Source organism: Streptococcus devriesei DSM 19639 (assembly GCF_000423725.1).
In the GTDB taxonomy this organism is placed as follows: domain Bacteria; phylum Bacillota; class Bacilli; order Lactobacillales; family Streptococcaceae; genus Streptococcus; species Streptococcus devriesei.
Genome location: NZ_KE384084.1, coordinates 1 through 392,230 on the forward strand (window position 1 = coordinate 1; position 392,230 = coordinate 392,230).

Sequence of the window (392,230 nt, forward strand, 5' to 3'; positions counted from 1 at the left end):
ATTAGATAAATGTCGCTCGATTCTTAATGAATCGTCACTCCATTTCCTAAATTCCTTTGGAGTGCTTAACGGCTTTGTATCTTGTTAATTGAACACGCCTACGACTCTGTGAAATTAGACTCACCTTCCTAGAACCTTTGGGGACTTCGTCAGCTTCCCTAAATTCCTTTGAGTTGTTTAACGGCTTTCCTTTTCTTGAAAGTCAGCTTGTTTTTGTGGTACACTAAGTTAGGAAAGTGTCAAGCGACACTGAATTATTCTTGATTGGAGATGGGCTTATGAAAACACTTGATTTACATGACTTTACTTGGACGCGTCAGCCGGCAGCTGTTCGTTACACCGCTGATGCCATTGAGGTGACCACAGCACCGCATACAGATCTCTGGCAGAAGACCTATTATCACTTTATTAATGATAATGCACCCGTTTTTCTGGCGCCGGTAGATGAACAGTATTTTTCATTTACGGTTAGGACAAGCTTTGCGGACAGTCACCATCGCTTTGACCAATGCGGGGTTGTGCTTTACCAAGACAGTGAAAACTGGATCAAGGGTTCTATTGAATATGAAAATGATGATTTCCAGCATTTAGGCAGTGTTGTGACTAACCATGGTTATTCAGACTGGGCAACGACTGAGATTCCGGCCAGCACCAAAAGCATGTGGTACCGGCTCAGCCGCAGGGAAAGCGACTTTCTGATTGAGTGCTCTGAGGATGGCAAGACTTTTCGTCAGATGCGGATTTGTCATTTCTACGAGGGAACAGAGACCGTTCACATAGGAATTTACGCCTGCTCTCCGGAAGATTCTTCCTTTACTGCTGTTTTCTCAGATTTTAGTCTGACAGACTGCCAGTGGGCCGCACACGATGGTCAGGCGCCGAATATGTAGCTATTTCTAGTCGGCAGAAAAGGTAATGATGAAAGCTCAAAAACCAATCACGTGGCAGCTTTTTCGATGACAATTTAGTACAGGAACTGGTCAAATCTGTTGAGGTGCTTTCGGCTTGAGCTGAAAGATGGCTTGCAGCAACAACGCAGTAAAACACGAACGTTATTTGCTTAAAATATTATTTCTTTAGACAAAATAGGTATATTTTTATAATATATCTATGGAAGGGTAAGGAATTACCTAGCGATGCTCTGAAAGCTGTATCGGCTGTCGGAGTTATAGGAAGGTCATCATATTATGCTGCAGGCTGAAGATGACTTTTTGACATACTCAAAAATCCTCTATCAGTTTTAGCAGCTGAAAGAGGATTTTTATGTATAATGATTTGCCTGTTTTTGATTATGAAGACATTCAGCTGATCCCTAATAAATGTATCATTGACAGTCGATCTGAGGCTGATACAACAGTGACACTGGGCAAGCATCAATTCAAGCTGCCTGTAGTTCCTGCCAATATGCAGACCATTATTGATGAAGATGTGGCGGAGATGCTGGCAAAAGATGGCTATTTCTATATCATGCACCGTTTTAATGAAGAAGCTCGTAAGTCCTTTGTGACGCGCATGCATGCTCAAGGGTTGATAGCTTCCATCTCAGTTGGGGTCAAGGATTATGAATATGGCTTTGTCAGCAGTTTAAAAGATGATGCACCGGAGTATATCACGATTGACATTGCTCACGGACATGCGGACAGTGTCATCAAGATGATCAAACATATCAAGTCTGAGCTGCCAGAAACGTTTGTCATTGCTGGTAATGTGGGAACACCTGAAGCGGTTCGTGAACTGGAAAATGCAGGTGCGGATGCCACCAAGGTTGGAATCGGTCCGGGAAAGGTCTGCATTACCAAGGTCAAAACGGGCTTTGGAACCGGCGGTTGGCAGTTAGCAGCCCTTCGCTGGTGTGCCAAAGCTGCACGCAAACCGATTATTGCGGACGGCGGTATCCGCACCCATGGTGATATTGCTAAATCTATTCGCTTTGGAGCAACGATGGTTATGATTGGTTCACTGTTTGCCGGTCATATCGAAAGCCCGGGTAAGCTGGTAGAAGTAGATGGTGACACTTTCAAAGAGTATTATGGTTCTGCTTCGGAGTATCAAAAGGGTGAACACAAGAATGTCGAAGGCAAAAAAATTCTTCTGCCAACTAAGGGGTATCTCAAGGATACTCTGCTTGAAATGGAGCAGGACCTTCAAAGTGCTATCTCTTATGCCGGCGGACGTGATCTGGAGAGTTTGCTGCATGTTGATTATGTCATTGTTAAAAACTCAATCTGGAACGGCGACGCTATCTAGGATATAAGAGGCTCACTTATTTTTTGAAATAGGTGAGTTTTTTAACTAATTTTAGAGATTTTCTTTGAGAAACTTTAAAAAGCTTTGGACAACGCGTGACTGCTGGCCATTTCGCTTCCAGATAAGGTGGAGATTAATATCTGGCAAATCATCAGTCAATGGGATAAAGGTGAGGGGACTAGTTGGACTATCAGTATTGATGAGATTGGGCCAAGTAATCGCAACTCCCATGCCGGACTCAACCATGAGACTAGCGTTATAGACTAGGTTAAATGTAGCAGCCAGCTTTGCTTTTTTTCCAACCCTTTCAAGAAATAAGTTTCTGCCTTCCTTCTGATTGGTGATAATAAGGGGGTAGGGCTCAAGATCCTTCAGTTGAAGACTCTTTTTACTTGCCAGCGGGTGCTCTTTTGGTAAGAGAGCACCCCAAGTTTCCTGGGATGGCAGGGCTATACTCTTGAAGTGTTCATGATTAACCTCACGAGCAACAATCCCTAAATCCAGGATACCGGCATTAATTTTTTCGATGATATCATCGGCGTTGCCGCTGGTCACATCAAATCTGCTATTTGGAAATTCCTCTTGGAAAGCTTTAGCTTGGTCAATGACCGTTTTAACGGACCGTCCTTCAGCAGCACCGATAGCGATTGGTCCTGAGATGGGACCCTTATCGACTAGATTGTTGGTGGTTCTATCAACTAGAGATAGGATTTCCAAGGCCCGATTATAGAGGTAGTGACCATCCTCAGTCAGGCTTATTTCACGGCTCCCGCGATGGAGGAGCTGGGTACCAAGTTCTTCCTCTAAATCCTTAATCTGACGTGAGAGAGTTGGCTGTGTGATGTGACGCTTTTGAGCTGCTTTGGAAATCGATTTTTCTTCAGCAATGGTGACAAAGTATTGTAAAACGCGTATATCCATAGTTAATCATAGTCCTTTCTAAACTAGTATACCATGAAAATTCAATATATGCTTAACAGGCATTCTATAAATACAATATAAGTATTTGTAATATCTAAAATGAAGGGTTATACTTTATTTACAAACAAAGAAAACAAGGAGAAAGATAAATGACTGAACAACGTTTTAATTTAACACAGGAATGGGATAAGGTTTTTCCAAAGAGCAATCAAGTGAATCACCAAAAGGTGACCTTCCAAAACCATTTCGGCATCACCTTGGCTGCGGATTTATATGTTCCTAAAAATGCTGATGGTAAATTACCGGGACTTGCAGTAGCTGGACCTTTCGGGGCTGTCAAAGAGCAGTCTTCAGGCCTCTATGCTCAAGAAATGGCAGAGCGCGGCTTTGTAACGATGGCTTTCGACCCCTCCTATACTGGCGAATCCGGAGGTTTTCCACGCTTCATGCAATCACCGGACATCAACACAGAAGATTTTCAAGCAGCAGTTGACTATTTGAGTACCAGTGATTTGGTTGACGCTGAAAAGATTGGAATTATTGGAATCTGTGGCTTTGGCGGGATTGCCCTCAATGCGGCGGCTATCGATCCTCGTATCAAGGTGACTGTGGTCTCTACCATGTATGACATGTCACGTGTTGCCGGAAATGGTTATTTTGACCAAGGTGACAATGAAGAAGCCCGTTACCAACAACGTTTGAGCCTAGCTAAGCAACGGACAGCTGATTATAAGAATGGCAGCTATGCCCTTGCCGGCGGGGTTGTGGATCCCTTGCCAGATGATGCACCGCAGTTTGTCAAAGACTACTATGCCTACTACAAACAACCCCGCGGTTACCATGCTCGCAGTGTCAATTCAAATGACGGCTGGGCTGTGCAGTCCAATACCAGCTTTGCTAACACCCGTTTTCTCTACTACAGCGATGAAATCCGAAATAGCGTCCTTCTTATTCACGGGGATGCTGCCCATTCTTATTATATGGGTAAAGATGCCTTTGCCAAACTCAAAGGTGATAACAAGAAGATGATTACCGTCAAAGGGGCAAGCCATGTTGACCTCTATGACCAAAAGGACAAGATTCCGTTTGATGACATCGAAAATTTTGTCAAAGAAAACTTATGATCAAACGGCTTTTCATTTTAGGTCTCACCGGCTGGATGGCCATTGTCTTATGCGCCTGCCAGCAGCCAAGAAAAGCAGGGCCTGAATCAAGAAGATATCAATCTCGTACGGCAAAAGAAGAGAAAAGGGATAAGATGACAGATTATATTACTCTGAAACTAAAAAATCAGACAATTTCTCTGGAATTAGAGGATAATCAAGCTACCCGCACCTTAGTAGATAAATTATCGCAGGGTGATATCGAAATCTCTCTGTCAGATTACGGCGGTTTTGAAAAAGTGGGGAACTTGCCGTTTTCTCTGCCGACGGATGACACCCATCAAACAGCTGAGGCTGGGGATGTCATGCTCTATCAGGGGGACAAGCTGGTGATTTTCTATAGTTCTAATAGCTGGTCTTATACGAAACTTGGTCATATTTCCGGCTACTCAGGTAAGGAGTTACAGCAGATATTGGGGCAAGGGAAAGTGACTCTCAGTATGTCTTTAAAGAACTAGCTACTGTAAAACTTACCTGACTAATAAATAGTAAAATAGGATTGGAAACATATTGGTTCCAGTCCTTATTTTTATGATATCGTACGGTGACTTTCAGTGTTTAGTTACAGTCAACACTGTATCAAGTTTCCTGAACTTCCTAAATAACTTGTGAAATGTTAAACTTGATTTATAAGAATAAGGAGGCGCTTTCATCATGAAAAAATTAACAGATACGGTGACTTTTCGCCATGGCGCAAGTATCAAAACGCGGACAGCTCAGTCGCCCATGCTGACCAACAGCGGCTTGGACGAAAAGGTAACTCAGGACACCATTGATTATTATGCAGCACGCTCGCAGTCTGCAGGCATGGTTATTGTAGAATATACCAGTGTCAGTCCAAATGGCGGTCCCTCACGCTCATGGGCAAAAGACCGTGAACAATTAGCCATTTACAACGATGATTTTAAGCCGGGCTTTGCTAAAATCGCTGAGGAACTGAAAAAAGATGGCAACAAGGCCATTTTGCAGCTGGTGCATTCCGGCCGGGAAGCTCAGTACCGCCATGTCCTCGGCGGCCGTGTTGAAGTGCCGTCCGCTATTGATTTTCCTTGGATTGACTATCCTTTGCATGAATTGACTGAAGATGAGGTCTGGCAAATTGTCAAAGATTTTGGTGCTGCGACTAAACGTGCGATTGACTGCGGTTTTGACGGTGTTGAAATTCACGGTGCCAACCATTATCTCCATCAGGAATTTTTCTCAGCTTTTTCTAATCTTCGTACAGATTTCTGGGGTGGATCACTGGAAAAACGTATGAATTTTGCTATTGAAGTGGCGCGTGAAGTGTTCAAGGCTGCCGAAGAATTAGCCCCTAAAGACTTTATTATTGGCTACCGCATCAGCCCGGAAGAAATCCATGGGGATAATGTCGGCTATACTTGGCATGAGTCCCAGCAGCTGGTTAAAAAGCTGACGGAAACCTTTGAGTTCGACTATATTCATCTCTCAACCAATGACTACACGTCAACCCCTGCTGATTCGGATAAAAATTTTGCTCAGTTGCTGGGTGAAGGGATTCAAGCACCAACTTTAGAGCTGATTGCCGGCGGTATTCACACCGTTGAAAAAATGGAAGATGCTCTGAACTATGTGGATATTGCAGCGCTTGGCCGCGCAACGCTGATTGATCCGCAAATTGCTTATAAATTGCAAACGGGTCAGGCAGATAAGATCTTCTTGGCATTCAATGAAGAATCTGTTAGCGATTCTCACCTGACACCGGGCCTGATTGATCTGCTGGCAAATGCTGAATACTTTGCTATGCCGGGTATGGATTATCTGAAAACTCTGTCTACAACCAGTCTCGATGATGTGGTCACCCACGATGGCACACAGTAATACTGCCTTTTATAACCAGATTTTGGCTTGCCGGGTCTAGTTTGTCTGTTTTTGGTAAAAGAAAAAGGAATACAGCTAAAAGCAATTTTTATGTTTTGCTGTATTCCTTTTTTATTACTTGTTCAATAAGCTTAGACTGTTGACGTATCAAGTCACTGTCTTAAGTGTTTAAAACTTGTATCTCAGCGGTAATGTCTGCCATTAAATCTTGAGCCTTGCTTGATAACATGTGGTTGGGATTAGTCAGCCAGCCGAGTTTGAAGTTGTCATCAATCAGATGTCCGATATCAATACTGACGAAATCCGAAAAATCGGTACTGCTGGAGAGGCTGCTTTGCAAGGTTCTGCCAAAGCAGACGGTATTGAGTTTGCTGATGGCCTCTTTCATAGCCCAGGCGTCGTCAACGCGCAGGACAAGCTGAAGAGGTCCGCCCTGAAATTGCAGACGCTCAAACAAGCTATCGTGAAAGCGATCATTAAAGAGACTAAAACGCTGAGTCTTCAAATCTTCCAGCCGAATAGGCCGCTTTAACCGGCTCAAAGGATTGTCAGGAGAACAGATGAGTTTTAGCTTAGTGTCGCAGACAGGTGTGAAAATCAGATGCTGCAGCAAGTCATCGTCACTTTGCTTGATGGCAATAAAACCGGCATCAATTTCCTGACTGTGGAGCCGCCGGATAATAGAGTCCAGCTCATGGCAGCTGATGTCCAATTGAACATGACTGTACTTGGAGTGAAAATCCTTGATAAAAGGAGTCATAAAGGGTTTTAACAAGGTATTCATATAGTGGATGGCCACTTTTTGATAATCATGAGCAGCGATTTGCCTTGCAGTACTTTCAAGATTATTTTTATGGCGCAGAATATCTGAAATAGAAGCCAGGAGCTGCCTGCCTTCTTTCGTCAGATAAGTTCCTCTGGCTGAACGTTCAAAAAGTTTGACGCCCAGCTCGTTTTCGAGCTGAGTGATGGCTAGGCTCAGACCGGATTTACTGATATGGAGTGCATCCGCAGCTTTTTGCATGGAATGGTGCTGCGCTAAGATTTCAGCATAGAGCAGTTGTTCAAAAGTCATGGCAAATTCCTCAAAATAATCAGTACTGTCAACAAGAAATTGGTGTCGCAGCACAAGTGATATGATACAGCAGCAGAATAATCTAAGACTATCTTTGCACTTAAGCAGAGGTAGTTTTTATGTTGACTGGATACTGGCTGAAAAAGTATCCAGTAAAACCCTGCCTAAAATATAGAGCGGCAGGCGGGAATGCACCTCGAAATCCGGAAAATAGGAGAGTTCTGTCTTGAAGCCGTATAATGTTAATTCGGCTAATTTGGCCATGCTTCCGGATTTATTGGCAGTAATTAATAAATTAGGAATATTATTTTGCTGACAGTTTTTAGCTGCTGTGACAAGAGCCTGTGTTTCGCCGTTTAAGGAAATAAAGAGGACAAAATCATGCGGTGACAGCTGTTTGCTGACCGGCACAATGATATTTGGATCGGTATGCATTTCACAGTACTTATGCAATAACTGAAATTTAACCAGCATCTCATTGCCCAGCATTTCGGAGAAACCTCTGGCAAAAATAATAATTCTTTTAGCTGCAGTCAGCTGAGGGATAGCTTGTTCTAAGGCATCAACATCAAGCATGTTCAGGGTTCTGACGACTTCCTGATAATTTTTAACGATAGAATGCTTAGTATCCATAGCCATCTTTTTACTGTCGAGGATATTGAGCTGATCTTTCTTTTGGATGACAATAGAGTGTTTAAAATCAGAAAAACCGGTGTAGCCTTTTTTCTGAAGCGTTCTTGTAATGGTGGCATTTGAAACATTGGCTGCCTCACTGAGCTCAGAGATACTGTAACCTGCAATGGAGCCGGTATTTTTAGTGATATAAGACCAGAGATATTCCTCGGTGTCTGTCAGCTTTGTTGGTTTATTCATGATAACTCCTGAAAATCGTTTCAGACTTCCTCTTATTTTTGGAAACACTTTCAACAATAAAATAGTAAGATAAGGACTGTAAAGAGATTATATCAAAAAAACGAGAGGAGGGAAATAATGTCAAGGGTTTATACGTGTACGATGAACCTGGCTATTGATTTGTTTATTGAGACCGAACACATGCTGGCCTCAAAAGTGAATCGTACCTTATCCGATGATGTTCAGGCTAACGGCAAGGGGGTCAATGTTTCCTTTATCATGAAGCAGCTGGGCATCTCGACAACAGCTATCGGCTTTGCCGGCGGCTTTACCGGTAAGTTTATCACGGATACTTTGGTGTCTAAGGACATCGGAGCACAATTCGTGGAGGTTGACGGTCTCACCCGTATCAATGTTTTTACAAAAGTAAATGCCGATCATAAAGAATTCAAGCTGGTTAATCGAGGTCCGCTGGTCGGTACAGAGGCTCAGAGAAAACTTTTAGAACAAATCAAAAGTTTCGATGAGGGAGATTATCTGGTCGTCTCAGGAAGCCTGCCCAGAGGAGTGGAGCCTGAGATACTGACAGAAATCTCTAAAATCGCTCAGAAGAAGGGGCTGTATCTGATTTTCGATGTCAGCCATCCGACGGTTTTAGAGAGTTTGGCCTACAGGCCCTACCTGCTGAAACCCAATGAAGAAGAACTGGCCGACTGGTTTGGCAAAGAAACGCTCAGTCATGATGGCATTATTGATTGTGCTAAAGAATTGGTAAAGCGAGGCGCTCAAAATATTTTGGTTTCACTGGGGGAAGCAGGTGCTGTGGCTGTGAATTCAGCTTTGGAAGTGTTTGAATGCAACGCGCCGCAAGGTGAGGTCGTCAATACGGCCTGTGCAGGCGATACCTTGCTTGCAACCTTTTTAACAGGCTTAATCAAGCAGGAGGCGATTACTGCTGTACTGCCGAGAAGTGTTGCGGCCGGTTCATCGACAGCCTTTCGAAGCGGTCTAACTGATTTTAGTGATGTAGATTTATTGCAAAAACAAATTAACTGTCATCAGATATAGGAGTTAAAAAATGGCAAAATATAAAATCATTGCAGCCACTGGCTGCCCGACAGGAATTGCTCATACATTTATGGCACAGGAAGCTTTGGAAAAAGCAGCAGCTGACAGAGGCATCAGCATCAAGGTTGAAACCCATGGACAAGTTGGTGTGGAAAATGCTCTGTCACCGGAAGAGATTGCTGCAGCAGACGCGGTTATCATTGCAGCGGATAAAGACGTTCAAGCAGAACGTTTTGCCGGTAAACGCCTGATTGAAGTGTCTGTAGCTGAAGGCATTAAAAAAGCAGATCAATTAATTGATGATGCACTTGCAGGCAAAGGCCATATTAAAGAAGGCGAGCAGCAAGATGAACATTCAGAAAGCAGGGAGAATCCCGGACAGGAAAGTATTGGCCGCCAGATATACAAGCACTTGATGAACGGTGTTTCACACATGCTGCCCTTTGTTGTTGCAGGCGGTGTGCTGGTAGCAGTTTCCTTTCTTTTTGGTATTTATTCTGCTGACAAAAGCAGCAATCAGTATAATTGGTTTGCGGCTCTTTTAAAAAATGACATCGGCGGTGTGGCCATGGGCATGATGACGCCGGTTCTGGCGGCCTTTATCGCCGAATCCATTGCCAAACGGCCCGGATTTGTTGCGGGTCTTCTAGCCGGATTGATGGCTGCTAATGGCGGTTCCGGATTTTTAGGCGGGATCCTTGGCGGCTTTGCGGCCGGCTACATCGTTTTAGCCTTGATGAAGCTATTCAGCGGTCTGCCAAAATCATTGGATGGCTTGAAAGCAATTTTCCTTTATCCGGTATTCGGTGTCCTGCTGACAGGACTTGTCATGGCTCTTATTAACTCTCCGATGGTATGGATGAATACCAGCTTGATGAAGTGGCTGGCAGACTTTGAAAATGCCAATCCGCTGGTTTTGGGAATCATTATTGGCTGCATGAGTGCCTTTGATATGGGCGGACCTGTAAACAAAGCAGCCTACGTGACAGGTACAGCTCTTTTGGCACAGGGAAATACCTCCTTTATGGCTGGAGTGTCGGCGGCTTGTATTGTACCGCCGTTAACAACCTTTGTTGCAACAGCTCTTTTTAAAGATTCCTACAGTGCTGAGGATCGCAATGCCGGTCTGGCAAATCTTATCCTCGGGTCGACCCATATTACTGAAGGCGCCATTCCTTTTGCCGCCAAAGATCCGCTGCGCAACATTCCCACCCTTATGTTAGGTTCCTCCATTGGAGCTGTTCTGACTTATATGTGGAAGGTTAAAGTACCTGCTCCGCATGGCGGCTTTTTGGTTCTGCCGGTTGTTACGCACGCCTTTCTCTGGGTATTAGCTATCGCTATCGGTGCCGTGGTTTCAGGCATTCTTATGGGCTTGATTCAAAAATCAAAAGCTAAAAAAGCTTAGAAGAGGAGAATCATATGATTGATGAATCGTTGATTAAAATGGATTTGACTTTGGAGAATCGGGAAGCGGTTTTTCGTTACTTATCAGAGCTGGTTGTTAAAGAAGGTTATGCCAAAGACGCTTCTGACGTTTCAAAGGCCTTAAAAGACAGAGAAGCAGAAGGATCAACAGGCATGATGGACGGCTTTGCCATTCCTCATGCCAAATCAAATACCATCACGAAGCCCTGTGTAGCTATTTTAAAATTGGCAGCAGGGATTGATTGGGACTCAATGGACGGGAAGCCTGCTAAATCTATTGTTGCCTTATTTATCCCAGAAACGGAAGCCGGCACGACGCACTTAAAATTGCTGTCTCAGCTGGCGCGGCTGTTGATGAAAGATGACTTCAAAAAAGCTTTTGAGACTGCACAGACATCCGGTGAATTAAAAGAATTGCTCAAAGATCAATTGGGGGTCTGATTTAAAGATGTTTTTAATAGAAAGTAGGATGAAAAAAGTACTATGTTAACATTAACGCCTAACAAAAGAGCTTGTCTGGAAAAGGTAAGCCGAAAGGGGATTATTTCCGCCTTGGCATTTGACCAGCGCGGCGCTCTTCACAAAATGATGGCCCGCTATCAAGACAGTACCCCGACGAGCGAACAGATGGTGCGTCTGAAAGCTTTGGTGTCTGAGGAACTGACAAAATATGCCTCATCTATCTTACTGGATCCAGAATACGGTCTTCCTGCTGCCAAAGTCAAGGATGAGCAGTCAGGACTCTTGCTGGCTTACGAAAAAACAGGCTATGACACGACAACCACCAGCCGTCTGCCTGATTGCTTGCCGGAATGGTCAGTCAAACGTTTGAAAGAGCAGGGTGCTGATGCGGTTAAATTTCTGCTTTATTATGATGTTGATGGGAATTCCGACGTCAATCAGCAAAAGCAGGCCTATATCGAACGTATAGGGGCTGAGTGCCAGGCAGAAGATCTTCCTTTCTTCCTTGAAATTCTGACTTATGATGAAGGTATTGAAGACAAGAGCAGTGCTGATTTTGCCAAAGTAAAACCTCACAAGGTAAACGGTGCTATGGCAGTCTTTTCTGACCCTCGGTTTAAAGTAGATGTTTTGAAAGTAGAAGTGCCGGTGGATATGCATTTTGTGGAAGGCTATGCTGATGGTGAAGTTCTTTTCACAAAAGCTGAAGCTGCTCAAGCCTTTCAGGAACAAGAGGCTGCCACTGATCTACCTTATATTTACCTAAGTGCAGGGGTCAGCGCTCGCTTATTTCAAGATACCCTAATATTTGCCCATGAATCCGGTGCTCAATTCAACGGTGTCCTCTGCGGCCGGGCAACTTGGTCGGGCTGTGTGCCGGTTTATATTGAAGAAGGGGAAGAAGCGGCTAGAGATTGGCTGCGGGCAGAAGGATTCAGAAATATTGACGAACTCAACAGAATACTTGAAGAGACGGCCTCTCCCTGGGAAGCTAAAGTTCGTTGAGTTCCGCTCAATTAATGATTGCTAATAGTAACAAAGAGAGACTCAGACTTGGGTCTCTCTTTTTTGACGGCTGGTTATCTTTTTGTGGAAAAACTGATTTCATTGTGCAAAAAATTCGAAAGCAAAGAATTGAGACAGATGTCGTGAACAGTCCCCAAAATGTCGTGAATGGCTATTTTTGAAAGATCAGTGACCATTCACGACCTATTTGATACCACTTACGACAATCGCCACACAAATGGATCAAAATAAGTTATACTATGAGTGTTTCTTGGCCAAGGAACAAAATCAAAAATGAAAAAGGAGTTTTGTTATGAATACACAAGCATTTGAGCAATTTGAGACACTGGATGTGGATATGCTTTCCAGAATTGATGGTGGAGGTACGGGAGCTTGTTTGGCATCTGCGGCAACCGCATTAGGACTCGGGGCTGCAGCGATTGGCTCATCTGTTGTACCGGCTGCAGCGATGTATTTGGGAGCACAAGCCTTTGCTACTGCTGCAAACTACCATTATTGTACACACTAATATTACTGAAAAATGACTTTGATTAAATAAAATGAGAAATAATAATAAACTGGTTTCACTTGGTTTGTTGCCACTGCCATTCGTTCTTGCCTGGCTGCTGTGGCCTATTTCGAAAATTTTGGCCATTATAGGATTCATACTTGTTACGGTAGCAAATATTTTGCTTTATTTTTCAGATAATAAATGATACAAACAGACATATCTAAAGAACTTTACGATTCCATAGATATTTTGGAAGAATGAATCGAGTTTAAAAATGAAAAAAGGAAATCACAGACGACAAGCACTGGTACTTATGCCGGCTGCCTTTATGCTTGCCTGGGTGCTGTGGCCTATTTCAAAAATTCTAGCAGTTATAGGTTTTACAGTATTTGCAGCTGCCAATATTTTATCCTATTTTTTAGAAAACTAATATAGAAATTAAGTGCCTTCTCTAAGAATCACTGTTACAGTTCCTTAGTTATACAGCGCCTTGTTTTCATATTTGTGAATTTTTAAAAACGTTAATCAAAATGGCAAGATAATATTGAAGAAATTCCTAAAGGTTTCCCTAGTCTTAGTTTTATTTGGCGTGAGAGCTTTGTCGTCTTCCGACAATATTTTCAGATTAGTATTAATTTTTACCTTTCTTCTCATGATTATCATTCCAATTTTGAAAGAAAAATAATTATATTTGATAAACGGAGGTCATATTGTCCCCCCTGAAAGCTAGTTTTTGTATCTAACTTTTAGGGGGTACAGGAAGGCTTCCGCTTTTTGCAAGTATGTGATTTTAGATCAAAGGCAGGATAATAAGCACCGATTTTTAAAATCACAAGCAAATGAAAGGAAAAGTTATTTATGAATCACTATAAATCATTATTACTATTCTCAGTGACAGCTTTGTTATTAGTAGGAGGTAGGATTTACGCTGACGAAGTGAGTCAAAGTGTTGACCAAGGGCAAGTACCTGCAGCCGCTGCGCAAACCGATAGTCAAGAAAATCGACAAACTACGGAGCAACAGATTCTTCCAGCTGAGACGAATCACCAACAGAAACAAAACTTGCCAGCTCCTGAGGAAATTTCACAAGCTCAGGATGCTACAGAGAATCAGGATCAAACACCTGCCTCCTTTGATCAAGAAGCCTCAAATCAGGCGGTTAAAGAACAACAGAGCCAACAAGCTCCTGTTACGGAATCTCAGGCGGCTACAGCAGTGACAGAGAGTGAGAGTACAGAAGGTCAAGAGTCCCTATCTATAGAAGAATACGAGGCAAATGTTGCCGACCTCAAACAAGTCACCATGGCTGATGTCTATGACATGTTTGATGACCAGGATGGTAATTACACCCTCTATATTGGTCGGCCAACTTGCCATTATTGTCGCGATTTCTCGCCAGTTGTTAAAGAGTTTTATGGAATGACTGGTGGACAGGTCTATTATCTCAATACCGATAATCCGGACTTTACACCAGCTTCTAAAGATTTTTTGAGAGGAAAGCTTGGGGAATATGCAACACCGACTATCCTGCATCTGGAGAAGGGACAAATTGTCTCTGGTCAGTTAGGCAGCGGTGGAACCGCTCAGGAACTGTACAATAAAGTCTTTCCTGCAGTTAGTACTGAACAAGCTGATGAAGCACAAACTCCGTCTGCACAAGATACCGCCCCTCCTAAAATAGCTCCTGAACCAGCCAATGCAGAACCAGTTCCAACGACTGTTCCAGAACAATCTTTAACAGAGAATAAGGAGAAGCAGGTAAGTAGTGAGATGACGTTTGACAATAGTCATTTTCTTAAACAGGTGCTTGAACAAGCAAAATCATGGCTAACAAGCATTTTAGAAAAATGGAAGTAGAAAAAACTTGTCACAAAGCTTGGTAACAAGTTTCCATGGTCTGCCTGTGAATAGTAAACAGCAGTTCCTTAGCCTCTGTATCGCTGATGTCAGGATGCTTAAGCCATTCAAAGATAAAGCCGGTAATGGAAGAAGCCAGATAAGCATTGTTGAGACGGACAGCAGGACTGTCTCCTTTTTTCGATAGCTTTTGTGTTCCAAGCATGCACTTATCAAAAATGGTCTCCGTAAATTGCTTAAGAAAAAGCCCCTTGTCCCGTGCAGCCAGAATGCCGATAGCTTTCTTATTTCTAGAAATACTATCAATAATGCTATTAGTATAGGTTCGGCTGACGTTATCATCAATTTGGCTGATGTGACTGACACGCGTTTCAAAAGCGTCGGCCAGATTGTCTAAAATATCTGCCATAATGGTTTGATAAAGATCTTCTTTGACTTCATAGTGCAGATAGAAAGTATTGCGGCTGCACTGTGCTTGTTTGCAGATGTCTTTGACCGTGATGTCATGGCAAGGTTTCTCCTCAATCAGTGTCAAAAAGGCACTTTTGAGGTTTTTTTCTGTTTTGAGATATCTCAAGTCATTTTTATTCATAGGCCACCTCTTACTTATAGGACATTATACCATATAAAAGCAACTTATAGGACATTTATACATCATTTGACTATTGATTGGGCAAAATAAAACCCTTACAATTAAGCTGTAAAATAGATCACAAAGGGGGAATGACAAATGAATCGTGTATCAGAAATTTTAGGGATTGAAAAACCAATCATTCAAGGGCCGCTCTTTTGGCTGACTGATGGGAAATACGCAGGCGCTGTCAGTAAAGCCGGAGGTTTAGGGGTGCTGGGCTTTAATGCAGGCCAGAAAGAATCTGTTTATACTGTTGAAGAAACGGTTGAAAATATGCGCCGGGAAATTCGTATCGCCCGCGAATTAACTGATAAACCATTAGGGCTGAATGTATCACCAACAGTTGAAGGTGAAGAGGATATGTTCGGAAGAGCTATGCTTGATTTGATGGTAGAAGAAGGTGTGCAAGCAGCCATAATGGTTGGAGATTTTTCACCTTATTGGACAAAACAATACCATGATAATAATATTAAAGTCGTTTTTAGAGCGCATACACCAACCGTTGAAAACACGGAAGAAGCTGTTGAAGGCGGTGCTGATATTATCGTGGCAACTGGCTTTGACGAAGGCGGAACAGTTCCTAATAATGTGATTGGTACTTTTTCAATTGTTCCCTTGATTGTTGATGCAGCCAAAGGCCGTGTTCCAGTCATGGCAGCTGGAGGGATTGCTGACGAGAGAACAGCAGAAGCTGCATTTGTGCTGGGAGCAGAAGGGCTCTTTGTTGGGACAGCCTTTATGATGGCAGAGGAATCCGTTTTAGCAGGAAATATTAAAGAAATGGCTCTTGAATCAGATGCTACAGATTTGCTGATGTATCGTACGGTTCCATCTTTCTATCGTTCATTACGGGGAGAACTTCCTGAGAAGTTACTCGAAATGAGCAAAGCCGGCGCCACAGAAGAAGAAATTTATGAAGCTCAGCATGCTTATGACGGTATGCGTGACGGCATGCTCTTTGGAGATCTCAGCAAAGGCTATGCCTCATTCGGACTTGGAATTTCCTTTATTGAAAAAGTCGAACCTGTTCAAGTTATCATGGATCGCTTAGTCAAGAATATTGGTAAATTCTTATAAAAAGAATAGAAGATTCCAATTTAAGAAAGCAGGGAAAATATGAAAAAAATTTTTTCAACAAAAATGATTAATACAGGTGGTCGTACAGGTGAAGTACATGCTCCAGATAACTCCATTCAATTTCAAATTATTCAACCAGGACAAAAAGCAGCAGGTGCAACCAATCCTGAACAATTGTTTGCGGCAGGATTTAGCAGTTGTTTTAACAGCGCCCTCAGCTATGTCTTATCTAGTCAACAATTGACAAATAAGAGCACAGTTTCTGCGACTGTTTCTATGTATAACGTCAGTACTGGACCAGTACCGGACGTGGTTCTTGGTGTCGATATTGAAGGTCATATTGACGGTTTACCACTTGATAAAGCGCAAGCTTTATTAGAAGAAGCGCATAAGGTTTGTCCATATTCTCGGGCAGTTTCGGGAAATATTGAAGTGACAGTCAAAGCAGTCTAAGAAATTATCGCTAACGTTCAAAAACGTAAAAGTATAAAACGGATATCTTAACATTTTTACTAGAAAGATATGTTGTGTACGAAAACAGCTGCGTCTATTGGCGCAGCTGTTTTGGCTGTCTTGGATTACTTGAACGAACAAATCCAAACAAAGTATTACCTTTTTAGCTCCCCGGTGTTAGGATCAATAATCCAAGCTTCTCCTTTAATTTGTCGGCCATCATTGTCGAAAATGTAGGTTTTTCCGTCAATTGTTTGAAGGCCGGTCAAGGCGTGGCCGCTGTCCTTATCCAGATAGTACCATGTCCGACCGCCGTCAGGAGAAGCAAAGTCTCCCTTCACTTGAGAGCCATCAGCGTTGAAGTAGTGGATATAGCCGTCAATCATTTGAAGACCGGTCAGGGCATGGCCGCTGTCCTTATCCAGATAGTACCAGGTCCGACCGCCGTCAGGAGAAGCGAAATCTCCCTTGACTTGAGAGCCGTCAGCGTTGAAGTAGTGGATATAGCCGTCAATCATTTGAAGACCGGTCAAAGCGTGGCCGCTGTCCTTGTCCAGATAGTACCAGGTCCGACCGCCATCAGGAGAAGCGAAATCTCCCTTGACTTGAGAGCCGTTAGCGTTGAAGTAGTGGGTATAGCCGTCAATCATTTGAAGACCGGTAACCCGCAAGCCATTATCCTTGTCGAGATAATACCAGGTTTTACCGCTATCAGGAGAGACAAAGCGTCCCTTGATTTGTTTGCCGCTCTCATCAAAGGTATAACGCTTGCCGTTGATAATTTGTTCACCGGTCAAGGCATGACCGCTGTCCTTATCCAGATAGTACCAAGTCCGGCCGCCGTCAGGAGAAGCGAAGTCCCCCTTCACTTGAGAACCGTCAGCGTTAAAGTAGTGGGTATAGCCGTCAATTTGTGTTAAACCGGTTGCTAAATTGCCATCGGCTTTTCTGTAAAACCAATGATTATCAGTTTCAAACCAACCTATTGGTGATTCTTCCTGAGTAAGAGGGTTGAGATAAAGATTTTGGAAGGCTACGGCACCATCCCAAAGTCCAACCCCTACATGAGCTTTATTGAAGTAAGCTTTAGCATCATCAAATTGGTGAGTCATGACGACTTGCCCATCAATGCTCAGTGAGACAGTATTTTGGGTTTTAGAGATGAGAAGGTGGTGATACTGGTTATCATTCAAGGCTTTTGCCAGAGGTGCCTCAGCTATTGTATCCCCTTGGAAGTAATAGAGTCTGACACTGGCACCATCACCGAGCTGGAAGGCATAGGCATTAGCGGGATCTGCTGCCGGAGAAGCAAAGAAGATATTAACCAGTCCTTTTTGATATTTGACATCGGTTTCTAAGGTGTATTCGGAATAAGGTACCTGTGCTGCTGTCATATAGGCATCGTTAGCGCTGGTGTTACTGTCCAGCAATTCCTTATCATCAACAACCCACTGACCTGAAATAGCTTTAAGATTACTGAGGTTGGTCTTGAAATTGTCTTCAAAAACAGTGATGGTAAATGATTTAGTCAGGCTGGGGTTGTCTTTTGCAACGGCTGTGACAGTTGCTGTTCCGGCTTTAACGGCTGTAGCTGTTAATTTTGAACCATTTTGGCTGATTCTGACGACATCCGAATTATCCACTGTCCAAGTGACTTCTTGTTTAGCAGTTCCTGGCGCCAGCAAAGCGTTGAAGGTTGTCGTCTGGCCAACATTCAAACGATTTTCTGCCTGGCCGATACCAGATAGTTTAAAAGGTCTATCTGTTTGAACCTTATCATTCCAAGTTGATTTGAGCGGGTAAAAGGCAATGTCGGCCTTAGCATCGCCGCCTTCTGCAAAGACACTAGCTCCTAAACTGTTTGGTGATGGGAAAATCTGATTGGCACCAGTGACCGTATCTCCCTTGGCGAACACCTCAATGCTTGCTCGATCAACAAAAATACGTAGGGAAATGCTGCCATCTGCATTAGCTGTGACCGTTTGCTTGTTAATATCGGCAAACTTATCATTGATAATAACGCCGGATTTTGTTCGGTCAATAGAGAGCTCGTGATTGGTTAAATCATAAGCGACGACAGTTTCTTCGTCCTGCGACTGACGAAGTTTGAAACCAACCTTTGTCGTTGCAGCGCTTGGTCTAAAGGTTGCTACAATTTCATAAGTATCAGACTGCACCTTGCTGAGCAAATCGTTTTGAGCCGTTACCGAGACATCGTTATAGATGATAGCCTTGTCTGTATCGCGTAAGCTCTCATAAGCTTCAACTGGTGTCTGAGTCAGGTAGTAGGTACCGTTTTCCTTTGTCAGTCCGAGTTGGAGATTCAGATTATAGGTACCATTGAAATCCTGATCCACAGTTTTAGCGATCAGATTGCAGTAATCCCATGTATTCATCCAATTTAGCTCAGTCAATTTAGGGATTGTCGGCTGAGCATCAGTTCCGAAATCCTGAACATAATAAGTCATAGCTGCATAGGAATCTTTCCCAAAATTCATGATGCCGTCGGAATCCTTGTAAGCCTCATCAGCGATAAAGGTCCATTTACCGTCAACTGGCTTGAAATCGCCAACCTTATAATAACGACCGCCGCGAGACAGTACCCATTTTACCGTACCGTCAGCTGTTTGGATAGGATAGAGGTCAGGGCATTCAGTATGGAGATTAGGATAGGTAGATTCGACTGACCAATCTCTTAAATTATCCGAAGAATAGATACGAAGCGGTCCGCCAGCTAGCACCATGAACCATTTGCTGTTCCAGCGGAAGACTTTTGGATCACGGAAGTCCTTGGTTTGCAACGGATCGTTGGACCAGTCGGCAGCAATCTGATCAACCTTGGTCCAAGTCTGTCCTTCATCAGAACTGTAGGCTAATTTAATACGCTGACCATTACCGTCGGCTGTCACCAGAGCGACTAACCCGCCTTGCCCCTCTTTAAAGAATCCGGAAGTGTTGTGGTCATCAACAACGATACAGCCCGAGAACATGGTACCATTGGCGTCAGGATAGAGAGCTATCGGCTGTTCTTCCCAATGAAGCAGGTCTGTACTTGTTGCATGCGCCCAATGCATTGGTCCCCAAACTTGGTCATCGTAAAACTGGTAGAAGAGGTGGTATTTTCCTTTATAGTAAACCAAACCATTCGGGTCATTGCCCCAGCCGTCCTTGACAGAGTAGTGATACTGATCACGAAAGAGTTCATTGTAATAAACTTCCTTAGGCTGGCGACGATGAACATTGATACGATAAGTCAATGTCGCTTGGCTGCCGGCTTCATCAGTAACAGTGCTTGTCACGGTCAGATAATTGGCACCTACAGCAAGAGGGATAGCGTCACTGACTTGATACTCTTTACCTGAGCTGTCAGTAATCACAATTTGAGATTTATCACTCTTAGGACTAATGGCTAATGTGACAGTTGCAGCAGCGTTATCAACATACTGGATGCTGATAGGAGAATTGGGTGAAAATTGGCCTTTGGCTTCTGCCTGACCTTTATCAGGAGTCACACTAATATCAGTGATTTCAGGAGTGAAGCTGTCAGTGATAGGACTGTAGTAGGTGTTCTGGAAAATCATCTCGCCATTCCAGTTGAGCAAGCCCAGATACCCCTCTTTGATAACAGTATTTTGACCTTTATCATCTTTTTGGATGGTGTAATCACCGGTAGAAGCAATCAGCTGACCATTAATATAGCAGGAAATCCAATTATTAATGGAGACAACTTTCAGATGGTAAGCAGCGTCATCAGTAGGAACAATAGAGCGCTCATCGACTAATTGCTGATCCTGTCCCTTGTCCCAACGCCAGAATTTACTCTTTTTATTGCTGCCGTCAATATTTAAAGCATAGCTGTTTTGAACATTATTGACATCAATACTCCTAAAAATCAGGGTTGCAGCGCCTTGATCTTTTAGAAATGTAACATCTGTCGAATAAACAAAATCGCTGACTTTGACATCAGATATATACCAGCTGTCTCCCTTATCAAGAGAATTGCTGTAGAGACCGTTGTCACGGCTTTCCCAGGTGCCGTTAGTCGCTGTGAAGTTGGTCAAATTTGTATGATAGCCAACATTTTGAATAGCAGGAGCAGATGCTGATTCTGCTTGGGTCACATCTGCCGGTATAGCAGCAGAGGTTGAAGCTTCGTTTGTTGCTGCCTCTTTACTTACCGCATCGTTACTTGTTGCTTCTTTATTTGTGCTCACTTCTTCGTCTGTTGCTGCCTCCTCGCTTGTTACTGCCTCTTCAGTTGTTGACGGTTCTTCATATCCGGTAGTTTCAGCCGGCACACTGTTAGCTTGCTGAGTACTGTTAGCAGATGCTTCCGAAACAGAGGAAGAAGAAGGTGTTTGCGGGGTTTCAGCGACAGCTGGTGAGTCAGCAGGGGTTACCGCCTCTTCGGCCGGCAGCTCCGCAGTGACGGTATCTTTTGTGGATTCGCTGACAGCAGTGAGATTCGCAGAACTGTTTTCTGGTACGGTTTCATCGGCCAAGGCCGGAGCACAGAAGGCCAGACTGCCTATAACGGTTACCAATGCACAGCCATAAACCCACTGTTTGCCGCGTTTATGCATATACCAGTGCTGTGGTTTCGACTCTTTAGAGAAAGCTTTCTTCATAATCTGTCACCTCTTTTTGAATTTTACAACCAAATTATATTTTTAATGTAAACGCTTTACAACTTACACGCGTCACCGATTGCGGTGACAAATGTCATGTAAGAATAAAACAGAAACTTTCCATAATATTTCTTTCATTTTTTCAGAAAATATGTGGTAAGTTTATTTGATGAGTGAATTGATTATATAAGTCTGAGAAGCAGCTGTTTTTGATAAATAAATCGTAAAATATACTGTTTATCTTTGAATTTTAGCCATTTTTGCTGGATAATTATCTTATTTTTTGTTAAAATCTTTTAAAAAATACCTTTTTTTAAAAGATAGGAGGGAAAAATGAGTTATAAACCTCTAAAAATTGTCAAATTCATGAAGTCGGGGAATAATAATGAGGAATACGCTAAAAGATTTAATGGTTTTGGAGTTATTAAGACCAATCTTTTCCCGCATCTATCAAAAAGGGGAGAATTCAAAACGAGTAAATACGAGCTCTTTTGTGTTCCCATCCAAGAAATCCAAATGCTGACACAGGAGATCAATGATAACTCTAATCGTATCAAGGAACTAGATGATCTCTTACCGGGAGTTGCTAAGAAGCAATTCTACAATGAACAGCTTTATAAATCTGTTATCAGTACAGATGAGATTGAAGGAATCAAAACTACCAGAAAGGAAGTATCAATAGCTCACAGGTCTTTAGACAGGAAAAAGAAAAGGAAAGTCAGGCTCCAATCTACTGTACGCATGTACAATGATATTCGAAAGAATGACTTTCTCAAAATTGATAACCTTCAGTCCATCAGAACTATCTATGATCAGTTAACTGATGGTGAAATAGATAGCGAAGACATGCTGGATGGTGAGCTTTTCAGGGATAATCTGGTATCAATCATTGATGCTGCAAATAATAAGACCGAGCATGTTCCGCCCATATCTGAAAAACAAATCTTTGCCATGCTGCAATCATGGATTGGCTTTATCAATGATAAGACGGTGCCAGTGCTGATTAAGTCTTTTCTGGCTCACTATTTCTTTGAAAATGTCCATCCTTTCTACGATGGCAATGGCAGAACAGGCAGGTATATCCTAGCAAGATATTTAGCGCGCAAACTTGATATCTACTCAGGTCTAGTTATCTCTCAAAGAATCAATCAGGAAAAGAAGAAATATTACGAAGCCTTTAGCATCACTGGAGAAGCGGATAACAAGGCAGAAGGAACTTTCTTTGTCCAATCCCTAATGGAAATCCTCAAAAATGGTCAGCAGGACATTATCAATACGCTAGAAGAAAAGAAAGCTATCTTAGACGGCTATTCTAACGATCTGGATCATTCTGACTACACCGAACTCCAAAAGCGAATCCTCTATCTCTTGCTTCAATCCAAGGTCTTTGTGGATGATCCAAATGAAGGCCTTTCAGACAATGACATCATAGAGCTCCTCTCACATGACTTTGCCAAACTTGCTATCAAAAGAGAAATCGACCACTTGGAAAAAATCAATGTCATAAAACTAATCGCACAAAGGCCTAAAAAACACCTGCTCTTGTAAAACTCTCTAATTCAATATTTTCACAAGAATAAGAAATATGAAAAGTCGGAAGCAGCAGAACTACCAGCATTTCAATGAAGGTAGTTTTGTTGTATAAAACAGGAAATGAGCAAGAGAGACCAATCATAAACTAACCAAAGCAGTCCAAAATTAGGGGCTGCTTTTCAGATATTTTCAATCTAATCTTTTTTTGGAAAACTAACAAGGTTTAAAGATAATAAAAATTGCTTGAAAAATTAAGCAAACCATCCTTTGAGAGGGACATAAGTGGTGGTATAATAGAACTTGCCTTAGTTAAAATATATTGAGATTTGGGAGTTGAGTGTTATCAATAATAAACTATGTAGTAAAGAAAAATTTGAAAAATTGGTAGAGGATATCAGTGAAGCAATCAAAAAACAAAACCTAGTCATTTTTATAGGGGCTGGTGTACCTATTTCACAGGGATATCCAAACTGGAACGGCTATGTTGATCATTTAATTAAATATTGGCAGGGACAACTATTATCTTTATCTAATAATGGACAGCTGGCCAGGGAACAAATTCTAGCTTTCGATGCTATTTCCAAATCTAACTTAAGCAATAAAAGAAAAATTGATTTAGTTAATTATTCGATAAAAAATATTCTTGGAAATGACAGTTATCATGAAAGGCAATTAGAGTTTGAAAAAATTTATTTTCAAAAATTAAGACCTTTCCAACCGATTAATGATATTTTAGAAGAGTTGTTTAGCATAGATGCCTATTTTATAACTTCTAATTATGATTTTGAAATTGAAAATCATGCAAAAAGATTGAGAAATAGTGTAAGAACGATCCATGATATTCAAGACTTTGTAGATAAGGGTTCAAAATTGGATTGGGGAGATGTTTTACACATCCACGGAACACCAGAAGGCAATCCACGTTTTTTTGTGCGATCATCAGCTGATTACTCAAAAATATATTTACGAAACCCTAAAAATTTTCAACAGTTACAAAGATGGTTCCAAGAGAAAAAGCCAACTGTTCTATTTATTGGTGCAAGTTTAGAAGAGGATGAAATATTATCTTTGTTATATGATTCAAGTAAGAACTACGCATTATTAAAAGCAGATGAATTTTTTGATGAAAAAATAGATAGTGAATACCGAAAGATATTCGAAATGTTTTTTGAAAATGAAAATTACACAAATATCATCTGGTATGGAAATGAATTTGCAAATCTTCCGAAGTTCGTAAAATGCTTAACTTCTGAGGTAAACGATAGATTAGGAACTTCTCCAGCAAATAGAGAGTGGAATTTACTTTTAAACCCAAAAACAACTGACAAAAAATATATTGAAGCACTTAACAACAATACTACCAATTTTTCTTTTCTAAGTGATCTATATAAAAAAGTAACCGAACTTAATGATAATTCTTTAACTGAAAAATTATGTAATAATACGTTTAAGAGTAGTGTAATCGAGAATGATGTTATTAAAAGCCTACGTTCTTTTTGGTATTTTATAAATAAAAATATTAACTCGCTAGATGATAAACAGTGGAGAAGTATAAAGAAATTATTAACAAATGAAAAGTTATCTTTTGATTTAGAACCGCTTTATGAAATATATTCTTTCGCAACTAAAAGTGATAAATTTAACAAAGATGAATTATCTAAAGTTAGAGATAATATTAGTAGGTGCTGGTACCTTGAGGATACTAGATTTACCGATGATAAATTTTTGATGGGATATTGGTTTATTAATAAGTTCAATAAACTAAATAAAAACGAAGCTTCAAATCTTAGCCTTTACCATTCAGATGTGTATATCAATTTTGACAAAATAGATTTTGATATTTGCATTACTGAACAACAACTTAAAGATTTATCAGAAACTGCTGAACTAAAACAAGAAAGGATTTATGAATCAATAAATATATTATTTTCTGATAGTAGTCACGTCAAACTTTTTTATCTTTTATTGAAAAACAGAAAAATTTTTGTTAATGAAGAATCGCTTATTGAAAATATCCCAACGTATTTCATGAAAAGTTTATTAGTCCAGAAACTATTAGTTTTTATTGATAATGAGGAAGGACTGTCAGATAAAGTTGTTTCAAAATTGATTAATAATATTGACTTTAGTAATGAATTATTTGGTGAAGAATTAAATTTATTTACTAAAAATCACAAACAAGAAATAAATTCTAAAGATAAAACAATCTTACCAAAGGGATATCATGATGCGATTAGTGATACTCAGGGACTTACTCAAATATGGGATTCATCTTTTGTTACGGCAAAGCAAATTATGGCTTTGGAAGAGGATAAACTCATAGAACTGTTACTCCAAGACGATGAGAATGCACTTAACTTCGATTCTCAAATGAGAGTAAAGTCAGCTGAGGGGACGGAGAAATACTTTATAGAAATTCTAACAAGTAATAACTCTCAGCTAATAGAGAAACTTCAAGACGTATTAAGAAGGCGCTTTATTGAGTTAAAAGATCGTTATTTTTCGCTTTTTTCCAAAATATGTATCAATAGAGAGATTTCCAAAAAGTTTAAAAATGATATCAGGAAATTATACTTTGAAAATATGGACAAAAACTCCTTTAGTTACAACAAAAAAGATGTCATTGATTACTTTATCGATAACGAAATAATGACTGATGAAGTAATTTCTCTTTTTAAGAGTATTGACGTAAAAAATCTTGAGTATGTTACGACTGATGAAGTTAGTTTTGAAAATTGGATTAATTGTGATTTAGGCATGTATTTTGATAGTTTTATAAAATTAATCAATAAGCATAAAGATACTTTGCAACTTCTCATGCCAAAAGTAGAACTTACCCCCAATAATGAATATAAGAAATTTTTACAAGGGATTTTGTTACCTGAGCTTCCTTACGAAGTAGGAGAAATATCCTATTCTACTTTTATAGGATATATTTACTATCACAGAGGTGTTTCGGAAAATGCACGGATGAAATTTAAAACTCTGGTAGAAAGTTTGCTTCAAACTGAGATTAAAAATAATAGAGTATTAAATTATGCTTCATATATAGCTCTGAATGATATATCCCCAGAAGACATTCCCCTTACTTTGAACAATTATTCTTATTTAATTCAAATAATCTTTTATAATGAAGATAACTTTAATTTTGAAAAAAAGTGGGTGGAGCTGCTGTTAGAGTTTAAATCTAAAACAGATATACTATTTCAGTTTGCCTATTTAATTACAAAGGATTCTGTTCACATAAATAAACTAAAAAACTATATAAATAACTACTTTGAAACGTGGTTAAATAATTCGGAACTTGAGGTAGAGTTACATCTGATAACAACATTTTTGGATAAAGGGTTAGATCAAGATAGAAGAGAGTTGCTAGTTCAATATATAATGATTCTCTTTTCAAAAAATAAATTCAAAAAGAGTTGGCAGGACTTTCGTGACATTGAAGCAATTTTGCCCATGCTAAGTTCTCAACAAAGACAAGAATTGTTAATTAATGAATGCGTGCAGGAGCTTCTATCACCATTGGAGCGTGAAGAGTTAAAAAAGAAAGTCAACTCATTAAACTCGGTGAGGAGTGATGATATATGATAAAACTAAATATCCCCAAACTAAGATTCAAAGTTTTTGATGATGAATGGAATAAGAAATAACTTGGAGATATTGCTCAACTTTTAAATGGTAGAGCATATAAGCAAGAGGAGCTTTTGGATAATGGAAAATATCGAGTTTTCGCGTTGGTAATTTCAGTACTAATGAACAATGGTATTATTCTGATTTAGAACTAGAAGAAAACAAGTGCGCTGATAATGATGACCTGCTATATCAAGGAAGAAATTTGTCATTCTCCTCCCTCTCCGAACAATCCGCTATTGGTTCACTTTTCCAGAAGCTCGATGAGCTCCTATCTGTCTATAAGGATAATTTGGCTAATTATCACGATTTTAAGTTTAAGACTACCATGTTATCTCAGATGTTTCCAAAGGCAGGACAGACCATCACTGAAATTCGCTTGGATGGATTTGATGGAGAGTGGGAAAAGAAGAAGCTTAATGATATGGTAAAATTTACAATGGGACAATCACCGAATGAAGAAGCTTTTGCAGGAGATGTTTATATGACAAAGAATGTTATGCTTGAAGATTTTGCTAGACAGTTAATTATTTTAGGTAATGGCTTTGACCTGCAATGTGGGCTAAAAAGTAGCTATAAGGATTTTTTCGAGTATATTTTAGAAAATAAATACAAAAGACGCTTAGAAAGTACTTGGAAGCCTGCTCTGAACATAATAGAAAATTTTGAAAATTATCTTGAAGAAATCTTTAATACTTTTTCAACTAGAAACTTATTTGGAGATTACGATATTTCAGAACCATTTATTCCAGAAATGAATACTTGGTATTTAATATTTTTATTTGAAAAGATTAATGCAAATGCTAATTGGTCAGATATAGAAGAAATGATTAAGAAGTATGTATTTCAAGAAGATAGGGAATGCACATTTGCTGACATATTAGTTAATGCAGTATTTACAAAACTTTTTTATAGAAAGATTGATTTGAAATATGTCTTAGAATATAAAAATCTAGAAAAGTTTTCTTATTTAATTATTTATCAACTTTTCTATTCCAAAAGAGAAAGCAGGTTTTTGGAGGAGTTTTACTCACTTTCTACAGCTATTAGTAAAAAGGCTGAAGCACAAGCTTCATTTTATGAAGAAAGTAAACTTAACAATTTGTTTCAAAACTATATTGAGAAGTATTATGATAAATTTAAGAGAATAATGATTAATTTTTTATTTTCAGAGTTAAGAGACTTAGAATTTGATTTTCAACAATATATTTTAAGTCAAGAATTAAATAAAAAGTCTGAGTATGGAACCAATGCTAGAAAGTTATTTCGTACCATGGCAAAGGATATTGAATCATCTAAATTCAATATTTATAGTTTTAATTATACCCAACCATGGTTTGATATAGATACTCCTTTACAAGGCTTGAGTAAACATTTCAATGTTCATGGTAATTTCTCTGGAGAACGTAATGGAAAATGTTATTGTATTTTTGGAGTTGATCATGTAGGGATTGACCCAAATAGCTTAGAGTATAGATTTACTAAAGCATATCGAACTTTTGAACTATACATGTCTACGGATTATGCTACTGATAACGATGAAATCTTTCCTCATCCAGAAGTAATAGAAACCATAAAATGTTATGGTCACTCTCTAGCAGAAGCTGATTATAGTTATTTTCAACATCTCTTTGATTACTATGACCTCTATAATAACAATAAGTTAAAATTAATTTTTTATTACAGTGATTATGATGGTGGTAATCCTGAAATAATTAAACAAACACACATGACTAATATCTTACGTTTGCTAGATAGATATGGAGAAACTTTAGATAATAAGTTTCATGGTAAAAACTTATCAACTCATTTAATTCAAACTAGTCGATTGAAACTTATTAAAATTTAAAGAGTGGTATATACTATTCACCCAAAGTAAATTAATGAGCTAAAACTAATATTATGAAATAATAGCAGTAGGCTATCATTCTTAGAAAGGAAAAATCATGGTATCAGTTACTCAGCGTATTAAACAAATCAAACAGCCTTATGGTGGCTATTTACCGCCTAAGTTATTTTCAGTTGATGATCTAACAGATAGTAAGGAACTTAGTGGTGAGGAGAATATTCACGCTTCGCTGGTGGGGCTTTGTGTGGACTATCTGACACGGTTCATGAATGGTACGCCGCTAGAAGAAGCTTTCAAGATTTCCTTGTACGGAGCTCTTATGATAAAAAAATCGGAACTAGCTTCCACTTTACTTTCTCAAATTACTGGTCTTGACGATACCTCTATTATCAGTGCCTGTCAGTTAGCTGGTTTTGATGTGGTCTATAGAGCAGGTCAGCTAGGATATAAACCCGTTGAAGAGATTGTGCCAGATGCGGCAACGATTTTAAATATTCGTATAATGGTAGAGAGAAGTCTGGCCTTCTTTGAAGAGTACGGTCCGATTGTAAAGGACGGTTTTACATTAGAAGGTGGTTACACAGATACCATTACTGCTGGGGATGGTGATTTTTTAACATCAGATACTCTGTGGGATTTTAAGGTTTCAAAAAGTAAACCCAACAAAGACCAGACGCTTCAGCTATTAATCTATTATCTTATGGGGCAACAGTCTATTCATCCCGAATTTCAATCGATAGAAAAACTAGGACTCTATAATCCAAGACAGAATAAAGTTTTTCTCTTGAATATAGCTGATATTTCTGCTGATATTTTAGAAACAGTAAAAAAAGAGGTCATTAGATACTAAAATTCCAAGCGCTCAAAGGCATGCTCGAACATTTACATCTCCCTTTAAAAAGAGTATAGTAATTAAGGTAAAGGAGTGAGAATATATGAATGCTGATGAGAAAATTATAGCTTTGGTCAAGCCTGAGTATATGGAGCGGATTCCGCGGTTGGTGCGCGGGCATGCGACTAAGGCGACCTGCAAGCTGATTGCGCGTGAGTTTCCGGAAGCTTATGCGGAAGCACAAAAAGAGGGCGATTTGAGCCCAGAGGCTAAAGAAAGCCTGAGCTTAATCGTCAATGATATCTTCAAAGAGCGCATGGCTAAGCACAATCTTTGATTGTCCAAAATGGCAAATACTGCTGCCTTTGAGCAGCTTTGCCGGCAGTGGTGAATCCCATAAAAAAGCGAGCTTACTTTGAGCTCGTTTTTTTAATCTTAAGAAAAATCTCTGAGATTTTGGGTTGGATCGGGATGCGGGACATTGTGGCGCTCGCGTGAGCGATGGCGGTTGGCCATATTGATGCGCATCATCAGCCGGTTTTGCAGGAATAGAATAATTGCCAGGGCAATCAGATGCTGTCTTAGAAAGATCATGGCGATAGTGCCGATAAGAATTGTCAGTGCATATTCTATCCAAGCCTTCAGGTCAAAGCGGTAGAGGTCTTTATTGTAGCGAGAAGTGGCCAGAACTCCTGCGTAAAAGCTGAGAATACCGGCTAAAAAGAGAATAAAGCCGATAGTAACATGGTGTGAATCTGCTAAAAATTCAATGCCTACGGTAAAAATATTGATACCGATAAAGATAGGCAGATGGGCGTAAAAAAGGGTCGCAGCAGTGGTTTCCTGATGATGGTTGATATTTAGGAAAGTCTGTCCCATATAAAAGACAAAGAGTGTTGCCATCCCTAAAAATAAGGTAGCTCCGGTAAAGGGTCTTGCCATAATCGGATAGGTTTTTATAATACCGATCACAGCCTCACCAAAGCTGAGAATAGTCACCAAGTGCAGCCGTTCAATAACATGAGGGAAGTTGACCAGCTGGCGATTGTAAAATTTAAGTCTGTAGACAGGCAGAATATTTGGCAGCAAGTAAACGAGAATGGTCCATCCGTTAATGGGCAGAAGTCCCAGGGCAAAGCCGATTAAAGACAGGCTGTACAGGAGCTGGGTAGCGATGTCCAGCTTGATATTGTGGGTGAATCCTAATTTCCGTCCTTTTAAAAAATACTGCAGGGCAATAATCGCATAAGCCATCATCAGTAGCAGGTTAAAAAGCATAGCTTTAGGGCTTCCGGCATGGTATTGGCTGAGATCAAGGTTAAAATTGAGGGCGATATTGCCGACCACAAACATCAGTGCGATAACAGTGTAGATGTCAATCAGCCGAGAGTCGCCGTACTTATTGAAATAAAAGACTTCATTGTGCCAAATGTTAAAAATAATGATATTGGTCGTGATGAAGGCAATAATTTCCCAAAGACCGATATGATTGAGATGAATGGCTGATGTGAGCTGGCCCAGAGCCAGGACAACGGCTAAATCAAAAAACAATTCATAATTGGAGACGCGTTTGGCTAAAAACTGAGACATATAATTTCCTTTCTGTCAAAAAGTCAAAGGATATTCTACCAAAAAGCTGGCGGAAAGAAAAGCAAAATCAACTGTAACAAAATCCAGAAAACCCGTCTTGTTTTTGTTATAATAACATTATGAATCAATTGATACAGCATAAATTAGAGCTTTTGCCGGACAGTCCCGGCTGCTATCTTCACAAGGATAAAAAAGGAACGATTATTTATGTGGGGAAGGCTAAAAATTTAAAAAATCGCGTGCGCAGCTATTTTCACGGCAGCCATGACACCAAGACAGAGATGCTGGTGTCAGAAATCGCCGATTTTGAATACATTGTGACGGGTTCCAATATTGAGGCCCTGCTTTTAGAAATTAATCTCATTCAGGAAAATCATCCTAAATACAATATCAGGCTGAGAGACGACAAGTCTTATCCATTCATTAAGATTACCAATGAACGATATCCCCGTTTGTTGATTACCCGTCAGGTTAAAAAGGACAAGGGGCATTACTTTGGTCCTTATCCTGATGTCGGCGCTGCCAATGAAATTAAAAAGCTGCTGGACAGGATTTTCCCTTTTAAAAAATGTACCAATCCTCCGGAAAAAGTCTGCTTTTACTACCATATCGGCCAGTGTTCTGCCCACACAGTCTGCCATACGGACAAGGCTTATTACGATAAGATGATAGAAGACGTCAGCAATTTTTTAAATGGCTATGACGACAAGATTGTCAACGGTCTCAAGGAAAAAATGCAGACCATGGCTGAAAACATGGAGTTTGAGCGGGCTGCAGAGTACCGCGATTTAATCAGTGCTATCGGTGTTCTCAGAACCAAGCAGCGGGTCATGGCTCAGGATCTGATCGACCGGGATATTTTTGGCTATTATGTCGAAAAGGGCTGGATGTGTGTGCAGGTCTTTTTTGTCCGTCAGGGCAAGCTCATTCAGCGTGATGTCAACATGTTTCCTTATTATAATGAGCCTGAAGAAGACTTCCTGACCTATGTAGGACAGTTTTATCAGGATAAGCGGCATTTCGTGCCCCGAGAAATTTTTATTCCCAAAGCTATTGATGCGGATTTGGTCAAAGCAGTGGTAGATACCAAGATTATTAAGCCTCAGCGCGGTGAGAAAAAGCAGCTGGTCAATCTGGCTGTGAAAAATGCGCGGGTCAGCCTGCAGCAAAAATTTGATTTGCTGGAAAAGGATCTGAAAAAAACGCAGGGAGCCGTTGAGCATTTAGGAAAGCTGCTGGATATTGACACTCCTGTCAGAATCGAAGCCTTTGATAATTCCAATATCCAAGGAACCAGTCCGGTTGCGGCCATGGTGGTCTTTGAAAACGGCAAGCCTAATAAAAAAGAATACCGCAAATATAAAATCAAAACAGTTACCGGTCCGGATGACTATGCGTCTATGCGCGAAGTCATTCGCCGCAGGTACGGCCGTGTCAAGCGTGATGGCCTCAGAGCTCCTGATCTGATTATCATTGATGGCGGTCAAGGGCAGGTCAACATTGCCAAAGATGTTGTCAGAAAAGAGCTGGGGCTTGCGATTCCTATTGCCGGGCTCCAAAAAAACGATAAGCACCAAACGCAGGAACTGCTGTTTGGCGATCCTTTAGAAGTGGTTGATTTGCCAAGAAACTCGGAAGAATTTTTCCTTTTGCATCGCATTCAGGATGAAGTGCACCGCTTTGCCATTACCTTTCACAGACAAGTCCGCAGCAAGAACAGTTTCAGCTCCAAGCTGGACGGTATTGCAGGCCTCGGGCCCAAACGCAAACAGCTGCTCTTGAAGCACTTCAAGAGTTTGACTAAGATTAAAGCAGCCGGTTTAGATGAGCTGACAGCCTTAGGTGTTCCGCAGAAGGTGGCAGAAAATGTAAAAGAACAGCTGCAGGAAAAAACATAAGTAACCGTGAAAATGAAAACCGCTAAATGACAGTAAATAAGGAGACCGTTATGCCAACAAATATCTTTAATCAGCCAATTGGAGAGCCAGTTTATCATTTTACAGCTGGTCAGCAGCCGGCTATCGGGCAGCTGACAGGAAACTATACCATTGTTGAACCACTGAATGCTGACAGGCATTTTGAGGATGCCTATGCCTTTTACGGTCCTGAAAGTCCCAAAGAGCAGTGGACTTATCTGCCGATTGACCATTTTGAAAACAAAGAAGATTTTAGAGCCTATTTTGAAGGGATGGCTGATTCCAAGGACCCTTATTACTTGGCTATTTTAGATAAGGAAAGCCGCAAGTTAATAGGTACGTTTTCTCTCATGCGAATAGATCCTAAAAACCGTGTGATTGAAATGGGCTGGGTTCTTTACGGTCCGGAACTGAAACAGTCGCGAATGGCGACTGAGGCGCAGTATCTGGTTATGCGTTACGTTTTTGAAGAACTGCATTACCGCCGCTATGAATGGAAGTGTGACAGCCTTAATGCGCCTTCTAACCATGCGGCTAAGCGCTTGGGGTTTACTTTCGAAGGAACGTTTCGGCGAGCAGCAGTCTATAAAAACCGCAGCCGCGACACCAATTGGTATTCCATGCTGGAAGAAGAGTATCAAGCCATGAAAGTTAAGTTCGATAAATGGCTGAATCCGGCAAATTTTGATGATCAAGGCTGTCAGATTACCTCTTTGAATGCAGACTAGTGATGAGGTATGGTATCAAATCTTGCGACGACCTGCTGGAGTGCTTCAAGCCAAATAAAGGAGAAAAACATGATGCAGCTTAAACCGATGACTGAAACGTTTTCTATCTGCCAAGTGCCAGATTATTCGCAAGTTAATTTTGAGAGTGAGTTTTTCTTTCTCGCTCAGACCGATGAAGAGAAATCTTTGGTATGTCTGAGTGGTGATGTACCTGCCAATGCGATACAGGCAGATGCGAACTGGTCAGCCTTTCGCATTGAAGGGATTCTGGATTTTTCTCTGGTAGGGATTCTTTCCAAGTTATCCGGTCTTTTAGCGGATCAAGGTATTGGTCTCTTTGCGGTATCAACTTACAATACCGATTATATTTTGACTAAGACAAAAAATTTTAAACAGGCTCTGGCGGTTTTGAAGCAGGCAGGTTATAAAGTGGAAGAGAGATGACCAAGCTGACGATGTCATCTTTTTGACTTGAGGAAAGTTGTTATTATACTTTTCTCTGTTTTTATGATAAACTGGGGGCAGTTTTTGAAAATACGATTTTCAAAACCAATCATGCTGATGATTATCTTTCCGTGAAAGGGGTTCATGAATGACGAAAAAAAGCGATGACGAAAAGCAAAAGCAAGTCATGACAGACTACTACAATCTTTTGCTCAATCCGGATATTTATCCGGAAGAACGTGAGCTGCTGTTGGATTATAAGCAGGAAGTGGAGGCTAGAGGTGATTTTTCAAGACAGTCTTACCGCCTCTGCAGAGATTTAGAGCGCTTGTCATTGAAGTATTTGCAGAGAAAAAAAGGCTTATCAGAACCTGTTAAAGCTTTTTATGGTTCGCTTAACGGTTTAGAGGCATCAGAATTGAGAAACAATGAAATTGCCAAAGGCATTATTGCAGCCTCTGCCACTTGGCTATAAATCAAACAGCAGATTGAAGAAGAAGTCTATTTTCTCAAAAAGTAATATTTTGTTATGATACTTTCCTTAGGTAGCGCGGACGGCAAAACCAAACGCCAAGGCTATAGCTCTTGACTAGGTTTTGCATTAGATTACCATTAGAAATAGTTTCGATTTCTAATGGCAATCGTCATAGCGACTTCCTTCGGAATTCCATACCTAGATTTTGAGCCTAGGTCTCAAAATCTCCGAGAGGCAGAAACTCAATGTTTCTGCCTCTTTTGCTACATTGGAAAGTATCGTGTTAAGTTTCGCCCGTTTCTATATCATCTTATAAAAATGAAAAATGATACTATTTTATGATGAAATTTGAGAGAGAATTTAGTTTTGGGAGTTTGTCTACAATCTGACAGCAGATCTTCAATCTGCTGTTTTAATGTCTTAGGGTCTCTTAATTATTTTTAAGAAGATGCTGAAAAAGCTGAAAACAGTTTCAAAAAATGGTAAAATAAAAAAGTAATGATTAACATAATTAGAAGGATTGTTCATTTATGAAATTTTTAGAACTCAATAAAAAGCGGCATGCCGTTAAAAAATTTAACGATCAACCGGTTGATTTAAAGGATGTCCGCACAGCAATCGAGATTGCTCAGCTGGCACCCAGCGCCAATAATATTCAGCCTTGGAAATTTGTGATTGTCAAAGAAAAGAAAGCTGATCTGGCTGACAGTCTGCCGGCTCTCAATAAAGCACAGGTAGAGCAGGCTCAGTATGTGATTGCTCTTTTTACAGATACAGACCTTGTGCAGCGCTCCCGCAAGATTGCGCGGATTGGCAGCAAGAATCTACCCGACGATATGATTGCCTACTATATGGAAACGCTGCCGGCTCGTTTTGCAGGATTTGATGAGAAAAAAACAGGTGAATATCTGGCTTTGAATGCAGGTTTGGTGGCTATGAACCTGGTGCTGGCTTTGACCGACCAAGGCATTGCTTCCAACATGATTTTAGGCTTTGATAAAACAGTGGCAAATAGGATTTTGGAGATTGACGAGCGTTTCCGTCCTGAACTGCTGATTACTGTGGGCTACACAGATGAGAAGATTGAACCAAGCTACCGTCTGCCGGTTGATGACATTATTGAAGTACGATAGGAGAAGATATGTTTGTAGATTTTCAAAAGGAAGTAGATAAACGCCGGGGAGATATTCTGGCTGATCTTTTTCGGATTTTACAGATTAATTCGGAGCGTGACGACAGCAAGGCTGATGTCAAACATCCTTTTGGTCCGGGTCCTGCTCAAGCCCTGCAGCATTTTTTGAAAATGGCAGAGCGAGACGGCTACGAAACGAAGAATGTAGACAATTACGCCGGTCATTTTGAATACGGTCAGGGAGATGAAGTTTTAGGTATCTTTGCCCATTTGGATGTTGTGCCGGCCGGCAGCGGCTGGAAAACCGGACCTTACCTGCCTGAAATTATCAACGGCAAGCTCTATGCACGCGGTGCCAGTGATGATAAGGGACCGACCATTGCCTGCTACTATGGCTTAAAGATTATCAAGGATTTGGGCCTGCCGGTATCTAAAAAGGTTCGCTTTGTTGTCGGTACGGATGAAGAGTCCGGCTGGGCGGATATGGATTATTATTTTGAGCATGTCGGTCTGCCGGAACCTGATTTCGGTTTCTCACCGGATGCGTATTTTCCTATCATCAATGGTGAAAAGGGAAATATCACAGAATACCTGCACTTTGGCAATAGCAACGGCGGCTCTTTCACTCTTAAATCTTTCAAAGGCGGCCTGCGTGAAAATATGGTGCCGGAGTCAGCAGTGGCTGTCTTTACCGGCAATCTTAGCTTAGAATACTTGCAGCTGTCTTTAGATACCTTTGCTGAATCTCACAATCTTAAAGCCAGTCTGACTGAAAACGAAGGTCATTTTCACTTAACAGTTCATGGGAAATCCGCTCACGGCTCAACGCCGGAAGCTGGTATCAATGGCGCTACTTATCTGGCTCTCTTTTTATCTCGTTTTGATTTTGCTGGCGATGCCAAAGCCTACCTTGATTTAGCAGGTAAGATATTGCTGAACGACCATGCGGGGGAAAAACTGGGTGTTGCTTTTGTCGATAAACAGATGGGAGCCTTATCTATGAATGCCGGTGTCTTTGATTTTGATGCAGAAGTAGCAGACAATACCATCGCTCTTAATTTCCGCTATCCTCAAGGAATAGATTCACAAACCATAAAAACAAAACTGGAACAGTTAAGCGGCGTTAAAGAAGTCACTCTGTCTGAACACGAGCACACTCCTCATTATGTCCCCATGGATGATCCCTTGGTATCAACGCTTTTGGCTGTCTATGAAAAGCATACAGGTGATAAAGGCCATGAGTGGGTTATCGGCGGCGGGACCTTTGGACGTCTGCTGAAACGCGGCGTTGCTTTTGGAGCAATGTTCCCGCATTCAACAGACACCATGCATCAGGCTAATGAATTTGTTGATGTAGAAGACCTCTACAAGGCAGCAGCAATTTATGCCGAAGCTATTTATGAATTAATTAAGTAGTAAAGCCATGTCAGGGACATGGAACATCTTAATGAAAAAAGAACTGATGATTAGGGATTATCTCAGTTCTTTTTGACAAGGGAGAATGTTGATGACAACTATTGAAGAAATCACCAAGGCCATTATGGCGGACAGCCAAAATAAGCTGTTTACCGAGCAGGGAATCGAGCCGCTTTTTTCAGCACCGAAAACAGCGCGGATTAATATTGTCGGTCAGGCTCCGGGCATCAAGGCGCAGGAATCGCAGCTCTATTGGAATGATAAGAGCGGCGACCGTTTGCGCGAGTGGATGGGGGTTGATTATGATACCTTTTATCATTCGGGTTATTTCGCTGTCATTCCTATGGATTTCTATTATCCCGGGAAGGGAAAATCAGGCGATCTGCCGCCTCGAAAGGGTTTTGCCCAGAAATGGCATCAGCCGATTTTGGACTTGCTGCCGGATATTCAGCTGACCATCTTAATTGGCAATTATGCTCAAAAATATTACCTGCAGCAAAAATCCTCGGTCAAATTGACAGATACAGTTGAGCATTATAAAGACTATCTGCCCGATTTCTTTCCGGTTGTTCACCCGTCTCCCAGAAATCAAATCTGGATGGCTAAGCATCCGTGGTTTGAAGAACAGGTGCTGCCGGATTTGAAAAAAATCATTCAGCAGATTATTAAATCATCATAAAAACCAGATATGACGCTGTATCTACAAACCTAGACATATAGAAAATACCTCTGCTGAGTTCTAGTTCACTAGAACTCAGCAGAGGTATTTTTTATGGATAAAAGCTTTAGTCAGCTTGTTGACTATCAGTCAGGAATTATCATAGATAGCCTTTAATAAGTTAGGAAATTTGTTATCTAGTTCTTCATTTCGTAAGGAGATATAACGATTTCGGCCTTCAATACGTACAGATATAATTCCACATTCCCTTAAAGTCTTAAAATGGTGGGAGAGATTATTTTTTTGTCCTAAACTAGAAAATGAGCCGCAGTTTTTTTCATCTTGAGCAGAATATAGTTCTTTGAATATTGCTAATCTTGTTGGTTCGCTAAGTGCATAGAGAATCTGCTCTACATTAATATTTTTAATAGATGGATGTGATAATGATTTCATTTATATTCTTCCTTTTTATTGACATTTTAACATAAAGAGTATTATAATACAATTGTTCAATAATTATTGAACAATATAGAGGAGGTCACCTATGACAATACTTGAACACTATTTTTATCTATCCGATTTAGCTGTAAATGATAAAATAAGTCTCCAGAAATTGTGCTGTCTCTTCAAAGACGATGCGATTATAGAAGCTAATGATGGACATAGCTATTCTGGAAGAGAAGAAATTGATTCATTTTTTACAGAATTTTTTAGCAGGAATGTTGAGACAAGGCATTTATATGATATCCAAAAATTATCAGATACTGTTCAACAAGCCAACTGGGGAGTTGTCTGCAGAAGAAAAAATGGAGCTTATATTGCCTTGACTGGTACCGATATCGCTGAGATTGAAGACGGGAAAATCAGTCATTTATCCATTACCAGTAATAATTAGCAGATGAGGTAAGTTTATGATTATTGATAATATCCAGCATGTCATGTTTCCGATAGCAGCACAAGTTGAAAAACTGGAAAAAGCAAAAATTGATAAGGCTATTTTATTTTGTACAACGCCGCATCCTGAAAGAGCTCGTTCCTATAAAGAACTAAAAGAAGAAATGTCAATACTTTTTAAAGTTCTAAGCGGAAATGGACTGCAAGCTGCATCACTAGACAGAATGAAACAAAATAACCAAGAAGTTGTGCAAGCCGTTCAAAAGTATCCACAAAAGTTCTATGGCTTTGGTTCTGTTCCGCTTGGTTTATCTTTAAATGACACTAGTGATTGGATTGAAGAACAAATTGTAAGAAACGGTTTGAAAGGTTTAGGAGAGTTTACTCCCGGTTCAGATGAACAGGTTGAACAATTAGAAATTATTTTTTTAGCGTTATCTAACTTTCCTGCTTTGCCTGTTTGGGTACATACTTTTAATCCAGTCAGTTTAAAAGGTATCCAAATTTTGATGCAGTTAACTAAAAAATACCCCAATGTTTCTGTAATCTTTGGACATATGGGAGGCTATTATTGGATGAATGTTATTGATTTTGTCAAAGAAACACCAAATGCTTTTATTGACTTATCTGGAACCTTCTCTACGCTGGCTGTAAGGATGGCTATTACTGAAATCCCTCAAAAATGTTTATTTGGTTCTGATGCCCCTTATGGAGAACCTTTTATAAGTAAAGAATTGATCGAATTTTTGGCACCTACTGATACTGTCAGGGACATGGTATTGGGAGGAAATATTCAAAAATTGTTAGAGCTGTCTAATTAAGCGGAAACTATCGAGATTGAAAAATAGCACTTATCAAATGAACTGTTTAATGGGTTAATGGGGTTAAAGTTATAGTTGTAATGAATAAGATAAAAAAAGATGGGCAAAATTGCCGGTCCTTTTGCGGTCATCCTTTATAATAGTCACTAATTGAGATTTCACAGAGTTCTAAAAAGGTATGTTTAAAATCGTGGGGTGTAGCTGGTATTTCTTCAGTTATCCAAATTTCTATGATAGATAGGATATTATTGACGAAGAGTGTAGCGACTTGCATTTTACTAATTTTAACGTCTTTTAGATTGAGTTCAAGATTATCCAGGACCCAGTTTCGGTATTTTGTAGTCAGAAAATGTCGCCAAACAGGATCTGCTAAGGTAGAGTAAAGGTATTTAAGCCATGTCCTTTTCTCGTATAGAATAGGAATGATATATTCAGCAAAATAATGCAAAGAATGCTCAGTGTTTTTCGGAGAGTCGCTAAGCAGGTTTGAAATTTTTCTATCAACTGAGGTATGGATATAGTCAATAATTTCTTCTGGGCTATTGAAATGATTTTTATAAATAGCTTGACGAGAGAGCCCGGCTTCATCAGCGATTTCTGCTATGGAGAAGGACATTTTATCAGGAAACTTAGCTGCTAGACGAAAAAATGCAGTAATGATTCTTTCTCTGGTTCCGTTAGCCATATCTTTTTCTCCTTTTTATAGGGGTATTTTTTTACTAGTTGCCAACAATAGACAGTGCATTAGTGGATAGAAGCCTATTAGACAGCTTTTTTTGAGTTGACTAATTGTAAAAAAGTGAAGCTAGAATTTAGATATAGTCGATGCTATACTTAAAGAGTGATGAGGCCTATATCACATATATTATAAGAAGGAAGTACAAAACTATGTCTAAAAGTTTTCTAAACGGTTATACCAACTATACTACGCCATCAGAAGTTCAAAAGAGCGTCATCGAAGATAGTAAACTTGGAAACGTCGGAACTTCCGTAACTGTTACTGTATCTTGGTCTTGGTCAGTAACGGTTAGCTGGACAGTCGGCTAAATATTGTCAAATTAGTCACAAAAGATGCTAGCAACTACTTATGACTAATCCTTGCCCCGCTTTCGTACAAGTCGATAAATGACGAAAGTGGGGTTATTTTTATAGCGAGATAGTATGAATATGACTAAATCTGAGATTATAGCATTATTAAATGGTGCAAAAGTAATTGAACAAAAAGATGTAAAAGAACTCTTATCAAAAGACAAATATATCCAACATAGTGAGCAGTTAGTAAAGTTGCTTAATACCCTAAAGTCAGAGCATATTGCTATTCTAGACTCGCAACATGATAATACTATAAAACTAATATCGAATAAAGTCAAGGCTGATTTAAAGCTATTTTATGATGAGAATGGGCTCTTGGAGAAAGTTCTTCTGCAAGTTGACTCACCTATTATCAAAAATTTCAATGAATTACAGTTGGGGATATCTTTGTTTGCAGATAGCTTTGTTGTAGGGGCGCATCTGATGGGAAAAACTTATCAGTATGGATTGAGTTCAAAATCCTATGCTGTGGCTTCGTTGATAAAACTATTAGTAGCGGTTGTCATTTTAGAAGCTTTACAGAATCATCAATTGGATTATGATTTTTCATATAGAATTGAGCTAGAAGATATTAGCTATTTAAGTGCTGGTTTATCTATAAAAGATGTTGGGCGAACAAAAACAGTGAGAGAACTTCTTGGTTTATTATTGTTAGCTTCGGATAATTCTGCGATGGATATCTTGTTAAAAATGATAAGACAGTATAACCTTTATCCTGCGAAAAAAACTATGCTTGATGAGGCAATTCGTCGTGTTGTGCCAACTAAGGAGTGGTTAGAAGCGGCTTGGTGCAATCCAGAAGAGGATGAAGAAACATGGCGTAAAAAGGCTTTAACACAGGTTAAGTGGATAGAAGGGTTGGATTATTTTATGACATCTGACTTGATTATCAGCTGCATTAGACAGCTAGTAACTTATGAATGGCTTCCTTATGATGAACTAGGCACATTGGTATATAAAGGTGGAAATAGTGCTGGGGTATTATCTGGCGCTTGGGTAAGTCGTTATCTCAATACTTGTGGGAACTATGTCTTTTTTGCTGTCAATAATCATAAACCAATTGACATACTAGAACAGACCTATTACCAACAGTGCTTACAATCTTTTATTGAAAACAACAAAAGTGCGTTTATAGGAGACGATAAATATGCAAGAGAATGATTTGTTAGGTAGAAATATAAATAAAGAAATAACGGTAGATGGTGTTAAGGTTATTCAAAAACAATTAGTTGGTGAAGAAAAAGATAAAAAACGCAGGTTATCCCACTTATTAAATTGGGAAAGGCAGGAACATCAGGGGGTTAATTCACCTAGAATGGTGTCTGTTGATGAGATTAAACAGATAGCTAGTTATCAATTCATTGATAATAATAAGACTCTTCTTCGTCTCTTTGAAGATGGAATTAAACAGTCAACTGTTGACGATTTGATACCTATCTTTGAAGAAACAGCCAAGTCCCTAGCACTCATTCATAATAGTAAAATAAACGAGGAATTTCTATTAAATAATCCGCAGAAACTTTTAAGACCACTTATCGCTTTAAATCCTAAAGAATACACGGAGTCTAGTGGTGCTGAATTAGAATTATTTGCACTTTTACAACAAGATTCTCAACTGATTGAGGCGTTAGGGTCATATCAAACAGACCAGAAATATCAGAAAATGATACATGGTGATGTTCGCTTAGATCAGTTTTTATATGATGGAGATAAGGTTTGGGTAATTGATTTTGAAGAATATACTTGTGGCGATGCACTAGCAGATATCTCTGGAATTATTGGAGCTGTTTTATTTGAGGTTTATTTGGAAGTGTTTTATTCCAGCTGGGATGGATCAAGGCAAGGCGAGACTGATATAGATATTAATAATCAGTTGCATAATAAAGAAACGAAACTATTAGAACTAATCTCTCCCTTAGTTATCTCCTTTATCACCCGTTATCAAAAAATATCGCACGAAGAGATTGATGGGGCATTATTGTCAAGTAATATTGGCTGTTTCTTTATTGAACGCATAATTAGTCGTTCAAAATTTAGCTTTAAGTTGTCAGCTGTTGATAGAGCGCTTGCTGGTATTGGTAGGGAGTTCATTGTATCTCCTGAAAATTTTAGCGCTCTCTTATCTGCAATTGAATAGTCAGGAGAAGTAATATGACAGATGTAAAACAATTAGCTAACTTAATTACTGTTGATAGTGATTTAGATAGGGTGGTGATTGGAGAAAATTCTTTTCCAGAAGTCACAAAGAGAAAACTTTCAGAATTAACACAGTGGTTGTATAGCACTTTACATACGGGAAATTTAGACTTAGCATTACAAGCTAAAGAAGATTTGAGAACAGAAATCGAATCTTCCTTGCAAGAAAAGCTACTGCCTGTTGTTGGAAAAAGTGTAGATGTCCAAGGTGTTCATTCTGTCAGTCTTGGAGGTGTACGTATTTACAGTGAAGAATCGTCAGAAACGGTAAAAATTTCACCGTTTAGACCAAATTTAAGTCCTGGATTTTTTATGTATATGAACTCAGTTCGTGCTGGTAAATTTATAAAGAATACAGAACGTTACTATGTGTACTCTGATAATCCAGAAAATGCGATTGCACTATGGGGTCAAGCTATTCACGAACTTGAGGAAATAAACATTCCATTTACCACAAAAATATTATCATCAACATCACGATATCCACGAAATGATGCTATGGTCTTTTATTGTACTGCAGAGGAATCAGAAGTAATAGAGAAAATTTTGCTCTCTGTAACACGGCAGCTACAAATTAAGTATCAAAAAGATCACATTTCAGCTTTGTGCAAGTGTATTAGTCCGACAGTTGGTTATGCGAAGCAACCGATTTTTAATGGACGGGAGGTCAGCTTTGGAGAGGATCGCTGTGAGGCTATTGCTTATGCGATAAAAGATAGTATCAGAACTGGCCTTGATTTTCAAAGAATATTGAAACAACGTTTAAAAAATCGAAGCATTAATCCTGAGCAACTTTACTTAAACCTAGAAGGAGAAAACGTATGAAAAATGCAGCGCTGATTATTATTCCTATCGTCATTTTTTATCTAGCCTACTTACTTTTCTTTTTCTTTGATATTAGAAAGAACAGTGTGAAATATTTGCCAAAATGGACTTGGTTTCTGATTTGTGCTTTTGTATCAGCTCCTTTAGGTGGGGTGATTTATTACTTTGTAGGTAGAACGGAGAAGATAGATCATGACTGATTTAGTAGAGCTACATGACGTAGATATTACAATTAAGCGCAATCATATTTTAAAGCATTTTTCACTGACAATTGGTGACACACCTAAAGTTATAGGGTTGATTGGTCTCAATGGAGCAGGTAAAACGACCTTTATCAAATCTATTTTTGGAGATTATGATATTAGAGAAGGGGAAGTCAATCGTTTATCAAAAAGTATCGCGTTTTGTACAGATGTTCCTGATTTTCCTTCACATTTAACTGCTTTAGAAATATTGAAATACTCTCGTTGGCTATTTTCAGGCAGTCAAAAGAATGACGAGTATTATCTAGAAACATTGGACAAGGTTGGGCTCGGAAGGAGTGCTTACCGTACAGTCGAACATTTTTCAAGAGGGATGAAGCAACGCTTAGGTATCGCATCTTCTTTAGTGCTTGAGCCAAAGTTGATTTTCTTTGATGAGCCAACAAGCGCGCTAGACCCCAAGGGACGGGAAGATGTGATTAATATCATGAAAGAGCTGGGGAAAGAAATGGTTGTTGTTTTTTCCAGCCATATCTTAAGTGATGTTGAAAAGATTGCGGAAGAGCTTATTGTCATCCATAAAGGTGAAAAAATCTATGAGGGAAATCTTAGCCACTTGCTTGAAACAACTCCAAATCATCAGAAAGCTTTTTTGATGTTTTCATCTGAAGAGGCTCAGGAAAAGTTCTTGAAAGAGTATCGAGGCAGTGTAATTTTTAAAGTAGAATCTAAAAAAGAGTTAAGCTTTTCCGCAGAAGATTTTTATCAAGTCCTTGCAGCGCTGAATCAAGAAACTCCTGTTGGGCTTCAGTCTATTAGAAAAGAAGCTGTAACCTTGGAAGATGCTTTTGATTACCTCGTGGGTAGCAGAGAGGAGAAGACTTCATGATACTTGAACTAAAACGGTGGCACCGCAGTAAAAGGCTTTATTTGCTAGTGTTCGTATTTGTCTGTTTAGCTCTGACTTCTACACTTAGCACGTATTACGCCAATGATATTATTAAACAGCTCAGTAGTTCAGCAAATATGATTCGGTTACCTGAGCCAACTTGGCAAAGTGTAATGGAGTCATACTTTAAAAATGTTGTTCAGATGGGGATTTTCATCTCACTTTATAGCATACTGGGAATGAGCAACATTTCTAAGACAGAGTCTTTAAGGTTATTTTTTCAAACACGAACTAGTAATCTGTTTAAGATATTTTTCCCAAAACTACTAGCTTCGCTTATTTCTTTTATTGTAGCCAGTCTAGCAGGCTTTTTGAGCGCTCTATATTTGACATTTGCATTGTGTGATAAGATTAACCTAGGACATAGTATCTATGCTTATTTGCTTAATTTATTAGGCGTAGTTGGGATTGTAATAATCGGCTTTTTATTACATATTATTGTCAACGCCCCTTTTGCTATTGCGGGTGTATTTGAGATTATTTTGCTTATTTCATCAGCATGGACAAGTGTAAAAATTCTCAGTGAAGTTCTGTTTACAAACTGGTTGCTACCGACAGATATTTTAATAGCGGGTTTTAAAAAAGTCACTCTTTCACCAAGTATCTGGTATTTGCTGGGTTACATTGTGCTGTTGATATGTATTAATATGGTAGTCTTCTGGTATAGAAGGAGGAGACATTATGGTCATTGAGATTGAGGATATTTGTAAAAGAATTGGTAAAACTGATATTATCAAATCTGTGACATTTTCTGTTGAAAAGGGCTCCACCTTTGCGTTGCTAGGACCAAATGGAGCAGGCAAAACAACCATTATTCGCTTATTGTTAGGAGTCTTGGGTTTAGATTCAGGTAAAGTTAAGTTGTTTGACGAGGTCTTAACGACAGATAACAGGGCACGCTTATTGAAACGAATAGGAGTCCAGAATGATGGCAATCTTTATGAAAAGTTGACTGTTCGTGAAAATTTACATTTTTTTGGTAAATTATATACTCTTAGTGAGAATGACATCGCTAAAAGGATTGACGATCTAAAAGAAGTCTTCCATATTCAGAAATATCTAGATATGGAGTTAGGGACTTTGAGCAAAGGGAATCGGCAGAAAGTACTTCTTGCGCGTGCCATGCTACATTCTCCAGAATTATTGATTTTAGATGAGCCAACAACTGGACTCGATCCAGAAGCAATTGATGAATTTAATAGCTTGATTAAGAAGATTAAGCAGCAAGGAGTTACTGTTATTATGTGTACTCACTATTTATATGGCCTGGATGACCTTGTGGATAGTATCGGCATTCTTGATAATGGAAAATTACTTGTTTCAGGAAGTCTGGAAAGTCTTAGAAATCCGCAGTCTCAACTGCGTATCTCAGGAAAACTTATCTTATCAGAAGAGTTGATGAAAGATGTTCATAATGAACATGATAAAGCTACTCAAATTTCCTTGTCTATTACTGATAGAGATAAAATCCCTGAAATAGTAACAAGCTTAGTTCATAATGAAAGTCAAATTTATAGTGTTCAAGAGCAAAAAGAAAGTATAAAGGATATTTACTTTCGTATTATAGGAGGTAATCATGAGTTATAAAACGATTGGTGCTATCTTAAGAAAAGATATTCTTGAGGTGAAAAAAGATAAAAGTCTAATGCTAACAGTGTTGCTTCTTCCTATGATTTTTTCGGTCATTTTACCATTGTTGTTGTTGCTGCTGGGAGCAAATGAAGGATTAACCTCAAGTATTGCTGGGATGACAAATTTTTTAAAGAATCTAACTCAGATTTCGCACCCAAGCCATCTAACAGGAACGAGTGTCATTCTATATGCGATATTTACTTACTTTTTTCTCCCATTTTTCTTATTGATTCCAGTCATGATTGCTACGACTTTGTCCTCAACAAGTTTTGTTGGAGAAAAAGAACACAAAACTCTTGAAGGATTATTATACAGCCCTGTTTCTGTAAGAGAGTTAATACTAGGAAAGTCTTTAGCCTCGGCTTTGCCAGCTCTGGTTATTACGATTATGTCAGCGCTAGTTTATTTTTTGATGATTAATACATTGGGTTTTCATTATTTCAAAAGCCTTGTTTTGCCAAATTTATCATGGGTAATCATGCTATTTATCATGTCTCCTTTATTGGTACTGTCATCAATATTTTTGATTATTGCTGGGTCACAATACATTGATAGTGGTCGGTCTGCACAAAGTCTGTCTATGTTTTTAGTCCTTCCTATTTTTGGACTCGTTATTTCACAATCTACGGGTGTCCTTCTTTTAGGAATTAGAGAAACGCTTATTTTAGTTATTGTACTGATTATTGTGGTAATACTTATCTTTTTGTTTCTGATTAAGACATTTGACTTTGAACGGTTTATTTTACATTAAAGGAGAAATACTTTATGAAAGCTCTAGCAGTTATTAATACAAACATTTTATCCAGTGATATGGTAGAAAATATGCAAACAGTCGATATACGTGGCACAAATGTGACGTGTGGTGTTGTTGACATTCCACGCCCTGACTTTAATCCTGATGCCTCTGAAAATGATGATTTTGTTTTAGTTCGTGTCTTAGCGTTCTCTTGTAATTACAGAGATAAAGCAATCATTGTAAAATCTCAATTAGAAATAGGCAAAGATAAAGCTGAAGGACAGGCGTTGAGTTTCTTTGGTTCTGATTTTGTCGCTAGGGTAGAAGAAGTGGGGAAGAATGTCACAAATCTCTCTAAAGGTATGCGAGTCATTCCTAATTGTTATTACCCTTATCAAGAATATGAAGGTGTTGGGACTGGAGTAGTGACTAATGAGGCATCAAGAGGTTGGTTAAAGTTGCATAAATCAAAGCTATTGTCAATCCCAGATGTTATGAATGATGGTGTGGCAGCTTCCTTTTCTATTGGAGCGCAGACGTCTGAGAGTATGATTCGACGCTCAAAAGTATCACAAGAAGATAGAGTTTTGGTGTGTAGTTCACGTTCTAACACCTCCTTATTCATCATTAAACGCTTGCTCTCCATGGGAGTTTCAGTAACAGCTTTAACGACGAGTGAATGGACGGAAGCAGAATTAGAATTTGTTAAACCGGCAGCTATCATAACGATCAAGCGTGGTTTGAGAGATTGGGATGAACTAGATATTGGTAAATTTGATCTTGTTTTTGACCCATTTTATGACCTGAATTTGCTAAATAGTCTTACTAAGTTGAATTTTGATGGTCGTTATATCACATGTGGTTTTAAAAATCAACATGAGACATTTAAAGAAAGCACGGACAACCTAGACAGTGATAGGTTTAATCAGCTGATGCTTACGGTAATGATTTTTAATTTGCATATTATTGGAAACTGCATTGGTACGACAGAGGATTTGCAAGGGGCGATCAACTCATTTATCCCTGAGAATCCTCCTATTGTCATTGAGAAGAATCTAGAGATTACTAGAGGCTCAGAATTTCTAGATGCGACATATAATCATAGTAATCGCTTTGGTAAAATTGTAATGCATTATGCAGATTAAATAAACGCCTTTGGTTTTCCGAAGGCGTTTGTCATTTTATCAGTTTTAATGTAGGAGAATAATAATGATTTCTTCCTTTTCTAGCAATCTCCAAACCATAGCGATCCATGAGCTTAACCACATACTTTGGATTGGAAATCCGAATCGACTATTCTTTGTTTAATTAAGACCACGAGCAGCCTTCTTGTTTCTTAAAATAAATAGATAATTTGTCTTCGTAAGTTAATTTCATCAAAAAATACCCCGAAAGTTAGATTTTTTTCTGTCTAACTTTTGGGGTGCAGTTTAATGGTATCCAAGGGCTTTTTCTTAGTGTGGTTTTGCAGAAAGCAATTATTTCCCCAAACAAAACTGGCTGAAGAGCTGAGTAATGAGTTCATCAGGAGCTGCATCACCCGTAATTTCTCCGAGAATCTCCCAAGTGCGGGTCATATCAACCTGCAAGAGATCTACCGGCATACCCAGTTCCAGCCCTTCATTAACAGCATGCAGACTTTCAAGGGCTTGCTCAATCAAGGAAATATGGCGGGCATTAGAGAGGTAGGTGGCATCTTTTTCAACACTAGCGGCATTGTCAAAGAAAATATCATTGATCCGTTCTTCAATAGCATCAATATTTTGGTTGTTGAGGACAGAGATTTTGATACAATCGTTTGGAAGCTGGTCGGTTTCAATTTGCTCTGACAGATCTGTCTTATTAAGAAGAATGAGACGATTGCTGTTTTTACTAATATCTAGTAAGGCGCGGTCTTGATCTGTCAGTTTTTCAGCGCTGTTGAGGACAAGCAAAACAAGGTCAGCCTCTTCCAAGGCTTTTTTAGAACGCTCAACGCCGATTTTTTCAACCAAATCATCCGTTTCACGAATACCGGCGGTGTCAATAAGCTTGAGCGGCACTCCCTTGATATTGACATACTCTTCAATGACATCACGAGTCGTTCCTTCGATATCGGTGACAATAGCCTTTTCCTCTCGTAAAAGATTATTGAGCAGACTGGATTTACCGACATTAGGCCGGCCGATGATAGCTGTAGATAAGCCCTCACGCAGGATTTTCCCTCTGCGGGCTGTTTTAAGGAGATTGGTCAACAAAGTTTCAAACTCTTGCGTTTTTTCCCACATGAGTGCGGTTGTCATTTCTTCCACATCATCATACTCGGGATAGTCGATATTGACTTCGACCTGAGCCAGAGTATTGAGGATTTCTTGGCGTGTGTTATTGATAAGGTTGGAAAGAGAACCATCTAATTGCTGGACAGCGATAGCCATAGCCTTATCTGTTTTAGCGCGAATGAGATCCATAACAGCTTCAGCCTGCGCTAAATCAACACGCCCATTGAGAAAGGCACGTTTGGTAAATTCGCCGGGCTCTGCCATACGAGCACCAGAACGAATGACCAGCTGAAGGATTTCATTAGTGACAGCCACGCCGCCATGCGTATTGATTTCAATCACATCTTCGCGCGTGAATGTTTTGGGCGCCCGCATGACAGAAACCATGACTTCATCAATAATCTCCCCATTTTCAACGATATGTCCATAATTAATGGTATGAGAGGGAACATTATCCAAATTTTTTCCCTTAAAAATTTTTTTAGTAATGGCCAGCGCTTCAGAGCCTGAAATACGGACGATGCCGATTGCCCCCTCACCAAGAGGGGTTGCAATAGCCGCAATAGTGTCAAATTCTTTAGTAATCATAGCTTAATTGTAGCGCAAAAAAAGGGAAGCTGCAAGATTTTGAGATAGCCAGAAAAGATTAACAAGTATGCGATTTCATGTTATAATAAGGTGATTATGTGTGAAAGAGGAACCTTTATGGAAGAACTCAAAAAAATTGCTGGCGTCAAAGCAGCAGAATATGTCAAAGACGGCATGATTGTGGGACTCGGAACAGGGTCGACAGCCTATTATTTTGTGGAGGAGATCGGCCGCCGTGTTCAAGAAGAGGGACTGCAGGTTGTCGGGGTCACAACCTCAAGCCGGACAACTGCTCAGGCTGAAAGCTTGGGAATCCCGCTAAAATCTGTTGACGAAGTCGATGTCATCGATGTGACCGTTGACGGTGCCGACGAGGTAGATCCTCAGTTTAACGGCATCAAGGGCGGCGGCGGTGCTCTTCTCATGGAAAAAGTAGTCGCAACACCGACCAAAGATTATATCTGGGTTGTTGATGAGAGTAAGTTGGTGGAGACTCTGGGAGCCTTTAAACTGCCGGTTGAAGTTGTTCAGTACGGTGCTGAGCATTTGTTCAGAGAGTTTAAGAAAAAAGGCTATCGGCCTTCTTTTAGAGAATATGACGGTGTTCGTTTTATCACTGATATGGGCAATTTCATTATTGATTTAGATTTAGGAAGCATTCCCAATCCTCTTGAATTTGGCAGCAAGCTGGATCACCAAGTCGGTGTTGTTGAACACGGCCTTTTTTGCGGCATGGTTAATCGTGTAATTGTGGCCGGCAAAGAGGGCGTACGGATTTTAGAAGCCGATAATTTATAGTTGATAGCAGAGCTATCTTAGAGATGAGGAATATCATGTCAACATTTGATCGTATTCATTTAGTCGTTTTGGATTCTGTGGGAATCGGGGCAGCGCCCGATGCTAATAATTTCTCCAATGCCGGTGTGCCGGACGGTGCTTCGGACACACTGGGGCATATTTCGAAAACGGTTGGGCTTAATGTGCCAAACATGGCTAAAATCGGCTTGGGGAATATCCCTCGTCCGCAGGCCTTAAAAACCGTTCCCGCCGAAAGCAGCCCGACAGGCTATGCGACAAAGCTGGAAGAAGTGTCACTGGGCAAGGACACCATGACCGGCCACTGGGAAATCATGGGACTCAATATCACTGAGCCTTTTGATACCTTCTGGAATGGTTTCCCGGAAGAAATCATTACCAAAATTGAAGATTTTTCAGGACGTAAGGTCATTCGTGAAGCCAACAAACCCTATTCAGGAACGCAGGTGATTGCGGACTTTGGCCCCCGCCAAATGGAAACGGGTGAGCTGATTATCTATACGTCGGCCGATCCTGTTTTACAGATTGCGGCGCATGAAGATATTATTCCGCTGGATGAGCTCTACAAGATCTGTGAGTATGCGCGTTCGATTACCTTGGAACGTCCGGCTCTGCTTGGGCGCATTATCGCGCGTCCTTATGTGGGCGAGCCCGGTAACTTTACGCGGACGGCCAATCGCCGCGATCTAGCCGTTTCGCCATTTGCCCCAACTGTCCTCAATAAATTGGATGAAGCAGGGATTGCTACCTACGCTGTCGGTAAAATTAATGATATTTTCAATGGTTCCGGCATCAATCACGATATGGGCCACAACAAGTCTAACAGCCACGGAGTGGATACCTTGCTGAAAACGATGAACCTGCCTGAGTTCACCAAAGGTTTCTCATTTACTAACTTGGTGGATTTTGATGCTCTCTACGGTCATCGTCGCAATGTGTATGGCTATCGTGACTGTTTGCATGAATTTGATGAGCGTCTGCCTGAAATCATTGCAGCTATGGCTGACAATGACCTGTTGCTGATTACAGCCGACCACGGCAACGACCCGACCTATGCCGGTACTGACCATACCCGTGAATACGTACCGCTTCTGGCCTACAGCCCGGCCTTCAAGGGAAATGGCGTGATTCCAGTCGGCCACTATGCAGACATCTCAGCCACTGTTGCTGAAAACTTCGGTGTGGAAACAGCCATGATCGGTGAGAGCTTCTTGGATAAATTAGTATAAGATGGAAAATTATATAGTCCTCCTAAGAGGTATCAATGTCGGTGGGAACAATAAGGTGGTCATGAGTGAACTTCGTCAGCATGTGACAGATATAGGGGTTACAAATGTTAAAACCTATATCAACAGCGGCAATCTCTTTTTTCAGTCAGATTGTCCTCGGGAGGATCTCGTTTCCCAGTTTGAGAAGTTTTTTGCCAATCATTATCCTTTTGTTCGCTATTTTTCACTTTTTTCACAGGAAGAGTATGAAAAAGATTATAATGACTTGCCTGATTGGTGGTACCAAGACTTAGCCCGAAAGGATGTTCTCTTTTTTACGGAAAACATGGATAAGAAAAAGGTCATCGATCGTATTAAGTCCTTTTCATTGAGGAATGAAGTGATTCATTTTGGAGAATTGGGCATTTATTGGGGGAAATACACTGAAAGCGAGTATCTAAAAACAAGCTACCATAAGCAGCTGATGAAGGAAGATTTTTACCGACAAATAACTATTCGAAACGGCAGGACAGCTAAGAAGATTTTACAATTCCTTCAGCAATAAAAGAATAAAGGAAGAACTATGTCATTACTAGAAAAAATTAACGAAACACGCGACTTTCTGACAGCACAAGGTGTTCAAGAGCCAGAGTTTGGCTTGATTTTAGGATCAGGTCTCGGTGAGCTGGCAGAAGAGATTGAAAATGCTGTCGTATTAGACTACGCTGACATTCCCAACTGGGGACGCTCAACCGTTACCGGTCATGCGGGAAAGTTAGTCTATGGTGATTTGGCCGGCCGCAAAGTTTTGGCTCTGCAGGGACGTTTCCATTTCTACGAAGGCAACTCGTTGGACCTTGTGACCTTCCCTGTTCGCATCATGAAAGCTCTGGGCTGTCAGGGCGTTTTGGTGACCAATGCCGCTGGCGGTATCGGATTTGGCCCGGGTACACTCATGACTATCAGCGACCATATCAACTTTACTGGTCGAAACCCATTGATTGGTGAAAACCTTGAAACGTTCGGTCCGCGTTTTCCGGATATGTCCAATGCCTACAGCAAAGACTACCGCAAGACAGCCCACCAAGTGGCCGACAAGCTCGGTATCAAGCTGGATGAGGGCGTTTATATCGGCGTATCAGGACCTTCCTATGAAACACCGGCTGAAATCCGTGCCTTTAAGACGATGGGAGCAGATGCTGTTGGCATGTCAACTGTACCCGAAGTGATTGTGGCCGCTCATTCTGGCCTGAACGTTTTGGGAATTTCAGCAATCACCAACCATGCTGCTGGTTTTCAAGATGAGCTCAATCACGATGAAGTTGTCGCTGTGACCGAACGCATCAAGGAAGATTTCAAGAGTCTGGTAAAAGCTGTCCTAGCAGAGCTGTAGGAGGCTTGGTGGTGAGAATTCATTTTGTCATTCAAGGCTTTAATTATAGAGAAATGAATGAGGAACTCTTTTCATTTCTGGATAGTTTCAATGTTTAAGTCAGATAAAACTTATATTTACAAACTTTTAGCTGCTTTTATCCTAACCAGTTTGCTGACAGGCTGCGGCGGTATACTGCTGCATGAGCTGCAAAAGCTGGTGGAAAAGCTGGCTTTTGGACGAGGAGAAGCCTCCTCGCAGCTGCTGCTCTTTGGCCGTGTGTCTCCTGAACGGCGCTTTTTGGCCGTTTTTGGCGCGGGAGTGCTTTCAGCCTTGGTGTGGTATTTCATACAGAGAAAAAATCGGCAGATTATTTCGGTCAGATCTCAGGTTTCACTGGATAAAAAAGCCAGTTATCGCCCAATCCTGTGGATACACCTCTGCAATATTTTCCTGCAGATTGCTTCTGTTGCAGCAGGTTCTCCCATTGGTAAGGAAGGCGCACCTCGTGAGCTGGGAGCTTTGACAGCAGGGCGGATTTCAGATTATTTTCATCTGCGTCTGCCTGACCGTAAACTCTTGATTGCCTGCGGAGCGGCAGCAGGGCTGGCGGCGGTTTACCAAGTTCCTCTTGCCAGTGTTTTCTTTGTCTTTGAGACGCTGGCTGTCGGTCTTTCTTTCCGCAATGGTTTGCTGGCTCTTCTTTCTACGGTTTTAGCAGCAGCAGTTGCCCAGCTGTCAATTCCAGATGTTCCGCTCTATAGGACAGGACAGCTGGCAGCTAACTGGTCCACGATTTTGCTGGCTGTTGTGATTGGAGCGGCGATTGGCCCCTTGGCCAACCTTTTTCGTCAGCTTACTGCTTGGGCGCAGTCGCATAAAACTAAAAGCAGGGCTATCCTCTGGCAGCTGCCCTTGAGTTTTCTTATTGTGGCAGCACTATCTGTCATTTTCCCCGAGATTTTGGGAAATGGTGGAGCCTTGGTACAGAAAGTTTTCTCTGCCCTGTCACCGGTTCAGGCTCTGATGGTTTTGCCTGTCAAAGCCTTCCTTGTCCTCCTTGTCTTAAAATCAGGAGCTTACGGCGGTACCCTGACACCATCTTTTTCAATGGGAGCTGTCGCAGCCTTCATTTTAGTGTCAGTCCTGCACATCATTGTTCCGAGTTTATCAATGACAGCAGCTTCTTTGTTGGGCTCAGCTGTATTTTTAGCAGTAACCATGAAAGCGCCGCTGACTGCCGTTGGCTTGGTTATCTCTTTTACAGGGCAGTCTTTTCCGTCTTATTTACCGCTTTTATTGGCAGTCGCGACTGCTTATATTGTCAATACTTATTTATCAAAACTACAGAAAGGCAGGGTATAGCTTGTACTCAGAGTAACTGAATACGGGCTGAGGACTGTGACAAAAAGATAAATCGCCAGCGAAAATCAGGATTTTCAAGCGATTTCCTATTTTGTCTGTGTCCTTTTAACGCCCTTTATATCTTAATTATGTCTATTCATATCGAAGCAAAACAAGGTCAAATTGCTGATAAGATTCTTTTGCCGGGAGATCCGCTGCGGGCTAAATTTATTGCCGAAAACTTTTTAGAGGATGCCCAATGTTTCAACAATGTTCGCGGTATGCTGGGTTATACCGGTAGCTACAAAGGTCAGCGCGTCTCCGTCATGGGAACCGGAATGGGAATGCCGTCCATCTCTATCTATGCCAGTGAATTAATCACCTCTTACGGTGTTAAAAAGCTCATTCGCGTGGGAACGGCCGGCTCACTCAATCAAGACGTCCATGTCCGCGAGCTTGTTTTGGCACAGGCTGCCGGCACCACTTCCAGCATGATAAAAAACGAATGGCCGCAGTATGATTTCCCGCAGATTGCAGATTTCAGCTTGCTGGATAAGGCCTATCATATTGCTAAGGACATGAACTTAACCACCCATGTCGGCAGCGTCTTGTCAATCGATGCCTTTTATTCTGATTTTGCGGAAAATAATATTAAACTGGGACAATTGGGTGTTAAGGCTGTTGAAATGGAAGCGGCAGCGCTTTACTATCTTGCGGCTAAACATGGTGTGCAGGCACTGGGAATTATGACCATTTCAGACAGTCTGGTCGCAGATGAAGACACAACAGCCCAAGAACGTGAAACAACCTTCACCGATATGATGAAGGTAGGCTTAGAAACCTTGATTGCTTAACATGACAGAAAAAGAAACATTGGACATTCTGCTGAATGTTTACGCCTATCACCATGCTTATCAGATCGTCAAAGTCAGCCGGGAGTTTTCTGATGATATTCATTTTCTCTTGGAGCTCTTGAAAGAAAGACGTGAACTCAATGTTGATTTTCTCTTTCAGCATCGTGCCCGTCTGAAAGAGCTGGAAAGTGCCTATCAGATTTCTCTTTTGGACAATGCTTACGAAGAAGAACTGCTGGCAAACTATATCATGGATTTGGAAGCAAAGCTGCGCAATGATAACATTATCGACTTTGTCAGGAGTGTCAGTCCGATTTTATATCGGCTGTTCATGCGTTTGCTGAACAGTCAGATCCCGGATATTGAGGATTATATCTATGATGCCAAAAATGACCAGTATGATGTCTGGGAATTTGACAAGATGCATCAGTCTTCAAATCCCTTTGTTCAGGATTTTGTCGCTAAGAGAAGAGACAGCAAGGTAACTTCTAAAAGTTTGGTTGACTTTATCCAGCTGACCGATCTGCCTGAAAACATCAAAGCGGCCGTTTTGCTCTTACGGGACTTTGAAAAATCAGCCCGCAATCCGCTGGCTCACCTCATTAAACCTTTTGATGAAGAAGAGCTCCACCGGACAACAGGCTTCTCGTCCAAAACGTTTTTAGAGAAGATTATCGCTCTGGCGATTTTTTCAGGAGTCATCTATGACAGTAAGACCTTTTATTTTGACAAGGTCAATGACCTGATTAAGAATCTTTATTAGGCCAGCCTATTTAAAAAACAGTCTGACAAAAAAGAGCCGTCAGGCTTTTTTCAGACTGAAGAAAAAGTCTATTTTACAAAAATGAAAAGTAATACTATTCTAAGATGAAATTTTAGAGAGAATTTAGTTTTGGAAGTTTGTCTGCAAACCGAAAAGAGCCATCAGGCTCTTTTTTACTTATTAAATTTCACTTCTTCAAGAAGGTAGTCGATGAATTTTTCGCCCATTTTGGAGAGGTTGGCTTTTTCGTGTTTGAGATAGATGATGTCAATCTCATCTTCAACATCAAGGGGGATGGAAACGATATTGTCTCCGTTGAGATTGCTGTTTAAGATACCGGTCGCGATGGTATAGCCGTCTAAACCGATCATGAGATTAAAGAGTGTGGCCCGGTCAGACACGACGATGGATTTTTTGTGGGAAATCTGCGACATGATTTCTTCTGAGAAGTAAAAGGAGTTGTGAATCCCTTGATCATAGCTGAGATAGGGGAAATCTTCCAAATCGCTCATGGAAACCATTTTTCTATCGGCCAGAGGGTTGGATTTGCTGACAAAGATATGAGGATGGGCTTTGAAAAGGTTGGTGTAGGTCAAATGATTGTCATCAAACATCTTTGTTAAAACGTCATGATTATAGCTGTTTAAAAAGAGCACGCCGATTTCTGAGCGGAAATTTTTCACGTCATCAATAATTTCGTAGGTTCTGGTTTCACGCAGAAAAAGCTCATAGCGGGTCATATCCGTTTCTTTCAGCAGACTGACAAAAGCATTGACAACAAAAGCGTAGTGCTGGGCAGATACACTGAAAAGTTCGCGCGTGTGCCCTTGGCTTTTATAGCGCTCTTCCAGCAAAGCAGTCTGTTCGACCACCTGACGGGCATAGGATAAAAACTCAACACCGTCCTTGGTCAGCGTGATGCCTTTTGGATTGCGGATAAAGATTTCAATGCCCATTTCCCGTTCCAAATCACGAACGGCATTGGACAGTGACGGCTGAGTAATAAAGAGCTGTTTGGCAGCTTCGTTCATGCTGCCGGTTTCGACTATTTTGATAATGTAATGTAATTGTTGAATACGCATATGCTTATTGTAACACAAATCAGGCTGTTAATAAATATAGCCTGATGGCAAGCGGCTCTTTGCTTAAAGCTCATCATTGCAAAGGAGCATTTGAAATGGTATAATGAACAGGTTAATATTACCTATTAAAGAATGTATTGTTTTGGAGAGGAAAAGCATGGTTAGTCGCTCAAATAGAAGTCATCAGAGTCATCATACAGGAAATCACAAAAAGCTAAGTGTTATTAACAGTATTCTCTTAGTTCTTTTTACGGTCCTGTCTGCTGTGACTCTCTTTTTTGTTTTTGCCTATGATTTCTTAGCTTTTAGAAGTCTGAATGTGATTGCAGCAGTAGCCTTGATTGCAATTGTTTTGCTGGCGCTGGTCTTGATTTTAAAAAAACGTGCCGTCAAGTTTACTTTGGTTCTGCTTTTGCTGGGAAGCTTAGCAGCTTCAGGCGCTCTCTACTTTTTGAAATCAGCCATTGATGTGTCTGACAGGATGAATCAAACGGCTTCCTATTCAGAAGTTAAAATGAGCGTCGTTGTTCCTAAAGACAGCTCAGTGTCTAGGCTTGCTGATTTAAAGAGCGTTTTAGCGCCAACCGGCAATGACGGAACTAATATCGCCTCTCTCATCAGCAAAATTCAAACTGATAAAGGTGTTGATTTGACTACAGAAGCGACTGATTCTTATCAGAGTGCCTATCAAAGCCTGCAGGAAGACTCCAGCAAGGCTATGGTTTTAAACAGCGCCTACAGTGAATTGCTGTCACAGACTGATGAAAATTATAAAGATAAGCTAAAGACAATTTACACCTATACGATTAAACAAAAGGTGGCCTCGGCTCGAAAGAAAACCAATAAAGATGTCTTTAACCTATATATCAGTGGTATTGACAGCTATGGCTCCATCTCATCGGTTTCACGTTCGGATGTCAATATCATTATGACGGTCAATCGTAAGACCCATAAGATTCTTTTGACAACAACGCCGCGCGATGCCTATGTTCCTATTGCTGACGGCGGCAACAATCAAAAGGATAAGCTGACCCATGCAGGTATCTACGGTATTGACTCATCGATCCATACTTTAGAAAACCTCTATGACATTGATATTGATTACTATGCCAGAATCAACTTTACATCGTTTTTGACCTTGGTCGATTTGCTGGGCGGCATTGAAGTTTATAATGATCAAGCCTTTACAAGCCATATCGGTCACTATGATTTTCCGGTCGGAAAACTCAAGCTGAATTCTGAAAAAGCCTTGGCTTTTGTCCGCGAACGTTATTCATTGGAAGCAGGGGACAATGACCGCGGCAAAAATCAAGAGAAAGTCATCGCAGCTATTGTTGACAAACTGTCTTCTATGAAAGCTGTATCTAATTACAACAGCATTATCAAGGGACTTGGAAAATCTATTCAAACCAACATGTCCTTAAATACCATGATGTCTCTGGTTAACTCACAGCTCGAGTCCGGTTCAAAATATACGGTCAAATCACAGGCCCTTACCGGCAAAGGCTCAACCGGAGAACTGACATCTTATGCCATGCCGAATGCCAGTCTTTATATGCTGTCTATTGATGAATCCAGCCTGACAAAGGCCAAAGATACCATCAATGACACCATGGACGGAGAATAAGAAGCAGAGCCGTTCGAAAGAATCGGCTAAACCATGATTTATGAAAAAACAAAGATAGGAGGGGATTATTTGACTGAGAATGACCTTGAGGAGGTTCATCGGTTTTATCTATACGTCAAGCGGCTGTTAGACATTATTATCGGTCTTTTGGGCGCGGTTTTTCTCCTGCTTCCGGTTTCGATCATTATCTTTGTTTTCTATCTCTTTGGCAGAGACAAGGGGAGTATCTTTTTTACCCAGGAAAGAATGGGCAAAGGAAGAAAGACCTTTAAAATAATAAAATTCCGTTCCATGGTTGTCAATGCTGAAGACGTTTTAAAAACAAATCCTGAACTCTATCAGCAGTACCTTGATAACAGCTATAAATTGCTGCCTGAAGAGGATCCAAGACTGACCCGAATCGGCCATTTTATCCGAAAAACCAGTATTGATGAGCTGCCGCAGTTTATCAATCTGATCAAGGGAGATATGAGCTTTATCGGTCCCAGACCTATTCTGGCTTCTGAATTAGAAGAGTACACCCCCAGTGAACAAGCAGAGCTCCTGTCTATCAAACCGGGGGCAACGGGCTGGTGGCAGGTTTCCGGCAGAAGCGAGGTTCTGTACCCTGAACGCTGTCAACTGGAGCTCTATTATGTCAGAAATTTCTCTTTCAAGTTAGATGTGAAGATTTTCTTTTTAACGATCAAAAAAGTTTTCACAGGGGAAGGAGCCCATTAGGCAGCAGTCTTAACCTTTGATAGCATTAAACCAGATTATCCGTAAATGGAGTAGTATATACAGTGAACCGCTATAATTCCGTCAGATTTAATTTCGTGATGAACTTTATTCTGACCATCTCAAACTTTATTTTTCCTCTGATAACCTTTCCCTATGCGTCCAGAGTTTTACAGGCTCAAGGAGTCGGGACAGTATCATTTGCGACATCTATCATTACCTACTTTACGATGGTCGGCATGATGGGAATCCCTACTTATGGTATCAGAGCCTGTGCCAAGATTAGAAATGATCAGGCAAAATTAAGAAAAACGGTTCAGGAAATTTTTCTGCTCAATGCCATCGTCATGCTCTTGGCTTTAGCTGGCTTAGGCATTTCTGTTTTCATGGTTCCCAAACTGTCTCAGGAAAAGACGCTTTATCTGATCATGTCTTCAACCCTGATTTTCAATGTTCTGGGAGTTGACTGGCTCTATAAGGCTCTGGAAAAATATTCCTATATTACGGTTCGGTCTATCATTTTCAAATTCCTGTCGCTGATTTTACTGCTCCTTTTGGTGAAAAACAAAGAAGACTATGTTATTTACGGTGCCATAACCGTATTTGCAGGAGTAGGATCCAACTTGATGAACTTCTTGAATTTAAGAAGACTGATTGACCTTAAACCTCTCAAAAATTTAGATTTAAAACAGCACCTCAAACCCTGCCTGACCTTCTTCCTCTTAACGGTATCGACGACCATCTATCTCAATGTTGATACCACCTTGATCGGCTTTATTAAGGGAGATCATCAGGTCGGCTACTATACTGCTGCTGTAAAGATTAAGCAGATTCTAGTCAGTATTGTAACGTCACTGGGGACAGTTTTGCTGCCCCGTTTGTCCTTTTATCACGAGCAGGAGCGTCATGCCGAATTCAGAACGCTTGTTGAGAAAGCCCTCAGTTTCGTTTTTGTGCTGGCAGTGCCCTTGACCGTGTTCTTTGTGCTTGATGCTAAGGAAAGCATTCTCTTTTTATCGGGAGATAATTTCCTGCCGGCTGTTCTGCCCATGCAGCTGATTATGCCGACGGTTATTTTTATCGGTATTTCCAATTTAATGGGTATCCAGATTCTGGTTCCCATGCAAAAAGAAATGCTGGTGGTTGTATCGACAATCATCGGAGCAACGGCTGATGTTTTGATTAATGTCATCACCATTCCTTTATTCGGCGCTGCAGGTGCGGCCTTTGCCGGCAGCATTGCAGAGCTGACAGTTGTTTTGGTTCAGCTATACTTTTTACGCGATTTGATTGTGCCCATGCTGAGACAAATCGGTTTATGGAAGATCATCTTAAGCACACTGGCAGCAGTTGGTGCCACTTTGGTTTTAAAAGGCTTCTTATCGTTTGGAACCTTCTTAACCCTTGCTGTGACAGCACTTGTCTTTTTTGCTGTTTATGGCATCTTCTTGCTCATCACAAAAGAAAAGTTTACGATAGATACCCTTCAATCATTATTGCTGCGGTTTAAATAGGAGATTCACATGTCAAATTATGATTACTTAGTAGTAGGAGCAGGCTTATTCGGTGCCGTTTTTGCTCATGAGGCAGCTCTTAAAGGCCAAAAAATCAAGGTCATTGAAAAGCGCAGCCACATTGCCGGCAACATCTATACCAAAGAAGTGCAGGGCATTCAGGTTCATGAATACGGTGCCCATATTTTCCACACATCAGATAAAGAAATTTGGGATTATATCAATCAGTTTGCGGAGTTCAACCGCTATACCAACTCACCCATTGCCAACTATAAAGGGGAGATTTATAATCTTCCCTTCAATATGAATACCTTCAATAAGCTGTGGGGCGTTGTAACGCCTCAGGAGGCACAGGCCAAGATTGAAGAGCAGCGGGCAGTTTTAGGCGGCAAAAAGCCGGAAAATCTGGAAGAGCAGGCAATCTCGCTTGTCGGTACGGACATCTATGAAAAGCTCATCAAAGATTATACCGAAAAGCAGTGGGGTAAGGCCTGCCGAGACCTGCCGGCTTTCATTATCCGCCGGCTGCCGGTCCGTCTGACCTATGATAATAATTATTTCAACGATACCTATCAGGGCATTCCTATCGGCGGTTACACGCAGATTGTTGAGAAAATGCTGGCTCATGATAATATTGATGTTGAAGTCGGTGTGGATTTCTTTGCGGATAAGGAAGGCTATCTGGCAGATTTTCCTAAGATTGTCTTTACCGGTATGATTGATCAATTCTTTGATTATCAGCTGGGAGAGCTGGAATACCGCAGCCTTCGTTTTGAGATGGAGACGCTTGATATGGAAAATTATCAGGGCAATGCAGTGGTTAACTACACTGACAGTGAAACACCTTATACACGGATCATTGAGCACAAGCATTTTGAATTTGGCACTCAGGAAAAGACCATCATCACCAAAGAATATTCCAAGACCTGGCAAAAAGGGGATGAGCCTTATTATCCTGTCAATAATGACCGCAACAACCATCTTTATAATGCTTATAAAGCCATGGCTGATAAGGAAAGTAAGGTTATCTTCGGCGGCCGTTTAGGGCAGTATCGCTATTATGACATGCATCAGGTGATTGCCGCAGCCCTTCAATGTGTCAGAAAAGAAGTAAAGTAGAGGATTAGCGTGAAAGATATTAAATTAATTGTGGCAACACACAAGCAATTTAAGATGCCCAAGGATCAAAATCTCTATCTTCCCCTGCATGTTGGCCGGGAGGGTAAAGAAGATCTCGGTTATACAGGGGACAATACCGGCGACAATATTTCGCGCTTAAATCCCTATTATTGTGAACTGACAGGCCTTTACTGGGCATGGAAAAATCTGGACTGTGACTATCTGGGCTTGGTCCACTATCGGCGCTATTTCACCAAGAAGCAGCAGACCTATAAAGAAGACATCAAGATTGATGAGGTCATCCTTTCGCAGTCGGATACAGAAAAGCTCCTTGATGAGGCGGATATTGTGGTACCTAAGAAGCGCAAGTACTATATTGAAACCCTTTATTCCCACTATGCTCATACCCATGATGCTAAGCATCTGGATGTGACCAGAGAGATAATGGCAGAGCTGTATCCCGATTATCTCCCAGACTTTGATCACGTTATGAAGCAGCGCAGCGGTTATATGTTCAATATGTTCATCATGAAAAAGGAGCTGGCCGATGCTTATTGCAAGTGGCTGTTTGCCATTATTGACGAACTCTACAAACGTTTGGATCTGACAGGCTATTCGAGTTTTGATGCACGCCTGTTCGGCCGCGTCAGCGAGCGTCTCTTCAATGTCTGGCTGGCTCAGCAAAAAGAGCTTACCATCAAAGAAGTTCCTTTCATGTATATGGAAAAAATCGACCTTTTCCAAAAAGGGAAGGCCTTCTTAGCTGCTAAATTTTTAGGAAAGAAATACGGGAAAAGTTTTTAGGAGAGGAGAAGAAGGTGATGATGCTCTTTTTAATAATACTGATAGCATCAGTATCATTAGCAGTCAATTTCAAAATTTCAAATCAAGATTTCATGAATCCGGCTGTCATTTTCTCATTAATATTTTTAGCACAGGCTGTCATGTGTGCTCTGGCGCTCACTTATATGAGGCTGACCTTTCATATCGAAACTGTCCTCATTTTGACGGTTGCTTTTGCGATATTTACGCTGTTTAATTTTTATTATTCAAGGTCATCTTCGAAAAAACAAGCAGCAGCTAAAAGGCAAATAAAAAATAATGAGCTGAAGTACATTCATTTACCAATGCTGGTTTCACTTGCTTTTATTGGACTGCTGTTAGTTGTTATTTTCCTCAAATATCAGCATTTAACACAGCTTGCCAATGCTTTGGATCATTCGGACTATTCCCTGTCTCAAAAGATTTCTTTTTTTGACCATTTAATTAAATTCGACGCAGATCATTATCATGAATTGAACATTACTCCAAACCGTTATTATAATATTTTAAAGACTATAAGTCTTTCTTTTACATACATTACTTTATTTGTAGCCATAAATAATTTTGTTGTATCTAAAAAAATAAAGGTTGAACAAGTGATAACAGTTCTTTTAATGTGCTTTGCTATATACCTTACCGGTAGCCGTTCTCCTATATTACGAATGATAATTTTTGCGGCTTGTATTTATTATATTTTATATCTTAAAAGGGACTCAACCACCGCTGCCAGAAGACAATTAATGAAAAAACTCATGATTGTCGCCATCAGTACTATCGCTTTGTTTTTGCTGACAATAGGACTTTTTGGACGTTCAAATAGCTACAATCTATTTCATTATTTATTCATTTATGCAGGAGCCCCTCTTTATAATCTGGATGTCTTTATTCAGACCTATGCCCTACCAATACCACAGGAATTTTTTGGACAGCAGACATTTTTTAAGTTATATAATTATATCTTTTCAAAATTGGACAAAGAGAAACTTTATACACTGGATTTGCCCTTTGTTAGATACAATATAAAATATGGGTTAGGAAATGTTTATACTACTTTTTATCAATTTATTTATGATTTTGGGTTAATTTTTTGGATTCCTGTATTTTCTGTTATTCCATGGTTTTATTCAACGATTTATTACAAAATCCAGAACCAATTTCTTCAAAACATTGTTATAGATTTTAGATTGTTTCTTTACGCCTATTTGCTAAATGATTTGTGCATGCTGTTCTTTTCTAACCGTTTTTATGAAACTGTTTTGAACAGTGAAGACCTTAAATTTTTAATTATTGTTTATATACTGAGTTCAGTTATCCTGAAAAAATCTATTGGAATTGGAAAATATAAATATCATTTTTAAACAGACTGCCTAATTAATTTATTATGGAATGAAAAATTATCAAATGATATTTTACTAACAAAGAGCTATTAAAATGGAGAAAATATGGTTTCGAAATTACGGGAAGTTCAATTGATTGAACTGGAAATGCTAAAACAATTTCATAAAGTCTGTCAAAAATTAAATTTAGAATATTTTTCTTTAGGCGGGACTTTACTTGGAGCTGTGAGGCACAATGGTTTTATTCCTTGGGATGATGATATTGATCTAGGTATGCCAAGAAGTGATTATGAAAAGTTCATCAATAAAGCCCAAGATCACTTTCCCGAAAATATCAAATTGATTCCAAATCCTATGAATTTAAATATTTTGCAGCTGGTTAACACAGATACTAAAATTAAAGTGGGTAAAGTGACTTGTGGGGTGTTTATTGACATCTTCCCTTTGGATGGCTTTCCTGATGGAAGCTTTAAAGCATTTCTGCATGACAAGCGTATCCTTTTTTACCGTATGCTGTGTAAATTGTCAGTTATTGATATTTTAGAAGATCGTGATAGGGGAGCTATTGAGAACTGGATTGTCAGATTGACTAAAGTAACTAGGCTCAATAAAATTCTTGATTCAGAAAAATTATTGATAAAATTACATAGTATTATCCAAAACTATGATTATAGCAATTCGACAAGAGTTGGTAATGTTTTAGGACGATATAGATTGAAAGAAGTAGTGAATAAGGAAATTTTTGGCAAAGGGCAGTCACTACAATTTGAAAATATTTCCATTAAAGCTCCCAGTCAAACAGATGCTTATCTAACTCAAATTTATGGCGATTATAAAAAATTACCTCCTGTAGAAAATCAAGTCGCCCATGATATTAAAATTATCAGCTTAGGAAAAGATAATTACTAGAATTGTAAATATATTAATGATGGGAAGAAAAAATGAAAATATCAGTAGTCATGACGACTTACAACAGTGAGAAAAATATTGAGGAGCAGCTGCAATCGCTTTTGTCCCAGACACGCAAAATTGATGAAGTCTTAATTTTTGACGATCAGTCAAAAGATACAACTTCTGAGATTGTGAAAAGCTTCATTGACCGTAATAAACTGTCAGGCTGGGTTTACACAGTAAATGAAAAAAACCTTGGCTGGGAAACTAACTTTATGCAGGGTTTAGCAAAGGGCAGCGGTGATTTAGTATTTCCGTGCGACCACGATGATATTTGGGCACTGGATAAAGTGGAATTCATGGAAAATATGATGAAAGATCACCCAGAAGCCGAATTGCTGGTAGCTAATTATGAAGCTCTGTATGAAAATGGCAAGAAGGAAATACTTCCTGTAAAAACAGACAAGATTTATAGGAAGATTAATCTTGATGAGCAAATTTTACGTGTTGGCTATCCGGGTTGTACCTATTGCTGCCGAAAAGAGCTCATTGATGAAGCAGCAAATTATTGGAGGGACAGATTTCCTCACGATGCTACTCTTTGGCGAATAGGATTGCTGAGAGGAACAGTTTATGCAACCAACAGGGCTGTTTTGACCAGACGCATTTATTCACAAAGCGCGTCAGCAACCCTGTCCAATGGAATAAAATCATTCACCAAACGCAGGGAATGGCTCGATTATGCCGCTTCTGTTTTGACTATGCTGGAAGAGTATGCTGACAATGAAGACTGTGAAGATAGGTCTCGTGCTCAGCAAATTATCAGTCATAATCAAGCGTGGATCAAAGAGCGAAAAAAGTTCTTTGACTCTAGAAATCCTTGGACTGGTTTAAAACTTTTAAAATCTGCTAATTTATATCCTAATCAATTGAAAAGTTATTTAGTAGACTGGTATGCTGTTTATTTTAAACGCTGATATATCATGTATCTATAAAATTAAGGAGTTGTTCTTGTGAGTAAAATTTTGACCATTTCTATTGCTGCCTATAATGTGGCTTCCTACATTCGGACAACATTAGACAGTTTGGTATCTTCAAAACATATTGATGATTTGGAAATTTTTGTTGTGGATGATGGCGGCCAAGATGATACTTTAATGATTGCTAAAGAGTATCAAAAACGTTATCCAAACAGCATTTTTCCTGTTCATAAAGAAAATGGCGGTTACGGGACAACTGTTAATTACAGCATGGAGCATGCCACAGGGAAATACTTTAAATTACTGGACGGCGATGATTGGTTTGATACGGATGAATTAGATCGTTTAGTTGAGAAATTGAATGCTATAAATACGGATGTCGTAGTGACACAATTCCTAAAATGTCCAGATAAAGGTGAATCACGGGTCATTGGATGTAGAAATAATCTTCCTGTTGAGAAAGAAATAAAGATATCTGATATCAGTAATCAGCCGACTTTAGGCATGTGGGCGCTATGTTATAAGACATCTCTTCTTAAAAAGTCAAATATGAAGTTACCAGAAAAAATGTTCTATACAGATCAGATTTTCTGTACGCTTCCGATTCCCTTTGCAGAAACTATTCAGTATTTTGAATTGACTGTTTATTGTTATCGTTTGGGACGGGATGGACAAAGTGTCAGCCGAGACTCACGAATAAAGAATGCGCAGATGATTTTAGATATTTGTAAAATGCTGGTAGAATATATTACCAAATATAAATATCATCCTAATTACAGCTACCTTCTTCATAGAGTATCTTTTTATTATTTGACAGCACTAAAAACTATTTTGCTGTCACATCCGAATAAAAAGACTATAAGAAAATTGAAGAATTTTGATCAGGAGATTAAGCATATATCATCAGACGTTTATAATCACGTAACAATGTATGGCAAGTTTGGGAAACTATTGAAGTTGTTTCGAAATACAAATTACTATGGAGTTTATTTTTTGAAACTTATTTATCCTAAAGGTTTGCCAAATTGGTCTTAGCAGTGGAGGTGTAATGAAAAAGAAACTCTCGCTTAGAGAATTGCAAATTTACGAATTAAATATTCTAAAGTCTTTTGTAACTTTTTGCGAAAATCATCACTTAAGATATTATTTAGCTGGCGGAACACTGCTGGGAGCAATCAGGCATCAAGGCTTTATTCCCTGGGATGATGACATTGATGTGCTGATGCCAAGGAATGATTATGAAAAATTTGTCCGTCTGCATCATGATTTTGAACAGCAGTCTTCAGGCCGCTACACTGTCCATTCAAATCGACTTAAGAATCTTAATCATGTTTTTTGCAAAATTTTAGATCGAAAAACTTTTGTAAAAAATGAGTTTACTGATGATCCGATCGAAAAGTACCTATGGATAGATATTTTGCCTTTGGATGGCCTGCCTAGTGATGAGAAAGAAGTCAAAAAAATCTATAAACGGCTGAACACTGCCAGAATGATATTAAGAGTACAGCGTGCCAGAGTGGGGGCCGGTCAAACCTTTTTGAAAAAGCTGACTAAACCTGCTATGAAGTTTATTTTCAATTTATATGGCAAAGACAGAACGATAAAATTCATTGATTCTTATTCGCAGAGATACTCTCTTGAAGAAAGCGACTATGTAGGAGCAGTTGCCATGGGGCTGTACGGTCCCGGGGAACGGATGCCAAAGGCTGATTATTTGGAACCGGTTAAGGTACATTTTGAAGGTTTGGAATTAGCGGCTCCTAAATGCTGGGATTATTACTTGACTTCCCTTTATGGCAATTATATGGAACTGCCTCCTAAAGATAAACAAGGCGGTCATTATATTGAGGCCTGGGTAGAAGAATAATCAAAAGATTTTGAAAAACGAAAGCTTGAAAGGAAATGAAGAATGATTTACGCTGGTATTTTAGCAGGTGGTACAGGGACACGTATGGGAATTCAGGATATGCCCAAACAATTTTTAGAGTTGGGCAGCCGTCCTATTTTAGTGCATACGATTGAAAAATTTGTATTGGTTCCTGAGATTGATAAAATTGTCTTAGGAATTCATCCCGATTGGGTAGCTTATACAGAAGATTTGATTGAGAAATATCTAAGCAATGATAAAGAACGTATTATTGTTGCTGAAGGTGGAAGTGATCGCAATACGACGATTAAAAATATTATTGAAAAAATCGACTCGCTTCAGCCTATTTCAGCGGATGATATTATTGTTACGCACGATTCTGTCCGTCCTTTTGTCAGTATAAAAACTATTCAGGAAAATATTGCTCTGGCAAAGAATAATGACGCTGTTGATACAGTGGTTGAAGCGACTGATACAATTGTCCAAAGCCTTGACAATACTGTGATTACTGATATTCCTGAGCGGAAATATCTCTACCAAGGACAAACGCCGCAAACGTTTAAAATGCAGGATTTTTTGAATCTCTATGACTCATTATCAAATGAAGATAAGGCCATTTTAACGGATGCCTGCAAGATCTTTGTCATTAAAGGAAAACAAGTTGCTCTTGCGAAAGGTGATTATGCAAATATTAAAATTACCACAGTCACTGATTTAAAAATTGCCAGAAGTATGATTGGGGATAAGTAAGATGCTAAACCAAGTTTATCAATTAATCCGTCCCAAAAATATCTCTATAAAATATGAGGAAGTCAATATCAACCAGTCAGGCAGAATATTGGTGAAGCCAAATTATATGGCTATATGTCATGCAGATCAGCGCTATTATCAGGGCAAACGCGATCCTGAAGTTTTAGCTAAAAAACTGCCTATGGCGCCTATTCATGAATCCTCGGGTACTGTTGTGGCAGATCCTACTGGGACTTATAAGGTTGGACAAAAGGTTGTCATGGTTCCTAACCAACCGCCTCATCCAAGTGATGATATCTTCTATGAGAACTATCTTCCAGGTCTTCATTTTCTTTCAAGCGGGTTTGACGGATTTATGCAGGAAGTGGTATCTTTGCCGGCAGATCGTGTCGTTCCTTATGATGGTATACTGGATGAAGTGGCAGCTTTAGCGGAATTTACCAGTGTCAGTATGCATGCTATCAGCCGTTTTGATAAAATTGCTCACCCTATCCGCAATTCAGCTGTTATTGTTGGCGATGGAAGTTTAGCTTTTGTTGTAGCCACAGCTCTGCATTATCGCTTCCCTGAAATGTCTATTTCTGTTATTGGCCGCAACCTTGAAAAATTACAAATGTTTAATTTTGTGGATAAGACTTTTCTGACTAATGAAGTTCCTGCTGATATGCAATTTGACCATGCTTTCGAATGTGCCGGCGGTCAAGGAAGTGAACCAGCCATCAATGATATTATCAAGTATATCAAGCCTCAAGGAACTATTATGCTGATGGGTGTCAGTGAAAATCGTGTAGCTATTAATACACGGGACATCTTGGAGAAGGGACTGACAGTTGTCGGCTCTTCACGTTCGGGCCGTCCGGATTTTGAAAAAGCAATCGCCATGCTGTCCAACAAGCATATTCAAAGCCGGCTGAAGAACATTATTTACTTAGAAAAGCCTGTCCAGTCGGTTGACGATATTCACCGTGTTTTTGCAACCGACCTGACAACCTCCTTTAAAACAGTGTTTAAGTGGGATGTTTAAAAGAAGTAGTAGTATGGCCTCTAATTATTCCTGCGTAATGTAATAGATTCGAGATCTAATCTATTATATTTACTCCCCCTTTTGTACAAAAAATTAACAAATTAATCGCTGTCATGATTGCATAATTTTTAGAAAACTGGTACAATACAATTAAGATGACAATCCCCCCACTTCCTTTTTGGACAGATACGTTCTGACGTGGGGGTTTTTTTATAGACAATAAAAGAATAAGAAGATTTATAATATCACTTTGCTGTTCGTTACCATTCTTTATCCGCAACAGCTTCCAAATCACTTAATAGACTATATTGATTTCCCCATTTGACATCTATCTGATTTCAAGCTATAATGAGAAAAAATGAAATAACCTTTAATGGAGTCCAGAGAGGCTGTCAAGGAAATCGCGTTTAAAAGTGGCTGAGACAAAAGGTGTTGTTGATTCCATAGTTCATGGGAATGACTTTTTAGCGCAGTGGTTGGCTGGCTGTTCTTATCCCTTGCAGGGCAAGCGATAGCGACCAACCTAGCCAACTGTGCGGGGGTGGGACAACGAAGTCTATTCTTTAAATGACTGACTTTTGTCCCACTCCCCCGCTTTTTGTGCAACCTTGCCTTGCTGGTAAGTTTTTTTTTGTTAGAAAGGTACTTATGATTTTAAAAGAAGACATGACGGTGGTCAGTCAGAGGGAGATTGCGCCGCGTATTTTTGAAATGGTGCTGACAGGTGACTTAGTCAGCCAAATGCAGGTCGGTCAGTTTCTGCACCTGCGCGTGCCGGACAAAAGCAAACTGCTGCGGCGGCCGATTTCCATATCTGAAATTGACAAGCAAAAAAAAGAGGCCACCATTGTTTATCGGATTGAAGGTGAAGGAACGGCTGTCTTTTCGCAGCTCCAAGCCGGTGACACTCTTGACTGTCTGGGGCCTCAGGGCAATGGTTTTGATGTATCTGTTATGAGTTCCGGACAGACTGCTCTGCTTATCGGCGGCGGCATCGGTGTTCCTCCTTTGGTAGAGCTGGCAAAAGAGCTTAAAAATAACGGCGTGCATGTTTTTGCGGTGCTGGGTTTTGCGACGAAAGATGCTGTCATTCTTGAGGAGAAGATGCGCTTATATGCGGATGTTGTCATAACGACTGATGATGGCTCTTACGGTCAAAAAGGCTATGTATCAACTGTAGTTGATGAGCTGACGTTTAGACCTGATGCGGTTTATGCCTGCGGTGCTCCCGGCATGCTCAAATATGTAGATACTAAGTTTGAAAATCACCCTCATGCTTATCTGTCGACAGAATCCCGCATGGCCTGCGGTATGGGAGCTTGCTATGCCTGTGTTGTCCACCTCAAAGGGCAAACAGAGGATCGCAATTTGCGTGTTTGTGAAGATGGACCGGTTTTTAAAACCGGTCAGATTATTTTAGATTAGGAGGCGCTTGTGACAAATAGACTTGCTGTTAAGCTGCCGGGATTGGAGCTGAAAAATCCGATTATGCCGGCGTCCGGCTGCTTTGGCTTCGGGCAGGAGTATGCTAAGTATTATGATTTGAATCGGCTTGGTTCGATCATGATTAAGGCGACTACTCAGCACCCTCGCTTTGGCAATCCGACACCCCGTGTGGCGGAGACACCTTCGGGCATGCTCAATGCTATCGGTTTACAGAATCCCGGCGTGGATGCTGTTATCGCTGAAAAGCTGCCCTGGCTGGCTAAGCATTATCCTGAACTGCCTATCATTGCCAATGTTGCCGGATTTTCCGATGAAGAATACGCTCATGTTTCCGAGAAAATCTCGCGTGTGCCTAATGTGGCGGCTATTGAGCTCAATATTTCCTGTCCAAACGTGGATCACGGCAATGACGGTCTGCTGATTGGGCAGGTGCCCGAGCTGGCTTACAAGGCTGTTAAAGCCAGTGTGACCCATTCGGAAGTTCCTGTTTATGTCAAACTGACACCCAGTGTAGCTGATATTACAACGGTTGCTAAGGCAGCAGAAGATGCCGGCGCGGCCGGTTTTACAATGATTAATACCTTGGTGGGTATGCGTTTTGATTTAAAGACAAGAAAACCGATCATCGCTAATGGCACAGGCGGCATGAGCGGACCTGCTGTTTTTCCTGTGGCGCTTAAGCTAATTCATCAGGTCGCGCGTTTCTCAAAGCTCCCCATCATTGGCATGGGCGGTGTTGATTCAGCTGAGGCTGCGCTGGAAATGATGATAGCTGGAGCCTCTGCCGTTGCCGTTGGGACAGCTAATTTTACCGATCCTTATGCCTGTCCGACAATTATTGACAATCTGCCAAACGTCATGGATAAGTACGGGATTTCAGATCTGGAAACTCTCCGTCAGGAAGTAGAGAAAAGCCTGCGGTCAAATTAAGTTTTGGGATTTTTCAAAAACATAGATGGTTTTTTGACTTTGAAGCTGAAAAAAGCTATAATAAGACAAAATAGAATAACCTTTAATTGAGTCCAGAGAGGCGAGGAAGGTTGACAGCGAATGAAGGAGTTTTTCTCCGCATAAAAGGGGGCCAGCCCTCTGTTTTCGTGTAACCTTGCTCCTTTGGGCAGGGTTATTTTTCTATTATAGGGGTTAAATAGACTGATGCTTGAAAGCTCTCTATTTTAATCACTGTAATGATATGCTAGGTAAAAAGGAGAAAACATGCGCGAAGAACGCCCCATTATTGCTCTGGATTTTCCGTCATTTGAGCAGGTCAAATCATTTTTGGCTCTCTTTCCGGCTGAGGAAAAGCTTTATGTTAAGATCGGTATGGAACTTTACTATGCGGCAGGTCCCGAGATTGTCCGCTATGTGAAGAGCCTTGGGCATTCCGTCTTTTTGGATTTGAAACTGCACGATATTCCTCATACGGTTCAGTCAGCCATGGCTGTGCTGGCAGATTTAGGCGTTGACATGACCAATGTCCATGCTGCTGGCGGCCTTGAAATGATGAAAGCTGCGCGTGAAGGCTTGGGGGCAGGTCCCAAGCTGCTGGCGGTAACGCAGCTGACCTCAACTTCTGAAGAACAAATGAGGCAGGAACAAAACATTCAGACCAGCCTTGCAGATTCCGTCGTGCACTATGCTCAAAGAGCTGCGGCAGCCGGTCTTGACGGTGTTGTCTGCTCGGCTCATGAAGCCGCAAAAATCAAGACAGCAACCTCAGCCAGCTTTGTCTGCCTGACGCCGGGCATCCGCCCTAAAGGCTCTGCTGTCGGTGATCAAAAGCGTGTCATGACACCGAGCGATGCCAGAAAAATCGGCTCTGACTATATCGTTGTCGGCCGCCCGATTACGCAGGCTGAAAATCCTGTTGCGGCCTATCAGGCGATTAAAGCAGAGTGGATAGGCTTATAAAAGAAGCATTGAGTACTCATCATTTTTGAAAATCAGATTAATCAATATGTTTAAAACAGCAGAGTGTGCTGCATTTGGAAAAGAAAAGAGGAATGTTATGACATTAGCAAAGGACATTGCACGTGACTTATTGGATATCAAGGCAGTTTACCTGAAACCGGAGGATCCTTTTACCTGGGCCTCTGGCATCAAATCGCCGATTTATACGGATAACCGCATTACGCTGTCTTATCCTGAGACGCGTACCTTGATTGAGAATGGGTTTGTGGAGGCCATCAAAGACTCCTTTCCGGAAGCAGAGGTTATTGCCGGAACTGCGACGGCCGGGATTCCTCACGGTGCCATTATTGCGGACAAGATGAACCTGCCTTTTGCTTATATCCGCAGCAAACCTAAAGACCATGGTGCCGGCAATCAGATTGAAGGCCGTGTCGTTAAAGGACAAAAAATGGTTATTGTTGAGGATCTCATTTCAACAGGCGGATCAGTGCTTGATGCGGTTGCCGCAGCCAAAAGAGAAGGAGCAGATGTGCTCGGTGTTGTCGCTATTTTTACTTATGAACTGCCAAAAGCTACTGAAAATTTTGACAAAGCCGGGGTCAAATTGGTAACCCTGTCCAATTATTCTGAGCTGATCAAGGTGGCTAAAGTTCAAGGCTATATTGATGCAGATGGTCTGCAGCTCTTAAAGAAATTCAAAGAAAATCAAGAAACCTGGCAGGACTAAACCTTGGCAGGTTGCACAGCAATCGCAAGAAACGAACAAATACGGAGGTATCCTATGAAAATTACAGTTCCGTTTGACAATCAGATTATCCCAGATGCTTATGGGAAAAAAGCCAGCGATACCAACAAGGGTTATGCTGTCAAATCTTTTCCTTTTGAGCTTTCAGAAGTTCCTAAAGACGCCAAAACACTGGCCTGGTCTTTTGTCGATTACGATTCTATCCCCGTTTGCGGTTTTGCCTACATTCATTGGGCAGTCGCTAACGTTCCTGCTGATAAAACGTCTATTTCAGAAGACTTTGCCAGACGTGATCAGCATCACATCAAAGGCAAAAATTCACTGGTCAGCAAGTTTTTGCAGACGGATTATTCCGACATGGAAAATGGTTACTTGGGACCATATCCGCCAGACAAGGATCATCAGTATACGCTGACAGTCTATGCTCTGGATGAAGAGCTGCCTTTGTCAGAAGGTTTCTATCTGAACGACCTTCGGCATGCGGCTAAAGGTCACATCATTGATCAGGCTGAAATTGATCTGATAGGAAAATGTTAAGGTGTATTTGGAGCTCTTAGAAGGGGAAGAAAGCTTATGCAACACTCAGCTTGGCACGACTTGATAAAAAAAGAACTGCCGGAAGGTTACTTTGCTCAGATTAATCATTTTATGGATGATGTTTACAGCCAGGGTACGATCTATCCGCCGCGGGAGAAAGTCTTTAATGCTATTCAGACTACTCCTTTAGAAGAAGTGAAGGCGGTTATTATCGGTCAGGATCCTTATCACGGCCCCAATCAGGCTCAGGGACTGTCCTTTTCGGTGCCCGATCAGATTCCTGCACCGCCGTCTTTGCAAAATATTTTGCAGGAACTGGCTGCAGATATTGGGGAGAAAAAAAATCATGACCTGACCTCTTGGGCGCAGCAGGGTGTGCTTTTGCTCAATGCCAGTCTGACAGTGCCTGAACATCAGGCCAATGCTCATGCCAACGGCATCTGGGAACCCTTTACCGATGCGGTGATTAAGGTGGTCAATCAAAAGGATACACCGGTTGTCTTTATTCTTTGGGGCGGTTTTGCGCGCCGCAAAAAGGCACTGATTACCAATCCGATTCACCATATTATTGAGTCGCCTCACCCAAGTCCCTTATCTGCTCACAGAGGTTTCTTTGGCAGCAAGCCCTTTTCACGGACCAATGATTTCTTGCAGGCTCAAGGAATTGAGCCGATTGATTGGCTGCAATAATTAGATGTAAGGGAGAAAATAAATGATACTTATCAAAAACGGCCGTTTGGTTGACCCGAAATCTCAGACAGACAAGATCTGCGATCTGCTGCTTGATGGTCAAAAAGTGGTGAAAATAGCAGAGAAAATCGAAGCGCCTGAGGCTGAAATTATTGATGCAGCAGGGCTGGTAGTTGCTCCCGGTCTGGTTGATGTTCACGTGCATTTTCGTGAACCGGGGCAAACGCATAAAGAAGACATTCACACAGGTGCCCTGGCAGCAGCAGCGGGCGGTGTGACAACGGTTGTCATGATGGCCAATACCACACCGACCATCTCTGATGTGGCGACACTGACAGAAGTTTTGGACAGTGCAGCTAAGGAAAAGATTCACATTAAGTCTGTAGCGACCATTACCAAAAATTTTGACGGGCAGCAGCTGACAGATTTTGAGGCCTTGTTAAAAGCGGGGGCTGTCGGCTTTTCTGATGATGGTATTCCTCTGACGAGCTCTAAGGTTGTTAAGGAGGCTCTGGACTTAGCCAAAAAATACGGAACCTTTATCAGTCTGCATGAGGAGGATCCTGAATTAAACGGCATTTTAGGCTTTAACGAAACTATCGCTAAAGAGCACTTTAATTTCTGCGGTGCAACGGGCGTGGCTGAGTACAGCATGATTGCGCGTGATGTTATGATTGCCTATGACAGGCAGGCTCATATCCATATTCAGCACTTATCTAAGGCGGAGTCTGTCAAAGTGGTGGAATTTGCCCAAAAATTAGGGGCTCAGGTAACCGCAGAAGCAGCGCCGCAGCATTTTTCAAAAACAGAAAATTTACTGCTGGAAAAAGGAGCCAATGCCAAGATGAACCCGCCTCTGCGCTCAGAATCGGATCGTTTGGCGGTTATTGAAGGGCTTAAATCAGGTGTCATTTCAGTGATTGCCACCGACCATGCGCCCCATCATGCTGATGAAAAAAATGTAGCTGACATGACCAAGGCACCGTCCGGCATGACAGGTCTTGAAACATCGCTGTCGCTTGGTCTGACGTATTTAGTCCAAGCAGGCCATCTTAGTTTAATGGATTTCTTGGCCAAAATGACCGTTAATCCGGCACAGCTGTATGATTTTGACGCCGGCTATCTGGCTGAAGGCGGCCCTGCCGATGTTGTCATTTTTGCAGATAAGGAAGACCGTTTGATCGGAGAAAAGTTTGCGTCTAAAGCTGCCAACTCACCTTTCATCGGAGAAACGGTGAAAGGCCAAGTCAAATATACCATCTGCGGCGGCCAAATCGTCTATCAAGTCTAATTCGTGAAACCCTTTTGCCATTTTCAGCAAAAGGGTTGTTTTTATAGAGCTTAGCCCTTGTCCGCAGGTTTTAACAACCGGCACAGCATGGGGCTGCTCTCTTTTAAACAGTTAAAAAAATTAGTATAATATGTTATAGGTTAACAGGAGAGATTGTATGAAAAGAAAAGCTTTAATTCTACCAACCTTGTTCTTATCGACAGCTCTTTTATCCATGCATGCGTATGCCGATGAGGCGTCTCCGGCAGTCAATGCCAGCAGCGAACAGCTTCCAGCCGTCAGCGCCCAGACAGAACAAACGCAAGCTGTGAGCATTCCGTCAAACACGGTTACAACTGCTAGGATCCAGCCGTCAGCGCCGAACACAGTCAGCCAGCCGCAAGCATCAAGTGTTTCAGAAGAAGCTCAGCCGGCAGAAGCAGTGACTGCTTCTTCGGAACCAACAACCCTCGCAGCTCCAGCGGCTGCTGATCCTAAAAATGATGAGTCTGTCACTATTTTGCACACCAACGATATTCATGGCCGTTTTCTGGAAGACAGCCGTAATGGTGTTATCGGTATGCCCAAACTAGCAGGGCTTGCCAACGATTATCGGCAGCAGGGCACCACTTTACTGTTAGATTCGGGAGATGCCACCCAAGGCCTGCCGATTACCAATAACAGTCAGGGGTCAGATGCGGTTGCTCTCATGAATGCTGCCGGTTATGATGCCATGACGGTCGGCAATCATGAATTTGATTTTGGTCTGGATCAGCTGAAAACACTAAGCCAGAAGATGACCTTTCCCATTATCAGCTCTAATATTTATGTCAACGGTGCGCGGCTTTTCGAGGCTTCGACCGTTATTGACAAAAATAAAAAAATTGAAGGCGATGAGTATGTGGTTATCGGGGTCACAACGCCTGAAACATCCACAAAGACCCACCCTAGAAATGTTGTCGGTGTGACTTTTACCGATCCTATTACCGAAGTTACTAATGTTATCGCTCAAACGGAAGCCCAGGCCAGAGCAGCAGGCAAATCTTATCAGCATTACATCATTCTGGCTCATCTGGGAGTGGATACGACCACGAAAGCACAGTGGCGCGGAGACAGTCTGGCTCAAGCCCTGTCCCAAAACAGCCTTTTGGCCGGAAAAAATGTTATCGTTCTTGACGGGCATTCTCATACAGCAAAGACGGCTGTTTATGGCAATGTCATCTATAATCAGACGGGCAGTTATTTAAACAATGTCGGTCTCATCAAGTTAAGTTCCAAAGAAGTGCTGAGCAATGCCTTGCTGAGTGCCGAGGATACAAGCGCAGTGCACCCTGATCCAACTGTTCAGGCTATGGTAGACAAGATTGATGCTGCTTACAAGGCCGACAGTGCTACAGTTGTGATTCCTAACAGCCCTGTTGAACTCAATGGTGAGCGTACAAATGTACGTGTCCGGGAGACCAATCTTGGCAATGCTGTTGCAGATGCCCTGCTGGACTATGGTCAAACAGGCTTTTCACACAAATCGCATTTGGCAGTGACCAACGGCGGCGGTCTGCGTGAGACGATTGCTAAGGACAAGCCGGTGACAAAAGGTGATATTATTGCTGTATTGCCTTTCGGCAACACCGTTTCGCAGATAGCTGTGCAAGGACAAGCGATCAAAGAGATGTTTCTCAAGTCACTTGGATCCATTTTGCAAGTGGATGAAAATGGCAATAAGGTCCTTGATGAAAACGGCCAGCCTTTGATGGAGCCAAGCGGTGGCTTTTTACAGGTTGCAGGAGCTAAAGTATATTATGACACCTCTTTAGAGCCGCAAAAGAGGCTGCTTCACATTGACATCTTAGATCCGGAATCAAAGACTTATAAACCTTTGGATCTGGCTGCCACCTATTATCTGGTGACCAATGATTTCTTAGCAGCAGGCGGCGATGGTTATACCATGTTAGGCGGCAGCCGTGAAGAAGGACCGTCTATGGATACTGTATTTGCAGATTATCTGGCCAAGGCTGATTTGACACAATACGCTGTCATCAATCCTAATTCTCGTGTTATTTCACTGTCTTCGGTGAAAGACAGCGATGGTGATGGCTTCACCGATTTGGCTGAAGCACTTGCGGGAACATCTTTTAAAGATCCAAAGAATTACCCGGATCAAGGGGCTGTACAGCCTCAGCCTGATTTACCGGAACAGGAAAGGCATGTTGATCCTGCTGCTGTTTTAGCAGTGAATGAGCCGGTAAAACTTTCTGTCCGCTACAGCAAGAGCCAAAAAGCAGTTATCAATCTCCCTGCCTATTCTTATCAAAATGGGTCTTATCAGCTTAGCAGGCAACTGCCGCAGACAGGCAGTCAGGCTTCCGCCTTAGCCGTTTTAGCAGGTATTTCTTCAATGGGATACGGCTTGTACGGTATTCGCCGCAAAGTCCGCAGCAAATAAGCCGGGTCTTAATGTGAATTTGCCCAGCTTGCTCCTTTAAACATTAAAAGAAGGCTAGTCCGCCTTCTTTTTTTGATGTGTCAGGTTTAACCCCCAAGGAACGAGGTTTTCATTTTTTTCCTTGATGCGCAGCATATTATCCTTGTGACGAATAATGATGATTCCCGCAATCAGAATAATAATTCCTGTAAAGAACCAATCATAAAATGGTATGAGGAAATGAAAGGCCGGGAAAATCAATGCACTGATGATAGCCGCACTTGCTGCTGCAACACTGGCCAAAGATATCATGCTGGATAGATACAAAACGATCACGAAAATAATCAAGAGGTAAACAAGAAAGAGCGGCGCCAAGCCCAGCAGGATTCCTGCACTGGTTGCGACAGCTTTGCCGCCTTTAAATCCGGCAAAAATGGGAAAGGTATGTCCCAAAATGGCAAAAAAGCCAAAGAGGAGCGGCGTCATACCGCTGACCCCAAAAATCATGGGCAATACAGTAGCCAGCGTTCCTTTTAGCATATCAATCATAAAGGTCACTGAACCCGCCTTAGGGCCAAGAACACGAAATGTATTGGTTGTTCCCATGTTTCCGCTGCCGTAGTCTCTTAGATTTTTTCCGTAAAAGTACTTGCCGATCCACAGCCCAGTAGGAATAGAACCCAGTAAGTAGGCAATAATTAAAAAAATAATGACTTTCATAACCCCATTATATCAAATCATTTAGGGAAAATCTCTTGATTTTCAAAAATAACTTTGCAAAATTTCTAAAAAACTTGTAAGATAAAAAAGATGAAATAATCGGAGGTCAGTTTTGGCTAAGAAAGAAATTACAATCAATAATTACAATGATGATGCCATTCAGGTATTGGAAGGGCTGGATGCTGTCCGCAAGCGTCCGGGAATGTATATCGGATCAACTGACGGCACCGGCCTGCACCATTTGGTATGGGAAATTGTTGACAATGCAGTTGATGAAGCCCTGTCAGGATTTGGTGAGCGCATTGATGTGACGATTAATAAAGACGGATCCTTATCCGTTTCTGACAGCGGCCGCGGCATGCCGACAGGAATGCACGCCATGGGGATTCCTACCGTGGAAGTTATTTTTACAGTCCTCCATGCCGGCGGCAAATTCGGCCAGGGCGGCTACAAGACATCTGGCGGTCTGCACGGTGTCGGCTCTTCTGTCGTTAATGCCTTGTCCAGCTGGTTAGAAGTTGAAATTACGCGAGACGGCACGGTTTATAAGCAGCGCTTTGAAAACGGCGGCAAACCGGCAACAACCTTAAAAAAGGTCGGCACAGCGCCGAAATCGAAATCTGGCACCAAGGTTACTTTTATGCCGGATGCGGGTATTTTTTCAACAACTGATTTTGTTTACAATACGATTGCTGAGCGCCTGAACGAGTCTGCTTTCCTGCTCAAAAATGTGACGCTGACACTGACAGATAAGCGTCCGGAAGAAGTACAGCATGTGGAATTTCATTATGAAAATGGTGTGCAGGACTTTGTTGAGTACCTCAATGAAGACAAGGAAACACTAACGCCGGTGATTTACTTTGAGGGCGAAGAGTCCGATTTTCAGGTCGAAGTTGCTCTGCAGTACAATGACGGTTTTTCGGATAATATCCTGTCTTTTGTTAATAATGTTCGGACCAAGGATGGCGGAACCCATGAAACGGGGCTCAAGTCTGCCATTACTAAGGCCATGAATGATTATGCCAGAAAGACCGGCCTGCTGAAAGAAAAGGATAAAAACTTAGAAGGCTCTGATTACCGTGAAGGCTTGTCTGCGGTACTGTCTATTTTGGTTCCGGAAGAGCACCTGCAGTTTGAAGGGCAGACCAAGGATAAATTGGGCAGTCCTTTGGCTCGTCCCATTGTTGACAGCTTGGTTTCTGATAAGCTGACTTTCTTCCTCATGGAAAATGGGGAACTGGCTTCCAATCTTGTCCGTAAGGCCATTAAGGCCAGAGATGCCAGAGAAGCAGCTCGCAAGGCGCGTGATGAATCCCGCAACGGTAAGAAAAGTAAAAAAGATAAGGGGCTGCTATCCGGCAAACTGACCCCGGCTCAGTCCAAAAATCCTAAGAAAAATGAACTCTACTTGGTCGAAGGAGATTCTGCCGGCGGATCAGCCAAGCAAGGACGGGATCGGAAATTTCAGGCAATTCTGCCTCTGCGCGGCAAGGTTCTCAATACTGCTAAGGCTAAGATGGCAGACATCATCAAAAACGAAGAAATCAACACCATGATTTATACCATTGGAGCCGGTGTCGGAGCCGATTTCAAGGTGGAAGACTCCAACTACGATAAAATCATTATCATGACCGATGCTGATACGGACGGTGCCCATATCCAAACTTTGCTGCTCACTTTCTTTTACCGCTATATGCGGCCGCTGGTTGAAACAGGCCATGTCTACATTGCTCTGCCGCCGCTCTACAAAATGTCCAAAGGCAAGGGGGCTAAAGAAGTGGTGGAATACGCATGGACTGACGGGGAGCTGGAAGACCTGCGCAAGAAGTTCGGCAAAGGGGCTGTCCTTCAGCGCTACAAAGGGTTAGGCGAAATGAATGCCGACCAGCTCTGGGAAACCACTATGAACCCTGACAGCCGCACTCTCATCCGCGTTACCATTGAAGACTTGGCGCGTGCCGAACGCCGCGTCTCCGTCCTCATGGGCGACAAGGTCGAACCCCGCCGCAAATGGATCGAAGACAATGTCAAGTTTACCTTGGAAGAGAGTACGGTGTTTTGATTGGCTATTTGAAAATGATGCTAAAGCATCTATTTTCAAAACGCAACAGACTATAGCTTGTTGCTAAGCCCCTCACTAGGTCAATTCAAAAAAATAATCGATTTTTTAAATTGACCGTCGTCATTTTATCGAATCATTAATACCTATACTAGGTCGAAAACAAAATATAATTGGTTTCGCTTTCTCACCGTCGTAGAACGATTATCTTCGAGGGGATTTGAGAGACTTTGGCTCTTAAGTTAGGAAGGGAGCTGCAAAGCAGGTCGCTGTGACGATTGCCGTTAGAAATCGATACTATTTCTAACGGCAATCTAATGCAAAACCTAGTCAAGAGCTTATAGCCTTGGCGTTTGGTTTTGCCGTCTGTGCCATTTAAGAAAAGCATCAAACAAGAAAAAGGAATTATAAATAATAAGAAAGGATTGTTTAGTTAGTCAGTCTAACTAAACACGGGACTATTTTTCCTAGAAAAATCGGTAATTTCCTAGTGTCCAAGGACACGTCGTCAGTTCCGGCATTTTTTACGGAAAAATCTCGGCAAGCCGAAAGGTCCCTTTGTATCTTAATTATGTCCAATGTACAAAACATATCCTTAGAGGATATCATGGGAGAGCGCTTTGGCCGCTACTCCAAATATATCATTCAGGAGCGGGCGTTGCCTGATATTCGTGATGGGCTTAAGCCCGTTCAGCGCCGCATTCTTTATTCCATGAATAAAGATGGCAATACGCATGACAAAGGCTTCCGCAAGTCTGCCAAATCTGTCGGGAATGTCATGGGGAACTTCCACCCGCACGGTGACAGCTCCATCTATGATGCCATGGTGCGCATGAGCCAGGACTGGAAAAACCGCGAGACCCTGATTGAAATGCACGGCAACAACGGTTCTATGGACGGTGATCCCGCAGCTGCCATGCGTTATACAGAGGCGCGTCTGTCAGAAATTGCAGGCTACTTGCTGCAGGATATTGACAAAAACACCGTGCCCTGGGCCTGGAATTTTGATGATACGGAGAAAGAGCCGACTGTTTTGCCGGCTGCTTTCCCAAATCTCCTCGTCAATGGTGCAACTGGGATTTCAGCAGGTTACGCAACGGATATTCCGCCTCACAATTTAGCTGAGGTTATTGATGCGGTCGTTTACATGATTGACCATCCAAAGGCCAAGCTGGAAAAGCTTATGGAATTTCTGCCCGGTCCGGATTTTCCGACAGGAGCCATTATCCAAGGCAAAGAGGAAATCCGCAAAGCTTACGAAACTGGCAAGGGACGTGTGGCTGTTCGCTCGCGTACGGAGATTGAAAGCCTCAAAGGCGGTAAACAACAGATTGTCGTAACGGAAATCCCTTATGAAGTGAACAAAGCTGTGCTAGTCAAAAAGATTGACGATGTCCGTATTAATAACAAGGTTCCCGGCATTGCCGAAGTCCGCGACGAATCTGACCGTGACGGTCTGCGCATTGCTATTGAGCTCAAAAAGGATGCTGACCAAGAGACTATTTTGAATTATCTCTTCAAATATACGGATCTGCAGATCAATTATAACTTTAACATGGTGGCTATTGACAACTACACACCGCGTCAGGTCGGTATTATTCCCATGCTGTCCAGTTACATTGCCCACCGTAAAGATATTATTGTTGCCCGATCTAAATTTGATAAGGAAAAGGCAGAAAAGCGCCTGCACATCGTTGAAGGCCTCATCAGAGTCTTATCTATTTTGGATGAGGTTATCGCCCTTATCCGTGCGTCTGAGAACAAGGCTGATGCCAAAGAAAACCTTAAAATCAGCTATGACTTTACCGAGGAGCAGGCCGAAGCGATTGTCACCCTGCAGCTGTATCGCTTAACCAATACCGATATTGTGACCCTGCAAGAAGAAGACGCGGCTCTGCGTGAACAAATCACGACTCTGTCTGCTATCATTGGTGATGAGCGCACCATGTACAATGTCATGAAGCGCGAGCTGCGTGAGGTCAAAAAGAAATTTGCCAGCCCGCGTCTGACTGAATTACAGGCTGAGGCGCAGACAATAGAAATTGATACAGCCAGCCTTATTGTTGAGGAAGAAACCTTCGTCAGTGTTACCCGCGGCGGCTATATCAAACGCACCAGCCCGCGTTCTTTCAATGCGTCAACGGTTGATGAGTTGGGCAAGCGTGACGATGATGATGCTGTCTTTATTAGAAATGCCAAGACAACTCAAAGCCTGCTCTTATTTACCAGCTTGGGCAATGTCATTTACCGGCCTATTCATGAATTAGCAGATATTCGCTGGAAAGAAATCGGTGAACACCTCAGTCAGACGGTTACAAATTTTGCCACAGATGAAGAAATTCTCTACGTTGATTTGGTGGATCATTTTGAAGAAGGCACTTACTATGCGGCTACCCGTTTGGGGCAAATTAAGCGTTTCGAGCGCAAGGAGCTGACCCCGTGGCGCAGCTATAAAACAAAATCTGTCAAGTATGCTAAATTAAAAAATGATGACGATTGCATCGCCGCCATCTCACCAATTAAACTGGATGATGTCATGCTGGTTACCAACAAAGGTTACGCTCTGCGTTTCAATATTGAGGAAGTACCGATTGTAGGGCCTAAGGCTGCAGGTGTCAAAGCTGTTAATCTCAAAGATGGCGATTATGTTGCCAGTGCCTTTATCGCTAATACGGACAGCATGTATATTCTGACCCAGCGAGGCAGCCTCAAGCGGATGGCGCTCAGCCACATTCCAGTAACCAGCCGGGCTAAAAGAGGCCTGCAGGTGCTGCGTGAGCTTAAGAGTAAACCTCACCGTGTCTTTGCGGCCGGACCAGTTTTTTCTGAGACAAAAGCAGGGGAGCTTGATTTGTTTACGACAGCAGATCCTGGCAGTGGGCAAGCAGAAGTTCTTGAGGTCACCTCACAGACTTTGGCAGCTTACGACGTCAATCTGGCTGAATTGTCCCTGTCTGAGCGCACCAGCAACGGCAGCTTCATTTCAGATACCATTTCCGATGAAGGAGTGCTTTCTGCCAGAATAAAAGCATACTAAAAAACAGCCTGTATGGTTCTATAAACCGATAACAGATAAAACAAATCTCTCATAAAAAATAAGGCTTGAAATCTTTTAAAATAATGTTTAAAAAGCCAGGCAGCAGATGTCATTTGACTGTCTGGTTTTATTTTTTTAAGAAATTTTCAGAATTTTACAAAAAATACTTGAAAATTTTTGGGAAAAGCGTACAATAGAAAAAGAAAAAAGGAAGAAAGAGGAATTTAACATGACAGTAGATTTAGACTGGGAAAACCTTGGATTTGAATACCACAAGCTTCCATTTCGTTACATCTCTTATTATAAAGATGGCAAGTGGGACGACGGCAAACTGACAGAAGATGCAACCCTTCACATCTCAGAAAGCTCACCGGCTCTTCATTATGGTCAGCAGGCTTTTGAAGGACTCAAAGCCTACCGCACCAAAGATGGTTCTGTACAATTGTTCCGTCCTAATATGAATGCTGAGCGTCTGCAGCGGACATCTGATCGCCTTTTAATGCCTCAGGTACCAACTGATAAATTTATTGACGCTGTGAAGCAAGTGGTACGCGCCAATGATGACTATGTACCGCCATACGGTACCGGTGCGACACTTTATCTGCGTCCGTTGCTAATCGGAGTTGGTGATGTTATCGGTGTTCATCCGGCCAGTGAATATATTTTTACCGTTTTTGCTATGCCGGTTGGCAACTATTTCAAGGGCGGTCTGGCACCGACTAATTTCCTGATTCAGGATGATTACGACCGTGCAGCTCCTCACGGAACGGGTGCAGCTAAGGTCGGCGGCAACTACGCAGCCAGTCTTCTGCCGGGCAAAGTCGCTCAGGATCACAAGTTCTCAGATGTTATTTACCTTGATCCGGCTACCCATACTAAGATTGAAGAAGTGGGTTCAGCCAACTTCTTTGGTATTACAAAGGACAATGAGTTTATTACACCGCTCAGCCCGTCCATCCTGCCATCTATTACTAAATATTCCCTTCTTTATTTGGCTAAAGAACGTTTCGGTATGAAGGCCATCGAAGGTGATGTCAGAATTGATGATTTGGACAAATTCGTTGAAGCAGGTGCCTGCGGAACAGCAGCCGTTATCTCACCGATCGGCGGTGTTCAGCACGGCGATGATTTCCATGTTTTCTACAGTGAAACAGAAGTAGGACCTGTAACGCGCAAACTTTATGATGAATTGACGGGTATTCAGTTTGGTGATGTTGAAGCACCGGAAGGATGGATTTACAAGGTCAATGACTAAAAAGAAAAATTTGCTTGCTCTTGCAAGCTTTTCTTTTTTTGTGTAAAATATTTGAGAGGTAAATTATGCGTAAAAAAGATAAGAAAATTGAAATCCAGATTAGCGACGCTCAAGTCGAAGTCAATGGTGCGAAAATGACAGGCTATCAGCTGACAGTCGGTAAAAGAGTTATCGGCGAAATTGCTGAAATTGACGAAAAGTATGCGGCTGTTAAAAACGGTGAGGCCGTCGATTTTCATAAAAATTTAGAAGCTGCCGTGGAAGCAGTCATTGAGGCCTATAATTTGAATAACTAAACTAAGAAAAGGCTTGATTTTGACATAAGATTATGATAAACTAATCTTTAGTTGTCACTGGAAGGGTAGCGAAGAGGCTAAACGCGGCGGACTGTAAATCCGCTCCTTCGGGTTCGGGGGTTCGAATCCCTCCCCTTCCATACTCAGGATACAAAGACCGTTAAAAAATCCGTATGAAAATAGAAAACTGACGAAGCGTTGCTAAAAACGCTAGGAAGTTTGTCTTTTTCACTAGGATTTTAGGTCGTGTTCAACTTCGTTTTACGAGTTTTCTGAGTGCGAATGATTTAGTTTGGGGTATAGCCAAGCGGTAAGGCAAGGGACTTTGACTCCCTCATGCGCTGGTTCGAATCCAGCTACCCCAGTCAGAGGTATTAGACCAAGTCTAAGGCCGTCAGAGATATGCGCCTTGTTGTTTGTCCTTGCGGGTTACCTTGTGAAAATATATTGTTATCAAGAGATAAAATTGCTTATTTCTTGTCGGAGGTTTTTTTAGAATGAATGAATTTGAAGATTTGCTAAACAGTGTTAGTGAAGTAAATCCAGGTGATGTTGTTACTGCAGAAGTTTTAACTGTAGATGGTGAACAGGCAAACCTTGTTATTGATGGAACAGGTGTTGAAGCTGTATTGACACTTCGCGAACTGACTAATGATCGTAATGCTGATATTAACGATTTGGTTAAACCGGGCGATAAAGTAGAAGTGCTTGTTCTTCGTCAAGTTGTCGGAAAAGATACAGATACAGTGACTTTCCTTGTCTCTAAAAAACGTCTGGAAGCTCGCAAAGCTTGGGACAAACTTGTCGGCCGCGAAGGCGAAGTTGTGACTGTCAAGGGAACACGTGCTGTTAAAGGCGGACTTTCAGTTGAGTTTGAAGGATTGCGTGGCTTTATTCCAGCATCAATGATTGATACACGTTTTGTACGCAACACCGAAAAATTTGTCGGTCAAGAGTTTGAAGCTAAAATCAAAGAGGTTGATCCTGCAGAAAATCGCTTCATCCTTTCACGCCGTGATGTTGTTGAAGCAGCAGCAGAAGAAGCTCGCAAAGAAGTCTTCTCAAAACTTGCTGTTGGCGATATTGTTACTGGTACTGTTGCTCGTTTGACAAGTTTTGGTGCCTTCATCGATCTTGGCGGAGTTGACGGATTGGTACACGTTACCGAATTATCACATGACCGCAATGTATCACCAAAATCAGTTGTCACAGTCGGTGAAGAAATTCAAGTTAAAGTTCTTGCTATCGATGAAGAAGCAGGTCGTGTGTCACTTTCTCTTAAGGCGACAACTCCTGGACCATGGGATGGTGTTGAACAAAAACTTGCTGCAGGCGATGTTATCGAAGGCAAAGTTAAACGTTTGACAGACTTTGGTGCTTTTGTTGAAGTTCTTCCAGGTATTGACGGTTTGGTTCACATTTCACAGATTTCACACAAACGTGTTGAAAATCCAAAAGATGTTCTTTCAGTCGGTCAAGATGTTACTGTCAAAGTTCTTGATGTTAACACTGCTGATGAACGTGTATCACTTTCAATCAAGGCTCTTGAAGAGCGCCCAGCTCAGGATGAAAACAGCGGTGAAAAACGTCAATCACGTCCTCGCCGTCCAAAACGTCAGGATAGACAAGACTATGAACTTCCAGAAACACAAACTGGATTCTCAATGGCTGACTTGTTTGGTGATATTGAATTGTAATTCATATATAGAATTTTCTATAGGACCGGAAAACTAGTATTTCCAGTCCTTTTTTGCTCCAATGGTTAGCATGGTTTGACTTGCTTTTTGATCAATCAAAGAGCTGACAGCGTCTCATGTTAAAATGGCATAGTCTTTATAAGTTTGAGATGCTTACTAGGAGCTGCTAGTTAAAAAAGCCTGCCCTTTTCATTTTAGGATAAGGTAAACAAGATTTTTGATAAGGAGGAAGTGGATGATTAGACCTTTACTGGCTCAAATTAAAGAATATAAGAAACCGTCTTTGCTGGCCTCATTGTTCATGTTTTTTGAAGTCATTTTTGAGATTGCTCTGCCTTTTTTGATGTCTTACATCATTGATTACGGTGTCAATAAGCAGGATATGGGAAACATTACCAAGTATGGCCTGCTCATGGTTGTTTTGGCTCTGCTGTCTTTGGCCTGTGGCATGCAGTCTGCTCGCTATGGGGCACTTGGCTCTGCCGGTTTTGCTAAAAATTTAAGACGGGCTCTCTATAATAAGGTGCAGACTTTTTCGTTTGAAAATATCGATCATTTCTCAGCGGGCGGTTTGGTAACACGGATGATGACTGATGTCACCAATGTTCAAAATGCCTATCAGATGATTATTCGCGTCTGCGTGCGGGCACCGCTCAATCTGATTTTTGCCATCAGCGTCTCTTTTTTTATCAATGCTAAAATGGCCATGATCTTTGTTTATGTCGCTTTGTTTCTGGCTCTTATTTTGGCTGTCGTATTAAAATTTGCTTTCCCGCTTTTTCGAAAAGTTTTCAATGCTTACGATGAATTGAATTCCAGTGTTCAGGAAAATATTACCAATATGAGGGTCGTAAAATCTTATGTGAAAGAGGAAGAAGAAACCAAGAAATTTCAAGGAGCTTCCCGCAAGATTTATGGAATGTTTGTCAAGGCTATCCGCATTGTCATCATCAATAATCCTGCGATGATGCTGTCCATGTATTCGTCCTTCATTATGATTTCCTGGATAGGCGCTCATTTGATTGTTGCTAAGGAATTTACGACAGGTGAGCTGACTTCCATGTTTTCCTACACGATAACGATTTTGATATCACTGATGATGTTTACCATGATTTTTGTCATGCTGACCATATCTATGGCATCGGTTGAGCGGATTTCAGAGGTTCTGACGACACAGGCAACGATCGTCTCACCTCTAAACGGACTGACAGAGGTAAAAGACGGCTCTATCACATTTGAACATGTTGATTTTGGTTATGAAACGTCTGAAGAAAAATTGGTTTTAAACGATGTCAATCTTTCAATCAAATCTGGAGAAGTGATTGGAATTCTAGGCGGGACAGGCTCTGGTAAATCCAGTCTCGTTCAGCTTCTGGCACGGATGTATGACGTTGATGCCGGTTCTGTCAAGGTCGGTGGCCGAGATGTCCGCGACTATGATCTAGATGCTCTTCGGCGCAAGGTTGCCATGGTTTTACAAACCAATGTCCTGTTTTCCGGAACAATCAAAGAAAATATGCGCTGGGGCAATAAACAGGCGACAGATGAAGAGATTGTTGCCGCTTGTAAAATTGCGCAGGCAGATGAATTTATTTCCCAGTTTAAGGACGGCTATGATACGATGATTGAGCGCGGCGGAGCTAATGTGTCCGGCGGACAGCGGCAGCGCTTGTGTATTGCCCGCGCTTTGCTGACCAATCCTAAGATTTTGATTTTAGATGATTCGACGTCAGCTGTTGATACTAAGACTGACCAGTTAATCCGGCAGGGCTTAGCTGCCAGTCTTCAGGGGACAACTAAAATCATTATTTCTCAGAGAATTTCATCTGTTGAAGATGCTGATAGGATTATTGTCCTAGATGACGGAAAAATTAATGGTTTAGGCAGTCACGAGGAGTTACTGCAGACCAATAAAATCTATCAGGAAGTATATGAAACCCAAACGAAAGGAAGTGACCAAGATGACTAAACAGCGAAAACCCGATAATTCTTGGGCTTCTATCCGCCGCGTTTTCATCTACATCTGGCAGAGATATAAACTGCGCTTGCTGATTTCCTTTCTTTTAATTGTTGTTTCATCTTTGGCAACGGTCTATCTGACAGCTTCTATTCAAACCTTGATTGATCATTATATTATCCCCATTTCACAGAGCAAGGATAAAAACTTTGCCCCGCTGTTTTACTTTTTAGTTCGTTTGGGCATTTTCTGCTTAGCAGGTGTACTGGCTAACTATGCTTTTAGTTTGATTTTGGCTATTGTCAGCCAGGATACTCTGCGGACGCTGCGAGATCAGCTCTTTGCCCGCATGCAAAAGCTTCCTGTTAAATATTTTGATCAGCATCAGCATGGTGATATCATGTCCGTTTATACTAATGATATTGATACCCTGCGTCAGGCTATTGAGCAGTCTCTCCCGCAGCTTTTGGCGTCATCCATTACTATTATCGGTGTGACTGTATCGATGCTACTGGTAAGCCCGCTCTTGTTTTTGGTAGTTGCTGCAATGATTGTCATCATTGTAATTGCTATCCGCACAATTTCTGCCAAATCTAAATTTTATTTTGGCCAGCAGCAAAAAAATCTAGGGGCTGAAAATGGCTATATAGAAGAGATGATGGCCGGTCAGAAGGTCGTCAAGGCCTTTGTGTATGAGCAGGAATCTGCTAAAAAATTCGATGCCATCAATGAGGAACTCTTCGAAGCCTCTTATAAAGCTAATGCCTATGCCAATATCCTAATGCCTACCCTTGCAAATCTGGGGAATATGTCTTATGTATTGGTAGCTATTATCGGAGGAACTTTCACCATTTCCGGACTGGGCGGATTGACGATCGGCGGGTTAATCTCATTTTTACAGCTGACCAAGTCATTTACGCAGCCGATTGCTCAGGTATCGCAGCAGCTGAATTTTGTCTTGATGGCTCTGGCCGGTGCGGACCGTATTTTCCGCTTGCTCGATGAAAAAGAAGAAGTGGATGACGGGATTGTTACCTTGGTCAATTATGAACTGATTGACGGTCAGATGACAGTGACCGATAAGGAGACCAATCTTTGGGCTTGGAAGCATCCGCGTGAAAATGGCGGCTTTGCCTTAGTGCCTTTGGTCGGCAACGTTAATTTTAGGAATGTGAATTTTTCTTATGATGACAAAAATCAAATTCTCTACGATATCAATCTTGAAGCCAAGCAAGGCCAAAAGATCGCCTTTGTCGGAGCTACAGGAGCCGGGAAAACAACCATTACTAATTTGATTAACCGCTTTTATGATATTCAGTCGGGTTCTATCACCTATGACGGTATTGATATCAAGCTGATAAAGAAGGCTTCGCTGCGCAAATCCTTGGGCATTGTTCTTCAGGACACTCATTTATTTACAGGAACAATTGCTGAAAATATTGCCTATGGCCGTGAAAATGCTTCTCAGGAAGAAATTTTAGAAGCAGCCAGCATTTCTAATGTTAACAGTTTTGTACACCATCTGGATCATGGTTATGACACCCTGCTGAAATCAGACGGTGCCAGCCTGTCCAACGGTCAGCGGCAGCTGATTGCCATTGGCCGTGCAGCTTTAGCTAATGCTCCGGTACTTATTTTGGATGAAGCAACCTCGTCTATTGATTCCCGAACGGAAAAAATGGTGCAGGACGGTATGGACAAATTGATGGAAGGGCGGACTGTTTTTGTCATTGCCCACCGGCTGTCAACTATTGTTAATTCAGATCTGATCATGGTCATGGATCACGGACGCATTATCGAGCACGGCAACCACGAAGAACTGATGAAGCAAAGAGGAACTTACTATCGTCTCTACACAGGTGGTTTGGAACTGGATTAAAAAACATTGATTAATGGACAAAATAATTTTACTAATTTGCAGCCAAATCGGTAAAACTATGGTATAATTATCAGTGTTGTCCACCTTTAGTGTAATGGATATCACGTAAGATTCCGGTTCTTGAGATGGGGGTTCGATTCCCTCAAGGTGGATTTTTGATAAATAAACAGCAAACGAGTCTGGAAAATGTATTCCAGACTCATTTTGCATATAGGGGAGAATTTTATGAGCGTATTATTTAAAAAGATATTATTTAAAAAGATGTTCTAAGAACTTGCTGCCGTAAATCCAAAAATAACTGTAAGAAATAATGGATAAAGGCTTCGCGATAACAATAATCGTTGTAAATCGTTTGAGGGTCATATTGGTTAAACCCGTAATCATGACCATAATGTCGGCTGGCGAAACCGGAGACAGCATACAAAAAATGAAGAGCTTTTCGTAGGTATCACTTTCCAATTTGGCCTCATACTTATAGAAAGTCTCTTTTTTCATAAAGAGCAGAATAAATTTTCGGCCAAACCATTTAACCAGAAGAAAAAGCATGACGCTGCCGATGATAATACCAATGTAATTTAAAATGAAACCAAGCCAGGTATCGAAAATTAGGAATCCGGCAACCGTAGTAACGCCGCCTGGAATGACGGGAAAAACAATTTGGAAAATCTGAACGAGTATAAAAATTAAGGGTCCTATAACTCTGTGACGGTGGACCAGATCTTTTAAGGCATTGCTGTCATTTAAAATGCCCAATTTATAGAACCAGATGACGAGAATTGCAGAAGCAATTAAAGCTAGAATTCCCAGAATCTGGATAAACTTTTGAAGTATCAGGTAGCGCCTGCTTAATTTCATTTTCATAATATTATGATAACATATTAGGGTATTTTTTTGCTATTTTTTCTGTATTTTGCTATACTATTTTCACGGATAATGCTTCGGGGTCGTTACGGATTCGACAGGCATTATGCGGCTTATTTTGCGACCCATCGGCAGATGTAAAAATGCCAGTTAAATATAACTGCAAAAAATACAAATTCTTACGCAGTAGCTGCCTAAAAACCAGCCTGTGTGACTTTCTCGAAATTGCTTGTGTTTCGGCGGAAGTCTTATGATAAGCAAGCTACGTTTGACCATTGTCTAGCTGGTTAAAAAGAGATTGATAGACTCGCTGAGGAAAGATTTGAGCTGTGTATCGTTTCTTAGTTAAATCAAGACATAGCCTATGGTTGTAGACAAATAAGCTGGCAGGTGTTTGGACGTGGGTTCGACTCCCACCGGCTCCATAAACGAAAACGCATAGGCGTTTTTTTATTTCAAGGGAAAGTTGGGCTATTATGAAGGGGTTACGGAAAGTGCTGCAGGCAGGAGCAGCCGGTATATGCTGTTTTTTGCTGCTGGGCTGTCAGGCCAAAGAGTCTCATCCAAAGACAGCAAAGCCTTCTGAGCAGATGGCACTGATGAAGATGGAGAACGTAGATTTTCGTTTAAATTTTAATAAGATAAAAGTTTCTGAGGACAGAACTGCCTTTACAGGCGGGACCAGTCTGGAAGAGCTGAAAAAGCTTCTGGGTGAGCCCGTTAAACATGAGCAAAAGCCGGCAGGTGAAGTCACTTTAGACAGCTATACCTGGGAAAGAGATGGTGCGGCCATCGTCGTTCATCTGTATCAAAACAGCACAGTAGCACGCTCTATCACCAATTTTTCATTTAAGCGCAAGGCAAAAATTTCTCAGTCTGATTTTCAAAAACTGCAGACACGAACCAGTTACAAGCAAGTCATTGAACAGTTGGGCGAGCCTGATGTTCTTTCTCAGTCTGTGTCGTCGGATAAGTCAGAAATTCAGGCAGTTTGGACCAGCGGTTTACAAACAGAATCCGAATCGGCAGATATTACATTGTATTTTGAAAATGATCTTTTGAAAAATAAATTTCAAAATGGGTTAAACTAAAATAATAAAGGAGATTAGTCTTTCTAATCTCCTTTGCTTTTGTGGCAGCAAATTTTACTGTATGTTCAATTTATTTTTGATAATGTAATGTGTTCCGAAGTAGAAAATGAGACCGTAAATGACAGTAACGATAATATTTAGAGTCAGGTGATAATAGTCTTCAAAATTACTATTATTGCCCGAAATCACGGCATTAATCAAACCAGTTCCGGCACCAGTTGCAAGATAATCTAAAAAACTGCGGGTAAGATTGATAACAAAGTAAAAGGCGAAAGCAAGCAAACCGCGGTAATCCTGAAAAAGCTGGCCTAAAGAAATGGCAAAGTAAATTTCTAAAATACTGGTGAAAATTCCTACGATTAAAAGAAGAACGAACAATCCAAATTTAGGAGAGAGGAGAGCGTCTTTGGCGGCATTCATCACGTCGGCCAGATACGTAGGCTGTAATTGTTTGAGAGCCGGAAAGGCTAATAGGAAGACACTGATCATGAAAATCATGCCGCTGCAGACATTCCAAATAAAACCGGTCAGTAATTTAGCCAAAATCGTTTTGTGCGTTGATACCGGCAGGGTTAAGGTCAGATAGCCTTCTCTGCCGAAAATATTATTATAAAAGCGGCGAATGATAATCAATAGGGTGGCGATAAAAATAGCAATAAAAACGGCTACCAATGCACTTGACAAAGCAAAAAGTAAAATGTCCTGCGTATTTGAGTTAAAACTGGTCTCCTTTTGAAGCTTGATATTGCGGCTGAACCAAACGCCCAAGCCCAAGGAAATAAATACAGCTAATCCATACAAGCCGAAAAACCAAGCTCCGACTGATTTAAATTCATATTTTAATAATTTTCCAAACATGGCGTCCTCCTAAGCTTTAAATTGTTCCCTAAAGATCTGATCGATTGACTTTGCGTATTTTTCACGTAAATCATCGACAGCTTCCTGTAAAACAATCTTTCCTTGATTGATAAAAATGACTTCATCTAAAATTTGTTCAATATCAGCAATCAAGTGTGTCGAGATGAGAACGGAAGCGTCTTCTGAATAATTATTAATAATTGTCTTTAAGATGTAATCGCGGGCTGCCGGATCAACACCGCCGATAGGCTCATCCAGGATATAGAGCTGCGCTTTGCGGCTCATAACAAGAATCAGCTGAACCTTTTCCTTATTTCCTTTAGAGAGATTTTTTAATTTCTCATCTTGGCCGATAGCTAAATCTTCTAATAATTGTTCAGCTTTTTGCCTGTCAAAGTCACTGTAAAAATCCTCAAACAGACGCAAAATATCACTGACTCGCATTTTATCGCTGAGATAGCTCGTATCAGGGAGGTAGGAAATCATTGATTTTGTTTGAGGACAAGGTCTCAGTCCGTTAATGACGATCTCACCTGAGGTTGGCTGTAAAAGACCGTTGGCCAGTTTAATCAGTGTGGTCTTGCCGCTTCCGTTTGGGCCCAGCAAGCCGATAATTTTTCCTTTTGGCAGTTTGAAGGAAATATCATCAAGGGCAGCTTTTTTCCCGAATTTTTTGGTAATGTGATGCAGTTGCAGCAGGGGCAGTTGTTCTGTCATTGTGACTCTCCTTTAATATATTGATCTAATACTGTTACCAGATTATCTTTACTAAAACCAAGTTTGGTCATCTTGTCAATAAAACCTTTGAGCTCTGTCTGCGCCAGCTTGTGCCGTTCCTCCTCAATAAGCTGTAAGTCTTCTGTGACAAAGCGTCCGGATGTTCTGACCGAAAAAACCATATTCTCCTGTTCCAGCGATGTAAAAGCACGCTGCATGGTATTAGGATTAACACCGGCTTCTTCGGCCAGATCTCTGACGGTCGGCAGCTGCTGACCGGGCTCGATTTCATGACTGATAATCTGCATTTTAATATGATTAGCAATCTGAAGATAGATAGGCGATTTTTCATCAAATTTCCAAGCCATCTTTTCTCCCTTCTAATTATGTGTACTTGTGTTAAATATATAATACAATTATAAAAAAATAATGTCAAGGGATAATTCATGGATGTGGAGCAAAACTGAGGAATCAAGGATTTTTAATTGGCAAGCTCTTCTAAAGAATCGTGAATAAAGAATGGGAAGAGAATTATAATGATTTATAGTATAATAGAAAGTAAGAGGATTTTAAGGAGAAGGCTATGTTTGCACAGTTAGATACTAAAACCGTTTATAGTTTTATGGATAGTTTGATTGACTTAAAGTCTTACGTCAAAAAAGCCAAGGAGCTGGGATACTCGCATATCGGGATTATGGACAAGGATAATCTCTATGCCGCCTTTCATTTTATCAAACTGGCGCAGCGGGAAAATCTAGTGCCGATTTTAGGGCTTGAGATGGATTTGCTGCTGTCTGATGAACAGCCGGTGACCATGTGTTTTATTGCTCAAAATACAGCGGGCTATCAGAATCTGCTTAAAATTTCAACAGCAAAAATGACTGACCATCACCTGTTTTCTGACATAGAAGAATTTATGGAAGGTGTGGCTGTTATCGTTCCTTATTTTGAAGGAATCGAAAACATTGACTTGCCCCTTCCTTTCTATATTGGCGTCAGGCCGGATACGCCGCAGCTGAATTTCACGCGCAAAACCCTGCCTCTTTATACTGTGCGCTATTATGAAAATGCTGAAACAGAAACGCTGCAGATTCTGCATGCTATCAGAGATAATCTTCCTTTAAGAGAAGTGGCGCCGGTTGCTAAAAATCAATATCTGTTTTCCGAGAATGAGATGGAAGCTCTTTTTGCCCAACGTTTTCCTGAGAGTCTCACGAATTTAGAAAAACTGGTAAGGTCGGTTTCCTATCAATTTGATACTGATTTGAAACTGCCGCGTTTTAATCGTGATAAGCCGGCTGTTGAGGAGCTGAGAGAACTGGCTCAGCAAGGATTGAAATCTAAAAATCTTACAGGCAGTGACTATCAGGAGCGCTTGACGGCTGAATTGACTGTCATTCATAAGATGGGATTTGATGACTATTTTTTGATTGTCTGGGACTTGCTGCGCTTTGGCCGGTTTCAAAACTACTATATGGGAATGGGGAGAGGTTCTGCAGCAGGGAGTCTGGTGGCTTTTGCTTTGGATATTACCGGCATTGATCCTGTGAAAAATGATCTCCTTTTTGAGCGCTTCCTCAATGAAGAGCGCTACAGCATGCCGGATATTGATATTGATCTTCCTGATATTTACCGCAGTGAGTTTCTTCGCTATGTCCGTGACCGCTATGGCTCAACCCATTCTGCCCAAATTGTCACTTTTTCAACATTTGGAGCCAGACAAGCCATCCGAGATGTTTTTAAGCGTTTCGGGGCAACCGAGTATGAGCTCAGCAATATCACTAAAAAGATTAGTTTTCGTGATACTCTGACCAGTGTCTATGAAAAAAGTATAGCCTTTCGTCAGATTATTAATAGTAAGGTTGAATATCAGCGAGCTTTTGAAATTGCCCGAAAAATAGAAGGAAAACCTCGTCAGACTTCTATCCATGCCGCCGGCATTGTAATGAGTGATGATAATTTAACGGATCACATTCCTCTCAAGGCAGGCGAGGAGATGATGATTACCCAGTATGATGCTCCCGCTGTTGAGGCCAACGGACTCTTGAAAATGGACTTTCTAGGTCTTAGAAATCTGACCTTTGTTCAAAAGATGCAGGAAAAAGTAGTTAAGGAATACGGTCAGGTTATTGACATAAGAGCTATTGATTTAGAAGATAAAGAAACGCTGGCTCTTTTTGCTGCCGGCAATACCAAAGGCATCTTTCAATTTGAAGCTGCGGGGGCCATCAACCTGTTAAAGCGCATCAAGCCTTCCCGCTTTGAAGAGGTCGTGGCAACGACCAGTCTTAACCGCCCCGGTGCCAGCGATTATACGGAAAACTTTATTCGGCGTAAGTACGGTCAGGAAGAAGTCGATTTGATCGATCCTGTGGTTGCTCCTATTTTAAAATCCACCTATGGTATCATGCTTTATCAGGAGCAAGTGATGCAGATTGCTCAGGTGTTTGCGGGCTTCACACTGGGAAAGGCGGATTTGCTGCGCCGTGCTATGTCTAAGAAAAATGCGGCTGAGATGCAAAAGATGGAAAAAGATTTTTTGGCAGGAGCCGAACATCTCGGACGAAATCCTAAAGTAGCCAAAGATTTATTTGCCAGAATGGCTAAGTTCGCAGGCTATGGTTTTAACAGGAGCCATGCCTATGCCTACTCAGCTTTGGCCTTCCAAATGGCTTATTTTAAAGCGCATTACCCGGCTGTTTTCTTTGACATTATGCTAAATTACTCCAGCAGTGACTACCTTGATAATGCTCTGGAAGCGGATTTTAAAATTGGTCCTCTGTCCATCAATACGATTCCCTATTCTGATAAAATAAGCCAGGGTCAGATATACCTAGGCTTGAAAAATATCAAAGGAATAGCGCGTGATTTTGCCTATTGGATTATTGAAAACCGGCCTTTTTCAAGTGTAGAAGACTTTCTGACTAGAATGCCGGAGAAATGTCAGAAGACTGAAATCATCAGTCCTCTGGTTCAAATCGGCTTGTTCGATCAGTTTGAAAAGAACCGAAAAAAAATTGTGGTGAATTTGGAACATCTCTTTACTTTTGTCAATGAGCTGGGCAGTTTGTTTGCGGATTCTTCTTACAATTGGCTGGAAGAAGAGGATTATACCAATGCAGAAAAATACCAGATGGAGCAGGACATTATCGGAGCAGGCATCAGCCCCCATCCATTGGTTGAAATTGCGAAGCACTCCTCGAAAAACTTGGTGGGTATAAGCGATCTTGTTGAGGGAAGTGAGGTCACTGTGCTTGCGCAAATCGATACCATTAAGATCATCAGAACAAAGTCAAAAGGGGAGCAGATGGCTTTTCTCAGTGTGACTGATACCAAGAAAAAGCTTGATATTACTCTTTTTCCCGAAGTTTATCGGAAATACAGGCAGATTCTGACAGAGAAGACGATCTACTATTTCACCGGCAAAATTCAGGAGCGGGATCAGCGCCTGCAGATGATTTTGCACCAGCTGGAGCCTGCTTTGACGGAGAAGTTTTGGATAAAGCTGCAAAATCATGACTATGATAAGGAAGTTTCTGCCATTTTGGCGGATTATCCCGGAAATATTCCAGTTGTGCTGCATTATGCAGAAAGTAAAGAAACCTTGCAAAGCAGCCGTCATTTTGTTGCCAAAAGCTCAGAGCTGGAAGAAAAACTGGCCAATTATGCGCTGAAAACGCTTTTTCGCTAAAAAGTAGGAAAGAAAGTGAACATTTTACCAAGGTTTGTGCTATAATAATAACGTTAATTTAAATAAAGGAGTATCAAGCAAAATGAAACGTATTGCTGTTTTAACCAGTGGCGGTGACGCCCCTGGTATGAATGCTGCTGTTCGCGCAGTCGTTCGTAAAGCAATTTCTGAGGGAATGGAAGTTTGCGGAATCAATCGTGGCTATGCCGGCATGGTTGAGGGTGATATTTTCCCGCTTGACGCCAAAGGTGTGTCAAATATCCTTTCCCGCGGAGGAACTTTCCTCCAATCTGCACGTTATCCTGAATTTGCTAAGCTTGAAGGGCAATTAAAAGGTATTGAACAACTCAAAAAGCATGGGATTGAAGGTGTTGTTGTTATTGGCGGTGATGGTTCTTACCACGGCGCTATGCGCTTGACCGAGCATGGTTTCCCTGCTATCGGTTTGCCGGGAACAATTGATAACGATATTGTCGGAACTGATTATACAATCGGTTTTGATACTGCCGTTAATACTGCAATGGAAGCTCTTGACAAAATTCGTGACACGTCATTCAGTCACGGCCGGACCTTTGTTGTTGAAGTTATGGGACGCAATGCAGGAGATATCGCACTTTGGTCTGGGATTGCAGCCGGTGCCGACCAGATTATCATCCCTGAAGAAGATTACGATATCAAGGAAGTTGTATCGCAGGTTAAAGACGGCTATGCCACTAAGGGCAAAAACCACCACTTAATCGTTCTTGCCGAAGGTGTGATGCATGGTGATGCATTTGCTGCTAAAATGAAGGAAGCAGGAGATGACAGCGATCTTCGTGTGACAAATCTCGGCCACATTCTTCGCGGCGGAGCACCAACTCCTCGTGACCGTGTGATTGCTTCTTGGATGGGAGCACATGCAGTTGAATTGCTGAAAGCCGGCAAAGGCGGTCTGGCTGTTGGTATTCAGAACGAAAAGCTGGTTGAGCATCCAATTCTTGGAACTGCAGAAGAAGGTGCCCTCTTTAGCTTGACAGAAGCAGGCGATATTGTTGTGAATAATCCGCACAAAGCACGTCTTGACTTTGCGGCCTTAAATCGTGATTTAGCTCACTAAGACTGCGATATAGTTTTTAAATAATAATCAATGATTGACAGAAAATAAGGGAGTTTCATAAAAAATGAATAAACGCGTAAAAATTGTTGCAACATTAGGTCCAGCGGTCGAAATCCGCGGCGGTAAAAGATTTGGTGAAGACGGATATTGGGATGAAAAGCTTGATGTCGAAGCATCAGCTGCCAAAATCGCTGACTTAATCACTGAAGGAGCTAATGTCTTTCGTTTCAACTTCTCACATGGTGACCATGCTGAGCAAGGTGAGCGTATGGCAACTGTACGCCGTGCCGAAGAATTGGCACGCCAAAAGGTTGGATTCCTTCTTGATACTAAGGGACCTGAAATGCGTACAGAATTGTTTGAAGATGGGTCAAAAGAATTTTCTTACAAGACTGGCGATAAGCTTCGTGTAGCAACTAAGCAAGGTATCCAATCAACAAAAGACGTTATTGCTTTGAATGTTGCCGGCGGGCTTGACATTTATGATGATGTTGCTGTCGGTCAAACTATTTTGATTGATGACGGCAAACTCGGTCTTACGGTAACAGCTAAAGACATTGCTACCCGTGAATTTGAAGTAACTGTTGAAAACGACGGTACTATTGCTAAGCAAAAAGGTGTTAACATTCCTAACACTAAAATTCCTTTCCCTGCGCTCGCTGAACGCGATAATGCAGATATTCGTTTTGGTTTGGAACAAGGACTCAACTTTATTGCCATCTCTTTTGTTCGTACTGCAAAAGACGTTAATGAAGTGCGTGCTATCTGTAAAGAAACCGGCAATGATCATGTTAAATTGTTTGCTAAAATTGAAAACCAACAAGGTATTGATAACATTGATGAAATTATTGATGCTGCAGACGGTATCATGATTGCCCGCGGTGACATGGGTATTGAAGTTCCGTTTGAAATGGTTCCGGTTTACCAAAAAATGATTATCACTAAGGTCAATGCAGCCGGTAAGGCAGTTATCACAGCAACAAACATGCTTGAAACAATGACTGACAAACCACGTGCAACGCGTTCAGAAGTGTCTGACGTTTTCAATGCGGTTATTGACGGAACAGATGCAACCATGCTTTCCGGAGAATCTGCTAACGGTAAATATCCGGTTGAATCTGTACGTACAATGGCAACCATTGATAAAAATGCTCAAACACTGCTTAACGAATACGGCCGTTTGAATTCAGACAACCTGCCTCGTACAAACAAAACAGAAGTTGTTGCTTCAGCTGTTAAAGATGCAACTCGCTCAATGGACATTAAATTGGTTGTTACCATCACTGAAACTGGTAATACAGCCCGTTTGATTTCTAAATACCGTCCGGATACTGACATCTTAGCCTTAACATTTGATGAAAAGATCCAAAAATCATTGATGATTAACTGGGGTGTTATCCCAATTTTGACGAAGAAACCTGCATCTACTGATGACATGTTCGAAATTGCTGAAAAAGCAGCGCTTAAATCTGGCTTGGTAGAATCTGGTGACAATATCGTTATCGTTGCCGGTGTACCGGTTGGTTCAGGCGGAACAAACACCATGCGTGTCCGTACAGTACAATAAGAAGTGCATACAGAGGCTGGGTAAAAAATCATCCAATATCTTGTTTTGGAATAAGCTCTTGACGGAGTGGCTGGGAGTAAGATTTGTTGGTTAGGCCAAGAAGTCTTACCCCTGCACAGTTCATTAGATGCTTTAACACCAATGAACCGCTGCTGGCTGGCTTTCCTTTTGCCACAAGGCCAAAGCGGAAAACCTAGCCAACTGTGCGGGGTTGGGAGTGAAACGGTCTGGGGAGAGACCGTTTCAGGTCACCACCTTGAAACTAGGGAGTGGTGAGAACCAAAATTTTCAATTTTTAGGTTCTTTCCCACTCCCTTTTTCTTTGGAATGTTATTTGCAAAGTATTGACTGCCGGGTCTAAAAGCAATTTTCTTGGCATTTAAGGATTTTCCTGTTAAACTAGATATAATTCTTATACAGAAAGGCAGAAATTATGGGATTGATTTGGTCGTTGATTGTTGGAGCTATTATCGGAGCCATTGCAGGCGCTTTGACAAACAGAGGGAAAACGATGGGCTGTTTTGCCAATATTTTTGCCGGTCTGGTTGGTTCTTGGGCAGGCCAAGCTCTGTTTGGCAGCTGGGGTCCAAGTCTGGCCGGCATGGCTTTGGTTCCATCTATTTTAGGAGCAGTTATCGTTGTCGCTGTGGTGTCCTTCTTTTTAGGTGAAAATTAAGCGCATAGGTGCTGTTTAAATATAATCAGAGAGTGATGGTGAGCAGTTAACTGCAAATCATGATTTTTAAATCACTCTCTTTTTTTATTACCTGAAACATGCTATAATAAAGAGCAATAACTTAAGGAGAGATTAATGGTTAAACGTGATTTTATCAGAAACATTCTTCTGGCCGTACTGGCAGTTTTTATCCTGCTTTTATTGCGGATTTTTGTTTTTTCTACCTATCGGGTAACCCCAGATGATGCCAACAGCTATTTGAAAACGGGCGATCTCATTACGATTTCAAAAAAAGAAAAACCAGACTATAAAGAGTTTGTCGTTTATCAGGTCGGAGACAAATCCTATATTGGCCGAATCATTGGCGAGCCCACAGACAGTGTGACCTATATGGATGATATTTTTTATCTCAATAACAAAGCAGAGGAGCAATCCTATATTGAGAAGCTGAAAACCAGCTATCACGCGAAAAATGCAGATAATCCTTTTACAGCCGATTTTACGGTTGCCACTATTACCAAAGGAAAATATCAGGAAATTCCTAAGGGGAAATATCTGGTTTTAAATGATAACCGTACCAATACAAAGGACAGCCGGACGTTCGGGCTCATCAAAAAATCACAGATTAAAGGTGTTGTGACTTTTCGAATTTTGCCTTTAAAAACGTTTGGATTTGTCAGCAAGGAGTAGCACCAGCTGCTCTTTTTTCTTGCTTTGTGCCATCAAATGAGACTAGACCAATTTTGTTGTTGACTTTAGAGAAATAAAGTTATATACTGGTTTTGTTGATTTTTGGAGGTCGTATTAGACTATACCAATTATAAAAATTTAAGGAGGAAGCAGCAGGAAAAACGCTGCTGCAAGAAAACTATGTGTGGTATTGTAGGTGTTGTAGGAAATCGTAATGCAACAGATATTTTGATGCAAGGATTAGAAAAATTAGAGTATCGCGGATATGATTCTGCCGGAATTTATGTTATCAATAAGCCTGAAAGCGGACGCTTGATTAAGTCAGTCGGCCGTATTGCAGATCTGCGGGCTAAAATCGGTATTGACGTGGCCGGATCTACAGGTATCGGTCACACGCGCTGGGCGACTCACGGGCAAGCTACAGAGGCCAATGCTCACCCGCATACATCAGCAACGGGCCGTTTTGTTTTGGTGCATAACGGTGTTATTGAAAATTATTTGCAAATTAAAGAGGAGTACTTGGCTGGCCATACTTTAAAGGGTGAAACTGATACTGAAATTGCCGTCCATTTAATTGGTCAGTTCGTTGAAGACGGTTTGTCTGTACTTGAGGCTTTCAAAAGAGCTCTGCATATCATTGAAGGTTCTTACGCTTTTGCCTTGGTTGATTCACAAAATCCGGATACTATTTATGTTGCTAAAAACAAATCGCCGCTTTTGATCGGTCTTGGCGACGGCTACAATATGGTCTGTTCAGATGCCATGGCTATGATCCGCGAAACCAATCAGTTCATGGAAATCCATGACAAAGAATTGGTTGTCTTAATGAAGGATAATGTGGAAGTGACAGACTACGACGGTAATGCTGTTGAGCGTGAAGCCTACACAGCTGAGCTTGATTTATCGGATATTGGCAAGGGAACTTATCCTTACTATATGCTTAAGGAAATTGACGAGCAGCCTACTGTTATGCGCAAATTAATTTCAACCTATGCAGATGATAAGGGAAACATCACCGTTGATCCTGCTATTGTTAAGTCTGTTCAAGAAGCAGACCGTATCTATATCTTGGCTGCGGGAACATCTTACAATGCTGGTTTTGCTTCAAAATCAATGATTGAAACACTGACAGATACTCCGGTTGAATTGGGAATTGCTTCTGAGTGGGGCTATAATATGCCATTGCTGAGCAAAAAGCCGATGTTTATCCTGCTGAGCCAATCCGGCGAAACGGCTGACAGTCGTCAGGTACTGGTCAAGGCTAATGCCATGGGAATTCCTAGTCTGACGATCACAAACGTGCCTGGTTCAACCCTGTCTCGTGAAGCAACTTACACAATGCTGCTCCATGCCGGTCCTGAGATTGCAGTAGCTTCAACGAAGGCTTATACGGCACAAATTGCAGCGCTTGCTTTCTTGTCAAAAGCAGTTGGTGAAGCTAATGGCAAAAAAGAAGCTTTGGAATTTGATTTAGTGCATGAACTGTCCATCGTTGCTCAGTCTATTGAAGCCAGCCTTTCTGAGCGAGAAGTTATCGAAGAAAAAGTTTCCCATCTTTTGGCAACATCACGCAATGCTTTTTATATCGGCCGCGGCAATGATTACTACGTGGCTATGGAAGCTTCTTTGAAACTCAAAGAAATTTCCTATATTCAGTGTGAAGGTTTTGCTGCCGGAGAATTGAAACACGGAACCATTTCACTGATCGAAGACGGTACCCCTGTTCTGGCCTTGATTTCATCAAGCGAGACTGTTGCTGCCCATACCCGCGGCAATATTCAGGAAGTAGCAGCACGTGGTGCTAATGTTCTGACAGTTGTAGAAGAAGGTCTGGATAAGGAAGGCGACGATATTGTTGTCAATCAGGTGCATCCTTATCTGTCAAGTATTTCAATGGTTATTCCAACGCAGCTGATTGCCTACTATGCGTCACTTCAGCGCGGGCTTGATGTTGATAAACCTCGTAATTTGGCTAAGGCCGTTACCGTTGAATAGTCCTGAACCTGGAACGATGTTCCGGGTTTTTTCATGTGTTTAAGCTTTAGTTAGCTGTTAGTTGAAATGAAATAGTCCAGATATTCTAAACGATGACTGTAACGATATAGGTTTTATACTTTAATGGTTTATTGCTGTAAACACTTACTGTGTGTTTGGTGCAATCTGGCAGACAGCAGTCCAATTTTAAATTGTCACAGGAAGCCATAAATGGCAAAAAAATTTTGCCAAAGTTTGAGTTTTATTGGAATAAGGATGGTGGTATAGTAGTATCAGAATAAAAAGGAGGCGTTCTGATGGAACAAAAATCTTCACTAAAGGTTCGGATACAAAAACTCGGAACCTCATTATCAAACATGGTTATGCCTAATATTGGCGCCTTTATCGCTTGGGGGGTTGCAGCTTCGCTGTTCATCGCAACAGGCTATCTGCCCAATAAAGCTTTAGATGCCAATGTTGTAGGACCAATGCTCAAATATGTCCTGCCCCTCTTAATTGGTTATACCGGAGGGTATAATATCCACAAGCAGCGCGGCGGCGTTATTGGTGCGATTGCATCTTTCGGTGCAATTGCCGGATCTACAGTAACCATGTTCATCGGTGCTATGGTTATGGGGCCTTTATCAGCTTGGGTTCTGAAAAAATTCGATGAAAAAGTTCAGCCAAAAATTAAGACTGGTTTTGAAATGCTGGTCAACAACTTTTCACTTGGCTTAATCGGTTTTGCCTTGATGGTTCTTGCCTTCTTTGTCATCGGACCGGTTGTTGCCCAATTAACAGAATGGGTAGGCCTGGGCGTTGAAACGATTGTCAAAGTTCATCTTCTGCCTTTAGCAAACTTGATTATTGAACCGGCTAAAATTCTCTTCTTAAACAATGCTCTTAACCACGGTATCTTTACCCCGCTCGGTACTGAACAAGTGGCTAAGGTCGGCAAATCGGTTCTCTTCTTACTGGAAGCTAACCCAGGTCCAGGTCTTGGTGTTTTAGTTGCCTATGCGATGTTTGGCAAAGGTTCTGCTAAATCCACTTCTTGGGGTGCTATGATTATCCACTTCTTTGGTGGTATCCATGAAATCTACTTCCCATATGTTATGATGAAACCAGCGATGTTCTTAGCTGTCATTGCCGGCGGTCTTACCGGTACCTTTACTTTCCAAGCTCTTGGAGCTGGATTGACAGCGCCTGCTTCACCAGGATCAATTATCGCTATCATGGGTATGGCACCTAAAGGCTGGGGTCCGCATTTGGTCGTCCTTGCCGGTGTCTTTGCAGCAGCAGCTGTATCTTTCTTAGTCGGTTCAGTCATTCTCAAGGCTGACAAGTCTGATGATGATTCTTTGGAAGCAGCTCAGGAAGCTACTCAGGCGGCAAAAGCTGAAGCTAAAGGTAAAACTGCTAATACAGAACCGCTGAATGCAGACATTACAACAGATAATATTCATCAAATCATCTTTGCCTGTGACGCCGGAATGGGCAGCTCAGCTATGGGGGCTTCTATTCTCCGCGATAAGGTGAAAAAAGCAGGTCTTGATATTCCTGTAACCAATCAGGCTATTTCTAATCTGCAGGATACCGCTAATACACTGATTGTAACACAGGAAGAATTGGCTGACCGTGCGGGACAAAAAACACCGCGTGCAGTACATGTCGCTGTGGATAATTTCCTGGCAACTCCTAAATACGATGAAATTGTTGCAACCTTGACCAACAGCAATGTTGTTGCTGAAGCAAATGACAGTTCGGCAGCAGAGGCTGACAATACGGAAATTGATTTAAATCATATTGATGCTGTAGTCTTTGCTCATGGCAAAGCTAAAGGTTCAGCAACTATGGGACAGGAAACGCTCCGCTCAATCTTTAAAAATAACGAGGTTAAAATTCCAGTTTCAATAGCAGCTTATCAGGATTTAAAAGATTACAATGCTAAAAATATTTTAGTGGTAACAACGATTGCCCATCAAGCAGAAGCACAGCAACATGCTCCTCACGCTCAGCTTTTGGTCGTTGACAGTCTTGTAACAACATCTGAATATGATAAGCTCGTTGCCAGAATGCATAAATAAAATAGACTGGAATAGTGTATAATAAGTTTATGCTACTAACAAAAAGAGAAGAACAATTGTTGAAAGCTTTCCAAGATTATGGGAAGCTTTCAATAAAGCAGATAGCAGATTTGCTGAAAGTATCGCAGCGAACTGTTTATCGGGTTATTTCTGACTTAACAAAAAGTCTTAATGCTATTAATATCAGTATTATCAAAGAAGAGCACTATTATTTTCTGGTAGGAGAATTAGAAAATTTAGCTGACTTTCATTATTTGGATAATTATGAGCAGTATGAGCGTTTGAATTTGATTACCTATAAGCTCTTGCTGACGGCTGACAGTATTACCAACGAACAGCTGCAGGCAGACTTTAAGGTATCAAATGTGACCATCATTCAGGATATAGCGGAAATAGAAAAGCGCTTGGCTGATTTTGATGTGTATCTGGAGCGCAAAAAAGGCTATCGGCTGCTAGGCGATAGGAACGCCTTGCGGCGTTTGCTGGCTGTTCTCTTAACCAATAATATCTCTGTTTCTGATTTTTGGGCTGGGAAATACGGACGCTTTACAGATGTAGACAGTGCCAAGCTTGAGATTGCCAAGCAGATTTTTCAAGCCTCACAGACGGACCTGCCTGATTTAGATGCTAAGATGAATGAATTTTTTACCATTCTCTTAGCTCTTTCCGGCTGGCAAGATGGTGAGCCGGTAGGCCCGAACATCAGTAAGGTGGCTCTTGATTTCTCGCAGAAAATCTACACAGAATTTTCACAGCAAACCAATCAGTTTTACAATATTCAGGAGATTTTGTACTACGCCAGTGTACTGGATGAATTGGTCATCAAAAGGCAGGAAACGCCTCTCTTTCATGAAAAGTTTGACAGTGCCTTTTACTATAATATTTCCAACCTCATTGATAAGGTGTCGCTCTATACCAAGATCAATTTTGCTAAAGATAAGACACTGTTTCATTTCTTGTTTAACCATATTCGTCTGAATTTGGCGGTTCCGCAGATTTTTGAAGACAGATCGAAGGTCAGCATCGCTCATGATGCGGCGGCTGGCAATGACTATCTTCACCGGGTCGTTAGTCTCTTGGTTCAGGATATTTTTCCTAAATACCTGCAAAAAGAATCGGAATATGAGCTGATTACGCTGCATTTTGCTTCCAGTCTGAGGCGAAGTCCGGATATCTATCCGATTAAAATTTTACTTTTGACAGATGAGAGGCCTTTGGCGCGAGAGCTTTTGATTACTCGCATCAAGACGATAGCCCCCTTTGTTGATAAAGTTGATGTCAAGGCTTTAAATCAGTATGAAGCAGCAGACCAGGATTATTATAACTGTGTGCTGGCTACCAAACCCTTGCCGGGTGAAGATGTGAAGCATATTCCTATTTATCCCGATGCCAAGGAAATCTTGCAGCTGCAGGACTATCTGCAGGATACGCAGGCCCATCAAAAGATTATTATCCGTGATGAGCCTAAAACATCAGCCGGTTATGATTTGCAAACGTATTTTACAGCTGCTCAGCAGCTGCTGCAGGAATTTTCTTATCAAACGATTGACAATCCTGAACAATTTGAGACCAGTGTTCCCAAGATTATTGATACTCTGGATATTGTGTCAGACAAAAACTATCTGTCAGCCAAATTACTGAGGCGTTTTGCAGTCAGTCCTTTGGCGATTCCGGAAACAAATCTGGCTCTTTTGCACACGCAGTCCAGCAAAGTAGAGCGGTCTTGTTTTAAGATTTATGATTTAAAAAAACCTGTTAAAGCACTTTCGATGAATTATCAGGAAGAAACGGTCAACAGAATTTTGGTCATGCTGACTAAGATGGACGAATCGAGCGAAATCAGAGATTTGATGACAGCGATCAGTCAGTCAATTATTGAAAATCACCTCTACACAGAAATCTATAAGACAGGTAATAAAGATATTATTTATCAGTTGTTGAATCAAATATTTACAGAAAAAATAAAGAAATTGGAGACCTAAGATGGAATTTCAAAAAGAGTTAATCAAACTGAATCAGCATTTTGCAGATAAAGAAGAAGCCATTCGCTTTTGCGGACAGCTCCTGCTTGACGGCGGCTATGTAGAGCCTGCTTATGTTGATGCTATGATACAGCGTGATAAAGAATTGTCTGTTTACATGGGAAACTTTATTGCTATCCCGCACGGAACGGACGATGCTAAGAAAAATGTTCTTAAATCCGGTATCACCGTCGTTCAAGTACCTGAGGGCGTTAATTTTGGAACAGAAGACAATCCTCAGGTTGCTACAGTGCTGTTTGGTATTGCAGGAATCGGTGATGAGCACCTGCAAATTATTCAGAACATCTCTATCTTTTGTGCAGATGTTGACAATGTTGTTAAATTGGCTGATGCGCAGACAGAAGATGAGGTTATCAAACTGCTGAGCAATGTGAACTAAACACGAGCTAAAAGCATCGAGAAAAAGACAGCCTGTCTTATGCGCAAAGCGCATGGCGCGAGGCTCCTATTTTCTTCTCGCTTTCTTAACGCTCTTTGTATCTTAAATAAAGGAGAAACCATGAAAAAAGCAGTACATTTTGGTGCCGGAAATATTGGACGCGGCTTTATCGGGCAAATTTTATTTGAAAATGACTTTGCCATTGATTTTGTTGATGTCAATGACAAGATTATTGATGCCCTCAATGAGCGGCACGCTTATGAGATTGAAATTGCCGAAGACGGCAAACGCCATATTGCTGTATCAAATGTTTCGGGAATTAATAATAAGGACAATCCTCAAGCGGTCGTAGAAGCTGTAGCGCATGCTGATCTGATAACGACAGCTATCGGCCCTAATATTTTACCTTTTATTGCAGAATTGATTGCCAAAGGGATTGAAACACGCCGTGAAAATGGTAATAAACAGCCCCTTGATGTTATTGCCTGCGAAAATATGATTGGCGGCTCCGCCTTTCTTTGGGAAGAAGTGCAAAAATACCTCAGTCCTGATGGGCTCGCCTTTGCCAAAGACTATATCGGTTTTCCAAATGCAGCGGTGGATCGCATCGTTCCTGCTCAGACCCACGAAGATCCTCTCTTTGTTGTGGTTGAGCCTTTCTCTGAATGGGTTGTCGAAACAGCAGCCATGAAGAATCCCGAACTGAAACTCTCTGAGGTTCACTATGAGGAAAATCTGGAACCCTTTATCGAAAGAAAACTGTTCTCGGTTAATTCGGGTCATGCGACAACAGCCTATACCGGTGCTTATTTTGGCGCTAAAACGGTCTTAGAAGCTCTTCAAAATCAGCAGGTCAAAGAGCAGGTCAAGGCTGTTCTGGGAGAAATTCGGCAGCTCTTGATAGCTAAATGGAATTTCAAGGAAGAGGATTTAAAAGCTTATCACGATATCATCATCAGTCGTTTTGAAAATCCTTATATTGTTGATGATGTCACCCGTGTGGCTCGCACACCAATTCGAAAATTAGGTTATGATGAACGGTTTATCCGTCCTATCCGTGAACTAAAGGAACGTCAGCTGTCCTACGACAATCTTTTGAAAACTGTTGCCTATGTCTTCCAATATAAGGACGAAACAGATGAACAAAGTGTTCAGCTGCAAAAACTCTTGCAGGAAAAGCCTTTAGAGGACGTCATCAAAGAAGTGACCGGTTTAACAGATGAAACGCTGGTAAAAGAAGTTGCAGCCAGTGTTAAAGCTTTAGGATAAAACAAGAAAAACTGAGACCTTTCTCTAGCAATAGTTAGGGAGCCTGGTCCCAGTTTTTTAAATGGACTGAAAGGAAAGGAGTTTAAGTCTTTTCTATTTTTAAGCTGAAATAGCTTGCCAAGCGGTAAAAACTCAGGTAAACTGGATAGTATCAATTAAAAATAAAAGGAGATGTTATGTCTTTACCAAATTGTCCGAAATGCGGCTCAGAGTATGTCTATGAGGATGGGATTCTGTTAGTCTGTCCGGAATGTGCTTATGAATGGGATCCGGCAGAAGCAGATGCCGATGAAGGCCTTGTCGCTCTTGATGCCAACGGCAATAAGCTGGCAGACGGCGATACTGTGAGTCTGATTAAAGACCTCAAAGTCAAAGGGGCACCCAAGGATTTAAAGCAAGGAACGCGTGTCAAAAATATCCGTATCGTTGAAGGCGATCACAATATTGACTGTAAGATAGACGGTTTTGGTGCCATGAAATTAAAATCAGAGTTTGTCAAAAAGCTATAAAAAGCGGCTGGCTGTGCCTTGAATTAAGCTGGAAAGAGCAGGATATTTTTTCGATAATGGTGTCGAAAAGGTATTCTGCTCTTGTTTGATTACAAATACAGATAAAAAGATTTATCCTGCTGTTGATAAGGGCTTGGCTGATAAATTACAGCTAAAGATTTAAATCTGGCTATCAAATATTCTGAAAATTTGATATAATAAGAAATGATTATCTTTACAGGAGCGGTTATGTCTTATATATCGGAAGTTTTACCCAGTCTTTTAGATGGGGCGCTTATTACATTACAGGTCTTTTTTATTGTCATTGTCCTATCTATTCCTTTAGGCGCTGTTTTGGCTTTTCTCATGCAGATTAAGTTCAAGCCCTTGCGCTGGCTCTTGAATCTATATGTCTGGGTCATGCGCGGAACCCCGCTTCTGTTGCAGCTGATTTTTGTTTATTATGTATTGCCGAGTGCAGGTGTTACATTTGATCGGATGCCGGCAGCTATCTTAGCTTTCACTCTGAATTATGCGGCCTATTTTGCAGAAATCTTCCGCGGCGGTATCGAAGCCATTCCTAAGGGACAGTATGAGGCGGCCAAGGTCTTAAAGCTGAGTCAGCTGCAGACGATCCGCTATATTATCCTGCCTCAAGTGGTTAAGATTGTTCTGCCAAGTGTTTTTAATGAGATTATCAACCTTGTCAAGGATTCCTCACTGGTTTATGTGCTGGGAGTAGGAGATTTACTGTTGGCCAGCAAAACAGCGGCCAACCGTGATGCAACCTTAGCACCAATGTTTATTGCCGGCGGTATTTATTTGATTTTGATTGGTATCGTTACGATCTTGTCTAAGTATGTTGAGAAGAAATTTAGCTATTACAAGTAAGGGTGAATCATGTTAGAATTAAAAAATATATCCAAACGATTTGGTCAGAAAGTGATTTTTGATCAGTTTAATCTAAGTATTCCGGAAGGCAAGATTCTCTCCTTAGTGGGACCGTCCGGCGGCGGTAAGACCACTCTGCTTCGGATGCTGGCCGGGCTTGAAAAAATTGATTCCGGTCAGGTTATCTATAATGACGAAGAAGTTCCGATTAATCATTTAGAAAACCGCAATTTGCTGGGCTTTGTTTTTCAGGATTTTCAGCTGTTTCCGCATTTGACGGTCTTAGATAATTTAATTTTGTCGCCGACTAAAACGATGAACATGTCAAAAGACGAGGCCAAGCAAAAAGCCAGAGAACTTTTGAAACGCTTAGGACTGCAAGAGCACGAGAATGCTTATCCGTATTCCTTGTCGGGCGGACAAAAGCAGCGGGTGGCTTTAGCGCGTGCCATGATGGTTAATCCTAAAATTATCGGTTACGATGAGCCGACCAGTGCCCTTGATCCGGAGCTGCGTCAGGAAGTGGAAAAGCTGATTTTGCAAAATCAGGAAATGGGAATTACGCAGATTGTTGTCACGCATGATATGCAGTTTGCGCAAAATATCTCTGATGAGATTATTAAAATTAATCCAAAATAAAAAAGAAGGTTTAGGTAGAAAAATGAGATTTAAAAAGGTTCTGATGGGATTTTTGGCCTTGCTGGCAGCAGTTGCTCTGGCAGCCTGCGGCAAAAAAGATACCAATGCTAAGGACAACTGGAAGACGTTTGAATCGAAAAAAGCCATCACTATCGGTTTTGATAACACCTTTGTTCCTATGGGATTTAAGGATAAAAATGGGAAGAACGTTGGTTTTGACATTGACTTAGCCAATGCTGTCTTTGCTGAGTACGGCATCAAGGTTAAATGGCAGCCCATCAACTGGGATTTGAAAGAAACTGAGTTAAAAAACGGGAAAATTGATTTGATCTGGAATGGTTACTCGAAAACCAAAGAACGTGCCCGCAAGGTCAGCTTTACAGAACCCTACATGAAAAATGATCAGGTTCTGGTTGCTAAGAAATCCTCCGGGATTGCCAGCTTTGCTGACATGAAAGGAAAGGCTCTGGGAGCGCAGTCCGGATCATCCGGTTATGATGCTTTCACGGCTAATCCAAAGGTTTTAAAGGATATTGTCAAGGACAATGATGCTACTCAGTATGAAACCTTCACACAGGCCTTTATTGATTTGAAAAATGACCGCATTGACGGCCTCCTGATTGACCGTGTCTATGCGAATTATTATCTTAAGCAGGAACAAGAGCTGGATAATTACAATATTGTCAAAGGCAAATATGCCAGCGAAGATTTTTCGGTTGGCGTGCGTAAGTCAGACAAGACCTTGGTTAAAAAGATTAATCAAGCCTTTAAGAAACTCTATAAAGAGGGCAAATTCCAAGAAATTTCTAAGAAATGGTTTGGCGAAGATGTCGCAGCTAAGGCCATAAAAAAATAAGTCCGATTGGACCTATTTCAGGTTGTGGACAAACTCCAAAACTAAATTCTCTCTAAAATTTCATCATAGAATAATATCACTTTTCGTTTTTGTAAAATGATATAGAAACGAGCAAAGCCTAATCTGATACTTTCCTATGTAGCAAAAGAGGCAGAAACATTGAGTTTCTGCCTCTCGGAGATTTTGAGACTTAGGCTCAAAATCTAGGTATGGAATTCCGAAGGAAGTCGCTACCGTCCGTGCTACCTACGGAAAGTATCATAACAAAATATTACTTTTTAAGAAAATAGACTTCTTCTTCAGTCTAAAATAAGTCCTGCGGGACTTATTTTTTTATTTTAAGGATCGGCGTGATTTGGTGATAAATGAGCAGCCATTTTTCATGTCTGCGCCAGAGGCTGCTGTGGCGGCAACCGTCAAGTTCATAGGTAATGAGCTTAGTTTTCTGGCTGATGCTAATCATTTTAAAATAAGTGAAATTGCTGGCCTTGCTCTGCCCTGAATCAAGAAAATTCTTTTTGGTGGTAATATGGCCGTCTTCATCAATCACGGCAAAATTTTCTGCTAACAGCTCTTGATAATCAGGAATCTTAGCTAAGATGATTTTCTCGTATTTATGGAGTTTATGATAGACATTTTCAAAGACTTCATCTTCAGGAACAGCGGCAGGCTCGACGTGTATGTCAATATCATAGACATTGAAGCGTTCCTGCAGGAGGTTTTCGACCCTCTCTGTAATATCATGGCTCTCATAAACAGATAAATCCGGATTCATTTCCAAAACCAAGTCTAAGTAGACATTGCTGCCGTAGGTGCGTCCGCGCTGGGATTTAACCGCGGAAATTTTGGGGATTTCTAAAATAGCTTTTTCGTATTCTTGCAGCTGTTTGTCATCGAAACCATCAGAAAGGCTGAAAGCACTGGTCATAAAAATATCGTAAGCCGTCTTCAAAATTAAAAAAGTAATAATAACGGCGGCAATTTTATCAATAATAGGAAGGCTAAAACTGCTGGCTATAATAGCAATGCTTGTTCCCAGCGATGTCAGAGCATCGGAAAGATTATCCTTAGCAGCTGCCCTGAGAGCCCCAGATTTCAGCCGTTTGCTTAAACTGATATTGTAGCTGTAAACTAAAAGCATCAGGGCAGCCGATATGAGGCCGACGAAAGCTGCAATAGGATCAACCCTGACTTGATTATTGTGGAGTAATTTATTGACTGTTTCAAGAAGTACCTGAAAACCAACGGTAAACATGATAAAAGATGTTACGAGGCTGGCCAGATCTTCGATTTTCCAATGACCGAATTTATGGTCACGGTCTGCGGGTTTGCTGGCTAAGTGCAGACCAATGAGAATCGTTGCATTTCCGACAATGTCAGAAGCATTGTTGAAGCCGTCAGCAGTCAGAGAAGCAGAATGCAGAAAATGCCCTGCAAGAAGCTTAAATACAGTCAATAATAAATAAACAATAATGCTGACTACAGGACCGCGCTGTGCCAGTTTGAGATTATCTGCCGGTGTCGCCATGATGTTCTCCCGAAAGTTGTTAATAGTCCTTATTATAACACGTTTAAGCCAAAGAGTTTGGGACAAAAGTCTCAAACTCTTTCAATTTATGAAGTATCACATATTTAACGCAGTGGTTTATTGGAAGTCCTTATCCCTTGCTACGCAAGTGATAGCGGCCATCCTAATAAACTGTGCGGAGGTGGGACAACAAAATCGAAATCGCCATTTCATGACGATTTACCGATTTTTGTCTCACTCTCGCTTTATTTTTTAGTAGCAAAATAGGTTTTGGTTTCCTTAATAATAATCGGTGAGAGCATCAGCAGAGCAATTAGATTTGGCAGAGCCATCAGTCCGTTGACAATATCTGCGATAATCCAGATGAGTTCCAGTTTGAGGAAACCGCCGAGGCTGACCATGATAACGAAAATGGTGCGATAGACAGCAATGTACTTGGTTCCGAAAAGAAATTCGAAACAGCGCTCACCGTAGTAAGACCAGCCAAGAATAGTGGTAAAGGCAAAGAGGACCAGACAAAGTGTTAAGGCAAGAGATCCGGGTGTTCCAAAGACAGATGAAAATGCGGCCTGAGTCAGAGGAGCTCCTTCCAAACCTGCAACTGTCCATTTGCCGGTTACCAAGATAGAAATTCCTGTCAGTGTACAGATAATCAAGGTATCAATAAAGGTTCCTGTCATTGAGATAAGGCCCTGTTCGACGGGCTGCTCAGTCTTAGCGGCAGCAGCGGCAATCGGTGCAGACCCAAGTCCTGATTCATTAGAGAAAACACCGCGGGCAATCCCTTTTTGGATAGCCTCCTTGACAACGGCTCCTGTAAAGCCGCCGACAGCAGCAGTTCCGGTAAAGGCTCCGGCGAAAATGGCCTTAAAGGCCGGAATAATCTGATCAGCATTGATGAAAATAACGCTCAAGGTTGCGATGATATAGATAACGGCCATGAAAGGAACCAATTTTTCAGATACCTTGGAAATGGACTGGATGCCGCCAAAGATAATAATAGCAACGATAACAGCAATGATGACACTGACAATTTTTGGTGAAAAATGAAAACTGTTTTCAAGGGAAGAGGTGATTGAGTTTACTTGTGAAAAAGTTCCGATTCCTAAGAAGGCAACAAGAATTCCGGCAACAGCAAAGAAAACAGCCAAGGGTTTCCAGTGTTTGCCCATACCGTTGGTGATATAGTACATAGGGCCGCCAGAGATTTCACCGTTATCATCTTTCGAACGGTATTTAATGGCTAACAGGCCTTCTGAATATTTGGTTGCCATACCAAAGAAAGCCGCAACCCACATCCAAAAAAGAGCGCCGGGCCCGCCGGCCTTAATCGCTGTTGCAACCCCGACAATATTGCCGGTTCCGACAGTCGCTGCAAGAGCCGTTGCCAGTGCCGCAAAGCTTGAGATGTCGCCTTCTCCCTTGTCATCAGCAAAAATAAGCTTAAAGGCTTTGGGAAGTTTTAAAACCTGTAAAAGTCCCAGACGAATACTGAGATAGATACCGGTACCTACCAAGAGAATCAGCAGGGGAGCGCCCCAGACGATATTGTCAAGGGCTGTAAAAAAGTCTAACATGAAAACATATCTCCTTTAGCGATTGCGTTTTGTCACAGAAAAAAGAAGCTGCTTGCAAACAACTTCTGTGAGTACATGATAAGTAAGACTAAGAAAAACTCCTAAAAACCTACCTATCTTCTGTCCTTTTGCCTGAGAGATTGAGCAGTCTTGCCTTGCCCCTTCGGCGCCTAAAAAGGTCTCTCCAGAAGTCCGTCAGTTTATCAGTCCTGTCTTAAGACACCTGAAAGTATTACTCCTTCGGTGAAAGATGTCTGCCATCTTTTCTCTCCTGAAAAACGTCAATCGGCTTTAATATAGTAAAATTATGATATAACAAAAGTCGAATGATGTCAAGGCGGCTTTCCGACTTTTTTGGTTAAAATCCGAATGATTATTAAAATTTCTGACTTATTTTTGGCAGTCTGCCAAGTGTTAGCGTAGCAGATTTCTGACAAAAGCCCAGCGGCTTGGTAGAATGACATTATCAATTAAAAAGGAGAAGATATGAAAACATATGATTTGTTAGTTATTGGTTTTGGTAAGGCCGGAAAAACCTTGGCAGCTAAGATGAGCAGCCTTGGCAAGAAGGTCGCTCTGATAGAAAAGGATGCGCTGATGTACGGCGGAACCTGTATCAATGTTGCCTGTATTCCGACAAAGACCTTGATTCATGCAGCTGAGGAAAATCTGTCTTTCACTCAGGCAATGGCACTAAAAGATGTCGTTACAGCACGTCTTCGGCAAAAAAATCAGGCTGCGCTTACGGGTGCAGGTGTTGATCTCTATACAGCTAAGGCTAAATTTCTTTCAAATAAAGTGGTGGAGATCTCGGCCGGTGATGAACGTGAGCGGCTGAGCGCTGAAGTTATTGTCATCAATACAGGTGCCGTTTCCAACCAGCTTCCTATTGAAGGCTTGGCAGAAAGCCGCCATGTCTATGACAGTACAGGCATTCAGCAGCTGGAGAGTCAGCCAAAACGTCTGGGGATTATTGGCGGCGGAAATATCGGTTTAGAGTTTGCCAGTCTCTATGCTCATTTAGGCAGTCAGGTGACTGTATTTGAAAATTCACCGATGATCCTCGGCCGTGCCGATGAAGCAGTGGCACAGCTGGCCAAATCCTATTTGGAAGAAGACGGAGTGAATTTTGTCTTATCGGCTCAGGTGGAAAAAGTAAGAAATCAAGGTGAGGCGGTGCTTGTTGAGGCAAGCGGCAGCCATTATGAATTTGACGCGGTACTTTATGCTACGGGACGAAAACCTAATATAGAGGATTTAGGACTTGAAAATACCGATATCCAATTAACTGATCGCGGAGCGGTGCAGGTGGATGATTTTTGTGAGACGACCGTGGAAAATGTCTATGCTGTAGGGGATGTTCACGGCGGGCTTCAGTTTACCTATACCTCGCTTGATGATTTCCGGATTGTTTTTGGGAAGCTGACCGGCAACGGCAGCTACAGCTTGAAAGAGCGCCGCAATGTTCCTACTACCATCTTTATTCAGCCGCCGCTGTCTCAGATCGGGCTGACTGAAAAAGAAGCTCAGGCTGCAGGCCTGCCTTATCAGAGCAAAGAATTAGCTGTTGCCAATATGCCGCGTGCTCATGTCAATGATAATTTGCGCGGTCTCTATAAGGTCGTTGTCAATTCGGAAACCAAGGAAATCCTGGGAGCTACACTTTTTGCTGAAACTTCTCAGGAAAATATTAATCTGATCAAGATGGCCGTGGACAATCAGATTCCCTATACTTATCTTAAAAATCAAATTTTTACCCATCCGACAATGGCTGAAAATCTAAATGATGTTTTTAATTTTTAGAATGAGGAGATGGGAAGACGAACTCTTTTATTAGTTGCTGAGTTGATCCTGCTTCCTTTTCTTTTTAGCTTTAAAAATGGTACAATAGACAGGCATCATTATAGGAAAGGAATAAAACAGCAGAGTCAGATTTGTCTGCTTGTGCAGAATTCGCATAATCCTGAAGAAGACTGTATTTGCGAAAATTCAAAAGACTGGCTCTTGGTTAAGTGTAATGAATCCTTTATTAAATGGAATGAATGAAAAACAGGCAGAGGCTGTTAAAACGACAGAAGGACCGCTTTTGATTATGGCGGGAGCAGGTTCTGGTAAAACACGGGTTTTAACTCACCGCATTGCCTACTTGATTGATGAGAAAATGGTCAACCCTTGGAACATCTTGGCTATTACCTTTACCAATAAAGCAGCGCGTGAGATGAGAGAGCGGGCTATGCTGCTGAATTCGGCGACCAGTGATACTTTGATTGCGACTTTCCACTCCATGTGTGTGCGGATTTTGCGCCGCGATGCGGATCACATCGGCTATAACCGTAATTTTACCATTGTTGACCCAGGTGAGCAGCGCACCCTCATGAAACGCATCATCAAGAATCTTAATCTGGATTCTAAAAAATGGAATGAACGAGCCATTTTGGGAACCATTTCCAATGCTAAAAATGATCTGATTGATGAAGCAGCGTATGAAAATCTGGCCGGCGATAGGTACCGGCAAATCGTGGCTAAGTGCTATAAGGCCTATCAGGAAGAGCTGCGCCGCAGTGAAGCTATGGATTTCGATGATTTAATCATGCTGACGCTGCGACTCTTTGATAAAAATCCTGATGTACTAGCCTACTATCAGCAGCGCTACCAGTATATCCATGTGGATGAGTATCAGGATACCAACCATGCCCAGTATCAGCTGGTTAAGCTTTTGACTTCCCGCTTTAAAAATATCTGTGTGGTCGGTGATGCCGATCAGTCAATCTACGGCTGGCGTGGTGCCGATATGCAAAATATCCTTGATTTTGAAAAAGATTATCCACAAGCCAAGGTTGTTCTTTTAGAGGAAAATTACCGCTCGACTAAAAAAATTCTGCAGGCAGCCAATGAAGTGATTCAAAACAATCACAACCGCCGCCCTAAAAAACTCTGGACCCAGAATGCTGACGGCGAAAAGATTGTCTACTATCGGGCTGATGATGAACGCGATGAGGCTGTCTTTGTCGCTTCAACGATTGATGCTATTGTGCGGGAAACCGATCATAGTTTTAAAGATTTTGCTGTTCTCTACCGCACCAATGCCCAGTCACGGACCATTGAAGAAGCCCTGCTCAAGTCCAATATTCCCTATACTATGGTCGGAGGAACCAAATTCTACAGCCGCAAGGAAATTCGTGATGTCATTGCTTATCTTAATGTCATTGCCAACAGTGCAGACAATATCTCTTTTGAACGCATTGTCAATGAGCCTAAGCGCGGTGTCGGACCCGGAACCTTAGAAAAAATCCGATCCTTTGCTGCTGCTCAAAACATGAGTCTGCTGGAAGCTTCCGAGCAAATCATGCTCTCAGCCATCAAAGGGAAAGCTGCTCAGGCTGTCTGGAATCTGGCCAATACCTTGCTTAGTCTGCGGGCTGATTTGGATCAGTACAGCATAACTGAACTGGTCGAAGAAGTCTTGGAAAAGACAGGTTATATGGAGGCTCTGCAGCTGCAAAACACGCTGGAAAGTCAAGCACGGATTGAAAATATTGAAGAATTTTTATCGGTTACCAAAAATTTTGATGACAATACCCAAGATGCTCCTGAGGATGAAACAGGTCTTGATAAGCTCAGCCGTTTCCTCAACGATTTGGCCTTGATTGCCGATACGGATGAAGGCGATGCTGAAGCAGCTGAAGTGACCTTGATGACTCTGCATGCCGCCAAAGGCTTGGAATTTCCGGTTGTCTTTATCATCGGTCTTGAAGAAGGTGTCTTTCCTTTGTCGCGGTCTATTGAAGAAGCTGATGAATTGGAAGAAGAACGCCGTCTGGCCTATGTTGGAATTACCCGTGCCGAAGAGCTTTTATTTATCACTAATGCCAACGCCCGTACTCTTTATGGACGGACGGATTATAACCGTGAAAGCCGTTTTATCAAGGAAATTTCGGAAGATTTATTGACTTATCAGGGCTTGGCGCGTCCTGCAGCTACATCTTTTAAAGCCAGTTATGCTGATGACAGACCTGTCAAATTTGGTCAAGGTATGAGTTTGGCTCAGGCTCTGCAGGCTCGTAAAACTGCTGCTCAGCCAACAAACGCTAAGCTGCCTCTGGCAAATGCTGCTAAACATGCGGATGATAGAAAAGAGATAGATTGGCAGATTGGCGATATTGCCCATCATCGTAAGTGGGGAGACGGTACGGTGCTTGAAGTGACAGGCAGCGGTAAAAATCAGGAGCTTAAAATCAAGTTCCCGGAAATCGGCTTGAAAAAGATTTTAGCCAGTGTTGCACCGATTGAAAAGAAATAATATGCTCTTGAGCGACAAGCTTTTGTTTTTGAGCAGGTGTTTTATCGGTGCAGGGCATTTCTGTCCTGTACAATAAGTGCAGTGGGGTATAGTTTTCGGCTATACCCCATTTAGCCAGATAACTATTAGCCAGTAAAGGATTTTAGGTGTACAATAACTCTAGTTATGTTTTTTGGAGGAAAGATTATGACAAAAGACTATTCTTTTGAAACCCTGCAGCTGCACGCCGGTCAGACGGTTGATCCAACGACTAAATCACGTGCTCTGCCCATTTACCAAACGACCTCGTATGTTTTCAACGATTCACAGGATGCTGAGGATTCTTTTGCTCTGCGGACTGAAGGCAATATCTATACACGGATTACCAATCCAACGACTGCCGTTTTTGAAGAACGCATGGCAGCTTTAGAAGGCGGTGTCGGTGCTTTGGCGACGGCTTCTGGAATGGCAGCAATTACCTACACTGCCTTGGCCTTGGCCCATGCCGGAGACCACATTGTGTCAGCAACCACAGTTTACGGCGGTACTTTTAACTTGCTCAAAGAAACCCTGCCGCGCTATGGGATTACGACCTCTTTTGTGGATGTGGCTGATTTTGAAGCTATCGAAGCAGCTGTTAAGGACAATACCAAGTTTATTTTGGCCGAAACGCTGGGAAATCCTTTGGGCAATGTTGCCGACCTTGAAAAACTAGCGGAAATCGCCCATCGCCACAATATTCCTTTGGTTATTGACAATACCTTTGGTACGCCTTATCTGATCAATGTTTTTTCTTACGGTGCTGATATTGCTGTGCATTCGGCTACTAAATTCATTGGCGGTCACGGGACCTCTATTGGCGGTGTGATTGTGGACTCGGGTCAATTTGACTGGGAAAAATCCGGTAAATTCCCGCAGTTTGTTGATGAGGATCCGTCTTATCATAATCTCAGCTACACCCGTGATATCGGGGCAGCAGCCTTTATTACAGCAGTTCGCACACAGTTGCTGCGCGATACCGGTGCCTGCCTGTCACCTTTCAACGCCTTTTTGTTGACACAAGGTTTAGAAACTCTGTCTTTGCGGGTTGAACGCCATGTCGAAAATGCCAAGAAAATCGCAGAATACTTAGAAAAGCATCCAAAGGTAACTAAGGTCAACTACGCCAGCCTCCCGTCAAGTCCTTACTACGAGTTAGCGCAAAAATACCTTCCTAAGGGCGCCAGCTCCATCTTTACCTTCAATGTCGCTGGAGGAGCAGAAGCCGCTCGCAAGGTGATTGATCATTTGGAAATCTTTTCAGACCTCGCCAATGTCGCTGATGCCAAGTCTCTTGTGGTGCACCCGGCGACCACAACTCACGGTCAGATGAGTCCGGAAGATCTTCTTGCCTGCGGTATTGAACCCAATCAGATCCGTGTCTCTATCGGATTGGAGAATGTTGATGATCTGATTGAAGATTTACGCTCAGCCTTAGAAGTTATTTAAGTAATTAAGATACTAGATTGAGAATGATTTGTATTAGTCTGTGAATTGAGCACAAACCCAATGTTGCGAGGTCCAGTACAGTTCATTCTCAGTTTTTTTGATTAAAGAAAGTCGATGAGAAAAGACTTAGCGAATGCATAACGGGAGAAAAAATGCAGTTGGCTTTGCTATTGAGCATGATTTGTCATGACCATTTGCGAACAAGCAATCTATAAGGGCAGTTCTAAGAAGTGCCGCTTTTGAACTGTAATAATTCCTTAAAATGCTTTTAAAGTTGGAGAACCCTTTTTTGATATAATAAATAAAAAGATTTAAAATGCTGATAAAGGAACAAGATGAATCTTCAACATATTACTATTTTAACGCTCTTTATTGAAGGGCTCCTGTCGTTTTTCTCCCCTTGTGTTCTGCCTATTTTGCCCGTTTATATCGGTGTTTTAGCAGGTCAGGGAGAGAAGGGGAAGACAGGTGAATTGATTTGGGATAGGCGGAAAGTTTTTAGCAATACGCTCTTATTTACTTCCGGCATAGCAGCGACCTTTTTTATTCTAGCTTTTGCCAGCAGTCTCATCAGCCGTTTTCTCCAAAGTCATATTGACTTTTTCCAGAATTTGGGCGGCGTTTTAATTCTAATGATGGGATTCGTTCAAATAGGGGTCATCAGATCGCGTTTTTTGACGAGAGAATTTTCAACCAAAAATCAGGTCTACCAAGCAGGACAGAAGGTAACGCCGGTCATCGCTTTCTTAATGGGTTTTGCCTTTAGCTTTTCTTGGACCCCTTGTATTGGTCCGATTTTAGCCAGTGTTTTCCTGTATGCCAGCACGCATCAGGGGATTTACAGTGTTATACTAATCTTGATCTATTGTTTGGGATTTATTGTTCCTTTTGTTTTGATTGCTGTCTTTTCACAGAAAATAGTGACTATCTTTAAAAAACAGCAGCGCTTTCTAAAGTATACCAAGCTTGTTTCGGGGATTCTTCTCATTATTATTGGAATTGCTATTTTGACAGGTTCATTTGCTAAGATAGCACACTTATTTAATTAAAAGGGGGAAGTTATGAAAAAATTTATTTGGCCAATAGTTCTCGGTGTCACCTTACTAGGAATCGGACTAACAAATCCGACAAAATCTTCTGCGCAAAGCAAGTCATCCCCTAAGATAATTCAAACCTCTAAAAATTCGGCACCTGCATTTAAATTAAAAAATAAAAAAGGCAAAACAGTCAGTCTGTCTGATTATAAAGGGAAAAAAGTTTATATCAATGTTTGGGCCACTTGGTGCGGACCTTGTATGCAGGAAATTCCTGGTCTGAAAAAAGTTTATCAGACTTATAAAGACAAGAAAGACTTTGTTTTTATATCCGTAACATCGCCCAGCGATTTGAAGTATCAAAACAACAATCCTATTGATAAAGAGAAAAGTATTATTTTAGCAAAAGCAAAGAAAAAAAGGATTACCTATCCTATTCTTTATGACTATAAGGACAATTTTGTACAGGCTTATGGCATCCGCTCTATTCCAACCCATATTTTTATCAACAGTGATGGCAGTCTTTCGCAAAAGATTGCTGGGAGCCTTGATGACAGCTCCCTTAAAGACTATCTCAATCAATTGAAATAAGGAGGCTGGACAAAAATCATCCAATATTCTTGTTTTGGAATAAACTCTTGGCGCAGTAGTTGGGAGTAAGATTTGTTTGCTAGGCCAAGAAGTCTTACCCCTGCACAGTTCATTAGGTGCTTTAGCACCAATGAACCACTGCTGGCTGGCTTTCCTTTTGCCACAAGGCCAAAGCGGAAAACCTAGCCAACTGTGCGGGGGTGGGAGTGAAACGGTCTGGGGAGAGACCGTTTCAGCTCACCACCTTGAAACTAGGGAGTGGTGGGAACCAAAATTTTCAATTTTTGGGTTCTTTCCCACTCCCCTCTTCTTAAGGGTTTTGATAAAATCCTCTAATAATCAGGAACATATCCGCAATTTCTTGGGGGGATTCCTGTGCACCGCTTAGAACCCAATGCATATAAAGGCTTTCGAGACTGGCAGCATAAGTAATCACCATATAATCTTTAGGCAGACCTGAATTAGGGTTAATGCTATCATAGAAGAAACTAGGTATCTCATCTATCAATTCTTTAATAAATTGCCTTGCCTTTTGCGAAAAATTAACCGGGGCAATTGTAATCACAGACTGAATAAAAGTCTGCTGGCTTTGAAGGTAAATAAGTCCCTGAATAAGACTGTCTCTGATATTTAGAGAACTGGTATTCAGCTCTTTCTTTAGATTGTCGGTAATATCATGCATCAGTTTATCAATTAAGTCATATTTGTCTTGATAATGAAGATAAAAGGTGCTGCGATTGATATGAGCCTTTTCGGTAATTTTCCGGATGGTAATATCGTTAAAATCAGAATTTTCTACTAACAGCTCAGTAATAGCTGTTTTTATTTTGGTCTTGCTTTGCGTGTGGCGTCTTTTTATCATAATTTCTCCTTAAATAGACATCAGTCCATATAATGATGCTTGTCTTTCACTTAAAATCATTATATACTAAGAAAAAGATTAAATCAACACACGTCTAAATAAGGAGACTTGTATGAGTTACATTGAAATGAAGCATTCCTATAAACGCTATCAGATGGGAGAAACAGAAGTTATCGCCAATAATGATATCAGCTTTGAGATCAATAAAGGAGAGCTGGTCATTATATTGGGCGCTTCCGGTGCCGGAAAATCAACTGTTCTTAATATCCTTGGCGGCATGGATACTAATGATGAAGGAGAGGTTTGGATCGATGGCAGCAACATTGCAGACTACAATCAAAAACAGTTAACGGCTTATCGCCGCAATGATGTCGGTTTTGTTTTTCAATTCTATAATTTGGTTCCGAATCTGACGGCCAAAGAAAATGTAGAACTGGCTTCAGACATTGTCGCCAATGCCAAGGAAGCTGCAGCTGTTTTACAGGAGGTTGGTCTTGGTGACAGGCTGGATCATTTTCCTGCCCAACTGTCCGGAGGAGAGCAGCAGCGAGTATCTATCGCCCGTGCCTTAGCTAAAAATCCTAAGTTACTTTTATGTGATGAACCTACAGGAGCACTGGATTATCAAACAGGTAAGCAGATTTTGGAACTCCTGCAGGCTATGTCTCGGCAAAAAGGTGCTACTGTTGTCATTGTGACACATAATTCGTCCTTGGCTCCCATAGCTGACAAAGTTATCTATCTGCATGATGCCAAAGTCAGTGCGATTGAGATCAATAATCAGCCTCAAGATATTGACAATTTAGAATACTGAGGCTTTTTGAAAATCAAAACTATATGTCCTTCTTTGGGGATGAGGAGTGATTGTATGAGAAAAAAGATTTATTGGAAAACCGTTTGGAATGTTATTTTGAATTCAAAAGGTCGTTTTCTGTCTATTATGCTTTTGATGTTTCTAGGTTCTTTTACCTTTATCGGTTTAAAGGCAACCAGACCCAATATGCAAAGACTGGCTGCAGATTATCTGCGGACACACCAAACGGCCGATCTGTTTGTAACAGCCAGTCATGGTTTTAGTCAAACGGATCAAAAAGAATTAGAGAAGATTAAGGGGACTAAAGTAGAGTTTGGAAAAGTAACAGACATGACTATTGAAGGAACAGACGATGCCATGAGGGTCTTCTCCAACAGTCAAAAGCTCTCAACTTATCAGCTGGAGGCTGGGCATTTTCCTAAGGAAGAAGACGAAATTGCTTTGACGTCTTTGATGAAGAAGAAGTATAAAATTGGTGACGAGTTGACTTTTGCATCTTCTGATAAGTCCAATTTAAAAAGAAATCATTTTAAAATTGTTGGGTTTCTCAGGTCGTCTGAAATTTGGTCAACCTTAAATATGGGGTCATCAACAGCAGGAGATGGGAATTTATCAAGTTATGGCCTTGTGACTTCTCAGGCTTTTGCGAACAGCAGTAATACTTTAGCACGGATTCGCTATAATCATTTAAAAACAATCAGTCCTTTTTCTGATACTTACAGCTCAAAAATCAGTCGTTATCAAGATAAGCTGGATACATTAGTAGAAGACAATGGACAAAAACGTTTGGAGGCTCTGAAAAAAGCTCCGCAAGAAAAAGTTAATCAAAGCAAACAGGCACTTGCAGCTGCAAAAAAACAACTGCAAGAAAAGACAGATACGGCTCCGTCCTACCAGCAGCAGCTGGCTATCAGGCAGGCACGGCAATCCATTGTTCAAAAAGAACAGCAAATTAAAAAGGCTCAGGATAAAATTGATGCCATTCCTAAGCCGGTTTACAGCACTTATACACGCTCAACCATGCTGGGCGGAGAGGGCTATACGGTCTACTCTTCCAATGCAGACAGTATGGGAAATCTTGGCAATATCTTTCCTATTGTGCTTTATGCAGTTGCAGCCCTGGTTACCTTTACAACGATGACACGCTTTGTTGATGAAGAAAGGACTAATTCAGGCTTATTCCGAGCTTTGGGTTATACAAGACAGGACGTCATTCGCAAATTCTTGATTTATGGTTTTGCGGCCAGCATGCTTGGCACAGTTTTGGGGATTATCGGCGGTCACTATATCCTTTCAAAAATTGTATCTCAGATTTTTACCGGAAAAATGACCCTAGGCAATCCTCACTTATCTTTTTATTGGTCTTATACGCTTATCGCAGTTCTCCTAGGTTTAGTCAGTGCGGTTTTGCCTGCTTATCTTATCGCCAGCAGAGAACTGAGTGAGAAAGCAGCCCAATTATTGCTGCCTAAACCACCTATGAAAGGCTCCAAGATTTTCTTAGAGCGGTTTGGCTTTATCTGGAAACGTTTGAGTTTTACTCATAAAGTAACAATTCGCAATATTTTTCGCTATAAACAGCGGATGTTTATGACCATATTTGGTGTGGCTGGTTCAGTTGCCCTTCTTTTTGCAGGATTAGGCATTCAAGCTTCTTTAGGAAAGGTGATTAGAGAACAGTTTACACAGCTGACACCTTACCACTTAGTGGTTATGAAACAGGAGATGACCAAAGAAGACAAAAGTTTAACCGATTTTTTAGCATCAAAGGAAGTTGACAGCTATCAAAGCCTTTATTACACACACTTAACCGAAGAAGTCCCCCATTTGAAAGACAGACAGAGTATTTCTATTATGGTTACAGATCAGACAGATTTCGGTGGATTTGTGCACTTAAAAGATGCCTATTCGAATAGCAGGCTAAAGCTGTCCAAGAAAGGCGCTGTCATTTCTGAAAAATTAGCTCGTTTTTATAAGGTTGAGGCAGGTGACACTTTTACACTTAAAGACAGTGACGGTAAAAAACGCCGTGTCAAGGTTGCAGCAGTTGCCAAGATGAATGCCGGCCATTATCTGTTTATGACTCAGTCAGCCTATCGAGATATTTTCGGTGAAAAACCGGATAAAAATGCCTATTTTATCAATTTAAAAGACGACTCATCCTCTCATATTAAAGATATGTCAACAAAACTGCTTGCTATGAGCAGTGTCGCATCGGTTACGCAAAATACCTCACAGATGAAAATGATCAAAACTATCGTTACGTCCTTAAATGCTGCCATGACAGTCTTGGTTATTATTACGATTCTTTTAGCTATTGTCATTCTTTATAATCTGACCAATATTAATATTGCTGAGCGCATCAGAGAACTCTCAACAATTAAAGTTCTTGGCTTTTTCAATAGAGAGGTGACCTTGTATATTTACCGGGAAACCATTATCCTTTCTTTGATAGGAATTGTTTTGGGTATGGTGTGTGGCCGCTATCTTCATCAAATCATTATGGAAATGATAGGATCTGATAATGTATCGTTTGGTACAGTAGTTGATGACAGCACTTATGTGATACCGACTGCCTTTATCCTTCTTATTCTTGTCGGATTGGGTGTAATTGTCCATCAGCGGCTTAAAAGACTTAATATGCTGGAAGCTTTGCAAGCAGCAGATTAATGTTTTGTTGGCAAAATTATAAAGCTGATGCTAGTCCTAAATTCGACAATGTCATCCCTCTTAGGAGAAAAAATTCTAATTAATAATTAAAATTGATAACTATTTTTGTTTTATGATAACGCCCCGGCACAGCCTCTTATTTCTAGGCTGTTCTCATGCTGGGCGTTTTTTTATTTTTTGTTATAATAGAGCTATAAATACGATTGGAGTATAGTCATGAATAATATCAAATGTCCTCACTGCGGGACAGTTTTTACAATTAATGAAACAGAATACAGCCAGCTTTTGGCTCAGGTGCGCAGCAGTGAATTTGATAAAGAACTGCATGATCGCTTAGCGCGTGAGACGCAGCTTTTGGAAGAAAAGTCGAAAAATAATCTGCAGCAGGAGCTGGGTAAGAAAGACGCTGAGATAGCTGACTTAAAAGCAGAAATTGAGAACTTGTCCTCTGTCAATGCACTTGAAATGGCTAAGGCACTGTCTGAAAAGGAAAAAGAAGTCACGAATTTGCAAAACCGCTTGGATAAGCTGTCTTTGGAAAAGGACAACGAGCTGCAGACAGCTCTTTCAAAGGTTGAAAAAGAGCGTGATGAGGCTAAAAATCAGCTGACACTGCAGGAAAAAGAAAGTGAACTGGAGCTTTCTTCCGTGCGCAGCGACTATGAAAGTCAGCTTAAGGCGGCTAATGAACAGGTAGAATTTTATAAGGATTTCAAGGCGCAGCAATCAACCAAGGCTATTGGCGAGAGCTTAGAGATTTATGCTGAAACAGAATTCAACAAGGTGCGCAGCTATGCCTTTCCTAATGCCTATTTTGCTAAGGATAATGAGGTTTCCGGCCGTGGTTCTAAGGGTGATTTTATTTTTCGTGAGGCCGATGAAAACGGTGTTGAATTTTTGTCCATCATGTTTGAGATGAAAAATGAGGCGGATACGACCAAAACTAAGCATAAGAATGCTGATTTCTTTAAGGAGCTTGATAAGGACCGCCGCGAGAAAAACTGTGAATACGCTGTCTTAGTGACTATGCTGGAGGCTGAGAATGATTACTATAATACAGGCATTGTCGATGTCAGCCATGAATATGAGAAGATGTATGTGGTTCGGCCGCAGTTCTTTATCCAGCTGATCGGGCTTTTGCGAAATGCTGCGCTCAATAGTTTGCAGTACAAACAGGAGCTGGCTTTGGTGCGTGAACAGAACATTGATATCACGCACTTCGAAGATGACCTTGAAACCTTCAAAAACGCCTTTGCTAAGAACTATACTTCAGCAAGTAACAACTTCAAAAAAGCCATTGATGAAATTGATAAATCAATCCGCCGCATGGAAGAAGTCAAGCGCTTTTTGACAACTAGTGAAAATCAGCTCCGCCTTGCTAACAATAAATTAGACGATGTTTCCGTCAAAAAATTAACACGAAAAAATCCAACCATGAAGGCTAAGTTTGAAGCGTTAAAAGAAGAATAGGACCTTTCAATGTGGTGTTGTTTCTTTTCCTAAAATGTGTGAGGACTGAAAATGATTATTAGACCTGCTCAACTATTAGATATTGAAAAGTTATCCCCTCTTTATGCTGAACTTGGCTATCCTGTCAAGGAAGCTGAATTGGTTAGACGATTAAAAACAGTTCTTTCTCATCCTGATTACCATCTTTTAGTCGCAGTTGATGACAATGAAATTATTGGGATGATTGGTTATGCTAAAATGTTATTTTTTGAAAATGAAGGTGCCTACTATCGTATTCTTATTCTGGCAGTATTACAAAACTATCGCCGTAAGGGTGTTGCGACAGCCTTGGTAGATGCTGTCAAAAATCGTGCACTATCTGAAAATATTCACGCTTTAGCGCTAAATAGTGGGGATACTTTAGAACGACAAATAGCTCATCGTTTTTATGAAAATTATGGTTTCAAGCAAGCTAGTCGTGGTTATTCTCTCTATCTAAAATAATGTTAATTGTTAATAGTTTCAAAATCATTGTCACTTTTCTGATGTGTTATAATAAAGCTATCAAATATTGAGGTAATTATTATGAACAATATTATAGATTTATCAAAACCCGTTGCACAGACCCTCAAGGAACATCCTGAAGTTAAGGATATTCTGGTGGAACTGGGTTTTAAACCCTTGGCTAATCCTGCCATGCTCAATACAGTCGGTAAAATAACAACACTTAAGGCTGGTTCAAAAATGACGCGCATTCCCCTTGCTAAAATTAAGCAAACCTTAGAATTTAACGGCTATGAAGTGGTTGGTGATGAGCAATGACTGAGGAACGTATTCATATTTTAAGAGATATCCTGCTGGACTTGCACCATGGTGCCAGTGCTGAATCTGTTCAAGAACGTTTTAACCAGCACTTCAAAGGTGTTTCCGCCATTGAGATTTCCATGATGGAGTATGAGCTGATGAATTCGGATACTGGTATCACTTTTGAGGATGTTATGGATTTATGCAATGTTCATGCTAATCTTTTTAAGGGAGCCATTTCAGATGTTGATGTACCCGACAGTGAGCAGGAAGGCCATCCGGTCAAAGTTTTTAAGGATGAAAATCTGGCCTTGCGTGCAGCTGTTATGCGTATCCGCCGGATTATTGACAATTACGCTAAGCCTGAAAATGAGGAATTTCGCCAAGATATTCTAAAAGGTCTCAGGCATCAGTTTGACTTGTTGGGGCAGTTTGATAACCATTACACCCGCAAGGAAAAACTATTTTTCCCCATTATGGAGGGTTATGGGCATGATGCGCCGCCTAAAGTGATGTGGGGAGTAGATGACAACATCCGTGAACTCTTCAAAGAAGCCAAACTGGCTCTGGTGAAGCTGCCTGAGGGCTCTATTGAGGAGCTTTCTGATAAATTTGAGATGTTTGCGGCTGAGTTTGAAGAGATGATTTTTAAAGAAGAGGCAATTTTGCTGATGATTCTTCTAGAGTCTTTCACACAGGATGACTGGCTGCAGATTGCCGATGAAAGTGATGCTTACGGTTATGCCATTCTTAAGCCGACTGTAAAATGGCAGCCCCAGCGTGAATCGTTTGGCAATGAAACTGATGCAGGAAAAACCACAGGCAATAATACAGCCGATGCTCTAAAACAAGGGGCAGCAGCTGACCAGTCCAGCAGCCAAAGCATTATCCAAACACCAGAAGGCCAATTTACGATTACTTTTACGCCCAATGAAAGTAAAGCAGCTGTTGACCGTACGATTAAGCAGCCCTTTGGGAACGGCTATCTATCGCTTGAGCAGGCCAATCTGATTTTGAATCATCTGCCTTTGGAGATCACTTTTGTCAATAAAGATGATATTTTCCAATACTACAACGACAGTGTTCCGGCTGCCGAGATGATTTTCAAACGAACGCCCAGCCAAATAGGGCGCAATGTCGAACTCTGCCACCCGCCAAAAGTGCTGGACAAGGTCAAGAAAGTTTTTGAAGTGCTGCGTTCCGGCCAAAAAGATAAGGTAGAGATGTGGTTTCAGTCTGAGCGCTTGGGAAAATTTGTCTATGTCACTTACGCAGCTGTCCGCAATGAAAAAGGAGAGTTTCAAGGAGTTTTGGAATACGTCCAAGACATCAAACCTTTCTTTGAACTGGACAGCGACAGCAACCGTGATATCTAAGCAAAGAGGACTGATAGAGTCATAGCGTCAAAAAAACGAATAACTGTTCGGAATTCCACCGGGCAGTTATTCGTTTTTGTGTTAATGATTTTTATGTGTTAAGAAAAAGCAAAAACTGCTGACATGTTTCTGAGCTTTACCCAAGCCTTACAATGCTTTACGTCTTTTTGCCAAATAGGCCAGCAAAAATTTTTCTGCCAAACTGCCGTCTTTAATTTCTTTTTTAGCTTTGTTAAGATCAAACCAGGCCCAGTCATCAATTTCACTGTTGGGAACAATATCTCCAGAGACCGTAACGGCAAAATTGAGCATGAGCGTATTGGATTTTTCGAAATACTGGCTCTGATTAAAACGGAGCGATGTCACCTTCAGACCGGTTTCCTCTTGAATTTCACGCTTGACAGCTGCTTCGGCACTTTCACCTTGAGAGATGTAACCGGCAACCAAGATATAATCCGGTCTGTTGTATTGTTTAATGAGCAGTATTTTATTCTGCCTTTCGTTTTGGACAATCATACTGCAGGCTGTATTAAAAATAGGGAAACGAAAGGCCTGACAGTTCTTACAGTAAGGAATGAGGCCTTCATTTTCTAAAAATTTAGGCTGTAATTTTGTTCCGCATTCTGTACAAAATTTTTGAATGTGATAAGTCATAGGAGCTCCTTTGTCCTTATTTTAACAGAAAAAACAGCTCTCGTAAAACGTCTTAAGTTTTGATTTTACCGGTCTAAATCCATTATTAAAATGGAATTTTCCCATCCCCTGCCGCAAGTCTAGACAGATAACAGTTTTCAATTGACCAGCTCTCAGTATTCTATGCTATAATAGGAATTATGATTTCAGGAATTATCAATCTTAAGAAAGAAGCGGGAATGACCTCACACGATGCGGTTTTTAAGCTTCGAAAGATTTTGCAGGAAAAGAAAATCGGCCATGGCGGGACGCTTGATCCTGATGTCGTCGGGGTGCTGCCCATTGCTTTGGGCAAGGCGACCCGTGTTTTGGAATACATGACAGACTCCGGCAAGGTCTATGAAGGGCAGGTGACCCTTGGTTTTTCAACCACAACAGAAGATGCCGGCGGTGAGATTGTTGAGAAAACACCGGTGGACAAGCATCTGACAGAAGAAGATGTTGATGCAGTCATGTTGACCTTTGTCGGTCAGATCAAGCAAATTCCCCCTATGTATTCGGCAGTCAAAGTCAATGGCCGTAAACTTTATGACTATGCGCGTGCCGGTGAGACTGTTGAGCGGCCCGAGCGTCAGGTGACCATCTATGATTTTAAGCGTACCGGCGATTTGATTTTTAAAGACGATCTGTGTTCTTTTGCTTTTAGAGTTGTCTGCAGCAAAGGAACCTATGTCAGAACCTTAGCCGTTGATTTAGGGGCACGGCTTGGCTATGCCAGCCACATGTCCTTTCTCGAAAGAACTGCTTCAGCTGGTCTAACATTAGATAAGGCTTTAAGTTTAAGTGAGATTGCAGATAAGGCTGCAGCAGGCGATTTTTCTTTTATTTTACCGATTGAGTACGGTGTTCTGTCCCTGCCGCATGCAGTCCTTAGTGAGGAAGAGGCCACCGAAATTTCCTTTGGCAGACGCATCAGCCTGCCTCAAAAAGATGAGCTGCTGGCCGCTTTTTATGAAGATAAGCTTGTCGCTGTCTTGGAAAAACGAGAAGCTTTTTACAAACCTAAAAAAGTGTTTCTTTAAAAAAGTGTTTTAGAAAGATGATATAAGATGAATATTTTTAGAATTCGCAGCCATAAGGACATCAGCCGCCAAGAGGCGTCAGTTCTGGTTTTAGGCTATTTTGATGCTCTTCATAAGGGGCATAGGAAGCTGTTTGAGGAAGCGAAAATACTGGCTGAGAAAGAAAAATTGAAAATCGTTGTACTGACTTTTCCGGAATCTCCTCAGCTGGCTTTCTCGCGCTTCAGCCAAGAGCTGCTTAATCATATCAATTACCCGGAAAAACGTTATGCTAAGTTTGAAGAATATGGGGTCGATGATCTCTACCTGACTGACTTCACCTCGGATTTTGCCAAAACCAGTTCTGATGATTTTATCAACGACTATATTAAGGCCCTTAACGCAAAGGCTGTCGTTGTTGGTTTTGACTATAAATTTGGCCACAACAAAACAGATTCCGACTATCTGAAGCGTAATTTTTCCGGCCAAGTCATTACGGTGCCTGAAGTACAGTATCAGCAGGAAAAAATCAGCTCAACTCGAGTGCGCCGCTTGATCGGCCAAGGAGATGTTGCTCAGGTCAATCAGCTTTTAGGCTACGAATTTTCAACACGGGGAATTGTTGTGCACGGTGATGCCAGAGGGCGGACGATCGGTTTTCCAACGGCCAATCTGGCACCTATTGATCGCACCTATCTACCGGCAGACGGCGTTTATGTGGCTGATGTTTTAGTAGGCGAAAAACGCTACCGCTCCATGACCAGTATAGGCAAAAATGTTACCTTTGGCGGAACAGAGCTGCGCTTAGAAGCCAATATCTTTGATTTTGACGGAGATATCTACGGGGAAACAATTGAAATTTTATGGCTGGATAAAATTCGTGAAATGGTCAAGTTTAACGGCATTGATGATCTAGTTAAGCAGCTTGAAACAGATAAAGAATTTGCCCTAAATTGGGGAAAAGCATAGCCAAGTCACTCAAAATCTTGTATAATAAAAAGAAGTATGAATAAAGGGGTAGGTTATGATTACCTTATTTTTATCGCCTAGCTGTACAAGTTGCCGTAAGGCAAGGGCTTGGTTAAATAAACACGATGTTGCCTTTCGGGAACACAATATCATCACAAGCCCTCTGAGCCGCGATGATTTATTGAAGATTCTCTCCTATACCGAAAATGGAACCGAAGATATTATTTCAACACGTTCAAAAGTTTTTCAAAAATTAGATATTGATGTGGATGAATTGTCTGTCTCTGAGCTGATTAACCTTATTTCTAAAAATCCCAGTCTGCTCCGCCGTCCGATTATTATGGATGATAAGCGCATGCAGATTGGTTTTAACGAAGATGAGATTCGGGCTTTTTTACCACGAGATTACCGCAAACAAGAACTGCGTCAGGCAACGATTAAAGCAGAAACTGAGGAAGAAGATGACTAAAAGCTATTCTTATCCTTTAGATTTATCGTGGAGCACTGAAGAAATAACCTCAGTGCTTTCTTTTTTAAATTTGATCGAAAAGGCTTACGAAAGCAAAGTTGAAGCTGCCCGCCTTTTAGAAGGCTACAAAAAATATAAGAATGTTGTCAGCAGTAAGTCGCAGGAAAAGCAAATTGACCGTGAGTTTGAAAAGGTCAGCGGCTATTCTGTCTACCGTGCAGTTCAGGCGGCAAAGTCTAAAGAGAAAGGATTTATCTCCCTTGGAAACTAAATTTCAATTTGCAAAAGAGCTGATTTATGAAGCGGGACGCTACATTCGTGATAATATGACACACGATTTAGTAATTGAAGAAAAGTCGCGTTTTGATGATTTGGTTACGGATTTAGATAAGGCTGTTCAAGAATTGATGGTTGAACGAATTCACAGCGCTTATCCGGAAGACCATTTTTTTGCAGAAGAGGAAGGTCTTGTATCAGATATAGACGATGGCTGCGTCTGGGTTTTGGATCCGATTGACGGAACAGTTAATTTTATTGTTCAGGGCTGTGATTTTGCTGTTATGATCGCTTACTATGAAAATGGTATTGGTCAATTCGGACTCATTTATGATGTCATGAACGATGTTCTTTACAGCGGCGGCGGCCAATTTGAAGTAAGGGCTAACGACAAGCCGCTGCCTTCTTTTCAAGACAGACCTTTCAAGCGTTCTTTAATCGGCGCCAACAGTGCCATGTGCGCCCAAAATATTATGGGGGTAGCTGACTTAGGCCGCCAGACTCTGGGGATTCGCGGGATTGGCAGTGCAGGACTTAGTATTTGCCGTATCTTAGAAGGGCGTTTTATCGCTTATTTTTCTAATATTGCTCCCTGGGATTACGCTGCAGGCAGCATTATGGGAGAAAAACTGGGTTATACCATTCTTGATTTGTACGGCCATAAACCTGACTATAAAAGCCGGCAGATGGTTATGTTTATTCCCAAGGCTAAATTAAAAGAAATTCAAAAATATATTAAATAGTATCTTGTCTGACAGGGTACTTGTCTTGGATAGGACAGAAGTAGATTATTTATATGTCATTACCTGAAAAATTTGTCGAAAAATATCAAAATATTTTGGGAAGTGAAGCTGACGATTTTTTCGCAAGTTTCAAAGAAGAAGCAGTTGCTGCTTTTCGAACCAATCCTTTAAAAGGCCGTCAGCTTTCTTTTGAAAATCCCATTCCAAACACAGATTGGGGCTATTATGGCAAGGTTTCCGGCCGATCTGCTGAGCATGTCTCAGGCCTAGTCTATTCTCAGGAACCGGCTGCTCAGATGGTTGCTCAGGCAGCAGCACCTGCAAAAGGAATGAAAGTGCTCGATTTGGCAGCAGCGCCGGGAGGGAAAACCACTCATCTGCTTTCTTATCTGGATAATACAGGTATTTTGGTGAGCAACGAGATTTCTAAAAAGCGCAGTAAGGTTCTCGTGGAAAATGTAGAACGCTTTGGTGCCAGAAATATCCTTGTTACCAATGAAAGTCCAAAAAATCTGGCTCAAACCTTTGACCATTATTTTGATATGATTGTCTTGGATGCACCGTGTTCGGGTGAAGGAATGTTCCGAAAAGACCCGGTAGCCATGCAATATTGGCACGAAGATTATCCGGCAGAGTGTGCCGATCTTCAAAAAGAGATACTGCAAGAAGCTGTAAAAATGCTGGCTTTTGGCGGCAGTTTAGTCTATTCAACCTGCACATGGGCTCCGGAAGAAAATGAAGACATCATCCGCTGGCTCCTCTCACACTATGATTATTTGGAGCTGGAAGATGTTCCCAAGATTAATGGGATGACCGAAGGCATTGATATGCCCGAAGCTGCACGGATGTATCCCCATTGTTTTAAAGGGGAAGGACAGTTTGTAGCCAAACTCCGGGATAAGCGGCGGGCTCAGCCGTCTCTTCTATCCAAAAATGTTAAATCTTATTTGAAAAAAGATCAGGAAGAACTTTGGCAGACTTTTGCTGATAAATATCTTAAGGTTAAATTAGAAGGTCAGTACCAAACTTTTGGCAATCAGCTTTATTTAGTTCCGCAGGGACTGCCGGATCTCTCCACGCTGAAAATCGCCAGAAACGGCCTGCATTTAGGAACCTTCAAGAAGAACCGGTTTGAACCGTCTTTTGCCCTGGGACTGGCTTTACGAAAAGGTGAAGTAGTACAGTCTATTGAAATTGATGTAGAACAGTTCAAAACTTATGTTTCTGGAAATGTTCTGTCCCTCTCCAAAGATTATGAAAAAGGCTGGTATCATATTCTTATAAACGGGAACGGCCTAGGTTTTGCCAAGGTAACTGGCAATACGCTAAAGAATTATTTTCCTAAGGGTCTTCGTTTCTAAGTGTAAATGTTATAGAATACATTTTAAAAAAATTTTACAATTGCAAACCGTTTCATTTATTTTATTGTTATAATTGATTAGGAAAGGAAAGCAAGTAAATGAGAAAGAAAAAAATAGTTTTATCCTTAGCGCTGGCTGTAGCCGGTCTGAGCTTAGCGGCGTGTTCCAGCTGGATTGATAAGGGGCAGACAATAACCAGTGTCGGTTCAACAGCTCTGCAGCCTTTAGTAGAGGCTTCTTCAGATGAATTTTCTCAGTCTAATTTAGGTAAAACTATCAATGTCCAAGGCGGCGGTTCCGGTACAGGGCTTTCGCAAGTACAGTCAGGTGCTGTTCAGATTGGCAACAGTGACCTTTTTGCCGAAGAAAAAGACGGGATTAATGCCAAAGAACTGGTTGACCATCAGGTTGCAGTTGCGGGAATTGCTGTGATTGCAAATAAAAATGTGAAGGTTTCCAATTTGACGGTTGAACAGCTGCGAAAAATTTTTACGGGTGAGTATACCAACTGGAAACAGGTAGGCGGTCAGGATTTAGAAATTTCTATTATTAACCGAGCTGCCAGTTCTGGCTCTCGGGCAACCTTTGACAGTGTCATCATGGATGGAAAAGATGCCAAGCAAAGTCAGGAGCAAGATTCCAACGGTATGGTAAAATCAATCGTTTCACAGACTCCGGGTGCGATTTCCTATCTGGCTTTTGCCTATGTCGACAGCTCAGTAAAATCTTTGCAATTGAACGGCTTTAAACCAACTGTAAAAAATGTAACAACTAACGACTGGCCGCTCTGGTCTTATGAACACATGTATACCAAAGGAAAAGCCAAAGGCTTAACCAAAGAATTTTTGGAATTCATGATGAGTAAAGAGGTGCAAAAGAGTATCGTACCTCGAATGGGTTACATTTCTGTTAATGATATGAAAGTTGTTAAAAGTGCTGACGGCACTGTAACGGCTAAATGATTATGATATAAGCGAAAGGAATAAAAGTTACTTAGCCGATTTAGCTGCTTTTATTGCTTTTCGAAGTTCTTATCTTGATGTATGGAGGAATCATGAAAAATCAAGAACTGATTAAAAAGCTGACATCACCTTCTAAAAATTCTCGTTTAGAAAAATTCGGTAAAACAATTACCTTTTGCTGTTTGGCTTTGATTGTCCTTATCGTTGCGATGATTCTTATTTTTGTTGCTCAAAAAGGTCTGTCAACTTTCTTTGTGGATAAAATCAGCCCATTCAAATTTCTTTTTGGAAAAGACTGGCAGCCTAATGTGAAAGGACCGGACGGCAAACCCTTGCTGGGAGCTTTGCCAATGATCTTAGGGTCTTTCATTGTTACCATTTTATCAGCTTTGATTGCGACACCTTTTGCCATTGGAGCAGCAGTTTTCATGACTGAAATTTCACCTAAATACGGAGCCAAAATTCTGCAGCCTGTTGTGGAGCTGCTTGTCGGCATTCCATCGGTTGTTTACGGATTTATCGGTTTGCAGATTGTGGTACCTTTCGTCAGAACCTTGTTCGGCGGTACAGGATTCGGTATTTTATCCGGGGTTTTTGTCCTGTTTGTTATGATTTTGCCGACTGTTACCTTTATGACTGTTGACAGTTTAAAAGCTGTTCCAAGACACTATAAAGAAGCTAGTCTTGCTATGGGAGCTACCCGCTGGCAAACGATTTGGCGTGTTATTTTAAATGCGGCAAAACCTGGTATTTTTACAGCAGTGATTTTCGGGATGGCTCGCGCTTTCGGTGAAGCTTTGGCGATTCAGATGGTTGTCGGAAATTCAGCAGTTATTCCGACTTCTCTGACCACACCTGCAGCCACTCTGACTTCTGTCTTGACAATGGGAATCGGCAATACAGTCATGGGAACCGTCCAAAATAATGTTCTTTGGTCACTGGCCTTAGTCCTTCTGATTATGAGTTTGGCCTTTAATATGCTGATGAAATTTATTACAAGGGAAGGTAAGAAAAATTATGCACGCTAAACAACTGGATAAATTAGTTACTGGTATTTTATATACCATTGCCGGTATTATTATTACCATTTTGGTATCGCTCTTACTTTTTATTCTTGTACGGGGAATTCCCAGTATTGACTGGCACTTCCTGACAGGCCGCTCTTCATCCTATGAAACTGGCGGCGGTATCGGCATTCAGCTTTATAATTCCTTCTTTCTTTTAATCGTAACACTGATTATTTCCATTCCCTTGTCTATGGGAGCAGGCATTTATTTGTCTGAATACGCTAAAAAGGGCCGCTTGACAGATTTTATCCGTACCTGTATTGAAATCTTGTCTTCTCTGCCATCTGTGGTTGTCGGTCTGTTTGGGTATTTAATTTTTGTTGTGCAGTTTCAATATGGTTTTTCCATCATTTCAGGTGCTCTGGCGCTGACCGTTTTCAATTTACCGCAGATGACGCGTAACATCGAAGACAGTTTGAGAAACGTCCATCATACTCAGCGCGAGGCTGGTCTTGCCTTGGGTATCTCTCGTTGGGAAACCGTGCTCCATGTAGTTATTCCGGAAGCACTCCCGGGGATTGTGACCGGTATTGTGCTTGCTTCCGGCCGTATTTTCGGGGAAGCAGCGGCATTGATTTATACAGCAGGTCAATCTGCTCCGGCTCTGGATTGGGGAAACTGGAATCCGCTTAGTACGACAAGTCCGATTTCAATTTTCCGTCAGGCGGAAACCTTGGCTGTCCATATTTGGAAGGTTAACAGTGAAGGAACTATTCCGGATGCTACCAAAGTATCTGAAGGCAGTGCGGCAGTTTTACTTGTTTTTATCCTTATCTTTAACTTGTCAGCACGTTACATTGGTAAAAAACTGCATGCTAAGCTGACATCAGCAGCCTAAAGGAGGACAAATGGCAGATTATAATTGGAATGAAAGGCATATCATTACTTTTCCGGAAGGGAACCTCGCCTTGTCAACCAAGGACTTACATGTCTATTATGGTGAAAATGAGGCGATTAACGGGATTGATATGCAGTTTGAGAAGAACAAAATTACAGCTTTAATCGGTCCGTCAGGCTGCGGGAAGTCAACTTTCCTCCGCAGTCTCAATCGAATGAATGATACTATCGATATTGCCAAAGTAACCGGAGAAATCATGTATGAGGGAATTGATGTCAATGCCCCAAATATCAATGTTTATGAAATGCGCAAGCACATTGGCATGGTTTTCCAAAGACCAAATCCTTTTGCTAAATCGATCTACAAAAACATTACATTTGCTTATGAACGTGCCGGTATTAAAGATAAGAAAGTCTTGGATGAAATTGTTGAGACGTCTCTAAAACAGGCGGCGCTTTGGGAGCAAGTCAAGGACGATTTGCATAAGTCTGCCTTTACTCTTTCGGGAGGGCAGCAGCAGCGTCTGTGCATCGCTCGGGCTATTGCGGTGAAACCTGACATTTTGTTAATGGATGAACCGGCCTCAGCTCTTGATCCTGTGGCGACTATGCAGTTAGAAGAAACGATGTTTGACCTAAAGAAAAATTACACAATTATCATCGTTACTCACAATATGCAGCAGGCGGCCCGCGCCAGTGATTATACAGCCTTTTTCTATTTGGGAGATTTGATTGAGTATGACACAACAAATAATATTTTCCAAAATGCTAAATTAAAATCAACCAGTGATTATGTGTCTGGACACTTTGGATAGAAAGGAAAGCGATGACAGAACCTATTTTAAAAGTAACTGATTTGTCTGTTTATTACGGTAAAAAGAAAGCACTTAATAATGTATCCATTGATTTCTATCCTAAAGAAATCACTGCTTTAATTGGTCCGTCAGGGTCCGGTAAATCAACTTTGCTGCGTGCCATCAACCGCATGGGAGATATTAATCCCGAAGTAACGGTCACAGGTTCTATTATGTACAACGGACATAATATTTACAGTCCGCGGACAGACACAGTAGAGCTGCGCAAGGAAATCGGTATGGTTTTCCAGCAGCCCAATCCTTTTCCGATGACTATCTATGAAAATGTTGTTTACGGTTTGCGTTTAAAGGGTATTAAGGATAAGAAGATTCTTGATGAAGCTGTTGAAAAGTCTTTGAACGGTGCCTCAATTTGGAATGAAGTAAAAGACCGTCTGCATGATTCAGCAATTGGCCTGTCCGGCGGGCAGCAGCAGCGTGTCTGCATTGCCAGAGTTCTGGCGACCAGCCCGCAGATTATTCTGCTGGATGAACCGACCTCGGCCTTGGATCCTATCTCAGCTGGGAAAATCGAAGATACGCTCTATGATTTAAAAGAAAAATACACGATGATTGTCGTTACACGTTCCATGCAGCAGGCTTCGCGTATTTCTGACCGAACAGGCTTTTTCCTTGCCGGAGATTTGATCGAATACGGCAATACTAAAGAAATGTTCCTGAATCCGCAGAAAAAAGAAACTGAAGATTATATTACAGGTAAGTTTGGATAAAAATAATAATAGAAAAGAGATGAGAACATGTTAAGATCGCAATTTGAAGAAGAATTAGATAAATTACACAATCAATTTTACGCGATGGGTACAGAAGTGCTGGCACAGATCAACAAGACTGTGCGTGCTTTTGTCAGTCACGACCGCGACTTGGCCAAAGAAGTTATCGCTGATGATGATGTGGTAAACGAGTATGAAACGAAACTAGAAAAAAAATCTCTCGAAATTATCGCTCTGCAGCAGCCTGTCTCTAATGATTTGAGAACCGTTATTACAGTTCTCAAAGCGTCGAGTGACATCGAGCGGATGGGTGACCATGCTTCCTCAATTGCCAAGGCGACTATTCGCATGAAAGGTGAGGAGCGCCTGCTTGATGTAGAAGAAAAGATCAGCGAGATGGGCAAGGCTGTTAAGCATATGGTAGAGGATGCTTTGAATGCTTATATCAACGGTGATGATAAAAAAGCTTATGAGATCGCTGCAACCGATGAAGTGATTGATAACTATTTCAAAGATATCCAAAATCTGGCAGTCGAAGAAATCAAGCAGACACCAGATGCTGCTTTTGCAGGTAAGGAGTATTTCCAAGTGCTGATGTATCTTGAACGAATCGGTGATTATGCACGCAATATTTGTGAATGGATTGTCTATCTTAAAACTGGAAAAATCATTGAATTATGATACAATAATAATTTAGAAATTTTGAAATAATAAGGGAGATACATGGAATCTGTAGAACACTTTATTGAAAAGTTTGTGCCTGAAAATTATAATATTTTTCTAGACATTAACCGGCAGCAAAGAACTTTCTCCGGTAACGTAGCTATCAACGGAGAAGCGCTTGACAATGTGATTTCGCTGCATCAGAAAAATTTGACGATCAGCTCTGTTCTTTTGGATAATACTGAGTTGGTTTACGAACTGGACAATGATCATGAGGCTGTTCATATTGAACTCCCTGAAACCGGCAGCATGACTCTGGTTTTGGAATTTGCAGGTAAGATTACAGATAATATGACGGGCATCTATCCTTCTTATTATACTGTTAATGGGGTTAAAAAGGAGATTGTTTCAACGCAGTTTGAAAGTCACTTTGCCCGTGAAGCTTTTCCGAGTATTGACGAGCCGGAAGCAAAAGCGACCTTTGATTTGGCACTGAAATTTGATCAGGAAGAGGGCGATATCGCCCTCTCTAATATGCCCGAAATTAATATCAGCCGCCGTGAAGAAACAGGTGTTTGGACCTTTGATACAACTCCAAGAATGTCTTCTTATCTTTTAGCTTTTGCTGTCGGCAGTCTTCATGGGAAAAAGGCCCGCACAAAGAATGGTACGGAAGTAGGTGTTTTTGCGACTGAGGCTCAAAACAGTGACTCAGTTGATTTTGCCTTGGACATTGCTGTTCGTGTTATTGATTTTTATGAAGGCTATTTTGGCGTTCAGTATCCAATTCCGCAGTCCTATCATCTGGCTCTTCCGGATTTTTCCGCCGGTGCTATGGAAAACTGGGGACTGATTACCTACCGGGAAGTCTATCTCTTAGTTGATGATAATTCAACAGCAAGCAGCCGTCAGCAGGTAGCGCTTGTGATTGCCCATGAGTTGGCTCACCAATGGTTCGGTAACTTAGTTACCATGAGATGGTGGGATGATCTTTGGCTTAATGAAAGCTTCGCCAACATGATGGAATACGTTGCGGTTGATGCTATTGAACCCGACTGGAATATTTTTGAGGACTTCCAGACAAGCGGTGTTCCGCATGCTCTTAAGCGGGATGCGACAGATGGTGTTCAGTCTGTGCATGTCACTGTTAAACATCCGGATGAGATTAATACCATTTTTGATGCAGCTATCGTTTATGCCAAGGGGAGCCGTTTGATGCACATGCTTCGCCGCTGGCTTGGGGATAAAGATTTTGCCGCGGGCTTGAGGAGCTATTTTGAAAAATATCAATATGCCAACACTGTCGGCCGCGATCTTTGGAATGCACTGTCAGCTGCTTCCGGCAAGGATGTTGCCAGCTTTATGGATGCTTGGTTAGAGCAGCCGGGCTATCCTTTAGTAACATTGACCGTCCAAGATGACAAACTTCGTATTTCGCAAAAGCAATTTTTCATTGGCGATTATGAAGAAGCCGGACGTCTTTGGCCAATTCCGCTTAACAGCAATTGGTCCGGTCTGCCTGATACCTTAGAAGAAGAAGCTATTGAAATTCCTAACTTTACGCAGCTGCTTGCTGACAATAAGGATAAAGGGCCTTTGCGCTTGAATACAGGCAACACTGCTCACTATATCAGTAATTATGACGGTCAGCTGTTAGAGGCTGTTCTGGCGGATTTTGACCGACTTGATCACACTTCCAAACTTCAGATTATCCAAGAGCGCCGATTGCTGGCAGAGAGCGGTCAGATTTCTTACGCTGAACTGGTGGCGCTTTTGTCAAGCTTGTCAGCTGAAACTTCTTATATGGTCATGTCGGCAAGCCATCAGTTGGTGGCCGGTATCGAAAGATTCTTAGAAGAAGGCAGCCAAATCGAAGCAGATTTTAAATCCTTAGTTCGTGATGTTTATCAGGCCAATTATCAGCGTCTTGGTTTTGAGAAGTCAGATCAGGAGAGCGATGAGGATGAGATGGTTCGTCAGATTGTTTTGGCTAATATGATTTATGCCGATGATCCTGACGCCAATGAAAAAGCGCAGGCGCTTTTTGAAAGGCACAAAGGCAACATCGAATCTATCCCGGCTGCAGTCCGGCTCGCTGTCTTGACCAATCAAATCAAGCATGCTGAAACTGATGATCTGGTAACACTTTATTTGGATACTTATGTGCTGACCAACGACGGGAATTTCCGCAGACAGTTAGCCGGTGCTTTGGCACAAACAAAATCACAAGCAACGCTTGAGAGGATTTTGAACGAGCTGAAAAATAAAGATGTCATTAAACCTCAGGATCTGTCGCTTTGGTACAGGCTTTTCCTCAGTGAACCTTTTACTCAGGAAGCGTTCTGGACATGGGCGCGCAGCAACTGGGAGTGGATTAAAGATACGCTTGGCGGCGATATGAGTTTTGACAGCTTTGTCATTATTCCGGCCAATATTTTTAAAACCAATCAACGTTTAGAAGAATATAAAGCTTTCTTTGAACCGCAGTTGGATAATTTGGCGATCAGCCGGAACATTACGATGGGAATCAAGGAAATCTCAGCCAGAACAGCTTTGATTGAAAGAGAAAAAGCTGCTGTTTGGCAGGCTGTTACAGGTCATTTTTGAGGGGCTGAGAAACTTGAAAATAAGATCAGCTAAAACAGATTTTATTGGCTCATTGTCAACTGTAGTGGATGGTTTATTTTAATGTATTGAGAAGACCAAGTTGGTTTTCTCTTTTTTGATACTCAGAGTGATGAGAATCATAAAATTTTCTAAAGCTAAGGACTTTTTTATATCCTTGATGAAACTGCTGATTGCCTTTGATTTAGCCTTAGAACGAGTCTATTTTCAATTATTTTTAATTTGTTTTCGATATCTGAGAAAGACCTTAAGATGTCTTCAGTAAAATCAAAGAATTGGACTTTTGAAAAAGTACTGAGAATAAAGTTATATGCTTGAGGAAAAATAGAAAGTATGGTAGGATGAGACAAAAGCGGGAAGATAAAAATGATATTGAATATGAAACCAAGCGTTAAAACGCTAGAAGGCAAGCACGATTTTTAAAAATAAAATATTCATAATGATCTTTGCTGTGTCCCAGCTGTACTACTGCAGAGTTATTCTTCTAGGAGGTTGCTATGAGTAAAAGTAGGCTATTTACATCTATATTTATCCTATTAATTGATATATTTTTGTTAATTTGGGGATTGAAAAATAGCAATGCTATATTAGTAATTGCTGGAATAATAGGCTTAGGGATTTTTATTTCTTATTTTAGGAAGGAGTAGCAATATGAAAATGAAACGAAATATCTTTGGTTTTATGGTCGTCTTATTATACAGTATGATTTGTTTTATCATTGCAAATACCACATATGCAGATACATATAATATTGATGGTTATACAGTATCACAAAATAATAACATTATTTCTGTTACTGATAGTCAAACAGGATTATCAGCTTATTTAGACATTACTACAGGAACACTGACTGATATTGATGGTACTGTGTCTAATGTTGAAGTTAATAATAGTCATGATTATATTCCAGATGTTTCTAATGGAAATTCATATTCCAGAGCAACTGCCGGTTTTCGCCGAGGAGCATGGAATTATGTTGCATCCACGACGTATAATTTAGGATATGTTCAGTCTGTACAAGCTGCCATGCTTAAAATTATGGCTCTTGTTGCCGGCCCAGCAAAACCATTTATAAATGCTGCAGGTGCAGGTTTAGGATTAGCTGCGGCGGTTAATAAAAATGTAACTGTAAAACTTAGTCAGTATTACGATCCGGCTCAACCTACAAAAATAAAAGAAGTTGTTGTTACTTATGCTAATGGCAAGCAAATTGGTTCAACTTCTTACGTACGTAATATTTATTAGTTTTAAAATCCCTTTGCTTAATAATTATTTGAAAGCTCTTTGTAAATCTTTGTAAAACTGGGACACTTTTTTAGATATTATAGAACTCAAAAGATTTGGTCCTGTATCAGTCAGGACTGAGTCTTTTTTATTCTTTGAATGACACTACTCAGTGGTAATCTTTCTGCAAAGATATTTTTTACTTTCTCCGTAATGTAATGTATCTGCTGTCTCAATAGAACTATTCGTAAATCTTCATTGAGTTTTTCCAAACAGTCGTATTTTTTCAATACTATTCATCATTAAGCCTCTTTTAAGAATGGTAGGTTAAACTGAGATTATTCTGAAAGAAAGAAGAGGTTTATCGATGGAAAAAGTATTTACTAACCCCATTTTTCTCTCACTGGCGGCAAAATCTGCCTTAACTGTATTGATTGCAGCTCTTGCTAAAGGCTGATTTAAAGGAGCGTCCTCTTTCCGGAAATAACTAGTCGAAAACTTCTAAGTCATGCTATAATAGAAAGGAAGAAAAGGAGCCGGAACATGATAAAAATATTATTAGTAGAAGATGATTTAAGTCTGTCAAATTCTATCTTTGACTTTCTAGACGATTTTGCTGACGTTATGCAGGTTTTTGATGGGGAAGAAGGCCTTTATGAAGCCGAAAGCGGCGTTTACGATTTGATTTTATTGGATTTGATGCTGCCTGAAAAAAGCGGCTTTCAGGTTTTGAAGGAATTGCGTGAAAAAGGGATTACCACACCTGTCTTGATTATGACGGCTAAAGAAGGGCTGGATGATAAGGGGCATGGCTTTGAATTGGGAGCTGATGACTATCTGACAAAGCCTTTTTATCTGGAAGAGCTGAAAATGCGCATTCAGGCTCTTCTCAAGCGCTCAGGAAAATTCACCGATAAAAACCTTGTATACGGTGACTTAACGGTAGATACATCTACTAATACGACCAAAGTAAACGGTAAGGAAGTTGAACTGCTTGGCAAGGAGTTTGATTTGCTGGTTTATTTCCTGCAGAATCAAAATGTTATTTTGCCTAAATCACAGATTTTTGATCGAATCTGGGGCTTTGACAGTGACACGACTATTTCTGTCGTTGAAGTCTATGTGTCTAAAATCAGAAAAAAACTCAAAGATACTCAGTTTGGAAAAAATTTGCAGACATTGCGCAGTGTAGGATATATTTTGAAGGATGCTAATTAAATTAAGACAAAAAAACAGGCATGGCGAAAATGCCTCCTTTTTCAGCCATTTCTTCGGTGTATTTACGGGAATATTCTTGGTGATGACTGTCATTATTATACAGGTCATGCGCTTTGGTATTTATTCTTCCGTTGATGACAGTCTCAAAAAGGCGACGAAAAATATTGATGATTATGTCAATATGGCCATGGTCAGAAATACTATGGTTAGTGATGCCATGGACGAAGACAGCGAAGGATCCCCCTTTAAAATCAAGCCGGATGGCCAAATGGCTGCCAATACAGATACGATTCTTTATGATAAAAAACATAATGTTGTCAATAATATCAATGCTTTTTCACCCTTATACCGTATTCATCCCAAACTGCACAATTTAGGCGCTATTGCTGAGCAAAGAGCCAAGAATATCTATGGTCAAACAGAAAAATACAGAACCGTAACAGTTAAAGTGGATAATGCTTTTTACCCTCAGGTAAAATTTGCAACGATTGTGATTAACACAACTCAGCTGGAGGAAGCCAATCAGCGCTATGTGACGATTATTATCAGCGTTATGATTGTCTTTTGGCTGATTTCGGTTATTGCCAGTGTCTATTTGGCTAAGTGGAGCCGCAGACCTATTTTAGAGAATTACGAAAAGCAGAAATCTTTCGTGGAAAATGCCAGCCATGAACTGCGGACACCGCTGGCAGTCTTGCAAAATCGCTTGGAAAGCTTGTTTAGAAAGCCTGAAGCTACTATTTTAGAATCGTCAGAATCCATCGCTTCCAGTTTGGAAGAAGTCAGAAATATGAGGATGCTGACAACTAATCTCCTTAATCTGGCGCGCCGTGATGATGGCATTGAGCCTGAAATAACGGAGGTCAACCCCAGCTTTTTTGATGATACCTTTAAAAACTATGCGATGATTGCACAGGAAAGCGGAAAAACCCTGCATATTACAAATAAGGTCAGCCGTCAGATTAAAACTGATAAAACCCTGCTCAAACAATTGATGACCATTCTTTTTGACAATGCGGTCAAATACACGGATCAAGATGGAGAAATTTGGATCGATGTTAAAACAACAGATCGCAGCCTGATTTTATCGGTGGCTGACAACGGTCAAGGAATTTCGGATACGGATAAGAAGAGAATTTTCGATCGCTTTTACCGTGTTGATAAGGCCAGAACTCGGCAAAAGGGCGGTTTTGGTCTGGGCTTGTCTCTGGCTAAGCAGATTACCGATAGCTTAAAAGGCAGTATCATTGTCAAAGATAAGAAACCGCAGGGAGCTATTTTTGAAGTCCGTTTGGCAGCCAGTAAGTAAAAAGCAGATTCTGTACCCCCCATAACTATTAGGACAAAAAAATACCTCTGGAGTATTTCACTTTACCAAAAGGCTTCGGAGGTATTTTTTTGTACCGCAGATGCACTGCCAGTCGGATTTCCCAAAAAGAAAAAAGTCGGACTAGTCCGACTTTTTAGTTAGCTAACTGACGTGCAAGGCGTGCTTTATCGCGGCTTGCTTTGTTTTTATGAATCAAACCTTTTGATTTAGCTTTGTCGATGCTGGAAGAAGCAGCACGGAAAAGTTCTTCAGTTGGGTTTGCTTCAAAAGCTTTGACAGCAGAACGCATAGCTGATTTTTGAGCTGAATTGCGGCTGTTTTGCTTAACGTTGAGTTCAGCGCGTTTAATCGCTGATTTAATATTTGCCAATGTCTTTACCTCCAAATTATGATAACTACACTATTATATAGAAATTCTGAGCATTTGACAAGCCTTTATCACTTTTTCAGGTAAATTTCATCTATTTTATGGTCATTGGCCTTATGGAGAATCAACTCAGCGCGATTTCGCGTGGGCTCAATATACTTTTCCAGATTAACGAGGTTGATGTTTTTCCAAATTTCTCTGGCAAAATCAAGAGCTCCCTCTTTTCCCATCTTCAAGAAGCGGTGATAGTAGTTTTCTTCATCGTTCTCCGCCAAATCCAGCAAAGTTGAAAAGCGTTCAAGGTACCAATTTTCAATATGCCTGATGTCGGCATCTATATAGATTGAAAAATCAAAGTAATCGCTCATATAAAGACGGTTATTTAAAGGATTTTGAAAGACATTGATACCTTCCACAATCAGAAAATCAGGTGCAGTAAGGGTTTGGCTTTGGCCCGGCACAATATCATAGATTTCATGCGAGTAAACGGGAATCTCTGCAGTCTGCCCATTTTTCATGCTGTCCAGAAAGTTGAGCAGAAGCTCCATGTCATAACTCTCGGGAAAACCCTTGCGATTCAGCATATTTTTAGCAGAAAGAACGGCATTGGGGTATAAAAAACCATCAGTCGTAACCATCTCCACACTGGAGTTTTTAAATGTTCTTGCCAGTAAAAGCTGCAGGAGCCGGCTGGTAGTAGACTTGCCGACAGCAACAGAGCCAGAAACTCCGATAATAAAGGGACGGTTATTGAGATCTTTTTGCAGAAAAATACTTTTGGAAAAGCTGAGATTTTCTTGGGCTCTTTTATAGATTTTTATCAGACTGATTAAAGGCAGATAAATGTCGGTAACATCCTGAATACTGATTTGGTCATTGAGACTCTTAATGGAATTTAATTCTGTCACGTTCAAAGGCGGCTGTGATTTTTGGTGCAGACGCTGCCAGGTACGACGGGAAATTTTTTCAAAATTAATAAACTCGTTTGCCATGAAATCCTCCTTCGAAGAACATTATACCATATTGAATTGAAAACCGTTTCAAAGTATGCTAAAATTGATTAGCGTAAAACAGGAGTCAAAAATATTATGAATAATATGTACTATACAGAAAATCCTGACAGTAAGCATGAGTTAAAAGACATAAATGTCAATTTACTGGGACAAACCTTTCATTTTTTAACGGATTCAGGTGTTTTCAGCAAAAAAATGGTTGATTACGGCAGTCAGGTTCTTTTAAACAGTCTTGACTTTGAGAAAGAAAAGACCCTGCTTGATGTCGGCTGCGGCTACGGTCCCTTGGGTATTTCTCTGGCTAGGGTTTACAGTCTTGAAGTAACCATGGTTGATGTTAATAGGCGGGCACTGGATTTGGCTAAAATGAATGCTGAAAAAAATGGGGTCAAGGCCAGTATTTTTCAGTCAAATATCTATGAAAATGTTTCAGGGCTTTTCGATGCCATTATCAGCAATCCTCCCATCAGAGCCGGCAAAGAGGTTGTTCATGCCATCATTGAAGGCAGTATTGAGCATCTGAATACAGGCGGCAGCCTGACAATCGTCATTCAGAAAAAACAAGGAGCTCCCAGTGCTAAAGCAAAGATGGAGCAGGTTTTTGGCAATGCTGCTGTCTTAAAAAGAGACAAGGGCTATTATGTTCTTAGGAGTAAGAAAGAAAGGTAATAAAGACGAGAGAGGCAGGATGAATGTGACAGTCTTGTTCCGGGAAACAGAATTTCCCAAGAATGTCTGTATTCGGCTGTTTTCTAAGCGTTTTGGGTAGTTTAATGATAAGAGCAGTTGATTTAATTCAAAAAAAGCGAGACGGTCATGAATTGACAAGGCAGGAAATAAATTGGCTTATTGAGGCCTACACTGATGGGCGAGTGCCTGATTATCAGATGTCTGCCTTTGCCATGGCTGTTTATTTTAGAGGAATGACAACCAGAGAAACACATGATCTGACCATGGCCATGGTTCATTCGGGTGAGGAGATTGATTTGTCTGCCATTCCTGGTATAAAAGTAGATAAGCATTCAACCGGCGGTGTCGGTGACAAGGTGACTTTGATATTAGTACCGTTGGTAGCGAGCTTTGGGGTGCCTGTTGCTAAAATGAGCGGCCGCGGTCTCGGACATACCGGCGGAACACTTGATAAGCTGGAATCCATTAAGGGCTATCAGATTGAACTGGCTCAGGCAGATTTTATCCAACAGGTCCAAAAGGTTGGCTTGGCAGTTATCGGTCAGTCTGACAATCTGGTTAAAGCAGACAAGATGCTCTATGCCCTGCGCGATGTTACAGCGACGGTAGATATTATTCCTTTGATCGCCAGTTCCATCATGAGTAAAAAAATTGCTGCCGGAGCAGACCGTATTTTACTGGATGTGACTGTTGGCGACGGTGCTTTTATGAAGACCTTGGAAGATGCAGAAACCTTATCCAAAACCATGGTTGCTCTGGGGAAAGAAATGGGACGGCAAACAATTGCTGTCATCACTGACATGAGTCAGCCTCTAGGACAGGCTATCGGCAATCGTTTAGAAGTTCTGGAAGCTTTGCAGATCATGCAGGGACAGGGCCGCGAAGATCTGACAGATTTTATCTGCGAGCTGGCTCAGCTGATGTTGGAATTAGCTGGGAAACAAGCAAGTCTGACAGCTATTCGTGAACATTTAACAAACGGTCAGGCACTGAAGAAATTCGAAGAAATGGTTGTCAGCCAAGGAGGCGATTTAGCAGATTTGTACCGACCGTCATCAGCACCGGTTGTCACCGAAATTACTGCAGATGAGGAAGGCTATATCAAAGAGCTGCCGGCTTTAACATTTGGTCTTTTTGCCATGCGTCTGGGAGCCGGCCGAGCGGTTAAAACGGATCAACTGGATTATGAAACAGGAATTGTTTTTGAGAAAAAAGTTGGGGATCCTGTTCAAAAAGGAGATCGGATTGCAAGGGTTTACTCCAATGAAAAATTATCTGAAAACATGCTTACAGAATTCAAAAAAAATGTTAAAATAGATAAGGATGAATTGAGAGTAAATGAGATTTTAAGAATCATTACTTAATTATTAAGAAAGGGTAACATGGAAATCAATCAATATATTGACCACACTTTATTAAAACCAGAAAGTAGTCAGGCTCAGATTGACAAGCTCATTCAAGAAGCTAAGCACTATCATTTTGCCAGTGTCTGTGTAAATCCTACATGGGTTTCTCATGCGGCTGCGTCTCTCAAAGAAAGTGATGTTAAGGTTTGTACCGTCATCGGTTTTCCTTTGGGAGCAACGACCAGTGCTGTAAAAGCATTTGAAACAAAAGATGCCATTAGCAACGGTGCTGATGAAATTGACATGGTGATTAATATCGGGCAGGCAAAATCCGGAAACTTTGATTTTGTTGAAAAGGATATTCGAGCAGTTGTAGAAGCTAGCGCTGACAAGCTGGTTAAGGTTATTATCGAAGCCTGTCTTTTGACCGATGACGAAAAGGTTAAAGCCTGTCAGGCAGCTAAAGCAGCAGGAGCAGATTTTGTTAAGACTTCAACCGGCTTTTCTACAGGAGGAGCTACAGTAGAAGATGTTCGTCTCATGCGTCAGACAGTGGGACCTGAATTCGGTGTTAAGGCGGCTGGCGGAGCGCGGACTTTAAAAGACGCTCAAGCCTTCATCGAAGCAGGGGCAACACGAATTGGAACATCTGCGGGGATTGCGATTGTTGAAGGGAAAGAAGCAAAAGGTGGCTACTGATTTAGTATCTCTCGCTAAAAAAGCCAGCCAAAATGCCTATGTACCGTATTCACATTTTCCCATTGGTGCTGCGGTCAGAACCAAATCCGGCGATGTTTATCTGGGCTGCAATGTTGAAAATGCCAGTTTTGGGCTGACCAACTGCGGCGAACGGACGGCCATTTTCAAAGCTATTTCGGAAGGCCATCGCGATTTCGAAGAGATTGCTGTCTATGGTGAAACCGAGGAGCCGATATCTCCGTGCGGTGCCTGCCGTCAGGTCATGGCTGAATTTTTTGAGCCGACTGCTCGGGTTACTTTGATTGCTAAGGATGGTAAGACGGTCGTGATGACGGTCGATGAGTTATTGCCTTACTCGTTTACAGAGTTGAGGTAAAGCTGTTTTATTGGTCTGTTAAGCCTTTAGGTTTAATATTAATTTTTCGGCAACATTTGTTGTATATAAAACTTAGGAGGGTTCATCTTTATGAACAAGAAAATTGTTGGTTTAGGTTTAACTGCTGTAGCAGTATTAGGACTTGCAGCCTGCGGCAATCGCGCTGCTAAAAACAATGGCAAGGCCAAAACAGATTTAAAAGTTGCTATTGTAACTGATACTGGTGGTGTTGATGACAAGTCATTTAACCAATCAGCATGGGAAGGTTTACAGGCTTGGGGTAAAGACAAGGGCCTCAGCAAGGGAAATGGTTTTGATTATTTCCAATCAGCTAATGAATCTGATTACGCTACCAATCTTGATACAGCTTCATCAAGCGGCTATAAATTAATTTTTGGTATTGGATATGCTCTGCATGACGCTATTGAAAAAACAGCGGCTGATAATGAAGAAGTTAACTATGTTATCATCGATGACGTTATTGAAAACAAAGATAATGTTGCCAGCGTTACTTTTGCTGATAACGAAGCGGCTTACCTTGCAGGAATTGCTGCTGCTAAGACCACAAAAACGAAAAAAGTTGGTTTTGTAGGCGGTGTTAAATCAGAAGTTATCACCCGTTTTGAAAAAGGTTTTGAAGCCGGTGTTAAATCTGTAGATAAATCTATCCAAATTCAAGTCGATTATGCGGGATCATTTGGCGATGCGGCTAAAGGTAAAACAATTGCAGCTGCCCAATATGCCGGCGGTGCTGATGTTGTTTACCAAGCTGCGGGCGGTACAGGTGCAGGTGTCTTTAGTGAAGCTAAAGCTTTGAACGAGAAGAAAAATGAGTCTAAAAAAGTTTGGGTTATCGGAGTTGACCGTGACCAAGCTGCTGAAGGAAAATACACTTCTAAAGACGGTAAAAAATCTAACTTTGTCCTCGCATCTTCATTAAAAGAAGTTGGTAAGGCTGTTCAGCTGATTTCAAACAACACTGCGGATAAGAAATTCCCAGGCGGTAAAGTAACAACTTACGGACTTAAGGATAAAGGTGTTGACCTTGCGCCAACAAATCTATCTGACGATGCTAAAAAAGCTGTTGATGATGCCAAGAAACAAATCGTTTCAGGCGACATCAAAGTTCCAGAAAAATAAGGGTTTAAGGGCGACCTCAGCCGGTCGCCTTTTTAACACTGAGATCTTTGTATCTCAGTAGAGATTAGGACAGAATCGCTGTACGAGCGCGTCCTGCTCTCTACTGAAGTATAAAATTTCTGAAAGGAAAGTACTATGACGCAACATGTCATTGAAATGAGAGAAATTACCAAAAAATTTGGTGATTTTGTTGCTAATGATCATATCAATCTCAATCTTAGAAAAGGTGAGATTCATGCTCTGCTTGGTGAAAATGGTGCTGGGAAATCAACCTTGATGAACATGCTTGCCGGTTTGCTTGAACCGACCAGCGGTGAGATTGCAATCAACGGTAAGACTGTTAAGATTGATTCTCCATCTAAATCAGCCCAGTTAGGTATCGGGATGGTGCATCAGCATTTTATGCTGGTTGAGGCCTTTACAGTGACTGAAAATATTATTTTAGGAAATGAAATTCTTAAAAATGGTATTTTAGATTTAAAAAAAGCTGGTCAGGAAATCAAAGATTTGTCTGAAAAATACGGCTTGGCTGTTGATCCGGATGCTAAGATTGCTGATATTTCTGTTGGAGCTCAGCAGCGGGTTGAAATTTTAAAGACCCTTTACCGCGGTGCCGATATTCTTATCTTTGATGAGCCGACTGCTGTTTTGACGCCCTCTGAAATTCAGGAATTGATGAGCATCATGAAGGGTCTTGTCAAAGAAGGAAAATCAATTATCCTGATTACGCATAAATTGGATGAAATTCGTTCGGTTGCTGACCGTGTGACTGTTATCAGACGCGGTAAAAGTATCGAAACTGTTGACGTGGCAGGGGCAACATCCGAGGATTTGGCTGAAATGATGGTTGGCCGCTCAGTCTCTTTTACAACTGAAAAAACAGCTGCCAATCCTAAAGAAGTCACACTGGCTATTAAGGATTTGGAGGTCAATGAGAATCGCGGTATTCCTGCTGTTAAAGGACTTTCTTTAGATGTTAGAGCTGGTGAAATCGTCGGTATTGCCGGCATTGATGGCAATGGGCAAAGTGAATTAATTCAGGCGATTACAGGTCTGCGCAAAATTAAATCAGGAACCATCACCATTAAAGGTCAGGACGTGACCAAACTTTCGGCCCGCAAGATTACAGAATTAAGTGTGGGACATGTTCCTGAGGACAGGCACCGCGACGGCTTGATTCTTGAGCTGACGCTGGCAGAAAATATGGCTCTGCAGACTTACTATAAACAGCCTTTGAGCAAAAATGGTGTTTTAAATTATCATAAGATTAATGAACACGGACGTCAGCTGATGGAAGAATTTGATGTCCGCGGCGCCAGCGAACTTGTTCCGGCTAAGGGCCTGTCAGGCGGTAATCAGCAAAAAGCTATTATTGCCCGCGAAGTTGACCGCGATCCGGATTTGCTGATTGTCAGCCAGCCCACCCGCGGTTTGGACGTAGGAGCTATTGAATATATTCATAAACGCCTAATGGCAGAGCGTGATAAGGGGAAAGCTGTGCTGCTGGTTAGTTTTGAGTTGGATGAAATTCTTAATCTGTCTGATCGTATCGCTGTTATTCACGATGGTAAAATTCAAGGCATTGTAAGGCCGGAAACCACTAATAAACAAGAACTGGGAATTTTAATGGCCGGCGGAAGTATTGAAAAGGAGGAAGCAAATGTCTAAAAAAACACAACAAATTGTCGTTCCTCTGATTTCGGTTGTCTTGGGAATTATACTGGGAGCCATTATCATGCTGATTTTTGGCTATGATCCGGTATGGGCTTATGAAGGACTCTTTCAAAAGTCTTTCGGCAGCTTGAAGGATATCGGAGAAATATTCCGTGCAATGAGTCCGTTGATTTTAATTGCACTCGGTTTTGCGGTGGCCAGCCGCGCCGGTTTCTTCAATATCGGTCTGTCAGGTCAGGCTTATGCCGGCTGGATAGCTGCTGGTTGGTTTGCTTTGGCAAATCCTAGCTTACCTCGTCCTATCATGATTGTTATGACTGTTCTTATCGGAGCAGCAGCAGGGGGTGTTGTGGGTGCTATCCCGGGATTTTTACGAGCCTATCTTGGTACCAGTGAAGTTATCGTTACCATTATGATGAACTATATTGTGCTCTATATTGGCAATGCTATCATTCAGGATGGTTTTTCTAAGAGTGTCATGCGGAATTCTGACTCCAGTATCTATGTGGGTAAAAACGCCAGCTATCAGACTGATTGGCTGCGGGCGCTGACTGATAATTCTCGGATGAATATCGGCTTTTTCCTAGCACTCATTGCCATCTTGGTTGTTTGGTATTTGCTCAACAAGACAACACTCGGTTTTGAAATTCGCTCGGTCGGTCTTAACCCGCATGCCAGTGAATATGCAGGGATGTCAGCTAAAAGAACCATTGTTCTGTCTATGATTATCTCAGGAGCTCTGGCAGGGCTTGGAGGTGTTGTTGAAGGACTGGGAACTTTCGGCAATGTCTATGTACAGAATACGTCTCTTGCGATCGGTTTTGACGGAATGGCGGTCAGCCTGCTGGCTTCCAATTCTCCGATTGGTATTTTGCTTTCAGCCTTCTTGTTTGGAGCGCTCAGTGTCGGGGCACCAGGTATGAGTATCAGCGATGCAACCCATGTCGGAACGCCGCCTGAATTGATAAAAGTGGTGACCGCCCTGATTATCTTCTTTGTCGGTGCTCACTATGTTATCGAACGTTATATTAAACCTAAAAAACAAGTGAAAGGCGGTCAGTAAAATGAGTTTAGAAAGTATTTTAGCTCTTTTAGTATCATCGATGCTGGTTTATGCGACGCCTCTCATCTTTACCAGTATAGGCGGTGTCTTTTCTGAAAGATCCGGTGTTGTTAACGTAGGACTTGAAGGTATCATGGTTATGGGTGCTTTCGCCGGAATTGTCTTTAATTTAGAGTTTGCTGAGTCTTTCGGCAGGGCAACACCTTGGATTGCAGCTCTGGTCGGCGGAGCAGTCGGTCTGCTATTTTCCTTGATTCATGCTGCAGCTACGATCAATTTTCGGGCAGATCACATTGTTTCCGGTACTGTTCTTAATCTTTTAGCCCCATCTTTAGCAGTTTTCTTTGTTAAATCCATGTACAATAAGGGACAGACAGATAATATCCATCAATCCTTTGGGAAGTTCGATTTCCCGGTCTTGTCTGACATTCCTTTTATCGGGCCGATTTTCTTTGAAGGAACCAGCTTAGTTGCTTACATTGCGATTCTCTTTTCCGTTTTGGCTTGGTTTATCCTGACTAAAACAAGATTCGGCCTGCGTCTGCGTTCAGTCGGTGAACATCCTCAGGCTGCAGATACTTTGGGGATAAATGTTTACCTGATGCGCTATTGGGGCGTTATGATTTCAGGATTTTTAGGAGGAATAGGAGGAGCGATTTACGCTCAGTCTATTTCGGTTAACTTTGCCGGAACAACCATTTTAGGGCCAGGGTTTATTGCGCTGGCAGCCATGATTTTTGGCAAGTGGAATCCGATAGGAGCTATGCTGTCAAGCCTGTTTTTCGGTCTGTCTCAAAGTTTGGCCGTTATTGGCAATCAGCTGCCTTTCCTGTCAAACATTCCGACAGTTTACCTGCAGATTGCACCTTATGTATTAACTATCTTAGTATTGGCTGTTTTCTTTGGACAGGCAGTTGCCCCCAAAGCAGATGGTGTCAATTATATCAAGTCAAAATAAGACCTTTCAATCACCCATGCAAATGGGTGATTTTTTCGTGAAGAAATGAGCATATTCATTGTAAGCGTTTCAATATCATGTTATACTAGTGGAGTAATTAAATTAGATTATGATGAAAAGAGGATTTTCTTATGAGTAAAATCGTTGTTGTTGGTGCTAACCATGCCGGTACATCTAGTGTTAATACCATTTTAGATAATTACGGCAGTGAAAACGAAGTTGTTGTTTTCGACCAAAATTCTAATATTTCTTTCTTAGGATGCGGAATGGCTCTTTGGATTGGTAAGCAAATATCAGGGCCTCAAGGGCTTTTCTATGCAGACAAAGAGATGCTGGAATCAAAGGGTGCAAAAGTTTACATGGAGTCACCGGTAACAGCTATAGATTACGATGCTAAAACAGTTACTGCCTTGGTTAACGGCAAGGAGCATGTAGAAAACTACGATAAACTCATCTTAGCAACAGGTTCAATACCAATTTTACCGCCTATCGAAGGAGCAGCGATTAAAGAAGACAGCCGCGAATTTGTAGCGACACTTGAAAATCTGCAGTTTGTTAAACTTTATCAAAATGCTGAAGACGTCATTAATAAATTGCAAGACAAGAGTAAAAATCTCAACCGTGTTGCGGTTGTCGGTGCCGGCTATATTGGTGTCGAGCTGGCTGAAGCCTTTAAGCGTCTCGGTAAGGAAGTTACTTTAATTGATGTCGTTGATACTTGTCTGGCTGGTTATTATGACCGCGACCTTTCGGATATGATGCGTCAAAATCTGGAAGATCACGGAATTGAATTGGCCTTCGGTGAAACCGTCAAAGCTATCGAAGGTGAAGGCAAGGTAGAGCGTATTGTGACCGATAAAGCTAGCCGTGATGTTGATATGGTTATCTTAGCCGTAGGATTCCGTCCTAATACTGCATTGGGCAATGGCAAGCTGGAAACTTTCCGCAACGGTGCCTTCCTTGTTAATAAAAAACAAGAGACCAGCCTGCCTGATGTTTACGCTGTTGGTGATTGCGCTACGGTTTACGACAATGCAATCAATGATACTAACTATATTGCTTTGGCATCAAATGCCCTGCGTTCAGGCATTGTAGCGGGTCACAATGCGGCTGGCCACGAATTAGAATCCCTTGGAGTACAGGGTTCAAATGGTATTTCTATCTTTGGACTGAATATGGTATCAACCGGATTGACGGCTGAAAAAGCGAAACGCTTTGGTTACAACCCAGAAGTAACAGAATTTACTGATAGTCAAAAAGCAACTTTTATCGAACACGATAACTATCCGGTTACTCTTAAGATTGTCTATGATAAGGACAGCCGCCTTATTCTCGGTGCCCAAATGGCCTCTAAAGAAGATATGTCAATGGGAATTCATATGTTTTCACTGGCTATTCAGGAAAAGGTCACTATCGATCGCTTAGCCCTGTTAGATTTCTTCTTCCTGCCTCATTTCAACCAGCCTTATAACTACATTACAAAGGCAGCACTTAATGCTAAATAAGTTTAAGCTGAGATTATATCTCAGCTCAGACTGAAGAGAAAGTCTATTTTCTCAAAAAGTAATATTTTGTTATGATACTTTCCTTAGGTAGCACGGACGGTAGCGACTTCCTTTGGAATTCCATACCTAGATTTTGAGCCTAGGTCTCAAAATCTCCGAGAGGCAGAAACTCAATGTTTCTGCCTCTTTTGCTACATTGGAAAGTATCGGGGGAGGTTTTGATCGTTTCTATATTATTTTACAAAATAGAAAAGTAATACTATTCTATGATGAAATTTTAGAGAGAATTTAGTTTTGGGAGTTTGTCTACAACCTGAGCTGAGATTATATCTCAGCTTTTTTTGATTGAGTTTTATAAGGAAATGAGGAGTATTTCTTTCTTTCCTGCCAGAAAAGTTTTTCTGCTATTGGCATTGTCGCTTAGGGGTCAATAGTATATAATAAAAGGAGCAAAGGAGGTTCTCAGAATGGATGGACAGCGATTAAAAGAAGACAATAAACTGCAAACAAGAAAAGACGAAACGCAGGAAGAAGTTCTAAAAAATAAAATTTCTAGGCTCAGGGCTGCTTTAGAGCTGGAAAAGGATCCCAATCTGAAAAAAGAGATTCTTCTCTTGCTTGAGGAATATGAAGCATCTTACAAGGCCTTAATTCAGAAAAAGCGTTTTTTGAAATACCTGCTGTTTGCAGCTGCTGCCATAGCTATCATCATCGCTGTTTTATTCTTTATGTTTTTAAAGGATAGCTCAAGGTCCAGTACATCATCATCTCAAGTTCATCATTTTCGTGAATCCACTGCATCATCAGAAAAAGATAAAACCGAAAAAACGACTGCAGCAGAATCGTCTGACAAAAAGAAGAGTAAGTCAACGAATTTGAATGCTTTTCCGAGAACTTTGCTCGGTACTTGGTCAGGCTATCTTAGCTATGCACAAGAGGACATGAGTATGACCTTTACAGAGGACAATATCGTTAAAACTACTGTAGGTTCAAATACTTATACGAGCCGTATTGACAGTTTGGAAAAGGTCGGTACTAATACTTATCTCTATCATCTTTCCCCAAATTCAGAACCGACTGCCCTTGCTCCGGGAGCTCAGATTGGAGGAGCCAGAATCAAATATGCTTACGGCATCTATCTTGGGGAAGATTATATTGTTCCTATTGTCTGGCAAGCAAGTGAAAATGCTGACTTCGATTATTCTAAGCCTTTAGAAAACAATCAGCCGGATTATCGCTTAACAAAGGGGAATGCTTCGCAAAATTCATCTAAAGCGACAAGAAAAAAGGACAGCCAAGTAGATACCAAGAATCTAACAACTCAGCAAGTTGAGGACTGGGTTATCGCGCATTATCTTGACAGTAACAAAGATAATCGTTTTACAAAGGCAGACTTTATCATCGAAAGCTGGAAAGCACAGACAGACGGACTGGTTTATGCTATTGTCCGAGAAAATCATGATACCGATGCCATGAAAGAAGCGGGAGCAGATCCCAATGTTAATCCGGCCGTTGCTCATTATCGTATTAATGCAAATGGTGAGCTGGAAAAATTATCCGGTGCTGATAATTGGACAGTTGTCAGCAGGACCTATTACACTGACTAGAAATCAAACATTGCAAAAAAGACAGGCCCAAGGCCTGCCTTTTTTATCATAAGGTATGGAGGTTGATTGCTTAGTTGCGGGCTGCAGCTGCGAATTCTTCATTTGAGAAGGCTTCGTCAATGATTGCTTTCAGCTGTTTAGCAGAAGCTTGCATTTTTTGCAGTTCAGCATCGTTCAGAGGAATGTTTACCGGACGAACGATACCATGTGCACCGACGATCGCAGGCTGTCCGATGAAGACGTCTTCAACACCTTCATATTGACCTGATTGGAATACTGACAGCGGAAGCACTGCATTTTCATCATCAAGAATAGCTTTAGTGATACGAGCAAGGGCTACGGCGATACCGTAGAAAGTAGCGCCCTTTTTGTTGATGATAGAATAGGCAGCATCACGAACGGATACAAACAGTTTGACAAGACCTTCAGCATCAATATCACGGTTATCTTGCAGCCATTGTTCTAATTTAACACCAGCTACATTGGCATGAGACCAAACGGCGAATTCTGAGTCACCGTGTTCACCCATGATATAAGCATGGACTGAACGAGCATCAACGCCGATTCTTTCAGCAAGTGCTTGACGGAAACGAGCAGTATCAAGAGATGTACCAGAACCGATGACACGTTCTTTAGGGAAGCCGGAGAATTTCCATGTTGAGTAAGTCAAGATGTCAACTGGATTGGCAGCAACCAAGAAGATTCCCTTAAAGCCTGATTCAACTACTTGTGTAACGATAGATTTGTTGATAGCAAGGTTTTTGCCGACAAGGTCAAGACGAGTTTCACCCGGTTTTTGAGGCGCACCTGCAGTAATGACAACAAGATCAGCATCTGCACAGTCTTCGTATTTAGCAGCGTAAATTTTCTTTGGTGAAGTGAAGGCAAGTGCATGGCTAAGGTCAAGAGCGTCTCCGACAGCTTTTTCAAACAGCTGAGGAATTTCAATAATTCCGAGTTCTTGAGCGATTCCTTGGTTAACAAGAGCGAAGGCGTAAGATGAACCTACAGCACCGTCACCGACAAGGATGACTTTTTTATGTTGTTTAGTTGCAGTCATGTTCTAAACATCTCCTTAATAATTTATTAGGTGTATACTTTATACGAATTTATTCTAACACTTTTAGTTAAAAAAGTCACTAATATTTTCCCCAGCTCTGGGAAAACTATAGTAGAATAGCTGAAAATGAGCATTTTTTGTGATATAATATAAGGGAGTTTTAGACTAGAAATGGGGCATTTTTTAATGCAAGATAGAAATTTAGTAGATGTTAATTTAACGAGTGAAATGAAAACGAGTTTTATTGACTATGCTATGAGTGTTATTGTTTCTCGTGCTCTGCCTGATGTCCGCGACGGTTTGAAACCAGTTCACCGCCGCATTTTATACGGAATGAACGAACTGGGTGTCACACCGGACAAACCGCATAAAAAATCGGCACGTATTACTGGTGATGTCATGGGTAAATATCACCCGCACGGAGACTCATCCATTTATGAGGCTATGGTCCGTATGGCTCAGTGGTGGTCTTACCGCCACATGCTGGTTGACGGTCACGGAAACTTTGGTTCTATGGACGGAGACGGGGCTGCCGCACAGCGTTATACAGAAGCGCGCATGAGCAAGATTGCGCTTGAAATGCTGCGCGACATTAATAAAAATACCGTTGATTTTGCAGATAACTATGACGGCAGTGAGCGCGAACCCTTGGTTCTGCCAGCTCGTTTCCCTAATTTACTGGTAAATGGGGCAACCGGTATTGCGGTTGGTATGGCAACTAATATTCCGCCTCATAATTTGGGAGAAACCATTGATGCTGTCAAATTAGTCATGGACAAACCTGACGTGACGACACGCGACTTGATGGAAGTTTTGCCCGGACCGGATTTTCCGACAGGGGCACTTGTCATGGGCAAATCAGGCATTCACCGCGCTTATGATACCGGTAAAGGTACCATTGTCCTGCGGGCTCGCACTGAAATTGAGACGACCAAGTCCGGACGAGAACGCATTGTTGTGACGGAATTTCCTTATATGGTCAATAAGACCAAGGTGCATGAACATATCGTCCGTCTGGCACAGGAGAAACGTGTTGAAGGGATTACGGCTGTTCGTGACGAATCGAGCCGTGAAGGAGTGCGCTTTATCATTGAGGTTCGCCGGGATGCCAGCGCCAGCGTTATTTTGAACAATCTGTTTAAGCTGACAAGCCTGCAGACAAACTTTAGTTTTAACATGCTGGCCATTGAAAATGGTGTGCCAAAGATTCTGTCTTTGAGACAGATTTTAGATAATTATATCGCCCACCAAAAGGAAGTGATTGTCAGACGGACAGAGTTTGACAAGGCCAAAGCTGAGAGCCGCGCACATATTTTAGAAGGCTTACTCATTGCGCTTGATCATCTGGATGAGGTCATTCAGATTATTCGCAGCAGTGAAACCGATACTATTGCACAGGCAGAATTGATGAGCCGCTTTGACTTATCAGAACGGCAAAGTCAGGCTATTCTCGATATGCGTCTGCGCCGTCTGACCGGTTTGGAAAGAGATAAAATCCAGTCAGAATATAACGAATTATTAGCTTTAATTGCTGATTTGGCAGATATTTTGGCAAAACCAGAACGGATCGTTGCTATTATCAAAGAAGAGCTGGATGACATCAAGCGGAAATTTGCGGATGACCGCCGGACAGAACTCATGGTCGGTGAAGTCTTGACGCTGGAAGATGAGGATCTGATTGAAGAAGAAGATGTTTTGATTACCTTGTCTAATAAGGGTTACATCAAGCGTCTGGGACAAGACGAATTCCGCGCCCAAAAGCGTGGCGGCCGCGGGATTCAGGGAACCGGTGTCAATGATGATGATTTTGTCCGTGAACTGGTTTCAACCAGCACCCATGATTCTATGCTCTTCTTTACTAATCAAGGCAGGGTTTACCGCCTGAAAGGCTATGAAATCCCTGAATACGGCCGCACTGCTAAAGGACTGCCGGTCGTTAATCTGCTGAAATTGGATGAGGGAGAGACGATTCAGACGATTATCAATGTCAAAGCTGATGATTTCCATGATAAGTACCTCTTTTTCACAACCAAACAGGGACTTGTCAAACGGACCAGCGTTTCTGCCTTTGGCAATATCCGCCAAAACGGACTCAAGGCTCTAAACCTGCGCGACGGAGATGAACTCATCAATGTGCTTTTGACAGATGGCACAAACGATATTATTATCGGAACTCGTCAAGGCTATTCCGTTCGTTTCAATGAGACAGCTGTTCGCAACATGGGACGTTCAGCAACAGGTGTTAAAGGTGTTAATCTGCGTGAAGAGGACCTTGTTATCGGTGCTGCCCATATCACTGAAAATCAAGATGTTTTAACCATTACGGAAAAAGGGTACGGCAAGCAAACCCCTGCTGATCAGTATCCGACTAAAGGCCGCGGCGGCAAGGGAATTAAAACAGCCAATATCACCGCTAAAAACGGTCCTCTTGCAGGCTTAGTAACTGTTAATGGCGATGAGGATATTATGGTTATTACGGATACCGGTGTGATTATCCGTACAAGTGTTGCCAATATTTCTCAAACAGGCCGTTCAGCTATGGGTGTCAAGGTCATGCGCTTGGATAAGCAGGCAAAAATTGTTACCTTTGCATTGGTAAAACCAGAAGCAGCAGAAGAGCCGGCTTCAAATGGTGATGAAAATGAGTAGAAAGTCAATGAATAACATGCGTAAACCTAAGAAAAAGCGACATTTTCTTCGAAGCTTTTTCTTCATTCTCCTGTTAGTGATTGGTTTGGCTTTAATCTTTAATAAACCAATTAGAAACAGCCTGATTGCTTGGAATACCAATCGATATCAGGTCAGCAAGGTCAGCAAGGAAGATATCAAAAAAAATAAAAAGGCTGATTCTTCCTTTGATTTTAAAAAAGTTAAATCGATCAGTACTGAGTCAGTTTTGGCAGCTCAAATGGCAGCGCAAAAACTGCCTGTTATCGGCGGTATTGCAATTCCGGAGTTGAAAATCAATCTGCCGATTTTTAAAGGCTTAGACAATGTTGGCCTGACTTATGGTGCCGGCACAATGAAAGAAAATCAAGCCATGGGGCAAAATAATTATGCCCTAGCCAGTCATCATGTTTTTGGAATGACAGGGTCTTCACAGATGCTGTTTTCGCCCTTAGAACGTGCAGAAAACGGCATGAAAATTTATCTCACGGATAAAAATAAAATTTACACCTATATCATCGATGAGGTAAAAACGGTCAGTCCTGAGCATGTTGAGGTGGTAGATGATAAACCCGGTCAGACTGAAATTACACTGGTGACCTGTACGGATGCCGGAGCGACAGCCAGAACGATTGTTCACGGCAGCTATCAAGGAGAAACTGATTTCAAAAAAGCTCCTAAGAAAGTCAAAAAAGCCTTTCGCCGATCTTATAATCAAATCTCACTCTAATGGTCAATCAGCTTTGCAATCAATAAAAACAAATACTTTGAAAGGACTGAGCAAAACTGCTTTCAGTCCTTTTTTCTGTTATAATGTGCATAAGGCAATAATTAAAGGAAGGTCAACTAATGAAATTAACTGCTATTCACCATGTTGCTTTTATCGTCTCAGACTACGATAAATCTTATGATTTTTATGTCCATAAACTGGGATTTGAAGTCATTCGGGAAAATCACAGGCCTGAACGCCACGATTATAAATTAGATTTGAAGTGCGGCAATGTAGAGTTGGAAATTTTTGGTAATAAAGTGAGCGATCCCTATTACAGTGCGCCTCCCGCTCGTGTCAGCCGACCAAGAGAAGCTTGCGGCCTGCGCCATCTCGCCTTTCGTGTAGCCGATGTGGAAGCTGTCAGACAAGAGCTGCTTGATTTGGGAATAGAAGTTGAGGAACTGCGCTATGATGATTATACCGGTAAGAAGATGGCTTTTTTCTTTGACCCTGATGGCTTGCCTTTAGAATTGCATGAGTAAGGCACTGTTGACTTTTTCTTTTGCGAAAAGATCGGAAAATGCTATAATGAAGCTCTGAGATTTGAAATAAGAAACGATTAACGAGAGAGGTATTATATGACATTGCGAAAATTATTGACTTGCGGAGCACTTTTTGTGATTTCCTTGATGAGTTTGACTTTGGTTGCTGCCGACAGTTCGAGTTCTGTTCAAAAGGTGATTGACGAAACTTACGTTCAGCCGGACTATGTCATGGGGTATTCTTTGAGTGAAGAGCAGCGCAGCCAGACCTTGAATCTGCTGGGCTACAATGCTGATACAGACACTAATGTCAAAACACTTGATACCAGCAGCTATGCTAAGATTATGAATGTGGCGGATGATTCCAGCCTACAGTTGTACTCATCTGTTAAAATCCAAAAATTAGGAGATAAAGAAACGCTGGATGTGAAAATCGTAACTCCCCAAAACATTACCAAGGTCACTCAGGATATGTACCGCAATGCTGCAGTAACACTTGGCATTGAACATGCTAAGATTACAGTCGCTGCACCTATTGCAGTGACAGGAGAATCAGCTTTGGCCGGTATTTATTATTCACTTGAAGAAAACGGAGCAAGTGTTTCTGAAGAAAGCAAGAACTTAGCACAAGAAGAGCTGGGTGCCCTTTCTGACATCAATGAGCAAAATCAAGGCAAGAAAGGCTACGATGCAAACAAACTCAATGTTGCTCTGACCGATATTAAATCGGCAGTAGCAGATGCAGGGGACAGTCTGACTAAAGATCAGGTTCAAAAAATTGTCGAAGATACCTTGGATAATTATGGGCTGAAGTCTTCGATGACAGAAAATCAAATCACCTTGATTGTTAACTTTGCATTTAATCTGTCAAAAAGCAAGGTGATTCACAATGATGGCTTTAAATCGACACTTAATTCCTTAAAGGACAGTATTGTAGCTAAGGCCAAGTCTACGTTTAAAGGATTTGATCTGAATTTTGATGCTAATAAGGCGATCGAATCCGGCAAGGGATTCTTTGCCAGAATTTGGCAGTGGCTGGTTGACACCTTTAACGGACTGTTTTCATAAAGCGTAGCTGAGCTTTTTAAAGGCAGCTGGCATCTCTTTAATAGTTTGAACAAATGAGCTGAGCCGGATATGGGCTTGGCTTTTTTAGCGGCTTAATGAGGAAATGATGTTTATTGAAATTTTCTGAAAATCCTCTTGACAGCTTTAAATTCAGTGTTATAATAATTGTATAGCAGATTCTGAAAAATCTGACAATTTATAAAAAAATAAGGAGAAAAGTTTATGGTGGAAAACACTGAGGAACAATCAACAACCTGGAGAGAAAAATTTCAGGCTTTCGGTCCCGGAATCCTCATGGCTGCAGCGGCAGTCGGAGGGTCGCATATTGTCTCTTCGACACAGGCAGGAGCTATTTATGGCTGGCAGCTGGCCATTATTATTCTTTTGGTCAATTTATTTAAATACCCGTTTTTTAGATTTGGATCACAGTATACGCTGCAAAATAACAAAAGCCTGATTGAAGGCTATAAGGAAAAAGGATCTTTTTACCTCTGGGTATTTTTCATTATGAATATTTTTTCAGCTGTTGTTAATACGGCTGCGGTAGGTATTTTAGCGGCTGCTATCTTATATAATATTTTTCCGCATGGATTTGGTCTGAGCATTTCGCAGCTGACAACAATTTTGATTGTGGTTACCTGGGCCATGCTCTTGATTGGCGGCTATAAATTTCTTGACAGCCTGTCGAAGTTTGTCATGATTTCCCTGACTTTGGCGACGACCTTGGCGGTTATTATTGCTGTTTTCAAACACAGAGAGCTGGCTCCTGATTTTCATGCACCTTCACCGTGGCAATTAAGCGCCCTGCCTTTTATTGTTTCGCTAATGGGCTGGATGCCGGCACCTATTGAAATATCGGCGATTAACTCCATGTGGACGGTTGAAAAACGCCGGACAACTAAAGTGACCTATAAAGATGGTTTGCTGGACTTTAACGTGGGCTACATCGGAACGGCTATTCTTGCCTTCATCTTCTTGGCTTTGGGAGCTTTGATTCAGTTTGGCTCCGGAGAACCGGTCAAAAGTGCCAGTGCAGCCTACATCGCCCAATTTATCAGCATGTATGCCTATGCTATCGGAAACTGGTCGCGGCTCTTGATTGCCTTTATCGCCTTTTTGTGTATTTTTGGTACGACTATTACCGTTATTGACGGCTATTCCCGTGCTAATAATGAAAGTCTCCGTCTTCTTTTCAATAAAAAAGAGTCCAGCCAAAAACAATTAAACATTTGGATAACAGCGACTTCTATTGTCGGAATTCTCATTGTTCTCTTATTTGCAGGTGATGTTGCTACACTGATGCGTTTTGCCATGATTGCTTCTTTCCTGACAACGCCGATTTATGCTTATTTGAACTTTTCTCTGGTTAATGGTAAGGAACACAAGCTATCACCGTGGCTGTCAGGCTTGTCTGTTGCTGGGATTATTTACCTGTCCGGCTTCGCTCTCTTCTTCCTTGCCTATATTACAGGCCTTATCGGCTGATAGAAGACTGGTAAAATGATGTGCTGTAAAGACTGATTTGGAGCAATTCATAAGAAAACAGCAGACTGGAATGAAAATTTCCAGTCTTTTGTAATGGCTAAATATCACCATGACTTGGATTGAATTTTCCAAAATAGGTATCTAAAATTGGCTGTCCGTTTTATTCCAAAAGCAGGAGCGTTTTAAAGACAGCTTCTGGTATAGCTGTCTTTAAAGGATGGCTGACAAAAAACTTGAATTTTCACTGTCTTTAGGGATATAATAAAGGAAACTGCGAGCGAGGAAAGATGCAACGATGACAGAACTTTGGGATGCCTATGATGAAAATCGGCAATTGATTCCGGGAAAGACCATTGTACGTGAGACTTTTTCAACAGCAGATGACTTTCACTTGGTGGTTGAAGTCCTGCTTTTGCATGAAGATAATGCGGTGCTTTTTATGCATCGTTCTTCTGAAAAAGAAATTTTTCCGGGCTATTACGAGGCGACTGCCGGCGGCTCAGTCTTAAAAGGCGAGAACTCAGAGACAGCTGTTCGCCGGGAATTAAAGGAAGAGACGGGTCTAGAGGCCAGGCGTCTGCAGCTTCTTTTTCAATACAGCGATCCTCAGTACCATTCCCATTTTGATCATTATCTGGCTAGAACCGATGCGGATAAGAACAGCGTCAGTTATCAAAAAGGTGAGACAGACGGTCACATTTGGGTGGCTCCGGAAGACTTAGCAGATTTTCTGGAGAAGGAGGATGTCCTGCCTGCCAATGTGACAGAGCTGAAGATACTGTTTGGTTTGGAATAACAGCTTTCTGAGCCACTGTTTTATGAAATGGATTATTAAGGAGTTAAAATGACAGTAAAAGTAATCGCGACTGATATGGATGGTACTTTTTTGAATTCACAGGGTCAATATGACCATGAGCGCTTCCAAAAGCTGTTAAAACGGCTCCAAGAGAAAGATATTCATTTTGTTGTGGCAAGCGGCAATCAGTATCGGCAGCTGAAGGACCAGTTTCCCAATTGCCATGAGCAACTGACCTTTGTCGGTGAAAATGGTGCTAACATTGTGCATCAGGATAAGCCTTTGATTGAAGTTTTTCAAGAAAGAGAAGATCTTATCAACTTAATCCATTTTGTTGAGAAAGAATATCCTGAAGCTGTCATTTCTTTGTCAGGGGAGGAGAAAGCTTATCTGCGCAAAGATGTTCCTGATTATATCATAGAATGGCTGCTGCCTTTTCTGCCTAACTTAGAGCTTGTTGAGCAGCTGCTTCCGCTTCCTAGCGAACGGTTCTTCAAACTGACCCTCAAGGTTGAAGAAGGGGCTGTAAATCAGGTCATGCAGGCTATTAATACTTTTAAAACGAATGATCGTTTAGTAGGAACCAGCAGTGGTTTTGGCTGCATTGATGTTATCACAAAAGGGCTGCATAAAGGCTGGGCGCTTCAGCAATTACTGAAACGCTGGAATTGCACGAGAGATAATCTCATGGTATTTGGAGACAGCGGCAATGATGTTGAAATGCTGAAACTGGCTAAATATTCCTATGCGATGGCTGACGCTTCGCAGGAAGCTAAAATCGCAGCTCGTTATCAGGCAGGGTCAAATGATGATTTTGCTGTGCTGGAAACGATTGAAAACTATTTAGCAGATATATAGTAGAGCGTAAAATTGGGCAGCTGATCTCACTTTTTATCGTGTACACAGGCTAAGGAGGCATGAAATGTTAGATGGGCAAAAAACTTCCGCTCAGCGTTCCAAGGAAAGCGGCAGTGCTAAATTAGATACCTATCAGATGGAGCGGCTGCAGCTCTTTCATGAGACCAATCCGCAAGAACCGGCAGACGGGATTGTTTTTGCCGGTGATTCAATCACCGAATTTTTTCCTTTGAAAAAATATCTGGGGCGTGATAAACCGCTGATTAACAGAGGTATTGCCGGGACGGACTCTGTCTGGCTTTTGGAGCATCTGCAAGAGCAGGTGCTGGACTTACATCCGGCCAAAGTTTTTTTAATGATTGGCATCAATGATATCGGCAGAGGTTATGATTTATCGGCGATTGTCGGCAGAATCACAGATATGATAGCACAGATTCGAAGCCATAATATTTTTACCAAAATCTGCCTATTGTCTGTTTTACCAGTCAATGAAGGGGAACAGTATGCTGCCAAGGTGAAAATCAGAACTAACGCTGCTGTTCAAAAGCTGAATCAAGATTTGCAGGTTCTGGCAGGTGCTGAATATGTTGATTTGTATCCCTTGCTGCTGGATGACAGAGGAAATTTAGCAGAAACTAATACTATTGACGGCCTTCACCTAAGTCAGGCGGGTTATGCAAAAATAGCAGCTGCTTTAAAAGAAGAGCTGTAAATCTGACAGTTCAAAAAGTCAGCTTAATACTGCAGAAGTTCAAAAGTTCTGCGGTTTTTTTATTGTCTGTTTTCAGCCATAAAATTTTCGAAATAAGCCGAAAAATTCGAAAAAATACCCATATTTTTCACAAAAAGTAGTAATATAAAGGTATAAGTAAATGGTGCTGCATCTTGCGGCAAGCTCTATTATTAAGGAGGAATTCTCATGGATGAACTGAAAAAAATTTTGCTGGCCGGTATCGGTTTAACGTCGATGACCTATGAAAAGGCGAACGGCTTTGTTAAGGAATTGGTCGAAAAAGGCCGCATCACAGTGGATGAAGGCAAGGAATTGCAGTCTGAATTAAAGCGTAAGAGCCAGGCAGAGGCTCAGGAAGTTTTGGATAAGGTCAATGCTAAGACGCAGACTGTGCAGTATGCGACCAAAGAAGATGTTTCCCGTTTGGAAGCAAAGCTGGACGCTCTTTTGCAGCAGTCATCTGAAGAATAAGTTCCAGACAAGGGAAAGTTTATGTCAACTAAGCGTTTAAGAGAAATAGTCGCTGTTTTTAGCTCGGTCGGTCTGACAGCGCTTAAGGATAAAAAAAGACCGCTTGATGACCAAACAGGACCGCAAAAACTGCGTCAGGCCTTTGAAAAACTGGGGTCGAGTTTTGTCAAAATCGGCCAGATTTTATCCACCAGAAGTGATTTGCTGCCGGAAGCCTATATTAAAGAGCTGAGTAAACTGCAAAGCGATGTAGAGCCTTTGCCTAAAGATATTGTCATGTCTGCTATTCAGGCAGAGCTTAAGGAACCAATCAATAAAGTGTTTCAGTGGGTTTCTGATGAGCCGTTAGCCAGCGGTTCCGTTGCTCAAACGCATCTAGCCAAGCTTTATTCCGGTCAGGAAGTTGTGATTAAGATCCAAAGGCCTCATTTAGCGGACGTTATTGAAGAAGATATCAGTCTTTTGATTCGCCTGTCTCGCAGAATTCCGTCTGCTTTTATTCCCATGGTTAATGTGACTGATGTCTTATATCAGCTAAAGGGCAGTCTGATTCTTGAAATTGATTTTCGCAATGAGGCACAGGCCATGCTGGATTTTGCCGAACTCAACCAAGAAGTTAAATGTGTTGCTGTTCCTGCCGTCTTTACGGATTATACAACCCGGCATATGATCGTGGAAGAGTATATCTCCGGCATTCCCATCAATCATTATGAAGACTTACTTAAGGCCGGCTATGATTTGGAGGACATCGGCCGAAAGCTGATGCTCTCTTTTATCAAACAGGTCTTCAAAGACGGCTGTTTTCATGGTGATCCCCATCCGGGAAATCTCCTGATTCATGAAGGGCAGATTTATTTCATTGATTTTGGGATTACCGGAAGACTAGAAGATGCTATGCGGGCTTCTCTGAATGATATTCTCTACAGTTTCACGGCTCAGGATGTAGATGGAATGACCAAGGCCGTCCTTGATATTACCAACTTTGAGACCTCTGTCAATAAGATGGAGCTGAGTCAGGATGTTGAGCGTATGCTGGCTAAATATTCAAGCCTTGATTTGGGCGATTTATCCATCACGGATCTTCTGCAAGATTTGGTTGATATTTTCCTGAAAAATCACTTGAAAGCACCGTCGCAAATCGTTATTTTGGAAAAGGCTTCGCTGCAGATTGAAGGAATTTTCCGAGATTTGGCGCCCGATATTGATCTGATGACCCTGGCCAAGAATTATTTCCTTGAAAATATGGGGCCTGATCTGCTGAAGCAGGCGCTTAATAAGGAAGCTCTGCTGATAGAATTATTTTACCTGCTGAAAAACGGCAAAAATATTCCCAGGCGGATGAATCAGCTGCTGGAACAGGTCCTAAACGGGCGTATTCTCATCAATCATGACCTCTATGACTATGCGAATCGCATTAAAACAATCAACAGTATTGCCAATCGGCTGGTACTCAGCCTGATTTTTCTGGCTTTGATGCTCTCTGCCGGCTTGTTTAGCCTCAATGCAGCAATGCAGACCTTGTCTGAGTTCTTGCTGGTTTTGGCACTGCTTGTTTTAATCTGGGACATTGTTTTGATGGTTAAAAGCCGCCGTTAGGTAAATATTCAGGAGAGTTAGTATGAAGATAGAGCATGTAGCCATCTATGTCAAGGATTTAGAAGGCGCCTGTCATTTTTTTGAGACCTATTTTCAGGCGCGTTCAAATACGCTTTACCACAATCAAAAGAAAGCTTTTAAATCTTACTTTTTGTCTTTTGATGATGGTGCACGTTTAGAAATTATGAGCAAGGAAGGTATTGCTGAGCAGGAACTGCCTAAGGAACATCTGGGACTGATTCATTTTGCCATCAGCGTGGGCAGCAAAGAAAAAGTAGATGAGCTGACGAGCCGCCTTCAAGCCGATGGCTATCCTGTTTTGAGCGGTCCGCGGATAACAGGTGACGGTTACTACGAATCCTGTGTTTTGGGAATTGAAGATTGTCAGATAGAAATCACCGTTTAAGGTTCAAATCGTAGGATAGTATCAGTATATCTGAGGATTTTAGAGGAAAAAGCGCTTTCTAACTGTTATAATAACAATTATTATGATAACAGGAGGCAGTTACTATGACTAAACAATTTCCGGAAGGCTTTCTGTGGGGCGGTGCGACAGCTGCCAATCAGTTTGAAGGTGCCTGGGATGCTGACGGCCGCGGGCCTGCTACGTCTGATACCTCTCGCGCTGTAGCCCCTGAGGAACGTAAGACAATGGGGAGCGAGTTTACCACACCTATGAATCAAAAACGGTTAGACTTTGCTCTTAATGATAAGGAAGGTCTTTATCCTAAGCGCTGGGGATCTGACTTTTATCACCGCTATAAAGAAGATATCGCGCTTTATGCTGAAATGGGCTTTAAGACTTTCCGCCTATCCATTGCCTGGTCGCGGATTTTTCCTAAGGGTGATGAAAAAGAACCCAACGAAGCAGGGCTTGCATTTTATGACAAGGTTTTTGACGAGCTCAATAAATACGGCATTGAACCCTTGGTGACACTGTCGCATTATGAGTTTCCTATTCATCTGGTCAAAGAGTACGGCGGCTGGAAGAACCGCAAAGTTATTGATTTCTTCGTTCATTATGCAGAGACGGTCTTTAAACGCTACAAAGACAAGGTCAAGTACTGGCTGACTTTTAATGAAATTAATATCATTGGTATGACCGGATATCTTTCCGGAGGCCTGCTTTTTGAAGATGGTAAATTGCATCTGCAGGATATGTATCAGGCTGCCCATCATCAATTTATAGCATCGGCATTGGCTACCAAGGCGGCTCATGAAATCAATCCTGATGTCAAAGTTGGCTGTATGTTAGCGCGCATGCAGGCCTATCCGGCAACCTGCAATCCAGATGATGTCATGGAAGAAGTCCGAAAGGATCATGAAAATCTTTTCTTTTCGGATGTTCAAGTGCGCGGCAAATACCCATCTTACGCCAAACGATTCTTTAAGGAAAACCATATTCAGCTTGACATAGCTGAAGGGGATTTGGAAATTCTTGAAAAATTTCCTGTTGATTTCATGTCTTTCTCTTATTACATGAGTTCTCTTGCCCGTAAGGAAGTTGGCAAGGCAGCGACAGCCGGCAATCTCATGTTAAGTGAGCCCAATCCTTATCTAAAAGCTTCTGATTGGGGCTGGCAGATTGATCCTGTCGGACTGCGTATCACCTTAAACAATCTTTATGATCGCTATCAAATTCCGTTGATGGTCGTTGAAAATGGTCTGGGTGCTTTGGATAAGGTTGAAGAGGATGGCTCTATTCATGACCAGTATCGCATTGACTACCTCAAATCCCATGTTGAACAGATGTACGAAGCGATTGAAGACGGTGTTGACCTGATGGGTTATACCTGGTGGGGCTGTACCGATCTTGTTTCAGCATCGACATCAGAAATGTCCAAACGCTATGGCTTTGTCTATGTGGATGCTGATGATAAAGGGCAGGGAACCTTTAACCGCTCCCGCAAGGATTCTTTCTATTACTATAAGGAATTAATCGCAAGCAACGGGGCTAATGTACTGAACAAATAAGATTGAAAAGGAGTGTAAGGATGGCTCAAACGCTTTATCTCATGCGCCACGGCGAAACGTTATTTAACAAGCAAAAACGCGTTCAGGGCTGGTGCGATTCTCCCCTGACTGAAACAGGGATTGCTCAGGCAAAACAAGCAAGAGATTATTTTCTACGGCAGGGAATTCTCTTTGACAGAGCCTATTCTTCGACACAGGAACGAGCGACAGATACTTTGAGGCTGATTACCGACCTTCCCTATCAGCAGTTGAAAGGGCTGAAAGAAATGAATTTCGGTATCTTTGAAGCTCAGCCTGAGCTTTTGCTGCCCAAATTCAGACCGGGCAGCAGCTCTTTTGAGGATTTGCTGGTACCTTATGGCGGTGAGGACATTGATCAGGTTGGCCAGCGTGTTTATGACACCATTACTGAAACACTTGCCAAGGAACAGGCACAGACAAATCTGATGGTCAGCCACGGAGCAGCTCTTTACGGTCTTGTATTAAAGCTTAAGCTGGAACTCCCGCGGAATTTTCGCTTTGGCAACTGTGCGATCTGCCAATTTGATTGGTCCGGCAGCAGGCTGCATTTAATCAGTGTCATTGATCCGCTGACCGATCAGAAAATTGACTTATAAAGGAGATTTTTAGTGCGAACACTTTATTTAATGCGGCACGGGCAAACACGGTTTAATGTGCAGCAGCGTATTCAGGGCGCCAGCGATTCGCCGCTGACTGAGCTGGGTATTGAGCAGGCTAAAGCTGCAAAGCATTATTTTGAACAAAAAGGGATTAGCTTTGATAGCATTTATGCTTCGACACAAGAACGTGCTTGTGACACGGCTGAATTAGCCAGCGGACGACCGGATTATGTGCGGCTGAAGGGGCTGAAAGAACAGGATTTTGGTGCCTTTGAGGGTCAGCAGGAGTACCTCAACCCTCCCTTGCAGGGAGATATCGGTTATGGGGATTATTTTGTGACTTACGGCGGTGAATCGTATTTAGATGTTCGGCAGCGAATGGAAGAAACGATCCGGCAGATACTGGAGACTGAAAAAGATCCCTCGACGATTCTGATGGTCAGTCATGGAGCTGCTATTGCTCAGTTTTACCGTCAGGTCATTGCCAATTATCCGCGTATTCGCATGACAAACTGTGCTATTTTGAAATTTACCTATGAAAAGGGCCGCTTTGACCTTCTGTCGGCTGCGGATCCGGTTGCGGGTAAAAGGTTATATATCAAGGACGAAGAGCGCTGATTGATACATTAGGAACTTGAATTAAATAATGATAAAAGGAGATGCAAATGACAACTTTTAAACCATTCCCGGACGGGTTTTTATGGGGAGGAGCGACAGCTGCTAACCAATGCGAAGGAGCATATGATGTCGATGGCCGCGGCCTGGCCAATGTTGACGTGGTGCCGATTGGCGATGATCGTTTTCCTATTATTGCCGGAAAAAAGAAAATGTTCGATTTTGAGGACGGCTATTTCTATCCAGCCAAAGAATCCATTGACATGTATCATCACTTCAAGGAGGATATTGCACTTTTTGGCGAAATGGGTTTTAAAACCTACCGTCTGTCTATTGCCTGGACACGTATTTTTCCTAAAGGAGATGAATTGGAACCAAATGAAAAAGGGCTTCAATTCTATGAAGACTTGTTCAAGGAATGCCATAAATACGGTATCGAGCCGCTGGTGACCATTACGCACTTTGACTGTCCGATGCATCTAATCAAAGAATACGGCGGCTGGCGCAACCGCAAGATGCTGGAATTTTACGAACGTCTCTGCCGGACACTTTTTACGCGTTATAAAGGACTGGTCAAATATTGGCTGACCTTTAATGAAATCAATATGATTCTTCACGCGCCGTTTATGGGTGCAGGTCTCTATTTTGAAGAGGACGAAAATGAAGAAGAAGTGAAGTACCAATCCGCTCACCATGAATTGGTCGCATCAGCTATTGCTACTAAATTGGCTCATGAAATCGACCCTGATAACAAGGTCGGCTGTATGCTGGCTGCCGGTCAGTATTATCCAAACACCTGCAATCCTAAAGATTATTGGCAAGCCATGCAGGAAGACCGGTCTAACTATTTCTTTATTGATGTGCAGGCACGCGGGGAATACCCGAACTATGCTAAAAAGCAATTTGAAAGAGATGGACTTAACATTGTCATGACTGAGGAAGATCTGCAGCTTTTGAAAGAAAATACAGTTGATTTTGTTTCCTTTTCTTACTATTCCAGCCGTGTAGCTTCAGCTGATCCAAAAGCTAATGAAGAAACACAGGGAAATATCTTTGCCTCTATTAAAAATCCTTATTTGGCATCATCTGAATGGGGCTGGCAGATTGACCCGCTGGGACTTCGGATCACCTTAAATACGATATGGGATCGTTACCAAAAACCTATGTTTATTGTTGAAAACGGCCTTGGTGCAGTTGATGTGCCGGATGAAAACGGCTATGTTGAAGATGATTACCGGATTGATTATCTGCGTGAACACATAAAAGCCATGAATGCCGCGATCAATGAAGACGGCGTTGAGCTTTTGGGCTATACCACTTGGGGCTGTATTGATCTGGTATCAGCAGGAACAGGTGAAATGAAGAAGCGGTACGGCTTTATCTATGTCGATCGTGACAATGAAGGTAAGGGAAGCTTGAAGCGTTCCAAGAAGAAATCGTTTGACTGGTATAAGCAAGTCATAGCTTCAAATGGCACGGATATTGATTAAGGACAGAAGCGGCGCAAGCCGCTTCAGACTGTAGACAAACCTTCATTTGCTTATCTTGATAAACAAAAAGAATCTGCAGACTAGCCTATAAATTTAAATGTTCACGAGCGCAAGCGAGCTAACTAAAGGATACTTCCGCCGTGATGAAAGTGTCAGAATTGGGACATGTAAGCCGATTCTGACACGCGGAAACTTTGAGACTAATCGAACACGGGCTGTGGACTGTGCAAAATAGATGAGTATCTCCTAAAGCCTTCTGAGACTCGTCGTCGAACTCCCTAATTTTGCTGTGTCCACTAAAACGCCCTTTGTATCTTACATTAGGCTCAAAGTTTAGGCATGGAATTCCTTAGGAAGTCGCTGCCGTCCGACATCACCTAAGGAAGTATCAAAGAAAAGAGACTTTTTCTTCAAACTGAAGCGGCGCAAGCCGTTTTTTAAGGTTTGGCATTTTCACGAGAAAACATCGGGTGATTGTTTTGGTGTTATAAAACTTGAAGTTTAGAAAGTTTGGTGATAAGTTGGGCACAAAGAAAATAGGGATGAAGCAGCTGTTGCTTTATTTGCTGGGAATTGTGATTTTGGCAGCGGGGATCTGCCTTAATACGAAAACGCAGTTAGGCGTATCTCCCGTTATTTCGGTAGCATATAATGCCGGACAGATTTTGAAACTTCCGATTGGGGCAACAACCTTTGCTTATTACTGCTTTTTGATTTTCCTGCAGTATTGTCTTTTGCGAAAGAATTTTGAGGCTGTGCAGCTGCTGCAGGTCATCGCCGGTTTTTTGACCAGTTTTTTTATTCAGCTCTATGATAATATACTGCCTGTTCCGGAAAGCCTCTTGGCTAAGTGGCTGCTGCTTTTTATAGCTATTATATTAACTGGGGTCGGCGCTTCTTTAACGATTGCCATGCAGGTCATTCCCAATCCTGCGGATGGTTTGGCAAATACGCTGGGTTTTGTTTGCCGCAGAAATTTTGGATTTGGTAAAAATTTTTTGGATGCCCTCTGTATTCTTATCGCCTTATGGTTAGGCTGGTTTTTTAAGCGAAGCTTTTTGGGGATTGGGCTTGGAACAGTAGCCGCCATGCTGCTGACGGGTCGGGTCATTGCCTTTTGCCATCCCTACTCGGAAAAACTGTTTGAAAAGTTGCCTAATCGCACTGCAAAAGATAATTGACCGCAGCTTATCTATCTTTTGGGGCAATAAGAATTCCCTTCAAGAGATTTTAGTGTATAATAGAGCTTATGAAACTTAATAAAAATTACATTCTGTATCCTGTTTTAGTGTTTGTCATTTGTTATGCAGCCGTGGCAAATTGGTCTAAGGGAGCAGAATTACTCAATACTTTCTTTGCTGCCCTGTCTCCTTTTTTAGCAGGCGCTGCTATTGGTTATATTGTCAACATTGTCATGAGTGCTTATGAAAAATTATATGACAAGTTAATAAAATCGCCTCGCCTGCAAAAGGCCAAGCGTCCTGTAACTATGATTTTGGCTTATGCGACCTTCGTTCTTGTAGTAACTCTGATTTTCACCATTGTGCTGCCGGATTTGATTGCCAGTCTTCAGTCACTCTTAGCCATTGATCCAAAAGATATTCAGGCGCTTATTAATGACGTTCAGCACAACAAATGGGTTTCAAGGATTTTAGCCGCTTTTGGGACAGATAAACAGCTCAGCAGTTTAATCTCGGACTACAGCCGGCAGATTCTAAGCCAATTTCTATCTGTTTTAACCAATGTCTTAGCTTCTGTAACATCTATTGCCTCAGCCTTAATTTCCATCTTTGTCAGTATCATTTTTTCCATGTATGTTTTGGCTAATAAGGAAAAATTGGGTTATCAGTTTAATCTTCTGGTAGATACTTATCTTGGGCGTCATGCTAAGAAAGTCCACTATCTTCGTGATATCTTACATCAGCGTTTTCACGGCTTTTTTGTCGGTCAAACCTTAGAGGCTATGATTTTGGGCAGTCTGACTGCAGTAGGGATGATGCTGCTTGGTTTGCCTTATGCCGCGACTATCGGTATCTTGATTGCTTTTACAGCCCTAATACCGGTTGTAGGTGCCTATATCGGAGTGACCATCGGTCTTATTTTAATCATGACCCAGTCATTTTCACAGGCCATCATTTTCCTGATTTTTATCGTTCTTTTGCAGCAGTTTGAAGGCAACGTTATCTATCCGAGAGTGGTCGGCGGATCAATCGGTCTGCCGTCAATGTGGGTGCTCTTAGCCATTACGCTTGGCGGAGCACTGGCAGGGATTGTTGGTATGCTGGTAGCCGTCCCTATTTTAGCCAGTCTCTATCAAATCATCAAAGATCATGTTTATCAAAAACAAGCTCATAATCAACGTCAAGGCGGTTAAGGCCTTGGCGTTTTGCTATTTTTAAGACAGTAGGATAGTATCAGATATTAAGAGAATGCCACTATCTTTTAGCAAACAGTATGATTTATAATAAGACTAGAAAATCATTAGGAGTATGTGATGAGCAGAAAAATTATTTTTTTGGATGTAGACGGAACTCTGGTGGATTATAATAATCGCATTCCGCAGTCGGCAGTAACAGCTGTTCTCAAGGCGCGGCAAAATGGTCATCTGGTGTTTGTCTCAACAGGACGCAGCCGAGCAGAGATGCAGCCGGAACTTTGGGACATTGGTCTAGATGGCATGATCGGCGGCAACGGCTCTTATGTAGAATATAACGGGCAGGTCATTATGCACCAGCTGCTTTCTCCAGCGGAGTCTAAAGCCGCTGTTGATTGGCTGCACGAACGCGGTTTGGAATTTTATTTGGAAAGCAATAATGGCCTTTTTGCCAGCAGGAATTTCAAGGAGCGTGCACGCGAAACCCTAAAAATTTATGCCATGCGTAAAGGAAAGACATCAGCAGAAGTTGAACATCAAGAAGTCGAAGATGTCATACACGGTCTTATTTTCGGAGGCAGTCTTTACCGTGATGATCTCAATAAAATCAGTTTTGTTCTTGATTCCTATCAAGATTACTTGGATGCCCAAAAGGCTTTCCCGGATCTAAAGGTCGGCACCTGGGGCGGCCGTGGGGAGACAGCGCTTTTTGGCGATCTGGGTGTCAAAGACATTACTAAAGCGCACGCTATTGACGTCCTTTTACAGCATTTAAATGCCGATAAAAAAGAAACGATTGCCTTTGGTGATGCCAAAGTTGACATCCCCATGCTGCAATATTGTGAGATAGGGGTTTCTATGGGCAATGGCGGAGCGGAAATTTTAGCCATGGCAGATATGGTGACAGCTGATGTTGAAGAAGACGGACTTTACAAAGCTTTTGAAAGATTAGGGCTGCTTGCTGATTGAAAATATGCAGAGTTTCTTAAGAAAATTGAAAGAAAACAGTAATCAAAGAGTAAAGGCAGTCGTTTAAACTATTTGAAATGGTTTATATAGACATATACTGAAAGCGGGATAAGGAATTTAATAAGAAAGCCTTTTTAAATTCTGTCTTGCTTTTTTCTATATAGAAATAATTGATTTTTTGACCTTAAAATTGTATAATTAAAATAGTTCTATTTAGAAATAATTACAAAAGGAGATCGCATGACCGAACTAGCACGGGGTGGTTATCTAATCAGTCACATCAATCTTTTGAACGGGCGCCTGTTCAACAAGCTGCTGGCTGACGAAGAAGAAGCCGCCTATTCAGGAGAGCAGGGCAAAATTCTGAGCTGCCTTTGGGTCACAGAGCCCTTGACAGCAACGGATATAGCCATAAAGACCGGACTGGCTAATAATACGCTGACTAAGATGTTAAAGCGTTTAGAAACACAAGGCTTAATTGTTTCGCGGCCGCATCCTAAAGACAAACGCAAGCGCTGCTATTATTTAACAGATCTGGGAAAATCGCAGCAAACTGTCGGCGAGAAAGTCAGTCAAGCCTTAGGCCAAATTTTTTACAAGGGTTTCTCGCAAGAAGAAATTCAGCAGTTTGAAAAAGATCTGACTAAGGTGATGCAAAATTTAGAAGCCGCCAGTCCCAGGTGGAAGGAGAAGCTATGATTCGTTTTGAAAATGTCAGCAAGTCTTACGGACAGGAAAAGGTACTGGATGACCTCAATTTTGAAGTTGAAGAAGGGGAATTCTTTGTCCTGATCGGCCCCAGCGGCAGCGGTAAAACAACGACACTTAAGATGATCAATCGTTTAATTGAGCCCAGTCAGGGAAAAATCTTCTTGAATCAGCAGGCTATTACTGCTCTTTCTTTGCGTGATTTGCGCCTGTCAACAGGTTATGTTTTACAGCAGATTGCCCTTTTCCCGAATCTGACAGTCAGGGAAAACATTGAACTGATTCCTGAGATGAAGGGCTGGCCAAAAGAAGAGCGCTTGGAAAAAACCAAGGATTTACTCAATAAGGTCGGTCTGGGTGCGGATAAGTATTTGGAGCGCTATCCTAGAGATTTATCAGGCGGCGAGCAGCAGCGGGTCGGAATTTTACGAGCTATCATCGCTAACCCTTCTATCCTTTTGATGGATGAACCGTTTTCAGCTTTGGATCCGATTTCTCGAAAACAGCTGCAGGATCTGACGCTTTCTCTTCAAAAAGAGCTGGGGATAACAATCGTTTTTGTGACTCACGATATCGATGAAGCGAAGAAGTTAGCGGATCGGGTAGCTGTTTTTCAAGAAGGAAAAATTGTGCAGCTGGCCAGTCCTAGGGAAGTTGAGAAGTCTCCTGCTAATGCATTTGTGGCAGACTTATTTGGGGGTGACAGACAATGACGGATTTAATCACTACCTTCCAAGACCGTTTTGCTGATTGGCTGCAGTCTTTATTGGAGCACTTGCAAATTTCTCTGCTGTCGCTCTTACTCGCTATTATCATTGCGATTCCTTTGGCCATCGTCATCAGCCACCGCAAGCGTCTGACAGAGATTATTTTGCAGATTTCAGGGATCTTTCAGACCATTCCTTCTCTGGCATTATTGGGACTTTTTATTCCCTTTGTAGGGATTGGAACAGTGCCTGCTGTTGCTGCCTTGGTTATTTACGCGCTTTTTCCCATTTTGCAAAATACCATCACAGGTCTAACAACTATTGACCCCAGTCTAGTTGAAGCCGGTCAGGCTTTTGGGATGACTAAGTGGGAGCGGCTTAAAAAATTCGAACTTGCTCTGGCTATGCCGGTTATGATTTCCGGTGTCAGAACAGCAGCCGTCATGATTATTGGAACAGCGACCTTGGCGGCGCTGATTGGTGCCGGCGGCCTTGGTTCATTCATTTTGCTGGGTATTGACCGTAATAACAGTTCTTTGATTTTGATAGGTGCCATTTCTTCAGCGCTTTTAGCGATTTTGTTCAATCTGGCTATCAAGATTTTGGAAAAAGCATCTTTGAAAAAGATAGTCTTGGCCTTTTTGATTATGATAATCGGCTTGGGTGCCTCTTATCTGCCCAACATGATAAAGGCCAGCCAGAATAAAGAAGAGATTGTTATCGCCGGCAAGATGGGACCTGAACCTGAAATTCTGATTAATATGTACAAGGAATTAATCGAACAGGACAGCAATCTGTCGGTGACGGTCAAGCCTAATTTTGGTAAGACAAGTTTCCTGTATGAAGCTTTGAAAAAAGGGGATATTGATATCTACCCGGAATTTACAGGAACTGTTACTGCCAGTCTGTTAAAGAATCCTCCTCAGACATCTACCGATCCACAAAAGGTTTATCAGGAAGCACGCGACGGGATTTTAAAACAAGATAATCTTGTTTATTTAAAACCGATGAAATACCAGAATACCTATGCTGTAGCAGTTAAAAAAGCCTTTGCCAAGGAAAACGGCCTTCAAACAATTTCTGACTTAAAGAAAGTCGAAAATTCTGCTAAGGCCGGCTTTACTCTGGAATTTAATGACAGAGAAGACGGCAATAAAGGTCTGAAAACTGTTTACGGTCTTAATTTGCAGGTCTCTACCATGGAGCCGGCTCTGCGCTATCAAGCCATTCAAAATGGTGATGTTGCCATAACAGATGCCTACTCAACAGATTCAGAAATTAAAGCCTATAATCTGCTGGTTCTAAAAGATGATAAACAGCTCTTCCCGCCTTATCAGGGAGCACCTTTGCTCAAGGAAGAATTGCTGAAAAAGCATCCGGAACTCAAAAAGATTTTAAATCGTCTGGCTGGTAAAATCACCGAAGCCCAGATGAGTGAGATGAATTATCAAGTCAAGGAAAAAGGCAAATCTGCAAAGACAGTAGCCCACAACTATCTGAAAGAAGCAGGGCTGCTGGATTAAAGGATTCTTGCCTGATCTGCATTGATTTTAAAAAAGAGTGGATAGAAATATTTTATATTTTTAAAGCTAACTAAAAAGACGAAGATAAGCAGTACTTAAACCGTTTATCTCCGTCTTTTTTATTTTGTCTGAAAATCAATGGGCAGAAGCACCAGACGTTGCATCAGCAGCTCCTGTATCATTGCTGCTGGAAGCACCGGAGGTTGTGTCACTGCCGCTGTCAGAAGCGCCGGAAGTCGCGTCAGCCCCTGCAGCACCGCCGACTAATCTTTGACCTGTTGTCTGCAGATACCAGTCCAGCCAAGGTCTGAAATTAAAGACAATTTCGTTGATACCTGCAAAAGAACCATCCGGATAGTACATTGCCTGATAGTTATGCGTGTTGATTACGCTTGGATTAGGATTTGGCACCAGTGTGCGGACGTATTCTTGATTGCCGTTGCGCAGGCTGCCGATAACCCACTCGACATTTTTCATCCGTTCAGGCGGAAGGCTGTTGTGAACCGTTGACAAACGGCTGCCTGACTGCGATGGCACACGCTTAGCAAACATGGTGTCGGGATCTTGATGAGCATTATTGTAATACAGGAATTGGTTGTTGTCATCAGAATAGGTCAGCTCAAACGGCATGGCTTTTAAGAACATATTGATTTGGTCAACTGTCAAAATACCATGATCCAGTTTGACATAGGTGTCGCCTGAAACAGCACCTGTAACCTCGGCAACTTTTTCAACCCATTCGGGATCGTCCGGATCAACCTCTGTAACGGATGTTGCAATAGGATGATTGCAGTCTAAATCTTCTGGTTCAATTGGTTTTGGTTTTTGCAATTTTGATACCACTCCTACGTAACTAACAAAATTATCTAAGCAGGTTTCCAAAAATTCGACAGTACCTTTGTTAATAATATTGCCCTTATCATCAAAAGCTTCTTTAGCTTTGCCGAGCAGGAATTCATTTCCCGGAAGGGTGTAGGCATTAACTCCCGGCGCATCTAGAATTTTTCTCAGATGAACCTGTGCGCGTGATGTTCCTTGATCGTAATAGGAAGCACCGACAATCATAACCGGCTTGTTTTCGAAGGGATGTACCTCACAGGACAGCCATTCCAAAACGCTTTTTAAGGCAGCGGTAATGGTATGATTGTGTTCAGGGGTTGCAATGATAACACCGTCTGCGCGTGTGATTTTATTGTACAAAAGCCTCAGCTGAAAGCTTTCCTTCCAGTCTTGATCCTGATTGAACATCGGTACTTCATCAATTTCTAATACTTCCAATTCAAATTTCAGTTTAAATTGCTTTCTGATGAATTCCAATAATTTGCGATTGTACGATTGCTCTGCATTGGAACCTACAAGTCCTACAAATTTCATGTTATTTTCTCCTTTAATAAGATACAAAGGGCATTAAGAAAGCGAGAAGAAATAGGAGCCTCGCGCCATGCGCTTTGCGCATAAGGCAGACTATCTTTTTCTCGACGCTTTTAGCCCATGTTCAATTCACCTTATAAGCTTTCCCAATCAAAATTTTCTGCCTCTTTATGCAGAAGTTCCTGAGCACTTGATAGTTTTTCGGTGATTTTCACAAAAATACGAAAGTCGTCAAAAATGGCATCAAGTTTTTGGAAGGTATCTAAATCAGTAAGGTTGCCGTCTTTATCAAAAGCTTCTAAGGAATGGGAAAGCAGAAATTCATCCGGAAGGACACTGGCCTTGATTTCCGGAGCATTAAGCATTTGCCGCAGCTGCAGCTGGGCACGTGATGAGCCCAGTGTTCCATAAGAAGCTCCTGTAATCATAACCGGTTTATTCAAAAGCGGGTAAATGCCGTAAGACAGCCAAGCCAGAGCACTCATCAAAGCAGCAGGAACCGAATGGTCATATTCAGGTGTTCCAATAATAACGCCATCGGCAGCTTCAATTTTAGCAGCGATTTCAGTTACTTGTTCAGGAAGTTTTTTATCGGCCGGTTTATTGAACATGGGGAGATCCTTGATTTCGACCAGTTCAATATCAGCCTTGTCAGCAAAATGTTTTTGCATGTATTGCAGCAATTGGCGGTTGGTGGATTTTTTTGAATTTGTACCAACTAATCCAATAAGTTTCATCATGTCATACCTCTTTTCTTTTGGGTTTAGTAAAGGGGGATAAAAGTATTTTTTAAGCCATTTGAGATGGCCAAGCGGTTATCTCTGGTAATGATAATGCCTTCGATATGCTTGGTTTGATTAATCGTCTCCATAGCCAGCGGAATCGGCAGGCCAAACAAACGCGTTGTCCAAATCTCACCGTCAAGCGAGAGATCTGAAATAATACTGAGACTAGCCATCTGTGTTTCGATCGGATAGCCTGTATTTTTATCAAAAATATGGTGATAGTCTTTCCCGCCGACTTGCAGGTGGCGCTCGTAAATGCCGGAAGTGACAACAGATTGATTGTAGATTTTAACGATTCCGACATTTTGATTTCGCGGTTTGCGGGGATCTTGGATACCAATGTGCCAAAACCCTCCGGGTCGCTTTGAGTTAGGCCCGTAGACTAAAAGATTGCCGCCCAAATTAATCATAGCAGAAGCAGCGCCTTGATTTTTTAAATAGGCAATAATCTTATCGGCAATATAGCCCTTTGCCAGAGCGCCGAGATCTATCTTCATTCCTTTTTGGGCTAGGAAGACTGTCTTTTTTTGAGCATCCAAAATAATATTATGCGGGTCGATGAGCTTTAACTGTTCATCGATCTGAGACGGATCCGGAAGATGGGCATCATCAAAGCCGATGCGCCAAGTCTGTACCAAAGGTCCGATAGCGATATTAAGGTTGCCGGGCTTCTCTAAACTGTGCTCTTTTCCGATTTGAATCAATTCAAATAAATCCGGATGAACAGCAACAGCGTTCAGTCCGGCCTGATGATTGACAGCCATTAATTCTGAATCATCGCTGTTGGCGCTGAAGCGATGCTCATACATTTTTAAAAGTTGGCAGGCACTCTCGACAAGTTCTTTGGCATTGCCGGCTTCAGCCACGATATCAATCGTTGTTCCCATCAGGTGCAAAGTTTGCTGTGCCTGCAATTATTTCACCTCCCTTAAAATGTTTCTTATTAATATGATAGCGTTTTCTGAAAGTAAAATCAAGCTAAAATCAAAGAGTTAAGCACCGGCTTAACTTTTTTTCTTCATTTCTCCGTGCGGGTAATAGGTTCCCTCCGGCATATCGTTTATAAAGACATGAATCGCCTCCTTAGGCGCTTTGGCAACACGGGAAACAACCTCAGTGACCTCACGGGCAAGTTCGATTTTTTGTTCTTCTGTGCGACCTTCAAATAAATCAATTTTAACAAATGGCATAAGTTTTCTCCTTTATTTAAGATACTAAGGGCGTGTCAAATCCGTATAAAAATAGGAAACGGACGCTGTGTCGCTAAGACACAAGGACGTTTATCTTTTTTACTAGGATTTTAGCCCGTGTTCAATTAATAGTTGATACCTTTATTTTAGCATATTTTCAAAGAGATGGCGCCCCAAATTCCTTTTTAATTTATGAAAACTCAGTGCGCCTTTTTTGCTTTTATGGTAAAATAGATGAGATACTAGTATGAGATGAGGTTAACAGTCTTGGCGCAGTTGTATTATAAATACGGGACTATGAATTCAGGGAAGACGATTGAAATTTTAAAGGTTGCTCATAATTATGAAGAGCAGGGCAAACCCGTTGTTATAATGACCAGCAGCCTTGATACGCGCGATGAATTTGGTGTTGTCTCAAGCAGAATCGGTATGCGGCGCAAAGCAACTCCTATAACAGATGATATGGACATTTTTGCCTATATTGACAGCCTGAAAGACAAGCCTTATTGTGTCTTGATTGACGAGTGCCAGTTTCTGAGCAAAAAAAATGTTTATGATTTAGCTAGGATTGTTGATGAGCTAGGTGTTCCGGTAATGGCTTTCGGTCTGAAAAATGATTTCCAGAATCATTTGTTTGAAGGCTCGCGCGAATTGCTGCTGATGGCCGATAAGATCGAAGAAATTAAGACAATCTGCCAATTTTGCTCTAAAAAGGCGACCATGGTGCTGAGAACTCAGGACGGCAAGCCTGTTTATGAGGGGGAGCAGATCCAAATCGGCGGCAATGAAACCTATATCCCTGTTTGCAGGAAACATTATTTTCACCCGGTTACAGGTGATGGCTGCTAAAGCAGCTCAGCACCTGATGCCATTTCCTATGGGACAATGTCTAAACCGTGCATTTGGCTGATGGAAAGGCAAAATTATCGTTTGCTTTCTTCAGCCGTCCACCCGGTTACAGGTGATGGCTGCTAAAGCAGCTCAGCACCTGACGCCATTTTTAGTAGGATACTGATTTAGTTATTTATGTTATGAAAAAGGAGAATCGTTTAAGAATATGAATATTTACGACCAATTGCAGGCTGTTGAAGATCGTTACGAAGAGCTGGGTGAATTGCTCAGTGACCCGGATGTGGTCAGCGATACCAAGCGCTTTATGGAACTCTCGCGCGAAGAAGCCTCTACCCGAGAAACGGTAGCGACCTATCGCGAATACAAACAGATTATCCAAAACATTGCTGATGCAGAAGAAATGATTAAGGACGCCGGCGGCGATTCTGAACTTGAAGAAATGGCTAAGGACGAGCTGAAAGAGTCCAAGGCAGCTAAAGAAGACTATGAAGAAAAACTTAAGATTCTCCTTTTGCCTAAGGACCCCAATGATGATAAGAATATTATCCTAGAGATCCGCGGGGCTGCCGGCGGTGATGAAGCGGCGCTTTTTGCCGGAGATCTTTTGAATATGTATCAAAAATATGCAGAAAGTCAGGGCTGGAAGTTTGAGGTAATGGAGGCTTCAACTAACGGTGTCGGCGGTATCAAAGAAGTCGTTGCCATGGTGTCCGGACAGTCTGTCTATTCTAAATTAAAATACGAATCCGGTGCTCACCGGGTTCAACGGGTTCCCGTCACAGAAAGTCAGGGACGTGTGCATACTTCAACAGCGACTGTTCTGGTGATGCCTGAAGTTGAAGAAGTGGAATATGAAATTGATCCTAAAGACTTGCGTGTGGATATTTACCATGCTTCCGGTGCCGGCGGTCAAAATGTCAATAAGGTAGCGACGGCTGTTCGGATTATCCACCTGCCAACCAATATTAAGGTTGAAATGCAGGAAGAGCGGACGCAGCAGAAAAACCGTGATAAGGCTATGAAAATTATCCGTGCCCGTGTGGCAGACCATTTCGCTCAGATTGCTCAGGATGAGCAAGATGCCGAACGTAAATCTACAGTCGGTACAGGCGACCGCTCTGAGCGCATCAGGACCTATAATTTCCCGCAAAATCGTGTAACCGACCATCGAATCGGTCTAACCCTGCAAAAGTTAGATACCATTTTAGCTGGGAAATTAGATGAAGTGATTGATGCCTTGGTCCTTTATGACCAAACACAAAAACTGGAAGAGCTGGGCAACTAATGAACTACGCTCAGGCTTTTGCTCAGTATGAAGCGGACTTAATAGCTATCGGTGAGGAAAAAGAAGGCCTAGCTTACGTCTTTAACGAGTGGAAGAATTGGAGTAGGCTTGACTTTATCTTACATCAGCCTCGGGAAATACCGGAAGCTGATCTCAGACAGTTAGACAGGATTACCAAGCTCTTAAAGCAGCACCTACCTGCTCAGTACATTGCTAAAAAGGCCTATTTTGCGGATTTGACATTAACTGTTGATGAACGCGTCCTCATTCCGCGTCCTGAAACTGAGGAGCTGGTGAATCTGATTTTGGAGGAAAATTCAGATGAATCATTGACAGTTTTGGATATCGGAACCGGCAGCGGCGCTATTGCTCTTGCCTTGGCTAAGGCGAGAGCAGGCTGGCAGGTGAGCGCCAGCGATGTTTCTAGGGAAGCATTACTGTTGGCTCAGGATAATGCCAAGGCCAATCAGGTGACAGTAAATTTCCCGCATTCAGATGTTTTCAGCCAGATTTCAGACAAATACGATATCATTGTCTCCAATCCGCCTTATATAGCGTTTAAGGATAAGGACGAGGTCGGTCGAAATGTGCTGCTGCACGAGCCGCATTTAGCACTGTTTGCTGATGATGATGGCTTGGCTGTTTATCAAAGAATCGCTGAAGGTGCCGGAAAACATTTGACAGCAGGCGGTAAGATTTACTTGGAAATCGGCTATAAACAGGGATATCCAGTCTCCCAGCTCTTTCAGCAGCATTTCCCTGATAAGCGTGTCCGTTTGCTGCAAGATATGTTTGGCAAGGATAGAATGGTTGTGATTGATGATGGATAAGATTGAGAAGGCGCTTCTGGATGGACAGGCTGTTATTCTGCCGACAGAAACAGTCTACGGTCTTTTTGCCAGAGCTCTGGATGCTGAAGCCGTTGCAAATGTCTATGCTCTCAAAAAGCGGCCGCCGGAAAAGGCCATGAATTTGAATGTCTCATCTTTAGAAGAGATTCTGGCCTTTTCGAAAGAGCCTCCTGCCTATCTGGAAGCCCTCTATAAGGCTTTTTTGCCGGGCCCTCTGACCATTATTTTAAAAGCTAACGAAAGAGTGCCGGCTTGGGTAAATTCCGGTCTGCCAACAGTTGGTTTTAGGGTTCCCAGCCATCCTTTGACGCTGGCTTATATTAAAAAAACAGGTCCTTTGATCGGTCCGTCTGCCAATTTGTCCGGTCAAGCCAGCGGTCTGGATTATGCCAGTGTTCAAAATAGTTTTCAGCACCGGCTGCTGGGCATTCAGGATGATGAAGCGATTGGAAGAGTTGATTCGACGATTTTGGATATTTCAGGTCCCATCGCTAAAATTTTGCGGCAGGGAAAGATTACACAGGCTGATATTGAGGCACATGTGAATGCTATTAAATTTTAAGGAGAAAGTATGATTTTTGATAAAGAGAACTATGAAGTATATGATGCAGAAGTATGGGAAGCCATTCATGCCGAAGAAAAACGACAGCAAAATAATATTGAACTGATCGCTTCTGAAAATGTGGTTTCCAAGGCTGTCATGAAAGCACAGGGCTCCATTTTAACGAATAAATATGCCGAAGGCTACCCGGGACGCCGCTATTATGGCGGAACAGAATGTGTTGATGTGGTCGAAAGTTTGGCTATTGAACGTGCTAAAAAGCTTTTTGGTGCTCAATTTGCCAATGTTCAGCCGCATTCCGGCAGTCAGGCTAATGCTGCAGCATATATGGCATTGATTGAGCCCGGAGACACTGTTATGGGGCTTGATCTGGCTGCCGGCGGACACTTGACGCACGGATCACCTGTCAGCTTTTCAGGGCAAACTTATAACTTTGTTGCCTATAATGTCGATCCTGAAACAGAATTATTGGACTATGACCAAATTTTAGAGCAGGCCAAAGAAGTTCAGCCTAAACTGATTGTTGCGGGAGCGTCTGCTTATTCACGTGTGATTGATTTTGCTAAATTCCGCGAGATTGCAGATCAAGTCGGAGCTAAACTCATGGTTGATATGGCACATATTGCGGGTCTTGTCGCAGCAGGTCTGCATCCCAGCCCTGTACCTTATGCCCATGTGACAACGACGACAACTCACAAGACACTTCGTGGACCGCGCGGCGGCCTTGTTTTGACTAATGACGAGGATTTGGCTAAAAAGATTAATTCTGCCATTTTCCCTGGTTTGCAGGGCGGTCCCTTAGAGCATATCGTTGCTGCTAAGGCCATCACTTTCAAGGAAAATATGGATCCAGCCTTTAAAGTTTATGCGCAGAATATTCTGGATAACTGTCAGGCTATGGTTGAGGTATTCAATGAACATGACAAGTTCCGCGTTGTATCCGGAGCCAGTGAAAATCATCTGTTCCTTGTTGATGTGACGCAGGTCGTTGAAAACGGAAAAGTAGCACAGAACATCTTGGATGATGTCCACATTACCTCAAATAAAAACTCTATTCCATTTGAAAAACTGTCGCCTTTCAAAACGTCAGGCATCCGTATCGGAACAGCAGCAGTAACAGCTCGCGGCTTTGGTCCTAACGAATGCCGTAAGGTTGCTGAGCTCATTGTCAAAACCCTTGAAAATACTGATAATGAAGCTGTTTTAGAAGAAGTCCGTCAGGAAGTCAAGGTGCTGACAGATGCCTTCCCGCTCTATGAGAACCTCCTATGATGGATTTATATTTAAAGAAGATTCTCATTCATCAGTTCAGTCCGGATGATACAGAACTAAGATTTTCAGACACATTTTTGACAATAACGCCTAATCTTGACGAGTATTTTCGAAAGAAATTGAGCAGGGTCTTTTCTGATGAAGCTAAGCGAGGGAAATTTGAGGACGACAATGTTTTTCTCAGCAATCTCAGTGATGATTTTTTAGAAAGCTCAAAGAAAATCGCCCAGCTGTGGAAAGAAGAATTTGTCATCAGTGACAGTCAAAAAACCAATGATCTGATTTTTATACAGTTTGATAAGGAAGGAATTGAGCACTTTGCCTTTTTGCGCCTGGCTTTAAAAGAAAGTTTAGCGCATATTACAGATGGCAGTGGCAGTCCTATTCGCCTGACTCAGAATAATCTGCCCAGTGCCGCTCAAACGCCGGATGAAGCCCTTGTTATCAATCGGCAAAACAAGCAGTATTACCTCATTGAAAAGCGCATTAAGCATAACGGCTCTTTTGCAAATTATTTTTCTGAAAATCTGCTGCAGGTTGAGCCTGAGCAGTCGGTTAAAAAATCCATCAAAATGATGGAAAAAACAGCGCAAAAGGTAGCTGATAACTTTAATCAGGATGATTTTGCCTTTCAATCGAAAATGAAATCAGCCATTTATAAAAATTTGGAAGAGGATCAAGAATTATCTCCGGAAAAATTAGCCGACCAGCTGTTTGATTCTAATCTGACAGCCAGGCTCACCTTTGTTGATGAATTGAAAGAGACAATTCCTGAACCGATTAAAGTGGCCGATATTGACCATTCCCGCCAGATAAAGAAATTGGAAAGTCAAAAGCTGTCGCTCTCAAACGGGATTGAGCTTTTAGTTCCCAACAATGTTTATCAGGATGCCGAATCAGTTGAATTTATTCAAAATCAAAACGGGACCTATTCGATTTTGATCAAAAATATTGAAGATATACAAAGTAAGTAATATGAAAAAAAAACTACTGACAGTCATTCTTTTAGGTCTTGTGCTGTTTATCGGCTATCAGGCTTTTACGACCTATCAGGATGTCAAAAATGTTCTTGCCTATCGCCCTATGGTAAGGGAAATTTTGGATGAAAATGACACCAAAACCAATGAAAATTTGGTGCTGGCCATGATTTACACAGAAACCAAGGGACGTGAAGATGATCTGATGCAATCCAGTGAAAGTTCGACCGGCATCGCAAATACCATTACAGACAGCCGCGAAAGCGTTCGGCAGGGAGTGATGGTCTTATCAGAAAATCTGGAAGAAGCTCAGAAGAAAAACACAGATGCCTGGACAGCGGTTCAAGCCTATAATTTTGGTAAAAACTACATTGCTTATATTTCTAAAAACGGCGGCAAAAGCACCATCAAGCTGGCTAAACGCTACTCTAAAGATGTTGTGGCCCCCAGTCTGGGAAATAGAAGCGGAGAAACCTATCGTTATTATAATTTTGTCGCTCTCTTTTACGGCGGCGGTGAACTCTATAAAGATGGCGGCAACATTTATTATGCCAAGCAAGTCAAACTTAATCTTGCTTTGATTAAGTTTGTCAGTGCTTTTTAAAAGAAAGTGAGCTGAGGATGAAGCACTTGTTTATATACTTTAAAGGCTATCTCAAAGAAACCGTTCTAGGCCCTCTGTTTAAGCTCTTAGAAGCTTCTTTTGAACTTTTGGTCCCTTTAGTTATCGCCAGAATGGTGGACAGCTACATCCCTCATAATGACAAAAATCATCTCTATTTGATGATTTTCTTTCTTATTTTGCTGGCTTTTTCTAATATTATTGTAGCTATCATTGCTCAATTTTATTCTGCCAAGGCAGCGGTGGGCTATACAAAGCAGCTCAGCCGCAGCTTATTTGAAAAGATCATGCGCCTGCCCAAGGAAAGACGGGATCAGCTGACGACTTCAAGCTTAGTCACACGGCTGGTCAGTGATACTTTTCAGATTCAAACGGGGATCAATCAATTTTTACGCCTTTTTCTGAGAGCTCCGATTATTGTTTTTGGTTCTGTCTTAATGGCCTTTTTCATCAGCCCAAGAATTACCATTTGGTTTTTCCTCATGGTTTTTGTGCTTTTTGCTCTGGTTTATTTGATGTCTGTTGTGGTCAATCCGCTGTATGGCAAGATTCGGCGTTTAACGGATAAAATAGTTGGGCTGACACGCGAACAATTAGAAGGAAGCCGTGTTATCCGTGCTTTTGGCCAGGTAGAAGCAGAAGAACAGCATTTTCAAGAGACCAATCAGGCTTATACGGATTGGCAGATTAAAACAGGCTATATTGCAACTTTAATAACACCTTTGACCTACCTGGCAGTCAATGCAACCTTGATTGTCGTTATTTGGCAGGGACAGATAGCTATTTCAGGCAATCATTTAAGCCAAGGGATGCTGATTGCCTTGGTTAATTACCTGCTGCAAATTCTGGTTGAGCTCCTGAAGCTGACCATGCTGGTTTCTTCTTTAAATCAAAGTTTTATCAGTGCTCGAAGAATTGCTCAGGTTTTTGAACAAAAAGATGAGGATATAGCAGCACCCTTGCCTGCTCAGTCAGCGGCTGATGATACCCTTGTCACGGTCAAAGAAATGACTTTTTCTTATCCTCAGGCAGCTAAGGCAGCCTTGAAAGATATTTCGTTTACCGTTCATAAAGAGGAATTTTTCGGCATTATCGGCGGAACAGGTTCCGGCAAGTCCAGCCTGATTCAGCTCTTGCTGCGCCTTTATTTGCCCCAACAAGGCCAGGTAACTGTCTTTAATGACGGCAGAAGCGCCCGTACCATTAAAGAATGGCGGGATTGGGTCAGCCTTGTCCCGCAAAAAGCAGAGCTGTTTAAGGGAAGCATTCGCTCTAATTTAACGCTCGGTCTGGATAAGGAAGTAGAGGACAAGGAACTCTGGAAAGTGCTTGATATGGCACAGGCGAGTAGCTTTGTCCATCAAAAACCAGGTCAGCTGGATGCACAGGTAGAAGCCTTCGGCCGAAATTTTTCAGGTGGACAGAGACAGCGGCTGACGATTGCCAGAGCTTTGCTGCATGACAGCCCCCTGCTAATTTTAGATGATGCAACTTCAGCGCTTGATTTTTTGACAGAAGCAAAGCTTTTAGCTGCTATCAAAAAAAATCTGAAAAAAACAGCCTTAATCATGGTTTCTCAAAGAACCAACAGTCTTTCAAAAGCAGACCATATTTTAGTGCTGGATCAGGGTAAACAAGTTGCACTTGCCAGCCACCAAAAGCTGCTGGAGACCTGCCCGCTTTATCAGGAGATTCACTATTCGCAGCATCCAAGAGAGGAGGGTATCCAATGAAAGCAAGAAATAACAGAGATACCCTCAAACGTTTGACAGCCGGCATGCTGCAGCAAAAGCTGCTGGTGGCTGGTGCCCTGCTTGGAACATTTATCCAAGTAGGTTTAACTGTTTATCTGCCGGTGTTAATCGGCCAGGCTGTTGATGCTGTCGTTGCTAAAAATGTTCACGAAGTCCTGCCGATGATTTTAGGCAAGATGATTTTGGTGGTTGCTTTTAACACCTTAATTCAGTGGATTAATCCCCTTATTTACAATCGACTGGTCTTTGGCTACAGTCAAAAATTGCGGCAAGAACTGATTGAAAAGCTCTACCGCCTGCCTCTGTCTTATCTGGACAGCCACTCTGCCGGCGACTTAGTCAGCCGAATGACGACAGATGTCGAACAGCTCTCAAATGGTTTATTGATGGTCTTTAACCAGTTCTTTGTCGGACTTCTGACGATTTTGCTGACGATTTTGACCATGGCTGAGCTGGATCTTTTGATGATGGTTCTGGTATTAGCCCTGACGCCGCTTTCTTTGTTTGTGGCCCGTTTTATCGCTCAAAAGAGCTATCATCTTTATCAAAGCCAAACAAAAGCCAGGGGCGCTTTTACGCAGCATATTGAAGAAAGTTTGCGGCAAGAGAGTCTCATTCAGACCTTCAATGCTCAGGAGCAGTTCATCAGTACCTTTACCGACCTCAATGAAAAATATGCCAGCTATTCACAGGGCGCCATCTTTTATTCATCAACGGTCAATCCGGCTACACGCTTTATCAATGCCTTAATCTATGCCCTGTTAGCCGGTATCGGAGCTCTGCGGATTATCAGCGGGAATTTCACCGTCGGACAGTTAACCACTTTTTTGAATTATGTCACTCAGTATACCAAACCTTTCAATGATATTTCCTCTGTGCTGTCAGAATTGCAAAGCGCTCTGGCTTGCGCTGAACGCCTATACATGGTATTGGACGAAGAAGAAGCCAGAGATGAAGGACAGAAAGAATTGAAAAGTCAATCTGTCAAAGGAGCGATAGCTTTTGATAATATCAGCTTTGGCTACAATAGCAGGCAGACCTTAATTAAAAATTTGTCTGTCACTATTCCTCAAGGCTCTAAAGTCGCAATCGTCGGCCCGACAGGAGCCGGTAAATCAACCTTGATCAACTTGCTGATGCGGTTTTATGAGCTGCAAGACGGTCAGATTCTTTTAGATGGGATACCGATAACAGCCTACAGTAAAGCCTCTTATCGGCAGCAAATCGGCATGGTTTTGCAGGAAACGTGGCTGAAAACAGCTACTATCCTTGAAAATATCGCCTTTGGCTATCCTGAGGCCAGCCGTGAGCAGGTCATTGCTGCAGCCAAAGCGGCCAATGCTGATTTCTTTATCAAACAGCTCCCTCAAGGCTATGATACCTATCTGGCGGATGCCGGTGAATCTCTGTCCCAAGGACAGCGGCAGCTTTTGACCATTGCTCGGATTTTTGTCCATATTCCTAAAATCCTGATTTTGGATGAAGCAACATCCTCTATTGATACGCGTACAGAAATTCTGGTTCAGGAAGCCTTTGAAAAATTAATGAAACATCGAACCAGCTTTATCATTGCTCACCGCCTATCCACCATTCAGAGCGCAGATCTTATCTTAGTTATGGTAGAGGGCACTATTGTTGAACAAGGTACTCACAAGGACCTGATGAAGCAGCACGGCGTCTATTATCAGATGCAGACTGCCCAAGAGCATATTAGTAATTAGTAAAAGTACCCGAGAGTCAAACTCTCAGGTACTTTTTGTTTTCGTTATAATGACTGGCAATTAGCCGATAAAAGCGTTGATTTCGTTTTCAATAGCAGCAATTTTATCTTCAGCATCTGCCAATGAGCTGCCGACAGTTGCAATGTAGAATTTGATTTTTGGTTCTGTTCCTGATGGGCGCACAGCAATCCAAGAATCATCTGTTAATGTGTATTTCAGCACATTGCTTGGAGGTGTTGTCAGTTTCTCAACACCGGCAGCAGTGGTTGCTGTTTGTGCCTGGAAATCCTCTGTTTTGGCAATAGCAGTTGCATTAAATTGGCTAGGACCGTTGTCACGGAATTTGTCCATGATTTTCTTAATTTCAGCAGCCCCGTCAACACCTGACAAAGTAACTGAAATGGTCTTTTCGGCAAAGTAGCCGTATTCTTTGTAGATTTCTTCAATTCCATCAGCCAGAGTCAACCCGCGCGAGCGGTAGTAGGCAGCGATTTCCGCAACGATCAGGACAGCCTGAATCGCATCTTTATCCCGTACGAACGGCTTAATGAGGTAGCCAAAGCTTTCTTCAAAGCCAAACATATAGGTGTGATTGTGATGGTCTTCAAATTCCTGAATTTTTTCGGCGATGAATTTAAAGCCGGTCAGGACATTGAACATGGTCGCACCGTAGCTTTCAGCAATTTTAGTGACTAATTCGGTTGATACGATAGACTTGCAAAGTGCCGCATTGGCAGGCAAAGTTCCGGCTGTTTTATGTGCTTCAAGGATATATTTGGCAATAATGGCACCGATTTGGTTGCCGGATAGGTTCTTGTAAGAGCCATCGGCCTGACGGATTTCAACACCGAGACGGTCAGCATCCGGGTCAGTTGCAACGAGAACATCGGCATCAACCTGACGTCCAAGTTCTTCAGCCAAGGAGAAAGCTTCTTGATTTTCTGGATTTGGCGATTTGACAGTTGAAAAATCAGCATCCGGAACGGCTTGGGCTTCTACAACCTGAACGGATTCAAAACCAGCCTGAGCCAAAGCCCGGCGAGCCAGCATTTCACCTGTACCGTGAAGCGGCGTATAAACAATTTTCATGTCTTTGCCGTAGTCATCAATCAATTTTTGGTTGATGTTAACATCCTTAACTTCCTTAAGGTATTCACTGTCAACAGCTTCCCCGATGACTTCAATCAGTCCGGAAGCCTTGCTTTCTTCTAAGTCAGCTAATTCAATCGTGAATGGATCGTCAATAGCACGGATAAAATCTGTCAGAGCATCAGCATCAGCTGGCGGCATTTGACCGCCGTCTTCGCCATAGACCTTGTAGCCGTTAAACGGTGCAGGATTATGACTGGCTGTTACCATGATTCCTGCAAATGTCCCTAAATGGCGCACAGCGAAAGACAGTTCAGGTGTCGGGCGCAGCGATTCAAAGACATAGGCCTTGATACCGTGCTTGGCCAAAACTTGCGCTGATTCAAAAGCAAATTCCGGAGAGAAATGGCGAGAATCATAGGCGATAGCGACACCGCGTTTTTTAACAGCTTCACCTTTGGTTTCGATTAATTTTGCTAAGCCTTCTGTTGCCTGACGAACAACATAAACATTAATGCGGTTAGTACCGGCACCAATAAGCCCTCGCATGCCTGCAGTACCAAATTCAAGATTTGTGTAGAAAGCATCTTCTTTGGTTTTTTCATCCATTGCAGCCAGCTCTTCGCGAAGATAGGCAGGAAGGTCAGCGTAATCGAACCATTTTTGATAAGTTTCTTGATAAGCCATAATAATGCAAAGCTCCTTTTTGAAAATTTCCGTTAAATTGTTTAACCGCTTTCATTATACCACTTTCACTAAAAAAAATCACGCTTTCACGTGATTATTTTTTCAGTTTTAGCAATCGGGGAACAATGACTGCAGTCAAAGCCGCAGAAATGATTAACTCAATAATAGAGTTTGCAGAAACAATACTGGCCAGCATGGCTTGAATATTGCCGCCGTAAACAGAAGCAAAGAAAACGAAAATTCCGGTAAGGACGAAAACAGTATTTGTTGCCGAACCTACAGCACCGGCCAAGATAAGCCCAACATTATTTTTCAGCAGCTTGTAGACGAAATAGGGGAAAACGCCAATAAGAATTCTGGGAACCAAGGCCACAATCAAAGAATTCAAATTACCGTGCTCCACAAAGGGCGAAAAAAGATAGCTGGTCGGCAGCAGGATGATACTGTTATTGACAACACTGATAAGCCCCATTAAGCCGCCTAAAATGGCTCCGATGCGGGGACCGTAAACGATAGATGCAATGATAACCGGAATATGGACAATAGTGGGTTTAATGGGAACCGGCCACAAATTAAAAATAAAGCTGGAAAGTAAATGGATAATCAGCATCACCGCAAAAAAGATAGCAATAACAGCAACATTAGATGATGTTCTGTTTTTATTCATAGGTTCTCCTTAAAAACATAAAGTAGTTTTAGTATACAGGTTTACTGTAATTCTGACAAGCCTTTCAATGAAGTTTATAACGAACGTTCCGTTTTTTGGATGATGACCTCCAAATCTGCCAGCGCGCCGCGGCCAACATCACCGCAGGCCAGAAGACTGGAACGAGGCTCGATTTCCTCATAGCCAAACTGTTTAAGCATGTCTATATTACGCTGTGTAGCGGGATTGTCATACATTTTGGTATTCATTGCAGGAGCAAATAGTTTTGGCACTTCCGGCGGCAGCGCTAAAGCAACACTGGTCACCATATTATCAGCAAAGCCGTGGGCTAAATGAGCAATAGTATTGGCAGATGCCGGAGCCAGCAAAAATAAATCAGCTTTTTTGGCCAACTCGATATGGTTAATAATCTGCGGATCGTCCTCTTTCATCACATCAGTATGGACGGGGTTTTTTGACAAAACCTGCAGCGTTAAGGGTGTGATAAACTGAGTTGCAGCTTTGGTCATTAAAACATTGACATTATAGCCTAATTTTGTCAGCTGATTGCTTAAATCAGCAGCCTTATAAGCCGAGATGCTGCCGGAAACAGCCAGCAATATGGTCTTAGTCATTTTCAGTCACCTTCTCAAAAATTAAATCAGCAATTTCAGCCTTTGTCTGCGCTTTGTAGGCCTTAGTCTTATCTAAGAGATAAGCTGTGTGCTGCTCAGCTGAAATTTGGGTTAAATCATTAGCCAGAACATAATCCATTTGATTAGCATTCAGACTGGTGCGTGCAACCTGAAAGAGCTCTTTTTTATCAACATCGACCAAAAGTTTAAAGCCGATTAACTTTATAGAGGGATTCCACTTTTTGACTAAGCTGATAACTTTTGGAGTCTTTTTTAGAAAAAGCACCTGATAGTCTGCTTGGGATGAGATTTTGCTCTGTGTATTTTGTTTGGTCAAAAACTGAGTCAGATCGTCAGCATGCTCAACCTCTTCTAAATCTGTCATATAAACAGGCGTATAGTCAGACACCGCCATGCTGTGGATTAAGACATCGTGTGTTTTAACCAAAGGCTCCAAAGTTTCAATCAGACTGGCAACCGTTGAGACTTCCAGGATTGAAAGTCCTTCTTGCTTAGGAGGTTTTACAGCAGAAGCAGTAGTTACTAAGGTTACTTGGTGATGCGCTGCCAGAAATCGCTCTGCTATTTTTTTCCCTAGGCGGCCTGTGGAGTGGTTGGTAATTCCCCTTACTTGGTCAATTTTTTCAGTTGTTCCGCCGGATGTAATCAAAATTTTCATAGTGTTATTTTACTGTAAATTTAAGATTTAGTAAATCAAAAAAGATTGTGAGAAAAATTCTGTTCAAAACCGATTGACAGCTGGAGCAATTTTCAAAATCAGTGTAAAATCCGAACATTATTAATTATCTATCTAAATAAAGTGCGTTTTTTATTATTCTTTGTTATAATAAAGAAAAAATATAAATGGGAGCTATCATGAAAACGGATATTGAAATCGCACAGAGTGCTGAACTGAAGCCCATCGCTGAAGTGGTTAAGCCATTGGGAATTGACTTTGACGACCTCGAACTTTACGGCAAATATAAGGCTAAATTGACCTTTGATAAAATCAAGGCGGCTGAAAAAAACACTCCCGGAAAACTGATTCTGGTGACTGCTATCAACCCAACTCCGGCCGGTGAAGGGAAGTCAACTGTAACTATCGGACTTGCGGATGCTCTCAACAAAATAGGCAAAAAAGCGATGATTGCTATTCGTGAACCCTCTTTGGGTCCGGTCATGGGAATCAAGGGCGGTGCTGCCGGCGGCGGCTATGCTCAAGTCCTGCCCATGGAAGATATCAATCTGCATTTCACAGGCGATATGCACGCGATCACGACAGCTAATAACGCTCTCTCAGCGATGATTGACAACCATCTGCATCAGGGAAATGAATTGGGTATCGATCAGCGCCGCATTATTTGGAAACGTGTCCTTGATCTAAATGACCGTGCTCTGCGTCATGTAACTGTAGGATTGGGCAGTCCGATCAACGGCATTCCGCGCGAAGATGGTTTTGACATTACGGTTGCTTCTGAAATCATGGCTATTCTTTGTCTGGCAACAGATCTTGAAGACCTTAAGAAACGTCTGTCTGATATTGTCATCGGTTATCGCTATGACCGAACTCCGGTTTATGTCCGCGATCTGAAAGTGCAAGGGGCGCTGGCGCTGATTCTGAAAGAAGCGATTAAGCCTAATTTGGTACAAACTATTTACGGAACACCGGCCTTTGTTCACGGCGGGCCTTTTGCCAATATTGCTCATGGCTGCAACTCTGTTCTGGCAACTTCAACAGCCCTGCGTCTGGCTGACTATACTGTAACAGAAGCCGGGTTCGGTGCTGATTTAGGTGCTGAAAAATTCCTTGATATCAAAACACCTAATCTGCCTGCAAGTCCGGATGCCGTTGTTATTGTCGCCACAATTCGTGCACTTAAAATGAATGGGGGCGTTGCTAAGGACGCTTTAGGTGAAGAAAATACAGCTGCCGTAAAAGCAGGTTTTGCCAACTTGGCCCGTCACGTTGAGAATATGCGCAAATACGGCGTGCCAGTAGTAGTAGCCATCAATGAATTTGTGACTGATACCGCAGAAGAAATTGCTCTTTTACGAGACCTGTGTGCTGAAATTGATGTTCCTGTTGAGCTGGCAAGCGTCTGGGCCAAGGGAGCCGAAGGCGGCGTTGAGCTGGCAGAAACGATTGTCAAAACAATTGATGAGAAACCGGCTCACTATACACGTCTGTACGACAATGATTTAACCGTTGAAGAGAAAATCACTACAATCGCCCGTGAGATTTACCGAGCAGACAAGGTTGTCTTTGAAAAGAAAGCTAAAACTCAGATTACACAAATTGTTAAAAACGGCTGGGACAAGCTACCGATTTGCATGGCCAAAACTCAGTACAGTTTTTCCGATGATCCCAGCCTCCTAGGGGCACCGACCGGCTTTGATATCACCATTCGTGAATTAGTTCCTAAATTAGGAGCCGGATTTATCGTTGCTTTAACAGGTGATGTGATGACCATGCCCGGACTTCCTAAAAAGCCGGCAGCGCTTAACATGGATGTAGCCCCTGACGGAACAGCCCTTGGATTATTTTAAGGGCAATTAAACAACATTTCATTTAAAGAGAGCGGACTGAATCCCATTTCAGTTCGCTCTTTCTTAAACTTTTGAAAAATCAAGAAAAGGTGCTCAGAGTGTAGACAAACTCCCAAAACTAAATTCTTTCTAAAATTTCAACATAGAAATAGTATCACTTTCCATTTTTATAAAATGATATAGAAACGATCAAAGCCTAACCCGATACTTTCCAATGTAGCAAAAGAGGCAGAAACATTGAGTTTCTGCCTCTCGGAGATTTTGAGACCTAGGCTCAAAATCTAGGTATGGAATTCCGAAGGAAGTCGCTACCGTCCGTGCTACCTAAGGAAAGTATTATAATAAAATATTACTTTTTGAGAAAATAGACTTTCTCTTCACTCTCGGTGCTGTCACTTGTTTTCTTGATTTTAAAAAACTTGAAACATTATTTTTCCCTATTTTTCTGGAAAATATGATAGAATAACGGTTCAAACCAATAAAGAAAGTAATACAATGAAAAAGAAACAGTTACTTATCAGCTTGCTGACAGCTCTTGCAGTGGTTTTGGCTCTTTTTTGTTATCGAAGCTGGGCAAATCCCCTAAATAAAGCTGATTATATCCAGTCAAGAACACCGACAATTTTCTTTCATGGCTATGGCAGCAGTGACCATGCAGAAACCCATATGGTAGAAGCCGCCAAAAGTGCCGGTGTCACAAAAACGGTTATCCTTGCCAACGTTGATCGAAATGGAAAGGTTACTTTAGCCGGAGACATCCCTAAAAATGCTGTCAATCCGATTGTTAAGGTCAATTTTGAAGATAACCGCAACACTGATTATGCTGTTGACGGCCGCTATGCCAAAGCTGTTGTCCGTAAGCTGCAGGCCGTTTATCATTTCAAGAAAATGAACATGGTAGGGCATTCCATGGGCAATATGGCTATTCATTTTTACCTGCTGGCTAACGCTCAAAATAAAAAACTTCCTCAGCTGCAAAAACAAGTTGATATTGCCGGGCATTTTGATGGTATTAGAGGCTATGAGCTGCCAGAGGGGCTGACCGTAGACAGCAAAACAGGACGTCCCAATAAGATGACCGCGGCTTATCAGCGCTTGCTGAAACTGCGCGAGCGTTATCCCAAAAACCAAGTGCATGTTTTGAATCTGTACGGCGACATAGGTGATGGTTCTGATGGGTTAGTTACCAATGAGTCTTCTCGCACACTGAAATATCTCATTGCTGACCGAGCGAAATCGTATAAAGAGCATCGCTTTACCGGCGAGTTAGCAAGTCACGGTAAATTACATGAAAATCCTCAGGTAGATAAGATACTGATTGATTTCCTCTGGGGAAAATAGAGTTTTATTACTGGAAAAGAAACACACCAACTTGATGATTACTCTCGTTGGTGTTTTTTTATGGGACAAGCAGGGGCATTGGCTATAGTTTTTAACTATATATCTGTATGAGAAAAATATAATTTACAACTATATACTCCCTTGGTAAAATAGCCTTATCAAAACAAACGAGGTAAATAAAATGACGAAAAAATATTTTGAACATGTCGGTTCTTTTCTTCGCCCGGCTGAATTAAAAGAAGCCCGCCAAGCATTTGAAAGCGGAAAAATTTCTCGAGAAGAATTGACGGCCATAGAGGATCGCTTAATCACAGATTTAGTGGATAAAGAAGTCACTGCCGGACTTGAAAAAGTAACAGATGGAGAATTTCGGCGTGCGAACTGGCATGTGGACTTTTTCTGGGGATTTGACGGTATTGAACGTTCTCAGTATGGCCAAGGGCTCTTGTTTCAAGGGGTTGAAACCAACGATGATTCAGCAGTTGTCAGTGGAAAAATCCGTTTTGTAAAAGATCACCATCCATTTATCCAGCATTATCGATTTTTAAAGAAACTGGCAGACGAACGCGGTGTAGAGGCTAAAATAACCATACCCGCTCCCGCTCAGTGTTTAGTCGAACTGCAAAGGGGCAAAAATATCGAACAAGCCTTGGCTGTCTATCCTGACCAGCAAGAACTCATTGAGGATTTAGCAGCAGCTTATCATCAGGCTATCCTTGCTTTTTATGAAGAAGGTGCCCGAACTGTCCAATTGGATGACTGCACCTGGGGTATCATCATGGATGATGATTTTTATAAGACGGTTACCAAAGGAGAAGTAGACAAGGACGCTATTCGCGAAGGCCTTCTTTACATTAATAACAAGGCTTTGGAAAATCTTCCGGATGATTTAACCATCAACACTCATATTTGCCGCGGCAATTATCAATCAACTTATGCGACCAGCGGTCCTTACACAGCTGTTGCTGAAACACTGTTTGGACGTGAAAATGCCACATCCTATTTTCTGGAATATGATACTGATCGAGCTGGCGGATTTGAACCTTTAGCAGCTTTTAAAAATCCTGATAAGGTGGCTGTACTGGGACTTATTACTACCAAAGACGGCCAATTGGAAGATAAGGAGGCTATCATCAAACGCATTCGCGAAGCTCAAAAGGTTTTGCCGCTGGACCAACTTTGGCTGGCCACACAGTGCGGCTTCGCTTCGACCCAAGAAGGTAACCTTATCACCGAACAGGATCAGTGGAAGAAGCTGGCTCTGGTAAAGGAAATTCTCGACGAAGTTTGGGGATGATGGGGTATTACAAACCAAAGACCCTCTGAAAATTTTCAGAGGGCCTTTGGTTTGTTTTACATTTTACCGCGCTGCAGCAGTCTATTCCTATATGCTCACTGGGTAAACGTCCGTTTCTTGGATCATTTCTCTTCAGTTTTGTAGATAGTGTACAAAACCCAATTTTGATTCTCGCTTTTTTCAATTTTAGAAAAGCCAATGCTTTTTAACAATTTACTCAACTCATGAGTTGTGCGATAGGCTGTCATGTGATAATTTAGTTTATCTTTTTCGGAGGCAACGATTAAAGCGGAATGGTTAGACATGACTCGGTAGATTTCTTGAAAGCCCTTTTTCAAATCTTCCCAAAAAAGATGGGTCTGAATGGCAAACACAAGATCAAAATAATCATTTTGATAGGGTAGGGATTCCACATTTCCAATCCTAAGCCGGACACTGCCATTTTGTACCGAATCTGAATTCATCCGTTTTGCGGTTTGATAAGATTCCTTGGAAATATCTATTCCATCGATTTCAAGGTGTTTATTTAAAGCAAGAAGGTTTTTGATGGTGCTGCCTCCGCCATAGCCGACTTCTAAAATCCGGCTATGATCTGGGACAGTCGTCTGTCTGATTGCCCAAAGGCTGAGCTCCTTAAAATAGGAAGACCAGATTTTGGTAATCACTCGGCCAACAGCACCACTAGGCCTTTTAGCTTGGTTAATAAGATATTGAGTAAGCATGTAAAACACACCTCCTTTTTTGCAAAAAATTTGAAATATTAATAGATAAAATTCAAACTTTATTATATAGAAATCAAGGAATAATGTCAAGAAAAATGAAATATAAGTTAATATATTTCAAAGTTGTGCTATAATTGATAGTAATGAGGTATTCAAATGAATCAATATCAAAAAACAACCCAGAAAAAGAAGCGAGCTATTATTCAAGCAGCTCTGCATTTGTTTAAAGAAAAAGGTTTTAAAGAAACGAGTATAAAGTCTATTGCAAAAGCAGCAGAAGTATCTCCTGTTTCTATCTACAATTATTTCGAGAGCAAAGACAATCTGGTAGCTCTGTGTGTTAATGAATTGTTTGAAGAAATTACACAGGAAGCTGAGAGTATTTTAACCGCTGATGAAGATTTCAAAACAAAATTACATCAGGCTTTAGCGCTGTGTCAGGAAAAAATGAGTCAGCAGATTTCTGCCTATTTCAAAGAAAAAACGATGAAAGATCCCACTTTTTCAAAACTGCTGACGAAAGCGATTGCTGCTAAAAAACGTGAGATTTATCGTTCTTATATTAAGCTGGGAAAAGATGAAGGTGCTATTGCTAAGGAGTTGTCAACAGAGCTTATATTAAATATTATGGAAGCTCTCAATAATATCGGAAACCAGTTATCCGATAGTGAGAATTTAGAGAGAGAAGTTGAGCAAATTCATCGGATTTTTTTGTATGGAATCTTTGGAGAAATTTGAAAATTCAACCACCACTTTTCTGTTGAATTTGAACAGCCTAAAAACCCCATCAGAAATAATTTTCTGATGGGGTTTTAACGGGGAACCAAATCATTTTAGTTCTATTTTCACATTTTATAACACTTAGAAATGCTGTTAAACCAACCATTTCACTTCAAATTAGTTTAGTCATTTATTCCCACTCAACCGTTGCCGGCGGTTTGCTGGTGATATCGTAGACAATGCGGTTGACGTGGTCAACTTCATTAACAATGCGAACAGAAATTTTTTGAAGAACATCCCAAGGGATACGGGCGAAGTCTGCTGTCATACCATCGATAGATGTAATAGCCCGAATGGCGATAGTATAGTCATAAGTGCGGCCGTCTCCCATAACACCGACCGACCGAACACCTGTATTGACTGTGAAATACTGCCAGATGTCTCTGCTCAAACCTGCTGCAGCAATTTCTTCGCGGAGAATAGCATCGGATTCACGGACGGTTTCTAATTTTTCTGCGGTGATTTCTCCCATGACACGGATAGCAAGACCCGGTCCCGGGAAAGGCTGGCGCCAGACAATTTCATCAGGCATACCAAGGGCAGTGCCAAGTGCCCGGACTTCATCTTTGAAGAGTGTGCTCAAAGGCTCAATCAGCTCAAACTGCATATCTTCCGGCAGACCGCCGACATTATGGTGTGATTTGATGGTTTGAGCTGTTTCGGTACCTGATTCGATAACGTCTGTGTAGAGTGTTCCCTGAGCAAGGAAATCAACACCCTTGAGTTTGCTGGCTTCATCATCAAAGACATAGACAAATTCATTGCCGATGATTTTTCGTTTCTTTTCGGGATCTTCCACACCGGCTAAAAGGTCTAAAAAGCGGTTTGAAGCGTCAACTCGGATGATATTGAGACCGAATTTGCCGCCGAGCATTTCCATAACCTGGTCGCCTTCACCTTTGCGAAGCAAGCCGTGGTCAACAAAAATACAGGTCAGCTGATCACCGATAGCCCGCTGCAAAAGAACGCCGACAACCGATGAGTCAACTCCGCCCGAAAGTCCCAAAAGAACCTTGCGGCTGCCTACTTGCTCACGGATTTTTTGAATTTCCATATCGATGAAATTATCCATCGACCAATCTCCCTTGCCGCCACAGATGTTAAGGGCGAAATTGCACAGGATATCATTGCCGTAAACCGAATGCCGGACTTCAGGATGAAACTGGATGCCAAAAATTTTCTTGTCGGTATTTTCAATAGCAGCATAAGGGCAGTCTGTCGAATCACCGATAAGACGGAAGCCCTGAGGAATCTCAGTAACAGCATCACCATGGCTCATTAAAACAGTCTGTTCTTTAGGTGTTCCTTTAAAGAGCTCTGAATCAGCTGCTAAACGAAGAAGCGACTGACCGTATTCGCTGTTTCCGGTCTGACCGGCCGGAAGGACCTTGCCGCCGAGTTTATCTGTCAGCAGCTGCATGCCGTAGCAGATTCCAAGAATGGGAATGCCGAGTTCAAAAATACCCTCATCAATTCCAAAGGCATTATCAGCATAAACAGAATTCGGTCCCCCGGATAGGATAATACCGATGGGGTTGATAGCCCGAACTTCATCAGCTGTGATTCTGTGGTTTCTCAATTCTGAGAAGACACCAAATTCACGAATGCGACGGGCAATAAGTTGATTGTACTGACTGCCGTAGTCAAGCACAATGATTTTTTGAATGTCTTTAATGTCAGTCATTGTCTCCCTTTCTTTCACTGTTTCACTAGGCCAGCTAGCAAAGACATAATCACTTTATTTTAGCATAATTTGCAGGATTTGACAGCAGATTTTCAGAAAAACCTTGCCAGATCAGCTTGCCTTAGTGCTCAAGTGCTTTTGCAAAAGGTCTGCAATTTTGGTAACATTAGTACAAAACGGTTTTACGGATAAGGAGAGAGGATGTTACCAGCTTATATTCGGATTCATGATCAAATCAAAAAAGAAATTGATGAGGGGCTGTGGAAAATTGGCACCCGTCTTCCCAGTGAACGCGATCTGGCAGATCGCTTTGAAGTCAGTCGGATGACGCTTAGGCAGGCTGTCACTCTGCTCGTTGAGGAGGGGATTTTGGAGCGGCGTGTAGGAAGCGGGACTTATGTTGCCAGCAGCCGTGTCCAAGAAAAGATGCGGGGAACAACCAGCTTTACTGAAATTGTCAAATCACAAGGCAAAACACCTTCAACGAAAGTCGTTTCCTATAAGCGGGTACACCCGAGCGAGCAGGAAATTAAATTTTTGGACGTTAAGCCCAACGCCTACGTGATTCGGATGGAGCGTGTGCGGTATGCGGACGACATTCCCGTTGTCTTTGAAGTAGCAGCAATCCCTGAAAAAATTATAAAGAATTTCAAAAAAGAAGACATTACCAAACATTTCTTTCAGACCCTGACAGATAACGGCTTTGTCATCGGTAAGAGCCAGCAGACTATTTCGGCCAGCAATGCCAGCGAAACGACTGCGGATTATCTGGCGATTTCGCGCGGTCATGCGGTTTTAAGCCTGACACAGATTTCCTTTTTTGAAGATGGCAGGCCGTTTGAGTATGTCCGCAGCCAGTATGTCGGCGATCGTTTTGAATTTTATCTAGAGAATAAGTAGAGTAAGTATAATGGCAGCAAAAGAAAAAATGGTCAGCAATCCTCGCTATCAAAAAGTAGCTATCGGAATTGCTCAACGCATTGTTGATGGTAAATTTCCTCTGGGGCAAAAATTAAAATCCCGTTCAACCCTTTCCAGTTATTTCAATGTTTCTCCCGAGACCGCCCGAAAGGCGATCAATGTACTGGCTGATTTAGACATTGTTTCAGTCAGGCAGGGAAGCGGGGTTGTTGTCGTTTCCAGGGACAAGGCAATTGAATTTTTAGAGCAGTTTGAGGCCACTTCAGGTTTACGGGAAATCAAACAGAATATTCAAGCCAGTCTGACAAGACAAAAAGCAGAGCTGGAAGCGATGGAGGAGATGGTTGAGGTCTTTTTATCGCAGGCCAGTCTGATCCGCAAGAAATTTCCCTTTGAACCGTTTGAGTTAGTTCTTAACAGTGAGAGCCCTAATCTGGGCAGAAGCTTAGCCGATTTGAATTTATGGCATCAAACAGGAGCGACAGTCGTAGCTTTGAAAAGCCAAGAAGAGCTGCTTTTGTCACCGGGGCCCTATGCTACGGTCAGAAAAGGCGATACTCTCTACTTTGTCGGTGACGACCGCTCTTTCTCTCGGATGAAAAATCTTTTTGACATCTTATGAAACAATAATTTAATCAACATTGCAGGTATCTGCCTGCCTTTCTCTTTGACATACTGACCATATAACTATATAATAGTGTGGTCAGTTGATTTTTGGAAATAGATTAGAAATGAGGGATATACTTGAACAAACTTGAAGTCAAGCATCTCACCAAAATTTTTGGTAAAAGGCAAAAAGCAGCGCTTGAGATGATCAAAAAACAAAAAAGCAAGACAGAAATTTTAGAACAGACAGGCGCTACAGTGGGTGTCTATGATGTCAGTTTTGATGTCAAAGAAGGTGAAGTTTTTGTCATCATGGGACTTTCCGGCTCGGGTAAATCAACCTTGATTCGGCTTTTAAACCGTTTAATCGAACCGTCCTCAGGAGATATCTACATCAACGGCAGTGATATATCTAAGATGAATGCCGAAGAACTCCGTGAGGTCAGACGGCATACACTGAATATGGTTTTTCAAAGCTTTGGACTTTTCCCTCACAAGACCATTTTAGAAAATACAGAATTCGGCTTGGAGCTGAGAGGTGTTCCCAAAGAAGAACGGGTGGAGTTAGCTGAGCGCGCTCTGGATAACTCAAACTTGCTGGCTTTTAAAGACCAGTATCCTAATCAGCTTTCGGGCGGTATGCAGCAGCGTGTTGGTTTGGCGCGTGCTTTGGCCAACGATCCTGAAATTCTTTTGATGGACGAAGCTTTCTCCGCCTTGGATCCTTTGATCCGTAAGGAAATGCAGGATGAACTTTTAGACTTGCAGGAAAAGGTTCAAAAGACAATCATCTTCATCACTCACGATTTAAATGAAGCGCTGAGAATCGGAGATCGTATCGCCCTGATGAAGGACGGTCAAATCATGCAGATTGGCACTGGTGAAGAAATTCTGACCAAGCCGGCTAATGACTTTGTCCGTGAATTTGTTGAAGACGTTGACCGTTCTAAGGTGTTAACGGCTCAAAATATTATGATCAAGCCGCTGACAACTGTTATTGAAGTTGACGGTCCTCAGGTAGCCCTGACCAGAATGCACAATGAAGAAGTCAGTATGCTGATGGCTACTGACCGCCGCCGGCAGTTAGTCGGATCAGTCACTGCAGAAGCAGCCATTGAAGCAAGACGCAAAGGTCTTTCTTTGGCTGATGTCGTTGACCGCGATGTGCGGACAGTTTCTAAAGATACTGTTATTACAGATATTATGCCTCTGATTTATGATTCAGCTGCACCAATCGCAGTTACAGACGATAACAACCGGCTTTTAGGTGTTATTATCAAGGGCCGTGTTATCGAAGCTCTCGCTAACACGAAAGATGATGATGCAGAAGGAGGGGAAGAATAGTTTTGAATATACTTTTAACAGCAAAATTACCTGTTGCGGATTGGATTGAAGGATTCACCAACTGGCTGACACACACCTTTTCAGGTTTATTTAACTTTATTCAGTCGGTCGGAAACTTTATCATGGATGGGATTACCAATACCCTGTCATTTATTAATCCTTTGCTCTTAATTGTTTTAGTGACCGCCGCCGCCTTTTTCTTAGCCGGAAAAAAATGGACGCTGCCATCATTTACCCTGCTAGGCCTGCTCTTTATCTATAATCAAGGCTTATGGGATGACTTGATTAATACGTTCACTTTGGTTTTGGTATCTAGTTTTGTTTCCATTGTTATCGGGATTCCTTTAGGAATTTGGATGGCAAAAAACAACACTGTTAAACAAGTCATCAATCCGATTTTGGACTTCATGCAGACCATGCCGGCCTTTGTTTACCTGATACCGGCCGTTGCTTTCTTTGGTATCGGTATTGTTCCGGGGGTATTTGCTTCTGTTATCTTTGCTCTGCCGCCAACTGTTCGCTTTACCAATCTTGCTATTCGTGAAATTCCGACAGAGCTGGTTGAAGCAGCAGATGCTTTTGGCAGCACGCCGAGACAAAAATTGTTCAAGGTTGAGCTGCCTTTGGCTAAAAATACAATTATGGCCGGTGTTAACCAGACGATCATGCTGGCGCTTTCCATGGTTGTTACAGGCTCTATGATCGGTGCTCCCGGTCTTGGCCGCGGTGTTTTATCTGCCCTGCAGCATGCTGATATCGGTTCAGGCTTTGTCAATGGGCTGGCCTTGGTAATCTTAGCAATTATTATTGACCGTTTCAGTCAGACAGCTAACAAAAAAGTGACCGATGCTAAGCAAAAATCTTCAAAAGCAAATACTTACATCGCTGTTGCAGCTCTTGCTTTATTTGTATTTTCTGCTCTTGCTCGCATATTTGTACTGGGAAACTCAGCAGGTGCCGGACAGACAGTCAAATTGACCTATGTCGAATGGGATTCTGAAGTTGCTTCTACCAATGTCTTAGCTCAAGTTCTAAAACAACAAGGCTATAAAGTAGAGATGACGCCGCTTGACAATGCTGTTATGTGGCAATCAGTCGCTAAAGGTGAGACTGATGCTACAGTCAGCGCCTGGCTGCCAAATACACATGCAGACCAATACAAGAAGTACAAGCAGGATGTTGTTGATCTGGGACCAAATCTTAAGGGTGTCAAGCTTGGTCTGGCTGTGCCGACTTATATGAAAGATGTCAACAGCATTGAAGATTTAAGCGATCAGGCTGATAAGAAAATTACAGGTATTGAGCCAGGTGCCGGTATCATGAAATCTGCTCAAAAGGCGCAAAAAGACTATAATAATCTGTCTGGATGGGAATTAGTCTCTTCCTCAACAGGAGCCATGACAACCAGTCTGGATCAAGCTTACGAGAATAAAGAAGATATTGTTGTTACTGCCTGGTCTCCTCACTGGATATTTGCCAAGTACAAGCTGAAATATTTAAAAGATCCCCAAAAGTCCTTTGGCAATAGCGAAAGTATTCATTCACTTACTCGCAAGGGCCTGAAAAAGGATATGCCGAAAGTCAATAAGATTATCAACCGTTTCAATTGGACACAGGGCGATATGGAATCTGTCATGCTTGATATTAACAAAGGCATGTCACCTGAGAAAGCAGCCAAAAAATGGATCAAAAACCATCCTAAAAAAGTTGCTTCATGGACAGACAGTAAATAAGTTCAGCTCTTATTTATCATAAAAACAAGATGAGGTTAGAAGACGCATATTCTAATCTCATTTTATTTGCCTCACCAGATGATTTTAGGGTCTAAATATGATAAAATAAAGCTTATGGAAATTGAAAAAACCAATCGTATGAATGCCCTTTTTGAGTTTTATGCAGCGCTGCTGACAGATAAGCAGATGAACTACATTGAGCTTTATTACGCTGATGATTACAGTCTGGCTGAAATTGCCGAAGAATTCCGTGTCAGCCGTCAGGCAGTCTACGATAATATCAAGCGGACAGAAAAAATTTTAGAGGATTACGAGATGAAACTGCATATGTATTCTGATTATATTGTTCGCAGTGAAATTTTTGATGAACTTTTAGATAAGTACCCCGAAGATGCTTATCTGCAGGAAAAAATTTCTATTCTCATCAGTATTGACAATCGAGATTAATGTTTCTAATATTTCAACAATAAGGAGAAATTAAATGGCTTTTGAAAGTTTAACAGAACGCCTTCAAGGTGTCTTTAAAAATTTACGCGGAAAGAGAAAACTCTCAGAAAAAGATGTTCAGGAAGTGACCAAAGAAATCCGTCTGGCGCTTCTTGAAGCTGACGTTGCTCTTCCGGTTGTAAAAGATTTTATCAAGCGTGTGCGTGAGCGTGCTATCGGACATGAGGTTATTGATACTCTTGATCCGTCACAGCAAATTATTAAAATTGTTGATGAAGAACTGACGGCGATTCTGGGATCTGAAACAGCTGAACTTGAAAAGTCTCCTAAGATTCCGACAATCATTATGATGGCCGGGCTTCAAGGGGCAGGTAAGACCACCTTTGCCGGAAAGCTGGCTAATAAGCTGGCCAAAGAGGAAAATGCCCGGCCGCTGATGATTGCTGCCGATATTTACCGTCCGGCTGCCATTGACCAATTGAAGACTATCGGTCAGCAAATTAATGTACCTGTTTTTGAAATGGGAACAGAGCATACAGCAGTTGAGATTGTAAGAGCAGGTTTGGCTCAGGCTAAAGAAAATCGCAATGACTATGTCTTAATTGATACGGCAGGGCGGCTGCAAATTGACGAAAAACTCATGGCTGAGCTTAGAGATGTCAAAGCCTTGGCTCAGCCCAATGAAATTCTCTTAGTTGTAGATAGCATGATCGGGCAGGAAGCCGCCAATGTCGCTCGAGAATTTAACAATCAGCTGGAAATTACCGGCCTTGTTTTAACCAAGATTGATGGTGATACCCGCGGCGGTGCGGCGCTTTCTATCCGGCAAATTACCGGCAAACCGATTAAATTTACAGGTACCGGAGAAAAGATTACTGACATTGAAACCTTCCATCCAGATCGGATGTCTTCGCGTATTCTGGGTATGGGAGACCTTCTGACCCTGATCGAAAAGGCCAGTCAGGACTATGACGAGCAAAAATCAGCAGAACTTGCTGAAAAAATGCGCGAAAACACCTTTGATTTCAATGATTTCATTGATCAGTTAGACCAAGTGCAAAATATGGGGCCGATGGAAGATATTCTTAAAATGATTCCAGGAATGGCTAATAATCCTGCACTTGCTAATGTTAAGGTTGATGAGCGTGACATTGCCAGAAAACGAGCTATGGTATCATCAATGACCCCCGCTGAACGTGAAAACCCGGATCTTTTGACACCGAGCCGCCGCCGCCGCATCGCTGCGGGCTCTGGCAATACCTTTGTTGATGTCAACAAATTCATCAAAGATTTCAACCAGGCTAAAAAAATGATGCAGGGCGTCTTGTCTGGTGATATGAATAAAATGATGAAGCAAATGGGGCTCAATCCTAATAATATGCCTAAAAATATGGATACGTCAGCTCTTGAAGGGATGATGGGCCAAGGCGGAATGCCTGATATGTCAGCTCTGGGCGGCAACATGGACATGAGTCAGATGTTTGGCGGCGGCTTCAAAGGCAAAGTTGGTGAATTTGCTATGAAGCAATCTATGAAAAAAATGGCTAAGAAAATGAAGAAAGCCAAGAAAAGAAGAAGATAACAGACAAAACGATTCTTATGGCCTGAGAGTATCTTTGGCAAATTTTCTGCCATAATAGCTATTTTATATAATTTCCGTTATAATAGACATTTCATGGAATTTCCGTTATAATAGACATTGTAAGGAGAAATTATGATTTATATAGCGATTATTGGAGATATTATTTCTTCACGAGAAATAAAAGAGCGATCCGAGAGTCAAGAAAAGCTCCAGGCAATTTTAGATCAGGTTAATTCTCGGTACAAGGCTGTGCTGGAATCACCCTTTACCATAACGACGGGTGATGAATTTCAGGCTTTACTGCGTCCTAACACACGTATTTTTCAGATTATTGATGATATAGCGATGGGATTTCAGCCCTACCAAATCAGATTTGGAATTGGAGCAGGCAGCATGCTGACAGCAGTCAATCCTAAACAAAGTATCGGGTCAGACGGCCCGGCTTATTGGCATGCCAGAGCTGCTATTGATTATATCCATGATAAGAATGACTATGGCAGCAATCATTTGGCGATAGCCTTAGATGATCAATTTGCAGCCCGGCAAATTAATGCTGTTTTAGCTGCCTGTGAATTTATTAAGTCGAAATGGACCGCTACTCAGGCAGAGCTGCTTATCGGACTGCTGCACAAGGGAATTTATGAAGAAAAATTTTCTCATAAAGAGATGGCCGAGACACTTAATTTAAGCCCGAGCAGTTTTAACAAGCGTCTCAAATCAAGCGGTTTGAAAATCTACCTGAGAAACAAAAAGGCAGCTGTCGATTTATTGCTGAATGCTATTGAAGCTGAAGGGGAGGCGGCAGATGATTAATTTAAATCTTGTATCACATTTTCTGTCGCATAACCCTGTGCTGACATTACTTTTCATCGCTCATTTTCTAGCTGATTTTCAATGGCAAAGTCAAAAAATGGCGGATTTAAAGTCTCAGAATTGGCAGTATTTGTTCAAGCATCTTTGCATCGTTGCCCTGCCTTTGCTTTTTATCAGTCTGTCTATTCCTCATACCTTTGGTCTGGTATTGCTGGTTTTTGCCAGTCACGCAGTGATTGACAGCGCTAAATTCCTGCTTTATCCTTTTTACCATAAACGGCAGTTAGATAAGATTGTTTTTCTTCTTGATCAGGCTCTTCATCTTCTTATGATAACAATGCTCTATCTTTTGAGTGAACCAATCACTGTAAGATGGCTCAGTGATGCTCAGTACAGTCTTAAGTTAATTTTGTTTGTGGTTCTGATTACCAAACCAGTCAATATCATCTTTAAGCTGTTTTTCAGCAAATATCAGGTCAAAAACCTCAATGATGATGAAACTATCACAGGTGCAGGAGCAACCATCGGACTGCTGGAGCGCTTAATTATGGGAATATTTCTCCTGTTTGGCCAGTTTGCCTCTATTGGTTTGGTTTTTACAGCCAAATCCATTGCGCGTTATGATAAAATTTCTAAAAATCAGGCTTTTGCAGAATACTACCTCATAGGCTCTCTTTTCAGTATTATCAGCCTTTTGGCAGTATATACCCTTTGCTTAATATGATAAAAAGATTTCTATCCCTATCGGTAGAAATCTTTTTGATTGCTGTTTAGGAAATACCCGCTCGAATACGAATAGTAGTAGTGGAGGTAAACATTATGTATAGCATTGAATTTACAAAAGAAGCCCTGCTGCCGCGAGAACGCCTGCTGACTTACGGCCCTGAAAGCCTCAGTAACCAAGAACTACTGGCTATTATACTGAGGACCGGCACTCGCAAAGACCATGTTTTAAATTTATCCAATAACATTTTAGAGCGTTTAGACAGCATAGCTGATTTTCGTACCTTATCAATAGAAGAACTGCAGACGATTGCCGGAATCAGTCAATTAAAATCTATAGAAATCAAGGCTATTCTAGAATTTTCTAAGAGAATCAATCAGTCAGAGTATAGTTTTAAAGAACGAATTTTAAGCAGTGAACGCTTAGCAAAAGTCATGATGGCTGAACTAGGTGATAAGAGACAGGAGCATCTGGTTGCCATTTATCTTGATACGCAGAACCGTATTATCAAAAAGAAAATCATCTTTATCGGCAGTGTCCGGCGTTCTGTTGCTGAACCCAGAGAAATTCTGCACTATGCTTGTAAAAGTATGGCAACCTCGCTTATTGTCGTTCATAATCATCCTTCAGGTTCAACCTACCCCAGTGAAAATGACTTGGCGTTTACAGAAAAAATAAAACGATCCTGTGATGATTTAGGAATCGTTTTTTTGGATCATATTATAGTCGGGAAAAAAGAATATTACAGCTTTCGTGAGGAAACAGATCTTATCTAAAGTTAAAGTTCTTTGACAACATATTCAAACAGTTTTTGATCTTCTTCTCGTGACTCAAACAGTAATTCGGGATGCCATTGAACCCCCAAAAAAGTAATATCGGGATTAGTCGACATCACTGCTTCGATGGTATCATCAGCAGGATCATAGGCAATAATTTCTAAGTCATCGGCCAGCCGCTTGATACTCTGGTGGTGAAACGAATTAATCAAAGTAGAAGTACCATAAATTTTTTCCAAAGCGGTATCCGTCTTTACCAGCATATTTTGACTGAGATAATCACTAGGCTCATCCTGCCAGTGGTGTTCAATGTCTTGATTAAGTGTTCCGCCCAAAGCAATATTCATCAGCTGCGTGCCCCTGCAGACAGAAAAAATGGGTTTTTCCTGCTTAATGGCTTCTTCAACCAGGGCAAATTCAAACAAATCACGCGCCAGATAAAAATCGTCATCACTGGTATCCTTCTCTTCTCCGTAAAAAACAGGATCAACATTTTGACCGCCTGTTAAAATGAGTTTATCAACCATGGAAACATAGGATGCAGCAAATTCCGGCTCACTGACAGGAATAACAAGCGGAAGGCCGCCGGCCTCCTGTACTCCTTTGACATAGCCGGATGGTGTATAGGACCACAGTATATCAGGAAATTTTGCATGCGGCCTTTCATTGCCTGATATACCAATAATAGGTCTGGATTTGGTCATAGACCCTCCTTACTTTATCATTTCTTAGAGTTTTTTTCTTGATTCATAAAATATAATAGCGTCTGTAATTCGCTGGTTAAATCAACATATTGAGCGACGACTCCTTTTGGAAGTGACAGATGAACCGGTGAAAAACATAAAATTCCTTTAATACCAGCTTCAACCAAAGTGTCAGCAACCTCCTGAGCCTTGCTGCTGGGAACAGTCAAAATAGCTGTTTTAACATCTGTTCCAACCAGTTTCTCCTTAATGCTGGAAATACCATAAATAGGGACACCGTCATCTGTGAGCTGACCGACCTGCTCATTATCGTCAGTATCAAAAGCCATAGCAATTTTCATTTTATTGCGCTCGTGAAAGCGGTAGTGGAGAAGAGCACGGCCGATATTGCCGACGCCGACAAGCAGTACATTAGTTGTAGAAGTGTCATTGAGAATATCTGCAAAAAAATTCATTAGTTTTTTGACATCATAGCCAAAACCGCGACGTCCCAGCTCACCAAAATAAGAAAAATCACGGCGAACTGTCGCTGAATCAATGCCAATTGCTTCAGCGATCTGCTTAGAACTTGCCTTTTCGATATTTTCTGAATGAAATCGTTTAAAAATACGATAATAAAGGGATAGGCGTTTAGCTGTCGCTTTAGGAATAGATTTGTCAAAAGTAACCATACTTGTCTCCTTTGCTGTGTAATACTATTTTAAAAAAAGATTGTGAAAATTGCAACATCTTTTCTTTGAACTCAACATAAGTTTTTCTTATAAAGGGGCTTTAATTTTACTTATACACATAAAAAGAAGGGGGCCGAAACTCCGAAATGCTATCGAAGTTTCAGCCCGCCCTCTCCCTTGTGTTTTATTAAAAATATTTTCTCAACAGGCAGCAGAAGTGCTGCGCTGAAATCAGCTTAATTTTCTGTTTTCTCAAAGATGTCACGCTCAGCCAAGCTGTCCATTAAGAAATAAAACTTGTCCTGAATCATTTTGTTGTCTTCTGATTTAAAGATATTGACTGTGCGAAGTCCGGATTTGTCTGTGATGGTCAGTTTAAAGCCAGTCAGATCTTTATTAATTGTAATCTTCAGTGAAAAGCCGTCACCGCTGTTGGGGATTTTTTCCAAAAGACGGCTGAGCTCGTAATTCCCCAGTTTATTTTGCGTGAAAGTTGTGTCCCGCAGAGTAAATTTTTTTACTTTGGGACTGATGGTGTAACTGTATTTACAGTCGGGTAAATTTACTGTTTTTTCAAAAGCCATTTTATTTTCCTACAATCTCCTTTATTTTTGCAGCCAGCGCTTGGGCCTCATCCGGTTGGTTCAAATCTGAAAAACTGATGCGAACAGATTCCTGCAGACGATGAGAATCCGAGCCATATTTCGCTGCCAAGACGTGACTAGGGTCAACCGTGCCGGCCGTGCAGGCAGAACCGGTTGAAATCGCAAAGCCGGCTAAATCCAGCTGAGTGAGCAGAATCCCGTTATTATAATTAGGGAATCCGATATTAATCACATAAGGCAGGGCATCCTCATTAGAATTAAGATAGTAATCAAGACCTTCCAAGCTCTCTAGAAATCTCTTTCTGAGCTTAGTGACATGCTCCAAATGTTCTTTTTGATGAGCCTGAGCATCAGTCAAAGCCTGTGTCAGGCCGGCAATGCCGATAAGATTTTCTGTACTGGCTCGGCGTTTTTCTTCCTGTTCGCCCCCATGAAGAAGACTGTCAAAATGAATATCATTAGCATAGAGAAGCCCAACTCCTTTAGGGCCGTGAAATTTATGGGCGGAAGCTGACAAGAAATCAACGCTTAACTCTTTGGGATGAATAGGAACCTTACCTACAGCTTGAACAGCATCAACGTGAAAGGCCGCTTGATGATCCTTAAGAAGATACCCAATCTCTTTGATTGGCAGCGCATCTCCTGTTTCATTGTTGGCAAACATAACAGATACTAAAATAGTGTCTTCGCGCAGAGCCTTTCTGACTTGCTGAGCAGAAATACGGCCGTTGATAGGATTCAAATAAGTTACTTCAAAACCAAGACGCTTTTCTAAATAATGAAGACTGTTTAAAACAGAATGATGTTCAATAGCCGTTGAAATAATGTGCTTTCCCTGGGCTTGATGGGCAAGCGCATAGCCTTTAAGGGCAGTATTGTTGCTTTCCGTCCCGCCGGAAGTAAAAATAATATTTCTTGATGGAACGTCAAACACTTGAGCAACGCTCTGCCGGCATTCTCTTAACAGTTTGCTGGCAGCCCTGCCGTAAGAATGAATGCTGGAAGGATTGCCAAAAGTATCAGTCATCACTTCAGTCATTGCCTGAGCAGCAGAAGGGGTCAGGGGGGTTGTTGCGGCATTGTCAAAATAAATCACGTTTTAGGATTCATCTCCTTTACGATCATAAGCGAACAACGGACTGACAGGCCGTCTTTCGTGGATACGAATAATAGCATCTGCAATCAGTTCGCTGGCAGAAAGGTAATGTAAATTATCAGGTAGTTTCTGATTCGTGTAGACAGAGTCTGTAATCAAAATATCTTTAATCGGGGCAGCCTGCAGAATTTCTGTGGCTCCGCTGGCAAATAATCCATGGCTGGCAACGGCATAGATTTCAGTAGCGCCTCCGCGTTCAACAATTTTGGCAGACTCTGCAAATGTTTTTCCGGTATTAAGGATATCATCAATAAGAATGGCTTTCTTGCCGGCGACTTCACCGATAATATAGCCTTCCTCACGCGAAGAATCATCATCTTGGGCGTAATCAATGATAGCAATCGGAGCATCTAAATACTGAGCTAAACTGCGGGCACGCTTGATGCCTGAATTTTTAGGGCTTACAACCACAACATCCTCACCATACAAGCCCAATTTAATGTAGTGCTCAGCAAACAAAGGAGTAGTAAACAGATTATCAACCGGAATATCAAAGAAGCCCTGTACTTGGACAGCATGCAAATCTAAAGTCAGAACACGGTCAACTCCAGCCTTAACCAGCATATTGGCTACTAATTTAGCTGTTATTGGTTCGCGGGCAGCAGCAATGCGATCCTGACGTGAGTAGCCGAAATAAGGGATAACAACATTGACACTGTTGGCACTGGCACGTTTGCAGGCATCTACCATAATCAAGAGTTCCCAGAGGTGGTCATTCACAGGATAATTAGTCGATTGAATGACATAAATATCATCTCCCCGGACACTTTCTTCGATGTTAATCATAATTTCCCCGTCAGAAAATTTGCGAGAAGATAATTTCCCTAACGGTAGCCCGGCAGCCTTAGCTATTTTTTCGGCAATGTCGGTGTTTGACGTTAAAGAAAACAGTTTAATTTGTTTGTCGGCGTAACGTTCTGCCATGGTATTTTGGTGCTCCTTTACATTAGTATCTTTATTTTACCAAATATTATAAGAAATTTCAGGTGATTTTAATATTTTCTGCTTTTGACCTTTAATTTTTACGCAGTGTCTGACTAAAGCGAGCCACTTTGCTTTTGGCGTATTTAAATTCAATACGGTTCGTTTTAAGAAAAGCATGAAAATCTGCCTGCCCCTTTTGCGCTTCGGAAACCTCTAATTCAAGTTCATAGTCTTCAATGCCTGCATAACGATTGTAATCTAAAGCCATCAGACCGATTTTAGTAGCAATTTCACGGCGTACTGTCGTTAAACTTCCAAGAACTCTCAAATCATCTAAATTGATACCAGCCTGAGAGATTAGCTGTCTAATTTCGATATCCGGCAGTTGTACATTGTGGATTATTTTTTGGGCTTCATCCAGCAGCAGTGCATGATTGTATTCCAAATTACCAACTTTTTGAGGCACTTTGAGGGTTAGCTCGGACTTATCGGCAAAGGTTCTGATGCGCAGTGACATTTTATTAGCTTTTAAATCAAAATGATCCGTATCAAAATAATAGTTGGTCTGTGTAACTGCCTCAATCTGCGGCATTTGCTCTTTGATTCGGTTAAATTCTTCTTTGGTCAGCAGCGTTTTATATTCAATTTCAAGATGATTCATTCTTTTTTCCTTTGTTAAGCTGATTATGGTATAATAAGATATTAGTTTAATTCTATAAAAAAGTCTTATTTTTGACAAGAAAGGGGGTAAAGTTTGTGGACTGGGAAGAATTTCTGGACCCTTATATCCAAGCAGTAGGAGAATTAAAAATTAAATTCAGGGGAATTCGCAAACAGTTTCGTAAGCAAAACCGCCATTCGCCAATTGAATTTGTAACCGGTCGTGTAAAACCGATTGAGAGCATCAAGGCAAAAATGACTTTGCGGGGAATCAAGAGAGAAAATCTCGCTCAGGATATGCAGGATATTGCAGGCCTGCGAATCATGGTTCAGTTTGTTGATGACGTCGATGATGTCCTGGAGCTTCTGCGGCAGCGCAAGGATATGAAAATTGTGCAGGAGAGAGATTATATCAATAATTTAAAGTCCAGCGGCTATCGGTCCTACCATGTTGTGATTGAGTATCCAGTTGATACAATCAGCGGTCAAAAAATCATTCTCGCTGAAATTCAAATCAGAACACTGGCTATGAATTTTTGGGCGACTATAGAACATTCCCTTAATTATAAATACCGCGGAGAATTTCCGGACGATATCAAAAAGCGTTTGGAGCTGACTGCCAAAATAGCTTTTCAGCTGGATGAGGAGATGCGGCAGATTCGCGATGATATTAAAGAAGCTCAGCTATTATTTGATGCGGAAAAAAGAAAACTAAATGATGGTGTAGGAAATAGTGATGACACAGATGAACTTTACCGATAAGACAACGAAGGTTGCTATAATTGCAAATGGAAAATATCAAAGCAAGCGGGTCGCAAGCAAGCTTTTCTCTGCATTGAGAGATGACGATGACTTTTATCTGACTAAGAAAAATCCCGATATTGTCATTACTATCGGCGGAGATGGTATGCTTTTGTCCGCTTTTCACATGTATGAAAAATATCTGGACAATGTTCGTTTTGTCGGCATCCATACGGGGCATTTAGGCTTTTATACAGATTACCGCGATTTTGAAGTTGATAAATTACTGGATAACTTGCATTCAGATAAAGGGGAGAAGGTTTCTTACCCGATTTTAAAAGTCACGCTTACGTTAAGTGACGGGCGCCAGCTGACATCCAGAGCTCTCAATGAAGCGACGATCAAAAGATTCGAAAAAACAATGGTTGCTGATGTCATCATTAATCATGTTCAGTTTGAACGCTTTCGCGGAGATGGTATTTCAGTTTCGACACCAACCGGCAGCACTGCTTATAATAAATCTCTGGGCGGAGCTGTCTTGCATCCGACCATTGAAGCACTGCAGCTGACAGAAATATCAAGTCTCAACAACCGTGTTTTCAGAACTCTGGGCAGTTCCATTATTGTGCCTAAGAAGGACAAGATCGAAATTATTCCAAAGCGTTTGGGGTCTTACATCCTATCTATTGATAATAAAACCTATACGCACCGAAATGTCGCTAAGATCGAGTACGAAATTGATCATAAGACGATTAGCTTTGTTGCAACGCCAAGCCACACCAGCTTTTGGGAACGGGTTAAAGATGCATTTATCGGAGACTGCGATTCATGAGGTTTGAATTTGTTGCCGACCGTCAAACAAAGGTTAAGACATTTTTAAAGGGTCACGATATCTCTAAAGCTTTGCTGGCTAAAATCAAGTTCAAGGGCGGCTTAATATTGGTCAATGGTAAAGAAGAAAATGCTATTTATTTGCTCAGCAAGGGCGATCAAATCATCATTGATATTCCTGATGAAGAATCTCATGACAGTTTGAAACCAATCAAACACGACCTTAATATTGTTCATGAAGATGAGCATTTTTTGATTTTGGATAAGCCTGCAGGCTATGCCAGCATTCCCAGCATACTGCATTCAAATACCATGGCTAACTTTGTCAAAGGCTATTACTTAGAAAAAAACTATCCTAATAAACAGATTCACATTGTCACCAGGCTTGATAAAGACACAAGCGGACTCATGCTGTTTGCCAAACACGGTTACGCTCACGCGCGGATGGACAAGCAGCTCCAGCATAAAAGCATCGAAAAACGTTATTATGCCTTAGTATCCGGACAAGGAATGCTTCCTGAAAAGGGTGAGATTATTGCGCCTATTGCCAGAAATGATAAAAGTATCATCACACGCTGTGTTCATCCTTCCGGCAAATATGCACATACCAGTTATGAAATTGTAGCCAGTTACGGGGATGTCCACTTAGTTGATATTCGCCTGCACACCGGCCGCACCCATCAGATCCGTGTCCATTTTGCCCATATTGGTTTTCCTCTTTTAGGTGATGATCTTTACGGCGGCGATATGAGCTACGGCCTTGAAAGGCAGGCTCTTCACTGTCATTATTTGGCCTATGAAGACCCTTTTTCAAAAGAACACAAGGAGTACAATAGTTTCTTGACAGATGACTTTGATAGCGTTATCATAGATTTAAAAAATAGATAGAGGGTTTATATAATGAGTATTCGTTCTTTGTTTGGCGGTTTGCGGGAAAAAATTGTTGGTAAAAATATCAAAATCGTCTTCCCGGAAGGCAATGATGAGCGCGTTGTGCGTGCAGCTGCCCGCCTTAAGTTTGAAGGTTTGGTGGATCCGATTATTTTGGGAAATGCAGCCGATGTCCGCAGTCTGCTGACAAAACTAGGCTTTGCTGATCAGAATTATACGGTTATCAATCCTGAGGATTATCCCGATTTTGAAAAAATGAAACAAGAATTTGTGGAAATCCGCAAGGGTAAAGCAACGCTTGAAGATGCTGACAAACTTCTTAAAGACGTTAACTATTTTGGGGTTATGTTAGTGAAAATGGGGCTGGCTGACGGCATGGTTTCCGGAGCTATCCATTCGACAGCTGATACCGTTCGTCCGGCTCTGCAAATTGTCAAAACCAAACCGGGAATTTCACGGACGTCGGGTGTTTTCTTGATGAACCGTGAGAACACCAATCAACGTTTGATTTTTGCAGACTGCGCTATCAATATTGATCCTAATGAACAGGAATTAGCTGAGATTGCTGTCAATACAGCAGATACAGCAAAGATTTTTGATATTGATCCTAAAATCGCTATGCTCAGCTTTTCAACCAAGGGCAGCGCTAAAGCACCTCAGGTTGAAAAAGTTCAGGAGGCAACCCGTATTGCTAAGGAACTTCGGCCGGACATTGCACTTGACGGTGAGCTTCAGTTTGATGCAGCATTTGTACCTGACACAGCAGCCATCAAGGCGCCGGGCAGTGAAGTTGCAGGACAAGCCAATGTCTTCATCTTCCCGGATTTGCAATCAGGCAATATTGGCTACAAGATTGCTCAGCGTTTGGGAATGTTTGAAGCAATCGGCCCGATTTTGCAGGGACTTAACAGTCCGGTAAATGACCTTTCACGGGGTTCGAGTGCTGAGGATATTTATAAACTTGCCATCATCACCGCTGCACAAACGATTGAAAATGACTAAAGATTAAAAAAGAATGAAGCAATTAATTTTTGCTTCATTCTTTTTTAATTGATTTTTTTCCAAAAGCGCTGCTGAATATAGTAATGAACTATTCCAAGTGCTGCCAGTATAAGCAGCGTCAAGCCGATTCCAACGCCTAAAATAGATGTTTTTAAGGAAGCGATAACAACTAAAGCAACTAAGAGACCGCCAAAAATCAGACTGCCGAAAACCATTGCCAGATAGAGCCATTGCCCGGAGCCTCTTGAAAACAGCTGTGTGACATTTTGCCAATTGAGCGTTAAAATGCGATAGTCGCGCCAATACATCAATTCTCCAACGACAAAGCTGGACAGTGCCATTCCTGCAAGAAAGCTCAGCAGCAAGGCGATAGGGACTTTCAGCACGAAAATTCCTAAAATAAAGTAAACGAGAACTGGCAGACTGATCTGCATCAAGATAAGGCAGTAAAATTTTTGCCGTAAGAAGCCCTTAAAAGAAATGGGCAGGGTTTTTATAAAAGTATAATTGTTTTTTTCTAAGGAGATACCAACTCCTAAAAAACTGCTGGGGCTGGCAATGAAATTTCCAAGAATAGTACCTATAAGCAAGGCAACACCAAAGAAGCGCTGATCGAGACTTGCCAGAAAAGAACTCCCTGAGGAAAGACTGGGACCGATAAAGGCTACAATAAAGATCAAAGGCATCAGGTAACTTTGAACAAGCAGGGTCGCATCTTTAAGCGTATTTAAATGATGTTTGAGTAAGGTTTGCCGGAGACTGCCATCTGATGTCTTTTTTGTGATTTTTCTTGTTACCGGCTGATTTGCCTGCATGGATAAAAATTGTTCAAAATAATTGGAGATAATAGTACGCCAGATAAAGATTAAAAGGAGAACAGTTATACCAATACCCAGCCAGAAATTCAAAAGACTGGCTGTTGAAAAGGGATCCTTGATAACATCATAGAAACCTCTAAAATACGGTAAATCTGCCATTTCAGAGACGCTGCCGCTTTCGTTCACTGAATTGCCGGTAAACTGCAGGTAAAATATAGTACCGACAGCGGCTACCGTTGAAATGACCATGAGTACTGTCGAAATCATTTTTTTATGCGAACTCTTGACTAAAATCTGCCCGATAAAATAAATCAGAATAATACTTATGGCATTCGTTGCAAGCAGTAAAAGTAAAAAATTAATGACAGTTGCGGCAGCAGTAACCAGCACGGAGTGAGTGAGCTGCCAATAAGTAATGATAAAAAGAGAAACCACCGGCATTAGAAAGGGCAGACTTCCACCCTGAGAGGAAATAAGTTTAGCAAAATAAACTTCTTTTTCCTTAACAGGCAGCGGAAGATACAGTTTCGTGTCATCACTCTCATAAAAGACAGCAAACAGCATTGTAAATCCTGAGACAATGGCAACAATACTAAAAAGCGCTACCTGGAAGGAAAAATATCCGCTTGCTTGAGAATAATCAACAGCTAAAAAGAGACTGAGGTAGATAACTAAAAATAAGATAACCAAGAAAAGCTGCTGCCCCAGGACTGTTTTATAGGCTGAAAAATGTTTGTCAGGATACTTTTCGCGTTTTTTCTGAACATTGGTCAAGGCCTGAGGATTAGAATAAAGAATATTGACTTTTACCATCTCCCAGATATTTCTGTAGTTCATACCTCATCACCTGCCTTTGGGCCGTCTTTTCGTCCGGCTAATTGTAAGTAGATACTTTCTAAATCCTGATCCGGGTAGTTGGCCTTTAAATCATCCAAGGTCCCGACAAAAATAAGTTTTCCCTGCCGTAAAATACCAATACGATCACATAATTGCTCAGCTACAGAGAGAACGTGAGTTGAAAAGAGAACGGTGTGGCCTGTACGGGCATGCTCTTTCATCATCTCTTTCAAATCAAATGATGCCTGAGGATCAAGTCCGGTCAAGGGCTCATCCAAAATCCAGATATCAGGGTTAGGAATAAGAGCTCCGATGACAATAACCTTTTGGCGCATCCCATGTGAAAAGCTTTCAATCGTCTCAAAGCGCCGATCGAAAATATCAAACAGACCGGCCAGTTTAGCAATGCGGTCTTCAGCAGTTTTAAGGTCAACATTATAAATTTTTGCCAAAAACAGCCAGTATTCTTGCGCTGTAAGATTTAAGAAGATATCAGGAGAATCGGGGACATAGGCGATTCGTCTTTTAATGTCTTCGCGATGTTCTGCCAATTTTAACTCATCAACAAAAATGTCGCCATAGCTGGCATTAATAACCGATGTCAGCATATTAATCGTAGTCGTTTTACCGGCACCGTTATGACCGATTAGACCAAAAATTTCACCGTTTTCAATCGTTAGGTTCAAATCACTCAATGCTTGGGTTGTCCCGTATAATTTGGAAACATGTTCAAATCTAATCATAAAAAGTCCTCCTTAATTACAAACTATTATACTACTAAAGTCATACAAACGAAACCCTATTCCCAAAAAAATATGGTAAAGATTTTCAGCACTGATATTTTCCGGGAAAAAAGGTATAATATGCTATGATAAGACTAAAAAGCAAAGGAGATTAAAAATGGCAGAAGCAGTATTGATTACAGGCGCTTCGGCAGGCTTTGGCAAGGCAATGGCTGAAACCTTTATCAAAGAAGGATATCGTGTTATTGGGGCCGCCAGACGTCTGGAAAAGTTAAACGATCTTAAAACAGTCCTAGGAGAAAATTTTTATCCCTTACAAATGGATATGACAGATACATCATCTATCAATAAGGCTCTGGCAAGTCTCCCACAGGAATGGTCAGACATTGAACTCTTGGTTAACAATGCCGGTTTAGCTTTAGGACTTGATAAGGCTTACGAGGCTAATTTCAAAGACTGGGAAACAATGATTGCTACCAATATTATCGGTTTGACCTATCTGACACGCCAAGTATTGCCGGCTATGGTAGAGCGAAAATCAGGCTATATCATCAACATCGGATCAATTGCCGGAACCTATCCATATCCGGGCGGAAATGTTTACGGAGCAAGCAAAGCCTTTGTCAAACAATTCAGCCTTAATCTCCGGGCGGATTTAGCAGGAACCAGGGTGCGTGTCACAAATATTGAACCCGGTCTTTGCGGCGGAACAGAATTTTCCAATGTGCGCTTTAAAGGCGATGATGAGCGTGCCGATCAGCTCTATCAAGGCGCTCACAGCATTCAGCCTCAGGACATAGCCAATACTGTCCTCTGGGTTTATCAGCAGCCTAAACATGTCAATATTAACCGCATTGAAATGATGCCAACTTCACAAAGTTTTGGACCTCAGCCGGTTGACAGAGATCTGAATTAGAAAGAAGCGGCTTAGTCCTTATGAAGGAAACTGAAAATATCAATCTTTTGTTCGCGATTAATGACCGATTTGTAGATCAATTTAAAGTGACCCTTTATTCTTTATACGCAAACAGCTCTTGCAAAAATTTAACTGTTTATATCTTACAAAGAGAGCTTTTGGACAGACATAACGAAATTGCAGCCTTTTGCCATCATCTGGGCTTTACTTATGAACCGATTGTAATCAGCAAAGATGACTTTAAAGACGCTCCGGTCAGCGATCGCTATCCCGAAACGATTTATTACCGGCTTTTGGCTCAGGATTATCTCCCTCAGCATCTGTCAAGGATTCTTTATTTAGATGCTGATATTCTCTGCCTCAATGACATTGTTCCTCTTTATCAGATGGAAATGGGGGATAATTTATATGCTGCCGCCAGCCATGTATCGGACAAAGGCATAACAGACATTGTGAATAAGCTGCGCTTAAATAATTTTGAAGCTGAAAGTTATTTCAACACCGGTGTTTTACTGATGAATTTAGAGCAGTGCCGTCAGCAAATAGACCGTCAGGTTATTATGGACTATATCGCTAAAAAAGGAAGAACCTTGCTTTTGCCCGATCAAGATGTTCTCAATGCCCTATATGGCTCACAAACAAGCCAAATTCCCGATGAAATCTATAATTACGACGCCAGATACAATATCATTTATTTCACCCGCAGTCTGGGAGAATGGGATCTTGACTGGGTAATTAAAAATACTGTTTTCCTGCATTTTTGCGGCAAAGATAAGCCCTGGAAAAAAGATTACAAAGGCCGATACGCAGCCTTGTATAAACATTATCAGCATAAAGTCGCCATATTAGAAAAAGAAAACTGATTTTTCAAAACACACCCTATTCATTCATAATAGAAAAAAATCGGAGGTAGAGCAGATGAAAAAAATTATCAATGATCCCGGACAAGTCGTGACCGAAATGATCGATGGTTTTGCTTATATGCACAATGATTTAGTCAGTAGATTGGACGGCTTTGATGTCATTGTCCGCAAGGCAGAGAAATCAGGGCAAGTCGGTCTCGTTTCAGGCGGCGGAAGCGGTCATGAACCCTCACATGCCGGTTTTGTCGGTCAAGGCATGCTTTCAGCTGCTGTTTGCGGTGCGGTATTTACTTCACCGACTCCAGACCAAATTTTTGAAGCTATCAAAGAAGCTGATGAGGGTGCCGGAGTTTTTCTCATTATAAAGAATTATTCCGGAGACATTATGAATTTTGAAATGGCTCAGGATATGGCAGAAATGGAAGGCATCAAAGTTATGAGCGTTGTTGTAGATGATGATATCGCGGTGGAAGACAGCTTATATACCCAAGGCCGCCGCGGTGTTGCCGGTACCATTTTGGTTCATAAAATCCTGGGAGATGCTGCCAGAAACGGAAAATCACTTGAAGAAATCAAGGCATTGGCAGATGAATTGGTGAAAAATATCCATACAGTCGGTCTTGCTCTCAGCGGCGCAACGGTTCCGGAAGTCGGTAAGCCGGGGTTTACCTTGGCCGATGACGAGATTGAATTTGGTATCGGCATTCATGGTGAACCCGGTTATCGCCGAGAAAAAATGCAGCCTTCTAAAACATTAGCCAAAGAATTGGTTGAAAAATTAACAGAGTCTTTCGCTGCCCAGCCCGACGATAAATTCGGTGTTTTAATCAATGGCATGGGAGCAACTCCTCTCATGGAGCAGTACATATTTGCTAATGATGTTAAAGAGTCCTTCAGCCAAAAAGGCATTGAAGTAGTTTATAAAAAAATCGGCAATTACATGACCTCGATTGACATGGCAGGGATTTCACTCACCCTTATAAAACTCAAAGACAATGACTGGCTGAAAGCCCTGAACAGTCCGGTTGAAACACCTGCTTGGTAAGGAGAAATGAATCGATTATGGAAGTAAAAACAGCAAAACTGTGGATGACATTATTCAATGATAAAATCCAGGCAAATAAAGATTATCTCTCTCAGCTTGATACGCCGATTGGCGACGGAGATCACGGCGGCAATATGGCACGCGGCATGACAGCTGTCATGGAAAACCTCAATACTAAAGAGTTTGACTCAGCAGCTGATGTTTTCAAGGCTGTTTCCATGCAATTGATCAGCAAAGTCGGCGGTGCTTCGGGACCTTTATACGGATCAGCCTTCATGGGAATTACCAAAGCCCAAACAGCTCAAGGTTCCGTTTATGATCTGATAAAAGCCGGTTTAGATATGATTAAACAAAGAGGTAAAGCCGAAGTCAATGAAAAGACGATGGTCGATGTCTGGGCTCCTGTACTGGAAGATATTAAAGTCGGTCGGTTGACCAAAGAAAGTATACAATCCTATGTCGAAAAGACAAAGGATATACGAGCTACAAAAGGCCGCGCTTCCTATTTGGGAGAACGCTCCATCGGACACATCGATCCTGGATCATACTCTTCTGGTTTATTATTTGAATCTTTATTAGAAGCAGGTGCACTGTAATGTCGGAAATTGGAATCGTCATTGTTTCACATTCAAAAAAGATTGCACAAGGTGTAGCAGACTTGATTCAAGAAGTTGCCAAAGATGTCGCCTTTACCTATACTGGCGGTAAGGAAGACGGTGGAATCGGCACTGGTTTTGACCAGGTACAAAAAGTCATTGAAGACAACCCTAAAGAAACTCTTCTGGCTTTCTTTGATTTGGGTTCTGCCAAAATGAACTTAGAAATGGCCGCAGAGTTCTCAGCTAAAAATATTATTATAAATAATGTTCCGATCGTTGAAGGAACTTACGCAGCAGCTGCTCTTATACAAGCAGGAGCAGATTTGCCAGCAATTGAGGAACAATTAAAGAATCTAACTGTAGAGAAATAAAAGCTGGCAACAGCCGAAATAACTCCTCTGGCAGATCACTCATTAAATTAGTAATCCCCCGTAACAGTTTTGCTGCGGGGGATTTACTTGTATAAAGTAAAACTTTGATAAAGCTAAAAATTTATGTACATTATGTTTTTACTTTGTTAGTTAATGGTATAATAAATAGTACATAGTGACATGCAACGAGGTGACAAATGGATACTAGTTTTGAAAATGAAATACTCTCTTCGATTGAAATGCAATGAAAAGGAAGTTATTGGTATTACAAAGAATAATATCATTCTAATAATGTAAAACTTGTCCATAATATTATTTGTTTAGCAAATAATTGCACGATAGAAAGAGATACGAAAATAGAATTTTTACCAATTCAATAAAAAATGTCTACACTTAAAAAGTTTGATGGGATGGGCTTTCTATGATTATTTTATAAAGTAAGCATTTAGATAATCATAGAAACATGATATAATATTAAAAGTAAAAATGGAGATAAGAGAAGAAATATAGATATTACAGAATCTACACATTCACATATCATAAGTAGAGGAGTGAAACAATCGTATGCTTAAAGATAATATGAAAGAAAATGAGAATATTAAATCTAACAGTAGAGAAATAGAAATCTTAAAATCTAATTTCCCCCAATTTTTCGATAAAGATGGGGAATTTTTAATGGATAGATTTAAGGAAATGTTGGAAGAAAGCGACATTTCTCTTAATAAAGAAGGTTATGAACTAAAATTTTTAGGAAAGTCTTATGCAAGATATTTATCTTCTACAAAGACGGAAACCTTTATTGCACCTAATAAAAGTGAAAATGAAAAAGAAGAAAACAAGGATAGCAAAAATCTTTATATTATTGGTGATAACCTTGACGCTCTGAAACATCTTTTAGGTTCTTATGCAGGCAACATTAAATGCATCTACATTGACCCACCTTACAACACAGGCTCTGATGGTTTCGTCTATCCGGACAATTTTTCTTTTAATGTTAAAGAACTAGCAGAAACTATTGGAATAGAGGAAGAAGAGGCACAAAGGATACTTGACCTAGCAGGCAAAAGCTCCCACTCTGCCTGGCTGACCTTTATGTATCCAAGACTCCTCCTTGCAAGAGAATTGCTTTCTGATGATGGTGTAATCTTTATCTCTATTGATGATAATGAGCAGGCAAACTTAAAGCTAATGTGTGATGAGGTATTTGGAGAAGAGAATTTTATAAAAGATCTGGTTGTTAATACTGCAGAAGGCGGAGGTAACGCAAAATACGTTATAAATGGGCATGAAATTGTATATGTATATGCAAAGAATATATCGCATTTTGATAATTTAAAAAGACCTAAAGATATTAGAGGAAAGAAAGTCGTAATAAATGGTGAACTTTATTGGATTCAAGAAGACGCAATAAGAGAAGAGTTTGGTAAATATGGCAATTTGCATTATGAGGACATTATAGAAGTAAAAGGATTAGAATATAAAAATAAAATTGATGAAGGCATAAAGAACAATGAATATATATTAGTTCCAAAGTCATATGGCAAAAACATAATTGGGAAACTCAGAAAGGTTTCTGAAGATTTTTCCAAGTTTCATAGTATTCTCAATATAGATTCCGTTAGTAAACATTTGACTGCAGACGGAATTCGTGAATTGGAAGATATATACGAAACCAGTAAGGGTAAGGCCCCCTTTGATAACCCAAAACCATTGAATTTAATAAAGAAGTTAGTATTAGCTACAACCTTTAAAGGCAATAATAAAGAAATAGTATTAGACTTCTTCTCCGGCTCCGCCACAACTGCCCATGCTGTAATGCAATTAAATGCAGAAGATGGGGGCAACAGAAAATATATCTTGGTGCAAATTCCAGAAGAGATTAAGGAAGACAAACCTGCATATAAGGCAGGCTATCGAACGATTGATGAAATCGGTCGTGAGAGAATCAAAAGAGCTGCTAAGAAGATCAAGGAAGAAACTAGAGCTGAGATAGATTATGGCTTTAAGACTTATTCACTAGAACAGTTAGAAGAGGATATTCTTACTAATCTTGATTATTTTGATGATAATCCAAAGCTAATCCTTGACGATATGGTGTCTGTTTTTGATACAGAAAATGCAAAAGGAAAAGATGCGATTTTATCCACTTACCTTGCTTTAGATGGTTATGGGCTGAGTGTAAATACTGAGAAGTATAAATTAGATAAGTTTGTAGCAGATAAGATTGACAATAGCCTCTATATCATTGACCAAGGGCTAGAATCTTCTGATGTCATGGAGCTTATAAGGAGAATCGAAAGCCTTGAACTTGATATTTCGAGAGTTGTTATCTATGTAAATTCTATTAGTTTTAATGTCCATCATGAACTAAAGAAGAATCTGTCTAGCCTAAGAAATAACAAGCATGTAGAATTGATTGAGAGGTACTAATATGGGAATTAAATTAAGTATTTTACCTCACCAAACCGAGTGTTTAGATAGAGTAAGTAAAGTATTTGAAGATGTCAGCATCAAAACTACTGATGATATTTTCGCAAATCCTATCTTTGATGCCAACGACGCAAAACTGATAAACAATATAAAAGAGATTCAGACAAATTTTGATGGTACATCAATACCCAAAGAGTTACGTACAAGTGTAGATGAGCATTTTGGTATTGATGTACGTATGGAAACTGGCACTGGTAAGACTTATTGTTATACTAGACTTATGTATGAACTAAATAAGAGATATGGATTTCATAAGTTTATCATACTGGTTCCTACAACCCCAATTAAAGAGGGGACAAGAGCCTTCATTCAATCAGACTATGCGAAGACACACTTTGCTGATCTTTATCCTGATAAGAGAATATCTTTATCTATCTTAAACCCTCAAAAGAAAAATAAGGGCAGAAAGATGTTCCCACAGGCTATTTCTGACTTTGCTAGAGGAACAATTTTAGAAAAAAATAACATAAGTACTCTATTAATGTCTAGTGGGATGTTGTTATCAAAAGCTACAATGGATAATGAATATGATCAGACCTTATTTGGTACCTTTTCTAATCCTTATGATACGCTTAAAGCCACTAGACCTATTGTAATCATAGATGAACCGCATAAATTTAAGAGAGAAAATACTGCTTATAAAAGATTGATTGAAAGAATCAATCCGCTTTGTATCATTCGTTTTGGGGCAACTTTTCCTAATTTGCCTAAATCAAATCAAAAAGATTATAACAATCTTGTCTTTAATTTAGGTTCTCTTGAAGCTTTTAATAGCAATCTTGTAAAAGGTGTTGCAACACAGATGATTGCACAGGAAAGTTTGAATGAGACCAAAGTAAAGATTATGGATATTATCAATTCTCCTAAGTCCTGTGTCATTCGAAATGAAAAGACAGGAAAATCTTTTACACTTGGAATTGGCGACTCCCTTTCCCTCATCGACAATGATTTTAGTGGTATTACTATTAGTTCTATTGGCAAGACAGAAGATGACTATATTAAAAGAGGTGTCACTCTTTCTAATGGACAAATTCTGGTTAAAGGTGATCAGATTTACGCTGGTATATATGGAAATACCTATCAAGACCTGATGATGAAACAGGCAATTAAAAATCATATAGAACAAGAAAGAGAAAACTTCTTTAGAGAAAGAAAAATTAAGACTCTATCTCTATTTTTCATCGATTCTATTTATTCGTACAGAGGAGAAAAAGGCGATGGCCATTTAAGGGTAAGGTTTCAAGAATTATTAAAAGAAAATCTTGAAGAAGAAAAAGATAAATTTATACATTCTACATCTGATATTCACAAGGAATATGTGAGTTTTTTGAAAAGCTCTTTAAAAGATATTTCTTTAACTAATGGTGGATATTTTGCAGAAGATAATTCTAATGCTGATAAAGATATTCAAAAAGAAGTAGACCAAATTTTAAGAGATAAACAAAATCTCCTTTCCTTTAAAGACGAAAAAGGAAATTGGAATACAAGAAGATTTATTTTCTCAAAATGGACCCTTCGCGAAGGTTGGGATAATCCCAACGTCTTTCAGATATGTAAACTTCGCTCTAGCGGTTCTGAAATTAGCAAGCTCCAAGAGGTCGGACGTGGATTAAGACTTCCTGTTGATGAATATGGAAACAGGATTTCCGATAATCAATTTTATTTAACTTACTTATTTGATTATTCAGAAAAGGATTTCGCTGAAAATTTAGTAAGTGAAATCAATAAGGATAACAAATTCAAAGAAACGAATATAAAAGATAAACTCTCAAAACTTGCAAGAAATAGAGGAATCTCTGAGGAGAAACTATTTATTTTGCTTCTGTCAAATAATTACATTGACATAGATGGTAATATTAACTTTGACAACAGGGACAACTTGATTGCAGACTATCCTGAATTACACACTGGACTAGAACAAGATAAGGTAATTGATAGGAATAAAAAGAGCCAAGGTGTCGTTCATATTCGTAAAAACAAGTTTTCTGAAATAAAAGAATTGTGGTCTAAAATCAATAGAAAATATTATTTGACATTAAATAATATTTCAGACGAGGAACTATATGAAGCCACCCTTACTATTTTAAAGGAAGGGATTGAAGAAGATGTTCTTGCTCGAACTATCGAAAAGAAAATTACCATAGAAAAAGAACAACTAGCGTTTAAAGAAGACAGTTCTAATTACTTTGTGCTGAATGAATCGATTCCTTATGGAGAATTTTTGAAAAAAGTACAAAGTGCCACTGGAATCCCAGTTAAGATCATGCATCAGGCTTTATGTAAGTATCATAAGAACAAACCTATAGAAGATGGATTTTTTAATAGAAATTCACTCAAAAATTTCATAATAAAATTTCAAATATGGTTTGAAAATGCTTTTATAAAGAGGTTCTCCTACAAGTCGCTTAATGTCGATTCTTTAGAGACAGCTCTTACAGATATAAACGGAGAAGTAAAAGAAAAGATTGTACAGGGAATTGTTGGAGTTATAAAGGATGATAATTTATCTGTGCCTAAAAACTTCCTATATGACAAGGTCGTTTTTGATAGCCCAAAAGAAAAAGAGAATATCAAAGATAGCAATATTGACGAAGTTGTTGTATTTGGTAAGATTCCTAGAAAAAGTGTACAAGTTCCATTGTATTTTGGAGGCACAACAAGCCCTGATTTCATGTATGTCATAAGAAAAGATGGGAATACAGAAGTTAACTTTATTGTAGAAACAAAAGATGTAGATAGAGAAACTACCTTAAGAGGATTAGAAAAATTAAAAATCACCTCTGCTAAGAAGTTTTTTGAAGAATTAAAGAAAGATGGTATTAATGTTTCTTTTGAAAAACAGCTTAAAGATGATGATATTGTTTCAATGATAAAGAAAATCATACGCTAACTCATCATAATTGCTATAAATCCTATCTCTTTTATAATTTTTAAAAAGTAAATCTTTCTGATTTGCTTTTTAAATTGGACTTTTTTATTTATTAGACACTAAATATAGCCATTAATATCTTTCCGAAAAACTGTAATTTTCTTGAAAATTATCTATAGGTATGATATACTCCTATTAGCAAAACCTATGACTATTCTTTATACTTATTTAGGAGATTGAAATGAGACGTGAACTCTTGCTTGAAAAAATTGATGAACTAAAAGAGCTTATGCCCTGGTACGTTTTAGATTACTATCAGTCAAAATTAACTGTTCCATACAGTTTTACGACGCTATACGAATATCTGAAAGAATATCGGCGTTTCTTTGAATGGCTGATTGATGCCGGTGTTTCGGATGCTGAAAAGATTGCTGATATTCCTCTGGAAGTCCTTGAAAACCTCAGTAAAAAGGATATGGAGGCTTTTATTCTTTATTTACGGGAGCGGACACTGCTCAACTCCAACACCAAACGTCAGGGTGTCTCCCAGACAACGATAAATCGTACTTTATCAGCCTTATCCAGTCTTTACAAATATTTGACCGAAGAGGTTGAAAATGCTGACGGGGAACCTTATTTCTACCGAAATGTCATGAAAAAAGTTTCTACTAAAAAGAAAAAAGAAACCTTGGCGGCCCGGGCTGAAAATATTAAACAAAAGCTATTTTTAGGCGATGAAACCATGGAATTTTTAGACTATATTGATAATGATTATCAAAACAAACTTTCTAAAAGAGCTCTATCGTCTTTCCGAAAAAATAAGGAACGCGATTTGGCTATTATCGCCTTGCTGCTGGCTTCAGGTGTGCGCTTGTCAGAGGCGGTCAATCTTGATCTTAAAGATGTCAATCTCAAAATGATGGTTATCGAGGTTACCCGCAAGGGCGGAAAAAGAGATTCAGTCAATGTGGCTGCTTTTGCCAAGCCCTATTTGGAAAATTATATGAATATTCGTCAGGCGCGTTACAAGGCCGAAAAGACGGATACTGCTTTCTTTTTATCGGAATACCGCGGTCTGCCTAACCGCATGGATGCTTCTTCTATCGAAAAAATGGTCGCCAAATATTCAGAAGACTTCAAAATCCGTGTAACGCCCCATAAACTGCGGCATACACTGGCTACAAGGCTCTATGATGCAACTAAATCTCAAGTTTTGGTCAGCCACCAATTGGGGCACGCCAGCACCCAAGTAACCGACCTCTATACACATATTGTCAATGACGAGCAAAAGAATGCTTTGGATAAACTTTGAAAACATAATTTAAATTATGTAAAATAAACTCATATAGAATAAAACCTGAGACTTTTCTCAGGTTTTATTGCTGTTCATTATTAGTCGAAATCAATTTTGACATCTACTGTCTGCAGAGGCACGTCATAGAATGGATCTTCACGGCGTCCTAAGAAATCTTTGGCTTGCTGAGGGAAGGAAGCGTAACTGAGCACATCTTCTTCACTTTTAGCATATTGGGCGATTTCTTTGCGCAGAATCGGCAGCTGAGGCTCAATGAGGTCTGCCGGCCGTACAGTGATTACTTCTTCATCTCCGATGATTTTTTCTTTGATATCCTGAGCAATTGCTGCAGGCGGCCGGCCGTACAATCCACGGACATAGTCCTTGATTTCATTCGGTACCACCTTGTAGCGCTCACCAGAGATAACATTCATCAAAGACTGGGTTCCCACCATTTGTGACAGCGGGGTTACCAGAGGCGGATAACCTAAGTCGGCTCTGACACGCGGCACTTCCGCCAGAACTTCTTCATAGCGGTCAGCCAGACCTTGCTCAGTTAATTGACTGAGCAGATTAGACAGCATACCACCGGGAACTTGATAAATTAAAGTTTTAGGCTCAACATCCTTAACTTTAGGATTGAGGATTCCTTCTTTGCGGTAATGATCGCGCACTGTATTAAAATGAGCTGCTGCTTCTTCAACCTTCTTCAAATCAATACCTGTTTCAAAGCCCAGCTCTTCCAAAGCAATAACTAAGGATTCTGTGGCCGGCTGGCTGGTTCCTCCGGCAAAAGAAGAAACAGCTGTATCAATAATGTCGGCTCCTGCTTCAGCTACTTTCAGATAGGTCATCTCTGAAATGCCGCTGGTTGCGTGAGTGTGCACTTCGAGCGGAAGATCAACGGCTTCTTTAATGCGTTTAACCAAATCATAACCTGTCTGCGGCGTCAAAACACCAGCCATGTCTTTGATACAGATAGAATCCGCACCAATTTCAGCATATTGTTTTGATAAATCAACAAAATAATCTACTGTATGGACAGGACTTGTGGTATAAGAAATGGCTACTTGTGCATGACCGCCGGCCTCCTTAGTCGCAAGAACAGCTGTCTGCAGGTTGCGCGGATCATTCAGGGCGTCAAAAATGCGGACAATATCAATCCCATTTTCGATTGATTTTTGAATAAAGGCGGTTACTACATCGTCAGCATAGTTGCGGTAACCAAGCAAGTTTTGTCCGCGCAAAAGCATCTGCAGTTTGGTGTTTTTTACATGTTTGCGAATAGTGCGCAGCCGCTCCCAAGGGTCTTCATTTAAAAAACGAAGACAGGAGTCAAAGGTGGCACCGCCCCACATTTCTAAAGCGTGGTAACCAGCTTCATCTAAAGTTTTGAGAACAGGCAGCATTTCCTGAGTTGTCATGCGCGTTGCAATCTGACTCTGCTGCCCATCTCTTAAAACCGTCTCCGTAATACGGATTTTAGTCATTTCTACTCCTTTCATAAGATACAAATTTTGTAAGAGTTAAAACTCAAAGGATATTTTCTTTTCTGTATAGCTTGCCATCCCAATTCAAGCTTTGTTTAACTTTGTTTGAGCAGATTAACGATAGCTGACCGCATGTCCTCAATACTGTGCTTACGCGAGCGGCCGCAGACTTTAGCATCTTCGTGACAGATATAGCATTGCCTTGCAGGAAAACCCAGTTCTCGGCGGCTGATCGGCTGAACGAAACCATCTTTTAGGGTAAGCACATCCAAGTCCATCAGGCGCCCAACAGGCTTTGCGGTTTCTGTAGCAATCATTTTTCTTTTCAATACTTCTGGCGGCAGGCTGCTTACCAGATAGTACTCCCAGCCGGTATCAAGCATCAGCAAATGATCAAAGACAGTGTCGTTGTTCAGCTGATGCCTGACATCTGTGACAATCTCCTCAAAGGCCTGATTTAAGGCAGGAGAGGTCTTTACAGGACCGGGAATATTCATAGTCAGGCAAAGCAAACTTTGTCCTTGGTATTTTTCAAGAAGAGCCTTTTGTCTGAAACTGCGTTTTTCCCGCGCAGCCATCATATCCTCTAAAACGACTTGCGGCCCGTCAAAAACGGTTTGGCTGTTTAATATTTCAGACATTGTGGACAACATCAATCAAGCTGCCATCGCGGTATTCAATCAGAGCAACAACCTTATCACCATATTGAATAGGTTCCGGATTGCCAACGATTGAATAAGCTTTTTCTTTCAGCTCTTCGATAGTAAATTGCGGTACTTTCAAATCTTTGAAGTGTTCTACCAAATCAGGACGGTTAGGATTGATAGCAATACCTACTTCTGTGACAACCACATCGACACTTGTTCCCGGTGTAATGACTGTATTGACCTTATCAACGAAGGTAGGAATGCGTCCGCGAACGAGCGGTGAAATAACCAAACTCATCTTGGCAGCAAAGGCTGTGTCACAGTGACCGCCTGATGCTCCGCGGATAACACCGTCTGAGCCAGTCATAACATTGACATTGAAATCAGTATCTACTTCTAAAGCAGACAGGACACAGGTATCTAATTGGTTGATAACTGAACCCTTGCTGAGCGGAGATGCGTACATATTAGCATCAATTTCATAGTGCTTTTCAGCATTGCGATCCATAGACATGGCTGATGGATGGTCAAAGTCCTGCACGTCCATAATCTTATCAACCAGACCTTCTTCCAGCAATTCTACCATAGCATTGGTAATACCGCCGAGTGCAAAATTGGCCTTGATGCCGTCTTTAATCATCTGTTCACGCATGAAACGTGTAACAGCCAGTGACGCTCCGCCGGTACCTGTTTGGAAAGAGAATCCTTCTTTATAGTAAGGGGAGTTTGTAATAACTTTGGCAGCATATTCAGCAATCAAGAGTTCTTTAGGATTTTTAGTATAGCGCGTTGCCCCTTTAGCAATACCTTCAGGATCTCCGATCGCATCAACCACAACGACATAGTCTACGTCTGTCTGAGGAATGCTGATTGGCGTATTAGGGTAAGGCACCAAGGTATCTGTGATGATGACTACTTGGTCTGCATACTTAGCGTCAATCATGGCGTAGCCGAGTGAACCGCAGGTTGCTTTTCCTTTTGTACCGTTGGCATTACCGTAAGCATCAGAGCTTGGAGCTCCTAAGAAAGCGACGTCAATATGAATATCATCGGCTGCAATCGCACGGGCACGGCCGCCGTGTGAGCGGATAACAACAGGATTTTCCATAATGCCTTCTGAAATGGCTGCACCTACCTTATCACGCAAACCGCTGGACGTAATGTTAGTTACCACACCGTTTTTAATGTGATCAATCAAAGGGGCATGGACATTGGCGATAGAACTTGGAGCAATTGAGATATTTTTAATGCCCATTTTAGCGATTTCATCCAGCACCATATTCATGACATAATCGCCTTCACGAAAATGATGGTGGAAGGAAATGGTCATCCCGTCTTTCAGTCCTGTTTTTTCAATAGCTTCATGGATAGATGACAAGAGCTTGTCATCCGAAGGTTTGACCGGCTTAACATGTCGGCTGGATTCCTTATAGTCCTTAATATGTGCAAGTTCTCCTTCGAATACACCATAGCGCTCAGCGTATTCTTGAGGGATATCACGACCTAATTTATTTTCTACCATCTTAAATATCCTCCTCAGTAAGTAAGCCAGCAGCTTTTGCTAAAGCAATAACACGTTCTGCACGCTCAACGATTGGTTTGTCAACCATCTTACCTTTGAGCGAGATAACGCCCGAACCTTTGCTTTCGGCATCGCGAATTGCCCAAACGACTTCTTTAGCGTTTTGAATTTCTTTTTCAGTTGGTGAGTAAATTTCGTTGACCAACGGAATTTGACGAGGATTGATGACCGACTTGCCATCAAATCCCAGCTGCTTGATCAAGCGCACTTCGTTTTGGAAGCCTTCTGGGTTATTGACATCTGAATAAACGGTATCAACCGCCGCGATACCGGCCGCACGCGCGGCGTGGAGAATCATGCTGCGGGCAAAGAACAGTTCCTGTCCGTCAGGATAACGGCGGGTTTTCATATTGGTAACATAGTCCTCAGCACCCAGTGCAATACCAATTAAACGATCGGAAGCCTTTGCGATGGCTGGTGCGTTTAAAACACCCTGAGCTGATTCAATAGCAGCCATCATCTTTGTACGGCCGATTTCAATGCCATTATCGCGTTCAACCTTTTCAATAACGGCTTCAACATCGACAATGTCTTGAGCTGTTTCAGTTTTTGGTAAACGAATAACATCAACACCGGCAAGGATAACAGCTTCGATATCCAAAGCCCCACAGGAATCCAAACCATTAACACGGACAACAGTTTCTACCTTGCTGTAATCAAAAGTCTTAAGTGCAAAATGAACCAAAGCTCTGGAAGTATCTTTTTCTTTAAGAGAAACAGAATCCTCTAAATCAAACATGATAGAGTCAGCTCCATATAAAGGAGCATCTCTCAGCATAGCCGCATTAGCACCAGGGACAAACATCATTGTTCTTCTTAAACGTTCCATGAGTCAATCTCCTTCCAGTTGTAAGCTTCTACTTGAGCTGCGCGGTGGACGGCAGCGACTGTCCGAGCTTGGATAGTACAGTCCAAAGCTCCTTTATCAACTGCTTCAACTGCTGCTGCTTTCACATCTAAATGCTTGAGCGTTTCTTCAATAACTTTGCGAATTTGTTGGCCAAATTGCTTTTCAACACTGCTTTCCAATTGGATAGTAATGCCTTCAGCATCGCTAGGGTTTACTGTTACCATGATATCACTTGACTCCAGCGAACCGGCAACAGCTGTTTGTTTAATATCCATAATTTTCACCTCATATATTTGATATGCGGCGCTGGTGAGATAAATCTCACGGGTGTCGCAATAATATTAGATTGCTTGATACGTTTTTAGCCTTATTTGTCAACTGGGAATATCTTTATAAGAGCTTCTGCAGCAATGTACAAAATCCCCAAAACAATAAAGATACCAGCCATTCCCAAGCCCATTAACTCAAAGGCTTGAAGCAAATGTTCCATATTCATATATCATTACCTCTCTTCTCATTAGGGCTGTTAGCTAAAGAATGACAGCAGCAAACCGCCGGCAATTACAGAAGCAATCTGTCCTGAAACGTTGGCTCCTACTGCATACATCAGAACGAAGTTTTGAGGATCTTCGTCTGTTGCCATCTTTTGGATAACCCGGCTGGACATTGGAAAGGCTGAGATTCCGGCTGCACCAATCATTGGATTGATCTTTTTGTGACGGAAGATATTCAAGATTTTGGCAAAGATAACACCGCCAATAGAGTCCATGATGAAAGCAACCAGACCAAACAAGATGATGAGCAGGGTTTGCACATTCAGGAACAAATCAGCCTGCATCTTCACTGAAATGGTCAATCCCAGCAAAATGCTGACAATGTTGACCAACTCGTTTTGCGCAGTCTGTGACAGCCTGTCCAGCACGCCGCATTCACGCAAGAGATTTCCGAACATCAAGAACCCGACCAGAGGAAGGGAAATAGGTGCGATAAATCCGGCAACGATCGTGATAAGGATAGGGAACAGGATTTTCGTCAGTTTTGAAACGCTCTCTGCCTTGTAGGTCATGCGAATCTGACGTTCTTTTTTAGTTGTTACCAGCTTGATGGCAAATGGCTGAATGATAGGCACCAAAGCCATGTAGGAATAGGCTGCGACGGTTATCGGCCCTAACAATTTAGGAGCCAGCTGATTGGCAACGAAAATGGATGTCGGACCGTCTGCTGCACCGATGATACCGATTGAAGCCGCTTCTTTGATATCAAAACCAGCCATAACAGCTACAACGACAACGAAGAAAATCCCGAATTGGGCTGCCGCTCCAAAGAGCAGCATGAAAGGATTTTGCAGCAAAGGACCAAAGTCAATCATAGCACCGATACCGATGAATATCAGCAAGGGGAACAGCTCTGTATTAATCCCAAATTTAAAGAGAATATCAAAGACCCCTTCTTGTTTGACGCCGTTGACGACCTGAGTCAGAACCCCTGTACCGGGGAAATTTACCAAGAGCGTCCCAAGCCCCATAGGCACTAAAAGTGTCGGCTCGTATTCCTTTTTAATCCCCAAATACATCAGAATAGCTCCAATGAGCATCATAATAACCTGGGGAAGTGTAATGGATGTAATTCCTGAAATTAAAGTTTCCACAAACTCACTTCCTTCTAATATAAATTGTTTTAAGCGATTGTGATTAAGCCATCACCGGCATTGACAACTTGACCCGGTGTCACATGAATAGCTGAAACGGTACCGGCTGAACCGGCTACAATTTCGTTTTCCATCTTCATGGCTTCCAAAATCATCAATGGCTGATTTTCAGCAACTGCATCACCGACATTAACAAGAATCTTCAGAATGGTTCCGGGCATTGGAGCCGGCATAGCATCAGCACTGGCAGGTGCAGCCGCTGCTGGAGCTGGACTAGGCTGTGCCTGTACTTCTTCTTTTGGTGCTTCCTGAACAGGTGCAGGAGCCGCAGGCGCTGCTTGAACCGGAGCCGGTGTACCGCCGATTTCTTCCATTTCAACCAGGTACTCTTTGCCGTCTACTGAGATTTTAAATTTACGTAACATTAATAAATGCCTCCTTTTTTATTTCTTTTGATAAATATTTTTAACAGCTAACCGGCAGTCCGAAGACTCTCCAGCTGCGATACTGGCTGCAATCAATGAAACCTTTAAAGCTTCGGGATTGCGCTGTAAAATCTTTTTAACAGCAAATTGACTGTCAGGATAATCACCGGCTGCAATGGCTGTCGCGATAACACTGACCAGCTGATAATCAGATTTATCGGCTGGTATAAAAGCAGGAATAGGTTCCCATTCAGCCTGAAAAGAATTCAAATTATTTTCAGACTTATTATCATTAACTTTTTCAACAGGTTCCTGTGATTTATGAAACAACCGCGTAAAAAGACCCATCTGTTTCTCCTTTCTGTTTATCTGGGCAGCAGGCAAAAAATCTTTGCCGAATCAATGCTTCTAAGCCTATTATATACTGGATTTGAAAATTTTCATGGCTTTTTTGTGTTCTTTTTTAAAGCCCTTTCAAAATGTTTTTTTTGTGTTCTTCTTAAGAAAGCCTATTCCTTTTTTAAGCGCTTTCATTTATACTAGTCTTGTACAAAAAATCTTGCTTCCTATTTGAATTCTTTGTTTTTCATTGGATTTAAATAAGAAAGATTAAAAAGGAGAGATAACTTATGTTATTAACAATTTTAGCGTATGCTATGATTATCGTCTTCATGTATGTTGTCATGAAGAAGAAAATGTCGCCTTTCACGGCATTGGTAATAGTTCCTCTGGTAGCTACTATTATTGTTATCTTGACAGGAGTCGCAGACTTTAAAGCTGACCAAAGTTTTGTTGAATTCCTAGGAGACGATAAAATAGCAAACAACCTGACAGCTATTGGTCCTATGATTCTTTACGGAATCAGCAATACAGCTAACACTGGGATCATGCTGCTGTTTGCCATCTTGTATTTCTCACTGATGCTGGATGCAGGCCTCTTTGATCCTATCACGGAAAAAATGATCCGCTTTGCTAAAGGCGACCCAATGAGAGTGCTGATGGCTACTGCTGTTGTTGCAGCTGCTGTTTCTCTAAACGGTGACGGAACAACGACCACTCTTATTTGCTGTTCGGCCTTTCTTCCTATCTACAAAAAACTTAACATGAGGATCATGAATCTGGGTGTTTTGATTATCCTGCAAAACACTATCATGAACTTGCTTCCTTGGGGCGGCCCTACAGCCCGTGCCATGTCTGTTTTGAATGTCGGATCTGAAATCCTTGGTTATCTTGCACCGGGTATGATTTTGTCACTTCTTTATGTTATCTTCTTTGTTGCCAGAAGCATGGGTAAAAAAGAACGCAAACGCTTAGGAGTTACAGAACTGTCAGATGCTGAAATCTCAGCCTTAATTGAAACTAATGATCCTGACACAATGGCTATCCGCCGTCCTCAAAACTTTGCTTTCAATGGTATTTTGACGATTATCTTGATTGCTTGGCTGGTCGCTGGATCCTTTATCCCGGCTATTGAAATGCCATCGCTCTTCCTCTTTGCAGTCGGTACTTGTATCGCCTTGATGGTCAACTATCCTAAACTGAAAGATCAATCAAAACGTATCGGGGAAAACGGCGGCGATGCCGTACAAGTTGTTATCTTGGTATTTGCTGCTGGTATCTTCATGGGACTCTTCCAAGGTTCCGGTATGGCCGGCGCTCTTGCTCAAAGCTTTACAACAATTATTCCAAAACAATTGGCTGGTTTCTGGGGTGTGGTTATTGCCCTTATCTCTGCACCAGGTACCTTCTTCCTATCAAACGACGGCTTCTACTACGGTATCATGCCAGTCTTGGCAGAAGCTGGTGCCAAATACGGATTTGACAATATGGCCATGGCCTTAGCTTCCCTGATGGGACAAGCTTTCCACTTATTGAGCCCGCTGGTTGCCTTCATCTACCTGCTGCTTCGCTTGACAGGTTTGGATATGGGCGAATGGCAAAGAGAATCCGCTAAATATGCCTTGGTAGTGTTCGTCATCTTCATTGTAACGATCCTGCTTGTCGGACGTCTGCCATTCTACATTCCGCAATAAAATTCAATCTATCTTTTGAAAATAGAAAAATCGCAGCTTATTTGCAGCCGCCGATTCTCTTAATGAAGGACTTGGAGCAGCTTTGCCCAAGTCCTTTTTTATAAATAATTTGGAAAAAGCTGACTATTTTCGGTATAATAACAGTAAGAGTAAGATTAAAAACATGAGGAGAATTCATGAATTCAGTTGTAAATGCTGTGAAAAAGAATTTAGATTTATCACAGAACGTTCCTTTGAAAATCGCTTTTTATGAGGCCTTGCGAAAAACGATTATCTTAAGTGAAATTCCTGCCGGTTCCCGCATCAATGAAAAAGAACTGGCAACAGCACTCAATATCAGCCGGACACCGATTCGCTATGCACTGGGGGTTTTGCAGGAAGAAAAATTAGTCGAGCATATTCCCAAACGCGGGATTATTGTGCGCGGCATTAGTTTAAAAGATGCTATCGAGATTTTTGATATCCGCAAGGCTTTGGATACCCTAGCCGCAACCAAGGCCATGTATCTGATGAACGAAAAAGATTTTGCAGAGATGAAAAAGATCCTGACTGACTGTGAAGGGTTTATTGATGATGGTGATATCGAAACCATTCTGGACAACTTTAACCAGTTTAACGACCTTATCTACCGTAAAAGTCAGATGCTGCGCCTGAGAGAGATTGTGACGGAGCTGCAGACTTATCTCAGATACTTCAGGGAAATCTCCATTGGCTCTGTAGAGAGACGTAAACGTGCTTTAAAAGAGCACTGGATTATCTACCGCGGCATGCGTAACAGAGATATTGAACAAATCACCCTGATTACCCATGAACACCTAAATTCCTCTCTGGAATTTATTCTGCAGCAAATGGAGAGCCGGCAAGATGGACACCATTAACGAAAAGCTGGCGCATTTCAGCAGTTTGGCTGTAAAGGCTCTCTTGTATGAACTGGCTCTGACACCCAAACCCGGATTGGTAGATCGCCATGATACGGGCGCCCATGATGATATGGACTTCTATACCTTCACGGACAGTATAATAGCACTGTATCCTTTTTTCCGTCTCTACATTCAGACGGGCTGGACCTACCGGAACGAACAGCCCGAACAGCTCTTTCACCGTCTCAGGACTTTAGGGCTTAAGGCTGAGTCAGCTATGTTTGCTGCTACTTTAGGGATCAATACCCATAAAGGCGTTAATTTTTCTTTTGCTCTGCTGCTTGGCGCGACAGGCGCTTATTTGGCTGAACATCCGGACTTACTGCAGGAAAAGACTCATTTCAGCCCTGCTGACAGTCAGGCTGTCTGCTCTTTAGCCGCTGATATGACCAAACAGCTGCTTGTAGAGGATCTAAGCCATTTAGAAAAGAAAACTGAATTAACGCATGGCGAGCGCCTCTTTCTTGAACATGGCATCAAGGGTCCTCGCGGAGAAGCCGCCAGCGGTTATGCGTCGCTTACTCAAAAAGCCCTGCCGTTTTTAAGACAGAAACTATCAAAAGAAACAGACAAGAATACTGTACAGCTGCAGCTATTGCTCTATCTTATGTCATTCGTTGAGGACGGCAATCTCATTCACCGCGGCGGAATCAGAGCTTGGAAAGAGGTCAAAAAGGAATCTAAACTTCTCTTAGAAAGTACCTCTTCTAAAGATTTGGTCAGCCAGATGGCTGTTTACAACCAAAAGCTGATCGAGCGGCAGCTAAGCCCCGGAGGGGCAGCTGATCTGCTGTCTTTGACTTTCTACTTTGCCTTTTTAGAGAAGATTCTCTAAGCTGTTAAGACGAGCCCAGTCTTTAACAGTCTTCCTTATCAGCTGTAATTATAACAAACATGCTGGGGTGAAAACCTCAGCATGTTAACTATTATCTATTTTACTTTTGCTCTTTTTTCCACTACAGAAAATGGACGATAAACCTTACTAAGATAGGCATGACAATAACGGTATAAAGTGTTCGGCTGATTTGAATACCTGCAATTTTAGGCATGTCACCGCCTAATTCTCCGGCAAGAAGAGAAATGTCTGTTGCACCGGCTGGCGATGAGGCGAACAGGGCAGACTGCAAATCTAAAATACCTCTCTTGTACATAACAAAACCAAAGAAGGCATTGATCAGCAAATAGCTTGTCAGCAGTAAAATGATGGGTATGATTAAATGAACCAACTCCATCAGACTTTTCTGTGTGAAATTAATCCCGATCAGCGAACCGGCACAAACCTGCGCGACATAGCGGATAGCTTTTGTGAGCTGAACGGTGTTTTTGCTAATCTTTAAAATGCTGGAAAAAATAAGAGAAAAAATCAAAGCACCGACCGGAATATCCAGCCACAGTCCAATTAAACCGCCGACACTGGCAACCGCTAAAATCAAAGCGTTATTCAGCCACTCGTCTTTTAAAGACCGCTTATTTTCGGATGCTTCCTCGGACATATCATCTTTTACCATATCTGAGGAAGAAAGAAGAGTCTCATTTTTTTGATCATCAGGAGCAAAGCGTTTCGTGATAAAGGCAACCCACATAGGCAAAATAATGAGAATCCCCACCAGCCGAGCCGACTGCAAGGTCGCGACAATATCCGACTGCGCTCCCATATCTATACTCATAAGAGACACATCGACAATCCCGCCGGGCAGACAGGATAAAAAGGCTGTCACGGCATCCATTTTAAAAAACCAAATAAAGACAAAGCCTATCAGTATCATATTGATGGTAAACAGCAGCATCAAAGAGGCGATGGATACAGCCAGTTTAGGAAGATTAAGAAGATCTTTTTTGGAGACTTGCTGGCCGATATAGGCACCGCTGACAATCTGGGCAAAAATTTTTAAGGACGCTTCCATCTTCATTTCCCCGGTAATGATGGAAACAACTGCTACAGCAACCATGCTGCCAATCATAAAGGGGGCCGGGACCTGCAGTTTTTTGGCAGCTAAGCCGCCCAGAAGGCCTACTAAAAGCGTAAAAGTGATTTGTAAAATCATAATCTTTCCTTCTTATCCTAAAGCTTCCCTTTTATTATGACACATTTAAGATTGTTTATAAAGTCAATTTAGGGTTTAAAAGTGTTTTAGAATTGCCCTTTGTATTTAAAAAATGCTTGGTTAGTGCTAAAATAGAAGAAATGTCAGCGCTTTATTTTATGTTTTTTCTTTGCTTACAAGCAATCCCTATTTTATAAAGGAGTAAGTCATGTCAACCTATCCGATTTCAAAAATTTACCCTTCCGATAAAAACAGCCTGCAAAAAATTGATGCCCTGCTGGAACAAGAAGGCATTCACCGAGATACCAATCTGGATTATACCTGTGCTATGTTTGATAGCGATCTCAATGTTGTTGCGACAGGCAGCTGCTTTGGCAATACTCTTCGCTGTCTGAGTGTCAGCAGCCGTTATCAAGGTGAAGGCCTGCTCAATGAAATCGTCACCCATCTCATCAACATTCAATTTGATCGCGGCAACACCCACATCTTTCTCTACACCAAGCCTTGTACGGCCAAATTCTTTGGTGATTTAGGCTTTTATGAGATTGCCAGAGCGGACAATCAAATTGTTTTCATGGAAAATAAAAAAGATGGTTTTGACAGCTATCTCAAAAATCTTCAGCTGCCCGAACGTAAAGCTCCTACTGCTGCTGCCTTGGTGATTAATGCCAATCCTTTCACCTTGGGACATCAGTATCTAGTTGAAAAAGCAGCTGCCGATAATGATGTTCTGCACCTTTTCATGGTCAGCGAAGACAGCAGTCTGATTCCTTTTGATATTCGCAAAAAGCTGATTTTAGAAGGAACTGCTCATCTGCCTAATATTTGCTACCATGAAACCGGACCTTATATTATCAGCAAATCTACCTTCCCGAGCTATTTCCAAAAAGATCAGGCAGCGGTGATTGAAAGTCAGGCTCGTATTGACTTGGCTATTTTTACACGTATCGCTCATCATCTGGGCATCCAAAAGCGCTATGTCGGAGAAGAGCCGACAAGTCTGGTAACCGGTATTTATAATCAGATTATGCTTGAGGAACTGCCTAAGCAGGGGATTGACTGTCTGGTTATCCCCCGCAAAGCCTATAAGAGCGGTCCGATCAGCGCTTCGACTGTCCGGCAGGCTCTCAAAGAAGGAAATATGGACATTTTAAAAGAACTCCTGCCTCCAACCAGTCTAAATTATTTTTTGAGCTCTGAAGCTCAGCCGCTTATTCGCAAAATCCAAAAAGAAGCTAATGTCATCCACTACTAGTTAACATAAACAAAGAGACCAAAGAGCCACATTCTTAACAAAGACTGTTAGCCTTTTGGTCTCTTTTTATGATTACGAAAAGCTACCTAAAATTCTACTTGATTTTTTAAGGAGCCGCAAAAATGCTTGAACAGATTTCATTTTCTGGTGATGCAGACTTGCGTTCCTTGGTCAATCTGACTGTCAACAGCAATCTCCAGCTCTAAGCTGTTTAATATTTTTTTGGCCATATAAAGGCCTAAGCCTGTCGCTTTTTGATGTTCGTGCCCATTGTAGCCCGTAAAACCTTCCTCAAAAAGTCTGGGAATATCTTCCTTTAGAATCCCCATTCCTGTATCTTCAATAAGCACTTGATTTTCTTGAATCGAAATAGTGATACGGCCGCCCTTTTTATTATACTTGATGGCATTATCCAAAATTTGTGAAAAGACAAAGCTCAGCCATTTTTTATCCGATTTGAGCTCCCATTCACCTTCGATGCTTACCGAAATGTCTTTCTGCAAAAAGAAAACCTGATTTTTCTTAATTAAATCAACAAGTATCTCACGGACCTGACATTTTTCAAAACGAAAATCACTCTGGTTCTGGCTGAATTTGACATAGTTTAAAAGCCGGGCCAAATCATTTTCCAGCCTCAAGAGCTGACTTTGGACTTCGCTTTGGTTCAGCTGGTTCGTTTGCGCCATCAAGGAAATTGCCGAAATCGGCACCTTCATCTGATGAGACCACATTTTGATGAGCTGCTGCAGGTTTTCTTCCCTCGTTTTATAAGAAAGTCTGTCATCAAGCTGATCTTCCAATACTTTCTCAATCACCGCCTTATAGGCCAAGTCGCTGGGTGCCTGTAAATAATTCAAATTTTTCAGCTCCCTAACAGTTATAAAATGGTGCAGGCTCTTTAATTTTTGATAGAATTTCCAGTACCAATACAGACTGATAATAACCAGAATGGTCAAATTAAAAATGAGACTGCTGATAAAGTAAGCAAGAGGCAGATGATAAAGAGAGAAAGTCAGCAAAAAAGTTAAGCTAAGCACTAAGTACAGAGCGTACCAAGGGCTGTATTCTTTTAAATAAGATCTAATCATTTGATTAAGTACCCCACTCCTCTGACTGTATGGATTTTATCAAAATTCAGGGTCTGCACCTTTTTGCGCAGTCTGGTCATATTGACGCTGAGCGTGTTTTGATCGATAAATTCCTCGCCTTCCCACAGCTGATTGAGAAGGGATTCTTTCGTCACCACTTCTCCTTTGTGATCAATCAGCAAGGAGAGAATCTTGGTCTCTGTTGGCGTCAGCTGAATTTTTTGCTGCCTTTCAGTATTGGAAAATACACCGTCCAAAGTCAGCTCAAAGTCCGCAATTTTGTGGCTCTGCTTGGTAAATTCATTGGCCCGGCGCAGAAAAGCCGCGATTTTAGCATCGAGGATGGGGAGCGAAAACGGCTTGCTCAAAAAGTCATCACCTCCCATATTCATTGCCATGACGGCATTCATTTCTTCATCGGCGCTGGAAATGAAAATAATCGGCATGGTCAGCAGCTGTTTTCTGATTTCAGTGGTCCAATAAAAACCGTTAAAATAAGGCAGGGTAATATCCATAAGCACTAAATCCGGTTTAAACTCAGCGATTTCCTGCAAAATAGCCCTGAAATTATCGACGCTTTTGACATGGTACTGCTGTCCTAAATGATTTTTCAACAAGCTGACGATGGTAGTATCATCTTCAACTATATAAACTTTTCCTTGCTTTTTCATAATTTTATTCTACCAAAAAAGCGGCGAAAAATCGCCACTTGTCTTATCTTTCGATTAATTTGTAATAAGTTCTGCTGGTAATTTTGTAAATGATAAAGTATACGATCAAGATTCCAGAAATCGTCAAAGCACTGACTGTATAGATAAGCCGGTCACCCTGCACACCAAATATGAGAAGGAGCTGTTTCAAAATCGGCAATGCAAAGATAAAGTGCATGATAGCAATAGCCAAAGGCATAAAGAAGACCAGAATAATCTGTGAATTAATGGTCTGTTTAACCTGTTTTAGACTCATACCGACTTCTTGCAGAATGGTATAGGAACGTTTGTCCTGAGTCCCTTCAGACAGCTGCTTATAGTAAATAATCAAGGCAGCCCCGAGCAAGAAAGCAATCCCTAGCAAGAAACCTGTAAACAGAAAGCCGCCGGTCATTTGCAGAGCTTCTTTACGAAAATCCTCAGCAGTTGAGATATTGGCAAAAGCACCGTTTTTTTGATTGATGAGAGCACCGCCGTTTTTCCTTGAAATATCCATTAAGACCTGCTGCTCCTTTTTAGACAGGTTGGCATAAGCAGAGTAGGAATAATTGGATGGCGAAACAGCTGATTTATTGTAAATTTCAGTCATAGCTGCCATTACGCTGTCATCAGAAACGATGAGAATCCCCGCTGGAATACCGATATTTGCAATCTTCATGTTTTTGATGCTTTTAACGGAGGCAGCCTTTTTATAATGCTGGCCGAGCCAATTAACGGTATCAAACTGAAAGGATTTATTCTGGTTGTAATCATAAAAAGCGACCTCATCTGCAGCAAGCTGCTTGACCTTATTGCCCACTTTTTTGAAATCATCCTGAGTGACAACTTCTACAACACCGACCTTATCCATATGTTCATAGGGATTCTTAGAAATAAAAGAAGGTTTGACCTTTAAGGTTTTAAGCCGACCGTAAGGAACGGCAAAACTTACTGACTGGTACTGATCAAAGGACTTATGAAAATTTTTATCTGCTTTTTTAAGAGGTTCTACAGCCTTTGTTTTAACCAGATCCTGTACTTCCTTGCGGTTAGTAACTTTATAGAAGTCAATCATAGTGTTCTTAGGATAACTCATTTGAACAAGGTTTTCGTTGCTGGTATAAAGGGCAGCTGTTGAAAACACCGTCACAAAAGCCATGATCGCAAGCAAGGTAATGTTAGCCAGCCCGACAGCATTTTGTTTCATGCGGAAAATCATCTGTGAAGTGGTGACAAAATGCTCAGGTTTGTAAAAATAGCGTTTGCTTTTTCGACGAAATTTCAAATACCATGTGATGAAACTGATATAAAATAAATAGGTTCCCAAAATAACCGCTAAGATAGCTTTGAAAAAACGCACAATTCCTGTAAGAGCACTCAGATTTACTGAAGAAACTGATAAATAGTAACCATAGCCAAGGGCTAAGATACCAATAAAAGCTAAAATAATATTGCCCTTAGGCTCGCGCTCTCCTTGGCTTTGATTGCTGAACAGGTTGAGTGCCGATGAACGGTAGATTCTAATGGCACTGACAACTTCAAGCAAAACAAAGATAGCTGCAAATAAGAGAATATTTATCGTAAAAGCCTTTGGATTAACAGAAAAATTCAGCTGGTCATAATGCACTAAGTTAATAAAGATCAGGTTAAAAAAGTTAGCAAAGACCAAACTTAAAATAACTCCCAGAACCATAGTCACCAGATAAATGATAGTTAGTTCTATGGAAGACAGCCAGATAATCTGCTTTTTGTTCATGCCCAGAATGTTATAAAGCCCAAATTCCTGATTGCGCTGCTTTAACAGGAAATTGTAACTGTAGAGACACATGATGGCAGCAAAAATACTCAGAACAGTGTTAGCCAATCCTAAGGCAGTCGTACCAGTCCCCATGCTTTTAGCAGCCGGACTCAGCATGATTAACAGTGTGATACCGCTGAATAAAAAGGTTGTGACACTGACGAGAAAGAAAGGGGCAAAATGCTTGAAGGACTGTTTGATATTATTGAGAGCTAATTTAACATAAAACATCTTACTCACCTCCTAAAAGAGCTGACATAGTCAGTGAGATATCTTTGCTGAATTCCTGATTGTCCTTATTTCCCTTATAAATCTGATGAAAAATCCGCCCATCCTTGATAAAAAGAACTCGTTTTGCATGGCTGGCTGCATTGGCCGAGTGGGTCACCATCAAAACGGTCTGACCGTCAGCGTTAATAGTCTCAAACAAATTCAGCAGATCTTCTGAATTACGGTAGTCAAGAGCTGCTGTCGGCTCGTCTGCCAAAAGAATCTGAGGATTAGTAATTAAACTGCGGGCGATGGCAACGCGCTGCTTTTGCCCGCCGGAGAGCTCAAACGGCCGCTTTTCTAATAAGTCCTGAATTCTCAGCTTTGACGCAATGCGCTGCAGGCGCGTTTCCATTTCTTTATAGCTCTTGCGGTCCAGAACCAGCGGCAAAAAGATATTGTCTTTGACAGAGAGTGTATCCAGCAGATTAAATTCTTGAAAGACAAAGCCAAGGTTTTTCAGACGAAAACCAGCTAGTTCTCCTTCTTTAATCTTGGTGATGTCTTTGCCGTTTAAAATAACCGTTCCGTTTGTCGGCTTCTCCAGAGTGGCCAAGATATTCAGCAAGGTGGTCTTGCCTGACCCGGACTCTCCCATGATGGCAATAAATTCACCATTATCAACTTTAAAATCGACATCCTGCAGGGCGCGTGTTTCTTCTTTTGAAAAGCGCGTGCGGAAGACTTTTTCTAAATGATTAATTTCTAAAAACATAATGTCTCCTTTTTTCATTATACCCTATACTCAAAGAAAATCAAAAAGAGACAAGTACAGCAAATTGAAATCAGCGACCTATCATTTTAATTTTCAAAGCGTATTCATTCATTTGGAAGGTGACTTCCTTTTGGATACCTTTATTCTATACCAAAAAAGACATCCAAGCCTTACACTTGGATGTCTTAATCTTACATAATTGTAAGGTTAGCCTGAGCTGTTTGATAATAGTCCTATTTCTTAAAAGAAACGATAAAAGAAATGATAGAGGTTACCAAAGGAATTGAAGCCCCGGTTGATACGATATTGATAACGGTAAGAGTTATGACGCTGTGAATAGCCGCCGTGACGGTATTGATAACTGCCATCAAAATAGAGTCTGCGGCCGTTAATCGTATTCCAGCCCGTTACAGCATAGCCGTTATAATCGAAATAATACAGTCTGCCGTCAGAGGTCCTCACGTAACGGTTGCGGATTTGATCACCTGAATCAGCATCATAGTAACTCAAGCGGCCGTAGCGGTCAGTGATGAATTCACCCTTAGCCTGAACGCCGTTGGCTTTGAAGTAGAGATGCTGACCGTTAATCGTTCTGGCACCTGTTACAGCAACACCGTTAGCATCAAAGTAGAACCATTGGCCTTGAGCATTGCGGACAAAACGATTAGTAATTCGATCACCTGAATCAGCATCATAGTAACTCAAGCGGCCGTAGCGGTCAGTGATGAATTCACCTTTGGCCTGAACGCCGTTAGCTTTGAAGTAGAGATGCTGACCGTTAATTGTTCTGGCACCTGTTACGGCAGCACCGTTGGCATCAAAGTAGAACCATTGACCTTGTGCGTTTCTGACGAAGCGGTTGGTAATTTGATCACCAGAGTTTTGGTCAAAGTATCTGAGTTTGCCGTCTTTCGTTGTGACAAAAGCACCCTTAACTTGGAATCCGGAAGCATCGTAGTATTGCACAGAGCCATTAACGCTGGTCAATCCGACCGCCATGACACCGTCTTTGAAATAGCGCCATTGCTGACCAAAGAGATGGTAGCCATTTTCATAACGTTTTCCGTCGTTGCCGTAATAAGACAGGACATGGTTGCCATTGTCATAGATAGCATCTCTTAACTGCACACCGTTTGGCAGGAAGTAATAATTGTCACCGTCAATAACCTGAACACCAGTTACCATGTAGCCATCAGCATCGAAGTAATACCATTTATCGCCTTCGCTGATAAAGGTAGCTTTGGCTTGATTGCCGCTGGTTGAATAATAGATATAGCCCTTGCCATCGTAAACGAAACCGCTTTGGCTGTCTTGATTCAGCAATTGTTTTGGCAGGAAGACGTTATCTTTAGAAAGGTTAAAGTAAGTATTGGTTGCTTGATCTTTCAAGACATAACCGGCACCGCGGCCAAGAATATTGGTACCGTTGAAGTACTTAGCAGACCATTGTTTAATCTTCACAGACGGATCCATTGGCAGACCGGTTGAAATTTGTTTTCTGGTAAACAATTCAGGATACTTAGCCTGAAGTTCATCTAAAAATTCACCGCCGTATTTAGCCTGCTGGTCATTTCCTGAACTCTTGCTGTCAACTACATAAAGGCTTTCTTTGATTTGAGATCCTGAAACAGGATTGCCGTATTTGTCAACACGTGTTACTGAAACAACTTCTTTTCCAGGGAAAGCGTACATTTGATCCGGCACCCAGTCAGCCATGACCTTTATTCCCTTGCTGTGAAGAGCTTTGATAGCATTGACAAGGTCGTCAGCCGTACCGTATTTATTAGCTTTTGAAATACCTAAATCATAACGGTCAGTAAATGCGTAGCCGTTTTGGATAACAGAATCAAGGAAGCTTCCGTCAGTAGATGAAACATACTGCGGAGCCATCTCAAAATCAGTAATTCCCCATTCAGCAAATTTGTCTGCATTTTTAGCAATAACAACGTTGGTGTACTCTTCTTTTGTTGTAGCAAATGCTTGGAAGTTTGAGAAACCTTCAAACATGACACGTGAATCAAGAGCGGCATTTTGGTGAATAGACTTGCCGTCTGCTGCGGCTGTCTCGCTAGGAGCCACACGGATATCTTGGTTATCACTTGCACCTACCGGTACCCAAACAGCTAAATAGCCTGATACTTGAGGATTAGCATAGCCTTTGATGTCGTTAGCCGTAAAGATTAACTCACCATTTTCGTTGGTATAGCGAACCAGTGCTGCTGCTTCTTGGTCGGTATTATAGGTTGCAACACCGTTGTCCGTTGTCAAAATCAAAGGACGGTAAGCTTGGTTCTTATGAGCCGCACCCATGTTGATTACCAAACGTTCATCCTGATTGAGACGAAGACTTGGCTGGTTAGCTTCAATAACAGCGATACCTGACTGACGCGTTAATTGATCGCCTGTTTCAGATGCAGTCATGGCACCTTTACCGTAGCGAACAGATGTCAGAACAGTTTGATCCCATTTTGTACGGTCAGTATTAGCAAGGTAGTTCACTTTCATGCTTTGGCCGCCGGAAACGTATTTAATACGAGCCTTCAAGAGACTTTCGATAGCATCAAAGTTAATGGTTTTATTAGCCATGTACTGACCGTCATCAGTGAACATATCCCCATAATAAATACGCGGAACACTGGACTTATTGGTCAAAATCAGAGCATAAGAAAGAGCTGTATTGTAGTGAGTGTATTTCTTATTGGTTGCTTTCAGATCATCGTTATAAATCTTGAAAGCTTTTTCGATTTCTTCTTCTGTGAATGAATAACCAAATGAATTTGGATTGATTTCAGCCTTGATGATATCACGAATCAAATCCTGTACTTCACTGTCATGTGCACGTACAAAGGAATAAGACGGAATCTCAGCTGTTTCAGCACTGTCATTCGTGCGGTCAACTAAACTGTTGGTAACCAAGGGTTCAAGACCCGAACGAACATTTAAAGGCCGTGCCAATGACCAAATGAAAGACAAACGAAGCTTATTGTCCATGTTGATCATGTTATCGCCGTCATCATGCAGATAAGGAGTATCGTTATCACTCCAAGCTTCTAAAATAGATAAATGATCGTTAGCAGCTTTATCACTCTTATTGATCCCCTTGACATATTTTAAATAGTCACCGGCAATTTGAAGCAAGTCAGCATCAACATTGTCCACGGCATCAACACGGATAGAGTCAAAATTGGCATCGGGGTCATTTGCATAGATAGAACCAAAGTTCATCAGGAAATGCAGCCAGTTCAACTGCTCTGCCTGAACGACTGGGTTAGAATTATCAACATCGTTAGCCAGCAGGAATTCATAACCGCCGATAGTCGGATCGGCTGTATAGCGCGGATCCTTTTGTCCGGTTTGATTAGTCGGTGTGCGGTTCAAAGCACGGTAAGCAGAATCAGCATAAGGTGTCAATGGGCTTTCATTGTCATAAAGCAGAGCACCATTTTGCAAATGATCATCAAACGGTTTTTCACTGTCGCTGTTCCAAGCAGACTGTGTCTTCACAAAAGCAGAGATGGTCGCACGCAGCCAATTTGTATTTTGCGTGACAGAAATCTTTTCTTCGATCTTAGCTTGAACCATTTGTGCTGCTATATTCAGCTCTGCCTGATTGGCTGAAGAGCTGTAAGTCTTGTCAAGTCCAAGCTGGCTGTTCATATAATTAACATATTGACGCTGAACTTCTTTGTCCGGCCACCAAGCCATCAAAAGCGGACGGAAATCATCTTTTGTTGACTCAGTCCAAGTCTTGCCGTCTTTTAAGATGTATTTAGGACGATACCAGGATTCTGCAGTCAGATAATTATCGATTTGCTCAAAGTTTTCAGCTGCAGTGCTGTACACTTGATTGTATTTGGCAAAAGAATTTTCAGCGGTTGATGAAGACGATTCTGCAGCAACCTTGACACTTGATGTATCGGTATAAGCACCCGTTTCATCAAAATACAAGGTTTTTCCGTTAACAACTACTGTGTAGTTTTTTTGAACGGATCCGTCAGCATTATAATAGTAATAGTTACCATTAACTTTCTTGACATTAGCCATGCCTTCAAGAACTTTGATATCAGCAGAATTAGCTGCTGCTTGTGCCGCACGGCTGACAGCATTGCCTGTTGTTGCAGCAGGATTTGTCTGTACTGCGGTCCAGCTTTGTTCTTTTTGAGCACTTATTTGTGCTTGAGTTGTTGCGTTTACCGCTTTAGTTTGATTTTCAGCAGAAGTAACAGAGTTATTATCAGCCGTTGTTGCAGCCGGACTTGTGACTTCTTGGTTAGATGTAACGTCATTGACAGATGTTACAGCAGATTCTTCTTCAGTGGTAACAACACTGGCAGCTGAATCCTCAGAAGGGACATCAGCCTCAATCGAATCTGCCTTGATATGCCCGCCTGACAGCGCAGCTAAAGTCATCATAGCAGATGCAACAGAAACTGTTACCCATCTTTTTTTCACTTTGCGCAATTTATAATGCACTTTTTTGTCCATTAGGAACCTCCCAAATTAAGATGTTTTTTCACAAAACGTCACTATTGTAACATTTTTCTAATTAAAATACAATGATTATAATTTTATCTTAAAGATGTAAACGTTTTTCAATAATTTTGAGGCCGCAAAAGAGATAGTCAAAAATTAGAGAGCGAACCCGCTGTATCAGACAGGTACTATATCTGCATACAAAACAAGCCCGGAATCAACGCTCCAGACTTGTTTTAAAATCAACATAGAATTTAGATAGTCATAAAATCAGTTAAAACCTCAAGTGAGCGCTGAGCAATCTTCTCATAGCGCTCTTTCTTATCACGGATACGCGGTCCGTCCAGTTCTTTGATAATTCCAAAGTTGATATTCATGGGCTGAAAATGCTTGCTGTCAGTATGCGTAATGTAATGCGGCAAAGCACCGATAGCGGTTGTCTGAGGAAAGACTACTCCTTCTTCTTCCTGCAAACGGCGGACAGCATTGATACCGGCAACAAGTCCTGATGCGGCAGATTCCACATAACCCTCAACTCCTGTCATCTGACCGGCGAAGAAAAGATTTGGATTTTTGCGCGTAGCAAAAGTCGGTTCTAAAAGATTAGGAGAATCCATATAAGAATTGCGGTGCATGACACCATAGCGCACAAACTCTGCCTTTTCCAGTCCGGGAATCATTTGAAAGACACGTTTTTGTTCTCCCCATTTCAAATGCGTCTGGAAGCCAACGATATTGTAAAGACTTCCGGCTGCATTGTCCTGACGGAGCTGTACAACTGCATAAGGCGTTTTGTAGTCACCGTCACGAGGTCCTTTATAATCATCCGGATATTCCAGACCGACAGGCTTCATAGGACCGTAAAGCATGGTTTTAATGCCTCGCTTAGCCATGACCTCAATAGGCATGCAGCCTTCAAAATATTTTTCCTTTTCAAAAGAATTAAGCGGTGCCTCTTCTGCTCTTATCAAGGCATCATAAAAAGCCATAAACTCTTCTTTAGTCATGGGGCAGTTGAGATAAGCTGCTTGCCCCTTGTCATAGCGCGATTTGAGATAAACTTTTTCCATATCAATAGAATTCTTATCAACAATCGGTGCTGCCGCATCGTAAAAGTAAAAACCATCTCCGCCATTGAGTGCATGAATTTTCTCAGCCAGAGCATCGCTTGTCAAAGGGCCGGTCGCAATAACTGTAACCGCATCCTCAGGAATTTCTGTGATCTCATCACGTATAACCTCAACAAGAGGATGATTCATGACATCATCTGTCACCCTTTGGGAAAAACCATCACGATCCACCGCTAAGGCTCCGCCGGCAGGCACACGAGTGCTTTCCGCTGCTCGCATAATGACAGAATCTAAGCGCCGCATTTCTTCTTTCAAAAGTCCAACCGCATTGGTCAAACTGTCGCCGCGCAGAGAATTGGAACACACCAGCTCTGCAAATTTATCCGTCTTATGCTGCGGAGTGGATTTAACACCGCGCATTTCATAAAGCTTGACAGGGACGCCGCGTTTTGCAATCTGATAAGCAGCTTCGCTTCCTGCAAGTCCTGCGCCAATAACATTAATATAAGATTGAGACATAAGACCAATACCTCTTTGGAAATAAGAAGAACTGCTGCCATTATGGCCACAGATATTTTGACCTGCAAATGATACAGCGGATTCTTTTTATTCCCTCAAATCTTTCTAAAATAATATAGTTTATTATACCATATTAAAAAATATTGAGACTGCCTCTTATCGGTTGCTGTGTCAGAAAAATAAACAGCAAAAAAATTTGCATAATTTTTATTACGCAAACTTTTATCAGTTATTTAACAATTTCTTCTTTATAATCACAAGCATCGCTGCTGCAGATAACTTGCTTGCCGCCGCCGCGAACTTTTTTCTCAACCAGGAAATCTCCTGATTTGGGACAGCTGCGTCCAACCGGTTTGTCCCATGATGTAAAGTCACATTCAGGATAGCGATCACAGCCATAAAAAATACGGTTGCGTTTTGTTTTACGCTCAATCACCTGACCTTTTTGACAAAGCGGGCAGGTAACGCCGATTTCCTTGGTAATAGCCTTGGTATTATGGCATTCCGGAAAGTTGCTGCAGGCGTAAAATTTGCCATAGCGTCCTAATTTAATGACCATCGGATGTCCGCAGACATCACAGTCAAATCCGGCAGGCTCATCTTTGATTTGGATTTTTTCAATTTCTGTTTCAGCCTTAGTAAGCTCTTTTTCAAAAGGTTTATAAAAACTGTCAATAACTTGCTGCCATTGCTCTTGACCTTCTTCTACTTGGTCGAGCTTACCTTCCATCTCGGCCGTAAATTTGACATCCACAATATCTGGGAAAAATTCAAGAATCAAGCTATTAACAATCTCACCCAGCTCAGTTGGTTCAAAGCGCTTAGCGGCCAGTTTGACATAATAACGTTTTTGAATCGTCTCAAGAGTCGGTGCATAGGTAGACGGGCGGCCAACGCCATTTTCTTCCAGAGTTTTGATAAGTGTCGCTTCGGAATAGCGGGCAGGCGGCTGAGTAAAATGCTGTTCAGGATTAGTTGAAACTTTCTTAACAGTGTCGCCTTCGGCCATATCAGGAAGCATCTTATTCTTATCGGAATCATTGTAAACAGCTAAATAACCGTCAAATTTTACTTGACTGCCGTTAGCGGTAAAGCGAACCCCATTTTGCTCAAGATTGACCTTCATTGTATCGAAAACGGCAGCCGTCATTTGACTGGCAACAAATCGATTCCAAATAAGCGTATAGAGCTTCAGCTGATCCTTATCTAAATATTTAGCAATAGACTCAGGTGTTTGGCTGACATTGGAAGGTCTGATTGCTTCGTGAGCATCCTGAGCTCCGGACGCATTTCTGACGCGGTTGCCGTGCTTAGCATACCTGTCTCCAAAATGCTCTGAAATAAAGTTTGCAGCGTCATTTTGAGCAACCGGACTGATTCTGGTTGAATCTGTACGCATATAGGTGATAAGCCCTTGCTGGCCGCGTGATCCCAATCTGATACCCTCATAGAGCTGCTGAGCAACCATCATCGTTTTGCGGGTTCTAAAGTTAATCTTATTAGCTGCATCCTGCTGCAGTGATGACGTGGTATAAGGCAGCGGTGCATTGCGCTTGCGCTCCTTTTTTTCTACCTTGCTGACAAGAAATTCATCGCTCTTAATACGAGCCAGTACTTCTTTAACATCTGCATTATTTTTAAGTTTGACTTTTTTGCCATTAAGCCCATAAAAACTTGCCTGAAATTTTTTAGTGCCTTTCTTGAAGAAACCGTCAATACTCCAATATTCTTCCGGTTTAAAGGCTTTAATTTCATTTTCACGGTCAATGATCAGCTTAAGGGCAACAGATTGGACACGCCCGGCTGAAAGACCTTTTTTGACCTTTTTCCATAAAATAGGCGAAATGGAATAGCCGACAATTCTATCTAAAACACGGCGCGCCTGCTGAGCATCAACAAGATTCATATCAATCTGACGCGGCTCAACAAAAGCATTTTTAACAGCATCCTTAGTGATTTCGTTAAAAACAACACGGTTTTTCCCTTTAGGATCAAGGTCCAAAATATGGGCTAAATGCCAAGAAATGGCTTCACCTTCACGGTCCGGGTCACTGGCCAGAAAAACCTGTTTGGCATTTTTAGCTTCTTTTTTCAGAGAATTAATCAAAGGACCTTTTCCGCGGATGTTGATATACTGGGGCTCATAGTTATTATCAAAATCAATGGACATGCTTGATTTTTTCAAATCACGAATATGCCCTACCGAAGCAACAACCTTGTATGACCGTCCAAGGTACTTTTCAATCGTCTTTGCCTTGGCAGGAGATTCAACAATGACTAAATTTTTTTTAGGGGTCGCTCGTTTTTTGCCTGTCTTTTTTGTTTTTACCGTTGTTTTACTTGTCAATATTCTACACTTCCTATAAGTTATAAACTCCTAGAATAATATATCATTTTTAGAATACTGTCAAGAACAAACTTTTCCTATAGGAAAACTTATTTTCTCAGCCCATACTCACTTAATATGTCTATGCCTGATGTAACGCACTTTGCCCCTTCTTGAATCAGATGATGGCAGCCGTCTGACTGGCCATCCAAAATATTTCCGGGAACAGCAAAAACATCCCTGCCTTCTTCCAATGCCCGTTCGCAGGTGATCAGACTGCCTGAGCGTGTTTTTGCTTCCGCTACTACAACCCCTCGGGAAAGCCCGGCAATAATCCGATTACGTTCCGGGAAATGGTATTTGAGCGGCTGACTGCGGGGCTCATATTCTGACAAGAGCAGATGATTTTTGGCAATATAATTTTGCAGCTGGCGATTCTCCTTAGGGTAGCAGATATCAAGTCCTGTACCGATGACTGCGATAGTGGCTCCGCCGTTTTTTAGACTGGCCAGATGCGCAGCTGTATCAGCACCGCGTGCCAGACCGCTGACAATAACAAAACGATTGTCCAATTCCTGGATAATTTTTTTGACAGAATCAACGCCGATTTTGCTGACATTTCGAGAACCAACCACAGCAAGTTTAGGTCTGCTCATGAGTTCCAAGTCTCCCTGATAAAATAAGAGAACAGGCGGATTATAAATGTTTTTAAGTTCTAAAGGATATTCCTTATCTAAGATAGATAAAGACGGGAAATGATTAAACTCTTCACGCAGGTCCTTACCTTTTAGATTTTTATAGTGCTCCATAAAAATCAACGGCTCTTTGCACTTGGAAACAACCGCCATATCACGTAAAGACAAAGATTTTTCTTTCTTTTTCTGATAGTCAAGTATATTTAAGATATTAAGGTTCGTCAGCCCTGCTTTTTTTAGTTTAAATAGTTGAAAATTATCCATTTTACACCTCGCTATTTAAACTATTCGAAAAGGGAGTGGGAAAGAAACCAAAAATTGAAAATTTTGGTTCTCACCACTCCCCAGTTTCAAGGTGGTGACCTGAAACGGTCTCTCCCCCAGACCGTTTCACTCCCACCCCCGCACAGCTCAAAAGGTCTGGGGGACCTTTTGAGGTTGGAAATAAGATGAACGATGTTCATCACATTTGTTTAGGTTTTCCGCTTTGGCCTTGTGGCAAAAGGAAAGCCAGCCAGCAGTGGTTCATTGGTGCTAAAGCACCTAATGAACTGTGCAGGGGTAAGACTTCTTGGCTTAGCCAACAAATCTTACTCCCCACCACTGCGTCAAGAGCTTATTCCAAAACAAGAATATTGGATGATTTTTTACCCAGCCTCTTAAGTTTATAAATTTTTGATAATCCTTGCAGGATTGCCGGCAATCAAAACATTGTCTCCAAACGATTTAGTCACAACACTTCCTGCCCCAACGACGACATTATCACCTAAGCTAACGCCGGGTAAGATAGTCGCTCCACCGCCTGCCCATAAGTTATCGCCGATTGTGATGGGGGCACCATATTCCAGACCGGAAATGCGTTCTTTAGCATTCAGAGGATGCAGAGGGGTCAGAAACTGAACATTGGGACCGATCATCGCATTATCACCGATACGAATTTCACAGACGTCAAGAAAGGTACAGTTGAAATTGGCATAAAAATTTTCACCAACATGAATATTGCAGCCGTAATCACAGGCAAAACGAGGCTCTATCATAATCTTTTCGCCGGTCGTGCCAAACCAACTTTTGAGCAGTTCCTGGCGCTTGCTGCGATCAAGCTCATTATTAAAGACAGCCATCTTATCACGCGCTGCTAATCTCAGCTGCTTTAATTCAGCATCACCCGCATCATACAGCTGACCGGCTAACATTTTTTCTTTTTCTGTCGTCATCATCTTACCTTATCTCTTATGATTGTATTTCCAGGAAGTTTTGAAACTACTAGCTTATCATACTCTTAATCGGCTCAAAACTTTGCCGATGGATTGCAGTTGCTCCTCTTTCCTGCAGCCCTTTTAAATGTTCCTTGGTTCCATAGCCGACATTTTGAGCAAAGCCATAACCAGGGTATTCTTGATCATAAGCTGCCATCATACGGTCTCGCGTGATCTTAGCAACAATAGAAGCTGCAGCAATGGACAGCGATTTGGCATCTCCTTTGATGAGTGAGGTTTGAGGAATGTCGCTAGCAAGCGTCATCGCATCTATCAACAGATGCTGAGGCCGGACAGATAACTTCTCCAAAGCTTCTAACATGGCCAATTTAGTTGCTTCATAGATATTGATTTGATCAATGATATCGTTTGACTTACTGCCAATTCCTATAGCAACAGCGTTTTTTACAATATCATTATAGATAATCTCGTGCTTGGACTTTGGAATTTTTTTGCTGTCATTAAGCCCTCTTATCTTGCAATTAGGCGGTAGAATAACAGCGGCTGCAACAACAGGACCTGCTAAAGGGCCCCTTCCAACTTCATCAATTCCGGCTATAAGCTGACAGCCTTGCTCATGAAGCAGCTTTTCATGGATTAACATGCTCTCCAAGCGTTCATCCTCGGATTTTTCTGCTTGAATCTGTTTTTGCCGCTGCCTTACTACCCGCTGAACACCAGAACGCTGATCTAGCATCAAAGCTCTAAAAACGGCATCATCCAAGCTGTCAATACCAGCTAATTGCTCTTTGATTTCTTTAATCGTCGCCATCCAAATCACTGACCTTATCTAATGTGTATCTGCCAAATTTACCATCACGGACTTCCTTGACAAAAAGAGAATAAAACCGATCGTAATCATCGCGAAATCCCAGTTTTTGTGTTAAAGACATAATCATTTCAGGTGCTTCTTCGCTAAAATCAATTTCTTTGAAACGCTCTTTCAAACGTTCCGGATAGTTTTCTTTAAAGTAATTGAGTCCAAAAATTGTGACATCATCCATGGGCAGAAGATTATCTTTAATTGCCCCTGTCAGGGCCAGTTTAAGTCCTACCGTTTCGTCTTCAAACTTCGGCCAGAGAATGCCGGGCGTATCTAAAATTTCCAAATACTTGTTAGATTTAAGCCACTGCTGACCTTTTGTAACACCGGGTTTATTGCCGACCACAGCAACTTTTTTACCGGCCAGGCGATTCATCAGCGTTGATTTTCCGACATTGGGAATGCCGATAATCATTGTTCGCAAGGTTTCTTTTTGGATACCGCGCTCACGTAATTTAGCAAGCTTCGCTGCCATCAATTGCTTCGCCGCTTCGCCTACTTTTTTGACAGCACTTTGCTCTTTAGCATTAATAGCCAGAGATTTAATTCCCCGACTTTCAAAGTAATCTTGCCATTCCTTGGTACGGCTGCCGTCTGCCAAATCTGCCTTGTTCAAAATAATGAGTTTAGGCTTATCCCCCACAATTTTAGTCAGCATAGGGTTTTGGCTGGAAAAAGGCAAGCGCGCATCAACTAAAATCGTGATAAAATCAACATGTTTTAGATTTTCCTGCACCTGGCGGCGGGCTTTGGACATGTGTCCCGGAAACCATTGGATAGTAGCCATGTGTGTAGATTCCTTTCATACAGATAAATTATAATCCTTTCTATTATAACATTTATCCGCACAGAGATTGATTGAAAGGACAGAAAATTATGTTTTATTCGTGTGAAATGAAATCAGGCGCTGTTTTTTAAAGCTCTATCAACAATCATTGAACCTATTAAAAAGAAGACAGAACTTTCATCCTGTCCTCTGTCTTTTAGCTGTAAATAGAACATCAATAGCACCAATTTACTCAGAAAGTACTGTCATCTGCTTTCTTTGACTGCTGCTGTTCGGATAACTTTGACGCCATTTTGCAAGTTGTCACTCACCGGACAGTGCTGATCCATAAAGTCAGAAAAAGCATCAATCTTATCCTGAGGTTCATCTGTTACAAAATGTGTTGAGTAACGAATTTCCTGAAAACCGTTGCGAGCATCAGATATTCCCATGAAACCTTCCGGATCAAGATCGCCTTCAACTTCTATCCAAAATTCATCATAGTTAAAATCCTGTGATTCAGCAAATGATGCACAAACAATTGATTGGCAAGCACCAAACGCACACAATAATGCTTCAACAGGATTCATTCCTGTATTTGTTCCTCCAAGTGCTTCCGGTTCATCCAAAATAAATTTGAAACCACGTGCATCGGTTTCTACCTGTAAGCCTTTTGATGTTTTTTTAGCGGTAACTTTAAATGTTTCTAACATAGTTTTGCCCTCCAGACAATTTTAAAAGTGATGTGCTTACCCACCTAAGTTATAGCGCTTTCAATAATAATTAGCAAATTCAAGCTGCATTTTCGCATCTCAAAAAATCAGCCGCAAGCACAGACTTGCAGCTGATTAGGCAGGGTAATTGATCAATTTTCTTAGAAAAGTTTATCATAGCCGATTTTAATGTTAGGGAAATATTCCTGCACGGCAGCAAAGAAAGGTTGGAGTTCTTCATCAGTTTTCTTGCCGCGGTTATGAATAAGCATGTTCTCCTTTTTCTTCTTATCAGCCTTAACAGCAACCAAAAAAGACTGCTGATTAACTGTAATAAAGTAACGTTTGGTCTTAACAATACGATGATAGAGCTGAACAACCTGCTGCAAATCAACCACACGGAAGCCCCGGAAATAGGTAACTAAATGCTCTTTATAGATAACAATTTTAAGATTATCATCATGGTAAAGCGCACCCGACAACAGGAGATCCAGATTGCCGTTTAGTTCTGGGTAGGCGGCATACAGCTCATCATAGGCTTGATTGACCTTATGCCGTGTAAAGAAAGCGACAGCGATAAAAATAAGCCCGACAAGTCCTAAAATGCCGCAGATAATCGGCAGGGCTGTTCGATCGGATTTGACATCCTGCAAGGAAACATAGGTATAAAAGGAGAAATACTTGCTGATATCCGGCGTGGTTCTTAAAATGCCAGTCATGGCACCTGAGTAATTTCTGATGCGGCTCTTGCTGGAACCTGCACGTGTATTGTAGTATTTAACGGTAATTCGTTTAGGCTTATCTTTCAGTGAATCGCCTGCATTTAACAGCTTAGCGACATCCTTGTCATCTTCTTTGGACTCTAATCCGACATAGCCGTTATCATAGCTGACCAGCCAGATAACCGTCTTGTGACCTTTGATATCTGCGATAGGTTTGGAGTAAATATCATATACTTCAAGAGATACCTTATCCCCAGAAGAAGCATTGGTTGATGTTCCGTTATACACAACATCCGGAGCTCTTTTGTCTCCTTGCGAAGCCAGCACAAAAATACCTAAAGCACCGATAATAAAACAAAGCCCAAAAACCAGATATAAGACAAATCCCTTATTTCGTTTTTCCTTTAACATAAAGCAAGACCTCCTGAAGCTACCCTTACACTTTCTTTTATTATAGCATAGGCATTCTTCCGGCAATGTTTTGTAACTGAATCTTAAATGTAAATTAATTAATCCATTTGTAAAAAAGACTGAAACAAAAATCAGCATTCTTCAAGGAATTGATTCTTGTTTCAGTCTTTAATAATTAAGCTGTTTCACTCTGCAGCGCCGTCACTTAAGCTGTTCAAAGTGCAAATGCACAACGATATGATCGCCATAACCGTTTCGCTCCAAATCGCGCTGAAGGCGATAAGAAATATAATGTTCAGCAATATTGATATAACCGGCATCCAGCAAACGATGTTCCACCAAAGATTGAATCATGCTGATCGTTGGACGCTCTGTTTTAGCCTCTTCTAAATCAACAACAACCTTTTTTGCTACCTGTGCTAAGTCTTGGCGCAGAGCATCATCTAATACGTAAACGGTTTGAGCCGCCCCAAGGATGGCTTGATAAATTTTATCAGGATCAAAGTCAACAACCTGACCGCTGCGTTTGATAACTTGCATAGAAACCTCTTTCTAAAATTCGTTCAGCGCTTTTAACGTTTATATTATTATCTAAATTGTTTGACTAATTGTCAAGTCTTTTAACCTGAACAATCACTTCTTCGGGCATTGGCCGGATTTCGTAAAAAATCATGAGAGGCTCGACTTGCACATTTTGACACAGCAGTTGATTAGGAAAAAGCGACTTATCAAAAAACAAGGGCAAAGCAATAAGCTCCACCCTTAATTCCCTTATTTTTCAACAATTTCAATAATGCGCTTAGCTTCTTCATCTGTACAAGCGACAAGAGGCAAGCGCAGAGGTCCTGCTTCAAAGCCTTGATGATTGAGTACCGCCTTCACAGGAGCCGGACTGGCAACTGAGAAAAGAGCGCTCACTTTCGGCAGAAACTGACGCTGAATCTGTGCAGCTTTTTTGATATCACTGCTTTCAATAGCTTCCACCATATCAAACAGCTCATCGCCGTTAGTATGCGCAGCCACACTGATGACACCGTCTGCTCCCAAATTAAGAGCATGGAAGGCTTCACCGTCTTCACCGGTATAAATCAAGAAGTCATCCGGCTTGTTCTCAACTAAGTAGGCGATAGTGTCAAGGTCTGTACATTCCTTCACTCCGATGATATTGGGATGCTGAGCTAAGCGCAGCATGGTATCTGCTTCAAGCTTTGTCACTACACGTCCCGGAATGTTATAGATAATAATCGGCAGGTCACTGGCATCAGCAAGAGCTGTAAAATGCTGATACAGTCCTTCTTGACTTGGCTTGTTGTAGTAAGGAACAATAGCCAAACCAGCTGCAAAGCCACCAAATTCTGCGACTTCTTTAGCAAAATTAACCGAATCACGCGTATCGTTTGTCCCGACACCTGCAATCAAAGGAACCCGCCCCTTAACAATCTTTTGAACAGCGTCAAACAGCTCCAATTCTTCATCATGGGTAAGAGTCGGACTTTCAGCTGTCGTTCCTGCCAGAAGAAGTCCCTGAGTATGGTGAGCAAGCAAATGCTCAATAAGTTTTGGAAGAGCTGCAAAATTGATGGAACCGTCTTCGTTAAACGGTGTCACAAGTGCTGTAATAATTTTGGCATCTTTAAAATCGGTAATTGACATAACCTCTCCCTTTCATTTGTGTTACGATTAGCTTGCGGCTTTATTTGAGTTCAAACTTTAATTCTGCAGTAGGACCTACCAAACCACGGTCATGAAGGCTTTCAGCAATCTGAACTGAGTTCCAAGCCGCTCCTTTGAGCAGGTTGTCCGAAACAACCCACATATGAATACCCTTTTCGACATCTAAATCTTTACGGATACGTCCGACAAAGGTTTCACGCTTGCCAACAGCATTAACTGCCTGAGGGTAAACTTGATGGTCGGTATCATCTTCAAGAACTGCACCCGGAAACGCTGCAATTGCTGCTTTAACTTCCTCAATCGGTGCTGTTTCTTTTGTTTCAATATAGACAGACTCAGAATGCGAGAAAAGAACAGGAATACGAACACAGGTCGCTGAAACAGCAATAGAATCATCTTCCATGATTTTCTTGGTTTCGTTGGTCATCTTCATTTCTTCGTAAGTGTAATCGTTATCGGTAAAGACATCGATTTGTGCCAAGGCATTAAAAGCGATTGGATAGTGTTTTTTATCACCGCCGGACGGTAAAATATCTGCATGAAGATCCCTAGGTTCAACACCGTCATTAACAACTTCTTTGATTTCTCGGACAGTCTCATTGATAGCTGACTGGCCTGCTCCTGATACAGCCTGATAAGTTGAAACAATAACCCGTTCAAGTCCCCATTTTTGACGGATAGGCTCCAAAGCCACCATCATCTGGATTGTTGAACAGTTAGGGCAGGCAATGATACCATTGTGTTTATCCATGGCCTGAGCGTTGACCTCGGGCACAATCAAAGGAACATCAGGATTTTGGCGGAAATATGAGGTATTATCTACAACTACCGCACCCGCCTTAACTGCATAAGGGGCAAATTTAGCCGAAACAGAACCGCCGGCTGAGAAAAGGGCAATGTCAACACCTTCAAATGATTCTTCGGTTGTTAGTTCAACAGTGATATCTTGTCCTTTATATTGCAAAACCTTGCCTGCAGACCGTGACGATGACAAAAGACGTACTTTATCAATCGGCAGCGTAGATTGTTCCAATTGTTGAATCATGCGAGTTCCCACGGCACCTGTAGCACCAACGACAGCAACTGTGTATCCCATAGTCTAAATTTACCTCTTTATTATTATTCATTTAATAGGTTTAATTATACTACTTTTCAGCTGAAAATAAAACCCTGTAAAGGCTTAATTTAAATAAAAGGGAGCAAAAAGACTGCTTGAAAACCATTATTTCTGCAAAGTTAATCATTTTCAAAGTAAGACGCAGGATTTTAATTATTTTTCAAGGCTGTTAAACAGCATTCTTGCTGCAGTCAATGATTATCGTGGACTGCAAACGAAAAAGCCGGGATTAAAATCCCGGCTTTAAAAGGCACCTTATCAAAAGATGTGGCAAGCAGGTTCACACAACTTGCCAAGATCCGCTCCTGCGTTATGATCTCCTTAGCGCATGTGGCATAGCCACAATCGACTCATCGCATGAAACTATTATAACACAAGAATCGTGATTTGCCAAGTTTTACAGAAGCGGAGCTACCAGCTTAACAACCACACCGATTAGTTTAGTAGAAATTTTCTCTTTCCTAAGAGTTGCTCTGGTTACTCGTCTTGATTGTTTAAGCGTCTCTTGAAAATCATTTTCGATATCAACGATACAGTCTGTCTGATACATATAGGTGGCACATTCAAAATGATGGTAGAGGCTGCGGTAGTCAAGATTGATCGTTCCTACCACTGCCTTGATGTCATCGGCTACAAAGACTTTGGCGTGCACAAAACCAGGGGAAAATTCGTAAATCTTGACCCCTGCATCAAGAAGAGCAGGGAAATAACGTTTGGCTAAGGCATAAGGAACCTTTTTATCAGGGATGCCCGGCATAATGATCTTAACATCAACCCCGCGTTCAGCAGCAAATTTCAGAGCATGCTCCAATTCACTGTCCAAAATAAGATAAGGAGTCATGATATGGACATAATCTCTGGCTTGATTAAGAATATCAATATAGACATTTTCACCCACTTTTTCATGGTCAAGCGGCGAATCACTGTATGGAATGACATAGCCGTTTGCCGAAACCTTGTGCGAATTCTGCACATAAGGTTCAAAATAATAATCCTTATTGGTCGTGGACCACATTTGCAGAAACATCAGCGTAAAGGAGGCCACCCCTTCTCCTTCCAGCATAACTGCCGTGTCTTTCCAATAGCCAAAGCGCTCGATATGATTGATGTATTCATCTGCAAGATTTATTCCGCCATTAAAAGCAACCTTGTTGTCAATCACTAAAATCTTGCGGTGATCACGGTAGTTATAATAGGTCGACACAAAAGGAGAAATGGGAGAAAACACCTTAGCATTTATTCCGATTTTTTTCAGCCTTTTGACATAATCAAAAGACAATGTCGACAACTCCAGCATACCATCATACATGACACGGATTTCTACGCCTTCTTTAGCCTTTTGTTCTAAAATTGACAGAATCTCTCCCCACATCAGGCCCTCAGCGATGATAAAATATTCTAAAAAGATAAATTTTTCTGCTTTTAGCAGCTGTTTTTTCATCTCTTCGAATTTAGACTGGCCATCAGGAAAATAGGTGACCTTCGTGTTTTCGTAGACTGGAAAACCGCCGCTTCTGTGCAGATACTGAGCCAAATTATAAGTTCTGGCATGTCTCTCTTTCAGTCTGTTTAAGATGTCCTGATCATGCTGAAAATAGGGTTTTATCGCCTGAGTCGACTTTTTCATAAGTGTTTTCAGCTCTCGATATCCCCAATCCTGCTTAGTATAAATCAAAAAAAGCGTTCCTAAAAATGGGAAAGGCAGAATAACCAAAAGCCAGGTAATGATAGAAAGCGTATCCATCTGACTGTTAACAAGATAGAGTACCGCTCCTGTCATTAAAATGACTTCTAAAATTTCCAAGTGCAGTCTGTAATGACCGAACCAGAGAAATGTAGATAGCAGCAAAAAAATCTGAATCAGAAATAAGATAATAATAATCGTTGCCCGGCTGAAAATCCCCCTTAAAAGTCCTTTTCGGCCTTTTTTCAATAACCTTTTGGCTGTATTGTTACTACTGATAACATAACCCCCTTAAATGATTATTAAACCTATTATACCACAAAATAGCTTCTCTTAAAAAAAGCAATTCCTGCAAAAAGATTTGTGATCGCCGAAAGTCTGACAAATCACCAAAAAAGAGGCAGAACCATTAGTTCCAACCTCTGTTTATATCATAATAACTCTATTTTGTGATTAACGACGTGTTCTATAGAAGTAAACACCCGCTACTATCACAATGACAACGCCAATAGCAGTCAGCCAAAGACCGGCTTGCTCACCAGTAGATGGCAAGACAAATTTCACTTTTTGTTTGACGGTTTCTTTAGAAGATGTTGTAGCATTTGTAGTCAAAGGACCTTCTATTGTTGTTGTCGTCTGATCGCCGCCGCTTGTTGTTTTCTCTTCTGTGGTGGTCGTTCCTGCTTCGGTTGTGGTGGAAGCATTGCCTGTTGTCGTTGTGGCTGCTTCTGTAGTAGTACTATTTTCTGTTGTAGTCGTTGTCTCAGCAGCGGTGCTGCTTTCTGTCGTAGATGCTTCGGTTGTTGTAGATGAAGCTGAAGTTGTTGTTTCAGCAACTGTCGTCAACTCTCTTCTTTGTCTTGAGCTGGCTTTACCATAAGCAGACTCAATACGAGCGTAACCAACCGTATCAGAATAGTTTACGTTATTTCCAGAAATCGCAATCGTGTTAGTCATATCATTGCCGACAGACTGTGATTTGGTTAGACGCGTACTATAAGAAATAAAGATAGCATTATTAGTTGTATTTCCAAAGGTATAGGTAAATCCAACCGCTGAGCCCGTGTTGTTCAACTGATAAGAAAGATTTTTAGAAAAATCTTCTGCATAAGGTCTTGAAGCAGCCTCATCTAAACTGTCAACATCATCACCCTCAATATGCTGCAAGCGCACAGCCAACAAAGAATCTCTGACGATTTCTTGGCCTTCACCAACAACATCAGTTAAAGTGAGATTATCAATCGCCGCTTGCTTACTGTTAATCAGTGCTTGCCAGTGAATAATACTTGGATCATTAGGATCTTGATAGCCGGTCTTGTATACAGCCGGACTTACCGGAACAACCTCTTTTTCCTCAACCGTCGTAGTATAGGCTACTCCATTGTAGGTAAAATTAAGCGTTCCAGGAGTCGTTAAGCTGTCGTGATTGACCTGTACATTGAAATTAAGTGACATTTCCTTGTCAAGAGGCAGCTTCTCAAAAATATCTGTAAACGTTACAGTTACCTCTTGTGTCACCGGATCAGTAACCGCCTTACCGGCCAACTGGCCGTTAGAATGCAAGACATCAAATGTCAGAGCTGTTGTGAAACGCAGCTGCTCAGGGAGTTTCAAAGTCAGTGTATCACCAGCTTTGATGCTCACCTCATTCGGAAATGTAATGTTGTTACTGACCGCCAACGGTTCCCAGTAGCGAATAGATGAATCAGCAGAAAGCGGTGTCCCATCAGACTTCGTAATAGAAGCCGTATTTGCATAATTGGTAACTTGATCAGCTTTTGCAGTTTTGGTCATCCAAAAAGCTCCTACTAAAATAGTAAGAATTGAAACCAAGCTTAAAAGTTTCCATTTCATTTTCATAATAAAAAGAATTTCTCCTTAAAGATTTTCGTAGAATATTTCAAAACATTAAAAATATTATATCTACATCACGTATTTTAACATAAAAACATTGTTTTTAATACAAAAATTCTAAATGTCATTAATTTGTTATTTTTAAAAAATTCTAATCTTTTGTTTAAAAAGTCTCGAAAATGTATTGATAAATCTGCCTTTCTAATTTTTCATCTTCTCATTTTAGAAGATTGTTTTCTAATTTTAGCAAGCCTTTTCATGAGAAACGAGTATTTCAGTGTCTTTCCTTTTTCAAAACGATTTTTTGCAATTAGATATAAAATATTTAATTTAAGTAAATTATTTTATATCTAATTATAATTGACATGTATTATAATAAATTATATAATATAGTATAAAATAATTGACAAAAGGTGGTTTTTCTATGCCAAAAAGAGTTTCACATTCAAATGAGAAGATTAAGCGATTGCAGGCTAACCTCTCCTCCCTTCGGAATATTGCTAATTGGACTGCTGAAGACCTAGCAAAGAGGATCGGCGTAACAAAACAGACTATTAGCAACCTTGAAACTTCTGACGGAAAAACAAATCAAATGAATCCTACTCAGTACCTCGCCATTCGTTCAGTGATAGATAATGAAATTATTAGCAGCGAGAATCCCGTTTTACGAGAAGCAATGAATTATCTCTTCAACCCAGAATATAATATAACCACAGACAGCAATGATAAAATTGTCAAAGATTTAAAAATTGCTCAACTGGGTGCTGCTTCCAAGGCAGCTTATCTTTCTCAGCCTAAGAATGATGCGCAAACAGAATTAGAAAGAAAAGCAATGGCCGTTTTTGCCCTGCTTCCTTTAACGACTTCAATTTTGGGTACTGCTTCTACTGTCTATAAAACTTTTGCATTTTTTAATGATATTAGCAGCTAATATCCAAATACTCTGCAAAACATAAAAGTGCCGGGAGAAAATCCCAGCACTTTTATGTTTTCACAGTCTGTCTATTTAATCATACAGACTTGCTCCATTTGTTTCAATGACTTTTTTGTACCAGCCAAACGATTTTTTCTTATAGCGCTCTAGGCTTCCTGTACCATCATCATTTCGGTCTACATAGATAAACCCATAGCGTTTGCTCAATTCCGCTGTAGAAGCTGAAACTAAATCGATTGGTCCCCAAGTTGTATATCCAAGTAATTCTACTCCATCTTGCAGAGCTTCTCCCACCTGCACCAAATGTTTTTGCAGATAGTCAATACGATAATCATCTTCCACTGTAGGTCCATCCGGACCTTGAATCAGAACATCCTTAGCGCCCAGACCGTTTTCAACAATAAAGAGCGGCAGCTGATAGCGATCGTAGAAATCATTGAGCACCAGCCGCAGACCAACAGGATCAATCTGCCAGCCCCACTCTGAAGCTTCCAGATAAGGGTTAGCGATACCTCCCAAGATATTGCCGCGGCCGTTTTCATAAGCTTCAGGATTGTGTGCTGCTGCTACACTCATATAATAAGAAAATGAGATAAAATCAACTGTATTTTCCAGCATCAATTCTTTGTCACCATCAGCGAACTGAATCTCAATATTATTTTCCTTGAAGTAACGTTTAATATAATTCGGATATTTCCCGCGTGCATGCAGGTCGCTGAACAAATAATTTTGGTTTTCAAATTCTCGAACAGCCAATTGATCAAGCGGATTAGCCGTCATAGGATAGGCAGGCATAGCAAGTACCATGCAGCCAATTTTAAAATCCGGATTGATTTCATGGCCGACTTTAGTTGCAAGTGCTGATGCCACAAGTTCATGATGGACTGCCTGATAAAGATCTTGTTTGCTCAATTTTTCAGGATCTGTCATAATACCGCCCGACATAAAGGGAGCATGTAAAACAGAATTTACCTCGTTGAAAGTCAGCCAGTACTTGACCTTATCCTTATAACGTGTGAATACGGTCCGGACATAGCGCTCGTAAAAGCCAACCAAATCACGATTTGCCCAGCCATTATACTTACGTGCCAAGTTCAGAGGTGTTTCGTAATGAGACAATGTGACCAAAGGTTCAATATTGTATTTTGCCAATTCATCAAAAACCTTATCATAAAAGGCCAGTCCAGCCTCATTAGGCTCTTGATCGTCACCATTTGGGAAAATGCGTGCCCAGGCAATGGACAGTCGAAAAACCTTAAAGCCCATTTCTGCAAAAAGTGCAATGTCCTCTTTATAGCGGTTATAAAAATCAATTCCTATTAATTTGAGATTATCCGCCGTTGGTTCATCAGTAATTAAAGGACTTGATGAGCCGGGCTGAGCAATACCTCCTTTAGGTGTCACATCCTGTACTGACAGCCCCTTGCCATCTTGATTATAGGCACCTTCAAACTGATTGGCAGCCGTTGCGCCGCCCCATAAAAAATTATCTGGAAATGTGTAAGGCATAGTTAGTTTCCTTTCAAGTTTTGATACTACTATTATATGACTTTTGGAAGGAAGAAAGCTGGCACTATCTTTGGAAATACTGATACTATGCTTCGATATTAAAAAACAAGAAAAGCAACCGGATCCTTTTTACGGATCTGGCTGGCTTTCCCTGTTTTCGTATATTGTTATTTTACCTGCTATACAAGTCTGCCTGTTTAAAGATAGATAAAAACGGCCTGTGCCTGAGGATTTATATAACGCCAATTAAGAATTTTGGGACTGGGCATTTCACTGACTATGAAACTCCCATCGCTGTTAAGATATTCCACAAAAGCCAGATGATCCTTTTTATTTCCATCTGCATCATCTGTTAAAAAACAGGCAACAGCTCCGACCTTAGCCGCATTTCCTAGGGAATATCCTTCTTGCTGTGCTTTCTCAGTCCACTCGCTTGCTGTACCCCAATGTGAGCCAATGATCTTATCTAATTGAGTGCATCGGTTATAAATATACCAAGCTGGTTCACCTTCAGTGTAGTCATTCCCTTCACTGCTCATTTTGATTGTTTGTTCACTTGGCAAGTTATAAATGAGCTGCGCTTCCTGCTGGCTGTTTAATCTGGCATTATAAAAGCCAGTTAACACAATATCCTTTTTGTCCACTTTTTCATCCCCATTGTAATACCTTATCGGCAAAGTCTTGTACATAAAATTATATCCGTAAATATTACAAAAGTCAACAATTTTATTTCTATTTTATTACAAACATTTCTTATTCAAGACATTTCCTGTGGACAGCTTTTCCTTTTTAATCTCCTATCACCTATTATATGCTATAATAATACTATCCTACGATTTAAGAGAGACTGCGGATGAAAGCTTTTTTAACAGACAAAAATTTTAAGCATACAACAGATTTTGAAAATCAGCTCTTACCCTATAAAATTTTTGAGACAGCTATTTCTAATGGGCGGCCGGATACGCTTTTTCACTGGCATCCTGAATTAGAAATTTCTTATATTTATGAAGGAACTGCTCAATATCACATTGATTATGATTATTTTAACAGTCAGTCCGGTGATATTATCCTCGTACGTCCTAATGGCATGCACTCGATCCATCCCATCGGTGATAAGTCTCAAAAGGCTGAAACCTTGCTTTTTCACTTGGATATGGTTGGTTACTCACTTTTAGACCAGACAAGCCTTCGCTATCTGCAGCCACTGCAAAATTCCAGCTTTAAACTGGTTCCTTGTATCAAACCCGGAATGTCCGGCTATGAAGCTATCAAAAACTGCCTCTTTACCATTTTTGATATTTATCATAAGCAGGGACGGCATTTTGAATTACTTTTAAAAGCCAGGCTGCAGGAGTTGATTTACTTACTCTACTTTCATCAGTACGTTCTGCGCAAGCATTCAGATGACATGTACCGAAAAAATGAAAAAATCCGCGAATTAATTGACTACATTCATCAGCATTATCAAGAAGAGCTTCCTATCGAAATGCTGGCAGATCTCTTTGGTTACAGCAAAACTCATTTTATGACGGTATTTAAACAGTATACCGGCACATCATGCACCGAGTTTATTATCCAATATCGACTCAGCAAAGCCTGTGATCTGCTCGTTAATTCCATCAAACCTATTCTTGAAATTTCAACCGAAGTCGGTTTCAATAATCTGTCGAATTTTAACCGTCAGTTCAAGCGCTATTATCAGATAACTCCCAGCCAATACCGGAAAACTACCAAAAAATCCAGCTGAGCTTGATTCAAGCTAATTGGCATAACCTTTATCATTATTAAAAACGAACAAGTTGCTTTTGGATGGCTCCAACAGGCTGACTTGCTCGTTTTTTTCTAGTACTTATTTACCGGTAAATTTTTTATTTCTTTTGATCATTCAGCCAGTCAAAAACATTGGTATAAGATTTTTGGCCTAGTTTAACGGTAGCAGAACCGCCCTTTGTCTTATTGCTGGCTTTAAATCCTGATAATTTTGAAGCTTTTTTAACAGCTGATGGGTTTTGAACGCCTGATACTTGATCATTAAAGAAATAGGTCCAAGACCAATGGCCGTTATAGACAGTATCTTTCATATCAAACCCCTGTACATTTTTATAATACGAGAACCATTTATTCTTAGCACCGCTGTCAATCAGAGATTTGTAAATCGGCAGTGAATAATTTTTAGGATTGACTACCTCATCTGCTGCCGAATGAACAAACCACATAGGAATAGGCTTTAATGTCTTCACTTTTTGGCTGTCAAACCAAACCTTATCTGTACGGACAGCAGATTTTCCGGAAATGCTGCTTTTATCTTCCACCATTTTATAGGTGCCATCAGCATTTCTTTCGTGCTCATAGTAAGAATAGGCCGCTGCTTGAGGAACTAAAGCAGCGAAATAATGCGGATAGTGCAAAGCCATATTGATGGTCATGTAACCGCCGTTAGAGCAGCCAGCCAGATAGATACGGTCAGCATCCACATCTTTATTATCAGCCACATATTGCTTGATTGCATCCATAAGTGCCTGAGTATAGCGCGACACGCCTGATCCTGAACCATTAGTGCCATCGCCTTCATCCATCCAATAAGTCGGTGTCTGCACCGTTAAAATATAAGCTCCTTTTTGGCTTCCTGCGTTAAAATGATTTTGGATTTTCTTTTTAGCAAGAGCTGTCACTTCATTGCCAAGCAGGGTAATATCTTGGTCTGTCCCGCCTTCCCCTTGGCCATGCAGCCAGATGATTAAAGGATTTTTCTTGCCGGATTTCAGACTCTTAGGTTCATAAGCGGCATATTTTAGAGTAATATCTTCATCTTTTTTGGTTAAAGGATTGGTATAATTGCCCGAAAAATCACCTCGATTCTTAAAAACATCTGAATCTGGGGAAATTCGCTCATTGATAGCGTCACTGTTAATGTCTAAACGAGCGGATTTTCCTTTTTGACTGACGCTTAACCCTTTGATAGATACAGGGTAGGTCTTGACCCACTGATTTTGAAACACGTCCATGTTGTAAACAAAGGGCGATGCATTTTTATCAGCATTATCAACGTCATAAGTGACAGGCATTTGAATCGTGACGTAGCGACTTTCTTTAACTGCGCTCTTTTTACCGATTTTATCAGACAGATAAACTTTTTGAACTTGTCGGCTGACACCTGCAGTCTGAACTTCAAGATTTTTGGCTGATACCTTTGAAACTTTCTGGTCTAATCTCACAAGCAATTTAGGAACAGCAGGCCCAAACTCATAGCCTTTGATAATGATCTTAACATCATTAATTTGGTTTTCTGTTTCAGATGCCAAAGCACGATCTGCTGACATAAAAGCAAGACCTAGGACGCCCAGAGCAAGTAATTTCTTCACTTCTTTTTTCATCGTAAACACCTCACATAATTAAAACGCTTTCATTTTAGCTCAGCAAATGCTTTTCATCCACTCATAGAAATACCCCCTTATCAAAAAATCTTTGACTTTATCTTAGCAGAGCCAGATAAGGCTTTCAAGTATTCCTTTTATTTTCAGTAGGATAATACCATTCTTTCATAGTTTAATACCATTGCATCAAGAAAGTACAAGCAAGGCCTGTAACACTTCTTTTGCAAAATAAAAAAGACCGGAATTTTTTCCGATCTTATAGACAATTCATTTTTATTTGACAGCTGTCAGCAGATAATCGCCCGCTTCAACAGTTCTTTCCTGCGTTGTCAGGACATCTTCGTATTGGTCTGAATTTGTCACGATGACTGGCGTGATAACCGGCAGACCGGCTGCTTTAATCGTATTGACATCAAACTCAAGCAGAGGCTGACCAGCTTCCACTTTATCGCCGACTTCGACAAAGCTCTTAAAACCTTTTCCAGCAAGTGAAACAGTATCCATACCGATATGGATTAAGATTTCAGCACCATTTTCAGTTTTCAGACCGATCGCATGTTTAGTTGGAAAAACTAAGGTTACTTCTGCTTTTGCCGGAGCAACGACTGCACCGTCATCAGGATCAATGGCGATCCCTTTGCCCATAGCTCCTGATGCAAATACTTCATCGGGAACATTTTCCAGTTTAACAACTTTACCGATCAGAGGGCTGGCGATGATTTCCTGCTTGATTTCTTTTAGTTTTTGAACGGTTTCTTCTTCTGAACTGCCGCCTGCACTTTCAGAGCCGGGCTGACCGTAAAGATAAGGAATTTTAACAAACTGAGTTAAAACAAAACCAAGGATGAGCGAAGATACACAGGCGATGAGATAGTAAGTCAGATTCATCGAATTTTCTTTTGAAATGAATGACGGAATCGAGAAGAGTCCCATACCGCCCATAACGAACATTTTAACATTCATCAAGCCGAGGAAGGCACCTTGGATAGCACCGGCAATACAAGTCATAATGAATGGCATACGCATTGGCAGCGTAATACCATAGATAGCAGGTTCGGTAACACCGAAGAAGGCTGAAATCATAGCCGGAACAGCCAATTCACGTACTTTTTCTTCCTTGGTACGCATCATAATGTTAATCAAAGAACCAGCTTGAGAGAAACAAATAGCGATGGTTGCTACTAAGATAACACCTACATGCTTGCTTTGGATTTCAAGAATGGCCAAGGGTACCAATCCCCAGTGAAGACCAAACATAACCAAAACTTGCCACAAAGCACCAAGGATAAGACCGTACAGAATTGGACTGATACCATAGATACCAGTAAAGATATTACCAACAAGGTCACTGGCGTAGTTCATGACCGGACCAATTGCTAAGTAGGCCAGAGGAACTGTAATCAAAAGAAGGAAGAATGGAACAACAAAGACCTTAACAACATCGGGAATGACTTTTTTCAGGAAATGCTCCATCTTAGAACCAACCCAAACCGTCAAAATAATAGGCAGGACAGTTTGCAGGTAGCTGGAAGCTGGGAAAATAACCGGTATTCCTAAGAAAGTTACACCGCCTTTAGCAAAACTGGCAGCAATATTGGGGTAAACCAAGGCAAAACCAAGGGCAATTGCTGTGAATTGATCCATCTTAAAGCGCTTGGCTGCTGTCAGTGCCAAAATGAGCGGCAGGAATTGGAAGAACCCGTCACCAGCTGCATTTAAGACGATATAGAGACCATCAGTTTCAGCAACACCTACTGCTGCTAAAATAGCTACGACACCTTTCAACATACCGGCTGCCGAAAGCACACCAAGCATAGGCTGGAACAGCCCGGAAATCAAAGCGATGAAACGGTCCAGAAGATTTCCCCGAGGAATATCTCCTTCATCTACATCAATGCCGCCGTCTCCAGAGATGCCTGCAGCTTTCAGCACAGCATCGTAAACATCAGGCACATGGTTGCCGATAACGACTTGGAATAGTCCTCCTGCCTTTACTACGGTGACAATACCTTCACGCTGTTTGAGGTACTCTTCATCAGCCTTACTTTCATCTTTGAGAGTAAAGCGCAGACGGGTAACACAGTGGACTAATTTGACAATATTCTCTTTGCCGCCGACGTGTTTGACAATGTCATTTGCCAATTCAGTATAATCTTTAGCCATTTTAGGCTCCTTTCATAAGATGCTAAGGGCGTTAAGAAAACCGTATAAAAATAGGAGATTGACGCAGAGTCTTTGAAAGACTCAAGGAAGCTCCACTTTTTTACTAGGTTTTTAGCCCGAGCTCAATTAAATAAGATGCTAAGCCGTTAAGCGACTCACAGGAAAATAGGAACCATGACGAAGATGCTTGCATCTAGGAAATGGTTATCTTTTTCCAAAGAGTCGTAGGCGAGCTCGATTAAATAAGATGCTAAGCCGTTAAGTGACTTATTGATTTTAAATCATTGAACTCAGCCAGTCCAGCCTTAGCATAGTTATTTGTAAGAATATTACCGTTTTATACGCAAAAAAACCTAAACAAATACCAAATGACCAGACAAAGAGACACTCTTTGCAATCAATTCGTATTTATCTAGGTTTTGCCTGCTTAACCAGTAACAATCCTTTACGACTAGTATTATAGCATACCATTTTATTTTTGCAAGCGCTTTTACAAAAATAATTTAAAAAACTAGTCTACTGACTAGCTTCCAGACGCTGAATATGAATGGTGAGATAAACTTGCTCATCCTTGCTCATGGGAAAATCGTAAGCAGACACGACATAAGATTTGATTTTTTCGGTACAGGCAAAGGCATGCGGATAATTTTCCTTGACTTGCTCATAAAGGAAGGCGTCATTCTTGCCCTGAACAAGACCGTTTGCCACACGCTGAGCAAAATATTGAACATGGGTGACAAAGCGATTGTAACTGATCGACTCTTCATCTGTGATTTGGCCGAAATGCAGGCGGACAATTTCCAAAATATCAATCACAATCTTGGAAATCAGCCGATTTTTCTCCAGCAGACCGCCGTCTTTTTGGGCATTAATAAAGTGTAATGCAATCGAAGCCGCCTCATCATCAGCCAGCTCTACTCCTAGCTTCTCTTTGATGTACACGATAGCTTCTCTGCCCAGCTGAAATTCTCTGGGATAAAATTTTCTGACTTCCCAGGCCAGCGGATTTTGTATGATCAAACCTTCTTTTGTCCGCTCAATGGTATAATGCAGGTGATCAGCCAAGGCAATATGGAGTGAAATATCAAAGGTTTGCTCTAAAACTTCCTGTCCTTGATGGATAATATCAAGAACCAGCTCTATTTCATCGCTGTCAAGGTCAACATAGACACGTGATAGTTCATCAGCCATATCCGTATTTTGCAAAACGAATCGTTTTTCGATTAATTCTTGATTGACCTCATCGCCGGCCTTCTTTTGAAAACCCAGCCCTTTTCCCATAACAATAATCTCTTCGTCCTTATCCCCCAGAACCTGAACGACATTATTATTAAATACCTTATCAATTTTCATATTATTTTCCTTAGCCTTTAACCAATTAACACTCTTTTATATCATATCAAATAAAATGATAAAAAGTAAAGGCTCTCTTTTCAAACTTGTCTTTAAAAGCCGGTTCTATTTGCGGTACATTTTAAACTGCAGATAGAGATCATTATAGACACCCAGCCATTTTTTACCGAGATTATCATAGACTTCCAAACGGCTGACCGTTTTAGCATCGGGGTAAAAAGCCTTATTGTTTTTGATATCAGCCGGCAGCAGCTCTTTGGCCTTGGCATTTGGTGTCGCATAGCCGATATAGCTGGCGTTTTGAGCAGCATTTTGAGGTTTTAGCATGAAATTAATAAAAGCATAGGCTTCTTTTTTGTGTTTTACTGTTTTAGGAATCACCAGATTATCAAACCAAAGATTTGAGCCTTCACTGGGAACAAGATAGCGTAAATCCTCATTAGCATCCAGCATTTCACTGGCTTCACCGGAAAAAGTCACTCCCAAAGCGGCATCACCCCTAATTAGATACCCTTTCATTTCATCGCCGACAATAGCCTTGATGTTGGGTGTTAATTGGTTCAGCCTGTTTTCAGCTTTTTTTAGCTCTGCGGAATTTTTAGTGTTTAAACTATAACCAAGACTGTTCAGACCAAATCCGATGACCTCGCGGGCACCGTCAACCAGCATGATACTGTTGGCATAGTCTTTATTCCACAAATCACTCCAGTGCTTGGGCGCCTCAGTCAGCATCTTGCTGTTATAAACAATTCCCACTGTTCCCCAGAAATAAGGGATCGAATAGGCATTTGACGGATCGAAGCTTTTTCCAAGAAATTGCCGGTCAAGATTATTCCAGCCTTTGATTTGCGATTGATCAAGTTTGACCAAAAGCCGTTCAGCTCTCATCTTACTAATCATGTAATCGCTGGGAACAGCGATATCATAGGTTGTACCGCCCTGTTTGATTTTAGTGTACATGGCTTCATTGGAATCAAAGGTCTCATATTGAACCTGGATGCCGGTTTCCTTGGTGAATTTTGTCAAAAGCTCAGGATCAATGTAGTCACCCCAATTATAGATAACCAGCTTATCAGACTTGCCGCTGCCGCTTGCCTGCCTGCTCATGTAAAAAACCAGACCGGCCAAAACGAGAACAATAGCCAAGACACCCCCCATAAAAGAGTAAAGTTTATGCATGTCTTTCCTCCTTATCCTGAGAAATAAAGTAATAGCCGATCACAAGCAGAATGCTGAACAGAAAAACGACAGCAGACAGAGCGTTGATTTCTAAAGAAATCCCCTGACGGGCTCGAGAATAAATTTCCACCGAAAGGGTCGAAAAGCCATTTCCGGTGACAAAAAAGGTAACGGCAAAATCATCCAAAGAATAGGTAAAAGCCATGAAATAGCCGGCAATGATACTAGGCGTCAAATAAGGCAGCATGACTTCTTTTAACATCTGAAAATGACTGGCACCTAAATCATAGGCAGCATTGACCATGTCATCATTCATTTCTTTCAATCGCGGCAGCACCATAAGAACAACGATAGGAATGGAAAAGGCAATGTGGCTGAGAAGCACCGAAAGCATGCCTAATTTAAAACCAATAAAAGTAAAAAGGATCAGAAAAGAAGCGCCAATCATAACATCAGGAGCCACCATAAGAACATTGTTGACAGACAGGATAGCATTTTGAGCCTTTCTTTTTGTTTGATAAATAAAGATGGCGCCAAAAGTTCCGATAATCGTTGCCAATAAAGAACTTAAAAAGGCAACAAGAAAGGTTTCAGCTAAAATCAGCATCAGCCGTTTGTCACCAAACATGCTCTCATAATGCTCCAGAGTAAAACCGGTGAAGTGATTCATGTCTCCCGCCTGATTGAAGGAATAAAAGATCAGGTAAAAAATAGGGATATAAAGGATTAAAAAGACAAGGATCAAATAAAGATTAGCTATTTTTTTCATTTATTTCTCTCCTTTGTCGCCCACATGATAAGAAGCATGGTTAGAATTAAAACCACTCCAATGGTTGAACCCATTCCCCAGTTCTGCGTTGTCAAAAAATGCTGTTCAATAGCCGTTCCCAGTGTAATCACACGGTTGCCGCCAATCAGCCGCGTCAGCATAAACAAGCTGAGACTGGGAATAAAAACAGACTGAACACCGCTTCTGACCCCGTTTAAAGACAGAGGAAAAACTACCTTGACAAAGGTTTGCCAATCGGTTGCTCCTAAATCGCGGCTGGCATGGATCAAATTGGGATCAATATCATCCAGTGCATTGAAAATCGGCAGAATCATAAAGGGAATTTCAATATAAGAAGCCACAAAAATAAAGGAAAAATCCGTAAAAAGAATCTGCTTGGGCGCAAGGCCCATAAATTGCAGAAAGCTGTTGACACCGCCCTGACGGCCAAAGATGCCCATAAAGGCATAGGCTTTAAGCAGGAGATTGACCCAAGTCGGCAAAATAACCAGCATCAGCCAGAGCTGTTTTTGCTTGAGCCGCGTCAGAATCAAGGCAGCCGGATAGGCAATCAGCAGTGTCACCAGTGTGATAATGGCAGCATATAAAATAGAATTGAGACTCATTCGCAGATAAGTCCAGCTGGCAAAAAAAGTCTGGTAGTTACCCAGTGTCAGATGTCCTTCAATGTCAAAAAAAGATTTATACAGAATAAGAGCAACCGGTGCTAAAACAAAAAGGCCTATCCAAAGAAGATAGGGGAGAGAAAAGGCATTAAACTTTTTCTTCATGGCGCTCCTCCTCTATAGCATTGATCAGGCCATCTTCGTGCTCTTGGGTTTCCGCGTATTCTTCAAGGCGGGCATCAAACTCTTCTTCAGTCTCATTGAGGCGCATAATATGAATGTCTTCGGGCCTGAAGTCCAGTCCGATAATCTCACCTTCAATAGCCTTGCGGGTCGAATGAATCATCCACTCATTGCCAAGCTCATCATAGGCAATGATTTCATAGTGGACACCGCGAAAAAGCTGCGTGTCTACTTTAACCTGCAGCTTGCCTTCCTCAGGCAGCGTGATTTGCAGATCTTCCGGCCGGATAACCACCTCAACAGGTTCGTTGGGACGCATACCGCCATCAACTGCTTCAAACTGCCGGCCGTTGAATTCTACCAAGTAATCTTCAATCATGGTTGCCGGCAAAATGTTCGATTCTCCAATAAAAGTTGCCACAAAATGATTGATAGGCTCGTCATAGATATCAACCGGAGTTCCGGATTGGACAATTTCACCCTCATTCATGACAAAAATCCAGTCACTCATAGCTAGGGCTTCTTCCTGATCGTGAGTGACAAAAACAAAGGTAATGCCCAGTCTTTGCTGTAATTCCCGCAGCTCATACTGCATTTCGGTTCGCAGCTTTAAATCCAGAGCTGACAGCGGTTCATCCAGCAAAACGACCTTGGGCTGATTGATGATGGCACGGGCGATAGCCACGCGCTGCCTCTGGCCGCCTGATAATTTATGGATGGAGCGATTTTCAAAACCGGCCAAACGGACCATTTTCAGGACTTCTGTTACCCGGTTTTCAATTTCCTTTTTGGCTATTTTTTGTAATTTGAGCGGGAAAGCAACATTTTCAAAGACAGTCATGTGAGGAAAGAGTGCATAGGACTGAAAAACCGTATGAACATCGCGCTTATTGATCGGCAGGTCATTGATTCTCTTGCCATCAAGAAAAATATCGCCGCTGCTTGCTTCCAACAAGCCTGCGATAAGATTTAGGATGGTTGATTTTCCTGACCCTGAGGCTCCAAGAAGCGTATAAAACTTTCCTTCTTCCAGTTCAAAATTAATATCTTTTAAAACAACAGTACCATTGTCCTCAAAGACTTTCGAAACATTTTTAAAGGCAATGATTGGATTAGTCAATGCTTATGCGTCCTCCGCTTGTCCTTCTTTTTCACCAATAATGCGTACTTCCGGCTCTAAAGTAACTCCGGAATTTTCTTTAACCCTGCGAATCACATCCGCAATTAAATCCTCATAGTTTTTGGCAGAGCCATTATCAACATTAACCATAAAACCAGCGTGTTTTTTGCTGACTTCTACACCGCCGATACGATGCCCCATGAGATGAGCCTCCATGATAAGCTGACCGGCAAAATGTCCCATAGGACGTTTAAAAACCGAACCGCAGGACGGATGCTCCAAAGGCTGTTTCAGAGCTCGCAGGTGATTGAGGCGCTGCATTTCCTGACTGATAACAGTGTAGTCACCGGGTTTAAGCGAAAATTTAGCCGAAATCACGACCTCCTTATTATCCTGCAAGGCTGAGCGGCGGTAGCCAAAGCGCATATCACGCGCTTCAACCGTCTTAATTTCTCCATCCCTAGTCAAAACTTGTGCAGAAATCAAAATATGAGAAATCTCGCCTCCATAGGCGCCTGCATTCATAAAGACGGCTCCTCCGACACTGCCCGGAATACCGCAGGCAAACTCAAAACCGGTCAGGCTGTGGTATTGTGCAACCTTGGTTGTCTCAATCAAGTTGGAGCCTGCTTCTGCTTCAATGACGTAGCCGTTAACAGTAACGCTATTGAGCTTGTCAAACATAATGACAAAACCTCGGATCCCACCGTCACGAACAATCAGATTGCTGGCATTGCCTAAAACCATCCAGGGCAGATTGTGTTTGTTGGCAAACTTAACAATTCTTGCCAGTTCATAGCGGTTGCGCGGAAAAGCAAGGAAATCAGCCGGTCCCCCCACTCTCGTATAGGTATATTTTTTTAAAGGCTCGTTAAAGCGAATATCAATGCCTTCTAAACTCGTTTTCATTTCTTTTAACATGATTATCTCAATTCTATACTTTTCAATACTAAAAAATCGGCAGCTAAACCGATTTTATTATATCAAATTTTACTTACTTTGACGACAGAAGACATGATTTTTCATGTATCATTCTTTGCTTATTTCAACAAAGCGACTTCTGATGAGAAAAATTGAAGTACAGCAAGTCAGTCTTTGAAGCGTTTAACCCCGGATTGATCTGTCTCCTTTAGCAAATCAGCAGCTGATTTTTTCAGCAGAGGGTGGATAAAGCTTTCAGCAATATCACTCAAAGGCACCAAAACAAAAGCGCGATTCTGAAGATAAGGATGGGGCACTCGCAGCTTTTCCTCATCAATAATCTCATGGCCATAAAAGAGAATATCGATATCAATCGTTCTTGGACCCCAGTGCTCATGTCGGACACGACCCAGCCGGCTTTCAATGTTTTGGCAGCTGCGCAGCAGCTCTTGCGGTGACAAATCAGTTTCCAGCTGACAAACCATGTTTAAAAAGTCAGATTGATCTGTTTTGCCCCAAGCGGCGGTCTCATAAACTGCTGACTGAGCTAGCAGGCGTGTTCGAGGAAGCTCAGCCAGACTGGCTAAGGCTTTCTGCAAATAAGTTTCCCTATTTTCAATATTGCTGCCCAAACCTAGATAAACAAGGGTCATGGGCGTTCACGCTTTAATTCCACGCCAACAGCATCGTAGTGGCCGGCAATAGGCGGGTTTTCTTTAGTGATCCGGATTGTAACGGCTAAAATGGCAGGAAAATGCTCAAAAATATCCTGACAGACCGCACCCGCCAGCTTTTCAATCAAAACATAGCGGCTGTTTTCAACACGGTGTCTAATCACCTCAAAAACCTTGCCGTAGTGAACCGTATCTTCCAGATTATCTGTTTCTGATGCGGCCTTTAAATCAACTGCTAATTCAGCATCCACAACAAAGATCTGCCCCAAGGCCTGTTCTTCCGAAAAGGCACCGTGATAAGCATAAAAACGGCAGCCTTTTAAAATAATCTTATCCATAACACCTCACATTAACTGACTGGCAACTTTGACAATATCCTTATTAACTGCTACATTGTGCACTCTGACAATTTGGCAGCCCTTATCAATAGCATAGGCAGACAGAGCAGCTGTTGCCATGTCGCGTTCCTGCGGCTTCGTGCTGCCGCCAAGCATACTGTCAACAACACGTTTGCGGGAAATACCAAACAAAACAGGGTAACCAAGACTTGTAATCTGCTCCAAACCTTGCAGCAATTCTAGATTTTGCTCAACATTCTTAGCAAAACCAAAACCGGGATCAAGCCAAATATTTTCTTTTTTAACACCGGCTTTTTGCGCCACTTCTGCACGCGCCAAAAGAAAACGGCTGACATCCTGCGTGACATCATCATAAACTTCCTCTTTTTGATTATGCATGAGAATGATTGGGACATCTTTCTGCGCTGCCAATTCAAACATGCGGCCGTCGTAGAGGCCTGACCAAACATCATTAAGAATATCAGCACCAGCTTCAAGCGCTGCCTGAGCTGTTTGGGTCTTATAGGTATCAATGCTGACGAGACAGTCAAAGCGTTCTTTAATGGCTTTGATAACCGGGATAACCCGCTTCATCTCATCTTCGGCAGAAACAAAAACAGCTCCGGGACGCGTTGATTCACCGCCGACGTCAATAATCTTAGCACCTGCTGCCAGCATTTCTTCTGTTTGCTTGAGTGCCTGATCAACAGAAAGGTACTGACCCCCGTCTGAAAATGAATCCGGGGTCACATTGAGAATCCCCATAATCACTGCCTGATCTGCCAATTCATGCTTGCCGATCTTCATGTTAACTCCTTAATTGTGAATCATTGATATAATTTCCTGCCGGACGTCTTTGTCAGACTGACAAACGCCTCTGGCAACGCTGGTTACTGTTTTACTGCCGGGCTTTTTAATTCCCCGCATGGTCATGCACATATGTTCTGCCTCAATCATAACAAAGACACCTTTAGGCTTTAATGCCTCTTCAAGCGCATGTGCCACCTGAGCTGTCAAACGCTCTTGCAGCTGCGGCCGTTTGCTGGCCACTTCTACTGCACGCGCCAGTTTACTGAGTCCCGTTACCCGGCCATCACTTGGAATATAGGCAACATGAGCCACTCCATAAAAAGGAACCAAGTGATGCTCACACATAGAATAAAAGGGAATATCTTTAACTAACACAACTTCTTCATGTCCTTCAGAAAAAACTGCTGTGAATTGATCCTTGGGATCCTGATTTAGTCCGGAAAACATTTCCTGATACATTCTGGCAACACGCTTTGGTGTCTCTAAAAGCCCCTCACGCTCAGGATTTTCGCCCAATGCTTCTAAAAGCTGATAAACAGCCTTTTCAATCTTTTTTTGGTCTGACATTTACTCTCTCACTCATTTTTTAATACAATCTATTATAGCCTATTTCTTTATTTTTCAAAAGGTCTTTTCTGACCTGTGAAATAAAATAAAGCGATCCTGTGATAACAAAGAGGTCATCTTTTTGAGCCTTTTTAAGTCTTTTCAGCCAGGCCGAAAAATCAGAAATCTGTTTATATTGTGAAGGATAATCTTCCAAAGCTAAAGCTCTGGGATAAGGAAAAGTTGTCACTGTCACATCTGCAAATTGACTCAGCTGCGCAAGCATGTTCTCAACTGGTTTACCTGCAATAGCCGCAAAAAGAACATGAATGTTTTTGTCGGCATACTGCTCTTTTAAGAGGTCGGCTAACACAGCGACACTTTCATTGTTGTGAGCACCGTCAATCATGAGGTTTTCTCTGATAAACTCCGTCCTGCCCGCCCAGCGGCTGTCTGCTAAAGCTTCTTTAATAACAGTTTTTGTCACCTTTGGAAAATCTTTTTGCAGCAAAAAGCTGGTCATAACAGCCAAAGCAGCATTAGATCTTTGGTGGCTTCCCTTCATCACAAGGCGGATATCAGAAATCGTCTCGCCGCCATAACTGAAATCAAAAACCGCTCCTTTATCTGAAATCTTAAAATCTTCTCCCAGCTGATACAGAGGACTTCCGGTTTCCTTAGCCTTCTGATAAAAAACAGCCTTAACATCGCTGCGCTTTTCAGCAAAAACAAAGGGCACTCCTTCTTTTAAAACACCCACCTTTTGTCCAGCAATGTCAGCATGGCTATTTCCCAAAACAGCCTGATGATCCAGCCCGATTGAGGTACAGATGACTGCCTGTGCTTTAAAGACATTGGTCGAATCATACAAGCCTCCCATTCCTGCTTCGATGATTACCAGATCAACCGGATGAACCTGCCCAAAATAAACGAACATCAACAGCGTGATAATTTCAAATTCTGTTGCCGCTTCAAGACTGGTTTCAAGCGGCAGACGTTCCACCACAGGCTTAACTAGCTGAACCAAACGGACCAGCTCGTCTTTGCTGATCATGTGACCATTGACAGAGATGCGTTCCCTGAAATCAATAATATAGGGAGACGTAAAGGTACCGACATCATAGCCTGCCTTGGTAAAAATAGTTTGCAGGTAATTGACGGTTGAGCCTTTTCCGTTAGTACCGACAACGTGAATCCCGTGAATATTTTGCTGGGGATTGCCCATTTCCTCAAGCATCCAAGCCATCCGTTCAAGACCCGGTTTGATACCAAATTTTAAATTGTCATTTATCCAAGCTAAGGCTTCTTGATAGTTCATCACTTCTCTCATTTATTTGCCGGCAATAAAAACCGGCTGCCTCCTTTTTAGCATTTATGAAAATTGTCTCCGCTAGGCTCTTATCTGTTTTTTCTTAACATTAAAATCTGCCCTATGATAAAGATGAAAACCGCCAGCCAAATGAAAATAAAGCCAGGCAATTCACCAAGAGTAATGGTTTCGCCAAAAATTAAAACAGCAATCACCAGCTGTATGGTGGGATTAATATACTGGATAAAACCTATTAGATTAAGAGGGGCTTTTTTAACCCCTTCTGCAAACAGCAGCAAGGGAACAGCGGTCACAAGTCCTGAAAGCATGAGCAGAATATTTTCCAAAAGACTGTAATCAAACAGGCTTTCACCGCTGAAAAAGAAGAGATAAAGCAAAGCCAAAGGCGCTATGACACAGGCTTCTACCAGCATAGCGACATCACTGGAGAGCTTAACATTTTTCTTAATCAGTCCGTAAAAGGCAAAAGAAAAAGCCAGCAGAAAGGTTACCGCAGGAATTTCTCCTGTATGAAAGATGAGAAGGCCAACACCCAAAGCCGCTAGCAATACTGAAAAAGCCGTCCACCTGTCCAGATGCTCGCCCAGAAAGATTAGTGATAAGAGCACAGAAACCAAGGGCATAACATAATAGCCCAAACTTGCTTGGGTGGCTTGCTGGTTAGTAACAGCATAGATGTAAGAAAGCCAGTTAACCGCAATCAAAAAACTAGCCAGAACTGCGGCAGCTCCTGCTTTTTTATCTGTCATTAAACCTTTTATCTGCTGCTTATAAATACGCTGACGCTGAGATAAAAGCATATAAAGCAGCATGGTGACTAAGGTCCAAAGGATGCGGTAGGAAAAAATGGCATAGGCATTGATTCCTGACAGCTGCTTCCAAAAAAGGGAGATAACTCCCCATAATAGATATGCTTCTAAACCGAGCAGCAGCCCCTGTTTAGTCTCTTTCAATCCTTACTCCTTCAGTATCAACAGATAAAAGATAGGTTTTTCCATCCAAGCCCAAACGATCAATCGCTGCTTTGATTCTTTTCCCTTTATCTTGTTCAGACAAAACAATAACGGTCGGGCCTGCTCCTGAAAGATAGGTTGCATAGGCCGCGTTTTCTTCGCCGACAGCCTTAATTGCTGGAAATTCTTTAACGAGGGACTGGCGGAAGCGTTCATGAAAAAGATCGCCTTCGATCGCCTTTCCGGCAGTCTCTAAATCACCTGTCAAAAGACCCGCAACAGCTACGTTGGCAATCGAGCTGGCTGCAACAGCTTCCTTGTAGCTTAGCTGATCAGGCAAAACATTGCGGCTGTCGCTGGTCTTAAGCTCATAGTTAGGAATAAAGGTCACAAAAGAACACTTAGGAAAATCTGCAACAGCATAATTGACCTTTTCATTGACATAACTGGATACTACAAGATTGCCAAAAATGGCTGGCGCTACATTGTCAGGATGACCTTCAATAGCTGTGGCAATAGTTAGTTTTTCGCCGGCTGTCAGCTGTAAATCCGCTAATTGATTGGCCAGCTCGATTCCGGCAACGATAACAGAACTTGATGACCCTAATCCTCTTGCAAGAGGAATATCGCTGGTCATCCGCAGCCGATGAGGCTGCAGGTTAGGGGCAACCTTTAAGGCTGTCACAATCAATAAATTACGGTCATCACTCGGGATGTTCTCCAAATCATGGATAATTTCCCAGGAATCAGCCGCTTCTAAAACTTCAATAGAAAGATATTTGGAAAGGGCAACACCAACAGAATCAAAACCCGGTCCGATATTAGCCGATGTTGCAGGTACTGTAATTTTCATCCTATTCCCCTAACACCTTGAAAGTATTTACTAATTCAAAATCGGCAACAGCCTTCAGTTTTTCAGTAACATTGGCTAACTGTGTCTTGCTCAGAGAGTGCGTGATGATGACAACACGCGCTGTTTGACCGTTGGCCTTTTGCTGCAGAACCTGCTCAAACGAAATATCTTCTGAATTAAAAATTTCAGCTAAGCGCAGCATCTTGCCTTTTTCATCTGCAGTATTGATGGCAAAATAATAGTGGCTCTTAACATCATCAGGATGCGCAATCTGAGTATCGCGAACAAATTCATTAAAAGGTTTGCCGACGTTACCGTCTTTAATACGGCGGGCAATGCGAACAATATCTGCCGTCACAGAGGTTGCTGTCGGTTTCTGTCCGGCACCCGGTCCGTAGTACATGGATTCGCCAATGCCGATAGACTCCACAAAAACAGCATTCATCACATCGTTGACACTGGCAAGCGGATGAGATTTTGGCAGAAATGTCGGTGAAACCTCAGCAAAAATTCCCGATTCGGTTTCTTCAACAGAGCCGACCAGTTTAATCACATAGCCCAGTTGCTGAGCAACACTGACATCATCGGGCGTAATACTTGAAATGCCTTGGTGGGTCACTTGGTCAAAATCAATAGTCATTCCAAAACCAAACTGACTTAAAATAACGGCTTTGTAGGCTGCATCAATCCCTTCGACATCGTTAGTTGGGTCACTTTCAGCATAGCCCAGAGCCTGCGCTTCTGCCAAAGCAGCTTCATAGGTCCAGCCCTCATCAACCATCTTGGTCATCATAAAATTAGATGTTCCGTTGAGCACGCCTAAAATGCGTGTTACCTTGTCAGAGGTCAAAGAGTTTGCCAAGGTCCGCAAAATGGGAATACCGCCGGCAACAGCTGCTTCATAGTAAAAAGCTACGCCCTGATCCTTCGCCAGTTTAATCAGCTCCCTACCGTGTGTGGCAATCAGATCCTTGTTAGCAGAAACAACGTGTTTACCCGCTTCAAGCGCCTTAGTAATAAAGGTTTTGGCAGGCTCGATGCGTCCCATTAGCTCAACAACAATATCAATCGTCTCATCAGATAAAATGTCATCAACATTAGTTACAAAGTTAAAATCATTGCCGGCAGCCAAAAGGCGATCCTTTTCCTCATTGTCCTTGACCAAAACCTTAGCAATTTCCAACTGGTCTCTTGAAGCAGCCGTGATTTTCTCATGATTTTCCTTTAACAAAAACGGAATACCGCTTGCCACTGTCCCGAAACCAAGCAAACCAATTTTTATAGACATTTCTTTCTCCTTGTAAAAAACATTTTTTTCATTATATCAAATTTTCAGCAGAATTTACAGCTAATTAGCTCCTCCATTATGCTATAATTAGCTAAGAGGATAATTTATGATGAAGAAAAATAAAAAGCTGACCATTATCAATATCATCTTGATGCTTGCCTGCCTTGCAGCTTTGGGAAGTCTTGTGATTGTACTCATGCGGCAAAACAGCAAAACCAGCACTAAAACCGCTGTTCCTGTCACCCGTATCAGTCAGGACAAGGCTCAAAAAGCCCAAAAAAAGATTAAATGGATAAAGCAAAAACAGCCTGTTCACCTTCCTATTTTGATGTATCATGCCATTCATGATATGACACCTGATGAGGCAGGCAATGCCAATCTCATTGTGTCACCTGCTGTTTTTGAAAGCCATATCAGGCGCTTGAGCGAAGAAGGCTACTATTTTTTAAGCCCCGAAGAAGCTTATCGGGCTCTCAGTCAAAATGCCCTTCCTGCTAAAAAAGTTATCTGGCTGACTTTCGATGATAGTTTGCTTGATTTTTATACTATTGCTTATCCTATTTTGAAAAAATATCAGGCTAGGGCAACCAACAATGTCATTACCTCCTTTACAGATGAAGGCAGAAGCGGCAACCTGACCATTAAGCAAATGAAAGAAATGAAAACAAACGGTATGTCCTTTCAGTCCCATACGGTTAATCACCCTGACTTAGCAGTTTCTGATCAAGAAACGCAGGCCAAGGAATTATCAGAGTCAAGAACTTATTTGGATAAAGAACTTAATCAAACAACGACAGCCATCGCCTATCCGGCAGGACGCTACAGCGATACCACCCTTAGTCTTGCTAATCAATACAAACTGGGTCTAACAACCAACGAAGGCTTGGCCAGTGCTGAAAACGGGCTGCTGTCTTTGAACCGCGTAAGAATTCTGCCTGATACCAGTGCTGATATTCTGATGAGCACTATTGCTCCTGCTTTGCCATAATTTTTTAAAAGAAAAGAAGGCCGAGACAAATGTGTTTCGGCCTTGTTTCTTTGCCTGATTAAACAGTTTCCAAAATATGCCGAAGCTGCACAGCACTTGGAGAAACAATGGGCAAAAAAGCTCCTTCATTCCAGCGGCGGATAAAACCAGAAGCCGACCCTTTAAGATAACCTCTGCCGCCGCTTGCCTGCAATTCTAACAATAAGCTGGCAGCAACAATATCAACAATGTCTATACGCAGCTGAAAGAGCTGACGAGGATTGTCAATAAAGACCTCTTCTGCTTCCAGACCCTTAAACAGGCTCTGCCGAACAGCAGTCAGCTTGTCCTTTGTTTCATCGTACTCCTGCTTAAGTACCGAGCGATTGCTGCTTAGGCTTTGCGCTACTTCATCCAATGAACGCTCTGCTAAGCCAAAAGCCAGACCAAATTGATAGCCCAAAAATTCCGGCCGCGTCTGAGCCAAAAAGCTTTTGGCATCATCAGACAGTATCCAACTATCATCCAAAAGCACATTATCAAAGCTTAAAGCTGCCGTGTTAGAACCTTGCAGGGCTGCAAATTCTAAATCAGCTGAACGCGACAAACCGGCTGCTCCGGAAGGAATGGCCAAAACGATAGGCTCCTTGCTGCTGTCTTCAAATTGAGCTGCAAAAACAGCCGCAAAACGATCAGACCGCAGATTTGTTACCCAGGGAAGCCTTCCTCTCAGATAGTATTTTCCATCTTGTTCTGCCAAGGTAACATTCAGCTCTTCAATTTTTGATAGATATTTGGTGGCATTTGACAGAGCCGTTCCGGCTGCCAGCTTTCCTGTTAATAAATCCGGCAGCCAAGACTTCTTCAGGACGTCGTTGCTGCTAGCAAGAAGCGTTTCAATAAAAGTTCGATGTCCCCATGATATAAAAGAAGCCGTCAGTGAATGCCGGGCCAGCTCTGACAAAAATTCGACTACTTCTGTCTTACTGCCGCCTTGGCCGCCATAGATTTCAGGCACCGCAATACCAAAAACACCTTCTGCTGCAATGCGCTCCAAGAGCTGATCAGCCAAATCTCCGGACTCTTTGTCAATCTGATCGGCATGGGCATCCAGCCAAGTTATAAAATTTTCCGAAAAATAAGCCATTGTCATCCCCCCCTTTCCTCATGCGGAACTATTTTGCATATTGCTGCAGCTCCGGATTAATCGGTGTATCCGCCATATTATTAGCATAATTACAGAGCGACGCTAAGCTGACACCTAAAACAACATCAAGAGCATTTTCCCGAGTATAACCCGCCTCTAAAAAATCAGCAAAAGCTTCATCTCCGACACGTCCTTTGGTGTTAATCACGGCAATAGTGAATTTAGCCAGTGTATCGAGCTTAGGATCATCATCAATAGGCGTACTGTTGCGCAGGGCTTCCAAAAGATCGGGTGCCATCTGAATCTGCTTAATCGAAAAGGCCGTGTGACCGGCGACACAAAAGGCACAGCCATTGGTTACAGCCGCAGTAATCTGGACCACTTCCCTCTCTGTCGGTGTCAGGGAATTGCGGCGGTTAATGGCTCCAACGGTGCGGTAAGTTTCCAGTGCTGTCGGCGCATTAGCCAACAGTCCGATAAGATTAGGAATATAACCACCGTTATCCTTTTCAACGGTACGCAGTGTTTCTTTGACTTCCTCAGGTGCAGTGTCAATGGTATGTATGGTAAATTTAGACATAAAATAACCTCGATTCTTTTGATATTGCTGATAGGATACCATCTCCTGTGCGTCCTGCATAGTCTAAATTTTTTATGGCCGGCTATAAGCATTAATTATGGGGAAAATGGGCAGCGTTTTTGAAAAAGTAAGCTTTCTATGCTTATCTTGCATCAAAAAATAAGAGGACATGCAAAAAAGACTGGGCAAAATGCCTGCAGTCTTTCTTACTTATACTTGATTTACCAGAGCTATCAATCCATGACAATCATTGCTTTGATCGTTTTTCTTGCTTCCATATCCTTGTAAGCCTGATCGATGTCATCTAATTTATAACTTTGAGTGAAGACCTTACCGGGATTGATCTCACCATCAAGGACAGCCTTCAGCAAGACACTCTTATCATAAGTTGTCACCGAAGCAGGTCCCCCCGCAAAAACAGTATTTCTCATGAAATAATCTCCCGGATTGATGTCATCCGTATGCGGAACTCCGACACGCCCGACAACAGCACCCGGACGGGCAATCTTGATAGCTGTTTCAGTTGAGAGCTGTGTGCCGACACATTCAAGCGCAGCGTCTACACCGTCTCCGTTTGTCAGTTCCAGAACCTTGGCAATACCTTCTTCGCCGCGCTCTGCCACAATATCAGTCGCACCAAATTCTACAGCCAATTCTTGACGGTCTTTGTGGCGGCTCATGATGATAATTCGCTTAGCACCGCGCATTTTAGCTGCAATAACTGCACAAAGCCCAACAGCACCATCGCCGACGACTGCAACGGTATCACCCTTTTGCACATTGGCAACTCGAGCCGCATGATAGCCTGTCGGCATCACATCAGCAAGTGATAAGAAAGAGGCAATCATCCCTTCGCTGTAATCGCTCGGCTGACCAGGGATTTTCACCAAGGACCAATCGGCATGGGCATAGCGAGCATATTCAGCCTGATAGCCGGAGCTGAAGTTAGTGCTGGCATCGTGCCCCTGACAGCCGCCCTCAAAGCCGGCACGGCAGGCCGCACAGTGACCGCAGCCGTGTGTGAAAGGTGCAATGACAAAATCACCCTTGGTGACTGTGTTGACATCAGAGCCCACCTCTTCAATAATCCCGATAATTTCATGACCGGTATTATCTGAACCACTTTCTTTTTGGTCATCACCGCGGTAGGACCAAAGATCCGAACCGCAGACACAAGAACGTACCACACGGATAACAGCATCATCAGATTCGATAATTGCCGGTTTATCAACAGTTTTAACAGCCACTTGGCCTGCTTTAACAAATACAGTTGTTTTCATAATATCCTCCTTAACAATACTAGTCATACTTTAACATATCATATCTGGATAATCAAATCTGAGCATTGATAAAACAAACAAAATTTTAGCATTGTTCTTAAGCATTGGCACGATTCATAAAACTTTAGCCGCAAGAAAATAATTCATGATGCCAGATAAGGAAAATCCCCACCAAGAATAAATCTTAGTGGGGATTTGAAATGTTAAGCTAATTTTCTTATCGCCTTGACACTAGCGAAAAGGCTTTAAGACTCGGCTTTCAGCCCTAAATAATCAGTAATTGATTATTTAAGCGTAACAGTTGCTCCAGCTTCTTCAAGTTTAGCTTTAAGTTCTTCAGCTTCTGCTGCTGCAACACCTTCTTTAAGAACTGATGGTGCGTTGTCAACAAGACCTTTAGCTTCTTTAAGGCCTTCGCCTGTGATTTCACGAACAACTTTGATAACAGCAACTTTCTTGTCACCGCCAGCAGTCAATTCAACGTCAAATGAATCTTTAGCTGCAGCTTCTTCTCCGCCGGCAGCACCAGCTACAGCTACAGGAGCAGCTGCAGTTACACCAAATTCTTCTTCGATAGCTTTTACAAGGTCGTTCAATTCAAGAATTGAAGCTTCTTTAATTTCAGCAATAATGTTTTCAATGTTCAATGCCATTGTTAGTTTCCTCCAAATATGTTTTTTATAAGATTGTCGGCAGCACTAGGCTGCTGTTTGAAGACTTAGGCAGCGTCTTCTTTGCTTTCTGCAACAGCTTTGACAGCATATGCAACGTTGCGGACTGGCGCCTGAAGTACAGACAAGAGCATAGAAAGAAGTCCTTCTCTGTTTGGCAGCGTTGCGAGAGCCATGATTTCTTCTTTAGAAGAAACAGCGCCTTCGATTGCACCGCCTTTGATTTCAAGTGCATCAGCATTTTTAGCAAAATCGTTGATAATTTTAGCCGGCGCAACAACATCTTCATTTGAAAATGCTACGGCAGACGGTCCGGTAAAGACATCGCCAAGTCCTTCAAGACCAGCTTTTTCGGCTGCACGGCGCAAGATTGAGTTTTTAATCACTTTAAATTCAATATCGCTTTCGCGAAGTGAACGGCGAAGAACAGTATCTTGTTCTACTGTAAGACCGCGTGAATCAACAACGACGATACTTGCAGCTGCTTTCATTTTCTCAGCGACAGCATCAACCAATTCTGCTTTTTTAGCAATACTTGCTTCACTCATCAGTGTTTAACCTCCGTTTTTATTTTTGGCTGGATCCAATAAAAAATCGCATCCAAACCCAGACACGAAAGTACAATACGTTTTTAGTTTACGTTTTGTGCCTCGGCAGGAATATTATGAGCACGGCTCCCCTGCTGTCTTAGGTCAGTTTTTTTCAAAACCTTTTTTATCATATCATATTCTGGAAATAAGTCAACCCTTATCTCTTTTTCTGATGCGAGTTAAAAATATTTTTATTATATAATACATATCTCTTGATATATAACAATCAAGGTGTTATAATATAGGCAAATAGTTGATAAAGACTGTTGCAGCAAGGATTTTTACAAAAAACCCTTTTAAAACTGTTATAGTATAACTCTATCAACTATTATATTAATAAAAAGTAAAAGAGGTAATAATTATGGCAAATGATTTTTATGGACGTGATCCATTCGGAAATATGGATGACATTTTCAATCAACTAATGGGAAATATGGGGGGTTATAATTCAGAGAGACGCCGCTATCTAATTAACGGCCGTGAGGTCAGCCCCGAAGAGTTCGCTCAATACCGACAAAGCGGAAAACTTCCTGCCGGTGCTGACGCTCAGCAATATCAAGAAGCTGCTCCTAATGCACCAAAGAAAGATGGTATTTTAGCCAAACTGGGCCGCAATCTGACAGATGAAGCACGCGCCGGTAAGCTGGACCCGGTCATCGGACGCAACAAGGAGATTCAAGAAACAGCCGAAATCCTCTCCCGCCGTACAAAGAACAATCCTGTTCTCGTCGGCGATGCGGGTGTTGGTAAAACAGCTGTTGTTGAAGGTCTGGCTCAGGCTATTGTCAACGGTGATGTCCCTGCTGCTATTAAAAACAAGGAAATCATCTCTATTGATATTTCCGGTTTGGAAGCAGGCACACAGTATCGCGGATCCTTTGAAGAAAATATTCAAAATTTGGTCAGCGAAGTCAAAGAAGCCGGCAATATCATCCTGTTCTTCGATGAAATTCACCAAGTTCTCGGTGCAGGAAGTACGGGCGGCGACAGCGGCTCCAAAGGTCTGGCGGATATCCTCAAACCAGCTCTTTCCCGCGGTGAATTAACTGTTATCGGTGCAACGACTCAGGACGAATACCGCAATACTATTATGAAGAACGCTGCTCTAGCCCGCCGCTTTAATGAAGTCAAAGTCAACGCTCCTTCTGCTGAAGATACCTATGAGATTTTGCAGGGTATTTCAGCTCTCTATGAAAAACACCATAATGTTGTTTTGCCTAAGGAGGTTTTAAAGGCAGCAGTTGATTTGTCAGTCCAATATATTCCGCAGCGCAGCCTGCCAGATAAGGCTATTGACCTTATAGACATGACTGCTGCTCACTTAGCTGCTCAGCATCCGGTTACAGATGTTAAGACACTTGAAAAAGAAATTCAGGCAGAAAAGGACAGACAGCAAACAGCGGTTGACAAAGAAGATTATGAAGAAGCTTTGAAAGCTAAAACTAAAATTGACAAACTGCAAGCTCAAATTGATAACCACACTGAAGGCAACAAGGTAACAGCAACCATAAATGACGTAGCCGAAGCTGTCGAAAGACTGACTGGTATTCCGGTTTCACAGATGGGAACCAGCGATATTGAACGACTGAAAGAAATGACTTCTCGTCTAAAAGGCAAAGTTATCGGTCAGGATGATGCGGTTGAAGCTGTTTCTCGTGCTATCCGCCGCAATCGTGCGGGCTTTGATGAAGGCAACCGCCCTATCGGCAGCTTCCTTTTTGTCGGACCTACCGGTGTGGGCAAGACTGAGTTGGCTAAGCAGCTGGCCTTTGACATGTTCGGCTCCAAAGATGCTATTATTCGTCTTGATATGTCCGAATACAGTGATCGCACGGCTGTTTCTAAGCTAATTGGTACTACTGCCGGTTATGTGGGCTATGATGATAACAGCAACACCCTTACCGAACGCGTTCGCCGCAATCCTTATTCTATCGTTCTGCTTGATGAAATTGAAAAAGCCGACCCGCAAGTCATCACCCTGCTCTTGCAAGTCTTGGACGACGGCCGCTTAACAGACGGTCAGGGCAATACTATTAATTTCAAAAATACGGTCATCATAGCAACATCAAATGCCGGTTTTGGCAATGAATCCTTTAGCGGAAAAGACGAGGATGTCAAAATTATGGACCGTATCGCTCCTTACTTCCGTCCGGAATTCCTCAACCGCTTCAACGCTGTCATTGAATTCTCACATCTGACCAAGGAAGATCTGGATGAAATCGTTGAGCTGATGCTCTCTGAAGTAAATATCACGCTCGCTAAAAAAGGAATTGATCTGACTGTCAGTGACAGTGCCAAAGCGCATCTGATCGAAGAAGGCTATGATGAAGCCATGGGCGTTCGGCCGCTTCGCCGCGTTATCGAACAGGAAATTCGTGACAAGGTAACCGACTTCTATCTGGATCATACCGATGTCAAACATCTTAAGGCTGACATGAAAGACGGCAAACTGGTTATTGAAGAAAACTAATTTTTCCATAAGAGTATATGAGTCCAGCTCCTTTAGGGGCTGGGCTTATTGTCTATTTGAAAATGCTTGGATAATTTGTTAAAGTAAGATTATTCTAACAGAAAGCCTGCTATCTATGGAACTAACTTTATACGATTTATATCAAAAAATGCTCCGTCACATGGGGCCTACTGACTGGTGGCCCGCTGACAGCAAACAGCAGATTATCATCGAAGCCATTCTCATTCAAAATACAACCGAAAAAAACGCTACACGCGCCTCACAGCTGATCAAAGCTGAGACGGATTACGATTTTCGCAGGATACAGGACCTGTCCTCAGAACAATTAGAATTTTTAGTCCGCCCGGCCGGCTTTATGAAAAATAAAAGCAAGGCGATTCGGACAGTTTCTAAGTGGTATCTGGAGAATCAGGAAGATTCTCATGCCGCTGTGAAACAATACGGGCAAAACCTGCGCCAAACCCTGCTGAAACTCCACGGTGTTGGTCCCGAAACGGCCGACGTTCTTCTGACCTATATCTTTGATCAGCCGCAGTTTATTGCTGATAAATATGCCAGAACGCTTTTCAGCCATCTGGGTCTTTCCGGCTTAAGCGATTATCAGAGCCTGAGCCGTCAGCTGACCCAGCTGCCAGCCCCTTTTACTTATCAGGACGCCCAAGAATTTCATGGTTTGATTGATGAATTTGGCAAAGACTATTTTCATCCGCCCAAAAATTTTGAAAACAGCTTTTTGGCGGGTGATAAACTCATTTTATAAAACAAAGCTGCTTGTCTGTAACTTTTGCTTGCTGTCTAAAACACTGCCAGTGTGCACCTGTTATTTTTGAATAATAAAAAAGAGTTTGGGACAAAAGTCTCAAACTCTTTCAATTTATGAAGTATCACATATTTAACGCAGTGGTTTATTGGAAGTCCTTATCCCTTGCTACGCAAGTGATAGCGGCCATCCTAATAAACTGTGCGGAGGTGGGACAACAAAATCGGTAAATCGCCATTTCATGACGATTTACCGATTTTTGTCCCACTCTCTCATTTTTTTACTTCATTCGACTATTGTCTTTTGCCCTGAACAATACCTTTGAAAACAGGGTACAGCAAGGGCACTGCAAGAGCAGTTACTATTGAAGTTCCGAAAGTTCCGGTAATTTTGACAAGAGCTCCTGTCATGGCCGCAAGCAAAGGCAGATTCCCCACTAAGCTGTTAATGATGGTGTACTTGACTAGGTTGAGAATGATTTTTGTCAGGGCAGCAATAATGCCGACAGCAAGGATATTGCTTGCCTTATCCTTTGATTTCATAGCCTTCTCATAAACCAGATGCAGCACATAACAGACAATCAAGGATTCTAAAATCGTTATCCAAACTTCCGCTGCATAGCCATTTAAAATATCAAACAAGCCTAGCCCCAGCGCTGCCGCTAGGGCGCCAAATTTAGAACCAAACACAAGGACAGCCACGACTACCAAAGCATTCCCCAAGTGAATAAACTGCGGCCCCACTTGTATCCGTAAAAATTGAACACTGACCAAAATCAAAGCGGCAAACAAGCTGACTTCTATTATCCGACGCAATTCTTCTTTTTTCATTTTATTTCCTCCAATAACAGGTGATGCTGTTTGATAAGCTCGAACAAGTGCGGCTCGTAGCAAAGACCGTATTTTAAGTCACGCTTTAAAGCCAGCGTACTTTGGATGGCCTCGTCCAGAAAGTCTAAGGCCAGGCGGGCTGATTTTTCCGCTGCAATCCCATGGAAATAGCCGCTGGCCATGATAGCTGTGACAATATCTCCGGTTCCGTAAAATAGCTGAGGATAGCGTTTGGCCATCACATAAACGATTTTGTCAGCTTTCTTTTGATACAGGGCTAAGCCGATCTTATCTTTTTCAAAAGACACCCCGGTCAAAACCGTGATTTGGGGACCTAGGTCAGACAACTGCCACAAAAGATTCTCAATCTGGGCCGGCCCATAACTATCTCCAAGATAGGCTGTGTCTGTTAAAAAAGCAGCTTCTGTCAGATTAGGCGTAATGACATCTGCTTTTTGACAGAGGCGGCGGATATTTTGTGCATAAGCTTGATCAAATCCTTGATAAAACTGTCCATTGTCCCCCATAATAGGATCTACAAAAAGCGGAATCTTCTTTTTCTCCGCAAAATCAATCAGCAGAGCAATCTGGTCCTTATTTTTTAAATAGCCTGTCACTAAGCCATCAAAAACAAGATCCAATTCCTGCCACTGTGACAGAAAGCCAGCCATTCCGGCGGTGTAATCATCTATTTGAATATTTTTAAAACCGCCTGTATGTGAAGACAAAAGGACGGTCGGTAAAATCGCTGTTTCTGCCTGACAGGCTGCCATAATGGGCAGACTGCCGGCCAGAGCAACCTTGCCTAAGCCGGGCAGATCACTCGCCACCAGCAAACGCGGTATCATAAAAAATCCCTCAATTTCTTTTAAAAACTCAAAATTATTGTAAGAAATTTTGGAATAAGGTACAATAGGGACAAAATCAAACTGTATGGGGACAAAATGGCTAGTAAGTATCAAGAAATTTTAACAACTATTGTTCAGCAAATCGAAAGCGGCAAACTCAAGCGAGGAGACAAACTGCCCTCTATCCGCCAGCTAAGTTCTGAATTTAGCTGCAGCAAGGACACCGTCCAAAAGGCCTTATCAGAATTAAAATATCAAAAATATATTTACCCTGTTCCGAAAAGCGGCTATTATGTTTTGGAAGACAATCACGAAGAAGAACTGCTGCCTGAGGTCTCTTCCAGTGATTACAACAATATGGCCTATGAAGACTTCAGAACCTGCATGAACGAAACCTTAGTCGGCCGGGAAAATTACCTCTTCAACTATTACCACCGGCAGGAAGGGCTGGAGGAATTGACCCAGTCCTTGCAGACCCTGTTTTTAGACCAGGCCGTTTACAGCAAAAAAGAAATGATTGCGGTCACCTCCGGAACTCAGCAGGCATTGTATATCCTGTCTCAGATGGACTTTCCTAATAAGAAAAAAACGATTCTGCTGGAACAGCCAACCTATCATCGCATGAACGCCTTGGTGAAATCCCAAAACCTTCCCTATCTGACCATTGATCGCAGTTTCGGAAGCCTTGATTTTAATGTCTTGGAAGAACTTTTCCGCCGGGAAGATATTAAATTTTTTTATACCATTCCGCGGCTTTCCAATCCTTTAGGCCTCTCATACAGTCTTAAAGAAAAGCAGCTTCTGGTAGAGCTGGCGCAAAAATACGATGTCTATATCGTGGAAGATGACTACATGGCAGATTTTGATAAAACGTCCAATGTTTCCCTGCACTATTTGGATACCAATGATAAGGTTATCTACCTCAAGTCTTTTTCGGCAACGCTTTTCCCGGCTCTGCGTCTGGGCGGCTTAGTATTGCCAAGAAAACTGCTGAAAAATTTTCTGGCCTACAAAAGTTTGATCGACTATGACACCAACCTTATCATGCAAAAGGCGCTGTCGCTCTATATTGATAACGGCATGTTTGCCAAAAACAAGAAGCACCTCAGACAGATTCGCAGCCAAGAGCGAAATGAACTAGAAAAAGAAATTCCGGCTGCTCTTCTTCAGCTTCCTCACCATCTCTTTCATGATTCGCTGGTTCTTGAGCTGCCTCCTAAGACAAACCTGGCACTTTTGCGGCATAGGCTGCATGCGCCTGACTTCTTAGAAAAAAATTATATCACTGACTGTCCCTATCAGTTTGTCCATCTCAAAAAAGACAGCAATTGGCAGGATGTGGTAAGCCTTTTAAATAGCTAAAATCAAAGGGACTGAAAATTTTTACTCAGCCCCTTTATTTTTGATAATGTTTAAAGCACAGCTTTAGCGGCGCAGTTTTAGTCCCTTGCTTAAGCTTTCAATATCACTGGGTCTCGTCCGGCAGCAGCCGCCTACAACTTTAGCTCCCAGATTTTGCCAAGAAAGGGTATTTTCTAAAAGCGTGTGCGATCTGTCAGCTGTCTGAGTCCATGTCTGGTGCTGACCGTCATAAACCTCACCTGAATTGGGATAGGTTACCAGCGGTTTATCGGTAACAGCACTGATTTTCTTTAAAAGCTCATCATAAACCAAGGGTGAGCTGCAGTTAATGCCCACAGCCAAAATCTGCGGTACCCCGTCCAGCAAAGCTGCGACGTCTTCTATAGCGGTACCATCAGAAATGCCGCTGCTGTTTTGAGCGGTGAAGCTCATATAAGCTTCTGCATCAGGAAACTCCTCCTGCAGCAGTTCAGTTAAAGCCTGAGCTTCTAAAAAACTGGGAATAGTTTCTAATGCTAACAGATCACTGCCCTTGTCCAGCAGGACAGCAAGGCGCGGTCTGTGAAAATCTTTAAGCGCTTCTTTGTCTATATCACCGTAATCGCCGGTGTATTCGGAACCATCAGCCAAGTAAGCGGCATAAGGACCGACATCGCCGCTGATCAAAGGATAAGGACGCGCTTGTTTTTCTTCCTCGCTTAATTCCTGCCAGACGTTTTCCCTAGCTTTTTTAGCCAAATCAACAGTCAAGGCGATGGTTTTTTCGGCCTCTTTCTGGCTGAGACCGTAATCACACAGCCCCTGCAGGCTGGCTTGGTAGCTGGAAGTTGTTACGATATCAGAACCTGCACGCAAATAGGTCTCGTGAACAGACTGAATCAATCCGGGATCTTCTAACAAGTATTTGGCTGACCACAGTTTTCCTGATACATCGTGCCCTAAGAATTCCAATTCTGTTCCCAAAGCACCGTGCAAAATCAAATAATCTTCCTGCTCTAACAATGTTTTAAATCGTCCCATAAAACCTCCTTAAAACGTTCGATAACGCCAATAATAATACAGATAGCATAAGGCTATAAAGGGCAGACCGAAATAAAGCCCTGCTCTTTGTGAAGCATCCCATGCAATACCAATGATAGAAATCAGCAATAAAACAATGGTCACATAAGGCAACACCGGCGTAAAAGGCGTTCTGTATGACAGCTCTTTCTCGCTGTGATCTTTTAACCACTCTTTACGGAAATTAATCTGCGCCATAGGAATGGACAGCCATACGACCACTACTGCAAAACCGGCAATTGACACAAGAGCCAGATAAACCGTATCTGCAGCATAGATACTTGAAAACAGAGCCAAAACAGCACCGGCCATAGACAGCAGCAAGGCCCGCATGGGAACACCGTGTTCATTGATTTTGACAACCTTTTGGCTGATCATACCCTCATTGGCCAAAGACCAAAGCATGCGGCTGGAAGCGTAAAGTCCTGAATTTCCTGCTGACAAAATAGCCGTTAAAATAACAAAATTCATGATATCGGCAGCAAAGGGAACTCCCATCTTATCAAAGACATCAACAAAGGGGGCGCTTGAAACACCTGCTTCTTTCATTGGTAAAAGCGAAGCTAGAACCACAATGGTTAATACAAAGAAAATCACCAAGCGACCGATTGTTGTCTTAATCGCTTTGGGAACAGCTTCTTTAGGATTATCTGTTTCACCCGCGGCAATACCGATCAACTCAGTTCCGCTAAAGGCATAGTTAACTGCCAGCATAACCGAAACGAGAGCCGCAAAACCCTTAGGCATAGCTCCGTGAGCCAGCAAATGCTTGAAAAGAATAGCCTCATGCCTGCCCTCAAAGGAAACAACTCCAATCATAGCTCCAATTCCCAAAACAATAAACACAAGGATAGCAATCACTTTAATGCTTGAAAAGAAAGACTCGGCTTCCGCAAAAGAGCGGACGCTGAGGGCATTAATGGCAAAAATAACCAGAGCAAAAAGCGTCGCAAACACCCAAGTCGGAACATGGGGAAACCACCGTCCCATGAGCATGCCTGCTCCCAGAAATTCCGTTCCCAGAGCAACGGTCCAGCAGATCCAGTAGAGCCAGGCAACGGTAAATCCGGTCCCCGGGCTGATAAATTTAGTCGCATACGTATGAAAAGAACCGGTGACAGGCATGGCAACCGCCAGCTCTCCCAGCGACAGCATCACCAGATAAACCACCACTGCACCGATTAAATAGGAAATCACCGCTCCTAAGGGTCCGGCCTGTGCAATCGTATAACCGGAACTCAAGAAAAGCCCAGTTCCGATAACACCGCCCAAAGACAGCATAAAAAGGTGGCGGCTGGTCATTTTTCGCTTGAACCGGCCTTCGTTTTCAAAATTATGGTTTTCCATAAACCCTCCTAATGTCTGATACCTCTATCATACCACAGAAAGGCAGGAATTCAGACATAGTTTTTATCTATCATCCGATATAGAAAAACTATATGCGCAAGCAGCCACCCTTGCTTAAATCAGCATACAAAAACGATAGAAGCATTGCTTTCTATCGTTTTGAGATTTATTCAGATTAAAAGCGTGCCAAATCAAGAGCGTGCTGAGCAGCCAAATTAAGCAGGCTCCACTGCCGGTCAAAGCCCGGCTGGAAGAAGAAATCAGCCTGTGCTAAATCTTCTAAGGTCATCTTATGGCCGATAGCCAGTGATAGGACGTTGCCTTGTGCTGTTACATCGTATTTGGATAAAACGGCACCGCCCAAAATCTGATGTGTTAACGGGTTAAATGTCAAGCTGACATAAACTTTAGGATTGCTGTCATCAGGAATATAAGCTGGACGCAGGCGATCTTCATAAAAGCTGGTTTTAAATGGTATTTCCGCTTTTGCGGCTGAAAAGGCATTTAAACCGCTGGCTGCAAAATGATAATCAAACAGACTCAAGGCCGAAGAACCAACGACACCTGCAAAGGCCTCATGCGGTTTCGTTTCAAAAATATGTTTAACAAGATATTGAGCTTCGCGGCGGGCAGTTGTTGCTAAAGCGATCGGCATAGGTTTGCCGGCCGGAATAGACAGAGGTAAAACAGCATCGCCGATAGCATAAACATCCGGAAGATTTGTTCGAAAATACTCATCCACCTTGATAAAGCCGCCGTCTTCTAAATCTACTGTGCCCTGCAGCCAGTCTGTATTAGGCTTAACACCGGCAGCAACAATGACGAGGTCAGCCTTAATAGTTCCTTTATCGGTTATGACCGTTTCGACCTTATCGCTTCCCTGAAAACTTTCAATCTTAGCACCCATACACAAGTTGACATGATTTTTTGCCAGTTCAGGCTCTAAAATATCAACTAATTCCGGGTTCAGATAAGTTCCCAGAGGACGATCGATAACATCTATCAAGGTAACATTCTTCCCGGCACCGGCAAAGACGTCTACTGCTTCCAGACCGATATAACCAGCTCCGACAACAACCACATCCTGAACAGCGTCTGATTCCAGAGCAGATTTGATCTTGGTTGCCCAATCATAACCGCGCATCAAGTAAATATTCTCAAGATCATTTCCCTCAACAGGCAGCATTACAGGCTTAACACCCGAACTCAAAATGAGCTTATCGTAGGCAGCTTCTTTTTCCTGTCCCGTTTTGGTATCACGGACAGTAACCGTTTTTTGATCAGCATGAATAGCGCTAACCTGATTGTTCTTAAAAATTTTCCCGCCTCGTTTTTCTAAATCGGCTGGCGCAAAATTACGCACATCGTCTTTAGCTGTCACTTCATCTTTTAGATAAAGCTCCATTCCGCAGGACATAAAGGAAACGAAGTCCCCTGCTTCATAGATAGTAACCTCAATATCAGAGTACTGATCTAATAATTCTATAGCAGATTCGTGCCCACCATGTGAAGCTCCGACAATAATAACTTTTTGTTTGCCCATAAGTTTTACCTCCTTAGTTACCTTTATGGTACGCTTTCATTCTAACTTAGACAAAATAGGAGGTCAAATGATTGAATTATTAATTTAACAAGCGCTTCCAAACATCATTTAAATGCCTGAAAGACACAAGAAAAGACAGTTCAGCAAGAAAACATGGCTGTTTTTTCTGAACTGTCTTTGATAAAAATTTATAGCTGCTGCAAAATACTGTCCCACGAGGCATCCAAGCCCGTACGGTCAACAGATGAAAAAATAATGAACTGATCACGTTTATCAAAGTCTAATTTCTTTTTTATCGCTGCTGCGTGCTTATTCCATTTACCACGGGGCACCTTATCAGCTTTTGTAGCAACCAGAATGACCGGAATGTCATAATATTTCAGAAAATCGTACATCTGAACATCATCTGCACTGGGATCATGACGAAAATCAACCAAGCTGACCACCGCCCGCAAATTCTCGCGGCCGGTCAGATATTCCTCAATCATTTTTCCCCATTTAGCACGCTCAGCCTTGGAAACCTTGGCGTAGCCATAACCAGGAACATCTACAAAACGCAGTTTATCATCAATATTGTAAAAGTTAAGCAGTTGAGTCTTACCGGGTTTGCCCGAGGTTCTGGCAAGATTTTTCCGCCCTAAAAGCGTATTGATAAAACTTGATTTGCCGACATTTGAACGCCCGGCCAGAGCCACTTCCGGCAGATCATCCTGCGGATAATGTGACTTGTTTACTGCACTTAACAAAAGAGAGGCGTTATGGGTATTTAAAATCTCGCTCATACGGTCTCCTTATTAGGAAGCTGTCTCAAGAATCGGTTTGTCTGTTCCCTCAACTGCCTCTTTGGTAATACGAACACAGGTCACATCTTCCTGACTTGGAATTTCAAACATCAAATCCAGCATCGTTTCCTCGATAATTGACCGAAGACCCCGTGCACCTGTTTTACGCTCAATTGCCTTTTGAGCAATAGCTTCCAGAGCATCTTGGTCAAATTCAAGTTCAACACCATCATAAGACAAAAGCGTTTTGTACTGCTTAACCAAGGCGTTTTTAGGTTCGGTCAGAATCTTAACCAGATCATCAACAGTCAGCTGTTCAAGAGCAGCCAAGACCGGCAGGCGGCCGATGAATTCCGGAATCAGACCGAATTTTTGAATGTCCTCAGAAATAATTTCCTGCATATAGGATGACTTGTCATCAACCTTCTTATTGTTTTGCCCGAAGCCGATAATCTTTTCTCCCAAGCGCTGCTTGACAATATCTTCAATGCCGTCAAAAGCACCGCCAACGATAAAGAGAATATTTTTGGTATTAATCTGAATCATTTCCTGCTGCGGATGCTTGCGGCCGCCTTGCGGCGGAACACTGGCAACCGTTCCTTCAATGATTTTCAGCAGAGCCTGCTGAACCCCTTCACCTGAAACATCGCGGGTAATAGAAACATTCTCACCTTTTTTGGCAATTTTATCAATTTCATCGACATAGATAATACCGCGCTCTGCGCGTTCCACATTATAATCAGCAGCCTGAATCAATTTCAGCAGAATATTTTCAACATCTTCGCCTACATAGCCTGCCTCAGTCAAAGCAGTGGCATCTGCAATAGCAAAGGGAACATTGAGGCTCTTAGCCAAGGTCTGAGCCAAAAAAGTTTTTCCGGAACCTGTCGGGCCAATCATCAGAATATTAGACTTTTGCAAGTCAACATCCTGGTCTTCCTGACTTTCTGTGAAACTGATGCGCTTATAGTGATTGTAAACAGCAACAGCCAAGGCACGCTTAGCGCGATCCTGCCCGATCACATAGCTGTCCAAAATTTCTAAGAGTTCCTTAGGTTTTGGCACTTCAGTAAGATCAGCAAGAACTTCTTCTGCTAATTCTTCGCGGATAATCTCTTGTGATAATTCAACACATTCATTACAGATAAACACTCCGTTGCCTGCAATGATTTTTTTGACTTCATCTTGATTTTTGCCACAGAATGAACAGTGAACCGTGACATCAGTAGTTCTATTTCCAGCCATTTCTTCCTCTAATTTCTAATCTCTTTTAAAATAAGGTTCCATAAAAAGCATGAATGGTATTTACAATATTCGTAAAAGCATTCAATAAGAAAAACACTCCTAAACCATAGCGATTTTTCCTAAACGCAGGAATTGCGCACAAGATACAAATCACAAACAAAAAGGCAGTAAACACCCCAAAAATACTTCTTTGCATAATCTTAGGCAAATCTCCTTGCTACTTCTTTTCCCAAACAGTAATGGTAAAAGGATAAGCGTTTTTATCATCACTGTCAAAATCTGTGCTTGCTGTCTCTTTAAAATCAGACCAATCAAGGTCAGGGAAATAGGTATCCCCCGAAAATGTCCCGTGGACTTTGGTTTTGATCAGTTCATCATAATGGCCTTCAAAGACTTTATAAATACTGGCACCGCCGACAACGTAAAGATTTTTGTCCTGATTGTCAAACCAAGCCAGCACTTCTTCCAGACTGTTAAGAGCTTTAACGCCTTCTGCCTGAAAATCCCGATCCCTTGTTAAAATCAAGATTTCACGGTTAGGAAGTATTCGGCGCTTCATCCCATCAAAAGTGACACGCCCCATTAAAAGTGCATGCCCTGTTGTTGTTTCTTTAAAATGCTTAAGTTCTTTGGGAAGATGCCAAGGAAGCCTGCCATCAGCACCAATCAAACCATTTTCATCTTCTGCCCAAATGGCAATTATTTTTTTTGTCATTTATACAGATTACCTTTTATTCTCATTTCTTTTATTTTAACAAAATTTATTGAAAAAAGCTCAGAAAAAATTTATCTGCCGCTTTAGATAGCCAAATCAAACTTCAATTGCGGTTTGACCGGACTGTAATCGATCAGCTCAAAATCCTCAGGCTTGATATCAAAGAAGTCAGTCTTGTCAGGAACATTCAGCACTAATCGAGGCTGGCAATCTGACGGCTCACGGCTCAAAAGCTCCTTGGCTTGCTCAAACTGATTATCATAAATGTGAAGATTGTTGACAAAATAGAAAAATTTGCCAACTTTCCAGCCAAAGTGCTTAGCAATCATCATTTGAAGAGCGACGTACTGCATAGCATTGATATGATGGGCAACCAGCATGTCATTGGATCGCTGAGTCAGTGTTGCATCCAGATAAATATCCTCACCCACACGGCGGACATCAAACATGGTCTGAAAGGCACATGGAAGCAGGCCATCCGTTTTTTCAAAGGCTTCATAATCCCAAAGACTGATGACATTGCGGCGATTCCAAGGATTTTCAGCCAGCTGCTTGAGAATTTTGTTCATGATATCATGCTTTTTGACAATAGCACCATAGCGCTCACCGATTGTCCCGGTCTGTCCGACTTCCCAGTCGTTCCAATACTTGACGCCGTATTTATCATTCAAAACAGATAACTCATTGGTTTGATCCTGATAAATCCAAAAGACTTCTTTAATGGCTGACTTGATAGCAATCGGCCGCAAAGTTGTAATTGGAAATTCGCCTTGGGCCAAATCATATTCAGCAAAGGAACCTGTGATATACTTGGAATTAGCTGTCTGGCCATTCTTATACTTGGGCCGTGCCTGTTCGCTCCAAGCACCTGTTTCTAAAATTTCATGAATGTTTTCCTTAAAAATAAGATCTGCCTTGGTCATAGCTTCCCTCTCTATGTATGTAGGAAATCAGCACTGAATTTCCTTTTAAAAAACATTATAGCAGAAAATGGCTCTGCCGTCCGATCTCAAGCACAGGACGTTTTTTAATTTGATTCTCAAAAGTTTATTCGTTAATTTTATTTCAAATTGTGATAAAATAACTATGATATTTTACAAAAAATATATTTGAACAGAAAAGAAGGAATACCTATGACAATTGGAATTGATAAAATTGGTTTTGCGACCAGCCAATATGTCTTGAAAATGAAAGACTTAGCCGCAGCCCGCGGCGAAGATCCTGAAAAATTCAGCAAGGGTCTTATGCTTGATGCGCTCAGTATCGCTCCTATTACAGATGATATCATCACTTTAGCTGCTTCTGCTGCCGAGGAGATTCTAACAGATGAAGATAAAGACCTGATTGATATGGTCATTGTGGCAACTGAGTCAAGCGTTGATCAGAGTAAGGCCGCTGCTGTTTATGTCCATCAGCTGCTGGGCATCCAGCCTTTTGCCCGCAGTATCGAAATGAAAGAAGCTTGTTACAGTGCTACTGCAGCGCTCAATTATGCTAAGCTGCATGTTGAAAAGCATCCTCAGTCGCGGGTGCTCGTGCTGGCCAGCGACATTGCTAAATATGGGATCAATACTCCCGGTGAATCAACTCAAGGAGCAGGCAGTATTGCCATGTTAATCAAAAAAGACCCCAGCATTCTGATCCTTCATGATGAAACACTGGCACAAACGCGTGATATCATGGATTTCTGGCGGCCTAATTACTCAATAACACCCTATGTTAACGGCATCTATTCTACCAAACAGTATTTGGATATGCTGAAAACAACTTGGACAGAGTATCAGAAGCGCTTTGAAACCTCTTTAGCTGATTTTACAGCCTTTTGTTTCCACCTGCCTTTTCCTAAGTTAGCCCTCAAAGGTTTCAATAAAATTATGGATAAGACTTTGCCAAAAGCCTTACAGGAAAAGCTGAGAGCAAATTTTGAAGCTTCTATCCTTTACAGCCGGCAGATCGGAAATATTTATACAGGATCGCTTTTTTTGGGACTCCTCTCTCTGCTTGAAAACAGCCGGCATTTGACATCCGGCGATAAGATTGCACTCTTTAGTTACGGCAGCGGCGCTGTCGCAGAAATCTTTACAGGCACCTTGGCTGAAGGTTTCAAGGAGCAGCTGCAAAGCAATCGTTTGGAAAACCTTGCACAGCGCAGCCCTTTATCTGTAGCAGAATATGAAAAAATGTTCTTTGAGGAAGCAGCTTTAGATGAAAACGGCAATGCTTCCTTTGCAGATTATAAAACAGGTGCTTTTGCTTTAAAAGAAATTGCAGAGCATCAACGTATTTATGGTAAATTTAATGACTGAAAACAAAGTAAACTGGACAGGATTTTCTAAGAAATCCCTAGAGGAGAGAATCAGCCTGCTGGCTGAAAAGCAGCTGCTCAGCGCTGAACATTTAGATAATCTGAAACATAATCGCCAGCTGCCGCTTAAAACAGCTGACCAGATGGCAGAAAATGTTATAGGAACACATTCTCTGCCTTTTGCATTAGCGCCTGACTTTCTCATTGACGGCAAAGAGTATCAGGTTCCCTTTGTCACCGAAGAGCCTTCCGTTGTTGCTGCTGCCAGCTTTGCAGCAAAAATCATCAAACGTTCCGGCGGTTTTACAACGGTCATTCATGAGCGGCAGATGATTGGGCAAGCCGTGCTTTATCAGGTTCCCAATCTCAGAAAAGCCCAAAACGATATTCTGGCTCAAAAAGCCCAGTTATTAGTTTTGGCTGATGAAGCCTATCCTTCTATCGTTAAACGCGGCGGCGGCGCGCGCTGTCTGACAGTTGATATTAAAGACGATTTTCTTATTGTTTACCTGACAGTTGACACACAGGAAGCCATGGGAGCCAATATGGTTAATACCATGATGGAGGCCCTGATGCCGACACTGGAAGAATTATCCGGCGGACAGCAGCTGATGGCGATCTTGTCTAATTACGCAACAGAATCTCTGGTAACGGCAAGCTGTCAGGTTGACCTCAGGTTTCTCAGCCGTGATAAGGCAAAGGCACAGACATTTGCTCATAAGATAGAGCTGGCAAGCAGGCTGGCTCAAACCGATAGTTACCGTGCCAGCACCCACAACAAAGGCATTTTCAATGGCATTGATGCTGTTGTCATGGCAACCGGCAATGATTGGCGAGCTATCGAAGCAGGCGGTCATACCTATGCAGCTAAAGATGGGCAGTATCGCGGCTTATCCCTTTGGACTTTTGATCAAAAGCAGCAGGTTCTCAAAGGAACTCTGACTCTGCCTATGCCTGTCGCTACCAAAGGCGGATCCATCGGTCTCAATCCCAGTGTTCAGACAGCTCATGACTTGTTGGGCAATCCAAATGCCCGTGAATTGACAGCTGTTATTGCCTCTGTCGGGCTGGCCCAAAATTTTGCCGCGCTTAAAGCCCTGACCAGTACTGGCATTCAGTCTGGACACATGAAACTGCAGGCCAAGTCCCTTCTGCTGCTTGCCGGTGCAAAAGAGACTGAGCTTCCTAAAGCAGCTGCTCTGCTTCTTAAAACCGAACACCTGAATTTGGAAACTGCCCAGACTATTTTACAAAACCTCAGAGATGAAACCACTTAGACACAGCAGTCTAAGTGGTTTTTCGTTAATCAAGCTATAAAGACTGTCTTTGTTCTGGCACTGCTTTTTCCGTCGTGTATTTATTTTTGCCGTTTAGCAGTTTTTACTTGACATTATTTTTAAATAATTATATAATCTAGTAACAAAAACTAGATAAACTAAAGGTGGTAATCTATGATTTATTCATATCCCCAATGGAAAGAACTGCCGGAACTAGATTTGTATCTTGACCAAGTTCTTTTATATGTCAACCAGATCGCCGGCTTCTCTGCTCAAAACGATAAAGGGCTGACAGCAGCTATGATTAATAACTATGTCAAACATGGACATATTGATAAACCTGTCAAGAAAAAGTACAGCCGCAAACAGCTGGCCCGTTTGATCGTCATAACCAGTTTAAAAAATGTCTTTGCCATTCAGGAAATCAGTCAAACACTGGAAATTCTGACGGCTAACCATCAGTCAGAAACCAGTTATAATTACTTTGTCGCCTGCATGAACGGTGACAATATAGAGGATGTCCCAGCAGTCATTATTGCTGCCTGCCAGACATTGAAACTCTATCATCAAACGCATCAGCTTGTTCTAGAATTAAAAAGAGGTAATCCAGATGACTCCAACACAAACACTTAAATTGAGCAAGCAACTAAGCTTTGGCGAAGAGGTTGCAAACAGTGTCACCCATGCTGTCGGCGCTGTCATAATGCTCATTTTGCTGCCGATTACCGCTATCTACAGCTATCAATATTACGGTATAAAAGCTGCTGTCGGTATGTCCATTTTTGTTATCAGTCTCTTTTTGATGTTTTTATCATCGACAGTCTACCATTCAATGCAGTATGACTCACCGCAAAAATATGTCCTGCGCATTATTGATCACAGCATGATTTACATTGCTATCGCAGGGTCTTATACGCCGGTCGCCCTATCCCTTGTCAGCGGCTGGTTGGGCTACCTTATTATTGTTTTACAGTGGGGAACAACGATTTTCGGCATTTTATATAAGATTTTTGCCAAGAAGATCAATGACAAATTCAGTCTCTTTCTGTATCTGCTGATGGGATGGCTGGTTGTCTTTATCATTCCGGCAATTATCAGCAGAACCGGTCTTGCTTTCTGGCTTTTGATGCTGGGCGGCGGACTTGCTTATACTATCGGTGCTTTCTTTTATGCTAAGAAAAGACCGTATTTCCACATGATTTGGCATCTCTTCATTCTTTTGGCTTCTGCCCTTCAGTATATTGCCATTGTCTACTACATGCTGTAAAAATTATTTCTATAAAAAACGAACCTGAGCATTTCTGTCTCAGGTTCCTTTTCTTTTTGTGTCTGTGTTTTAATGCCAGAAATAACTCTTCAGTTTTTTAAAACCGATAACTGTCAGTTTATCAGCATTTACTTCTTTTTTGATTTGCTGCAAAAGACTGACAAGCTCACTCTTTAGAGTCTCGGAATGATCGGATTGTGCAAAACACTGATTGATAAGAATGTCCAGCTCTTGGGGCCAGCTTCTTTGGTGAATTGTAAAATAACGATTTTTCCTTTTAAAGATTATAAAACACGCGGTATAGTTCTTGTCAATTTTTCTCATTGAGCCATCATCAGAAATGGAAAAGCTCCGCTTGTACACCGTTAAATTTGTGTAGCCCCTTGTCAAATAATCAGAAATATGGTCTGCATCGTCACTGACAGCATAAACATCATTGGTCAGGCGGGAGAAGGCTTGGTTTATTCCAGCAAAATAGACTTTATCCGGTGCTGCATCTGCATTCATCAAATCATCCGAAAACAGTTTAGGAAAATCCACCAGCTGTGTTTCGAAAAAATTAAAACTTTTAAGCAGCATTTGACTACCTCCTGGGATTTTTGACCTGCCGGGCATCTTTTAATTTTCCATATAAGATATAATCAACAGTCTTTAGATCTTCAACAGTTTTGCAGTTGAGAGCACACATGATCAAGCGCAAATCGTCTTTCCAGCCGTTGACAATATCAATAGCTTGTTCAAGAGGGTAACGTTCTACCAATTCTAAGACAGTCCGTGACAGACCAACAGCCCTTGCGCCAAGTGTCAGGGCTTTTATCATGTCCAGAGGATGTCTGATACCGCCCGATGCTAGAATTTCAACTGTGTCTGTTAACTGCTGAGCGTTGAGCAATGCCTGCACGGTCGTCTGTCCCCAGTCATTGAGATAAGAACGGCTGCCGCCTCGCTGATTCTCAATATAGGCAAAACTGGTGCCGCCTCTGCCTGAAATATCAAAGGTCTTAATACCCAGATTGGCAGCCGTTTCAATAGTTTTAACATCCATGCCAAAACCAACTTCTTTAAGAATAACCGGTACAGGAATCTCTCTGGCATAATCCGCAAGATTGGATTTCCAGCGGCGAAATTCACGTTCACCTTCCGGCATGAGGAGTTCCTGCATGAGATTGACATGAACCTGCAAAAAAATAGGCTTCATCTGAGCTACCGTCTGCTGCCCAAATTCAACAGGCTTATCAAGGCCGATATTGGTCGCCAGCAACAGGTCTGAAAATTCTTCCTGCGTCGGGTAGGAATTATCATGCTCATTTTGCAGGGCAGCGCTGTAAGAGCCCGTCACCATGACGAGTCCTGTCGCCTGTGCAAGCTGAGCCAATTTACGATTAACGGCTCTGCCTTTTTCTGAACCGCCGGTCATGGCATTGATATAGAAGGGAAAATCAAAGTCGCGTCCAGCAAAATGTGTGCTCAGATCAATGTCTGACAGATCATAATCAGGCAAAGAATGATGGATCAGTTCCATATCATCAAAACTATTGTAGGGGGCTTCATATTTAAGAGCATATTTGATATGATCGTCTTTTCTGTTTGCCATGCGTTCTCCTATAACTTTTCTTGGTAGAGCAATTCGATACCCTTTGCCTGCCAGCGCTCTATTAATGTCTGACTGGCTTTTTCATCAAACGACAGAGCAATTCCACAGTCTCCGCCGCCTGATCCCGATGACTTGGCAACAGCATCCAAACCTTGGCTGGCAGCTTTTAAGTCCTGCAGCTTGTCATTGTAAATAGCAGGGCTGAGTGAAACTAGAAGATCTGAAACTTTCTCAATTTCTTCTTTAATGACCGCCTTCTGACCTGTTTCCAATCCAGATTTGAGCCTAAGAACAGCTGCCTGCGTCTGACTGAGAAATCTCGGATTGATGGCTGACTTAACCAAGTTAATCATATCACGCGAAATAGACGGCTGCTTGGTCCAGCCAACGAGGAAATGGCAGGACAGGCTTGGCTTAATAACCTCAACAGCATAACCCCAGTCTTTTTCTAAAACTGTCTGCAAGTCTTCCTGTTCAATCCAGCTGCGCACGCGCGAACGGTCAAAGGCAGTAAAGCAAATCAAGTCATCATAAGCAATACAGGCAAGATCTCCCATAGAACCATTGTCGCCGCGCTTGATTAAGGTATAAGAAGCCAATTTAAAGAGTGTATCTGCTGATAGCTGTAAACCATAAAAAAGAGCCAAGGCTTTCAAGGTCAGCACGGTCACGCTGCCGCTGGAGCCAATGCCAAATTTAAGTCCGTCCCGCTCCATTTTCCCGCTGATGTCCAGAGAAAAAGGCCTCAGCTCAGCCGCATTCTTGCCTAAAAAAGCAGCCCAAACAGCGATAGTTTCCTGAATCAAGGAGTAATTGGCATCTGCTGCAAGTCCTGCACGATAGTTAAACATATCAGACCAAATAGAAATCTGACTGGCTGGTTTGATATGGGCTGTCATATAGATGGGAATATTCTTGATAATAGCTGACTGCTTAGGTGTTAAAACAGCGTATTCACCGGCAATATAGAGTTTGCCGCCGGTCTGCACTTGAATGGCATCATCAATCATGTTAAAGTTCCTTTGTTTTAGACTTGATAATCTGATAGTTTTGAGCCAGCAAAGCAGCCAAGCGATCTAAATCTTCTTCCAAGCACAGAACTTTGACATTGGGCCCAGCATCCATGGTGAAATAGCAGAGCTCACCTTGGGCGCGCAGTGCCTTAACGGCATCCATAGCTCTGTAAGACGCCTCAGTCAGATAAGAAAAGGGCGGGTTGGCTGTTTTAGTCGTTGCATGCATGGCCAGGGCATTGCGCTCAGCCAGTTCACCGACTTTTTCAAAATCATTAGCCTTGAGATAAGCCAGCATATCTGCATAATCCTGTTCAGACTGCTTGATCCATTCGTCAAAGGTCGTTGATGTTTCAGCACAGCGCTTCATGCCCTCTCTGCTGGAAACAGGCTTTTTAGCATCATCTAGAATCAGCATGATCATGGCCAAATTTAAATCGGTCTTGACCTTATAAATCTCACCGGAATCCTTATCCCAAGCAGCTAACGGTCCAAAGAAAGAACGTGACGAAGAACCTGATGCAAATTTTGCCAGCTGAGCCAACTCACTCTGACTGAGATGCTTATCAAAAAGATCATTAGCAGCCTTCACAAGGGCTGACAGACCGCTGGAACTTGATGACAGACCCGCTGCTGTCGGCATATTATTAGACGTTTCTATTTTCACAAAGACTGGCTGATCTTTTCGAAAATAGTCCAAAATCTTGCTCATCTTGGCGTGCTCTTCTTTATTTTGCAAAACACCGTCAATATAAAATTCATCAGCAGCGGCATTTGGCAAGAGCGACAGTTTGGTCTCCGTATACATGTTTTCAAGCGTCAGAGAAATACTGCCGGTTGCCGGAATCATCTTTTCGGCATCGGCCTTTCCCCAATACTTAATAATAGCAATATTAGCATAAGATTTGACACTTACAGTTTTTTCAGTCACCTTGAAACTCCCTTTCACCTACCATTTGGCCGCATGCCTCACCTTCTTATTTTAATATAAAAATTAGAAAAAAGCGACCCTTAATAGCCGGAAAGCAGTCAGGTCAAACTTTGGTCGTTCTTACAGCTGCAAGCGTATCAAGACAAAATAAAAAGGACAGCACTCTGCATAATACAGAATGCAATCCTTCTCATCTATTTTTATCTAACTTATGAAGCGCTCTTTTTATATTTAAATTTTACCAGTGCTAATATTAGAGAACATAATTGACAGTATAAGTATCGTCGGATAAAATACGAGCCAGAAAGCGCCGTGTTCGCTCTTCCTTAGGCCGCAGAAAAAATTCTTTAGGGCTTCCTTCTTCAATAATATGTCCGCCGTCCATAAAGATAACATGATTAGCGACGTCTCTGGCAAAACTCATTTCATGCGTCACGACAACCATGGTAATGCCTTCCTCAGCCAGCTGTTTCATGACGCCTAAAACATCACCGATCAATTCTGGATCCAAGGCTGATGTCGGTTCATCAAAAAAGATAACATCAGGTTTCACCGCAATAGCACGCGCAATGCCGATGCGCTGCTGCTGACCGCCCGATAGCTGACTGGGGTAATAATCTCTGTAACTTAGTAGACCCACCTTTTCTAAGGCCTCTAAAGCTATGGTCTCTGCTTCTTTCTTAGGAATTTTCCTCGCAACAACAAGACCTTCCAAAATATTCTCCAGAGCCGTTTTGTTAGCAAAAAGATTGTAATGCTGAAAGACAAAGGCAGTTTTCTGCCGAATAGTCAACACCTCTTTTCGGTTTAAGGAAGCTAGATCATAGGACTGACCGTCTAAGGTCAGCTGTCCCTGATCAGCCTTCTCTAAATAATTAAGGCAGCGCAGAAAAGTCGTTTTCCCTGATCCGCTGGGCCCCAGAATGACAACAACGTCACCCTTATTGACCTTCAGACTGACATCGTCAAGGACAGTCTTATCGCCAAATTGCTTTGATAAATTTTTAATATCTAACATAAGTTCTCCTTAAGCAAGCTGCTTCTCCAAGCCTGAAAATCCCAACTGAATGAGACCGCAGATAATAATATAAATAATAAAAATCACCAGGTAAGATTCAAAATACTGGTAACCATGAGCCGCTTCTACTTTGGCAATGGCCGTAATATCCTTAACCGTCATAACAAAAACCAGTGAGGTTCCTTTGACAATATTGATCACTAAATTACAAAGATTAGGAAGAGCATTTCGCAAAGCCTGGGGAAAAACAATCCTGAGATAACTCTGAGTCGCTGTCAGACCGATAGATTGGGCTGCTTCCAGCTGCCCCTTATCAACTGTTAAAATGGCAGAGCGTAAAATCTCCGATAAGGTCCCTGTTGTCATCAAGCTAAAGATAATAAAAGCATAATAAATAGGATTGAGTTTAAAAATATCAAGTCCGCTTGATTTTAAAATCGTATTTAAAATACTGGGCAAAAGGCTGTAGAAAAATAGAATTAAAAGAATGGGCGGTGTTGCTCGGATAAAAGCCAAATAAATCACAGAAAAGGTTGTTACCCCTTTAATCTTATAGATTCTGCCCAGCGCCAAAAAGAGAGCCGGAAAGAAACTCAGCAAAATCGAGACAGCCATAATAGCCAAAGTAACAGGAACACCTTTTAAGGAGAGTAAAAACGTCTGAACAATATAATTAAAATCCATAATACCTCCTTAAACATTTCCCTTTGTAAGACGGTGCTCCATCAGATGAGAAACCACTGACAAAATCAAGGCAATTCCCCAATAAATAAGGGCAACTGCTGTATAAGTTTCCAAGGAATAATTTCCCAAATTACGGCTAATCAGCAAATTACCGGCTCCCATAATATCTACTAAACCAATCGTATAAGCCAAGGCAGCATCTTTCATTAAATTCAAAACAGCTGTTGTGATATTAGGCAGAGCAATTTTAAACGTCTGCGGCAGGAGAATCCTGATAAACGTTTGATAGCCTGTCATACCGATACTCAGTCCTGCTTCCAACTGTCCTTTAGGAACCGCTAAGTATGCCGCTTTAAATACTTCCGATATAGAGGCTGCAAAGAGTAAAACCATAGTCACAACAACAAAAATGGTACGTGACCAGCCATCTACATCTAAATGAAGCCACCATGTCAAAAATTCAGGCAGGCCGTAAAAAACCAGAAAAAGTAAGACAATCGGCGGTGTGCATCTCAGTGTAAACACATACCCCCGTGCAAAACCGGCTAAACCAGTGTCAGAGCCTGCCTGTGCCCAGGCAAGCCCTGCTCCTAGCAGCGACCCCAAGAGAACCGTTAAAAAAATTACCCAAAGAGTCAAAGGCAGAGCGGATAAAATAGTCGGCAAAAACTTAAAAACATAAGCTGGTGTGTAAGAAACCATACCAACCTCCTATTTTGTCACATAGTTAAAGACATCTTCTCCAAAATATTTTTTGGACAGTTTTGATAAGGTCCCGTCTTTTTGTAGTTCCTTGATGGCTTTGTTGTAGGCAGTCACAAATTTTTTATTGGACTTGCTGCGGTGAATCAAAGGATAGGTCTCAATACCCTTGTAAGGGAACCAAGTGAGTTTGTCAGCATATTTGTGGTAAGCTCCATTCTTATCCTTGACCGCTTGCTTAAAAGATAATTTTATATCAAAGTAAGCATCATAACGCCCTTCGAGAACCCAGGCATAGGCGTCCGCTACGGTAAAGCTCTCTGCGGCTTTCAGAGCAATTGGTTTATCTTTGTGATTTTTATTGTAATCCTCAATTACATTCCACTGAGCATTCTGCGGCGAAATGGGAACCAGTTTGCCGCTTGATTTGGCAAAGGAGTTAATATCAGTAATTGTTTTTTCATCATCTTTTCGGATGGTAAAGCCAATGACGCTGGCCCCGATAGCATCCTTAGGAATTATAAATTTCTCAGCCCGTTCTTTTGTATACCAAGCTCCCTTAGTGCCGATATCGTATTTGCCCGACTCTAGGCCAATCAGTAAATCTTCATCGCTTGTTCCTGTATATTTAAATTTATAGTCAGGCAGCTTTTTATCTATCGCTTTTAAGACCTCTACTTCATAGCCGGTACTTTCACCCTTGTCATTAACATAATCGTATGGGGCATAATTTTGCGTATGAGCGACCTTAAGGGTCCTTACCTTATCATTTGCTGCATGATTTCCTGCCAATTGACGTCCAATCACAGTCCCGCCAATAATTAAAACAAGAATGCCGCCTGCAGCTAACCACTTTTTCTTAACCATTTAATCTCCCTTTCTTTTTTTGTGTCCTTATAAAGCTGCCGCTTCTTTAACCCAAGCGATGCGTTCAGCAGCAATATCGCTTGGAATCGTGCAGTCAGCACCGATAATGGTAGCTCTTCTGCCGGCTTCTTGCAGCAGGGCTTTCACCTGTGCCTGCACTTCTTCTTTACTGCCACGATACAGCAGCCCTTCTGTTGTATTCACAAAGCCGCCTAAAACGGTCTTACCGCCAAAAAGCTCACGGCCTTGCGATAAACTGATGCCTTCCGGACCCACTGCCCAATTATAGACCTGAGCCGGATAATCTTTAAAGAGGCTGATATCATTGCTGGCACCCTCGTAGCCGCAAATGTGAAGCACACTCAGACCATCTGCCTTATGGGCTGCTTCAAGAATAGTCAGATCACTGGGCGAAATGTATCTGCTGTAATCTTTGAAACTGATACGCTCATCTTGAATAGACTGAACACTGAGATAGATTCCTTCAATCCCAGTTTCTTTGATAATTTTTTGAACTAAAATGGCAATGTCATCAGCAATAACATCCAAAACGGTTTTTAACGTCTGCGCATCTTCTTGGAAAAAGCGGGCAATAATGCTGTCTCCGCTCGATACCTTGCCGGCCAGCTGCCATTTAAGATAAGTTACCGGAGCAAAGATATTATAAATGGCTACTATATCCTCTGTAAAACTAGCTTTAATCGCCTTAACCAGCTCTACCTGTTGGTCAAACCAAGGATGATCTTTGCCAATAGAAGCAATACCTGCCAGTTCTTTGACAGAAGTCACATCTTTAGTGATTAACGGATTAGGGTAGGTAAAAAAGCCATCGCTCATAATTTTGATAAAATCAGGATCCACTTCTTTGATAAACTTCCTGTGTCCTTCAAGGTTTTTCTTAAACAGGCTGCGGCTATTGAGACCTTGCCCCAGTTCTTCTTCCGGCAAAAAATGATACCAAAAGCCAACCGGTACTTTGTCAACATTTTCACCTCTGAATGCTTTTAAAACCCATTCTTTTTTACTGTCTGCCATAAGCTCATCTCCTTTGTAGCATAAAACTTGGTTTTATCTTATCACCTCCTGTCTGGTCTGTATAATCTATCTTTTTTATGGTAAACCATAAATTTTATTTATAGCTGTCTAAAAGCAGGACCCTTGCAGGAAAGGACAATCAAGAAAAGCTATAAAAAAAATCTATCAGCTCTTTGCTTTTTTCTATCAGCTTTTTGCAGATTTTAGGCTGCTTCTTTTGTTATAATGTCAGAAAAACTCAGTAAGAAGGAAACCGTTATGAACATTCAACAATGCCGCTATGTTGAGGCTATCGCCAAGACAGGATCTTTCAGCGAGGCTGCCAAAAGGCTCTATGTCACCCAGCCCAATCTTTCCTCATCCATCAAAGAATTGGAAGAAGAGCTGGGTGTACAGCTCTTTGTCCGCTCTAATACCGGAACACGTTTGACGGATGACGGCTATGATTTTCTGAAATATGCCAAACGCATCTTGGGAGAAATAGACCTGCTTCAGCAGCGCTATCAGGATAATTACAAGAACAGCTTTACCATCAGCTCACACCACTATGATTTTTTGACCATCGCTCTTCTTGAAATAGCAGAGCGCTTTAAAGATGACTACCAACATTTCCACCTCATTGAAACAACAACCAAGAAGATTTTGGAAAGTGTTCTTAACTTTGAAAGCGATCTGGGTATTCTCTATCTCAACGATGACAACCGCCATATTTTAGAGCGCTACTTCAAGCAGTACAATCTCACCTTTACTCCGCTTGGGGATTTCCCGACACGCATTTTTTTGAGAAAAGGCCATCCTTTGGCTAAGCAAAAGCTTATTGAAAAATCACAGCTTAAAGATTATCAGCAGGTCCGATTCAGACAAGAAACAGCCGGTCTTAACTTTGATGAAGATACTTTGGGTACTCCGGAAGACCAAGCTGTTTTTTACAGCAATGACCGCGGCACTGTCATGAATATCCTCTGCGGCTCTGACGCCTATGCTTCAGGACTTGGCATCGTCAACAGTTTCATCAAGGATCAGATTGTTTTGATTCCTCTTAAGGACAGCGAAACACATACCCTTGGCTTTGTTACCAATAACCGCAAGCAAGAGTCTGCCATTACACAAAAATTCATCGCCGCTGTCAAGAAAAGCTTAAAGGAACACAGCAAGGACGCAAACAGCTGACACGTTTCAGCCAGTAGCGAAACTAGTCATGGCAAAAAGACTGCATTTGCTAAACTTTGGGTTAATATCACTAAAAATCAGTCTAAATAGTTGCAAAGCCAAAGGACAAATTTTATAATACTAAGGCAATATAAGGAGGAAGATATGTCAGTCATCAAAACAATTTTGGTTATTTTAGTTGCCTTAGAATTTTTCTACATCATGTATTTAGAGACCTTTGCAACGCAGTCTGCCAAAACCGCACAAGTTTTTGGTATGAGCCGGGAGAAATTAGCTGAAAAAGAAGTTGACACACTGTTCAAAAATCAAGGAATCTATAACGGTCTCATCGGTCTGGGACTGCTCTATGGCTTAATGTTTAATACAGCACTGATTCTGCCGATCTTGGTCTATATTATTTTAGTCGCTGCCTACGGCGCTTACAGCAGCAATCCTAAGATTCTTTTCATGCAAGGCGGACTAGCGATTGTCGCTGCTCTTTTCTATCTTTTTTAATGAATTGCATTAAATGTTTCATTAACTTTTTTTCACAATAAAAACGAGCTCGATCTGGCTTTTGGCATCTAACCGAAAGTCGGATTGGCTCGTTTTTGTTTTGTAGCTCTGCTGCTCCAATGGGAATCTACAAGGTTACCTTAAAGGTAATGGTATCATTTTTATAGGAAACTGAGATTTTTCCTTTAAAAATTTTAACAATGCTTTCTGCCATAGAAAGTCCGATACCGTATCCTGTCGTTTGAGTATTATGAGATTCATCCTCACGGTAGAATCGGTCAAAAAAGCGGCTGTAGTCAAGTTTTGATCCTTCTGCATAGGTATTAGACACTTCTAATTTTGCCTTTTTCAGACCGTTGGTGCGGCTGAGGCTGACACTGATCTTTCCGCCGGCATCACAGTATTTATTGGCATTATCCACCAAAAGAGTAACCAGCTCAAAAAGTGACTTTTCTTCAGCCTTGACATAGATACCTGAGGCAATCTGCAGTTCAAAGTTTTTACCGTCCTTGATAATCAGGCCCTTAAACCCTTCAGCTGCTTCTTTGGCAACAGCCGAAAAATCGACCCTATCAAGCACTACATCCGGCTGCTCCTCCAGTCTGGCTAGAACAATCAGCTGATTGATTAAATGTGTCAGCCGCTCCACTTGTTCTTTAGTGCTCTTCGTCCACTCCGTTTCGCCAGTAGTTAATTCCTGCAGTTCATTATTGGCAGAAATGATAGACAAAGGGGTTTTCAATTCGTGTCCGGCGTTGGTGATAAAGCGTTTTTGCTTTTCATAATTTTCAATATAAGGTTTAATGGCAAAACCGGAAAAAACAGAAACCACAATAATGAAAAAGAGCAAACTGTAAAAGGACATTTGCAAAGCCAGATTGAGAAGATCAGCCCGATCATCAAAATATCTGGTAGAATCCAAAACAACTACCAAATGACGGGAGCCGCTGATTTTAGTCACACGATAAGAGTAGGAATGCCCGTCTCTTCTAAAATGCCCGTTTATCTCATTGAGGTTAATATTTCTCATATAATCTTCCAGCTGCTGCCTGGTCAGCTGCGGAATATGTTTGAGATTGACAGAGATCGGTATCTTATTTTCATCAGTGATAAAACTGTAGTATTGGTACTGATTAAGGACAGCTTCTGACACTCCCCTGTCGCCAAACTCTCTGTTGACTTCGGTTGATTCCGGAAGTTCTCCTTTATTTTTAGAAAGAACCGTCAGAACAAAATCAATTTCACCATTGCCTTGCACATAGCGGGCAGAATAAAAAACAGTTATAAAAGAAGCTAAAATGAACAAAATAGCCAAAGAGGCAATGGCAATAAAACGAAAACGTATTTTACGAAACATAATCATCACCTGCTGACTCAACCAAACGAAATTCACCGTCTTCTTCACCTAAAATAGCAAGATCAGCCTTAATGGCCTTCAGTTTTTGACGGAGATAAGACACATAAATAAAGACATAGCCTTCATCAATTTCAGGATCTTCATCTTTAGCCCAAACATGCCGAAAAATTTCTGCCGTTGACAAAGACTTGTTGGGATTGAGCATAAAAAACTCCATCAGCTTTGCTTCTTTTCCGGCTAAGCGAATGGTATTGACAGAGGTCAGCTCCTGCTGAGCAATGTTAAAACTGACGCCGCCCAAGGTTAAAATTTTTTCGGTAAAAGTATCCAGCCGCCGCTCCAGGGATGCTAAACGCGCCAGCAGTTCCTTCAGAGAAATCGGCTTTGTTAAATAGTCATCTGCACCGGCTTCAAGTCCGGTCACCTTATCTTCAATTTCTGACATGGCTGTCAGCATGATGACATGCGTTCTGTCTCCGCCTGAACGAATTTCACGCAGAGCCTCCAGTCCGGTTTTAACGGGCATCATGATATCTAAAATCATGACATCATACATTTTTTCTCTGGCTTTCTCCAGAGCGTCTTGACCATTGTAAACGGAATCAACCTTATAGCCTTGATGCTTCAAAGCCGCTGTATAGGCACGAGACAGCTGTTCTTCGTCTTCTGCTAATAAAATATTCAGAGTCATTTAGTCACCGCTTTCTGCGATTAAATTGCGAATGGTTTGCATGGACAAATCACAGGAGGCCAGCTCATCAGCACAGCGTTTCAATTCCTTAGCGATACGCTCAGGATTTTTGATATTATGTTTGTATTTCATTTGATGCTCCAAGCTTGCCCAAGAATCCATAGCGATAGTCCGCAGCTGTATTTCAGCAAAGTATCTGCCCGGAAGCTGCCCTAGGCAGTCTTCAAAAGGTGTTTCTATTTCTAAAATCAGATGGTATGAGCGATAGCCATTAGGCTTTGCCTTATAGACATAGTCCTTTTCATTGTAAACACAGACACCGTCCATTTGCTTTATGATGGCAACTGTCTTATAAATATCATCGACAAAGCCACAAACAATACGAATACCAATCGCATCTCGAATTTCCTTTAAAGCAGACTGGGCCGTTAAAGGCAAGTTTTTACGCTGACATTTTTCCCGCATACTGTCATCGGTTTTGATGCGTGCAAGAAAGTGCTCAAAAAGTTTAAAGCCCGTCTCGGTCTTGACCTTCACATTTTCCGCTTGAATCTGCCGGCTCAAATCATCTATAATCCGCTTCAAATCGCCTTCATATTTCCCGTAAATTGTTTCTTCTGACATCATTAATCCTTTATTGATACTTGCTTTCTATTATATCATACAAGATTAAAGAATCCTTATTTTGCTAAAGGACATTCAAAATTTCTAACATTGGAGGATATCATGCAAAGTCTCACATCATTTTGATGAAAGGACTGACTTTGCAATTTTGATATACTGTTAAACTGAAACAAACACCAAAAAACTTACCATGCAGGCAATGGTAAGTTTTAATTCATCATTGATTAATCATCAAATCTTTTTGAAGACTGCGGAGCCTGTCTGGCGTATTTTATTCCCCATAACAAAAGGATAAAAAGGGTAAAACTGATCACAGCAACAGTCGAAAAAATAATGATGCTGTAAACTGTTTTTACTTGAACAGCTTTATAGCAGCTTAAAATGGTTAAAAACAAAAAGACGGCAGCAAAGATGAGCTGATGAGCAACGGCGGAAACAGAAGTTTCTTTTGGGGCAGCCTTTCTGATTTCTTTGACAAAATAATAATTCAACGCCGCCGTACATAGAGTGATGATTAAAAAGCAAATCTGAACAAGCAGAGGAGACTTAAAAATGTCCTGCGTCAAAACCATAATCAACAGACAAACAGCAATCAGCTGAGCTGTTAACAATCTCAATAACTTCAATTTCTGACTTTCTTTCTCAAACATATCTTTCCTCCTTGTCTCCCAAAAGAAGTTTCCATATTAATAGAAATAAACAAATTTCATTTTTTATCTTATCTCTTGGCCAAGAAACACCTATAGTATAACTTATTTTAATCCGTTTGTGTGACGATTGTCGTAAATGGTATCAAATATGTCGTGAACGGTTATTGATTTTTCAAAAATAGCCATTCACGACATTTTAGGGTCTATCATCAGCACAAAAAAACTTACCATGCAATAATGGTAAGCTTGATATATAATGGTTGATTAATTATCCAACTCTCTTGACGGCCGCTGTGTCTTTTCTATTAGCTTATTTAACTGCTTTGACAGCCGCTACTGCTGCGTCGTAATTAGGATGGTTGCCCATGTCTTCTAAATACTCAAGATAGGTAATTTTATTGTTCTCATCTAAAACAAAGACCGCCCGTCCCAGCAAGTGCAATTCATTTATCAAAAGCCCGTAAGCCTTGCCAAATGAATGATCATAATAATCTGACAGGGTCACTGCATCTTCTAAACCGGCAGATCCGCACCAGCGAGCCTGAGCAAAAGGCAGATCAACAGATACTGTAATCACAACCGTATTGTCAGCATCTGACAGTTCTTGGTTAAAGCGGCGGGTCTGGGCATCGCAAACTCCGGTATCAATAGACGGCACAACACTGATAACCTTTTTCTTGCCGGCAAAATCTGCCAGTGTTTTTTTAGACAAATCCGTATCTGTCAAAACAAAATCCGGTGCCGTGTCGCCGACCTGCAGTTTAGTTCCTGCCAGTGTAATCGGCTTTCCTTTGAACGCTGTCATAACATGTCCTCCTTTTTTCTTGTCCTTATTGTAGAATAATTCTTACTTTTTAGCTACTCATTTGACCGTAAATGCAGTCATTTTTTAAAAGCTCTGCTTTAGCACAACTTTGTTTTGACACAAAAAATACTGAGACAGTTGTCTCAGTGTTTTTGATTAAGCTGCATCATCTTCTGTGAATTGGCTGTTGTAAAGATCGGCATAGAAGCCATCTTGAGCCATGAGCTCATCGTGATTGCCTTGTTCGATAATGTTGCCGTCTTTCATGACAAGAATGAGATCGGCATTGCGGATCGTTGAGAGGCGGTGGGCAATGACAAAGGAAGTTCTGCCTTCCATCAGGTGATCCATCGCTTTTTGAATCAGTTCTTCTGTACGCGTATCAACGGATGATGTCGCTTCATCAAGAATCAGCAGCGGTGAATCTTTAAGCAGCGCCCGCGCAATGGTCAACAGCTGCTTTTGCCCGACTGACAGGGTCACCGAGTCATCTAAGACAGTGTCATAGCCCTTAGGCAAAGTCTTAATGAAGTGGTGAACACCGACAGCTTTAGCTGCCGCAATGACCTGCTCATCTGTGATGTGTTCCTGATTGTAAATCAGATTTTCCTTGACAGTTCCTTCGAACAGCCAGGTATCCTGAAGCACCATGGCGAAGGCATCGTGCACTTCTTCACGTGTCATGTCGTGCACATTGACCCCATCAATAGCAATGCTGCCCTTATCAACCTCATAAAAGCGCATCAAGAGATTGACGATAGTGGTCTTACCGGCACCTGTCGGTCCGACAATAGCCACCTTTTGCCCGGCTTTGGCATGGGCTGAAAAATCATGGATAATCGTTTTATTGGGCTGATAGCCAAAGAAGACCTTGTCAAAAGTAACATCTCCCTTGACCGTCTCAAGCTGTCTTTTCTTGTGATCTTCTGCTTCCATTTCGTCTTCATCCAGAAATTCAAAGACACGTCCCATAGCGGCATTGGCCGACTGCAGCTGCGTAATGCCCTGAGCAATCTGACCAATAGGCTGTGTAAAGATGCGAACATAGGTCATGAATGCAACAATAGTTCCCATAGTCACATCGCCATTTAGCGCCATGCGGGCCCCTACAATACAAACCATGACATAGCCGAAATTACCAATGAACTGCATGAGAGGCATCATCACTCCTGAAAAGAACTGTGACTTCCACATGCTTGAAAACAGCTGATTGTTTAAGGTTTCAAACTGCTCTTTACTTTGCTGGCGCGCATTGTAACTGGAAACAACATTGTGTCCTGAATAAATTTCTTCCACATAGCCGCTGACATTGGCCAGATTTTTTTGCTGGCGTTTAAAGAGCGGCTGACTTTTTGCCATGATGATACTTGACAGCGCAAAGCCTGCAAAAACAGACAGAATAGCTGTTGCAGCCAGAGAGCCGTTGGTCTTAATCATCATAAAGATGGAACCAATCAAAAGGATAACAGCAGCGACCATAGAAACCAAACTTTGGTTAAAGGATTGGGTCATCAAGTCCACATCGTTGGTCACGCGCGACAAGGTATCTCCTTGTGAATGACTGTCAAAATATTTAAGCGGCACCTTGTTGATTTTATCTGCAATCGCATTGCGCAGACGCTGAGAAAATCCTTGAATCAAGGTTGATACAATAAAGCTTGCAGCATAGGAAACGAGGGCTCCGCCAATATACATCAAGGCCAGAGCAAAGGCGATTCCGGCAATTTTATCCAAATCGATCTTGCCGGCAAGTCCCTTAGTCATCGTATCAGTCATTTCCTTAAGCCTGTCGGGTCCGATAACTGTAATCGTACTTGAAACAACCGTAAAAGCAGCTGCCAGAGCAAACAGGGCCTTATATCCTTTAAGGTAAGGAGCCATCTGGCTTAATAATGATTTCTTTTTATTGTCCATTTTCTAACTCCTCCTTCGATAATTGGGAATAGGCAATTTCCTGATAAATGTCATTATTGGCCAGCAGCTCTTTATGAGTTCCCTGACCGACGACCTTGCCTTGATCTAAAACCAAGATCTGATCGGCATTCATAATGGTTGAAATGCGCTGAGCAACGATTAATTTGGTCATATCCTTAGTTTTCATCCTCAGATCAGCACGTAAAGTTCTATCGGTTTTATAATCAAGTGCTGAGAAAGAATCGTCAAAAATAAGGATTTCAGGCTTACGAGCCAGAGCCCGGGCAATGGCCAGACGTTGTTTTTGTCCGCCGGAAAAGTTCGTTCCGCCCTGCGCAACTTCTGTATCAAGCCCCTTTTCTTTGCTCTCAACAAAGTCCTTAGCCTGAGCCAGCTCCAAAGCTTCCCAAATTTTAGCATCGTCCAGCGGTGTTTGGCTGCTTTCACCAAATTCCATATTTGAGCGGATAGTACCGCTGAAAAGCACTGCTTTTTGCGGAATATAGCCGATTTTCTTATTTAAATCATCATGGCTGTAATCCTGAACTTTAACGCCATTAACCTTAATCCATCCTTCTGTCGCATCGTAAAAACGCGGAATCAAATTGATCAGAGTTGATTTTCCGGAACCAGTCGATCCGATAAAGGCAACTGTTTCTCCGGCCTTGGCTTTGAAGGAAATATGCTCTATCACAGCGCGGGAATTCTTGCTGTAACGGAAAGAAACATCGTGAAATTCAATTTCTCCTTTTTGGCCGTTATCTGCTTTAGATCTTTCCTTGAACTTGACAGACGGCTCAAGCGCCAATACTTCATTGACACGTTTGGCAGAAACAAGAGCCCGCGGCAAGATAATAAAGATAGCGACCATCATCATAAAGCCAATGACAACCTGCATGGCATAAGATGAGAAGACGACCATATCACTGAAAACATCTATCCGATCCTTAATGGCAGCTGCCGCTGCAGTCATACTGGTTCTTGGGATCTTAATATCATCAATCAAATAAGAACCAATCCAATAAATCGCCAGTGTCAAACCGCTGGAAACGACTGTCATAACCGGATTCATCAGCGACATAAGTCTGTAGACAAATAAATTCAGTTTGGTCAGATTTTTGTTTTCTTCTTTAAATTTATTTTCCTGATAGGCTTCCGCATTGTAGGCACGGACAACACGGACACCGCTCAGAGACTCACGGGTCGTTGAGTTGAGGGCATCTGTCAGGCCTTGTACCTTACGCTGCTTTGGAAAGGCTACAAACATTAAGACAGACAGCAAAATAAAGACAATAAGCACAGCTACTCCAACTGCACTGGTCCACTCATCGCTCTTGCCCCAGATTTTCGTCAGTGCCCAGACCGCCATGATAGGACCGCGGGTTACGACCTGCATTCCCATGGTGATCATGATTTGCAGCTGAGTCAGGTCATTGGTGGTTCGCGTCAAAAGACTGGGAATGGAAAATTTCTTAATTTCAGCATCCGAATAGTCCATCACCTGATTAAAAATGTCCGAACGCAGGCGTGTTGTAAAGCTGGCAGCTGTTCTTGCTGCTAAAAAGCCGACAAAAACTGCCATCAAAAAACTGCCAAAGGAGAACATGAGCATTTTAGAACCCGGCTTCATAATATCTGAAGTCGTCGTTCCTTTTGTCTGCAGCAGGGTCGTAATCTTTGACATATATTCCGGTGTTTTTAAATCCATCCAGACAGCCAGACAAATAAAGACCGTGCTCAGGAGAATCATGCCCCATTCCTTGGCGCTTAATCGTTTAAAAATCTTAAACATGGGTTGCTCCTATTTTTCTAAATTTTTTTTAATTTGTTCAAAAACCTTGTGAGCAGTCTCAAGATCTGCTTTATCAATACCTTTTAACAGCTGCTCATGAATGTTTTGATGAAAGGTGATAATGTCCTCAGCCTTTTCAAGACCTAAAGAAGTCAGCACAATCTGCTTACAGCGCTTATCCTTGCGCGAAGGAACTATCGAGATAAAGCCGTTTTTAGCCATGCGCTTAATAAGGTTGCTGGCAACAGACTTTGAAATCTGCAGTTTTTCCTCAATATCTTTGATAAAAATTTCCTTATCGCGATTTTTAAAAAGATAGATGACTGTGCGTCCCTGCGAGCCGGCTAAGTGCTCAATACCGTGTTCCTTAGCCATTTCCTGAACCGCTGCTTCCATTATATTGATAAAATTTCTGAACAAACCGAAGGGTTCTTTCATGAAAACACCTCACTTTTTCTGAAAATTCCCTTAATAGTTCTCATGGGGATTATTATAATACTTTAGTCATAATTGTCAACAAAAAAGTCTTCATGAGAACTATTTTTCAATTAAATCGTTTTCATTTCCTGCCGCCCTATGTTATGATTGGCTAAACGAATGGCTAAAAAATGCAGTCACAGTAAGAGCTTGATTTTTACCGATCTTCGTGTTAAGATATGAAAGAATTTAATAAGGATGTTTGGGAAAAGCCATCTGTAAAAAAAACCAGTCGATCAAAGACTATACGGGCTTTTACCTTTAGGGTAAGGGCCTTTTTCTCTGCATCAAAAGAAAAGAGGATTTTATGAAACGTCAATCAGCTCTCGTCGTTTTTAGCGGCGGTCAAGATTCAACAACCTGCCTTTTTTGGGCTCTGCAGCATTATGAACATGTCGAAACGGTTACCTTTTCCTATGGCCAGCGGCACAGTCAGGAATTAGCAGTTGCCAAAGAAATTGCTGCTGAGCAAGGCGTAAAAAACCATATACTTGATATGTCGCTGCTGGGGCAGATAACAGATAATGCTTTGACATCTGACATAGCGATTGAAAGTAAAGACGGCGAAATGCCCAATACCTTTGTTGATGGCAGAAATCATCTCTTTTTGTCCTTTGCTGCTGTCCTTGCCAAACAGCTGGGCGTTACCGATCTGGTGACAGGTGTCTGTCAGACAGACTTTTCAGGCTATCCGGACTGCCGCGATGTCTTTGTCAAATCACTGAATGTCACTTTAAACCTTGCCATGGATTATGAATTTGTCATTCAAACACCCCTAATGTGGCTGGACAAGGCTGAGACCTGGGCTTTGGCAGACAGTCTCGGCAAGTTCGACTATGTCCGAGAGAAAACACTGACTTGCTACAATGGCATCCGCGGTACCGGCTGCGGAGAGTGCCCTGCCTGCCAGCTTCGTCAAGCAGGACTGGATAAGTATCTTACTCAGAAGGAGAAAAATTAATGTTTGCTGTACCAAAAGAAATCAAAAAAGAAACTGGTGAATCACTGATTTACTGCCCCAGACGTGTTCTGGTATCAAAAGAATTCACCTTTGATGCCGCTCATCATCTCTTCAACTATGAAGGAAAATGCAAAGCCCTGCATGGCCATACCTATCGCTTGCAGATTGCTGTCAGCGGATTTTTAGATGACAAAGGTATGGTGTACGATTTTGGCAGCATCAAGAGTATTTACAAAGAGCTTTTGGAACCTTATCTGGATCATGCCTACCTCAATGAAAGTCTGCCTTATATGAATACAACAGCTGAAAATATGGTTTACTGGATTTTCAAGACTTTTGAAGCTGCCTTGCCCAAAGAACGAGGCCTGCAGATGGAGACTGTCCGTCTGTATGAAACTCCTTCTGCCTATGCTGAATTTAAAAGGGAATGGGAGCTTGAAGCATGAAAAAACAGCGGCTTTTGAAACTGCCGATTCTTGAAATTTTCGGCCCCACTTTTCAGGGAGAAGGCCGGGCAATCGGTCAAAAAACCATGTTTGTACGAACAGGCGGCTGTGACTATCACTGCGATTGGTGCGATTCTGCCTTTACTTGGAACGGTTCTGAAAAACCAACCATGATGACCAGCGACCAGGTCATTGAGGAACTGGACAAATTAGGACACTATGATTATGTCACGCTCTCGGGCGGCAACCCTTGTCTTTTGGCAGCTAATATGGCAGAACTCGTAGCCAAACTAAAAGACCGTCAGGTAACACTGGCTGTTGAGACACAAGGTTCACGCTGGCAGAGTTGGCTAAAGGACATTGACCAAGTAACCTTAAGTCCCAAGCCTCCCTCCAGCAAAATGGAGGTTAACTTTGAAACACTGGACTTTATCGTCGCCCAACTAGATCCTCAAAAGGTCACCTATAAAATTCCCATCTTTGATGAGCTTGATCTGGATTTCGCTAAAATGATCCAGGAACGCTATCAGCCCGATGTTTTATATTTATCAGCCGGAAATCCTGAACCCACGGCTTCTGGCGACATTGTCCAGCATCAGCTGACAAGGCTTAAAGACTTATGGGAACGCATTGCTCAGGATGATTCTTGGGGCAATGTCCGAGTACTGCCGCAGCTCCACACATTAATTTACGATAACCAGCGCGGCGTTTAATATGAGAAAGGTAAAAATATGTCACAAACAGAAGAAATGAAAGACTTAACACTTTTGGGAAACCAAGAAAACAATTATAACTTTACTTACACCCCTGAAATTTTAGAAGCTTTTGATAACCGTCACAAGGATAATGACTACTTTATTAAGTTTAACTGTCCGGAATTTACATCGCTGTGCCCCATAACCGGACAGCCTGATTTTGCCACTATTTATCTGTCTTATATCCCGGATGAAAAATGTGTCGAATCCAAATCCCTCAAGCTCTACCTTTTCAGCTACCGCAATCACGGAGATTTCCACGAAAACTGCATCAATACCATCGGCAAAGACTTGGTTGAGCTGCTGCAGCCGCGCTATCTCGAGGTTTGGGGCAAGTTCACACCGCGCGGCGGGATTTCGATTGACCCTTATTATAATTACGGCCGCCCAAACAGTAAGTATGAAGAAATGGCCCACTACCGCTTGATGAATCACGACCTTTATCCCGAAACCATTGACAACCGTTAAAAGTTAAAAGCAGAGCAAAATCTATTTCCAAAATTTGATTCAGCTCTGCTTTTTTAGAATTTAAATCTCAGCCTGTTTTTAGCATTTTCAGCATCTGCTCTCTTTGTATTTTGTATTTTAAGCAAAATCCTGATTTCACTTGGCAGACTTTCTGCGGCGGTATTATTTCGACTGCCATTGCAGGAGCCTGGAATATCTATGATATCAATTCATGGTCTCTTAGAAAGCGCAGTCTGATTCATTTTCTCCTTATGGCAATCATTGTTTTGCCAACCGTTTTAGTCAGCGGCTGGTTTCCCATTCGCGGAATGGGCGATATCTTGATCCTACTAGCTGTTTTTGCTTGCTTTGGACTTGTTTTTTGGACGATTGGCTACTTTGCCTTCAGGAACAAATAAAATCTAAAGCAGGCAATTTTCGATTCCACTTCAGAAGAAAAACCCTTAAAATCACGCTAGTGTAACAGTGATTCTAAGGTTTTTTTGTATTTCTTTAGCATATTTGCAAATCCTGATCCTCTATTTTTCAATTAACATCCCCATTTGCAGCCTTTTATGCTATACTTAAACTAATAAAGAAAGCGCTTTCTAAGTTAACGACACTCCTTCCGCCGAAAGTGAACATTTCCATCAACTGCTAATAAAACTGTCAGCTGCTAATCTAAAAAAGGAGACTCCTATGAAAACATTTTTTAAATCTAAGATCGGACGCAGCATTCTTGTCCTTGTGGGGATATTACTGGCAGCTCTGCTGTTTTGGGTCAGCTATGAGGTGTTCAAGATAACACGTCAGCATGATTACCCAGCCTACTATGGGGCTTTAATTAACAAGCCCCTTCCCTATACAGAAGCAGAAATGGACTATATGGTCGACGTGGAAAGATACCAGGACCCCCTCTTCTTTAATGAGAAAGCTTATCGAAAGGCCATGAATCCTGTCACACAGACTCTTTCCGACCGGCAGGAAAAGACCCAACTGCTGAACTGGGCTGACAGCTATCAAAAGAGTAAACCGCAGGAATTAAAAACAAATGAATCTTGGCTTCCGGGCACTGATGTTGCTGTTTCGATTCCTGAAAATTGGGAGCAGACCTATAAAGATCGGCAGGCGCCTACCGGCAACTCCGGAAAATACATGCTTATTCTCAATCATAAAGGGAATTCAGGCGCTTTCGCCTATTTTAAAATCATCGTAAATGCTAAATCATATAACTCTGTCAAAGACTATGCAGCTTCAAGGGAGGGGAAAAAATTCGCTAAAATAAACAAGTCCCAGTATGCCTTTGCCCAGGAATTAAAGAGACAGGAACAGATGCGATTTAACAGAAGTATCGATAATGTCGCCAATTCTCATAACTTAGTAAATGGATTTATTACCTATGCTCCTCTAACCATTCACGGCCGAACCGTCTATGTCTATCAGCAAACCATACCTTATGCTGACGGTGATGTTATTGAAAGTATCTATCTTTTTAAGGTCGGTGACAATATTATATCAGCCAACACCTACTACCGAGCAAAAGATCAGGAAAAGTTTAAAGACTCCCTGGAACAGGCCATCGCTAAAGCTCACACTTTCGAACTAGACTACATGCGAAAAGACGAGCCGAAATATCACGGTATTACCAAAAAAGAGGAGAAACAAAAACAAGAAAGACGGTAACCTCTGAGAGCCTGCCTAGGCACTCAAATCCTTCCTTTGATAATAAGCTGCGCTGACGATCAAGCTAATTGCAATGACAGCTCCAGCAAGAGCTAAATAGGCCGGCTGTAATTTGACCTGACTGAAGACATCTGCGCCGTTAGCAAAATAGTAGGGTGTCAGGTATTTGAGAAATTCAATATCTGGCACAATGCGGCACATCATATCCATGACATAGAGCAGCAAAACCAGTCCGAGTGAGAGACCAATTTGTTTTTTACGGCTGAAAGCAGAAACCAAGAAAGCCAGGCTGCCAATTTCAATCTGCAGCAAAAAGGCTAAGGCATGATACCTGAGAAAGAGATCATAAGAAAAGTCCAAATCAATCTGCCAGATACCAAATGCTTCCAGTCCTATAACGATCAGATTAAATATCAGCAGCATAAGGATCAGACTGATATACTTCCACATCAAGATATTCAGGCGTCCAAAAGGAAGGGTGTAGAGAAATTCACTCGTGTGCCCTTCTTCTTCCTTGGACAGGCTGCTTGCTCCCATCATAGCCGCAAACATCCCTGCTCCAAGTCCGAACATCAAAACAATCTCGGTCGCAAAATAGCCGTCTAAAGTAGCGATACTGACCTTATCCATCCCCAAAGCCTTGGTCATATCTCCCATATTAGCATAAAGAGCTGCTGTATCTGCCAGCTGATCCTCCACACTTTTGTATAAGATAATGCAGCCCCAGCAAACCACTCCTACTGCCAAGGACCAAATGAGCAAACTTTTGACAGTCAGTTTTAATTCATGTTTTAATAAAGTCATTTTGCTGCCTCCTCATAATACTGCAAAAAGAGGTCTTCCAGCGGCGGTTCTTCAACCAGAAAATCATCTGCCTGCATGTCTGTTAGACGAGCCAGCAAGTCGCTGCTGGAACCTGTAAACGTAAAGGATTCTTGCTTATTATCCTTCCAAACCGTCACGCGCTTGGACTGACTGTGTGTCAGGTTTTCGATTGTATCAATTTTTAGGATTTTTCCGTCCTTGATAATAGCTGCGCGGTCGCAGTAATTTTTGATGTCAGACAGGACATGAGACGATAGAAAACACGTGCTGCCCGCTGCACAGGCTTCTTTAACCAAGCTAAAGAAACGCTCCTGCATGAGCGGATCAAGGCCTGAGGTCGGCTCATCTAAGATAAGCAGTTCCGGCTGATGCTGCAAAGCACAGACAATCCCGACTTTTTTACGGTTGCCCAGCGAGAGATCCTCGATTTTCTTCTCCAGCGGTACCTCTAAAAGCCGACAGAGCCTGTCCGCTTCTTGCGAACAGTCTTTTTTTCTGGATTTAGCCGCAAAAACAATGACATCTTTGACTTTCATATTAGGGTAAAACATGGCTTCCGATGGCATGTAGCCGATATGTTTGAGATTTTTTACTAAAGTCCTGTATTTACCGCCAAAGAGGGTCATCCTGCCTTCGCTTGCTTGAATCAATCCCAGCAGACAGCGAATAGTCGTTGACTTGCCGGCACCATTGGAACCTAAAAAACCAAAGATTTCTCCTTTTTCCACACTGAGAGACACGTCCTGCACACCCATGTGTTTGCCATAGTATTTTTTCAGATGTTGAATATCAATTACCGTTTCAGTCATGCTATTTTTCCTTTCCTTGTTTGTAAGTATCCAAAAGCTGATTAAGGTTCTTGCTGTCAATATGGCGCTTGATTTTATTGGCAATAAAAATAGTCAGGTATTCCAGCATCACATAGATGACAAAGCAAGCAGCTGCCAGAAGATTGCCATCAAACCAGCTCAGCCATTGCCCAATAAGGCCATAGAGGCAGGAACAAACGATTAAGCCTAACAGTTCTCTCCCTGCTAACCTATCAGCTTCATCAAAGTTTTTAAACAGAAAAACCTGAATCTGAGTGATAACATAGGCTGCAATAACCATTTCGATTAAATAATAAATATTGGCTGTTGTTCTTCCCTGCAAAAGCTGGTAAACAGCATAGAAAAAATAAACACAAAAACAATAGATAGCTGTCTTATATTCATTGGCAATTTCCTGACTTAAGAAACGTTCCCACCGCTTAGTCTTCATCTTTAATTCCCTCCTGCAAGACCTGTCTGAGTTTATTGGCGTATTTACGTGAGATAAGGACACGTTCACCATTGTCCAGAGTGGCTTCGATCCGGCCAAAGGACTGGCTGCTGAAATACTGAATCCTGTAAAGGTTGAGCACCATAGCCTTGGCAGAACGAAAGAAGCCCTTAAAAGCATAAGTGCTGACTAAGTCTTTGAGACTGTAGGCGACTTGATAGACATCTTTTTGCGTATAGGCAAAAGTTTTACTGTCAATACTCTCAAAATACAAAATATCATCCAATAAGAGGTAGCGTTCACCCTGCTCACTTCTGCCGAGAATTTTCTCACCCCCTTGAGAGACTAAATCACTGATGGCCTGAACAGTGGGAGTCATTTGTCGGTAACGCACGATAACTTCTTCTTGACCATCGGAAATATGTTCTAATCGTAACTTCACTGCTTTTCTCCTTTGCGATTATTATAGCAGAAATTTAAGCAGCATAAAGCCAAAGCCGGTTAAGTTGCATTTTCAGCCGATAAAATGCAAAAAGGAAGCCCTATTATGGACTTCCTTGCATTTTATTGGGAGGTCAGATTTAAAATGCTCAGCCATCAGCTGCTAAACTTAAAAGCAACCGTCAATCCCTTAGACAATACCTTGTGCTGACATCGCTTCGGCCACCTTAAGGAAACCAGCAATGTTGGCACCGACAACAAGGTTGCCTTCTTGACCGAATTCTTTAGCTGCCGCTGCTGAATTTTCGTAGATACCTTTCATGATATCGTAGAGCTTAGCGTCAACTTCTTCAAATGACCAAGAAGTACGGCCGCTGTTTTGAGCCATTTCAAGAGCTGATACAGCTACACCGCCGGCATTGGCAGCCTTAGCCGGACCAAATGAAACACCGTTTTTAAGAAAGATGTCAATTGCTTCAAGTGTTGAAGGCATGTTGGCACCTTCGGTAACAGCAATGACACCGTTAGCCACAAGTGTTTTAGCTTGTTCTTCGTTAATTTCGTTTTGAGTCGCACATGGGAAAGCGAGATCAGCTTTAACGTCCCAAACAGAACCTTGGCCTGCTGCTGTAAATACAGCGTTTGGACGAGCTTCTGCATATTTAACGATGCGTTGGCGTTTTACTTCTTTGATTTTTTTCAGAAGAGCAACGTCGATACCGTCCGGATCGTAAACATAGCCAGATGAGTCTGAAACAGTAACGGCTTTAGCACCAAGAGCTTCTAATTTTTCACAAGCATAGATGGCAACATTACCTGCACCTGAAACAAGAGCCGTTTTACCAGCAAAATCTTCACCGCGTGCTTTGAGCATTTGTTCTGCAAAGTAAACAGCACCGTAACCAGTAGCTTCCGTACGGGCAAGTGAACCGCCCCAAGTCAGCCCTTTACCGGTAAGAACACCTGTGTATTCATTGCGAAGACGTTTGTATTGACCGTAGAGGTAACCAATTTCGCGTCCGCCGACACCGATATCACCGGCAGGAACGTCTGTATCTGCACCGATATGCTTGCTGAGTTCAGTCATGAAGCTTTGGCAGAAACGCATGATTTCGTTGTCTGATTTACCTTTAGGATCGAAGTTAGAACCGCCTTTACCGCCGCCGATTGGCTGACCGGTCAGTGAGTTTTTAAAGATTTGTTCAAAACCAAGGAATTTAACGATAGATTGGTTTACAGATGGGTGGAAACGAAGTCCGCCTTTGTACGGTCCGATAGCTGATGAGAACTGTACACGGAAACCGCGGTTAACTTGAACATTTCCCTTGTCATCAACCCATGGGACACGGAAAGAAACAATACGTTCTGGTTCTGCCAAACGTTCCAAAAGATTTTCTTCGATGTACTGTGGGTATTTATCAAAAACCGGAACCAGAGATTCAAAGACTTCTTCAACTGCTTGAAGAAACTCTGCTTCATGTCCATTTTGCGCCTTAACTTTTTCAAATACGCCTGCAACGTATTCTTTACCTGTTGTCATAATGCATTCCTCCGAAAATGAATTTCGTAATTTTTATTACGTAAAATATTATAAATTTTCTGAATATTCTTGTCAAGCCTTTTTGGATATTTTTTTGAAAAAATCAGTTTTCTATGTCATATAACCTGACATCTTATGAAAAATACACGATTTTCAGACCAATATTTCACAGCTGGCCAATATATTATTTTAATAATTGTGAATTTTTGACAAGACGTCTCCCATTTTATACAATTAAGAATAAACGCTTTAAGGAGTTTTTTATATGAAATGGTTTACGCTTAGCTCAGGAGTTTTAACACTCTTAATCGGCTTTTGGATTTTTGCTAATCCGCTGGTTGTGACAGCTTCAATCGGCTGGCTGCTGGCACTGGTTATTTTCTTAGTAGGAATTACCGGATTTATTGACTATATGTCAAAAACAGGTGAGGAACGCAATATTTGGAATTTGCTGCAAAGTATTATTTCCATTATCTTTGGTTTTATCCTCTTAACTTCCTCTATCTTTTCACTGACAACAGCTGTTGTCACCATTGCTGCCTACTGGATTCTTGTCATTGGCAGCTTGCGGCTGATTTCTGCTTACCGTTTGCGAAAGCTGGGCTTTCCTGACAGTAACCGCCTTTTCATTAGCGGCATTTTTGCTTTTCTTTTGGGGCTTATCCTGCTCGGGCAGCCTCTGCTGTCTTCTGCCATTATCGGCCGTTTTGTTGCCCTTCTTCTGATAGCAACTGGTATTTCAAGTATTTTTGTCTTCTTGCGCCTGCGCTGACTATTGGATTTCGCAGCAAATCAACATCAATAGACAGAATAAAGACTGGAACGAACGTTCCAGCCTTTTTATCTGCTATAAGTAGCGTGCAATACCCCAACGGTTAATGCCGATTCTTCTGCCATTAGCCAAGGTTACAAGTCTATTATAGACCATGCTGCCGCTGTCTTTGTCGTAATAGCGAAGCAGTCCCCAGCCATCGTAGGCAACATCACCTTTAACCTGCTTACCTTCTCTGGTAAAGAAGAGACGCTGATTATTGATGTACTGACTGCCTGTCAGCGCTGTGCCGTCTGAACCCAGATAGTACCAATTGCCGTCTTTATCAGCTTCAAAGCGATTGGTTTGCAGTTGGCCTGAGTCAGCATGGTAATAGCGGATTTTGCCGTTTTCATTGACAAAGTCACCTTTAACCTGCTTGCCGTCATTGGCAAAATAAAGGTTTTGTCCATTAATCGTCTGGCTGCCTGTTACTGCTGTGCCGTCTGAGCCAAAGTAATACCAGTTATTTTGACTGTCTGTTGCAAAAATATTGTGCGCCAGCTCTCCGGAATCTGCGAGATAATAGTAGAGTTTACCATCATTAGCCGTGATAATCTTTCCTTTGACCTGTTTGCCGTTTTCATCAAAGTAATAAGATTTACCGTCAATAGTTTGACTGCCGGTTTGCGCTGTGCCGTCTGCTCCGAGGTAATACCAATCACCATTGCTGTCATTAGCAAAACGATTAACAGCCATATTTCCGGAACCATCATCAAAATAGCGTTTCTTGCCATCAGCATCTGTTATCCATTCACCCTTGACTTGATAGCCGTTTTGATCAAAGTACTGTGTATTGCCATTGATCGTTTTCAGACCTACTGCCATCACGCCGTTTTCATCAAAGTAACGCCATTTGGTATCCTTTTCAAAAGAGTAATAGTCATTGCTGAAGCGATTGCCCAGGCGGCCAAAATAATTTTTAGTGCCGTCGGCATTTTCTAAGATAGCTTCACGCAGCTGAACACCGTTAGGCAGGAAGTACTGTACTTCATTGTTCAAATGCTGCTGGCCATAGACCATATGACCATCTTTATCGAAATAATACCAGTTGCCTTTGGCATCTTGAACAAAGCTGTTTTTAGCCTGATAGCCGCTGCTTGAATAGAAGGTCACGCCGCTGCCGTCATTGACAAAGCCTGTTAAAGCTTCTTGGTTAGTCAGCTGTTTTGGCAGATAGGTTTCCTTGCCATCCAGCGTAAAGTACTTATCGCTGGCCGCATCTTTAAGGACATAGCCGACACCGCGTCCCAAAATATTGGTACCATTGAAATACTTAGCCTGCCATTGGGTAATCTTTTCACTCGGATCCAATTTTTGACCGTTTGAAATTTGAGTACGTTCAAAGATGCTAGGATACTTGGCTGCCAGCTCGTCTAAGAAAGCGCCGCCGTATTTAGCCTGATAGTCATCGCCATTGGTCTTGGTATTAGCCAGATAAAGCGAATCCTTAATTTCCGAATCATGGCGATAGTCACCATAGTCATTAACGCGGGTCGCTGTAACGACTTCTCTGCCCGGCAGATTGTAAATTTGATCCGGTACCCAGTCGGCAATGACTTGAATACCATTGCGGTGCAGGGCTTTAAGGGCATTGATCATATCCTGCTGAGAACCGTACTTATTGTTCTTACTCATGGCAAGATCGTAACGGTCTTCAAAGGAATAGCCGTTTAAAATGATTGAATCAAGGAAGGAACCGTCTTCAGATGACACGTACTGCGGTGCCATTTCAAAGGACGTCACACCCCATGATTTGAAGAGATCAACGTTTTGTGCAATCTTCTTATTTGTGTATTCTGAATCGTTAGTGACAAAATCTTGGAAATTTGAAAAACCTTCATAGATTAACTGTGAATCCAGAGCACTTGAAGCATTGTAAACCTGTCCGTCAGCATTGGCCTTGTCACTGGCTGCTACACGAACATCTTGGCTGTCGCTGGCACCGACCGGCACCCAAACAGCCAGATAGCCTGATACTTGCGGATTAAGATAACCTTGAATATCTGACGCATCAAAAATGAGTTCGCCATTTTCATTTGTTTTGCGGTAGAAGGCTTTAGCAGCATCATCAGATGCATAGGCTGCAAGTCCGTCCTGAGTTGTTAAGATGAGCGGACGGTACTCTTGGTTTTTATGAGCTGCCCCCATGTTCACAACTACTTTATCATTGGCATTGAGTTTCAGACTTGGGTTATTGCTGGTAATAACAGCCATACCTTGGGTCTTAGTGGCTTCATTGCCGCTGTCAGTAGCTTCATTAGCTCCTGTACCGTAGCGCACAGATGTTAAGACGCCGGTATAATCCCAATCCATATTGGCCTTATCACCCTCAACATAGGTAATCTTCATATCCTGACCGCCGGCTGCATACTTGATGCGAGCCTTCATCAAGGCCTCAATAGCATCGTAGTACGGTGACTTAGTAGCCATGTATTGGCCGTCGTCGGTATACATATCCCCATAGTAAACACGGGTGATGGAATCCTTATTGGAGAGCATCAAAGCATAGGCTGTCGGAATATTGGATTGTGTGTATTTCTTATTAGCCTGACGCATATCTTCATTGTAAATCTTGAAGGCTTGCTTGAGCTCGTCCAGCGTAAAGGTCAAACCATCTGTATTAGGATTGATATTATCCTTGATGATCTTGGCAATAACCGTCTGAACTTCACTGTCATGAGCCCGGATAAAGATATAATTGGCCATGCGTTCGCTGTTTTTGCCCTCAGCTGAACGGTTATTCAAGCTGTTTGTAATGACAGATTCCAAGCCACTGCGGACATTGCTTTTATCAACCGCATCTTTTTCAAGAGGACGTGCCAGAGCATACAGGAGTGACAGACGAAGCTTATTGTCAATCGGCAGCTGTGCTCCGTAAGTATCTTTATTATACTGCGGATCATTGTCTGACCAAGCTTCTAAGATAGACAGGTGATCAAGGGCATTTTTCTCGCTCTTATCTACGCCGTAATAAGCCTTGAAATAATCTGAGGCAATCTGCAGCAAATCAGCATTGACATTATCAACCGCATCGACCCGAACGCCGTCAAAATTAGCTTCAGGGTCATTAGCGACAATAGAACCATAGTTCATTAAATAATGAAGCCAGTTGAGCTGCTCTGCCTGAACAACGGGATTTGAATTATCAATATCATTAGCTAGGAGGAATTCGTAGCCACCCATAGAATTATCATCGAAATACTTTTGCTCACCGGTCTGGCTGGTTGGTGTGCGGTTCAGCAAACGGTAATCAGAATTTGCATACGGTGTTTTATCGCTGTTTTCATAAAGCAAAGCACCGCCCTGCAGATGGTCCTTTTCGCCGGCTGAAGTATCAGATTCGGTCTCAATATTCCAATTAGACTGCGTTTTGACAAAACTGTTGATAATGTCACGCAGCCACTGCGTCTGCTGGGTTTGCGAAATCTTGCTTTCAATCTTCTCCTGAACATTTTGAGCAGCTAAGTTCAGACTTTCCTGACTGCTGTCAGCCGTATAGGTTGTTCCTGTACCTAATCCCTGCTCATTCATGTAGTTCAAATAAGATACCTGAGTTTGCTTATCAGGCCACCAAGACATGAGCAGCGGACGCAGATCATTTTCTGTTGATGCTGTCCAAGTCTTGCCGTCTTTCAGGATATCTTTAGGACGGTACCAAGAATCCGCTGTGACATAATTATCAACAGTTTCAAGGCTGTTCTTCTCCAAATTAACAATCTGGTTGTGCGGTGTGTACTCATTGTTTAAAGATGTCAGCCCCTGAGCAAACTGATACTGTGCCGTATCTGACAGAGCCCCTGTTTCTTTATCAAAGAAAAGGGTTTGACCGTCAACTGTTAAGGCGAAGTTCTTTTTGACCTGACCGTCTGAGTCAATATAATAATACTTGCCATCAATCTTTTTAACATTTGGAATAGCTGATAAATCAGCATCACTCAAGTTTTTTGTTTGATTTTGTTCGGCTGTCTGAGCGGCTGTTACACGTTCTCCAGAGGTCTGAACTTTAGCTGCTCTTGCAGTTGTCTCAGAGCTTGCCGCTTGTTCCTGAGCCGGAGCTGTTACTGCCTTCTCAGTGGTTTCTTGAGCAGTGCTGCTTTGGCTTTGCACCTGATCCTCTGGAGCTTCAGTAACCGTTTCGGTGCTCTGCTCTTGAGGCTGCTGAGATTCCTGTTCAGTGACCGGTGCCTGCTGTTCAGCAGCCTGTGTTTGGCTGCTCTCTGCGGCAGGCTGATCGGCTGCAGAAGTCTGCTCTGTATTCTCACTTTGACTTTGCTGAGTGACGACCACCTGATTATTCGCTGCCTGTTCTGTATCTGCTGATGCAGACACATCCAGCGCCGCACTGCCCAAAGTCAGCAAGCTGGATGCAATGGCGACAGTCACCCAGTGTTTTTTCACTTTGCGCATTTTATAACGTAGTTTCGTTTCCATAAAAAATCCTCCTTTTATTAGTTAAACATTATAGCTTCATATTCCTATAAAACTCATGACGCCTAGATTACAAACTTCTTTCTTTGTTTTTCTAACTGATTAAGGCAAAACCGCAGAAATTATTTTTAATAGAAATATAATCTTTTTATAAAAAATAAAGAACCCAGTCAAGCGACTGAATTCTTACAGATATAAAAGACTTGCAAGCGTCATATTTATCGGTATGGAAACAAGTGACAAAATCGTTGTTAAAAGTACCAAACGCGAGCCGTATTCATAATCGCCGCCGTAAACCTGACTGAGCAGGGCAGCATTCATAGCTGTCGGCGAACAAGAGGCGATGGTCAGCGCCAGTTTCATATCATAGGCATCTACCGGCAGCAGCCAGATGAGAAGGATGCTGACCAAGGATGTCACAAACAAGCGCAGCAAGGCCGTGTAATAGGCCGGCCTGTACAGAAAAATCTCCTTAAAGTCAGCCTTGTAGAAATAAGAGCCCAGCACCAAAGTTGATAAAGGCGTATTTAATTTCGCGATCGTTTCAATAGCACCAGTAATGACTTTAGGCAAGTCATAGGGCAGGCTGAAGAAAAAGAGGCCGATAACCGTTGCAATCATGGCAGGATTGATAAACAGAGAACGCCAGTTAATCACATTTTTATCTCTGGCAATGAGATAGAGCCCGTAGGTCCACTGCATAATCTGATTGGCAACAACAAAGCCTGAGATGAAAAAGACTGCATTGGTACCGCCTACAGCTTCCGCCAAGGGCGTTCCCATAAAGCCGACATTGGCAAACAGGGTTGCGTACCGATCCATATTACGATCGTCAGCCAGCAGAAACTTTACCAGAACTATCCGCGTGATTAGGAGGAAAAAGGCCGAACCAATCATGATTAAGAGCAGACTCAGCCGTTTGACAGAAAATTCCTGACTGATAAAAGAAGACACAAACAAACTCGGTGCAACATAAGTTGTCAGAAGTTTTGATAATTTAAAGGTGACATCCTTGGTAAAAATGTCTTTATGTGCCAGAAACGCTCCCGCTCCCATAATCAGAAAAAGTACGACTAATTTTTGAAAAACCAGACTTGCAATGGCCATAAAAGCTCCTTTCATTTGCTTTTGCCTTATTATAACATTATCCAGTAATAATGAAAGAACGATAAGAGAAATTATTCTAAATTTCCATCTCTAATCAAGCAACAAGGCTGTTTTAGCGGCTAAGCTTCTGCTTGCTTGCTGAACTGGCTCATGTACAGATCGTAATAGAAACCTCTGTCGGCCAGAAGACTTTGGTGGCTGCCCTGCTCAATGATTTGTCCGTCTTTCAAAACAAGGATTTTATCAGCTTCCTGAATGGTTGAAAGACGATGGGCAATCACAAAGCTGGTCCGCCCTTCCATGAGCTTATTCATCGCTTTTTGAATCAGAAGTTCCAAACGTGTGTCAACAGAGGAGGTTGCTTCATCTAAAATCAGAATTTTAGGATCAGCCAAAAGAGCACGCGCAATAGTTAAGAGCTGCTTTTGTCCCAGAGAAATATTGCTGGATTCCTGATTCATTTCCATATTGTAGCCGCCGGGCAGTGTCCGGATAAAGTGATCAACATTGGCGGCCTTTGCGGCTTCAACGATATCGTCATCGCTGGCATTCAAATTGCCAAAACGCAAATTTTCCTTGATTGTTCCTTCGTAGAGCCAAGCATCCTGCAGGACCATGCCAAACTGCCGGCGGTAGTCCTGACGGGAAAGATGGCGGATATCATGCCCGTCAACTTCAATCGCTCCTTGTGTCACATCATAAAAACGCATCAAGAGATTAATCAAGGTTGTCTTACCGGCACCTGTCGGACCGACAATCGCAACCATCTCACCGGGTTTCACTTCCAGATTAAACTGGCGGATAAGCGGTTTGTCCGGTGTGTATTGGAAAGAGACATCCCGAAAGCTGACCTGTCCGGTCAGATCGTGTTCTAATTTTTCAGTTACCTGATTAACCTCATCTTCTTCATCCAAAACGTCAAAAATACGCTCTAAAGAAGACTTGGCACTCTGCAGGACACCGGACAGCTGGGTAATGGTCTGAATGGGCTGACTGACTTGCCAAATATATTGCACAAAGGCCTGCAGGTTACCGATAGTCAGCTTTCCTGCCAGAACCTGTAAGCCGCCTACCACGGCAACAATCAGATAAGCCCCATCTGAAATAGCATTGAGCACCGGCATCATAATACCGGAAATAAAGCTGGCTTTAAAACCGACATTGCGCAGATTTTCTGTAATATCACGGAAGTCTGCTGCAGATACTTCTTCACGGCCATAGAGTTTGATGACATTAAAACCCGTCAGATTTTCCTGAACAAAACCGTTCATATCTCCCAGCGCATTAGCCTGCTTTTTAAAATAGGGCTGGGATTTTTTCAAAATAAAACGGGCACTGAAATAAGTCAGGGGGATGCAGGCAATCACAATCATAGCCAAAGGCAGATTGAGGTAGAGAACCATAGCAACCACCAGGATAATGGTCAAAAAGGCATTGATAATCTGCAGAAAACTCTGCTGCAAAGCATTAGAAACTGTTTCAACGTCATTGGTAAAGCGCCCCAGCATATCTCCAAATTGGTGGCCGTCAAAGTAAGAGACAGGAATCTTGTTGATCTTTTCACTCAGATCCTGACGCAAATCACGTATACTTTTCTGCACAGCATTAGTCATAAAATAGTTGGAACCGTAAGAACCAATACTGTAGAGCAGCCCGCGCAGAAAATAGAGCAGCAAAATACCAAAAATATAAGCGGTATTGATATGAGCTCCTTTGACACCTTTTGCCATGTCGACCAGATTAGCCGTCAGCTCTGTCATCACAAGACCTAAAATAAAGGGTTCAAGGACATTCATGACAGAGCTGAGAATCTTAAGAAAAATGGCAAGAAAAAGCGAACTTTTGTAGTTTTTTAAGTAATGCCACAAGCGAAGAAAAACATTTTTATCTTTCATGAGCCCTCCTAACCTTCTGTCAAATTTTGATTATCAAGCTGCGAATGCGCAATTTCACGGTAGATCTCATTAGACTGTAAAAGCTCATCGTGAGTTCCCCGGCCAACAATTTCACCTTCATCCAGAACAATGATCTGGTCAGCATTCATAATGGTTCCGACACGCTGAGCAACAATCAGCACGGTGGCATCGCCCGTGATTTCTTTCAGGCGTGCCCGCAGCTGAGCGTCTGTCTTATAATCCAGAGCTGAAAAAGAGTCATCGAAAATATAGATATCCGGCTCCTTCACTACTGCCCGAGCGATCGATAAGCGCTGCTTCTGACCGCCGGAGAGATTACTGCCGCCTTCTGCCAGATGGGTATCAAATTTTTCTTTTCGGCTTTCAATAAACTCCTTGGCCTGCGCTACATCAGCAGCTGAATGCAATTCAGCCAGAGTCGCATCTTCTTTCCCGTACTTAAGATTCTCACCGATGGTTCCGGTAAAAAGCAGGGCTCTCTGCGGAATAAAGCCGATTTTTTGGCGTAAAGCTTTCAAATTATAATCACGGACATCAACACCGTCGACTAAGATTCTGCCCAGTGTCACATCGTAAAAGCGCGGAATCAGATTGACCAGCGATGATTTCCCGGATCCTGTACTGCCAATAAAGGCAATGGTCTCACCCGGACCGGCTTTAAAACTGATATCATGCAAGACGGGACTTTCCGTCTCTCCGGGATAGGCAAAGGTCACATTGTCGAACTCCAAATAGCCTCTCGTTTTTGTCTCAGTGACACCATTTTCATTGGGATTGATGGAAATAGGCATAGCCATCACTTCCTGAATCCGTTTGCTTGACACCGCCATCCGCGGATACATGGTAAAAATATTAGCAAACATCAAGAATGAAAAAAGAGCATGAAAACTATATTCAATGAAGGCAAGGAGATCCCCAATCTTAATCTCAGATTTTTGCAGCGGATCCAGCGAAAAATAAACAATAGCCACAATCATAATGATAATAATCTGCACAAACAGAGCTTCCGTCAGGCCGGTTAATTTAAAGAGCCGGCTGGAGGTATTTTCATAACTATTATTTTTCAGCGCAAACCGCTCCTCTTGAAAAGATTCACGGGCAAAGGCACGGATAACCCTGAGACCGGTCAGATTTTCACGCACGTACTGATTTACCTTGTCCAACGTATTTTGCTGCTTCTCAGACAAGGGGCGTGTTTTTGCTGCCACGTAATAAACAACCAGAACTAAAAAAGGAATGGCAACAACCACAACCCAAGCCAATGATGCACTGGTCAAAAGAACCATGATAACACTGGAGACCATCATCATGGGGGTTACAATTCCCATTCGCAGGGACATTTCAGCGAATTGCATGAGCACAAAAGCATCGCTGGTCATACGGGTTACCAAAGATGAAACACCGATTTTTTCATATTCGTGGTGGGAATATTGCTGCAGTTTATCATACATATCATTGCGCATGTCACGAATCATCGTTGTTGTCAGTCTGCCCGAAGCATAGGCCAGTGTAATCCGCCCTGCTATTCCCAGCAAAACAATCACAAACATGACAGCAGCCCAAAAATAAAGGGCCTTTTTATCAGCCGGTGTAATACCTTGGTCAATCATTCGGGCTAAGGCCGTCGGCAGCCCTAAATTCACCACAACAAATAAAAAAGCCCCTAAAACATCCAATATCAGCCATTTGGGATACTTTTTCAAATAAGACCAAATATAAGCCATATCTTCTCCTTTTTCTTACAAATCTTTTATCATCCAAACGTCCATGGCATCATGCGAAGCACCAAAAGACAGAGGCGCCTTTAACTTGACAAAACCAAAGTGCTCATAGACCCTAAGAGCCTGCTTGAGCACATGTGAACTTTCAAGGTAGATCTTGGCAAAGCCTGCTTTTTTAGCCTCCTGAAAAATATGCCGTATTAGAAGGCCGGCGATACCCTTGCCGCGGTGATCCTCATGCACATAGAGTTTTTGCAGCTCCGCTGTTTCTTTCGAAACAGGCGCAAAGCCGCCCACTCCCACGATATTATGATGGCTGTCCTCTGCAACAAAATAAGCAGCTCTGGGATAGCCGTCATAATGAGCGCTCAGCCTGTCTAACTGAGGATCAAAATAGGCAGTGCCTTCAACAGCCAAGCCTTCTTTTTCCAAAGAATGGCGAATCAGCTGAGCAGCTGCAGTATCATCGTTTTGCTCTATGGGTCTGATTAACATCATTTCTCCAACTCACTCAGGTATTCATAGCGCTCGTACTTTTCCAGCAGCTGATTATTCATGTCATCAAGGTCTCGCTGCAAGGCTGCTAACTGGCCGTAGTCGCTGGCATTTTCCTGCATCTCACTCTCAATGCCTTCGATCCGCTTTTCAAGCGCGGCAATATCATCCTCAATCGCTGCCCATTCCTGCTTTTCAAAGTAGGACATGCGTTTCTTTTGGCTCTTGATTTTTTCAGCTTTCGGTTTTTCTTTTTTCTGTGCCATAGCAGAGCTGGATTTTTCAAACTCTTTTTCATCCAGATAGTCGGTGTAATTGCCAAAAAATGTACGGATTGCACCGTCCTCAAAAGCCAGAATTTTATTGGCTACCTTATCCAAAAAATAACGGTCATGGCTGACTGTAATGACAGGACCGGCAAACTGCCCGAGAAAATTTTCAAGTACCGTCAAAGTAGCAATATCAAGGTCATTGGTCGGTTCATCCAACAATAAAACATTGGGCTTTTCAATGAGGATTTTTAGAAGATAAAGCCGCTTTTTTTCACCGCCTGACAGCTTGGAAATAAGTGTTCCGTGACTTGATCTGGGAAAGAGAAATTGCTCCAGCAGATCCGTGACACTGCTGGTTCCTACAACCGTTTTAACCTCATCTGCAGCTTCCTGCAAGTAATTGATGAGACGCTTGCTCTCATCCATTCCCTTAATCTGCTGCGAAAAATAACCGATGCGAACAGTCTCTCCGGTAATGAGCTGTCCGGAATCCGGCTGTAAATCACCGTTAATCAGATTCAGCAGGGTTGATTTTCCGACACCATTGTCACCGACAATGCCAATGCGATCTTTATTTTGAATAAGCAGATTGAAATGCGACAGAATGGGCTTATCCGGAAAGGCAAAACCAACATCTTCAAAAGAAATGACTTTCTTGCCGATACGGCTGGTTTCAAAATTAATAGCCAAATCGGCAGTATCAGTATTGCCTCTTACATCAGCTTTTAAATCCTTGAAGCGGTTAATCCGAGCCTGCTGCTTTGTTGCTCTGGCCTGGGGCTGCCTGCGCATCCACGCAAGTTCCTGTTTATAGAGCTGCCGTTTTTTATGCAGAGAAGCTGCATCACGCTCATCCTGCTCAGCGCGAAGGCGGACGTAATCCTGATAATTCCCCTGATATTCTGACAAATGCGCCCTGTCCAATTCAAAAATACGGGTGGCAACATTATCCAAAAAATAGCGGTCATGGGTAATAAACAGCACAGTTCTGCGGCTGCTCTTCAAATAATTCGTCAGCCAGGCAATTGTATCAATATCCAAATGGTTGGTCGGTTCATCCAAGAGCAATAAATCTGCTTCAGCCAGTAAGACCTGAGCCAGCTGAACCCGGCGGCGCATCCCTCCGGATAATTGACTGACCAGCTGACTGGTGTCATGGATACCTAACTGAGACAAGACTGTTTTTACTTCACTTTCAATACTCCAAGCGTCCAGAGCATCCATCTCTGCCATGATCTTTTCCAGCTTATCCTGACTGGCCTCATCATAATCCGCCATCAGCTTTTCATAGGAACGAACCAGCTCCATTTCTCGCAGTTCTGATGACAATACGGTATCAAGCACTGTTTTTGTTTCATCAAAATGCGGTTCCTGCATCAAATAAGCTATCTTGTAGCCGTTTTTCTTATGAAAGGGCGATCTGTCTCCATCAAAACCCAGTCTGCCTGAAAGAACATCCAAGAGCGTAGTCTTTCCAGTCCCATTGACACCGATAATGCCAATGCGGTCCAGATCGCGGATAATAAAGGAAATATCCCGAAAGACTGTTTTATCACCAACAGTTTTGCTCAGTCCGTCAACTAAAAAATCACTCACGCTCCAGTTCCTTTCTGACAAAATCAAAAATAGCTTCCCGCTTATTTTCCAAATCACCTGCTACAATGAGCAGCTCAATTTGATTCAGGAGTTTCCCGAGTTTCGGACCCGGCTTAAGTCCCAGTTCTGCTATCAAATCGCCGCCTTTGACAAGAATGTCATGCTTATCGTGAATAGTAAGATCGGCGTTGAGGCTTCTAATACGCTCAGCGTCAACAGCAAGACCTTGTGCCTTGCGAAGCTCTTCGACGAGCAGCATCAAATCCTCACCGTAGCGATAAACATCGGCCTTATCCGGCTGCCTCTTCTGACGCAAATCATAGATTGCTAAAATTTTCTCTACTGTTTTTTGAAAATGATTGGCGGTCTTCCATTGTTTCAAAAAAGACTTGGAATTTTTAACATTCAGATACAAGAGCACTGCCGCCCAGGCCTGCTCAGACGTCGAAAATCTAAATCCTTCCGGTAAATCACTTAAAAGCCGCTGCCAATTTTCAGCGGAATTCTCCAGCAAAGGCAGGTGATTATAAGCCTGACTGGCAAGCAGGTAAGCAATCCCCTTGCGCCAAAAAGGAGCCTGCAGCAGCTTGTCAAACTCAATAAAAGAGCGCTCTACAGAAATTTTTTCCAATAAGGGCGCATGTTCTTTCATGGCAGCAAAAGTCTCTTCTTCAATGTCAAAATCAAGATTGGCAGCAAATCGCAGGCCTCTCATAATCCGCAGAGCATCTTCATTAAAGCGCTCAGCAGCATTGCCGACCGCCCGCAGACGCTTCTGATTTAAATCTTCTAAGCCGTTAAATTTATCAATAACATTGGACTGCTCATCGAGAGCAAAGGCATTGATGGTAAAATCCCGGCGCTTCAAATCTTCTTCCAAAGAGCGCACGAAAGACACCTGACTGGGTCTGCGGTAATCCACATAGACATCCTCAGTCCGAAAGGTCGTGACTTCATACTCATGACCGTTCTCTAAAACTAATACAGTACCGTGCTCAATGCCAATATCTACTGTTCGCGGGAAAATTTTCTTAGTTTCTGCCGGATAAGAGCTGCTGGCAATATCGACATCGTGAATGGGGCGGCCCAGCAAAGCATCGCGCACACTCCCGCCGACAAAATAAGCTTCAAAACCAGCCGCTTTAATTTTCTCTAATACTGGTAAAGCCTCCTGAAATTCAGAAGGCAGATGTTTTAATCTCATAATAAATGTTCCAAACCGTAAACGAGCTGCCCTCGTTTCACCACTTCTTTAATCCCTAGGTTGACACCGCTCATGAACGAAATACGATCATAAGAGTCATGGCGAAGAGTCAGCCCCTCACCCTGTGCACCAAAAATCACTTCTTGGTGGGCAACAAGTCCCGGCAGGCGGACACTGTGGATTCTAAAACCGTCAAATTCGGCACCGCGCGCACCAGCCAGTGTCTCTTCTTCATCTTCAGCTCCTTGTTTTTTATAGGTACGGGCTTCACGGATGAGTTCAGCTGTTTTGACAGCCGTTCCGCTTGGAGCATCTTTTTTCTTATCATGGTGCAGCTCAATGATTTCCAAATCCGGAAAATATTTAGACGCTTTAGCTGCAAATTCCATCAGTAAAATAGCTCCGATAGCAAAGTTAGGCGCAATCAGGCCGCCTAGTTTTTGATCCGCCGACAGAGCTATTAAATCTGCAATCTGTTTTTCGGTAAAACCAGTTGTACCAACGACCGGGCAAAAACCATTTTCCAAAGCAAAGCGGGTGTTCTCATAAGCGACTTTAGGCATGGTAAAGTCCACCCAGACATCGGCATCAAAGCCAACCAAGTCGGCCTTATCCGTGAAGACAGGAACACCGTCAAAATCTTTTTCGCTGGCAAAAGGATCGAGCAGAGCTGCCAACTGGAGCTCACTGTCGCCTTTAACCATATCTACGGCTGTTGAACCCATTCTTCCCTTAAAACCTGCAACAATAACTTTAATACTCATTTTTCTTCTCCTTAAACGATCGGTACAGCTCCAAGCGCAAGCGCTCCTTCTCCCAGATGGGTGGCAATGACGCCGTCGAAAGGAACAATAGCTAAATTGTCTGTATAGCCATGCGCTCTTAAACGCTCCTGTAAATCTGCGGCCTTGTCTATGGCATTTGCATGGATAATATAAGCCATGTAATCGCCGTCTGCAGTGACATCATCTAAGATCGCAATCAGACGCTTAAGCGCTTTTTTCTCAGTTCTGACCTTCTCAAAAACCTCAATCCTGCCATCAGTAAAATACAAAATAGGCTTAATACTCAGCAGATTGCCCAAAAGAGCCGAGCCGTTTGACAAGCGGCCGCCTTTAACCAGATGATTGAGGTCATCTACCATAATGAAGGCATTGGTCTTTTCAATCATAACCTTCAGATTGGCTAAAATCTGCTCAAAAGAAAGACCCTCTTCACCCCATCTTAGGGTTTCCATGACCATCCATCCCATCGGGCTGGAGGTGATTTTGGTATCGGGAAAAGCGATGTCCAAGCCGGCGTATTCCTCAGTCAGGTACTGAATATTTTGGTGAAATCCTGAGATTCCGCTTGATAGGAAAAGACCGATAACATGAGTATAGCCGTCTTTTTCCAGCTTTGTCAGCAATGCATCCAGATCGGCCAAGCTAGGCTGACTGGTCTTTGGTAACTCTTTGGAGGCTGCCATTTTGGCATAAAACTCATCCAAGGTCAGATTCTTGCCTTCAACATAAGATTTCCCCTCAATTGCAATCTCAATGTCAAGGATAAAAAGATTGCCGCTTGACGCAAAGTCTTCCGGAAGGTAGACCGATGAGTCTGTAATTACAGCTAGTTTCATCTCTTTTAGAACTCCAGTGTAACGCCTTCTCTATCCAGCGCAATTTCAGTCACTTCATAGGTCATGCGTTTCAAAATATCTAAAAGGGGTGCCGCTAAAGTCGCAACTTCTTCCTGTGAAAATTCACTGGGCTGATTGATTAGGCGATCTTTGATTTTGACCATTTGCGATAAGACACCGCTGAGCACAAACTCATCGCGCACAATCATAAACTGCAAGACAGCTATAACTGTCGTTTCGTTCAGTTCTTCATTTTTTTCAACTAATTGGAAAGTTACCTCAACATCTGTTTCCGGTGTCCCGTTTTCTTTCTCCCATTCTAAATTTCTGGCATCGTAATGATACTGGTTGACAAACTCTTTTTGACGTACAATTTCCATTGTTTTCTCCTTGTTTCACATTACTTTTCATTATAGCACACTTAAAAACAAAATTAAAGAAATCCCTTATCAGAATTTCTTTTGCGGATGCTTAGCAACGATGTCCGGATACCGTTCCAAAACAGCCTTTCCTTTGTCTGTGATTTGATAACCTCGAAGGTCAAACAGTCTTTCCAGTTCCTCATTGGAATAAACCTTGGCCAGAGCTTCCTCCACATCGCGGCGTTTCATTTTAGACAGGCCCTTGACATGCTGCAGCTGTAAAAATTCTTTTAGTTTTGGCATAGCCAAGTGCTTGAGAGACTCAAAAGCTGTATTCAGCCTGACATAGTTTCCCTGAAGAAGCCAATCTAATTCTTTTTGAGCGTCAATGCCATAGCTGGTATAAAAATACTTATGGTGAGAAGACTGATTGGTATAGGTGCCAAAGCTGATCCGCCAGAGCATGATAATATGGCCGGGCAGCAGACCTTCTGCTGTGCGTACCATATTTCGTTTAGGGACAGGCTTTTTTAGGAGCTCCTCCTGATACTGCGGCGCAAAATAAGGCAGCTCAGCATGATTAGCATAGACTTGATTAAAATTTTTCATGCTTCTATTGTAACAAAAAAAGAGCAGGACCAAAATCAATTCTGCTTTAGAAATTGATTTTATCAGTCCCGCTCTTTTAGCCGCTTGAAGCGCAGCTATTGCTTAAACCTTAATCAGAATAATCAAACCTGTCAGCTCCAAAACAGCAGACTGCCAGCCGCAAGGCCAATGAGGTAGCCGATAATAACATCTTTGGGATAGTGAACACCGCCTAAAACTCGGCACAGGGCCAGTAAAGCAGACAGCAAAAGCAAAAGCAGACCCAAGAAAAGATTTTCGTGCAGGATGCAGACACTGATAACCGTTGCCGAAAAAACATGGCGGCTGGGCATAGACTGTCCCTTTGACTTCTTTATAATCAAAGGCTGAATTGCCCAAGCCTCATAAGGTCTGGGACTGTTAAGTATCTTTCTTGCCAGTGACAGCAAAACAAAAGCTATTCCCGGAATGATGATATAAGGTGCCAAGACCCCTATCTTTTTTTGAGACCAAAAAAGATAAGCCAACAAAGCCAAATAAAAAACAGGCATTAGTCTGGTAATCAGAATATTTGTCCATTTGATCAGTCGGATAAGCTGAGGTCTTGTTCGGATTGGTTCCGTCAGACTTTCATAAAAAGCTGCATAATTTTTCATCTGTCATCTACTTTTCTAAGAAATACCGGAAATTTGCCGCTGACTTTTTTCAGTTTAAATCTATTATAGCATTTCTATTCAAATGCATCAGCAGCCAGCTCAAAAGCAGCAGCAAAGAAAACAAAATTAAGCAGACCTGCATCAAACAAAAAAAGAGCGATTAGGCTCTCTTTTTGATAACAGCTGTCTGTTTTTGAATATAATCAATTAAATCCAAGGTCAAATCATAACGTAAAAAAGGTGTAATCAGATAGATTCCATTAAAGTAGTTTAAAGCCTGATCGATCAATTTCTTGCTTTCTGCCAGTGCAACTGCCTGACAGGCCTCTTTGTCGTCCTTAACAGCCTTTAGTTTTTCCAGAAAGGCTTCCGGCAAATGGATTCCCGGAACTTCGTTGTGCAGAAAAACAGCATTGTTATAAGACGTTATCGGCATAATGCCAATGAAAAAGGGCTGATCATAAGCCTTTGTCAAATCGCCCAGCTGCTGGATGATTTCTTTATTAAAAATCGGCTGTGTAATAAAATAATCAGCTCCTGCTTTGATTTTACGCTCAATCAGACGGCTGCTTTTTTCGAGCTGACGAACATTGGGATTAAAAGCTGCTGCCGCTGTAAAATGGGTTGCCCTTTTTAAGCTGGCTCCGCTATAGCCTTTGCCTTGATTCAATTGCTTAATCAAAGACAGTAATTTAAAACTGGTGGCATCGTAAACACTGGTCGCTCCGGGAAAATCACCAATTTTTGAAGGGTCTCCCGTAATCGCAAGAACGTGGTCAAATCCCAGCACATCCATTCCCAAAAGACGTGACTGCAAGCCAATCATATTATGATCCCGGCAGGCAATATGAAGTAAAAAGGGTGTTGTCATATCATCTTTTAATAGAGATGCCAGACTGAGATTGCAAATACGGGTTTTAGCCAGAGAATTATCTGCCAAAGTGATAGCAGCAATATTCTTTTTATCCAAGGCTTTAACTCCTTCAATAAATTTATCAATAGCTAAAGTCTTAGGAGGGTCAATCTCTGCAATGATCGTGACTTCTTTTTTTGCCTTATCTGCCAGCGTTTCTTTTTTGCTGATTTCATCAATGAGCTCTTGCTCTGTAATCAAAGGAGTAATAACCTTACGTTCGACCGGCTTTAAATTCCGGATACCGCGTTTAATCGCCCTCACATGGTCTGGTGTTGTCCCGCAGCAGCCGCCGATCAAGCGCACGCCTTCTTCCACAAAAAGCCGAGCACAGTATTCAAAATAGTCAGCATTCTGGCTGAAGCGATACTGTCCTTTTTCATTGTCACTGGCAAATGTTAAAAGGCTGGCATTAGGATAAGCAGACAGATAGCTTTGTGCAAAAAGGGGGACCTGCTTAAAAGACTGAATCATGTGATAAGGTCCCAGATGGCAGTTCAGCCCGACAATATCTGCACCCAGCATTACCAAATGACTGAGGGCTTCCACTAAGGGCCGGCCATCTTCTGTGATGCCTGCTTCATGAAGTGCCATATTGGTTATCAAGGGCAAATCAGTCAGCGGCCTTATCGCTTTCACGACAGCCTCTAACTCTTCCCTGTCATAATAAGTTTCAAGCAGCAAACCGTCCAGCTGCCCGGTTTCTAAAAGCGCCTGAGCCTGCTCAACGGTCTCTTCGACAATGTCTTCCAGATTAAGATCGCACTGTTTCAGCCCCCGTGAAGCTCCTATCGTTCCCAGAACAAAGACACTTTCTCCGGCAGCCTGACGAGCGATCTCAACCGCTTTTTGATTGATTAGCTTAACATCATTGTCATAGCCAAAAGTTTTAAGACGGTGGCGCTTTGCTCCATAAGTATTGGTCTGGATGATATCAGCACCGGCATCAATATAGGCCTTATGAATGGCTGAAATACGTTCTGGGTGGCTGATATTATAATAGTCATGACAGGATTCCAAACCATCAGCATAAAGAAGGGTTCCCATAGCACCATCAGCTACTAAAATATCGGTTTTTAGTTTATCTAGCAATTTGGACATGGACACTCTCCTTAACTTAATTTCCCAGTTTTCTGCGAACTTCCTTGGTTGCTGCGACTAAAACTTTAAGAGCAGCAATCGTTTCAGGTTCTTGGCGGGTTTTCAGCCCACAGTCAGGATTGACCCAAAACTGCTTAGGAGACAGTTTGTGCAGAGGTCTTTCAATATTGGCAACAACTTCTTCTTTAGTCGGCACGCGCGGAGAGTGGATATCGTAAACGCCTAAGCCTATTCCCAGCGGATAGACCGCTGTCTCAAAGGATTCGATAATATCGCCATGACTGCGGCTGGTTTCAATGGAAATCACATCCGCATCAAGAGCCCGGATAGAATCAATGATTTCATCAAATTTAGAATAACACATGTGCGTGTGGATCTGCGTTTCATCTTTTACAGAAGAGGTGGCGATGTGAAAGGCACGAACGGCATCGTCAAGATAGGCCTTTTGTTTAGCCTTGCGCAGCGGCAGTCCCTCACGAAGGGCAGCTTCGTCAACTTGGATGATAGCAATACCGGCATCTTCCAGAAGCTTGATTTCATCTTTGATAGCGAGACCAATCTGATCAAAGAGCTGTCTGCGCGGAATATCTGTGCGTTCAAAAGACCAGTTGGTAATCGTGATTGGGCCTGTCAGCATACCTTTGACCGGCCGGTCAGTCAGACTCTGCGCATAAACCGTTTCACGGACAGTCAAGGGTTTAATGTGCTGCACATCCCCGTAAATAATAGGTGGTTTCACAGCCCGAGAACCGTAAGATTGGACCCAGCCAAGCTTCGTCGTAGCAAAGCCAGCCAGCTGTTGACCAAAGAATTCGACCATATCAACCCGCTCAAATTCGCCATGGACTAAAACATCAAGATCCAAATCTTCCTGAATCTCAATCCAGCGTTTAATTTCACTGTTTATAAAGTCCTGATACTCTTCATCGCTGATGTTTCTGTGTTTCCAAGCTAAGCGTGTCCGTCTGATTTCCTGCGATTGCGGAAAAGAACCGATTGTTGTCGTTGGCAAAAGCGGTAACTGTAGCTTTTTCTGCTGCAGCTCTCTCCTCTTTTCAAAACCGCTGGCGCGTTTAGTTGCCGCTTGCTCCGCATTTTCCAATTCAACATTTCTAAAATCGGCAGCCTGAAGTGCTTCAAAATGAGCGATATGCTCTTGATAAGCGGGAGTTTCTCGGCCGTCCAGTTTTTCTGCCAGCAGTCTGACTTCCTGCAATTTTTCGTCAGCAAAGGCCAGACCATTCAGCAAAACAGCTTCCAAATCTGTCTCATTTTTAGCAGTAACAGGCACATGCAAAAGCGAACAAGAAGGCTGTACAGTTACCTCAGCAGCATTTTCTTTGATTGTCTTTAAGAGTTCGGCAGTCTTCACAAAATCAGAACTCCAGATATTACGGCCGTCAATCACACCCGCAAAGATTTCCTTATCTTTGAAAAGTCCTGATGTCAAAGCGGCAAGATTTTCTTCCAAACCATGAACAAAATCCAGTCCGAAAGCAGCAACAGGAAGCTGAGATAAGCTTTCAGCATCAATCAAAGCCTCAAAATAAGTCTGGAAAATAAACTTAACCTGCGGAATCTCCTTAGCAAAACAGCTGTAAACAGCCTTTGCTGCTTCCAGATAATCAGCCCCCTCATCAGTCACAAAGATAGGTTCATCAACCTGAATATAAACAGCTCCCGCATCAGCCAATTCCTTGAAAACTTGTTTATAAAGCGGCAGGAGGCTTTTTACAGCAGCAGTAAAATCCTCAACACCTGACGAGAGTGCCACATAGGTGATTGGCCCTGTGATGACAGGTTTAGCTTTGTCCCCTACGATCTCTCTTGCTTCCAAATAAAGCTCCAAAAGCCGCTTGTTATTAAGTTTGGGACGCTGTTTTGTCCACTCGGGAACAATGTAGTGATAGTTGGTATTAAACCATTTTTTCATCGAAGAAGCGACATTTTCTTTGTTGCCCCGAGCAATCGAAAAATATAAATCAATATCTGCTGCTTCTTTAGCAAAACGTTTAGGAATGATATTGAACTGCACAGATAAGTCCAAAATCTGATCGTAAAGCGAAAAATCACCGACCGGAATTAAGTCTAAACCTGCAGCTAACTGCTTTTTCAAAAAATCTCTGCGCAGTGCTTTTGCACCTGCAAGCAGCTCTTGCTGGCTAATTTTCTTGGACCAGTAAGATTCAATCAGCTTTTTCCACTCACGATTTTCGCCTAACCGCGGATAACCTAAACTAGAAACTTTTGTCATATAACCCTCCCCTATAGTTTTGAGGTTAGATCTGCCTAGATCTTTCATCTCATAACTATACCCTATTTTTTTATTTTGATTAAAATCATACTAAATAATCTCTTTCAAATCAATACTTTATAGGTTTCTAGCTTTTTATGCTTTTATATAGTTTGAAACTATACATTAAGGGACTGTTATAGTTATTAGCTATAACAAAAAGAACACAAATCTGCTGCTGCCCAAAAACTTTAGATTGCCATAGAAAAAACCGGAACAAAGTCCGGTTCATTCTTTTTAGAATTTGACAGAGCAATTAAGGCTCTTATTTTGCCTTGCGCAGCATACCAAAGAGGATACCTGAAACCACAGCTCCAATAAGGATATAGAGCAGATAGAGCAAAGCATTGCTGGTTAAAGCGATAACGAAGATTCCGCCGTGAGGGGCCATCAATTTAATACCTGACAGACCAACCAAAGCACCTGTAAGGGCTGAACCAACGATGAAACTTGGAATGGCACGTGCAGGGTCAGCTGCACCGAATGGAATGGCACCTTCAGTGATGAAAGACAATCCCATAACAATGTTAGTCAAACCAGAATCACGTTCTTCTTTCGTAAATTTATCTTTGAAAAGCAATGTCGCAACAAAGACTGCAAGCGGCGGTACCATACCTCCAGCCATAACAGATGCCATGACTACAGAACCACCTGAAGAAACAGTCGCAGCCAGCGTACCTGTACCAAAAACGTAAGCCGCTTTGTTCACAGGACCGCCCATATCAACAGCCATCATTCCGCCAACTAAGAGTCCCATCAAAACAGCTGAGCTGCCTGAGAGGTTTTCAAGGAAGGAATTCAAAGCTGTATTGATGCTGGCCATTGGAATATTGACAAAGAGCATCAGGAAGCCGGTTACCAAAACACCAAGCAAAGGATAAAGGAGAATCGATTTAACCCCTTCAAGTGAGCGTGGAAGCCCAGTCAAGAGTTTCTTAAGAAGCAGGATAACCCCACCAGCAAGAAAACCGCCGACAAGAGCACCTAAGAAACCGGAAGGAATACCTACCAGAGCCAGGCTTTCTTTACCGCCGCTGGCAAATGGTACTTTACCGAAAGCCAGACCGGATTTAGCAATAAATCCTGCAACGAAACCGGCAACCAGACCAGGTTTTTCTGCAATAGAGTAGGCAATATAACCAGCTAAAACTGGAAGCATAAATTCAAAAGCTGCATTACCGACATTCTTGAAAAGTGATGCGACTTCATGGTAAGAACCTAGGTTAGACAATTGATCCTTAGGTACTCCCATCAAATTATCAATCAAGAAAGCAAGGGCAATAGCGATACCGCCTCCGATAACAAACGGCAGCATCTGTGAAACACCGCTCATCAAGTGCTTGTAGAAAGCACCGCCGAGTCCGGCTTTTTCACTTTCTGCAGCTTGGCTGCTGCCGGAAGGACTGTCAGCTGCTGTATAAGTATCAGCCTTGTCATTAAGAATGGCATTGATTAACTCTTCCGGCTTTTTAATACCTTCTGCAACTGGCCGAGAAATTAAAGGCTTACCGTCAAAACGATCCATTTCAACTGCCTTATCCGCAGCAACGATAACGCCCTTAGCACGCTTAATGTCATCAGCAGTCAATTTATTGCCGATACCAGAGGCACCATTTGTTTCGACCTTAATCCCAACACCCATTTCAGCAGCTTGCTTTTTAAGGGCTTCTTCAGCCATATAAGTGTGAGCAATACCGGTTGTACAAGCTGTTACAGCAACAATAAACTCTTGATTGTCAGCGGCTGGTGCAGCCGGTGCTTCTTCTTTCTTTTCTTCTTCTGTTTGGTTAAAGAGAGCAATAACATCATCAGGAGTGCTTACTTGGCGCAATTTATCTGCAAATCCATCTTTTAACAGATATTGAGACAGTTCAGCCAAGGCTGCTAAGTGGGTGTCATTGGCACCATCTGGTGCAGCAATCATAAAGAAAAGATCAACCGGTGCACCGTCAAGCGCTTCATAATCAACGCCCTTATTTGACTTAGCAAAGAGAACCGTTGCTTCCTTAACAGCTGCATTCTTGCTGTGAGGCATGGCAATCCCATCACCAAGGCCTGTCGAAGTCTGAGCTTCGCGGTTCATGATACCGGCTTTAAAGGTATCAAAATCGGTAACAATACCTTTTTCGGTCAGTTTTGAAACCATTTCATCAATAACGGCTTCCTTGGTGGTTGCCTGCAGATCAAGCAACATCACGTCTTTGTTCAGTAAGTCCTGAATTTTCATCTTTTTTCTACCTCTACTTTTTTGTAAGTTTCTTTTATTAACTCAATACTAGCTAAATCATCTGAAAAAGCTGTTGCTGTGCCGCAGGCAACGCCCCATTTGAGAGCTTCTACCGGGTCGGCTGTCTTGACAAATTCGCCCGTAAAGCCGGCAACCATGGAATCCCCGGCACCGACAGAATTTTTGATTTGTCCTTTGATTGGCTTAGCAAAATAAGCTGCATCTGGTGTTACCAATAAAGCGCCGTCACCTGCCATCGAGATGATAACATTTTGCGCTCCCTTGGCCAAAATTTCACGTGCATACTTTTCAATGTCATCCAATCCTTGCAGACTGACATTGAAAATGGCTTCCAGCTCATGATTGTTAGGTTTCACCAAGAGAGGCTGATAAGCAAGAGCATCCAGCAAGGTTTGTCCCTCAAAATCACACACGATTTGTGCACCTGTCTGTCTGACAAGCGGAATCAAGCGTTTGTAGATTTGATTGCCCAGATTAGTAGGAGCGCTTCCGGCAAACACCACGGTATCTTCTGCGGAAAGCCGGCTTAAAACAGCTTCTAAGGCTTCTACCTGCTCCTCGCTTATGACCGGACCTGTTCCATTAATCTCGGTTTCCTCATCAGCCTTGATTTTAACATTGATTCGTGTGTCCTGATCAACATGAACAAAATCAGTTTTTATGCCTTCAGCAATCAAGCCTTCTTCAACAAATCTGCCGGTAAAACCGCCAATGAATCCTGTTGCAGTATTATCCTGTCCCAAGCGCTGCAAGATACGGCTGACATTAATCCCTTTTCCTCCGACGAATTTATCATCACTGTCCATACGATTGACACTGCCAATTTCTACAGTATCAATGCGGACGATAAAATCAATTGAAGGATTGAGAGTTACAGTATAAATCATACTTCAATCACCTTCGTTTTTTTCTTCGTTTCTTTTAACATACGGCTGTCCGATTTATTAGTGATAATCGTCACTGTTTCCAGCCGAGCCACTTTAACAAATGAGGTCTGTCCCATTTTTGAAGCATCTACTAAAGCATAGGTCGTCTGAGCATTGTCAATAACTGTCTTTTTGATAGCTGCTTCTTCTGTATCAGGAGTTGTCAAGAAATGCAAGTCAACACCATTCATGCCGATAAAAGCCTTGTCAAAATTCAGCTGACTGAGCTGGTTGATAGCAAACTGACCGACACTGGCATCTGTTGAATTTTTGACATAGCCGCCGATAACCAGAGTATTGATGTCTTTTTCCACCAATTTTGCTGCATGGTGAATAGAATTTGTCACCACAGTCAGCCCTTCCTGCTGCAGCATGTCTAAGAGCAGTTCAGTTGTTGTTCCGGCATCAATAAAGATGACATCACCGGCCGAAATCATTTCAGCTGCTTTTTGGACAATGGCCTGCTTGGCTTGAACGTTTTTGATAGATTTTTGCAGAATCGTTTCTTCCTCTTGTAAGGGATGGTTCTTTTCAGCTCCGCCATGAACACGGTGAAGCTTCTTCTCACTTGCTAATTCATCTAAATCTCTGCGAACGGTTGATTCAGAAGTATCAAGAATACTAACAAGAAATTCCAAGGTTACAAAATTTTCCTGCGACAGCTTTTCCATGATAATCTGCTTACGTTCAGATTTTAAGATATGACCTCACCTCCTGTTGAAATCGTTTACACTTGTTATTATATACTCCCACAGAATAACTGTCAAGCAATTTCTCCCAATTTCTTTCAAAAAGTAACAAAAAATCATAAAAGTAAGCAAAAAACTGACCTTCTGTGCTATCCAAAAGATCAGCTTTTTTTACCTAAACTATTTTGTGAGCTGTAAGCTCCTCTTGTCCCCCTGTTATCCGGGCGTATGAGGAAAGCTTACAGCTGTTTAGATCGGTTAACGGCTTCCGTTTGCCTTTTCGTGAAAGGCAGTCTTCGTCCGACTGTTATTTGATCAATGACGTTGAATGAACTACGCGGTTATCACGCTCAGGATAAATGTAGTGGATAGCCTGATTTACTGCTGTCGGAGCTTCACCAAAACCAGTCGCAATCAAATCCACCTTGCCATCATACTGGGCAGCATCTCCAATAGCATAAACACCTTCCTGACTGGTTTGAAAAACCGGCGACACATTAATGCTGGAGCGTTTGTGGTCAAGATTCCAGTTTTTAAGATTCTTGTTGGACGTTGAGAAACCAAAGCTGACAATAAGATCATCAAGCATAAGTTCCTGCGTCTCATCTGATTTTACTTTTTGAATAACAAGGCTTTGAACCTTTTCTCCGTCTCCTTTAAGTTCCAGAGGAACATAAGGTGTCACGATATTGACATTGGAGGATTTCAAAACTTCTACACTGTGTTCGTGGGCACGAAAGGCATCACGGCGGTGTACCAGAGTAACACTCTCAGCAATTTTATCCAAGGCGTTGGCCCAGTCAACAGCAGAATCGCCGCCGCCGCAGATGACAACTTTTTTACCAGCAAATCGGTCTAATTTATGAACATTGTAAACTATATTATGATCGGCATAGCGATCTTCATTTTCCAGACCAAGCTGCCGCGGCGCAAAAGCACCGTTTCCGCAAGCGATAATAATAGCTTTCGAAAAATGCTGTCCTTTGTTAGTCTCAATGGTAAACATATCGCCTTCTTTTTCAAACGTCTTAACTTCTTCTTTTAGGCAAATGCTGGTTTTATCTTTAAAACGTCCTATCTGCTCAATGAGACTGTCTACCAGATCGGCTCCCGTAACTGCGGGAAAACCGGGAATATCGTAAATAATTTTTTCCGGATACAAGACAGCAGGCTGGCCGCCCAGTTCAGACAAGCTTTCAATAATCTTAACCCGCACATCGCGCAAACCAGCATAAAAGGCCGCAAAAAGACCGACGGGGCCGCCGCCGATAACCGTTATATCATAAATATCTTTTTCAGATGTCATTTTTCCCTCCTACAAAATTAGTTCCATTATAGCACAATTGCCGCCAAAAACGCGTAAAATGATACCTACTTTTAAAAAAGACTATATTCTTTATGACTTGTTTCCAAATTCTTGCAGGTTTTTTGGCTTCAAGTACAATAATGAAGAGGCTAGGACTCAAATCCCGCCCCTTTTATCTTTTCTAAAAGCTGCTTTTCTTCATCAGTCAATTCACGATTGGCCAGCAAATCAGGCCGCTTTTCATACGTTTTTTTCAGGCTCTGCTCCAAGCGCCAGCGGCGAATGTTTTCGTGATGGCCGCTCATTAAAACATCGGGCACCTTCATTCCGCGATACTCATAGGGACGAGTATACTGCGGATATTCTAAAAGTCCCGACGAAAAGCTGTCATCCTGATGGCTGGCTTCCTTACCAATAACCTCAGGAATCAGACGAACCGTTGCATCAATAATGGTCATAGCAGCCAGCTCACCGCCTGTCAGGACAAAATCCCCCAGAGATACTTCATCAGTCACTAAGCTTTTGATGCGTTCGTCATATCCCTCATAATGGCCGCAGATAAAGACCAATTCTTCTTCTTGCGACAATTCCTCGGCATAGCCTTGATCAAAACGGCGCCCAGCCGGATCTAAAAGCAGAACCCGCGGCTTATTAAGCTCAAGTGCATCCATGGCATCAAAAATGGGCTGAGCCCGCAAAAGCATTCCCTGCCCTCCGCCATAGGGCTCATCATCCACATGGCGCGCTTTTTCAGCATTTTCTCGAAAATTATGATAATTTATATCAATAATGCCCTTCTCACGCGCTTTGCCCACAATTGAATGCTCAAGCGGCGCAAACATTTCCGGGAAAAGGGTTAAAATATCAATTTTCATCGTCCAGACCTTCCAACACGTGAACATCAACACGCTTATTTGCAGGATCCACCTTTAGAATAACTGATGGGATGTACGGCAGCAGCAAGTCACGTTTTCCTTTGCGCTTAATAACCCAGACATCGTTAGCACCGGGCTGCAGAATTTCCTTGATCTGACCGATTAACATATCATCTTCATAAACATCAAGACCGATGATCTCGTGATAGTAGAATTCCCCTTCGTCCAGTTCTGTCAGATCTTCCTCAGCTACTTTGAGCGTATAATCGCGATATTTTTCGACATCATTGATATGGTAAAAACCCTTGAATTTAACAATATCAAAATTCTTGTGCTTACGATGGCTGGCTACTTCCAAATCTGTGACAAAGTTTCCCTTTTTATCAAATAAAGCCAAGCGAGCCCCCTTTTTAAAGCGCTCCTGGGCAAAATCAGTCACAGACAGCACACGAACCTCACCCTGAAGCCCTTGTGTATTGACAATTTTCCCGACATTAAAATAATTCATAACTGTCCTTTTAACGTTTTTTAGTCACTGACCTTTTCTGCCTGCAAAAATTTACAGAAAATGGCAGTAATTATCAAGCAAGACTTAAAAAAGATTCTTTTTGCAAACGCCCTAGAAACAACTTCTATTTCCGCTGCTGATAAAATGCAATTTTATCTTTTATTTTTTGATAAGCTTTGCTATTATCGGAGATAAAATAAGAAAAGTGGCCTGAGCCACTACTTTTCATCAATAATAAGACGAACTTTTTTACCTTGAGTTGGAACCGAATAGACAATCGATCTTATCGCTGTAATAGTGCGACCTTTTTTACCGATAATTCGGCCAATATCACTTGAATCTAAATCAAGATGATACTCTAAAAACTCAGGTGTATCTTCAATTTTTATAGTAAAATTATCTGGCTGTGAAATCAAAGGCTTCACAATAGCGATAATCAGATTTTCAATCGTGTCCATAGGCAATTACTTTATTTCTTTGAATACTTAGCTTCGTGGAATTTTTTCATGATTCCGGCTTTTGAAAGGATGTTGCGAACTGTATCTGATGGCTGTGCACCATTACCCAACCATTCAAGAATACGGTCTTCTTTAAGAGTCACTTGATTTTCATCTACAAGCGGGTTGTAAGTTCCAACAGTTTCGATGAAGCGGCCATCGCGCGGTGCGCGTGAGTCTGCAACATTAATACGATAGAAAGGTTTTTTCTTAGAGCCCATACGGGTTAAACGAATTTTTACTGCCATTTTTGACTAGTCTCTTTTCTTTTTTTATTTTTTGAACATAGCTCAGCTATGAACTATATTAATTATTATAGCAGAAAAAAAATCTCTGTCAAGTTTTTTCCTTGACAGAGATAACTGTTTTTGACCTTTGCTTTATTAGACCAAGAACAGCATATCCTTCACTATCCAAAATAGTATTCTTAGGCTGCCTAAAGCAGCCTAAGCCTTAAAGCATCATCATTGATAACATCAGTCAGCGGTTTCCTCTGACAATAGAGCTGCTGCAATGCATTTCTAATTACAAAAGACTTGGAACAGCTGTTCCAAATCCTTTTACTATTATTCATATCTCAGAGCTTCAATCGGATCCAGTTTACTTGCCTTATTGGCCGGTAAAATACCAAAGACGGCGCCGATAAAGACTGAAAAGGCAATGCTGACCAAGACAGTATTGAGTGAAATAACAGGCTTGCCGATGGCATTGACTATTCCTTCTGAATTTCCCAGAACATTGGTCAAACCATAGGCGCAGACCAAACCTATGAAGCCTCCGATTAGGGTCAGTACGATAGATTCAATCAAGAACTGTGTCAAAATATTACGGCGGGTAGCTCCCAAGGCCTTACGCAGTCCGATTTCTCTAGTACGCTCTGTTACCGATACCAGCATAATGTTCATGACACCGATACCCCCAACTAAGAGCGATGTTCCGCCGATAATACCTATAAAGGTTGTAATAGCAGTAATTTGCGACTGAGCGCTTTCCAACTCTTTACTGATATCAAACATCGTATAGCGGCCATCAGATGCATTAGAAAGCTTGGTCAAACGTTTCGCTGCTTCTTTTCCAACTTTTGAAGAAACACTGGCATCAGGAACATGAACATAAATGTTGCTGATGTCATCGACACCAAATTCAGAAGCCAGCTGACCGTTGGTTAAAATCGCATTGCCGTCTGAATTCATGCTATACATGGATGAACCTGCATCCGGATCCTTGTAAACTCCGACAACACGGTATTTTTTATCCCCAACTTCAATAATCCTATTTAGAGCATCGTCAGGGCTGGAAAACAGCTTAGCTGCCAGCATTTCATCAATCATGATAAAACGTGAAAAGTTGGTGTAGTCACTGGTATTGAGCTGACGGCCGGCTACGACTTTATAACCCTTGACATCAAAATAGTTTTGACTGACGCCGGTCAGAGTAACCCGCTTCCCTTTTTTATTTTGATAGAGAACATCACTTGAAGTTGTGTTAGTCACATAATAATTACTAATACCATCTACTTCTTTTACGATAGTTTGCAGCCACTCGTCCTTAATTTTAGGTGCATCTTTTTGCGATTGGTCTGAGCTGTAATACTGCTCCACCGCATCCTCATCATTTGACGCATAGTAAATTTCGACATCGTGCTGGTATTTAGTCGCTTGATCTGTAATATAATGGCGCATTCCTGTTCCCATGGCCATAATAACAGAGACAGCTGTCACTCCGATGATTACGCCCAGCATCGTCAGAAAAGAGCGCATCTTGTGCCCCATAATTGAACTAAGGGCAAATTTCCAATTTTGCATAAATTTCCTCCCTTAATCAATACGGACACTTTCAGTCGTATCTAAAGTAATTTCTCCGTCACGGATAACAATCTTGCGAGTAGCATAATCAGCAATCTCAGGTTCATGGGTTACCATGATAATTGTTTTTCCTTCGCGGTTGAGCTGGTTCAATAATTCCAGAATTTGGTTGCTGGTCTTGGTATCCAGGGCACCGGTCGGTTCATCTGCCAAAATGATAGAAGGATCATTGACCAAAGCCCGTGCGATGGCAACACGCTGCTTTTGTCCGCCGGAAAGCTCTGATGGCAGATGCTTGCGCCTGTCAGCCAATTCGACTTTTTCTAAAAATTGCTGTGCCAGCTGATGACGCTTAGATGCTGATACGCCAGCATAAATAAGAGGCAGTTCAACATTATCCTGCGCATTAAGCTTAGACAGCAGAAAGAATTGCTGAAAGACAAAGCCAATCTCTTCATTCCGAAGGCGTGCCAGCTCATTTTGATTCAGTTTTTCGATAGACTCATCAGCCAAAGAATACGAACCGTCTGTTGCCCTGTCTAAAAGCCCGATAATATTCATCAGCGTTGATTTCCCGGAACCGGACGGTCCCATAATGGCAAGAAAATCTCCTTCATTGACAACCAGATCTATACCTTTTAAGACTTGTAATTCCTGATTGCCGTTATGGTAGCTTTTCGTGATGCCCTCAAGATGGATGAGCTCTTTTTTATCACTCATGCTGCTCACCTCTTCTCGCCGGCCTTATCGTCTTTAGCAGAAGGTTTGTCAATCTTCTTGCCTTCTTTTAAGCTCTTGTCCGGATTGGAAATAACCACTTGGCCTTTCTTAAGACCAGAAGAAATTTCCTGCGACTTAGCATCGGCGTTGCCTGCGGCAACATCTTTTCTCAAAACTCGAGAGTTCGATTTGTCATAAACCCAAACGTAATTTTTCCCATTTTTGCTGACCAGTGCTGATGCAGGAATGATGAGGCTCTTATTTTCATTAACGACTTCTACAGATACCGTGAAACCTTGTTTTAAATCACCTAAATCACTGGTAATATCTGCCTTATATTCGTAAGCAGCCGCACCAGAAGATGAACCGCTGCCGGATCCTTGAGACTGATCTTGATCTGACTGACTGGGATAATTTGAAATGTAGGAAATTTTTCCATCCCATTCCTTATCATCATAGACTTTGGATTTAATTTTAATGGCTTGTCCGACCTTGATATTAGCCAAGTCATACTCTGTCAGAGTGCCTCTAACCTGCAGCTTCCCTTCGCTGGTTACATGAACCAAAGCTTTGCTGGTCTTACCGGAAGGGTCAATGTCATTGTTAACTTCTGCTACTGTTCCGGTTACTTCACTGTTGACAGATGTATTATTCAGAGCTGTCTGAGCCTTGTTGACCTCATCTTGAGCATTGGCTTGAGCATCGTACAAATCCTGCAGCTGTTGATCATAAGCGGTAGAATTTGTCGGTGTCAGAGCAGCCGCACTGCTGTCTGTCATCCCGCTTGCTGAACCGCTGCTTTGTGCCCCGGCAGCATTTCCCTCATCTGTTGCTGAATTACCGGCAGCAGAACCACTGTCAGCAGAGCTGTCTGCTGATGGTGCAACGCCATAGGTTTGATAATTAGTAATCTGACGGTTGATCTTATTAAGGTTTCTAACCGCTTGATCATAGGCTGCTTGAGCCTCACCTGTATCATACTGTACTAATTGCTGTCCTGCAGTCACCTGATCTCCGGCAGCAACCACTACTTTGGGATTGCTTCCCTTGCTGCTGTCATAATACACATACTGTTCTGATTCGGGCTTAATTTTTCCTGAAAGCAAGGTTGATGAGGCAATAGAACCCTCTTTTACCTTAACCGTCTGATAGCCAATGTTTTGCGAATCTATTTGACTGGACTGCTGCAGTCTCGCCCAGATCAATCCCAACAAAACGGCAACAGCTGCAAAACTGGCAACGATGATCCATCCCTTTTTCTTTTTGGTCATTTTTCCCTTTCTTTTTGGCATAAACTTCCCCTCCTGTTTTTTCCTTTTCATCATACCGTAAAGTGAACGTAAAAGCCTTACACTTTCACCAAAAAATCTTACATTTCTGTAAGATTGCTGCATGTAGACCCAACAAGCAGCTTATTGTTCTAACTTTATAATACAAGTGTACAGCATTAACAAGAACCTGTCAAGACCCTATCTGCAAAAAGAGGCTGGAAATTCCAAACCTCTTCTTTCGCACAAATTCTGATTATTTACGGCAGTATCTTTATAAAGCTTTTGTAATAAATCCGCGGCTTTCAAGCACCTGCACCATGGCAGCGGCTGTATCTAAGGCCGTAAAGAGCGGAATGCCGTGTTCAATGGCAGAGCTGCGAATAGCTGCTCCATCTTCATCAAAAGTCCGCTTGTTGCCAACCGTATTGACAATGGCCTGAACCTTGCCTGCTCGGACAAAAGCCGGAATATCATTGGCGTCATTTTCTCCGAGTTTATCGACAACCTGAGCATCTAAACCGTGTTCGGCAAAGAAGTCAGCCGTTCCTTTAGTGGCAAGAATGCTGTAACCGATATTAGAAAAGCGGCGAGCCAAATCCAAAGCTTCTTCTTTTGTATCATCAGCAATAGTGAAAATGACATTTCCAAAGGACGGAAGGTGGAAATAAGAAGCTTCAAAGGCTTTATAAAGAGCTTTTTCAAGAGTTGAGTCTGTCCCCATTACTTCACCTGTAGACTTCATTTCAGGACCTAGGAGACTATCAACCTTGGCTAGCTTGGTAAAGGAAAAGACGGGTGCTTTAACATGGACATTTTGACTTTCTGGATAGAGGCCGTCTGTATAACCAAGTTCAGGCAGTGTGCGTCCTAAGATCAATTGAGTCGCTACCTGAGCCATCGGAATATCAGTGACTTTGGATAAGAACGGCACTGTCCGGCTGGCACGAGGATTGACCTCGATAACATAAACTGTTTCGTCTTTAATGACAAATTGGATATTCATCATTCCAATACAGTTAAGACCGATAGCCAAGCGTTTGGTATAGTCAGCAATTGTCTTCTGAATTTCTTTTGAAAGCGTCTGCGGCGGATAGACAGCCATAGAATCCCCGGAATGGACACCGGCGCGCTCAATGTGTTCCATAATTCCCGGAATAAGGACATTTTCGCCATCCGAAATAGCATCAACTTCACACTCACGGCCAACTAGGTAAGAATCAACCAGAACCGGATGGTCAGGACTGGCCTTAACAGCTGTCCGCATGTAGGAACGTAAATCATCTTCGTTTTCCACGATTTCCATAGCACGGCCGCCCAGAACATAAGATGGGCGTACAAGGACAGGAAAACCGATCTTACGGGCAGAGGCAACAGCCTCTTCTTCGTTGGTTGCTGTTTGGCCGGGCGGCTGAGGAATGTTCAGATCTTTCAAGGCCTGCTCAAAAAGGTCGCGGTCTTCTGCACGGTCGAGGTCTGCTACCTGCGTTCCCAAGATTGTCACACCTGCTTTGGACAGGGGCTCAGCTAAATTAATAGCCGTCTGTCCGCCAAACTGAACAATAACACCTTTTGGCTGCTCTAATTCGAGAACATTCATAACATCTTCAAAGGTCAAGGGTTCAAAATAGAGCTTGTCTGAGACTGAGAAGTCCGTGGACACTGTTTCCGGATTGGAATTCATGATGATGGCTTCATAGCCTGCGGCCTGAATAGCTTTGACCGAATGAACGGTAGCATAGTCAAACTCCACACCCTGACCGATTCGAATAGGACCCGAACCCAAAACCAGAACGGATTCCTTGTCCGATTTGATGGATTCATTTTCCAGCTCATAAGTGGAATAAAAGTAAGGCGTCGCAGACTCAAATTCAGCTGCGCAGGTATCAACCATTTTATAGACAGGTACGATACGCTGATCCAGACGGAACTGGCGCACATCATCTGCTGGCATATTCCAGATATCCGCAATCTTGCGGTCTGAAAAACCATTGCCCTTAGCTTCCCTAAGTACATCAGGATCCTTGATATGGCTTGCCAAAGCTTGCTCAATTTCATAGATATGCAGCAGTTTATCAAGGAAGAAAAGATCAATCTTAGTCAGTTCTGACAGCTCTTCAATCGTGTAGCCCCGGCGAATAGCCTCAGACAGATAGAAAAGCCGATCATCCTGAGCTTTAACAATTTTTTCCACCAGAGCATCATCTGTTACCTCAGCAAGCTCTGCAATTTCATTGTGATAAACACCGATTTCAAGTGAGCGGCAGGCTTTGAGAAGGCTCTCTTCAATATTGCGGCCGATTGCCATCACTTCTCCGGTTGCTTTCATCTGTGTTCCCAGACGGCGTTCCCCATGTTCAAATTTATCAAATGGAAAACGCGGAATTTTAGCCACCACGTAGTCAAGAGCGGGCTCAAACATTGCATAGGTCGTGCCAGTAACCGGATTAATCATTTCATCAAGCGTCAAACCGACAGCAATCTTCGCAGCCAGTTTGGCAATAGGATAGCCGGTCGCTTTGGAGGCTAAAGCTGATGACCTGGAAACACGCGGATTAACCTCAATGACATAGTATTTAAAGCTGTTAGGGTCAAGCGCCAGCTGAACATTGCAGCCGCCTTCAATTTTCAGCGCACGAATAATACTGAGACTGGCATCACGCAGCATCTGATTTTCAATGTCTGACAGTGTCTGTGTCGGTGCAAAAACAATAGAATCTCCGGTATGAATGCCGACAGGATCGAAATTCTCCATGTTACAGACTACCAAAGCATTGTCAGCCGCATCGCGCATGACTTCGTATTCGATTTCCTTAAAACCGGCGATGGAACGCTCAATCAAACACTGAGTTACCGGTGACAGTTTTAGGCCATTCTCAGCAATTTCCCTAAGTTCTGTTTCATCGGCACACATACCGCCGCCAGTTCCGCCTAAGGTAAAGGCCGGACGGACAATCACAGGGTAGCCGATTTCATTGGCAAAAGCTACCGCTTCTTCAACACTGTTGACAATATCGGATTCAGGAATCGGCTGCTTTAAATCTTCCATCAGCTGCTTGAAGAGGTCACGGTCTTCGGCTTGATCAATGGCAGACAGCTTCGTTCCTAAGAGTTCAACACCCAGTTCATCCAAAATACCAGCTCTGGACAGTTCCATAGCCATATTGAGGCCTGTCTGTCCGCCCAGGGTAGGCAGCAGAGCATCAGGCCGCTCTTTTCTCAGGATGCGTGTCACAAATTCGATGGTAATGGGCTCAATATAAACACTGTCCGCGATTTCCTTATCAGTCATAATAGTGGCCGGATTAGAATTAACAAGCACGACACTGTAGCCTTCCTCCTTAAGGGCAAGGCAGGCCTGTGTTCCGGCATAGTCAAATTCAGCAGCCTGACCGATAATAATCGGACCGGAACCGATAACCATGATTTTCTTTATATCTGTACGTTTTGGCATTTATTTCTCCTATTTGCTAGCTCTCTGGTTAACATTAAATAATCATTCTTGATGTGAAAAGCGCCTCCGGCAGCAAATCTCTCAATTCACTTGGAGCATGGTTTCTTAGCCGCCTTTTAATTTTTGGCACCTTGCTGAAAAGCATCAATCATTTCTAAAAATTCATCAAAGAGGTAAGAGGCATCGTGCGGTCCCGGTGCAGCGTCCGGATGATACTGAACCGAAAAGGCCGGATAGCGGCGGTGACGCACTCCTTCAATGGATTTATCATTAATTTCTTCATGCGTGATGATTAAGTCTTCCGGCAGACTTTCACGTTCAACAGCATAACCGTGGTTCTGACTGGTAAAGTCAATCCGCCCTGTTGCAATTTCACGTACTGCATGGTTGAAGCCGCGATGCCCGAATTTCATCTTGTAAGTAGTGGCGCCATTGGCCAAACTAAAGAGCTGATGCCCCATACAGATGCCAAAAATCGGAATCTTCCCCTGAATTCCCCGAATCATGTCCAAGGCTTCCGGAACATCCTGGGGATTGCCGGGACCGTTGGACAGCATGACACCGTCTGGATTCAGGTTAAGAATTTCCTGAGCGCTTGTATCATGAGGCACAACAGTCACATTGCAGCTGCGCTTTGAAAACTCACGCAAGATGGAATGCTTGAGACCAAAGTCAACGAGAACAATGTTTTTGCCGATACCCGGAGCTGGATAAGCCGCCTTGGTTGATACCTGCTCAATATTATTTGTCGGAAGAACAGTCGCCCGCAGCTGATCCTGCAGATGGCTTAGCTCATCTCCTCCGTTAGTAAGAGTAGCCTTCATCGTCCCATGATGGCGGATAATTTTCGTAAGAGCACGGGTATCAATACCAGAAATACCTGGAATATTTTTAGCCTGTAGAAATTCATCCAAGGTCATCTGCTTGCGCCAATTGCTGGCCAGACGGGCATTTTCTGAAACAACCACTCCCTTACAGGTCGGAGTAATACTCTCATAATCATCACGGTTAACCCCATAATTGCCAACCAGCGGATAGGTGAAAGTCAAAATCTGACCGTTATAAGACTGGTCCGTAATAGACTCCTGATAGCCTGTCATGCCGGTATTAAAAACAATTTCTCCTGTCACATCAAGGTCTGCACCAAAAGCCTGTCCTTCAAAAATGGTTCCGTCTTCTAAAATTAAAAGTCTCTTTCTCATATATTTACCTTTCAGTAAGATCAGCAAGTTCTCACTTTAGTCATTCGCGGCTGTTCAGCAAAAACGCTGACTGAAATTTTCATTTGTCTTTTTACAGTTACGCTTCAAGCTCTGATTAGGTCTTTCCTTTAAGGATCGCTTCCAAAATAGCCATTCTGACAAAAACACCGTTTTGCATCTGCGCGACAATGCGCGACTGAGGTGCCTCCACCAGGCTGTCTGCAATTTCCACATCGCGGTTCACCGGAGCCGGATGCATGATAATAGTAGAGCTTTTCAGCCGATCATAGCGAGCTTTGGTCAGGCCATAGTGCTCATGGTAAGTCTCTTTAGAAAAGCTTTCGCTGCCGTCATGGCGCTCGTGCTGGACGCGCAGCAGCATGAGAACATCGACCTGATCAATGATATCATCAATGGCAACATATTTGCCGTAAACATCAAACTCAGAAGAATACCACTCTTTAGGCCCGGAAAAATAAATCTGGGCTCCTAAGCGCTTGAGAATCTGCATATTGGACTTAGCCACACGAGAATGTGTAATGTCCCCTGCAATGGCAATCTTAAGGTTTTCAAAGCTTCCAAATTCATCATAGATGGTCATCAAATCCAGCAGACATTGGCTGGGGTGCTGACCGGAACCATCACCGCCGTTTACAATAGACGTTTGGATTGTCCGGCTGTCAATCAGCTCCTTATAATAGTCATCCTGCGAATGGCGGACAACACAGATATCAACACCTAAAGCGCTCATCGTCAAAATCGTATCATAGAGAGTCTCACCCTTGTTTACAGAACTGGTCTTAGCATCAAATTCAATCACGTCCAGACCCAGCTTTTTCTCTGCGACTTCAAAAGATTTGTGAGTCCGCGTTGACGATTCAAAAAACAAATTTGCCGCAAAGTACTGCCTGTCCAGCGAAAAATGAACCTTTTTCTCTTTGAAAGCCAATCCTCTTTTAATTAAGCCAAGCACTTCTTCATTGGATAAAATCTCCATGCTGACCAAATGCTTAAGCGACACAACACCATCAGTAACTATCATTAGAACCTGTCCTTTTCTGAGAGAAATTCCATAAGAGCTTGCTTTGCATCCGGACATTCAAAATGTCTCAGGACACCTGAACTCGGTTTGATTAATCTTCTTTAGCAAGCAGCAAAACATTATCTTTGCCATCAATCTCTGTCATATTCACAACAATTTCTTCTGAACCGCTGGTCGGAATGTTTTTCCCAACATAGTCTGCACGGATAGGAAGCTCTCGGTGTCCTCTGTCTACCAAGACAGCCAGACTCACTCGAGACGGGCGGCCGAGATTGACAAGATTATCAATGGCAGCACGGATAGTGCGGCCTGTATAGAGAACATCATCGACCAAAATCACATCACGATCTGTAATGTCAACCGGCATATCAGTTGTATCTTCCTCAATTTTAATATCATCGCGGAAATGTCTGATATCAAGCTGGCCGAGCGGCACATCAATGCCTTCAATTTGTTTGAGCCGCTCCTGAATACGGCGGGCAATAAAAACACCGCGCGTCTTAATACCTGCCAGCACAATCTTATCAAGGCTCTTATTGCGCTCAATAATTTCGTAAGTGATGCGCGTAATAGCACGCTTCATAGTGACACCGTCAACAATTTCTTTTGTTTTCATAGAATGCCTTTCTGTAAAAAATAAGAAAAAATCTCCTTGTACAAGGAGATTTCACGAAATATAAGTACAGTTTTCCCTGCACTTTTTTCTTACCGGCTCCTTGCCTGCCTCACGGGACAGTGTTAAAGGAATATTCATTTCATTCATTATAACATACTACTTTTATTTTTCAAGGGTCAGCTGTTTTTTCTATGGGTAAGAATGGCTCAGCCAAGACCGAATAATTTTGACAAAATGGTCATTAAGCCCAGACTGTAGGCAAGAATAGCTGCCGGTTTTCCTAATAATATAATCGTTATAAACTGTCGGTAACTCATGCTGGTCGTTCCGGCCAGATAACAGAGCAAATCATCTGGTGCAATCGGAAGAAAGATGGCCCAGGCAAAGTATTTGGCAAATTTACTGTCTGAATTGGTCCGATGCCCATAGCTTTCAAGCAGCTTGGGACTAAAGAAGGCCTCCAAAACAGGCCGGCCGAACCGTTTAGCAATATGAAATCCTAAAACAGAACCGGTACAAATACCAATGTAATTCCAGATAAAGCCCCAGAAAGGACCAAAAATAACAACACCGGCTAAGGTAGAAACACCACCCGGCAGAATAGGAATAGCCACTTGGATAATCTGCAGCAAAATAAAAATCAAGGGACTCCAAGTGCCGTAACGCTTCATAACAGAACGCAGCTTTTGAACGTCTGTCAGATAACCTTTATTATAGAGATGAACGGTCAAGAGAATCAGCGCTAAAAGCACCAGCCAGGTAACTAAGCGCAGAACCATACGAACATACTTCAGTTTTGTTTCTGTTTTTAAAGGGTTGGATGTCTTCATGACCCTATTTTAACAAAAACTAAAAAAATATACTGTAATAAATTGTCACCAAAAAAGCAGGTCTTGATAGCTCCTGCTTTTTAGTTTAAATTCATGTTAAGGATGGCGCAGCTGATCTAAGGTCTCTTGGAAAACTGCCGGCACTTCTGCAGTAAAGCGCATTAATTGACCTGTGACAGGATGAGTAAAGGCCAGGGTTTCCGCATGAAGAAACTGTCCCTGTCCTTTGAGGGTTTTCTTAGGAGCATAAAGCGGATCTCCGGCAACCGGATGACCGATATAGGCCATATGGACGCGAATCTGATGGGTTCTTCCGGTCTCTAAAGTCAGTCTGACCAAAGTATAATCGTCAAAACGTTCCACAACCTGAAAATGTGTTACAGCAGGCTTGCCTTTTGCTGTCACAGCCTGCTTTTTGCGATCTTTGTCGCTGCGGCCAATCGGTGCCTCGATAACACCGCGGTCATTTGGCAAACTGCCGTGAACAATGGCTAAATACTGGCGCAATGATTTCTTTTCTTTTAGTTCATCCGCCAGAAACTGATGGGCTTGGTCATTTTTAGCGATCATCAAAAGTCCCGAAGTATCCTTATCAATGCGGTGAACAATACCCGGTCTTATTACACCGTTAATGGCAGACAAATCTTTGATATGAAAAAGCAAGGCATTAACCAGCGTTCCAGAAGGATGACCTGCCGAAGGATGAACCACCATTCCCTGAGGTTTATTGACAACCGCAACATCAGCATCTTCATAGATAATATCAAGCGGTAAGTCCTGCGGCAGACAGTCCAGCAGTTCTTCCTGCGGCAGTTCATAAGTAACTACGTCTCCGGCTTTAACCGCATATTTAGCTTTTTGAGCTTGGCCGTTAACCAGAACAAGCCCAGCCTTAATCTGTTCACCGGCCTGACTGCGCGACAGTTCTGTCAAATCTGCCAGAGCCTTGTCTAAGCGCGGACCTGCTTCTTTAATGCGTATCTCCATTTTTTTCTTCTCTCCATAGGGCAACAATCAAAAGCAGCACACCGATACTCAAATACGTATCCGCTGCATTAAATATTGCAAAATCAACAAAATCAAGATGAACCATATCCACAACATAGCCCAGCCGCAAGCGGTCAATAAAATTGCCTATACCGCCGGAAATAATCAAAATCAAACCAGCCAAAAGCCAGACATTGTCAGACTGTATATATTTGATAAGGTAGTAAGCCGCTGCCCCCAGCACAAGTACAGTAATAATCGTAAAGAACCACTGCTGGTTTTCTAAAATAGAAAAGGCGGCTCCTGTATTTTTCAAATAGGTGAGACTGACCACGTTGGGAATCACATTAACGAGCTCACCCAAGGCAATAAACTTGACAACCAGAACTTTGCTGAGCTGATCCAGCCCAATCAAAAGAAGAACGATAAAAGGCAATACTATTTTTCTCATAGGTTCTCCTTAAGGCTTATAGGTTTCAAAATAATTAAACATAACATTGATAAACTTCAAGGCACATGTTGATAAGGCAGTACTGCTGCGTCTGACATAGACCATGCGGTTATCCAGCTTATCATCCAAAGGAATGACTGTAATGCCATTGACACTGCGGCTGTCTAAAAATCCTGAGCCAGTGGCATAGGCGTCCGTCCGCTCCAAAATCCCATTGAGAGTTGCCCGGTCAGTAACATTGTAAATCAAGGAACTGCCAGAGGTATCAACCAGATTTTCAGAATAATAAAGATATTCGTCTTTTTCCTGAGTGAAGCGAACCGTCTCAAGCCCTTCTAAATCTTCCATGGTCAAAAGATCTTTTTGAGCCAGAGGATGGTCTTGACGCAGGTAAATATGCGTTTTAAAGGGAATCATTTCGACAAATTCCAGACCCAGCTTATCCATTTTCTGCAAAATACCCTTACGATTTTGCTGGTTCATATAAATAATACCGATTTCACTGTGACCCTCAGACACTTCATCCAAAATCTGAGCCGTTGTCGTTTCAAAAATCCGAAAGTCTTTATATTCTGGATATTGCTTGGAAAAGCTTGTCAGCAGAGGCGGCAGAAAATCATAGTGCTGACTGGCCACCGAAAACTGGTTTTTATCACTGTCCGGCTTAGCATAGCGCTTCTCAAAGGAATCAAAACTCTTAACGACTTCCAGTGACTTCTCATAAAAAGTCAGCCCCTGACTGGTTAGAACTGCCCCTGTTGTCGTTCGTGTAAAAATTTTAAAACCCAGCTCCTGTTCCAAATCCTTGACAGCTACAGACAGGCTGGGCTGACTGACAAAAAGTTTGGCAGCTGCCTCGCGAAAGGTCCCGCTGTTAGCAATAGCCACCACATATCGTAATTGCTGAATGTTCATGATACTACTTTCTTTTTTTAACTGCTGTTTCTATTATACAATAAAAATCACACTTTACGCGTGATTTTCGCTTATTATCTTTGTTGAGCAGGCAGTTAGTGTTCGCCTGCATATCAAAATTCTGAATTAAGAGCAGATGATGTAGCTTCTGCAGTGTCGTATCAAAAAAGATTGAAGAATTGTCTATCTTAGACGCTTTCTTCAATCTGAATTGTTAGACATTTTCGCTGCGGACCCATCTTCTTACTTATACACTTCCTGATAAAATTCAATTTTATCATCTTTTTTGACCTTTATCTCCTCAGCTCCTTTTGAGGCAACCTTGTCATTGACCTTAAACATCCAATAAAGCTTTCTTGTCTCATCCTGTTTATTGTCATCAATAGACGTGATAAAGCCATCTTTTTCTTCCACTTTATAAGCTTTTTTCAGAGCTTTCATAACGGTAGCTCCTTTATCAATAGCTACAGACTTACGTTTGGCCTCTTTACCATCAGGTTTAATGATAACTTGAACAGTTACTTCTTTTGCTTTTTGCGAGGAGGAATTACCAGTATTATTACTGCAAGCGATTAAAACAAGACTCAGCAACAACATAGATATACTAAACAGTAATTTTTTCATGATGAAATCTCCTTAAAAAAGTTCCATTAGAATTATTAAAACATCTGCCTATCCCGCCCAATCAGCAGGATAGGTAACATACATAAAACGTGCTTTCTCCGGAACAGAGAATTGAATTTTGCTATCTTTTGGAATCAGAATAATTTCCCCAGGTCCAGCAGTAATTTTTTTACCATCAATAATGATGGTTAACCGACCTTCAATAACATAGTCTATTTCATCATAGGTCAAATGCCAGTCGAAACTTGTATGTTCCATCTCCATCAGACCGCAGCCAAGCCTTGGACTTTCTTCTAAGGTGAACAAATCACGCGTATAGACAATATCTTTTTCTTTACCTGTATCTAAACGATCTTGAGGGCGAGTTTGGAGAGAAGGCAGGGCTATTTTTTTAACGCCATGCATTGCAGAAGTTTTAAAAGTATCTTGTTCGTCCATAACTTCTGATAAAACTTCTCGAACTAGAGCTTCAATCTTAGACTGATTTATTTCCATGTATTAACCTCCTTTCAAGTCATTCTCTGGAAATTGCTTGTTAACAACTGCTAAGGCGATCACAATACCCACAATTCCTCCAATTAATTTACTAACAATCATTGGAACAACCAATTTAGGTGCAACACCGGCTGTAAAACCAAGATGATCTCCAAAAGTAAAGGAAGCACAGACTGCAAAAGCTACATTAATAATTTTACCGCGCTTATCCATATCCTTCATGGTCTGAAACATAGCTATATTATTAGCAAGTGAGGCTACTAGTCCTGCTGCAGAAACATCATTCATCCCTAAAACATTTCCAAGTTTCATCAGGGGTTTTTGGAAAAATTTATTAATAGCAAAAACTAATCCATAAGCACCTGCTAAGGTGATTGCGATTGTTCCGACGATTCCAAAAGCAGATGAGATGCTCTCAGCTGATTTTATGACCTTAACACCAGTCAACAGTTCAAAACCGCCTAAAACTAAACCAAAAACAGCTACTATCACAACACCTTGACCAAATACCTTAAAGCCTGAAATCATTTTTTGAGGAGCCTTCCATAAGCCCAAAGCTATTAAAATAGCCACTATAATAATCGGAATTAAATTTTGTATAACCAACAAAGGATTCATTCCCTGCAGAACTCCGCCCACAAAAGCACCAAAAGGAATGGACATCAAACCGCAAAGAATCCCAATTGCTAAGTATTCTTGATCTTCTTTTTTAATAATACCTAAAGATACCGGAATGGAGAAAACAATAGTCGCTCCCATCATAGCACCTAATATAGCACCTGAAAATTGGCCAACAGTTGTACTTGCTGCCATTGACTTAGCTAAAAAATATCCACCCATATCATTTGCTAAGATGGTCCCGGCAAACATACTGGGATCTGCCCCAATCAATTTATAAATTGGCACAATCACTGGACTTAGTAATTTTGACAGCAAAGGAGCAATGACAATGATACCTGCCATAGATAAAGTCAAAGCCCCCATTGCCATGATACCTTCCTCAAATTTTTCACCCAGTCCGATTTTCTTTCCCAGACAGTAATCAATACCTCCTAAAACCATAAAAATGGTGATAATCCAAATAACGATTTCATTAATTCCCATAATTTCACCTATTATTCTGTTATATCAAACGAGTCAATAATACCGATAATAGCCATATCTATCGGCAGATTCTGATCATTAAATGTGTATTTCGCATTTGTTCCTGTTGTCACCAGAACCGTCTCGCCAATGCCTGCTCCGACTTTATCTGCTGCTACTAAAATATCTGCAGCAACTGTTTGTTGACTAGTGAATTTTTGGATGACTAAAAATCTTTTACCATTTAATTTATCATCCTTTTTAGTTGACCATAAATTTCCAACGACTTTTCCAATAAACATTTGCCTCACTCCTTCACAATTGGGATATTTTTCTCACGAAGATAGTCACTGGCCAGTGCTGTCAGTATCATATTAGGACTAAGTTCAAATGTTGTCAGCTCATCCACTGGATAATTGTCCTTTAAAATTTTCAATGAAATAAGCTGCTTTTTAATATCGTTAGTTTTGGCTGCAGGTGAAGCAGCTGCAATTGTCTTATTAAATGGCGAAAAATAATCATCCAAATCATTTCCTTTAATAAGAGTAGCTCCCATGTCATTAAGATTCTTTTTGGCTGCATTTATTTTTGCAATAACATGACTGTTTATCGGTGCTTCGGCTGTTAATTTAACAAACAAAGGTCGATCGTCCAATAAAGCCTGAACAATCAGATCTTCTAATTGATTGGTTGCAATTAGATTGGCTACACGGATAAGCGACTGGACAGAGCTAATCTCTACAACGATAAAATGTTCATAAGTGAGTTTATCCAAAGACGGCAGTTCTTTTTTTACTGTCATCCCTTGCTGCAACAAGTAAGATTCAATTTTATTTAAATGAGAGCCAATAATATAATATATTGGCGTTTTTTGAGCCAAACGCTCCATTACCTTATCGGTCACTTGCTGAATTAATTGATTCATATCCATTTTTTCATCATCTCACAATAGTTGCTCTTGTCCCCTTTTCAAAGCCACAGGCATTGGCTTCATCATAGTCAATATGCATCATTGTACAAAATGCATCGTCTATTCGAATGACAACATCATCAAAAATAAGCGGCCTTTTTGTATTCATTTTAACTTGTACAATTTCTCGGTCTTTTACTCCTAGAAGCTTTGCATCAGCTGTTTTAACATGAATATGCCGTCTAGCTGCAATTGTTCCATGGTCAATCGTCAAAGCACGGTCACCATTAATGATAGTAATTCCCGGAGTCCCATTGATATCTCCGCTGAGACGAATAGGAGCATGGATGCCAATTTTTTGAGCATCAGTCAATGACAATTCAACCTGTGTTTCAGATCGTGTAGGTCCCAAAACAGCAACATTATGCAGAGCTCCTTTGGGTCCTAAAACTGTTAAACGTAGCTGTGATACAAATTGGCCGGGCTGTGATAGATTTTTAATTGGTGTCAGCTTAGTATCCTCACCTAGTAAATAGGTCAAATCTTTCTCAGATAAATGTATATGCCGGCCTGAGGCCTCTACTTCAAATGAAGGGAACATTTGTTTTTTTACTCTTGCAATCACTTCTGTTGTAATCGCATCAATGTTACTTAAGTCCATTTGATTTTACCTCTAAAATATTACAAAATACTGGTTTTATCGAAATTAAGCAGACGAAAACAGTATTGATTGTTTCATCGTTTATAAATAAATTTCCTTGTATAAGTTTGAAATAGGACTTTTCTTTTAAAAACTATCATAAACTGTCCGTCTGCTTTATCCTTAATTTTAGTTAGGCAAAATGCTGTCTACTTCTGTATGCGGACGTGGGATTACATGGACTGAAATCAGTTCACCGACAGCTGAGGCTGCATTGGCTCCCGCATCAGTCGCTGCCTTAA

Annotated in this window: 363 protein-coding genes, 3 tRNA genes, 1 other RNA gene, 3 pseudogenes, 1 riboswitch and 1 other annotated feature; of the genes and pseudogenes, 207 read left to right on the forward strand and 163 right to left on the reverse strand. The window is 41.9% G+C overall.

The features are described from left to right. The first annotated feature begins 278 nt into the window (after nt 1–278). Both G573_RS0106125 and guaC read left to right on the forward strand, forming a co-directional pair. Nucleotides 279–890: a DUF1349 domain-containing protein gene (locus tag G573_RS0106125; RefSeq protein WP_027975882.1), complete on the forward strand. Its 612-nt coding sequence runs from the start codon at nt 279–281 to the stop codon at nt 888–890. 373 nt (nt 891–1,263) lie between these two features. Then, nucleotides 1,264–2,247, forward strand: coding sequence for a GMP reductase (gene guaC / locus G573_RS0106130; RefSeq protein WP_027975883.1), 984 nt, complete (start codon nt 1,264–1,266; stop codon nt 2,245–2,247). A gap of 51 nt (nt 2,248–2,298) precedes the next feature. Here guaC and G573_RS0106135 read toward each other — a convergent pair whose 3' ends face one another. Beyond that, the gene (locus G573_RS0106135; protein ID WP_027975884.1) at nt 2,299–3,168 is read right to left on the reverse strand and encodes a LysR family transcriptional regulator; all 870 of its coding nucleotides are present in this window, start codon (nt 3,166–3,168) and stop codon (nt 2,299–2,301) included. A 149-nt stretch (nt 3,169–3,317) separates the two neighbouring features. Here G573_RS0106135 and G573_RS0106140 point away from each other — a divergent pair, with 149 nt between their 5' ends. From G573_RS0106140 to G573_RS0106150, 3 genes are all read left to right on the forward strand, one after another. Next, the gene (locus tag G573_RS0106140) at nt 3,318–4,292 is read left to right on the forward strand and encodes an alpha/beta hydrolase (protein ID WP_027975885.1); all 975 of its coding nucleotides are present in this window, start codon (nt 3,318–3,320) and stop codon (nt 4,290–4,292) included. Continuing rightward, nucleotides 4,289–4,789, forward strand: coding sequence for a cyclophilin-like fold protein (locus tag G573_RS0106145; protein ID WP_051175716.1), 501 nt, complete (start codon nt 4,289–4,291; stop codon nt 4,787–4,789). The genes G573_RS0106140 and G573_RS0106145 overlap by 4 nt, the downstream gene beginning before the upstream one ends. A 196-nt stretch (nt 4,790–4,985) precedes the next feature. Next, nucleotides 4,986–6,170 carry an oxidoreductase gene (locus G573_RS0106150; protein ID WP_027975887.1) on the forward strand — a complete coding sequence of 395 codons (1,185 nt, stop codon included), beginning with the start codon at nt 4,986–4,988 and terminating at the stop codon, nt 6,168–6,170. A gap of 160 nt (nt 6,171–6,330) precedes the next feature. On the opposite strand, the gene G573_RS0106155 is transcribed toward G573_RS0106150, so the two are convergent. Both G573_RS0106155 and G573_RS0106160 read right to left on the reverse strand, forming a co-directional pair. Then, nucleotides 6,331–7,245 carry a LysR family transcriptional regulator gene (locus G573_RS0106155; protein ID WP_027975888.1) on the reverse strand — a complete coding sequence of 305 codons (915 nt, stop codon included), beginning with the start codon at nt 7,243–7,245 and terminating at the stop codon, nt 6,331–6,333. A gap of 117 nt (nt 7,246–7,362) precedes the next feature. Continuing rightward, a complete protein-coding gene (locus G573_RS0106160; protein WP_027975889.1) occupies nt 7,363–8,118 on the reverse strand; it encodes a MurR/RpiR family transcriptional regulator in 756 nt (251 codons plus the stop codon). A gap of 117 nt (nt 8,119–8,235) precedes the next feature. Here G573_RS0106160 and pfkB (G573_RS0106165) point away from each other — a divergent pair, with 117 nt between their 5' ends. From pfkB (G573_RS0106165) to G573_RS11585, 7 genes are all read left to right on the forward strand, one after another. After that, nucleotides 8,236–9,165 (forward strand): 1-phosphofructokinase, encoded by a 930-nt coding sequence (gene pfkB, locus G573_RS0106165; protein ID WP_027975890.1) that lies wholly within the window; start codon nt 8,236–8,238, stop codon nt 9,163–9,165. Nucleotides 9,166–9,175: 10 nt separating this feature from the next. Beyond that, entirely contained in the window at nt 9,176–10,573 is a 1,398-nt protein-coding gene (locus G573_RS0106170) for a PTS fructose transporter subunit IIC (protein ID WP_027975891.1), read from the forward strand. A 14-nt stretch (nt 10,574–10,587) separates the two neighbouring features. After that, nucleotides 10,588–11,034 (forward strand): PTS sugar transporter subunit IIA, encoded by a 447-nt coding sequence (locus tag G573_RS0106175; protein WP_027975892.1) that lies wholly within the window; start codon nt 10,588–10,590, stop codon nt 11,032–11,034. 42 nt (nt 11,035–11,076) lie between these two features. Further along, nucleotides 11,077–12,060 carry a tagatose-bisphosphate aldolase gene (gene lacD / locus G573_RS0106180; RefSeq protein ID WP_027975893.1) on the forward strand — a complete coding sequence of 328 codons (984 nt, stop codon included), beginning with the start codon at nt 11,077–11,079 and terminating at the stop codon, nt 12,058–12,060. 313 nt (nt 12,061–12,373) lie between these two features. Then, a complete protein-coding gene (locus tag G573_RS0106185; protein ID WP_027975894.1) occupies nt 12,374–12,589 on the forward strand; it encodes a Blp family class II bacteriocin in 216 nt (71 codons plus the stop codon). A 256-nt stretch (nt 12,590–12,845) separates the two neighbouring features. After that, nucleotides 12,846–13,001, forward strand: coding sequence for a hypothetical protein (locus tag G573_RS11515; RefSeq protein ID WP_169364443.1), 156 nt, complete (start codon nt 12,846–12,848; stop codon nt 12,999–13,001). 428 nt (nt 13,002–13,429) lie between these two features. Then, entirely contained in the window at nt 13,430–14,428 is a 999-nt protein-coding gene (locus tag G573_RS11585; RefSeq protein WP_027975895.1) for a DUF6568 family protein, read from the forward strand. Nucleotides 14,429–14,438: 10 nt separating this feature from the next. Here the strand turns inward: G573_RS11585 and G573_RS11150 are convergent, their stop codons facing one another. Continuing rightward, nucleotides 14,439–15,020 carry a TetR/AcrR family transcriptional regulator gene (locus G573_RS11150; RefSeq protein ID WP_027975896.1) on the reverse strand — a complete coding sequence of 194 codons (582 nt, stop codon included), beginning with the start codon at nt 15,018–15,020 and terminating at the stop codon, nt 14,439–14,441. A gap of 138 nt (nt 15,021–15,158) precedes the next feature. On the opposite strand from G573_RS11150, the gene G573_RS0106210 reads away from it, so the two are divergent. Then, nucleotides 15,159–16,139 carry an NAD(P)H-dependent flavin oxidoreductase gene (locus G573_RS0106210; RefSeq protein ID WP_027975897.1) on the forward strand — a complete coding sequence of 327 codons (981 nt, stop codon included), beginning with the start codon at nt 15,159–15,161 and terminating at the stop codon, nt 16,137–16,139. A 39-nt stretch (nt 16,140–16,178) separates the two neighbouring features. Next, entirely contained in the window at nt 16,179–16,592 is a 414-nt protein-coding gene (locus tag G573_RS0106215) for an Ohr family peroxiredoxin (protein ID WP_027975898.1), read from the forward strand. Nucleotides 16,593–16,747: 155 nt separating this feature from the next. On the opposite strand, the gene G573_RS10975 is transcribed toward G573_RS0106215, so the two are convergent. Continuing rightward, nucleotides 16,748–21,220, reverse strand: coding sequence for a GH32 C-terminal domain-containing protein (locus tag G573_RS10975; RefSeq protein ID WP_051175718.1), 4,473 nt, complete (start codon nt 21,218–21,220; stop codon nt 16,748–16,750). 333 nt (nt 21,221–21,553) lie between these two features. Here G573_RS10975 and G573_RS0106225 point away from each other — a divergent pair, with 333 nt between their 5' ends. The 6 genes and pseudogenes from G573_RS0106225 to G573_RS0106245 all read left to right on the forward strand — a co-directional run bounded on the left by G573_RS0106225 (nt 21,554) and on the right by G573_RS0106245 (nt 29,404). Next, nucleotides 21,554–22,768, forward strand: coding sequence for a Fic family protein (locus tag G573_RS0106225; RefSeq protein ID WP_027975899.1), 1,215 nt, complete (start codon nt 21,554–21,556; stop codon nt 22,766–22,768). A 318-nt stretch (nt 22,769–23,086) separates the two neighbouring features. After that, complete coding sequence (locus tag G573_RS10980; protein ID WP_051175720.1) at nt 23,087–26,344, forward strand: SIR2 family protein; 3,258 nt, start codon at nt 23,087–23,089, stop codon at nt 26,342–26,344. A 259-nt stretch (nt 26,345–26,603) separates the two neighbouring features. Continuing rightward, a pseudogene (locus tag G573_RS11655) lies at nt 26,604–26,816 on the forward strand (restriction endonuclease subunit S); the annotation flags it as partial. A gap of 69 nt (nt 26,817–26,885) precedes the next feature. Continuing rightward, nucleotides 26,886–28,235, forward strand: coding sequence for an AbiH family protein (locus G573_RS11525; RefSeq protein WP_245543150.1), 1,350 nt, complete (start codon nt 26,886–26,888; stop codon nt 28,233–28,235). Nucleotides 28,236–28,332: 97 nt separating this feature from the next. Then, nucleotides 28,333–29,085: a hypothetical protein gene (locus G573_RS0106240; protein ID WP_027975901.1), complete on the forward strand. Its 753-nt coding sequence runs from the start codon at nt 28,333–28,335 to the stop codon at nt 29,083–29,085. Nucleotides 29,086–29,170: 85 nt separating this feature from the next. After that, nucleotides 29,171–29,404: a hypothetical protein gene (locus G573_RS0106245; protein WP_027975902.1), complete on the forward strand. Its 234-nt coding sequence runs from the start codon at nt 29,171–29,173 to the stop codon at nt 29,402–29,404. A 98-nt stretch (nt 29,405–29,502) separates the two neighbouring features. On the opposite strand, the gene G573_RS0106250 is transcribed toward G573_RS0106245, so the two are convergent. Beyond that, entirely contained in the window at nt 29,503–30,657 is a 1,155-nt protein-coding gene (locus G573_RS0106250; protein WP_027975903.1) for a low temperature requirement protein A, read from the reverse strand. Nucleotides 30,658–30,776: 119 nt separating this feature from the next. Here G573_RS0106250 and uvrC point away from each other — a divergent pair, with 119 nt between their 5' ends. The 7 genes from uvrC to G573_RS0106285 all read left to right on the forward strand — a co-directional run bounded on the left by uvrC (nt 30,777) and on the right by G573_RS0106285 (nt 37,447). After that, the gene (uvrC, locus tag G573_RS0106255) at nt 30,777–32,555 is read left to right on the forward strand and encodes an excinuclease ABC subunit UvrC (RefSeq protein WP_027975904.1); all 1,779 of its coding nucleotides are present in this window, start codon (nt 30,777–30,779) and stop codon (nt 32,553–32,555) included. 50 nt (nt 32,556–32,605) lie between these two features. After that, nucleotides 32,606–33,301 carry a GNAT family N-acetyltransferase gene (locus G573_RS0106260; protein WP_037586825.1) on the forward strand — a complete coding sequence of 232 codons (696 nt, stop codon included), beginning with the start codon at nt 32,606–32,608 and terminating at the stop codon, nt 33,299–33,301. Between the two features lie 72 nt (nt 33,302–33,373). Further along, on the forward strand, nt 33,374–33,745 hold the full coding sequence (locus G573_RS0106265) for an ACT domain-containing protein (RefSeq protein WP_027975906.1): 372 nt from the start codon (nt 33,374–33,376) through the stop codon (nt 33,743–33,745). A 148-nt stretch (nt 33,746–33,893) separates the two neighbouring features. Further along, on the forward strand, nt 33,894–34,220 hold the full coding sequence (locus G573_RS0106270) for a bacteriocin immunity family protein (RefSeq protein ID WP_027975907.1): 327 nt from the start codon (nt 33,894–33,896) through the stop codon (nt 34,218–34,220). Nucleotides 34,221–34,750: 530 nt separating this feature from the next. Next, on the forward strand, nt 34,751–35,353 hold the full coding sequence (locus G573_RS0106275; protein ID WP_027975908.1) for a nitroreductase family protein: 603 nt from the start codon (nt 34,751–34,753) through the stop codon (nt 35,351–35,353). 8 nt (nt 35,354–35,361) lie between these two features. Beyond that, a complete protein-coding gene (gene pepV / locus G573_RS0106280; protein WP_027975909.1) occupies nt 35,362–36,768 on the forward strand; it encodes a dipeptidase PepV in 1,407 nt (468 codons plus the stop codon). 91 nt (nt 36,769–36,859) lie between these two features. Beyond that, on the forward strand, nt 36,860–37,447 hold the full coding sequence (locus G573_RS0106285; protein WP_027975910.1) for a uracil-DNA glycosylase family protein: 588 nt from the start codon (nt 36,860–36,862) through the stop codon (nt 37,445–37,447). Between the two features lie 129 nt (nt 37,448–37,576). Here the strand turns inward: G573_RS0106285 and G573_RS0106290 are convergent, their stop codons facing one another. Beyond that, nucleotides 37,577–37,879 carry an ArsR/SmtB family transcription factor gene (locus G573_RS0106290; RefSeq protein WP_027975911.1) on the reverse strand — a complete coding sequence of 101 codons (303 nt, stop codon included), beginning with the start codon at nt 37,877–37,879 and terminating at the stop codon, nt 37,577–37,579. A 91-nt stretch (nt 37,880–37,970) separates the two neighbouring features. On the opposite strand from G573_RS0106290, the gene G573_RS0106295 reads away from it, so the two are divergent. Both G573_RS0106295 and G573_RS0106300 read left to right on the forward strand, forming a co-directional pair. Further along, on the forward strand, nt 37,971–38,321 hold the full coding sequence (locus tag G573_RS0106295; protein ID WP_027975912.1) for a nuclear transport factor 2 family protein: 351 nt from the start codon (nt 37,971–37,973) through the stop codon (nt 38,319–38,321). Nucleotides 38,322–38,337: 16 nt separating this feature from the next. Continuing rightward, on the forward strand, nt 38,338–39,141 hold the full coding sequence (locus tag G573_RS0106300) for an amidohydrolase family protein (protein ID WP_027975913.1): 804 nt from the start codon (nt 38,338–38,340) through the stop codon (nt 39,139–39,141). A 127-nt stretch (nt 39,142–39,268) separates the two neighbouring features. On the opposite strand, the gene G573_RS0106305 is transcribed toward G573_RS0106300, so the two are convergent. Then, on the reverse strand, nt 39,269–39,826 hold the full coding sequence (locus G573_RS0106305) for a TetR/AcrR family transcriptional regulator (RefSeq protein ID WP_027975914.1): 558 nt from the start codon (nt 39,824–39,826) through the stop codon (nt 39,269–39,271). 203 nt (nt 39,827–40,029) lie between these two features. On the opposite strand from G573_RS0106305, the gene G573_RS11310 reads away from it, so the two are divergent. The 10 genes from G573_RS11310 to G573_RS0106350 all read left to right on the forward strand — a co-directional run bounded on the left by G573_RS11310 (nt 40,030) and on the right by G573_RS0106350 (nt 47,919). Next, nucleotides 40,030–40,188 (forward strand): signal protein, encoded by a 159-nt coding sequence (locus G573_RS11310; RefSeq protein WP_084522382.1) that lies wholly within the window; start codon nt 40,030–40,032, stop codon nt 40,186–40,188. A gap of 114 nt (nt 40,189–40,302) precedes the next feature. After that, nucleotides 40,303–41,394 (forward strand): serine hydrolase, encoded by a 1,092-nt coding sequence (locus G573_RS0106310; RefSeq protein ID WP_027975915.1) that lies wholly within the window; start codon nt 40,303–40,305, stop codon nt 41,392–41,394. After that, nucleotides 41,381–42,370 carry a phosphotransferase gene (locus G573_RS0106315; RefSeq protein WP_027975916.1) on the forward strand — a complete coding sequence of 330 codons (990 nt, stop codon included), beginning with the start codon at nt 41,381–41,383 and terminating at the stop codon, nt 42,368–42,370. Before G573_RS0106310 ends, G573_RS0106315 begins: the two co-directional genes overlap by 14 nt. A 14-nt stretch (nt 42,371–42,384) precedes the next feature. After that, nucleotides 42,385–43,254 (forward strand): T3SS effector HopA1 family protein, encoded by an 870-nt coding sequence (locus tag G573_RS0106320; protein ID WP_027975917.1) that lies wholly within the window; start codon nt 42,385–42,387, stop codon nt 43,252–43,254. After that, nucleotides 43,251–43,454, forward strand: a complete 204-nt coding sequence (locus G573_RS0106325; RefSeq protein WP_027975918.1) for a hypothetical protein — start codon at nt 43,251–43,253, stop codon at nt 43,452–43,454. Before G573_RS0106320 ends, G573_RS0106325 begins: the two co-directional genes overlap by 4 nt. Then, a complete protein-coding gene (locus G573_RS10985) occupies nt 43,447–44,346 on the forward strand; it encodes an ABC transporter ATP-binding protein (protein WP_245543143.1) in 900 nt (299 codons plus the stop codon). Before G573_RS0106325 ends, G573_RS10985 begins: the two co-directional genes overlap by 8 nt. Beyond that, nucleotides 44,343–45,098 (forward strand): hypothetical protein, encoded by a 756-nt coding sequence (locus G573_RS0106335; protein ID WP_027975920.1) that lies wholly within the window; start codon nt 44,343–44,345, stop codon nt 45,096–45,098. Before G573_RS10985 ends, G573_RS0106335 begins: the two co-directional genes overlap by 4 nt. After that, nucleotides 45,088–45,993 (forward strand): ABC transporter ATP-binding protein, encoded by a 906-nt coding sequence (locus tag G573_RS0106340; RefSeq protein WP_027975921.1) that lies wholly within the window; start codon nt 45,088–45,090, stop codon nt 45,991–45,993. The genes G573_RS0106335 and G573_RS0106340 overlap by 11 nt, the downstream gene beginning before the upstream one ends. Then, a complete protein-coding gene (locus G573_RS0106345; protein ID WP_027975922.1) occupies nt 45,983–46,789 on the forward strand; it encodes an ABC transporter permease subunit in 807 nt (268 codons plus the stop codon). The genes G573_RS0106340 and G573_RS0106345 overlap by 11 nt, the downstream gene beginning before the upstream one ends. Before the next feature lie 14 nt (nt 46,790–46,803). Continuing rightward, the gene (locus G573_RS0106350) at nt 46,804–47,919 is read left to right on the forward strand and encodes an alcohol dehydrogenase catalytic domain-containing protein (protein WP_027975923.1); all 1,116 of its coding nucleotides are present in this window, start codon (nt 46,804–46,806) and stop codon (nt 47,917–47,919) included. Between the two features lie 43 nt (nt 47,920–47,962). Here G573_RS0106350 and G573_RS11660 read toward each other — a convergent pair. Together G573_RS11660 and mnmE are read right to left on the reverse strand one after the other, a co-directional pair. Beyond that, a pseudogene (locus G573_RS11660) lies at nt 47,963–48,151 on the reverse strand (IS3 family transposase); the annotation flags it as partial. A 101-nt stretch (nt 48,152–48,252) separates the two neighbouring features. Continuing rightward, on the reverse strand, nt 48,253–49,620 hold the full coding sequence (gene mnmE / locus G573_RS0106355) for a tRNA uridine-5-carboxymethylaminomethyl(34) synthesis GTPase MnmE (RefSeq protein ID WP_027975924.1): 1,368 nt from the start codon (nt 49,618–49,620) through the stop codon (nt 48,253–48,255). A gap of 117 nt (nt 49,621–49,737) precedes the next feature. On the opposite strand from mnmE, the gene rpiA reads away from it, so the two are divergent. From rpiA to G573_RS0106390, 7 genes are all read left to right on the forward strand, one after another. After that, nucleotides 49,738–50,418, forward strand: coding sequence for a ribose-5-phosphate isomerase RpiA (rpiA, locus tag G573_RS0106360; protein WP_027975925.1), 681 nt, complete (start codon nt 49,738–49,740; stop codon nt 50,416–50,418). A gap of 35 nt (nt 50,419–50,453) precedes the next feature. Continuing rightward, nucleotides 50,454–51,665 carry a phosphopentomutase gene (locus G573_RS0106365; protein ID WP_027975926.1) on the forward strand — a complete coding sequence of 404 codons (1,212 nt, stop codon included), beginning with the start codon at nt 50,454–50,456 and terminating at the stop codon, nt 51,663–51,665. 1 nt (nt 51,666) lies between these two features. Next, complete coding sequence (locus G573_RS0106370; protein ID WP_027975927.1) at nt 51,667–52,209, forward strand: DUF1697 domain-containing protein; 543 nt, start codon at nt 51,667–51,669, stop codon at nt 52,207–52,209. A gap of 18 nt (nt 52,210–52,227) precedes the next feature. Further along, a complete protein-coding gene (locus tag G573_RS0106375; protein WP_027975928.1) occupies nt 52,228–53,037 on the forward strand; it encodes a purine-nucleoside phosphorylase in 810 nt (269 codons plus the stop codon). A 90-nt stretch (nt 53,038–53,127) separates the two neighbouring features. Further along, nucleotides 53,128–54,381 carry a chloride channel protein gene (locus G573_RS0106380; protein ID WP_027975929.1) on the forward strand — a complete coding sequence of 418 codons (1,254 nt, stop codon included), beginning with the start codon at nt 53,128–53,130 and terminating at the stop codon, nt 54,379–54,381. Between the two features lie 128 nt (nt 54,382–54,509). Further along, nucleotides 54,510–55,214 (forward strand): purine-nucleoside phosphorylase, encoded by a 705-nt coding sequence (deoD, locus tag G573_RS0106385; protein WP_027975930.1) that lies wholly within the window; start codon nt 54,510–54,512, stop codon nt 55,212–55,214. A gap of 1 nt (nt 55,215) precedes the next feature. Beyond that, complete coding sequence (locus tag G573_RS0106390) at nt 55,216–55,977, forward strand: LytR family transcriptional regulator (protein WP_027975931.1); 762 nt, start codon at nt 55,216–55,218, stop codon at nt 55,975–55,977. 173 nt (nt 55,978–56,150) lie between these two features. Here the strand turns inward: G573_RS0106390 and G573_RS0106395 are convergent, their stop codons facing one another. Beyond that, nucleotides 56,151–57,059, reverse strand: a complete 909-nt coding sequence (locus G573_RS0106395) for a LysR family transcriptional regulator (protein ID WP_027975932.1) — start codon at nt 57,057–57,059, stop codon at nt 56,151–56,153. Nucleotides 57,060–57,216: 157 nt separating this feature from the next. Between G573_RS0106395 and cpsA the strand changes: the two genes are divergently transcribed. From cpsA to nt5e, 20 genes are all read left to right on the forward strand, one after another. Continuing rightward, the gene (cpsA, locus tag G573_RS0106400) at nt 57,217–58,686 is read left to right on the forward strand and encodes an LCP family glycopolymer transferase CpsA (protein ID WP_027975933.1); all 1,470 of its coding nucleotides are present in this window, start codon (nt 57,217–57,219) and stop codon (nt 58,684–58,686) included. Between the two features lie 33 nt (nt 58,687–58,719). Beyond that, entirely contained in the window at nt 58,720–59,406 is a 687-nt protein-coding gene (locus tag G573_RS0106405; protein ID WP_037586832.1) for a sugar transferase, read from the forward strand. 98 nt (nt 59,407–59,504) lie between these two features. Beyond that, nucleotides 59,505–60,917 carry an oligosaccharide flippase family protein gene (locus G573_RS0106410; RefSeq protein ID WP_051175744.1) on the forward strand — a complete coding sequence of 471 codons (1,413 nt, stop codon included), beginning with the start codon at nt 59,505–59,507 and terminating at the stop codon, nt 60,915–60,917. A gap of 9 nt (nt 60,918–60,926) precedes the next feature. Next, the gene (gene glf / locus G573_RS0106415; protein ID WP_027975936.1) at nt 60,927–62,036 is read left to right on the forward strand and encodes a UDP-galactopyranose mutase; all 1,110 of its coding nucleotides are present in this window, start codon (nt 60,927–60,929) and stop codon (nt 62,034–62,036) included. A gap of 9 nt (nt 62,037–62,045) precedes the next feature. Then, a complete protein-coding gene (locus tag G573_RS0106420; protein ID WP_027975937.1) occupies nt 62,046–62,840 on the forward strand; it encodes a DUF4422 domain-containing protein in 795 nt (264 codons plus the stop codon). 17 nt (nt 62,841–62,857) lie between these two features. Then, a complete protein-coding gene (locus G573_RS0106425; protein ID WP_037586833.1) occupies nt 62,858–64,216 on the forward strand; it encodes an O-antigen polymerase in 1,359 nt (452 codons plus the stop codon). Nucleotides 64,217–64,300: 84 nt separating this feature from the next. Then, nucleotides 64,301–65,104 carry a LicD family protein gene (locus G573_RS10990; RefSeq protein ID WP_037586834.1) on the forward strand — a complete coding sequence of 268 codons (804 nt, stop codon included), beginning with the start codon at nt 64,301–64,303 and terminating at the stop codon, nt 65,102–65,104. Nucleotides 65,105–65,136: 32 nt separating this feature from the next. Next, nucleotides 65,137–66,063 carry a glycosyltransferase gene (locus G573_RS10995; protein WP_037586835.1) on the forward strand — a complete coding sequence of 309 codons (927 nt, stop codon included), beginning with the start codon at nt 65,137–65,139 and terminating at the stop codon, nt 66,061–66,063. Between the two features lie 36 nt (nt 66,064–66,099). Beyond that, nucleotides 66,100–67,101, forward strand: a complete 1,002-nt coding sequence (locus G573_RS0106440) for a glycosyltransferase family 2 protein (protein WP_027975939.1) — start codon at nt 66,100–66,102, stop codon at nt 67,099–67,101. Nucleotides 67,102–67,114: 13 nt separating this feature from the next. Then, entirely contained in the window at nt 67,115–67,933 is an 819-nt protein-coding gene (locus G573_RS0106445) for a LicD family protein (protein WP_027975940.1), read from the forward strand. A 42-nt stretch (nt 67,934–67,975) separates the two neighbouring features. After that, on the forward strand, nt 67,976–68,683 hold the full coding sequence (locus G573_RS0106450) for an IspD/TarI family cytidylyltransferase (protein WP_027975941.1): 708 nt from the start codon (nt 67,976–67,978) through the stop codon (nt 68,681–68,683). Between the two features lies 1 nt (nt 68,684). After that, nucleotides 68,685–69,707, forward strand: coding sequence for an alcohol dehydrogenase catalytic domain-containing protein (locus tag G573_RS0106455; protein ID WP_027975942.1), 1,023 nt, complete (start codon nt 68,685–68,687; stop codon nt 69,705–69,707). Between the two features lie 648 nt (nt 69,708–70,355). Then, nucleotides 70,356–71,132: a dihydroorotate dehydrogenase electron transfer subunit gene (locus G573_RS0106465; protein ID WP_027975944.1), complete on the forward strand. Its 777-nt coding sequence runs from the start codon at nt 70,356–70,358 to the stop codon at nt 71,130–71,132. Between the two features lie 9 nt (nt 71,133–71,141). Then, the gene (locus G573_RS0106470; protein WP_027975945.1) at nt 71,142–72,083 is read left to right on the forward strand and encodes a dihydroorotate dehydrogenase; all 942 of its coding nucleotides are present in this window, start codon (nt 71,142–71,144) and stop codon (nt 72,081–72,083) included. A gap of 285 nt (nt 72,084–72,368) precedes the next feature. Beyond that, entirely contained in the window at nt 72,369–73,064 is a 696-nt protein-coding gene (gene pyrF, locus G573_RS0106475) for an orotidine-5'-phosphate decarboxylase (RefSeq protein ID WP_027975946.1), read from the forward strand. Between the two features lie 97 nt (nt 73,065–73,161). Next, a complete protein-coding gene (gene pyrE / locus G573_RS0106480) occupies nt 73,162–73,791 on the forward strand; it encodes an orotate phosphoribosyltransferase (RefSeq protein ID WP_027975947.1) in 630 nt (209 codons plus the stop codon). Nucleotides 73,792–73,845: 54 nt separating this feature from the next. Then, nucleotides 73,846–74,346 carry a YbhB/YbcL family Raf kinase inhibitor-like protein gene (locus G573_RS0106485; RefSeq protein ID WP_027975948.1) on the forward strand — a complete coding sequence of 167 codons (501 nt, stop codon included), beginning with the start codon at nt 73,846–73,848 and terminating at the stop codon, nt 74,344–74,346. Between the two features lie 36 nt (nt 74,347–74,382). Then, nucleotides 74,383–75,036, forward strand: a complete 654-nt coding sequence (locus G573_RS0106490) for a uracil-DNA glycosylase (RefSeq protein ID WP_027975949.1) — start codon at nt 74,383–74,385, stop codon at nt 75,034–75,036. A gap of 22 nt (nt 75,037–75,058) precedes the next feature. Then, nucleotides 75,059–76,327 (forward strand): dihydroorotase, encoded by a 1,269-nt coding sequence (locus G573_RS0106495; protein WP_027975950.1) that lies wholly within the window; start codon nt 75,059–75,061, stop codon nt 76,325–76,327. 157 nt (nt 76,328–76,484) lie between these two features. After that, nucleotides 76,485–78,749, forward strand: a complete 2,265-nt coding sequence (gene nt5e, locus G573_RS0106500) for a cell surface ecto-5'-nucleotidase Nt5e (protein ID WP_027975951.1) — start codon at nt 76,485–76,487, stop codon at nt 78,747–78,749. A gap of 54 nt (nt 78,750–78,803) precedes the next feature. On the opposite strand, the gene plsY is transcribed toward nt5e, so the two are convergent. Next, nucleotides 78,804–79,448 (reverse strand): glycerol-3-phosphate 1-O-acyltransferase PlsY, encoded by a 645-nt coding sequence (plsY, locus tag G573_RS0106505; RefSeq protein WP_027975952.1) that lies wholly within the window; start codon nt 79,446–79,448, stop codon nt 78,804–78,806. A gap of 112 nt (nt 79,449–79,560) precedes the next feature. On the opposite strand from plsY, the gene parE reads away from it, so the two are divergent. The 10 genes from parE (at nt 79,561) to G573_RS0106555 (ending at nt 91,780) form a co-directional block, all read left to right on the forward strand. Further along, nucleotides 79,561–81,510, forward strand: coding sequence for a DNA topoisomerase IV subunit B (gene parE, locus G573_RS0106510; RefSeq protein WP_027975953.1), 1,950 nt, complete (start codon nt 79,561–79,563; stop codon nt 81,508–81,510). Nucleotides 81,511–82,078: 568 nt separating this feature from the next. Next, the gene (parC, locus tag G573_RS0106515; protein WP_027975954.1) at nt 82,079–84,544 is read left to right on the forward strand and encodes a DNA topoisomerase IV subunit A; all 2,466 of its coding nucleotides are present in this window, start codon (nt 82,079–82,081) and stop codon (nt 84,542–84,544) included. 193 nt (nt 84,545–84,737) lie between these two features. After that, a complete protein-coding gene (locus G573_RS0106520) occupies nt 84,738–85,799 on the forward strand; it encodes a branched-chain amino acid aminotransferase (protein ID WP_281168704.1) in 1,062 nt (353 codons plus the stop codon). 65 nt (nt 85,800–85,864) lie between these two features. Next, on the forward strand, nt 85,865–86,095 hold the full coding sequence (locus tag G573_RS0106525; protein WP_027975956.1) for a DUF2969 domain-containing protein: 231 nt from the start codon (nt 85,865–85,867) through the stop codon (nt 86,093–86,095). Nucleotides 86,096–86,154: 59 nt separating this feature from the next. Continuing rightward, nucleotides 86,155–86,235 (forward strand) — tRNA-Tyr (locus G573_RS0106530). Nucleotides 86,236–86,388: 153 nt separating this feature from the next. Continuing rightward, nucleotides 86,389–86,460: transfer RNA gene (locus G573_RS0106535), tRNA-Gln, on the forward strand. Between the two features lie 132 nt (nt 86,461–86,592). Beyond that, nucleotides 86,593–87,792 carry a 30S ribosomal protein S1 gene (gene rpsA, locus G573_RS0106540; protein WP_027975957.1) on the forward strand — a complete coding sequence of 400 codons (1,200 nt, stop codon included), beginning with the start codon at nt 86,593–86,595 and terminating at the stop codon, nt 87,790–87,792. A gap of 235 nt (nt 87,793–88,027) precedes the next feature. Further along, nucleotides 88,028–89,761, forward strand: coding sequence for an ABC transporter ATP-binding protein (locus tag G573_RS0106545; protein WP_027975958.1), 1,734 nt, complete (start codon nt 88,028–88,030; stop codon nt 89,759–89,761). After that, nucleotides 89,724–91,628 carry an ABC transporter ATP-binding protein gene (locus G573_RS0106550; protein WP_051175724.1) on the forward strand — a complete coding sequence of 635 codons (1,905 nt, stop codon included), beginning with the start codon at nt 89,724–89,726 and terminating at the stop codon, nt 91,626–91,628. The genes G573_RS0106545 and G573_RS0106550 overlap by 38 nt, the downstream gene beginning before the upstream one ends. Before the next feature lie 80 nt (nt 91,629–91,708). Beyond that, nucleotides 91,709–91,780 (forward strand) — tRNA-Arg (locus tag G573_RS0106555). Nucleotides 91,781–91,877: 97 nt separating this feature from the next. Here G573_RS0106555 and G573_RS0106560 read toward each other — a convergent pair. Further along, a complete protein-coding gene (locus G573_RS0106560) occupies nt 91,878–92,489 on the reverse strand; it encodes a TVP38/TMEM64 family protein (RefSeq protein WP_027975960.1) in 612 nt (203 codons plus the stop codon). 79 nt (nt 92,490–92,568) lie between these two features. On the opposite strand from G573_RS0106560, the gene ssrA reads away from it, so the two are divergent. Together ssrA and G573_RS0106565 are read left to right on the forward strand one after the other, a co-directional pair. Next, nucleotides 92,569–92,917: a transfer-messenger RNA gene (gene ssrA, locus G573_RS11320) on the forward strand. A 48-nt stretch (nt 92,918–92,965) separates the two neighbouring features. After that, nucleotides 92,966–93,580, forward strand: coding sequence for a DUF3862 domain-containing protein (locus G573_RS0106565; protein ID WP_037586836.1), 615 nt, complete (start codon nt 92,966–92,968; stop codon nt 93,578–93,580). 54 nt (nt 93,581–93,634) lie between these two features. On the opposite strand, the gene G573_RS0106570 is transcribed toward G573_RS0106565, so the two are convergent. The 3 genes from G573_RS0106570 to G573_RS0106580 are packed head-to-tail and all read right to left on the reverse strand — an operon-like array spanning nt 93,635 to nt 95,523. Further along, entirely contained in the window at nt 93,635–94,438 is an 804-nt protein-coding gene (locus G573_RS0106570; RefSeq protein WP_027975962.1) for a hypothetical protein, read from the reverse strand. A 9-nt stretch (nt 94,439–94,447) separates the two neighbouring features. Further along, nucleotides 94,448–95,155, reverse strand: coding sequence for an ABC transporter ATP-binding protein (locus G573_RS0106575; RefSeq protein ID WP_027975963.1), 708 nt, complete (start codon nt 95,153–95,155; stop codon nt 94,448–94,450). After that, the gene (locus G573_RS0106580; protein ID WP_027975964.1) at nt 95,152–95,523 is read right to left on the reverse strand and encodes a GntR family transcriptional regulator; all 372 of its coding nucleotides are present in this window, start codon (nt 95,521–95,523) and stop codon (nt 95,152–95,154) included. Before G573_RS0106580 ends, G573_RS0106575 begins: the two co-directional genes overlap by 4 nt. A gap of 215 nt (nt 95,524–95,738) precedes the next feature. On the opposite strand from G573_RS0106580, the gene G573_RS0106585 reads away from it, so the two are divergent. The 14 genes from G573_RS0106585 to G573_RS0106650 all read left to right on the forward strand — a co-directional run bounded on the left by G573_RS0106585 (nt 95,739) and on the right by G573_RS0106650 (nt 113,500). Next, complete coding sequence (locus G573_RS0106585; protein WP_027975965.1) at nt 95,739–98,846, forward strand: DNA polymerase III subunit alpha; 3,108 nt, start codon at nt 95,739–95,741, stop codon at nt 98,844–98,846. A gap of 82 nt (nt 98,847–98,928) precedes the next feature. Further along, nucleotides 98,929–99,942, forward strand: a complete 1,014-nt coding sequence (pfkA, locus tag G573_RS0106590; RefSeq protein WP_027975966.1) for a 6-phosphofructokinase — start codon at nt 98,929–98,931, stop codon at nt 99,940–99,942. Between the two features lie 64 nt (nt 99,943–100,006). Continuing rightward, nucleotides 100,007–101,509 (forward strand): pyruvate kinase, encoded by a 1,503-nt coding sequence (gene pyk / locus G573_RS0106595; RefSeq protein WP_027975967.1) that lies wholly within the window; start codon nt 100,007–100,009, stop codon nt 101,507–101,509. A 433-nt stretch (nt 101,510–101,942) separates the two neighbouring features. Further along, nucleotides 101,943–102,185, forward strand: a complete 243-nt coding sequence (locus G573_RS0106600) for a GlsB/YeaQ/YmgE family stress response membrane protein (RefSeq protein WP_027975968.1) — start codon at nt 101,943–101,945, stop codon at nt 102,183–102,185. Nucleotides 102,186–102,320: 135 nt separating this feature from the next. Continuing rightward, nucleotides 102,321–102,875 (forward strand): signal peptidase I, encoded by a 555-nt coding sequence (lepB, locus tag G573_RS0106605; protein ID WP_027975969.1) that lies wholly within the window; start codon nt 102,321–102,323, stop codon nt 102,873–102,875. Between the two features lie 180 nt (nt 102,876–103,055). Then, nucleotides 103,056–104,870: a glutamine--fructose-6-phosphate transaminase (isomerizing) gene (glmS, locus tag G573_RS0106610; RefSeq protein ID WP_027975970.1), complete on the forward strand. Its 1,815-nt coding sequence runs from the start codon at nt 103,056–103,058 to the stop codon at nt 104,868–104,870. Between the two features lie 296 nt (nt 104,871–105,166). Then, a complete protein-coding gene (locus G573_RS0106615; protein ID WP_027975971.1) occupies nt 105,167–106,936 on the forward strand; it encodes a PTS mannitol transporter subunit IIBC in 1,770 nt (589 codons plus the stop codon). 29 nt (nt 106,937–106,965) lie between these two features. Then, nucleotides 106,966–108,918 (forward strand): BglG family transcription antiterminator, encoded by a 1,953-nt coding sequence (locus G573_RS0106620; RefSeq protein WP_027975972.1) that lies wholly within the window; start codon nt 106,966–106,968, stop codon nt 108,916–108,918. Between the two features lies 1 nt (nt 108,919). Next, nucleotides 108,920–109,357, forward strand: coding sequence for a PTS mannitol transporter subunit IIA (locus G573_RS0106625; RefSeq protein WP_027975973.1), 438 nt, complete (start codon nt 108,920–108,922; stop codon nt 109,355–109,357). A 120-nt stretch (nt 109,358–109,477) separates the two neighbouring features. Further along, entirely contained in the window at nt 109,478–110,626 is a 1,149-nt protein-coding gene (locus G573_RS0106630; protein ID WP_027975974.1) for a mannitol-1-phosphate 5-dehydrogenase, read from the forward strand. Nucleotides 110,627–110,802: 176 nt separating this feature from the next. Beyond that, a complete protein-coding gene (locus tag G573_RS0106635) occupies nt 110,803–111,135 on the forward strand; it encodes a zinc ribbon domain-containing protein YjdM (protein WP_027975975.1) in 333 nt (110 codons plus the stop codon). A 228-nt stretch (nt 111,136–111,363) separates the two neighbouring features. After that, on the forward strand, nt 111,364–112,005 hold the full coding sequence (locus G573_RS0106640) for an amino acid ABC transporter permease (protein ID WP_027975976.1): 642 nt from the start codon (nt 111,364–111,366) through the stop codon (nt 112,003–112,005). A gap of 9 nt (nt 112,006–112,014) precedes the next feature. Next, nucleotides 112,015–112,644, forward strand: coding sequence for an amino acid ABC transporter ATP-binding protein (locus G573_RS0106645; RefSeq protein WP_027975977.1), 630 nt, complete (start codon nt 112,015–112,017; stop codon nt 112,642–112,644). Between the two features lie 22 nt (nt 112,645–112,666). Next, complete coding sequence (locus G573_RS0106650; protein ID WP_027975978.1) at nt 112,667–113,500, forward strand: amino acid ABC transporter substrate-binding protein; 834 nt, start codon at nt 112,667–112,669, stop codon at nt 113,498–113,500. A gap of 325 nt (nt 113,501–113,825) precedes the next feature. Here the strand turns inward: G573_RS0106650 and G573_RS0106655 are convergent, their stop codons facing one another. Both G573_RS0106655 and G573_RS0106665 read right to left on the reverse strand, forming a co-directional pair. Then, on the reverse strand, nt 113,826–115,028 hold the full coding sequence (locus tag G573_RS0106655) for a cation diffusion facilitator family transporter (protein WP_027975979.1): 1,203 nt from the start codon (nt 115,026–115,028) through the stop codon (nt 113,826–113,828). Nucleotides 115,029–115,273: 245 nt separating this feature from the next. After that, the gene (locus G573_RS0106665) at nt 115,274–116,605 is read right to left on the reverse strand and encodes an alanine/glycine:cation symporter family protein (protein WP_027975980.1); all 1,332 of its coding nucleotides are present in this window, start codon (nt 116,603–116,605) and stop codon (nt 115,274–115,276) included. A gap of 110 nt (nt 116,606–116,715) precedes the next feature. After that, a riboswitch (glycine riboswitch) is annotated at nt 116,716–116,803 on the reverse strand. Between the two features lie 288 nt (nt 116,804–117,091). Between G573_RS0106665 and G573_RS0106670 the strand changes: the two genes are divergently transcribed. The 5 genes from G573_RS0106670 to G573_RS0106695 all read left to right on the forward strand — a co-directional run bounded on the left by G573_RS0106670 (nt 117,092) and on the right by G573_RS0106695 (nt 123,997). Further along, nucleotides 117,092–118,408, forward strand: coding sequence for an FAD-containing oxidoreductase (locus G573_RS0106670; protein WP_027975981.1), 1,317 nt, complete (start codon nt 117,092–117,094; stop codon nt 118,406–118,408). A gap of 214 nt (nt 118,409–118,622) precedes the next feature. Further along, nucleotides 118,623–120,905 carry a DNA helicase PcrA gene (gene pcrA / locus G573_RS0106680; RefSeq protein WP_027975983.1) on the forward strand — a complete coding sequence of 761 codons (2,283 nt, stop codon included), beginning with the start codon at nt 118,623–118,625 and terminating at the stop codon, nt 120,903–120,905. A gap of 186 nt (nt 120,906–121,091) precedes the next feature. Continuing rightward, on the forward strand, nt 121,092–122,372 hold the full coding sequence (locus G573_RS0106685; protein ID WP_027975984.1) for an O-acetylhomoserine aminocarboxypropyltransferase/cysteine synthase family protein: 1,281 nt from the start codon (nt 121,092–121,094) through the stop codon (nt 122,370–122,372). Between the two features lie 335 nt (nt 122,373–122,707). Further along, nucleotides 122,708–123,421 (forward strand): cytochrome c biogenesis CcdA family protein, encoded by a 714-nt coding sequence (locus tag G573_RS0106690; protein ID WP_027975985.1) that lies wholly within the window; start codon nt 122,708–122,710, stop codon nt 123,419–123,421. Between the two features lie 12 nt (nt 123,422–123,433). Continuing rightward, a complete protein-coding gene (locus tag G573_RS0106695; RefSeq protein ID WP_027975986.1) occupies nt 123,434–123,997 on the forward strand; it encodes a TlpA family protein disulfide reductase in 564 nt (187 codons plus the stop codon). A gap of 310 nt (nt 123,998–124,307) precedes the next feature. Here G573_RS0106695 and G573_RS0106700 read toward each other — a convergent pair whose 3' ends face one another. Beyond that, nucleotides 124,308–124,859, reverse strand: coding sequence for a TetR/AcrR family transcriptional regulator (locus G573_RS0106700; RefSeq protein ID WP_027975987.1), 552 nt, complete (start codon nt 124,857–124,859; stop codon nt 124,308–124,310). Nucleotides 124,860–124,971: 112 nt separating this feature from the next. Here G573_RS0106700 and G573_RS0106705 point away from each other — a divergent pair, with 112 nt between their 5' ends. The 6 genes from G573_RS0106705 (at nt 124,972) to G573_RS0106730 (ending at nt 131,972) form a co-directional block, all read left to right on the forward strand. Continuing rightward, a complete protein-coding gene (locus G573_RS0106705) occupies nt 124,972–125,673 on the forward strand; it encodes an ABC transporter ATP-binding protein (protein ID WP_027975988.1) in 702 nt (233 codons plus the stop codon). Nucleotides 125,674–125,727: 54 nt separating this feature from the next. Beyond that, nucleotides 125,728–128,343 (forward strand): FtsX-like permease family protein, encoded by a 2,616-nt coding sequence (locus G573_RS0106710; protein WP_027975989.1) that lies wholly within the window; start codon nt 125,728–125,730, stop codon nt 128,341–128,343. Between the two features lie 216 nt (nt 128,344–128,559). Then, the gene (locus G573_RS0106715; protein WP_027975990.1) at nt 128,560–129,813 is read left to right on the forward strand and encodes a DUF2130 domain-containing protein; all 1,254 of its coding nucleotides are present in this window, start codon (nt 128,560–128,562) and stop codon (nt 129,811–129,813) included. Between the two features lie 51 nt (nt 129,814–129,864). After that, on the forward strand, nt 129,865–130,296 hold the full coding sequence (locus G573_RS0106720; RefSeq protein WP_027975991.1) for a GNAT family N-acetyltransferase: 432 nt from the start codon (nt 129,865–129,867) through the stop codon (nt 130,294–130,296). Between the two features lie 81 nt (nt 130,297–130,377). Next, a complete protein-coding gene (locus tag G573_RS0106725; protein WP_027975992.1) occupies nt 130,378–130,614 on the forward strand; it encodes a DUF1858 domain-containing protein in 237 nt (78 codons plus the stop codon). Beyond that, nucleotides 130,611–131,972, forward strand: a complete 1,362-nt coding sequence (locus G573_RS0106730; RefSeq protein WP_027975993.1) for a DUF438 domain-containing protein — start codon at nt 130,611–130,613, stop codon at nt 131,970–131,972. Before G573_RS0106725 ends, G573_RS0106730 begins: the two co-directional genes overlap by 4 nt. 147 nt (nt 131,973–132,119) lie before the next feature. On the opposite strand, the gene G573_RS0106735 is transcribed toward G573_RS0106730, so the two are convergent. Then, nucleotides 132,120–132,626, reverse strand: coding sequence for an NAD(+) diphosphatase (locus G573_RS0106735; RefSeq protein WP_027975994.1), 507 nt, complete (start codon nt 132,624–132,626; stop codon nt 132,120–132,122). A 179-nt stretch (nt 132,627–132,805) separates the two neighbouring features. Here G573_RS0106735 and truB point away from each other — a divergent pair, with 179 nt between their 5' ends. The 16 genes from truB to G573_RS0106825 all read left to right on the forward strand — a co-directional run bounded on the left by truB (nt 132,806) and on the right by G573_RS0106825 (nt 148,974). Continuing rightward, nucleotides 132,806–133,687 carry a tRNA pseudouridine(55) synthase TruB gene (gene truB, locus G573_RS0106740; protein ID WP_027975995.1) on the forward strand — a complete coding sequence of 294 codons (882 nt, stop codon included), beginning with the start codon at nt 132,806–132,808 and terminating at the stop codon, nt 133,685–133,687. Nucleotides 133,688–133,714: 27 nt separating this feature from the next. Continuing rightward, the gene (locus G573_RS0106745; RefSeq protein WP_027975996.1) at nt 133,715–134,635 is read left to right on the forward strand and encodes a bifunctional riboflavin kinase/FAD synthetase; all 921 of its coding nucleotides are present in this window, start codon (nt 133,715–133,717) and stop codon (nt 134,633–134,635) included. A gap of 55 nt (nt 134,636–134,690) precedes the next feature. Next, nucleotides 134,691–135,104: a transcriptional regulator Spx gene (spx, locus tag G573_RS0106750; protein ID WP_027975997.1), complete on the forward strand. Its 414-nt coding sequence runs from the start codon at nt 134,691–134,693 to the stop codon at nt 135,102–135,104. After that, nucleotides 135,097–135,375 carry a UPF0223 family protein gene (locus G573_RS0106755; RefSeq protein WP_027975998.1) on the forward strand — a complete coding sequence of 93 codons (279 nt, stop codon included), beginning with the start codon at nt 135,097–135,099 and terminating at the stop codon, nt 135,373–135,375. Before spx ends, G573_RS0106755 begins: the two co-directional genes overlap by 8 nt. Further along, nucleotides 135,365–136,123: an inositol monophosphatase family protein gene (locus tag G573_RS0106760; RefSeq protein WP_027975999.1), complete on the forward strand. Its 759-nt coding sequence runs from the start codon at nt 135,365–135,367 to the stop codon at nt 136,121–136,123. The genes G573_RS0106755 and G573_RS0106760 overlap by 11 nt, the downstream gene beginning before the upstream one ends. A gap of 53 nt (nt 136,124–136,176) precedes the next feature. Then, nucleotides 136,177–137,484, forward strand: a complete 1,308-nt coding sequence (locus tag G573_RS0106765; RefSeq protein WP_027976000.1) for an RsmF rRNA methyltransferase first C-terminal domain-containing protein — start codon at nt 136,177–136,179, stop codon at nt 137,482–137,484. A 98-nt stretch (nt 137,485–137,582) separates the two neighbouring features. Then, nucleotides 137,583–138,446 (forward strand): phosphate ABC transporter substrate-binding protein PstS family protein, encoded by an 864-nt coding sequence (locus G573_RS0106770; protein ID WP_027976001.1) that lies wholly within the window; start codon nt 137,583–137,585, stop codon nt 138,444–138,446. Nucleotides 138,447–138,538: 92 nt separating this feature from the next. Further along, nucleotides 138,539–139,474, forward strand: coding sequence for a phosphate ABC transporter permease subunit PstC (gene pstC / locus G573_RS0106775; RefSeq protein ID WP_027976002.1), 936 nt, complete (start codon nt 138,539–138,541; stop codon nt 139,472–139,474). Next, on the forward strand, nt 139,464–140,351 hold the full coding sequence (gene pstA, locus G573_RS0106780) for a phosphate ABC transporter permease PstA (protein ID WP_027976003.1): 888 nt from the start codon (nt 139,464–139,466) through the stop codon (nt 140,349–140,351). The genes pstC and pstA overlap by 11 nt, the downstream gene beginning before the upstream one ends. Nucleotides 140,352–140,361: 10 nt before the next feature. Continuing rightward, a complete protein-coding gene (gene pstB, locus G573_RS0106785; protein WP_027976004.1) occupies nt 140,362–141,165 on the forward strand; it encodes a phosphate ABC transporter ATP-binding protein PstB in 804 nt (267 codons plus the stop codon). An 11-nt stretch (nt 141,166–141,176) separates the two neighbouring features. After that, entirely contained in the window at nt 141,177–141,935 is a 759-nt protein-coding gene (pstB, locus tag G573_RS0106790; protein ID WP_027976005.1) for a phosphate ABC transporter ATP-binding protein PstB, read from the forward strand. A 27-nt stretch (nt 141,936–141,962) separates the two neighbouring features. Continuing rightward, nucleotides 141,963–142,616, forward strand: a complete 654-nt coding sequence (gene phoU, locus G573_RS0106795) for a phosphate signaling complex protein PhoU (protein WP_027976006.1) — start codon at nt 141,963–141,965, stop codon at nt 142,614–142,616. A gap of 42 nt (nt 142,617–142,658) precedes the next feature. Then, entirely contained in the window at nt 142,659–145,205 is a 2,547-nt protein-coding gene (locus tag G573_RS0106800; RefSeq protein ID WP_027976007.1) for a M1 family metallopeptidase, read from the forward strand. Between the two features lie 669 nt (nt 145,206–145,874). Further along, on the forward strand, nt 145,875–146,468 hold the full coding sequence (locus G573_RS0106810) for a hypothetical protein (protein WP_027976008.1): 594 nt from the start codon (nt 145,875–145,877) through the stop codon (nt 146,466–146,468). A gap of 522 nt (nt 146,469–146,990) precedes the next feature. Continuing rightward, nucleotides 146,991–147,665 carry a three-component system response regulator CiaR gene (ciaR, locus tag G573_RS0106820; protein ID WP_027976009.1) on the forward strand — a complete coding sequence of 225 codons (675 nt, stop codon included), beginning with the start codon at nt 146,991–146,993 and terminating at the stop codon, nt 147,663–147,665. Further along, on the forward strand, nt 147,655–148,974 hold the full coding sequence (locus G573_RS0106825) for a sensor histidine kinase (RefSeq protein ID WP_027976010.1): 1,320 nt from the start codon (nt 147,655–147,657) through the stop codon (nt 148,972–148,974). The genes ciaR and G573_RS0106825 overlap by 11 nt, the downstream gene beginning before the upstream one ends. 154 nt (nt 148,975–149,128) lie before the next feature. Here the strand turns inward: G573_RS0106825 and rpsT are convergent, their stop codons facing one another. Together rpsT and coaA are read right to left on the reverse strand one after the other, a co-directional pair. Continuing rightward, nucleotides 149,129–149,380 (reverse strand): 30S ribosomal protein S20, encoded by a 252-nt coding sequence (gene rpsT / locus G573_RS0106830; protein WP_084522383.1) that lies wholly within the window; start codon nt 149,378–149,380, stop codon nt 149,129–149,131. A 53-nt stretch (nt 149,381–149,433) separates the two neighbouring features. Beyond that, nucleotides 149,434–150,354, reverse strand: coding sequence for a type I pantothenate kinase (gene coaA / locus G573_RS0106835; RefSeq protein WP_027976012.1), 921 nt, complete (start codon nt 150,352–150,354; stop codon nt 149,434–149,436). Between the two features lie 96 nt (nt 150,355–150,450). Here coaA and G573_RS0106840 point away from each other — a divergent pair, with 96 nt between their 5' ends. From G573_RS0106840 to G573_RS0106885, 10 genes are all read left to right on the forward strand, one after another. Beyond that, entirely contained in the window at nt 150,451–151,044 is a 594-nt protein-coding gene (locus G573_RS0106840) for a class I SAM-dependent methyltransferase (RefSeq protein ID WP_027976013.1), read from the forward strand. Between the two features lie 107 nt (nt 151,045–151,151). Next, nucleotides 151,152–152,429 carry a pyrimidine-nucleoside phosphorylase gene (locus G573_RS0106845; protein WP_027976014.1) on the forward strand — a complete coding sequence of 426 codons (1,278 nt, stop codon included), beginning with the start codon at nt 151,152–151,154 and terminating at the stop codon, nt 152,427–152,429. A gap of 18 nt (nt 152,430–152,447) precedes the next feature. Continuing rightward, entirely contained in the window at nt 152,448–153,110 is a 663-nt protein-coding gene (gene deoC / locus G573_RS0106850) for a deoxyribose-phosphate aldolase (RefSeq protein WP_027976015.1), read from the forward strand. Beyond that, the gene (locus tag G573_RS0106855) at nt 153,100–153,486 is read left to right on the forward strand and encodes a cytidine deaminase (RefSeq protein ID WP_027976016.1); all 387 of its coding nucleotides are present in this window, start codon (nt 153,100–153,102) and stop codon (nt 153,484–153,486) included. The genes deoC and G573_RS0106855 overlap by 11 nt, the downstream gene beginning before the upstream one ends. Before the next feature lie 90 nt (nt 153,487–153,576). Continuing rightward, nucleotides 153,577–154,626, forward strand: coding sequence for a BMP family lipoprotein (locus G573_RS0106860; RefSeq protein WP_027976017.1), 1,050 nt, complete (start codon nt 153,577–153,579; stop codon nt 154,624–154,626). Nucleotides 154,627–154,761: 135 nt separating this feature from the next. Then, nucleotides 154,762–156,294, forward strand: a complete 1,533-nt coding sequence (locus tag G573_RS0106865) for an ABC transporter ATP-binding protein (RefSeq protein WP_027976018.1) — start codon at nt 154,762–154,764, stop codon at nt 156,292–156,294. Next, nucleotides 156,287–157,363: an ABC transporter permease gene (locus G573_RS0106870; protein WP_027976019.1), complete on the forward strand. Its 1,077-nt coding sequence runs from the start codon at nt 156,287–156,289 to the stop codon at nt 157,361–157,363. Before G573_RS0106865 ends, G573_RS0106870 begins: the two co-directional genes overlap by 8 nt. A gap of 1 nt (nt 157,364) precedes the next feature. Then, nucleotides 157,365–158,321, forward strand: a complete 957-nt coding sequence (locus tag G573_RS0106875) for an ABC transporter permease (RefSeq protein WP_027976020.1) — start codon at nt 157,365–157,367, stop codon at nt 158,319–158,321. A 131-nt stretch (nt 158,322–158,452) separates the two neighbouring features. Continuing rightward, a complete protein-coding gene (gene nox, locus G573_RS0106880) occupies nt 158,453–159,826 on the forward strand; it encodes a H2O-forming NADH oxidase (protein ID WP_027976021.1) in 1,374 nt (457 codons plus the stop codon). A 467-nt stretch (nt 159,827–160,293) separates the two neighbouring features. Next, nucleotides 160,294–161,433 carry a hypothetical protein gene (locus G573_RS0106885; RefSeq protein WP_027976022.1) on the forward strand — a complete coding sequence of 380 codons (1,140 nt, stop codon included), beginning with the start codon at nt 160,294–160,296 and terminating at the stop codon, nt 161,431–161,433. 70 nt (nt 161,434–161,503) lie between these two features. Here G573_RS0106885 and G573_RS0106890 read toward each other — a convergent pair whose 3' ends face one another. Beyond that, nucleotides 161,504–162,493 carry an L-lactate dehydrogenase gene (locus G573_RS0106890; RefSeq protein WP_027976023.1) on the reverse strand — a complete coding sequence of 330 codons (990 nt, stop codon included), beginning with the start codon at nt 162,491–162,493 and terminating at the stop codon, nt 161,504–161,506. A gap of 186 nt (nt 162,494–162,679) precedes the next feature. Between G573_RS0106890 and gyrA the strand changes: the two genes are divergently transcribed. The 21 genes from gyrA to G573_RS0106995 all read left to right on the forward strand — a co-directional run bounded on the left by gyrA (nt 162,680) and on the right by G573_RS0106995 (nt 184,401). After that, entirely contained in the window at nt 162,680–165,142 is a 2,463-nt protein-coding gene (gene gyrA, locus G573_RS0106895) for a DNA gyrase subunit A (protein ID WP_211218567.1), read from the forward strand. A 7-nt stretch (nt 165,143–165,149) separates the two neighbouring features. Further along, nucleotides 165,150–165,890, forward strand: a complete 741-nt coding sequence (locus G573_RS0106900) for a class A sortase (RefSeq protein ID WP_027976025.1) — start codon at nt 165,150–165,152, stop codon at nt 165,888–165,890. A gap of 119 nt (nt 165,891–166,009) precedes the next feature. Continuing rightward, nucleotides 166,010–166,414, forward strand: coding sequence for an SMU1112c/YaeR family gloxylase I-like metalloprotein (gene gloA2, locus G573_RS0106905; RefSeq protein ID WP_027976026.1), 405 nt, complete (start codon nt 166,010–166,012; stop codon nt 166,412–166,414). Between the two features lie 96 nt (nt 166,415–166,510). Then, nucleotides 166,511–167,482, forward strand: coding sequence for a DUF1002 domain-containing protein (locus tag G573_RS0106910; protein WP_027976027.1), 972 nt, complete (start codon nt 166,511–166,513; stop codon nt 167,480–167,482). A gap of 222 nt (nt 167,483–167,704) precedes the next feature. Continuing rightward, nucleotides 167,705–168,967: an NRAMP family divalent metal transporter gene (locus tag G573_RS0106915; protein ID WP_027976028.1), complete on the forward strand. Its 1,263-nt coding sequence runs from the start codon at nt 167,705–167,707 to the stop codon at nt 168,965–168,967. Nucleotides 168,968–169,262: 295 nt separating this feature from the next. Then, on the forward strand, nt 169,263–169,763 hold the full coding sequence (locus G573_RS0106920; protein WP_027976029.1) for an NUDIX hydrolase: 501 nt from the start codon (nt 169,263–169,265) through the stop codon (nt 169,761–169,763). Nucleotides 169,764–169,811: 48 nt separating this feature from the next. Continuing rightward, the gene (locus tag G573_RS0106925; RefSeq protein WP_027976030.1) at nt 169,812–170,621 is read left to right on the forward strand and encodes a Cof-type HAD-IIB family hydrolase; all 810 of its coding nucleotides are present in this window, start codon (nt 169,812–169,814) and stop codon (nt 170,619–170,621) included. Between the two features lie 64 nt (nt 170,622–170,685). Then, on the forward strand, nt 170,686–171,333 hold the full coding sequence (locus G573_RS0106930; RefSeq protein ID WP_027976031.1) for an SGNH/GDSL hydrolase family protein: 648 nt from the start codon (nt 170,686–170,688) through the stop codon (nt 171,331–171,333). A gap of 207 nt (nt 171,334–171,540) precedes the next feature. Continuing rightward, nucleotides 171,541–171,825, forward strand: a complete 285-nt coding sequence (locus G573_RS0106935; RefSeq protein WP_027976032.1) for a phasin family protein — start codon at nt 171,541–171,543, stop codon at nt 171,823–171,825. Between the two features lie 21 nt (nt 171,826–171,846). After that, nucleotides 171,847–173,421, forward strand: coding sequence for an ABC1 kinase family protein (locus tag G573_RS0106940; protein WP_027976033.1), 1,575 nt, complete (start codon nt 171,847–171,849; stop codon nt 173,419–173,421). 22 nt (nt 173,422–173,443) lie between these two features. After that, entirely contained in the window at nt 173,444–173,827 is a 384-nt protein-coding gene (locus G573_RS0106945; protein WP_027976034.1) for a VOC family protein, read from the forward strand. Nucleotides 173,828–173,931: 104 nt separating this feature from the next. Further along, entirely contained in the window at nt 173,932–175,395 is a 1,464-nt protein-coding gene (locus tag G573_RS0106950; protein WP_027976035.1) for a glycoside hydrolase family 1 protein, read from the forward strand. A gap of 20 nt (nt 175,396–175,415) precedes the next feature. Further along, complete coding sequence (locus tag G573_RS0106955; RefSeq protein ID WP_027976036.1) at nt 175,416–176,012, forward strand: histidine phosphatase family protein; 597 nt, start codon at nt 175,416–175,418, stop codon at nt 176,010–176,012. 30 nt (nt 176,013–176,042) lie between these two features. Beyond that, the gene (locus tag G573_RS0106960) at nt 176,043–176,633 is read left to right on the forward strand and encodes a histidine phosphatase family protein (RefSeq protein WP_211218570.1); all 591 of its coding nucleotides are present in this window, start codon (nt 176,043–176,045) and stop codon (nt 176,631–176,633) included. Nucleotides 176,634–176,680: 47 nt separating this feature from the next. Beyond that, nucleotides 176,681–178,120, forward strand: a complete 1,440-nt coding sequence (locus tag G573_RS0106965; protein WP_027976038.1) for a 6-phospho-beta-glucosidase — start codon at nt 176,681–176,683, stop codon at nt 178,118–178,120. A 542-nt stretch (nt 178,121–178,662) separates the two neighbouring features. After that, nucleotides 178,663–179,301, forward strand: coding sequence for a YczE/YyaS/YitT family protein (locus G573_RS11005; protein WP_037586844.1), 639 nt, complete (start codon nt 178,663–178,665; stop codon nt 179,299–179,301). A gap of 68 nt (nt 179,302–179,369) precedes the next feature. Continuing rightward, nucleotides 179,370–180,494 carry an AI-2E family transporter gene (locus G573_RS0106975; protein WP_027976039.1) on the forward strand — a complete coding sequence of 375 codons (1,125 nt, stop codon included), beginning with the start codon at nt 179,370–179,372 and terminating at the stop codon, nt 180,492–180,494. 120 nt (nt 180,495–180,614) lie between these two features. Further along, on the forward strand, nt 180,615–181,463 hold the full coding sequence (locus tag G573_RS0106980) for an HAD family hydrolase (protein WP_027976040.1): 849 nt from the start codon (nt 180,615–180,617) through the stop codon (nt 181,461–181,463). Nucleotides 181,464–181,703: 240 nt separating this feature from the next. Beyond that, complete coding sequence (locus G573_RS0106985; RefSeq protein ID WP_037586845.1) at nt 181,704–182,162, forward strand: MarR family winged helix-turn-helix transcriptional regulator; 459 nt, start codon at nt 181,704–181,706, stop codon at nt 182,160–182,162. Then, nucleotides 182,159–182,884 (forward strand): ABC transporter ATP-binding protein, encoded by a 726-nt coding sequence (locus tag G573_RS0106990; RefSeq protein ID WP_027976042.1) that lies wholly within the window; start codon nt 182,159–182,161, stop codon nt 182,882–182,884. The genes G573_RS0106985 and G573_RS0106990 overlap by 4 nt, the downstream gene beginning before the upstream one ends. Next, nucleotides 182,881–184,401, forward strand: a complete 1,521-nt coding sequence (locus G573_RS0106995; RefSeq protein WP_027976043.1) for an ABC transporter permease/substrate-binding protein — start codon at nt 182,881–182,883, stop codon at nt 184,399–184,401. The genes G573_RS0106990 and G573_RS0106995 overlap by 4 nt, the downstream gene beginning before the upstream one ends. A 135-nt stretch (nt 184,402–184,536) precedes the next feature. On the opposite strand, the gene G573_RS0107000 is transcribed toward G573_RS0106995, so the two are convergent. The 4 genes from G573_RS0107000 to G573_RS0107015 form a co-directional block, all read right to left on the reverse strand. Next, nucleotides 184,537–185,775, reverse strand: a complete 1,239-nt coding sequence (locus G573_RS0107000; RefSeq protein ID WP_027976044.1) for an NAD(P)H-dependent oxidoreductase — start codon at nt 185,773–185,775, stop codon at nt 184,537–184,539. Nucleotides 185,776–185,906: 131 nt separating this feature from the next. After that, on the reverse strand, nt 185,907–186,509 hold the full coding sequence (locus G573_RS0107005) for an NADPH-dependent FMN reductase (protein WP_027976045.1): 603 nt from the start codon (nt 186,507–186,509) through the stop codon (nt 185,907–185,909). Between the two features lie 26 nt (nt 186,510–186,535). Further along, on the reverse strand, nt 186,536–187,471 hold the full coding sequence (locus tag G573_RS0107010; RefSeq protein WP_027976046.1) for an FAD:protein FMN transferase: 936 nt from the start codon (nt 187,469–187,471) through the stop codon (nt 186,536–186,538). Nucleotides 187,472–187,561: 90 nt separating this feature from the next. After that, nucleotides 187,562–187,747, reverse strand: coding sequence for a 4-oxalocrotonate tautomerase (locus G573_RS0107015; RefSeq protein WP_027976047.1), 186 nt, complete (start codon nt 187,745–187,747; stop codon nt 187,562–187,564). A gap of 267 nt (nt 187,748–188,014) precedes the next feature. On the opposite strand from G573_RS0107015, the gene G573_RS0107020 reads away from it, so the two are divergent. From G573_RS0107020 to G573_RS0107060, 9 genes are all read left to right on the forward strand, one after another. Next, a complete protein-coding gene (locus G573_RS0107020; protein WP_027976048.1) occupies nt 188,015–188,596 on the forward strand; it encodes a thymidine kinase in 582 nt (193 codons plus the stop codon). 208 nt (nt 188,597–188,804) lie between these two features. Beyond that, the gene (prfA, locus tag G573_RS0107025; protein WP_027976049.1) at nt 188,805–189,884 is read left to right on the forward strand and encodes a peptide chain release factor 1; all 1,080 of its coding nucleotides are present in this window, start codon (nt 188,805–188,807) and stop codon (nt 189,882–189,884) included. Beyond that, nucleotides 189,884–190,714: a peptide chain release factor N(5)-glutamine methyltransferase gene (gene prmC / locus G573_RS0107030; protein WP_027976050.1), complete on the forward strand. Its 831-nt coding sequence runs from the start codon at nt 189,884–189,886 to the stop codon at nt 190,712–190,714. The genes prfA and prmC overlap by 1 nt, the downstream gene beginning before the upstream one ends. Further along, the gene (locus G573_RS0107035) at nt 190,707–191,297 is read left to right on the forward strand and encodes an L-threonylcarbamoyladenylate synthase (protein WP_027976051.1); all 591 of its coding nucleotides are present in this window, start codon (nt 190,707–190,709) and stop codon (nt 191,295–191,297) included. Before prmC ends, G573_RS0107035 begins: the two co-directional genes overlap by 8 nt. Nucleotides 191,298–191,306: 9 nt before the next feature. Further along, entirely contained in the window at nt 191,307–192,569 is a 1,263-nt protein-coding gene (gene glyA, locus G573_RS0107040) for a serine hydroxymethyltransferase (protein WP_027976052.1), read from the forward strand. Further along, nucleotides 192,566–193,543 (forward strand): nucleoid-associated protein, encoded by a 978-nt coding sequence (locus G573_RS0107045; RefSeq protein ID WP_027976053.1) that lies wholly within the window; start codon nt 192,566–192,568, stop codon nt 193,541–193,543. Before glyA ends, G573_RS0107045 begins: the two co-directional genes overlap by 4 nt. A 1-nt stretch (nt 193,544) precedes the next feature. Continuing rightward, a complete protein-coding gene (locus G573_RS0107050; RefSeq protein ID WP_027976054.1) occupies nt 193,545–194,150 on the forward strand; it encodes a lysozyme family protein in 606 nt (201 codons plus the stop codon). Nucleotides 194,151–194,167: 17 nt separating this feature from the next. Further along, a complete protein-coding gene (locus G573_RS0107055) occupies nt 194,168–195,901 on the forward strand; it encodes an ABC transporter ATP-binding protein (protein ID WP_027976055.1) in 1,734 nt (577 codons plus the stop codon). Beyond that, nucleotides 195,898–197,643 (forward strand): ABC transporter ATP-binding protein, encoded by a 1,746-nt coding sequence (locus G573_RS0107060; protein ID WP_027976056.1) that lies wholly within the window; start codon nt 195,898–195,900, stop codon nt 197,641–197,643. Before G573_RS0107055 ends, G573_RS0107060 begins: the two co-directional genes overlap by 4 nt. A gap of 60 nt (nt 197,644–197,703) precedes the next feature. Here G573_RS0107060 and G573_RS0107065 read toward each other — a convergent pair whose 3' ends face one another. The 4 genes from G573_RS0107065 to G573_RS0107080 all read right to left on the reverse strand — a co-directional run bounded on the left by G573_RS0107065 (nt 197,704) and on the right by G573_RS0107080 (nt 201,379). Further along, nucleotides 197,704–199,419 carry a phospho-sugar mutase gene (locus G573_RS0107065; protein ID WP_027976057.1) on the reverse strand — a complete coding sequence of 572 codons (1,716 nt, stop codon included), beginning with the start codon at nt 199,417–199,419 and terminating at the stop codon, nt 197,704–197,706. 94 nt (nt 199,420–199,513) lie between these two features. Next, nucleotides 199,514–200,086 carry an ECF transporter S component gene (locus tag G573_RS0107070; RefSeq protein ID WP_027976058.1) on the reverse strand — a complete coding sequence of 191 codons (573 nt, stop codon included), beginning with the start codon at nt 200,084–200,086 and terminating at the stop codon, nt 199,514–199,516. 74 nt (nt 200,087–200,160) lie between these two features. Continuing rightward, entirely contained in the window at nt 200,161–200,700 is a 540-nt protein-coding gene (gene coaC, locus G573_RS0107075; RefSeq protein WP_027976059.1) for a phosphopantothenoylcysteine decarboxylase, read from the reverse strand. After that, nucleotides 200,693–201,379: a phosphopantothenate--cysteine ligase gene (locus G573_RS0107080; protein ID WP_027976060.1), complete on the reverse strand. Its 687-nt coding sequence runs from the start codon at nt 201,377–201,379 to the stop codon at nt 200,693–200,695. The genes coaC and G573_RS0107080 overlap by 8 nt, the downstream gene beginning before the upstream one ends. A 197-nt stretch (nt 201,380–201,576) precedes the next feature. Between G573_RS0107080 and G573_RS0107085 the strand changes: the two genes are divergently transcribed. From G573_RS0107085 to G573_RS0107095, 3 genes are all read left to right on the forward strand, one after another. Next, nucleotides 201,577–203,247, forward strand: coding sequence for a formate--tetrahydrofolate ligase (locus G573_RS0107085; protein WP_027976061.1), 1,671 nt, complete (start codon nt 201,577–201,579; stop codon nt 203,245–203,247). A gap of 495 nt (nt 203,248–203,742) precedes the next feature. Then, a complete protein-coding gene (locus G573_RS0107090; RefSeq protein WP_027976062.1) occupies nt 203,743–204,588 on the forward strand; it encodes an alpha/beta hydrolase in 846 nt (281 codons plus the stop codon). Nucleotides 204,589–204,769: 181 nt separating this feature from the next. Then, the gene (locus G573_RS0107095; protein WP_027976063.1) at nt 204,770–205,885 is read left to right on the forward strand and encodes a 5-methyltetrahydropteroyltriglutamate--homocysteine S-methyltransferase; all 1,116 of its coding nucleotides are present in this window, start codon (nt 204,770–204,772) and stop codon (nt 205,883–205,885) included. A 122-nt stretch (nt 205,886–206,007) separates the two neighbouring features. Here the strand turns inward: G573_RS0107095 and G573_RS0107100 are convergent, their stop codons facing one another. Continuing rightward, entirely contained in the window at nt 206,008–206,607 is a 600-nt protein-coding gene (locus G573_RS0107100; protein WP_027976064.1) for a class I SAM-dependent methyltransferase, read from the reverse strand. Nucleotides 206,608–206,763: 156 nt separating this feature from the next. On the opposite strand from G573_RS0107100, the gene G573_RS0107105 reads away from it, so the two are divergent. Beyond that, a complete protein-coding gene (locus G573_RS0107105) occupies nt 206,764–207,345 on the forward strand; it encodes a TetR/AcrR family transcriptional regulator (RefSeq protein WP_027976065.1) in 582 nt (193 codons plus the stop codon). Between the two features lie 172 nt (nt 207,346–207,517). On the opposite strand, the gene guaA is transcribed toward G573_RS0107105, so the two are convergent. Further along, nucleotides 207,518–209,071 carry a glutamine-hydrolyzing GMP synthase gene (gene guaA, locus G573_RS0107110; protein ID WP_027976066.1) on the reverse strand — a complete coding sequence of 518 codons (1,554 nt, stop codon included), beginning with the start codon at nt 209,069–209,071 and terminating at the stop codon, nt 207,518–207,520. 201 nt (nt 209,072–209,272) lie between these two features. On the opposite strand from guaA, the gene G573_RS0107115 reads away from it, so the two are divergent. From G573_RS0107115 to radC, 9 genes are all read left to right on the forward strand, one after another. Further along, complete coding sequence (locus tag G573_RS0107115; RefSeq protein ID WP_027976067.1) at nt 209,273–209,971, forward strand: GntR family transcriptional regulator; 699 nt, start codon at nt 209,273–209,275, stop codon at nt 209,969–209,971. Between the two features lie 10 nt (nt 209,972–209,981). Beyond that, a complete protein-coding gene (locus G573_RS0107120; RefSeq protein ID WP_027976068.1) occupies nt 209,982–210,614 on the forward strand; it encodes a TrkA C-terminal domain-containing protein in 633 nt (210 codons plus the stop codon). A gap of 122 nt (nt 210,615–210,736) precedes the next feature. After that, entirely contained in the window at nt 210,737–211,942 is a 1,206-nt protein-coding gene (locus tag G573_RS0107125; protein ID WP_027976069.1) for a quaternary amine ABC transporter ATP-binding protein, read from the forward strand. Between the two features lie 2 nt (nt 211,943–211,944). Continuing rightward, a complete protein-coding gene (locus G573_RS0107130; protein WP_027976070.1) occupies nt 211,945–213,675 on the forward strand; it encodes an ABC transporter permease/substrate binding protein in 1,731 nt (576 codons plus the stop codon). Between the two features lie 114 nt (nt 213,676–213,789). Continuing rightward, a complete protein-coding gene (locus G573_RS0107135; protein WP_027976071.1) occupies nt 213,790–214,122 on the forward strand; it encodes a putative DNA-binding protein in 333 nt (110 codons plus the stop codon). Nucleotides 214,123–214,156: 34 nt separating this feature from the next. Continuing rightward, complete coding sequence (gene ffh / locus G573_RS0107140) at nt 214,157–215,704, forward strand: signal recognition particle protein (RefSeq protein ID WP_027976072.1); 1,548 nt, start codon at nt 214,157–214,159, stop codon at nt 215,702–215,704. Nucleotides 215,705–215,836: 132 nt separating this feature from the next. Further along, nucleotides 215,837–216,517, forward strand: a complete 681-nt coding sequence (locus G573_RS0107145; RefSeq protein ID WP_027976073.1) for a SatD family protein — start codon at nt 215,837–215,839, stop codon at nt 216,515–216,517. Beyond that, complete coding sequence (locus G573_RS0107150) at nt 216,510–217,241, forward strand: DUF3307 domain-containing protein (protein ID WP_027976074.1); 732 nt, start codon at nt 216,510–216,512, stop codon at nt 217,239–217,241. The genes G573_RS0107145 and G573_RS0107150 overlap by 8 nt, the downstream gene beginning before the upstream one ends. A gap of 95 nt (nt 217,242–217,336) precedes the next feature. Then, entirely contained in the window at nt 217,337–218,017 is a 681-nt protein-coding gene (gene radC / locus G573_RS0107155; RefSeq protein ID WP_027976075.1) for a RadC family protein, read from the forward strand. A 2-nt stretch (nt 218,018–218,019) separates the two neighbouring features. Here the strand turns inward: radC and G573_RS0107160 are convergent, their stop codons facing one another. The 6 genes from G573_RS0107160 to G573_RS0107185 form a co-directional block, all read right to left on the reverse strand. Next, complete coding sequence (locus G573_RS0107160; RefSeq protein ID WP_027976076.1) at nt 218,020–218,721, reverse strand: gamma-glutamyl-gamma-aminobutyrate hydrolase family protein; 702 nt, start codon at nt 218,719–218,721, stop codon at nt 218,020–218,022. 17 nt (nt 218,722–218,738) lie between these two features. Beyond that, nucleotides 218,739–219,392 carry a redox-sensing transcriptional repressor Rex gene (locus G573_RS0107165; protein ID WP_027976077.1) on the reverse strand — a complete coding sequence of 218 codons (654 nt, stop codon included), beginning with the start codon at nt 219,390–219,392 and terminating at the stop codon, nt 218,739–218,741. Nucleotides 219,393–219,628: 236 nt separating this feature from the next. After that, complete coding sequence (locus G573_RS0107170) at nt 219,629–219,976, reverse strand: DUF1831 domain-containing protein (protein ID WP_027976078.1); 348 nt, start codon at nt 219,974–219,976, stop codon at nt 219,629–219,631. A 1-nt stretch (nt 219,977) separates the two neighbouring features. Further along, nucleotides 219,978–221,093, reverse strand: a complete 1,116-nt coding sequence (locus tag G573_RS0107175) for a cysteine desulfurase family protein (protein WP_027976079.1) — start codon at nt 221,091–221,093, stop codon at nt 219,978–219,980. Nucleotides 221,094–221,096: 3 nt separating this feature from the next. Continuing rightward, nucleotides 221,097–222,077, reverse strand: a complete 981-nt coding sequence (locus G573_RS0107180) for a ribose-phosphate diphosphokinase (RefSeq protein ID WP_027976080.1) — start codon at nt 222,075–222,077, stop codon at nt 221,097–221,099. A 91-nt stretch (nt 222,078–222,168) separates the two neighbouring features. Continuing rightward, nucleotides 222,169–222,738: a CYTH domain-containing protein gene (locus G573_RS0107185; protein ID WP_027976081.1), complete on the reverse strand. Its 570-nt coding sequence runs from the start codon at nt 222,736–222,738 to the stop codon at nt 222,169–222,171. Between the two features lie 95 nt (nt 222,739–222,833). Here G573_RS0107185 and yjbM point away from each other — a divergent pair, with 95 nt between their 5' ends. Genes yjbM through pta form a run of 4 tightly spaced genes read left to right on the forward strand, consistent with a single transcriptional unit; the run spans nt 222,834 to nt 226,202 of the window. After that, nucleotides 222,834–223,499 carry a GTP diphosphokinase gene (gene yjbM, locus G573_RS0107190; RefSeq protein ID WP_027976082.1) on the forward strand — a complete coding sequence of 222 codons (666 nt, stop codon included), beginning with the start codon at nt 222,834–222,836 and terminating at the stop codon, nt 223,497–223,499. After that, on the forward strand, nt 223,474–224,310 hold the full coding sequence (locus G573_RS0107195; RefSeq protein WP_027976083.1) for an NAD kinase: 837 nt from the start codon (nt 223,474–223,476) through the stop codon (nt 224,308–224,310). The genes yjbM and G573_RS0107195 overlap by 26 nt, the downstream gene beginning before the upstream one ends. Beyond that, nucleotides 224,307–225,197, forward strand: coding sequence for an RluA family pseudouridine synthase (locus tag G573_RS0107200; protein ID WP_027976084.1), 891 nt, complete (start codon nt 224,307–224,309; stop codon nt 225,195–225,197). The genes G573_RS0107195 and G573_RS0107200 overlap by 4 nt, the downstream gene beginning before the upstream one ends. 12 nt (nt 225,198–225,209) lie before the next feature. After that, nucleotides 225,210–226,202 carry a phosphate acetyltransferase gene (pta, locus tag G573_RS0107205; RefSeq protein ID WP_027976085.1) on the forward strand — a complete coding sequence of 331 codons (993 nt, stop codon included), beginning with the start codon at nt 225,210–225,212 and terminating at the stop codon, nt 226,200–226,202. A gap of 44 nt (nt 226,203–226,246) precedes the next feature. Here pta and G573_RS0107210 read toward each other — a convergent pair whose 3' ends face one another. Both G573_RS0107210 and G573_RS0107215 read right to left on the reverse strand, forming a co-directional pair. Continuing rightward, nucleotides 226,247–227,857 carry a hypothetical protein gene (locus G573_RS0107210; RefSeq protein ID WP_027976086.1) on the reverse strand — a complete coding sequence of 537 codons (1,611 nt, stop codon included), beginning with the start codon at nt 227,855–227,857 and terminating at the stop codon, nt 226,247–226,249. Then, the gene (locus tag G573_RS0107215; protein WP_027976087.1) at nt 227,854–228,600 is read right to left on the reverse strand and encodes an ABC transporter ATP-binding protein; all 747 of its coding nucleotides are present in this window, start codon (nt 228,598–228,600) and stop codon (nt 227,854–227,856) included. The genes G573_RS0107210 and G573_RS0107215 overlap by 4 nt, the downstream gene beginning before the upstream one ends. A gap of 157 nt (nt 228,601–228,757) precedes the next feature. On the opposite strand from G573_RS0107215, the gene G573_RS0107220 reads away from it, so the two are divergent. The 8 genes from G573_RS0107220 (at nt 228,758) to xerS (ending at nt 239,065) form a co-directional block, all read left to right on the forward strand. After that, on the forward strand, nt 228,758–229,516 hold the full coding sequence (locus G573_RS0107220) for an SDR family oxidoreductase (protein WP_027976088.1): 759 nt from the start codon (nt 228,758–228,760) through the stop codon (nt 229,514–229,516). Between the two features lie 20 nt (nt 229,517–229,536). Then, complete coding sequence (locus tag G573_RS0107225; protein WP_027976089.1) at nt 229,537–230,379, forward strand: glycosyltransferase family 8 protein; 843 nt, start codon at nt 229,537–229,539, stop codon at nt 230,377–230,379. A gap of 55 nt (nt 230,380–230,434) precedes the next feature. After that, nucleotides 230,435–231,424: a dihydroxyacetone kinase subunit DhaK gene (gene dhaK / locus G573_RS0107230; RefSeq protein ID WP_027976090.1), complete on the forward strand. Its 990-nt coding sequence runs from the start codon at nt 230,435–230,437 to the stop codon at nt 231,422–231,424. A gap of 17 nt (nt 231,425–231,441) precedes the next feature. Beyond that, the gene (gene dhaL, locus G573_RS0107235) at nt 231,442–232,020 is read left to right on the forward strand and encodes a dihydroxyacetone kinase subunit DhaL (RefSeq protein ID WP_027976091.1); all 579 of its coding nucleotides are present in this window, start codon (nt 231,442–231,444) and stop codon (nt 232,018–232,020) included. Beyond that, nucleotides 232,020–232,394 (forward strand): dihydroxyacetone kinase phosphoryl donor subunit DhaM, encoded by a 375-nt coding sequence (gene dhaM, locus G573_RS0107240; protein ID WP_027976092.1) that lies wholly within the window; start codon nt 232,020–232,022, stop codon nt 232,392–232,394. Before dhaL ends, dhaM begins: the two co-directional genes overlap by 1 nt. 564 nt (nt 232,395–232,958) lie before the next feature. Further along, complete coding sequence (locus tag G573_RS0107245; RefSeq protein WP_037586846.1) at nt 232,959–234,824, forward strand: site-specific DNA-methyltransferase; 1,866 nt, start codon at nt 232,959–232,961, stop codon at nt 234,822–234,824. Nucleotide 234,825: 1 nt separating this feature from the next. Continuing rightward, complete coding sequence (locus tag G573_RS0107250; RefSeq protein ID WP_027976094.1) at nt 234,826–237,774, forward strand: type III restriction-modification system endonuclease; 2,949 nt, start codon at nt 234,826–234,828, stop codon at nt 237,772–237,774. A gap of 220 nt (nt 237,775–237,994) precedes the next feature. Next, nucleotides 237,995–239,065 carry a tyrosine recombinase XerS gene (gene xerS / locus G573_RS0107255; protein ID WP_027976095.1) on the forward strand — a complete coding sequence of 357 codons (1,071 nt, stop codon included), beginning with the start codon at nt 237,995–237,997 and terminating at the stop codon, nt 239,063–239,065. An 80-nt stretch (nt 239,066–239,145) separates the two neighbouring features. On the opposite strand, the gene G573_RS0107260 is transcribed toward xerS, so the two are convergent. From G573_RS0107260 to G573_RS0107300, 9 genes are all read right to left on the reverse strand, one after another. Further along, a complete protein-coding gene (locus G573_RS0107260) occupies nt 239,146–240,537 on the reverse strand; it encodes an oxaloacetate decarboxylase subunit alpha (protein WP_027976096.1) in 1,392 nt (463 codons plus the stop codon). Between the two features lie 95 nt (nt 240,538–240,632). Further along, nucleotides 240,633–241,178, reverse strand: coding sequence for a citrate lyase holo-[acyl-carrier protein] synthase (gene citX / locus G573_RS0107265; RefSeq protein ID WP_037586911.1), 546 nt, complete (start codon nt 241,176–241,178; stop codon nt 240,633–240,635). Continuing rightward, nucleotides 241,171–242,706: a citrate lyase subunit alpha gene (citF, locus tag G573_RS0107270; protein ID WP_027976098.1), complete on the reverse strand. Its 1,536-nt coding sequence runs from the start codon at nt 242,704–242,706 to the stop codon at nt 241,171–241,173. The genes citX and citF overlap by 8 nt, the downstream gene beginning before the upstream one ends. A 1-nt stretch (nt 242,707) precedes the next feature. Beyond that, a complete protein-coding gene (citE, locus tag G573_RS0107275; RefSeq protein ID WP_027976099.1) occupies nt 242,708–243,595 on the reverse strand; it encodes a citrate (pro-3S)-lyase subunit beta in 888 nt (295 codons plus the stop codon). After that, a complete protein-coding gene (gene citD, locus G573_RS0107280) occupies nt 243,583–243,891 on the reverse strand; it encodes a citrate lyase acyl carrier protein (RefSeq protein WP_027976100.1) in 309 nt (102 codons plus the stop codon). Before citD ends, citE begins: the two co-directional genes overlap by 13 nt. Nucleotides 243,892–243,983: 92 nt before the next feature. Next, nucleotides 243,984–244,112, reverse strand: a complete 129-nt coding sequence (locus tag G573_RS11710) for an OadG-related small transporter subunit (protein WP_027976101.1) — start codon at nt 244,110–244,112, stop codon at nt 243,984–243,986. 30 nt (nt 244,113–244,142) lie between these two features. Beyond that, nucleotides 244,143–245,264, reverse strand: coding sequence for a sodium ion-translocating decarboxylase subunit beta (locus tag G573_RS0107290; protein WP_027976102.1), 1,122 nt, complete (start codon nt 245,262–245,264; stop codon nt 244,143–244,145). A gap of 29 nt (nt 245,265–245,293) precedes the next feature. Next, entirely contained in the window at nt 245,294–245,689 is a 396-nt protein-coding gene (locus tag G573_RS0107295) for an acetyl-CoA carboxylase biotin carboxyl carrier protein subunit (RefSeq protein ID WP_027976103.1), read from the reverse strand. Between the two features lie 18 nt (nt 245,690–245,707). Next, nucleotides 245,708–246,037: a hypothetical protein gene (locus G573_RS0107300; protein ID WP_027976104.1), complete on the reverse strand. Its 330-nt coding sequence runs from the start codon at nt 246,035–246,037 to the stop codon at nt 245,708–245,710. A gap of 281 nt (nt 246,038–246,318) precedes the next feature. Here G573_RS0107300 and G573_RS0107305 point away from each other — a divergent pair, with 281 nt between their 5' ends. From G573_RS0107305 to citG, 3 genes are all read left to right on the forward strand, one after another. After that, a complete protein-coding gene (locus G573_RS0107305) occupies nt 246,319–247,722 on the forward strand; it encodes a CitMHS family transporter (RefSeq protein ID WP_027976105.1) in 1,404 nt (467 codons plus the stop codon). A gap of 176 nt (nt 247,723–247,898) precedes the next feature. Further along, nucleotides 247,899–248,600 (forward strand): GntR family transcriptional regulator, encoded by a 702-nt coding sequence (locus G573_RS0107310; RefSeq protein ID WP_027976106.1) that lies wholly within the window; start codon nt 247,899–247,901, stop codon nt 248,598–248,600. Next, nucleotides 248,587–249,477: a triphosphoribosyl-dephospho-CoA synthase CitG gene (gene citG / locus G573_RS0107315; RefSeq protein WP_027976107.1), complete on the forward strand. Its 891-nt coding sequence runs from the start codon at nt 248,587–248,589 to the stop codon at nt 249,475–249,477. Before G573_RS0107310 ends, citG begins: the two co-directional genes overlap by 14 nt. A 121-nt stretch (nt 249,478–249,598) precedes the next feature. On the opposite strand, the gene G573_RS0107320 is transcribed toward citG, so the two are convergent. Further along, complete coding sequence (locus tag G573_RS0107320; protein ID WP_027976108.1) at nt 249,599–250,687, reverse strand: AbrB family transcriptional regulator; 1,089 nt, start codon at nt 250,685–250,687, stop codon at nt 249,599–249,601. A gap of 208 nt (nt 250,688–250,895) precedes the next feature. Between G573_RS0107320 and citC the strand changes: the two genes are divergently transcribed. Further along, a complete protein-coding gene (gene citC / locus G573_RS0107325) occupies nt 250,896–251,942 on the forward strand; it encodes a [citrate (pro-3S)-lyase] ligase (RefSeq protein ID WP_027976109.1) in 1,047 nt (348 codons plus the stop codon). Nucleotides 251,943–252,079: 137 nt separating this feature from the next. Here the strand turns inward: citC and G573_RS0107330 are convergent, their stop codons facing one another. From G573_RS0107330 to G573_RS0107430, 18 genes are all read right to left on the reverse strand, one after another. Beyond that, entirely contained in the window at nt 252,080–253,030 is a 951-nt protein-coding gene (locus G573_RS0107330) for a sensor histidine kinase (RefSeq protein ID WP_027976110.1), read from the reverse strand. After that, nucleotides 253,027–253,701 (reverse strand): response regulator transcription factor, encoded by a 675-nt coding sequence (locus G573_RS0107335; RefSeq protein ID WP_027976111.1) that lies wholly within the window; start codon nt 253,699–253,701, stop codon nt 253,027–253,029. Before G573_RS0107335 ends, G573_RS0107330 begins: the two co-directional genes overlap by 4 nt. Before the next feature lie 43 nt (nt 253,702–253,744). After that, a complete protein-coding gene (locus G573_RS0107340; RefSeq protein ID WP_027976112.1) occupies nt 253,745–255,748 on the reverse strand; it encodes an ABC transporter permease in 2,004 nt (667 codons plus the stop codon). 1 nt (nt 255,749) lies between these two features. Further along, nucleotides 255,750–256,502, reverse strand: coding sequence for an ABC transporter ATP-binding protein (locus tag G573_RS0107345; RefSeq protein ID WP_027976113.1), 753 nt, complete (start codon nt 256,500–256,502; stop codon nt 255,750–255,752). Nucleotides 256,503–256,742: 240 nt separating this feature from the next. After that, nucleotides 256,743–260,987, reverse strand: a complete 4,245-nt coding sequence (locus tag G573_RS0107350; protein WP_027976114.1) for a glycoside hydrolase family 70 protein — start codon at nt 260,985–260,987, stop codon at nt 256,743–256,745. Between the two features lie 242 nt (nt 260,988–261,229). After that, the gene (trmFO, locus tag G573_RS0107355; protein ID WP_027976115.1) at nt 261,230–262,564 is read right to left on the reverse strand and encodes a methylenetetrahydrofolate--tRNA-(uracil(54)-C(5))-methyltransferase (FADH(2)-oxidizing) TrmFO; all 1,335 of its coding nucleotides are present in this window, start codon (nt 262,562–262,564) and stop codon (nt 261,230–261,232) included. A 229-nt stretch (nt 262,565–262,793) separates the two neighbouring features. After that, on the reverse strand, nt 262,794–264,911 hold the full coding sequence (topA, locus tag G573_RS0107360) for a type I DNA topoisomerase (protein WP_027976116.1): 2,118 nt from the start codon (nt 264,909–264,911) through the stop codon (nt 262,794–262,796). Between the two features lie 89 nt (nt 264,912–265,000). Continuing rightward, the gene (gene dprA, locus G573_RS0107365; protein ID WP_027976117.1) at nt 265,001–265,849 is read right to left on the reverse strand and encodes a DNA-processing protein DprA; all 849 of its coding nucleotides are present in this window, start codon (nt 265,847–265,849) and stop codon (nt 265,001–265,003) included. Nucleotides 265,850–266,250: 401 nt separating this feature from the next. Beyond that, nucleotides 266,251–266,799, reverse strand: coding sequence for a sugar O-acetyltransferase (locus G573_RS0107375; protein WP_027976119.1), 549 nt, complete (start codon nt 266,797–266,799; stop codon nt 266,251–266,253). A gap of 49 nt (nt 266,800–266,848) precedes the next feature. Further along, nucleotides 266,849–267,613, reverse strand: coding sequence for a ribonuclease HII (locus G573_RS0107380; protein WP_027976120.1), 765 nt, complete (start codon nt 267,611–267,613; stop codon nt 266,849–266,851). Further along, nucleotides 267,600–268,451 (reverse strand): ribosome biogenesis GTPase YlqF, encoded by an 852-nt coding sequence (ylqF, locus tag G573_RS0107385; protein ID WP_027976121.1) that lies wholly within the window; start codon nt 268,449–268,451, stop codon nt 267,600–267,602. The genes G573_RS0107380 and ylqF overlap by 14 nt, the downstream gene beginning before the upstream one ends. 245 nt (nt 268,452–268,696) lie before the next feature. Next, nucleotides 268,697–269,143: an OsmC family protein gene (locus G573_RS0107390; RefSeq protein ID WP_027976122.1), complete on the reverse strand. Its 447-nt coding sequence runs from the start codon at nt 269,141–269,143 to the stop codon at nt 268,697–268,699. Nucleotides 269,144–269,304: 161 nt separating this feature from the next. Continuing rightward, nucleotides 269,305–270,276 (reverse strand): hypothetical protein, encoded by a 972-nt coding sequence (locus tag G573_RS0107395; protein ID WP_027976123.1) that lies wholly within the window; start codon nt 270,274–270,276, stop codon nt 269,305–269,307. A 201-nt stretch (nt 270,277–270,477) separates the two neighbouring features. Next, nucleotides 270,478–270,816: an ATP cone domain-containing protein gene (locus tag G573_RS0107400; protein WP_027976124.1), complete on the reverse strand. Its 339-nt coding sequence runs from the start codon at nt 270,814–270,816 to the stop codon at nt 270,478–270,480. A 231-nt stretch (nt 270,817–271,047) separates the two neighbouring features. Continuing rightward, nucleotides 271,048–271,929 (reverse strand): 4-hydroxy-tetrahydrodipicolinate synthase, encoded by an 882-nt coding sequence (gene dapA / locus G573_RS0107410; protein WP_027976125.1) that lies wholly within the window; start codon nt 271,927–271,929, stop codon nt 271,048–271,050. 40 nt (nt 271,930–271,969) lie between these two features. Next, a complete protein-coding gene (locus tag G573_RS0107415; RefSeq protein WP_027976126.1) occupies nt 271,970–273,046 on the reverse strand; it encodes an aspartate-semialdehyde dehydrogenase in 1,077 nt (358 codons plus the stop codon). Nucleotides 273,047–273,464: 418 nt separating this feature from the next. Continuing rightward, on the reverse strand, nt 273,465–275,000 hold the full coding sequence (cls, locus tag G573_RS0107425) for a cardiolipin synthase (RefSeq protein ID WP_027976127.1): 1,536 nt from the start codon (nt 274,998–275,000) through the stop codon (nt 273,465–273,467). A 204-nt stretch (nt 275,001–275,204) separates the two neighbouring features. Continuing rightward, on the reverse strand, nt 275,205–276,611 hold the full coding sequence (locus G573_RS0107430) for a collagen binding domain-containing protein (protein ID WP_027976128.1): 1,407 nt from the start codon (nt 276,609–276,611) through the stop codon (nt 275,205–275,207). Between the two features lie 418 nt (nt 276,612–277,029). On the opposite strand from G573_RS0107430, the gene G573_RS0107435 reads away from it, so the two are divergent. Next, nucleotides 277,030–277,536 carry a helix-turn-helix transcriptional regulator gene (locus tag G573_RS0107435; protein WP_027976129.1) on the forward strand — a complete coding sequence of 169 codons (507 nt, stop codon included), beginning with the start codon at nt 277,030–277,032 and terminating at the stop codon, nt 277,534–277,536. Between the two features lie 75 nt (nt 277,537–277,611). Here the strand turns inward: G573_RS0107435 and G573_RS0107440 are convergent, their stop codons facing one another. After that, nucleotides 277,612–279,048: a glycoside hydrolase family 1 protein gene (locus G573_RS0107440; RefSeq protein ID WP_027976130.1), complete on the reverse strand. Its 1,437-nt coding sequence runs from the start codon at nt 279,046–279,048 to the stop codon at nt 277,612–277,614. 197 nt (nt 279,049–279,245) lie between these two features. Continuing rightward, nucleotides 279,246–279,737 (reverse strand): CHAP domain-containing protein, encoded by a 492-nt coding sequence (locus tag G573_RS0107445; RefSeq protein WP_051175728.1) that lies wholly within the window; start codon nt 279,735–279,737, stop codon nt 279,246–279,248. Between the two features lie 164 nt (nt 279,738–279,901). Here G573_RS0107445 and G573_RS0107450 point away from each other — a divergent pair, with 164 nt between their 5' ends. Then, nucleotides 279,902–280,795: a helix-turn-helix transcriptional regulator gene (locus G573_RS0107450; protein ID WP_027976132.1), complete on the forward strand. Its 894-nt coding sequence runs from the start codon at nt 279,902–279,904 to the stop codon at nt 280,793–280,795. Nucleotides 280,796–280,916: 121 nt separating this feature from the next. Here the strand turns inward: G573_RS0107450 and G573_RS0107455 are convergent, their stop codons facing one another. The 16 genes from G573_RS0107455 to G573_RS0107530 form a co-directional block, all read right to left on the reverse strand. Continuing rightward, entirely contained in the window at nt 280,917–282,422 is a 1,506-nt protein-coding gene (locus G573_RS0107455; protein WP_027976133.1) for a prolyl oligopeptidase family serine peptidase, read from the reverse strand. A gap of 273 nt (nt 282,423–282,695) precedes the next feature. Next, nucleotides 282,696–284,585, reverse strand: a complete 1,890-nt coding sequence (locus tag G573_RS0107460) for a beta-glucoside-specific PTS transporter subunit IIABC (protein ID WP_027976134.1) — start codon at nt 284,583–284,585, stop codon at nt 282,696–282,698. Between the two features lie 516 nt (nt 284,586–285,101). Continuing rightward, on the reverse strand, nt 285,102–285,938 hold the full coding sequence (gene licT / locus G573_RS0107465; protein WP_027976135.1) for a BglG family transcription antiterminator LicT: 837 nt from the start codon (nt 285,936–285,938) through the stop codon (nt 285,102–285,104). A 105-nt stretch (nt 285,939–286,043) separates the two neighbouring features. After that, nucleotides 286,044–287,117 carry an ABC transporter substrate-binding protein gene (locus G573_RS0107470; RefSeq protein ID WP_027976136.1) on the reverse strand — a complete coding sequence of 358 codons (1,074 nt, stop codon included), beginning with the start codon at nt 287,115–287,117 and terminating at the stop codon, nt 286,044–286,046. Then, on the reverse strand, nt 287,110–287,886 hold the full coding sequence (locus G573_RS0107475) for an ABC transporter permease (RefSeq protein WP_027976137.1): 777 nt from the start codon (nt 287,884–287,886) through the stop codon (nt 287,110–287,112). Before G573_RS0107475 ends, G573_RS0107470 begins: the two co-directional genes overlap by 8 nt. After that, nucleotides 287,883–288,677: an ABC transporter permease gene (locus G573_RS0107480; protein WP_027976138.1), complete on the reverse strand. Its 795-nt coding sequence runs from the start codon at nt 288,675–288,677 to the stop codon at nt 287,883–287,885. The genes G573_RS0107475 and G573_RS0107480 overlap by 4 nt, the downstream gene beginning before the upstream one ends. Further along, entirely contained in the window at nt 288,661–289,815 is a 1,155-nt protein-coding gene (locus G573_RS0107485; protein WP_027976139.1) for an ABC transporter ATP-binding protein, read from the reverse strand. Before G573_RS0107485 ends, G573_RS0107480 begins: the two co-directional genes overlap by 17 nt. Before the next feature lie 3 nt (nt 289,816–289,818). Then, nucleotides 289,819–290,739 (reverse strand): UDP-N-acetylmuramate dehydrogenase, encoded by a 921-nt coding sequence (gene murB / locus G573_RS0107490; RefSeq protein WP_027976140.1) that lies wholly within the window; start codon nt 290,737–290,739, stop codon nt 289,819–289,821. 164 nt (nt 290,740–290,903) lie between these two features. Then, nucleotides 290,904–291,389, reverse strand: coding sequence for a 2-amino-4-hydroxy-6-hydroxymethyldihydropteridine diphosphokinase (folK, locus tag G573_RS0107495; RefSeq protein ID WP_027976141.1), 486 nt, complete (start codon nt 291,387–291,389; stop codon nt 290,904–290,906). Further along, the gene (folB, locus tag G573_RS0107500) at nt 291,386–291,748 is read right to left on the reverse strand and encodes a dihydroneopterin aldolase (protein WP_027976142.1); all 363 of its coding nucleotides are present in this window, start codon (nt 291,746–291,748) and stop codon (nt 291,386–291,388) included. Before folB ends, folK begins: the two co-directional genes overlap by 4 nt. A gap of 6 nt (nt 291,749–291,754) precedes the next feature. After that, on the reverse strand, nt 291,755–292,555 hold the full coding sequence (folP, locus tag G573_RS0107505; protein WP_027976143.1) for a dihydropteroate synthase: 801 nt from the start codon (nt 292,553–292,555) through the stop codon (nt 291,755–291,757). A 9-nt stretch (nt 292,556–292,564) separates the two neighbouring features. After that, nucleotides 292,565–293,125 carry a GTP cyclohydrolase I FolE gene (gene folE / locus G573_RS0107510; protein ID WP_027976144.1) on the reverse strand — a complete coding sequence of 187 codons (561 nt, stop codon included), beginning with the start codon at nt 293,123–293,125 and terminating at the stop codon, nt 292,565–292,567. Nucleotides 293,126–293,144: 19 nt separating this feature from the next. Next, nucleotides 293,145–294,422, reverse strand: coding sequence for a bifunctional folylpolyglutamate synthase/dihydrofolate synthase (locus tag G573_RS0107515; RefSeq protein WP_027976145.1), 1,278 nt, complete (start codon nt 294,420–294,422; stop codon nt 293,145–293,147). Nucleotides 294,423–294,502: 80 nt separating this feature from the next. Then, the gene (gene rarD / locus G573_RS0107520) at nt 294,503–295,387 is read right to left on the reverse strand and encodes an EamA family transporter RarD (RefSeq protein ID WP_027976146.1); all 885 of its coding nucleotides are present in this window, start codon (nt 295,385–295,387) and stop codon (nt 294,503–294,505) included. Next, entirely contained in the window at nt 295,374–296,240 is an 867-nt protein-coding gene (thrB, locus tag G573_RS0107525; protein ID WP_027976147.1) for a homoserine kinase, read from the reverse strand. Before thrB ends, rarD begins: the two co-directional genes overlap by 14 nt. 1 nt (nt 296,241) lies before the next feature. Then, entirely contained in the window at nt 296,242–297,528 is a 1,287-nt protein-coding gene (locus tag G573_RS0107530) for a homoserine dehydrogenase (RefSeq protein WP_027976148.1), read from the reverse strand. Between the two features lie 106 nt (nt 297,529–297,634). Between G573_RS0107530 and G573_RS0107535 the strand changes: the two genes are divergently transcribed. Next, complete coding sequence (locus tag G573_RS0107535; RefSeq protein ID WP_027976149.1) at nt 297,635–298,516, forward strand: polysaccharide deacetylase family protein; 882 nt, start codon at nt 297,635–297,637, stop codon at nt 298,514–298,516. A gap of 58 nt (nt 298,517–298,574) precedes the next feature. Here the strand turns inward: G573_RS0107535 and G573_RS0107540 are convergent, their stop codons facing one another. The 5 genes from G573_RS0107540 to rplJ all read right to left on the reverse strand — a co-directional run bounded on the left by G573_RS0107540 (nt 298,575) and on the right by rplJ (nt 302,721). After that, nucleotides 298,575–299,642: an acyl-CoA dehydrogenase family protein gene (locus tag G573_RS0107540; RefSeq protein ID WP_027976150.1), complete on the reverse strand. Its 1,068-nt coding sequence runs from the start codon at nt 299,640–299,642 to the stop codon at nt 298,575–298,577. Between the two features lie 28 nt (nt 299,643–299,670). Beyond that, complete coding sequence (locus tag G573_RS0107545) at nt 299,671–300,222, reverse strand: carboxymuconolactone decarboxylase family protein (RefSeq protein WP_027976151.1); 552 nt, start codon at nt 300,220–300,222, stop codon at nt 299,671–299,673. Nucleotides 300,223–300,455: 233 nt separating this feature from the next. Further along, the gene (locus G573_RS0107550; protein WP_027976152.1) at nt 300,456–301,502 is read right to left on the reverse strand and encodes a zinc-dependent alcohol dehydrogenase family protein; all 1,047 of its coding nucleotides are present in this window, start codon (nt 301,500–301,502) and stop codon (nt 300,456–300,458) included. A 284-nt stretch (nt 301,503–301,786) separates the two neighbouring features. Further along, entirely contained in the window at nt 301,787–302,155 is a 369-nt protein-coding gene (gene rplL, locus G573_RS0107555) for a 50S ribosomal protein L7/L12 (protein WP_027976153.1), read from the reverse strand. A 65-nt stretch (nt 302,156–302,220) separates the two neighbouring features. Next, the gene (gene rplJ / locus G573_RS0107560) at nt 302,221–302,721 is read right to left on the reverse strand and encodes a 50S ribosomal protein L10 (protein WP_027976154.1); all 501 of its coding nucleotides are present in this window, start codon (nt 302,719–302,721) and stop codon (nt 302,221–302,223) included. A 31-nt stretch (nt 302,722–302,752) separates the two neighbouring features. Continuing rightward, nucleotides 302,753–302,883: a sequence feature (ribosomal protein L10 leader region), on the reverse strand. Between the two features lie 241 nt (nt 302,884–303,124). Between rplJ and G573_RS0107565 the strand changes: the two genes are divergently transcribed. Both G573_RS0107565 and G573_RS0107570 read left to right on the forward strand, forming a co-directional pair. Then, nucleotides 303,125–305,233 carry an AAA family ATPase gene (locus G573_RS0107565; protein ID WP_027976155.1) on the forward strand — a complete coding sequence of 703 codons (2,109 nt, stop codon included), beginning with the start codon at nt 303,125–303,127 and terminating at the stop codon, nt 305,231–305,233. 115 nt (nt 305,234–305,348) lie between these two features. Beyond that, nucleotides 305,349–305,993, forward strand: a complete 645-nt coding sequence (locus G573_RS0107570) for an endonuclease III domain-containing protein (protein ID WP_027976156.1) — start codon at nt 305,349–305,351, stop codon at nt 305,991–305,993. Nucleotides 305,994–306,286: 293 nt separating this feature from the next. On the opposite strand, the gene G573_RS0107575 is transcribed toward G573_RS0107570, so the two are convergent. Beyond that, on the reverse strand, nt 306,287–306,823 hold the full coding sequence (locus G573_RS0107575; protein ID WP_027976157.1) for an ECF transporter S component: 537 nt from the start codon (nt 306,821–306,823) through the stop codon (nt 306,287–306,289). Continuing rightward, entirely contained in the window at nt 306,820–307,671 is an 852-nt protein-coding gene (locus G573_RS0107580) for a pyridoxamine kinase (RefSeq protein ID WP_027976158.1), read from the reverse strand. The genes G573_RS0107575 and G573_RS0107580 overlap by 4 nt, the downstream gene beginning before the upstream one ends. 96 nt (nt 307,672–307,767) lie before the next feature. On the opposite strand from G573_RS0107580, the gene G573_RS0107585 reads away from it, so the two are divergent. Next, nucleotides 307,768–309,033, forward strand: coding sequence for an aminotransferase-like domain-containing protein (locus G573_RS0107585; protein ID WP_027976159.1), 1,266 nt, complete (start codon nt 307,768–307,770; stop codon nt 309,031–309,033). Between the two features lie 63 nt (nt 309,034–309,096). On the opposite strand, the gene mmuM is transcribed toward G573_RS0107585, so the two are convergent. The 7 genes from mmuM to G573_RS0107620 all read right to left on the reverse strand — a co-directional run bounded on the left by mmuM (nt 309,097) and on the right by G573_RS0107620 (nt 316,647). Further along, on the reverse strand, nt 309,097–310,053 hold the full coding sequence (gene mmuM, locus G573_RS0107590; protein ID WP_027976160.1) for a homocysteine S-methyltransferase: 957 nt from the start codon (nt 310,051–310,053) through the stop codon (nt 309,097–309,099). A gap of 9 nt (nt 310,054–310,062) precedes the next feature. After that, a complete protein-coding gene (locus tag G573_RS0107595) occupies nt 310,063–311,439 on the reverse strand; it encodes an amino acid permease (RefSeq protein WP_027976161.1) in 1,377 nt (458 codons plus the stop codon). Between the two features lie 175 nt (nt 311,440–311,614). Further along, complete coding sequence (locus G573_RS0107600; RefSeq protein WP_027976162.1) at nt 311,615–312,982, reverse strand: FAD-dependent oxidoreductase; 1,368 nt, start codon at nt 312,980–312,982, stop codon at nt 311,615–311,617. 188 nt (nt 312,983–313,170) lie between these two features. Further along, nucleotides 313,171–313,764 carry a ribosome biogenesis GTP-binding protein YihA/YsxC gene (yihA, locus tag G573_RS0107605; RefSeq protein ID WP_027976163.1) on the reverse strand — a complete coding sequence of 198 codons (594 nt, stop codon included), beginning with the start codon at nt 313,762–313,764 and terminating at the stop codon, nt 313,171–313,173. Nucleotides 313,765–313,776: 12 nt separating this feature from the next. Beyond that, nucleotides 313,777–315,009, reverse strand: coding sequence for an ATP-dependent Clp protease ATP-binding subunit ClpX (clpX, locus tag G573_RS0107610; RefSeq protein WP_027976164.1), 1,233 nt, complete (start codon nt 315,007–315,009; stop codon nt 313,777–313,779). A gap of 217 nt (nt 315,010–315,226) precedes the next feature. Further along, the gene (locus G573_RS0107615) at nt 315,227–315,724 is read right to left on the reverse strand and encodes a dihydrofolate reductase (protein WP_027976165.1); all 498 of its coding nucleotides are present in this window, start codon (nt 315,722–315,724) and stop codon (nt 315,227–315,229) included. Nucleotides 315,725–315,807: 83 nt separating this feature from the next. Further along, nucleotides 315,808–316,647, reverse strand: a complete 840-nt coding sequence (locus G573_RS0107620; protein ID WP_027976166.1) for a thymidylate synthase — start codon at nt 316,645–316,647, stop codon at nt 315,808–315,810. 210 nt (nt 316,648–316,857) lie between these two features. Between G573_RS0107620 and G573_RS0107625 the strand changes: the two genes are divergently transcribed. The 4 genes from G573_RS0107625 to trhA all read left to right on the forward strand — a co-directional run bounded on the left by G573_RS0107625 (nt 316,858) and on the right by trhA (nt 320,573). After that, on the forward strand, nt 316,858–318,030 hold the full coding sequence (locus G573_RS0107625) for a hydroxymethylglutaryl-CoA synthase (RefSeq protein WP_027976167.1): 1,173 nt from the start codon (nt 316,858–316,860) through the stop codon (nt 318,028–318,030). Next, nucleotides 318,023–319,306, forward strand: a complete 1,284-nt coding sequence (locus G573_RS0107630; protein WP_037586851.1) for a hydroxymethylglutaryl-CoA reductase, degradative — start codon at nt 318,023–318,025, stop codon at nt 319,304–319,306. The genes G573_RS0107625 and G573_RS0107630 overlap by 8 nt, the downstream gene beginning before the upstream one ends. A 174-nt stretch (nt 319,307–319,480) precedes the next feature. Beyond that, entirely contained in the window at nt 319,481–319,939 is a 459-nt protein-coding gene (locus tag G573_RS0107635) for a DUF1836 domain-containing protein (RefSeq protein WP_027976169.1), read from the forward strand. Next, nucleotides 319,917–320,573, forward strand: a complete 657-nt coding sequence (trhA, locus tag G573_RS0107640) for a PAQR family membrane homeostasis protein TrhA (RefSeq protein WP_027976170.1) — start codon at nt 319,917–319,919, stop codon at nt 320,571–320,573. The genes G573_RS0107635 and trhA overlap by 23 nt, the downstream gene beginning before the upstream one ends. Before the next feature lie 69 nt (nt 320,574–320,642). On the opposite strand, the gene G573_RS0107645 is transcribed toward trhA, so the two are convergent. The 9 genes from G573_RS0107645 to G573_RS0107685 form a co-directional block, all read right to left on the reverse strand. Next, nucleotides 320,643–321,152, reverse strand: coding sequence for a hypothetical protein (locus G573_RS0107645; protein WP_027976171.1), 510 nt, complete (start codon nt 321,150–321,152; stop codon nt 320,643–320,645). A gap of 4 nt (nt 321,153–321,156) precedes the next feature. Then, nucleotides 321,157–322,167: a type 2 isopentenyl-diphosphate Delta-isomerase gene (gene fni, locus G573_RS0107650; RefSeq protein WP_027976172.1), complete on the reverse strand. Its 1,011-nt coding sequence runs from the start codon at nt 322,165–322,167 to the stop codon at nt 321,157–321,159. A gap of 8 nt (nt 322,168–322,175) precedes the next feature. Then, a complete protein-coding gene (locus G573_RS0107655) occupies nt 322,176–323,174 on the reverse strand; it encodes a phosphomevalonate kinase (protein WP_027976173.1) in 999 nt (332 codons plus the stop codon). Nucleotides 323,175–323,178: 4 nt separating this feature from the next. Beyond that, the gene (gene mvaD, locus G573_RS0107660; RefSeq protein WP_027976174.1) at nt 323,179–324,111 is read right to left on the reverse strand and encodes a diphosphomevalonate decarboxylase; all 933 of its coding nucleotides are present in this window, start codon (nt 324,109–324,111) and stop codon (nt 323,179–323,181) included. Nucleotides 324,112–324,364: 253 nt separating this feature from the next. Further along, nucleotides 324,365–325,129, reverse strand: coding sequence for an amino acid ABC transporter ATP-binding protein (locus G573_RS0107665; protein ID WP_027976175.1), 765 nt, complete (start codon nt 325,127–325,129; stop codon nt 324,365–324,367). Nucleotides 325,130–325,138: 9 nt separating this feature from the next. Then, complete coding sequence (locus G573_RS0107670; RefSeq protein WP_027976176.1) at nt 325,139–325,813, reverse strand: amino acid ABC transporter permease; 675 nt, start codon at nt 325,811–325,813, stop codon at nt 325,139–325,141. 9 nt (nt 325,814–325,822) lie between these two features. Next, complete coding sequence (locus tag G573_RS0107675; protein WP_027976177.1) at nt 325,823–326,515, reverse strand: amino acid ABC transporter permease; 693 nt, start codon at nt 326,513–326,515, stop codon at nt 325,823–325,825. A 9-nt stretch (nt 326,516–326,524) separates the two neighbouring features. Continuing rightward, nucleotides 326,525–327,382 carry a transporter substrate-binding domain-containing protein gene (locus G573_RS0107680; RefSeq protein ID WP_027976178.1) on the reverse strand — a complete coding sequence of 286 codons (858 nt, stop codon included), beginning with the start codon at nt 327,380–327,382 and terminating at the stop codon, nt 326,525–326,527. Between the two features lie 27 nt (nt 327,383–327,409). Further along, nucleotides 327,410–328,417 carry a uroporphyrinogen decarboxylase family protein gene (locus G573_RS0107685; RefSeq protein ID WP_027976179.1) on the reverse strand — a complete coding sequence of 336 codons (1,008 nt, stop codon included), beginning with the start codon at nt 328,415–328,417 and terminating at the stop codon, nt 327,410–327,412. Nucleotides 328,418–328,675: 258 nt separating this feature from the next. On the opposite strand from G573_RS0107685, the gene G573_RS0107690 reads away from it, so the two are divergent. Both G573_RS0107690 and G573_RS0107695 read left to right on the forward strand, forming a co-directional pair. Then, a complete protein-coding gene (locus tag G573_RS0107690; protein ID WP_027976180.1) occupies nt 328,676–329,587 on the forward strand; it encodes a LysR family transcriptional regulator in 912 nt (303 codons plus the stop codon). A gap of 144 nt (nt 329,588–329,731) precedes the next feature. Continuing rightward, a complete protein-coding gene (locus tag G573_RS0107695; protein ID WP_027976181.1) occupies nt 329,732–330,082 on the forward strand; it encodes a DUF1304 domain-containing protein in 351 nt (116 codons plus the stop codon). 127 nt (nt 330,083–330,209) lie between these two features. On the opposite strand, the gene G573_RS0107700 is transcribed toward G573_RS0107695, so the two are convergent. The 8 genes from G573_RS0107700 to G573_RS0107735 form a co-directional block, all read right to left on the reverse strand. After that, nucleotides 330,210–331,439, reverse strand: coding sequence for a sensor histidine kinase (locus G573_RS0107700; protein ID WP_027976182.1), 1,230 nt, complete (start codon nt 331,437–331,439; stop codon nt 330,210–330,212). Then, nucleotides 331,429–332,130 (reverse strand): response regulator transcription factor, encoded by a 702-nt coding sequence (locus G573_RS0107705; RefSeq protein WP_027976183.1) that lies wholly within the window; start codon nt 332,128–332,130, stop codon nt 331,429–331,431. The genes G573_RS0107700 and G573_RS0107705 overlap by 11 nt, the downstream gene beginning before the upstream one ends. After that, nucleotides 332,131–332,754, reverse strand: coding sequence for a GTP pyrophosphokinase (locus G573_RS0107710; protein WP_027976184.1), 624 nt, complete (start codon nt 332,752–332,754; stop codon nt 332,131–332,133). 224 nt (nt 332,755–332,978) lie between these two features. After that, complete coding sequence (locus G573_RS0107715; protein WP_027976185.1) at nt 332,979–333,404, reverse strand: hypothetical protein; 426 nt, start codon at nt 333,402–333,404, stop codon at nt 332,979–332,981. Between the two features lie 310 nt (nt 333,405–333,714). Further along, nucleotides 333,715–334,209, reverse strand: coding sequence for a thiol peroxidase (gene tpx, locus G573_RS0107720; RefSeq protein WP_027976186.1), 495 nt, complete (start codon nt 334,207–334,209; stop codon nt 333,715–333,717). A gap of 156 nt (nt 334,210–334,365) precedes the next feature. Continuing rightward, nucleotides 334,366–336,123: an ABC transporter ATP-binding protein gene (locus G573_RS0107725; RefSeq protein ID WP_027976187.1), complete on the reverse strand. Its 1,758-nt coding sequence runs from the start codon at nt 336,121–336,123 to the stop codon at nt 334,366–334,368. Continuing rightward, nucleotides 336,113–337,915, reverse strand: a complete 1,803-nt coding sequence (locus tag G573_RS0107730; RefSeq protein ID WP_027976188.1) for an ABC transporter ATP-binding protein — start codon at nt 337,913–337,915, stop codon at nt 336,113–336,115. Before G573_RS0107730 ends, G573_RS0107725 begins: the two co-directional genes overlap by 11 nt. Nucleotides 337,916–337,924: 9 nt before the next feature. After that, nucleotides 337,925–338,353 carry a MarR family winged helix-turn-helix transcriptional regulator gene (locus G573_RS0107735; RefSeq protein WP_027976189.1) on the reverse strand — a complete coding sequence of 143 codons (429 nt, stop codon included), beginning with the start codon at nt 338,351–338,353 and terminating at the stop codon, nt 337,925–337,927. A 346-nt stretch (nt 338,354–338,699) separates the two neighbouring features. Between G573_RS0107735 and queC the strand changes: the two genes are divergently transcribed. The 6 genes from queC to G573_RS0107765 all read left to right on the forward strand — a co-directional run bounded on the left by queC (nt 338,700) and on the right by G573_RS0107765 (nt 342,684). Further along, nucleotides 338,700–339,353, forward strand: coding sequence for a 7-cyano-7-deazaguanine synthase QueC (queC, locus tag G573_RS0107740; RefSeq protein WP_027976190.1), 654 nt, complete (start codon nt 338,700–338,702; stop codon nt 339,351–339,353). Continuing rightward, nucleotides 339,353–339,799 (forward strand): 6-carboxytetrahydropterin synthase QueD, encoded by a 447-nt coding sequence (gene queD / locus G573_RS0107745; protein WP_027976191.1) that lies wholly within the window; start codon nt 339,353–339,355, stop codon nt 339,797–339,799. Before queC ends, queD begins: the two co-directional genes overlap by 1 nt. Beyond that, entirely contained in the window at nt 339,796–340,512 is a 717-nt protein-coding gene (gene queE / locus G573_RS0107750) for a 7-carboxy-7-deazaguanine synthase QueE (RefSeq protein ID WP_027976192.1), read from the forward strand. Before queD ends, queE begins: the two co-directional genes overlap by 4 nt. An 18-nt stretch (nt 340,513–340,530) precedes the next feature. Continuing rightward, entirely contained in the window at nt 340,531–341,022 is a 492-nt protein-coding gene (queF, locus tag G573_RS0107755; RefSeq protein WP_027976193.1) for a preQ(1) synthase, read from the forward strand. Nucleotides 341,023–341,105: 83 nt separating this feature from the next. Further along, nucleotides 341,106–341,420, forward strand: coding sequence for a DUF3021 family protein (locus G573_RS11010; protein WP_051175730.1), 315 nt, complete (start codon nt 341,106–341,108; stop codon nt 341,418–341,420). A gap of 280 nt (nt 341,421–341,700) precedes the next feature. Continuing rightward, entirely contained in the window at nt 341,701–342,684 is a 984-nt protein-coding gene (locus tag G573_RS0107765) for a hypothetical protein (RefSeq protein ID WP_027976194.1), read from the forward strand. A 15-nt stretch (nt 342,685–342,699) separates the two neighbouring features. Here G573_RS0107765 and G573_RS0107770 read toward each other — a convergent pair whose 3' ends face one another. The 5 genes from G573_RS0107770 to gdhA form a co-directional block, all read right to left on the reverse strand. Beyond that, nucleotides 342,700–343,488 carry an ABC transporter permease subunit gene (locus G573_RS0107770; protein ID WP_027976195.1) on the reverse strand — a complete coding sequence of 263 codons (789 nt, stop codon included), beginning with the start codon at nt 343,486–343,488 and terminating at the stop codon, nt 342,700–342,702. Continuing rightward, entirely contained in the window at nt 343,485–344,318 is an 834-nt protein-coding gene (locus G573_RS0107775) for an ABC transporter ATP-binding protein (protein ID WP_027976196.1), read from the reverse strand. The genes G573_RS0107770 and G573_RS0107775 overlap by 4 nt, the downstream gene beginning before the upstream one ends. 1 nt (nt 344,319) lies before the next feature. Continuing rightward, entirely contained in the window at nt 344,320–344,769 is a 450-nt protein-coding gene (locus tag G573_RS0107780) for a hypothetical protein (protein WP_027976197.1), read from the reverse strand. Further along, nucleotides 344,759–345,211: a LytTR family DNA-binding domain-containing protein gene (locus tag G573_RS0107785; RefSeq protein ID WP_027976198.1), complete on the reverse strand. Its 453-nt coding sequence runs from the start codon at nt 345,209–345,211 to the stop codon at nt 344,759–344,761. Before G573_RS0107785 ends, G573_RS0107780 begins: the two co-directional genes overlap by 11 nt. A gap of 189 nt (nt 345,212–345,400) precedes the next feature. After that, entirely contained in the window at nt 345,401–346,750 is a 1,350-nt protein-coding gene (gene gdhA / locus G573_RS0107790) for an NADP-specific glutamate dehydrogenase (protein WP_027976199.1), read from the reverse strand. Between the two features lie 265 nt (nt 346,751–347,015). On the opposite strand from gdhA, the gene G573_RS0107795 reads away from it, so the two are divergent. Continuing rightward, entirely contained in the window at nt 347,016–347,522 is a 507-nt protein-coding gene (locus G573_RS0107795) for an HdeD family acid-resistance protein (protein WP_027976200.1), read from the forward strand. 75 nt (nt 347,523–347,597) lie between these two features. Here the strand turns inward: G573_RS0107795 and G573_RS0107800 are convergent, their stop codons facing one another. The 40 genes and pseudogenes from G573_RS0107800 to G573_RS11015 all read right to left on the reverse strand — a co-directional run. Next, nucleotides 347,598–351,995, reverse strand: coding sequence for a glycoside hydrolase family 70 protein (locus tag G573_RS0107800; protein ID WP_027976201.1), 4,398 nt, complete (start codon nt 351,993–351,995; stop codon nt 347,598–347,600). Nucleotides 351,996–352,178: 183 nt separating this feature from the next. After that, nucleotides 352,179–353,099 (reverse strand): AEC family transporter, encoded by a 921-nt coding sequence (locus G573_RS0107805; protein ID WP_027976202.1) that lies wholly within the window; start codon nt 353,097–353,099, stop codon nt 352,179–352,181. A 119-nt stretch (nt 353,100–353,218) separates the two neighbouring features. Continuing rightward, nucleotides 353,219–354,994: an ABC transporter ATP-binding protein gene (locus G573_RS0107810; RefSeq protein ID WP_027976203.1), complete on the reverse strand. Its 1,776-nt coding sequence runs from the start codon at nt 354,992–354,994 to the stop codon at nt 353,219–353,221. 8 nt (nt 354,995–355,002) lie between these two features. After that, nucleotides 355,003–356,739 carry an ABC transporter ATP-binding protein gene (locus tag G573_RS0107815; protein WP_027976204.1) on the reverse strand — a complete coding sequence of 579 codons (1,737 nt, stop codon included), beginning with the start codon at nt 356,737–356,739 and terminating at the stop codon, nt 355,003–355,005. 15 nt (nt 356,740–356,754) lie between these two features. After that, nucleotides 356,755–357,231 carry a GNAT family N-acetyltransferase gene (locus G573_RS0107820; RefSeq protein WP_027976205.1) on the reverse strand — a complete coding sequence of 159 codons (477 nt, stop codon included), beginning with the start codon at nt 357,229–357,231 and terminating at the stop codon, nt 356,755–356,757. Continuing rightward, the gene (locus G573_RS0107825) at nt 357,231–359,099 is read right to left on the reverse strand and encodes an ABC-F family ATP-binding cassette domain-containing protein (RefSeq protein WP_027976206.1); all 1,869 of its coding nucleotides are present in this window, start codon (nt 359,097–359,099) and stop codon (nt 357,231–357,233) included. Before G573_RS0107825 ends, G573_RS0107820 begins: the two co-directional genes overlap by 1 nt. Beyond that, nucleotides 359,092–360,303 (reverse strand): CCA tRNA nucleotidyltransferase, encoded by a 1,212-nt coding sequence (locus G573_RS0107830; RefSeq protein WP_027976207.1) that lies wholly within the window; start codon nt 360,301–360,303, stop codon nt 359,092–359,094. Before G573_RS0107830 ends, G573_RS0107825 begins: the two co-directional genes overlap by 8 nt. Beyond that, nucleotides 360,300–361,067, reverse strand: coding sequence for a 4-hydroxy-tetrahydrodipicolinate reductase (gene dapB, locus G573_RS0107835; protein WP_027976208.1), 768 nt, complete (start codon nt 361,065–361,067; stop codon nt 360,300–360,302). Before dapB ends, G573_RS0107830 begins: the two co-directional genes overlap by 4 nt. Nucleotides 361,068–361,078: 11 nt before the next feature. Then, nucleotides 361,079–361,924 (reverse strand): DegV family protein, encoded by an 846-nt coding sequence (locus G573_RS0107840; protein WP_027976209.1) that lies wholly within the window; start codon nt 361,922–361,924, stop codon nt 361,079–361,081. 5 nt (nt 361,925–361,929) lie between these two features. Further along, nucleotides 361,930–362,304: a DUF1149 family protein gene (locus tag G573_RS0107845; protein ID WP_027976210.1), complete on the reverse strand. Its 375-nt coding sequence runs from the start codon at nt 362,302–362,304 to the stop codon at nt 361,930–361,932. Nucleotides 362,305–362,373: 69 nt separating this feature from the next. Next, complete coding sequence (locus tag G573_RS0107850) at nt 362,374–362,895, reverse strand: hypothetical protein (RefSeq protein ID WP_027976211.1); 522 nt, start codon at nt 362,893–362,895, stop codon at nt 362,374–362,376. A 131-nt stretch (nt 362,896–363,026) separates the two neighbouring features. Beyond that, nucleotides 363,027–363,530, reverse strand: a complete 504-nt coding sequence (locus G573_RS0107855) for a phosphatase PAP2 family protein (protein WP_027976212.1) — start codon at nt 363,528–363,530, stop codon at nt 363,027–363,029. A 160-nt stretch (nt 363,531–363,690) separates the two neighbouring features. Then, nucleotides 363,691–365,544, reverse strand: coding sequence for a bifunctional homocysteine S-methyltransferase/methylenetetrahydrofolate reductase (locus G573_RS0107865; RefSeq protein ID WP_027976214.1), 1,854 nt, complete (start codon nt 365,542–365,544; stop codon nt 363,691–363,693). Nucleotides 365,545–365,560: 16 nt separating this feature from the next. Beyond that, nucleotides 365,561–367,798, reverse strand: coding sequence for a 5-methyltetrahydropteroyltriglutamate--homocysteine S-methyltransferase (gene metE / locus G573_RS0107870; RefSeq protein ID WP_027976215.1), 2,238 nt, complete (start codon nt 367,796–367,798; stop codon nt 365,561–365,563). A gap of 304 nt (nt 367,799–368,102) precedes the next feature. Further along, nucleotides 368,103–370,064 carry a PTS fructose transporter subunit IIABC gene (locus G573_RS0107875; RefSeq protein WP_027976216.1) on the reverse strand — a complete coding sequence of 654 codons (1,962 nt, stop codon included), beginning with the start codon at nt 370,062–370,064 and terminating at the stop codon, nt 368,103–368,105. Then, nucleotides 370,061–370,972: a 1-phosphofructokinase gene (pfkB, locus tag G573_RS0107880; RefSeq protein ID WP_027976217.1), complete on the reverse strand. Its 912-nt coding sequence runs from the start codon at nt 370,970–370,972 to the stop codon at nt 370,061–370,063. Before pfkB (G573_RS0107880) ends, G573_RS0107875 begins: the two co-directional genes overlap by 4 nt. Then, the gene (locus tag G573_RS0107885; protein ID WP_281168706.1) at nt 370,969–371,712 is read right to left on the reverse strand and encodes a DeoR/GlpR family DNA-binding transcription regulator; all 744 of its coding nucleotides are present in this window, start codon (nt 371,710–371,712) and stop codon (nt 370,969–370,971) included. Before G573_RS0107885 ends, pfkB (G573_RS0107880) begins: the two co-directional genes overlap by 4 nt. Nucleotides 371,713–372,007: 295 nt before the next feature. Then, nucleotides 372,008–373,006 carry an NAD(P)/FAD-dependent oxidoreductase gene (locus G573_RS0107890; RefSeq protein WP_027976219.1) on the reverse strand — a complete coding sequence of 333 codons (999 nt, stop codon included), beginning with the start codon at nt 373,004–373,006 and terminating at the stop codon, nt 372,008–372,010. A gap of 149 nt (nt 373,007–373,155) precedes the next feature. Beyond that, nucleotides 373,156–373,881 (reverse strand): tRNA (guanosine(37)-N1)-methyltransferase TrmD, encoded by a 726-nt coding sequence (trmD, locus tag G573_RS0107900; protein WP_027976220.1) that lies wholly within the window; start codon nt 373,879–373,881, stop codon nt 373,156–373,158. Next, nucleotides 373,871–374,389 (reverse strand): ribosome maturation factor RimM, encoded by a 519-nt coding sequence (gene rimM / locus G573_RS0107905; RefSeq protein WP_027976221.1) that lies wholly within the window; start codon nt 374,387–374,389, stop codon nt 373,871–373,873. The genes trmD and rimM overlap by 11 nt, the downstream gene beginning before the upstream one ends. A gap of 218 nt (nt 374,390–374,607) precedes the next feature. After that, nucleotides 374,608–374,847 (reverse strand): KH domain-containing protein, encoded by a 240-nt coding sequence (locus G573_RS0107910; RefSeq protein WP_027976222.1) that lies wholly within the window; start codon nt 374,845–374,847, stop codon nt 374,608–374,610. Between the two features lie 11 nt (nt 374,848–374,858). Then, nucleotides 374,859–375,134, reverse strand: a complete 276-nt coding sequence (gene rpsP, locus G573_RS0107915) for a 30S ribosomal protein S16 (protein WP_027976223.1) — start codon at nt 375,132–375,134, stop codon at nt 374,859–374,861. Between the two features lie 318 nt (nt 375,135–375,452). Continuing rightward, nucleotides 375,453–376,691, reverse strand: a complete 1,239-nt coding sequence (locus G573_RS0107920) for an ABC transporter permease (RefSeq protein WP_027976224.1) — start codon at nt 376,689–376,691, stop codon at nt 375,453–375,455. Between the two features lie 12 nt (nt 376,692–376,703). Then, nucleotides 376,704–377,411, reverse strand: a complete 708-nt coding sequence (locus G573_RS0107925; RefSeq protein ID WP_027976225.1) for an ABC transporter ATP-binding protein — start codon at nt 377,409–377,411, stop codon at nt 376,704–376,706. Between the two features lie 5 nt (nt 377,412–377,416). Next, nucleotides 377,417–378,703, reverse strand: a complete 1,287-nt coding sequence (locus tag G573_RS0107930; protein ID WP_027976226.1) for an efflux RND transporter periplasmic adaptor subunit — start codon at nt 378,701–378,703, stop codon at nt 377,417–377,419. Nucleotides 378,704–378,953: 250 nt separating this feature from the next. Continuing rightward, on the reverse strand, nt 378,954–382,133 hold the full coding sequence (gene carB, locus G573_RS0107935; protein WP_027976227.1) for a carbamoyl-phosphate synthase large subunit: 3,180 nt from the start codon (nt 382,131–382,133) through the stop codon (nt 378,954–378,956). A 116-nt stretch (nt 382,134–382,249) separates the two neighbouring features. Continuing rightward, entirely contained in the window at nt 382,250–383,335 is a 1,086-nt protein-coding gene (locus G573_RS0107940) for a carbamoyl phosphate synthase small subunit (RefSeq protein ID WP_027976228.1), read from the reverse strand. Nucleotides 383,336–383,450: 115 nt separating this feature from the next. Beyond that, entirely contained in the window at nt 383,451–384,377 is a 927-nt protein-coding gene (locus G573_RS0107945) for an aspartate carbamoyltransferase catalytic subunit (protein ID WP_027976229.1), read from the reverse strand. 91 nt (nt 384,378–384,468) lie between these two features. Beyond that, nucleotides 384,469–384,993: a bifunctional pyr operon transcriptional regulator/uracil phosphoribosyltransferase PyrR gene (gene pyrR / locus G573_RS0107950; protein ID WP_027976230.1), complete on the reverse strand. Its 525-nt coding sequence runs from the start codon at nt 384,991–384,993 to the stop codon at nt 384,469–384,471. 206 nt (nt 384,994–385,199) lie between these two features. Beyond that, complete coding sequence (locus tag G573_RS0107955; protein WP_027976231.1) at nt 385,200–385,772, reverse strand: TVP38/TMEM64 family protein; 573 nt, start codon at nt 385,770–385,772, stop codon at nt 385,200–385,202. A gap of 147 nt (nt 385,773–385,919) precedes the next feature. Next, a complete protein-coding gene (locus G573_RS0107960; RefSeq protein ID WP_027976232.1) occupies nt 385,920–386,810 on the reverse strand; it encodes an RluA family pseudouridine synthase in 891 nt (296 codons plus the stop codon). Then, nucleotides 386,794–387,261, reverse strand: a complete 468-nt coding sequence (lspA, locus tag G573_RS0107965) for a signal peptidase II (RefSeq protein WP_027976233.1) — start codon at nt 387,259–387,261, stop codon at nt 386,794–386,796. Before lspA ends, G573_RS0107960 begins: the two co-directional genes overlap by 17 nt. A 9-nt stretch (nt 387,262–387,270) precedes the next feature. Further along, on the reverse strand, nt 387,271–388,176 hold the full coding sequence (locus tag G573_RS0107970) for a LysR family transcriptional regulator (protein WP_027976234.1): 906 nt from the start codon (nt 388,174–388,176) through the stop codon (nt 387,271–387,273). Nucleotides 388,177–388,419: 243 nt separating this feature from the next. Continuing rightward, nucleotides 388,420–388,800, reverse strand: a complete 381-nt coding sequence (locus tag G573_RS0107975) for a DUF4430 domain-containing protein (protein WP_027976235.1) — start codon at nt 388,798–388,800, stop codon at nt 388,420–388,422. A 48-nt stretch (nt 388,801–388,848) separates the two neighbouring features. Beyond that, nucleotides 388,849–389,295: a cupin domain-containing protein gene (locus tag G573_RS0107980; RefSeq protein ID WP_027976236.1), complete on the reverse strand. Its 447-nt coding sequence runs from the start codon at nt 389,293–389,295 to the stop codon at nt 388,849–388,851. 3 nt (nt 389,296–389,298) lie between these two features. Beyond that, complete coding sequence (gene eutH, locus G573_RS0107985) at nt 389,299–390,399, reverse strand: ethanolamine utilization protein EutH (RefSeq protein ID WP_027976237.1); 1,101 nt, start codon at nt 390,397–390,399, stop codon at nt 389,299–389,301. An 11-nt stretch (nt 390,400–390,410) separates the two neighbouring features. Then, nucleotides 390,411–390,680: a EutN/CcmL family microcompartment protein gene (locus G573_RS0107990; protein ID WP_027976238.1), complete on the reverse strand. Its 270-nt coding sequence runs from the start codon at nt 390,678–390,680 to the stop codon at nt 390,411–390,413. Nucleotides 390,681–390,685: 5 nt separating this feature from the next. After that, nucleotides 390,686–391,303 carry a hypothetical protein gene (locus G573_RS0107995; protein WP_245543144.1) on the reverse strand — a complete coding sequence of 206 codons (618 nt, stop codon included), beginning with the start codon at nt 391,301–391,303 and terminating at the stop codon, nt 390,686–390,688. Nucleotides 391,304–391,316: 13 nt separating this feature from the next. Next, nucleotides 391,317–391,949, reverse strand: a complete 633-nt coding sequence (gene eutD, locus G573_RS0108000; protein WP_027976240.1) for an ethanolamine utilization phosphate acetyltransferase EutD — start codon at nt 391,947–391,949, stop codon at nt 391,317–391,319. A gap of 168 nt (nt 391,950–392,117) precedes the next feature. Continuing rightward, nucleotides 392,118–392,230 (reverse strand): annotated as a pseudogene (locus tag G573_RS11015) (ethanolamine utilization protein EutM); the annotation flags it as partial.

Bases quoted from the DNA above. Each gene is read 5' to 3' on its own strand.
- G573_RS0106125 (WP_027975882.1), top strand. From the start codon at position 279: ATGAAAACACTTGATTTACATGACTTTACTTGGACGCGTCAGCCGGCA.
- guaC (WP_027975883.1), top strand. From the start codon at position 1,264: ATGTATAATGATTTGCCTGTTTTTGATTATGAAGACATTCAGCTGATC.
- G573_RS0106135 (WP_027975884.1), bottom strand. From the start codon at position 3,168: ATGGATATACGCGTTTTACAATACTTTGTCACCATTGCTGAAGAAAAA.
- G573_RS0106140 (WP_027975885.1), top strand. From the start codon at position 3,318: ATGACTGAACAACGTTTTAATTTAACACAGGAATGGGATAAGGTTTTT.
- G573_RS0106145 (WP_051175716.1), top strand. From the start codon at position 4,289: ATGATCAAACGGCTTTTCATTTTAGGTCTCACCGGCTGGATGGCCATT.
- G573_RS0106150 (WP_027975887.1), top strand. From the start codon at position 4,986: ATGAAAAAATTAACAGATACGGTGACTTTTCGCCATGGCGCAAGTATC.
- G573_RS0106155 (WP_027975888.1), bottom strand. From the start codon at position 7,245: ATGACTTTTGAACAACTGCTCTATGCTGAAATCTTAGCGCAGCACCAT.
- G573_RS0106160 (WP_027975889.1), bottom strand. From the start codon at position 8,118: ATGAATAAACCAACAAAGCTGACAGACACCGAGGAATATCTCTGGTCT.
- pfkB (WP_027975890.1), top strand. From the start codon at position 8,236: ATGTCAAGGGTTTATACGTGTACGATGAACCTGGCTATTGATTTGTTT.
- G573_RS0106170 (WP_027975891.1), top strand. From the start codon at position 9,176: ATGGCAAAATATAAAATCATTGCAGCCACTGGCTGCCCGACAGGAATT.
- G573_RS0106175 (WP_027975892.1), top strand. From the start codon at position 10,588: ATGATTGATGAATCGTTGATTAAAATGGATTTGACTTTGGAGAATCGG.
- lacD (WP_027975893.1), top strand. From the start codon at position 11,077: ATGTTAACATTAACGCCTAACAAAAGAGCTTGTCTGGAAAAGGTAAGC.
- G573_RS0106185 (WP_027975894.1), top strand. From the start codon at position 12,374: ATGAATACACAAGCATTTGAGCAATTTGAGACACTGGATGTGGATATG.
- G573_RS11515 (WP_169364443.1), top strand. From the start codon at position 12,846: ATGAAAAAAGGAAATCACAGACGACAAGCACTGGTACTTATGCCGGCT.
- G573_RS11585 (WP_027975895.1), top strand. From the start codon at position 13,430: ATGAATCACTATAAATCATTATTACTATTCTCAGTGACAGCTTTGTTA.
- G573_RS11150 (WP_027975896.1), bottom strand. From the start codon at position 15,020: ATGAATAAAAATGACTTGAGATATCTCAAAACAGAAAAAAACCTCAAA.
- G573_RS0106210 (WP_027975897.1), top strand. From the start codon at position 15,159: ATGAATCGTGTATCAGAAATTTTAGGGATTGAAAAACCAATCATTCAA.
- G573_RS0106215 (WP_027975898.1), top strand. From the start codon at position 16,179: ATGAAAAAAATTTTTTCAACAAAAATGATTAATACAGGTGGTCGTACA.
- G573_RS10975 (WP_051175718.1), bottom strand. From the start codon at position 21,220: ATGAAGAAAGCTTTCTCTAAAGAGTCGAAACCACAGCACTGGTATATG.
- G573_RS0106225 (WP_027975899.1), top strand. From the start codon at position 21,554: ATGAGTTATAAACCTCTAAAAATTGTCAAATTCATGAAGTCGGGGAAT.
- G573_RS11525 (WP_245543150.1), top strand. From the start codon at position 26,886: ATGCTTGAAGATTTTGCTAGACAGTTAATTATTTTAGGTAATGGCTTT.
- G573_RS0106240 (WP_027975901.1), top strand. From the start codon at position 28,333: ATGGTATCAGTTACTCAGCGTATTAAACAAATCAAACAGCCTTATGGT.
- G573_RS0106245 (WP_027975902.1), top strand. From the start codon at position 29,171: ATGAATGCTGATGAGAAAATTATAGCTTTGGTCAAGCCTGAGTATATG.
- G573_RS0106250 (WP_027975903.1), bottom strand. From the start codon at position 30,657: ATGTCTCAGTTTTTAGCCAAACGCGTCTCCAATTATGAATTGTTTTTT.
- uvrC (WP_027975904.1), top strand. From the start codon at position 30,777: ATGAATCAATTGATACAGCATAAATTAGAGCTTTTGCCGGACAGTCCC.
- G573_RS0106260 (WP_037586825.1), top strand. From the start codon at position 32,606: ATGCCAACAAATATCTTTAATCAGCCAATTGGAGAGCCAGTTTATCAT.
- G573_RS0106265 (WP_027975906.1), top strand. From the start codon at position 33,374: ATGCAGCTTAAACCGATGACTGAAACGTTTTCTATCTGCCAAGTGCCA.
- G573_RS0106270 (WP_027975907.1), top strand. From the start codon at position 33,894: ATGACGAAAAAAAGCGATGACGAAAAGCAAAAGCAAGTCATGACAGAC.
- G573_RS0106275 (WP_027975908.1), top strand. From the start codon at position 34,751: ATGAAATTTTTAGAACTCAATAAAAAGCGGCATGCCGTTAAAAAATTT.
- pepV (WP_027975909.1), top strand. From the start codon at position 35,362: ATGTTTGTAGATTTTCAAAAGGAAGTAGATAAACGCCGGGGAGATATT.
- G573_RS0106285 (WP_027975910.1), top strand. From the start codon at position 36,860: ATGACAACTATTGAAGAAATCACCAAGGCCATTATGGCGGACAGCCAA.
- G573_RS0106290 (WP_027975911.1), bottom strand. From the start codon at position 37,879: ATGAAATCATTATCACATCCATCTATTAAAAATATTAATGTAGAGCAG.
- G573_RS0106295 (WP_027975912.1), top strand. From the start codon at position 37,971: ATGACAATACTTGAACACTATTTTTATCTATCCGATTTAGCTGTAAAT.
- G573_RS0106300 (WP_027975913.1), top strand. From the start codon at position 38,338: ATGATTATTGATAATATCCAGCATGTCATGTTTCCGATAGCAGCACAA.
- G573_RS0106305 (WP_027975914.1), bottom strand. From the start codon at position 39,826: ATGGCTAACGGAACCAGAGAAAGAATCATTACTGCATTTTTTCGTCTA.
- G573_RS11310 (WP_084522382.1), top strand. From the start codon at position 40,030: ATGTCTAAAAGTTTTCTAAACGGTTATACCAACTATACTACGCCATCA.
- G573_RS0106310 (WP_027975915.1), top strand. From the start codon at position 40,303: ATGAATATGACTAAATCTGAGATTATAGCATTATTAAATGGTGCAAAA.
- G573_RS0106315 (WP_027975916.1), top strand. From the start codon at position 41,381: ATGCAAGAGAATGATTTGTTAGGTAGAAATATAAATAAAGAAATAACG.
- G573_RS0106320 (WP_027975917.1), top strand. From the start codon at position 42,385: ATGACAGATGTAAAACAATTAGCTAACTTAATTACTGTTGATAGTGAT.
- G573_RS0106325 (WP_027975918.1), top strand. From the start codon at position 43,251: ATGAAAAATGCAGCGCTGATTATTATTCCTATCGTCATTTTTTATCTA.
- G573_RS10985 (WP_245543143.1), top strand. From the start codon at position 43,447: ATGACTGATTTAGTAGAGCTACATGACGTAGATATTACAATTAAGCGC.
- G573_RS0106335 (WP_027975920.1), top strand. From the start codon at position 44,343: ATGATACTTGAACTAAAACGGTGGCACCGCAGTAAAAGGCTTTATTTG.
- G573_RS0106340 (WP_027975921.1), top strand. From the start codon at position 45,088: ATGGTCATTGAGATTGAGGATATTTGTAAAAGAATTGGTAAAACTGAT.
- G573_RS0106345 (WP_027975922.1), top strand. From the start codon at position 45,983: ATGAGTTATAAAACGATTGGTGCTATCTTAAGAAAAGATATTCTTGAG.
- G573_RS0106350 (WP_027975923.1), top strand. From the start codon at position 46,804: ATGAAAGCTCTAGCAGTTATTAATACAAACATTTTATCCAGTGATATG.
- mnmE (WP_027975924.1), bottom strand. From the start codon at position 49,620: ATGATTACTAAAGAATTTGACACTATTGCGGCTATTGCAACCCCTCTT.
- rpiA (WP_027975925.1), top strand. From the start codon at position 49,738: ATGGAAGAACTCAAAAAAATTGCTGGCGTCAAAGCAGCAGAATATGTC.
- G573_RS0106365 (WP_027975926.1), top strand. From the start codon at position 50,454: ATGTCAACATTTGATCGTATTCATTTAGTCGTTTTGGATTCTGTGGGA.
- G573_RS0106370 (WP_027975927.1), top strand. From the start codon at position 51,667: ATGGAAAATTATATAGTCCTCCTAAGAGGTATCAATGTCGGTGGGAAC.
- G573_RS0106375 (WP_027975928.1), top strand. From the start codon at position 52,228: ATGTCATTACTAGAAAAAATTAACGAAACACGCGACTTTCTGACAGCA.
- G573_RS0106380 (WP_027975929.1), top strand. From the start codon at position 53,128: ATGTTTAAGTCAGATAAAACTTATATTTACAAACTTTTAGCTGCTTTT.
- deoD (WP_027975930.1), top strand. From the start codon at position 54,510: ATGTCTATTCATATCGAAGCAAAACAAGGTCAAATTGCTGATAAGATT.
- G573_RS0106390 (WP_027975931.1), top strand. From the start codon at position 55,216: ATGACAGAAAAAGAAACATTGGACATTCTGCTGAATGTTTACGCCTAT.
- G573_RS0106395 (WP_027975932.1), bottom strand. From the start codon at position 57,059: ATGCGTATTCAACAATTACATTACATTATCAAAATAGTCGAAACCGGC.
- cpsA (WP_027975933.1), top strand. From the start codon at position 57,217: ATGGTTAGTCGCTCAAATAGAAGTCATCAGAGTCATCATACAGGAAAT.
- G573_RS0106405 (WP_037586832.1), top strand. From the start codon at position 58,720: ATGATTTATGAAAAAACAAAGATAGGAGGGGATTATTTGACTGAGAAT.
- G573_RS0106410 (WP_051175744.1), top strand. From the start codon at position 59,505: ATGAACTTTATTCTGACCATCTCAAACTTTATTTTTCCTCTGATAACC.
- glf (WP_027975936.1), top strand. From the start codon at position 60,927: ATGTCAAATTATGATTACTTAGTAGTAGGAGCAGGCTTATTCGGTGCC.
- G573_RS0106425 (WP_037586833.1), top strand. From the start codon at position 62,858: ATGATGCTCTTTTTAATAATACTGATAGCATCAGTATCATTAGCAGTC.
- G573_RS10990 (WP_037586834.1), top strand. From the start codon at position 64,301: ATGGTTTCGAAATTACGGGAAGTTCAATTGATTGAACTGGAAATGCTA.
- G573_RS10995 (WP_037586835.1), top strand. From the start codon at position 65,137: ATGAAAATATCAGTAGTCATGACGACTTACAACAGTGAGAAAAATATT.
- G573_RS0106445 (WP_027975940.1), top strand. From the start codon at position 67,115: ATGAAAAAGAAACTCTCGCTTAGAGAATTGCAAATTTACGAATTAAAT.
- G573_RS0106450 (WP_027975941.1), top strand. From the start codon at position 67,976: ATGATTTACGCTGGTATTTTAGCAGGTGGTACAGGGACACGTATGGGA.
- G573_RS0106455 (WP_027975942.1), top strand. From the start codon at position 68,685: ATGCTAAACCAAGTTTATCAATTAATCCGTCCCAAAAATATCTCTATA.
- G573_RS0106465 (WP_027975944.1), top strand. From the start codon at position 70,356: ATGATTTTAAAAGAAGACATGACGGTGGTCAGTCAGAGGGAGATTGCG.
- pyrF (WP_027975946.1), top strand. From the start codon at position 72,369: ATGCGCGAAGAACGCCCCATTATTGCTCTGGATTTTCCGTCATTTGAG.
- pyrE (WP_027975947.1), top strand. From the start codon at position 73,162: ATGACATTAGCAAAGGACATTGCACGTGACTTATTGGATATCAAGGCA.
- G573_RS0106485 (WP_027975948.1), top strand. From the start codon at position 73,846: ATGAAAATTACAGTTCCGTTTGACAATCAGATTATCCCAGATGCTTAT.
- G573_RS0106490 (WP_027975949.1), top strand. From the start codon at position 74,383: ATGCAACACTCAGCTTGGCACGACTTGATAAAAAAAGAACTGCCGGAA.
- G573_RS0106495 (WP_027975950.1), top strand. From the start codon at position 75,059: ATGATACTTATCAAAAACGGCCGTTTGGTTGACCCGAAATCTCAGACA.
- nt5e (WP_027975951.1), top strand. From the start codon at position 76,485: ATGAAAAGAAAAGCTTTAATTCTACCAACCTTGTTCTTATCGACAGCT.
- plsY (WP_027975952.1), bottom strand. From the start codon at position 79,448: ATGAAAGTCATTATTTTTTTAATTATTGCCTACTTACTGGGTTCTATT.
- parC (WP_027975954.1), top strand. From the start codon at position 82,079: ATGTCCAATGTACAAAACATATCCTTAGAGGATATCATGGGAGAGCGC.
- G573_RS0106525 (WP_027975956.1), top strand. From the start codon at position 85,865: ATGCGTAAAAAAGATAAGAAAATTGAAATCCAGATTAGCGACGCTCAA.
- rpsA (WP_027975957.1), top strand. From the start codon at position 86,593: ATGAATGAATTTGAAGATTTGCTAAACAGTGTTAGTGAAGTAAATCCA.
- G573_RS0106545 (WP_027975958.1), top strand. From the start codon at position 88,028: ATGATTAGACCTTTACTGGCTCAAATTAAAGAATATAAGAAACCGTCT.
- G573_RS0106550 (WP_051175724.1), top strand. From the start codon at position 89,724: ATGAAACCCAAACGAAAGGAAGTGACCAAGATGACTAAACAGCGAAAA.
- G573_RS0106560 (WP_027975960.1), bottom strand. From the start codon at position 92,489: ATGAAAATGAAATTAAGCAGGCGCTACCTGATACTTCAAAAGTTTATC.
- G573_RS0106565 (WP_037586836.1), top strand. From the start codon at position 92,966: ATGAAGGGGTTACGGAAAGTGCTGCAGGCAGGAGCAGCCGGTATATGC.
- G573_RS0106570 (WP_027975962.1), bottom strand. From the start codon at position 94,438: ATGTTTGGAAAATTATTAAAATATGAATTTAAATCAGTCGGAGCTTGG.
- G573_RS0106575 (WP_027975963.1), bottom strand. From the start codon at position 95,155: ATGACAGAACAACTGCCCCTGCTGCAACTGCATCACATTACCAAAAAA.
- G573_RS0106580 (WP_027975964.1), bottom strand. From the start codon at position 95,523: ATGGCTTGGAAATTTGATGAAAAATCGCCTATCTATCTTCAGATTGCT.
- G573_RS0106585 (WP_027975965.1), top strand. From the start codon at position 95,739: ATGTTTGCACAGTTAGATACTAAAACCGTTTATAGTTTTATGGATAGT.
- pfkA (WP_027975966.1), top strand. From the start codon at position 98,929: ATGAAACGTATTGCTGTTTTAACCAGTGGCGGTGACGCCCCTGGTATG.
- pyk (WP_027975967.1), top strand. From the start codon at position 100,007: ATGAATAAACGCGTAAAAATTGTTGCAACATTAGGTCCAGCGGTCGAA.
- G573_RS0106600 (WP_027975968.1), top strand. From the start codon at position 101,943: ATGGGATTGATTTGGTCGTTGATTGTTGGAGCTATTATCGGAGCCATT.
- lepB (WP_027975969.1), top strand. From the start codon at position 102,321: ATGGTTAAACGTGATTTTATCAGAAACATTCTTCTGGCCGTACTGGCA.
- glmS (WP_027975970.1), top strand. From the start codon at position 103,056: ATGTGTGGTATTGTAGGTGTTGTAGGAAATCGTAATGCAACAGATATT.
- G573_RS0106615 (WP_027975971.1), top strand. From the start codon at position 105,167: ATGGAACAAAAATCTTCACTAAAGGTTCGGATACAAAAACTCGGAACC.
- G573_RS0106620 (WP_027975972.1), top strand. From the start codon at position 106,966: ATGCTACTAACAAAAAGAGAAGAACAATTGTTGAAAGCTTTCCAAGAT.
- G573_RS0106625 (WP_027975973.1), top strand. From the start codon at position 108,920: ATGGAATTTCAAAAAGAGTTAATCAAACTGAATCAGCATTTTGCAGAT.
- G573_RS0106630 (WP_027975974.1), top strand. From the start codon at position 109,478: ATGAAAAAAGCAGTACATTTTGGTGCCGGAAATATTGGACGCGGCTTT.
- G573_RS0106635 (WP_027975975.1), top strand. From the start codon at position 110,803: ATGTCTTTACCAAATTGTCCGAAATGCGGCTCAGAGTATGTCTATGAG.
- G573_RS0106640 (WP_027975976.1), top strand. From the start codon at position 111,364: ATGTCTTATATATCGGAAGTTTTACCCAGTCTTTTAGATGGGGCGCTT.
- G573_RS0106645 (WP_027975977.1), top strand. From the start codon at position 112,015: ATGTTAGAATTAAAAAATATATCCAAACGATTTGGTCAGAAAGTGATT.
- G573_RS0106650 (WP_027975978.1), top strand. From the start codon at position 112,667: ATGAGATTTAAAAAGGTTCTGATGGGATTTTTGGCCTTGCTGGCAGCA.
- G573_RS0106655 (WP_027975979.1), bottom strand. From the start codon at position 115,028: ATGGCGACACCGGCAGATAATCTCAAACTGGCACAGCGCGGTCCTGTA.
- G573_RS0106665 (WP_027975980.1), bottom strand. From the start codon at position 116,605: ATGTTAGACTTTTTTACAGCCCTTGACAATATCGTCTGGGGCGCTCCC.
- G573_RS0106670 (WP_027975981.1), top strand. From the start codon at position 117,092: ATGAAAACATATGATTTGTTAGTTATTGGTTTTGGTAAGGCCGGAAAA.
- pcrA (WP_027975983.1), top strand. From the start codon at position 118,623: ATGAATCCTTTATTAAATGGAATGAATGAAAAACAGGCAGAGGCTGTT.
- G573_RS0106685 (WP_027975984.1), top strand. From the start codon at position 121,092: ATGACAAAAGACTATTCTTTTGAAACCCTGCAGCTGCACGCCGGTCAG.
- G573_RS0106690 (WP_027975985.1), top strand. From the start codon at position 122,708: ATGAATCTTCAACATATTACTATTTTAACGCTCTTTATTGAAGGGCTC.
- G573_RS0106695 (WP_027975986.1), top strand. From the start codon at position 123,434: ATGAAAAAATTTATTTGGCCAATAGTTCTCGGTGTCACCTTACTAGGA.
- G573_RS0106700 (WP_027975987.1), bottom strand. From the start codon at position 124,859: ATGATAAAAAGACGCCACACGCAAAGCAAGACCAAAATAAAAACAGCT.
- G573_RS0106705 (WP_027975988.1), top strand. From the start codon at position 124,972: ATGAGTTACATTGAAATGAAGCATTCCTATAAACGCTATCAGATGGGA.
- G573_RS0106710 (WP_027975989.1), top strand. From the start codon at position 125,728: ATGAGAAAAAAGATTTATTGGAAAACCGTTTGGAATGTTATTTTGAAT.
- G573_RS0106715 (WP_027975990.1), top strand. From the start codon at position 128,560: ATGAATAATATCAAATGTCCTCACTGCGGGACAGTTTTTACAATTAAT.
- G573_RS0106720 (WP_027975991.1), top strand. From the start codon at position 129,865: ATGATTATTAGACCTGCTCAACTATTAGATATTGAAAAGTTATCCCCT.
- G573_RS0106725 (WP_027975992.1), top strand. From the start codon at position 130,378: ATGAACAATATTATAGATTTATCAAAACCCGTTGCACAGACCCTCAAG.
- G573_RS0106730 (WP_027975993.1), top strand. From the start codon at position 130,611: ATGACTGAGGAACGTATTCATATTTTAAGAGATATCCTGCTGGACTTG.
- G573_RS0106735 (WP_027975994.1), bottom strand. From the start codon at position 132,626: ATGACTTATCACATTCAAAAATTTTGTACAGAATGCGGAACAAAATTA.
- truB (WP_027975995.1), top strand. From the start codon at position 132,806: ATGATTTCAGGAATTATCAATCTTAAGAAAGAAGCGGGAATGACCTCA.
- G573_RS0106745 (WP_027975996.1), top strand. From the start codon at position 133,715: ATGAATATTTTTAGAATTCGCAGCCATAAGGACATCAGCCGCCAAGAG.
- spx (WP_027975997.1), top strand. From the start codon at position 134,691: ATGATTACCTTATTTTTATCGCCTAGCTGTACAAGTTGCCGTAAGGCA.
- G573_RS0106755 (WP_027975998.1), top strand. From the start codon at position 135,097: ATGACTAAAAGCTATTCTTATCCTTTAGATTTATCGTGGAGCACTGAA.
- G573_RS0106765 (WP_027976000.1), top strand. From the start codon at position 136,177: ATGTCATTACCTGAAAAATTTGTCGAAAAATATCAAAATATTTTGGGA.
- G573_RS0106770 (WP_027976001.1), top strand. From the start codon at position 137,583: ATGAGAAAGAAAAAAATAGTTTTATCCTTAGCGCTGGCTGTAGCCGGT.
- pstC (WP_027976002.1), top strand. From the start codon at position 138,539: ATGAAAAATCAAGAACTGATTAAAAAGCTGACATCACCTTCTAAAAAT.
- pstA (WP_027976003.1), top strand. From the start codon at position 139,464: ATGCACGCTAAACAACTGGATAAATTAGTTACTGGTATTTTATATACC.
- pstB (WP_027976004.1), top strand. From the start codon at position 140,362: ATGGCAGATTATAATTGGAATGAAAGGCATATCATTACTTTTCCGGAA.
- pstB (WP_027976005.1), top strand. From the start codon at position 141,177: ATGACAGAACCTATTTTAAAAGTAACTGATTTGTCTGTTTATTACGGT.
- phoU (WP_027976006.1), top strand. From the start codon at position 141,963: ATGTTAAGATCGCAATTTGAAGAAGAATTAGATAAATTACACAATCAA.
- G573_RS0106800 (WP_027976007.1), top strand. From the start codon at position 142,659: ATGGAATCTGTAGAACACTTTATTGAAAAGTTTGTGCCTGAAAATTAT.
- G573_RS0106810 (WP_027976008.1), top strand. From the start codon at position 145,875: ATGAAAATGAAACGAAATATCTTTGGTTTTATGGTCGTCTTATTATAC.
- ciaR (WP_027976009.1), top strand. From the start codon at position 146,991: ATGATAAAAATATTATTAGTAGAAGATGATTTAAGTCTGTCAAATTCT.
- G573_RS0106825 (WP_027976010.1), top strand. From the start codon at position 147,655: ATGCTAATTAAATTAAGACAAAAAAACAGGCATGGCGAAAATGCCTCC.
- coaA (WP_027976012.1), bottom strand. From the start codon at position 150,354: ATGGCAAACGAGTTTATTAATTTTGAAAAAATTTCCCGTCGTACCTGG.
- G573_RS0106840 (WP_027976013.1), top strand. From the start codon at position 150,451: ATGAATAATATGTACTATACAGAAAATCCTGACAGTAAGCATGAGTTA.
- deoC (WP_027976015.1), top strand. From the start codon at position 152,448: ATGGAAATCAATCAATATATTGACCACACTTTATTAAAACCAGAAAGT.
- G573_RS0106860 (WP_027976017.1), top strand. From the start codon at position 153,577: ATGAACAAGAAAATTGTTGGTTTAGGTTTAACTGCTGTAGCAGTATTA.
- G573_RS0106865 (WP_027976018.1), top strand. From the start codon at position 154,762: ATGACGCAACATGTCATTGAAATGAGAGAAATTACCAAAAAATTTGGT.
- G573_RS0106870 (WP_027976019.1), top strand. From the start codon at position 156,287: ATGTCTAAAAAAACACAACAAATTGTCGTTCCTCTGATTTCGGTTGTC.
- G573_RS0106875 (WP_027976020.1), top strand. From the start codon at position 157,365: ATGAGTTTAGAAAGTATTTTAGCTCTTTTAGTATCATCGATGCTGGTT.
- nox (WP_027976021.1), top strand. From the start codon at position 158,453: ATGAGTAAAATCGTTGTTGTTGGTGCTAACCATGCCGGTACATCTAGT.
- G573_RS0106885 (WP_027976022.1), top strand. From the start codon at position 160,294: ATGGATGGACAGCGATTAAAAGAAGACAATAAACTGCAAACAAGAAAA.
- G573_RS0106890 (WP_027976023.1), bottom strand. From the start codon at position 162,493: ATGACTGCAACTAAACAACATAAAAAAGTCATCCTTGTCGGTGACGGT.
- gyrA (WP_211218567.1), top strand. From the start codon at position 162,680: ATGCAAGATAGAAATTTAGTAGATGTTAATTTAACGAGTGAAATGAAA.
- G573_RS0106900 (WP_027976025.1), top strand. From the start codon at position 165,150: ATGAATAACATGCGTAAACCTAAGAAAAAGCGACATTTTCTTCGAAGC.
- gloA2 (WP_027976026.1), top strand. From the start codon at position 166,010: ATGAAATTAACTGCTATTCACCATGTTGCTTTTATCGTCTCAGACTAC.
- G573_RS0106910 (WP_027976027.1), top strand. From the start codon at position 166,511: ATGACATTGCGAAAATTATTGACTTGCGGAGCACTTTTTGTGATTTCC.
- G573_RS0106915 (WP_027976028.1), top strand. From the start codon at position 167,705: ATGGTGGAAAACACTGAGGAACAATCAACAACCTGGAGAGAAAAATTT.
- G573_RS0106920 (WP_027976029.1), top strand. From the start codon at position 169,263: ATGACAGAACTTTGGGATGCCTATGATGAAAATCGGCAATTGATTCCG.
- G573_RS0106925 (WP_027976030.1), top strand. From the start codon at position 169,812: ATGACAGTAAAAGTAATCGCGACTGATATGGATGGTACTTTTTTGAAT.
- G573_RS0106930 (WP_027976031.1), top strand. From the start codon at position 170,686: ATGTTAGATGGGCAAAAAACTTCCGCTCAGCGTTCCAAGGAAAGCGGC.
- G573_RS0106935 (WP_027976032.1), top strand. From the start codon at position 171,541: ATGGATGAACTGAAAAAAATTTTGCTGGCCGGTATCGGTTTAACGTCG.
- G573_RS0106940 (WP_027976033.1), top strand. From the start codon at position 171,847: ATGTCAACTAAGCGTTTAAGAGAAATAGTCGCTGTTTTTAGCTCGGTC.
- G573_RS0106945 (WP_027976034.1), top strand. From the start codon at position 173,444: ATGAAGATAGAGCATGTAGCCATCTATGTCAAGGATTTAGAAGGCGCC.
- G573_RS0106950 (WP_027976035.1), top strand. From the start codon at position 173,932: ATGACTAAACAATTTCCGGAAGGCTTTCTGTGGGGCGGTGCGACAGCT.
- G573_RS0106955 (WP_027976036.1), top strand. From the start codon at position 175,416: ATGGCTCAAACGCTTTATCTCATGCGCCACGGCGAAACGTTATTTAAC.
- G573_RS0106960 (WP_211218570.1), top strand. From the start codon at position 176,043: ATGCGGCACGGGCAAACACGGTTTAATGTGCAGCAGCGTATTCAGGGC.
- G573_RS0106965 (WP_027976038.1), top strand. From the start codon at position 176,681: ATGACAACTTTTAAACCATTCCCGGACGGGTTTTTATGGGGAGGAGCG.
- G573_RS11005 (WP_037586844.1), top strand. From the start codon at position 178,663: ATGAAGCAGCTGTTGCTTTATTTGCTGGGAATTGTGATTTTGGCAGCG.
- G573_RS0106975 (WP_027976039.1), top strand. From the start codon at position 179,370: ATGAAACTTAATAAAAATTACATTCTGTATCCTGTTTTAGTGTTTGTC.
- G573_RS0106980 (WP_027976040.1), top strand. From the start codon at position 180,615: ATGAGCAGAAAAATTATTTTTTTGGATGTAGACGGAACTCTGGTGGAT.
- G573_RS0106985 (WP_037586845.1), top strand. From the start codon at position 181,704: ATGACCGAACTAGCACGGGGTGGTTATCTAATCAGTCACATCAATCTT.
- G573_RS0106990 (WP_027976042.1), top strand. From the start codon at position 182,159: ATGATTCGTTTTGAAAATGTCAGCAAGTCTTACGGACAGGAAAAGGTA.
- G573_RS0106995 (WP_027976043.1), top strand. From the start codon at position 182,881: ATGACGGATTTAATCACTACCTTCCAAGACCGTTTTGCTGATTGGCTG.
- G573_RS0107000 (WP_027976044.1), bottom strand. From the start codon at position 185,775: ATGAAATTTGTAGGACTTGTAGGTTCCAATGCAGAGCAATCGTACAAT.
- G573_RS0107005 (WP_027976045.1), bottom strand. From the start codon at position 186,509: ATGAAACTTATTGGATTAGTTGGTACAAATTCAAAAAAATCCACCAAC.
- G573_RS0107015 (WP_027976047.1), bottom strand. From the start codon at position 187,747: ATGCCATTTGTTAAAATTGATTTATTTGAAGGTCGCACAGAAGAACAA.
- prfA (WP_027976049.1), top strand. From the start codon at position 188,805: ATGAATATTTACGACCAATTGCAGGCTGTTGAAGATCGTTACGAAGAG.
- prmC (WP_027976050.1), top strand. From the start codon at position 189,884: ATGAACTACGCTCAGGCTTTTGCTCAGTATGAAGCGGACTTAATAGCT.
- G573_RS0107035 (WP_027976051.1), top strand. From the start codon at position 190,707: ATGGATAAGATTGAGAAGGCGCTTCTGGATGGACAGGCTGTTATTCTG.
- glyA (WP_027976052.1), top strand. From the start codon at position 191,307: ATGATTTTTGATAAAGAGAACTATGAAGTATATGATGCAGAAGTATGG.
- G573_RS0107045 (WP_027976053.1), top strand. From the start codon at position 192,566: ATGATGGATTTATATTTAAAGAAGATTCTCATTCATCAGTTCAGTCCG.
- G573_RS0107050 (WP_027976054.1), top strand. From the start codon at position 193,545: ATGAAAAAAAAACTACTGACAGTCATTCTTTTAGGTCTTGTGCTGTTT.
- G573_RS0107055 (WP_027976055.1), top strand. From the start codon at position 194,168: ATGAAGCACTTGTTTATATACTTTAAAGGCTATCTCAAAGAAACCGTT.
- G573_RS0107060 (WP_027976056.1), top strand. From the start codon at position 195,898: ATGAAAGCAAGAAATAACAGAGATACCCTCAAACGTTTGACAGCCGGC.
- G573_RS0107065 (WP_027976057.1), bottom strand. From the start codon at position 199,419: ATGGCTTATCAAGAAACTTATCAAAAATGGTTCGATTACGCTGACCTT.
- G573_RS0107070 (WP_027976058.1), bottom strand. From the start codon at position 200,086: ATGAATAAAAACAGAACATCATCTAATGTTGCTGTTATTGCTATCTTT.
- coaC (WP_027976059.1), bottom strand. From the start codon at position 200,700: ATGACTAAGACCATATTGCTGGCTGTTTCCGGCAGCATCTCGGCTTAT.
- G573_RS0107080 (WP_027976060.1), bottom strand. From the start codon at position 201,379: ATGAAAATTTTGATTACATCCGGCGGAACAACTGAAAAAATTGACCAA.
- G573_RS0107085 (WP_027976061.1), top strand. From the start codon at position 201,577: ATGAAAACGGATATTGAAATCGCACAGAGTGCTGAACTGAAGCCCATC.
- G573_RS0107090 (WP_027976062.1), top strand. From the start codon at position 203,743: ATGAAAAAGAAACAGTTACTTATCAGCTTGCTGACAGCTCTTGCAGTG.
- G573_RS0107095 (WP_027976063.1), top strand. From the start codon at position 204,770: ATGACGAAAAAATATTTTGAACATGTCGGTTCTTTTCTTCGCCCGGCT.
- G573_RS0107100 (WP_027976064.1), bottom strand. From the start codon at position 206,607: ATGCTTACTCAATATCTTATTAACCAAGCTAAAAGGCCTAGTGGTGCT.
- G573_RS0107105 (WP_027976065.1), top strand. From the start codon at position 206,764: ATGAATCAATATCAAAAAACAACCCAGAAAAAGAAGCGAGCTATTATT.
- guaA (WP_027976066.1), bottom strand. From the start codon at position 209,071: ATGACTGACATTAAAGACATTCAAAAAATCATTGTGCTTGACTACGGC.
- G573_RS0107115 (WP_027976067.1), top strand. From the start codon at position 209,273: ATGTTACCAGCTTATATTCGGATTCATGATCAAATCAAAAAAGAAATT.
- G573_RS0107120 (WP_027976068.1), top strand. From the start codon at position 209,982: ATGGCAGCAAAAGAAAAAATGGTCAGCAATCCTCGCTATCAAAAAGTA.
- G573_RS0107135 (WP_027976071.1), top strand. From the start codon at position 213,790: ATGGAAATTGAAAAAACCAATCGTATGAATGCCCTTTTTGAGTTTTAT.
- ffh (WP_027976072.1), top strand. From the start codon at position 214,157: ATGGCTTTTGAAAGTTTAACAGAACGCCTTCAAGGTGTCTTTAAAAAT.
- G573_RS0107145 (WP_027976073.1), top strand. From the start codon at position 215,837: ATGATTTATATAGCGATTATTGGAGATATTATTTCTTCACGAGAAATA.
- G573_RS0107150 (WP_027976074.1), top strand. From the start codon at position 216,510: ATGATTAATTTAAATCTTGTATCACATTTTCTGTCGCATAACCCTGTG.
- radC (WP_027976075.1), top strand. From the start codon at position 217,337: ATGTATAGCATTGAATTTACAAAAGAAGCCCTGCTGCCGCGAGAACGC.
- G573_RS0107160 (WP_027976076.1), bottom strand. From the start codon at position 218,721: ATGACCAAATCCAGACCTATTATTGGTATATCAGGCAATGAAAGGCCG.
- G573_RS0107165 (WP_027976077.1), bottom strand. From the start codon at position 219,392: ATGGTTACTTTTGACAAATCTATTCCTAAAGCGACAGCTAAACGCCTA.
- G573_RS0107170 (WP_027976078.1), bottom strand. From the start codon at position 219,976: ATGGCTTTTGAAAAAACAGTAAATTTACCCGACTGTAAATACAGTTAC.
- G573_RS0107180 (WP_027976080.1), bottom strand. From the start codon at position 222,077: ATGGCAGAACGTTACGCCGACAAACAAATTAAACTGTTTTCTTTAACG.
- G573_RS0107185 (WP_027976081.1), bottom strand. From the start codon at position 222,738: ATGAATCATCTTGAAATTGAATATAAAACGCTGCTGACCAAAGAAGAA.
- G573_RS0107195 (WP_027976083.1), top strand. From the start codon at position 223,474: ATGACACAGATGAACTTTACCGATAAGACAACGAAGGTTGCTATAATT.
- G573_RS0107200 (WP_027976084.1), top strand. From the start codon at position 224,307: ATGAGGTTTGAATTTGTTGCCGACCGTCAAACAAAGGTTAAGACATTT.
- pta (WP_027976085.1), top strand. From the start codon at position 225,210: ATGAGTATTCGTTCTTTGTTTGGCGGTTTGCGGGAAAAAATTGTTGGT.
- G573_RS0107210 (WP_027976086.1), bottom strand. From the start codon at position 227,857: ATGAACTACAGAAATATCTGGGAGATGGTAAAAGTCAATATTCTTTAT.
- G573_RS0107215 (WP_027976087.1), bottom strand. From the start codon at position 228,600: ATGATTAGATTTGAACATGTTTCCAAATTATACGGGACAACCCAAGCA.
- G573_RS0107220 (WP_027976088.1), top strand. From the start codon at position 228,758: ATGGCAGAAGCAGTATTGATTACAGGCGCTTCGGCAGGCTTTGGCAAG.
- G573_RS0107225 (WP_027976089.1), top strand. From the start codon at position 229,537: ATGAAGGAAACTGAAAATATCAATCTTTTGTTCGCGATTAATGACCGA.
- dhaK (WP_027976090.1), top strand. From the start codon at position 230,435: ATGAAAAAAATTATCAATGATCCCGGACAAGTCGTGACCGAAATGATC.
- dhaL (WP_027976091.1), top strand. From the start codon at position 231,442: ATGGAAGTAAAAACAGCAAAACTGTGGATGACATTATTCAATGATAAA.
- dhaM (WP_027976092.1), top strand. From the start codon at position 232,020: ATGTCGGAAATTGGAATCGTCATTGTTTCACATTCAAAAAAGATTGCA.
- G573_RS0107245 (WP_037586846.1), top strand. From the start codon at position 232,959: ATGCTTAAAGATAATATGAAAGAAAATGAGAATATTAAATCTAACAGT.
- G573_RS0107250 (WP_027976094.1), top strand. From the start codon at position 234,826: ATGGGAATTAAATTAAGTATTTTACCTCACCAAACCGAGTGTTTAGAT.
- xerS (WP_027976095.1), top strand. From the start codon at position 237,995: ATGAGACGTGAACTCTTGCTTGAAAAAATTGATGAACTAAAAGAGCTT.
- G573_RS0107260 (WP_027976096.1), bottom strand. From the start codon at position 240,537: ATGACTAAAATCCGTATTACGGAGACGGTTTTAAGAGATGGGCAGCAG.
- citX (WP_037586911.1), bottom strand. From the start codon at position 241,178: ATGTCTGAAATATTAAACAGCCAAACCGTTTTTGACGGGCCGCAAGTC.
- citF (WP_027976098.1), bottom strand. From the start codon at position 242,706: ATGGTAGAAAATAAATTAGGTCGTGATATCCCTCAAGAATACGCTGAG.
- citE (WP_027976099.1), bottom strand. From the start codon at position 243,595: ATGGAACGTTTAAGAAGAACAATGATGTTTGTCCCTGGTGCTAATGCG.
- citD (WP_027976100.1), bottom strand. From the start codon at position 243,891: ATGGATATTAAACAAACAGCTGTTGCCGGTTCGCTGGAGTCAAGTGAT.
- G573_RS11710 (WP_027976101.1), bottom strand. From the start codon at position 244,112: ATGAATATGGAACATTTGCTTCAAGCCTTTGAGTTAATGGGCTTGGGA.
- G573_RS0107295 (WP_027976103.1), bottom strand. From the start codon at position 245,689: ATGTTACGTAAATTTAAAATCTCAGTAGACGGCAAAGAGTACCTGGTT.
- G573_RS0107300 (WP_027976104.1), bottom strand. From the start codon at position 246,037: ATGGGTCTTTTTACGCGGTTGTTTCATAAATCACAGGAACCTGTTGAA.
- G573_RS0107305 (WP_027976105.1), top strand. From the start codon at position 246,319: ATGTTATTAACAATTTTAGCGTATGCTATGATTATCGTCTTCATGTAT.
- G573_RS0107310 (WP_027976106.1), top strand. From the start codon at position 247,899: ATGAATTCAGTTGTAAATGCTGTGAAAAAGAATTTAGATTTATCACAG.
- citG (WP_027976107.1), top strand. From the start codon at position 248,587: ATGGACACCATTAACGAAAAGCTGGCGCATTTCAGCAGTTTGGCTGTA.
- G573_RS0107320 (WP_027976108.1), bottom strand. From the start codon at position 250,687: ATGATTTTACAAATCACTTTTACGCTTTTAGTAGGCCTTCTGGGCGGC.
- citC (WP_027976109.1), top strand. From the start codon at position 250,896: ATGTCAACCTATCCGATTTCAAAAATTTACCCTTCCGATAAAAACAGC.
- G573_RS0107330 (WP_027976110.1), bottom strand. From the start codon at position 253,030: ATGATTAGATCTTATTTAAAAGAATACAGCCCTTGGTACGCTCTGTAC.
- G573_RS0107335 (WP_027976111.1), bottom strand. From the start codon at position 253,701: ATGAAAAAGCAAGGAAAAGTTTATATAGTTGAAGATGATACTACCATC.
- G573_RS0107340 (WP_027976112.1), bottom strand. From the start codon at position 255,748: ATGTTTTATGTTAAATTAGCTCTCAATAATATCAAACAGTCCTTCAAG.
- G573_RS0107345 (WP_027976113.1), bottom strand. From the start codon at position 256,502: ATGTTTTTAGAAATTAATCATTTAGAAAAAGTCTTCCGCACGCGCTTT.
- G573_RS0107350 (WP_027976114.1), bottom strand. From the start codon at position 260,987: ATGGACAAAAAAGTGCATTATAAATTGCGCAAAGTGAAAAAAAGATGG.
- trmFO (WP_027976115.1), bottom strand. From the start codon at position 262,564: ATGTCTCAATCTTATATTAATGTTATTGGCGCAGGACTTGCAGGAAGC.
- dprA (WP_027976117.1), bottom strand. From the start codon at position 265,849: ATGGATAATTTTCAACTATTTAAACTAAAAAAAGCAGGGCTGACGAAC.
- G573_RS0107375 (WP_027976119.1), bottom strand. From the start codon at position 266,799: ATGACGACAGAAAAAGAAAAAATGTTAGCCGGTCAGCTGTATGATGCG.
- G573_RS0107380 (WP_027976120.1), bottom strand. From the start codon at position 267,613: ATGGCGACGATTAAAGAAATCAAAGAGCAATTAGCTGGTATTGACAGC.
- ylqF (WP_027976121.1), bottom strand. From the start codon at position 268,451: ATGGCTACTATCCAATGGTTTCCGGGACACATGTCCAAAGCCCGCCGC.
- G573_RS0107390 (WP_027976122.1), bottom strand. From the start codon at position 269,143: ATGTTAGAAACATTTAAAGTTACCGCTAAAAAAACATCAAAAGGCTTA.
- G573_RS0107395 (WP_027976123.1), bottom strand. From the start codon at position 270,276: ATGTTAAAGGAAAAACGAAATAAGGGATTTGTCTTATATCTGGTTTTT.
- G573_RS0107400 (WP_027976124.1), bottom strand. From the start codon at position 270,816: ATGCAAGTTATCAAACGCAGCGGTCAGGTTGTTGACTTTGATCCTGAT.
- dapA (WP_027976125.1), bottom strand. From the start codon at position 271,929: ATGTCAATTACCGATTTTAAAGATGCCAAAATTATTACAGCACTTGTG.
- G573_RS0107415 (WP_027976126.1), bottom strand. From the start codon at position 273,046: ATGGGATACACAGTTGCTGTCGTTGGTGCTACAGGTGCCGTGGGAACT.
- G573_RS0107430 (WP_027976128.1), bottom strand. From the start codon at position 276,611: ATGAAAATGAAATGGAAACTTTTAAGCTTGGTTTCAATTCTTACTATT.
- G573_RS0107435 (WP_027976129.1), top strand. From the start codon at position 277,030: ATGCCAAAAAGAGTTTCACATTCAAATGAGAAGATTAAGCGATTGCAG.
- G573_RS0107440 (WP_027976130.1), bottom strand. From the start codon at position 279,048: ATGCCTTACACATTTCCAGATAATTTTTTATGGGGCGGCGCAACGGCT.
- G573_RS0107445 (WP_051175728.1), bottom strand. From the start codon at position 279,737: ATGTACAAGACTTTGCCGATAAGGTATTACAATGGGGATGAAAAAGTG.
- G573_RS0107450 (WP_027976132.1), top strand. From the start codon at position 279,902: ATGAAAGCTTTTTTAACAGACAAAAATTTTAAGCATACAACAGATTTT.
- G573_RS0107455 (WP_027976133.1), bottom strand. From the start codon at position 282,422: ATGAAAAAAGAAGTGAAGAAATTACTTGCTCTGGGCGTCCTAGGTCTT.
- G573_RS0107460 (WP_027976134.1), bottom strand. From the start codon at position 284,585: ATGGCTAAAGATTATACTGAATTGGCAAATGACATTGTCAAACACGTC.
- licT (WP_027976135.1), bottom strand. From the start codon at position 285,938: ATGAAAATTGATAAGGTATTTAATAATAATGTCGTTCAGGTTCTGGGG.
- G573_RS0107470 (WP_027976136.1), bottom strand. From the start codon at position 287,117: ATGCATAAACTTTACTCTTTTATGGGGGGTGTCTTGGCTATTGTTCTC.
- G573_RS0107475 (WP_027976137.1), bottom strand. From the start codon at position 287,886: ATGAAAAAAATAGCTAATCTTTATTTGATCCTTGTCTTTTTAATCCTT.
- G573_RS0107480 (WP_027976138.1), bottom strand. From the start codon at position 288,677: ATGAAGAAAAAGTTTAATGCCTTTTCTCTCCCCTATCTTCTTTGGATA.
- folK (WP_027976141.1), bottom strand. From the start codon at position 291,389: ATGACCCTTGTTTATCTAGGTTTGGGCAGCAATATTGAAAATAGGGAA.
- folB (WP_027976142.1), bottom strand. From the start codon at position 291,748: ATGGATAAGATTATTTTAAAAGGCTGCCGTTTTTATGCTTATCACGGT.
- folP (WP_027976143.1), bottom strand. From the start codon at position 292,555: ATGAAGATCGGCAAGCATGAATTGGCAGATCAGGCAGTGATTATGGGG.
- folE (WP_027976144.1), bottom strand. From the start codon at position 293,125: ATGTCAGACCAAAAAAAGATTGAAAAGGCTGTTTATCAGCTTTTAGAA.
- G573_RS0107515 (WP_027976145.1), bottom strand. From the start codon at position 294,422: ATGAACTATCAAGAAGCCTTAGCTTGGATAAATGACAATTTAAAATTT.
- thrB (WP_027976147.1), bottom strand. From the start codon at position 296,240: ATGAAAATTACAGTACCTGCAACATCGGCTAATATCGGACCGGGTTTT.
- G573_RS0107530 (WP_027976148.1), bottom strand. From the start codon at position 297,528: ATGTCTATAAAAATTGGTTTGCTTGGTTTCGGGACAGTGGCAAGCGGT.
- G573_RS0107535 (WP_027976149.1), top strand. From the start codon at position 297,635: ATGATGAAGAAAAATAAAAAGCTGACCATTATCAATATCATCTTGATG.
- G573_RS0107540 (WP_027976150.1), bottom strand. From the start codon at position 299,642: ATGGCTTATTTTTCGGAAAATTTTATAACTTGGCTGGATGCCCATGCC.
- G573_RS0107545 (WP_027976151.1), bottom strand. From the start codon at position 300,222: ATGTCTAAATTTACCATACATACCATTGACACTGCACCTGAGGAAGTC.
- G573_RS0107550 (WP_027976152.1), bottom strand. From the start codon at position 301,502: ATGAAAACAACTGTATTTGTTAAAGCAGGCCAAGTGGCTGTTAAAACT.
- rplL (WP_027976153.1), bottom strand. From the start codon at position 302,155: ATGGCATTGAACATTGAAAACATTATTGCTGAAATTAAAGAAGCTTCA.
- rplJ (WP_027976154.1), bottom strand. From the start codon at position 302,721: ATGAGTGAAGCAAGTATTGCTAAAAAAGCAGAATTGGTTGATGCTGTC.
- G573_RS0107565 (WP_027976155.1), top strand. From the start codon at position 303,125: ATGGCAAATGATTTTTATGGACGTGATCCATTCGGAAATATGGATGAC.
- G573_RS0107570 (WP_027976156.1), top strand. From the start codon at position 305,349: ATGGAACTAACTTTATACGATTTATATCAAAAAATGCTCCGTCACATG.
- G573_RS0107575 (WP_027976157.1), bottom strand. From the start codon at position 306,823: ATGAAAAAAGAAGAATTGCGTCGGATAATAGAAGTCAGCTTGTTTGCC.
- G573_RS0107580 (WP_027976158.1), bottom strand. From the start codon at position 307,671: ATGATACCGCGTTTGCTGGTGGCGAGTGATCTGCCCGGCTTAGGCAAG.
- G573_RS0107585 (WP_027976159.1), top strand. From the start codon at position 307,768: ATGGCTAGTAAGTATCAAGAAATTTTAACAACTATTGTTCAGCAAATC.
- mmuM (WP_027976160.1), bottom strand. From the start codon at position 310,053: ATGGGACGATTTAAAACATTGTTAGAGCAGGAAGATTATTTGATTTTG.
- G573_RS0107595 (WP_027976161.1), bottom strand. From the start codon at position 311,439: ATGGAAAACCATAATTTTGAAAACGAAGGCCGGTTCAAGCGAAAAATG.
- G573_RS0107600 (WP_027976162.1), bottom strand. From the start codon at position 312,982: ATGGGCAAACAAAAAGTTATTATTGTCGGAGCTTCACATGGTGGGCAC.
- yihA (WP_027976163.1), bottom strand. From the start codon at position 313,764: ATGAGCGAGATTTTAAATACCCATAACGCCTCTCTTTTGTTAAGTGCA.
- clpX (WP_027976164.1), bottom strand. From the start codon at position 315,009: ATGGCTGGAAATAGAACTACTGATGTCACGGTTCACTGTTCATTCTGT.
- G573_RS0107615 (WP_027976165.1), bottom strand. From the start codon at position 315,724: ATGACAAAAAAAATAATTGCCATTTGGGCAGAAGATGAAAATGGTTTG.
- G573_RS0107620 (WP_027976166.1), bottom strand. From the start codon at position 316,647: ATGACCAAGGCAGATCTTATTTTTAAGGAAAACATTCATGAAATTTTA.
- G573_RS0107625 (WP_027976167.1), top strand. From the start codon at position 316,858: ATGACAATTGGAATTGATAAAATTGGTTTTGCGACCAGCCAATATGTC.
- G573_RS0107630 (WP_037586851.1), top strand. From the start codon at position 318,023: ATGACTGAAAACAAAGTAAACTGGACAGGATTTTCTAAGAAATCCCTA.
- G573_RS0107635 (WP_027976169.1), top strand. From the start codon at position 319,481: ATGATTTATTCATATCCCCAATGGAAAGAACTGCCGGAACTAGATTTG.
- trhA (WP_027976170.1), top strand. From the start codon at position 319,917: ATGACTCCAACACAAACACTTAAATTGAGCAAGCAACTAAGCTTTGGC.
- G573_RS0107645 (WP_027976171.1), bottom strand. From the start codon at position 321,152: ATGCTGCTTAAAAGTTTTAATTTTTTCGAAACACAGCTGGTGGATTTT.
- fni (WP_027976172.1), bottom strand. From the start codon at position 322,167: ATGGCAAACAGAAAAGACGATCATATCAAATATGCTCTTAAATATGAA.
- G573_RS0107665 (WP_027976175.1), bottom strand. From the start codon at position 325,129: ATGTTAGATATTAAAAATTTATCAAAGCAATTTGGCGATAAGACTGTC.
- G573_RS0107670 (WP_027976176.1), bottom strand. From the start codon at position 325,813: ATGGATTTTAATTATATTGTTCAGACGTTTTTACTCTCCTTAAAAGGT.
- G573_RS0107675 (WP_027976177.1), bottom strand. From the start codon at position 326,515: ATGGTTTCTTACACACCAGCTTATGTTTTTAAGTTTTTGCCGACTATT.
- G573_RS0107680 (WP_027976178.1), bottom strand. From the start codon at position 327,382: ATGGTTAAGAAAAAGTGGTTAGCTGCAGGCGGCATTCTTGTTTTAATT.
- G573_RS0107685 (WP_027976179.1), bottom strand. From the start codon at position 328,417: ATGGCAGACAGTAAAAAAGAATGGGTTTTAAAAGCATTCAGAGGTGAA.
- G573_RS0107690 (WP_027976180.1), top strand. From the start codon at position 328,676: ATGAACATTCAACAATGCCGCTATGTTGAGGCTATCGCCAAGACAGGA.
- G573_RS0107695 (WP_027976181.1), top strand. From the start codon at position 329,732: ATGTCAGTCATCAAAACAATTTTGGTTATTTTAGTTGCCTTAGAATTT.
- G573_RS0107700 (WP_027976182.1), bottom strand. From the start codon at position 331,439: ATGTTTCGTAAAATACGTTTTCGTTTTATTGCCATTGCCTCTTTGGCT.
- G573_RS0107705 (WP_027976183.1), bottom strand. From the start codon at position 332,130: ATGACTCTGAATATTTTATTAGCAGAAGACGAAGAACAGCTGTCTCGT.
- G573_RS0107710 (WP_027976184.1), bottom strand. From the start codon at position 332,754: ATGTCAGAAGAAACAATTTACGGGAAATATGAAGGCGATTTGAAGCGG.
- G573_RS0107715 (WP_027976185.1), bottom strand. From the start codon at position 333,404: ATGTTTGAGAAAGAAAGTCAGAAATTGAAGTTATTGAGATTGTTAACA.
- tpx (WP_027976186.1), bottom strand. From the start codon at position 334,209: ATGACAGCGTTCAAAGGAAAGCCGATTACACTGGCAGGAACTAAACTG.
- G573_RS0107725 (WP_027976187.1), bottom strand. From the start codon at position 336,123: ATGGACAATAAAAAGAAATCATTATTAAGCCAGATGGCTCCTTACCTT.
- G573_RS0107730 (WP_027976188.1), bottom strand. From the start codon at position 337,915: ATGTTTAAGATTTTTAAACGATTAAGCGCCAAGGAATGGGGCATGATT.
- G573_RS0107735 (WP_027976189.1), bottom strand. From the start codon at position 338,353: ATGAAAGAACCCTTCGGTTTGTTCAGAAATTTTATCAATATAATGGAA.
- queC (WP_027976190.1), top strand. From the start codon at position 338,700: ATGAAACGTCAATCAGCTCTCGTCGTTTTTAGCGGCGGTCAAGATTCA.
- queD (WP_027976191.1), top strand. From the start codon at position 339,353: ATGTTTGCTGTACCAAAAGAAATCAAAAAAGAAACTGGTGAATCACTG.
- queE (WP_027976192.1), top strand. From the start codon at position 339,796: ATGAAAAAACAGCGGCTTTTGAAACTGCCGATTCTTGAAATTTTCGGC.
- queF (WP_027976193.1), top strand. From the start codon at position 340,531: ATGTCACAAACAGAAGAAATGAAAGACTTAACACTTTTGGGAAACCAA.
- G573_RS0107765 (WP_027976194.1), top strand. From the start codon at position 341,701: ATGAAAACATTTTTTAAATCTAAGATCGGACGCAGCATTCTTGTCCTT.
- G573_RS0107770 (WP_027976195.1), bottom strand. From the start codon at position 343,488: ATGACTTTATTAAAACATGAATTAAAACTGACTGTCAAAAGTTTGCTC.
- G573_RS0107775 (WP_027976196.1), bottom strand. From the start codon at position 344,318: ATGACTGAAACGGTAATTGATATTCAACATCTGAAAAAATACTATGGC.
- G573_RS0107780 (WP_027976197.1), bottom strand. From the start codon at position 344,769: ATGAAGACTAAGCGGTGGGAACGTTTCTTAAGTCAGGAAATTGCCAAT.
- gdhA (WP_027976199.1), bottom strand. From the start codon at position 346,750: ATGACAACAGGTAAAGAATACGTTGCAGGCGTATTTGAAAAAGTTAAG.
- G573_RS0107795 (WP_027976200.1), top strand. From the start codon at position 347,016: ATGAAATGGTTTACGCTTAGCTCAGGAGTTTTAACACTCTTAATCGGC.
- G573_RS0107800 (WP_027976201.1), bottom strand. From the start codon at position 351,995: ATGGAAACGAAACTACGTTATAAAATGCGCAAAGTGAAAAAACACTGG.
- G573_RS0107805 (WP_027976202.1), bottom strand. From the start codon at position 353,099: ATGGCCATTGCAAGTCTGGTTTTTCAAAAATTAGTCGTACTTTTTCTG.
- G573_RS0107810 (WP_027976203.1), bottom strand. From the start codon at position 354,994: ATGAAAGATAAAAATGTTTTTCTTCGCTTGTGGCATTACTTAAAAAAC.
- G573_RS0107815 (WP_027976204.1), bottom strand. From the start codon at position 356,739: ATGGCTTATATTTGGTCTTATTTGAAAAAGTATCCCAAATGGCTGATA.
- G573_RS0107820 (WP_027976205.1), bottom strand. From the start codon at position 357,231: ATGTTAATCAGACCCATAGAGCAAAACGATGATACTGCAGCTGCTCAG.
- G573_RS0107830 (WP_027976207.1), bottom strand. From the start codon at position 360,303: ATGAGATTAAAACATCTGCCTTCTGAATTTCAGGAGGCTTTACCAGTA.
- dapB (WP_027976208.1), bottom strand. From the start codon at position 361,067: ATGAGTATTAAAGTTATTGTTGCAGGTTTTAAGGGAAGAATGGGTTCA.
- G573_RS0107840 (WP_027976209.1), bottom strand. From the start codon at position 361,924: ATGAAACTAGCTGTAATTACAGACTCATCGGTCTACCTTCCGGAAGAC.
- G573_RS0107845 (WP_027976210.1), bottom strand. From the start codon at position 362,304: ATGGAAATTGTACGTCAAAAAGAGTTTGTCAACCAGTATCATTACGAT.
- G573_RS0107850 (WP_027976211.1), bottom strand. From the start codon at position 362,895: ATGAAAAATTTTAATCAAGTCTATGCTAATCATGCTGAGCTGCCTTAT.
- G573_RS0107855 (WP_027976212.1), bottom strand. From the start codon at position 363,530: ATGAAAAATTATGCAGCTTTTTATGAAAGTCTGACGGAACCAATCCGA.
- G573_RS0107865 (WP_027976214.1), bottom strand. From the start codon at position 365,544: ATGTCCAAATTGCTAGATAAACTAAAAACCGATATTTTAGTAGCTGAT.
- metE (WP_027976215.1), bottom strand. From the start codon at position 367,798: ATGACAAAAGTTTCTAGTTTAGGTTATCCGCGGTTAGGCGAAAATCGT.
- G573_RS0107875 (WP_027976216.1), bottom strand. From the start codon at position 370,064: ATGAAAATTCAGGACTTACTGAACAAAGACGTGATGTTGCTTGATCTG.
- pfkB (WP_027976217.1), bottom strand. From the start codon at position 370,972: ATGATTTATACTGTAACTCTCAATCCTTCAATTGATTTTATCGTCCGC.
- G573_RS0107890 (WP_027976219.1), bottom strand. From the start codon at position 373,006: ATGACATCTGAAAAAGATATTTATGATATAACGGTTATCGGCGGCGGC.
- trmD (WP_027976220.1), bottom strand. From the start codon at position 373,881: ATGAAAATTGATATTTTAACCCTTTTCCCGGAAATGTTTGCGCCGCTT.
- rimM (WP_027976221.1), bottom strand. From the start codon at position 374,389: ATGAATTATTTTAATGTCGGGAAAATTGTCAATACACAAGGGCTTCAG.
- G573_RS0107910 (WP_027976222.1), bottom strand. From the start codon at position 374,847: ATGGACACGATTGAAAATCTGATTATCGCTATTGTGAAGCCTTTGATT.
- rpsP (WP_027976223.1), bottom strand. From the start codon at position 375,134: ATGGCAGTAAAAATTCGTTTAACCCGTATGGGCTCTAAGAAAAAACCT.
- G573_RS0107920 (WP_027976224.1), bottom strand. From the start codon at position 376,691: ATGCAAAATTGGAAATTTGCCCTTAGTTCAATTATGGGGCACAAGATG.
- G573_RS0107925 (WP_027976225.1), bottom strand. From the start codon at position 377,411: ATGAGTGATAAAAAAGAGCTCATCCATCTTGAGGGCATCACGAAAAGC.
- G573_RS0107930 (WP_027976226.1), bottom strand. From the start codon at position 378,703: ATGCCAAAAAGAAAGGGAAAAATGACCAAAAAGAAAAAGGGATGGATC.
- carB (WP_027976227.1), bottom strand. From the start codon at position 382,133: ATGCCAAAACGTACAGATATAAAGAAAATCATGGTTATCGGTTCCGGT.
- G573_RS0107940 (WP_027976228.1), bottom strand. From the start codon at position 383,335: ATGAGAAAGAGACTTTTAATTTTAGAAGACGGAACCATTTTTGAAGGA.
- G573_RS0107945 (WP_027976229.1), bottom strand. From the start codon at position 384,377: ATGATAGTTACTGATGGTGTTGTGTCGCTTAAGCATTTGGTCAGCATG.
- pyrR (WP_027976230.1), bottom strand. From the start codon at position 384,993: ATGAAAACAAAAGAAATTGTTGACGGTGTCACTATGAAGCGTGCTATT.
- G573_RS0107955 (WP_027976231.1), bottom strand. From the start codon at position 385,772: ATGGTTCTGCGCTTAGTTACCTGGCTGGTGCTTTTAGCGCTGATTCTC.
- G573_RS0107960 (WP_027976232.1), bottom strand. From the start codon at position 386,810: ATGGAGATACGCATTAAAGAAGCAGGTCCGCGCTTAGACAAGGCTCTG.
- lspA (WP_027976233.1), bottom strand. From the start codon at position 387,261: ATGAGAAAAATAGTATTGCCTTTTATCGTTCTTCTTTTGATTGGGCTG.
- G573_RS0107970 (WP_027976234.1), bottom strand. From the start codon at position 388,176: ATGAACATTCAGCAATTACGATATGTGGTGGCTATTGCTAACAGCGGG.
- G573_RS0107975 (WP_027976235.1), bottom strand. From the start codon at position 388,800: ATGAAAAAATTACTGTTTAGTATATCTATGTTGTTGCTGAGTCTTGTT.
- G573_RS0107980 (WP_027976236.1), bottom strand. From the start codon at position 389,295: ATGGAAATAAATCAGTCTAAGATTGAAGCTCTAGTTCGAGAAGTTTTA.
- eutH (WP_027976237.1), bottom strand. From the start codon at position 390,399: ATGGGAATTAATGAAATCGTTATTTGGATTATCACCATTTTTATGGTT.
- G573_RS0107990 (WP_027976238.1), bottom strand. From the start codon at position 390,680: ATGTTTATTGGAAAAGTCGTTGGAAATTTATGGTCAACTAAAAAGGAT.
- G573_RS0107995 (WP_245543144.1), bottom strand. From the start codon at position 391,303: ATGAATCAATTAATTCAGCAAGTGACCGATAAGGTAATGGAGCGTTTG.
- eutD (WP_027976240.1), bottom strand. From the start codon at position 391,949: ATGGACTTAAGTAACATTGATGCGATTACAACAGAAGTGATTGCAAGA.